Consider the following 455892-nt stretch of genomic DNA (forward strand, 5'->3'; position numbering starts at 1 on the left):
CAGTCCTTGCCTTGACCGCCGGTGCCTTTGGCATCGGCACCACCGAGTTCCTCATCATGGGGCTGTTGCTGCAGGTCGCCGCCGACATGCAGGTATCCGTGTCCGCGGCGGGACTGTTGATCTCCGGCTACGCGCTCGGCGTGTTCGTCGGCGCGCCGATCCTGACGCTGGCGACGCGGCGGATGCCGCGCAAGGCGGTGCTGCTGGCGCTGATGGCGATCTTCACGCTCGGCAATGCAGCCTGCGCGCTGGCGCCGAACTACGAGTTGCTGATGGCGGCGCGCATCCTGACGTCGCTGGCGCACGGCACCTTCTTCGGCGTCGGCTCGGTGGTCGCGACCAGCCTCGTGCCCGAGGATAAGCGCGCATCGGCGATCGCCACGATGTTCATCGGCCTGACGGTCGCGACCTTGCTCGGCGTTCCCTTCGGCGCCTGGTTCGGCCTGATGCTCGGCTGGCGCGCGGCGTTCTGGGCGGTGGCGGTGATCGGCGTGGTCGCCTTCGTCGTGCTGGCCGCGCTGGTCCCCGGCCATGTCGGCGCCAACGACAAGCCCGCGCCGCTGCGCGAGGAGCTCGCCGTGCTCGGTCGCCCGCAGGTCCTGCTCGGGCTTGCCATGACGGTGTTCGGCTTCGGCGGGCTGTTCGCGGTCTTCACCTATGTGCAGCCGATCCTGACGCGGCTCACCGGATTTTCCGACGCCGCAGTGTCGCCGATCCTGCTGGTGTTCGGCGCTGGACTAGCGATCGGCAACGTCGCGGGCGGACGGCTCGCGGACAAGGGGCTCGCGCGTGCGTTGCTGGTGTCGCTCGGTGGCCTCGCGGCCGTCCTCGTCACGCTGGCGGCAGTGATCTCGATCAAGGCCTTGGCGGTCGCACTGTTGTTCGTGCTCGGCATCGCCGCGTTCGCGACCGTCGCGCCGCTGCAGCTTCGCGTGCTCGAAGCCGCCGGTTTTGAAGGGCGCACGCTGGCGTCCAGCCTGAACATCGCGGCCTTCAATCTCGGCAACGCGCTCGGCGCCTGGGCCGGCGGCGTCACCATCGATCGTGGCTTCGGTCTCGGCGCGCTGCCGCTGGTTGCCGCCGTCATCACCGCGGTCGGGCTGTTGCTCGCGCTGTGGAGCCTGCGCCTCGACCGGCCGGTCGCCCTCGCCACGCAGTGCCCGGCCGAATGAACCGGATCAAAGGAGTATGACCATGGAATATCGCAATCTCGGTGCGTCCGGCCTGAAGGTCCCGGTGCTCAGCTTCGGCACCGGCACCTTCGGCGGCCAGGGACCTTTGTTCTCGGCCTGGGGCCGCAGCGACGCCGGCGAGGCGCGACGGCTGATCGACATCTGCCTCGAGGCCGGCGTCAATTTGTTCGACACCGCCGATGTCTATTCGAACGGTGCGTCGGAGGAGATCCTCGGCGCCGCGATCAAGGGCCGCCGCGACAAGGTGTTGATCTCGACCAAGACCGGCCTGCCGATGGGTGACGGCCCGCTCGACGCCGGCACGTCGCGCTACCGCCTCGTCGCTTCGGTCGACGCCGCGCTGAAGCGGCTCAACACCGACTATATCGACCTGTTGCAGCTTCATGCCTTCGACGCCTTCACGCCGATCGATGAGGTGCTGTCGACGCTCGATGCGCTGGTGCGCGCCGGCAAGCTGCGCTATGTCGGCGCTTCGAATTTCTCCGGCTGGCACCTGATGAAATCGCTTGGCATCGCCGAGCGGCACGGCTGGCCGCGTTACGTGGCCCACCAGCTCTACTACTCGCTGGTCGGCCGCGACTATGAATCCGAGCTGATGCCGCTCGCGCTCGACCAGGGCGTCGGCGCGCTGGTCTGGAGCCCGCTCGGCTGGGGCCGGCTCACCGGCAAGATCAGGCGCGGGCAACCATTGCCGAAAACCAGCCGTTTGCACGAGACCGCGCGGTTCGGGCCGGCGGTCGATGACGAGAAGCTCTACGCGATCGTCGACGCGCTGGACGCCGTGGCTGCCGAGACCGGCCGCAGCGTGCCGCAGGTTGCGATTGCGTGGCTGCTGGCACGGCCGAGTGTCTCGTCAGTGATCATCGGCGCCCGCGACGAGGCGCAGCTTCGCGACAATCTCGGCGCAGTCGGATGGTCGCTCTCGACAGACCAGATCGCGCGTCTCGACAAGGCAAGCGCGGTGATGCCGGCCTATCCGTACTACCCTTACCGAATCCAGGCCGGTTTTGCGCGGCTGAACCCGCCGCCGGTGTGAGCCGGCCTGCCGGTCTCACGCCTGCGCGGAATGCTCGCAGACTTGCCGGCGATATTCCGCCGGCGTGACGTTCATGTGCTGGCGGAAGACGCGATTGAGGTGGCTCTGATCGGCAAAGCCGCTCAGCAGCGCGATCTCCTTCAGCGCAACGCGGTCCTTGCGCAGATGTTGGCACGCGTGCTCCACCTTGCGCCGCAGGACATAGGCATGCGGCCGCGTGCCGTAATGCACACGGAACTTGCGGGCGAACTGGATCGGCGTGCAATTGCAGATGTTCGCCAGTTCCTCCAGCGTGATGTTCCGGAAGATGTTCTGCTCGATATAGTCCTCGATCAGCCGCGCATGCGCAGGGCGAAAGCGTCCCTGCGCGCACGGCATCTTGAATTCGATCGCGGCATATTTCCGCAGGATGTGCACGCTGGCCTGAAGCGCCAGCGCGTCGTAGCAGAGGCGTCCGCCCGGACCGCCTGCGGCAACCTCCTGGACCATCTGGTCGTTGATCCAGGTCAGCATCGGGTCTTCGGCCTTGAGCAGATCGTGAAGTTCGATCGCCTCGGCGTCGCGGTCGAAGGCATCGCTCGCGGTCTTCATCATGAGCGCTGGAGCGATATAGAAATGGGTGACCTCGATATCGTTCTTCCAGTGCCAGCTTGATGGCTCGGCGCGGGTCAGCAGCGACGTGACGCCGCGACCGACGTGATCCTGCTTCCACGCACCGGTGACGCGACGGTTCATCGACGTCACGCCGTCGCGATAGAGCACGAGCAGGAAGTTTTCCGACGGGGGAACCCAGATATCCGACGGCTGATAGCGGAAGATCCGCAGCCGGAAGTCGCTCCTCCCGACTGAGGCGCTGTCCAGCTTCAGCTCGCCGGGCGCATAGCGCGGCAGCTCCTCGACCGTGATCAATTGGCCCATCGCGCGAGCCTCCTCCATGGAATCCGTGGCGCGGTTGACCGCTTGTTCTTGGCTGGACGTCTGAGCGCAGGATAGGCCGCTTTCGCGGTTTGCCAAGGCGACCAACGGCCGACGGCTCGATTGCACGGCCGCGTTCCAGAGATTGTCGGTTTCATCCAAGCCGCTCGGCCGCACGACCCGTAGCCTGCTCTGCGTCTCGGCGACGGCGCGAGCGGCCGAGACCCAATTGACGCAACGCACCATCGCCCGGCGACACGGCGGGTATGAGCGCGTGCGAAGCAAGACAACGGGAGGAAACGATGACCGAGACCGTCACAAGGTCGAATGGAAGCAATGGTGCGCGTGCAACGACCAAGCTCGACGCCGTGGTCGTCGGGGCCGGCGTCGCCGGTCTTTACCAACTGTTCCGCCTGCGCGAACAGGGACTGAGCGTGAAGGCGATCGATGCCGGGTCAAGCGTCGGCGGCACCTGGTACTGGAACCGTTATCCCGGCGCGCGCTTCGATTCCGAAGGCCACACCTATCAGTATTTGTTCTCCGAGGAACTCTACAAAGGCTGGAGCTGGAGCGAGCGGTTCCCCGGCCAGCCCGAGATCGAGCGCTGGCTGAACTACGTCGCCGACCGCCTCGACCTCAGGAAGGACATCCAGTTCGGTACCACGGTCAAGAGCGCGCACTTCAACGAGGCGACGCAGCGCTGGCTGGTGACGACGGACAAGGGCGAGGTGATCGACGCCCAGTTCCTGGTCACCTGCTGTGGCATGCTCTCGGCGCCGCACGTGTCCTTCCCGGGACAGGAGACCTTCAAGGGCGAGCTGTTCCACACCGCGCGCTGGCCGAAGGGACCGATCGAGCTCGCCGGCAAACGCGTCGGCGTGGTCGGCAACGGCGCGACCGGAATCCAGGTGATCCAGTCGATCGCCGGCGAGGTCGGCCATCTCAAGGTCTTCATCCGTACCCCGCAATACATCATCCCGATGAAGAACCCGAAATGGGATGCGACGGATGCCGAGGCCTACAAGTCGAAGTTCAAGTTCCTGACCGAGCGGCTGCCGAAGACGTTCACCGGATTCGAGTTCGACTTCGAGCACGTCTGGGCCGACCTGACGCCGCAGCAGCGACGCCAGGTGATCGAGGATTGCTGGAATGACGGATCGCTCAAATTGTGGGTTTCGTCGTTCGCCGAATTGTTCTTCGACGAAGCCATCAACGCCGAGATCACCGAATTCGTGCGCGAAAAGATGCGCGAGCGGATCAAGGATCCCAAGCTGTGCGAACAGCTGATTCCGTCGGATTACGGTTTCGGTACGCACCGGGTGCCGCTGGAGAGCAATTTCCTCGAGGCCTTCCACCGGCCCAATGTCGAGATCGTCAGCGTCAAGAGCAATCCGATCGCCCGCATCACGTCTGACGGCATCCAGACCGCCGACGGCACGGTCCACGCGTTCGACGTCATCATTCTCGCCACCGGCTTCGACGCCGGAACGGGGGCGTTGACGCGCATCGACATCCGCGGTCGCGATGGGCGATCGCTGAAGGACGATTGGGGCAGGGACATCCGCACCACGATGGGCTTGCAGGTCCATGGCTATCCGAACCTGTTCACGACGGCGGTGCCGCTCGCGCCCTCGGCCGCACTTTGCAACATGACGACCTGTCTGCAGCAGCAGGTCGAGTGGATCGCCGATTGCATCAAATATCTGCGCGGCAAGAACCTCAACGTCATCGAGCCGACCAGGGATACCGAGGATCAGTGGGTGGCGCATCACGACGAGACCGCCAACGCGACGCTGATCGCCAAGACCAACTCCTGGTACCTCGGCTCGAATGTCGCGGGCAAGCCGCGCCGGGTGCTGTCCTATTGCGGCGGCGTCGGCACCTATCGCCAGAAATGCGACGAGGTCGCCGCGAGCGGCTATCAGGGCTTTGCCGTGCAGTAGCGGCTGACGCGATACGGCGCTGCGGTCTTCGCTGACCGCGCCGCCGCCCACGATCGATCACATCACAAAGCAGAATATGGGAGGACGACAATGAGCATGAACTTTGGTGCGGCAGCAGATGCGATTCTCGACGGCGTCGTGACATCCAACCCGCGCGTTCCCGGCGTCGTTGCCATGGTGACCGACCGCCATCGCAACATCTACGAAGGCGCGGCCGGCAAGCGCCGCCTCGACCAGGCCGCGGACATGACGACCGACAGCGTGTTCGCCATCTTCTCGACTACCAAGGCGATCACCGGGACGGCGGTCCTGCAACTCGTCGAGGAGGGCAAGCTCGATCTCGACGCGCCGGCCAAGACCTATGCGCCCGACCTGGGCAAGCTCAGGGTTATCGAAGGCTTTGACGACAGCGGCGAGCCGCGGCTGCGTGCACCGAAGCGCGACATCACCACGCGCATGCTGATGGTCCACAGCGCAGGTCTGGGCTACGACTTCATCAATCACACCTATAATCGCCTCGCGCAGGAGAAGGGACAACCCAGCGTGATCACGGCGTCCAAGGCTTCGTTGATGACGCCGCTGCTGTTCGATCCCGGCGAGCGATGGGAGTACGGCACCAACCTGGATTGGTGCGGCCAGATCGTCGAGTCGATCGCCGGCCGTCGGCTCGGTGAGGTCTTCAAGACGCGGATCTTCGAGCCGCTCGGAATCCAGGACACGGCATTCGAGCTCACTGATGCGATGCGCCGCCGGCTCGCCGGCATTCACGCCCGCAACGCCGACGGATCGCTCACGCCGATGGATTTCGAGCTGCCGGCCAATCCGGAGATCCATATGGGCGGCCACGGGCTCTACGGCACCATTGGCGACTACATGCGCTTCATCCGGATGTGGCTGAACGACGGCGCCGGCGAGCATGGCCGGGTCCTGAAGGCCGAAACCGTGCGGATGGCGGAGAAGAACCATCTCGGCAACAACAAGGTCACCGCCATTACCGGCGTGATCACCTCGCTCGCCAACGACGCCGAGTTCTTCCCCGGCCAGTCGAAATCATGGGCGCTCAGCTTCATGATCAATGACGAGCAGGCGCCGACCGGCCGCCCCGCCGGCGCGCTCGGCTGGGCCGGCCTCGCCAACCTGTTCTACTGGATCGATCGCCAGAACGGCTTCGGCGGATTCTGGGCGACGCAGATCCTGCCGTTTGGTGATCCGACATCCTTCGTCGGCTACATCAATTTCGAGACCTCGTTCTACGAGGCCCTGAAACTGCGCAAGGCGGGTTAAACCTGCGGGAACACCATGCGCATGCAGGCGCCGCCGGACGGCGCCTGATCGACCTCGATCCGGCCGCCGTGCAGACGCATGATGCTCTGCACCAGATCGAGGCCGAGGCCGGCGCCGCGTCCGCCCGGATGCAGCCGGCGGAACGGTTCGAAGATCTGCTCGCGTTCGTCGGGCGGAATGCCGTCGCCGTCGTCGCTGACCTCGATCTGGCCGGCTGTCGTCACCCGAACCAGGATCGTGCCGCGACGCTGGCCGTGGTCGACGGCGTTCTGCACGAGATTGGTGAGGGCCCGTTCGAGCGAGGTCTGGTCGCCGGTCACCATGACCGTCTCGCCATCGTGCTCGAACGACATTTCATATCCGGCCGCGAAAGCCAGCGGCGCGAGGTCGAGCACGACCTGCCGTGCGATGCCGACCAGATTGACAGGGCCGAACGTGTCGGCGCGCTGATCGAGCCGCTGCAGGTCCAGCAGCTGGCCCGCCATCACGCTGAGGCGGGTCGCGTCCTCGAGCAGATGGGTCTTCTCCGGTCCGGCCTCCAGCGAAGCGACCCGGGTCGAGAGGATAGCGATCGGCGTGCGCAGCTCGTGTGCGGCATCGGCGAGGAAGCGGCGATGGCGTTCGTATCCCTTGTCGAGGCGGTCGAGCGCGGCATTGATGGCCTTGACCAGCGGGGTGATCTCGACCGGCACCTCGTCGAGCGGCAATTGCGCGCCGCGCTGGTCGATGTCGATGCGTTCGGCCTGCGCCGCGACCAGTGCGAGGCCTTTCATTGCCCGGCGCACCACGAAAGGGGTCGCGACCAGCGTCGCCAGCGTCATCAGCACGACGATCGGCAGGATCATGTTGAGGAACAGCTGCGGTGTGATCTGCAGCGCTCGCCACATCGAGAGCTCGCCGTACGTTCCGGTCAGGATCTGGACTGATCCAGCCGACGTGTCGACCGATTTGACGAGTCCAGCGGGACGCGCGGCCACGGCGTCGTTCCACTTGAGCACCGCCTCGCTGACATGCTCGAGGGCCGATGCGATCGGTGCGAATTGCGAGGGCACGGTGCCTTCGGAGATCTGGTGACCGTCAGCGTCGCGGATGATGTACCAGAGATCGGCGTGCTCGGCGCGCAGGGCGGCCAATTCCGGTGTCTGGCGCAGCGTCAGTCCGCCCGCTTCATCGCGTGTGATGGCGTCCCTCAGCGTATCGAGGGTGCTGCCTTGGTACTCGCCGATCAGCAGCCCTGCCCACAGCAGCCCGATCGCGGCGGCCCCGATCAGCAGAATCAGGAGGGTCAACGCAACGGCCTGCAGACCCGCGAGGCGTCCGACCAGGCGCCAGGTGAGGGATCGCGGTCGCAGCACGCTCACGGTGTCTCTCGCAGCATATAGCCGAGGCCACGAACGCCGTTGATGGTGACGCCGGCGTCGGCCTCGGTGAGCCTGCGGCGCAAGCGCGACACATGACTGTCCAGCGCATTGGGCTGCACGTCGTCGTCGAGGCCGTAGACCGCCTCCATCAGCGCGGAGCGCTGCACCATGCGTCCCATCCGATGCATCAGCGCTTCGAGCACCAGCCGCTCGCGACGCGGCATCTCCAATGGGCGTCCGTCGACGCTGGCCTCGCGATGGGTGAAGTCGAACGACAGGCGGCCGATCCGCGTGACATGCTGCTGCACATTGGCGGGCCGGCGCAGCAGCGCGCGTAGCCGAGCCAGCAGCTCCTCGAACGCAAACGGCTTGCCGAGATAATCGTCCGCACCGCTGTCGAGGCCCGAGATTCGGTCCGCCAGCTCACCGCGCGCGGTCAGCACCAGCACCGGCACGGTGTTGCCGCTCGCGCGCAACTTCGGAATCAGCGACAGCCCGTCGCCGTCAGGCAATTGGCGGTCGAGCACGATCGCGTCGTAACTTCCCGCTGCGGCAATCGCCTCGGCTTCCAGAAGATCCGGCGCGTGATCGACCAGCATGTCGTGGCGAGCGAGTGCCGCACGCAACGCCGCGACCATGTCCGGCTGGTCCTCCACCAACAGCACCCGCATTTCGTTGTCTCTACCTCCGCATCGATCTGCCGACTTTATGTCTCATTCATTGCGGCAACCTTGCGGTTTGCTCCCCGTGATTGCGTCGCACGCCAAAATTTCGCACGCGCGTGGATTCGCGACAGGCTCGCGCAAGCTTCGCATGAGACAGAAGCGTGCATCGGGACGATCGAATCGTCTCGACACCGACCGGCACTGCTCAACCGACGGGAGCCTACCACACATGATGGTGGGCACCCGCAATGCGAAAGACACGTGAATGCCCTTGTCAACGAACTTCCGCCGAGGCATCGGCGATGCGCTTATCGTGCGGGAGCTCCAGCATGTCCGCCGCTGACATCCTGCCGTTCGTCCGCGCCTGGGTGCGCAATCCGTTGCGTGTCGCCGCGGTCGCGCCGTCGGGGCCAGCGATCTCGTCGCTCATGGCGCAGGAGATCACCGCGGATACCGGCCCCGTGCTCGAGCTCGGCCCCGGCACGGGCGTCTTCACCCGCGCGTTGCTGAAGCGTGGCGTGAGGCAGCAGGATCTGACGCTGGTGGAGTATGGCTCCGAGTTCATCCCGCTGCTGCAGCGGCGCTTCCCGGGCGCGCGGGTGTTCTGGATGGACGCGGCCTGGCTGCGGAGGGAGCGGCTGTTCGACGGGGCGCCGGTCGGTGCGGTCGTGAGCGGCCTCGGCCTCCTCATGATGCCGCCGGAGAAAGTCATCACCATCCTGCACGGCGCCTTCGGCTATCTCCGCGCTGGCGGGGCGTTCTACCAGATCACTTATGGCCCGCGGTGTCCTGTCGCAGACGCGATCCTGGATCGCCTCGATCTGCAGGCGAGCTGCATCGGGCAGACGTTCCTCAACCTGCCGCCGGCTTCCGTGTACCGGATCAGCCGCCGCCACACCCACGCTTGATCGAGGCGTCATGGACACGTCGAGCACGATCGCGATGTTTCTGCACTTCGGCCTGGTGGGAGTTGGCTGCCTCGCCGTCGCCGAGAAGTTCATTCCGCTGCTTCCGTCCTACGTGCTGCTGATGCTGCTCGGCTTGACGGTTTCCGACGGCTCGATGCTCGCGATGACCATCCTCGCGACCAGCGTCGGGTCAGTCGTCGGCGCCATCGGCTGGTACGGGCTCGGGCGCGCGCTCGGCTCGCGGCGCATCGAGGGGCTGGTGACGCGCTATGGCAAGTTCGTGTTGCTGCGGCCCTCGCTCTACCGACGGCTCACCGACGCCTATCGCGGCAATCATTTCTGGGTGACGCTGATCGGTCAGACCTTGCCCACCGTGCGGATTTACCTCGCTCTCCCGGCCGGTGTGTTGCACCTGGAGCCGCGCGCCTTCGTGATGGCAACGGCGATCGGGACCGTGATCTGGAACATGCCGTTCCTCACGCTCGGCTATGTCCTGCGCGGCAGTGGCCACGATCCGATCAGCCTCGGCTTCTGGGTGGTGGTCATCCTGATCGCCGTGGAGGTCGCGCTGTTCCTTGGATTTCGCTTCTACAAGCGCTCGCTCGCGCCGCAGCCTTTGGCCAAGCCGCGCGCGCTCCCCTCACGCTTGCCGGTGGAGGAAGGCGCATGAGAGCCCTGTTGTCCCGCCTGCGGCCGGGCTCGGATACGCTCGAGCGCGCCGCCGCGACGCTGCTGGTGCTGGCCGCAAGCTATCAGTTCGGTCACGCGGCTTCCGGCGGGCGATATCGCGCCGCCGAGTTCGCGCTGCTGGTCCTGATCGCAGGCATCTATTGGCACCGCTCGATCTTCCGGCGATGCGCCAGCCGCGATGTCACGAAGGTTCTTGCGGGATTGGCCGAAGCCATGGCGGCGGCGTTTCGGCCGGACGGCAAGGTCGACTCCCAACTTCCGATGCATGGGGCTGGCGATCACACGCCGCGGGATGTCGTCAAGGTCAGGAGCCTGTTCATCTCCGACGTCCATCTCGGAACCAGGGGATGCCAGGCCGAGCGGTTGATCGACTTCCTCCGCCACCATGATGCCGAAACCGTGTTCCTGGTCGGCGACATCGTCGACGGCTGGTGTCTGCGGTCGAGCTGGTACTGGCCCACGGCGCATAATGCGGTTGCGCGGGAGCTGATCGAGCTCGCGCAACGGGGCCGTCGCCTGGTCTACATTCCCGGCAATCACGACGAGTTCTTGCGTGACTATTCCGGTGCGGCGTTCGGCGGCGTCGAGATTGTCGATCGGGCGATCCATCGTGGCCTCGACGGCCGCGACTATCTCGTCGTTCACGGCGATCATTTCGATCTCGTGGTGCGGCATGCGCGCTGGCTCGCGCTGATCGGCGATATCGGCTATCGGGCTGCGCTCGCCTGCAATATCTGGCTCAACTGGATCAGGCGCCGATTTGGGTTCGGCTATTGGTCGTTCTCCTCCTGGGCGAAATTGCGGGTCAAGAATGCGGTCAACCACATCGGTCGGTTCGAGGAGGTGCTGGCGTCGGAGGCCGCGCGCAGCAACGTTCAGGGCGTGATCTGCGGCCACATCCATCACGCGGCGCTGCACGACGATTTCGGCGTCCGCTACATCAACACCGGGGATTGGGTGGAGTCGTGCACGGGTGTGGTCGAGCGCTATGACGGGCAGTTTGAAATCGTCCGATGGACGGAGGCGCGAACGACGCTGGATGCGGCGGAGCTTGTGCCGCTAGCGCAGGCGGCGGCCTGATGCGCGTGCTGGTGGCAACCGACGCCTGGCGGCCGCAGATCAATGGTGTGGTCCGCTCGCTCGAATATCTCGCCAGTGAAGCGCCGTCGCTCGGCGCGGAGATCAGCTTCTTGACGCCGGCCGATTTCCGCACCGTGCCGCTGCCCGGCTATCCGGAGATCCGGCTCGCGCTGCCGACGATCGGGCGTATCGCGCGCGCCATCGCGGCTGCGCGCCCGGACTCGGTGCACATCGCGACCGAAGGCCCGATCGGCTGGACCAGCCGGCACGTCTGCCAGACCCGCGGCTATCCGTTCACGACCAGTTATCACACGCGCTTTCCTGAATATCTCGCCGCGCGGCTGCCGGTCCCGCTGCGGTGGAGCTACGCGGCGTTGCGCCGTTTCCATAATAGCGGAGACGGCATCATGGTCGGCTCGGCGTCACTCGAGCAGGCGCTGAAGGCCCATGGCTTCCGCAAGTTGATGCCGTGGTCGCGCGGCGTCGATGCCGAGCTGTTTTGTCCGCGTACGGAGCGGCCGATCGCCTTCCCGGCGCCGGTGTTCCTCTATGTCGGTCGCGTCGCGGTTGAAAAGAACCTCGATGCCTTTCTGGGTCTCGACCTGCCGGGCTCGAAAGTCGTGGTCGGGGACGGGCCGCAGCGCGGCACATTGCAGGCCCGGTTTCCGCAGGTCCATTTTCTCGGCACGCGGACCGGCCGCGCGCTCGCCGATGTCTATGCATCCGCCGACGTCATGGTGTTTCCAAGTCTGACCGATACGTTCGGGATGGTGATCCTCGAGGCGCTGGCCAGCGGCCTGCCGGTTGCGGCCTTTCCGGTGATGGGGCCGCTCGACGTGATCGGCAAGTCAGGCTGCGGTTGTCTCGATCATGATCTGCGCCGCGCGGCGCTCGGCGCGCTGCAGGTGCCGCGCGAGAAATGCCGCGCCCACGCCTTGACCTTCACCTGGCAGGAAAGCGTGCGGCAGTTCCTCGACAATATCGGACGGGCGCACGCCTCACCGACGCGCGCCGCCGTAGCGGGAGGATGAGGCCGGTTTCCGGGCCTACTGGTTACCCAGCAATTCGGTGATCAGCCCGGCTGCCTTGATCCCGGTCCCGCTGATGATGACGACGGTGCGCTCTGCCGGCCGGATCGCGCCGCGGTCTTTCAGGACGTCGAGCGCGGCGGCGGCCGAGGCCGAGGTCGGCTCGACGAACAGGCCGGTCCGGGCTAGCCGCTTCAGTGCGGCCACGATGCCGTCTTCGGAAATCGCGACCGTGCCGCCGCCGCTCTCCTTCAGCGCCGCGATCATCTGCTTCAGGCGCAGCGGATGCTTGATCGCGGTACCCTCGGCGATGGTCTTGCGGACCGCGCGATCGACCGGCGTGTCGACGCCGGCGGCGAAGCTGGCATCGACCGGCGAGCAGTTGAATGGTTGCGCGGCAAACAGCCGCGGCAGCCGCGCGATCTGTCCGGCCGCAAGCAGCTCCTTGAAGCCGATATAGCAGCCGAGCAGGCTGCTGCCGGCACCGACCGGCATGATGACATTGTCCGGCGCGGTGAAGCCGAAGTCTTCCCAGATCTCGTAGGCCAGCGACTTGGTGCCTTGCAGGAAGAAAGGCTGCCAGTTGTGGCTTGAGTAGAAGATCTGCTTCGACTGGCGGATCGCTTCCGCCTCGGATTCCTCGCGCGGGCCCTCGACCAGCTGCACCTCGGCGCCGAAGGCGTGCATCTGCGCCACCTTCATCGGCGATGTCGTCGCCGGCGCAAGGATCCTGACCCGCATGCCACCTGCCGCGCCATAGGCCGAGACCGACGCGCCGCCATTGCCGGAAGAGTCCTCCAGCACCGCGTCGACGCCGAGCTGGCGCAGGAAAGACAGCATCACGGTGGTGCCGCGATCCTTGAAGCTTGCGGTCGGATTGAACCATTCGAGCTTGAAATGCGGCCGCAGATCGCCCCACGGCTTCTCGACCGCAGGCGTGCAGCCTTCGCCCATCGTGATCGGCTGCCTGATCTCGACCGGCAGCGCCGCGCGATAGCGCCACAGCGAGCGCGTCCCGCGATCGACCTCGTCGCGGGAGATGCCGGGCAGCGGTGTGACGAGCAGCGGCTTGCCCTCGTCGGAGCACCAGCGCGGAACATCCAGCGGATAGAGCTTTCCGTTGAGCGGGTCGATATAACCAGGTGAAGGCATCTCTATTCAGTCCTCAAGGCACGGTCCGGTCGGACACGTCGCGACCGAGCACGAAAGCCGGCAGGGTCGCAAGGGTGTCACGAACCATGATCGGGGCGGGCGCCCCTTCCGGCAGGTTCATTCCGGCCCGATTATGCCACCAAGTCGGCAGATGCACACGTGCCGTGCCGAACAGATCATAGCCCGATCCCGCGACGAACAGGCATCGATTGGCCGCGACCGGCAGTTCGTCGAGGGCGAGCTGATAGGGTTGCGGTTGCGGCTTGTAGTAGCCGGCGCGTTCGGCCGTCACGAACACGGTGAGGGGAACGCCGAGGCGATCGGCGGCGATGCGGCCGAGCCGCTCCGAGCAGTTGGTCACGACGCCGAGCGCGACGCCGGCCTCGTGCAGTGTTTGCAGGACGTCGAAAACCTCGGGCCAGGGATCGAGCTCCGCATAGCGTGCGCCGAGTTCCTCGGCCAATTCGAACGGCAGCCCGACATTGCGCGCAGCCTCGCCCACCAGATCCTCATAGGGACGATAGCGTCCGGTGGCATAGGTATTCCTGAGATACTCGGCCCGCCAGCGCAGCCCGGCCTCGTCGGAGCCCGCGACCTTGTTCCAGAGTGTCCAGCTGTCGAGCAGCGCGGTCAGCAGATCGAACAGAACGGCGTCATAGGCTCGGGTCATGGGCTGTGCTCCGTTTCCTACCATCCGCGAAACCGCTCCCATTGCCGGACCGAGCCGGAGCCGGCGGCGACGACATGATAGCGGTCGTGCTGGGCTCCGGTCGCGCAGGCATGGTTCGGTAGGATCCGCACCTTCGTGCCGACCGGCAGCGTCACCTGCGGCGCGGTGCTGCCGGGACGGAGCGCGATGATGCCGTGCTCCTGATTGGTTTCGGTCAGGATTAGGTCGCGATGGGGCCGTCCATCGATGTCGCAGACGATGCCGTAGCCCTGGTCGATCGGCTGCTTCGCGGTGCCGCGATCGCGCGACAGCGCCATCCAGCCCGCGTCGATGAAGGTCCAGCCGCGATCGGCGCGATGGCCGATCACCGTCGCCAGCACCGACAGCGCAATGTCCTCGACCGTGCAGGCCCCGATCCCGGCCATGACAAGGTCGAACATCACGAACACACCGGCGCGCACCTCGGTGACGCCATCGAGCCAGCGCGCGAAATGCGCGGTCGGCGTCGAGCCGACGCTGACCACGGGGCAGGGCAGTCCGGCCGCGCGCAACGCCTCGGCGCAGGCGACCGCGGCGGCGCGCTCCTGCTCGGCCGCCTGCTCGAGCGCCGCCACGCTGCGGCAGGAATAGGATTCGCCGGCATGCGCCATCACGCCGCGCAGTTCAGCACCGCCTTGATGCAGCGCGCGGCCGATCTCGACCAGCTGCGGGTCGTACGCGCCGACACCGGCGCGATGGCCGTCGCAATCGACCTCGATCAGCACGGGAATGCGGTCGTTCGTTGCGCGGGCCATCGCGGTCACGGCGGCCGCCTGCTCCAAGCTATCCAGCACCACGGACAGGTCCACGCCCTGTCGCCGCAGCGCCGCGACGCGATCGAGCTTCTGCGGCGCGATGCCGACGGCATAGAGGATGTCTTTCACGCCAGCCGCAGCAAACACCTCGGCCTCCTGGAGGGTCGAGACCGCGGCCGGGCCGCCTGAGCCGTCCATCACGGCACGCGCCGCCGGAATGGATTTCGCGGTCTTCAGATGCGGGCGCAGCGGCACGCCGAGCCGCGACAGCCGCGTCTTCAGGCGGGCAATGTTGTGCAGCATTCGGTCTTCGTCGAGGACGAGGCAGGGCGTCTCGATCCCGGCAAGCGGATGCGGTGCGTTCAAAACAGGGGCTGCTGACATGCGGCGAGACTAGCCGTTTCCATGCTAAGTACAATTTACCGAATGTCATTCTTGGATTAAGTCTGGACTTAATGCTCTCGACCGACGACATCCGCTTCTTCCTGGCCATCGCTGCGGCCCGGTCGCTCGCGGCCGCGGCACGGTCGCTCGACGTGACGCCTTCAGCCGTCTCGCAGCGGCTGCAGAGTCTCGAGCAGCGCCTCGGCGTTCAACTGGTCAGCCGTTCGGCCCGGCGGCTGACATTGACCGATGAGGGCGAACTCCTGGTGCTGCGCGGCGGCACGCTGCTCGACGAGGCGACGGAGTTGACGGAAGCGCTGCAGGCGCGGCGCGGAACCATCGCCGGCCATTTGAAGATTCTTGCGCCGCTCGGCTTCGGACGCCGCTACATTGCGCCGGCCGTTGCTGCCTTCCGATCCCGCCACCTCGACGTATCGGTCGAGCTCGAACTCTCCGATCGGCCGGCGCGTTCCGCCGCGAGCGCGTGGGATGTCATGATCCATATCGGGGCGCTGAAGGATTCCACGCTTCGCTTGCTGCGCCTTGCGCCCAATGAACGCTTTCTTTGTGCCTCGCCGGCCTATCTGAAGCGCAAGGGAATGCCGGCAAGCCCGCAGGACCTGCGCGGGCATCAATGCATCGCGTTGCGCGAGAACGAAGAGGACGTGACGCTCTGGCGCTTCTCGCGCCGGCGCGCGGCGTCGGAGCCTGACGTCGTCAGGATCGAGCCGATGCTGTCGAGCAATGACGGCGAGGTGGTGAAAGCCTGGGCGCTGGCGGATCACGGCCTGATCGTGAGGTCGGAGTGGGATGTCGCCGAGGACCTCGCCTTTGGCCGGCTGGTGCGCGTCCTGCCGAACTTCCGCCTACCGCCGGCCGACATCGTTGCGCTGCTCAATCCGGGCCGCGGCGGGCGGGCCAGGCGCACGCAGGCTTTCGTGGAGCACCTGCGCGACGCCCTTGCGCCGCCGCCATGGCGCAACAGGCTGCGCTGACAGACGGCGCGATCGCTTATGCCGCGCCGGCCTGCCTGCTCAGATAGCTCCTGGCAAAGTCGAGGTACCAGTCGAGGCAGCCGGGATTGGCCATCGCATCGCGGTTGATGACCTTCTCGACGGGGTGGCCGAGCAACAGCTTCTTGACCGGTAGCTCCTGCTTCTTGCCGGACAGCGTGCGCGGAATTTCCGCCACCACGAAGATGTCGTTGGGCAGGAAGCGGCGCGACAGCCCGGCCTCGACCGCCTTGTTGATCTTCGCCTTCATCGCAGCATCGAGGACAACGCCCTCGCGCAGCACCACGAACAGCGGCATGTAGCTGTCGCGGCCGAGATATTCGAGGTCGACGACCATCGAATCCAGCACCTCGGGCAGCGCCTCGATCGCCGAATAGAGCTCGCTGGTGCCCATCCGCAGGCCATGGCGGTTGTTGGTGGCGTCGCTGCGGCCGTAGATCACGCAGGAGCCGTCGGGGTTGATCTTGAGCCAGTCGCCGTGCCGCCACACCGGGCCGCGGCCACTGCCGTCGAAATTGTCGGGATAGGTCTCGAAATAGCTCGCCATGTATCGTGCGTTGCCGGGATCGTTCCAGAAGCGCAGCGGCATCGAGGGCAGCGGCTCGGTGCAGACGAGCTCGCCGACCTCGTCGATCACGGCGCGGCCCTGCTCGTCGAAGGCTTCCACTGCGCAGCCGAGCAGCCGGCACTGCATGATGCCCGGCGTCTGCGGCAGCTCGCGATTGCCGCCGATGAAGGCGCCCGCGAAGTCGGTGCCGCCGGAGATATTGGCCCACCAGATGTCGGCCTGCGCGGCGTTGCCGTTGCGCTTCGAAAGCGCGGCGAAGCGTTCGTTGAACCAGGCCTGCGTGTCGGCGCTGAGCGGCGAGCCGGTCGATCCGAGCGTGCGCAGGCCCGAGAGGTTGCCGACACCAGCGAGATCGATCTCCGCCTTGGTGCAATTGGCGAAGAACGCCGCGCCGGCGCCGAAGAATGTCGCCTTGGCGTCGGCGACGAAGCGCCACAGCGTGGTCCAGTCCGGCTTGTCCTTGGTGCCGCCCGGGCTGCCGTCGAAGATGCAGCAGGTCGTGCCGTTGAGCAGGCCGTTGGCCTGGCAATTCCACATGATCCAGCCGGTCGACGAGTACCAGTGGAAGCGTTCGCCGAACGAGTTTTGCTGATAGCTGCAGCCGATGTCGTTGTGCAGGGTCGAGAGCGGCAGCGCCACGACGATCACGCCGCCATGGCTGTGCAGGATCGGCTTCGGCAAGCCCGTGGTGCCCGAGGAATAGACGATCCAGAGCGGATGATCGAACGGCAGCCATTCCGGCTCGAAGGCGTCGATCTCCGCGCTCTGGCCCGCAAGGATGGACGACAATCCTGTCTCGGACGGCGCGGCGTCGCTGTGCAGAATGACATGCTCGACCGTCGGCAGTGCGCGCCGCAATTCCTCGATCACACCTTGCCGGTCATGACGCCGGCCCGCATAGGTCACGGCGTCGCAGGCGATCAGCACCTTCGGCTCGATCTGCTTGAAGCGGTCGATCACCGCAGGCGCCGCCATGTCGGGCGCGCAAACGCTCCAGATCGCACCCAGGCTCGCGGTCGCCAGAAACGCGATGATCGTCTCGGGGATGTTGGGCAGATAGGCCGCAACGCGATCGCCGGCGCGGACGCCCTTGGCCTTTAGATGCAGCGCAAGCGCCGCCGATTTACGCTGCAGCTCCGGCCAGCTCGTCTCCGACAGCTTGCCATCCTCGCCGCTCGAGATCAGGGCCGGCAGGCCGGCGGCATGCGCCGGCGCGACATGGCGAAAGACCTGACGCGCATAATTCACCGAAGCGCCGGGAAACCACACCGCGCCCGGCATCTTGCGCTCGGCCAGCACCGCCGCATGCGGCGTCGGCGAGCGCAGGTCGAAATAGTCCCAGACGCTCTGCCAGAAGGCGTCGATATCGGTGACCGACCAGCGCCGCATCGCCTCGAAATCCGCAAACGCAAGGCCGCGCGTCTCCTTCAGCCAGTCGCGGTACAGGGCCATTTGCGGGACGTAAGGTGCGGTCATGGGCGTTTCCGGAATCTCTTGTGCTGTGGCATGCGCGATCGAGGCAAGCCTTCGTGTCTTAACATAGTGATGCGAGCACGGGGAACGCAGTCGCGGTCGCGGCTTGCGTCATATTCTTACCGCCGCCGCGGCGTGCTATTGCGTTGGGTGCGGGGCTGATTCCATGCCTATCCGATAGCGAGCGGCCATGTCCGTCGGCGAACTTTTCATCCTCGGCTTCTACGGCAAGGTCATCCCGTCCTGGCTGAGGGAATTTGCTGCGCGGTTCGGGCTCGGCGGGGTGATCCTGTTCGATTACTCGTGCCAGACCCGGCAATACGACAACAACGTCGCCTCGCCCGCGCAGGTGCGGTCGCTCTGCGCCGAGATCGCAGCGCTGCCGTCGCAGCCGCTGGTCTTCATTGATCAGGAGGGCGGTCTGGTGCGCCGGCTCAAGGACGGCCTCGGTTTCCAGCCGCTGCCGAGCGCGAAGGATTTCAATCTGCTCGCACATGCGGACAAGCAGGCGATCCTGGCGGCGAGCTATGGCGAGCTGCGGCGGCTTGGCATCCGCTACAATTTCGCACCCGTCATCGACGTCGACTACAATCCCGATAATCCCAACATCGGCAAGATCAAGCGGTCCTATTCGTCCGAGATCGGCGAGGTCGAGGCCAACGCCCGCCTGGTCGACGCTGCAGCGCGGCAGGCAAGCGTGGGTCTTTGCCTCAAGCACTATCCGGGCATCGGCGGGGCGCATGTCGATTCACACCTGGAGTTCATGGACATTTCCGACGCGCTGCGGCCGGAGCAGGAAGAGCTGTTCTACGCGTTGGCCCCGGATATCTTCGGCGATGCGGTGCTGGTCAGTCACGCCATTGTCCGCCAGTGGGACGCGCAGCATCCGATGACCCTATCGTCGGCGGGGATCGGCCGGCTTCGCCGCCGGCTCCCCGAGACGCTGCTGATCACCGACGACATGCAGATGCAAGGGCTGCAAAAGGCGCTCGGCACCGGCGCGGCCAGCTTGCAGGCGATCGCCGCCGGCATGGATATGATCTGCGTCGGCAACAATCTGTTCGATGAGGAGCAGGCGATGGCCGGCATCGCCGCCGCGGTCGCGGGTGCAGTGCAGGACGGATCGCTGGATCAGGCCAAGGTGAGCCGATCCATTGCGCGGGTGCAAAAGCGCAAGGCACTGCTCGCCTGATCGCATTGAACCAAATTTTGTGCCGGGCGACCACAAGGAACGGAACCAAATTTCATTACCGCGATTTAACAACGACGCTCATCGGGGCTAACAACCATGAAGATGCTCAAGCGTCTCTTCCGATTGACCTGGCTACGCCGCGTTCCACGCAACTCAGCAGAATTTCCGCCTGCCGGTATCGATCCCGACGAATTCAGCCGCCTCCTTTGCAGCGGGCGCGCCGAGGATTTGCGGATACTGGCCAAGCGGCTGAGCCAGCGTTCGCGGGCCCACGCCTAGGCAGCGGATCAGGTCCAATGGGTGAGCCGGTTCTGACTGAGCCAGAACCGGCAGGTCCGGAGCGCGGTCTTCGTCTAGTTCTGCCCCCAGGCGGCTAATGCCGTGGCGAAAGCGGAATCTCCCGCCGATCCTTTTTCGACCGCAAGGATCGAGCGATGCTGATTGCCGTCAACGATCGCGATATCGAACCAAGGTCGCTCCTTGAGCGCCTGGAGGTTGCGCTGCCGGTCCGCCTGGCCATTCGATAGGCCGATCATGAACATGTTGTCGGTGAGCCTGGCGGAAATGCCGGCGAGCGCGGTACCGCGTCCCTGCTCGGTCGATTTCGTGAGAATACCGGCGACGTTGTTGATGCGCCGCGATGGGCTTCTCTACCGAAGCGTGAAAAGTCCCGCAAGCGCACTTGGACCTGATTGGTTACTGCTTCGCCTTCTCGTGATTGCCGATCCCGACCGCCTTGTAGTCGTAGGTCGGATAGAACTCGGTGTGATAGGCGCCCCAGGCACTGTTCTCGATGACGCGATTGACCTCGCGCAATCGCGAGGCCGGCAGCCGCAGGGTCACCACCTGGCCGACCCCCATCATCACATACCAGCTCAAGACCTCGACACCTTCGGGCGGAAACGCCTTGTAGAAGCCCTGCCGCTCGAGTTGCGCATTCAACTCGCTGAGCGGGCGTGACTGATCATGCTTGAAGAAGATGGTGACCATGATCGCGTTGTCTGACGTCGGCGCTGCATTGCCGGTCGGCGTGGTCTGGGCCCGCGCGCCGGTGCCGGACAGCAGTGCTGCGGCCAGCGCCGCAATCGTCATCCAGGATTCTTTTCGCCCGTTCCGCCCTCGCTTCATTGTCGCGCCCTTTTGTTGTTGGTCGAGAGGCGCGATCATCGCGGCGCGTGCCGGGGCTGTAAATTGACATTCGCCTGACCCGCGGGGCCTGGAGCATTTTCGGTTCTGATAGAATCGGAACCGAAGCTCCAGTTTGTTGTTTTGCCGCGTTTTCTTCACGCGAACCGGCGTCCACTTCGCTCGAAAACGCTCTAGGCCGATGTGATCCGTCTCATACGCGCGTCGCCCGGCGTGCGGTAAGCCGGTGCGATCCCGATGCCCGGAGGGCTGGTCGATGACGACCCGGCGAATGGCGTATTGGTGGCTCAGGTTCGTCCTTTCGGGACGCTTCCTGGAGAAGTTCCTTCGGCTCCGGCGACCTTGATGTCCGAGGGGCGGCGCGAATCCTGCCCATTTCAACCTAAGCCCAGCGGGCGGATGTGGGTGCGGATGCGCCCGGGAGCGCCCTGGGAAGGTAAAGCCCCACCTGCGCGATCATCGGAATGAGGCGCCTCGGTGTCCCGTAAGAATACCGTCCTTCCGATCAAACAAGGGAGATTCGTTGCCAAATCAGCGGTAATCTGCGCCTGCTTGGCAGGTCGGGGTCCGAGGTCACAGTTGCGTCACCCGTAGTTTTACGGAGTCCCGTGTTAACGCGGCCACAAGTTCACCTTCGGTAAACCATACTTATGACGCAACATGACAACCGAGCCGAGGCTCGCCTTCCCACATGGATGGGCGGAACCGCGACGCTCGAGGCGCAGCCGCCCGAGCTTCAGGCAGCCGCTGCGCCGAGAGCGCAGGCGACCGCGGACGCCGGTGCGGCGATCGTCCGGCAGTTCAACGGGCCGGTGACGGCGCTGTTGCTCTATATGAACGAGCTCAAACAGCACAGTCAGCAGTTCGCGCATGCGCCCGGCAACGGCGTCTATCTGCGGCAGGTGATCGAGAACGCGCTCGAGCAGACCGAGCGGGTGTCCGCGATGCTGAAGCAGATCTCCGATCTCTATCCGAATGCGCTTCCGGCCACCGATCTCAGGCCGCCGCTCGACGACAAGCCGGCCGGTGCCCGATCGCCCGACGTCATGTTCACGCCGGAGGCGGGCCGCAAGCCGTTGACCAAACGCGAGCGTGAGGTGCTCAGCCTGATCAGCGATGGCTATTCCAACAAGCAGGGCGCGTTGCGGATGAACATCAGCCCGCGCACCTTCGAGAGCCATCGCGCCGAGGCCATGCGCAAACTCGGTGCGCGCAACACCGCAGATCTGGTCCGCAAGGCCTTGTTGCATTCCGCATAGAGCGTTTTCGAGCGAAGCGGGCACCGGTTCGCGTGAAGAAAACGCGTCAAAATAAGAGTCTAGAGTTTCGGTTCTGATTCAATCAGAACCGAAAATGCTCTAGAAATCGTCTTCCGCGGCGAAGCACAGGCGCGGCGCGGGCCGCGCGGCGGAGCCGGCTGTCTTCGGCTCGTCCGGAACGATCGTGACCACCCATGCCGCCGTCGCGCCGGACTTGCTCTCGACGATCGCGCGCACACGTCCCGTCACTGTCGCGCCGGCGGACCTGACGGTGGCGGGCCGGCCGTTGAACTGGGCCATGCGGAAGCGCCGGGCTTCCTTCCGGTCGGTCGTCTCGTACGTGAACATCAGCTCCCCCGTGCGTCGACGCAACTTTGCGGATGCAGCGTTATCCGACGGTGAAAATCGTACGCCGTAGAAGTACGGCTTGCGCACCTCTTAGAGCGTTTTCGAGCGAAGTGGACACCGGTTCGCGGGAAGAAAACGCGTCAAGAATAGCAAGGTCTAGCCGCCGGCTTCCTGGCAACTCAGCAGCCTCGCATATTGCGCCTTGACCGTGGCGTAGCATTCGCACGCGGTCCTGATCAGTCCATCCGCATTGGTGATCTCGATGTGGCCGCGGCTGTAGTGGATGAAATTGGCCTGTTGCAGGGTATGCGCGACCAGCGACACACTGTTGCGGCGCGCGCCGATCATCTGGGCCATTGCCTCCTGCGTCAGGGCGATCTTGTTGCTGCCGGAGAGGTCGCGCGTGTGCAGCAGGCATCGCGCCAGCCGCGACTCCACCGTGTGCGCGGCATTGCAGCCGGCGGTCTGCTGGATCTGGGCATAGACGGCGAGACCGTGCCGAATCAGCATCGCTCGCAGAGACGGACTCTCGCCGGCGGCCGCCCGCAGGGCTTCGACCTCGATCGTCGAAGCGACACCCGGCACCAGCACGACGGCGCTGTTCAGCGTGGGGGCTTCACCAAGCCCCGCGAACGCACCGTAGATGCTGCCGCGGCCGACCATCGCGATCTGCACGCAGACGCCTCTTGCCAGCCTGACCACCAGCGAGATCACCCCCTTGTGCGGCATGTATGTCCGCTTGAGCGTCTCGTCGGTCTCGATCAGGACTGAATCGGCGGCGAGGTCGATCGTCCGCAAATAGGGCCGGATCAGCCCAAAATCGCTCTCCGAGAGCGAAGCCAGAAATCCGTTGGGCGGTCGCGGAACCGTATCCAAAGCAACCTCCTGCCTCCCGGCAAAGCTTGTCTCTGGTCATCAGGGCTAATGCGTGCAGTTGGGTCGTTCTACAACTTATTCTGGCACGTCTTGGTTCCAATGGAAACATATCTTGGTTCCATTAGGAACAGCTATCGGCACAGGATCGGGTTTGTGTCGCCCGGCAAATCAGTCGAGCGTGCGCGCTGCCTCGATCAATCTTCCGGCCCGATCAATTGTTCGGCGTGGGCCTTGACGGTCGCATAACATTCACACGCCGCCTTCCGCAGGCCGTCGATATCGGTGATTTCGATATGGCCGCGGCTGTAGCGCAGGATACCGGCCTGCTGAAACCCATGCGCGACGATCGAAACCGCATTGCGCCGCACACCGATCATCTGCGCCAGCATCTCCTGAGTCAGCGGCAAGGCTTCGCTGCCGCAGAGGTCGCGCGCGCGCAGCAGCCAGCGCGACAGTCGCGCCTCCACCGGATGCGACACGTTGCAGGCGACGGATTGCTGGGTCTGCGCCATCAGCGCCTGCTCATAGAGAGCAACCAGGGTCCGGAACTGCGCGCTGCGATTAGCGGCCTCGCGGAAATCTTCCGCACGCACCATCGATGCCGTGCCCGGCACCACCACAATCGCGTCGGCGAGCAGCGGCCGCTCATGCAGGGCGGCGGATGCGCCGACGATGCCGTCACGACCAATGGTTGCAATCTCGACTGACTGCCCGTCAGACAGATTGACCATCATCGAGACCACGCCGCCGTGCGGGAAATAGACCCGCTGCACCGGCGCGCCGGCATCGGCGAGCACCGTTTCCTTGGTCAGGTCGACGGTTTCCAGAAGAGGATGAAGTTGCGCGTATTCCGTGGAGGGAAGTGCTTGCAACAGGCGATTGGGCGGACGCGATACCGCGGACATTGGAGCTCCTGCCGAGGGCGGGAGCACTATGGTCTCGCATCACCTACTCTTGGCGTGTGGAGAGCGAACATAGCTTGCCTGTCCAATAGCACAAGGGTTGTGGTGCGAACCTTATACCCTCTAGGGGGCAGACGCTCGGCAATCGCATCGACTTGCGCGGCGTTCGAGGCGATTCGAATGTCGCACATCCCGGACGATACGGTTGCGACATTGTCTCGCATTTATTGATTTCCATTAACTCTAATGCCTGCTCAAGCGTGCGCCGTCGCAATTGCCATCGCGGATATTGAAGCCCGCGGTGGGCAGCGCGAGCATGCGCCAAGTCCCGCAAATGCGAGAACTAATTCGCTGTCACGAGATTGATCCGGCGGCGAACGCGCGCCGCTCAGCCGCGGCCTCTGCGCCGCGGTCCAAGAATTACCGGGAAAGCTATTCTGGGTATTTGTACGGACCGGCCCTTTAACGAACGGGTAGCGCGGACCGACCAGTGTGGCACCGGTCGCCGTGCGAAATTTACGGCGTCGCGTCATTCGTGTTCATCCAGAAGGGTACCAGTATGTCCGGCATCGTCCTTTCGTCATCGGTCCGTCAGAACCTGCTTTCGCTGCAGTCGACGGCCGACCTGCTCGCCACCACGCAGAACCGCTTGTCCACCGGCAAGAAGGTCAACACCGCGCTCGACAATCCGACCAACTTCTTCACGGCGCAGTCGCTCGACAACCGCGCCAGCGACATCAACAATCTGCTGGATGGCATCGGCAACGGCGTGCAGGTGCTGCAGTCCGCCAACACCGGCATCACCTCGCTGCAGAAGCTCGTCGACAGCGCCAAGTCGGTTGCCAACCAGGCCCTGCAGGCCGCGGTCGGCTTTTCCCAGAAGTCGCAGGTGACGACCGCCGTGGTCACCGGCGCGACCACCGACGATATCCGTGGCACCGCCACCTACAGCAATGCGACCCTCGCTGGTACGGTCGTCAACAACAATCTCACGGTGCCGGCGCCGATCACGGCCGCCACCAAGCTCGTCACTGCGGCCAACTCCGATAGCCTGGCGGCGACCCCGACCGGTACGATCAGCGTCAACGGCAAGTCGATCACGTTCTCGACCTCGCAGACCACTTCGACGACGGATTCGTCCGGCAACGTGACCCTCGGCACGGGCGCGGGCAGCACGCTGACGGTCGGCGACCTGCTCACCGCGATCGACGGCATCACCGGCACGGCCACCGCCTCCACCGTGGCAGCTGGTGCGCTCCAGATCAGCACCGGCACCAACCAGGACCTCAACATCTCCGGCTCGGGTCTGGCCGCTTTCGGCCTTACCGCCGGAACCAAGGCACGCACCGTGGCAACGCCTTCGCCGCTGGATGGCTTGACGCTGACGATCAACCCGACCGGCAATGGCAAGGCCACCAACATCACGTTTGGTAGCGGCGCGGGCCAGGTGAAGTCCCTCAACGACCTGAACAACGCGCTGTCGGCGAACAACCTGCAGGCGTCGCTCAGCGCCGGCGGAGCGCTCACCATCAGCACCACCAACGATGCTGCGTCCTCGACCATCGGCACGATCGGTGGCACGGCAGCCGGCGCCGGCAAGCTGTTCAACGGCCTGGCGGGCAGCGCCCCGGTGCAGGATCCGAATGGGTTGTCGAACCGCGCCAACCTGGTCAACCAGTACAACAACATCCTGGACCAGATCACCACCACCGCCCAGGACGCCTCCTACAACGGCATCAACCTGCTCAACGGCGATCAGCTCAAGCTGACCTTCAACGAGACGGGCTCCTCGACGCTGAAGATCCAGGGCGTCACCTTCGATGCCTCCGGCCTCAATCTCACCAAGCTGACCGCCGGCACGGACTTCATCGACAACGCTTCGGCCAACGCCACGCTGAAGACGCTCAACAACGCGAGCGGCCTGCTGCGCACCCAGGCTTCGACCCTTGGTTCGAACCTGTCGATCGTGCAGATCCGCCAGGACTTCTCGAAGAACCTGATCAACGTGCTGCAGACCGGCTCGTCCAACCTGACGCTGGCCGACACCAACGAGGAAGCGGCCAACAGCCAGGCGCTGTCGACCCGCCAGTCGATTGCGGTGTCCGCGCTGGCTCTGGCCAACCAGTCGCAGCAGAGCGTTCTGCAGCTGCTCCGCTAAGCGTAGCCGCGACAGACAACGACTATCGAGGCGGCGGAGGAAACTCCGCCGCCTTTGCTTTTGGGTTCGCTTAACCATGCCGCTGGTTTCAACCCATGTTCAACCCATGGGCGATCGCGTCCTGATGCAGGCGGATGTCATGGCCGCCAGCGTTTCGACGGATTTGACGGCCCCTCGATCTCATTTCGTTCAAATTGCGACGACAGGTGGAACGGGCTCTTTCCCGTCCGGGTGGTATGGGCCTGTTGCTGTGAAACCGGCCGTGATGTCGTGATGCGTCGTCCTTGAAAGGCTTCATCGTCCGTATTTGCACGGACGACGAAATTAACGTCGCCGTGAAGCCGGCCAAGTTATCGATGCGAGGCGAGCGTTCCGTAGCACCTTGAGGGGACCGATTCATGGACGATCTGTTGCGCGAGTTCCTGACGGAGAGCAGCGAGAGCCTGGATACGGTCGACAACCAGCTGGTGCAGTTCGAGCAGGATCCGAACAACGCGAAGATCCTGGACAACATTTTCCGCCTTGTGCACACCATCAAGGGGACCTGCGGCTTCCTCGGGCTGCCGCGGCTGGAAGCGCTGGCGCATGCCGGCGAGACCCTGATGGGCAAATTCCGCGACGGCATGCCGGTGAAAGCGGAAGCCGTGACGCTGATCCTGTCCTCGATCGACCGCATCAAGGAGATCCTCGGCGGGCTCGAGGCGACCGAGGCCGAGCCCGAGGGTAACGACCGCGATCTGATCGATCAGCTCGAGGCGATGGTCGAGCGCGGCATGGCCGCGATGGCTGCCGGCGAGACTGCTGCTGAAGATATGCCAGTCGTTGAATCTCCATCCGTGCAGGCGGCAATGACCGAAGGCACGCTGGTGGTGCAGACGCTGGAGCGTCCGCTGCGTCCGGGCGAGGTCTCGCTCGACGAGCTCGAGCGCGCCTTCCGCGAGACCGAGACCGAACTGGCTGCACCGGCACCTGCGCCGGTCGCGAAGCCCGTCGCCGCTGCCCCCGCAGCCGAGCCGGCCGAGGCCGCGAAGAAGCCGGCCCGCAAGGCCGCCGCCGAGGATGTTGTCCAGGAAGGCGACAAGATCGCCAACCAGTCGATCCGGGTCAATGTCGATACCCTCGAACACCTCATGACCATGGTCTCCGAGCTGGTGCTGACCCGCAACCAGCTGCTCGAGATCTCCCGGCGCAACGAGGATACCGAGTTCAAGGTGCCGCTGCAGCGGCTCTCCAACGTCACCGCCGAGCTGCAGGAAGGCGTCATGAAGACGCGCATGCAGCCGATCGGCAATGCCTGGCAGAAGCTGCCGCGCATCGTCCGCGATCTCTCCGGCGAACTCGGCAAGCAGATCGAGCTGGAGATGCACGGCGCCGACACCGAGCTCGACCGCCAGGTGCTCGACCTGATCAAGGATCCGTTGACGCACATGGTGCGCAACTCCGCCGATCATGGCCTGGAGACCACCGCCGAGCGGGTCGCCAGCGGCAAGCCCGAGCAGGGCACCATTCGCCTGTCCGCCTATCACGAAGGCGGCCACATCATCATTTGCATCGCCGACAATGGCCGCGGGCTCAACACCGAGCGGATCAAGGCCAAGGCGCTCCAGAACGGTCTCGTCACCGAGGCCGAGCTGGAGAAGATGACAGAAGCCCAGATCCACAAGTTCATCTTCGCGCCGGGCTTCTCGACCGCAGCGCAAGTGACCTCGGTGTCCGGCCGCGGCGTCGGCATGGACGTGGTGCGCACCAATATCGACCAGATCGGCGGCACCATCGACATCAAGAGCGTGGCCGGCGAGGGCGCCTCGGTCACCATCAAGATCCCGCTGACCCTGGCGATCGTCTCCGCCTTGATCGTGGAAGCCGGCGGCGACCGCTTTGCGATTCCCCAATTGTCCGTGGTCGAGCTGGTGCGGGCCCGCGCCAACTCCGAGCACCGCATCGAGCGGATCAAGGACACCGCGGTGCTGCGGCTGCGCAACAAGCTGCTGCCGCTGATCCATCTCAAGAAGCTGCTCAAGATCGACGACGGCGCGACCTCCGATGCCGAGAACAGCTTCATCGTGGTCACGCAAGTCGGCAGCCAGACTTTTGGCATCGTGGTCGACGGCGTGTTCCACACCGAGGAGATCGTGGTCAAGCCGATGTCGACCAAGCTGCGCCACATCGACATGTTCTCCGGCAACACCATCCTGGGCGATGGTGCCGTCATCATGATCATCGACCCCAACGGCATTGCAAAAGCGCTCGGCGCCTCCGGCTCCTCGGCCCATGACATGGCCGACGACAATGCCGCGGCGCATGCCTCAAGCGGCGAGCAGCTGACCTCGCTGCTGGTGTTCCGCGCCGGTTCCAGCCAGCCCAAGGCGGTGCCGCTCGGCCTCGTCACGCGGCTCGAGGAGATCGCAACCGACAAGATCGAGCTCTCCAACGGCCGCTACATGGTGCAGTACCGCGAGCAGCTGATGCCGCTGGTGCAGATGATAGGCGTCGAGGTGCAGACCCAAGGCGCGCAGCCGATCCTGGTGTTCGCCGACGACGGCCGTTCGATGGGGCTCGTGGTCGACGAGATCATCGACATCGTCGAGGAGCGGCTCAACATCGAGGTCGCGGGCTCCCAGGACGGCATCCTCGGCTCGGCCGTGATCAAGGGCCAGGCCACCGAGGTGATCGACGTCGGCCACTTCCTGCCGATGGCGTTTGCCGACTGGTTCTCGCGCAAGGAGATGCGCCCGTCGGCGTCGGCGCAGTCGGTGCTGCTGGTCGACGATAGTGCGTTCTTCCGCAACATGCTGGCGCCGGTGCTCAAGGCCGCCGGCTACAAGGTGCGGACCGCGCCGAATGCGCAGGAAGGGCTCGCCGCACTGCGCTCGGGGCAGGCCTTCGACGTCGTGCTGACCGACATCGAGATGCCCGAGATGAACGGCTTTGAGTTCGCCGAGAACATCCGCTCTGACCACAACCTCGTCGGGCTGCCGATCATCGCGCTGTCGGCGATGGTGTCGCCGGCGGCGATCGAGCGCGGCCGGCAGGCCGGCTTCCACGACTATGTCGCCAAGTTCGACCGTCCCGGGCTGATCGCGGCGCTGAAAGAGCAGACCGCCGAACTGCGCCGCGCCGCGTGACCGGATGCAAGGAAACGAATTGATGACCAGCAAGACCGAGACCAGTGAAGGCGCGATGGCCGAATACGTCACCGCGGTGATCGGCGGACAGCTGTTCGGCCTGCCGATCTCGCGGGTGCAGGACGTGTTCATGCCGGAGCGGCTGACGCGGGTGCCGCTGGCCTCCAGCGAGATCGCCGGCGTGCTCAATCTGCGCGGCCGCATCGTCACCGTGGTCGACATGCGCGCCCGGCTCGGCCTGCCGAAGGCCGACGACGGCAAGCCGCCGATGGCGGTCGGCGTCGACCAGCGCGGTGAATCCTATGGCCTGCTGATCGACCAGATCGGCGAGGTCTTGAGGCTGTCCGACGACAGCCGCCAGGACAACCCGGTCAACCTCGATCCCCGCATGGCCAGGCTCGCCGGCGGCGTTCACCGCCTCGACGGACAGCTCATGGTCGTCCTCGATGTCGATCGCGTGCTCGAACTGGTGCCGAAGACACTCGCTGCAGCGTAACGCTCCGCCGCGGAGACGGCGGACTCTACAAGGAGGCCAACATATGAAGACATGTCTTGTCGTCGACGATTCCGGTGTGGTGCGAAAAATCGCACGCCGCATCCTCGAAGGAATGGAATTCACCGTCATCGAAGCCGAGGACGGCGCGGTCGCGCTCGAAGCCTGCAAGCAGGCGCTGCCGGACGCGGTGCTGCTCGACTGGAACATGCCGGTCATGGACGGCTTCGAATTCCTCGTGCAGCTCCGCCGCATGCCCGGCGGCGATGTGCCGAAAGTTGTGTTCTGCACCACCGAGAACGGCATCGACCACATCTCGCGGGCGCTGCATGCCGGCGCCAACGAGTACATCATGAAGCCGTTCGACAAGGACATCGTGATCGCGAAATTCCAGGAAGTGGGTCTGCTGGCGCTCGATGCGCCGGCTGAAGCCTAATACCCAGTTTCACCCTTTGTCTTTGCGAGGCTCCCGTGACGCCCCCCGACTACGAGTATCTGCGTAAGCTCCTGAAGGACCATTCCGGTCTCGATCTGTCCGCGGACAAGCAATATCTGATCGAGAGCCGCCTGCTGCCGCTGGCCCGCAAATGCGGCCTGTCCGGTATCCCCGACCTGATCGCCAAGATCAGGGCCGGCTCGTCCACGCACACCGTCCAGGTGGTCGAGGCGATGACCACCAACGAGACGTTTTTCTTCCGCGACAAGGTGCCGTTCGACCATTTCCGCGACACCATCATGCCCGAGGTTCTGAAAGCGCGTGCCGCGCGCCGCAGCGTCCGGATCTGGTGCGCCGCCGGCTCGACCGGCCAGGAGCCCTACTCGCTGGCGATGTGCCTCAAGGAGATGGGCGCAGCGCTTGCAGGATGGCGGGTCGAGATCACCGCGACCGATCTGTCGCAGGAGGTGCTGGAGAAGTCGAAAGCCGGCATCTACAGCCAGTTCGAGGTGCAACGCGGGCTGCCGATCCAGATGCTGGTGAAGTATTTCAAGCAGTCGGGCGAACTCTGGCAGATCAATCCCGAGTTGCGCGCGATGGTGCAGCACCGTCAGCTCAATCTGCTGCACGATTTCTCCCAGCTCGGCACGTTCGATATGATCTTCTGTCGCAACGTGCTGATCTATTTCGACCAGGACACCAAGATCAACATCTTCAACCGGCTCGCGCGGTTGATGGAGGCCGACGGCTTCCTGGTGCTCGGCGCCGCCGAAACCGTGGTCGGCTTGACCGACACGTTCAAGCCGATTCCCGAGCGGCGCGGCCTGTACCGGCCGAGCGGAGTGCGGCCGGCGCTTGCGATGCCGCGGACTGCCATGGCGGTCGGATATTGAGCGATGACGGAGGACGGCAAATCCATTGAGCGTGTCACGTTCAGCCGGGGCGTCGATGTCTGCATCATGGCCATCGACGGCACCTGGCGGCGCGACTGCCAGCTCAATGCCATCTCCGACAATGACGCGGCGCTAACCGTCGAGGGTTCCATTCAGGGGCTCAACCTGAAGGAGTTCTTCCTCCTGCTGTCGTCGACCGGGCTCGCCTATCGCCGCTGCGAGCTGGTCCGCGTCAACGGCACCGAAATGGACATCAGCTTCCTCAAGGGCAAGCCGAGCAAGCGGCGGTCGGGCTCCGACGAAGAGCGGGCCAGAGCCTGATATCAACAAGACCTGATATCAAGTAGGTCTGACGTGAAGAAGGCCTGACCCGGCTGGGCGGGCGATGCCTGCCGCCAATCCGAACCTGGAACGGATCGTCGCCCCGAGAATTGGGCATCGTCGGCACAATCTGTATGATGGCGCCGAACTTGGCGCTGGCCGGTCCGGCTGGTCAGTTCAGGAAACGCGCCGGTGCCTCTGGATCGCGCAGCCGATCGAGTGCCATGCCGAGGCCGGTGTCGCAGGCCTTCAGGGCCGTGGAGGCCACTGCGTAGCGCGGGGTGACGTCGTCAAGCACGAAGATGTTGGCAGCGTCGTCCTGCTCGGCCAGAAATGCCTCGCGCGCGATCGCCGCCTCGATCAGCCGCAGGCTCGCCTGGACATGGCCGATCAGCGCGACCAGGTCGGTCACGATCAGGCTGTAGGGATCGCTGCCCTCGTCCAGGCACACCGCAACGCCGTCCGCCGCTGCATTTTCCATGCATGTTTCTCCACTGCCCCCACTTTTAGGGACCGCGGTGCTACTTGTGCGTTAAGCGGACGTCCCGTACAAATACGGGTCCATTGATCGAGATGGTCGAGTTACGTCTTGTGCAGTCTTGGCAGCACGCTTCACCACTGATGGACGGATACATATGGTTGAGAATGGCGCTCCTCGCGGGGAAATCTTTGTAGTCGACGACGACCCCGCCGTTCGCGAGACGCTTTCCGTGGTCCTGTCGACCGCTGGCTACAAGGTGATCTGCTTTGCGGACGGTGCCGCGCTGCTCGCGGTGGCGCGCAGCCGGACGCCAGCCTGCATCCTGCTCGACGTGCATATCCCCGGCAAATCCGGCCTCGATATCCTGAAGGAGCTGCACGGCGAGGATTATCCGGCACCGATTTTCATGATCTCCGGTCAAGGCGACATCACGATGGCGGTCAGCGCCATCAAGAACGGTGCGCTCGACTTCATCGAGAAGCCGTTCCGCGGCAACGAGATCGTCAGCCGCCTGAATGAGGCGATCGACGCCTACACCAGGCGCCAGGCCGAGACCTCGGCATCCCGCATCGCCGCGCTGCATTTTCCGGGGCGCGAGCCGCTCACTCGTCGCGAGCGCGAAGTGCTCGAGCAGTTCACCGCGGGCGCTTCCAACAAGGAGGCCGGGCGTCATCTCGGGATCAGCCCGCGTACGATCGAGGATCACCGCGCCAACATCATGAAGAAGCTCGGCGCGCGCAACGCCGCCGACCTCGTCCGCATCGTGATGACGGCGCAGCAGAAGTAAGCCAAGGTCGGCCAAAAGTCGGCCAGGGCTGGCTCGCGCTCCGGCTTCCACGTTGCGCCGTTTGTGCACCGCACGCTCAGCTTGTGGTGCGGGCCAGTACCGATTTGCGAAACAGGTGCGGGCGGTGAACGGCACGTCTGCGCCGCGCGCGGGACGACACGTCCGGAAATCCTGTATATGCGTGGCGCAGGGCGTGCGCGCTGAGACCGCGCGCGTGCGAGCAATATCGAAACACGCAATATCGAAGCATATGGCGCATCCAAGATGACCAAGAAGAGCAAGACCCCGGATCAATTGCGCAGCGCGCGCTGGTTTGCGCCCGACGATCTGCGCGCCTTCGGCCACAGATCGCGCGCAATGCAGATGGGCTACGCGCCGGAGGAGTGGCGCGACCGGCCCGGTGATCGCGATCATCAACACCTGGTCGGACGCGCAGCCCTGCCATATGCACTTCAAGAGCCGGGTCGATGACGTGAAGCGCGGCGTGCTGATGGCCGGCGGCTTTCCGCTCGAGCTGCCGGCGCTGTCGCTGTCGGAATCGCTGCTGAAGCCGACCACGATGCTCTACCGCAACATGCTGGCGATGGATGCCGAGGAGCTGTTGCGCGGCCATCCGGTCGACGGCGTGGTGCTGATGGGCGGCTGCGACAAGACCACGCCCGGGCTGCTGCTCGGGGCCACCAGCATGAACCTGCCGGCGATCTATCTGCCGGCCGGGCCGATGCTGCGCGGCAACTGGAAAGGCAAGACGCTCGGCTCGGGCTCGGATGCCTGGAAATACTGGGACGAGCGCCGCGCCGGCAAGATCTCCGACAAGGACTGGGTCGACATGGAGGCCGGCATCGCCCGCAGCTATGGCACCTGCATGACCATGGGCACGGCCTCGACCATGACCGCGATCGCCGAAGCCATCGGCATGACGTTGCCCGGCGCCTCGTCCATCCCCGCGGCCGACGCCAACCATATCCGGATGAGCTCGGAAGCCGGCCGCCGCATCGTCGAGATGGTGTGGGAGGATCTCACCCCGCAGAAGATCCAGACGCGACAAGCGTTCGAGAACGCGATCACGGTCGCGATGGCGATGGGCTGTTCGACCAACGCCATTATTCATCTCATTGCGCAGGCGCGCCGCGCCGGCCAGGACATTTCGCTCGACGATTTTGAGATCGCGAGCCGCAAGGTGCCTGTCATCGCCAACGTGCGGCCGAGCGGCGACCTCTATCTGATGGAAGATTTCTTCTATGCCGGCGGGTTGCCCGGCCTGATGAACCGGATCAGGCAGCATCTGCATCTCGACTGCATGACCGTGTCGGGCAGGACGCTCGGCGAGAACATCGCAGGTGCCGAGGTCCATAATGACGACGTGATCCGCACCGTCGACAACCCGATCTACAGGGAGGGCGCGCTCGCCGTCTTGAAAGGCAATCTCGCGCCCGACGGCTGTGTCATCAAGCCGTCCGCCTGCGATCCGCGCTTCCTCAAGCACACTGGACCTGCGCTGGTGTTCGACGACTATCCCTCGATGAAGAAGGCGGTCGACGATACCGATCTCGACGTCACGGCCGATCATGTGCTGATCCTGCGCAACGCCGGCCCGCAGGGTGGGCCCGGCATGCCGGAATGGGGCATGCTGCCGATCCCGACCAAGCTCGTGAAGCAGGGCGTGCGCGACATGGTGCGGCTGTCGGACGCGCGGATGAGCGGCACCAGCTACGGCGCCTGCATCCTGCACGTCTCGCCGGAGTCCTTCATCGGAGGCCCGCTGGCGCTGGTGAGGAACGGCGATCGCATCACGCTCGACGTCGCCGCGCGCACCATCAATCTCGATGTGTCCGAGGCGGAGCTCGCCAAACGACGCGCCGAATGGAAGCAGCCGGAAAAGCGCTTCGAGCGCGGCTATGGCTGGATGTTCTCGAAGCACATCAAGCAGGCCAATGAGGGCTGCGACTTCGATTTCCTCGAGACCGGTTTTGGTAAACCGGTGGGCGAGCCGTCGATTTACTGATGCTGTCATTCCGGGGCGCCGCGTAGCGGCGAGCCCGGAATCCATTTCACCGCACTGCATGCGGCCCGATGGATTCCGGGCTCGCGCTTTGCGCGCCCCGGAATGACGAAAGGAGCAACACCAATGTCCAAACTGAGCGACACCACCCGCAACAAGCTGAAATCCGTCTCCACCGCGACGGTCGCGACCGCGCTGTTCAAGCGCGGCTTGCGGATCCAGATGATCCAAGATGTTCACCCGTTGAGCCCGGACCAGCCGACCATGGTCGGCGAGGCTTTCACGCTGCGCTACATGCCGGCGCGCGAGGACCTCAACACCATCGAGGTGTTCCGCGACCGCGCGCATCCGCAGCGCAAGGCGATCGAGGACTGCCCGCCCGGCAGCGTGCTGGTCATGGACAGCCGCAAGGATGCGCGCGCCGCCTCTGCCGGCGCGATCCTGGTGACGCGGCTGATGAAGCGCGGCTGCGCCGGCGTCGTCACCGATGGGGGCTTCCGCGATTCGGCCGAGATCGCGCGGCTCGGCTTCCCGGCGTTTCATCATCGCCCGAGCGCGCCGACCAATCTGACGCTGCATCAGGCGATCGAGATCAACGTTCCGATCGGCTGCGGCGACGCGCCGGTGTTTCCCGGCGACGTGATCCTCGGTGACAGCGATGGCGTCATCGTGATCCCGGCGCACCTCGCCGACGAGATCGCCAACGAGACCTTCGAGATGACGGCGTTCGAGGATTTCGTCACCGAGCAGGTGCAGAACGGCCGCGGCATCTTCGGCCTCTATCCCGCGACCGACGAGCAGACGCTGAAGGATTTTGCGGCCTGGCGGAAGGCGAAGGGGCGGTAGCCCCACCGCCGTCGTCTGGATGAGTGACCGCCACGCATGCAGCCGTCGTCCCGGCGAAGGCCGGGACCCATAACCACAGGGAGGGGTTTGGCGAAGATTAGCAGTGCCGTGGTACTGCGACTTCCTTGCTCGATAGATCACGCGGTATGGGTCCTGGCTTTCGCCAGGACGACAATGGGGAGGTATCCGGGCTACGGGACCTCGCTACACTTCCGCCTTGTCCGCCATCCCGACCGCCCACAGCGCAAACGCGTAGACGATTGCGACCTCGTCGAGGCGGTTGAAGCGGCCGGAGGCGCCGCCGTGGCCGGCGCCCATGTTGGTGCGCAGCAGCACCGGGCCGCCGCCACGCATGGTGGCGCGCAGCCGCGCGATCCATTTCGCCGGCTCCCAATAAGTGACGCGGGGATCGGTGAGTCCGCCCATCGCCAGGATCGCCGGATAGTCCTTGGCCGCGACATTGTCGTAAGGCGAATAGGACAGGATGGTGCGGAAATCCTTTTCGCTCTCGATCGGGTTGCCCCATTCCGGCCATTCCGGCGGCGTCAGCGGCAGCGTGTCGTCGAGCATGGTGTTGAGCACGTCGACGAACGGCACTTCGGCAACGATGCCGGCAAACAACTCGCCGGCGCGGTTGGCGACCGCGCCCATCAGCATGCCGCCGGCCGAGCCGCCATGGCCGACGATGCGTTTTGCACCCGTGTATTTCGCCTCGATCAAAGCGCTTCCGGCGGCGGCGAAATCGTCGAACGTGTTGGTCTTCTTCTCGCGCTTGCCGTCGAGATACCAGCCCCAGCCCTTGTCGGCGCCGCCGCGGATATGCGCGATCGCATAGACGAAGCCGCGGTCGACCAGCGACAGCCGGTTGGCGGCAAACGACGCCGGCATCGCCATGCCGTAGGAGCCGTAGCCATAGAGCAAGAGCGGCGCGTTGCCGTCACGGACAAAGTCCTTGCGGTGCAGGATCGAGACCGGCACCTGCGCGCCGTCATGCGAGGTCGCCATGATGCGCGTGGTGACGTAGTCGGCGGGGTTATGGCCGGACGGAATCTCCTGCCGCTTGCGCAATACCCGCGTCCGCGTCGCCATATCGTAGTCATAGACCTCCGACGGCGTCGTCATCGACGAATAGGCAAACCGTAAATTGGTGGTGTCGAACTCGTAGCCGCCCATGGTATCGAGCGAATAGGCCGCCTCGTCGAACACGATCGCGTGCTCTTCGTCGCTCTTGAGGTCGCGGATGATGATCGCCGGCAGCGCATTGGCGCGCTCCAGCCGCACCATGTGGCCGGAATAGAGCTCGACGTCGAGCACATAGACGCCCTCGCGATACGGGATCAGGTCGCGCCAGTTGGCGCGCTCGGGCGCGGCGAGCGGTGCGGTGACGACCTTGAAGTCGATGGCGTCGTCGGCATTGGTCAGGATGAAGAGTTCGTCGCCGCGGTCGGCGATCGAATATTGCACGCCTTCCTCGCGCGCTGCGACCACCCGTGGCGGCACGTCGGGATTGGAAAGATCGATCAGCCGCTGCTCGGAGGTCTCATGGTCGCCGCCGGCGATCACGCAGAAGCGGCCGCTCGCGCTCTCGTGCAGATGGGTGAACCAGCCGGCATCCTGCTCCTCGTAGATCAGGGTGTCGTCGGCCTGCCTGGTGCCGAGCCTGTGTCGCCACACCTGCATCGGGCGGTGATTGTCGTCGAGCTTGACGTAGAAGAAACTTCTGGAATCCGCGGCCCAGACCACGCCGCCATCGGTCTCCTCGACGAGGTCGTCGAGATCGCCGCCGGTTGCCCAGTCGCGCACGCGAATCGAGAAATATTCGGAGCCCTTGGTGTCGGCGCTCCAGGCGTGCAGGCGATGGTCGTTGGAATGCCGGCTGCCGCCGAACTTGAAATATTCGTGGTCCTTCGCCAGCGCGTCGCCGTCGAGCACGACATGCGCGTCGCCGCCGTCGCGCGGCGTGCGGCAGTACAGCTCATGCTGGCCGCCCTCGCGGAACTTGCGGAAATAGGCGAACGGGCCGTCCGGCGACGGCACGCTGGAATCATCCTCCTTGATCCGCCCGCGCATCTCCTTGACCAGCCGCTTCTGCAAGCCGTCGGTATGGCCGAGCAGGCTCTCGGTGTAGCCGTTCTCGGCTTCGAGATAGCTCCGGATGTCAGGATCGAGGATCGAGGGATCGCGCAGCACCTCCTGCCATTTCGGATCCTTGATCCAGGCATAGTCGTCGGTCACCGTGATGCCGTGGGTGGTGAAGGAATGCGGCCGGCGCGGCGCGACAGGGGGCGATGTTGTGGTGGCGGATTTGGTCACGCGATCCTCATGGTGCGGGGTTCCGCTCTATATCGGGATGAATGTGGCGATTGCCAGATGGGTGGGGCGTCATTGCGAGCGCAGCGAAGCAATCCATCTCTCGCCGACGGGATAGGATGGATTGCTTCGTCGCTTCGCTCCTCGCAATGACGGGGAGAAAACAGCGCTTACCCGTTCCGCAGCCTCGCGCCCGCATTGCCGCCGGACATCGGGATCTGATTCACCACCAGCACCACGGCGAATGTGATCACCAGCATCGCGATGCCGAGTACCGCGATCGCGGCGAGATCGCCGCCCTCGTTGAGGTCGTAGATCAGGACCGACAGCACCTTGGTCTGCGAGGTGAACAGCACGATCGCGGCCGACAGTTCCCGCATCACGCCGATGAAGATGAAGCACCAGGTCGCGATCACGCCGGTGCGCAGCAGGGGGGCGGTGATCTGGCGCAGCGCCTGCAGCCGCGTCGCGCCGAGGATGCGGCTCGCTTCCTCGAGTTCGGGATGAATGGTCGTGAATGCCGCCTGCAATTGCTGATAGGCCGACGGCAAATTGATGGTGAGGAACGCCAGTAGCAAGATCCACAGCGTGCCGTACAGCACGAAGGGCGGCCGCGTGTAGCTCAGGAACAGGCCGACACCGAGCACGATGCCGGGAACGGCGACCGGCGCGGTGGCAAGGAAACCGAGCACGCGATGGCCCGCGATCACCTTGCGCGTCGTGACATAGGCGATGACGAGCGCGAGGATGGTGCCGATCGTCGCAGTCGCGGCGCCCAGGATCACGGTGTTCTTCAGCGCAAGGTGCGTCGACGACAGCTCGGTGAACACGAAGACGATGTTGTGCAAGGTCAGTGTCGACGGCGTCACCAGCGTGGTGGCGTTGGGCGAGAACGCGGCGTTGAGCAGCGCGAGGTAGGGCAGGAATACGGGATTGAGCAGGACCAAAAGGCAGAAGCCGAGCGCGGCCCAGCGCCAGCCGCGCAACTCGACCCGGCGCGGCGCGCCATATTTGCCGCCGATCACCGAATAGCCGCGGCGGCCAAGCAGCGCCTTCTGCCCCTGCAGCAGCAGGATGGTCAACGCCAGCAGCGGCACCGCGGCGGCCGCCGCCAGCTCGAGCTTCGGCGGATACTGGAACAGGCTCCAGATCTTGGCCGTCATGGTGTGAAAGCCGGCCGGCAGTGCCAGGATCGCCGGCGAGCCGAACAGCGTCATCGCCTGCAGGAATGCGATCAGCGCGCCCGCGACCAAAGCGGGCAGCGCGAGCGGGATCGTCACCCGCCGAGCCGTGGTCCAGGCATTGCCGCCGAGGATTGCGGAGGCGTCTTCCAGCTCGCCCGGCATAGTGTCGAGCGCATTGGCCACCAGCACGAACACGAACGGGAAGGTGTAGCAGGAGATCACGAAGATGATCCCGGTCATCGAATAGATGTTGAACAGCGCGTCGGCATCTTCGCCTGCGAACAGCCGGTAGAGCTGGTTGAGCAGCCCCGAATTCGGTGCCGCCAGCAACTCCCAGGCGACCGCGCCGAGAAACGGCGGCGTCACGAACGAAGCAGTCACCAGCGCGCGGATGGTCTGCCGGCCCGGCATGTCGGTGCGCGACACCAGCCAGCTGAGTGGCGCCGCGACGATGCAGCAGATCAGCGCCGAGGTCGTCGCGATGATCGCGGTCGTCAGCAGCGGATCGAGGAAATCGGATTGCTGAACAGCGTGACGAAGTTTTGCAGCGTCGGATGGCGATTCTTGTCAGTAAAGGCGTAGACCGCGAGCCACGACAGCGGCAGCAGGATGAGGAGGATGAGCACCGCTGCGAACAGCCACAGGACGGGGCGTGTCCAGTCAATGCGGGGGCGGGCGGCGGGGGAGGCGGTGGTTGTCATTTGAAGACTCTCTCCCCGTCATTCCGGGGCGCGCGCAGCGCGAGCCCGGAATCCATAACCACCATCGTGAGTATGGATTCCGGGCCTGCGCCAAGAGGCGCATCCCGGAATGACGATTGGTGTGAAGGCCGTAGCATCTAAACCCGAAACAGCCGCGCATAGCGCGTCTTGATCTCTTCGGTCATCGCCTCCACCCCCGCCGGATCCTCCTTCATCAGCTTGATGTCGGAGAGCTTGCGCCGGCCGGCCTTCGGCTGCACCTGCGCATGCACCGAATACTGCCCGGTGAAGTCGACGAAGAACTGCTGGGTCTCGCGGGTGTGCAGCCAGGCCTGAAACAGTTTTGCGGCGTTCGGATGCGGCGCACCGGCGAAGATACCGGTCGGTCCCGAGATTGTCGGCGTGCCCTCGGTCGGGTAGACCGGCTCGACCGGCTGCCCGGCCTCCTTCAGCAGCACGATGCCGTATTCATTGCCGTCGGCCATCACGGCGCGCTCGCCGAGCGAGAGCTTCTTCGGTGGATCGGTCGAGGACTGCACCTGCATCACGCGCTGCTTCGAAAGCTTCTCCAGGTAGGGCCAGCCGAGCTCGCGCACGATCTGAAACGTCGTGGTCATGATGGTGCCGCTATAGGCCGGATGGCCCTTCACCATCTTGCCGATCCACTTTGGATCGAGCAGGTCGGCAAAGCTTTTCGGTGCATCCTCCGCCTTCACCAGGTTGGTGTTGTAGGCGATCGACGACAGCCACAGCCGCGTGGTCGCGGCCATGCCGTCCGGATCGCGATATCCATCGGGAAAGTGCCTGGCGACGTCCTCCGGCACGAACGGCATCAGCCAGCCGTTCTTCTTCCATGGGATGAAGTGCGAGGCATCGGCGCTGTTGACGACGTCGGCGGCGTGGATGTTGGAATCGAATTCCTGCGCTACGCGCTGGAACAGCCGCTCCGAGCCGGAGCGCTCGATCTGCACCGTGATGCCGGGATAGGCGGCCTCGAACGCCTTGCCGAGCTTTTCGCCGACCGGCAGGTCCATTGACGAATAGAACACGAGCTTGCCTTCTTTGGTCGCGGCCGCGATCAGGTCAGGCGTGATCGCGGCCGGCTCGGGCGCTGCCGCGCGCGCCGGCGAAGCGAATATCTTGCCAAGCGCAAGCGCCGCAGAGCCTTTCAGGACGTGGCGTCTGGAGATTTGCTTCCGCATCGCGTCCCTCCGTTTCTTATTCGTTATCGGCTGAGCGCGCGGCAGCGCTCGGGTGGCAATGTCAGCCAGACCTCGCTGCCCTTCTCGACCGCGGTCTCCGTCGGCGTGGTCACCCGCAGCGAGGTGCCGTCAGAGGTTTCCACCATGTAGTCGCGGTTCATGCCGAGATAGACCTGCCGCGTCACGATCGCCTTGAGCGTGTTCTGCGCGATAGCGGGCGCTTGCGTCGAGAGCTGGATTTCATGCTGGCGGATCGCGACCGGCGCGCTCTGGCCGGCCGTGAGCCTGGCGCCGACCACTGCGAGAACAGCGCCGGCGAATTCGACGTGGGTCGCATCGCGCGCGGTGCCCTTGATCACGTTGGCCGCGCCGATGAAGCGCGCGACGAATTCGGATTCCGGCCGCGCATAGATGTCTTCAGGACTGCCGAGCTGATCGATCTTGCCGGCATTCATCACCGCGATCAGATCGGCGGTCGTCATCGCTTCGGATTGATCGTGGGTGACGTAGACGGTGGTGTAGCGATACTCGTCGTGCAGGCGGCGGATCTCGAACCGCATCTCCTCGCGCAGATTGGCATCGAGATTGGACAGCGGCTCGTCGAGCAGCAGCGTCTCGGGACCGACGATCAGCGCGCGCGCCAGCGCGACGCGCTGCTGCTGGCCGCCGGAGAGCTCGCCCGGATAGCGCTGCGCCAGCGGCTCCAGCTTGGTGGTCGCCAGGATCGCCGCGAGCTTTTTCGCAATGGTGTCGCGATCCATTTTGCGCAGGCGCAGCCCATAGACGATGTTCTCGGCCACCGTCATGTGCGGCCACAGCGCGTAGCTCTGGAAGATCATCGACATGTTGCGCTGTTCGGGCGGCAGCGTGCGCGCCTTCGACGACACGACGCGGTCGCCGACGCGGATCTCGCCGCCGGACGGTTCGAGGAACCCGGCGATCAGCCGCAGCGTCGTGGTCTTGCCGCAGCCGGACGGCCCAAGCAGGCAGACCAGCTGGCCGTGATCGATCGTGAGCGAGACATCATCAACCGCGACAAACGATCCAAACCGCTTGACCAGGCCACGCAACTCCACCGATGCCAAGCGATCCCTCCATCTTGTTCTGTCGCAGGGATCCGTGCCCGGCCGTTGCCGGCAGTAAAGCGGAAATCGATGACGACGAAAAGTGTTGAGGCCCCGTCATAAAGTCGAGGTGCCGCTTCGTTGCGTCTCCGGTCATTTCTCCCGTCATCCTGAGGAGCGCGCTCTTGCGCGCGTCTCGAAGGATCGACGGCCCGGCTGTTTCCACGCACTCCGATTCTCTCGCGGCGGGAGCACGGCCGTCGATCCTTCGAGACGGCCGCTGCGCGGCCTCCTCAGGATGACGGGGAAGGGATTGCTCCGCGTCGATGAGCCAGTCGGCTGATCGTGGCCCAATCCGATTTGATCAATGCTTCCTTCTTTGCCCGGCTCCAGCCCTTGATCTGCCGCTCGGCCGCGATGCCATCAGTAATGCGCTCGAAATACTCCGACCAGACGAGGACGACCGGTCGGCGGTTATGGGTATAACCTGGGAAGGCACCTGCATTGTGCTGTTCGATGCGTGGCGCGAGATCGTCACCCGTGGCGCTCCCGACGTAGAAGGAGTTGTCGGCGCAGCGAAGCATGTAGACGTAGATGCCCATTGTGATGATCTCGCGCGTACGCGTGGATCAAGAATGGCGTGAATGTGACGACAGTCAATGGGCAAAGTAACCCGTCATCCTGAGGAGCGCGCTCTTGCGCGCGTCTCGAAGGATGTACGGCCCAGATGTCCCAGCGCGCTTAGATTCTTTCGCGGCGGCAACTCGGCCGTCGATCCTTCGGCGCTGACGCGCCTCCTCAGCGACTGTGTTCTTCGTCAAGCGGGTTGCCATGGTTTTTTGTCCCTGAGCATGGCGTTGAGGGTGGTGAGAACTTTGCGCGCAACGGCGCTGAGGGCGACCATCTTGGGCTTACCAGCGGTCACCAGGCGCCGATAGAAGACCTTGAGCTGCGGATGGTATCGGCTGGCCGACAGAGCGGCCATGTAGAGCCCGGCGCGCAGCTTGGCTCTTCCGCCGCCGATCATGCTCTTGCCCTTCCAGCGGCCCGACTGGCGGGTGAACGGGGCAAGACCGGCGAGGCTCGCGATCTGGCGCCGATTGAGTGCGCCGAGCTCCGGCACCTCGGCAAGGAAGGTCCGCGCGAGGGTGTTGCTCACGCCAGGAAAGCTGACCAGCAGTTCCTCCTTGGCGCGCCAGACTGGCGAGCCGCGCACCAGCGTGTCGATGTCGTTGTCGATCTCCGGCAGCTCCTTCTCGAGGACCTTGATATGGCGGGCAAGGCTCTTGCGGACACGGACGTTCTCGGCCCGCTTCTCGCGCTGACGCTCGGCAACGATCATCTCGATGATCTGCCGTCGGCGGCTGACCAGTTCAGCCAGCAGCCGGGCTTCCTGATCCGGCATGGCACGTGGCTCCGGCTTTACGGCCTCGACAAACCGCGCGATCACTGCCGCATCGATCGGGTCCGTCTTGGCACGCTGACCAACCGCCTGCGCGAAGTGCCGGATCTGGGCCGGATTGACCACCACCAGCGGCAGCTGAGCGCCCGCCAGCGCAGCAGCGACGATGGTCAGCCGGTTGCCTCCACCGCAATCAGCGCCGGCGAGATCACCTGCAAGCGCGCAACGAGCTCTTCCAAGCCTTTGCCGTCACGCGCCACGGCAAAGGCTTCCCCGCTCGGACGCACATGCACGTCCAGCCGGTCCTTCGACACATCAATGCCAACGTAGATCGCGTCCATCTGCACCCCTCCTTGCGCAACCGGGCTCGCCAGGCGGCCCTCGCGACTGTTCGGGTTCAATGGAACAACGGACGGGGCGCCGCGCTGAGGATCGGGCTTCAAAGCCCTGGGATGAAGCGGTCTCCCGTCCGTTACCGCACCGGGCACTCTATCCGATCCGGCGATTCGAGACTTACAAGGATGACGGGTCGAATGCGCTCATCCGGAGCTTTGGGGGACAGCCAGGAAGCCTACGCCTTCACGTTCTCGCCGAGCCACTGGATCGCGGCGTCGGCGCCGGCTTTGCCGTGCGGGATGTTCAGCGCGGTCAGCGCGACCTCGACGACGCCGAGCGTGCCGAGGATCATCGGCGCGTTGACGTGGCCCATATGCGCGATGCGGAACGCCTGGCCCTGCAAATCGCCGATGCCGGTGCCGAGCACCACGCCGCATTTCTCCTTGGCATAGCGCTGGATCGCGGCGGGATCGGCGCCCTTCACGGTCACGGTCGTCACCGTGTTGGAGCGTTCGGCGGGTTTAGTGATGTTGAAGCCGAGCACCTGGCCCTCGCCCCAGACGGCGACGGCGCGGCGCACCGCTTCGCCGAGCAGCCGATGCCGTTCGAAGGCATTCTCCAGACCCTCGGCGTGCAGCATGTTGATCGCCTCGCGCAGCGCGAACAGCAGATGCACCGGCGCGGTGCCGGCATATTTGCGATAGTGCTCCGAGCCCTCGCGCTCGGTCCAGTCCCAATACGGCGTGCGCAGGTCGGCCTTCTTGTGTGCATCCCAGGCGCGGTCATTGGCGGCGACGAAGCCGAGGCCGGGCGGCGTCATCAGGCCCTTCTGCGAGCCGGACATCGCGACGTCGACATACCATTTGTCCATCTCGAACGGCATGCAGCCGAGCGAGGCGACGGTGTCGACCATGAACAGCGCGGGATGGCCCGCCGCCTTGATCGCCTTGCCGATCGCCTCGATGTCGTTATAGGCGCCCGACGCGGTGTCGACCTGCACGGCGAGGATCGCCTTGATCTTGTGTTCCTTGTCGCGGCGCAGCCGCTCCTCGACCTCCGCCGGGCGAATCGCGCGACGCCAGTCGCCTTTCAACACCTCGACATCGGCGCCCATAGCGGCCGCCGCCTGGCCCCAGCCGATCGCAAAGCGCCCGCTCTCCAGCACCAGCACCTTGTCGCCGCGCGACAACACGTTGGAGAGCGTCGCCTCCCAGGCGCCGTGGCCGTTGGCGATGTAGATGTAGGACTTGCCCATGGTGGCGAACAGCTTCGAGAGATCGCGCAGCAGGCTTTCGGTCAGTTCGAGCATCTCGGCGGAGTAGATATCGAGCGCCGGGCGATGCATCGCCTGCAGCACCTGATCGGGCATCGTGGTGGGCCCGGGGATGGCCAGAAATTCCCGGCCCGCGCGAACGGTCATCGTCCTGTTCCTTTTGGGTAAAGCTACGCAAATCATGCGTGTGAGGGGGCAAGTCCGGACGATATTCCATCGCGGCCGCGATTGCGAGCAGGTCAAAGCAATCCAGCGTTTCCAAAAGCGCGGGACACAGCCGGGCCTTATTTGTCTTTGTCGATGGTCTCGACCACGGAACGCCAGATCTGGTCCTTGAACTGGGTCGCGGCAGGGCTCGGAATCTGCTCGACGGTGCCGTCGTTCTTGCGGCAGGCCTCGACCAGCCGCATCACCCAGATTTCACCGTCGGTGTAATAGAGGTCGCCGCCGCCATTATGCCCGTCAAAGGTCGGGCCGATGCCGGTGACCTGGTATTTCGCGGTGACCATGCCGGCGGATTCGAGGTCGGTCGCAAGCAGCGCGCGCTCGGCATCGAGATCGGCCGCGATATGATGCGTCACCGCGCCGGTGTAGCTACTGATGCCCACACTGCGGTCGAGCGTCGCGGCGCCGAGCCACACCGGGCGCTTTTCCTCGCCCTGATCGAGCACCCGCCAGAAACGGACATGATTGCGGCGATCCGCGCTTGCGCCGACCGGCCGCTCGAAGGCGAGGTCTTCGCGGCGGCCGAGATAGAACAGGTTGCTCACCGGCGCATCCTTGTAGGGACGGTCGAGCAGCACGGAGCCGACGATTTCGATCGAGGATTTCAGCGTGACCGGATCGGCCGGGAACCAGCCGGCCTCGTGCATCGCGCAGACCACGTCCTTGGTGTCGCCGATCAGCCCGACATTCATGGGGTCACCAGGAATGCCCTGCGCGGTCCGGGTCACCATCGGCAGATTGGCGAGGCCCTTCTGGTGCTCGTAATGCGTCCACAGCGCCGGCAGCACCAGATAGGCCGCGATCAGATAGGTGACGAGGACGAACAGCAACAGCTGCAGATAGCGCACGCGTTTGCGACGGCGCGCCGCAGGCGGGATGATTTCGACGTCAGTCACGACCGCCTCCTTACCTCCCCCGCAAGCGGGAGAGGGGACGCATTGCCTATGCGGCCGCACGTAAAACTCATTCCATCACTTGTCAGCGCCGCGTCTCGCGGCAGCCGGCGGCCTCGGCTTCCTCGACCGAGCAGAACCAGCGCGTGCCCTTTGAGATCTTCATCTCGATCTTGGCGTACCAGCGGCTGGTCGGCTGGTGGAAGATGCATTCGCCGGAGCGGTTGACGTTGCCCTTGATGGTGCAGTCGGGCGAGGGCGCCACCGGGCCGGAGGCGGAGGCGAGCAGGATCGCGTTGGCGCCTTCCGGCGGCTTCACGGTGCCGAGCACGGTGGTCTTCTTGTTGCGCACGCGCCAGTCCCACGGCGCGATGAATGCGCCCTGCCACATCCCGGCCTTGGCCTCGCGCGCCGCTTTCTCGTCCGGCTCGTAGTCATGCGAGATGCGGGTGTAGGCCAGCGCCCAGCCATTGCTGACCATCCACTTCTGGATGTCCTCGCCGTCGACCTCGCAGCGCGCAATGGTGCGGCCGCGGCGATCGACCGAGCGGGCGTGGCAGGTCCAGCTCTTGTGGCCGGCATGCTTGATCAGCTCGTCGCGCGCGGCGACGCCGCAGGTCCAGCGCTCACCCTTGGTGTTGAGGCAGAGCTGGTCGGTCGACGGCGCGTCGATGCCGCCGAGCCGGATCTTGACGCTGCCGATCATGAGCTGGTCGCCGTCGCGGATCTTCGGCACGCCGGTGATGTCGGCGGCGACAGCCAGCGTCGGCAGCGACAGCAGCAGGCCAGCAGTGAGCAGCGTCTTGAGCATCGGCGTTTCCGGCCAGTCTTTCGTTCAGCGTTCAGGGCCCAAAGCATCGGCGAGGATTGTGCGGGCAATTGGGCAACCCTGCCAGTGGTGTCGTGTTTCCGCCAGTTTCAACTTCGCGTCATCCCCGTGCGTCTGCGCCATTTGCCCCTTGAGGTCCGTGGCCCGGATGGAGCGAAGCGCAATCCGGGACAGTGTTTCCGTTGAAAGATGGTCCCCGGATTTCGCTGCGCTCCATCCGGGCTACGCAACTACACCGCAACCATTCGCTTCCTGGCCAGCGCGAGGGCCATCAGCACGAAGGCCGACGTCACCTCGGGCCCGCCGACCAGGATCCGCGTCGGGGTCTTCATCTTATTCCATTCATAGGCCCTGTAGGGCCCCTTGCGGCCGCCCTCGCCGAGGCCTTGCACGATGCAGTGCAGCGCCGGCGTGAAGCTCGAAACCTCGGCGCCGAGATGCGCCAGCGCCATCAGCGCGAGCGCCGCGTCGAACGGGTTCATCTCATGCGCGATCAGCTCGCACTGCACATAGCCGAGCACGCGCGCGCGGATCAGCGCGAACACATTGCCGGGATCGATGACGCGCTGCGCCGGCAGCGGCAGCGCGATGAAGGCGGCGTAGCAGCGGCCGAAATAGGCCGAATAGAGCTCCGGCAAATAATAGATATGCGAGCGCGGATTCCTGAACGCGCCGCTTTCGACCAGATTCTTCTGGAACGCGATGATGCGATGCACCGTCTCCAGCCGCTGCGGCGTCTCGATGATTTGCCAGCGGGCGAGGTTGCGAAACGAGACCTCGAGGATGTCGAGGTTCAGCGTCGGATCGAGGTCGTTGCCATAGGGCCGCTCGCCCCTGAGATTATCGATCCAGGTGACGACGCCGCCTTCGTAATCGATATTATCGTTGAGCGGCACGGTGACGCGCGGCTCGTTGGCGCCTGATCGCACCTGGTAGCCGCGGTAGAAATCCAGCAGCGGCTGCTTGAGGATCGGATCGTCGGAGCCGGCTTGTGTGGCGGCCGAGAACGAACACGCCGTGGTGTCGCAGTCGGGCACATAGACGCCGAAGCCGAGGTCCTGCTTGATCTGGGCGAAGAAGCGCGAGAAGCGCGGATGCCGCCCCGGCGCCAGCGCGGTGATCACCTTCACGACCGAGCCGTCATGCGACGGCACCTCCTCGGCGCTGGTCTTCAGGCAGAAGTCCACCATGTCGGAGATCGCGCGCCGCGCCGCGCCGGCCTCATCCGATGACGCGAGCCCGGTCTCGACAAAACTCAGCAGGGCCTCGGTGAAGAAGGCGTCGTAATAGGCCGAGCGGTGGCGGATCTGCACCGGCTCCCACATCGGCTCGGCGATGCCGCGCCATGGCGGGTTGATCAGCGTGCGCGCCGGCGAATGCGCGATGAAGATCCGCGCCAGGCTGAACAGCAAGGTCGAGTTCTTGTAGCCGCGCGCATTCAGCCCGGTCAGCGCCATCAGCATCTCGCGCCCGCTGATGTCGGCATCGCCGATCAGGTTGAAGGCAGCATAGGTCGGGATGAAGCCGTTTTTGGTGAACGAACCGAGCAGATGCGTGCCGGTTACGCGGATCACGCGGTCGATCTCGGCCATCGTGGGCGAGTGGTGAGGGGCGGCCGCGGCCGGCGGGGCGGGGTGGCGCACGGCGATGCCGTCCATCAGGTCCGCGACCGGGGCGCCGATCGCGGCCCAGTCCGGCGCCGCGGCGTCGCGCGCCTGGACCAGCGCCGCGCGCAGGTTCGCCAGGCGGTCGGGGTCGTTGAGGGCGGGCAGGCCGGTGCGGCGGAGCAGCGCGCGCAGCGGCGGATTGCCGAGCGCGGTCCGGTAGAATTTTCCGAGATGGGCATCGCCGCCGCAATAGGCCTGCAGCACGGGGTCGCAGACGTCGTAAAGCGACGGGCCGTCCTTCCTGGCGGTCAGCGCCCGGCACACCGTCCCGGCGATTTCGTGAAGGCCCAAGAAGCTCAAAGCGTGCCTTTCTCAAGGAACCGGTTAACGCCGCCGCCCCGGCGGTGTTTCCCCCGGTCCTCCCCCAAACTCGCAAGCCTTTGGAAAGTTACATGAATCCGTACGAAATACAAATGTGACCGAAGTCACGTAACGGGATCTTAACGGCGTCAATGGCCTCTGCCGGGCGGCAGCATGCCGCAAACCGGGTTGCTCCGGCGGTCCGGCCGGGTTAAGGGAGTGTTTGTTGCGGCGCCGCAAATTGAGATCAATTCAACGGCCACACACACCTCAACCCCATTAAACCTGATCGTCACTGACGCGACTAACTGGCGCGATTTCGCTCGAACGCCATCGGGATAGAGATTGGGACTAGAACGTTATGAACCTTAGGCAGCTTCATATTTCCCGTCGCACCATCGCCGCCTGCGTGGCGGTGGCCGGCACGGTGTCGCTGGCGATTGGCGCTCATGCCGCGCTCAACAAGCGGACACCGGATGTTGCCAAGGAGGCTGTCACCGGCTCCGTCGCCACCGGGCAGACCGGCAGCGTTGCGGCCGGCGCCTCCCGCCTCGCGCTGATCATCGGCAACGGCCACTATCCGGACGCCGCCGCGCCGCTGGTCCAGCCGATCAACGATGCCCGCACTTTGTCGTCGGCGCTGCGCCGCGAAGGTTTTGACGTCGACGTGGTCGAGGACGCGACCAAGGACGACATGTTCCGCGCGGTCGAGCGTATGAAGGCCAAGATCCGGCCCGACACCGTCGTGATGCTGTTCTTCGGCGGCTACGGCGTGCAGGTCGGTCGTGAGAGCTACATGATCCCGGTCGATGCCACGATCTGGAAGGAGGCCGACGTCAAGCGCACCGGCGTCAGCGTCGAGTCCGTGCTCGATGCGATGAAGGAGCGTGGCGCGAAAGCCAAGCTCGTCGTGCTCGATGCCTCGCGCCGCAATCCCTATGAGCGCCGCTTCCGTGCCTTCTCGCACGGCCTCGCCCCGATCAGCCCGCCGGACAACACCATCGTGCTGACCTCGGCGACGCCGGGCAAGGTCGCCGACGACTCTTCAGCGCCCAACAGCGTCCTGGTTTCCGAGCTGATCAACAACCTCAACGCTCAGGCCGGCGCAGAGACCGCCTTCAACAAGACCCGCGTCGCGATCTCCCGCGCCAGCGAAGGCGAGCAGGTGCCGAGCGTGTCGTCCTCGCTGCTGGAAGACATCAAGCTCGGCGGCTGAGCCCCAGCTCCCTCCCCCACGTCGTCCCGGCGAAGGCCGGGACCCATAACCACAGGGCTGTGTTGTTGAAGCGCGCTGTGGCCACAGCTCTTCAAGACAATTCGCATTCGTGGTTATGGGTCCCGGGTCGCGCTTCGCTTGTCCGGGGCGACGCCGTGGATGGAACGCCGTCTACTTCGCGTCCGCGCTCGCGGCCACGGGCCGCACCGGATCGCCCTCGCGCAGCAGCGCGCCGGCGCGGGCGACGACGATGTCGCCTTCCAAAATGCCGTCGCGGATCTCGACCTGGCCGGCCGACATCAATCCGGTCTCGACCCGCCGCGTCTCGACACGGCCGCCGCGCACCACCTGCACCACGGTGCCGGCGGTGGAATAGAGGATCGCGGTCAGCGGCACCGCGACGCCGCAGCTCTGCCCGGTCTTGATCTGCGCGCGGCCGGCCGAATTCACCAGCAGCCGCTGGTTCGATCCGATGCCGACGAAGACCTGGCCGAGCTGGCTGTTCGGCTCGATGGTCGGCGCGATCGTCCGCACCTTGCCGTCCATCTCACCGGCGCCGATGATCTTGAGCCGCGCGGTCTGCTCGGTTTTCAGCTTGGCGATGTCGCGGGTCGGCACCATGCCGACCAGATCGTATTCGTTTCTGGCGATGATCGAGAACAGCGCATCCTTGCCCGATGCCGGCGCGCCCACGATCGCCGAGGACGCCGAGATCGTGCCCGCAACCGGCGCCGTGAGGTTGATCGAATTGGTGCCGTCGGTCAGCCGCGCCAGCACCTGGCCCGCGGTGACGGTGTCGCCGGGATCGGCCTTCACCTCCGCCACCTTCAAGCCGAAGCGGTCGGGCCGGATCTGCTGCTCGTCGCGCGGCAGCACGATGCCGGAGACCTCGACGATGTTGCCGAAGCAGAATTTCGAGGCCTTCAGCACCGTCACCGCCGCGCCCTTCGGCACGGCATCAGCCTCGCCCGCGGCAAGCGCGGGAGAAGCCGCGAGCAGAAGCAGCGCGGAAGCGGCGAGGGCGGCAGCGCGCAGGCGAGGCAAAATCATCGGCAAACTATTCCCAAAATGAGGGCCTCCTGAATACCAGATGCGGCCTCATCGAGCCAGCCGGCTGCGCCGCGGCGGCAGCCGCCTCGGCCGGCCCGGCACACGCGGCGAGCTCGAGCTTCGCCAGCTCCTCGGCGCGCCAGATGTGCCGCAGGATCTCCGGATTGACCCGCTCGGCATGCGTCACCGGCAGCATGTGGCCGGCCGCCGGCAGATGCCGCATCTCGGCGCCATCAATGATCGCGGCGAGTTTTGCGACAATGCGCTGCGTCACATAGGGCGACAGGCCGCCCGACACCAATAGCGTCGGCACCCGCAAGGCGCGCGCCGCCGCCGCCACACCGTCGAGATCGAGCGTGGCGTTGAAATCGTAAGGCAGCTTGTCTGCCTGCTCGACCATCCGCAGCCGCCCGCTCGGCGAGAACTGCTCGCGCGGGCCGGAGCCGGCCCAGAACGCGGTGAATGCCTCGACCGCCTCCAGCACCGCGCCGTCGAAAATATCCTGCGACACCACCTGCGCGATCCGCGCGAAGCGATCGTACAGCCGCACGTCGGCGGACCCGTCGCGCAACAACGTCGGAAGCACCGGCTCGATCAGCGTCAGGCTACGGATGCGCTGCGCATACGGCGAAGTGGTCGCCAGCCGAAACGCGATCGCCCCGCCATAGGAATGCCCGACCAGATGGATCGGCCCCGTGGCCTTGGCGAGCCAGGGCTCGAGCCGCGCGATCTCGCCATCCAGCGTCCGCGGCCAGTCGCGCCCGCAGGCGGCAACGCCATAGCCGGAAATATCCGGCGCCATGAACGGCGTGCCACCGAGCGCGCCCGCAAGCTTCGTCCATTGCCGTCCCGACCCCAGCGAGCAGTGCAGCGCCACCACCGACGCCGCCGCGTGCGTCCCGTCCAATCCTGTCATCAAACCCGATCCTCGCGTGTTCTTGTTCTCCGAGCGCGCGGTTCCCGCGCGCCCGTCATGACGCGAGCGAGGAGGGGGATGGGTTATTCCTGGGAGGGGCGGGTGGGGTCGTGATCGTGATTGCGGAGGCAAACAGATTCACTGGATGGTGATTTGAAGCTCGTGAGTGTTCGCGGAAATGAAAGCAATGTCGTAACAGTTGCTATTTTTTAGCCGCTTCCATTATTCTGAGTATCAGAAGTTGCCTTGACATCCCAACTCAGCGCCCGGCCTTCCCTGCGCCCTCTCACGATCAATGAGGGTGAGTTGATCGCATCCCTCGGGCGCAACATGCCGCAAGATCGCGAACGCATATTCTGCAGCTGCTTGACAATGTTGGTCGGGGACTAGATTGGGTGCAGCGCCGTCACCCTGAGGAGGCCGCGACGCGGCCGTCTCGAAGGGTCGACGGTCCGGCTGGTGGCCGTGCATCCTTCGAGGCTCGCCGCGCTCGCACCTCAGGATGACGGGACTGCTAGCGGTGCGGAGGCGACCACAGCGCAGCGTCAGCGCACGATGCGCTTCACGCGAGCCTTCTTCTTGGCGATGGGTGCCGGCGCCAACTCGGCCTCGGCCGCAGCCTTGGCCTCGCGGGCTTCGCGCAGTGCGCGCAGGCGCTCCATGTTCTTGCGGATCGCGGTCGCGTCACGCTCGACTTCGGCGATGGCGCGCGCGCCTTCCTCGGCCGCAAGCCGCTGGCGGTCGGCCCTCGCAAGACTTGCGGGCGATGGGTCGGGCTTTCTGGCGCTCATCGGCATCCTCTTCAAAGCGCGATCCCTGCATGGAGGTTCGCATTCGTCGCACGCGCCGGCGCGGCGCCCGGCAGGATCACGCGCAAAAAGATACGCAAAAACCCGCCCAATCCGGTGGACCGAGCGGGTCGCGACGTCATCCCAGTACATCCGTGGAATGACGAACTGGCATGATCGCGGCAAACGCGGAACGCGTTTGCGCGGAAATCATGCCGAAGCAAGAACCTCAGACGATCTGAAGATTCTCGGCGCTGGTCTTGCCGCGCATCTTGTCGGTCTTCAGCTCGAACGAGACCTTCTGGCCTTCAGCGAGGCCGGTCAGACCGGCACGCTCGACTGCGCTGATGTGAACGAACACATCCTTGCTGCCGTCGCTCGGCTCGATGAAACCAAAACCCTTCTGACCGTTGAACCACTTCACAGTACCTGTCGCCATCTTCTCTTCTCCAAATTGCGCGTTTGCGCATGTGTTGCGCAGAATCGCGCGCCATCCATTCAACTGACGATGTCTTTGGAGGAGGGCCGTTCTGACCATTCAACAAGGCGCAACGGCTAATCGAATGGCCACACTATACACACTTTCCCCGCGAATGCAAGGTTCTGACGGTACCGGGTTCCCGCTCGGATTGTGGGAATGGAGGGAGCGCGGATCACTCCGCCGCCGCTTCCGCTGACGGCTCGCCCTTCCAGCTCAGGATTTCCGCGGCCAGGATCGGGTGATTGAAGCCCTTCAGCACGAGGTCGTCGATGGCGCGGCCTTCGACATGGGGCTCGACCATGCCGAAGACACGGCGGCTCACCACGATTTGGCCGGCCTTGGCCTCGCCGCACAGGCGGGAGGCGAGGTTGGTGACGCTGCCAATCGCGGCATATTCCAGCCGCTGCTCGAAGCCGACCTGGCCGAGCGTGGCATAGCCGAGCGCAATGCCGATGCCGAAGCCCAGGGTATGCCCGCGGTTGCGCCACTTCTCGGTCAGCGGGCCGACCGTGTCGCGCATCTCCACCGCCATCCGCACCGCGCGCGCGGTGTGGTCGGCGAGCTGGATCGGCGCGTTGAACAGGATCATCACGCCGTCGCCGGCATATTTGTCGAGCGTGCCCTCGTACTTGAAGATCAGCTTGCCGAGCGCTGCGTGATATTCGCGCAGCACGTTCATCGCCTCTTCCGGCTCAGTCGCCTCGGTGAAGGCGGTGAAGCCGCGCAGGTCGCAGAACACGACGGTGACCTCGCGACGGTGGCTGTCGAGCAGGCCCTCGGGATTATCGGAGGAGGCGATCAGCTGCGCCACCTGCGGCGCTAGGAAGCGCTCGAGCCTTCGGATGCGCTCGATCTCGCCGAGCTGGGTCTCGACCCGCTGCTCCAGCGACTTGTTCCAGTCCTTGAGCGCCTCCGTCTGCTCGCGCAGCTTGTCGGCCTGCTCGCGCACGGTGGTGTTGGCCTCTTCCAGCGCGTGGCTCTTCTGGTCCACTTCGGTGAACAGCCGCGCATTGCGCATCGCCAGCACGGCCTGGTGCGCGAAAGTCTTCATCAGGCCGATCAGGCTCGCGGGGAAATCGCCGGCCGCCTTGCGCAGCACTACCAGCGAGCCGAGCACGCCCTGCTGGTCGACCAGTGGCACCACCAGGACCGAGTGGAAGCCGGCGCCGACCACGACGTCGCGCAAGGGATGATCGGGCGGATCATCAGGACTTGCGGCGAGATCGGGGAACGCCAGCGGCTCGCCCTTGGCTGCGGCCTCGCCGAGCGGGCTGTTCGCGGCGTCGATCGCGCGGTGATGGCCCTCGGCTTCGGCGTCGATGCCGATCGACTGCGCCAGGTTGAACGTGCGCTGTGCCGCATCATAGCCATAGATCAACACGGCGTCGGCATGCGTGATCTCGAGCGCGCGAGCGGCGACCGTCGGCAGCACGGCGTTGAGGTCGAGCGAGGACGCCACCGCGCGGCCGACCTCCTCCAGCACCTTCAGCTCGTTGATCGATTGCGCGAGATCCCGCGTGCGCTCCTTCACCTTGCCTTCGAGGCCGGAGTAGGTCTCGGCAAGCTGCGAGGCCATGCTGTTGAATTGCCCGGCGAGCTCCTCCAGCTCATCCGCGGTCTTCACCTCGATGCGGTGGCCGAAATCGCCGGCCCCTAACCGCCGCGCGCCGGTGCGCAGCGCCGTGATCGGTACCAGCATGCGCCGCGCCAAAATCGTGCCCGCGATGATCGCGACCACGAGGCCGAGCGCGATCAAAAGCGCGATGCGCACCAGCTGGTCGCGGATCGGCGACAGCGCCTGCGCGGTCGGCTGCTCGACAAACACGTGCCAGCCGAGGTCCGGCGCTGCCGTCGCCGTCGTCAGCACCGCGTTGCCGTCGACATCCTTGCCGGAGGTGACCGGTCTGCCGCTCCGCGACAGCACCGCGGCGACCTGCGGCAGCGCGGTGAGGTCCTTGCCGATTTCAGGTCCCTTCGACGAGCTCGCCAGCACGCGGCCCTTGGCGTCGACGAGATAGGCATAGGCCGTGCGGCCGACCTGGGAATCGCCGAAATAATCGCCCAGGAAGCGCAGGTCGATCTCGGCCACCGTGACGCCGGCGTTGAAGCCGGAATGCTGCTCGCCGATCGACATATACGGCCGCTCGTCGCGGAAGTACGCCGGCACGTAGGCGGTACCGCGCTCGATTGCCTCGGTGAAGCGGAAGTCGCGGGAGAGATCGGCATTGGAGTTCAGCGTGACGGTCTGGCGCGACAGCCGCAGCACCTCGCGGCCCTGGCCGTTGATCAAAGTGAGCTGGTTCACCGCCGGCACCTGGCCGAGCAGCTGGGCATAGTCGGCGCGGCGCAGCTCGATGGTGTTGGAGGAGGCGCGGGTGACCCAGGAGATCTGTCGCTCGAGGTCGGCGATCGATTGCTCGATGCGCTTGGCGGTGGCGTCCGCCTTCTCGCTCATCGCATCCGTCAGCGTGCTCTTGATGCCGCGATAGCTGATCCAGGTCTCGAGCGCACCGTTGACCGCCAGCACGAACACGACGAGGCCGACCAGCGCGAGGACGTATTTGGCGAACAGGCCGCCGCGCAGGAACCAGTTCTTGCCCTTGTCCGGTGCCCCGTTCATCCAGCCTCGTCCGTTCCCCTCCGATCAGTCGGGTGCGCCACTGTATCCGCTGCTGTTTAGCACGGATCGGTGGGGCCGAGCGGGGCCTCCCGTCGCATGGTTAGCCCTGCATTCCAGCGGGGGATATCCGGGAATATTCAGCGGTTGAACAGCTGCCGCAGCACGTCGTTCATCGCGGGATTGTCGTGCTGCTCGGTGGTGTCGGCCGGAGGAGGGGCAGGCGGTGGCGGCGCGGCGGCCGCCGGCGCGTCCGCCGTGGGCTGGGCCAGGCTGCGGCTCGGGCGGGAGGCGTTGCCCTGATTGAGGGTGGAGAGGCCCTGTTGCAACAGGTTCCCGATGGTGTCGCCGAGCTGCCCGCCGAGCGGGTTGTTCTGGCCGGCGGCCGCGCCGCCAGGCGCTTGGCCCGTGCCGGGCTGCGTGGCAGTCCCACCGCCCTGCGCGCCGTTGAGGAGGTTGGTGAGCCCGTTCAGGCCCTGGCTCAACCCTTCGTTCAGCCCTTGGCCATTCGCCCCGAACAAGCCCTTGCCCATCTCCTTGAGCTTGGCATAGGCCGCTTGGGGATTGTCGAGGATACCCTGCATCTCCGGATAGATCCGTGGGGACACCCACGGCCCCTCGATCATCACGGGGATGCCGAGGCCGACCGGATTGCCGGCGCGGCCCTGGCCTTCGGTGGTCATCACGAGCTGTGGCTCGACGCGGAACCCGATCTGACGGGTGTTGAGATCGACGGTGCCGACCCCACCCATCTTCACCAGCGGGCCGATCAGGTTGAGATCGGTGGTCACGGCCTGACCCTTGTCGAGCTTGAACGAGGTCGAGAGCTGGCTGAGATCGGTCGACAGGGCCTCACTCTGCTGCCAGCCCGACAGCGTGCTGGTGGTGAGATTGCGGATCATCTGCGCGACGTTGAGGCCGAGGATCTTGCCGTCCTGGAATACGACGAACGCGGTGCCGCCGAGATTGCCGACGATGGCGCGTTCGCTGGTGCCCTGCGAGGCGAGCGCGATCTTCGCCTGCATCTTGCCGTCGAGCTTGTCGAATTCGGCGAGGCTCTTCAGCACCGGCAGCGCGCGTACGCCGGCGAGATCGAGCCGCAGCGCGTAGGTCGGAGTAGCGGCTCTGGCGTCGATCGTGACGTCGCCATTGGCGGTGCCCTCATAGGCGCCGAGCTCGGCGAGCCGGGCTTTCAGCACGCCGCTGTCAACAGATGCATCGATCGCCGCCTGCGCGAAACGGCCGTCGCCGATCACGAGCTCCGCCGCCGAGACGCGCGCCTGCGCGTCGACATAGTTGAGCCCGCCGAGGTCGATCGACGCGTTGCTCCAAATGTTGCTGCCCAATGGCTGTGCTGCATCGGACTGGCTCGGCGTCATCGCCACCGAGATGCGCTGGAAGTCGAGATCGAGCTTCACCAGCGGCTTGTTGCTGGCGAAGTCGACCGAGGCCCAGCCGGTGAAGCCGCCATCGCCGAGCATGCCGGACACGCCGTTGAACATCAGCACCGTGCCGTTCAGGCGCACTTCCGCATTGGCCTTGATCGGCGCGGGTAACAGGCCGGGTGCATCGATGTTGAACTCGGCCGGTACGCTCTGCCGTTCCAGCGGCGCTTGCGGCACGGTCGCGCGGATCTCGAACTTCAGCGGCTTGTCGCTGGCGCTCGCACTCCCCGTGACGACGATCTTGCGGTCGTTGCCGATGCTCGCATCGGCATTGAGCGTCTCGATCCGGTTCTCGACCCGGTCGCGCACATTGGCGAACACGATGGTGCCGCCGCTGACGCTGACATGCCGGATCGTGATGCCGCCGTTCTCGGACGCGAAAGACTTCGCCGGCGGATGATGGTCGCGGGTGCGCTCGCGCTGCAGCGGCAGATTGATCATCGGCTTGACGATCACAAGGTCGGTGATGTCGGGCTGGCCCGACCACAGGCTCAACAGCGTCATCTCGGCTTCGACCCGATCAGCCGCGAACCGGGTGCTGACCTCACGCTCCCGCGGGTCCTGCAGCACGACATCGCTCAGCGTCAGATTGACGGTCGGCCAGAGACTAACTTTGGCGCCGCCATTGATGCTGAGCGTGTAGCCGGTCTCGCGCTCGACCCGCTCGGTGATGGCCGACGTGAGGAAGGAGGACGGGATCTCGACCGCGGCGACCAGCGCGATGATCACGATCGCGACAGCGATGGCAGCCCCGGCGAATTTCAGTGCTCTCATCTCGATATTCCAGGCCGGGCAGACAGGATTCCGCCGCGGAAAGGCACGGCCGATCACATAAGATTATCCCGCAAACGGGACCTCGCTCCAACGAGGCGAAAAATAATCCGTTACCAGCATGAACTTATGTGACCTCTCACACACTCTTATGAGGGTGATTGTTGCTAACCGGGCGGAGGGGACCGCTCGGATCGATTTGGAAGGCAATACAATGAGCAAACAGGCCGAATTTGCGGTCATTCTGAAAATGAACCCTATGTTCGCCGATCTCGGTGCGGACGAACTGGCGCGGCTTTCGGGCCTCTGCCACACCCAGCAGCTCGCCTCCGGCGAGGTGCTGTTCCAGAAAGGCGATCCCGGCGATGCCCTGTTTGGGGTTCGCCGCGGCCAGGTGCGCATCGAAACCGGCGCCTCCGACGGCAGCCGGCTCACACTGAACTTCATGGGATCCGGCGACCTGTTCGGCGAGGTCGCCGTTCTCGACGGTCAGGATCGGACCGCGGATGCGACTGCGGGCGAACCCACCGAATTGTTCGTCCTGCGGCGGGAGGATTTCCTGGGCTTCCTCGAGCGCGAGCCGAAGGTCGCGGTCCGCCTGATCGAATTGCTGTGCCAGCGCATCCGTTGGCAGAGCGAGCGAATGGAAGAATCCGTATTGCAGCCGTTGCCGGTCCGTCTCGCACGCCGGCTGTGCGCGTTGGCTGAGGATTTCGGTTCCGAGGTGCACATCTCGCAGGAACAGCTCGGCATCTTCGTCGGTGCGGCGCGCGAGAGCGTCAACCGGCAACTGCAGACCTGGCGCAAGGACGGCATCGTCGACCTGCAGCGCGGCCGGATCATGCTGCACAACATGACCAAGCTGACGGCGGTCGCACGCAACGACTAGACGGTTGCATGCAACGCGCGCGCGAGGATCGCCGTCCTCTCGCGCGCCTTGCTTGCGAACGTTGACGCACTCCTGCCTAAAAGACTTGCTTGCATGACGAGGCGGGTATCGCTTTCATCCGCGTGCCGGTCCTTGGGGTGACACCCAGCCTTGCTGGCCTCACGCCATCCACCAGCAAACCCCTGCGGTCTTTCCCGTTGACCGCAGGGGTTTTGCGTTCCGCTAGTGCGTGACGCGAACTCGCCTACCTCATCACCACTTCGGGATCGGCCCAGCGCAGATACTGGTGCGGCGCGGCGCCGAGCTCGCGCTTGAACATCGCGGCGAACGCGCTCGGGCTGTCATAGCCGACGTCGAGCGCAACGCAGGTGACGGCTTCGCCGGCGCCGAGCCGCGCCAGCACATCGAGCAGCCGCACCCGCTGGCGCCAGGCCGCAAAGCTCTGTCCGGTCTCGCGGCGGAACAGGCGCGTCAAGGTCCGCCGACTGAGCTGGCTGCGATCGGCCCATTGGTCGAGCGTGAGATCGGAGCTCGGATCGATCAGCACCGCTTCGCAGATTGCGGCGAGCCGCGGATCGGGCGGTACCTGCACATGCAACGACACTTCGGGCATCCTGCCGATCTCATCAAGCAGGAAATCGACCAGCCGGCCGTCGCGCCCTTCCGGGTCGTAGCGGGTCGGCATATGCACCGCTTCTTCCATCAGCGCTTCGACCAGCGCGGAGACCCTGATCAGGCGGCAGGTTGTCGGCGCATTCCGCACGCGATCCGGCGTGACATAGATGGTTTGGATCTCGACCTCGCCCCATGCGCGCGACTGGTGCGCAACGCCGGCCGGAATCCACAGGCCGTGGCCGGGCGGCACGACGAAATGGCCGCGCTCGGTCATCATCGAGGTCACGCCCGCGGTCTGCAGGATGAACTGATCACGTCGATGCGCGTGTCGCGCGCTCGTGCTTTCGTTCGGATAGGAGGCCGCCATCGCCGCGAGCGGCCGTTCGACCTGTTGCAATTGTCCGGCATAATGCGCGGCGGCTACGGGACCGGCTTGCTTGCGGCACACGCGCAAACCGGCGGTGTCATTTCGTCGCGCTGCGACTTTCAAGTGTCGTGAGCTCCTGATCGATCGTCGTTTTCGCAGGGTGCTCATGCATCTTCCGGGCCAGTTGGCCCGATCGCGATGGTTGTTGTCCCCAATCAGGTAGCGCGGGATACGGCGTTTGGCAACAATGCCCCACCCCGCGACATTCGCCGAAATCGAATGCCTGACGCGCGGCGACGGAGAGGTCCGATGAACAGACGCGAATTCACCAAGGCAATGCTGGCCTGCGGTGCAGCCATCCCGTTCGGCATCACGCGGGCGGCGGGCCAGACCCGCGGTGGAACGCTCAACACCATCATCCAGCCCGAGCCGCCGGTTCTGGTGACCGCGCTGAACCAGCAGCAGCCGACCTTGACGCTCGGCGGCAAGATCTATGAAGGCCTGCTGAAATACGGCGCCGACCTCAAGCCGATGCCTGGCATGGCGCAGTCCTGGGAGATCTCGCCGGACGGCCTGACCTACACCTTCAAGCTGTTTCCCGGCATCACCTTCCACGACGGCAAGCCGATGACTTCGGAGGACGTGGTTTTCAGCTGCATGAAGCTGCTGGTGGAGACGCATCCGCGCGCGCGGCAGAATTTTTCGCGCGTGGCATCGGCCGAAGCGCCCGATCCGCTCACCGTCGTGTTCAAGCTGAAGCAGCCGTTCGCGCCGTTCATCGGCTGCTTCGACTGCACCTCCGCGCCGATCGTGCCCAAGCACATCTACGACGGCACCGACTATCGCAAGAACCCGGAGAACGACAAGGCGATCGGCACCGGCCCCTTCAAGCTGAAGGAATGGGTGCGCGGCTCGCACGTTCACCTCGTCCGCCACGATGGCTATTACCTGAAGGACGAGCCTTATCTCGACGAGATCGTCTACCGCGTGATTCCGGACGCGGCGTCGCGCGCGCTCGCGCTCGAGAACGGCACCGTGCAGTTGGTGCAATGGTCCGACGTCGAATTCTACGATGTGCAGCGCTTCAAGGCGCAGAAGAACCTCGAATTCACCACCAAGGGCTACGAGTATTTCGCTCCGCATCAATGGCTCGAAATGAACAACCGCATCGCGCCGATGAACGACAAGCGGTTCCGGCAGGCCGTGATGCACCTGATCGATCGTGAGGCGTTCAGCAAGCGCGTGTACTTCGGCAATGCCAAGGTTGCGACCGGCCCGATCTCGTCGAAGACGCGGTTCTACGATCCGAACGTGAAGCGCTACGAGTTCTCCGTGGACAAGGCCAAGGCGCTGCTCGACGACATGGGACTAAAGCCTGGCGCGAGCGGCAAGCGGGCCGAGATCAAGTACATCGTGCCGCCCTATGGCGAGTCCTATCAGCGCGCCGGCGAGTTTTTCCGTCAGAGCTTTGCACGGGTCGGCATCGACCTCGTGCTTGTCGGCACCGACATGGCCGGCTGGGCCGAGAAGGTCGGCAACTGGGACTATGAGATGACCCAGAACCTGCTCTACCAGCTCGGCGATCCCGCGCTCGGCGTCGCGCGCACCTATATTTCGTCGAACATCAAGAAGGGCATCCTGTTCTCGAACACGCAGGGCTACTCGAATCCCGAGGTCGACAAACTGTTCGACGAAGCCGCCATCACGCTCGATGAAGCCAAGCGGCAGGAGCTCTACAGCAAGGTGCAGCAGATCCTGGTCGAGGATGTGCCGGTGGCCTGGACACTCGAGATCGAGTATCCCATCATCTACGACAAGGCGTTCAAGAACATCGTGACCACGGGCATCGGCTCGCACGAAACCTTCGGGTCGGTCTACAAATCGTGACCCGGCTCGGGAGCGCAGCGGCGATCGGGCTCCAGGCGATCAGCCGCATCGCCCAGCTCGTCGCCGTGATCCTCGTCATCGCGACGTTCAACTTCGTGCTGGTGCGGGCCGCGCCCGGCGATCCGGCCCAGGTGATGGCCGGGCAATCCGGCGCGTCCGATCCGAAGCTGCTCGACGATCTGCGCAAGGAATACGGGCTCGACAAGCCGTATTTCGTGCAGCTCGTGAGCCACCTCGGCCGCGTCGTCAGGCTCGATCTCGGCTATTCCTATCGCCAGCGCCGTCCGGTCGTCGATCTGATCCTCGAACGACTTCCGGCGACGCTGCTGCTGACGGTCACGGCGTTCTGTCTCGCGCTGCTGATCGGCACTGCGCTCGGCGCGCTGGCGGGGCTCGCGGCGGGCAGCGTGCTCGATACGGTATTCACCGTGCTCTCGCTCGTGCTCTATGCGACGCCGGTGTTCTGGCTCGGCCTGATGCTGGTGCTGGTGTTCTCGGTGACGCTCGGCTGGCTGCCGCCGTTCGGCTACGAGATCATCAACGTCCAGCTCTCGCCAATCGAGCACGTTCTCGACATCATCAAGCACATGATCATGCCAGTCACCTCGCTGGCGGCGATTTACCTCGCGATCTATGCGCGGCTGATGCGATCCTCGATCATCGAGGTCGCGCAACAGGATTTCATCAAGACGGCGCGCGCCAAGGGGCTGTCCGGCACGCGGATCGTGGTCGGCCATATGCTGCGCAATGCGCTGGTGCCGGTCGTCACCGTCGCCGGCATGCAGGCCGGCGCGCTGGTCGGCGGCGCCGTGGTGATCGAGACGGTGTTCGCCTGGCCCGGCCTCGGCCGCCTGACCTTCGAGGCGCTGCTGCAGCGCGACTATCCCGTCTTGCTCGGCATCTTCCTGATCCTCTCGATCGTCGTGATCGCGCTCAACCTCCTGACCGACCTGGTCTACCGGCTGATCGATCCGCGCATGACCACGGGAGCGGCATGATGGAGACCTTGCGCGCCTTCCTGCGTCATCCCAGCGGCATGATCGGGCTCGTCCTGCTGCTGATTGTCGTCATTGTTGCGATCATCGCGCCGGTCGTGTTTCCGGTCTCGCCCTGGGAGATGGTCGGTGCGCCGTTCACGCCGCCCGGCGAGGACGGGCTGTGGCTCGGCGGCGACACGCTCGGCCGCGATGTCGCGGCCGGCGTCGCCTACGGCGCGCGCGTCTCGCTGTTGATCGGTATCGCGTCGGCGCTCGCGGCGATGGCGATCGGCGTCGTGGTCGGTGCGATCTCGGGTTATTTCGGCGGCAAGGTCGATCTGGTGCTGATGCGGATGACGGAATTGTTCCAGACCATTCCGGCCTTCGTGCTGGCCATCCTGCTGGTCGCGACCTTCAATCCGTCGCTGCTCACGATCATTCTCACCATAGGAGCGGTGAGCTGGCCACCGCTGGCGCGCTTGACACGCGCGGAATTCCTCCGCCTGCGCCACCGCGAATTCGTCGAGGCGGCGCTGTGCCAGGGCGAGCGCACTTGGCGCATCGTGCTCGGCCACATCCTGCCGAATGCGATCTCGCCGATCCTGGTCGTGACGTCGCTGACGGTGGCGACCGCGATCCTGCTGGAAAGCGCGCTGTCCTTCATGGGGCTGGGCGATCCCAATTTGATGTCGTGGGGCTTCATGATCGGCGCGGGGCGCACCGCAATCCGCAATGCGTGGTGGATGAGCGTGTTTCCCGGCCTTGCCATCCTCGTCACCGTGCTGGCGATCAACCTGTTCGGCGAAGGTCTGTCCGATGTCCTCAACCCGCGCGTCTCGAGGCGCCGGTCATGAGCGAATCCATGCAATCCAGCGCGCCCGTTCTGGCCGTCGATCGCCTCTCGATCGCGCTCCCCAAAGGCGGCGACCGGCCGTTCGCGGTCGAGAATGTGTCGTTTGAGATCAAGCCGAACGAGGTGGTCTGTCTGGTCGGCGAATCCGGCTCCGGCAAGTCGATGATCGCCCATGCCGTGCTGCAGCTGTTGCCGCGCGGCGTCGATATCGTGTCCGGCACCGTGACGGTCGCAGGACAGGATCCGTCGAAGCTCGACGGCCGCGGCCTGCGGAATTTGCGCGGCGGCAACGCCGCGATGATCTTTCAGGAGCCGTTGTCCTCGCTCAACCCGCTCAAGCGGGTCGGCAAGCAGATCGAGGAGATGATCCTGGCGCACCAGCGGCCGACGCCGTCGGTGGCGGAGGTCCGCGAGCGGGTGCAGACGCTGCTGACGCAGGTCGGGCTGCCGAATCCGCTGCTGCTGGAGAAGAGCTATCCGTTTGAGCTGTCCGGCGGTCAGCGCCAGCGCGTGATGATCGCGATGGCGATGGCCAACCGGCCCGCGCTCTTGATCGCGGATGAGCCGACCACCGCACTCGATGTCACGACCCAGCGCCAGATCCTGCGCCTGATCGACGATCTCCGGCGCGAGCGCGGCATGGGCGTGTTGCTGATCACCCATGATTTCGGCGTCGTTGCCGATGTCGCCGACCGCGTCGTGGTGCTGCGCCACGGCAAGGTGGTCGAGCAGGGCACGGCCAGCGAGGTGCTGCGCAATCCGCAGGCCGCCCATACGCGCGAATTGATCGACGCGGTGCCGAAGGCGCGGCTTGCGGATATCCATGACACGATCGTGCGACCGGAGCCGCTGCTGGAAGTCGTCGGCCTGCAAAAGACCTTTCGGGTCAAGCGCGGCTGGCTGCAGCCGCCGCGCGAGGTAGTCGCCGCGGACGGCATCTCCCTGACCCTGCACGAGGGCGAGACGCTTGCCGTCGTCGGCGAGTCCGGCTCAGGAAAATCCACGCTCGGGCGCATGATCATGAGGCTGACCGAGCCCGATGCCGGCGCCATCCGCTTCGGCGGCGCAGACCTCCGGCAGCTGCGCGGCGAGGCGTTGCGCAAGGCGCGGCGGCAGCTTCAGATCGTGTTTCAGGATCCGTTTGCTAGTCTCGATCCGCGCCAGAAGGTCGGCGATGCCGTCGCGCGCGGCCCGATGGCATACGGCACCTCGCGGGCCGAGGCGATGGCGCAGGCGCGGAAGCTGCTGGTCCGGGTTGGCCTGTCGGAGACGACAGCAGATCGCTACCCGCACGAATTCTCGGGCGGCCAGCGCCAGCGCATCTGCATCGCGCGGGCGCTCGCGCTCAAGCCGAGGGTCTTGATCGCCGACGAGGCGGTGTCGGCGCTCGACGTCTCGGTGCAGGCCCAGGTGCTGGCGCTGCTCGCCGAGCTGCGCCAGGAGATGCGGCTCGCGATGATCTTCATCACCCATGATCTGCGCATCGCCGCCGAGATCGCCGACCGCGTCATCGTGCTGCAGAAGGGGCGTATCGTCGAGGAGGGCTCCACGGCTGAGGTCTTCACCGCGCCGCGCCAAGCCTATACCCGCGACCTGCTCGATGCGATCCCGGGCCGCGACTTCTTCGACCAGCCGGGCTTTGCCGCCGCACGCCAGACGGCGAGGATCGCTTCCGGCATCGACGCGGTATAGACTAACAACAAAGGGAGGTTCGCTATGGGTCACGAGGGCGCAGGCGGCAAGCCGCCGGTCAAGTCGCAGGAGGATCTTCGCACGCATTTCGGGCAATTGAGCCCGCTCGCCGAGAAGAAGGTGCTCAACCATCTCGACAAGTTCTGCCGCGATTTCATCGCGCTGTCGCCGTTCCTGGTCATCGCCTCCAGCGACGGCAAGGGCCATGCCGACGCCAGCCCGCGCGGCGATGCGCCGGGCTTCGTCTCGGTGCTCGACGACAAGACGCTGCTGATCCCGGATCGGCGCGGCAACAACCGCGTCGATACGTTCGGCAATATCATCGCTTCGCCCGGGATCGGGTTGATCTTCATGGTGCCCGGCATCAACGAGACCCTGCGGATCAACGGGCGAGCCGAGATTTCGCAGGAGCCGGATCTCTTGACGCCGCTGACGGTGCAGAACGTCACGCCGGTCATCGGCATCAAGGTGCATGTCGATGAGACCTACTTCCATTGTGGTAAGGCGCTGATGCGCTCAAAGCTCTGGAATCCCGCCGCGCAGGTCGAGCGCCACAGCTTCCCAACGCTCGGCCGCATCATCGCCGAGCAGACCGCCGCGGTTGAGGTGGAGGTCGCCGAGAAGACGATGGAAGAGGCCTATCGCACGCGGCTGTATTGACGGCCCAACGCTAGGTTGACGTGATTTGCTTCGGTGACGTGATTTGCTTCAGGAGCGCCGTATCGCCGAACTCGACGAGTTCGGCGATCTTGCCATTTTCGAACCTGAAGAGATCGACGACCTTCGTGGTGACGGTCAGATCCCCCGGAATGAAGCGGACCGTGATGGTCGAATGCACGGCGGCGCGATCGCCGTCGACGAGGAAGATTGTGATCTTGCGATCGATAAATTCGAAGGCTGCGATGAAGCCCGACAGCGCCTGCCTGACATTGGTGTGACCCTCAACAGTTCCCGTCAAATGCAGGGCCTTCTTGTCACCGACCAGCTCGAAACTGGCATTGGGACCAAATGCTTCCATCAACGAATCAATGTTACCCTTGTCGCGAGCGGCATACGCCTGGGTGACCAAGCGATGTATTGCGTCCCGATCTGTCATAGGGAGCCCCTCTCTCTGGTCTGAAAGGCGGGCAATCTACCACATCGCGAATGCGGTGACCTCAACAACTTTCGAGAGTTCGGTCGTGCTCACTCCGCCGCCGGTGAGATCACGCTCGGCGGGCCAGGCGGTCGCTTGGTCTGGTCGGCCGGGTGCTCGCTCGGGGTCAGCTCGTGGTCGGCATGCGAGACCACGAGCCGCTTGCCGAAGCGCCAGATCAGGTTGCCGATATCGTCCATCACCATGAACATCGCCGGCACGAACACCAGCGACAGCACGGTCGAGAAGATCAGGCCGCCGATCACCGCGAGCGCCATCGGCGAGCGGAATTCGCCACCGGCGCCGAACGCCAGCGCCGACGGCATCATGCCGGCGGCCATCGCGATCGTGGTCATCACGATCGGGCGGGCGCGCTTCATGCCGGCGTCGATCATGGCATCCTCGCGCGCCTTGCCGTCGCGGATCGCCTCCACCGCGAATTCGACCAGCATGATGGCGTTCTTGGTGACGATGCCCATCAGCATCAGGATGCCGATCCACACCGGCGTGGTGAGCTGCTTGCCGGTCAGAAGCAGCGCGCCGATCGCGCCGCCGATCGAGAGCGGCAGCGAGAACAGGATGGTGATCGGCTGCAGGAAGGTGCCGAACAGCAGCACCAGCACGGCATAGACCATCATCAGGCCGGCGGTGATCGCGGTGGCGAAGCCGTCGGACAGTTCGGCAAGGCTCTCGGCGTCGCCGGACGGGCTGACCCTCACGCCCTTCGGCAGGCTCTTCATGACCGGCAGGTCGTAGATCAGCTTGGTGGCATCGCCGAGCGCGGCATTGCCGACGAGATCGGCCGCGACGGTGGCCTGCCGTTCGCGGTCATAGCGGTTGATGCTGGTCGGGCCCTGGTCGAGCTGGATGTCGGCGACGACGGAGAGCGGCACGCCGCCGCGCTCGCCGCGCTGGCCGAGCGGCACGCGCAGCTGCTCCAGCATCTGCAGGTCGCTGCGCGCATTGTCCTCGAGCTGGACGCGGATCGGCACCTGACGCTCGCCGGCATCGAACTTCGCCAGCGCCGGGCCGACGTCGCCGATGGTGGCGACGCGGATGGTCTGCGACAGGCTTTCGGTCGAGACGCCGAGCCGCGCCGCGAGCTCGGCGCGTGGGCGGATGCGCAGCTCGGGCCGGTCGAGCGCGGTCTCCGAGATCACGTTGGCGATGATCGGGATCCGTTTCATCTGCGTCGCCAGTTCGCTGGCGACGTTGTTGACGATGTTGCTGTCGGTGCCGGTGACCACCAGCGAGATGGCGCGCAGGCCGTTCTCGTCGAGGAACCAGAACCGGATATCGGGGACGTTATCGAGCTCCTTGCCGATCGACAGCTCCAACTCGCGCTGGGTGATCCTGCGGTCCGCCTTCGGCGTGTAGTTGATGATCAACGCGGCGCGGCGCACTTCCTGGATGCCCGGCGGCACGCGGCCGCCGTCGACGAACACGCTGCGCACCTCGGGCCGCTTGCGCAGCCGCGCCACGATCTCCTCGGTGACCTTCTCGGTGTAGGCCAGTTGCGAGCCGGGCGGCAGCTCCATCGCGAGCAGCGAGCGCGCGGTGTCCTGCGCCGGCAGGAAGCCCTGCGGCAGCAGCGTGATGCTCCAGATCGACGCGGCGAACACCGCAAAGCCGATCAGCACGGTGATGTAATGGTGCTTCACCGACCAGGTGACGAGGCCGTGATAGCCGCGCAGGATGCGGCCGGGCGGCGGATCGTCGTGGTCGTGATGCTTGAGGAAATAGGCCGCCAGCATCGGCGTCACGAAGCGCGCGGCGAGCAGCGAGAAGAACACCTGCACCGACACCGTGATGCCGAACTGCTTGAAGAACTGCCCGGCGATCCCCGACATGAAGCTCGCCGGCGCGAAGATCGCAATGATAGTCAGCGAGATCGCGATCACCGCGAGGCCGATCTCGTCGGCGGCTTCAAGCGCTGCCCGGTAGGGCGTCTTGCCCATCCGCATGTGGCGGACGATGTTCTCGATCTCGACGATGGCGTCGTCGACCAGGATGCCGGTCGACAGCGTGATGGCGAGGAAAGAGACCAGGTTGAGCGAGAAGCCGAGCAGGTCCATCGCCCAGAATGCGGGGAAGATCGACAGCGGCAGCGAGACCGCGGCGATGATGGTGGCGCGCATGTCGCGCAGGAACAGCAGCACGATGATGACGGCGAGGATCGCGCCCTCGAACAAGGTCGAGATCGCGGCCTCGTAGTTGCCCTTGGTGAATTCGACCGAGGTGTCGATCAGCTTGAGGTCGACGTCGGGGTAGGCGACCTTCAGGGCGTCGATGCGCTTCTGCACCGCGGCCGCGACGACGACGTCGCTGGCGCCCTTGGAACGCTTGATGCCGAGCGCGACCACCGGCTCGCCGTTGAAGCGGGCGAAGGTACGCCGGTCGGCGATGGTGTCGGTGACGGTGCCGAGATCGTCGAGCCGGATCTCGCCACCGCCGAACAGCGGAATCATGGTGCCGGCGAGCTCGTTCAACGTCTTGGCGCCGGCCAGCGTGCGGATCGCCTGGTCGTTCTTGCCGATCTCGGCGCGGCCGCCGGCGACATCGACATTGGTGCCGCGCAGGATCTGGCTGACATTGACCGCGGTGAGCCCCACCGCCTGCAGCTTGTCGGGATCGAGCGATACCAGGATCTCGCGCTCGACACCGCCGATGCGCTCGACCTGAGCCACGCCGCGCACGCCCTGCAGCGCGCGCTTGACCACGTCGTCGACGAAATATGAGAGCTGCTCCGGCGTCTTGCCGGGCGAGATCGCGGCATAGGTCACGATCGGCAGGCCGATCACGTCGACGCGCTGGATCAAGGGCTCGGTGACGTTCTGCGGCAGGTTGGCGCGCACCCGCGTCACCGCGTCCTTGACGTCGTTGAGCGCGCGGTCGGTGTTGGTCTCCAGCGCGAACTGGATCGTGGTCACCGACAGGCCGTCGGTGATCGAGGAGGAGATATGGCGCACGCCCTCGACACCGGAGACGCCGTCCTCGATCGTCTTGGTGATCTGCGACTCTAGTTCCGAGGGCGCGGCGCCGAATTGCGAAACCGCGACCGAGATCACCGGAATGTCGGCGCTCGGCAGCCGCGTCACGGCGAGCTTGGTGAAGGAGACCCAGCCCAGCACCAGCAGGATGATCGAGAAGACGATCGAGGGAAGCGGGTTCCGGATCGACCATGCCGAGATGTTCAAAGCCATTAGCGTATCCGAATTAGCGTGATCGCGTGCGATCGAGTTCGTCGGCGAACATCGTCTTGATCTGGTCGCCGTCATGCAGCGAGGTGCCAGCATCGGCCACGACGATTTCGCCGACGTCGAGGCCATCAAGAATTTCAGTCGAAGTGTCGGAGGTCAGCCCGACGCGCACCCTGCGGGTCTCGACCGTGTTGCCCTTCACGACCTGCAAGGTCAGGCGGTCGATCGCGGTGCGTGGCACCGCGACGCCGCAGGAGCGCTTGGCGTCGATATTGGCGCGCGCGAACATGCCGACTTTGAGCGTCGGATTGTTGTTGATGGTGATGCGGACGTGCCCGAGCTGGGTGGCGCGGTCGATCTGCGGCGAGATCTGGCGGACCTTGCCGACGATGTCGGGCGCGTCGTCGCGGCTGATCCGGACATTGGCGCCGGGATTGAGCTTCAGGAGCTGGAAGCTCGGCACCTCGGCGTCGAGCTCGATCTCGTTGTTGACCGAGATCCTGAACATCGGCGGAGCCTGCGGCGAGGCCGGGGCGCCGGGCGCGGTGCGCACCTCGGTGACGAGGCCGGCGGCCGGTGCGCGCAGCACGAGCGGCTTGGCATTGCCCTGCGCCGCCTGCTGCGGCGGCGGGGTCAGCCGCGCCAGTTCCTGGTTCTCGGTCACGATGTCGCCCTCGCGAACCAGCACGTCGGTGACCTTGGAGCCGTCCTGGTCGACATTCACCTGCGCCTCGCGGCGCGGCACGATGAAGCCGGTGACGCGGACCATGTCGGAGAAGCAGGCATTGGTCGATTTCGTCACCACGACCAGCGCCTGGCCCGGCGTCTCCTTCTCCTCCGGATGGGAGCGGTGCTCGAACGCGTAATAGGCGATCGCCAGCGCGAGGAAAACCACGGTGCCGAGCGCAGGCTTGAGGTACTGGGAGAAATTCATCGCCTGATCAATCCAGAACTTGGCGCGTATCGACAGTGATTGTCTTGGGCGCTCGTCGAAGTCTCATCTCGCCGTCGTAGCGTGTGGGCATCGGAAGGGCCGGGGTCCATTGTTCCGGATCATGCCCTGACGTCATGTGAGGCGGGTCACCTGTGGGCCGCTTTGGGCGTTCGCCCCAAAGCAAATGCGCCCCGCCGGGGTGCGGGACGCATTGTAACCTCAAAAAGCGGTCACGCCACCGCCCATCGCCTCTGGATCACTTGGCGGCGGTGTCCTTGTTTTCCACGTTCACGACCTGCACGCGCCGGTTCACATCCGCCATCGGGTGGCTCGGGTCCTTCAGCTTGCTCTTGCCATAGCCGACGGTGACGAGATCGGTGCCGTTGATGCCATATTTGTCGACCAGATAGCGTTTGATGGCGTCGGCGCGGCGCTCCGAGAGGCCCTGATTGTAGTCCTCGCCGCCGGCAGCGTCGGTGTGGCCGGCGACCACGAAGGTCGAGCCCTTCAGGTCCTGATTAGTCAAGGCGCGGCCGAGCGCCTGCACCGAGGCCAGCGACTTCGCGCTGATGTCGGCGGAGTTGTAGTCGAAGTTGATCTCGAGATCGATCTTCGGCTTGTCCTGGACGATGGTCGCGATTTCCTCGCGCTCGGTCGAGGACAGCGAGCGGGTGGCGCGGCCGCGGACGCTCTGCACGAATTTGGCCTGGTCGGCGCTCAGTCCGGGCGCGGTCAGCGGGCCGGCCGAGAGGCCGCGGGTCAGCGGCTTCTTCTCGGGCGTCAGCGCCTTGATGATCTGATCCTCGGTGACGTCACCAGCGCGGGCGGCCGCCATGCCGAACGACAGCACGGCGCCGACGGTCACGATCGAAAGTATCGCGGCCCTTGCCGACGGCTTGAACATTTCGGTCCCTCCTGCGCCGGCTGGCGCGGTTCCATGCAGCTCTTCGGATTTGATCGCGGGCATCCGCTGCCCGGCACGCACCCTCTGATTAGTCGCGCAATTTCGTCCGCGGTTCGAGCCGCGGGCGGGCCTCGGCCTGTTGTCATTGCACGCCGTAGTCCGCGAATTCCTTGACGATGTTCGGGTCCATCGCCTTGGCGTTGGCGATGTCGAGATCGCCTTCCGCGACCGCGCCGCTGCGCTTCTTGGCAAGGCCGCGCCCGTACAGCGACGAGGTCAGCCGCGGGTTGATCTTCAGCGCGGCGTCGAAATCGGCGATGGCGTTCTTGTTCTGCCCGCCCTTCAGGTTCATCAGCCCGCGGCTGTCGAGTGCATCGACGAAATTCGGGCGCAGCCGCAGCGCCTCGTTGCAGTCCTTCAGCGCCGCCTGCAGGTCGCCGATCACGGTGCGCACCCAGCAGCGGTTGTTATAGGCCTCGACATCCTTCGGGTTCAGCCGCAGCGAATTGGTGAAGTCCTTCACCGCGAGATCGTAGGCGCCCTTGCTGGCAAAGACCTGGCCGCGGCGATACAGCGCAGCCGCGTCATCCGGGTTCTTGTCGAGCTTCTCGTTCAGGCCCTTGATCGTCGGATCATCCGCGAGAACAGGCGAATTGCTCGGGGCTGGCGTGGGCTGGATCACCACCGGCGGCGGAGGCGCGGGTGGCGGCAGCGCGATCTCGGGTCCCTTTGGGGGAGGCGGCGGTGCCGCCGGCGCTGTCGCGACGGGTGGTTTCGGCGGCGCAGGTGGCGGCGTCGGCGCGGTTGCAGCCGGAGGCGTTGGTGTCGGCTTCGGCGTTGCAGCGGGTGGGGCTGGCGGCGCCGGTGGCGGCGAGACCGGCGGTGCCGTGGCCACCTCGGGCGACGGTGATGCGGCCGGCGCGGGCGCCGCGCTCGACGGTCCCGGTGCGCCGCCTGGACTGGCTGCGCCGCTTGGCGTGGCTGCGCCGGTTGGACTGAACGAGAAATCCTCGGCCAGCGACGACGAGATCCACGGCACCTGTTCCTGCCGCGAGGCGCGGGTGACGCCGACGCGGGTGCGGTTCAGCGTTTCCTCCGCCATCAGGTCGGGGGTGCGGATCTCCTTCAGCAGTTCCCGCACGAACAGGCTGCGGTCACTGCCATTGTCCGAGACCACGGACGACAGCGCGGCCGAATACATCACCAACGTCCCGTTGGGGGCGATCACCGGGGCGAGCCCCGCCGAGAAGCTGCGGAAGCGGCGCTCGAACGGGTTGCGCCTGGAGGCGTCGACCAGGGCGATCTTCACCCCGGCGCCGCGGCTGTTGATCTCGCCGAGCACGGTCTCGAGGCTGAAGCCGTCGCGGCGGACATCAGCCTCGGCCCAGATCTGGGCATCGATCGGGATCATGTAGCTCTGCCGGTTCGACTGGATGCCGTAACCCGAGAAGAAGATCAGCGCGACCGAGCCCGGCTTGATCTTGCCATAGAGCCGGTCGAAGGCGCGGCGCATGCCGTCGCCGGTCAGGTTCTCGCCGACCTCGACGATGAAGCCGTCACGCTTGAGCTCGTCCGCGACGTCGCGGGCGTCGTTGACCGGCTCCTTCAGCGGCGCGTCGGCGTCGGGATATTTGGCATTGCCGATGACCAGCGCGAAACGATCGCCGGCAGCGACGGACAGGGTGGGCGACGCGATTGAAAAAATCAGCGTGGCGAGCAAGGCAAGGCGGATTTTCATAATCGCGGCTAATCCAGATCGCGGCATTGCAATGAAATGGCGCCGCTTTCAGCCTGCGCCCCGGGGACCTTACTCTAGCGAAAATCCATTATCAAACCACGGTCAAACCCCCGTCAACGGCCTGCGGCACCATCGCTAATCGCGGCGGCGGTAACGGGGCCGCAGCGCAACAGCCGCGATCATGGCGGCCATCGCCTCCGTGGCATGGTGCAGGTTCCTGCGACCGGATAGTGTGATTGCATTCACAGAGGCTTGCGCAGTGGTTTGGGCCGCCCTGTCACGCGCTCGTCGCACTTTGCGCGGTTTGACCTTTGCGCGAGGCGATGGCTTTGTGGTCGGGACGCCAAGCCATTCAAGAACAGCCAACAAGAGCGAAACCGATGGGAAACGCCTTCGAAATCTACGCCCTGCGCTATGCGACGATGTCGCCGCGCACGCCCCACCTCAACTTCCTGGTGCCCGATCCGCACGACACCACGGCGCAGGATCTCGATTATTTCGTCTGGCTGATCCGCGGCCATGGCCGCGACATCCTGGTGGACACCGGCTTCAACGCCGAGGAGGCCAAGGCGCGCGCCCGCAAGCTGACGCTCAACCCGGTCGATGCGCTGGCCGCCTTCGGCGTCAGTGCCGATGCGATCCGCGACGTCATCGTGACCCATCTGCATTATGACCACGCCGGCAATCTGGATCGCTTCCCGAACGCCAAATTCCATCTGCAGGAACGCGAGATGAGCTACGCGACCGGCCGCTGCATGTGCAACGGCATGCTGCGCCATCCGTTCTCCATTGAACACGTCACCCAGATGGTGCGCCATGTCTACGGCGAGCGCGTCACCTTCCATTCCGGCGACGGCGAGATCGCGCCCGGCGTCACCGTGCATCGCGTCGGCGGCCACTCCGACGGCCTGCAGGTGGTGCGGGTTGAGACCGCGCGCGGCCCGGTGGTGCTGGCGTCGGACGCCGCGCATTATTATGCGAACCTGCACAAGAAGAGCCCGTTCCCGATCGTCTACAATGTCGGCGACATGGCGCAGGGCTGGGAGACCGTCGAGCGGCTTGCCGGTCATCCCGACCGCTTCATTCCAGGCCACGATCCGATCGTCAGCGAGATCTATCCGCGCGCCAGCGACAAGGTCGATGCGTTCGCGCTGCATCTGGCGCCGTCGCGATCGTTCGCGAAATAGCCTCGCCGATCGGGCGAGGCGTATCTGCAACACCTCAAGAAACGTCAAAAAGAAGAAGCGATATGACTGCATACAAGACTCTCGGATTCATCGGCCTCGGCGTGATGGGTGAGCCGATTTGCCGCAACCTGGTCAAGAAGAGCGGCAAGCGCGTCGTGGTGTTCGACCTCGCGGCTGAGCCGCTGCAACGACTGCGCACCGACGGCGCCGATGTGGCTGAAACGGTCGCCGATGTCATCAAGCAGAGCGACGTGCTGTTCCTCTGCCTGCCGAGCGCGAAACATGTGCGCGCGGTGTTCGAGGGTGACGGCATCCTGAAGAATGCGAGGGCCGGCCAGGTCGTGGTCGATCTCGGCACGTCTTCGGTCAGCCAGACCCGCGACTTCGCCGGGCAGTTGCAAGCCAAGGGCGCGGCCTGGGCCGACGCGCCGATCGCGCGCGCCCGGCAGGCGGCGCAGGACGGCACGCTCAGCGTGATGGTCGGCGCGGTGCCCGCGCTCTATGCCGCGATCGAGCCCTTGATCCGCTGCTTTGCCACCGACGTCACCAATTGCGGCGAGGTCGGCGCAGGGCAGGTGACCAAGATCCTCAACAACATGGTGCTGTTCGAGACCGTGAACGCGCTGGCTGAGGCGGTTGCGGTGGCGAAGCACAATGGCGTCGATCCGAAGCTCTTGCTGGAAACCCTGTCGAAGGGCTCGGCCGACAGCTTTGCGCTGCGCAACCACGGCATGAAGGCGATCGTGCCCGGCGTGTTTCCCGAGCGTGCGTTCTCGACCGAATACGCGCTGAAGGACCTGTCCTACGCGCTGGAGCTCGCCGCCGACGCCGGCATCAAGATCCGCGGTGCGGAGCTGATCGGCACCGTGCTGCAGGAGGCGATCGACAAGGGATCGAAGGATAATTATTTCCCTGTGATCGCGAAGCATATCGGCGGGGCGTAAATCCCTCCATCGTCATTCCGGGGCTCGCGAAGCGAGAGCCCGGAATCCATCGGGCCGCACGTTTCATGGATGAATGGATTGCGGGCTCAGGCTGCGCGCGCCCGGAATGACAAGTAGATGGAACTGCGCGGGGCGCGTTAGTGCTGCGTTAAGGCGCGATGCCACCCTCGGCGTCGTCCTGGCGAAAGCCAGGACCCATAACCACAAACCGCAATTGTTGAACTCGCTGCAACGTCGAGTCCCGTTCACAACACCGGCCGCGGCGTATGGGTCCTGGCTTTCGCCAGGACGACAGCGAAGCGTGTGTCCAAAGCGGCGCGCGCGTCTAATACACGTCCTTGGCGTCGGCTTCTTCGCTGGTCTGCACCAGCTCGAGGCTGGTCTCGACCTTGCCGAGCAGGCGCGCGAGATCGCGGCGCTCCTGTGCGGACAGGCAGGACAGGATCTCCTGCTCCTTGCGCAGCAGGCGCGGGATCAGCTCTTCGTAAAGCCCCTGGCCCTTCCTGGTCAGTCGCAGGCGGAATTCGCGGCGGTCGTCAGCGTTCTCGACGCGCTCCACGATCTCGCGCTCCATCAGCGCCGACACCGCGCGGCTGATGGTGGATTTATGCGTGCGGGTGCAATGCGCGATGTATTGCGCGCTGCAGGGATCATTGCGGAAACCGAGCGTCGCGAGCACGCGCCACTCGGGAATATCGAGGCCGTAACGCGCCTGATATTCGCTCGATAGCGCCGAGGACACCTCCGCCGCCAGCCGGTTCAGGCGGAACGGCATGAAGTGGAACAGGTCGAGGCGCTTCTTGGTCGGCGCGGTATTGTCGCGCGCGTCCGCTTCCACGGCGCTGCGCGGTCGCATCGGAGGCTGGCTTGCAGAGGTCCTGGCCAAAAATTCCTCCAATTTGAGTTGACGGCGAGCCCGACTGGGAGTTTAAGATAGTTGCAAGTGAGACTAATTTAGCAAGGTCGCGCTCGGCCCGCAAGGTCTTGTCGCAAGCCGGTCACACAAGCCGCAGTCCGAGCCACAGACAAGGGCCGGCGCCAGGGAACATCCAGGGTCAAGCAATGGCAGCCAACACGGCACAGGCCAAAACCCAGTTCGGCTATCGCCGTCATCCCGACCAGGAGCGGTCGGGCGCCAATGTGGCGGAGTACCCAGTCGTGGTGGTCGGCGCCGGGCCGGTGGGGCTGTCGCTCGCGATCGATCTTGCGCAGCGCGGCCAGCGCGTGGTGCTGCTCGACGATGCCGACCGGATCGGCGAGGGCTCGCGCGCGATCTGCTTCTCGAAACGCTCGCTGGAATTCTGGGATCGCCTCGGCGTCGGCGACCGCATGGTCGAGAAGGGCGTGGTGTGGAGCGTGGGCAAGATCTTCCACGGCGCCTCGCAGCTCTACCAGTTCAATTTGCTGCCCGAGGAGGGCCACAAGCGGCCCGCCTTCATCAATTTGCAGCAGTTTTACGCCGAGGCCTATCTGGTCGACCGGGTCGAGCAGCTGCCTGAAATCGACCTGCGCTGGCGCAACAAGGTGATTGCGCTGGAGAGCCGCAACGATGGCGTCGCGTTGACCATCGCGACGCCTGAGGGCTCCTACCAGGTGCATGCCTCCTTTGTCGTCGCCTGCGACGGCGCCCGTTCCTCGCTGCGGCAGATGGTCGGTGCGGATTTTGCGGGGCAGGTGTTCGAGGACCAGTTCCTGATTGCCGACGTCAAGATGACCGCAGCATTCCCGACCGAACGCTGGTTCTGGTTCGATCCGCCGTTCCACGCCGGACGCTCGGCGCTGCTGCACAAGCAGCCGGACGACATCTGGCGGATCGATCTGCAGCTTAATCCGGATGCCGATCCGGTGGCCGAGAAGCAGCCCGAGAATGTCCGGCCGCGGATCGAGCGCATGCTCGGGCATGACAAGTTCGAGTTCGAATGGATCTCGCTGTACAAGTTCCAGTGCCGCCGGATGGCAAAATTCATCCACGGCCGCGTGATCTTTGCGGGCGATTCCGCGCACCAGGTCTCGCCGTTCGGCGCGCGCGGCGCGAATTCCGGGCTCGAGGACGCCGAGAATCTGGCGTGGAAGCTCGATCGCGTGCTCCGCCGGCTGTCGCCGGAAGGCTTGCTGGAGACCTATCACATCGAGCGCAGTGCGGCGGCGGATGAGAACATCCGCGAGTCCACCCGCTCGACCGATTTCATGGCGCCGGTGACCCGGCAGGAGGCGCGGCTGCGCGAAGCGGTGCTGTCGCTCGCCAAGGACACCGAGTTCGGCAAGCGCATGGTCAATGGCGGCCGGCTATCGGTGCCGTCGGTCTACGACACGCCGCTTTCGAGCGGCGATCGCGACGACTGGCGCGGCGGCCCGCGGCCGGGCGCCTCGATGCTGGATGCGCCGGTGACCGAGCAGGGCGGCGGTTCCAGCTATCTGACCGACGTTTTCATCAGGCAGGGAACGCGTTTCACGCTGCTGGAGTTTGGCAATGGCGCGGCCGTCGATGTGCCTGACGGCGTCGGCACCATCCGCGTCGGCGGCGAGGGCGGCTTGGTCGACGCGCAAGGCCTTGCCGGCAAGCGCTATGATGCCGAGCCCGGCACCGCCTATCTGCTGCGGCCGGATGGCTATGTCGCGGCGCGCTTTCGCAACGCCGCGCGGCCGGCACTCGACGCGGCGCTGGCGCGCGCAGCCGGCCTGAGCTGAGGAGCAGTCATGGCGCTGTCGACCAGTTCGAACTTTGCAAAGCCCGATGACGCCTTCCGCGCCATCGTCGAGGCGCATCGCGGGCTCACCGAGGCGCAGAGCGCCGATCTCGATGCCGCGCTGGTTCTGGTGCTCGCCAACCACATCGGCGATCTCGACGTGCTGCGCGAGGCGATCGCGGTGGCGAAGCGGCGGACGCTGGACGCGGGCCAGCAGCAACAACAGCAACAGCAATAGCACTGATCAAACGGACAGGATTGAACTGATGGCCAAAGGTTTCGCATCGACCACGGATCTCGCGGAGAAGAAGGTCACCTTCTCCGAGATCGGCACCGATCTCTACGCCTTCACCGCCGAGGGCGATCCCAACACCGCCGTCATCGTCGGCGAGGACGGCTGCCTGGTGTTCGACGCCCAGGCGACGCCCGCGATGGCCAACAAAGTGATCGAGCGGGTCAAGACCGTCACCGACAAGCCGATCAAGTACGTCGTCTTGTCGCATTATCACGCGGTCCGCGTGCTCGGCGCCTCCGCCTATCACGCGCAGGGCATCGTCGCCTCGCAGGAGACGTACCGGCTGATCCAGGAGCGCGGCCAGCAGGATTGGGATTCCGAATACGGCCGCTTCCCGCGGCTGTTCCAGGATGCCGCGAGCATTCCCGGACTGACCTGGCCGACGCTGACCTTCGAGGGCGAGATGTCGATCTATCTCGGCAAGCGCGAGGTGCGGCTGATGCAACTCGGCGCCGGCCACACCTCGGGCGACATTGTCGCCTGGGTGCCGGACGCCGAGGTGATGTTCTCCGGCGACCTCATCGAATATCACTCGGCCTGCTATTGCGGCGATGCGCATCTGCGCGAATGGCCGATGACCTTGAACGAGATCCGCGCCTTCAATCCGAAGGCGATCGCGCCGGGCCGCGGCGATGCGCTGAAGGGCCTTGAGACCGGGCGCGATGCCATCGCGATGACCCGCGATTTCGTCACCACGCTCTACGGCGCCGCCGAATCCTCCGTCGCCAAGGGCCGCAGCCTGAAGGAATCAATGGCGGCGACGCGCGAGGTGATGGATCCGAAGTTCTCGAAATTCGCGATCTACGAGCACTGCCTGCCGTTCAACGTTTCGCGTGCCTATGACGAAGCGTCCGGGATCGACGATCCCGTGATCTGGACCGACAAGCGCGACCAGGAAATGTGGGCCGCCCTGCAAGGAGGATAGCGATGAACATCAACACCTCGCCTGATCAGATCGTTCGCAGCTCGGGGCAAGTCACGCCGGGCTACATGTCCGGCTTCGGCAACAGCTTCGAGACCGAGGCGTTGCCCGGCGCGCTGCCGATGGGGCGCAACTCGCCGCAGCGCTGCGCCTATGGGCTCTATGCCGAGCAGTTGTCGGGCTCGCCGTTCACGGCGCCGCGCGGCACCAATGAGCGCTCATGGTTGTATCGCATCCGCCCGTCGGTGCGGCACTCCGGCCGCTTCGCCAAGGCCGATGCCGGGCTGTGGCGCACCGCGCCGTGCCACGAATACGACATGCCGATCGCGCAACTGCGCTGGGACCCGGCGCCGATCCCGAAGCAGGACATGACCTTCCTGCAGGGCGTGCAGACCATGACCACGGCGGGTGATGCCAACACGCAGGCCGGCATGGCCGCGCACATCTACCTCATCACCAAATCGATGGTCGATCAGCATTTCTACAATGCCGATGGCGAGATGATGTTCGTGCTGCAGCAGGGCAATCTGCGCCTCGTCACCGAATTCGGCCGCATCGATGCCGAGCCGGGCGAGATCGTGGTGATCCCGCGCGGCGTCAAATTCCGCGTCGAGATTCCAAACGGCCCGGCGCGCGGCTATCTCTGCGAGAATTACGGCGGCGCCTTCACGCTGCCGGAACGCGGCCCGATCGGCGCCAATTGCCTGGCCAATTCGCGCGACTTCCTGACGCCGGTTGCGAGCTATGAGGACAAGGACACGCCGACCGAGCTCTACGTCAAGTGGGGTGGTTCGCTGTTCAAGACCACGTTGCCGCATTCGCCGATCGACGTCGTCGCCTGGCACGGCAACTACGCGCCCTACAAATACGATCTGCGCACCTTCTCGCCGGTCGGCGCGATCGCGTTCGATCATCCCGATCCGTCGATCTTCACGGTATTGACCTCGCCGTCGGAGACCGCCGGCACCGCGAACATCGACTTCGTGATCTTCCCGGAGCGCTGGATGGTGGCCGACAACACCTTCCGCCCGCCGTGGTACCACATGAACATCATGTCGGAGTTCATGGGGCTGATCTACGGCGTCTACGACGCCAAGCCCCAGGGCTTCGTGCCGGGCGGCATCAGCCTGCACAACATGATGCTGCCGCACGGTCCCGACCGCGAAGCCTTCGAGCACGCGAGCAACAGCGAGCTGAAGCCGGTGAAGCTGACCGGCACGATGGCCTTCATGTTCGAGACCCGCTACCCGCAACGGGTGACGCAGCATGCCGCGACCTCGGCGACGCTGCAGGACGATTACTCGGATTGCTGGAAGGGGTTGGAGAAGAAGTTCGACCCGACCAAGCCGTAATCTTACCCTCCCCTGGAGGGGGAGGGTCGGTTCGCATGCAGCGAAGCGGAATGCGAAACGGGATGGGGTGATCTCTCAACACGGGCGGTGTGTTCGCGGATAGACCGTCACCCCACCCCGCCGCTCATTTCATTCGCGTCGACCCTCCCCCTCCAGGGGAGGGTGAAGAAGATCAGCTGTTGCGCCAGATTGCATATCGGAACCCCCATGCCCCACCCCAACGACCCAAAACTCCGCTCCTTCATCGACGTCGCGCCGACCTCCGACTTCCCGATCCAGAACCTGCCCTACGGCGTGTTCTCGTCGAAGGACGGCCTTGCGCCGCGTGTCGGCGTTGCGATCGGCGACTATGTGCTCGACCTCTGGGAGCTTGAGCAGGACTCGCGGCTCGATGTCGGGCCGCTCGGCGTGTTCTCGCAGCCCTCGCTCAACGCCTTCATGGCGCTCGGGCCGAAGGTGTGGTCGGCGACGCGGGCGCGGATCAGCGAGCTGTTGCGCGCCGATCATCCGGAGCTGCGCGACAACAGGGAGTTGCGGGCGCGGGCGCTGGTACCGATGGCTGACGTTAGGCTGCACATGCCGTTCGCCGTCTCGGGCTACACCGATTTCTATTCGTCGAAGGAGCACGCCACCAATGTCGGCGTCATGTTCCGCGGAAAGGACAATGCGTTGCAGCCGAACTGGCTGCACATGCCGATCGGCTACAACGGCCGCGCCTCGACCGTGGTGGTTGGCGGCACCAAGGTGCGACGGCCGCGCGGCCAGCTGAAGCCGCCGACTGCGGAGGTGCCGAGCTTCGGCGCCTGCAAGCGGCTCGACTTCGAGCTCGAGATGGGCGTGGTGGTCGGTCAGGCGTCAGCGATGGGCGAGATGCTGACCGAGAAGCAGGCCGAAGAGATGATCTTCGGCTTCGTCATCCTCAACGACTGGAGCGCGCGCGACATCCAGCAATGGGAGTATGTGCCGCTCGGGCCGTTCCAGGCCAAGGCGTTCGCGACCTCGATCAGCCCGTGGGTGGTGACGCGCGAGGCGCTGGAGCCGTTCCGCATGCAGGGCCCGGAGCAGCAGCCGGAGCCGCTGGCCTATCTGAAGCAGACCCAGCCGAACAATTACGACATGCAGCTCGACGTGAGCTTGCGCGCCGGTGCGATGAACGAAGCCAAGACGATCTGCAGCACCAACTTCAAATACATGTACTGGTCGTCGGTACAGCAGTTGGTGCACCACGCCTCCAGCGGCTGCGCGATGAATGTCGGCGATCTCTTAGGCAGCGGCACGATCTCCGGTCCCGAAAAGCACCAGCGCGGTAGCCTCCTGGAAATCAGCTGGAACGGTACCGAACCGGTCGAGCTTGCCAGCGGCGTGACGCGCTCGTTCCTCGAAAACGGCGACTCGCTCGTCATGCGCGGCTGGTGCCAGGGCGACGGCTATCGCGTCGGCTTTGGCGAGGTCGAAGGCACCATCGTCGCGGCGGAGTAAGTTGTTTCTCCGTCATTGCGAGGAGCGAAGCGACGACGCAATCCATCTATCCCCGAATGGAGAGGATGGATTGCTTCGCTTCGCTCGCAATGACGAGGAGAGCTCACCGCTCCTCGGGCCTGACATCCCTCAGCCGCGCCGTGTTCGCCGCGCAGTCCTCGAGGCTGTATTTCAGATGCATCCGCTTGTCCGACGGCGGCTGGTTCACGGTGCAGACGCCGGGGCGCCACGGCTTGGCCGGGCGGATCGGCCGCGGCGCAAAACCGCCGCCGCAGTTCGGGCAGACATTGCCGAGCTTGGTCTCCGCACAATCCGCACAGAACGTGCATTCGTACGAACAGATCCGCGCCTCCAGCGCGCTCGGTGGCAGGTCCTTGTCGCAATACTCGCAGTTCGGTCGCAGCTGCAGCGCCATGGTCGCCTCTCTAGCTGGATGTTGGAGGAATGATCGCAGGTCGTGTCGCCGAAGCGAATGACGGAATTCCCTCGATTTGAGCCATCACGCCTGTAGCGACTTCAACGGCAGCTTGGTGCTCTCCTTCAGGCGGTCGAGCACGATCGATGAGCGCACATGCGCCACGCTCTGGTGCGGCATCAGCACGTTGTTGACGATGTCGGACAGGCTCTTGAGGTCGCGCAGCATCACCTTCAGCACGTAATCGGCGTCGCCGGTCAGCGCATAGGCTTCCTGGATGTCATCGACGCGGTTGACCAATTCCCGAAACCGCTTGGCGTTGTCGGGTGAATGGGTCGCGAGCGTGATGTGGATGAACGCGATCAGGCCGAAGCCGAGCGCCTCGCCGGCGAGATCGGCGTGGTAGCCCGCGATCACCTTCTCCTCCTCCAGCCGCATCCGCCGCCGCGAGCATTGCGAGGCGGAGAGCCCGACCAGGTCGGCGAGCTGCTGGTTGGTCAGCCGGCCGTCGTCCTGCAGCGCGGCGAGCATTTTGAGGTCGAAGGCATCGACGTCTGGCATGCGCAGATGGTCCATTTCATGCACGGATCGTGCGCGATTCTAGCAAATCAGGGGCTATTTTGCACGCACGTTGCGCAGAAGGTGACGGAAACTGATCTTGAGACAAATCAGGGAGTTACCGTCATGGGTCCGTTTCCGCACGATGCACCGCCGGCCGAAATCAGCACTGAGAACCCGATGGGCACCGACGGCTTCGAGTTCGTCGAATATGCCCACCCCAACCCCGGCGAGCTGCATGCCCTGTTCAAGCTGATGGGCTTTGTCGCGGTCGCCTGCCACAAGACCAAGAAGATCACGGTCTATCGCCAGGGCGACATCAACTATCTCGTCAACGAGGAGCCAGGCACTCACGGCTTCAACTTCGTCGCCGCGCACGGCCCTTGCGCGCCGTCGATGGCGTTCCGTGTGGTCGATGCGAAGCATGCCTATGAGCGCGCGATCGCGCTCGGCGCCGAGCCGGCGAATGTGTCGTCCGCGGAGAAGACGCTCGATGTGCCCGCGATCAAGGGCATCGGCGGCAGCCTGCTGTATTTCGTCGATCGCTACGGCGCCAAGGGCTCGGCCTATGATGCGGAGTTCGAGTGGTTAGGAGCAGAGAATCCGCGCCCCGCAGGCTCGGGCCTCTATTACGTCGATCACCTCACCCACAACGTCCATCGCGGCCGCATGGATGTCTGGACCGGCTTCTATGCCAAGCTGTTCAACTTCCGCCAGATCCGCTTCTTCGACATCGAGGGCCGCGCGTCCGGCCTGTTCTCCCGCGCGTTGACCAGCCCTGACGGCAAGATCCGGATTCCGATCAACGAGGATGCCGGCGATTCCGGACAGATCGAGGAATATCTCAACATCTATCGCGGCGAGGGCATCCAGCACATCGCCTGCGGCGCGCGCGATATCCATTCGACGGTCGAGACGCTGCGCGCGGAGGGCCTGCCGTTCATGCCGTCGCCGCCCGAGACCTATTTCGAACGGATCGACGCCCGCCTGCCGCAGCATGGCGAGGACACCGCGCGGCTCAAGACCAACGGCATCCTGATCGACGGCGAAGGCGTGGTCGATGGCGGCCAGACCAAGGTGCTGCTGCAGATCTTCTCAGCGAACGCGATCGGGCCGATCTTCTTCGAATTCATCCAGCGCAAGGGCGACGACGGTTTCGGCGAAGGCAACTTCAAGGCGCTGTTCGAATCGATCGAGGAAGACCAGATCCGCCGCGGCGTGCTGAAGGTCGATCACGCGGCCTAACGGCTGAGTGGCGACCGCGGCGCATTATGTCGTCATTGCGAGCGAAGCGAAGCAATCCATCTCACCGCTCGTGGAGATATGGATTGCTTCGTCGCTTCGCTCCTCGCAATGACGGCGGAGTTACTTTCCCGCCTTCCACGCGCTGGTCACGTCACCGATGCTCGCCAACTCCGGCTCGCGGATCGCGGACGGCGTGCGCGAGAAGCGCGGCGCGGGGGCGGGCTGGGTGACGCCGTGGCGCTCGACGAACACCTGGCGCGCCGCCATGTGCGGATGCTTCGGAGCCTCTTCCATGGTCAGGATCGGGGCGAAACAGATGTCGGTGCCTTCCATGATTGTGCACCAGTCCGCGCGCGACTTGTTCTTGAACACCTTCTCCAGCTTCGCCTTCAGCGCCGGCCAGGCCTTGCGGTCCATCTGGGCGTCGAAGTCGGCGTCGGTCAGGTCGGCATGCTTGCGCAGCAGCGCATAGAACTGCGGCTCGATCGAGCCGATCGAGATGAAGTTGCCGCAGGAGCATTCGTAGACGCCGTAGAAATGCGCGCCGCCGTCCAGGAAGTTCTGGTCGCGGCCGCCGCTCCAGCGGCCCTGTGCCGCCATGTCGTAGAACATCGACATCAGCGAGGCCGCGCCGTCGCACATCGCGGTATCGACCACCTGGCCCTTGCCGGACTTCTGCGCTTCCAGCAGCGCAGCGAGCACGCCGACCACGAGATAGAGCGCACCGCCGCCGAAATCGCCGACCAAATTGAGCGGCGGCACCGGCTTCTCCTTGGTGCCGATCGCGGCCAGCGCGCCTGTGATCGAGATGTAGTTGATGTCGTGGCCGGCGGCGTTGGCCAGCGGGCCTTCCTGGCCCCAGCCGGTCATGCGGCCGAAGACCAGCCTCGGATTGCGCGCGAGCACGACATCGGGACCGAGGCCGAGGCGCTCCATCACGCCCGGACGAAAACCTTCGATCAGTGCGTCGGCATGGCTGAGCAGGTCGAGCACTTCAGCGATCGCCGCCTTGTTCTTCAGGTCGAGCTCGATGACCTTGCGGCCGCGGGTCGCCACCGCCTTCAAATTCTTGCCCGCGCCGACCCGATCGAGGGTGATGACCTCGGCGCCCATGTCGGCGAGCAGCATGCAGGCGAACGGGCCGGGGCCGATGCCGGCGAATTCGACGATGCGGAAGCCGGCGAGCGGGCCCGAGGTGCGGGCAGCGGTTTGGGAGGCGGGTTTATCGAGCACGTTGTTATCCGTTCGTTGTGGGCGTTAAGCGGCTGAGGTGTCTGCGGCTGGCTTGGTGCCGAATGTCCTGCGTTCTCCCAGCCGTCCGTGGGACGGTATTTTTAATTAGCTGATTAGCTAAATTGTCTCGCCGAACGCGCGATGAGGCAAGCGTCTTTTGCCCCGTAGCGCCGGTAAAACGAGGCGCCGGTCAAACGCGAACGGCGCGCATCGCTGCGCGCCGCCGCTCGACTTGTGTTTAGGCGCTATCAGCCGGCGGCAGTCACCGCCCGCTGTCCCATCACCTTGATCAGGTTGGCGCGATAGTCCGCCGAGCCGTGGATGTCGGCGAGCAGGCCGCTCGCCGGAATCGTCACGCTGTCGAGCGCCGAGGCCGCCCAGTTCGCCTTCAACGCCTGCTCGATCGGCCCCACCCGCATGACGCCGCTTTGCGACGCACCGGTCGCGGTGACGCGGACGTCACCCGACTTGGTCTTGGCGACGAACACGCCGGTCAGGGCGAAGCGCGACGCCGGGTTCGGAAACTTGGCGTAGCCCGCCTTGGCCGGGACCGGGAACGACACCGCGGTGATCATCTCACCATCCTCGAGCGCCGTCGTGAACAGGCCCTTGAAGTAGTCCTCCGCCGCGATCGAGCGCTTGTTGGTCTTGACCGTCGCGCCGAGCGCCAGTACCGCCGCCGGATAATCCGCCGCCGGGTCGTTGTTGGCGAGCGAGCCGCCGATCGTGCCGCGATGACGCACGGCGGGGTCGCCGATCATCGACGCCAGATGGGCAAGCGCCGGGATCGCCTTCTGCACGGCGTCGCTTTGCGCGACGTCGTAATGCGTGGTCGCGGCCTTGATGGTCACGGTGTCACCGGACACGTCGATGCCGATCATGTCCTTGATCTTGGCGACGTCGATCACATCGGACGGCGAAGCAAGTCGCTGCTTCATCACGGGGAGCAAGGTCTGTCCGCCGGACAGGAACTTGGACTCCGTGCCCTTGGCGAACTGCGCCACGGCATCGTCGATCGAGGAAGCGCGGTGATAATTGGTCTCGTACATGGCTCTTCCTCCCTCAACCGTGAATGGCGTGCCAGACGCGATCGGGCGTCGCCGGCATTTCCAACTTGTTGTTGCCGATCGCGTCCGTGATCGCGTTGATCACGGCAGCAGAGGCGCCGATCGCGCCGGCTTCGCCGCAGCCCTTGACGCCGAGCGGGTTGCCCGGACACAGCGTCGTGGTGTGGGAGAGCTGGAACGACGGCAGGTCGTCGGCACGCGGCATGGTGTAGTCCATGAAGGACGCGGTCACGAGCTGACCGGTGTCATCATAGACCGCGCCTTCGAGCAGCGCCTGGCCGATGCCCTGCGCCAAGCCGCCATGGACCTGGCCCTCGACGATCATCGGGTTGATCAGCCGGCCGAAATCGTCCGCCGCCACGAAGTCGACGAAGGTGGTCTTGCCGGTGCCCGGATCGACCTCGAGCTCGCAGATATAGGCGCCGGCCGGGAAGGTGAAGTTGGTCGGGTCGTAGAACGCCGTCTCCTTCAGGCCGGGCTCCATGCCGTCGGGCAGATTGTGCGCGGTGTAGGCGGCGAGCGCGACCATCGGCAGCGCGATCGCCTTGTCGGTGCCGGTGACCTTGAACTCGCCGTTCTCGATCACGATGTCGCTCTCGGACGCCTCGAGCGCGTGCGCCGCGATCTTCTTGGCCTTGGCTTCCACCTTCTCCATCGCCTTCACGATCGCCGCACCGCCGACCGCGATCGAGCGCGAGCCGTAGGTGCCCATGCCGAACTGCACTTTGTCAGTGTCGCCATGGACGATCGAGACCTGGCTGATCGGCACGCCGAGCCGCTCGGCGATGATCTGGCAGAACGTCGTTTCGTGGCCCTGGCCGTGGCTGTGCGAGCCGGTGAGCACCTCGATGGTGCCGACCGGATTGACGCGGATCTCGGCCGATTCCCACAGGCCGACGCCGGCCCCTAAGCTGCCGACCGCCTTCGACGGTGCGATGCCGCAGGCCTCGATGTAGCAGGAGACGCCGATGCCGCGCAGCTGGCCATCGGCTTTCGCCTTGGCCTTGCGGGCCGGGAAGCCGGCATAGTCGATCGCCTTCATCGCCGCATCGATCGAGGCGTGGAAGTCGCCGATGTCATACGCCATGATCACAGGCGTCTGATACGGGAACGCGTTGATGAAGTTCTTCTTGCGCAGCTCGGTCGGATCGACCTTCAATTGCCGCGCCGCGGTCTCCATCATGCGCTCGAGCAGATAGCTCGCCTCGGGACGGCCGGCGCCGCGATAGGCGTCGACCGGCGTGGTGTTGGTGTAAACGCCGATCACCTCGGCGTAGATCGCCGGGATCACATACTGGCCCGACAGTAGCGTCGCATAGAGATAGGTCGGCACCGCCGAGGAGAACAGCGACATGTAGGCGCCGAAATTGGCGTGGGTCTTCACCCGCAGGCCAAGGATCTTGTTGTCCTTGTCGAACGCCATCTCCGCCTTCGAAACATGGTCGCGGCCATGTGCGTCGGTGAGGAAGGCCTCCGAACGGTCGCCGGTCCACTTCACGGGGCGGTTGACCTTCTTCGAGGCCCACAGCGCCACCATCTCTTCCGGATAGATGTAGATCTTGGAGCCGAAGCCGCCGCCGACGTCGGGTGCGATGACGCGCAGCTTGTGCTCGGGCGCGATGTTGTAGAACGCCGACAGCACGAGGCGGGCGACGTGCGGGTTCTGCGAGGTGGTGTAGAGCGTGTAGTGCTCTTCGGCCTGGTCGTATTGCGCGACCGCCGCGCGCGGCTCCATCGCGTTCGGCACCAGGCGGTTGTTGGTGAGCTCGAGCGTCACCACGTTGGCGGCCTTGCTGAAGGCGTCGCCGACCGCGGCTTCGTCGCCGATATGCCAGTCATAGACGATGTTGCCGGGGGCTTCGGGATGCAGTTGCGGTGCGCCCGACTTGATCGCGGCCCTGACGTCGGCCACCGCGGGAAGTTCTTCGTAGTCGACGACGACGGCTTCCGCCGCGTCCTTGGCCAGGTTCTTGGTCTCGGCGATCACGACTGCGACGGCCTGTCCGACGAAGCGCACGGTCTCCGGCGCCATCGCCGGCCACGCGCCCATTTTCATCGGCGAGCCGTCTTTCGAGGTGATGGCCCAGCCGCAGATCAGATTGCCGACCTTGTCGTCGACGATCTGCTGTCCGGTCAGCACCGCGATCACGCCGGGCATCTTCATGGCCTCGGTGGAGTTGATGCCCTTGACCTTGGCATGTGCATGCGGGCTGCGGATGAAGTGAGCGTAGCTCATGCCCACCATCTTGACGTCGTCGACGTATTTTCCTTGTCCGGTAATGAACCGGCGATCTTCCTTGCGCACGACGCGTGCGCCAATTCCTTCAACACCCATAGTCTAGTCCTCCCAACGGAGATTCGATTTGCCGCCGTTTCCATCGAGACCGGCGGTGATGAGCTTGATCGTGTGTACTGCGTGGGCCGGCTATTCGGCGGCCTGCGCGACCTTCATGCGGCCGGCTGCATCGAGCACCGCCTTGACGATGTTGTGGTAGCCGGTGCAGCGGCAGATGTTGCCTTCGAGCTCGTGGCGAACCGTTTCCTCGTCGAGCTTGCCGCCATGGCGGTGCACGATATCGACCGCGGACATGATCATGCCGGGGGTGCAATAGCCGCACTGCAGGCCGTGATTGTCGCGGAACGCCGCCTGCATCGGGTGCAACTCGTCGCCCTTGGCGAGGCCTTCGATCGTGGTGACGTTGGAGCCCGCGGCCTGGCCGGCCAGCATGGTGCAGGATTTGACTGCCCGTCCATCGACATGGACGACGCAGGCGCCGCACTGGCTGGTATCGCAGCCGACATGGGTGCCAGTGAGGTTGAGGTTTTCGCGCAAGAGATGCACGAGGAGGGTCCGGTCCTCGACGTCGACCGAAACCGCCCTGCCGTTTACCGTCAGTTTGACTGTAGACACGCGTTTCTCCCAATAGCTTCGTTATGGGCCCAGTAGACCACGCTTCATATGGGACGTAACCGCGATCAAAGTCGTAGGTGCGGCCCTGTCGTGAAGGCGCCGGGCTGTAATTCCGATCCTAGCAGGCAGCCGTTCGAGGGGCAATTTGCAAGCTGCCATGGGCATGCTCCGGCGCGACGAAATCACGCCGCACTGCAAGCGGTTTTCGGCAGGCGGATGGTGCGACGGTGCGCCGAAAATCGCCGCCGCGATTGCTACTACCTTCCGCCTATAACGACGCAATAGCGTTGCTGTCATTTTCAATGGCGACGCAGCGACAGCAGATCGCTGGATCATGAAATTGGGTATCGATCCGCGCGCGCGATGCATCCATCGCGGCAACGAAACCATATTGGAGGAAGCCAATGAAGCTGAGGAGCGGGATTTTCTTTGCCGGTGTATCGCTGGTCGCCATGGCGATGGCAAGCATTGGCGCGTCGAAAGCGAATGATTCCGTCGTGAAGGCGGCGTCCGATCCGAACGGATGGGCGATCGCCGGCCACGACTACGGCAATACGCGCTTCAGCCCCCTGAAGCAGATCAATTCCGAGAACGCGGGCAAGCTGCAGCTGGTCTATTCGCTGTCGCTGGCCTCGCTGCGCTCCAACGAGTCGTCACCGCTGGTGATCGGCAAGACGCTGTATGTGTCGACGTCGTGGGGGCCGAAATACGTCTACGCGGTCGATGCCGCGACCGGCGCGCGCAAATGGACCTGGCAGCCGGACATTCCGGACGACGTGCTTCAATACGCCTGCTGCGACGTCAATAATCGCGGCGTGTCCTATGCCGACGGCAAGATCTTCGTCGGCCGGCTCGACGGCAAGCTGACCGCGCTCGACGCCGAGACCGGCAAGGAGCTTTGGACCTCGACGGTCGTCGACTACAAGCAGGGCTCGGTCATCACCTCGCCACCGCTGATCGTCCGCGACAAGGTGATCACCGGCTTCGGCGGCGGCGAATATGGCGTCCGCGGCTCGTTGCAGGCCTTCTCGCTCAAGGACGGCAAGCTGCTCTGGCAGACCTACACGGTGCCGGCGCCGGGTGAACCCGGCAGCGACACCTGGAAGGGCGACACCGGGCTGCATGGCGGCGGCGCCGCCTGGCTGGTCGGCTCCTACGACGCCAAGTCCGACACCGTCTACTGGGGGACCAGCAATCCGGGACCCTGGAATACCGGCGTGCGCTCCACCGGCGACGGTAATTTCGGCAAGCTGACCAACCTCTACACCGCCTCGACGCTGGCGATCGATCCGAACACCGGCAAGATCAAGTGGCACATCCAGGGCACGCCGGCCGACGCCTGGGATTATGACGGCGTCAACGAGCTGCTGCTCGCCGACCTCAAGATCAAGGGCAGCGAGACGCCGGTCCTGATGAAGGCGGACCGCAACGGCTTCTTCTTCGTGGCCAACCGCGAGACCGGCAAGATGATCTCGGCCGAGAAGTACGTCTTCGCCAACTGGGCCAAGAAGTGGGACATCAACACGATGCGGGCGGAAGAGGATCCGGACAAGCGTCCGGGCCCCGGCCATCCCGCCAAGGACATCTGTCCGAACCTGATCGGCGGCAAGAACTGGCAGCCGATGTCGTTCAACCCGCAGACCGGCCTCGTCTACATCCCGACCAACAATGTCTGCATGGATTGGTCGGTCTCTGACGTGAACTACAAGCGCGGCGTGTTCTACCTCGGCGCTGAATTCCCGACCAAGGAAGGCCCCGGTGGCTTCCTCGGCGAACTCGTGGCCTGGGATCCGGTCGCCAACAAGAAGGTGTGGAGCATCAAGGAAGACCTGCCCTTCAACGGCGGCACGCTGACGACGGGCGGCAATTTGGTGTTTTCGGGCAATCTGCACGGCGATTTCCGCGCCATCGATGCCAAGAACGGCAAGGTGGTGTGGAGCAAGAACCTCGGCAGCGGCATCGGCGCGGGTCCGGTGACCTATTCGGTCGACGGCAAGCAGTATGTTGCGATCGTGGTGGGACGCACCGCGGCGCTGCCGGCCTTCCTCGGCGACATCGGCAAGAAGATGGTCGCCGCGGCGCCCGAAGGCGGTTCGCTGTTCGTGTTCGCCCTGCAGTAAACAATCGTCTAGGAGGCAGCATTGTCCGTGTCCTGCATCGCCCGAAACGAACTGCGCACCCCCTCGCGCACCACGCGGTTGGAACATGCAATCCGGACCGTGCTGCTCTCCGCCTTCCTTATGGTGCCGGCCCTGGCGGCCGGCGCCGAGGAGGCAAAACCGCCGCTGCGGCTCTGCGCCGACCCGACCAACCTGCCGTTCTCGAGCGACCAACCGGGCAAGCCCGGCCTCTATCTCGAGATCGGCCAGGCGGTGGCGCAAAAGCTCGGCCGCACGGTGAGCACCAATTGGTACAAGTCCTATTTCGGCAAGCGCACCGTACGGGAGACGCTGCTCAGCAAGCAGTGCGACGCCATGGTCGGCCTGCCGCTGATCGACGATTTCATGGGCCCTTCGGTGATCTTCTCGAAGCCGATTGCCCATGAAGGTTACGCGCTGGTCGGCGGCAAGGATCGCAAGCTCGCCGGCATCGACGACCTCAAGGGATTGCGGGTTGCGGTGCAGTATCAGTCGACGCCGCAAAATCTGCTGGCGCTGCGTGACGACATCCAGAAGGTCACCGTGCTCAGCCCGGAGGAGGGCATGGCGGCCCTCGAACAGGGCAAGGCGGACATCGCCTTCATCTGGGCGCCGGTGGCGGGCTGGCTCAACAAGACGACCTATGGCGACAAGTACCAGATCGTGTCGACCGAGGGTGACGGCCTGCTCTGGGCGACCGCGATCGGCTTCGCCAAGGCGTCCGGCGCGCTGCGCGATGAAGTCGACGGCGTGCTGCCCTCGCTGGGGCCGGAGATTTCCGCCCTGTTTGCCAAATACGGTGTGCCGGACGGCGCTCCGGTGAAGTTCGGCCAGGCGGATCGGGCGACGACGTCGTCCACTGGCGCGGCCGAGCCGGTGACGGTCGGGCAGGCGGCCGCGACCGAGAAGCCGGTTCAAACAGCTGTGACCACCGGGGATGCCAAGGGCGATGCCACGGCGGGGCGGGAGGTCTTCAACGGCACCTGCGCGCATTGTCATGGCCCGGATGCGGTGCAGGCCGAGCGAAAGATCGATCTCAGGCTGCTGAAGAAGCGCTATGCTGACGACATGGAAACGACATTCTGGAAGACGGTCCATGACGGGCGGCCGGCCAAGGGCATGCCGGCCTGGAAAGACGTCTTCAGCGACGACGAGCTCAGAAACGTATATGCCTATCTGCAGAGTGTGCAGGATAGCGGCGGATCGAACTAGCTGCCGCGATCCGCAATAGAAGCGTTTTCGAGCGAAGTGGACACCGGTTCGCGTGAAGAAAACGCGTCAGAACATGAATCGAGAGCCCCGTTCCGATTTAATCGGAACGGAAAAGGCTCGCGCAGTGCGAGGGTCCTCATGATGGGGTTCCTGATCATCGACGATCACCCCCTGTTTGGGGAGGCGCTTGGCAATGCCATCCGCATCTCGCATCCCGATGCCCGGATCTATGAGGCGACCTCGATCAAGGGCGCGCTTGGCATCCTCGCCAGCGAGCCGAATATCGACCTCGCGCTGCTCGATCTGCTGCTGCCCGACGTCGTCGGCTTCTCCGGCTTCCAGAAGATCAGGGATCGCTATCCGCGGCTGCCGATTGCCATCGTCTCCAGTGAAGAGGACAAGCACACCATCCGCGAGGCGCTGGAAATGGGCGCGGTCGGCTATCTGCCGAAATCGACCTCGCTCGGCGAGTTGTCGCAGGCGATCGCGCGCGTGCTGAGCGGATCGGTCTCGGCGCCGCGGGATTTCGTCGCGGTCGGCGCGCTGGATCAGTCCGAGACCGCGCGGACGCTGCGCGAGCGGATCCAGAAGCTGACGCCGCAGCAAATCCGCGTGCTGCATCTGATCATCCGCGGCTTGCAGAACCGCGAGATCGCCTCCGAGCTCAAGCTCGCGGAATCCACGGTGAAGGCGCATGTCACCGAGATCCTGCGCAAGCTGAAGCTGTTCAGCCGCAACAAGGCGATCATCGAGCTCGGCAAGATTCCGCTTCCCGTCTTTGAAGCCAGCTCGGTTGCGAAGGCAGAGAAGGCGCCCTAGGTTGCTGCGCTGCAAGGCGAGGGCATCCGGGGTGCTACCTATAGGCTGCCGGTCGGCTTTGAGATAATGTCCTGCGCACAATGGCTGTCATGAGCATCCGAGGGAGGACGGCGCAGCATTGACCACGACCGCGCCCCTGGCGGACGAGCCGCCGGTCGATAGAGCGGGTGCGCCTCGACTGCTGATCGTCGAGGATCACCCGCTGTTCCGTGCTGCCCTGATCGGTGTGATCGGGGCCGAGTTTCCCGACGCCGAGGTGCTGCAGGCGACCTCGATCGATGGTGCGCTCGACGTGATCGCCGCGCGCGAGGGCCTCGATCTGATCCTGCTCGATCTGTCGATGCCGGGTACCACGGGTCTGCTCGGCGCCTATCGGGTACGGGCCGCGGCGCCGCGCAGCGCGCTCGTCATCGTGTCGGCGCATGACGATTCCAGGATCATCGGCGGCGCCATCTCGCTCGGGATTTCCGGATTCATTCCGAAGTCGACGCCGAAGCTCGAGCTGGCGCGGCTGCTGCGCGGCATTCTCGAAGGCGAGGTATGCCTGCCGACGCGTTTCCGCGATTCGGCTGCCGCCCGGAAGGGCCAGGCCGACACCAAGCAATTGGTCCAGCAGCTCGGCCAGTTCACCGCGCAGCAGCTACGCGTGCTCGACATGATCTGCCGCGGCCTGCAGAACAAGCACATCGCCTATCAGCTCGACATCTCGGTCACCACCGTCAAGGTGCATGTCTCGGAGATCCTGCGGAAGCTCGGCGTGCGCAGCCGGACCGAGGCCATCATCGCGCTGTCGAAACTGGATTTCGGCAAGCACGACCACGCGCCGGTGACGGCCACGCCGCCCGGTGCGGACTCATAGCCGCGCATTCGACTGCTCGGCCGCCAGCAGGAACGACAGCAGCGAGCGCATCTCGGCCGGCTTGATCGGCTTCTTCAATAGTTCGTGGCCGAAGGCCGAGACGTCGGAAGCGGCCTTGGCCGAGTAGTCGGCGGTCACGATGATCGCCGGAACCTTGGCGTTGATCTCGCCGCGGATCACGTCGACGGCCTGGATGCCGGTCTCGCCATTGTCGAGATGCAGGTCGGCGATGATGGCGTCGGGGATGCCGTCCAGCGCGTGGATGCGCTCGAGCGCTTCCGTCTTGGAGATCGTCACCGCGACGTCGCAGCCCCATTTCTCCAGCAGATGGGCGAGGCCTTCGGCGCTCGACAGGTCGTTCTCGATCAGCAGGATCTTCGCGCCTTCCATGCCGCCATAGCGATAATCGACGCTGGCCTGTTCGCGTACCGGGATCGCAACCGGATCGAGGGTGCGGGGCACGGTGACCGAGAACACCGAGCCCTTGCCGGCGCGCGAACTCAGCCTGATGTCATGGCCGAGCAGGTCGGCAAACCGGCGCACGATCGATAGGCCGAGCCCGATGCCCGCCTTGTCGCCGGCACCGGCGTCGCCACGCTGAAACTCGACGAAGATGGCCTCGCGCTGGGCCTCCGGGATGCCCGGCCCGGTGTCATGCACCTCGATGCAGATGTCGTCGCCCTGGAGGCGGCATCCCATCAGCACGGTGCCGCGCTGGGTGTAGCGCAGCGCATTGGCCACAAGGTTCTGCAGGATCCGGCGCAGCATCAGCGGATCGGAGCGCACCACCGCCGATGACGGCATGATCTTGAAGCCAAGGTTGCGCTTCGCGGCGGTAGCTACAAATTCGTGCTCAAGCGGCTCGAACAGCGAGGCGATCGCGACCGGACCGAATTCGGGCCGGAGCACGCCGGCATCGAGCTTCGAGATGTCGAGCAGCGTCCGCAGCATGTCTTCCAGCGTCGCCAGCGAACGGTCGATCTGGTCAGTCAGCGCGCCGCTCTTGGGTTCGCTGGCCATCTCGGTCAGCGCGGACAGCGTCAGCCGCGCTGCGTTGAGCGGCTGCAACAGGTCGTGCGTCACCGAAACCAGCACCGATGATTTCAGCGAGCTTGCCGCCTCGGCCTGCTGCTTGGCCTGCAGCAGGCGTCCGTTGGTTTTCTCCAGCGATTGTAGCGCCTGCTTGAGCTGCTGGGTGCGGTCGCGCACTTGCTGATCCAGCGCGATGGCTGTTTCGAACAGCGAGAAAGCGTTGAGCTGCTGGTCGGTCGACCGTTCGACGCGCGACATCAGCGCGGCGTTGATCTTGCGCAGCTTCTCGGCTTCGCGTTCGAGGGCCGCAATGCGCGTGGTCTTGCTGTCGGTCATTGCGGCGCGACAGCGCGCTTGCCGATGGCGATGCCGGTCAGCGTCTGGTTGACATGCATGGAGCGATACTGCTCGCCATAGGTCTGAAAGCCAATCACTTTGTTGCGGCGATAGAGCTCCGACATCTCCCGCGACAGCTGGCGCTGCTCGACATCGAGCCGGCGCAGCACGCATTCGAAGCCGATGAACATCGAGACCTCGCCGAGCTCCTCGGTCAGCTCCTTGAGCAGGCGGCTCGTCACGTCGATCGGGTCGCGCTCGCGCGCCACCGTCAGCACCATGCCCTCGTCGATGGCGCAGAAGAATTGCAGCGACCCGTCCGGATTGGTGCGCTGGATCGACCGCGCGTAATAAGCGCCGCCGACACGCACCAGGACCGGATGCGCGGCGAAGGAGAACAGTTCGAGCTTGCTGTCGCTGAGGCCGACGGCGCGGGAATATTCCAGCGCGGCGGGCTCGGCATTCAGTTCCTTGACGATGCGGTGCTCGATGTCGGCCTCGGTCACCACCATCTTGGTCGAGGTCGGCTCGAAATGGTCGCATTTGAAGGTGCGGAACGGCAGCCGGGTCCGGATCAGGATCAGGACGGCGGCGTCGGTATGGGCCTGACCGCCGTGGAAGACCCACGACTTCTCGAAGCGCAGGCCGTCTCCGGCGGAGCCGCCGACCACCGGAATGTCGCCGAGCGATGCATAGATCGCCGACATGATCGTTTCCTCACGCTGGCACATGCCGTCGATGAAGAGCAGCCCAAAGGAATCCTCGGTGTGGTCGCAATGCTCGGTGCGTTGCGCGAATTCGCTTTGCAGCTCGGTGCACATCGAGCGGCCGTGATCGACCCGGAACGTCGCGAGATCGAACAGCGGCCGGGCCGCGATGACGAAATCGGCGGCGATAAAGCCCATCGCGACGACGCTGTCCTCGTCCCAGCCACCGGGCGACAGTTCGCCCGCCGTGGTGCAGCCGAAGATCGGAACGTCGCCCATCTGCCTCGACAGTTCGGCAATGAATTCCTTGGGGTCATAAAACGGCGAGACGAACACCACGAGCATCGCGAGATCGGCCGCCGCCAATTGGCGCGCGATCTCGTCGGCTGCTTGCCGCGGTCCGTCGGTCTTTGCCTGCACCACGACAATGCTGTCGGTGGCGCTGCCGTTCTGCTTCGCCAAAGGCGTTCTCCCTGACCAGAATTTTTTGTTTTTCTTGGCGCGGCCTGTCGTGACAGCACGGGTCGTAAGGGCATACGGGCCATGCCGCGATTTGGTTGCGGTCAGGCCTGCTGGTATCTTCTAGGTCGTGAGGGGAAATGTCATGGGCCGGGCGACTTTGCCGGCAGCTGCGCTCGCCGCAAGCGCCAACGGCGCCGCTCGACGCGATGACATGGGACACCTCCCGATGTGTTTTCCTGGCCCGGGCAGGGACAGGGTTGATCGGTTCTAAAGTATCGGGCCGGACCCGCGCGTCAATCACCTTGCCCACCCCCCGAGCCCGACCAAGGTAGTAGCGCGCCGAATTGGCTGACCCTGTTGCTCATTTACCGGGCCTTATTGATTCTGCCTTAGTTTTGCCCTCCGGGGGCTGGGGCGGGTTGCTGCCGGACCCCGCGTGGTTTTCAGAATGAAGACGGGGGTTGGAATGCCGGGACTCAAGCGATCGCTGTCGATCAGGTTCCCAACCCTCAGATTTCAAGCCAAGATCATGCTCGGCTTTGCCGTCACGCTGGCGCTGTCGGCGGCAACCATGGGCTTTGCCTATATGGGCTTCGAGCGGGTCTCCGCCGGTGTCGGCTCTTACCGCCAGAGCGTCGCGGAAGCTGATCTCGCCCGCAACATCGATCGCGAATTGATCTCCTACCGCTCGCTGGCGCGCTACTACGTCGCCACCGGCAAGGAGGACGACGCCAAGGCCGCGCTCGCCGCCGAGGCCAGCCTGAAGGACGCCATCGTGGCGTCGATGAAGGGCACCACCAATCCGGCCCGGCTCGAGCAGATCACCAAGCTGGAGCGCGAATTCCGTGCCTTCACCAAGATCTTTGCCGAGATCGTCCGCATCAAGGACGACAGCGCGCAGACCGCGCAGAACAGACTGGTCCGCAGTGCGACCTCGATGCGCTACAAGCTCGACGATCTGCCGAGCAATGCCGACGATTCCGAGCTGCAGTCGATTCAGTTCGGCGCCAAGAAGGTTGCCGACCAGCTGCAGTCGATCACCGGCGCCGTCAACACGTTCGTCGTCAACGGCGACAAGACCGTTGCCTCCAGCGCGCTCGCCCGGCTGAAATTCGCCGACAATCTCGTGAAGGGGATCACCTCGAAGAACGAGCGGATCAGCCAGGGCGTGAAAGACATTACGGGGCTGCTTGAAGAATACCGCGAGGCGCTGGCCAAGCTGATCGCGAATGCGAAGTCGATCGACGAATTGATCGTCGAGATGACGGAATCCGCGGCCGCCATCAGCCAGGGTGCGGCGGGGATGAAATCCGATCTGCTCGCCGACCAGAAGCGGCTCGAGACCGAATCGCATTCCATGATCGGTGAAACCGAGCAGCTGATCCTGATGCTTGCCGTCGGCAGCTTGGTGCTCGGGCTGGTGTGGGCATTCCTGCTCGGCAAGGGCATTTCGCGCCCGATCGCGGCGATGTGTGCAGCGATGCGCGAGCTCGCGGCCGGCAATTTCGACGTGGTGCTGCCGGGCCTCGGCCGCCGCGACGAGCTCGGCGAGATGGCCGGTGCTGTCGAAGAGTTCAAGGTCCAGGCGGTCGCCAAGGCCGAGCGCGACGCCGCGACCCAGGAAGCGCAGAACAAGGCGAGCGCCACCGCACGGCGCGCCGAGCTCATTCGCTTCGCCGACGAATTCGAATCCGCTGTCGGCTCGATTGTCTCCAATGTGTCGGCTTCCGCCGTGCAGCTCGAATCCGCGGCCGGTACGCTGACCCGCACTGCGGAGACCACGCAGAACCTGTCGAGCCAGGTCGCCGGCGCCTCCGAAGAGGCCTCCAGCAACATGCAATCGGTCGCCTCCGCGACCGAGGAGCTGTCGGCGTCGGTCGACGAGATCGGCCGTCGCGCCAAGGAATCCAGCCAGATCGCCGATTCCGCCGTACGTCAGGCCGAGCAGACCGACGCCCGGATCGGCAAGCTCTCGCGCGCCGCGCAGGAGATCGGCGACGTGGTCAAGCTGATCACGGCGATCGCCGAGCAGACCAACCTCCTGGCGCTGAACGCCACCATCGAGGCTGCGCGTGCCGGCGACGCGGGCCGCGGCTTCGCGGTGGTCGCCTCCGAGGTGAAGTCGCTGGCGAGCCAGACCGCGAGAGCCACCGACGAGATCTCCACCCACATCTCGGGCATGCAGGCCGCGACGCAGGAATCGGTCGCCGCGATCAAGGAGATCGGCGGCACGATCGGGCAGATCTCCGGGATCGCGACCAACATCGCGAGCTCGGTCGAGCAGCAGAGCGCGGCAACGCAGGAGATTGCACGCAGCGTGCAGAACGTCGCGCAGGGCACCCAGGAAGCCGCCTCCAGTGTCACCCAGGTCAACCGCGGCGCCACCGAGACGGGAGTCGCCTCCGAAGAGGTGCTGAACTCGGCCCGCTCGCTGTCGGTCGAGAGCTCGCGGCTGCGCGAGGAACTCGACCGCTTCATGGCGAACATCCGCGCGGCGTAAGCGGCGCGCGATCTGGCCTATCAACTATCGTCGTTCCGGCGCAGGCCGGGACCCATAACCACGGCTGCATGTTGGCGTACGGATAACTTGCCGCGTGCCCTTTCCAATGGCCGCGGCGTATGGGTCCCGGCCTACGCCGGGACGACAAATCAATTCAGCTCAAATTGCTGTCAGCGAAAGAACGACTTTCCTCGCCTTGCCGCATTGCGGGAACCCTTGCCGGGCTGCGGCGTTGACGTCGCGTGGCGGGCACTCCGTTTGCCGCAATCCTGGGAAAGAGAACCTTGGAACACAGCGTTCCGGGGCTTTTCTCATTGGTCCATCCTGATGACACTGCAACGGACACAATTGAGCTCTGCGACGGCGCACGCGGCGATGGCTCCAGTCACGCCAAATGACGGCCGCATCATCGAGACCTCGATCCCACTTCGGCTCGACAATCTCAGCTGGAGCGGCTTCCACACTCGCGTCGTGGCGGCGCTCGGCATCACCTGGATTCTCGACGGGCTCGAAGTGACGCTGGCGGGTGCGCTGTCGGGCGCGCTGAAGGAGAGCCCGACCATGAGCTTCTCCAACGCCGATGTCGGGCTTGCCAGCAGCGCCTATCTCGCCGGCGCGGTGCTCGGCGCGCTCGGCTTCGGCTGGCTCACCGACCGGATCGGCCGCAAGAAGCTGTTCTTCATCACGCTCGCGCTCTATCTCTCGGCGACGGCTGCGACCGCGCTGTCGTGGAACGTCGCGAGCTACGCGCTGTTTCGCTTTCTCACCGGCGCCGGCATCGGCGGCGAATACACCGCGATCAATTCGACCATCCAGGAGCTGGTGCCTGCGCGCTATCGCGGCTGGACCGATCTCGTCATCAACGGCAGCTTCTGGATCGGCGCCGCGATCGGTGCGGTGAGCGCCATCGTCCTGCTCGATCCTGCGTTGCTTGCGCCTGATCACGGCTGGCGGATCGCCTATTTCACCGGCGCCGTGCTCGGTCTCGTCGTGCTGCTGATGCGGATGTGGATTCCGGAAAGCCCGCGCTGGCTGATGATCCATGGACGCCCCGAAGAGGCCCACAGGATCGTCGCCGAGATCGAGACTTCCCTACTCGGTCACGAGCAGCCGGGCGAGGGTTTCGAGAAGATCAGGCTCCGGATGCGCGATCACACGCCGCTGCGCGAGGTCGCGGTGACGCTGTTCTCCACCTACCGGCAGCGCTCGCTGGTCGGGCTCACGCTGATGGCCGCACAGGCATTCTTCTACAACGCGATCTTCTTCACCTTCGCGCTAATCCTGACCGATTTCTTCGGCATCGCCGCCAGCCACGTCGGCTGGTACATCCTGCCATTCGCCGCCGGCAACTTCCTCGGTCCGCTGCTGCTCGGCCGCCTGTTCGATACGGTTGGCCGCCGCACCATGATTGCGCTGACCTACGGCATTTCGGGCGTGCTGCTGGCGCTATCAGGTTATCTGTTCTCGATCGGCGTGCTCAGCGCGCAGACCCAGACCATCGCCTGGATGGTGATCTTCTTCTTCGCCTCGCCGGCGGCGAGCGCCGCCTATCTCACCGTCAGCGAGACGTTTCCGCTGGAGGTCCGCGCGCTCGCGATCGCTGTCTTCTATGCGGTTGGCACCGGCATCGGTGGCGTGATCGGGCCGGCGCTGTTCGGCGTGCTGATCGATACCGGATCGCGCAACAGCGTGTTCGCCGGCTACCTGCTAGGGTCGGCACTCATGATGGTCGCGGCAGCCGTTGCGTGGCGCTATGCCGTCGCGGCCGAGCGAAAACCGCTCGAATCTGTCGCGCGGCCACTGGCATTTGTGGAGTAGACTATGACGAAGCATGAATTGGCCGAAATGCCTCTGGATGACGACATCACCCCTGACATGACGAGCGGCAGCATGCCGGCGCCGGCATCGCTGATTCCGCCGCTGGATCGCACCGCGGTGCTGCTCGACATCGACGGCACTCTGCTCGATTTCGCGCCGACGCCGCGCGAGGTCTGGGTGCCGCTGGAGCTCGCGACCACGCTGAAGCAATTGCATGATCGCACGGGCGGCGCGCTGGCGCTGGTCAGCGGCCGCTCGCTCAACGACATCGATCTGATCTTCGCGCCGGAGCAGTTTCCCGCGGTCGGCGGCCATGGCGCCGAGATGCGGCTGCAGCCGGACAGCGAGGCGGTCGCCGCGCACGCGCCGCCACTGGACAAGGAATTGAAGCGCCGGCTCGCCGCGATCGCCAAGCTCAGCCCCGGCATTCTGCTCGAGGACAAAGGCTATTCGCTGGCGCTGCATTATCGGCTGGCGCCGCACGCGGAGAGGGCGATCTATGAAGCGGTGTCGCTGATCCGCGCCGAGCTGCCGAATGCGCCGATCGAGGTGTTGCCGGGCAAGAGCGTCTGCGAGATCAAGCATTCCGGCTTCACCAAGGCGACCGGCGTGCTCGAGCTGATGACGCATGAGCCCTTCAAGGGACGCCGCCCGTTCTTCATCGGCGACGACGTTACCGACGAGACCGTGTTTGCGATCATGCCCGATTTCAACGGCCTCGCATTCTCCGTCGGACGTCGTGCGACCGGCGTCGCCGGACATTTCGACGCGCCGAGCGACGTGCGCGCGTTTCTCGCGCAACTGCTCGACGATGATAGGGATGTCAGGCTGTCCTAACAGAGTCACATTCATCGCAGCCGAGTCGAATGCGGTGCTTTTGCGTCGTTGCGTCAACCTCGCATGAAATTTTCTTTTCGCGAGTTCCCGCGAGTTCCTTCTCGCTTCGCCAGAATTTGGTTTCATTTGGGAGATTCCTTGGTCAGGAACCATCTTGATGAATGGTTGTTAATACGCGAGTTGACCAACAGGAGGGGACCGGGTGAACCTCGTCGTCGTATCGAACCGCGTCTCGCGCGGAAAACCCAATGAACCCATGACGGGGGGGCTGGCTGCGGCATTGTTGCCGGTGGTGGAAAAGACAGGGGCAATCTGGGTTGGTTCCAGCGGACGCGTCCGCGACGGGAACCACAAGGAACCTTTTGCAGAGGTCGAAGCTCTCGGTGCGGGCGCACTGGCGATGCTCGATCTGCCGGCCGCGCACTATGGCGGCTACTACGAAGGCTTTGCCAATTCGGCGCTGTGGCCCGCGATGCATTCGCGCGCGGACCTGATTCGCGCCTCGCACGAGGACTATAACAGCTACCGCGAAGTGAACGCGTTCATGGCGCGGGCGTTGCTGCGCTTCCGCAAGCCTGATTCCGTGTTCTGGATCCAGGACTATCATTTCCTCGCGCTCGGCGCCGAGCTGCGCGATCTCGGCGTCACGCAGCCGATCGGCTTCTTCCTGCACACGCCGTGGCCGGCGCGCGCGGTGATCGCTGGCGTGCCCAATCATCGCGAGCTGATCGAGGCGATGCTGTCCTATGATCTGATCGGCTTCCAGACCGATGAGGACTGCGAGAACTTCCTGAGCTATGTGCAGAACGATCTCGATTTCGCGGTGCGCGACGGCGTGATCAGTTCGTCGTTCGGCCGCACCCGCGCTGCGGTGTTTCCGATCGGTATCGATCCCGGAAAATTCGCGCAGCAGGCGACCAAGGCGATGATGCATCCCGACGTGACGCGGCTGCGGCGCAGCCTCAACGGCGAGAAGCTCGCGATCGGTGTAGACCGGCTCGACTATTCCAAGGGCCTCGTCAACCGCATCAAGGCGTTCGACCGGATGTGGTCGCTGCATCCGAACCTGAAGCGTTCGGTGTCGCTGCTGCAGATCGCAACGCCGTCGCGCGGCGCGATCGAGGCCTATGGCAATCTCGCGAGCGAGGTCGCCAAGCTCGTCACCGACGTCAATGGCGTGCATGGCGAGGTCGACTGGACGCCGATCCGCTACCTCAACAAGGGCTTTGGCCAGGGCGTGCTCGCGGGGCTCTATCGCACTGCGCAGGTCGGCGTGGTGACGCCGTTGCAGGACGGCATGAACCTTGTCGCCAAGGAATATGTCGCCGCGCAGAACCCGGCCGACCCCGGCGTGCTGGTGCTGTCGAAATTCGCCGGTGCGGCCAACGAACTCGACGCCGCGCTGCTGGTCAATCCGCACGACATCGACGGCATGGCGCGCACCCTGGCGACCGCGCTCGCGATGCCGCTGACCGAACGGCGGATGCGCTGGGAAGCCATGATGGAGAAGCTCAACAGCGGCACCATCCAGCAATGGTTCGCCGATTTCATCGAGGCGCTGCAGGACACGCACAATGCGGGTGCCGCGGCGCTGCCGGAGCCACCCAGCCTGTGGCGGCGCCGCACGGCGGATCTTGCCGCGCGATATCACTGAGCGAGCACTGGCGTTGCAGGATGGGCGCGCGTTATTTGCCTATCCGCTACTCTGTCGTCCCGGCGAAGGCCGGGACCCATACGCCGTGGCGGATGTCGTGAACGGGACTCGTCGTTCCAGCGTGGCGCAACGATCGGTATTTCGCCCCCACGAACCCCTTAGCAAAGGTAGAAAGCTCGGGGGTAAAGCCGCATGCGCCAGGTACGCAATCGCGTACCCGGGAGCGGCAAGGATCGGCTGATCGATTGCATGGCCTGATTTGCGCCGGTCCTTGACCTGCCAGCGGCTAAAATCGCGTGCCACGGCAAGCGATGTCGCCGGGCGACGCTGATGTCGTCGCCAATTTACCTAATATTTTCAATCCATTGGGGAAATTTCACGCTCCGGCCCCGCGCTCCCTTGCAAAATCCGCCTCAGCCCTTCAAGAGAGGCCTCCCGGAGAGATGGCCGAGTGGCTTAAGGCGCACGCTTGGAAAGCGTGTGTGCGGGAAACCGTACCGTGGGTTCGAATCCCACTCTCTCCGCCAGTGGAAACAGATAACTAATTGAATGTATTACATAGATAAGATAAAATCAGTCAATGGACCCCAAATTAGTCCCCAAAGGCCCTAGCTTTTGATTTTGTTCAAGAGTTGGCTCGTCGTTGCAGATGCTCGACCACCCGCTGAACGGTTTCCGCGTCCGGCTCGCCTCCTGCTGATCCGGATCGATTTCGTAACCCTTTCAAAATCTCAACTTGACGTGAAGGCGCGACTGCGCCGTAGCTCGTGAATGTGGTCAGCACATGCGCATGGCCGAGGTTTTGGCTCCAAGCCTTGAAGGCCTCCGGGTTCGGGCAAATCCTCTCACCCAGGCTGGCCAGCGTGTTGCGGAAGCTGTGCGGATTGAAATAGGGCAAACCTGCGGCCTCAAAGGATTCCTTGAATATCCTTCGGATAGCGGCGGCATCCTTCCAATGCTTGCGATCCAGGCCGCCGTTTTCAAAATGCCCGCTCTCGCCCAAGGCCACTTTGGTTGCCGGAAAGAGAGGGTCGTCTGGTCCCCAAAGTCGTTCACCAAGCAGCCGGACCCAGTTCTCAACGATCAGCTCGATGTCGGTGCCGACTGGGAAGGATGTCGAGGTGATCGTTTTGGCGTTTTTGGTTCGGACCTCACGTGCATCCTGGTAAATGCGCCGGTTGATCAGATCGACGTGCTTGATTGACATCGACGCAATGGCGTTGTCACGAGCGCCGCTGAGAAGGGTAAACGCGATTAGGGCCTGATTTCGACGCTCAATGTCCGACCGTGATGGCATGGAATGGAGTACATGCCGGATCTGCTCAACGCTGGGTACCGGACGTTCGCGAACAGCTTTGGCTATACGTTCGTCATTTGCCGATGCATTGAAGTATTCCGCGTCTGAATAGGTGAGCCGCGACTTAAACCCAGGCTGCTGTGCCAGCCACTGGAAAAATGCCTTCAATGCCGCCAATCGTGATGAAATTGTCGCTTTCGCAAGACCACGCCCCTTACCGTCGCCGCCGGTGCTGCCGCCCAACTTCCGCTTGTAACTCTGGGCTTGTTCGATCCGAAACTGCCGAAAATCCTTGAAGCCGGTTGAGGCCTCGAAGTCCGCGATAGCCGCTGCTACCTGATCGACACTGCTCGTCGAAAAGCGCCTGGCCTCGCCCAAGAATGCCAGATAGCTATGCTTGATACGTTCATTTGCTGGGCTAAACTTACCCATCAGTCTCATGCCTCTTGCAAGTGATCATTTGAGGAGGATTGGCGACTATCTCTTAAAGCGGACTTCTGGGCCGGTCTCGCGGCAAAGGCCCTGTAGCGTTTGACCCAAAGGCAACATTGCATCCTTTCAGACAGCCGCGCGCACTCGCGATGAAATTCACCGGCGCGGTGCTCGTACTTGCGGGGGCGGCTATCTCGGTCGTCCTATGCGACCCGCTTTATGCCGGGCGGCTGCCATGTCCCTTCGCCCGGCGGCAAGATCGAAGGTGCTTCCGTCCTCGGCCAATATAGGCGCATCACGAGATAGATCGTGTCGTTCGGAGCAGGCAACCAGTTGGCTTCCTTGTCGGTGCCCGGCGACTTATTCTGGATATAAAGGGTCAGCGACCCGTCGGAGTTCGTCTTCATGTTGGGCAGCATCGGCGAGTTGATCAGATAGCGGTTGATCGGGTTTTCAATAAGGAACTGCGTTTTCCCGTCATACATGGTCAATGACCAGAAGGCATTCACTGGCGGCTGCTGGCCTGGCGGAAATGTCAGGGTGTAGTTGTGCTTACTGCCGTCGAGTGTCTGGTTGTCGCTATCAACGCGCGTGAGCGGATAGGTCGCTTCCGCAGGGTCATTGCCGTAAATTCCGGCCTTCGCTGCCGCGGCGCGCTTCAGCCAGTCACCATTATAGTGGGTACCGTCGCCCGGAAGACCGCTAACCCGCCAGCCGTTGATCGCTATACCGGCGTTTGCAACGGCCTCATCGACCTTCTTCTCACCTTCCTTCATGCCGAGGCCGACTTCGAGCTTCTGCTCCAGCGGGAGGTCCTTGAAGTTGAAGGTCTTGCCGGGTCCGACGCCGATCTTCGCAAGTGCTGCGCGTATCTCCTTCTCGTTCTCCTGCGGCGGAGCGAACTGCAACGCGAAGTCGAGATACTCGAAGAAGTTCGTCTTCACGAGTTCCTTGTCGATCTTCGGAAAATCGATGGCTGGTGCGGCGGCCGTCGTAGCCGGCTGCTTCAGATAGACAGAAAGCGTCTGCACCTTGTAGCCAGCCTGAACCTGCTTGACGCCGTTGAGATCATCCGCGTTGAAAAGCTGGGTGCGATATCCCGCGACTGAAAACTGGGTGCTCGACCGGAACACCTTCTTGATACCGGGCGGGGTCGCGCCTTTCCAGTCCGGTCCAACAACCATGTAATCACCAGCCTCGTTCCCCGTGGCACGGCTGCCGATGTAGCCGTAGTTATAGGTATTGCCGTCGCAGAGCATGACCGAGTAGTAACGCTTCGGTTCTACCGCCGGGACCGAAAGGACGACGGGCTCTATCCGCAAGTCCATCCACACGAACGAATAGGGCGTGTCGCTGTTCGGCGTAGGAATTGCCGTGTCTTTGTAGGTGAAGACGTTGGGCTCATTCTTGATCTGATTGAAGGGGGCCTTGAACTGCCCCGAATTTCGATCGACGGCGTACTCGTACATGACGCCGTAGTTCATCACTATCGGCAGGCCATAGATGAAACCTGCCTCAGCAATGTCCTTTGCCTTGAAAAACCCTGGGCGGTCGGTGCTCGTCTGAGCGTACGTCGGGACGGACTTTGCCGTTGACGCCGTAATTGCGGCCAAGGCGGCTGAACGAAGAAGATCACGTTTCGTCAACATTTGAACGCTCCTTCCGGTCTATGGCTTGGCTCAAGTGAGGGTTGGCACGACAAACCTACGCTCGCCCCGCGCGAGGGTCTATGCAAAAACCCGTCAGGTTGCATGTCCGTTGTTGGCTCTTATTGATCCGTTGATCTAGATCAACACTCCTGCTGACAGTGGCCGACAAATGGGCAGACAGATCAGACAGCTATTGCCGTTTACACAGTGTGACAACAGGGAGTAGGTGCAATGAGAGCTTTCTCAATTGTCGGACTGCTGTTTGCAGCAGTGGTGTTGGCAACGATTCCGGTCTCGCCGCAGGTGACACCGCGCGGCGTGGAGTTAAGCGTTGATCAAGCGCAGGCCTACACGTACCGGCGCGCCCGCGTGACTGCGCGTCGTGTCGACCGTCGCGTGTACCGCCATACGCGTCGCGCCGTGCGGCGTGGTGTCTATTAACGGAGCACGATGGGCGTCGACAAGGTACGAGACGGTGATCAAAGCGCTCGATCACTCGCCCGCGCCGACGAGGTGACTGAGTAAATCACTGCGGTTCGTGCACGTCGTTTGCTGCGGTGGTCCGAATCTGGCACCTTTGAGACATGCCAGACCGGTCTGACGATGTCCGTTGTTCGGGAAGACCAGAAGTCGTGTTTCCGAAGCGTCAGGGCAGTTTTTGACCGGGACAAGAGGACGCAGGCGGCTCAGGTGGACAGCGTGACCATCGGTGCTACCGCCGGAGCCCTCATTTTGGAGACGGCGAAAAAGGGGCGACCAGCGTGTTGTGGAAGGCTGCAACCCGCCATACCCCGGCGTCTTTGACAAAGACGCGCAGGCTTAGCTCCTGATGGGAAGGCAATGCATGGCCATCTGGGGCAACCAGACCGCTCAGTTCGTTGGTCACATTCGCGAGCGCCACATCGGGCCGTATAAATCGAACGGCGACATCCATCGTTCGCTGTGTGGCGTTCTTCGCCCTGCTCGTTAGTATTGCCGACAATCCTTTTTCAATTCCGGCCTGACCATTCATCATGTCACCCCGGACGCTGACAAATCGGGCATCCGGCGCGTACATGCGCGCAGCGGCCTTTCCGTCGTGATTGTTGAAGCCTTCGGTCATTTCCACAATGACTTTGCGAATGGCCGCTTCATCTTCACTGCTGCCAGCTTGCTGTGCAGCAGACATTGATGCTGTTCCAAGCATGGCTAAGCTGACCGCGACAGTGGCGGCGAGAGCATTCATTTGGTTCATTTCGGCTCCTTCGTCGGCCAAATGACTGTAAGTTGCTTCCTCAGCCGATGCAGGTCCGGTGTAGCATGAGCTGTGGATTGACCAGAGCCGCAAGTCTGCGCGCCGGTCGGGCAAAAATGCGGGTAGGCATATGTTGGACTGGAATGACTTTCGATATTTCCTGGCTGTTGCGCGCGGTGGCAGCACCGGCATCGCTGCAAAAGCCTTGGGCGTAAATCAGTCGACCGTTCAACGCCGTTTGCGGGCTCTCGAAGCGGCGCTCGACTGCTCGCTTGCTGAGCGACAGGCCGGTGGATACCGACTGACGGCGCACGGCCAGCAGCTGCTGGTCCATGCAGAACAGGTTGAGGCCACCGTCAATGCATTGCAACGCCAATCGGCAACACTCGACAACCGCGCCACCGGCTTGGTCAAGTTGACCAGCCACGTAACGGTCGGTCAGCGCATCATCAAATCCGGCTTCCTCGACAGCTTTCATTCGAGGCATCCGGGCGTCACGGTCGAGTTGATCATGGAGCAGCGGGCACTCGATCTTTCCAAAGGCGAGGCAGATATTGCAATCCGGGGCGGAACCCTCGATGGCGACCCTGCGCTGGTTGGGCGAAAAATTACGGAGGTCCCCTGGGGAATTACGCCAGTCGTTCATTTGTCGAACGCCACGGCCAACCGTCCGCCCCAGCCGACATCAACAACTTCAGCATTGTCGAGCTAGTCGACGAGATTGAGGCGTTGCCGGCCGCGCGGTGGATGAAGACTCAGGCGCCGAAGGGGAGGGTCGCCGCGCGATGCAGCAATGTTCCCAGTGCACACTTGGCAATCAAGTCTGGTGCCGGTATCGCACCTTTGCCAGCGGTGTACGCGGCAGCAGACGAGGATCTCGTCTGCGTGCTTGGTCCATTGCCGGAACTAAACTATCCGATGTTTCTGCTTACACACCGCGATCTTCGCAAAGTACCGCGTATAAATGCCGTTTTTGAGTTTTGCCTCAGCGAACTGAAGAGCGTTCTGATGCGCGGTCAAATGAAAAAATGAGCATACTGCGACGTCCGTTGCGGGCACGAAACGGACCAGTGGGACCGGTCTGACGATGTCCGTTCCTGACGGCAAAGCCGACCTGCCGGTTGAATGCTTGGACTTCTCGCTTTGACCCCGAAGCGGAAGTAACGCACTCCGGCGCGATGCCCGCATCTTACGTTGTGGCGAGGTCGGTTTCACGCGGCTTCCAGTATCAGCTCGCTCAAACGATCTGGTGCGTCGAGCATTGCCATGTGCCCGACATCAGGCAGCTCGAACGTGGCCCAAGACTTGTCGCTCCTGCATTCTGCTAGAGCTTTATCAAACGGCGGCTGTCGAAATTTGGGGAGACGGATATATGTCTTCTTCGGCACCTTTTGGAGCGCCCCGGTTACCTTAATCGCCTGAAGATAGGCGCCGACTGGATGCGGAGTCACTTTGGACTCGGCGAACGCCCGATCGCGTTCGGCAACGACAGCGGGCGGATACGTCGCCGATCCACGAACACCTGCCTCGCCCTTGTCGATGGCCGCTTGTATGCCGTTGCGAACCGGCTCGGCCGCGGTGTCCGCGGCCCTTTGCCCGTCGGCTGGAATGAAGGCATCAAGCCATATAACCGATGAGACGCGATCGCCGATGCTTTCGAGCGCGCCGGAACCTACATAGCCTGCAAGGGACCACGCCACGAGGCAGACGTTCTCGAGACTTTCCCATTTGATCAGGTTGACGACGTCGGCGATGTGGGTGTCCAGATTGACGTCCTTGCTCAACAAATGCGAGCGTTCTGCTAGACCGGTCAGTGATGGAGCGAATACTTTGTGGCCGCTCTGTTCGAGCCGATCTGTGACCCGTCGCCATATCCAGCCGCCGCAAAAAGCCCCGCTGACGAAGACGAAGGTCTTTCGCGCTGATTGGGCGCGGGCGGCACCTGTTATGCCGGGGGCTGCTGCCGCGAGACTGCCAGCTGCAGCACTGCGAAGCATGCGTCGGCGGGTAATTCCACTATTTGTCATTACAAATTCCTATTGTTCAAGGAAGATCAGACTGCCAGCGGGATTGCAACCTGAAGGATATACGCGGATCGGTTGGCAGCCAAGGGAATTGGCACGCAACTGACCACCCGGCCGGTCGGTTGATGTCCGTTGATTGAGGTTGATCGGAAGTGGCGGGCAACCGTTGAAACCGACGCGAATGACCCAAAGCGGAAATCGCGCGATCGACCGTATTGCGCTCTGTTGTCCGGTTTTGCATAGTCAACTGCTGCCATTGTGCGAATTTCGCATGATCAGCAGAGGGCGCAGCAGATGCGTGACCCCCCAGCGATTGATGGTCAAGGCACGGTAGTCGAGAGCATGGTGCTGATTCCCGGCAGCACATTCCGCATGGGTTCGGACCGGCATTACCCCGAGGAAGCCCCCGCGCATCGCGTGACCGTCGATGAGTTCTTCATCGACCGCACGCCGGTCACGAACCGGCAATTCAAGGAATTCGCGCGCGCAACCGGCCACGTTACCTATGCCGAAATCCCACCCGACCCTAAGGACTATCCGGGCGCGCAGCCGCACATGCTCTATGCGGGTTCGCTGGTGTTTTCGCCGCCCGCGCAGGCCGTCGATCTCCGCGACTGGAGCATATGGTGGCAATTCATGAAGGGCGCCGACTGGCGGCACCCCTATGGCCCAAAAAGCAGTATCAACGTGCTCGACAATCATCCTGTCGTCCACGTCGCCTATTCCGACGCGCTCGCCTATGCGCGGTGGGCCGGCAAGGACCTGCCGACCGAGGCGGAATGGGAGTTCGCTGCGCGCGGCGGATTGGACGGGGCCGAATATGCCTGGGGCGACGAATTCACTCCGGGCGGAGAGCATCGTGCCAACACCTGGCAGGGTGAATTCCCCCGGCAAAATCTCTGCACCGACGGATACGAGCGTACGTCGCCGGTGACGGCCTTCCCGCCGAACGGCTACGGTGTCCACGACATGATCGGCAATGTCTGGGAATGGACGTCCGACTGGTATTCGCCGAAGCACGAAGCGGACGCGCCAAAGGTGTGCTGCATTCCGGAAAATCCGCGCGGTGGACCGGAGGTTGAAAGCATTGATCCAAGTCAACCCAACATCCGGATTCCGCGGAAAGTCTTGAAGGGCGGCTCGCATCTCTGCGCGCCGAGCTATTGTCGCCGCTATCGCCCGGCCGCACGACATGCGGAGGCGATCGATACGTCCACGAGCCATGTCGGATTTCGATGCGTCAAGCGCAGAAGCAAGATGCCGGAGTCCTCCAGTAGCTGACAAAAGGAGCACTTCGCATGCGCTTTCATCGTGATGTCCTGCAAAGCAGCAGCCTGGCGGTCCTTCTCCTCGGTTTCACCGCGCTTTCCGAACCCACGAGCGCACAAGTGGTGACGGGGGAGCTGGGCACGCCCGGCGCCACCACCACCATCGACGGAAAACAGATTCCGCCGCCATCGGCCGCGTTCGGCGGGGATATCAAGGAGAAAGCATCGGAGTCGAAACCCTGGTGGGCTCCGCGCGTCGTGCCGCCGAAGGGCGCGCCCAACGTGTTGCTCATCATGACCGATGATTGCGGATTCGGAGCTCCAAGCACGTTCGGCGGGGTGATTCCGACCCCGGCTCTGGACCGTATCGCCGCACAGGGCCTGCGTTACACCAACTTCCATTCGACCGCGCTCTGCTCGCCGACCCGCGCGGCTATCATCACGGGCCGCAACCATCACTCGGTGGGCACCGGCGTGGTCGGCGAAATAGCGACGGGTTATCCGGGCTACGACTCCATCATCCCGATCGGCAAGGGCACCATAGGCACCATCCTCAAGGCGAATGGCTACGCCACCTCATGGTTCGGCAAGAACCACAACACGCCGTCCTACCAGTCGAGCCAGGCCGGGCCGTTCGAGCAGTGGCCCAACGGCATGGGCTTCGAATATTTTTACGGTTTCGTCGGGGGCGACGCCAGTCAGTGGCAACCTAACCTGTACCGCAATACGACAGCGATTTATCCCTTCCAGGGTAATCCTGACTGGAATCTCACGACGGCCATGGCCGACGAGGCGATCCAGCACATGAAGACGCTCAAGGAGGTCGCGCCGGAGAAACCGTTCTTTGTCTATTATGTCCCAGGCGGCACGCACGCGCCGCATCATCCAACGCCGGAGTGGATCAAGAAGATCGGCGACATGCACCTGTTCGATCAGGGCTGGAACCAGTTGCGCGAAACCATCTTCGCCAACCAGAAGCGGCTCGGCATCATGCCCGATTACGCCAAGCTGACGCCCTGGCCGAAAGAACTTCCGGAATGGAATTCGATCGGCGAACTGGAAAAGAAGCTCTTCATCAAGCAGGCGGACGTCTATGGCGCCTACCTCGCCTACACCGACCATGAGATCGGACGAGTGATCGAGGCGGTCGAGGACATGGGCCAGCTCGACAACACGCTGATCATCTACATCAGCGGCGACAATGGCGCGAGCGCGGAAGGTATGCTCAACGGCACGCCGAACGAGTTCACGACTTTCAACGGCGTCCCCGTGCCGGTGAAGGCGCAGTTCCTCTGGTACCCGTTCTGGGGCTCGGACAAGACGTTCCCGCACTTCGCGGCGCCCTGGGCATGGGCGATGGATACCCCGTTCAAGTGGGTGAAGCAGGTACCATCACACTTCGGCGGGACCGCGCAAGGCATGGCGATCTCCTGGCCCGGCCACATCAACGACGTCGGCGGCATCCGCCGCCAATTCCACCATGTCATCGACGTTGTGCCGACCATCCTGGAAGCAACCGCCATTCCGCAGCCCGAGACGGTCAAGGGCATCAAGCAGAGCCCGATCGAAGGGGTGAGCATGATGTACACATGGGACAAGGCGAACGCCGACGCTCCGACCCGGCACACGACGCAATATTTCGAGATGCTGGGCAATCGCGCCATCTACCACGACGGTTGGGTGGCGGCAACGACGCCGGTGACCCAGCCGTGGGTGCTGAGCACCACTCCGCCCCCGGATGTCAGCGCGTACAAGTGGGAGCTTTACAACGTCAAGGAGGACCCGACCCAGTTCAACGATCTCGCCGCGCAGATGCCAGAGAAAGTGGAGGAACTGCAGGCGGTGTTCGATGTCGAAGCCAAGAAGTACAACGTGCTGCCGCTCGACAACACGACGCTGCTGCGCTGGAACACGCCACGCCCGAGCCTCACGGCGGGGCGAAGCGTCTTCAAATATTCGGGCGAACTATCGGGAGTGCCCGCCAGCGCAGCGCCAAGCATTCTGAACAAGTCCTACACCATCACAGCCGAAGTTGAGATTCCGGGCGGCGGTGGGGAAGGCATGATCGTCACCGAAGGCGGCCGGTTCGGGGGCTATGGGCTTTTCCTGAGCAAGGGTGTGGCCGGGGTTCGGTCGGGCAAGCCGGTGTTTCTTTACAACCTGCTCAACCTCAAGCGCACGATTTGGGCGGGGCCGGAGTTGAGCGCCGGCAAGCACACCATTGTCTTCGACTTCAAGTCGGATGGCCCGGGCCTGGGTAAGGGAGGAACTGGTGTTCTCTCGGTCGACGGCAAGGAAGTAGACCGAAAATCCATGGAGCACTCCATTCCGGTCACCTTCCCTGAGGACGAAAGCTTCGACGTCGGCATGGATACTCGCAGCGGCGTGGCGATGCTGGAATATCGCTACGATCCCCCGTTCAAATTCACCGGCAGAATCAACAGGCTGACGTTCAAGCTCGAACCGGAGCTCAAGGACCCCGCGCAGGCCAAGGCAGAACTGGGACCGACGGCGGCGCCGGAGCCGGATCCGATCGAGCAGCCAAATGCCAAGGTGCCCGCGTCGAAGAAGGCGAAGTGAGTGGAACGATGGCGCTGAGGTCGAAGCCGCTCCTTGCAATGATGGGCGCGGCTGAGGCGGCGACGGGCTTAGTCTTGGCGGTAGCGCCGTCCTTTCTGGTGGAATTGCTGCTGGGCGCCGCACCCGGCACAGCCGCCGGCACCACGGTCAGCCGCGTCGCCGGCGTTGCGATACTAGCGATCGGTATCGCCTGCTGGCTTGCGCGAGAGGACGCTGCCGGTCGCGCCGTGCGAGGGTTGATTGCGGCTATGCTGCTCTACAATGCCGCCGTGGTCGCGATCCTCGTGCTGGCTTGGACGAGCCAAGGGTTGGCGGGCGTTGCCCTGTGGCCGGTAGTGCTGGCCCATTTGGCGCTGGCGGTCGGGTGTGGCGCGGCCCTGTCCGCAAGAAAAGAATATCCGCCCTAGACGATCAGCAAGCACTGGGCGGACGGATGCCATGGTGTTGAGGTCTTGTCAGTTAAACCTCTTATATCTGCTTTTGGCACTTTTCGGACATGGCGCGATGTCCGACTTGAGTCCGTTGTTGGATGAAGATCGGACGTGAAACCGACATCCCGAACTCGGTAAATCATGCCGCCGGCGGCGCTTACAATGCCGTTTGATTGTCATCCGCATCGCTGGCCGCGCGCACTGTTTGCAACGGGCGCGCGACGGTTCGGTGGCCTTTGAGCGACGCACGGTGAGCGATCGGCGTGCAGCGGAATAGCATGCGCACTGACGTGTGATGCACGCTTTCGGAGGAGGGAAATATCGTAGTGTGGAGTAGATGTTGGGTGCTCGATGAAGACGGCCGCCCGTAATCGGCCTGCTGCGGAGCGTGCGGCCGCAGCGCAAGTGGTCTGCACGCTGAATAACCCGCACACTGCGTCGCCTCAGCAACGCGGGAGGCGTGTGATGGAATTCTTCTGTGGCCTGGATGTCGGCATGGACGAGACGGCGATCTGCGTGGTGGACGACAAGGGCAAGGTGCTGCTGGAGGCGGCGGTGGTGACCGATCCCGACGCGATCAAGGCGGCGCTGGCGCTGTATCTCGGCCGCTTGCGGCGGCTTGGCCACGAGGCCGGCTCGCTGTCGCCCTGGCTGCATCCGGAGCTGTTAAGACTTGGATTGCCGGCGGTCTGCCTGGAGACCCTGCATGTGCGCGCGGCGCTGAAGGCGCAGCGCAACAAGACCGACAAGGCGGACGCGCTCGGGATTGCCCATATCATGCGCACCGGCTGGTTCCGGCGTGCGCATATCAAGAGCGCGGCCTGCTACCGGCTGCGGCTGCTGCTGACGCACCGGCGCAATCTGAAGCGCAAGTTTCTGGATCTCGAGAACGCGATCCGGCATTCGCTGAAGGTGTTCGGCATCCGCCTGAACCGGGTCAGCCGTGGCGGCTTTGCGCAAGCCGTGCGCGAGGCCGTGGACGGCGACGCGCTGGTCAGCGAGCTGATCGACGCCATGCTGGCCGCGCGCGCGGCGCTATGGCAACAATACTGCCGGCTGCATGACCTGGTGGTCAAGCTGGTCGCCGGCCACGAGCTGTGCCGGCGCTTCATGCAGATTCCCGGCGTTGGCCCGATCGCGGCCTTGAGCTTCATGACCGCGGTCGACGATCCCTCGCGCTTCAAGAGGTCGCGCGATGTGGCGGCATATTTTGGCCTGACCTCGCGGCGCTGGCAGTCCGGTTCGTCGATCGACGTCCACGGGCGGATCAGCAAGGCCGGCGACGGCGACGTGCGCCGCGCGCTCTACGAGGCGGCGAGCGCGCTGCTCACCCGCTACAAGAAAAAGGACAAGGTCAAGAGCTGGGGGCTGGCACTGGCCAGGCGGTCCTCGCACCGCAAGGCGACCGTGGCGGTGGCGCGCAAGCTCGCCGTGATCATGCACGCCATGTGGAGCAGCGGCACGTTCTACTGCGGTGACCCGGATGTCGCGGCAGCAGACGTCAGCGCGCGCGCCGCGGCCAAGGATCGCCGGCTGCTCGGAGTCTACGCATGAGAAGCGCAAGGGATTTGCACGTCGGCGGCACGATGCCCGCCGCGAATTGAACACGGAGCTCCGCGCGAGCGGATGAGGACTGGTGCAGCACACGAACGACGGAACGCACGTTATCTTGCCTGCGACGGTGCATCTTCGGATGCCGACCGATCGCGCCGGATTGCCTGTGATGTGGCTCCGTCATGCCGATGGAAAGATGCGCCGCGACGGCGTCCGCGCTGCCTTGCTGCAGCGAAGCCTGGCCGTCGATGAGCGCGGAAGACTGCACGGCGCATCAGGACTCATGACGATCGCGGCGCTTCGCGTCATGGCGTGGATCAAACAGGCTTGTCGCAGAAAAGAAAGGAAGCGAGAATGGCTGAGATCAGAGAGACGAGACGCCCGATTAAGACTGCAAGATAAAAGCGACGCCTCCGGTCGCGCTGATTGTGGTTGTCTGAGTTGAAGTTAGGTAGACGTCGCAAGAATCCACCTGCCATCGCTTTTTGCGAAACGCCAACTACATCAATCTTCCGAGCGACGGCAGGCCCTTTTATGCTCACCTTCGGCTCAATGTGAAGAGATCCGCTAGCGGCTCTCGCCGACGCTTTCGCGTGAGCGCCGCACGTCCATTCGTGACGCTGCACACAGCTCGCATTGGCAGGAAAATTTGTTAGCCGGCCTATGACGAGCGGGCCGGACCTGCGCCCTCCCGTCAAGCCTCGCGCTATTCGCGCGCCCGGCTCCGCCGGCTTGACTGGACGTCGCCGGCCCGACCAGGGCTGCTCAGGCAGGTAAGGCAAGTTGGGAGCGACGTGCTCCAATCTCGACGGGCCACAGGGAGGATGACGTGCGTTCAGGTCGTCGTTGATCTGCACCAGGTCTACCGCTGTCGCGGAGTTCCGCGTTTCAAATCGCTGCGGTCATCGTGTGATGGCCAAAGCGCAGCTCTGACCAATATTCAAGCGTCCGGGAGGCCCTAGGCGCCGGACTTGTTGCGTCGAAATGCTACGACCTTGCCCGCTTTAATTGTTCCGCAATAGACCGCCCACGCTTCCATGAGCTTGCGGCGTTTCTCCAAAGCGTCGCTACGCCGATACGCTTGCTCGGCCTTGTCCCCAATGACATGCGCCAGTGCCGTCTCGGTGATTTCGCGCGGGAAGTTGGATACGTTGCCGGCCCAGTCGCGAAAGCTGGACCGGAACCCGTGAACGGTGGCATTCTCGATCTTCATTCGGCGTAAAACCATCTCCATAGCCATGTTGGAAAGCGGTTTATTGCGCGCCTGACCGGCGAACACAAAATCGCCTGCCCTAAGTTTTTCGAGTTGGCGGAGGACGGCGACCGCAGGCGGCGACAATGGAACGCGATGTTCGCGGCCTGCCTTCATGCGGTCGGCCGGCACAGTCCAGACCTTTTTGTCGAGGTCGATTTCCGGCCACCGCATTCCCAAGATTTCGCCGGAGCGCGCGGCGGTCAGGATGCAGAGTTCCAGCGCCAGCGCCGAACTGGCTTCCCGGTCGCGAAGCTTGGCAATGAAGGTGGCCACGTCCTCATAGGGCATGGCGGCGTGATGGCCGCGCGACAGCTTCGACGGTCGCGACAATAAGTGGTCTAAATGGCCGCGCCACCGGGCCGGATTCTCGCCTTCGCGGAAGCCCTTGGCCTTGGCCGCGTCCAGAACCTTCTCAATCCGACCGCGCACCCGCGAGGCGGTTTCGGCCTTTGTAGTCCAGATCGGCTTGAGAACGGCCAGCACATCACCGGTGGCGATGGTGTCCACCGGCTTGGCGCGCAATGGAGCGCCGTAGGTTTCAAGCGTCGATTTCCATTGGGCCTTGTGCTTCTCGTTGCGGAAGCCGGCGGAAAGCGTTTCCCGCACGTCGTCAGCCATCTCGCCGAAGGTGGGAATGCCGCCGTCCCGTTTCCGCTCATCAATCGGGTTGAGCCCTTGGGCAATCTTGCGCCGCGCACTGGCGGCCTTCTCGCGGGCATCGGCGAGGGGAACGCTGGCGGCGCTGCCAAGCCCCATTTCTTTTGCCCGGCCGCGCCAGGTAAAGCGCAGAACCCATTTGCGGGCACCGGTTTCCGAGACGATCAAATAGAGGTTGCCGCCGTCGCTATATTTGCCCGGCTTGGCGGTTTCGACTTTGCGCGCGGTGAGCTTGCTGGCCATTGTGCGTCCCCAATCCGGTCCCCAAAAATAGCACGGCTTGGGGCGAACGGAAATAGACAGTGGCGAATTGTAATGGTCGAAACGCCTGAAATATGCGGATAATTCAAGTCTGCGACGAACATTGGCGATCAGTGCTAGACGATGGTTCGCCGGACACTCTCTCCGCCATTTGCGCGATTCTGTGCGCCAGACTTGGCGTCCATGAATATTTCGATGCGAGCCGGGTTGAAGCCGTCATAGTCGGCCAAGAACGCCGTGGTCTTCACGATATCCGAGAGTGAGGCGCCAAGTTTGCGCAGCACGCGCGCGGTGCGCTCGAATATCCGGCGGGTCAGGAGTTCGACGCTATCGCGTGCGTCCTCATCGACGCAAAGGCTTCCCGACAAGAACAGCAGATCTCCACTCGGTCCGAGCGGGACGCGGCGGCCGTCGGCGACGACATAGGATTCAAGCGGCAGAACGGCATCTTGATGGTGCGCGCCCCGCCGCTTCATCTCGGCCTCTGACCGGGAGACACAGTCGATTTGAGTTTCCGAGGCTAACCAAGCTTCGGGTCTCTACGAACTCCTCATCTGAGCCAGTGCCGCATTGAGCGTCGGACTCGGCCGCATCACGGTTTCGCATTTGTGCATGTCGGGCAGGTAGTAGCCGCCGATGTCGGCGGGCTTGCCTCGCAAGGCTGCGAGCTCGGCGACGATCTTGTCTTCATTGCTGGTCAGCACCTCGGCCAACGGCTTGAATTTCGACTGCAATGTGGGGTCCTCGGTTTGCGTAGCGAGTTCCTGTGCCCAATACATTGCGAGGTAGAATTGGCTCCCACGGTTATCCAATTCGCCGGTGCACGGCGAGGGCGACTTCCGGTTGTCCAGCAGCCTTCCCGTGGCGGCGTCCAGGGTCTTGGCCAGCAGCTTGGCTTTCTGGTCACCCGTCTTCAGGCCGAGGTCCTCCAGTGATACGGCCAAGGCCAGGAATTCGCCGAGCGAGTCCCAGCGCAGGTGATTTTCTTCCACCAGCTGCTGCACGTGTTTGGGCGCCGAGCCGCCGGCGCCGGTCTCGTACATGCCGCCGCCGGCCATCAGTGGCACAATCGATAGCATCTTGGCCGAGGTGCCGAGCTCCATGATCGGAAACAGGTCGGTCAGATAGTCGCGCAGAATGTTGCCGGTGGCGCTGATCGTGTCCTGACCCCGGATCACGCGCTCCAGCGTGTAGCGCATGGCCCGCACCTGACTCATGATCTGGATATCCAAGCCGGTGGTGTCGTGCTCGTGCAGGTACATCTTGACCTTGGTGATGAGCTGCGCCTCGTGGGGGCGGTACGGGTCCAGCCAGAACAGGACCGGCATGCCGGAATGACGAGCGCGATTGACGGCCAGCTTGACCCAGTCGCGGATAGCGGCGTCCTTCACCTGGCACATGCGCCAGATGTCACCCTGCTCCACGTTTTGGCTCAGGAGCACCTCGCCGGTAGCGAGGTCGGTGATATTGGCAATGCCGTCCTCGGGGATTTCAAAGGTCTTGTCGTGCGAGCCATATTCCTCGGCCTGCTGCGCCATCAGTCCTACGTTAGGCACGGTGCCCATGGTCTTCGGGTCGAAGGCGCCGTGCCACTTACAGAAATTGATTATCTCCTGATAGATGCGCGCGAAGGTGCTTTCGGGCATCACGGCCTTGACATCCTTCAGGCGACCGTCGGCGCCCCACATCTTGCCTCCGTTCCGGATCATTGCAGGCATCGACGCGTCGACGATGATATCGTTGGGCGAATGAAAGTTGGTAATGCCCTTGGCCGAGTCGACCATCGCCAGTTCGGGCCGGTACTCGTGGCAGGCATGCAGGTCGCGCTTGATCTCATCCTGCTTGCTCTGGGGCAGGCTACCGATCTTGTTGTACAGGTCGACCATGCCATTGTTGACGTTCACGCCAAGTTCGTCGAACAATTGGCCGTGTTTGGCAAAGGCGTCGCGATAGAAGATCTTCACGCAGTGGCCGAATACGATGGGGTGCGAGACCTTCATCATGGTGGCTTTCACGTGCAGTGAGAACATCACGCCTGTCTTGTACGCGTCCTCGATCTGCTGTTCGTAGAACTCCAGGAGCGCTTTCTTGCTCATGAACATCGAGTCGATGACTTCGCGGTCCTGAAGCGACACCTTGGGCTTGAGTACGATGGTTCTGCCGCTCTTGGTGATCAGCTCCATCTTGACGTCACGCGGCTTGTCCAGCGTCATGGACTTCTCGCCATGGTAGAAGTCGCCCTGGTGCATATGAGAGACGTGCGAGCGAGAGGCCTGGCTCCATTCGCCCATGCTGTGCGGATTCTTGCGCGCGTAGTTCTTCACGGCGAGCGGAGCGCGGCGATCCGAGTTGCCTTCGCGCAATACCGGATTCACGGCACTCCCGGTGCATTTGGCATAGCGCGCCCGGATCGCCTTCTCTTCGTCCGACTTTGGGCTCTCGGGATAATCGGGAATCTTGTAGCCCTTGTCCTGCAACTCCTTGATCGCGGCCATCAGCTGCGCCACCGAGGCGCTGATGTTGGGCAACTTGATGATGTTGGTGCCCGGCAGCAGCGTCAGCCGGCCCAGTTCGGCCAGGTTGTCGGGTAGACGCTGCTTTTCGGTCAGGAATTCCGGGAATTCACCGAGGATTCGGCTCGCCACCGAGATGTCGCTGGTAACGACGTTGATGCCGACGGGTGCCGTGAACGCACGCACGATAGGCAAGAACGCTGCGGTCGCCAACGCCGGGGCCTCGTCGGTCAGCGTGTAGATGATGGTGGGAGATGCGGTACTCATGCATTCGCTTCCTTGGCAGGGCAACATCTATGCCGATGCATCCACCGGCGTTATTCGCCATGAAGATGAACGAGCCCCGGGCGAGGTGCAAGAGGAAGCGTAGCGGCGCGCCGGGGAGCAGCCCCCGTGCCGCAAATGATCTTGCGGAAGGCGCGCAACCACCCCGGTCCGAGATCTTCGTCGTCGAGATGGAGCGGGCGGAGCGCGATCAAGACCGCGCAAGCCGTCCTGACCATAATCAGGGATCGCCGTCGCCTGGATCGTTTCAGGCGCCCGCCCCTGACCCTACCCAACGCGGGTGGTCGAACTTCAGGCCGCACCGGTTAGCTTCCGGACTGAACCCAAACAGCTCCCGGGCCTGAGAGACCTTCCAGATGCAGATCGCTCGCTCCGTCTTTCGCGAAGACCACGAAATGTTCCGCGCTACGGTTCGCCGCTTCATCGAACGTGAATGCGTGCCGCGGCAGGAGGAATGGGACGATGCGGGACGTGTCGACCGCGAGGTTTGGCTCAAGGCCGGCCAGGAGGGCCTGCTGGGGGTCATCCTGCCGGAAGAATATGGCGGCGGGGGTGGCGACTTCGGCCATGCCGTGGTGATGGCGGAGGAAATGGCACGCGCCAGCATAAGCGGACCTGGCTTTCAGGTGCACTCCGATATCATCGCGCCATACATCGCACGGGTCGGAAACGAGGAACAGAAGAGGAAGTGGCTGCCGCGCGCCTGTTCCGGTGAACTGATTCTGGCGATCGCGATGACCGAGCCGGGCACGGGCAGCGATCTCAAGTCGATACGGACGACCGCGGTCAAAGATGGCGACGATTACGTCATCAACGGAAGCAAGACCTTCATCAGCAATGGCCTGAACTCCGACATCGTCATCGTGGTTTGCAAGACGGACGCAAACGCCGGCGCCAAGGGCATGAGCCTCATCGTCGTCGAGGCGGATCGTGCGGGGTTCCGGCGAGGGCGCAAGCTGAAGAAGGTCGGGCAGCATGCCGCGGATACGGCCGAGTTGTTCTTCGACAACGTCCGGGTCCCGGTCAGCAACAGGCTCGGCGAAGAGGGAATGGGATTCAAATATCTGATGGGTGAATTGCCGCAGGAGCGCTTCTCGATTGCGGTATCGGCTGCAGCGCGCCTGGAGGCCGCGCTTGATCACACGCTGGCCTATGTCAAGGAACGGAAAGCCTTCGGCCATACAGTGTGGGATTTTCAGAACACGAAGTTCAAGCTTGCCGATATCAAGGCGCAGGCCGTGGCGGTCCGGCTGATGGTCGATCATTACCTGGCCGAGCATATGAAGCGCGGGTTGACGCTTCAGGAGTCGGCGATCGCAAAGCTGTTCGCGACCGAGACGCTCGGGAAGGCGCTCGACGAAATGGTGCAGCTCCACGGTGGTTATGGCTACATGATGGAATATCCGATCGCCAGATCGTTCGTCGACATGCGCGTCAGCCGAATCTACGGCGGAACCAGCGAGGTCATGCGTGACCTGATTTCCCGCCAGCTTTGACGGCTTGTAGCGGCCGAAGCGCGGCGTGGGCGGAGAGCGGGGGCGTCCCTCACGGTGAGCGCGCTGCCTGGCCGTTCGCGTTCCATCCGAGGTCGCGCATGCGCGCGACGGCGTCATCGCGACCGGCGACGCCGAGCTTGCCGTAGATGTTCTTGAGGTGCCATTTCACGGTATCGGGCGAAAGGCCGAGCGCCCGCGCGATCTTCTTGTTGGGAAACGCCTGCGCAAGCATGCGGATGACATCGAGTTCGCGATCGCTGAGGCTCTCCAGCAGTCCGGAACGGCTCTCGGCTGTATCATTGCGCGAGGCGGGCGCGGCTCGCCGCGCCGGCAGGTCCGCGTCGCGCAGATGCTCGACATAGAATGACAGCAGGACATCAAAGCCCGGCGCCGCGCCGCGCGAGCGGATGAGGTCGAGCGCGGAGGCATCAGCATCGAGCAGGCTTCGCACGAGGCCGAGCCGATGGCCGAGACGCAGCGCCTCCAGTGTCATCGCGTCGGCCTGCTCGCCCATGCCGCGTCGCTTCGCGACAAGAGCACTTTGCAGCTGGAGCATGGCCACGATCTGCCGATGGCCACGCGCTTCGCAGATCTCGATCAGTGAATCGAGCCGGGCTGCGGCCGCCTCATAGCGGCCGACCGCAATGTCTTCTCTGACATGCGCCCGCTCGACGATGATGAAAATCTCGTCGCCCAGATTGCTGCCCGACTTCGGATGCCGCCGCCCGATTTTGTCGAGGCCGGCGAGCTTGCGTTTCGCCATTTCGAACTCGCCCTGCTCGAGATGACGTCGAACCTGCTCGCCGAGGCTGTGCGCGAGCAATCGATCGAGCTTGAGGTTCAGCGCGTAGTCTTCAAGTCGCTCGAGATAGGCAAGGGCCTCCTGGCGCCGGCCGGCGAGCCAATGTGAGGCGGAGAGCACCGAAAGGACCCGCAGCACGGAATCGGGAATCGAAACGCGTTCGAGCACGTCGACGCGATCGTCCAGCAGTTGCAGGGCGGCCAGGGGATCATTGAGTTCATAGAGCGCCTCTCCGAGCAGCGCCGCAGCCAGGCAGGCAGGATCGATGCAGGATGGGCCACGCTGCTCCGATTCGTAGAGAACGTCGCGATAGATCCGCTCCGCTTCGATGATCTGGCCCTGAAGCGCATAGCTGAGCCCGACCAGGCAGCGGCCCTGCAGCCGGCCGCCGGGAGTGCCGAGAAGGAGCGTCCCGCCGGCTCCGGTCGAAGGGGATCCGAGCTGCACCTGTCGCGCCAGTTCGTAATTTGCGCGATGCATGTACAACCAGGACAGGATGTTGTCGCGTCCGCCGATGGCAGCCGGATCGACGCCTGCCGGCGGATGCAGCAACTGCGGAAGGACCAGCATCGCCGCGTCGGTGTCGTCGCGCGCGACCGCCAGCGTCGCCTTCAGAAGCGCAAGCGCAAATCGCGCGGACGCGTCGCTTGCCGGCAGATCGGCTTCGAGCTGCTCGAGGCTGTCACCGCAGGCGTCCAGTTGGCGCGCCAGAAGCTGCGATCGGGCCATCCAGAGCCGCAGGTTTGTGCGCGACTGTACCTCGTGCTCCGGAAGCAGGCGAACCAGGCTGTTGAGGTTACGGACATCCCCACGCGCAAGCAGGTCCTGCCCATATTGATCCAGCAGGTCGGCAGCCGCGGCCGCTTCGTCGGCGGAGATGGCGTGACGAACAGCCTCATCGACATGGCCATGCTCGCGGAACCAGATCCATGCCGCCTTGTGGCATTGCCGTTGTTGCACGTCCGTACGCTGGCGAAACCGGGCGCGCATGGCTTCGCCGAGCAGGGGATGAAAGCGATACCAGAGCTCGCGTTCCGACGATTCGACCGGGATGATGAAACCGTTTTGCGTTGCCAGGTTTGCCAACAGCGCTTCGATGCTGGCGCCGTCTTGCTCCCTGCCCAGCAGTGCGGCGCAGATGGAGGCACAGAACCGCGTGCAGATCGACGCCGTCTCGAGGAGCGCGCGCTCGTCATTGGAAAGTTTTGACAGGATCTCGTGCTCGAAATAGTCGGCGAATGATTGCGCGTCCTGGAGGTGGCTGCGGGACGCGAGCCTGATTTCCCTTGTGGCGCCCTTCCTGGACCAGCCGATCGACAGAAGCTGGAGGCCCGCCACCCATCCGTCCGTGAGTTCGTAGAGACGCCGGGCGGCGCGCCGGTCGCTCTTGCCGAACCTGCTCTGGAGAAAGGCATCGGTCTCGGCCTGGGAAAAGCGCAGGTCCTGAAAATCGAGCTCGAAGATGCTCTGCTGATCGCGCAGCCGCGACAGCGAGACCGGAGCGGCGCCACGACAAACAAGAACGACATGGAGATTGTGGGGCGCCTGATCGAGCAGCCATTGCAGAGCCCAATGGCTTGCCGCATCAGTCAGCAAATGGAGGTCGTCCAGCACCAGCACGATCTCTCGCGGCCGTACCGCGATACTTCGCACGAGCGCAATGAGCGTGCGCTCGACGGCCTCGCGGTCGATGCCGCGCCCCGCCAGTTGCGACGCAGCCTGACTGATGGCCGGATCGACCTGGGCGAAGCTCGCAAGAACGTAGTCCAGCCAGCGGGAAACCTCGTTGTCGTCAGGGGCGAGCGTCAACCAGGCCACATCAAAGCCGAGCGTAAGCAGCTCGCGGCGCCAGGCTGCAACGATCGACGTCTTGCCGGAGCCGGCCGGGCCGTGCACCAGCACACAGCGTTGTCGCCGTGCCTTGACGAGCCGGGCAATCAGGTGGTCCCGCGGGAGCAGGCGGCCGCCTTCGCGCGGCGGAAACAGCTTGGTGCTGACGATGGGCTGCAGGACCTCGTGTGACGGACCTGCTTCGTCCGACGGACGGGTCACCATCTCAGTTGTTCCTCCATCCCACGCCGAGATCCCGTTCCACCAGCCTGACGGTGTCGAGGCCACTTAAAGCGGCCCGGTGTCATGCAGACCACCCGGAGCGGGTGGGGCGGCGTAGCCTCTGTCAGGTGTAGTTCTGGCGCAAGCTGACACCGGCACACAAGCTGATCGGAGCAAAATTGAGCGTTTTGTCCGGAATTCGCGTCCTCGAGTTCGAGGCGATTGGGCCTGCCCCTTTCGGCGCGATGTTGCTCGCGGACATGGGGGCGGATGTGCTCAGGATCGATCGGCCGTCGCCGCCGCAAGACCTTGGGCCGCGTCGCACCGGAAAGCCGGTCGACATCACCGGCCGCGGGCGCCGTTCGATCACGCTCGATCTGAAATCGCCTTCTGCGGCATCTGCTGTCCTTGAACTGATCGAAAAAGCCGACGTGTTGATCGAGGGATTCCGTCCGGGGACGATGGAGCGGCTCGGCCTCGGTCCTGATCCGGTGCTGGAACGCAATCCGCGGGTGGTCTATGCACGGATGACCGGCTGGGGGCAGACCGGTCCGCTTGCCGGCGATGCCGGCCACGATCTCAACTACATCGCGCTATCGGGCGTCCTGTCGGCGATCGGTCCGGCGGGCGGCCGGCCCCTGCCGCCACTCAATCTGGTTGGCGACTACGGCGGCGGGGGCATGCTGCTCGCGCTCGGGGTGGTCGCTGCGCTGCTCAATGTGCAGCGGGGGCGGGGTGGGGCAGGTCGTCGATGCCGCGATGATCGAAGGTGCGGCGCAACTCGGGTCCATCATGTGGGGTCTGGTGGCCGGAGGTGGCTGGCAAGAGCAACGCGGCAGCAACATTCTCGATGGCGGCGCGCCATGGTACGACAGCTATCGCACGCTTGATGGCCACTACATGGCCGTGGGCGCCGTTGAACAGCGGTTCTATGCCGAACTCGTCAAACGACTGGGCCTTGCCGAGGCCGATCTTCCCAAGCAGTACGATCGCAGCGGCTGGCCGGCGCTGCGCAATGCCTTCGCAAGGGCGTTTCTCGGCAAGACCCGAGACGAATGGTGCGCCATCTTCGAGGGCAGCGATGCCTGCGTGACGCCGGTGCTCGCCTTCTCGGAGGCGCCGCATCATTCGCAAAATCGCGCCCGCGGCAACTTCATCGAAATCGATGGCGTCATCCAGCCGGCCCCGGCGCCGCGGTTCCTCGGCACTCCGTCGCAAGCGCCGAAGTCCGCGCCGCGCCGCGGTGAACGTGGCGACGCCGCGCTGCGGCAATGGGGATTCGATCCCTCGGGTGTTTCGAGGCTGCGCGAGCTCGGCGTCGGATTTCTCGGTCAAGCCGAGCCGCAGCCGGCGTGAATGGCGGCTTCTCCTTCTCAATGTGATTCGAAGCGGGGACAAAATGAGTGAACGTGTTCTGATCGAGCGGCGCGGCCATATCCTGGTCATCACTATCAATCGCCCGGAGGCGAAAAACGCCTTCGACCTTGCGTCCGCCCAGGCGATGCATGCCGCGATGGACCTGCTCGACGCAGAGGACGGTCTCTTCGTCGGCGTCATCACCGGGGCCGGCGGCACGTTCTCCGCCGGAGCCGACCTGAAAGCGGTCGCGCGTAACGAGCGCGCGGTGACCGAGCGCGGCGGCTTCGGCATGTTCAAGCGTCCGTCACGCAAGCCGCTGATCGCGGCGGTGGAAGGATTTGCGGTCGGCGGCGGGCTCGAGCTTTGCTTGTCCTGCGACCTCATCGTTGCCGCACGGAACGCAAGGATGGGGCTTCCCGAAGTGAGGCACAACGTTGCGGCGGTGGGCGGCGGGCTGTTTCGGCTGCCGCGGCGCATTCCCTATCATGTCGCGATGGAGCTTGCACTCACCGGCGGTTTCCAGGATGCCGAGTTCTTCCGGCATTATGGGCTGGTGAACCGCATCAGCGAGCCGGGACACGCGTTGGCCGACGCGATCGCTTTCGCGGAGGAGCTGCTGGTGAATGGTCCCACCGCGCTCGCCGCGTCCAAGGAGATCATGCTCCAGTCGGCGAACTGGACCGATGAGGAGGCCTGGAGCCGACAGGCTCCGATCGCCGCGATCGCGTTCGAGGCCGAGGATCGCACGGAAGGTCTTCGCGCTTTCGCCGAAAAGCGAAAGCCGGTCTGGCGCGGACGCTGAGAAGTCGGGCCACGAGGTCTCGTCAACCCATCGCGACAAATAAACCCGAGGACACGAAATGACCTGCAAGGACCTGATGGTCGGAGCCTTTGCACTCGCGGCCTGCGTTGCTGTGGCGAGCACGCCGGCGGACGCGCAGAGGAAGTACGATCCCGGTGCCAGCGACACCGAGATCAAGATCGGAAACATCATGCCGTATAGCGGACCTGCATCCGCCTACGGCGTCATCGGCAAGGCGAGCGAAGCCTATTTCCGGATGATCAATGATGAAGGCGGCATCAATGGCCGCAAAATCACGTTCGTCACCTATGATGATGCCTATAGTCCGCCGAAGACCGTTGAACAGGCGAGGAAGCTCGTCGAGAACGACGATGTGCTGCTGATCTTCCAGCCGCTCGGAACGCCGGGGAATACGGCGATCCAGAAGTACCTCAACACCAAGAAGGTCCCCCAGCTCTTTGTCGCCTCTGGAGCGACCAAATGGGGCGATCCGAAGAACTTCCCTTGGACGATGGGCTTCCAGCCGAACTATCAGAGCGAGGGGCGGATCTTTGCAAAATATATCCTCGAGCATCGTCCGCAGGCGAGGATCGGCGTCCTCTACCAGAATGACGACTTCGGAAAGGATGTGCTCAAGGGCCTGAAGGACGGCCTTGGCGAGAAGACGGCGCTGATCGTTGCAGAAGCAACCTACGAGATTTCCGATCCGACCGCCGACTCGCAGATCGTGAAGCTCAAGACGGCGAATGCCGACGTGTTTGTCGATCTGACGTCGCCGAGGTTCGCGGCCCTGGCGATTCGGAAGGTCGCCGAACTCGGCTGGAAGCCGATGCATTTCATCAGCAGCGTTTCCGGGTCGATCGGGTCGGTGTTGCAGCCGGCCGGGCTGGACAACGCCAGGGGCCTGCTCAGCACGGCCTACACCAAGGATCCGTCCGATCCGCTGTGGAAGGACGATCCGAAGATGATCAAGTGGAACGCATTCATGGATAAATACATGCCGGGCGCGAACAAGGCGGACCAGGGCTACGTCTCGTCCTACATGGCGACCCAGACGCTGGTCGAGGTCCTGCGGCGATGCGGCGACGATCTGTCCCGCGCGAACGTGATGCGGCAGGCTGCAAATCTCAGGGATTTCGAGGTCGACGTCCTGCTGCCGGGCATCAAGGTCAACACCAGCGCAACCGATTTCTTTCCGGTCGAACAGCTGCAGATGCGACGCTTCGATGGACGCGTGTGGGAGCTGTTTGGTCCCGTCATGAATGGCGAGGTCGGCAGTCCGGCCGGTTGATCGAACAAGAAGCCAGCTTGGGCAGGAGGTGAACAGTGAACGAGCAAATCGGGTTTGCGCCGACCACGACAACGATGATCCTGCGCGCACTGTCGCGGTTTCCGGACCGCCAGGCATTCGTCTGGAATGACGGCAGCATGACCTATTCCGCGGTGCGTGACCTGATCGCCGGCTTGCAGTCGGGAATGGTTCAGGCCGGTCTCGGAAAGGGTGACGTCGTCGCGCTCTTGGGCGCCAACAGCGCCGAGACGTGGTGCGCGGGCGTTGCGGCGCAGGCGCTTGGCCTCGTCATCACCTGGCTGCACCCGCTCGGCTCGCTCGCGGATCACCTTGCTGTCATCGAAGACATCGAGGCGACGGCCTTGATCGTCGACCCGAAGACGCACGGCCAGCGCGGGGCAGAGCTTGCAGCCGGCGCCGCCACGCAGCTCAGGTTGACATTCACCATGGGGCGGAGCGAGTTCGGCCGCGATTTGCTTGCCGCGGCGCGCGCTGTCGGCGCCGTGCCGATTGTCGACCTCACCAACATCGATGAGCTTGCGATAGTCAACTACACCGGCGGCACCACCGGAAAGTCGAAGGGAGCGATCCGCCGTCATCGGGCTCTGGTGGCGTCGGCCCAGTCGGTCGCAGCCGAGTTCGGGTTGCCCGACACGCCACGCTATCTCGCCGCGGCGCCGATCACGCACGTCTCGGGGAGCTTCGTCTTGCCGTCGCTGTCGCGCGGCGGAACCGTGCATCTGCTGAAGGGCTTCGACCCCGAAGAGTTTCTTGCGACCATCATGCGGCAGAAGATCAATGTGACCATGATGGTCCCGACCATGATCTACCTGATGCTCGACAGCGCGAAGCTCGCAAGTACGGATCTCTCGTCACTCGAACTGCTGCTGTACGGCGCATCGCCGATGTCGCCGACACGGCTGGTGGAGGGGCTTGAGCGTATCGGCCCGATCTTCGCGCAGCTCTACGGCCAAACCGAGTGCTTCCCGATCAGTCTGCTCGGGCGGGCCGATCACGACGCCAGGCGTCCCGAACTGTTTGCATCCTGCGGCTTTCCGCTGGCCTCCTGTGGCGTCTCGTTGCTGGATGACAACAACCAGCAGGTCCGACCGGGAGATGCCGGAGAAATCTGCGTTCGCGCCACGCAGGCGATGGAGGGATACTGGAAGCGGCCCGAGCAGACCGCCGAGACCTTCGCCGGCGGCTGGCTGCACACCGGCGACATCGCGAGGGCCGACGAGCGCGGCTATCTCTACATCGTCGATCGCAAGAAGGACATGATCGTCTCCGGTGGCTTCAACATCTTTCCCCGCGAGGTGGAAGACGTGCTGTCGTCGCATCCCGATGTGGCGATGGCCTCGGTTATCGGCATACCTCATCCCAAATGGGGTGAAGCGGTCACGGCCCTGGTCGTCGCCAAGCCCGGCAAGCGGCCCAGCGCCGAAACGCTGATGGATCTCGTCAAGCGGCATAAAGGCGGCACGCATGCCCCCAAGCAGATCGAGTTCGTCGAAAGCCTGCCGCTGACCGCGGTGGGCAAGGTGGACAAGAAGGTGCTGCGCGCAAAGTACTGGGCCGGGCAGGAACGGCAGGTCGGGTAGCGGCCTGGTCGCTCGGCAGTTCGCTTCGGAATCACGAATCCAATCGCTCCAACATTCGAGACAATGACATGGTTGACGCTCTGATCATCGATGCATGCAGGACACCACGCGGCATCGGCAAAGCCGGCAAGGGGGCTCTCTCCGGAATTCACCCGCAGCAGCTCGGCGCGACGGTGTTGCGCGCCCTCGGTGATCGCACCGGCATCGACACCGCCGATGTCCACGACATCGTATGGGGCACCAGCTCGCAACGCGGCCAGCAGAGCGGCGATCTCGGGCGGATGTCAGCGCTTGACGCGGGATACGATGTCCGCGCCAGCGGCGTCACGCTGGATCGGTTCTGTGGCTCGGGCATCACCAGCGTGACCATGGCCGCGCATGCGATCATGTCGGGCTCCGAAGATCTCGTGATCGCGGGCGGCACCGAAATGATGTCGATGGAAGGCCGCCGCGGCGAAGGACCGATGGTCATGGACGCCGGAAACCTGCGCCTGCGCGCCCGGCATCCGCAATCGCATCAAGGCGTCTGCGCCGATGCGGTGGCAACACTTGAAGGCATCACGCGCCGGGAACTGGACCAACTCGGACTGGAGAGCCAGAGGCGCGCCGCCGCGGCGATCGAAGGAGGGCGCTTCAGCAAGAGCCTGGTGCCGGTTCATCGCGAGGACGGCACGCTTGCCCTCGACCGCGACGAATATCCAAGGCCGGACAGCACGCTCGAGGGGCTGGCGATGCTGAAGCCGGCCTTCGCGGCGATGGCGGATTACCCGCTCGACCAGCGCGGGACCACCTATCGAAAACTGATCCTCGACCGATATCCTGACCTTGACATCAATTTCCTGCATCACGCCGGCAATTCGTCGGGCGTGGTCGACGGTTCGGCCGCGATCCTGCTGGCATCGCCAGGCTATGCTGAGAAGCATGGCCTGAAGCCGCGGGCGCGTGTTGTCGCGACCGCCAATATGGGCGATTCGCCGACGTTGATGATGAACGCGCCGGTCCCGGCGACGCGCAAGGTGCTCGTGAAGGCGGGATTGACGCTCGGCGATATCGACCTGTTCGAGGTCAACGAGGCCTTTGCCGTCGTGGTCGAAAAGTACATTCGTGATCTGAAGATTGATCGCGACAAGATCAACGTCAATGGAGGTTCGATCGCACTGGGGCATCCGATCGGAGCGACAGGTACGATCCTGATCGGGACCGTTCTCGATGAGCTGGAGCGACGCGATCTCAGGCGAGGTCTCGTGACCATGTGTGCGGCCGGAGGGATGGCTCCCGCGATCATCATCGAACGTATCTGACGATGTTCGGAGGATGAGAAGACCGCTCGCAATGCGCGAGCAGGAACGCACCGACACTCTCTCCGCCATTTGTGCGGTTCTGTGCGCCAACCTGCGATTTCGCGGCATTTTGCACGCTGCGGAGTTGAAGGCTGTCGTTGCGAGCGTCGGCATCATTCGGACTTTGCTCGCGCGACTCGAAGAATAAGCGAACGCAGCATCGCCGTTGCAGCCGTCCAGAGCGGCCCGCAAGGTGTGACCCAGCCGCCACGACCGCAAAGACCATCACCCTGATCGAACAAGCGCGGTTCTTATTGCCGAGTGCTTCGTCGGCGACGCATGGTCGGCGGCACGGTGGGAGAGCGAGCGGCTCCAGGGATTTCGCCGCACGCTCCCTACAGCCGCATCGCAGCCTTCCTGACATGAGATTGTTACACAGCCTGCCTATGGTCCCCGCCCGACCATGACAGGTTTGTAACGCGAGGAGCCGTGTTGACCCCGGATGCGCCAGCGCCAGCCTGGAGCGCCCGGCTGTGCCTCGCTCTGTTGTTCGGCGTCTGTCTCGTCCTGGCGTCGCCGAAAGTATCGGCACAGGAGGCGCAGATCGACTTTGATATCGTAGCCCAGCCGCTGGCGGCCGCGCTCGAGCAGTATGGTGCCGTGGCCGGTCGGAACGTCCTCTACAACAGCAACCTCGCAGCCGGACTGCATTCCAGCGCCGTGCACGGACCCATGACCGCGGACATGGCGCTCGCGCGTCTGCTCGCGGGCAGCGGTCTCTCGGCGCGTGTGCTCGGAGAGAACTCTTTCGTGCTTTATCCCGCACCGGCCACGGCGCAGGCGGCGCTGCCGGTTCCGGTCAGTCATTATTATGCGCGGCTGCAGGCCGGCCTTCGGGCCGCACTATGCGCGGAGGCCGATGCACGGCCGGGCCGATATCGGATCGCGCTGCAGTTCTGGATCGATCCGGCAGGCGGCGTGGCGCGGTTCGCGCGGCTGGGCTCGGCGGGCAGCGCTGCGGTCGATGCGGGCATCGATCACGCGCTACGCCGGATGCAGGTCGATGCGCCGCCGCCGGCGGGCCTTGCCCAGCCGGTGACGCTGGTGGTCGTCCCGCAGGGACCCGGCACGACGATGGCCTGCAATGGTTCTCCGGCGCGCCGCGCCAGCGCGACGCCATGACCGAGGCGTCGCTGGCGCTGATCAGACGCCTGCTGGTCGAGCGCTATGATGAACTCAAGCGACGGCTGACACGACGGCTGGGATCGTCCGAGCTCGCGGGCGAGGCGCTGCAGGACGCCTGGCTTCGCATCGCCCGGGTGGATTCGGTCGGTGTCGTCCGCAATCCCGGAAACTATATCTTTGGCGTCGCCATGAACGCGGCGCGTGATCGCCAGCGCGACGCCGATAGCCGCACCCTGAGCGCCGCCGAGGTCGACGGACTGCTCGAGATCGCCGATGGCGCACCCGATCCGGAGCAGGTGGTGCGCGCCCGTTCGGACCTGCGTGGGCTGGAAGCCATCCTGCGCGAGCTGCCGCCGCGCCGCCGCGCGATCCTGCTCGCAGCGCGGCTCGACCAGTTGCCGCGGCAGGAAATAGCCCGTCGGTTCGGCATTTCCCTGCGCCTGGTCGAGCTGGAGCTGCAGCGGGCGCAGGAGTATTGTCTGGCGCGGCGCAATCGGAACGGCGGGTGAGTATGCGGTTTCGCCTGGCTGGAAACGTCTTCTTGAGAGTGGTGGCGAGAACCGCCGCATCTTGGCGCAGGCCGGTACGGGGCGGACGCCGGCCATGAGCGCGATGGATAACGACGACATGGGACTTGATCCGCTCAAGCGGGAAGCGGTGGGCTGGGTCCGGCATCTCACCTCCGGACGGGCCACCGCGGCGGACGCCGAGGCGCTGCGGCGCTGGTGCGCGCAGAGCGCGGAGCATGTCGCCGCTTTCGCCGCGGCCAGCCGGCTGTGGCGAGATCTTGCTCCGGCAGGCCGCAATGTCCGGGCAGCAATGATGACCGGGCAGTTGCCGATCGCTTCGCGCCGGCTCGACCGCCGTGCGTTGCTTGGCGGCGGGCTCGCGGCCGCCGCCACAGCGGCGAGTGTCTACGCGCTTGCGCGTCCGCCGCTCGGTCTGTGGCCGTCCTGGTCGGAGTTCGCGGCCGACTACCGGACCGGCACCGGCGAGCAGCGGCGCGTGGCGCTGCCGGGCGATGTTTCGATCCAGATGAACGTGCAGACCAGCATCGCGCTTCGGCCCGCCGATCCCGACGCAGCACGGATCGAGTTGCTCTCGGGCCAGGCAGCGTTCGCCACTTCCGGGCGCAGCTTCGGCGTATACGCGGCCGACCGCTGGATTCTTGCGGACAAGGCGCAGTTCGACGTGCGCTATGTGCCGGCTGGCGGCGAGCAGCCGGTCTGTGTGACCTGCCTCAAGGGCGAGCTGCAGGTCCAGCATGGCGCCCAGGCGATCACCATGAAGGAGGGCCAGCAACTGCGCTACGACGCGCGCGGAGAGACACTTGCCTCTGCCGATGTCGAGGCAGCCTCCGCCTGGCAGCGCGGCTTCCTGCTGTTTCGCTTTACGCCGTTATCCGATGCGGTCGAGGAGATCAACCGCTACCGGCCCGGCCGGATCTTCATCGTCAATGCCGCGATCGCACGGTTGCCCGTCAGCGGCCGCTTTCGCATCGATCGGATGGACGAGGTTCTGACCCAGATCCAGCAGGCGTTCAATGCGCGCGTGCGGCTGCTGCCCGGCGGAATCGTGCTGCTGAGCTGAGGGCGATCCGACGATCCTGCGACCGCTCTGCGGCGACACGAAATTTTCACAAAAATGCCTTGCGGGTTTTTGCGTGGCTTCCCGTCACGCTGGTGTGACCTCTGCGGTGTTCGCTGGAAGGACGTGTCATGCCGGTTCGAGCTCAAGCCACCCATCATCCTCGTGCACGCGGCGAATTGGCCGTCAGTGCGCTGTTGCGGTCGTCGCGCCGGATGTCCCGCGGCGGGTTGATGGCCGGCACGAGCTTGGCGACATTGTTGCTCGCGGCGTATCCTGCGAGTGCGCGGCCGTTGAACGGCGCCTGGACGGTCGGGGCGCCGCTTTATGCGGCCGACGCGGCGAGCGCCGGAGCCCAGCAGGCGGCGGCCGCGGCCGCCCAAAGCTCCGGTGCATTGGCGCGGGCCGCCCAAGCGATCCAGGCCATGCAGGCGACACAGGCGGCCGCGCGCAACGCCGCACAGGCCACCGGCACGTCGCGGACGTTGCCGCAGCTGGTGGTGCCCAATGGCCTGACGCCGGGTGGGCTTCAGGTCGCGCCGGGCGCCGCGCCCGGATCGAATCTCTGGTCTGGCGCCAACCTTCCGACCCAGGCGAGCGTCAACGGGCGTACCAGTGTCGGCATCACCCAGACCGCGCCGCAAGCAATCCTCAACTGGCAGAGCTTCAATGTCGGCGCCCGGACCGACGTCGTCTTCAACCAGCAGGGCAACAGCAACTGGGTCGCGCTCAATCGCGTGATCGGCAATGTCGGGCCGAGCCAGATCCTCGGCCATATCAAGGCTGACGGCCAGGTGCTGCTGATCAACCAGAACGGCATCATTTTCGGCGGTGCCAGTCAGATCAATGTCGGCTCGCTGGTGGCGTCGACATTGAACATCACCGATCAGCAGTTCAAGACCGCCCTGCTCAATCGCTCGCCGTTCGACAGTTCCGGCAACCTGCAGGCCCCGATCTTCGCCAACAGCAGCGGCCCAACCGGCGACATCACCGTCGAGGCTGGTGCAGTGATCGTCACGGCGTCGCCCGCATCCGTCACCACGGGAGGCGGGAACGCGTTCCTGTTCGGTGCCAATGTGCAGAACAGCGGCAGCATCGTCACGCCAGGCGGACAGGCCGCGCTCGCCGCCGGCACGTCGGTCTATGTCACGACGAGCGGCAGCACGACCCAACAGGGGCTGGCGTTGAATGTGCTCAATGGCGGCACGGTCAGCAACACCGGCCTCATCGCGGCGCCAACCGGAAACGTTACCCTGGTCGGCATGAACTTGCAGCAGTCCGGCGTGCTGGTGGCGACCACCTCGGTCAACCAGGCCGGTTCGATCCTGCTGTCCGCGCAGCAGGGACTGCAGGGGATGTTTGGCTATGACAGCTCCTCGCGTTACGCCGTGTCGACGCAGACCGGCGCGGTGCGGCTCGGGGCTGGCAGCCTCACCGCGGTGCTTCCCGAGGAGGACGGTCTCACCGCGATGGACACCCAGCCGCAGGCCTTGTCGCGGATCACGGTCGAGGGCGGCTTCGTCAACCTGCAGCCGGGAGCTGCGATCATCGCGCCGTCCGGACGCGTTGCGCTTCAGGCATCGAGCTTCGGAGACCAGCTCTATCTGCAGGACAATCCCACCGCCAAGATCAACACGAACTACAACCGCGATGGAGCGCGGGTTCTTGTCGACGCAGGTTCCCTGATCGACGTTTCGGGGTTGCAGGGCGTGCCGGTCGCGGCGTCGAGCGATGTGGTGCAGGTGAACGTGCGCGCCAACGAGCTGCGCGACTCGCCATTGCAGCGCGGCGGTATCCTGTCCAGCAAGAACGTGTGGGTGAACGTGCACGATCTCGACCCGGTGGCGTCGGATCGGGTCTACACCGCAGGCGGGCTGTTGGAGGTGTCGGGATGGCTCGGGCAGGTCGCGCGTCCGATCGACCAGCGGCTGACCACGGGCGGTTCGGTGATCGTCTATTCCACGGGCGATGCCATTCTGCGACCTGGAGCGACGATCGATATTGCCGGCGGTTCGCTCGCGCATCAGGCCGGCTATGTGCCGGTCACCCGGCTGATCGGTTCGGACGGCAGGATCTACAGCGCAAATCAGGCCCCTGGCGACCTGACCTACACCTCGATCGGGGTCGGCTTCACGGTCAATCACGCCCACTGGGGCGTCACCGAATTCTACGCCAGTCCACTGGTCTCCAGTCAGGAGTACCAGCCGGCCTATCTGGAAGGACGCGCCGCCGGTGCTCTGACCGTGATTGCGAGCGCAGCTGAGGTCGATGCCTCGGTTGTTGCGACGACAATCAATGGGCCCTATCAGCGGTCCGCCAACTCGCTTCCGGCCGGCGCCGCGCTTACCATCCAGGCGTCCGATGCGAGCGTCATCGCGCCGTCAGTTGCGCCGCCGGAGCTTTCCAGCGCGACGTCGCCGCTGCCGCCGTCCTGGCAACAGACCGTCTATCTGTCGGCCGATCTGCTCAACCAGGCGAACTATGGCAGCATCACCATCAATGCCCGGGGCGGCGTGACCGATCCGGTCAGCGGCACGCTATCACCTGCCATCAGCATTGTGGGCGGCGCCAAGCTTCAGGTTGCCCCCGGCGGCTCGATCGCCCTGAACTCGAATGTCACCTTTGCTGGCGGGGGAATTTCGATCGACGGTCAACTGGTGGCGCGTGCCGGCTCGATAACCGTCAATGCCGCGCTGCAGGGAACGACTATCGTCACCGGCGACATCGAATTGCATCGGGGCAGCGTGATCGATACGCGCGGCCTGTGGGTCAACGATCGCACCGGCGGCAACGATACCCCGCCCGCGCTCTACAACGGCGGCAACGTCAAGCTGATCGCCTACGGCAGCGTTCGGATCGATGACGGGGCGGTGATCGATGCGTCGAGTGGTGGCTGGGTGCAGAGCACGGGCCGGATCAAGACCAGCTACGGCCTGCCGGTCGGAACCGGTGGCAACATCACGTTGATTGCCGACGGCTTCGGCGCGACGCTGCACAATTCGACGACGCTCGCGCAGACCTATCCGGGCCGGGTCTATCTCGACGGCACGCTGCGGTCCTACGGCTTCACCCTTGGCGGCACGCTCAGCATCGCCACGCCCGTGATCCAGATCGGCGGCGACGCCACCCTTCCGCTGCGCACGATCAGCAGTATCAACGCCGACGGGACCAGCGATCTCACGCCAGTCGATCCTGCCAGTGTGATGCGGCTGTCGTCAGGATTCTTTGCCAGCGGCGGCTTCAGTCAGTACGCGCTCTACAGCTACCAGAACCTGACCGTCGCAGGCGGCACCGATATTGAGCTGCATGGGGTCAATCTGGTTCCGAATGCGCAGGCTGCCCTGGCGCCGACAGGCAGCGATGTCGCAAGCGTCGCGACGGTGCGGATGCTGCCTTCGTATCTGCGGCCCGCGCCCGTCAACCTCGTCCTGAGCGCAATCGACGCCTTCAACGGCAATCTTGATGTTCAACGGGGCGCCGTGATCGACGCCGATCCTCAAGCGACGATCTCGCTGCACGCACGCCATCAACTGACGGTCGACGGCACGATCAGCGCGCCTGCGGGAACGATCAATCTCGATTTGACCGGCACGACGGGAACCTGGGTCGCGGTCGGATCACAGGTCGGCGTGCCGCCCAACAACGGTCCGTCCTACGCTGCCTCGCAGACGCTCTGGATCGGAGCGGACGCCAGGTTGCTGGCGCCCGGCCTCGTCACATCGACGCTGGATGGGGCGGGGCGTCCGGTGAACACGGTGCTTGGCGGCGGTCAGGTCAACATCAATCAGGAAGCTCAGCCCTCGCTCTACTATCCCTATTCGGCGACCCAGCCTTATGGCGAGCAACCGCTCGGTGTCGTCGTGGCGCAAGCCGGGGCGATCATTGATGTGTCGGGGACGTCGGGAACGATACAGCAAGTCGCGGGCCGATCCGGTCCGATCCAGACATCCGTTGCGACCCCCGGCGGCAGCGTCGCGATCCGGGCATCACTCGGTCTGCTCCTCGACGCCACCATGAAGGCACAGGCCGGTGGGGCCGGCGCTGCAGGCGGGAGCCTGACGATCGATCAGATAATCGGGAGCTACGTCGCGGACAATTCGGGGGTTTCGCAGTTCGTGCAGCCGATCTTCCAGACTATCGTGAGCCAGGCGGCGCCGCTGATGACGACCGGTCTGTCGCAGGGGCAGGTAGTCCCGGGCAGCTTGCTCGGAGATATCTTCATCGGCGCCGACCAGATCTCCAGCGGCGGCTTCGCGTCGGTGTCTCTCGGCGCAGTCGATGCCCTGGTGTTCAACGGCAACGTCAACCTTGTCGCGGCGCGCAGCCTGACCATCAACGCCAGCAACATCAGTGCAACGCCGGGCGCACGCGTTCGGCTCAACGCGCCCTATGTCGACATCGGCGGCGGTCAGCGCAACACCAACGAATATACCAGCAGCAGCTACACCCCCCTCGGCAGCTACAGCGCCGTGTCCATGGCGGGTACGGCTCGTCTCGAGGTCGATGCCAACCTGATCGATATCGAGGGCACACTGCGCAGCGGTGCGAGCTACAGCTATGTTACCAGCTTCACCAATTTCAACACTCCGGTTCAGCAGCAGGTGTCGTTGCCTGGCTTCGCCAGCATGTCGTTCAACAGTCTGGGCGACATTCGCCTGGTGCCGGTTTCGAAGACGACACCTTCTTACGCTCTCAAGCCGACCACGTTGACGACGGCCGGTGACGTGACGTTCACAGGGACGGAAATCTACCCGATCAGCAGCGCACCGGTCGGCAATGCTTACGCCAGCATTACGAGCAGTCTGTTCCTGATCCAGGCGACAGGGTCCAACAGCGTGGTCAGCTTTGCCAGCAACGGCCAGGCGCCCTACGTGCCGCTGTCCGCGGGCGGATCGGTGCAGATCGTCGCTCCGACCATCAATCAGGGTGGCGTCCTGCTTGCCCCGCTCGGGCAGATCACCTTCGGAGACCCAAGCAATCCCGCCGGCACGCGCGCGATCAATCTGCTGCCGGGCAGCATCACGTCTGTGTCGGCCGGCGGCACGCTGATTCCATATGGCGCGCCGCTCGGCAACACCGACTGGATCTACGGCTACGACAACAGCGGCACGCCGAACACGATCAGCGCGCCACCGGCCAAGACGATCTCGTTCTACGGCCGGGCGTTGACGGTTGCCGGCGCGTCCGGTGGAGCAGCCACTGCGCGCATCGACGAGTCCGGCGGCGGCGATCTCTATGGCGCGCAGTTCGTCAGCGGCGCCGGCGGGTCGGTCGATACGCTCGACGGCCCCCAGACATTCGCGGTCCTGCCGAGCCTCGGCAACCGCTATGCGCCGCGCGACCCGCAGATGCAGCTCAGCGATCCGGCGCAGACGACGTCAGCGCGAGTTGCGTTGCAGGTCGGTCAGCAAGTCTATCTGAGCGGAATGCCGGGGCTGCCGGCTGGCACCTATATCTTGCTGCCGGGGCACTACGCGTTGTTGCCCGGCGCTTACAAGGTCACCGTCGCGGAAAATCAGACCTCCGCCACCGGGCTCCAGAACTTTGCGCTGCGTGACGGCTCCTACCGTGTGACCGGCTACGGCGAGGTCGCCAATACGGGCTTCCGCGATTCGCTGCCCTCGGCCTACATCATTACGCCGGGAGCGGTCGTCCGCCGGCAGTCGCAGTATGCCGAAACCACGGCAACTCAGTTCTATGCGTCCAAGGCGGCTGCAAGCGGCATCGCGGCGCCCTATCTGCCGCTCGATGCGGGGCAACTTGTCATCAATGCGACCAACAGTTTGTCGTTGCCGGTGACCGGCGGGTTCGGCGACTTCACGGCTCCGGCCGGCGGCCGGGGCGGGCAGGCCGATATCGTCGCTTCGAATCTCGAGATCCTCGCGCCGGGGGGCACCGCAGCGCCGGGTATGACGGGGCTGCAGGCCAGTGCGCTCGACAGCATCGGAGCGCAGAGCATTCTGATCGGCGGTACGCGCAACCTGAACGGCAATGTGCTGACCATCACGCCGGTGGCGCAGAAGCTTCAGATTGACAGTGGGGCGGTGCTGACTGCGCCCGAAATCATGCTGACGGCGAGCAGCGCGATCACGATCGGCGCCGGTGCGCAGATCGACACGACGCCGTTCGGCGCGATCTCCACCCTGTTCCCGAACGATCCGAAGACCGGCAAGACCCTGGGATCGATCGCGCTGGCGCGTATCGGCAGCGGGGCGGGCGCGTTCGTGCTGGCGTCCAATGCACCGGTGCTGCCGATTACGTTGCCGACCGGGAGCACCGGCGCGAGCGAGCTGAGTATCGGCGCGCGCGCGCAAATCTTCGGCGGCAGCGTGCTGGCGCTGAGCGCCTCGAACACGATCAGCATGGATCCGCTCGCCCGCCTCGCGGCGCCGACGGTCATGGTCAGCGTGCCGGTGATCAATTTCGGCACAGGGGGCGCTTCGGGCTTCAACCTGAGCGCCCGCCTGCTCTCGCAGTTGTCCGAAGGTGATCCGCTGCGTCATCTGCCGGCGACGGGAAACCTGATGCTGTCGGCGTCCACCGCGATCAACGTCTATGGTTCGGTCGATCTGGGTGATCTGGATCCGGCGACCGGTCAGCCTCTGCTCGCCGGGCTGACGTTGAGCGCGCCCGTAATCAACGGGTTTGGTGCCGCCGCCGACAACGCCAGGCTCCGCGCCGGCACGATCACGCTGAATGGCGGCGCAACCGGCGCAGCATCGACGGGAAACGGGCAGGGCGCGTTCGAGATCGATGCGACGCAGTTGACGCTGGGTGGCGGCGGCAATCTTGCCTTCGGTGGCTTCAACACCGTGATGCTGGCGGCATCCGAGCAGGTGATCGGCGGCGTCGCCTATGCGGGCCCGATCGCTGCGGGCACGATGCAAACAATCGGCACGGTGTCCTACGCCCCCGGCCAGGTGATGCCGGGCACCTTCAGCGTCAGCGGTGGTCTGACGATCGCGGCACCCCTGGTGACGGCGGAGGCCGGCGCGCTGACGCAGCTCGTCGCCAATGCCGGCACGGTCAGCTTCGTCGCGCGGCCCGGCGGCGCCGTGCAGCCGGCCGTCAACTCCAACGGCGCGACGCTCTCGGTCTCGGCGCAGAGCATCGTCCAGGGCACCACCATCGACCTGCCATCCGGCGCGATCACCTTCACCGCGCAAAACGGCATCACACTGCAGGCCGGGTCGGTCACCAATGTCGCCGGCGCGGTGACGCCGTTCTTCGATGTGGTGCGGATTGCGCCGGCCGGCAGCGTCACGCTGCAGACCGTGAACGGTGATGTCGCCGTTGCTTCCGGAGCGGTGGTCGATCTGCGCGGCGGCCGGCTCGGCGCGGTGACGCTGCCGATGCTCAATGTCGTGGATTCCGACCAGGGCGGCAACGCCGGCACGCTCACCATCGTCGCGCCGAACGGAACCGCCCGTCTCGACGGGCAGCTGCTGGCCAGCGCCGATCCGCGCTACGCCGGCGGCAAGGCGGTCCTCACGGTCAAATCGGGTGACGCTGGTGCACTGTTCGGCAGCATCGCGGGCTTCTCGGGCGAGCAGGCGCTGACGCTGGCAAACGGCGACATCAACGTCGGCAACATCACCGCGCGCAACGTCGAGCTGACCGCGAGCAGCGGCAGCATCACCATCGCCGGCCTGATCGACGCCAGTGGCGGGAGCGATGCGACCATCCGCCTGATCGCCGGCAACAATCTGGAGCTGGGCGCACATGCGGTGCTCAATGCCGGCACCACCGCGGCCAGGGGCGGTACGGTGTTTCTCGGCCTCGCCGGCAACAGCCCGGGCATGTTGACCTTCGATGTCGACGCCGGCTCCGGCAGCACGCCGGTGATCAACGTCGCCGGCGCCGACCCGAACATCGCGCTCAATGGCGGACAGGTCTGGCTGCGCGTGCCGCGGACGATCAACGGCGACGGCACCACCGGTGTGCGCGTCAGCAACAACGGGGTCCACGTCATCGGCGCGCGCGAGATCGTTGTCGAGGCGGTCAAGACCTATGACGTCAGTGGCACGCCCTATGTCGATGCCAATCTGGCGGCGGCCGATGCCGATGCGCAGGCGTATATCGCTGCCGCCACGATCAAGACGGGCATCGGCACGCTGACCGGCACCTCCGTCACCGCGTTCCATTTGATGCCCGGCATCGAGCTGCGCAGCAGCGGAGACCTCCAGCTGTTGCAAAATCCATCCAGCGCCAATTCCGGAATCGACCTGCACACCTACCGCTACAATGGCGAGCCGATGGTGCTGACGTTGCGTGCGGCCGGAAACCTGCTGATCAATGGCAGCATCAGCGACGGCTTCGCCGCGCCGGTCAGTTCGCCGGACGGCAGCATCTTCGCCATCGCGGCGCCGCTGCCGGCGGGCTCCGGATCAGCGACGCTGCGGCTGGTCGCGGGAGCGGATCTCGCCGGCGCCGATCCGCTGGCGGTCGCGCCGGCCGTGCTGCGTCCCGCAGCCACGGTGGCCAATCCCGAGCCGGGCTCGATCGTGTTCGCGGCGCCCTACCTGATCGACGCCAACGTCAATGACAGCGGCACCGTCGTACAGATTCCGAGCGTGGTCCGCACCGGCGCGCGCGACCTCGAGCTCGCTGCGGCCGGAAATATCGACATCCAGACCGCGTTCGGCATTTATACCGCGGGGGAGCCGGTGACGCCGAATTTCACGCCGGCGCAGCGCGTTCCGATCCTGTCTGCCTACACGTACGACTACACCAGCTATCTTGGCTATACATACGACGCGAACTTCAATCTGGTGTCGTACGATACGCTTTATCCCCTCACATTCAACGCAAGCTATGCGAATGGCGGTGGTAATCTCACGGTCAAGGCGCATGGCAGCCTGATCGGCGCGGAAACAAGCAACAATGGCGTGACGAGCTACGCGGCCTCTGCGCCCGACACTTATTGGCTATGGACCGAACCGAAGGCTGCCAGTCCGACGTGGTTCATCAATTTCGGCACCTACTATCAACCGTATCTCGATTACGCGAGCGACTCATTTCCATCGGTGGCCGCGTTCAAGGGGCTCGGCGCGCTGGGAGGAGGCAACGTCCGGGTCGCAGTCGATGGTGACCTGAAGGCTATCGACATCAGCCTGCCGACCACCGGCGGATTGACCGACACCGGAGCGTTGTCGGTGTACGGTGGCGGCAATCTCTCGCTGGCCGTCGGAGGCGCTATCAACTACGCCAATCTGCTGGTCGGGCGAGGGACGGCCGATATCCAGGCCGGCGAGATCGGGATGGCACCGCTGAACGCCAGCTCTCTGGCGATTGCGCGGGTGGATCTGTTGATCGGCGATGCCCAGTTCAATGTCGTGTCCCGCCGCGGAATCAATGCGATCGTCGGTGATCCGACGCGGATGACGCAGCAGCCCGATCCATCGAGCAGCGGCGGCTATCACATCCCGGCCGGTCTGGAGGGAAATGGGCCGCCCACATTCTACTACACCGCTGCGGCGCCCTACGGCTTCTTCACCAGCATGACGGCCGCCAGCGCCCTGACCGAGTTCGCGAGCGGCGGCGACATTACGGTGCATGGTGATTTCGCGCCACCGATCTTTGAGTTGACGGCGGCTGGCGGCTCGATCCAGGCCGGCGACATTAAGCAGAGCACCTTCAATTTCCATTATCTCGCTGCACTGGCTGCGCCGACGGCCCGCCTCGATCTGCTGGCTCAGCAGGACATCGTCGGCTTTGGCGTCAGCATGACGGCGGCCGATCTGCTGTCTCAGGTCAACGGCGCCTCGGCGCCGGCAGGCAGCGATTACGCGAGGACACTCTCCAGTCTGCTCTCCGACGACATGCTCGGGGGCCCTTTGTCGGTGCCCTCGAACCTGGTGCAGTTCAACAATCCGCATACCGTGCATGTCTATGCGGTGCAGGGGAGCCTGACAAAACTCGCGCTGGCGACATCGGAGCGCGCGCAGGTGCGCGCCGGGCTCGATATCGTCCAGCCGATTATCGATATCGAGAACGCCGGGCTCGGCGACGTCTCGCTGGTGCAGGCCGGGCGCGACATCGTCAGCTGTCAGCCGTGCAGCCTGGCCTATCCGGACTTCTTCAACATTCGTGTGGAGGGGCCAGGCTCGCTATCCGTCCTTGCCGGTCGCGACATTGTTGCGCAGAAGGGGCAGTATGGCTTGCAGGGGCTTGGCATTACGTCGGTCGGTAACGCGGACAATCCGTTGCTGCCGGCGACCGGTGCCTCGATCGGCATTGCGGTCGGTACCGGTGCCAACGGTCCCGACACCACGGCCTTCATCCACCTCTATTTCGATCCGCGGAACACGGATACAACGACGCAAGGCTATCTCGCGCAGCTCACCAGCTACATGAGCGGGATCGAGGGCATCGCGCTCAGTCGTGACCAGGCGCTCGCGGATTTCCGCAACCTCGTCCCGGCCGCACAATTGCCGTTCATCGAACAGGTGTATTTCGCCGAGCTCAGGGCGGGCGGCGAGGCGGCGGCCAACGGCCATGGCGCAGGCGGCAAGGGTTACGATCGGGCCTACCGGGCGATCCAGACCCTGTTTCCGGGCAGCGTGATCGGTGGCACCACCACAGCCTATGCCGGCAATCTTTCGCTGTTCCAGCTCGCGCGCGTCCGCACCGAGCAGGGTGGCAGCATCAACATCCTGGCGCCCGGTGGCGGCGTATCGCTCGGCATCGAGAACCAGACGCCCGACCTGACCGGGCAGACCGACACCGCGCGTCCCGGCCTGCTGACGCTCGAAGGCGGCGACATCAACATATTCACCGATCGCAGCGTCGTGGTGGCGCAGTCGCGCGTCTTCACCGAGCTCGGCGGCGACATCCTGATGTTCTCGACCAACGGCGACCTCAATGCCGGCAAGGGCAAGCAGACCTCGATCGTGACGTCGCCGCCTTTGGTCGTCTACGATCAGTACGGCCGCTCGGCCAAAACGCCGAACACGCCGCAAACCGGCGCCGGCATCGCAACCCTGATCGGCGTGCCCGGCGTTCCCCCCGGCAACGTCGACCTGTTCGCGCCGCACGGCACCATCGATGCCGGCGAGGCCGGCATTCGGGTGTCGGGTAATCTCACCCTCCAGGCGTTGCAGGTGCTCAACATCGCCAATATCCAGGTGCAGGGCATTTCGGTCGGTGTGCCGGTGGTGCAGGGACCGCCGGCGGGCGCGTTGACTGCGGCGAACAACACCGCGGGCGCAGCCCAGCAACCGACGGCGGCGGCACCGGCAGCCAATACCGGACAGCCGTCGGTCATCATTGTCGAGGTGCTCGGCTACGGCGGAGGCGACGGCACACCGGATCCCGGCGGCAATGACCAGCGCCGCGGCGGCAATGAGCGGCAGAGCTATGATCCGAACAGCATGTTTCGCGTGGTCGGCAGCGGTGAACTGACCGCTGAGCAGGCGCAGCAGCTGACTGATGACGAAAGGCAGCGTCTGTCGTCGCGGTAGCGATACCGCGTGTGCAGGGCTTCCGTCATTTCGACGCCCGGCGATATCGTGACGGAGCTTCTCGATCGCCTTGTCGCTGCAGCCGTCAGAGGCTGGCCGCATTGTGGTCGAGCGCGCGCGACGTCTCGATGCTCATGCCGCCGTCGATCCGCGTCTGCAGGGCAGTGTCGTATTGCGGCTTGGCCGGTCTCTCGATTCGCCTGGAAGCCGGGCTGGACGACTTGATCTGAACCGGCTGGCTGGAGTCGATAGGCAGCACCGTCTTGTGGGAAATCCGCTTCAAGGCCAGGTTCGAACGAATGCTGGTCACGCCCGGTATGCGAGAGAGCTTGTTGACGATGAGGTCTTCAAGCGCCTCGATGTCGGACACCATCACGCGGAGCAGATAGTCGCTATCGCCGGTCATCAGGTAACACTCCATCACCTGGTTCAGGCGATCGATCGAACGCGTGAAGTTCTCGAGCGAGAGCTGCACCTGCTTTTCAAGCTTGACCTGGATGAACGCAGTCACGCCGATCCCGACGACTGCTGGATCCAGCACGGCAATTCGCCGGTCGATCACGCCGAGCTTCTCAAGCGTGCGAACGCGGGCGAGGCAGGGTGAAGGTGAGAGATTGACGCGCGAAGCAAGCTCGACGTTGGTCAAGTCGGCGTTCTGCTGCAGTTCATTCAGAATCTTGATGTCGATCCTGTCCAGAGCCGTCGTCGTCATTCGATTTCTCCCTGGCAACCGTGGCTTCGTCGAGGTTCGGTCCCGCGCGTTATCTCGCGTGGTGACAACTCCATGACAGCGATGCTAACCGCAGTCGCGGCCGTGGGAATTTCGACAAAATGACGACTTGTATCGAAAAACGGTCAATCTCCCCGGGGGCTGGCACGCGCTGAAATCGACATCGTCCGCTCGCCGCGAGCACTGGTGCGCAATGGCGCCAAGGTGGGCATGTCGCGGCACATCATGCTGCTCAACGATGTGGGCAGCCATCTGTTCGAGCATTAATGCCGGCTAAACGGGGCGACTATCGCGGGACGATCGGGGCCTGTGGAGATCGCAGATCGAGGGCCCGTTCGGAATCGGGAGTGAGAAAGTGAAGCTCAAGCACGTCTATCTGACTGCCGTCGAACCCGAAGAGCTGGCTGGGTTCTACGAGGCCCTCGGATTGACGATCCGCTTCGCCGATCGCGGCAAGTGGATTCAATTCGCAGGCGAGAAGGCTGCTCTTTGTGTCGCGAGCCCGGCTGAATCCGTATCTGAGCCGTCCCGGAATGCCGTCCTCGTCTTCGAGGTGGATGATCTGGAGTTTGCTCTCGATCGCGCGCGGGCACAGGGGGCCGAGGTGCTTAGCGACATCAGGGACATGGGCGCGCATGGCCGGGTGGCCCATTTCAGGGACCCTCAGCACAATACGATCCAGCTCTTTCAGGCTGCGGCCAAGTAGGCCCGCAGATCATCATTTCGGCTCCATGTAGCAGGGCAATCCACCATGAACCTACGAGTCTCGCCCATGCCCAGTCAGGACAACCCGGTGTTCAGCAGCACGGAATTCCGCAGCGCCATGCGCAACGTCCCGGGTGCCGTGTCGATCGTCACGACGGGCGCGCGGCCGGGCAGGCACGGCTTGACACTGACGGCCGGTTGCTCGGTGTCGACCGAGCCATCGAGCGTGCTGGTCTGCGTCAACAAGTCCGCCGGCGCCCACGATACGATCAAGCAGAGCGGATCGTTCTGCTGGAACATCCTCACGGCGGATCACGCTGCGCTGGCGCAGAAATTCGCGGGCCAGGACGGCAGCAAGGGCGACATACGATTCAGCGAAGGCTTGTGGCGCGAGCTCGCGACGGGGGCGCCGAGTCTGGTCGAGGCGATCTGCAGCTTTGATTGCCGCGTGTCCGATTCATACGATGCCGGCAGTCACACGATCTTCGTCGGCGCAGTGGTCGCGCAGGCGACCAATGCCGATCGCGAACCTCTCGTCTATGTGAAGGGCGAATTCACCGTGCCCAAGTGCCGGTGATCGCTCATGCTGTCCCTCTGGCTCAATGTTCTCGCGAGTGGTGTCCTGCTCGGTCTCGTCTACGGGCTGGTGGCGCTCGGCCTGACGATCATTTTCGGCGTCATGCGCGTGGTCAACTTCGCGCATGGTGAGATGGTCGTGTTCGGCGTCTACATCGGCTATTGGGCTGTCCGCCTTTGGGACGTTCCGATCATCGTCGCGGCGGTGATCGCGGCGGTCGTGATGTTCGTCTTCGGGTATTTGCTGGAGACCCTGCTCGTCAAACGGTTCGTCAATCGGCCGCATCACTATCAATTCATCGTCTTCATCGGTCTATCGCTGCTTTTCACCGGCGCGCTGCTGGTGACGTTCGGGCCGGATCCGCGCCCCACCGCGTCGCAGCTGTCGTTTCACACCGTATCGCTCGGATTCGTGACCTTGGATCTGGCGCGTCTGCAGGCGGCAGCAACCGCGGGCCTGCTCATCACGCTGCTGGGGGCGTATCTGAAGTTTTCATCGTTCGGCCGGTCGTTGCGCGCGGCGGCGGACAACCGCTTGGGCGGCCTGGTCGTCGGTCTGAACATCCCCCGGGTCTATGCGGTGACCTTCGGTCTTGGCGCCGCCTGCGCGGGCGTCGCGGGCGCGTTGATATCTCCCTTGTTCGACGCCCAGCCATATCTGGCCGTCGACTTCACCCTGCTGGCTTTCGTGACGGTGATCGTCGGCGGTCTCGGCAGCTTCAGCGGCGCGCTGTTGGGCGGCCTGCTGATCGGCGTGGCCGAGGCAATCGCAGCGTTGATGTTCACGCCGTCGATGAAGACGGCGCTGCCCTATGCGCTCCTGATCATCATCCTGATTCTCCGTCCGAGAGGTTTCTTTGGTGCAAAAGAGATTTGAGGGGTCGGCCGACATCAAGCCGTGGCTTGCCGGAGCAATGGTCTTCGTGACCCTTGCCCTGGTCGGCGTGCTGGCGAATCCGTACCTCATCTCCTTGATGACGATCGTGTTGCTGTTCACGTTCCTCGGCCAATCCTGGAATCTGATGCTCGGGATCGGTGGCCAGCTGTCGATCGGTCATGCTCTCTTTGTCGGCCTCGGAGCCTATTCAGTTGCTGTGCTCGAGGTGAAGTACGGCATTTCTCCGTGGATAGGCCTGCTGCTTGGGATGTTCCTTGCCGGGTCCGTCGGCGCGATGCTGGCGTGGTTGAGCTTCCGGTTCGAGGTGCGTGGAATCTATTTCGCGCTGCTGACGATCGCCGCCGCCGAGTTCGCCAGGATCATGTTCAGCGGCTGGGAGTTCGTCGGCGCAATGCAGGGGCTGTTCTTTGCCGCGCCAACCAATGCAATCGAGATCTCGATGCTTCGGGGCGACGCGCGCTTCTACTACTTTGTCGCGCTTGCGCTGGCCGCACTCGGCATCGTGGGCACCGAACTGATCTCGCGGTCGTATCTCGGATATGTCTGGCGAGCGATGCGGGACGACGAGCAGGCAGCACGCGCGCTCGGTGTTCGCACATTCCGGCACAAGATCCTTGTGATCGCGATCTCGGCGGCGACGGCGGCCGTGGGCGGCGGAATTCTGGCGCTGGTGCAGGGATCGATCTTCCCGGATTCGATCATGGGCATGGGGCTCTCCGTCGACGTCCTGATCGGGCCCGTGGTCGGCGGCTTGGGCACGACGTTCGGTCCGCTGGTCGGGTCGCTCGCGGCTATACCCTTGAACCATTTGATGAGCGCGCTCGGCGACAGTCTGCGGATCCCGGGACTGAACAATATCGCGTACGGTGTCGTGCTGGTGCTGGTCGTCTGGTTCCTGCCCGACGGCATCTGGCCGGCGATGGTGCGACTTTGCAAGGCGATCCAGCTGCCGTCCCGGGCATGGCTGCCGCAACCGAGGAAGGCCGAAGAATGACGGTCCTGCTCGAGGTGAAGAATCTCTCCAAATCGTTCGGTGGATTGGTCGCGGTGAACAATGTCAGCTTCGCACTGGAAGCCGGACGGATCACCGCGCTGATCGGGCCGAACGGGGCAGGAAAGACGACATGTTTCAATCTCGTTGCGGGCGCCATGCAGCCGACCGGTGGGGAGGTGTTGTTCGAGGGACGCCCGATCGATAATACACCGCCTGAACTCGTCTGCAGGATGGGTATCGCGCGGACATTCCAGATCGTACGGCCGATGCGCGACATGTCCGTGCTCGAGAACGCAATGGTCGGCGCCTTCAGCTGGACCCGAAACGTCAGCGAAGCCAGGTCGACGGCATACGAGTCCCTTGAGAGCGTCGGACTTGCGACCAAGGCCAATGCAAGGACCGACCAGCTGACGCTGCCGGATCGGAAAATGCTGGAAACCGCCAAAGCGCTCTCCACCCGACCCAAGCTGCTGCTGCTCGACGAGGTGATGGCGGGCCTCCGTCCCACCGAAGCCGCGAGCGTTGTCCGCGTGCTGCAGAGACTTGCCGAAGCCGGGCTGACGATCCTCCTCGTCGAGCATGTCATGCGCATCGTGATGGAGGTCGCGTCGCGTGTCGTCGTGCTGCATCACGGCGCCAGGATCGCCGAAGGAAGTCCTGGCGAGGTGGCCGCGGACCCGAGGGTCCTTGAAAGCTATCTGGGGGCAGGCTTCCATGCTTGACGAGGCGCTCTTATCGATCGACGGGCTTTGTGTTGCCTACGACGGATCGAATGCCCTGAACGGCGTCTCCCTGCGGATCCACAAGGGCGAGTTGATCTGTGTCGTGGGTGCAAATGGCGCGGGAAAGACCTCGCTGATCAGATCGATCGCAGGCATTGTTCCATCCTCGGCCGGCGCCGTGAAGATGAACGGCGTCGATATCACCGGGATGCCGCCGTGGGAGATCTGCGAACGCGGCATTGCGCAGGTCGCCGAAGGTCGACAGATCTTTGGCAGCCTGTCAGTCGAAGAGAATTTGCTGTTGGGTGGCGCGCTGAAGCGCGCGAAGGCCGGTCAGCTCGAAACGCTTGAGTTCGTCTACCAGTTGTTTGAGAGGCTTCGAGAGCGCAGGCGGCAGCTTGCCGGAACGCTTTCGGGCGGCGAGCAGCAGATGCTGGCGATCGGGCGCGCGATCATGGCGAAGCCTGAAATCGTAATGTTCGACGAGCCGTCGATTGGACTGTCACCCGCCTTGACGGACGTGATGTTCGCCGTGGTGAAGTCCCTGCACGAGCAGGGCATCACGGTGCTGCTGGTCGAGCAGAACGTCGCGAAATCCCTTGCGTTGAGCAATCGCGGTTACGTCCTGGAGAACGGCTCGATCGTGCTGCACGGACCGAGCGACGAACTGCTGAGCAACTCCGAGATTCAGCGCGCTTATCTTGGAATGTAGTGGCGTGTCGCCAGCGTGGCATTGATCCGCCCGGCGCGGAACCGGGACAAGATCAAGCAGATTATGCTGCGATCCTGTGCCGCGACGGCGATTTGTGTCGATCCGACCCGATACGGAAGCGTCGTATGGCAACCAATTCCGAGGCGCGCCACATAGGCTGTCGCCATGCAGAACGACGACACCCTCATCGTCGAGCGCGACCTCGACATCGTCACGATGACGATGAACCGGCCGCCGGCGAATGCCTTGAACAACCGACTGGTCGAGCGTTTGCTTGACACGATTCGTGCGTTGTCCGCTCAAGCGTCACCACCAGGTATCGTCTTGACCGGCGGAGGCGATCGCTTCTTCAGTGCGGGAGGCGACATCAAGGAAGTCGTCGGCATCGAGATATCCAGACCTCGTATGAGGAACTTCCACGCGCTGCTGTGCGAGATGGAACGATATCCGGGCCCGCTCGTCTGTGCCGTCCGCGGCTATGCAGTCGGAGGCGCGCTGGAATTCCTGCTGCACGCCGACTACGTTGTCGCAGACCACGCCTGCATGGTCGGGTTTCCCGAGATCAACCACGGTCTCCTGCCCGCGGCCAAGGGAATGCGGCAAGCGGTCCGGAAACTGGGACTTCGCGAAGCGCAGGCATTGCTTTACTGGGGCGAGTTGGTCGACGCCCGGAAGGCGCTCGAAATCGGAGCGATCAGCGAGGTCGCAACCACCGTGAAGGTGATGGACCGTGCCGTGGAGGTATGCAGGCAGCTTCGCGGGAAGGAGCAGAGGCTATTCGCCGCGATCAAGCGCTCGTTGAACTTGACGGGACAGATGGATGACGCTTCGCTTGAGGCGATGACGATCGAGGATCTCGGCGCCTATTTGACCGGGGATAACTCGGCAGACGCGCGCGCCCGCTTCCTGTCGAAGAATTCAAAGAAGGCATGAATGGCCGTACTGCCATCTCCTGAAGAAATCCGCCTGGAGCTCATGAGCTTCGAGGAGGTGTCGGCTGCCCTGGCGCGAGGATATTCGACGGTCCTGTTACCGTGCGGTGCGGTCGAGCAGCATGGGCCGCATCTTCCGCTTTGCATGGATGCCGATCACGCGGAGGCGCTCGCGGCAAGACTGGCGCAGCATCTCGGCTCGGCTCTGATCGCTCCGACGATCAAGGTCGGCTGTTCAGCCCACCATCTTGTCTTCCCCGGTACGATCTCGCTTCGACCGGAGACCTTCGAGGCAATCTGCCTGGATTACTGCACGAGTCTCGCCCAGCATGGTTTCAAGCGGATACTGCTGTTCTCCGGGCATATCGGAAACTTTCCCGTCCTGCGCGACATGCTTCCGCGGTTGAGGCGCGAGGTCGCGCCTGACGTTGAGATCGATGCGTTCTGCGACGCCATTGCCTGGATCGACACATGGAGAAGCGCTGTCCGAGATGCCGGGGGTGACCCCAACGCAGTCGGCGGGCACGCCGATATCGCGGAGACGTCGCTGATGATGCGGCTCCGCCCCGATAGCGTGCGGCTGGACCGGTTCGAAGCCGGGTACCTGGGCGCGCTGTCTGAAGCGCAGCTTGAGTCCATGTGGAAGAACGGGATCAAGTCGATCACGCACAACGGGATCATTGGCGATCCGCATGGATCGACGGTCGAGATCGGCGCGCGATGCCTCGAGGCGATCGCGGATCTCCTGGCGTCCTCGTTTGCCAGATGAGGCGATGCCGGCATGCGGTCCACCAGCTGCCGACAGCATAAAATTTGGAAAGCTACGCAGCCGCCACCAGCATTCGGACGAAAATGTTGCCGCGCCTATGAAATCCTCTGCCATCTCGAATCTTCCAGAGGACTTAGAAGATGGCACTTTCGTTCGGGTTCTGGTCGGAGCAGGAAACCCAGGTCGGGCAGAGCTATGCACGCCGGCTTCATGAGCTGGTTGATGAGGTGCGCCTCGCGGAAAAGATGGGGTTCGACTGCGTCGCGCTGTCCGAGCAGCACGTCGCGCTCGGCGGCATATCGAGCTCGGCCCCTGAGGTGGTTTACGGCTATCTCGCTGCGGTGACCTCACGCGTGAAGCTGCGGTCTGCGGTCACCTTGATGCCGCAGAAGATCAATCACGCCCTGCGCTCGGCGGAGCGGCTGGCCGTCACCGATATTCTGTCGCATGGCCGGATGGAGTTCTACGCCGGCCGCGCCAACACGACCATCGCCATGCGCGCCTTCAACGTCGACCCGAATGAAACGCTCCCCCAAATGGAAGAAGGGCTCGCGCTGCTCAAGAAATCGATGCGCGAGGATATCTTCACCTTCGAAGGCAAGTATTACCAGATTCCGCCGCGAATGCTGGTTCCGAAGCCGCTTCAGAAGCCCCATCCAGTGATCGGCATCGCTGCTACAAGCGAACGGAGCCATAGCTGGGCAGGCGCCGAGGGGTTCGCCGTGCTGAGCAGCAACATCTACCAAGGGTGGGACTATCAAGCCAAGCTGATCAACACCTACCGTCGCGCCTGGAAGCGTGACGAGCTTGGCCCGCTCGATCGCTCGCGCATCGGCCTTCCGATCTTCTTTGGCATCGGTGCCACGGACCAGAAGGCGAAGGAAGACTACGCGGAGCCTCTGATGCACTACGCCCGGATAGCGACCGACGCTTACCCCCGGCTGGCGAAGCTCTCCGGTGACTACGCATACATGAGCGAGAGCCAGCCGGCGGCGCAACGCGCCGGAAAGGATTGGGACTATCTGCTCAACGAATCGGCGACCACCGTTTGCGGGAGCCCGGACACCGTCATCCGTCAGCTCGAGAAATTCGAGGCATTGGGCATCGATGAAGTCCTGCTTCACCTCGATTCGGTGAACCACGAGAAGATCATGGAGGCGATCGAAATGTGCGGTCGCTACGTGATCCCGCACTTCAACGACAGAAACAACGTTGTGCGACCCACCGAGGAGATCCTCGACAAGATCCGCGCGATGCGGCCGCAAAAGTAGTTCCAGGACAGCAGGACGGAGAAACCAATGTCACAGCACAGCTACAAATATCTGATCGTCGAGAAGCGCTCCAGCGGCGTTGCCGTTCTCACGATGAACCGGCCGGAGATCCTGAACGCCATCAATTGGGACATGCACGAGGAGCTGGAGCGGGTTTTCGTCGAGCTGGATCACGACAAGAACGTCCGCGCGATCGTGCTGACCGGCGCGGGGCGAGGCTTCTGTTCGGGCGGCGATCAGAAGTCGCTCGACAAGGGCCCGCTGCCGTCGCCGACCAGGAGCGGACGCCATCTGATCCGCAACATGCTCGAGGTCGAGGTGCCGATCGTGGCCGCTGTCAACGGCGTTGCCGTTGGGCTTGGGGCGACGCTTGCCCTGTTCTGCGATGTCATCTTCGCAAATCCGACCGCGCGATTTGCCGATACGCATGTGACGGCCGGCGTGGTTGCGGGTGACGGCGGCGCGGTGATCTGGCCGCTGCTGATGGGGCCGGTGCGTGCGAAGCACTACCTGATGACGGGCGAGTTCATCTCCGCCGAAAAGGCCGCCGCCATGGGCATGATCAACGAGGTCATTTCGGGCAGGGACGTCAAGGACGCGGCGATCGAATACGCCGAGATGCTTGCAAGCGGTCCGCGGGAATCGATCATCTGGACCAAGTACAGCGTCAACAAGATCATCAAGCAGTACTCGCATCTGGTGCTCGACACCTCGGCCGCGCTGGAGATGCTGACCTTCGCACTGCCCGAGCGGCGCGAGGCCGTCGCCGCCTTCGCTGAAAAGCGGAAGCGCTTCGCGGAGCGGTGAGATGGACGTCGAATCCATCACATCGGGAGCTCAACTCGTCGACGTGACCATCCCGCAGCTTCTGGGCGCGCGAAGGGCGGAGCGGCCCGAGGCCGTCGCCTACAAGCAAAAGCGTTGCGGCGAATGGATCGCCGTGACCTGGCGGCAGTATTCCGATCAGGTGGCCAATTTGGCGGCCGCCCTGCAGCAGGCCGGATTCGAGCGCGGTGATCGTGCGGCCATCATGGGCGACGTGTCCCAGGAATGGCTGCTGGCCGACATGGCGACGATCTGCGCCGGCGGCGTCATGGTCGGCGTGTACTTCACCTCGTCGCCGGAGGAAGTCGGCTATTACCTCAGCGATTCCGGAACCTCCTTCGTCTTTGTCGGCAGCGAGCTTCAGCTCGGCATCGTCCTGGCCTCCGGCCAGGCCGAGAAGTTGCGGAAGATCATCGTGCTCGATCCGGCGTGGGCTGGGGCGGGCGCAGCGGCGAACGTCGTCTCGCTCGGAGCCTTTTGCGAGGGGATCTCGGTCGACGCCGATGTCCTTCTTCGCAAGCAGGCCGCGCAAGCCAAGGCGAGCGATCTGGTCAGCATCGGATACACATCCGGCACCACGGGCTTTCCGAAGGGCGCGATGCTGACCCATCTGTCGCTGCTCGCCGGTGCGCACAGCGTGACGACGTTCAGCCCGCGGATGCGTTCCGACACCCATCGCGTCGTCGTGCATCTGCCGATGTCGCATACGGTGGCGCGTGCGCAGGCGACGACCTTGCCTTTGCTGGCCCGGTTGGTGCCGCATTTCGGCGAGACCAGCATGGAGTTCGCCCAGACCATCAAGGAGGTGAAGCCGACCTACTTCACGGCGCCGCCCCGCTTCTATCAGCGGTTCGCCACCCAGATCCTCAGCAAGGTCCACTCCGGATCGGCGAAGCAGAAGCAGGATTATCAGTTCGCGATGACGATCGCCCGCAAGGCGCTCGACGACCGCCAGGCCGGCGGCACGCCGGATCCCCTGATATCGGCGCTGTTCGCGGTGTGCCAGGACCAGATCTTCCGTCCGCTGCTGGCCGAAGTCGGGTTCGAAGAACTGGCGGTCACCTACACGTCGTCGGCTGCGATGCCGTCCGAGCTGATGTCTCTCTGGCAGCTATGGGGACTGCAGTTGAAGGAATGCTACGGCCAGACCGAGCTGGTCGGCGCCAATCTGGTCCAGATGGCGGAATGGCCGGAAGCCGGCACCGTTGGCGTGCCCGTGCATGATGCGGCCTGGGAGACGGCGGTTCTCGAGGACGGGGAGATGATCGTCCGGGGACCGGGGCTGTTCGTCGGCTACTGGAACAAGCCTGAGGAAACGAAATCGGCGCTGCGCGATGGTTGGCTTTACACCGGAGACATCGTCGATATCGGCCCCACCGGCCTGTTCAAGCTGGTCGATCGAAAGAAAGAGATCATCAACACGTCCAACGGAAAATCCATCAGCCCGACGCAGATCGAGAATGAAATCCGGCACAGCCCGTTCATTTCCGAAGCCGCGGTGATCGGCGAAGGAAAGAAGTATCTCACCGCGCTGATCGAAGTCGACGCGGTTGCGACGATGGAGTGGGCGAGATCGCGGGATCTTCAAATCGCGCAATACGCGGATCTGGCGAACTCCGAAATCGTCGTCCGGATGATCGAAGGCGAGATCGGCAAGGCCAACAGCAAATTGGCCAGGGCCGAGCAGATCAAGGCGTTCCGGATCTTGCCGGAAGAGCTGTCTCCCGAGAATGGCGTGATGACGCCGACCAGGAAGAAGCGCCGGAAGCAGATTACCGAGAGATATCGGTCGTTGATCAACACACTCTACGACGAGAGTGAAGACGATCTGGTCAGGGCCGAGATGAAGACGTGATTTGAACGGGCGCGCCTGCTGCGAGAGGCGCGCGCCCGGCGCGTGTCGCGTGCGCCGCCCGTCATCGAGTTTTTGATTTTGATCGCCGCAATATTCATGCAGCCGACTGAGGGGGAACGTCACATGAAGACTAGCAACGAAAATGGTCTGACGCGTCGTGCATTGCTCGGCAGTGGCGTGGGCGCCGCCGCAGGGCTCGTATCGTGGCCGGCAAGGGCAAATCTCCCCGGCAAGGTACGGGTCGGCGCGATCAATCCGAGCAGCGGCGTTCTGGCGTTTCCCGGCCAGGCCTGCGTGCGCGGGATCGACGCCGGCGCGAAGTTCGCCAAGCAGAAGTTCGGAATAGACATGGAAATCATCCATGCCGACACGCAGAGCAGACCAGAGAACGGGCGAATTGCGGCCGAAAACCTGATCCGGCAGGGCTGCACGGTGCTCATTGGAGCCTGGGACTCGGGCGCAACCATATCTGCATTGCAGGCCGCGGAGGCCGCGAAAGTCCCGATGGTGGTGCATATCGCGAGCGCGACCCAGGTGACTTCGCAGGGCTTCACCCAGGTCTTTCGCTATTATCCGACGTCGCTGACGGTCGTCAGGAAGTCCCTGATCGAACTGAAGTCGCTGTTGTCGCCGCTCAAGGATGTGCCGACGAGCGCGGCCATCATGCATCTCAACAACACGATGGGGCAATCGACCGCGGCCAGCATCGATCAGGCGTGGAAGGAGGTCGATGTGCCTCTGAAGATCGCCCAGTACATCCCATACGACGAGAAGGCCAGGGACCTCTCGGTCGAGGTGGCCAAGGCGAAAGCCTCGGGCGCCGACGCGCTGATATCGGTGACGCGCGTCAACGATGCCATCATGATCATCCGGGAATGCGTCAAGCAGGGGTGGAATCCCAAGCTGATCTTCTCGCCGAACTCGAATGGCGTGCAAGACAAGGCATACTACGACGCATTGGGCAAATACGGCGACGGCGCGATCCTGTCAACGCTGTGGTCCAACCCGAAGGCCCCCGACGCCGCGGCGATCCTCAAGCAATTCGCAGCCGACTATCCAAACGACTGGCTTGACGCCAATTCAGGATGCGCGTTCGAAGCCGTGCAGATCGTTGCGGACGCCGTGAGCCGCGCCGGTTCTTCTGAATCGGCGGCTATCCATGCCGCGCTCAAGGCGACCGACATGACGCCGATCCTGATGTCCAGCGGCAGGATCAGGTTCGATGCCAGCGGTCAGAATATGGGAAGCGATGTGACGCTGCTGCAGGGACAGAATGGCAAGCCCCGCGTGGTGGCGCCGCAAGCCGTGGCCGAAGCAACCCTTCAGTACCCGCTGGTGCCGTTTAATTCGCGATAAGGCATTGCCGGTCGCGGCTTCAGGATCCGAAGCCGCAACTTGCTGCCTATTCGAACGGCTCATGGCTGACGAAGCTCGACCGCTCGGCGAGGAAGCGACGAGGGCTCTTGCTCATTGTCTTCTTGAACATGGTGATGAAGGCGCTCGGCGTTTCATAGCCCAGATCGAGCGAGACCGCCTGGACGGAAGATCCGGTCGATAGTCGCTGGAGCGCGACAAGGATGTGGAGGCGCTGTCGCCAGCGCCCGAATGTCATTCCGGTTTCCTTCAACACCAGCCGGGCGAAGGTGCGCTCGCTCATGGCGTATCGGGCGGCCAGCTCGTCGACCGTACTCCGGTCGGCCGGATCATCGAGCAGAGATGCGGCCAGATGCTGAAGCCGGCTATCAGCGGAGATCGGCAGATACATCTGTTCGGTCGACATCTGGACCAGTTCGTCGAGCAGGACGCGCCCAAGTCGGCTTGTCGGTCCCTCGATCGGATACAGCGGCGGGAATACTGACAATCGATGGATCAGTTCGCGGACGAGCGACGATATCGTGAAAGTGCAGCATGTGGTCGGAAGCGCGCTCGCTTGCGGATCGATGAAGACGACGTAGACCTTTTTCGCCTCCGACATGCAGTTGCTGTGCAGGACTCCGGCGGGTATCCATACCGCACCCTGCGGCGGAACGATCCACAGTCCTCCCGGCGCGCGGCACATGACCGATCCATGAGAGGCCACCACCAATTGGCCCTTTCTGTGCGAATGGAGCGGCAGTTCCTCATTCCCCTGACCTGTCTCGATGGACATGGCGACAATCGGCCGGTCGAACTGGTCTGGATCGATCGGATCGTAGTTGATCCGAACGTCCGGCACGTTCATTCGGGCAAAGCCCTGATCCGTTTCAAGCGCGGGTGACTTCTGCATCGAATTCACTCGTGGAGACTGCAATTGCAGTCTGGCGGGCGGCGATTGGGCCGGCGGAGGATTCCGCTAAATCATAGCGCTCCGGCGCAGGATCGTCACGGAAAAGCGATGCGCGTATGCGGACCCCGCCGTCGATGCCGCGTCAGACCGGCGCGCCGCGTTTGCGCGGCAGGCTTTCAGGCAGGTGAGCGTCGCCTGGCCTCGGCCTTTGCCGATTGCGGAGCCGGCTCGCCGGCCAATACGGAATCGAGGATGACCTTCGTGGTCGTCTGCAGGTGCTGGTTCATCAGGGTGACGGCGCGTTCGCTGTCCCGCGCCAAGGTGGCCTCGGCAATCTCCCGATGTTCCCTGTCCAGGTCTCTGTCCACCTTGGACAAAGGACCGGAAAACGCGCGGTAGCGTTCGGAGTGATTGTAAAGCGTCGCGCGCAGATGAAGCAGCCAGGGGCTGCCGCATCCCGCTGCGAGCGCTTCATGAAAAATCTCGTGCGCCCGCGCATATTCTTCGCTGTAGCGCCGCGCGGCCTTATCTGCCCATACCGGCGTGTGCGACAGGCGATGCAGCGCAGCGACCACCTGCGTCTGCCACTCGATCCCGCCTTTCTCGATCGCGCCGCGAAGGCACAGTTCCTCGATGCTGCATCGAACGTTTGTGAGGTCGCTCAGCGCATCGACGGACAACGGCGCCACGCGGAAGCCGCGTTGCGGTTCGCTGACCACAAAGCCCTCTGATGCGAGCCGCGACAGAGCCTCGCGCACGGCGCTCGAGCCGACCTCGAAGCGGCGGCACAGATCGTCGATCTTCAGCTTTTCTCCGGGCGCGAAGCGGCACGCCAGCAATTGGGCGCGAAGCTTGGCATAGGCCCCGTGGGTCAGACTCGTCGGTGATTCCATGAGCTTAGCCATAACAAAAGGGGTGATCCGAGTCATTCAAAATATGCACGCTTCCATAATAATGCATTTTTATTTGTAATATGCATTTTATGTGCTAGAGGAGACGAACACGGAGGAAACACCCCATGCGGTTCATCGCTTACGAAAGAAACGCGAGGCGGGGCCTCGCGGTGGCCGATCCGGCCGGTCGATATCGGGGACTTGATGACGGCGCAGCGCATGGCCGGCTCGAGCGTGCCCTCGCCGGCGGGCATGACGGGTTGAAGGATCTCGCAGCGGCGCTTCTCAAGGGCGAGCCGCTCGATCCGGAAGCCGTGAGCTTCCTTCCGCCGCTGTCCTCACCCGGCAAGATCATCTGTGTTGGGTTGAACTACGCGGACCACACCGCCGAAAGCAGCATCCAGCAGCCCGACTACCCCACGCTGTTCGGCCGGTTCTCGTCGAGCCTCGTCGGCCACGGTGCGCCGATCGTGCGGCCGAAGGTTTCAGGAGCGCTCGACTATGAAGGCGAGCTTGTCGCCGTCATCGGGCGCGGCGGCCGCCATATCCCGCAGTCCGCGGCGCTCGATCACGTCGCCGGTTATTCGATCTTCAATGACGGCACGATCCGGGATTATCAGTTCCGTACGCCGCAATGGACCATGGGCAAGAACTTCGATGGCACCGGCGCGTTCGGACCCGCGCTGGTGACGGCCGACGAACTTCCGCCCGGCGCCGGCGGCCTGACGCTCGAGACGCGCTTGAACGGCACGGTGATGCAGAAGACATCGACCTCCGACCTGATCTTCGATGTCGCAACACTGGTCGCGCTGATCAGCGAGGGTATAACGTTGTATCCGGGAGATCTGATCGTGACCGGCACGCCGTCCGGCGTCGGCGCAGCCCGCAAGCCGCCGCTCTACATGAAGCCCGGCGACGTGTGCGAGATCGAGATCGAGGGATTGGGGGTGCTCCGCAATCCGATCGTGCAAGAGGGCGATGATGCGGTACGCGCAGCTGCCTGACCTTCGCCGGCGTCGCTGCGCGCGGCCGCGAACGGACGTCGTATCGATCGCCAGGAGGATGAAAGCCTGGCCAAGGTCGATACGCACAGTGCCTGGGTTTGAGGGAGTCGATCAGGCCAGATCTTGATCCGGCGTGGTGCGCGAGCGGCAACAACATAAAATCCGCCGCCGGTCCTTATGGGAGGAAACAATGAAATCGGTTCCGGTTTTGATTGCAGGTGGCGGTCCCGTCGGGATGACGCTTGCGAATGTGCTGGCCCATTTCGGCATTCGCTCCATGCTGGTCGAGCGGAATGCGACGACGACCCGCCACCCGAAGATGGACATCACCAACAGCCGCAGCATGGAGCTGTTCCGCCGCTTCGGCCTGTCGGATGCGTTGCGAAAGGTCGCGGTAGCGGAAGATCATCCCTTCGATGTCTCCTGGATCACGAGCCTTGCTGGATATGAGCTGCATCGCTTTCGATACATGCCCCCGAGCGAGTTTCGAAAGCATAGCCGAACCAGGAACGACGGCACCCAGCTGCTCGAACCGCCGATGCGCGTTTCGCAGGTCGAGATCGAACCTGTTCTGAAGCAGGCGATCGACGCCCGTTCGGAAGTCGAGGTGCGGTTCGGCGTCGCCTTTGAAAGCTTCGAAGCGAAGGACGACGGCGTCGTCGCGACACTGCGAGAGCAGGGGAGTGGCGCGCAAGAGCAGGTCCGCTGTCAGTACCTCATCGGTTGCGACGGCGGCTCCAGCCGCGTTCGCGCGGGACTGGATATCGCGCTGGAGGGGCAGTCGCGCGTCGGCGAGCTCTACATGATCCACTTCCGATCGACCCAGCGCGACCTGTTGCAGCGCTGGGGCGTCGCCTGGCACTACCAGTCGCCGCTTGGAACCATGATCGCCCAGAATGATGATGATATCTGGACCGTGCATGTTCCCGTGCTCCCCGGGCAGGATGCGAGCAAGCTCGATCCACGCGCGCTCGTCGAGGCCTATGCCGGCCGGCCGTTTGCTTTCGAGATCCTGGTCGCCAATGCCTGGACGCCTCATCTCCTTGTCGCCGAATCCTATGGCAAGGGACGCGTCCTGCTCGCCGGCGACTCCGCGCATCAGTTCATCCCGACCGGCGGCTATGGGATGAACTCCGGGGTCGGCGACGCCATCGACCTCGGCTGGAAACTGGCTGCAACGCTGCAAGGTTTCGGCGGGCCCGGTCTCCTTGCCTCGTACGAAGTCGAGCGGCGCCCCGTCGCCGCACGAAATCGCGACGCGTCCGGCCGCCACATGCAGGTGCGGATGCAGATTGCCGAAGCCTACGGAAACCTGCTGCAAGGCGACAACAGCGAAGATCCCGTGCGGCGCGCCGAAGTCGGTGCGGAGCTTGCGAGACTCGGCAACGCAGAGAACGAATGTTTCGGGATCGAGCATGGCTTTGTCTATGAGGGCTCGCCGATCGTCGCCGATGGGGCGGCCGCGCCGTTTCCGTTCGATCCGGTCGTTTACAAGCCGACGACCACGCCTCGGTGCCCGTCTGCCCAGCACGTATCTCAAGGACGGGACGGCGCTGTACGATCGGCTCGGTACGCACTTCACGCTGATCGATTTCCGCGGCGCCGGCCTGTCACCCTTCGTCGATGCCGCGGCGCGACGACGGATCCCGCTGTCGATCCTGCAACTCGACGAGCCCGATCTGAAGGGCGTCTATGGCCGGGACATGCTGCTGGTGCGCCCCGACCATCACATCGCGTGGCGCGGCACGGGCGGCAAGGCGCCCAATGCCGACGCGATCCTCGCAACCGCTCTCGGCTGGGGAGGCGAGCGGTGAAGCCGCTGCATGCCCTCGTGATCGGCGCCGGCATCGGCGGCACGGCCGCCGCCATTGCGCTGCGCCGGGCTGGTCTCGAGGTTTCCCTGTTCGAGCAGACCATGGCGCAACGTGAGGTCGGCGCAGGCATCCAGATCAGCCCCAATGCCTCCCGGCTGCTGCGTCGCTACGGGCTTGGCGATGCCATGGCGCACGCCGCCGTGCGTCCCGCCGCGGTGGTGTTTCGTCGCTGGCAGGACGGCCGTGTGCTGGGGCGCGAGGAATTGGGCGACGTCCTCGAGCACCGCTACGGTTCGCCCTACTACCACTTCCACCGGGCGGACCTCATCGCCCTCCTGGCGGACGCGTTCGGCCGCAAGGAGATCAAGCTCGGACGCCGTCTGATCGATGTCGAGCAAGACGACAGCGGCGTGACCGCGCATTTTGACGATGGCACGTCCGCGCGCGGCGATCTGCTGATCGGGGCGGACGGAATCCACTCCAGGGTTCGTGAGTGTCTGTTCGGCGAGGAAAAGCCGAGGTTCTCGGGGCAGATCGCGTATCGGGGGCTCGCGCCGGCCGAACGTGTCGCGCATCTCGACCTGCCGCTCGATGTCACGAACTGGGTGGGGCCGGGTGGACATTTTGTGCACTACTTCGTCGGCGCCGGGCGCTTTCTGAATTTTGTCGCGGTGAGCGAAGCGGCGACGTGGACGCGGGAGCAGTGGTCCGACCGTGGTTCGATCTCCGATGCCGTGAAGATCTATGAAGGGTGGCATCCGCAGCTTGCGACGATCCTCAACGCGGTCGACGAGACATTCAAATGGGCGCTGTTCGATCGCAATCCGTTTCCGGAATGGACGCAGGGGCGGATCGCGCTGCTCGGGGACGCCTGTCATCCCATGCTGCCGTTCATGGCACAAGGTGCCGCACAGGCGATCGAGGACGGCGCGGCGCTGGCGGCCTGCCTGAAACACACAGCCTTCGACATTCCGTCCGCGTTCCGGGCCTACGTCACCTTGCGCAAGCCGCGTGCGACTGAGGTGCAGGAGAGATCCCGCGCCAATTCTACGACCTTCCACATGCCTGATGGACCGCAGCAGCTCGAAAGGGACCACGTCCTCGCCACGCGCGGCGTGCGCGGCAGTCCTGAGGCAATGAACAGACTTTATGGCTACGACGCAGAAGCCGTCGCGGCGACGCTGGAGGAAAAACCATGACTCGCGCTTTCCAAATCGCCTATGTCGATCTCGATACGCCTGCCGCTGAGCAGGAGTTCGCCTATTATGATCAAGTGATCGGCGCAACTCCGACCGAGCGCGGCTCCGACGGCCGCATTTATTTCAGCCTCGGTGTCGATCACCACAACATCACGATCAAGCCGGCATCTGAAAAACGCCTCACCGCGCTGGGCCTCAGGATCGGCCAGGAGGCGGTCGACGAGACCATCCGCTCGTTGCGCGATCTCGGACTTTCTGCGGAAAGAAAGAGCGACGTGCGGCCGGGCGTTCCGGATCTGGTGGAGGTCGTCGTTGCCGGGCACACGCTTCACCTCGTGCCGGAGATGGCGATGCCCGGTTCCGGCTTCCGCACCTCGGGCGTCATTCCGACACGGCTCGGACATGTCGCCCTGATGGCGCCGGAGGCGGACAAGCTGATCAAATTCTGTTCGGCGATCGGGTTTCGTGCGACCGATTGGTTCGAGGGAATAGCCACGTTCCTGACCTGCAACCACGATCATCACGTGCTCAATATCATCGCGGCACCGGAGGCCCGTGTTCATCATCTCGCCTTTGAGCTGCGCAGCCGCACCGCGCATCACGATGCGGCGGATTTCCTCGCGACGACAGGCCATCCGATGCTTTGGGGCCCGTCGCGGCACACCGCGGGCCACAACCTCGCCTCCTATCACTACGACCCCAGCCGCTTTCTGATCGAGCTCTACTCCGACATGGACGTGCTCGTTCCAGAACTCGATATTTTCGAGCCGCGGCCGTGGCACCAGGCATTTCCGCAACGTCCGCGCGTCTGGACGATCGATCAGCTGACGACGTGGGGAACCCGTTTCGAATTCGACCTGAAGACGGCGTAGCGCCCGGCCGATTGCCGATCGAAAACCAAATCGCGAGGAAGCAGATGCCACGGCACGCGCACGAGGCGAGATCCGCTTGTTTGGGTGTCGCGCTGACGATCGCTATCGGCTTGGCCGTTGCGGCGCCAGGCTCGGCTCACGAGGAGAAGCGCTACGATACCGGCGCATCCGATACAGCGATCAAGATCGGCAACACGGCTCCTTATAGTGGACCGCTGTCCTCGAACGGCATCATCGCCAGGACGGAAGCCGCCTACTTCAAGATGATCAACGATCGGGGCGGGGTCAACGGCCGCAAGATCGAGTTCATCTCCTATGATGATGCCTATAGTCCCCCGAAGACCGTCGAGCAGACCCGCAAGTTGATCGAGAGCGACGAGATGCTGCTGCTCTTCAATCAGCTCGGTACGCCGACCACCATGTCGGTCATCAAATATGTCAACGCCAAAAAGGTGCCGCAGCTGTTCATCGCGGCGGGCGCAACCGTGTTCGGCGACCACAAGGCATATCCCTGGTCGATGGGCTTCCAGCCGAGCTACCAGAGCGAAACGCGCATCTATGGGAAATACCTGCGCGAAAACTATCCCAACGGAAAGATTGCCGTGCTGTCGTCCAATGACGACTTCGGACGAGACAACACCAAGGGCTTGAAAGACGGTCTTGGCGAAGCGGCCGGCAACATCGTCGCCGAGGTCACGTATGAGACGAGCGCACCGACGATCGATTCCGAGCTTGTGAAGCTGAAATTCTCAGGCGCGAGCATCTTCGTCAATTTCGCCTCCGCGAAATTCGCGGCCCAGGCCATCAAGAAAGCCGCAGAGATCGGTTGGAAGCCGGTGCAGATCCTGCATGGAAACTCGCAGTCGATCAGCGCCGTGCTGAAGCCCGCCGGCCTCGAGAACGCCAGGGACATCATCACCGCAGGTTACAGCAAGGACCCCGCGGATGCGGCCTGGAAGGACGACCCCGGCTTGAAGAGATTCTCCGATTTCATGGCCGAGCACATGCCGGGCGAGGACAAAGACAACTCTTACGTGGTTTATGGATACAACGCTGCGCAGGCGCTGGTCGACGTGCTCAAGCAATGCGGGGATGACCTGACGCGCGCCAACGTCATGCGGCAGGCCGAGGCTTTGAACGGGGCTCACCTCGACATGCTGCTTCCGGATATTGCGTTGACGACATCGCCAAGCGACCACTATCCGATCGAGCGAATGCAATTGCAGAAGTTCGATGGGCAGAACTGGGTGCGATTTGGCTCCGGTGTTGAGGGGACGCTGGACAAGAGGTGACAGGGCACCGGCGGAGGTTCGATAGGCAAAACTGTTGCTCCGTCGCCGATACGCGCTCCCTGAACTGCGATTAACCCTTGCTTAGGCGCGGCTAACTACCTTGCAAGCAAAGATTGCAAGGGCCAACGAATGTCACTTTTTGAGAACGCGCCGGATCGCACGCTTCCGGTGGTATCGCGTTCTGCCGATGATACGCGCCTGCTGCCGTTCCTCAGCGTGGCGACGGTGTTTGTATCCGCGTTGCTGCTGTTCCTGATTCAGCCGATGTTCGCGAAAATGGTGCTGCCGAAGCTCGGCGGCGCGCCTTCGGTTTGGTCGGTGGCGATGGTGTTCTTCCAGGCCGTCCTGCTCGCCGGCTATGCCTATGCACATCTGCTCGGCCGGTTGTTCGGGCCGCAGCGCGCGGGCCTCGTCCACCTGCTCCTGCTCGCCGTCACGGCCATGACCTTGCCGATTGCGATCGCGCCCAATTGGGGTGCGCCGCCCGCCGATGGAACCGCGCTCTGATTGTTCGGACTGTTCGCTGCGTCAATCGGCCTGCCGTTCTTTGCATTGTCGGCGAGCGCGCCCTTGCTGCAGAGCTGGTTCGCCGGAAGCGGCCATCGCGATGCCGACAATCCCTATGTGCTCTATGCCGCATCGAATCTTGGCTCGTTCGCGGCCCTGTTTGCCTATCCCGCCGTTGTCGAGCCACTGCTGGCGCTGAATATGCAGACGAGTATCTGGTCGTTCGGCTTTGCAGTCCTCGCGCTGCTCGTCACAGCGGTTGCCTTCGTGCTCGGACGAGGCAACGGTGCCGTGAAGGTGACGCCGACGCCGGAGACATCGGTCGTCAGCGTGGCCGACAGGCTGCAGTGGATCGCGCTTGCGGCCATTCCGTCCGGGCTGGTCATCGCGGTGACCGCGCACCTGACGACCGACGTCGCGGCAGCGCCCTTTCTCTGGGTTATTCCGCTGGCGCTCTATCTGTTCACCTTCGTTGTCGTGTTCCGCGACCGGCCGTGGATCAGCCACGCGACCGTGGTGCGTCTCGTTCCGTTCGCCGTGGCCCCCCTTGCGATCAGTCTGGTCGGCGCCAAGGTGTTCTGGGTCACGACGATCGTGCTCCACCTCGTCGTGTTCACGCTGTTGGCGCTGCTCTGTCATGGCGAGCTCTATGCCCGGCGTCCGCACCCGCAACGCTTGACCGAGTTCTTCCTGTGCACCTCGTTCGGCGGTGTGCTGGGCGGCGCCTTCGCGGGACTGCTGGCGCCGCAGATATTCTCCGGCAATTACGAATATCCGATCCTGATCGCGCTCGCATTGCTGGCGCTGCCCGGCATGTTCGCAGGCGGTGTGCGCCAGACGCTGATCACGGCGTTGCCATGGCTGGCGGTGGCGATCGCGTTCGCCATGGTCTGGTACGTGACGCAACTGCAGCTGCCGGCCTCCTTCGAGCTGCCGTTCAGTGCCTTGCTGGTCCTGCTTGCGGCCGGCATGATATTTTTGCGCCAGCGGCCGGTGTCATTTGCGGGGTTGGCGGTCGCCGGCCTGATGCTGACGACGTTCTGGCGTCCGGGCATGGCCCCGATCGAGACCGCGCGCAGCTTCTTCGGGGTCCATACCGTGGTCGACCTCGCGGATGGCCGCGCGCGGCTGCTGTACCACGGCAACACGATGCATGGCGCGGAGCGGTTGCGGAACGACGACGGTACGCCAGTCGTCGGAACGCCTCAGCCTCAGAGTTACTACTATCCAGGCAGCCCGCTGGCTGAAGGGGTTGCGGCGGCACGCAGTGCCCGCAGCAGCTTCGAACGAGTTGCGGTCGTCGGTCTCGGCACCGGCACGCTCGCCTGCCTCCGTCGCGGTGCAGAGAACTGGACGTTCTTCGAGATCGATCCCGAGGTGATCCGGATCGCGAGCAATCCAACCCTCTTCACTTTCCTGTCGCGCTGCGCGCCGAAGGCCGGCCTCGTGCTCGGCGATGCGCGTCTCACACTGCAGGCGTCACTCGATCGCTACGACCTGATCGTGCTGGACGCCTTCTCGTCCGACAGCATTCCGGTCCACCTGCTGACGCGTGAAGCGATCGCCGGCTACGTGTCGAGGCTGGCGACGCACGGGGTCGTTCTCGTTCATATCTCCAACCGCCATCTCGATCTCGCGCCGATCATGGCGAATATCGCGCAGTCCCAGGGGTTGATCGCACTCTTCAAGGAAGGGCATCCCGCCGGCGACGTCATGACCACGCTCAGGACGGCGTCCCGGGTGGTGATGTTTGCGCGCACGCCAGAGGATGCGGGCGAGGCGGCCCGGCATTGGGCCGCCATGTCGCCGGATCCGGCCAGCGCACTCTGGACGGACGATTACTCGAATCTCCTTGGCCCCATGCTGCGGGCGAAGTTCGGCTCCTGACGCGCTCATGACAAACAGCATCGGCGCCCCGCGATAGGGGCGCCGATGTGTGAGCCAGGCCGCTCGGCTTGCCCGGTCACGGTGTACTGGTGCAAGCCGTTTGGTGCGTTGCGCCGCTGGAGCCAGTGCTCCTTGCGGCTTCACTTGATCTTCAAGGCCTCGACACCTTCCTCACGCACCGCCTGGAGGCTGCGCGGATTGAGGTCGAGCGCACGAAGGATCGTCGGCGCGATCTGGGTGGTGAAAGCCGTCTCCTCGACGACCCTCGCATGCTTGATGTGCGGCGACGAGAGCAGTAGCAGCACGTTGCGATCGTCCTTGGAGAAGCCGCCATGCTCGGCGAGCTTGCTGCCGCCCGTGCAGATGACGCCATGATCGGTGATGGCGATGAAGTCCGGCACCCGGCTGTTGTGGAACGGATCTTCATAGAGCCTGGTCAGTTCGTCGCGGTCGAGCAGCTTCTGGATATGCAAATCGGCGGCGTGGGCGAGGATGTAGGCCTTGGCATCCGCGTAGTAGGGATGGCCGGTCGCCGGATTGGTCGCCTGCTGCAGCTCCGGCGACAACCACACCAGCGCCTCGTCATCGCAAATCTCGAAGCCGTTGGTGCCGAAACCGGGCGCCTTGCTGTACAGCGCGTCGGAGATCGCCACGCGGTCCTTGACGTCGATCGGTGACTGGCCGTGCTTGGCGCTGACGATGATCAGCGTCGAATCGTAGAGATTTTGTGTCTTGAGCTCGTTGACGAACTTGCCGAGCGCGTCGTCCACGAACTGGAATTGCAGCGTGAGCGCATTACCGGGCGTCGCCTTGCCGTCGGCATAGCCGCCGACGAGCGATTTGTCGGCATCGGCGTGGCCGGCCTTGGCGAGCTTCTGACCGACGCTGACCGCCTGGAAGTTCATGCCGAAAATCGCGGGCACCGCCTGGCGCTGGGTTCGCGAGCCGTCATAGCCGTCGATCCAGTTCAACACCGCCTTCACCTTCAGCGAGTCGTAGGAGCGGACGCCGGTGTAGCTCGTGGTGTAGTCGTCGCCGGGCTGGGCGCCGGGATCGATGGTGTCCTGCGAGTTGATCTCCGGCGTGAAGAGCTCGTCGAGGCCCTTGCCCGACGGGCCCGCGAGGTCCTCATAGGCCGGATGCTTGTCGGACCAGGCCGTGCGCATGCCGGCCTCCTTGATGACTTCGAAGACCGTGTTGGTGCGCACGTAGTCGTGGGGATAGACCGGCACGCACTGGCCGTTCACCAGCTTGCGCTGCATGTGGTCCGGATCGAGCTGGGTGTAGACCTGACCCAGCGTGCCGCCCGCGGTGTAATCGGCGACCAACCCGCTGGAGTAATTGTAGGTCTTGTCGAGCGCTTCGAAGTTGGTGAGCTCGGTTCCCGCCGGGCCCACGCACCCGGGGTCGCTAAGGCCCTGGCTGGTATAGAAGGCTTTGGCCGGATATTCGGTGCGGTCATAGCTGTCGTCGTAGAACAGGCCGCCGCCCTTCGGCGTGGCGCCCGTCACCTGCGCGAGCATGCCGGGAAAGCTGTCGGATGGCGCGGTGGTCAAAGCGTTTGGATAGACGACGCCCTTTCCGGTGAGCTCGGCGAAGTTGCCGCCGGGGCGGCTTTCGACCCAACGCTTCAGATCGACGGCGTGCATGCCGTCGACGCTGATCAGCAGGACGTGCTTGTAGCCGTGTCGCTGCGAATGGTCGTTGTCGTCATCCGCTTGCGCGACGGCGACGCCGCAGGCCAGCATGGCTGCCGCGATCGCGGCGGTTGACAGGAAATAGTCACGAAAGCCACTCATGAGTTCGCCCCTTTGATTTTTCGGTAAGTTTGGAATCGCCTGCGCTGGCCGCGACAACTTGTCGCGGTCAATTGACGGTGGGATGACGCTTTCTTGCGAGTTCGATGACTGTGGTCGGGGCTGACCGGCATCCGATGATCGCTGGATTTGCCCAAGGTGGGGTTGCGCGCCGGCGGGGCGAGGCCGCGCAACGGCTAGCTCGTGCCGTTCACGTCACAGGTGCGGCGGCCCGCCTGGTACTTTGCATGGGGTTGTTTTCGATATTTTCGCTGGGAGGCGGCCGCGAGTCATTCAGATCGAGCGACGTCGCGCAAATGCCGTTCGATCACGGCGTCGACCTCGTCCGGGTGATCGACCTGCGGCAGATGTCCGGCGTCGGCAATGATCGCCAGCCGGCACCCAAGCATCGCCGCGAGTTCCGTCATCGGCTGCACCAAGAGCTGGTCGTTTGCGCCGACGATCATCGTCAGCGGCACCTGCATTTTCTTCACGCCGTCGAGATAGGCGAGGGACTGGATCGCACGGGCGCAGCCGATGAAGCCTTCAGGGGCGGTCTCGTTGATGCAATCGAGCAGCATTGTATTGATCGCCGGATGCGCCGCGAGAAAAGCGCGTCCGAACCAGCGCTCGGCGGTCGGCGCCGCCAACGGCGCGATACCTTGCGCTTGCACCAGCGCGATGCGGTCGTCCCAGGCGGCGGCGAAGGGCGGCGGCGCATCCGCCCGTGCCGCGATCACGCACAGGCTGAGGAGGCGGTCGGGATGGCGCACGCCGAGACCGAAGGCGGTCATGCCGCCCTGGGAGACGCCGATCACGTGCACTTGGCTGATACCGAAATGATCGAGCACCGCGATCGCATCCGCGACCAGATCGTCCATGGCATAGGGGCCGCGCGGCGCCTCGGATTGTCCGTGACCCCTGCTGTCGAGCGCGAGCACGCGATGGCCGCGGGCAGCGAGTGCGAGCGCTTCGCGATGCCAGATCGCACTGCTGGTCAGGATCGAATGGCACAGCAGCACCGGCGCGCCACGCTCGGAGCCACCGACGCGGACGCTGAGCCGTCCGGCCGGCGACGGCACATCGTGCCGAACAAAGCTCTGCCATGCGGCCGATACGATCGGAGCCGGATCAGTCGACAAGGCCCATCTCCGCGAACACGTCCTTGGCGATGCGGAAGCTGTCGAGGCCGGCGGGCATGCCGCAATACACCGCGATCTGCAGGAACACTTCGCGCAGCTCGGCCTTGCTCAGTCCGTTGTTGAGTGCGCCGCGGATATGCACCTTGAGCTCGTGCGGCCGGTTCAGCGCCGCGATCATGCCGAGGTTGAGCAGGCTGCGGCTGCGCTTGTCGAGGTCTGGGCGATTCCATATCTCGTCCCAGCAATATTCGGTCGCGAGCTTCTGGATCGGCCAGTTGAAATCGTCGGCTGCCTTCAGCGATCGCTCGACATAGGCATCGCCGAGCACGGTGCGGCGGGTTTGCAGCCCGCGTTCGAACTTCTCGCCGCGGGGGTTTGCGTCGGTCATGGTCTTCTCCGATTGAATTGAGGTCAGGCCAGCGCCGGCTCGGCGAGCGGCGTGGTCCAGGCGTCGTAGCCGTAGACCCAGTCGGGATCGGTCGGGTTCTTCAGCCACGTGTTGGTGCGCGAGCTCGCCTGCACACGCGAGGCTCTCGGCTTGCGCGTTGCCTCGAAGCGGCGGAAGGCCTCCGAGACGCCGTCGCGATCGACGCCCCTGAGGCAGCGCGACAGCACCGCGGCATCCTCGATCGCCATCGCCGCGCCCTGCGCCATGTACGGCGTCATCGGATGGCAGGCGTCGCCGAGCAGCGTGATGTTGCCCTCGCTCCAGCGCGGCAGCGGGTCGCGGTCGACCAGCGCCCATTTGTGCACCGACGGGCAGGATTCGAGCACATGGCGGACCTGGGGATGAAAGCCTTCGAACGCCTTGCGTAATTCGACGACGTCGCCGGTGGCCGACCAGGATTCCACGGTGAAGCCGGGCTCCGGCTGGCTGGTCACGAAGTAGACCTCGCTACGGTCCGGCTTGACGTAATAGATGACGATGTGGCGATCCGGCCCCCACCATTTGGTGCAGTCGTCGATCGGATAGCCGTTGAGCAGCGCTGCCGGGAATACGGTGCGATAGGCGATGCGGCCGGTGAAGTTCGGCTCGTCGCGGCCGAACAGCCGCTCCTTGACGAAGGAATGCACGCCGTCGGCCGCCACCACGGCGTCGACCGTCGTGCTGTGACCGTTGGCAAATGTCAGCGCCACCGAGCGGTCCGCGCGTTGCTCGATTGCGGATAGCTTGTGGTCGAGGCGAACGAGATTCTCCGGCACGGCGCTGGCGAGCGCCGCATGCAGATCACCGCGATGCCCGAGCAGATAGGGCGCGCCATAGCGCTCCTCGGCGGCGGGGCCGAACACCATGTCGAAGCGCACCTCGCCGGTGTCGTATTCCTTGTTGTTCCAGGACCTCGGATAGAACGCCTCGCGGCGCAGCATCGGCTCGAGGTCCCAGGCCCGCATCACCTTCATGGCGTTGCAGCCGATCTGGATGCCGGCACCGAGCCGCGTGAAGCGCTGGGCCTGTTCGTACACCGTCACGTCAACCCCTGCGCGGCTCAGCGCCGCGGCGGAGGCAAGTCCGCCCATGCCGGCGCCGATCACCGCCACCGAAAGTCTGCTCATTGTGGTTCCTCACAGCTTGCGCCGGCTGACCACCGGCTTCCCTGCCGTTGTCGGTCAAAGCGGGATGCGCCCGCAAACGAGTAATGCTGACGGAGCGTGAGGTGGGCTCACGCGGTGCGCCGTCAACCGCGTCCCGCCGTCGCCGGCCTGTGAGCTGAGGTCACGCTGCCTGAGCTTAACTCGTTTGCGCTTCAGCCAATCGCCCGCCAACGTCCCCGCTGCCGCATTGGCGCCTGCCGATGATCTCTCCCGCGCGGCCAACATCAAAGACTCCCGAGGATCGACGCCCATGTCCACGATCACCAATGACGGCGCCGCCCGTCTCGACGCTGTCGCGACGCCGTGGCATGCGCGTCTCTATGTCCAGGTGCTGATCGGCATCGCGCTCGGCGTCCTCGTCGGCTATCTCTGGCCGGATGTCGGCGCGGCGCTGAAGCCGCTCGGTGACGCCCTGATCAAGATGATCAAGATGGCGATCGCGCCGATCGTCTTCCTCACCGTGGTGCACGGCATTGCGAGCCTCGGCGACATGCGCAAGGCTGGACGGATCGGCGTCAAAACCCTTGTCTATTTCGAGATCGCCACGACAGCGGCGCTGATCATCGGCCTTGTTGTCATCAACCTGGCGCGCCCCGGGGTCGGCATGCACGTCTCGGCGGCTTCGCTGGATTCCCGGCTCATCGCCTCCTACGTGACGCAGTCGCACGAGCAGACCGTGGTCGGCTTCCTGATGAACGTCATTCCGTCGACGGTCGGAGGCGCGTTCACCAGCGGCGATACGCTCCAGGTGCTGTTCTTCGCGGTGCTGTTCGGCATCGCCCTGCAACGCTATGGCGAACGCGGCAAGCCGGTGCTGCAGGCGATCGAGAGACTGTCGAACATCCTCTTCATCCTGATCGGCATGATCATGCGGATCGCGCCGATCGGCGCGTTCGGCGCCATGGCCTTCACCATTGGCAGGTACGGCGTCGGCTCGATCGTCGCACTATCGCACTTCATGCTGGTATTCTATCTCACCTGCCTGCTGTTCGTGATCGTCGGGCTCGGCATCGTGTCGCGGCTTGCCGGCTTCAGCATCTTCAAGCTGATCCGTTATCTCCGCGAAGAGCTGCTGCTGGTGCTCGGCCTGTCAGGCTCGGAATCGGTGATGCCGCGCTTCATCGACAAGATGAAGGCCGCCGGCTGCGCGGAATCCACCGTCGGCCTCGTGATCCCGACCGGCTATACGTTCAATCTCGACGGCACCTGCATCTATCTCACTATGGCCAGCGTGTTCCTTGCGCAGGCCACCGATACGCCGATGTCGCTCGGCCAGCAGATCGGTCTCGTGGTGGTCTGCCTCTTGACGTCGAAGGGCGCGGCCGCCGTGCCGGGCAGCGGCTTCATCGTGCTCGCCGCAACGCTGGGGTCGATCGGCCACGTTCCGGTGGCAAGCATCGCACTGCTGCTCGGCATCGACCGCTTCATGTCGGAAGCGCGTGCGCTGACCAACTTTATCGGCACGGCGGTGGCGACCGTGGTGGTGGCGCACTGGGAAGGTGATCTCGACCGCGTGCAGTTCGTCCGCGCCCTCGACAATCCGGACGCCTCCACGCTATCCTCCTGAGTTCTCCGGAGATGCAACAGGATCATGAGAAAGTTGCCACCGCTCAACGCGGTGCGGACATTCGAGGCGGCCGCGCGGCATGTCAGCTTCACCAAGGCCGCTGAAGAGCTGCTCGTCACCCACGGCGCCGTCAGCCGCCAGGTCGCGCTTCTCGAGGACTGGTTCGGCGTCAAGCTGTTTCGCCGCGCTCCCTCGCAACTAACGCTGACCGCGGCCGGGCAGATCTACTATCGCGAGGTCACGGCGATCCTCGATCGGCTTGCGCTCGCCTCGATGGACATGAAGGCGTACGGCTCGCCGTCGGTGCTGCGGGTCAGCGCGCCGCCGACATTCGCGATGCGCTGGCTGATCCGCCGCATCGCGTCGTTCCAGCGCATGCGCGCCGATGTCGAGTTGCGGCTGCTCACCTCGATCGGGCCGCTCAACGTCAATGACCGTTCGTTCGACGTCGCGATCCGCGGCAATGTCGGCGAACCGGTCGGCTGGATGTCGCAGCACTTCATGACCGAGCTGATCGCGCCGGTCTGCCATGTCGACCTGCTGACCCGCGGGCGGCTCGCCACCCCCGATGATTTGCGGCATCACACCCTCATCACCTATCTGACCGAGCCCTACGATTGGTCGCGCTGGCTCGCCCAGGCCGGCGGCGAGATGAGTGCGGATCAGGAGACACTGCGGTTCGAGCAGATGTTCTTCGCGCTGCAGGCGACCATCGATCGCATCGGCATCGGGCTGTTTCCGCTGTTCCTCGTGATCGACGAGTTGATAGCGGGCCAGCTCTGTCTTCCGTTCGGCGACCTCGGCCTGCGCAAGCGCGAGTACCGTTCGTTCTATCTCGCCGACAATGAAAGCGCCGGCGCCATCGCCGACTTCACCGCATGGCTCGCCGACGCCGGGCGCGAGACCGAGCAATTCATGCTGGACTGGGCCACGTCGAAGGGCTGGAGCTTCTAGGCGAGCGGCTCTATGACAGACGAGGGGGAACGCACATGCCCAACATCTCTCGCCGGCCATTCCTGCAACTCGCGCTCGGCGCGGCGACATTGCCGTTTGCCTCCCACGGCGCGCGCGCCGAAACCATGGCGCGCCCGATCACGATGATCGTGCCGTTCGCCGCAGGTGGACCGACCGACGTGCTGGCGCGGATCCTCGCCGAATACATGCGCAATACCCTCGGCCATCCCGTCATTATCGAGAATGTCACGGGCGCCTCCGGCACTGTCGCGGGCCTGCGCGCCTCGCGCGCGGCGCCGGACGGCACCACGATCACGATCGGGCATTGGGGCACGCATTGCCTCAACGGCGCGATCTATCAGCTGCAATATGACGTGCGCGAATTCGCACCGATTGCACTGATCGCGAGCGGACCGCAGCTCATCATCGGTCGGCCCGATCTGCCGGCGAAGAATCTGAAGGAGCTGATCGCCTGGCTCAAGGCCAATGGCGACAAGGCCACCGCCGGCACGGCGGGCCCGGGTTCGGGCGCGCATGTCGCGGGCGTGTTCTTCCAGCAGCTGACAACGACCGACTTCTCGTTCGTGCCGTATCGCGGCGCCGGTCCAGCGCTGAACGATCTGATGGCCGGGCATATCGACATTATGTTCGATCAGGCCTCCAACTCGCTGCCGCAGGTGAAGAGCGGGACCGTGAAGGCTTTTGCGGTGACCGCATCATCGCGGCTCGCATCGGCAGCCGAGATTCCGACGGTCGACGAGGCCGGATTGCCGGGTCTCTATATTGCGTACTGGCATGGCATCTGGGCGCCGAAGGGCACGCCGGCCGATATCGTGTCTGTTCTGTCGAAGGCGGTGATGTCGGCGCTCGCCGAGCCCGTCGTCCGGCAACGCTTCGCGGAACTCGGGCAGGAGATCCCGTCACCGGACAGGCAGACCCCCACCGCGCTGCGCGACCATCAGGCCGCCGAGGTCGAGAAATGGTGGATCATCTGATTTGACACGTGTTTTTGATGAGCCCCGATCCGGGAGTCGTCGCCTTGAAAAGCCGGATCATGGTCTCATATGTTCGATCGTACATATAAGAGTGACGATGACTGATCCGAGTAAATTGGTGGCGACGTTGGCTGCCAGGCCCAAGGGACGCCGCAACAAGGACATGCCGGACGGCCGGCAGGCCCTGCTGATCGCCGCGACCGAGGCCTTTGCGGTCCAGGGGTTCGACGGCGCCGACCTGCGCAGCGTCGCGGCAGCGGCGGGCGTCGCGCCGAATCTCGTGCGCGTGCATTTCGGCAACAAGGCCGCGCTGTGGGAGGCCTGTCTCGACCGCATCGCGGTGCTCGCAACACCGGCGATGGCCGAGGTGCAGGCGATCGCAGCCGACGCGAGCCGTTCACTCGGCGACAGGCTGCGTGCGCTCATCATCCGGGTCGCGACCTTCTATGCCGCCTATCCGGATGTCCGGAATTTCGTGGTTCGTCGCGGTGCCGAGAGCCCGGAGCGCGCCACACTGGTAACCGAGAAGCTGTTGCGCCCGGCGTATGAGTCGGCGCGCGATCTTTTCCAGGCCGGCATCGATGCCGGCATCATCCGCAGCAGCCATCCGGCGCTGTTCTTCGCGCTGCTCAACGCCGCGCTCAACCAGCCGCCGTCCTTTCCGATGCTGCTCGGTCGGATCGCGCCCGAGATCGATCCCGCGACCGCGTGGACCGAGCTGCTCGACACGACGATCGCAACGCTTCTGCACCTGCCGCCGTCGCAAGCCGGCGCTGAACCCGCCGCCGGCAACGGCAGCAAGCCGCTGTCGTGACATCCAGTCTCGACCAACATTTCAACCTGCCAGTAAGAGAGTGATCCATGAAACTTCGTCTTGCCATCGTGCTTTTCGCCGCAACGATTGCGCCCGCGTTGGCCGAGTCCGGACCGAACGAATCGATGCAGCGTCAAGCCTGCATGGGCGACGCGGTCCGCCTGTGCGGCGCCTACATTCCGGACCGCGGCCGGATCAGGGACTGCATGGCCGCGCAAGTCGAGCAGCTCAGCCCGTCATGCCGCGCGGTGTTCGATGCATCGGTGCAGGCCGAGCGATCGCCGACAGCTCGGCGTTGATCCGCGCCGCCGGTTCCAGAATCATGCGTCCAGGCAACAGGTCGCAGCCAACAGCGGTTGCCCGAGGAGCTGTCCTCTCAAATCCGTGAAAACACCCCCTTCCGTTAACCTTTGATTAACCATGCGGTCCGATTGTTAACCATTCGACAAGACAACCGAGTCAGAGGCGATGGACGCAACTCCACAGGTGGCACGTCAGCAGGTCCGCATGCGCGGCCGTTCCTACGTTGCGTTCGTTTTCTCGCCCGTCGTGCCGGTCGTGTCCTGGCTCGCCGAGATCGACGCGACGTTGGGGAAGTCGCCGGGCTTCTTCGCCGGCAAGCCCGTGGTGCTGGACCTCTCGGCGGTCGACCTCAGCCAGGCCGCGATCGCGCATCTGGTCGGCAGCCTCGCTGAACGCAACATCCGCATCCTCGGCATCGAGGGTGTCGACGAATCCAAGCTCGGCGCCAACCTGCCGCCGCTTCTGACCGGCGGCCGCGCCTGCGCGATCACCCATGTCGAGCCGAAGACGCCGCCGGCGCAGGAAAAGAACAAAGACAAGGACAAGACCAAGCTGCCGTCGCTGCTGCTCGAGAGCCCGGTGCGTTCCGGCCAGTCGATCGTGTTTGCCGAGGGCGATGTCACCGTGCTCGGTTCGGTCGGCTCCGGCGCCGAGATCGTCGCGGGCGGTTCGATCCATGTCTACGGCACGCTGCGCGGCCGCGCGATGGCCGGCATCAACGGCAATTCGGCCGCCCGCATCTTCTGCCAGAAGATCGAGGCCGAACTGCTCGCCATCGACGGCTACTACCAGACCGCAGATGAAATCGACGACGGCTTGCGCAACCGGCCCGCCCAGGCGTGGCTCGAGGGCGAAATGCTGCGCATCACAGCTTTGAACTGATCGACCACAAGGAGAGAGAGAATGGCCAAGGTATTGGTCGTGACGTCTGGGAAGGGCGGGGTCGGCAAGACGACCTCAACCGCCGCGCTTGGCGCGGCGCTCGCGCAAATGGGCCAGAACGTCGTCGTCATCGATTTCGACGTCGGCCTGCGGAACCTCGATTTGGTGATGGGCGCGGAACGTCGGGTCGTGTTCGACCTCATCAACGTGGTGCAGGGCGTCGCCAAGCTGCCGCAAGCTCTGATCCGCGACAAGCGGATGGAAAATCTCTGGCTGCTGCCGGCGTCGCAGACCCGCGACAAGGACGCGCTGACCGAAGAGGGGGTCAAGCGCGTGATCGCAGACCTCAAGACCAAGTTCGACTGGATCCTGTGCGACAGCCCGGCCGGCATCGAACGCGGCGCGACGCTCGCGATGCGCTATGCCGACGAGGCCATCATCGTCACCAATCCGGAAGTGTCGTCGGTGCGCGATTCCGACCGCATCATCGGCATGCTGGATTCCAAGACGGCCCGCGCCGAGCGCGGCGAGCGGGTCGAGAAGCATCTTTTGGTCACCCGTTATGATGCCGCCCGCGCCGCGCGCGGCGAGATGCTGTCGATCAACGACATCCTGGAAATCCTTGCCACACCGCTGCTCGGCATCGTCCCGGAGAGCCAGGACGTGCTGCGCGCATCCAATGTCGGTTGTCCGGTCACGCTGAACGCTGCGAGCAGCGCGCCGGCGCGGGCCTATACCGACGCGGTGCGGCGCCTAATGGGCGAGGCGGTGGAGATGACCGTGCCGGTCGAGCGCAAGGGGCTGATGGACCGGCTGCTGCGACGGAGGGCGGCATGATGAACGTAATGCGGCTGTTCGGCGGCCGCTCTGCATCGGCGCCCGTCGCGCGGGAGCGGTTGCAGATCCTGCTTTCGCATGAGCGTGGCCGGACCGGCACGCCGGACCTTCTGGAGATGCTCCGCTCGGAAATCCTGGGCGTGGTCTCCAAGCATATCGACGTCGATCCCGACAAGGTCGTGGTCAAGATGGACCGAGGCAAGTTCGTCTCGATGCTTGAAGTCGACATCGAGGTTCCCAACGGCGTGCAACGATCAAAGATGGTGGCGGCCACATGACAGCAGACAGCGACAGTCACATCGCCTGGCAACGCGCGCAGCTGAAGAAGCTGCGCGCGGCGTTGAAGGCGATCGAGGTCGATCAGCTCGGCAAGGCCAATTGCGGCCGTGCGACGCAGATGACGATCGACGAATTACAGCGCAAGATCGGCGAGTCCGGCCGCTGCATCGCCGAGTACGAACGCCGGACCCGTCGTCCGTTGGCAACGGACCGCGGCAGCCTCGCCAGCGTCAGCTGGACGCACTGGAACGCCAACATGCCGATGGCCAAGGCGCAGCGCCATCGCGCGTGACGGAGACACCAAGTCCGGTCATTGCGAGGAGCGGCAGCGACGAAGCAATCCATGCTTCAACGTGTGCGGCACGATGGATTGCTTCGCTTCGCTCGCAATGACGGGGAGAGAGCGGCGCGCTACAGCAAAAACGCCAGCGCGGTCTCGCAACTATCCTCGACCTTGAGCGTGAGCAGCTCGTCGGCGCGGGTGCGGCCGAGATTGACGGCGGCGATCGGCAAGCCGCGCTGCTCTGCCATCCGGACGAAGCGAAAGCCGGAATAGACCATCAGCGAGGAGCCGACGATCAGAAGAGCGTCCGCTTGCTCGAGATGCGCCTGCGCCGCCGCGACGGTATCGCGCGGTACGTTCTCGCCGAAGAACACCACGTCGGGTTTCAGCACGCCGCCGCAGGCCTCGCAGGCCGGCACCACGAATGACGAAAAATCCTGCTCGAGATCGGCATCGCCGTCGGGGGCGTCAGTGGCATCGAGCGTGAGCCAGGCCGGATTCAGCCGCGCCAGTTCGCCTTGAAACTGCTCGCGCGGCATCGTCGCGCCGCAGCCGAGGCAGCGCACCACATCGAGCCGGCCGTGCAGGTCGATCACGCGCTGGCTGCCCGCGGCCTGGTGCAGGCGGTCAACATTCTGGGTCAGCAGCAGCTCGCAGCGGCCTTGTTGTTCGAGCTTCGCCAGTGCGCGATGCGCACCGTTCGGCGCCGCGCGGCCGAACCGCCGCCAGCCGACCATGCTGCGCGCCCAGTAGCGCTGGCGCGTCGCCGCCTCACCCAGAAATGCCTGGATCGTCACCGGCGGCGTCCGCTTCCAGTTGCCGTCACTGTCGCGATAATCGGGAATGCCGGAATTGGTGCTGCAGCCGGCCCCGGTCAGGACAAACAGGCGCTGGTGGCCGGCGACGAAATCCTCGAGGGCGGGGTGCTGCATGGCAGCACATCTAGTGCTGAGAAAGCGCGTGCGCCAGACCCGCTGCGCCGCTGGCGGAATGCCAACCTCAACGCGCAGGCATGACGAACACCTGGCCGGGATAGATCAAATTGGGATTGCGGATCTGCCGCGAATTGGCCCGATAGATCACCGCGTAACGCTGCCCGGCACCCAATGCGCGCTGGCTGATCCGCCACAGGCTGTCGCCGCGCGCGACGGTGGTCGTGGCGATCTTCGGCACGATCACGGCGGAGGGTGAGCTCACTGCGGCGGTGGTTGCCGCCGCGAGCTGCGGCGTGGTCCCATCCGTACGCGCGGACGCCGCTGCAGGTACCGGGATCGATGCGGTCGTCGTCGTGTCCGGAACGTTGAACGGCACCTCGGCCCGCGCGCGGACCTTGCCGGAGCCAAGGTCGACGTCGTCAAGCCGGATCCGATAGTCGCCGGTCGTCACGCCCTTGTTGATCGTGACCGAGAGGTGCCCAGTCGCGTCGGCCGTCGCGGATGTGATCAAGCTGTCGTTGAGATAGAGCCTGACGGTCGCGCCGGGAGTTGCCTGAGCGCTGACATGGAGCTTGCCGCCCGGTTCGGCCTGGACGGCCTCGACAGCGACCTTGCCGGACGCCGGTGAGGTGGGCGCAGGTTGCGACAGCACCCGGATCGGCTTGTCCGGCGCCATCAGCGCCACCATCGGCCGCTCGCTGGCCGCAGCATCGAGCGCCACGGCTACGCTCTGCTTGGAGGTCACCTGCTTGCCATCATGCGTGATGCGCAGGGTCAGGTCGTAGTTTCCCGGCGGAAGCGGGTGCGGCACCATCACGAACTGGCCGGACTTGTCCGCGACGGCGCGATCGTGCACTTCGCCATTGCGCAGCAATTCCACCGTCGCGCCGGGGAGCGCCCGGCCGGCGACAACGGTCGCACCGGTCGGCTCGATGTTGACGACGTCGAATTCCGGCACCGCGTTGCCGTCCGGTGTCGGCGACGGTCCTGCCAACGCGTTGGCCAGCGCCGCGGTCTCGGTCTGCGCCCTTGCCAGCGCAGTCTTGTCCTGTTTTGCCGCGTCCTGGTCTTGCGCGGGAGCCGCTGGCGCTGTCGCCATCAACCGCGTGCTCACGCCCAGGATCTGCTGGGTTTGGTGAATGCCGAAGATGAACGCAGCCGTGCCGCCGGCCGCAAGTGCCAGCAACGGTATGGCCAGTCGCATCGCCGTGACGTTCATGACAGTCATCCCCGGATGAATCTACCCGCGCAGCCGCGCGGGCGACCCTGCAGCCCTGTGGGGAGGTTCGGGAGAGACTGCGCCGATTTGCGCGGCCCATCAAGTCGAATGAAAGTACTACTCCTCTCGGGCGGCTCGCCCGAGCTGCAACGGCCGAGTTGATTTCCCGCTTGCACTCCGGGATGCTCGCTCACGGTCCGCGGCAGGTGGCCTGCGCCGATTTTCGGCGGCGCTGCGTTGCCTACTGCGAATACGACAGCTGCTCTTCCGTCACCACGCGCTCGATATTGCCGGCCTTGCTCCTGATCCGGTACCGAAGCCGCCCGTCTGCTTCGATCGGCATGCGTTGCACGATGGTGTAGACCGCCGGCTCATCGGCCTCGGCTCGACCTTGCGGGCCCTGGGCCCGGTGGCGAACGTCTTCATTCAGCTTGTAGGCATATGACATCTGTCCACCTCGGCAGTTGGGGGTGCTCACGCAGGACTGTGCTGTGACGCAATGGAGCTGTGGCTTCCCGTATGGACGCGACTTGCTGCTTCGATAGGCCGCGTCAGGCCTCTCCGGAGTCCGCAGGAGCACGTTGGCCACATTGACCGAATCCGCGGCAAATAGCCACCGAAACCTCGCCTTCGACGAAGGATGCGTCAGAGCGTTGGAACGGTTCCGGGCCGTTTTGCGGCCTCAATTGCCATTTGATCGCCGCAGGCAGATGCTGCCGGCCAATGATACAAGGGAGAGCAGCATGAGCAAGCCAGGCCTCGACCACCGGCATCCCAACAAGGACGGCGAAATCAGCGGCAAGCACGGAAACACGCTGCTGCGCACCCTGCGCAAGATTTACGGGCCCGGTTTCGCGGCGGGTTATCCCGAGACCGAGAAGCTGAGCGATGTCCTGGCTGCGCTGAATGAGACCTCGCTGAGCCAGCTCCGTCGCGATCATCAGACCGGCCATCTTGCGCACAAGATCGACAAGGCTTCGAAGTAGGAGCCAGAACTCAGAACTCGAGCGCCGCATTGTCCACCACCTCCTTCATCACGAAGAAGGTGCGGGTCTGCCGCACGCCCGGCAGCGCGATCAGCTGGTCGCCATGGATGCGGTTGAAATCCTCCATGTCGCCGGCACGGATCTTGAGGAAGTAGTCGAAGTCGCCGGCGACGAGGTGACAGTCGAGCACGCATTTGAGTTTCGCCACCGCCTGCTCGAAGCTCGCAAAGCTCTCCGGCGTCGAGCGGTCGAGCACGACGCCGACCATCACCAGCGTGCCCATGCCGACCTTGCGCGGCGCCACCATGGCCCGAACGCCGCTGAGAAAGCCCTCGTCGAACAGCGCCTGGGTCCGGCGATGGCAGGTGGCGGGGCTGACGCCGACCTGATCGGCCAGGTCGGCGTTGCTCAGCCGGCCGTTCTTCTGCAGCAATCTCAACATCTTGAGGTCGATGCGGTCGAGTCGGGCGGACATGGAAGAATCTCTCACTATTGGCCAATATAGTGAGAGAAACGATATCATCGTGACGAAATTCGGCAATCTTCGGTAATCACGGGGGTCGAGTTAGAGAGCACCTTTCGCAGCCGGAGTGATAGTTCTGGCGGCCGTTCCAGATCACCAAAGAGGATGCCAGCATGCTGGAGAAGTTCGCGCGCTACCCGCTCACCTTCGGGCCGACCGCCATCGAGAAGCTCGATCGGCTGTCAAAGCATCTTGGCGGCAAGGTCGAGCTCTATGCCAAGCGCGAGGATTGCAATTCGGGCTTAGCCTTCGGCGGCAACAAGCTGCGCAAGCTCGAATACATCATCCCCGACGCGATCGCCTCCAATGCCGACACGCTGGTCTCGATCGGCGGCGTGCAGTCCAACCACACCCGCATGGTTGCGGCGGTCGCGGCCAAGATCGGGATGAAGTGCCGGCTGGTGCAGGAAAGCTGGGTCCCGCATGAGGACGCAGTCTACGACCGCGTCGGCAACATCCTGCTCTCGCGCGTGATGGGCGCGGATGTGCGCCTGGTCGACGACGGCTTCGACATCGGCATCCGCAAGAGCTGGGAGCAGGCGATCGAGGAAGTGAAGGCGGCGGGCGGCAAGCCCTACGCGATTCCGGCCGGCGCTTCCGTGCACAAATATGGCGGGCTCGGCTATGTCGGCTTCGCCGAAGAGGTGCGTGCGCAGGAGCGCCAGCTCGGCGTCAAGTTCGACTACATCGTCGTCTGCACGGTGACCGGCTCGACCCATGCCGGCATGCTGGTCGGCTTCGCCGCCGACGGGCGCGCGCGCAACGTGATCGGCATCGACGGTTCGTTCACACCTGCGCAGACCAAGGCGCAGGTGCTGTCGATTGCGCAGAACACCGCAAAACTGGTCGAACTCGGCCGCGACATCGTCGAGGATGATGTCGTGCTGATCGAGGACTACGCCTATCCCGCCTATGGCGTGCCGTCGGAAGAAACCAAGGCGGCGATCCGCCTCAGCGCTCGGCTGGAAGGCATGATCACCGACCCCGTCTACGAGGGGAAGTCGATGCAGGGCATGATCGATCTGGTGCAGAAGGGTTACTTCCCGGCCGGATCGAAGGTGCTCTACGCCCATCTCGGCGGCGCGCCGGCGCTCAACGGCTACGCCTACGCGTTCAGGAACGGCTGAGGCGATCCCGTTTCGTAGCCCGGATTTCGCTTCGCTGCATCCGGGCTACGCCACTACCATGTCAGGTCGGCGTCAGCTTCTCCCGATATCCTGCCCAGGCCGGGCGAGTCGGGAGACCTTCGCGTGAGGATGATGAATGCGGCCGGCCGAGCCATCGCCGCGCTCGGCGTCGGCATCGTTGCGGTGGGGCATTGGTTCTGGGCTTACCAGAGCCTTGGTCATACGGCGCGCGCTCGCCTGCTGGCGATGAACAGCGAGATCGAGCTCTATGCCGGCATCTTCCTGATCGGCGTCGGCGTGCATGCCTTCGCATCCCGCTATTGGTTCAGCGATCCAAATCCGCCGGCGCAGTCTTCGGTTCGGGAGCCGCAATAGCGTCCGCCCGGCTCGGCGAGGAATGTGTCCGGGTTGACATCTTAGGAACAAAATAGGAACATACCATCTGTAACCAGAGGGTGTGGCGATTGCCTCATCCGCGGCGGTATTGCGTGGCCGCTCGACCAAAGGCCAAGCCGCACACCACTTGCGGATGAATTTCTTCGCCTCCTATAAGGGTTGTGGCTGGGGAGTGCATGTCATGAGAGTTGCGATCTGGGCGGCCGTGGTGGCCGCGTGGCTGTTTGCGTCCGCAACTCCATCGAGCGCCCGCGGTCCCTACGGCTCGATCACGGTCGGCAATTGGAAGGGCGGCGCCTTCACCGACGACAAGAGCGGCGCGTTCACGCATTGCTCGGCGGGGAGCACCTACCAGAGCGGCATCTTCTTCATGGTGGCGGTTGCTGCGAATGGCAGCTGGCGGCCGGGCTTGGCTCATGACAGCTGGCGTTTGACACCGGGCGAAGCCTTTCCGCTAGCGCTGACCTTTGACGGCCAACCCGCGTTCAATGTCTACGGCATGCCGCTCGGCGAGAAGCTCGTGAATGTCGAGATGCCGGTGAATTCGGCGCTGATCAATCAGTTCCGCAAGGCGCGCCAGATGACGGCGTTCGCGCAGGGACAATTGTTTCAGTTCAACCTCAATCAGACCGCGCAATTGCTGCCGGCGCTGCTCAACTGCGTGGTCTCGGTGAAGAAGAATGGCGTCGCCAGCGCCGGGGAATTCGCGGTCGCGACCAAGCCCGCGGCCGCGCCGCCGCAGGCTGCACCGAACCCGCCGCCACAGAAGCAGGCGAAGTCCGGAACCGGGACCGGCTTTGTGGTCAGCAGCGGCGGCCATGTCGTCACCAACCATCATGTCGTCGACGGTTGCAGCGAGATTACCGGAAACCTCAGCGGCGAGGCGCCGGCCAAACTGCGGCTGGTGTCCAGCGATGAAACCAACGATCTCGCGTTGCTGCAGGCGCCGTCCCCGTTCAAGGATGTCGCCAAGATCAGGCAGAATGCCATTCTGGTCGGCGATGGCGTCGTGGCGATCGGTTATCCCTATCACGGACTGCTGACGTCCGATTTCACCGTGACCACGGGCATCGTCTCTTCGCTGAGCGGTATCCTTAACGACACCCGCTTCCTGCAGATCAGCGCCGCGGTGCAGCCGGGCAACAGTGGCGGACCGCTGTTCGATCTCGGCGGTGGTGTGGTCGGCGTCGTCGCCGCGAAGCTCGACGCCGTCAGGGTCGCGCGGGCAACAGGAACCATCCCGGAGAACATCAACTTCGCGATCAAGACCGGGGCGTTGCGTGACTTCCTCGACAACAGCGCGGTGCAGTACCAAAGTGCCGAATGGCATGATGCGACAAAGCGGGAGACGTCCGAGATCGCAAAGGCCGCGCGCGGCTTTACGCTCCTGGTCACGTGCAAGGTGAACGAACAAGCTGCCGGCGCGAAGAAGCCGGGGAATTGATGTCAGCGCGGCGGTCTATGGTGTCAGTCGCCGAGCCGCCGCAGCGTATGCACGGTGATCTCGGCCGGGCAGTTGAGCCGCACCGGCGCCAGGCTGGTGCCGGCGCCGGTTGATGTGTAGCCGGCAAGCGTCTGGAAGCGCCAGGCGCCCCGGCCCATCCTGCGCGGCAGCCGCGCCTCCAGCTTGATCGCGATGCCGCCGGGCAGGCAGAGCTGGCCACCATGGGTATGGCCGCTCAGCATCAGGTCGAAGCCGGCCGCGGCCGCCTCGCGATAGGACTCCGGCGTATGCGCAAGCAGGATCGAGAACGCATCGCGCGGGATCGCCGCGGCAGACTTTGCAATGTCGTCGGTGCGATAGAAATGCGCATCGTCGATGCCGGCGAGATGGATCGTCACGCCGTTGCGCGTGATCGGCTCCTGCTCGTTGAACAGCATCCTGATGCCCATCGCCTCCAGCGCCGGCGTCATGCGGATGCTGTCGTGATTGCCGAGGATGCCGTAGAGCGGCAGCTTGATCCGCGCGCAGAGATCCTTCACCAGCGCGAGGCTGGTCTCGAACGAGCCAAACGTCTTGCCGCGATAGTCACCGGTGAGGACGCAGATATCGCAGGCGATAGTGCGGACGATGTCGGTCAGATGCCGCATCGCGCCTTGGCTGATGTCGGCATGGAGATCGCTGAGATGAAGGATGGTGAAGCCGTCGAAGGCCGCCGGCAGACGCGTCGACGTCACCAGATTGCGCCGCACCTCGACCCGGTCGGCGTTGCGCCGCGCGCGGCCATGGAGGCCGGCCAGCTTGAGCGCGGTCTCGATAACCCACGGCGCCAGCTTCCAGTTCTCGACGTTGAATAGCAGTGTGCCCTGGCCGAACAGCTGCTTCTCGTGCGCGGCCTCGATTCCAAGCCGGCGCACGACGTGATCCGCGCCGATCCGCTCGACCAATCCCTGCAATGCCGTGTCGGCCATCGTCCCCCGTGGGGCCCGCGGTGCGAAGCGCGCGCCGCACGACACTATCACGCGCAATCCCGGCCGGGATACCGCTGAGGTTCAGACCATGGGGACGCGCTTGGCGGCGACCGCGGCCGGCGAGATCACCTCGATGTCGAGCGGCACCTGCCAGCGCTCGGTGAAGCGGACCTGCGGCGGCGCGTTGCCTTTGCGCGCACCCTGCAGCACGAAACCGTCATAGCCCGAATTCATCACCTCATTGCATTTCTGCACATAGATCGGGAAGCCGCCGATATAGGGCATGAACACGCGGGGACGGCCCGGGATGTTGGCGCCGACATACCAGGAGCTGCAGGTCGAGCGCAGCGAGACCGTGGAGACGTCGTTGACATGGGCGACCCAGGCGTCCTCATCGTCGCGCACCGCCTCGATCGTCCCTGCGCCGATGTCGCGCATGTGGCCGATGCAGTCCGCCAGCCAGTCGACATGCTGCTCGATCGCCTGGATCATGCTCGCGAGCACCGACGGGCTGCCGGGCCCGGTGATCATGAACAGGTTCGGAAATCCTTCCGAGGCGAGGCCGAGATAGGCGCGCGGGCCGGCCTGCCATTTTTCTGCGAGCGTCTGCCCGCCGCGGCCGGTAATCGCGATCTTGTCGAACGAGCCCGTCATGGCGGCAAAGCCGGTGGCGGAGACGATCGCATCGAATTTGTATTCGGTGCCGTCGACCACGATGCCCTCGGTGGTGAAGCGCTCGATCGGTGTCGTCGACACGTCGACCAGCTTCACATGCGGCAGATTGTAGGTCTCGAAGTAGTTGGTATCGACGCAGAGCCGCTTGCAGCCGAACACGTTTCGAGGGGACAGCAGCTCGGCGGTGGCGGGATCCTCGACGATGCCGCGGATCTTCTCGCGCGCGAAATCGGCGATGGTGTCGTTGGCGGCCTTCTCGAACAAGAGGTCGCCGAACGCGCCGAGGAAGGGCAGGCCGCCGCGTTGCCAGGCTTCTTCATAGAGCCGCTCGCGTTCGTGCTCGCTTGCTTGCAATGCGGGCTGGGCGTTGAACAGGAAGTAGAACCCGGTCGGGCGCGCACGCGCCTTCGCGCGCAGCTCCGGATAATGCGCCTTGGCTTCCTTCAGATACTCCGCCGACAGCCGCTCGTTCCACGCCGGCACCGACCAGGTCGCGGTGCGCTGGAACACGGTGAGCTCCGACGCCTGCTGCGCGATGATCGGGATCGACTGGATCGCGGACGATCCGGTGCCGATGACGCCGACGCGCAGGCCGGTGAAGTCGACACCCTCATGCGGCCATTCGCCGGTGTGATAGATCGGCCCGCGGAAATCCGCCATTCCGGGGAAAGCAGGGCGGTTCGGCGCCGACAGGCAGCCGACCGCCATGATGCAGAATTTGGCAGTGACCTTGTCGCCGCGATCGGTTTCGATCGACCAGTTGCCCGCCGTCTCGTCGAAGGTAGCCGCGGTGACGCGGGTGTCGAACACGATCTGGCCGCGCAGGTCGAAGCGGTCGGCGACGTGGTTGGCGTAAGCGAGAATTTCGGGCTGCGGAGAATATTTCTCCGACCAGCTCCAGTCCTGGTCGAGTTCCTCGGAGAACGAGAAGGAGTATTGCAGGCTCTCGACGTCGCAGCGCGCGCCAGGATAGCGGTTCCAGTACCAGGTGCCGCCGACGCCGCCGCCGGCCTCATAGACCCGTGCGGTGAAGCCGAGCCCGCGCAGCCGATGCAGCATGTACAGGCCGGCGAACCCTGCGCCGATCACGACGGCGTCGAACGTTCCAGTTTCGGCAGGGCGCGCAGCCTTCCGCGCGGTGCTCTCCTGAGCCATGGCCCGTCTCTTCCTATCTCTTGTCGTTAAGTCTTGGTCACGCCTCGTTGGGCGCGACGACCGAAAGATTAGGGCGAGGGCGGCGCGGCCCGCAAGCGCATGCGCTGCCGCGCCGGGTATGGCTCCTATGCCGCGGCGCCGATAGCTGCGGTATCCGGGCGCTGCGTCAGGCGAGACTCGTCGCGGCCTCGTCGATGAAGGCGGTCACCTCGACAGGCTTCGAGGCCAGCGAGGCGTGGCCGGCAGCGAGCGTGATGACCTTGCGGGGCTTCATCCGTTCCGACATCCGCTTCTGATTGTCGGGGTTGATCATCCGGTCTTCGTTCGAAATCTGGTACCAGACCGGTTTCTTGCGCCAGGCCGGCGCGGTGATGTTGTTTCCGAAGGTGCTGGCAAGCGGCGCCTTCTGGGTGACCGCCATCACCAGCGCTTCATCGGCAGGCAAGTCCTGGCAGAAGCTCTCGTGGAATTTGTCGGGCTTGATCCAGAGATAACCGTCGCTGTCGGGCGCAAGATTGGCGGTCGCAGCCGGCGGAAGCGCCTGGCTGATGCCCCCGGGGCTCTCGCCGGCGTCGGGAGCAAAGGCGGCGATATAGACGAGACCTGCGACATTGGGCAGGTCGCCGGCCTCGGTGATGACGGCGCCGCCATAGGAATGGCCGACCAGCAGCACCGGACCGCTCTGCTGCTTGACCATCTTGCGCAGGCGATCGGCGTCGTCGGCGAGCGAGGTCAGTGGCATCTCGACCGCTTGCAGGCCAGTGTGCCCCTTGCGCGTGAGCGCAACGATCACCTTGCTCCAGTGCGCCGCACCTCCCCAGAATCCGTGAACCAGAACGATCGTCGGCTTGCTGCTCATGCTCGGCTCCTCTGGTGGATGAATTAAGGAAACGCGGTCAGGATGAGCGGGTGCCTGGCTGCCGTCAACGAGACAAACCGCGGGGGCACCGCGCCGATGTGACGTTGTCGTCACCGAGGCGAGGCAGTCGCCGACGCCGATTGTTCAGTCGTCGTTGACCTTCACGATCCGGATCAGCTCGTCGCCGTAATGCTCGAGCTTCTTGTCGCCGATCCCGGCGATGTTGCGCAGCTCGTCCAGCGTATCCGGACGCATCGCGGCGATGCCGTCGATGGTCGAATCGTGCAGCACCACATAGGCCGGCACGCCGCGCTGCCGCGCGACCTCCGAGCGCCAGGCGCGCAAGGCAGCATGCAGCGCGGGGCTGGCGATCCCGCCCGGGCTGTCGGCGGCCTGCGCGAGCTCGCCGCGGCGCGACTTGCCGCGCACCGCGCGGTTGCGCGCGCCTTCCGGTTGCTCGCGCAGCATCACTGCGGTCTCGCCCTTCAGCACGCCGCGGGCGCTATCGGTGAGCTTCAGCGCGCCGAAGGCGTCGCTGTCGGCGCGCAGATGGCCCATCGCCACCAGCTGGCGCAGCACCGCGCGCCACTGCTTCTCGTTGAGCTCGCGGCCGATGCCGAACACCGACAATTGGTCGTGGTTGAACTGCTTGACGCGTTCGGTCAGCCGCCCGACCAGCACGTCGATCAGGTGCATGGCGCCAAACCGTTGCCCGGTGCGATACGCGCAGGACAACAGCTTCTGCGCGAGCACCTTGCCGTCGCGGACCCGCGGCGGCGTCAGGCAGTTGTCGCAATTGCCGCAGCTTTCGTCGGTGCGGGTCTCGCCGAAATAGCCGAGCAGGCGCTGCCGCCGGCAATGCACGGTCTCGGCGAGCGCAACCAGCGCGTCGAGCTTGCCGATCGAGACGCGCTTGAAGGCGTCCGAGCCGGTCGATTCGTCGATCATGCGGCGCTGCTGCACGATATCGGAGAGGCCATAGGCCATCCAGGCGGCCGACGGCTTGCCGTCGCGCCCGGCGCGTCCGGTCTCCTGGTAGTAGGCCTCGATGCTCTTCGGCAAATCGAGATGCGCGACGAAGCGCACGTCCGGCTTGTCGATGCCCATGCCGAACGCGATCGTGGCGACGATCACGATGCCGTCCTCATTGAGGAAGCGGTCCTGATTCCGGGCGCGCACGCTGGCGTCGAGCCCGGCGTGATAGGGCAGCGCGGGAATGCCGGCCTCGCTGAGCGATGCGGCAACGTCCTCGACCTTGGCGCGCGACAGGCAATAGACCACGCCGGCGTCGCCGGCATGCCGCTCCTTGATGAAGTTCTTCAGCTGCGTGGTGGCGTTCTGTTTGTCGACGATCTCGTAGCGGATGTTGGGGCGATCGAAGCTTGCGATGAACTCCGGCGCGTCGGTGAGCGACAGCCGTTCGGCGATTTCCTTCCGCGTCAGCGCGTCCGCGGTCGCCGTCAGCGCGATGCGCGGCACCTTGGGGAAGCGCTCGGTGAGCGCAGACAGGCCGATATATTCCGGGCGGAAGTCATGGCCCCATTGCGAGACGCAATGCGCCTCGTCGATCGCAAACAGTGCGATCTGCGCCTGGCTGAGTAGATTGAGGCAGCGCGGCGTCAGCAGCCGTTCCGGCGCGACATATAGCAAATCGAGATCGCCGGCGAGCAGCCGCCGCTCGACTTCGGATGCTTCCTGATAGGACAGCGTCGAATTCAAAACCGCAGCGTTGACGCCGGCCTCGGTGAGACCCGCGACCTGGTCGCGCATCAGCGCGATCAAGGGCGACACCACGATGCCGCAGCCATCGCGCAGCAGCGACGGCAGCTGATAGCACAGCGACTTGCCGCCGCCCGTCGGCATCAGCACCAGGCAATTGCCACCATCGGTGACGTGGCGGACGATCTTTTCCTGCGCGCCGCGGAAGCCCGACAGGCCGAACACGGAACTGAGCACGGATCGCGCGTCGCGGGGCGGAGCGGATGCATGATCGAGGGCGGGCTGGGCGGTCATGATCCCTTGCTTGATCCCTTGGGATTCCCCCGGATTTCCCTGGGGTCAACAGGCGGTGATCGAGGTCTTCTGGCCGAACGATACCGGAACGAAACGTGTTAATACACGTCCCAACAACAAACTCAATTCACGCATGGCCGGCCAGCTGCGGATCATCACAGGCATTGCTGCGATCGTGCTGGTCGCCGGCGCAGCCGTGGGCGCTGCGGTCGCCTGGCGGCCACAGATCGCGGCGATTGCCCCGCCGCGGGCCGATACGTTCGATCCTGATATCGTCAAGCGCGGCCGTGATCTCGCGGCGATCGGCAATTGCAACACCTGTCATACCGTGCAGGGCGGTGGGAACTATGCCGGCGGGCTTCCGGTTCCGACGCCGTTCGGCACCATCTTCTCGTCGAACATCACACCGGATGTCGAGACCGGCATCGGCGGCTGGCCGGAGGAGGCGTTCGTCCGCGCGATGCGCTCGGGCGTCGCCCGCGACGGCCGGCATCTCTACCCGACCTTTCCCTATGACCATTTCACCAATGTCTCCGATGCGGACGACCGGGCGCTCTACGCGTTCCTGATGACGCGACAGCCGGTGCATGCGTCGCCGCCGGCGAATCAGCTGGCGTTTCCGTTGAACCATCGGCCGCTGATTGCCGGGTGGAAGTTGTTGTATCTGCGCAGCGGCGACGTTCCTTCCGATTCGGCCAATGGCGCGGAATGGAACCGCGGCGCCTATCTGGTCGAGGGGCTCGCGCATTGCGGCGCCTGCCACACGCCGCGCAACGCGCTCGGCGCCGAGCGGGTGAATGCGCAGTTCTCCGGCGGCGAGGTCGACAATTGGCACGCCTATGCGCTGAACGACGCCTCGCACGCCCCGGTGCGGTGGACGGCTGACGCGCTGTACGCCTATCTGCGCCGCGGCTGGCACAGCGATCACGGCACCGCCCGTGGCCCGATGGCTGAAGTGGTCGGCAATCTGGCTGATGTCGCCGACAGCGACGTGCGCGCCATCGCCGTATACATGGCCGATATCTCGGGTGCGCCGGTGCCGGATCGCAAACAGCCCGCTGATGCCATGGCGCAATCGGCATCAGTGGACGCAGCGCAAGCCAACGCCGCGGGCGCGGCGATCTATGCTGCGGCCTGCGCAGCCTGCCATGAAGGCAATCGGGCGCTGCCCTATGGCGGCGTCAATCTTGCGCTCAGCACGGCGATCGCAGGCCCCGATCCGCGCAACCTCGTCAACATCGTGCTGGCGGGCATCGGTGCCGTCGCGGGCGAGCGCAGCCCGATCATGCCGGGCTGCGCGGCCAGCATCGACGACGCGCAGATGGTTGCGCTCGCGAACTATCTGCGCACCCGCTTCGGCAAGCGGCCGGCGTGGAACGATCTCGACAAGGCCGTGCGCGACGCGCGCGCGGTGCAGGCCACGTCGCTTGCGGCGCGCGACGCGCCTGCGGACTCCAGACAACGAGGCACGCCATGACGACATTGAAGGTCAATGGCCGGGATCATCAGGTCGATGCCGATCCGGATACGCCGCTGCTCTATGTGCTGCGCAACGATCTCGCACTCAATGCCGCCAAGTTCGGCTGCGGGCTCGGGCAATGCGGCGCCTGCACCGTGATCGTCGACGGCAAGGCAGTGCTGTCCTGCGTCACGCCGCTGCTGCTCGTCGAGGGCAAGCAGGTGACGACGCTCGAAGGGCTCGGCACCGTGGCCGCGCCGGCGCCGATCCAGCGCGCCTTCATGGAGGAGCAGGCGGCGCAGTGCGGCTACTGCATCGCCGGGATGATGATGCGGGCGCAGGCGCTCCTGATGCGCAACCCGAAGCCATCGGATGCACAGATCCGCGCGGAGCTGGAGCCCAATCTCTGCCGCTGCGGCACCCACATGCGGATTCTCCGCGCGGTGCATCGCGCCGCGAGGCTGATGGATACGGCCGACGCCGCAAGCGACAGGAGCGTGCGATGACTGCGCCGGTGGTGCTCGATCGCCGCAGCGTGCTGGCCGGCAGCGGCGCGCTGATCGTCAGCTTCTCGTTCCGCCATGCAGTGGCGCAGGAGCAGAAGACTCAAGGCCCGAAGCTGCCGGGCAGTCTCGCGACCTCGCCCAATCTGGATTCCTGGGTCCGGATCGATGCCGATGGCCGGATCACAGCCTTCACGGGCAAGGCCGAGCTCGGCCAGGGCTTCCGGACCGCATTCCAGCAGATCGCGGCCGAGCAGCTCGATATTCCCTTCGAGGCGGTGAAGGTGATCACGGCCGATACAAAACTCACGGCGAACGAAGGCTACACCTCCGGTAGCCATTCGATGCAGGACAGCGGCACCGCGATCCTGCACGCCGCGGCGCAGGCGCGTGCGCTGCTGGTTGCGGAAGCGGCCAGGCGGTTCGACCTGCCGCCCGATAGTTTGCGGACCGAGAATGCGACGGTGGTCGCCCCCGACGGCCGGCGTCTGGGTTATGGCGAGCTCGTCGCCTCGGACATGCTGCATGTCGAGGCGCAGCCGACGTCGCGCCTGAAGGATCCGGCGAGTTTCAAGGTGATGGGCCAGCCGGTGCCGCGCGTCGATATTCCGGCCAAGGTTACCGGCGGCGCCGCCTATGTGCAGGACATGCGGCTTCCCGGCATGGTTCATGCGCGCGTGGTGCGTCCGCCGAGCTACGGCGCGCAGCTGATCGAATGCGATACGGCCGCGATCGAGAAAATGCCCGGCGTGGTCGGAATCGTGCGCGACGGCAATTTCCTCGCCGTGGTGGCGGAGAGGGAGTTTGCCGCGGTCAAGGCCATGCACGCGCTGTCAGCCGCGGCGAAATGGCGGGAGAGCGCGAACCTGCCGAACCAGCGGGATCTGGCTGACGTGCTGACCGCGCTGCCGTCCCAGGACTTTGCAATTTTCGAACGCTCCGATCCCGCGGTGAGCGGCACGAAATCGCTCGAGGCCACTTACACGCGGCCCTACCAGTCGCATGGCTCGATCGGGCCGTCCTGCGCGGTCGCGCAGCTCGTCGATGACGCGATGACGGTGTGGACGCATACGCAAGGCGTCTATCCCGATCGGCAGGCTATCGCCGAGATGCTCGGCATGCCGCAGTCGAACGTCCGCCTGATCCATGTCGAAGGCTCCGGATGCTACGGCCATAACGGCGCCGACGATGCCGCGGCCGACGCTGCGCTGATTGCCCGCGCGCTGCCCGGCCGCCCGGTCCGGGTGCAGTGGATGCGCGAGCAGGAGCACGGCTGGGAGCCGTATGGCCCGGCCATGGTGACCAGGCTGAGCGCCTCGCTCACGGCCGACGGCAAGATCGCCGACTGGAATTTTGCGGTGTGGAGCAACACGCATTCGATGCGGCCGGGCGGCGCGGGCTCGCTGCTTGCGGCCCAGCACATCGCGCGCTCGTTCGCGGTGCCTGCGCCCAAACCTTTGCCGCTGCCGGAAGGCGGCGGCGATCGCAACGCGATCCCGATCTACAATTTCCCGAACGCGCATGTGATGCATCACTTCATTCCCGCGATGCCACTGCGGATCTCGGCGATGCGCGCGCTCGGCGCTTATCACAATGTGTTTTCGATCGAGAGCTTTATGGACGAGCTGGCCGATCTCGCCGGCGCCGACCCGGTCGCGTTTCGCTTGCAGCATCTCGACGATGCGCGCGGCCGCGCGGTGGTCGAGAAGGCTGCCCAGGAGTTCGGCTGGACGCCCGGCGAGCGGGCGCCGCAGAATCGCGGCTATGGCTTTGCGTTCGCGCGCTACAAGAACCTCGCCGCCTATTGCGCCATTGCGACAGAGGTGGAGGTCGATCGCGAGACCGGCCGAGCCCGGCTGGTGCGCGCGGTCGCTGCTGTCGATGCCGGCCAGGTCGTCAATCCGGACGGCATCGCCAATCAGGTCGAGGGCGCGATCGTGCAGTCGGCGAGCTGGACGCTCTATGAGAGCGTCACCTTCGATGAAGCAAGGATCACCAGCATCGACTGGCAGACCTACCCGATCCTGCGCTTCAATGCCGTGCCCGACAGCATCGCCGTCCACATCATCAACCGCCCGGGCCAGCCGTTCCTCGGCAGCGGCGAGACCGGGCAGGGCCCGGCCGCTGCGTCGCTCGCCAATGCCATTGCGCGCGCGACCGGCAAGCGGCTGCGCGACCTGCCGCTCAGTTGCAAGCGGATCAAGGACGCGATCGACGCGTAAAATCTGTCAGGCCGACGGAGCGGGCGGCGCCGGTGGTGGCGTCATTGGCTCGACCTTGTAGGTTTTTGGCAGGTTGATCGGCTTGTAGGTCGAGTCTTTATCCATGCGCTCAATCACCGAGCTATGGATGGTCGCGCCTTCCGGAATTGGCCGCGGCTCGCCGCGCGGCAGGTAGAAGCCGAGGAAGGACTTCCGTTCCGGCCATTCCTTCCATTTGTCGCTCTTCGGAATCCATTCCAGGATTTCCCAGGCGGCGGTCAGCGAATTGTGCAGCGGAGCCGTCGCGCTCGGCGGCACGTAGTCGTGCTTGTGCGGCGGCAGCGGCATGCCCCAGGCGAGATGATCGATCAGCGCCTGATCCATGTGCAGCCCGGCGGACCTGGCCTGCTCGAGCATCCAGATCAGCGGAAATTTTGACGGCCCGCTCTGGTCCTCGGGATAGCCGCCGCCGACGTCGGAGTGCACGCCGGCGAACCAGACCTGGCGAATGTCCTGCTCCACCTCGGTCGCCGGATCGAACGGATCGGAGCGGAACTTCTGCGGCTCGATCCAGCGGTTGAGGCGGAACATGCGCCTGCGTTCGTCAATCGAGATCGCCTGGCGAAATCGTCTGACACTGGAGTTGGTGCGGGTAAACAGCAGCGTCTGGAGATCGAACAGGAAGTTGTCCTGCCGCGGCACGATGATCGAGGCCACGGTATCCCAGACCCCGACGAACTCGATGTCGATGTTGCGCCCGCCGGCGATCTGGCTGAAGTGCCAGGCTTCCTTCAGCGGGGCAGGGTCAAACGTCCCGTCGGACTTCTGGGCGTCGGAGCTGGCCTTCTTGTAGGTGCCGAAGGCGTAGCCGGCGAGGTCGAGCTGGTCGACCGGCAACAGGCCCATGACATGGACGAAGGCCGCCAGCGTACGCGCCGTGTAGGCGCCACGGCTGAAACCGAACATCCAGACCCGGTCGCCGGGCTCCCAGAGCCGACACAGAAACCGGTAGGCGCCGAGCGTGTCCTCGTCGAGGCCGGCGCCGAAGGCCAGTCCGAACAGGCCGCGTACCTCCTGCTTGAAGCGGCCCCAGCTGTTCTGCAGGCCGATCGTGCCGAGACCCGGGTGATAGTAGATGCGCTGCCGGTCGTCCTTGTCGGCGACGCGAAACAGCTTCAGGACGTTGGAAATATTGGCGCCGATCTCGTTGCCGGTGCCGTCGCAACAAATCACAATATCCTTCGGCATCCGTTGCCCCCGCGGCCGCCGTGAAAATTCGTGATCTCTATGTACGGCAGAACACGGGGAAGATTCAATCTTCAATTGAAGACGGTTCTATGTACGCGGCATGAATGCCGACTGTCGTTCTGGCGCCTGCGGCCGGCATCGGGCTCGTGTGCTCGCACTCCACGGCGATCGGCAGAATTCAATTGCAACACTTTGGAAAAGGTGGAAATCTCGCCGCCAGTCATTGCGATATTGCGTCGATATTTTTCTGGCCTTCAGGGATTTCGCCGGTGCGCGCGATCATCTTGCCTGCCGCCTTTCGCAGCTTCCTCAGCCTGGACCGGAACGGATCGGCATGAGCCACCAAGCTCTCGTGACGGTCATTCTGGCGGGATTGGTGGTGAGTGCGTTCGGACTGTTCTGGTGGGTCGGCAGCTATTCCGATCGCGTTTTCGTGGGCAGATTCCGCACTCGCTTTCCGGAGAAAACGCTGAGCTACACCGGCGATCAGCTCGGCGAGCTGGTGCAGTCCGATCTGCGGATGAAGTATGTCTTCCCGATCCTGTTCCCGCTCGATCTCGTCGTCATGCTGGCGCTGGCGGGCGCAATGGGCGCGGCGTCATCATTCTGGCTGAACCAGATCTATCCGACCGCAGCGTGGCTCGGCCTGGTCGTACCGGCGGTGTATCTGCTCAGCGACCTGATCGAGGATTGCTTGCTGGCCTGGCTGTTGCTGCACGGCGATCCGCATGCGGCGGCACGGGCCGTCTCGATGCTGAAGGCGATCACGACGATCAAGCTCGTCAGCATCTCTGCCTCGATCGCGCTGACGCTGGTCGCGCTCGTCGCATGGCTGTTTCACAGCGACTCGCTTCGCCTCTAGATTTTTGTTTGACGCGTTTTCTTCACGCGAACCGGTGTCCACTTCACTCGAAACCGCTCTAAAGCGCTGGCGATCTACTGATACGTCGCGACGATGTCGGAGACGGCGCGCTCGAGCTGCTGCGCGGTCGCGCACTGTCGCACCACGGTGCAGAAGGTCGCGTAGCGAGGCATCTCGGAATCGCCAAAGCCCCAGACCATGCGGCCTTCAGGGTTGAGCCATACCAGTCGCTTTGAACGCTCGCCGATGCGGCGCAGGATGTCGGCGCGCGGATCGAGATTGTTGCTGCGGGCGTCGCCGAGCACGATCACCGTGGTCTGCGGCGTGATCGCGCTCATCCAATTGTCCTCGAAATCGGCGAAGGAATTGCCGTAATCGGACGAGCCGAAGCCGACCTTGGACATGATCTCCTTCATCGCTTCTTCCGGCGAATTGGATTCCAGGATGTCGCTGACCTCGATCAGATGGCCCGAGAAGGCGAACGAGCGGACGTCGTCGACGACCTCGTGCAGGCTGTGGATCAAAAGCAGGAAGAAGTCCGAGACGCGGGCGACCGATCCCGAGACGTCGCATAACGCTATGATCTTCGGCCGGTCGCGATGCTTGCGCTTCCACGCGGTGAGGAACGGCACGCCGCCCCAGGCCGCGTTCCGACGCAGCGTGCGGCGGACGTCGAGATGACCGCGGCGCTGGCGCTTGCGCGGCTTGGAATAGCGCTCGCGCAGCCGGCGTGCGATCTGTCGGATCAGCGCACGCATCTGCTCGACCTGGCGCGGCTCGATCCGCGCTAGCGGCGCGTTGCGCAGGATCTCGTTGCGCAGGTTTTCGGTCTCTTCGCGCCCGTAGAGCAGCAGGGCTTGCGAGACCGTGTCGCGAACCGTGCCACGCAGGCCGTTGAGCGCCTCCTGCAGCCGCTCGGCAAGCGCGGGATTGCGCGTGGTCTGTTCGTCGATGTCGTCGCGCAGGCGCTGGATGCCCATCGCATCGAGGATGCGGGTCTGGAAGATGCCGCGCTGGGTGAAGTAGCGGATATCGGGCAGCGAGGCGGCGCCGGAGGCATTGGCGATCGCCGTCGATATCGCGGAGCGATCCTGCGACAGCAGCATCTGCGCCAGCGGCCCGACATTCTCGTTGGCGGCGCCGCCTGCCGCATCGCCATGCTCATCGGCCGACGGGTTGGCGCCGGATTCACTGTTGTCCTCGGTCTTGTCCTGCTCGGCCCTTTCCTGCTGCGGCTCGGGCTGGCTGAAGAACAGGTCAAAGCATTCGCCGAGCGAGCGCTTCTCGTCCTGCGTCTTGGCAAGCGTCAGCAGGAACGTGTCGCGCAGGATGTCGCGGTCGGCAAAGCCGACCTGGGCGACCGCCCGCATCGCATCGATGCTTTCGGCGGGCGAGACCCGGACCCCGGCTCCCCGCGCCGCACGAAAGAAGCGATGCAGGTTCTCACGCATGTTGATTTAGCTGAATACGCCCTGGCGCGACGCCTTGGCGATGAAGGACGAAATCTGCGGCGTCGCGGCCTCGATGTCGGCCTCGTATTTCAGGAGCACGTTGAGCGTGTCCTTGACGATCTCGGTGTCGAGCTCGCTCGCCTGCAGCAGCACCAGCACGCGCGCCCAGTCGATCGCCTCGCTGACCGAGGGCAGCTTCTTCAGGTCCAGCGAGCGGATCTCGTGGATGAAGCCGACCATCTGCTTGCGCAATGTCTGCGAGATGCCGGGCACCCGGCTCTCGACGATGCGCTCTTCCAACCTCTGCTCGGGGAAGCCGATATGCAGATGCAGGCAGCGCCGCTTCAAGGCATCGCCGAGATCACGTTCGCTGTTCGAGGTCAGGATCACGGTCGGCGGCGCCACCGCGGAGACGGTGCCGAGCTCGGGGATCGTGACCTGGAAGTCCGAGAGGATTTCCAGCAGCAGCGATTCGAATTCGGCATCCGACTTGTCGATCTCGTCGATCAGGAGCACGCAGCCGGCCGGCTGCTCCAGCGCCTGCAACAGCGGCCGCGGCTCGACGAATTCCTTGGAGAAGAACACGTCGCCGAAAGTGTGGAGCTGGTCGAGCGCGGCGGCCAGCGTCTGCGCGCCGCCGAGCACCTCGCCGAGCTTGTCCTTCAGGATCTGGGTGTAGAGCAGCTGCTTGGCGTATTTCCACTCGTACAGCGCCTTGGCCTCGTCGAGGCCCTCATAGCACTGCAGGCGGATCATCTTCAGGCCGCGCCAAGCGGCGATCGCCTTCGCAAGCTCGGTCTTGCCGACGCCGGCAGGGCCTTCGACCAGGATCGGCTTCTCGATCTGCTGCGACAGATAAACCGCGGTCGCGATCTGCCGGCTCGCAATATAGCCTTGCGCGGCGAGGCCGCTTTCCACGGCCTCGATCGAGGCGGTGGGCCTGGTGTCAGCCACGAGGATCAGCTCCGAATTTGCCTTGAACTCGGACCTGTTCTGCTCCCGTTGCGGGCAAAGCACAAGGCTCGTTTGGCCCGCAAAGGCATGGAGTTAGCGCATGGTTCCGGGGTATTTCCGCCGAGCGCAATACCCCGGCGGCAGCAACCTCTAGCCCGCGCAGCTCTTCACGAAATCCTTGCGCTGCGGGCCTGTGATCTTCTGGTCGATTGCCTGCTTCAGGCAGTCGAGATGCGCCTGCGCCATACAGAGCTGCATCTGATCGTGCCGATCCTGACCCTTCAGCGCCTTCGCCGCGCTCTGGCAGGCCGCGCGCTTCGCGCCAGGCACGGGCACCGCCGCCGACGTGCTCTCTTGCGCGGGAGCTGCCGCCGGCGCTGCGGCCGGTGCGGGGGTTGAGGTTGATTGCGCGAACGCTGCGACCGAGACCAGCAGCGAACCAGCCGAGACCAAGGCGACGACGGGACGTTTCATGCGATGTACCTCCGCGGGCATGATCCGGAGAAGCGAGGTCGGCTTTTCCGGAACGCCATGCTCAGACCAGGTAAGGGATCACGATGCGATATCGTGGTCGCGCCGTGATCCAGGGGAGGCTGAGAATTAGAGACTGCTGCCTGAATGTGGAGTGAATATGCGGCGGGGCCGCTTCACCTCAGCGTGAGGCCGGTCGCGGCTTCGAGCTCGGAGATCGCCTGAGCGGCGTTCGCGACCTTGATCGTGGTCATGCCCATCTCGCGCGCCGGCTTCAAGTTGACGCCGAGATCGTCGAGATAGACGCAGTTCTTCGGATTCACCTGCAGCGTCTCCACCATCATCTGGTAGATGCGCGGGTCGGGCTTGCGCAGGCCGATCTTTGCGGACTCGATGACATGGTCGAACAGCGCCATGACTTCCGCGACATAGAGCGTGCGTCCGCTGTGGCTGCCGATTGCGTTCGACGGCAGATTGTTGGTGATGCAGCCGGTCTTGAATTTCGCCTTGATGCGTTTCAGCGCCTCGACTATTTCGGGGCGCAGGTCGCCGGAGAGCAGCGGCAACACGTCCTTGCCGCGCACCTCGGCGCCGAGCGCCTTCGATTCAGTGGCAAACAACTCGTCGAACGCATCGATCCCGATCTCGGCGCGCTCGAACTTGGCCCAGGCGTTCTCGAGATGGTTGGCGGCGTTGGTGCGGCGGATGATGTCGACCGGCAGGCCGCGCTCGGTCTCGTAGCGCGCGAAGGCCTCGAACGGCGAGGTGGTCAAGACGCCGCCGAAATCCCAGATCACTGCCTCGATCATCGATGTCCTGCCCGTTGCAAAGCGGCGGCTTCGCCTCGGGTCGTCCGGCCGTTTTGGCCGAAGACAGGGAAACGCGCGTTCAGCCTTCTTTATTGGAATTGCCGCGGATCAGGCAAGCCGCCAGTTCGCGGCAAACTCCGCCATACGGAACGGGCTCACCAGACCATCGGAACCAGGCGGTAACGCACGCGGCCGAGATATTCGGCGTAGCCGTCGAGTTCGGCGGCGAGCATCCGCTCCTCCATCATCGACCTCAAGCCGAGCAGCGCCGCCATGACAGGCACGATGCCAAGGCCATACCAGGATGCGAGCAGCAGCGGCGTGCCGACATAGGTCAACAGGCCGCTGGCATAGATCGGATGCCGCACATAGGCGTACGGCCCCGTCGTCACCGCAGCATGCCCGCGCTCGCGCTGGATCTTCACGACCGGGGCGGCGTAGCTGTTTTCGCGGTAGGTCCGGTAGACGATGTAGAACGAGGCGGCGATCATCACCGCGCCGGCGCATTGCAGCCAGAACGGGACGAACGATGTCTGGTAGCGCATCGCGTCGAGCGCCATCAGCGGTAGCCATGTCAGCCACAACAGCGGCATGATCGTCGTGATGACGCGATCCCACCCGGCCTGGCCGCGCGCGGTGCGGCGCTCCGCCAGCAATCCCGGATCGTGCCTTGCGAGCCATGCCTCCGTGATCAGACCGCCGATCGTGATCTCGAGCAGGAACATCCAGCCGCCGGCCCATCGCATGGTGCCGGCCGCAAGAAACAGGAGTGTCCCGAGGCCGACGAATGTACAGGCGGCGCGGCGCAGATTGATGCGAGGGGGATTGCTGTTGGGATTGCCGTTCTGGTTCATGTCTCTCTCCGACGAGCGGCAACGGCCGCGCCGCCGGATCGGGCGGCCGTTGCATGTCCGGGTAGCGGATCGAAGCGCCGCTCAGTGCGCAGGCTGGGTTACGGTCTGCGGGTCCAGTTTCGTGCCTGTCCGGAATAGACCTTGCTTGGCAGCGCGCGGGCTGCGGGATCGAGCAGGATCTTCATCGCAGTATTGAGCCGCGCCTCCGAATGCGGCGAGCCATCATGGCGCATCTGCTGCGGAGCACCGGGGCCCTGCGGCGGCGCCATGTAGGCCGACGTTGTCGGCGGGGCGGGCGTGGTGGCGATCTTCGGACGGGCAACAACAGCTGCCTCCAACGGACGCCGCGCATCAGCAATGCTTGACGCTGCGGATGCTGCTTCCGCCGGCGGCGGAGAGGAGGCTGTGCTGTCGGATCCGGATTTGCGGGGCGGTCTTGCCATGGCATCGGCTCCATTGGTTCGGTGATGACGACGACGTCAGGACTTGTCTTCGTCGGATGTGGTGCGTTTGGCGATGATCGGGTTGCGGTCGCTGATCGCGGCGAGCAGCGAGGCGTGGGTCACGACTGACGACACGACGATCTTTCCGGAGGGCTCGATCCGGCGACCGTTCTGCTGCTGTTGCTGTGGGCTCCTGGCGGTGGATTTCTGCATCATGTCGGCCTCCTCGAGGATGGGTGGGGCCCGACAGCGCCGGGCCCCGAGTTTGGCGATCAGATGCCGAAGGCACCGAGGACGCCCGGCAGCGCCTGCACGGCCGTACCGAGGATGTCCTGCCAGCCCTGCGGGTTGACCGAACCGTTGGTCGCCACTTCGGCAATCCGCTTCGGACCGCGCTCGATGCCCTCACACTGGATCGGGCTACGCACGCTGCCGAAGGTCTCAAAGTCGTTCCTTGCGTACATGTTCAGCTCCTTCTTTCGGTTTGAATTGACGGCAACTACGGGAGGTGGGCACCGACCGGGGCAGCCGTCGCTGGACGTCGCCCAGGGGATCGCTCATCGCGTCGATCCCCTGGACCACGTGACGCTAATTCGCGCCACGTTCTGATCTCCTCCGGACGCAGAGGAGCAATCGCGTCAATAGACCTGCCACTGCCGCAGCGGGCCGACCGCCACCGGCACCACGTCGCTCACGTCGATCGTGTACTGATAGACTTCGCGCGCCTGGGTCAGGACCTGCGTCGGGTTGAAGAAGCGGTAGGTCACGTCGTGGCAGATCGATTCCGGACGGCAGATCAGACTCTGGTCGACCTCGACGGTGTCGAGCCGCAAGCCCTTCTTGGCGACGTCGGTGAAGATCTTCCGCGTATTGTAGGCATTCATCGCCGAGTAGTTCAGCGCGCGATCCTGCGGTGAAAGACCGACGTTGCGGAATTCATTGTAGATCCGCTCGAGGAAGCCCTCGGCGCCGTCCGGCCAGGTGGTCGGGTCGGGCCCGAACAGCGTGTAGAGATCCCACTGGTAGAAGCCGCGCCAATCGGTCACCAGCGTTGGAACGACCGTGCCGTTGAGCAGCTTGGTCGTGTTGGTGCTGTCGACCCAACCGGCCATCGAGACCCGCGCGACGCCGCCGCGCGGCGGGAATGCGGGGGGTGTGATCGGTCGTGCGTCAGCGCCGGCGGCGGCCGCCGTCGCCAGCACCACGGTGCGGGTCGTCGCGGGGTCGTCATGCGAGACTTCCTGATGCCACAGCGCCAGGATCAGCGCGGCGAAGAACCCGAGACCGAACACATCGAGCGGCTTGATCGCATAGATCGGGATCGAATCGATCGTCATCGTCCAGGTGATGGCGTCGGCGTCGGGGAAGTTGTTGCCTGCGCCGGCCGGCGTCGCGGTCTCGCCTTCGGCCTGGTTCAACAGATAGCGCGCCATGATCGCCGGATTGTACGGCGCCGAGGTATCGCCGGAGTGATCGCGCTCCGGTCCGAACGCCGGATCGCCGCGTCCGATCAGGCTGTCGCGCCAGTTGGCGATCGCCTGCACGAAGTAGTCGAGGCGGGCTTCCTTTCCGAAATCGTAGAACAGCCGGCCGATCGGGAAGGCGAGTTGACCGGTGGACTCGGCCGTCGCGCCCTGCGGACGCATGCCGCCGCCACAGCCGCAGTTCTTCTCGCTGGCTCGAACCGCGGGTGCTTCGTACATCGGCAGCGCCTGGGGCATTGCGACGGGAAGCGCATTGCTCGGCATCAGCGCGTGCAGTTGCTGCGGCTGCAGCCAGGTTTGCGGCATCATGCCGGCCGTCGGCATCGCCATCTGCGGCATCATCATCGGCGGCATCACCATCTGCGGTGCCGGTGCCGGTATCCAGACCATGTCGCCGCCCGCATGGGGCGCGTGATACGGAAAAGGCGCGGGCGCTGCGATCGGTGCGGCGACGACGCCGTGATCAACGGGGACGGCCATGGCCGCAGGTGCCGCCGGCGCGGCGGGTTGCGCCTCGCTTGGCATGATCCCGGCGCTGTTTCGCAGGACCGAGCCGTCCGGCCCGAATATGCGCGGAGCCGATGGTGCAGACATTGCTGATAGATCTCCCATGGAACCCTCTCTGGTTGCAGTTGGCTGAGCGGCGGATGACGGTTGGACGAAAGGGCGCGCGGATACTCCCCAGAAGCGGGGAGGCGCGGCCGTGGCACCCGACGGCATGACGGCGTCCGCCTGCTCGCCAAGCAGGGCGGCGACAGTCGCGGGAATATCGAGCCGTCCGGCGAGGCAGCGCGAGGCGCTGCCGTCGTTGCGGCAGGGCACCGCGCTTTCGAGCAGCGCGGCACGGACGGCTTGCGGATCGGCCTTGCGTCCGTTCTGGCGCAGGCATGAGAGCAGCAGCGCGACGACGCCGGTCACGATCGGCGCGGCGTAACTCGTTCCGGAACGCAGGCTGACGTTGCGGACCGGCGAGGCGCCGGCGATGTTCTCGCCCGGCGCCAGGATGCCGTTCTCGAGATAGGCGTCGCCGAAATTGCTGAACGGAAGCGGGTTGCCGGCCAGATCGCACGCGCCGACCGCAAGCACCGAAGCGAGGCTGCCCGGCACCTGGACGCAGCGGCAGCCATCATTGCCGGCGGCGGCGACGATCAGCTTTCCGGCGCGTTCGCACGCGCGCACCGCGTCGACCAGAATGCGATCGGCCTGTCCCGTCGCGGATTGCTGGCCGCTGCTGATGTTGATGATGTCGGCGCCCACGGCCAGTGCCTGGTTGATCGCGAGCGCCAATGTGCTTTGCGAGGACGGCTCGATCTGCCCGGCGGCATTCTCGCGATAGATCGAGAACACGGTTGCGCTGCAGTTCGGCGCGACGCCGAGCACCGGGCTGCCGGGTGTCCCCATCAGCACGCTCGTGACGTGCGTGCCATGCTCGGACTGGATCATCGATGAAGACGGCGCGACGAACTCGCCGCCCATCGCGACGCGGGCCTGCCTGAGCGAGGGATGATTGAGATCGACGGGGCCGTCGATGATCGCGATCTTCACCGCGGGGTCGCCACCCGACGTTCTCTGCCACAAGGCAGTCAGACCAGCGATGTCGGCAACTGGATTCATGAAATCGATCCTGGACGGTCTGCTGCGATATTCGTGCAGCCGATCCGTCTTCCACGGCAATCTGCAACCGCGCAGCGAACGAAAAGAGCGGCATGTCGCTGCGTTGGTGCTGTTGTGGCAGGTGTGCCGAGAAAGGCCTATTCACCGCGGTGGATCAGAAAGGATCGAGACGATGATGCGGATCGACCGATCCATGAGATCGATCCTGCGCCTCGAAGGATCGATCAAAGGGTTTAGTCGGGATCGATCTCACCGCGTGACGTGCCCGCACGCGCGCAAAGCCGCGCCGCATCTGCGCACCAATGCGTGCACGCGCTGCGGTCGGTCGAATACGGATTCAGGTCGCGGGTGTCAGTCGAGCTCGCGGCGGCGATCGAGAGCCGGTGCGGATGATGCGATCCACGGCGCTTCGCGCACCCGCCGCATCGCCTGCGCCCGGCGCGGCAGGCCGAGCTTTTGCAGCACGTGATGGACGTGATGCTTGACGGTGGCGAGACTGAGATTGAGATCGCGCGCGATCTCCTTGTTCGACATGCCTTGCCCGATGAGCCTGAGAACCTCGCCTTCGCGGCGCGTCAGGCCCTGGTCCGTCTCGATCGTATCCGTCTGACGCTCCATGCAAAACAGCGCGCGCAGCAGTCCGCCGGAAATCTCGGCGCTGCAGGCAAGCCGCCCTGACGCCACGTCCGACAGTGCGCGGCAGAGCTCGTCGAAGCTGGCATTCCGGGAAATGTAGCCACTAAACCCGGCCCGGCCGCAGCGGACCACGTCGCGCCGGTCCTCGTTGAGGCCGAGCGCCACGAGCGCGATCTCCGCATGCTCGCTCGCAATCACGCGCACCTCGTCAAGATCGATGCCCTGTGTGACGTCGATCAGAATGACACTCACACTGTTGGTCTCGAGGGTCGCGCGCAGGCCGGCAAGATCGGCGACCGCCGCCTCGACGGCAAACTCGGCGTGGTTCTGGAAACTCGAGGTAAGCCCCTCGCTGAACAGCCTGATCGGCGTGACGACCGCGATCCTCATGATTATCCTCGAAACTCAACGAAATGGCGGATGAAAAGCCGTCCATAAGTCAACGGCACCGGCATCCAGAAAGTCATGAAGGTAAGTATGCGGTATGCTGCCAGAGGTTGTATTTATTATCAGGTCGAAATTACGGCCCTGATACGCGCGGGATCAAGAGATGCAGTTCACATTCGAACGCCGTGCCGGCAGCGCAGCACAGGATACGATGTGATGGATATCGCGGCAAGGTGGCGACACGCAGCGCGTGCGCGCCATGGGCAGCAGGAAATCCGGTGGCGACTTCAACGCCGTAGTGATCGACGCCTAGATATTTAGACAATTGACGCATGTGGGCGCGGGTGCTCTGTACAAGATTGCGTGTTCTTCGGCCGAGTGTGAGCGACGCAATGCCGCGCCTCGGATGTGCTCAATCCAGATGTCAATCGACAGGATTCCATGACGAGCGTTTTTCGAGCGACAGCCTTTCTGACCCTGTTGATGGCAACGCCGGCCTTCGCGATCGTCGGTGGTGGCGCGCCATCGACCGATGGCGTCGCGCGCGCCGTCGTCACCATCGTCGGCTCGCGCGGCAATTTCTGCACCGGCGCGCTGATCGCGCCGAAGGTCGTGCTGACCGCGGCGCATTGCGTGCAGCCCGGTGCCGACTACAAGATCGTCGATTATGGACCGGACCGGCAGCCGAAGCTGCAGGACGTCAAGACGGTTGCGATCCATCCCGGCTTTCGGATGCAGGCGATGACCAATCATGTCGCGACCGCCGATGTCGCGGTGCTGCAACTCGCGCTACCGGTTGCAGGCAAGGCGCCGGCCGTGCTCGGCATACCCGACATTCCGGTCCAGGTCGGCGGCCGCTTCACCATCGCCGGCGTCGGCGTCGGCGTCACGGTGCGCGGCGACGGCAAGAGCGGCGGCAGCATCCGTGTCATCAGCCTGATTGCGAACGGCAAGCCCGGTACGCTGCAGATCCGTCTCGTCGATCCGGTCGGGCAGGGCGTGCGCGAGGGGCTCGGCGCCTGCACCGGCGATTCCGGTGCGCCCGTGTTCGAGGACAAGCAAGGCGGGCCTGTCATCGTCGGCGTGGTGAGTTGGTCCACCGGCCCGAACGGGACCGCCGGTTGCGGCGGCATCACCGGGGTGACGCCGCTCATGCTCTATCGCGACTGGGTGATGCAGACCGCGCGGCAATGGGGCGCGAGCTTCTAGCTGAGCGGTGCGGCCGAAGCGCTGACGCGCCCATAGTACCGTCATCCCCGCGCAAAGGCTTTGCCTTTGTCGCTGGAGGAGCCGCGAAGCGGCGTCTCGAAGGATCGACGGCCACCAGCCGGGCCGTGCATCCTTCGAGACGCGCTACGCGCTCCTCAGGATGACGGGGAGGGGCCGGGCGTGCGCTGAGACCTAGTGGTTCATCACAGTGATTTTGACTCTTTGACGACGGCCGGATAGGCGCGGCGGAGTTTGGCGCGGGCTTTGTCGGTTGTGAACATCCACTTGATGCGGTCTTGCGCCTTGTTTCGCTGCCGTTGCCATGCCGCGATCTCGTTTCGGAGCTTTTTGGGGTCGTCGATGCGGCGGCCGAGACACTGGCGCTGCAGCACGCTGATCTCGCACTCAACCATGTTGAGCCAACTGGCGTGTTTCGGGGTGTAGTGGAATTCGAGGCGGCGCAGGATGCGCCGGGCTTCGGCGGGCGCAAATGCTTGATACAGCGCACCGGCGGTATGGATCGACAGATTGTCCTGCACGACACGGATGCAGGCGGCTTCGGGATAATGGACGTCGACGAGTTCACGCATGCAATGGGCGTAGTCGACGGCGGCGCGGCGCTCGGTCGCCTTCACGTTGCGCCACCCCCGATGTGGATCGAAGGTAACGAAGAGATTGACGGTGCCATTGCGGCGGTACTCGTAATCGTAGCGCTCGCGCTGTCCGGGCTTGGCGGAGACCGGCTGGTGCACCTCGCCGATCAGCTGGACCGGGGTCTCGTCGAAGCAGACCAGCGGCCGGGCGGGATCCGGCCTCTCGGCGTAGAGGTCAAGCACGTCCTCCATGCGGGCGACGTATTCGCCATCGACATGAGGAATGCACCACATGTCCCTGCGCCATGGCTTGAGGTCGTTCTCCGCCAGCCGGCGGCGCACGGTCTCGCCCGACAAGCTGTCGTGATCGGTGAGCTTGACCATCGCGTTGGCCAGCAGCGTCAGCGTCCAGCGTTTGCGGCCGGCCGGCGGCTTGGCGCATGCGGTCGCCACCAGCAGGGCCTCCTCCTTGCCCGTCAGCTTGCGTTCCGCCCCTGGACGCGGCTCCTCGCTCAGGGCCCGCTCCAGATTGCCTTCCACGAAGCGGCGCTTGGTCCGATAGACGGTGGAGAGGCTGACACTTACGGTCCGGGCAATCTCCTCGTCGCGGCGCCCTCCATCGGCCGCCAGCAAAATCTGCGCCCGCTTGAGCTTGCGGGCGGCGCACTTGCCGCCGCCGAGCATCGCCGTCAGTTCGTCTCGCTCGGCTTGGCTCAATTCGACCCGATAACGGACATTCATCCTTTGCCTCCTTGTCGGAAGGCCGGGACGAATCGATCCATGAGTCAAAAATCAGGCGCGCGCTTCACCCAGAAGCAGGGGCACTACCTCGCTTTCATCTACACATATTCCAACATGTTCGGACAGCCGCCCGCCGAGAAAGACATCCAGCGCCACTTCCGCGTCAGCCCGCCTTCGGTCCACCAAATGATCGTAACTCTCGAACGAAACGGATGCATCCGTCGTCAACCCGGCGTCCCAAGGAGCATCGAAATTCTCGTGCCGCCGGAAAGCTTGCCGATCCTCGAATGGCTCGGAATAAAAACGTCAAAATCACTGTGATGAACCACTAGTGCCCCGCAGCCTTGTTCGCGGCGGCGTTGTTCAGCACGATCAGGCCGTCGACGGCGACGCCGAGCTTGCTGTTGATCAGGAACGGATTGACGTCGATCGAGGCGATGCGGCCATTGGCGTCGGCCATCAGGTTGGAGAGCCCGACCAGCGCCTTCACCGCCGATGGCTCGTGCAGCGCCGGCTTGCCGCGGTAACCCTTCAGCTTGACCCCGGCCTTGGTCTTGGCGATCAGCTCTTTCGCCTCGGCGGCGTCGAGCGGCGCGCCGGCAAGGGCGACGTCCTTCAGCAGCTCGATATCGACGCCGCCGGTGCCGAACAGCACCACGGGGCCCATCTCGGCATCGAGCGAGGCGCCCACCACGAGCTCGAGGTCGGCCTTGACCTGCTGCGCAATCAGGATGCCCTCGAGCTTCGGCTTGCCCTTCAGCTTCTTTACCCGCGCGGTGATGTCGTTGAACGCCTTCTTCACCTCGGCCGCATTGCCGAGGTTCAGCACCACGCCGCCGATGTCCGACTTGTGCAGGATGTCGGGGCTCACAACTTTGGCGACCACCGGGAAGCCGATTGCCTTGGCGATCTTCACCGCCTCCGCCGCGGTCTGCGCGACGTCTTCCTTGGAGATCGGGATGCCATAGGCCTTGAGCAGCTGCTTCGAGGCGACCTCGTCGAGCGCGGCGGCGCCGTTGGCGGCCTTCAGCGTCTTCTCCAGCACGGCGCGCGCGGACGCCTTCGAGCTCGATGCGATGTCGGGCACTTCCTTGCGCAGACCGGCATATTCGATCAGCGACTTGATCGCGCCGACCGCGCGGTCGAGGCCCTGCATGACGGCGATGTCGGGCAGCGACTTGCGTAGTCCCTTGGTGAATTCGGTGAAGCCGATCGACATCGCGCTGATATAGATCACCGGCTTGTTGGCCTGACCCGCCATCTCGTTGACGATCTTCAGATTGCGCTCGCGCAGCTCATGCGGCGCCTTCGGCAGCTCGGCGTCGATGATGACGATGTCGGTGTCGGGATCGTCGATCATGATCTTGATCGATTTCATGTAGACGGAGGGATCGACCACCGCGGCGAAGCCGGCATCGAGCGGGTTGCCGACGATGCTGCCGGGCCCGAGCATCTTTGCCAGCTGCTCCGATGCGTTCGGGCTCAGCGGCGCGAAATTCAGGCCGACCGAATAGAACACGTCGATCAGAAGTCCGCGCTTGCCGCCCGACAGCGACACCGCCGCAAGGCGGTTGCCCTTCGGTGGATCGGCATGGACGAAACACTCGGTGGTTTCGATCAATTCATCCAGCCCGCGCACCCGGATCACGCCTTCGCGGGTCGAGATCGCATCGAACGTCTCGATCGAACCGGCAAGCGCGCCGGTGTGCGCCATCGCAGCGGCGCGGCCGCCTTCGGAGGCGCCGAGCTTGAGCGCGATGACAGGCTTGCCCGCAGCGCGCGCGGCCTTGCAAGCTTCGCGGAACACCTTTGTGTTCCTGACGCCTTCGAGATAGACCACGATGACGCGGATGCTCGGATCGGCGGCGAAATAGCTCATCAGGTCCGGGGTCTCGAGGCCGGATTCATTGCCGGTTGTGACCATGTAGCCGACACCGACGCCGCGATCCTCCAGCGCCTGGCGGATCGCCATCACGATCGCGCCGGATTGGCCGGCGATCGCCACCGCGCCCGGCTCCATGGTGACGATGCGGTCGTCGATATTGGTGAACAGGTTCTCGCCGGCGCTGAGATTGCCGAGGCAATTCGGACCGGTGACGGCCAGTCCGGTCTCCTTGATCGCCTGCTTCAGCTCCTCCGCGAGCCGCTGGCTCTCCTCGTCCTGTAGCTCGCTGAAGCCGGATGTGACGATGGTCGCCGAGCGGGCGCCGGCAGCGGCCGCGTCGCGGATCACTTGCACGGCGAATCGCGCCGGTACCAGCACCAACACATGGTCCGGCTTTTCCGGAAGGCTGGCGAAATCCTTGTAGCAGGTGACGCCCCAGATCGTTTCGCGCTTGGCGTTGATCGGAAACAGGCCGCCGGCATATTCGTATTTGACGAGATTGTTCCAGATCCGTTCGGCATAGTTGCCGGGCTTGTCGGTGGCGCCGACCAGCACGATGTTGCGCGGGTGCAGCATCGCGTGGATGCTCTTGACGATGTCGCTGGCGTCAGCGGGCGGTGCCCATTTGCGGGACGAATGTGACGCGGTGCCTGCGAAAGCTTCCATGGAGCCTGCCCTTATCCTTGTTCTACTTGTTTCCTCTGGCCCACGGCGGATCACCGCAGAATGCGACTTTTCATTGTTTTTATGGCCGATGGAAGGGGGTAGCAACTCACGCTGGCGCAAGTCAGGCCAACGCTTGCAATATCCCGGCAGGCGCAAAATCGATGCGGATCAGGAACCTGAGTCGGATAGGCTCGAATCCGATTGAATCATGGTCGCGTGCAACAGATAACGCTCGGGGCCGGATGTCAGCGCGTCGAACGGCCAGCAGGTCGACAGCACCAGCTCATACCGGTTGGTGAGCGGAACGATGCCCGATTGATCGAAGCGGACGACCGAGCTGCGATCGGCCCGGTAGCGAAAAATCTTGCCGTCGCTTCTCGTGACGTCGATCTCGTCACCGATTGTGACGTCCTTGAGAAAGCGGAAATGGGTGTCGCGATGCGCGGAATAGACCGCGATGCCCGGCTCGCCGGCATCGACGGTCTCTTCGACATGGCCGGGACCGAACGCCAGCGCCTGGCCGCTGCTGCCGGCCAACGCAATCGCGGAAGCGTGCAGACGCTTCACCTCGATCCGGGCGACGGGCCAGGTATCGGCCCAGCGCCACGGCTTCACGGGATGTCCGGTCGCGATGCTCTTTGCGAAAGCGCGCTCCAGCAGCACCTGCGCGAGCAGTGCCTTGTCGTGGATATAGGCGCCTTGGCCGAACAGGATCAGGCCGATGAGGGCGAAAGCGAGCGGGAGGATAAAGCGGCGCATTGTTGAGCCTTCCGTCATTCCGGGGCGCGTAGCGAACCCGGAATCTCGAGATTCCGGGTTCGATGCTGCACATCGCCCCGGAATGACACTCGAAGAAAAAGTGGCGCGCGCGGCCCCGGGGGGACGGGTGAGAAGGCCGCGCGCGCTCTTGAAAGAGAAGGTCGGGGGGCACCTCCTCCTTTCATCCGACGTCAGTGGGACAACGTCTGACGTCGGTTGAACACCAGAAGCAGAAGGCTGACCGTAAGCAGGATCACACCTGCGATCATCTTCAGCTCGGCGTCGGTCGCGGTCTTCGGCAGCTGGATCGTGCCGGGACCTTGCGTCGCGACTGGTGACCGCTTCAGCGCGGTGAGCTGCACCTTGCCGTCACCCGCGTCGGCGCGCCGCTCGGTCGGTGCAGCTGGCAGGCGCGGACGCTCGCCGAACACCTTTGCGAAATCCCAGCCGGCGGGCAGGTTGAGCGGCAGTTCGGAGAGCTTGAGCGGCTCGCCTTCGGGACGGCTCGGCGTCTTGTCGACCGCAACCAGGCTGGTCAGCCGCGTCACAAGCTGATGCTCCAGCGCCAGCGCGAGGATGGTCTTGTCGGCATCTTCAGGGCTCTGTTGGCGTGTGGTGCGCGTGACCTCGGCATCCTCGATCTTGCGGCGTGCCCACAGTTTCGACAGGCCCTTGCCTTCCGCGGCATTCGCGAGCGGCAGCGTCACGCTCCACGGACGATCGCCGATGCGGCCCTTGATCTCGACCGAGCCGGCGAGCTTGTCGAGCTTTGCGGCCAGCACCAGCGGCTCGTCGCGGTAGACGTCGGGCAGCGCCGACGGCGTCAGGTCGGCTGTCGCCTCGGAGAATTTTGCGGCGAGGTTGGTCACCGCAGGATTCTCCAGCTTGGCGAACAGGTCGCGCATCCGCTCGTCGACCTGCTCGACCGAGCCAATATGGGTGAAGGTGCCGCGGCCGAGTTCGGCGGCGCGCGTCATCAGATAGGTATTCGGTGCCGAGCCGATGCCGACCATGAAGATTCGTGAGCGACCGCGCAGCGCGCTGATGGTCTCGAACAATTGCTGCTCGTTGCCGATGGCGCCGTCGGTGAGGAACACGACCTGCCGGACATGGTCGGCGTCGTCGTGGTTGGTGTCGGAGAGCGCTGCGCGCATCGCCGGCACCATCTCGGTGCCGCCGCGGGCCTGGATCGCACTGACGAACGACGTCGCGTTGCCGATATTGGCGCTGTTCGCGGCGACCGGCGACGGGAACAGGGTGTCCATGGTGTCGTCGAAGCGGATCACGTTGAAGCGATCAGTCGGTTGCAGGCGGCCGAGCGCGTAGATGAGGCTCGCCTTCGCCTGGATGATCGAGGTGCCGCCCATCGAGCCGGAATTGTCGATCACGAAGATCACTTCGCGCGGCAGGGCCTTCTGCTGCGCCTGCTCGACCGATGGCGGGGTGACGAAGGCCAGCAGATAGTCGGAATTGCCGACATGCTCGCGGAACAGCCCGACCGACGGGGCCTTCTCGGCGGCGGGCTTCCAGCTCAGCTCGAAATCGCGATCGGCCGGCACCGGGCCTTCCGCGAGCTTGACGACGCGCGTGGTGCTGTCGGGGCTCTCGATCTTGACCTGGTGGAAATGGCTCTTCACCTCGCCGAGCGGGAAGCCGGCGTTGAGGTGCACCGTGATGTTGGTCGGATTGATCGGGGCGTTCGTCGCGGGATCGAGCACTTCCGAGGCGATCCGATCGCGGTCCGGCACCGGATCGGTCGTGGTCGCGCCCCAGCCACTGCCATCGGCGCGGAGGTCGACGCTCTGCACCACCGGACGCGGATTGTAGCGCGGGCCGACCACCATCGGCACCCGCAGCGAGAATTCGTTGCCGTTCTGCTGCACCGGTTCCTGATATTCGATCTGCACCAGCACGGTTTCGCCGGGGCCGATATTGGCGACCGAGTTGGTGAAGATGTTCGGCCGTTCCTGCTCGGTGAGCGCGGCCTTCTGGCCATTCTGCTTGGCCTGCTCGTAGATCGCGCGGGCCTGCTGCCGCTCCTTGATGTCGCCGACCACGATGCGGTCGCCGACCACCATCTTCAGCGTGTCGACCGCGCCGCCCGCCGGCAGCGGATAGACATAGGTCGCTTCCACCCAGTCCTTGGTCGGGTTGCGGAAGATCTGCGTGACGCGGGCGCGGACCGTCGGGCCCGACACGGTGAGGTCGACATCGATGCCGAGCCTCAGCGCATCCCTATAGCCGTCGTCGGTCTTGAACAGCAGCGAGCCGGAGCGGGCCTCGCTCGGCCGCAGCACCGCCTGTTGCGGCAACTCGGCAGACCACACCGGATCAAAACTCACGAACAGCGCCGCGAAGCCGATCGCCAGCGCGGCCACACCTTCCACCAGGAAGAACAGCGCAATGCGCATCCGGCGCGACAGCCGGATCTGCGGGCTGCTCTCACATGCATCGTAAATCGTCATTTTCGTCACTCCGAGCGAGGCTTTCGCTGCTTCGCAATCATGGAGAGCGGCGGTTTTGGCGCGAGCAGAATGATCGGCAATGATTGGCCGCCGCCCGGCGCGGCCCGCCGCCGGCCGAGGCGGTTTTGTGCGGTTTTGTGATGGATTGTCCGGTCTGCTAGACTGCGCAGATTGATGGGGAATCAGCGCAGGACCACGATGCCGACGCCTGACAAGCAGCTTTCCGCCGAGCAGAGCCGGCAGGTCGCAGAGACCATCCGCGAGGAAATCGCGCGCCGCCGCATCTCGCGGCAGACGCTGGCCGAGCAGGCGAAGCTCAGCCTGTCGACATTGGAGAAGGTGCTCGGCGGCCGCCGTCCGTTCACGCTGGCGACCACGGTGCGGCTCGAGCAGGCGCTCGGCGTGTCCTTGCGCAAGCTGCCGGCGGCAATCACGGTGGGTGCACCTGCCAATGGCGGGATCGCGCCCGACAGCCTCGGATCCTATTCGCGCCGCTCGGTGGCGCGGATCGAAGGGACTTACATCACGGTGCGCCCGTCATTCGGCGAGCAGGGCGCGGTCTATGCCTATCGGACGGAGATCGCCTGGGACGATGCGGCGTCATCGCTCGGCTTCCGCGAGGCTGAGCGGCAGGATACCGACTACACCCAGTATGGCGAGGTGGCGGTGCCCAACGAATCGGGCTTCGTCTATCTCGTGACCAACAGGCACGGCCAGCATCGCGTGATCACGGTCTCGCGCCCGCGCAATTCCGGCGAGATGTACGGCATCATCACAACGCTGCTCGCCGGCCGCGGCTCGCTGCTGACGCCGGTCGCCGCGCCGATCGCATTCCTGCCGGTGAAGAACGTGCCCAAACCGAGCCTCGGCCGGGTGTCGGCCGACGATGCGAATTTTGCCCTCTATCGCGAGCATCTGCGCCGCACGATCGACGAGCCGTTTGCGATCTTTTTGCCGGGGTAGCGTCAAACGCATTAGCTCCGTCATCCTGAGGTGCGAGCTCTTGCGAGCCTCGAAGGATGCACGGCCACCAGCGGGGCCGTCGACCCTTCGAGACGCGCGCAAGAGCGCGCTCCTCAGGGTGACGGTGATAGAGTGGTCGCCGGCGGCCTTACCTGCGAAGAACCGCAAAACAACGAAGCCGCCCGGATGGGCGGCTTCGCGATGGCTGATGTTTGGACGCGGTGCGCGCAACGCTAGCCGCCGGTCTCGGCGCTGATGATGTCGCCGAACAGCTCCCACTGTCTGTTCTTGAACTGCATCATCTTGAGCTGCTCGACCGGCGCGAAGTCGGTCGCGCTGGTGTTGATCCGGATGCCGGGGATCAGCGTGTCGGGCGTGAAGTCCTTCAGGCTGGCGGCCTGCTTCATCACGTTCTCACGCGTGAGATTGTCGCCGGCCTGCTTCAGCACCTGCACCATGGTCTGCGCCGCGGCGTAGCCATAGACCAGATTGGCGTCCGACAGATTGGCGCCCGGCATGTACTTCTCGGCGAAGGCCATGAACTTCTTCATGCCCTCGTCATTCTTCCACTGCGGATCGGAGGCGTCCTTGAGGTAGCCGGCCGACAGCACGCCTTCGGACGCTTCGAGGCCGGCGGGCTTCATGACCGCGCCGATCGAGATCGAGACGTCGGTCATCACGTGCATCGGCTTCCAGCCGAGCTCGGCGATCTTCTTGATCGCCTGTGCGGCGAATTTCGGCGTCGAGATGTTGACGAACACGTCGGCGCCGGTGTCCTTCAGCTTGACGATGTGGGAATCGATCGACGGCTCGGTGGTCTCGTAGCTTTCCTCGGCGACGATCTTGACGCTCGACTTGTCGAGCACCTCCTTCAAGCCGACCAGGTAGTCCTTGCCGAAATCGTCATTGGCATAGAAGATCACGACCTTGGCGTCCGGCTTGGTCTTGAGGATGTACTTGCCGAAGATCCGCGCCTCGACGCGATAGCTCGGCTGGAAGCCCATGGTCCACGGGAAATCCTTCGGATCGTTCCACTTGCTGGCGCCGGTGGCGAGGAAGAGCTGCGGCACCTTCTTGGCGTTGTGATACTTCTGCACCGCGGTCTGGGTCGGCGTGCCCAGCGCGTTGAACACCAGGAAAACCTCGTCGCTCTCGATCAGCTTGCGGATCTGCTCCACGGTCTTCGGCGGCGAGTAGCCGTCGTCGTAGGAGATCCAGTTGATCTTGCGGCCGTTGATGCCGCCCTGATCGTTGATCATCTTGAAATAGGCTTCTTCGGTCTTGCCGATGACGCCATAGGCGGAGGCGGGACCGCTATAGGCCTCGACATTGCCGATCTTGATCTCGGTGTCGGAGGCGCCGGTGTCATACTTCTTTTGTGCAAAGGCGGCTTGGCTGGAGAGCAGGTAGAGCGCCGCGGCAGCGGCCAGCAGCGACAATTTTGTGGTTTTCATAAAGGCAATTTCCTCGATTGATTCTGGTTGGGGACTTACGCAACGAACCCGCAGCCGGTCCCGGCAGACGGTTGCGGGGCAATTCTTGTCACTGCGAGATCCGGAACGCGTGAGGCGCGTTTTCGGATCACGCCGCGGTATCGGTCGGCTTCGGCTGGCTGAATTGCTGCCGGAGCGTCGGCTTATGAATCTTGCCTGTCGCATTCCGCGGCAGGGCATCGATGAATTCGATCAGGCGCGGACACTTGAACCGCGCCAGATTGGCCTGGCAATGCGCGTGGATCTCTGCCGGCGTCAGCGTATGGCCCGGCTTAACGGCAATGATCGCCATTCCGACTTCGCCCCATTGCTGGTCGGGAATGCCGATCACAGCGGCCTCGGCAACGGCCGCCAATTGATGCAGCACGCTCTCAACCTCGGCCGGATAGACGTTCTCGCCGCCGGAGATGTACATGTCCTTCCAGCGGTCGACGATGTAGTAGAAGCCTTCCTCGTCGATCCGCGTGGCGTCACCGGTGTGCAGCCAGCCGTCGGTGAAGGAGGAGGCGTTGGCGTCCGGCCGGTTCCAATAGCCCGGCGTGATGTTCGGGCCCTTGACCCAGAGTTCGCCGAGCTCGCCGACCGCGGCATCGCCGCCGTCGGGCCGCACGATGCGAACCTCGGTGTGCAGCACCGGCTTGCCGGACGAGCCGGCCTTGCGCGCGGCATCCTCGCGGTCGAGCACCATCACCGCCGGCGACGTCTCGGTCATGCCGTAGCCCTGCTGCAGCGCCACGCCGCGCGCCTCCCAGGTCTTGAGCAGCGGCACCGGCATCGGTGCGCCGCCGACGCCGCCGATCATCAGGCGGCTGAAATCCACCGACGCGAAGGACGGATGCTGCGCCATGAACTGATAGATCGCGGGCACACCGAAGAAGACGTTGATGCCTTGCGCGGGATCGCCGATCAGCTTCAGCGCCTCGCCGGGATCGAACGCGCGCATGATCAGCACCGTGCCGCCGGCATGCAGCACCGGGTTGGTGTAGCAATTCAGTCCGCCGGTGTGGAACAGCGGCAGCACCGTCAGCAGCACCGAGGCCGGCGAGATGTAGGCGGGGCCGCCGAGATTGACGCAATTCCAGAATGTCATCCCATGGGTGATGATCGCGCCCTTGGGCTGGCCCGTGGTGCCCGAGGTATACATGATGGTCGAGATGTCATCGAGGGTGACCTCCTCGAACCGTTCGAGCGGTTTGGCCGCCGCGATGCCGGCTTCATAGGCGCCGCCGGGGCCGAGCCGCACGGTTGACGCGACGTCGCACAGCTTGGCGACCGCAAGCGCGGTCTCGGCGAGCTCGTCGTCATGGATCATCACTTTTGGCGAAGCGTCGCCGGTGATGTAGCGCAGCTCGGGAACGGTGAGGCGGGTGTTGAGCGGCAGAAAGATGGCGCCGATCCGGAAGCAGGCGAACTGCACTTCCAGCGTATCCGTGGTGTTCAGCGCGAGCACCGCGACCCGGTCGCCGCTGGTAACCTTCAGCTCGTTACGCAGATAGCCCGCGAGCCGCGACACCCGGGCATCGAGCTCCGCATAGCCAAAGCGGCGACCGCTTGCGAGATCGACAAGCGCCATCTTGTCCGGCGTGCGCCGGCGATGATGCGCGATCCAGTCGTAATAACGAACCGGCAAATTTCCCTCCTCTGGAACGGCAGTCTTGCGCCGCCTGTTCCTGGCTCGATTGATGCCATGAATTGCCAGTGGAGGGGGCGTATTAGGATACTGTCTTGCGTTTAGTGGCTGGCAAATCGCCGGCCCGGACGCCGGCGCCGGAGGCAGCCACTCGACGCAAGTGAACAGGGAAAAATCCGGACATCGTCGGAGGTGGGAATCAACGGAGCACGCGGATGGCAAACCCGTTCTACACCAGCGAGCATGAGGCCTTTCGCGAGGTGATGCGGCGCTTTGTGGCCAGGGAAATCGAGCCTTATGCCCATCAATGGGACGAGGAGGGCGAGTTTCCGCGCGCGCTCTATGCCAAGGCGTCCGAAATCGGGCTGCTCGGCCTCGGTTTCCCGGAGGAATATGGCGGGATCGCCGCCGACCAGTTCATGAAGATCGTGGCCTCGCAGGAGCTGGCGCGCGCCGGCGCCGGCGGCGTCTCCGCGAGCCTGATGAGCCACACCATCGGCTCGCCGCCGATCGCCCGCGCCGCGCGGCCCGAGGTCAAGGCGCGGGTGCTGCCTGAGGTGCTCGCCGGCAAGAAGATTTCCGCGCTGGCGATCACCGAGCCGAGCGGCGGTTCCGATGTCGCGAACCTGCGCACCAAGGCGCGCCGGGACGGCGACCATTACGTCGTCTCCGGCGAGAAGACCTTCATCACCTCGGGCATGCGCGCCGACTATCTGACGGTCGCGGTGCGCACCGGCGGTGAGGGCCCGGGCGGCGTCAGCCTGTTGCTGATCGAGGGCAATACGCCCGGCCTGTCCCGCACCAAGCTGAAGAAGATGGGCTGGTGGGCGTCGGATACCGCGACGCTTCATTTCGACGAATGTCGCGTTCCGGTCGAGAATTTGATCGGCGAGGAAGGCCAGGGCTTCAAGCAGATCATGTACAACTTCAACAGCGAGCGCATGGGCATGGCGGCGGGCTGCACCGCCTATGCGCGCGTCTGCCTCGACGAGGCGATCGCCTACGCCAAGGAGCGCAAGACGTTCGGCAAGCCGATCGCGCAGCACCAGGTGATCAGGCACAAGCTCGTCGACATGGCGCAGAAGGTCGCGGCCTCGCAGGCGATGCTGGAGATGCTGGCGTGGCGGCTCGGCCAGGGCGAAAGCCCGGTCGCCGAGATCTGCATGATGAAGAATCAGGCGACGCAGACCATGGCGCATTGCGCCTCCGAGGCGGTGCAGATCTTCGGCGGCGCCGGCTTCATGCGCGGCATCAAGGTCGAGCGCATCTACCGCGAGGTCAAGGTCAACGCGATCGGCGGCGGCACCGAGGAGATCATGAAGGATCTCGCGTCAAGGCAGATGGGGTTGTGAATACCTCTCTCTCACCACCGTCATTCCGGGGCGCGCGTAGCGCGAGCCCGGAATCCATCAGGCCGCAGATTCGATGTGAAATGGATTCCGGGCTCGCCGCTTCGCGTCGCCCCGGAATGACGAGGTAAGAACCATGCTCTTCACCACCGACCACGACGAACCGCGCCGCCTCTTGCAGAAATTCATCGCGGCCGAGATCAATCCCCATGTCGACGAATGGGAGAAGGCCGACATCTTCCCGGCGCATGAGCTGTTCAAGAAGCTCGGCAATCTTGGCTTCCTCGGCCTCAACAAGCCGGTCGAATTCGGCGGCCAGGGGCTGGATTATTCTTACGCACTGATGATGGCCGAGGAGTTAGGCGCCATCACCTGCGGTGGCGTGCCGATGGCGATCGGGGTGCAGACCGACATGGCGACGCCCGCGCTGGCTCGGTTCGGCTCCGACGAGGTGCGGCGCGAATTCCTGGTGCCGGCGATCGCGGGCGACCAGGTCGCCTGCATCGGCGTCTCCGAGCCCGGCGCCGGCTCCGACGTCGCCTCGATCAAGACTAATGCGCGCTCCGACGGCGACGACTACGTCATCAATGGCGGCAAGATGTGGATCACCAACGGCACCCAGGCCGACTGGATCTGCCTGCTCGCCAACACCAGCGATGGCCAGGTTCATCGCAACAAGTCGCTGATCTGCGTGCCGATGAAGACCAAGGGTGTGCAGGTCGCCCGAAAACTCGACAAGCTCGGCATGCGCTCGTCCGACACCGCGCAGATCTTCTTCGACAATGTCCGGGTGCCGAAGCGCAACCGGATCGGCGAGGAAGGGCAGGGCTTCACTTACCAAATGATCCAGTTCCAGGAGGAGCGGCTGTGGGGTGCGGCCGCCTGCCTGAAGGCGCATGAATTCATCATCCACGCGACCATCGACTACACCCGAGGCCGCAAGGCGTTCGGCGGCTCGATCCTCGACAACCAAGTGGTGCACTTCAAGCTCGCGGAGATGCAGACCGAGGTCGAGCTTCTGCGTTCGCTGATCTATCGTGCCGGCGAGGCGCTGGTGGCGGGCGAGGACGTGACGCGGCTCGCGACCATGGCCAAGCTGAAGGCCGGCAGGCTCGGCCGCGAGCTCACCGATGCCTGCCTGCAATATTGGGGCGGCATGGGCTTCACCAATGAGACGCCGGTCAGCCGCGCCTATCGCGACAGCCGCCTGACCTCGATCGGCGGCGGCGCCGACGAGGTGATGCTGATGGTATTATGCAAGATGATGGGCACGCTGCCCGGGATGAAGAGGAAGTAGCGCGAAGCCGTCCGGCGGATTGCATGCGCCGCCGGCAACGATCGCAGGGATGGAAACCGATATGCTCTATCAGGAGAGTGAGAGAGTCCTCGAGCTGAAGCATCGGCTTCAGTCGTTCATGGATCGCCATGTCTATCCGAACGAGGCGCGGTTCTACCGCGAGGCGGAAGAGCTCGGCCCATGGAAGGTGTTCCCGGTTGTTGAGGAGCTGAAGCCCATCGCGAAGGGAGAGGGGCTGTGGAATCTGTTCCTGCCCGAGAGCGAGCACGGCGCAGGTCTCTCCAATCTCGAATATGCGCCGCTGTGCGAGATCATGGGGCGGTCGCATCTTGCACCCGAGCTCTTCAATTGCTCGGCGCCCGACACCGGCAACATGGAAGTGCTGGCGCGCTACGGCACAAGGGAGCATCAGGAGCGGTGGCTGAACCCGCTGCTCGCCGGCGAGATCCGGTCCTGCTTCGCGATGACCGAGCCGGCCGTGGCCTCCAGCGACGCGACCAATATCGAGAGCTCGATCGTGCGCGACGGCGATGACTACGTCATCAACGGCCGCAAATGGTACACCACCAACGCCACCGACCCGCGCTGCAAGATCTGCATCTTCATGGGCAAGACCGACCCCGATAATCCGGACCGGCATCGCCAGCAGTCGATGATCCTGGTGCCGATGGATACGCAAGGGATCGAGGTGCTGCGTCCGCTGCCGGTGTTCGGGTTCTACGGCGTGCCGGATCGCGCCTCCGAGGTCGTGTTCAGCGATGTGCGGGTGCCCGCAAGCAACATGCTGCTCGGTGAGGGCCGCGGCTTCGAGATTGCGCAGGGCCGCCTTGGTCCGGGCCGCATTCATCACTGCATGCGGCTGATCGGGCTCGCCGAACGCACGCTGGAGAAGATGTGCGTCAGGACCAGGAGCCGGATCGCGTTCGGCAAGCCGGTCGCGGAGCAGACGGTCACGCAGGAGCGGATCGCGGAATCGCGCATCATGATCGAGCAGGCGCGCCTTCTGACGCTTAACGCAGCCCACATGATGGACACCGTCGGCAACCGGGTGGCCAAGGCCGAGATCGCCATGATCAAGGTCGCGGTCCCCAACATGGCCTGCCAGGTGATCGACTGGGCGATCCAGGCCCATGGTGGCGGCGGCACCAGCAATGATTTCGGGCTCGCGGCGGCCTACGCGACAGCCCGGCTGCTGCGTCTCGCCGACGGTCCGGACGAGGTCCATCGCAACCAGATCGCGCGGCTCGAGCTGCGCAAATACGGCAATGCCTGAACCGGAAACCTGCGCGGTGAATGCACCGCGCACGACATTGTTGCAGTCACCTCGCCGGCGCTCCATGGTGGCGGCGATCAAGAACATGGGAAACGCCTGATGATCACGCTCTATCACTGCGATGCCGCGCGCTCGTTCCGTCCGTTGTGGATGCTGGAGGAGCTCGGGCTGCCTTATGAGCTGAAGATGCTGCCGTTCCCGCCGCGCGTGTTCGCCAAGGAATATCTCGGCATCAATCCGCTCGGCACCATCCCGTTCATGGTCGATGGCGAGACGAAGATGACGGAGTCCTCCGGCATCTGCCATTACCTCGGCACCAAATACGGCCCGACGCCGTTGATCGTAGGCCCCGACGAGCCGGCCTATGGTGCGTTCCTGAACTGGATGTATTTCTCCGACGCGACGCTGACCTTTCCGCAGACGCTGGTGCTTCGCTACAGCCAGCTCGAGCCGGAGGAGCGGCGCAACCCGCAGGTCTCGGGCGATTATGCAAAATGGTTCCTGGGCCGCCTGCGCGCGGTGGAAGCGGCCGCCGCGAATTCTGAATTCCTCTGCGCGGAACGCTTCACGGCTGCCGACATTGCCAACGGTTATGCGCTCCGGCTCGCCAGCAATATCGGCCTCGCCAAGGATTTCGGGCCGAATGTCGCGGCCTATTGGGCGCGGCTGCAACAGCGCGACGGTTACAGGCGCGCGGTGGCGTCGGAGCAAAAAGCCGGGCAGGAACAGAACGTTGCGCCGCGCGCGCGGCCGTAACTTTCCTGTCGTTCCGGGGCAATGCGATCTCATGCGTAATTGCGCGCTGCGGAACCCTGAGATTCCCCGATGCGCAATTGCGCATTGGGGTTCGATGCGTCGCATCGCCCCGGAATGACGACGTATCGCTTTTGCGAATTTGCGCTATGGTAGCTCCGCCGCAGCGGCCCAAAGAGCCGCGCGAGGAGGAACCGCCATGGACGCGATCGTGGACGCGAAGTGCCAGAACTCCGGCCAGCCGTCCGGCCACCGGATGCTGATCACGCCGGAACGGGTGTTCTATGCCGGGCTGCTCGGCCGCCCGCGCGAGCGCTGTCCCGGCGCATTCCACGTCTATGTCGCGATCCGCGACGGCCTGCATCTGTCGACCAGCGAGGGATGCGAGTCCCACGGCGAGCTCGCGGTGACGATGCCGAACCTGCGCCACACCATCACCAGCGAGTATCGATCGGCGATCTGTGTTGCGATCGAGCCGGAAAGCGTGCCTGACGGCACACTCGAAGCCGTCGCGCGCCGCCTGCAAGGGCCGGACTCTCATCTGTTCGCGAACCGGATTCGCAACGCCTATGCAACGCTTGCCGAGATGCAGCATCGCGACGCGATCGCGAATGCCGAGTTCGACACCATGTGCTTTGGCGATGCGCTGCCGCAGCGTGTGCTCGATCCGCGGGTGGTGCGTGCGATCAGCCGCATCGGGCAGTTCTCCGGCGAGCCGGTGACCGCAGCAGGCTGTGCCACCGAGGCCGGGCTGTCGCCGTCGCGCTTCCTGCATCTGTTCAAGGAAGAGACTGGAATCTCGTTCCGCTCGTTCCGCGCCTGGAAGCGCGCGCGGCATCTGCTGCATTTCGCCAACCAGGACATCAACCTCGCGCATCTCGCGCAAGACATCGGCTATCCCGACTCGACCCATTTCAGCCACTCGATCCGCCGCTTCTATGGCCTGAAGCCGCGCGCGATCTTCTCCGGCTCGCGGGATCTTGCGATCTACCGCACCGGGCAGGAGCGCGCGCTGACGTAACCATCCGTCGTCCCGGCCTAGTGCGCAATTGCGCACGGGAGCCGGGACCCATACCGCGTGATCTATCTGCGACGCGCGCTGGCAGAGATATCGTGAAGCAATGAACGGCTGTGGTTATGGTTCCCGGCCTTCGCCGGGACGACGCTAGAGATTAGCGCCCTGGATCACCTCGCCGAACCGCAGCCAGCCGGGCCCTTCGATCCGTTGCAGCTGAAGCTGCTGCAGCGGGTGATGATTGGTCGGGCTGGTGTTGACCTTGATGCCGGGTAGCAGCGTCGGGACCTCGACATCTTTCAAATTGTTCGCCTGAGCCATGATGTTGTCGCGGGTGAAGTTGCCCTTGCACTGCTCGAGCACGATCTTGAGCACCTGCGCCACCGTGTAGGCATATAGGCTGTAACCCTCCTTCGGATTGCCGTCCGGGAAGTACTTCGCCATGAAGGCGAGAAAATCCTTCACGCCGGGGTCGTTGGCCCAGGCCGGATCGGCGACGTCCTTCACATAAGCCGACGAGATCGTGCCCTGCGACTTGTCGAGACCGACTGGCGCAATGGTCGAGGAGATCGAGGCGGCGCCGCTCGCGATAAAATGCATCGGCTTCCAGCCGAGCTCGTAGATCTTGCGGATCGATTGCGCGCAGAATTTCGCCGTGGAGCCCGAGATCAGCACGTCGGGATTGGCGCCGCGCAGCGCGACGATCTGGGAATCGATCGTGGGATCGGTGACCTCGTGCGAGGCCACCACGGTTGAGGTCGCGAACCGCTCGCCGAGCACATCCTTGGTCCCGGCGACGAAATCCTTGCCGAGATCGTCGTTCTGGTAGAGCACCGCGAACTTCGCGTCCTTGTTCTGGCTCAGCGCATATTTGACGAACACCTGCGCCTCGGTGCGCGCACTCGGCGCAAAACCCATGGTCCAGGGATAGCTTTTGTAGTCGCCCCATTTGTCGCCGTTCACCGACAGGAACAGATGCGGCACCTTGGCGGCGTTGATGTATTTGACGACCGACGAGTTCGGCGCGGTGCCGAGCATGTTGAACAGGAAGGCGACATTGTCGCTTTCGATCAGGCGGCGCACCTGCTCCACGGTTTTCGGCGGATTGAACGCATCGTCGTAATAGATGTACTTGATCTGCCGGCCGGCGATGCCGCCCTGCTCGTTCAGCATCTTGAAATAGGCTTCCTGGCAGCGCGCCTGCACGCCCAGCGCCGACACCCGGGCCGCTCAGCGAGGTGGTGCTGCCGATCTTGATCTCGGTCGCGGTGACGCCGGGCGTATCTTCGGCAAGCGAAGGCCTGAGGCCCGCGGCCGCGGCAAGTCCCGCGCCTGCGGCGCCTGTGAGCCATCTGCGCCGGTTGATCGAGACCATGATTTTCTCCCCGTGATGCCGGCTTGTTGCGCCGCTTCTGCTTGCAGCAGAGCCTATGCGCCGCGTGGGCGTCGCGTCTTGTGTTAACCGGCTGACGGCGGATTCCGTCGTGAGCGCATCCACTTAGCCAGTCAACGCAAGATGGCGCACAGACAAATTTCTCATCATGGGAAAATCAGCCGCGCAGGTGCGCCGCAACCGGACGAGAGACTCATGAGCGACAAGGCCGTCATCACCTGCGCGCTGAACGGCGTGCTTACCGACCCGAAGCAGCACAATGTTCCGGTGACGCCGGAAGAGATGGCGCGCGAGGCCAAGGCCGCGTTCAACGCCGGCGCCAGCATCATGCACATCCATCTGCGCCAGCAGGAGCCGAACAAGGGCCACCTGCCGTCGTGGGATGTCAGCGTCAGCAAGGAAATCCAGCAGGCGATCCGTGAGGCCTGCCCCGGCGTCATCATCAACCACACCACCGGCACCTCCGGTCCGCACTACCAGGGCGCGCTCGACTGCGTGCGCGAGACCAAACCCGAGATCGCCGCCTGCAACGCCGGCTCGCTGAACTATCTGAAGGTCAAGGCCGACAACACCTGGGCGTGGCCGCCGATGATGTTCGATAACGCGGTCGAGAAGGTGCAGGATTATCTCGACGTGATGAAGGCCGCCGGCACCATTCCCGAATTCGAGTGCTTCGACGTCGGCATCGTGCGCTGCGTCGGGATGTACCGGCAGACCGGAATGTATTCCGGCCCGCTCGAATACAATTTCGTCATGGGTGTCGCCTCGGGCATGCCGGCCGATCCGGAGCTGTTGCCGATCCTGCTCAAGCTGAAGGCGCCGGATGCGCATTGGCAGGTCACCGCGATCGGCCGCGCCGAGATCTGGCCGCTGCACCAGCGCGCCGCAGACCTCGGTGGCCATCTGCGCAGCGGGCTGGAGGACACGTTCTATCTCGGCGACGGCACCAAGGTGACGTCGAACGGGCAGCTCGTCGAAGGGCTCGCCGCCTGCGCGCGGCGCGCCGGCCGCGAGATCGCGAGCCCTGCGGAAGCGCGGAAGATTTTCGGGGTCAGGCACTGACGTCATTCCGGGGCGCGCGCAGCGCGAGCCCGGAATCCATAACCACGATCGTGAGTATGGATTCCGGGCTCAGCCCTGCGGGCTGCCCCGGAATGACAGCGGGGAGTAACGAGCTATGCACAATCTCGCAGCAACCGGCGGCGTCACCAGGCCGGGCCGCATCGGGCGGGTCGCGATCGGCGACCTCCTCAAGCGCGCCGCGCGGCGGTTTCCGGATCGCGTCGCGCTGACCGATGGCACTAGGCAAGTCACCTTCACCGAGCTCGAGCGCGACGCCAATCGCTTCGCCAATCATCTGGTGCAGCGCGGGCTGAAGCCGGGCGAGAAGATCTCGACGATCTGCAACAACTCGGTCGAGTTCGTCAAAGCGCTGTTCGGCATCCACCGCGCCGGTCTGGTCTGGGTACCGATCAACACCATGCTCGGCCCGTCGGACATGGACTACATCCTCGGCCACGCCGAGGTCCGTTTTGCCGTCATCGACGACAATCTCCATGCCCAGGCCGACCGGCGCGCCGCGCTGGAAGCGCGCGGCATGGAGATGATCGCGATCGACCTGACCGGCAATGCCGGCAAGACCGGATTGTCGGAGTTCAACGGCCTGCTGGAAGGACAATCCGACGTCGAGCCCGACATCGAGATCAACGACCGCGATCTCGCGATGATCATCTATACGTCGGGTACCACGTCGCGGCCGAAGGGCGCGATGCATTGCCATCTCGCCGTGGTCATGGCCGTGATGAGCAACTGCATCGAGATGCAGCTCTCGCGCGATGACGGCATCACCGGGCAGTTTCCGCTGTTTCACTGTGCCGGCCACGTGCTGCTGCTCAGCTATCTCTCGGTCGGCGGCCGCATGGCGCTGATGCGCGGCTTCGATCCGGTGGTCTGCATGGAGGCGATCGTCCGCGACCGGTTGACCGTGTTCGTCGGCCTGTCGCTGATGTACCAGGCGATCCTCGATCATCCGCGCCGCCGCGAATACGATCTCACGGGCCTGCGCTGCTGCATCTACACCATGGCGCCGATGGGAAAGCCGCTGCTCGAACGCGCGATGGCGGACATGTGTCCGAACTTCGTGCTGACCAGCGGCCAGACCGAGATGTACCCGGCGACGACGATGTCGCGGCCGGAGGTGCAGCTTGAGCGCTTCGGCAATTACTGGGGCGAATCGCTGATCGTCAACGAGACCGCGATCATGGACGATAACGGCAACCTGCTGCCGCGCGGCGAGATCGGCGAGCTGGTGCATCGCGGGCCCAACGTGATGATGGGCTATTACAAGGACCCCAAGTCGACCGAGGAGGCGCGCAAGTTCGGCTGGCACCATACCGGCGATCTCGCCCTGATCGACGCGAATGGTGAGGTGTTGTTCCTCGATCGCAAGAAGGACATGATCAAGTCGGGCGGCGAGAACGTCGCCTCCGTCAAGATCGAGGAAACATTGCTGGCGCACCCCGCCGTGCAGAACGCCGCCGTGGTCGGCCTGCCGCACCCGCAATGGGGCGAGGCAGTCTGCGCCTTCGTCAAGCTGAAGCCCGGCGCGGTGGCCGACGAGGCCGCCATCGAGGCGCATTGCAGAAAGCACCTTGGCGGCTTCCAGGTGCCGAAGCTGGTGCGCATCCTCGAAGAGATGCCGATGACCGCGACCGGCAAGCTGCGTAAGGTCGAGCTGCGACAGCAGTACAGCGAGTATTTTGTGGAGCGCGCCTAGTGGCCATCATCGAGAACACCATCGCCACCGGCAGCGCCGCGTTCCAGGGCAATCGCGACGGCATGCTGGCGCTGATCGCCCGGATGCGCGCCCTGGAGGAGCGCACGCGCACCGCCTCCGCCGCGGCCAAGGACCGCTTCCACAAGCGCGGCCAACTGCTGCCGCGCGAGCGCGTCGCGCTGGTGCTCGATCCCGGCTCGCCGTTCCTCGAGCTCTCCACGCTCGCCGGCTACATGTTCGATGTGCCGGACGCGGACAAGAGCGTGCCCGGCGGCGGGCTGGTCGCCGGCATTGGCTTCGTCTCCGGCATTCGCTGCATGGTCAGCGCCAATGATGCCGGCATCGACGCCGGTGCGCTGCAACCTTACGGCCTCGACAAGACGCTGCGGGTGCAGGAGCTCGCGCTGGAGAACAAGCTGCCTTATGTGCAGCTGGTCGAAAGCGCCGGCGCCAACCTGCTGCGCTACCGCGTCGAGGATTTCGTCCGCGGCGGCAACATCTTCCGCAATTTGGCTCGGCTGTCGGCGGCGGGGCTTCCCGTCGTCACCGTGACGCACGGCTCTTCAACCGCGGGCGGTGCCTACCAGACCGGGCTCTCCGACTACATCGTGATGGTGCGTGGCCGTACCCGCGCCTTCCTTGCCGGGCCGCCCTTGCTCAAAGCCGCCACTGGCGAGATCGCGACCGAGGAGGAACTCGGCGGCGCTGAGATGCACACCCAGATCTCCGGCCTTGGCGATTATCTCGCCGAGGACGACCGCGACGCGCTGCGCATTGCGCGCGAGATCATGGCCAAGCTGCCTTGGGATCGGCTTCGGGACCAGCCGACGCCGGAACCGACTGCGTTCAAGCCGCCGCGTTATGACGCCGAGGAATTGCTCGGCATCATGCCGATGGATCACAAACGACCGGTCGACATGCGCCAGGCGATCGCGCGCTTCATCGACGATTCCGACTTCACCGAGTTCGGCGCCAATTACGGCCCGGCGACGGTCTGCGGCCATGCCCGTATCGAAGGGCAGGCTGTCGGCATCATCACCAACAACGGGCCGCTCGATGTGCCCGGCGCCAACAAGGCGACCCATTTCATCCAGGCTTGCTGCCAGTCGCGCACACCGATCCTCTACATGAACAACACCACCGGCTACATGGTCGGCCGCGCTTATGAAGAGGCGGGGATGATCAAGCACGGATCGAAGATGATCCAGGCCGTGACCTCGGCGACGGTGCCGCAGATCACGCTGTATTGCGGCGCCTCGTTCGGCGCCGGCAATTACGGCATGTGCGGCCGCGGCTTCCATCCGCGCTTCTGCTTCTCCTGGCCGAACGCCAAGACCGCGGTGATGGGCGGCGAGCAGGCCGCTGAAACCATGGCGATCGTCACCGAGGCGGCATCCGCGCGGCGCGGCAAACCGATCGAGAAGGAGAAGCTCGACGCCATGAAGGCGCAGATCACGGGTGTGTTCGACGGCCAGATGGACGTGTTCTCGACCAGCGCCCGCGTGCTCGATGACGGCGTGATCGATCCGCGCGATACGCGGACGGTGCTGTCAGAGGTGCTTTCGATCTGCCGCGAGTCCGAGGCGCGCAGCCCGCAGCGCATGCAGTTCTCGGTGGCACGGCCATGAGCGGTACCATCGTGAAGCGGACACCGTTCTTCAAGATCCTGATCGCCAATCGCGGCGAGATCGCGCTGCGCATCATGCATACGGCGCGGCGGCTCGGCTATGGCGTGGTCGCGGTCTATTCGGATGCCGACCGCGACGCACTGCATGTGCGTGAGGCCGATCAGGCGGTGCGGATCGGCGAGGCGCTGCCCGTGCAATCCTATCTGAAGATCGACGCGATCATCGCGGCCGCCAAGGCGAGCGGCGCCGGCGCGGTGCATCCCGGCTACGGCTTCCTCGCCGAGAACGAGGACTTTGCGCAGGCCTGCCGTGGCGCCGGGCTGGTGTTCATCGGTCCGTCGCCGGAAGCGATCCTTGCGATGGGCAACAAGGCCGGCGCCAAGGAGATCATGCAGAAGTCCGGCGTGCCCTGCGTGCCCGGCTATCAGGGCGCCGACCAGAGTGACGCGGTGATGCTGGCGGAAGCCAAGGCAATTGGTTTTCCGGTCATGATCAAGGCGGTCGCCGGCGGCGGCGGCCGCGGCATGCGGCTGGTCGCGGATGCCGCGGCGTTTCCTGATGCGCTGCGCAGTGCGCGGTCGGAGGCGCAGGGCGCGTTCGGCGATCCCACCGTCATCCTCGAGCGCGCAATCGTCGATCCCCGCCATATCGAGATCCAGGTGTTCGGCGATCGCTATGGCAACGCGGTCCATCTCGGCGAGCGCGATTGCTCGGTGCAGCGCAGGCATCAGAAGCTGATCGAGGAGGCCCCGTCGCCGGCGGTGACGCCGGAGCTGCGTGCACGGATGGGTGCGGTCGCAGTCCAGGCGGTCAAGGCAATTGGCTATGAGGGCGCCGGCACGCTGGAGTTCCTGCTCGATCGCGCCGGCAATTTCTACTTCATGGAGATGAACACGCGGCTGCAGGTCGAGCATCCCGTCACCGAGGCGATCACCGGGCTCGATCTGGTCGAATTGCAGATTCGTATTGCGAGAGGAGAACCGCTCGGCTTGAGGCAGGAGGACATCACCTTCTCAGGTCACGCCATCGAGGTGCGGCTCTGCTCGGAGGATGCTGGGCATGACTTCATGCCGCAATCCGGCACGATGGCGCGATGGCAGATGCCTGATGGCATCCGCGTCGAGCACGCGTTGCAGTCCGGCTCCGAGATCCCGCCGTTCTATGACTCGATGATCGCCAAGGTGATCAGCCACGGCGCGACCCGCGACGAGGCGCGCGGCAGACTGATCTGCGCGCTGGAGCAGGTCACGGCCTTCGGCGTCACCACCAATCAGGGTTTCCTGATCGACTGCCTGCGTCATCCGGTCTTTGCCAGGGGCGAGGCGACCACGGCTTTCATCGGCAACAACCGCGATGCGCTGCTGGCGCCGCGGCCCGATCGCGGCAGCGACCTCGCGCTCGCGGCGCTGCTGCTCTACGTCACCAATCCGCACGCGCCGCCATGGCAGCGCGGCCGCTCGCTGTCGGCGACATTCCCGCTCGGCCTGCGGATCGATCTCGGCCACGGCGTGCAGGAGATCGAGATATTTCGCGAGCGCGATGGCAGCTACCTCGCCACCCGAAATGGAGATCGCTTCAGCTTCGCGATCGATGAGCTGGACCAAGATAGCATCCGTTTCCATCACGACGGCTTGATGGAGCAGGCCAGGTTCCTGCGCGACGGCGATCGGCTCTGTATCCTGCATCGCGGTGTCCCACTGTCGGCGCGCGATTTCACCCTCGCACCGCCGGAGAGTGCTACGGCCGCCGGCGGCGATGGCAAGGTCCGCGCGGCCATGAACGGCCGGGTCGTCGCGGTGTTGGTGAAGGCGGGCGACAAGGTCGCGGCCGGCCAGCCGGTGATGACGCTGGAGGCGATGAAGATGGAGCACGTGCATACGGCGGGCGTCGCGGGCACGGTGTCGTCGATCGACGTCGCCGAGGGAGAGCAGGTGACGACGGGGAAGATCGTGGTGGAGATCGAGGCGGCGGCATAACGGCCGTCGTCCCGGCGGAGGCCGGGACCCATAACCACCGATGCTGATTGTTGAAGCGCGCTGGGGCCGCAGCTCGTTGCGGCAACGAACATTCGTGGCTATGGGTCCCGGCCTTCGCCGGGACGACGCTGAGCTATTGACTCCTTCCCGTGCCGTCATTCAGCCAGCAGGCAACTTGATGCGCGGTACCGGCCGCCTGCAGCGCGGGGCGCTCGGTCTTGCAGCGATCCATCGCGTAGCGGCAGCGGGTGTGGAAGGCGCAGCCCGAGGGCGGGTTGATCGGGCTCGGTACGTCGCCGTCGATCAGCGGCGTGAGCCGCTTGGCCTTGGGGTCGGCGATCGGCACCGAGGCGAGCAAGGCCAGGGTATACGGGTGGCGCGGATTGGCGAACAGCTCGTGCTTGTCGGCGATCTCGACAATGCGGCCGAGATACATCACGGCGACGCGGTGGCTGATATGGGCGACGACCGCGAGATCGTGCGCGATGAACAGGTAGGAAAAGTTCTGCTTGCGCTGCAGGTCGATCAACAGGTTGATCACCTGGGCCTGGATCGAGACGTCGAGCGCGGAGACCGGCTCGTCGCAGACGATCAGTCGCGGTCCGAGCGACAGCGCACGCGCAATGCAGATGCGCTGGCGCTGACCGCCGGAGAATTGATGCGGGAAATTCTTCATCTGGTCGGGCCGCAGACCGACCTGCTGGAACAACTCGGCGACACGCTCCTGCTTCTTCGCGCCGGTTGCGATGCCGTGCACGGTCAATGGTTCGCCGACGATATCGCCGGCTGTCATGCGCGGGTTGAGCGAGGCGAACGGATCTTGGAACACGATCTGCATCGAGCGGCGATACGGTCGCAGCGCGGTCTTGCTCAGCGGCGCGATGTCCTCGCCGTCCAGCCTGATGGCGCCGCTGGTCGGCTCGACCAGCCGAAGTACCGTGCGCGCCACCGTCGACTTGCCGCAGCCGGATTCGCCGACCAGGCCGAGCGTCTCGCCGGCGCCGAGCGAAAAGCTGACGCCGTCGACCGCATGCACGGTGCCGACCTGCCGGCGCAGCACACCGCCGCGCACTGCGTAGTGCTTGACGAGATCGGTGACTTCGAGGAGCGGGCGTTGCTCGGTCATGGCGCCCCCACCATCTCGCCGGCGCGCCAGCACGCCGCCCAGTGATTGCTCTTGACCTCGTCGAGCGGTGGATATTCCTGACGACAGCGGTCGACCGCGAGCTTGCAGCGCGGCGCGAAGGCGCAGCCCGGCGGCAGATTGGTCAGCGACGGCACCATGCCGGGAATTTCGGTCAGTCGCGCATCGGTCTTCGCGCCTAGCGCGATCACCGCCGGCATCGAGGCCATTAGCCCGCGGGTGTATGGATGCAGCGGCGTCTCGAACAGAGATTCGACGGTCGCTTCCTCGACCTTCTTGCCGGCATACATCACGATCACACGCTGCGCGGTTTGGGCGACGACGCCGAGGTCATGGGTGATCAGGATCAGCCCGGTGCCGAGCCGCTGCTGCAGATCGACGATCAGCGCCAGAATCTGCGCTTGGATGGTGACGTCGAGCGCCGTGGTCGGCTCGTCCGCGATCAACAGCGCCGGCCGGCACGCCAGCGCCATTGCGATCATGGCGCGCTGGCGCATGCCGCCGGAGAGCTGGTGCGGATATTCCTGCGCGCGACGCTCCGGCTCGGGGATGCGCACCAGCCGCAGCATGTCGACCGCCTGCGCCCACGCCTCCTTGCTGCTCATCTTCCGATGCAGGCGCACCGCCTCGGTGATCTGGTCGCCGATCCGCATCACCGGATTGAGCGAGGTCATCGGCTCCTGGAAGATCATCGAGATGCGGTTTCCTCTGACGGCGCGCATCGCGGCATCGTCGAGCTTCAGGAGGTCAGTACCCTCGAGCGTCACCGAGCCGCCGACGATGCGGCCGGGCGGATCGGGCACCAGGCGCATGATCGAGAGCGCGCTGACGCTCTTGCCGCAACCGGATTCGCCGACGATCGCGAGCGTCTCGCCGCGGCGAACCGAGAACGAGACGTCGTCGACCGCGCGGAACAGGCCGGAATTGGTGAAGAACACCGTCTGCAGGTTCTTCACGTCGAGAACCGTCTCTGCCGGAAGTGCCTCGCTCATCAGCCGCGCTGCCTCGGATCGAGGATGTCGCGCAGTGCGTCGCCGAACAGATTGGTGCCGAAAACCGCGAGACTGATCGCAATGCCGGGGAAGATCACCAGCCACGGCGCGGTGCGGACATATTCAGCGGCGGATTCCGACAGCATGCGGCCCCAGGACGGATAGGGCTCGGGGATTCCGAGGCCGAGGAACGAGAGCGACGCCTCGGTCAGGATGGTCGAGCCAAGCTGCGCGGTGGCGAGCACGATCAGCGGCGCGATCGTGTTGGGCAATACGTGGCGCAGCGCGATGCGCGTCTCGCTCATGCCGATCGATTTGGCGGCTTCCACGAACGGCTGTTCGCGCAGCGCCAGCGTGTTGGCGCGGATCACACGGGCAACCGTCGGGATCAAGGGAATGGCGATCGCAAGGATGACGTTCGGCAGCGACGGGCCGAGCGCCGCGGTCATGACAAGTGCGAGCACCAGTAGCGGCAGCGATTGCAGGATGTCGGTCACCCGCTGGAACACGAGGTCGACCCAGCCGGAGAGATAGCCGGACGTGAGGCCCACGATGACGCCGAGCGTGGCGCCCAAGGTCGTGGAGCCGATGCCGACCGCAAGCGAGATCCGTGCGCCATGGACGATGCGGCTCCAGACGTCGCGGCCGAACGAATCGGTGCCGAACCAGTGCAGCATGGAGGGCGCGGCAAGCCGGTGCGCAGAATCGACGGTGAGCGGATCGTAGCGGCTGATCAGATCGGCAAAGATCGCGGTCAGCAGGAACAGCAGCATGATAATCAGGCCGATGGTGCCGAGCACATGGCGCTGCGCGAGGAACGCAAGCCGCCCCCAGCCGCCGGTGGCGTTGGCCCCGGCGCGGCGCAGTTCGCTCTCGAAATTGATCGTTGCCACGTGCTCAGTCTCCGAACCGGATACGTGGGTCGATCACCGCATAGAGCATGTCGACGATGAAATTCACGACCACGACAACGACCGCGATGAACATCACGAGGTTCTGCACGATCGGGTAGTCGCGCCAGCGCAGCGCCTCGACCAGGAAGCGGGCGATGCCGGGGATGTTGAACACGGTCTCTGTGACGATAAGCCCGCCGATCAGGAACGCGGCCTCGATGCCGATCACGGTGATGACCGGCAGCACGGCGTTCTTCAGCGCGTGGTGATAGTTCACGGAGGCCTCGGAGGCGCCCTTGGCACGCGCGGTGCGGATGTAGTCCTGGCGCAGGATCTCCAGCATCGAGGAGCGGGTGATGCGCATGGTCAGCGCCGCGCTGCGGAAGCCGACCGCCATCGCCGGCACCGCATAGATGGTCAGCGCCTCGAGCCATGTCTTCGGGTTCGGATTGAAGATCGGCATGGTGCCGAACAGCGAGACCGAGGCCATCAGGATCAACAGGCCGAGCCAGAATGACGGTAGCGACAGACCACTCAGGCTGACGACGCGCAGCGCATAGTCGAGCTTCGAGCCCTGGTGCAAGGCGCTGATGACCCCGAGCGGAATGCCGATCGAGGCCGAGAACAACAGCGCCAGCCCCGCCAGCCGCGCGGTGATCGGAATCCGCGGCAGGATCTCCTCGAGCGCCGGCTTCTCGGAGACATAGGAATAGCCGAGGTCGCCGTGCAGCAGGCCGCCGATCCAGTGCAGATACTGGATCACGATCGGCTGGCTGAGGCCGAGCTCGCGCTCGAGATTGGCCTTGTCGGCGGGATCGACGAAGCCCGCGGCGTCGAACAGGATGTCGACGATGTTGCCCGGAACGACGCGCAGCAGCACGAAGATGATGACCGAGATCCCGAACAGGGTCACGAGCATCAGGAACAGCCGCCGCACGATATAGGCAAACACCCTGGCTCTCTCCCTGATCCCGAATCTTCTTCTGACGCGCTTTCTTGACGCGAACCGGTATCGACTTCGCTCGAAAACGCTACGCCTATTTGTCCAGCCAGACGTCCTCGTAGCGATAGCCGTTATAGGAGCTGTTGGACATGATCGTGACATTCTTCACGTACGGCTTCCAGCAGGTGCCGGTCCGGGCATGGAAGATGATCGGCCGCGCGACGTCTTCCTGCAGCTTCTTGTCGATCTCCCAGACCAGCTTCTTGCGCTTGTCGAGGTTGGTTTCCTCGGACTGCTGGTCGAACAACTTCTCGATGTCTTTGTTGCAATAGTTGGTGTAGTTGCGCTCGGAGCCGCAGGCATAGTTCTCGTAGAAGGATTGGTCCGGCTCGTCGACGGCGTTGCCGGTGAGGTTGAGGCCGAGCGAATAGTCCTTGCGTGCGATCTTCGGGAACCACTGCGCGGTGTCGACGACGTCAAGTTCGGCGTCGATATAGATGCTCTTGATCTGGTCGATCAGGATGATGGCGGGATCGCGGTACACCGCGATATTGCGGGTCGAGACCTTGATCTGCAGGTGCTTGTCGGGGCCATAGCCCGCCTTCTGCATCAGCTTGCGGGCTTCCTCGCGGTTTTTCTCGATGTCAGGACCGTAGCCTGGGATCTGCTCCAGCATGTCCTTCGGCATCGCCCACAAGCCGTCCGGTGCCGGCTCCATGGTGCCGCCGATGTCGCCCTGGCCCTCGAACATGATCTGGATGAAGGCCTTGCGGTCGAGCGCCAGCGCCAGCGCGCGGCGGATGTCCAGATTGTCGAATGGCGGTGCGCTCGAATTGATGATGATGTTGGTGGAGACGTTATTCGGTTCCACCACGCAGACCGCTTTGGGGTCCTGCGACTTGACGTCCTTCAGCAGCGGGATCGAGACCTCGGTCGGGAACGTCATGTCGAACTTGCCCGAGACGAAGCCGAGGATCGCGGTCGAGCGGTTGGTGATGATGGTGAACTCGATGCCGTCGAGATAGGGCAGGCCCTTCTTGAAGTAATCCGGGTTCTTGGTCAGCTTGATCGATTCGTTGGCCTTGAACTCGACGAACTTGAAGGGGCCGGTGCCGACGGGCTTGGTGCGCATCTCCGCCGGCGACACATGGCAGGGATAGACCGGCGAATACCCAGAGGCGAGCAGCGACAACAGCGCAGGCTGCGGCCGCTTCAGCCTGAACGACGCCTCATAGTCGCCGTTGGTGGTGACCTCGTCGACCTGGTCGTACCAGGACTTGCGCGGGTTCTGCCGGAACTTCTGCTGCGACTTGCCCATCAGCATGTCGAAGGTGCATTTGACGTCGGCCGCGGTGAACGGCTTGCCGTCGTGCCACTTCACGTCCTTGCGCAGCTTGAAGGTCAGCGTCTTGTTGTCGCCGCTCCAGGCCCAGCTCTCCGCAAGCTCGGGCCGGATCGTGTCGGCGCTGTTCTGCGCGATATGCTGGTCGAAGATGACGAGGTTGTTGAAGATCGGCATGAACGGAATGTTCACCGAATAGGTCGCGCCCTCGTGGATCGAGGCGCTGCCGGGGCTGTCGCGGTGATAGATCCTGAAGATGCCGCCGGATTTTGGCTCGGCTGCGCGTGAAACGTCGCTGATGGTCAGCACAGACAACACCGCGACGGCCAGCGCTTGCACGCTCCGCATGGTCCCCTCCACGAATTTCGGTCTCAATGGCCGATTGGCATCGACGATACCACGGTGAGGCTTTCGGGCAACCAGCGACGGCCGTGCGGGGATTGGCAATTCGGATGACGTGACAGCATTAAAATTTCAATGGACCGGGAATAATGGCTGTGATGGTGGGGAACTCAGTCTGTTTTGCAATGCAGCTGCGAGTCTTCGCTGGAGTTCGATTGCTGCTGCTGACGCGCGCGAAGTGAAATGTCTTGCGGTCAGCGACAGTTTGTCGCCGATATGATCTGCGGATCTAAACGTTCCCCGTCATCCTGAGGTGCGAGCGGAGCGAGCCTCGAAGGATGCACGGCCACCAGCCGGGCCGTTCATCCTTCGAGACGCGCTTCGCGCTCCTCAGGATGACGGTACAATGAGAACGTTGCCTCACTCCGCCGCCTGCGTTGAGGGCGGCCGCATGTTCGCGACACCGTCGGCCTCGGTCGCCGAGATCGTGGTACGGATCATCAGGCGGCCTTCATGCGCCGGCCAGGGGCGGCCGCGATGCATGGTGGCGCGGTTGTCCCACATCACGACGTCGCCCTGCTTCCATTGATGCAGATAGCTGACGCCGGGCGCGGTGGCGGCTTCGGTCAATTGCTCGATCAGCGCCTTGCCGGCATCGGCATCCATGCCTTCGACGCCATAGGCATGGGAGGCGAGATACAGCGCGCCGCGGCCGTTGACGGGATTGCGCCAGACCATGCGCCAGCATACCGGCGGCAGCGCATCGACTTCTTCAGTCGTCGCGAGCCCGGTTGCCACCTTGCTGCGCGAATGCGCGTAGGAGTGCCAGGCGAACGAGTTCTCCAGCCGCTTCGCGACGTCCTTGTCGAGCCGCTCGAAGGCCAGCCGCATCGAGACGAATTCGGTCTCGCCGCCATGCTCGGGGATGATGCGCGCGGACAGGATCGAGGTCAGCGCCGGTACGCGCTTGAAGGAGGAGTCGGTGTGCCAGAGCTGGTTGGCCTTGGCGCGCAGCTGCTGCCGATGGTCGGACGGAACCACCTTACCGTCGGGTCCGAAGGTCGACAGGATCACGAAATGCGAGCCGGTGCCCATCGAGCCGACCTTGGTCGTCTCGGGCGGGCCGAAGCGGCGCGAGAAGGCGAGCTGGATGTCGTCGCTGACCTCCTGGCCGCGGAACACCAGCACCGAGTGTTCCTCGAACGCCGCGCGCACTGCGGCATACACGGCATCGTGGGCTGCAACATCCGAAAGCGTGACGCCGCGCAGCTCGGCTCCGAATCCCTCGCGCAGTGGGATCACTTCCATCGGCAAATCCTCCCTGACTTTTCTTGTTGAGGCGAGGTTAGGGGAAAAGCCCGCCACGGGCAACGCGGCGCGTGCCGCCTCACCCCATCGCGATCAGATTGTGCCGTGCACGTCGGTCCGCGGCCTCCATGCGATGCGTGACGAAGGCGAACAGCGCCCAGCTCGAATGAAAGGCGACGCCGGCCAGAACCACGATCGCTCCGGGAATCGGGCCGATCGAGGCGCGGTCCCAGATCTCGCTCAGCGTGGTCAGCGGCAACGGGTGGATCGCCAGCTTGCCGTAATAGGCGATGGCCTGGATCGCGAAGATCCAGCCATAGGTCCGGCGCAGCCGCCGGCCGATCGCCCGGGCCAAGCTGATGTGGTAGCTCGGGTGGCGGTAGTCGTTGGCGAGCAGCTCGGTCCAGGCCGCGTTCGGCGTCGGACATTCGCCGCGGATCATCGGCGCGTAGAAATCGGTTTCGAGTAACCGCGCGCGGGCGCGCCAGACGTTGAAGTAGCGATAGCGCCGCGCCTCGAACAACAGGAAGACCGTGACCAGCAACCCGACCAGCACCATCGGCAAGGGCGAGGCCTCTGCGCTGCTGTAGGTCGCCGACAGCGCGATCCCGGTCGTGACAACCGCCCAGTTGGTGGAGCTGTCGAGGCGGGTACGCCAGACCGTGCTGCGGTAAACCTCGCCACGATAGAGATGGGCGAGCGCGCCGATCTCGGCAGCTGTGAATTCGAGCCTTCCGGCCTGTCCCGGCTCCGGCTCGCGCGGCTGGGGCGACGGCATGGCTGCCTCCGGCGATGCTGGCTTGCGATCCCGGAGCATAGCGCGGAATCCGCACGGCGGGCGAGTCAGTTACGCCATCCGGCGTCCCCAACTCCAACCGTGCGGCTCGCCGCATCGCCTGTTCAGACGATCCGCGAGGTCTTGTTGCCCCAATAGCGATCGCGCAGCAGACGCTTGTAGAGTTTTCCGGTCGGCAGCCGCGGCAGCTCGGCCTCGAAATCCACCGAGCGCGGCACCTTTTGGCGCGACAGCGCGCTTGCGCAGAACGCGATCAGCTCCTCGGCGAGCTCCAGCCCCGGCGCGATGCCGTCGACCGGCTGCACCACCGCTTTCACCTCCTCGCCGAGATCGACATTAGGCACGCCGAACACGGCGGCGTCGGCGACCTTGGGATGGGTGATCAGGAGGTTCTCGCATTCCTGCGGGTAGATGTTCACGCCGCCGGAGATGATCATGAAGGTGGCGCGGTCAGTCAGATAGAGGAAGTTGTCGTCGTCGACATAGCCGACGTCGCCGACCGTGCTCATGCTGCCGTCCGCCGAGCGGGCCTCGCTGGTCTTGGCCGGATCGTTGAAATACTCGAACGGCGTGGCAGTCTTGAACCACACGGTGCCCGGCGTGCCCTTCGGGCAGGGCTGCATGTCCTCGTCGAGAATATGCAAATCGCCGAGCAGCACCTTGCCGACGGTGCCGCGATGCGCCAGCCATTCCTCGCTGTTGCAGGCGGTGAAGCCGAGGCCTTCGGTCGCGCCGTAATATTCGTGGATGATCGGGCCCCACCATTTGATCATGTCGTCCTTGACCAGCGCCGGGCAGGGCGCCGCGGCATGGATCGCGATCTCGAGCGTCGACAGGTCGTAGCGGGCGCGAACCTCCTCGGGCAGCTTCAGCAGGCGCGAGAACATCGTCGGCACCAGCTGGCTGTGGGTGATGCCCCATCTCTCGACCAGCTGGAGATAGCGCTCGGGATCGAAGCTCTCCATGATGACGACGGTGCCGCCCATCCGGATGGTGAGATTGACCGCGGCCTGCGGCGCCGAGTGATAGAGCGGCGCCGGCGACAGGTAGACCATGCCCTCGCGGTAGTGCCAGAGTTTAGTCAGGAAATCGAACAGTGGCAGGTTTTCTGACGGCGGCTGCTCGGGCAGCGGCCGCACGATGCCCTTCGGCCGGCCGGTCGTGCCGGAGGAATAAAGCATCGCGGTGCCGGCATATTCGTCCGCGATCGGCGTCGCCGGCAGTCCCGCGGTCGCCTCGCGCAGCCCGACGATGCGATCGCTTTCACTGTCGCCGTCGACCACGATGCAGAGTTCGACCTGCGGACACTCCTTCAGCGCCTCGCGCGCGATGTCGAGCTTCAGCTTCGAGGTGATCAGGATCCGCGACTGGCTGTTGGTCAGGATGTAGGCGAGTTCGCCGGCCGTGAGGTAGGAATTGACGCAGGTGAAGTAGAGGCCGGAACGTTCACCGGCGCCGCATGCCTCGAGGTAGCGGTTGTTGTTCTCCATGAAGATCGAATAGTGATCGAGCCGCTTCATGCCGCGGTTGCGGAACAGATGCGCGAGACGGTTGTTGCGCGCCTCGAGCTCGCGATAGGTGACGATCTCGCCGGTCCCGGCCATGATGAAGGCCGGTTGCAGCGGGCGCAGGTAAGCATGCTTGCCGGTGTACATCGAAGCTCAGATCTCCCTCAGTGTTGCTTTAAGCGGCCATCACCAGAATCTCGCGGACCTGGGACGGACCGTCGATCTTGCGCGGGTTGCGCGGCACCCAGGGCGTGCGCATCGCACCCGCCGCGATGCGGTCGAAATGCTCGGGTCCGACGTGGACCTCCTGCAAACTGCGCGGCATGCCGAGGTCGCGGATGAAGCGGTCGAGCACATCGCCGGCGTCCGCGCCCGGATGTCCCATCGCGGCCGCGACCAGGGCCTGCCGGTCGGCATTGTCACGCTTGTTCCAGCGCATCACCGCGGGCAGCATCACGCAGGACGTGTAGCCGTGCGGCACGTCGAACTCGGCGCCCAGCACATAGCCGATGCCGTGGCTTGCGCCCATCGGCACGCCGGAGGCGAGCGGGCCGGTCGAGAGCCAGGTGCCGATCTGGCAGTCCATCCGCGCCGATATGTCGTTCCGATCGGCCTTCACCCGCGGCAGGCCGGCCGCCAGCATCTCCAGCCCCTTTAGCGCTTGTGCATCGCCGTAGGGATGCGCCTCGCGCGAGCAGATGCCCTCGACGCAATGATCGACGGCGCGGATGCCGGTCGACAGGAACAGCCAGTTCGGTGTGTGCACCGAGAGTTCCGGATCGAGGATGGTGGCGCGCGGCATCACCAGGGGATGGTGCAGCATCTCCTTCTGCCGCTTGGCCTCATTGGTGACGCCTGCGATCGACGAGAACTCGCCGCCGGCGATCGTGGTCGGCACGCTGATCTGGCGGACGGTCGGAGGGGTCATCTCGGGCGAGACGCCGCCACGGGTGCGGATCGTGTCGATGCCGTCGGATGTCGTGACGTTGTTGGCGAGGCAAAGCTGCACCGCCTTGGCGCCGTCGGTGATCGAGCCACCGCCAATGGTGACGATCAGATCGGCCTTCGCATCGCGCGCCTGTTGCGCCGCCGCGATGACCGCGGCGCGCGGCGTGTGCGCCGGCATCTGGTCGAAGGTGCCGACACAGCGGGCGCCGAGCTTCGCGCGGACCTTTTCGATCTCGTCGGTTTCGCGGTTCAGCGTACCCGACACCATCAGGAAGGCGCGCTGGGCGCCAAGCCGGTCCAGTTGCTCGACGATGGCCTCACGGGCGGGCTGCCCGAACACGACCTCGTCCATGGCGCCGAATACAACACGGCCTCGATGCACGCGCCTGTCCTCCCTCAAGATGGCCCGCCTTGGTGGCAGCCCTTTGCGGGGAGGTTAGCGGAGGAAATCGGGGCCGTCATCAGGGCTCTGGGTTGCACGTTCAGCGGCTCCGCGTTCACCGCCGTCGTCCCGGCGAAGGCCGAGACCCATAACCACCGCAGATGTAGTGAACGGGACTCGTCATTCAGCATCGCGCAACGACTTGCATTTGGGGTTATGGATCCCGGCCTCCGCCGGGACGACAGCGAGTATGTTGCGCGGCTTGTAAGTCATACATCCACATCCTCGCGGCCGCTGCGTCCAAGTCTTGCGTTTACTTGCCCTCATCTGAGCAGAGGGCGCAGGGAAAGCCGGGTGCGCTTGGGGACGGCTCCATCCACCCGTCATTCCGGGGCGGCGCGAAGCGCCGAGCCCGGAATCCATTGTGCCGCCGAACAAGTGGATGAATGGATTCCGGGTTCTCGCCTTGCGAGCCCCGGAATGACGGTCGACGGCAGGACCTAGCGACGCGACGGCGGCACGGGCTTCGGATCGAAGAATAGATGACCGGCAGAAATCTTGACGGCAACATCGCGGCGTGTGTTACACCTCGACGGCAACAGGGACGTGCGCATGACATCCACCGTCGATCTGGCCAAACTGCATATTGACGACTTCACGCCGCATCAGGCCGCGGAGTTCGAGATGCAGACGGCGGAAGGCGTCGTGGCGCTGAAGCTCGCCAAGGTCGAGCCTGTGGGCAACAGCGGCCGGCCGGGCGGTGCGTTCTCGCTGCTGTTCACGACGCCGAAGGGAGCATGGTTGCCGCAGGCGATCTATCCGGTGCGGCATCCGGCGCTGGGCGTGATCGAGATCTTCATGGTGCCGATCGGTCCGCTCGCGGACGGTAACGGCTATCAGGCGATCTTCACCTGATAGCCGGAAGCTCCTGTCGCCCGCCAGCGCATCAGGTCGTAGACACCCTTGTCCTCCTCGGTGACGAAACCGAGCCGGCGGTAGAGCCGCATCGCGGGATTGAGTTTCTCGACATGGATCGAGACGTCCTTGCCGGCATCAGCCGCCTCGTCCATCGCATCGCGCAGCAGCGCCTCGCCGTAGCCCCTGCCGCGATGCGCCGGCATGAAGGCAATGTCGATGATGCGGTGCTGGCTTGGCCAGCGCTCGATGTAGAACCGGCCGATGTCCTCATCTTCGCGCGTGATCACCAGCCAGTCGGCGTTCGGATAGTATTGCTGGTAGTGCGCGTGCTGGGCGCGGAATTGCTGATCGAGAAAGGCGGCCTTGTCCGCTTCGCTCCAGGGCACCGGCGCCAGCTCCTCGGTGCGCGTCGCGGCATAGAGCCGGCCGAGGAACGGCAGGTCGGCCTCCGACAGGCGGCGAAAGCCGCAGCCGGATCGAGCCGCGCGGGCCCAGCCGAATGCGGGTGCGCCAGTGGAGGAAGCGGGGAGCGCCAAAACGACCTCAGCCCCGTGGCGGGAAGACGCCCTGCAGCGAAATGCAGAAATTGAGCGTCAGATAGGGCATCAGATTGTTGTGCGCCAGGCCGGAGCCCGTCAGTCCGATCATGTTGGGGCTCATCTGCACCAACGTGGGCGTCGGAGTGCCGGCGACATAGGCCGCGCCGTTGAGCGATCGTGCAATGCCCCGGTTCGATGCCGGTGCTGCCTGGTCGGCCTGCAGGTTGATCGCCATCATGTCGTGGGGGTGCGAGGCGAGTTCCGATTGCAGCAGAGTTACCGTATCGGAGCCGCCGTTCTCGCCGAGGTCGTACAGCGAGAGGCCGGGTCCTTGCCCCGGCGCCAGTGGCGCGTTGCCTTGCATGTTCGGAAGTCCGAAGTTCGACGTGCCGTTGCCGCCATAGGTGGTGCCGAGCAGCGAGAACAGCGCCGTGTTCTGCGAGAGCGGGACAAGCTGACCGTTGCAGAAAGCCCAGCCCTTGGGGGCGAAGTTGAACGGAAAGATGCGGATCTCGGCGACGAAGGGGTCAGCCATGGTGTCGCGCTCCTAGCTCTGGCTCGGGAAGATGCCGAACAGCGAAATAATGAAACCGATGCACAGAAAGGGCTGGATGTTGCTGTGCGGCAGGCTGCCGCCGGTCGGTCCGATCACCACCGGGCTCAGCGGCGTGGTCGGCGTTTGCTCCTTGTAGAGCAGCAGCGCACCGCTCATCTGGTCGAGCACGTTGCCTTGCGGGTTCGAGCTCGTGCCGGTGTTCTGCGATGCCAGCATCGTATGGGTATGTGCCGGAATCGTCTGCGTCGTGAGGGTGACTTGCTCGACGCCGCCGATTTCGCCAATCGTGAACGCGGTGCCCGCATTGGTGCCCATATGCACCGGCAGCCGGCCGCGGAGGTCCGGCAGCCCAAAGGTCGACTGGCCGTCGCCGCCATAGGTGGTGCCGATCAGGTTGAACAGCGCGTCGTTTTCGGAAATCGCCAGCAGCCTGCCATCGCAGAACTGCCAGCCGGCCGGCGCGAAATTGCCGGCGAACATTTTGATTTCGCCGATGAACGGTTGTGGCATGAGAGGTCTCCGTCAATTCTGCGAAGGGAAGATGCCCTGCAGCGCGATGCAGAAATTGATCGTCAGGAAAGGTTGCATGTTCTGATGCGCCTGGCTGCCGCCGACCGTGGAAATGCTGCCCGGCGCGAGCGCGGTCAGCGCCGCGGGCGCGGCGTAGGCGTTGTTCAAGGCGCCGAGAACGTTGTTGGCCGGCACCAGAAGTGCGCCATTGGTGTTGGTGGCGTTCGCGATGTGGGTGTGCTGCGGCATTTCGTTGATCGAAAGCGTGTGCGCCTGCTCGCCGCCGAGTTCACCGAGCACATGGCCGTTGCCGACATGCATCGGGGTGCGGCCCTGCAGATTGGGCAGTCCGAAGTTGGTCTGCCCGTTGCCGCCATAAACAGTGCCAAGCAATGAAAACAGCGGTTGGTTCTGATTGAGCGGCACCAACTGCCCGTTGCAGAACGCCCAGCCTTTGGGCGCAAAGTTGAAGGTCATCATGCGGATTTCGGAAAGAAACGGATCGGCCATGAGTCCCTCCGCGAATACGTCGTAAGATTTGTGAAAAATACAAGACAATGACGCAGCGTCGTCAACATGTGCACGATAGCGTGTTTTCCACTAAGTGCAACCTAAACGATTGTGCCGCGTTGGCAATTCTTATTCAATCATCGGTTGAGTGCGACGTCCGCGAGTCGCGAAACCGCGATCGCTGACTACGGAACTCGTGTCATGAAACGGACGTCCGCGCGTACTCCCTGCGCGACGATCGGAGTTCTCCGCTCCGGGCAATTCGGATTCGATCGTGCCGAACGAACCACGTCTGCCGGAGCGATCCGGCAGGCGTCGTGGTTGATACGGTGCCCGATCAGACGATCAGGTCGTGATGCACCTGGGTGTGGGCGTGATTGTCGGTCGGCGTGCCGCCCATTGCTGCGAACGCAGCCTCGTGGCCGGTCCACCACGGCGCTGCCGCATTGGAAAGGCCGCTGAACAGATCGGACAGGTTCTGGGTGTTCGCGCCGGTGTCGGCATGGCTTGCGCCGGTCGGGGTCTGCGGCGGCGACTGGGTGAACGACGAGAAGTTGAAGCTGTCACGGGTGGCCAGATTGACCTGCGAAGGCGCAGTGCCCTGCGTGGGCATGACGTGCGGCGCGGCTGTGTTGGCATCAGCGGCACTCGGCAGCCGTCGCTCGCCGTCGGCCAGGTTGATGTACATCAAGTCGCCGGAGTGGCTCGGCGTCGTGTCGTCCGCCAGGCCGACGACGTGACCGAGTTCATGCGCCACCGCGGTAAGAAGGTCGAGATGTCCGGCTGCCGCACTGGTCGGGTCAGCGAACAGGTCGGTCGCGGTCGCGGCATGGGCAAACTCGAAATTGTCCGATGGTGTCGGGTCGACGAACCAGCCGTGTCCGGCGGCGCTGGCATCGATCGTGATGTGGCCGTTCGATTCCGCGCTGATGACATTGCCGCCGAGAGTGGCGACACCGAACGTGACCGCCTTCATGGTGGCGAGCTGGCTTGCCGTCGCACCGGCCGTGGCCCATTGCGCGATCGCCGCGGAGATGACGGAATTCAGCTCCGTCTGGGTGAGGTTGGTTTCGCCCGTCGTCGGCGAGGCCGCTTCGACGCCGCCCGAGACGGCGACCATGAACTGGGCGCCGCCGAAATAGCCGCCGCCCGCGGACTGCCCGGGGTCACCGATGGCCTGTGTGCCGACCGCCCCGTTTCCGGTGCCGGTCACGGTGTTGTTGCCCGCCACATAGCTCCCAACCGCAGCGAAATTATACGGCGTGCCGGCATAGTTGGGGCTGCCGATCAAACCGGTTTTCGAAACGCCCTCCTGCTCGAGGAAGATGCCGGCGACCAGGCCGAGGCCCGTGTTGCCGCCGAGATCGACGCTGTTCTTCAGCGCGCCGGCGCCGCCGATCGTGGCGTTCAGCAGGTTGTTGTCGCCGCCGGTTCCGGTCGCCGACCCGTTCTGCACATCGATGCCGGCAAATCCGTTCGTCGAATCCAGCGTATCGATCGTGTTGCCCTGGATCACCGCGGTCATCGCCCCGCCGGCGCCGTTATGGTTCAGCGTAAAGATGCCGCCGACGACGCCGGAGATATGGTTGTTGGTGATGGTCGTGCTCGACGTGCCCGCGCCGTCCTGGAAGACGTTGATGCCGATGCCCTGCGTAGAGCCGCTGCCGGCCACGCCCTGGGTGCCGATCGTATTGCCGTCGATCGTGCCGGTGAAGTGCGCGTCGGTGCCGGTACCCTTGGTGACTGCGAGCGCGGCGCCGAGAGCGCCCTTGATGATGTTGTTCGCGATGTCGTAGGTCAGCGTGATATTGTTGGTTGGGCCGCCGCCGCCGATCGTAATGCCGCCGCCGCCGCTGACGATGTTCTGGTTGGTGTTGCTGAAATTGTCGCCCGACATGACCAGGTCCGACGACACCGTGCCGAGCAGATTGAGCTGGAACATGTCGCCGCGCGCGGAAGTGACGTTCGAGTTCTGGATCGTGGCGTTGAAGGTGCCGCCGGTGGCCTCGAAGCCGATCGCGTCGTTGGACGCGTTGCCGGCCGCAGAATTGGTCGCGAAGGTCGAGCCGGTCACGGTAATGCGGTTCAGCGTCTGGCCGCCGTCGTTGAACACGTGCAGGGCATCATAGGCTGCGCCGGTGAGGGTCGAGTTCGTGATCGACGCCGTGCCCGACAGGCCGGTGAAGTAGACGTCGCCCTCGCCGATGCCGCCGACGCTGGTGCCGTTGGTGCCGGTCACCGTGGTATTGCCGAGCGCAAAGCCGGTGACGTTGGTGCCGACGATGCCGTAGTTCTGGAAGTCGTGCATCGTCACAAAGGAAATCTGCACATCCTTGGTGTTGTTCAGGTAGACGCCGCTGCCCTGCGTGGTGCTGCCGTCGACGCCGGTCTTGCTGGCGATGGTGCCGCCGCTGCCCGCCGTCGAGCCGTCGCCGGTGACGTGCAGGCCGCCATTGCCGGCGGCGGTGCCGGTGTTGGAGAGGATAATGCCGTTGCCGGAGCCGCCGCTCGACGTGATGCTCTTGAAGGTGAGGTTGTTGGAGCCGATCTGGGTGTTCTCGACATCGAGCGCGGTACCGGTGCCCGATGTGATGGAGTTGGCGGTGCCGGTCAGCGTGATGCTGCCGCCATGGGTGAAGCTCATGCCGGTGCCGCTGGCGGTCTTGACCGTGATGTCGGACATCGTGACGGTGCCGACATTGTTGCCGTCGTCGCTGATGCCGATGCCGGTCGAAGCCGAGGTGTCGATGCTGACGCCGGTGATGGTGTGGCCCGTGGTGCCGAGCAGGTCGATGCCGTTGTCGGCGCCGGTGACATGGATGACCGGATCGGTGCCGGAGCCGACATTCGCGGTCACCGTGGCGTGGGTCGCCGGATTGGTGAACTGCAGAGTATGGCTGCCACCGATCAGGTTGACGCCGTTGGCGAGATTGATGCCGTTGGCTTCGCTGTAGGTGCCGGTGCCGTGCTCGAGCACGACGTAGTCGCCGGAGCCCGCCGGATTCGCCGCGTTGAAGGCGGCGATCGAGGTGTACGGATCGGCTTGGGTGCCGAGGTTGTGGCTGGTGCCTGTCGTCGAGTTGTCGATGTAGAACACCTGCGGAACGACGCCGACATGGAAGGTCTGCGGGCCGGAGGTCTGCGCGCCGGGTGTGCCGGTGTTGCCGTTGTCGTTGACGTTCAGCGTGACGGTATCGGTGCCGGTGAAGCCGTCGTCGCTGTTGTAGGTCAACGTCGCCAGCGCGGTGTTGACCTGCGCGATCGTGCCGGTGAGCGTAACGGTATGGGTGTTGTTGTTGGTGAAACTGGCAAGTCCGGTGACGTCGAATGACAGCGCGCCGTGGTTCGAAGTGATCGTTGCGGTTTCGTTACCGCCTGCGGAATCGATGTCGGCGATCGAGAGCCCCGATATCGCGAGGTTGGTGTGCGAAAAGGCCGTCCCGACCGATGAATCCGTCGGCACCGTCGCGGTCGGCGGATCGTTGATCGCGGTGACGGTCTGGGTTGCGGATGCCGATCCCGTGTCGCTGCCGCCGTTCGCGGTGCCGCCGTCGTCGACGGCGGTCACGGTATAGGAGCGCGCCGTGGTGTCGGGAGGCTCGCCGGTGTTGTTGAACTGGACGGCATCGAGGATCGCGTTGTAATGCGCGATCGTGTCGGTCCCGGTCAGGGTGACGGTTTCGGTGGTGGCCGTGCTGGAGATCGCGAAGTGGATGTTGCCGATGTCGCCGCTGGTGCCGGCGTGACCCGCGATCGACAGTACGTCCGACGGCTTGAGGTCGGTCAGCTCGAAGGTCGCGCTGATCAGGTTGGCGCTGTCGACGTCGGTGATCGTGAGGTTCGGGGCGATCGTGACCGGGATCGAATTCGCCGGCGGCGTGCCGACCGGCGGCTCGCTGAAGTTGGTGATGGCGCCGATTGTCACCACCGGCGGGTTGTTGACCGGCGTGACGTCGATGGTGTCGGTCGAAGGCGTGCCGTCGAGCGTGCCGTCATTGGCGGTGATGGTCACCGTGCGGGCCAGGCCGGACGGGTTGTTGCTGGTGTTGAAGTATGTGATCGAATCCAGTGCGGTCTGGAAGTCGCCGACCGTGGGGCCGGCGATACCGGTCAGCGTCAACTCACCGTGCAAGGCGTCCCATGCGCCGTGGATGTGCGCGGTGTCGACGAAACCGAGGACATCCTGGCCGTTGAAATAGTTGCCGGTGAACTGCACCGTCACGTGATCGAGCGTTGCGTTGTCGGCGTCGGTGACCGTTAGCGCCGGGTCGAACGCGGTGGCGGCCTGCCCTTCGATGTAGTTCAGGGTGTGGCCGCCGGTCACGACGGGCGGCGCGTCCGGAGGAGCCACCGTCTCGGTATTTGACGTGCCGGTGACGCCGGCACTGACCGTGTCGGTCGCGGTGACGGTCTGGCTTCCGGCGGTCTCGAACTTCTCGGTGAAGGTGCCGATGCCGCCGGTCAGCGTCGTGTCGGACGGCAGCACGGCGGTGGGATCGCTCGATGTGAAGTGCACGGTGCCGGTGTAGCCGGTGGCGATGTTGCCATGGGCATCGAGCGCCGTGACGGTGACCGATCCTGCAATGTCCGCGCGGCCGTTGGCCGGGATGCTCACCGCAAAATGCGTGGCGGGGCCGGGCGCGACGTTTTCGGCATTCGACGTGCCGGTGATGGCGCTGACCGTGTCGGTCGCGGTGATGGTCTGGCTGCCCGAGGTATCGAAGGTCTCGTTGAAGGTTCCGGTGCCATTGGTCAACACCATGTCGGCCGGCAGCGCGGCGCTGCCGTCGGTCGATGTGAAGTGCACGGTTCCGGTGTAGCCGGTGACGACGTTGCCGAAGGCATCGAGCGCGCTCACAGTGCCTGAGCCGGCGGTGCCGGCAGAGCCGCTGCCCGGGATGCCGACGGCAAAGTGCGTGGCGGCGGCCGCCGTCACGGTTTCGGCATTCGAGGTGCCGGTGATCGTGCTCGTCACCGTGTCGGTCGCGGTGATGGTCTGGCTTCCGGCGGTGTCGAGCGTCTCGCTGAACGTGGCGGTGCCGTTGGTCAACGTCATGTTGGCCGGCAGAACGGCATGGCCGTCGGTCGACGTGAAGTGCACGGTTCCGGTATAGCCGGTGACGACGTTGCCGAAGGCGTCGAGCGCGGTCACGGTGCCTGAACCTGCGACTCCCGCAGTGCTGCTGCCCGGAATGCTGATCGCGAAGTGTGTGACGGGACCCGGCGTCACGGTGTCGGCATTCGAGGTGCCGGTGATGCCGGGGCTGACCGTATCGGTCGCGGTGATGGTCTGGCTGCCGATCGACTCGAATGTCTCGCTGAAGCTGCCGGTGCCGTTGGTCAACGTCACGTCGGCGGGCAGCACGGCGTGGCCGTCGCTCGATGTGAAGTGCACGGTTCCTGTGTAGCCGGTGGCGACGTTGCCGAAGGCATCGAGCGCGGTGACGATGACCGAACCTGGTGTCCCCGCCGCTCCGCTCGCCGGAATGCTGACCACGAAATGCGTGGCGGCGCCGCCCGTCACGGTCTCGGTGTTCGACGTGCCGTTGATGGCGCTGACCGTGTCGGTCGCGGTGACGGTCTGGCTGCCGGCGGTCTTGAATGTCTCGTTGAAGCTGCCGGTGCCGTTGGTCAACGTCATGTCGGCCGGCAGCACGGCGCTGCCGTCGCTCGACGTGAAGTGGACGATCCCCGAATAACTGGTCGCGACATTGTTGAAGGCATCAAGCGCCGTAACGACGACCGAGCCCGGTGTCCCCGCCGTGCCGTTGGCGGGGAGACTGACCGAAAAATGCGTGGCGACGCCCGGTGTCACGATCTCGGCATTCGATGTGCCCTTGACGGCGCTGTTGGCCGTGTCGGTCGCGGTGATGGTTTGGCTGCCGGCGGTGTCCAGGGTTTCGCTGAAGCTGCCGGTGCCGCTGGTCAGCGTCACGTCGGCCGGCAGCGCGGCGTGGCCGTCGCTTGACGTGAAGTGAACCGTGCCCGTGTAGTTGGTGACGACGTGGTTCAGGGCATCGAGCGCGGTGACGGTGACCGTGCCTGGCGTTCCCGCTGCGCCGTTGGCCGGAATGCTCACGGCGAAGTGAGTTGCCGCACCCAACGTCACATCGATCGTGAAGCTCTGCGAGCTGCTCAGGGTGCCGTCGCTCGCGGTCGCGGTGACGGTGTAAGCATGACCAGGCGCGGTGACGTAGTTGATCTTGCTGGGATCGGCGACGGTGATGACACCTGTCGTCGCATTGATGGCGAAGCCCCCGCCCGAACTATCGCCAGTCAGGCTGTAGGTCACGGCATTCATATCGGTCGATGTTGCGGTGATGCCCACAGCCGTGCCGGCTGCGGCGCCTTCCGCCACCTTGTTGGCTGCCGCATTGCTGTCGACAGGCGTGGACGGCGCAACGTCGGTGACGGCGGTGGTGAAGCTCTGCGCGCTCGTCGCGATGCCGTCGCTCGCCTGAACGGTGATGGTGTAGGCATGACCGGGGCTGGTCACGTAGTTGATCTTGGTGGGGTCTGCGACCGACACCACGCCGGTGTTCGGGTCGATCTTGAACCCGCCGCTGGAGGTGTCGCCGGTCAACGAATAGGTGACGGCATTGCCGCTGCTGCTGGTGGCCTGCGCGGTGATGTTGGCAAGCGTGTTGGCCGCCGCGCCCTCAATGACCGTGTTGCTCCCCGAATTGGCATCGACCGGCGCCGACAGCGAGTCGGTGACCGGCGGCCAGAGCGTGCCGGGAGGGCAGCCGAGGTAGAGATATTGCAGACCATACGTGTCGGCGAACGCTTGGGCGGCCGCGTCGAGGACGATATGACCGGTCGAATCGAGCTGAAGTTCGGGGCGCGTTAAACCACCGATTGTATAAGCGGGTATGGTCGACATGCGCGCTCCTGCGACCGGCGTGGAAGCCGAGCAATGTTTACAATTGTTGGGGACGATGACGTGTGAAGCCGCTCACACGTTGAAGTTGATCACCCGCGACCGGCGATCGCGCCAAGCCGCCTGCAATTCGAGCAAGCCGCGATGTTCGCGCAGCCGTGGCATCAGCGAGCTCAAATGCCCGTGCCATTTGCGTAGTCGCTTTCACACACTCGCGCCGCGACAAAACACAATGAATGTTCGAGAAAAATGCGGCGGGCCAAGAATATTCATGCTTTGGCGACCAAGACCGTATTGGCGATGCTACCGGGTGTCAATGTGTGTCCGGATGACAACCGCGCCGTCAACTATGATTCCGCTCGTGCAGCGAGAGGTAGAGTGCGGGAACCTGGCTGGTCCTGCCGTCAGCGGGCCGGAGGTTTCTGTGCCAAAAGTGGAATCGGGTGCAGTGTGACGAATCCGTGAAGCGAACTCGCGTTGTGATTGATTCGGGGCGGCCTGTCTGTGGCCTCATACCTCCGATAGGCCAGCCAAACTGCCCCTTTTCGTCGTCACGGTTTCGCGAGCGTGTCGTAAGGCTTTCAGATTGCGCAACTATTCGCTTGATCCGGCGGCCATCTTGAACAGACTGGGGTGCGGCTACATCTGTGACGTCCGCTGCCGCGACATTGCGGTGGTCCATCCGTGTTGAATCACCGCAATTTTAGTTGCGACTTTCGTAGCCCTGCTTTGGTCGGCGTGCTTCGTAGTCTTTTGGGGGAGAGCGAATTGAGTTCGATTGACAGAACGGGGCGTCCGGCTCCGGTGACCGGTGTCGAGCGTCGTTCGCTCCGCCGCCAGGGATTCGTCAGGGCGTGCCGGCGCGGCCTCGCGCCGATCGGGCTGTTGGCCGCGCTGACGCTCGGCGGCTGCGACGACAAGACCGCGCAATCGCAGGCCGCGCCGCCGGCGCCGCCCGTAACCATCGCGCAGCCGGTCAAGCGCACCGTCACCGACTGGGACGAATTCACCGGCCGCTTCGAGGCGGTCGAAGAGGTCCAGGTCCGCGCCCGCGTCGGCGGCTTCGTCAACAGTGTCGAGTTCAAGGATGGTGACATCGTCCACACCGGCGATCTGCTTTACATCATCGATCCGCGGCCGTTCGAGGCGGTCGTGCTGCAGGCCGAAGGTCAGCTCGCCGACGCACGCGCCAAGGGCGAGCTTGCCAAGCGGGATCTCGAGCGCGGGCTCAATCTGGTGCAGACCAGCGCGGTCTCGGAGCAGGTCGTCGACCAGCGCCGGCAGGCGTTGCAGGCGGCGCGCGCCGCCGAGACGCAGGCCGAGGGCTCGCTGAAGGCCGCGCAGCTCAACGTCGAATTCACCCATGTGCTAGCGCCGATCACCGGCCGCGTCAGCCGGCATCTGGTGACGCCGGGGAATCTCGTGCAGGGCAGCGAGAGCGGTTCGACGCTGTTGACCTCGATCGTGTCGCTCGATCCGATCTACATCTATTTCGACGTCGACGAGGCGACCTATCAGCGCAACAGCAAGCTGTGGTTCGAAGGCCGGCGGCCGAGCTCGCGCGATACCGCGAACCCGGTGCAGGTGGCGCTGACCGGCGAGACCAAACCCTCGCATGAAGGCAAGATGGACTTCATCGACAACCGCCTCGACGTCTCCACCGCGACGCTGCGCAGCCGCGCGGTGATCCCGAACAAGGACCTCTCGATCCTGCCCGGCCAGTTCGGCCGCGTCCGTCTGATCGGCTCCTCGCCCTACGAGGCGCTGCTGATCCCGGATACCGCCATCGCCACCGACCAGTCGCGCAAGATCGTGTTCGTGGTCAAGGACGACAACACGGTGGAAGCAAGGACAGTTACGCTCGGACCGCTGGATGAGGGCCTGCGCGTGATCCGCGAGGGCCTCAAGCCGGAGGACCATGTGATCGTCGACGGGCTGCAACGTGCCCGCGTCGGCGCCAAGGTGACGCCGAAAATGGCCCAGGCTCCCGCAGGTGCGAATGCCCCGGCAGACACCAAGCCCGCGGCAGGTGCGAAGCCATGAATCTCGGCAGGCTCTCCATCAACCAGCCCATCCTCGCGATGGTGCTGTCGATCGTGCTGCTGATCGTCGGCGCGATCGCCTATCCGACGCTGCCGGTCTCGGAATATCCGCAAGTGGTGCCGCCGACCGTCACCGTCACCACGCAGTATCCGGGCGCCTCGGCGCAGACCGTGTCCGACACCGTCGCAGCTCCAATCGAGCAGGAGATCAACGGCGTCGAGGACATGCTGTATCTCTACAGCCAGGCGACCTCGAACGGCCAGCTCACCATCACCGCGACCTTCAAGCTCGGCACCGACCTCGACAAGGCCCAGGTGCTGGTGCAGAACCGCGTCGCGATCGCGCAGCCGCGGCTGCCTGAAGAGGTGCAGCGCAACGGCGTCGTCACCCGCAAGAACTCGCCCGACATCCTGATGGTCGTGTTCATGCTGTCGCCCGACGACACGTTCGACCAGCTCTATATCTCCAACTACGCACTGCTGCAGGTCCGTGACCAGCTGTTGCGGCTCGATGGCGTCGGCGACATCCAGATGTTCGGCGCGCGCGATTACTCGATGCGATTGTGGCTCGATCCCGACCGGATCGCCAATCTCGGCCTGACCTCGGCCGAGGTGCTGGCGGCGATCCGGGCGCAGAACCTGCAGATCGCGGGCGGCCAGATCGCCGAGCCGCCGATCGCCGATCGCGCCTTCCAGCCGAACCTCGTGTTCACCGGCCGCCTCAAGGACATCAGGCAGTTCGAAGACATCGTGGTGAAGGCCGGCTCCGACGGCCGGACCGTGCGGCTGCGCGACGTCGCGCGCGTCGAGCTCGGTGCGCTGTCCTACGCCACCAACAGCTTCCTGCTGCGCAAATCGGCGGTCGCGCTGCTGGTGACGCAACGGCCCGGATCGAACGCGCTCGCCACCGCCAAGAGCATCTCCGACACGATGGAGCATATGAAGGCGAGTTTCCCGAAGGGGCTCGACTACAACATCGGCTACAACCCGACCGAATTCATCGCCCAGTCGGTTCATGAGCTGATCAAGACGATCTACGAGGCGATGGCGCTCGTCGTCATCGTGGTGCTGGTGTTCCTGCAGGGCTGGCGGCCTGCCATCATCCCGATCATCGCGATCCCGGTGTCGCTGGTCGGCACCTTCGCGGTGATGGCCGCGCTGGGCTTCTCGATCAACAATCTGACGCTGTTCGGCCTCGTTCTTGCGGTCGGCATCGTGGTCGACGACGCCATCGTGGTTGTCGAGAATGTCGAACGACATCTCGAGCACGGCATGAGCCGGCGCGAGGCGGCGCTCAAGACCATGGAGGAGGTCGGCGGCGCGCTGGTCTCGATTGCGCTGGTGCTCTGTGCGGTGTTCGTGCCGACCGCCTTCCTCGGCGGCATCTCCGGGCAGTTCTTCCAGCAATTCGCCGTGACCGTCGCGGTCGCGACCGCGATTTCCTGCTTCTGCTCGCTGACGCTGTCACCGGCGCTGGCCTCGCAGATCCTGGTCCCGCACGAGGAAAAGCGGCCACCGGCGCGCTGGAACATCATCGCCCGCGGCTGGGACAGCTTCACCGCGCTGTTCAACCGCGTATTCGACCGGCTGGCGCATGGCTATGCTGGTGTCGCAGACTTCGTGATCCGGCACACGGTGGTGATGGTCGCGATCTACCTCGTCTTGATCGGCAGCGCCGGCTGGCTGCTCGCGACCACCTCGCAGGGCTTCATTCCGGCGCAGGACCGCGGCTACGTCATCATCTCGGCACAACTGCCGGGCGCCGCATCGCTGGCGCGGACCACGGCTGTGGTGCGCGAGATCGAGCGGATCGCGCTGGATACGCCGGGCATCGTCCGCGTCGCGGCGTTCGCCGGCTTCTCCGGTGCGACGCGCACGCAGGCGGGCAACGCCGCGGCGCTGTTCCCGGTGTTCGACGAGCCGGAGGCGCGGCTGAAGAAGGGACTGACGGCGACCGCAATCACCGCCGACCTGCGCAAGCGCCTGTCGGTGATCCAGGGCGCCTTCATCATCGTCATTCCGCCGCCGGCCGTGCCCGGTATCGGCACCGGCGGTGGTTTCACCATCCGCGTCCAGGATCGACAGGGGCGCGGGCCCGAACTGCTGGCGTCAGCGACCGACGAACTGGTGCAAGCCGCGCGCAAATCGCCGAACCTGACCTCGGTGTTTTCGCCGTACTCCGCGAACACCCCGCAATTGTTCGTCGATATCGACCGCGTCAAGGCGCAGAAGCTCGGCGTTCCCATCGCCAACATCACCGACACGATCGAGACCTATTTCGGCTCGACCTATGTCAACGACTTCAACCTGTTCGGGCGCACCTACCACGTCACCGCGCAGGCTGATCTGCCGTTCCGCAAGGAGACCACCGATCTTTCGCGGCTGCGCACCCGCAACGCAAATGGCGACATGGTGATGCTCGGCAGCGTCGTGGACTTCAAGGACATCTCGGGCCCCGACCGTGTCGCGCGCTACAATCTCTACTCGGCGTCCGAACTGCAGGGTGAGCCGGCGCCCGGCGTCAGTTCGACGACGGCGCTCAACACCATCAAGAAGATCGCCGACGATACCCTGCCGAGCGGCTTCTCGTTCGAATGGACCGATTTGTCCTACCAGCAGGTCAACGGCGCCAATGCGGGCCTCTACGTGTTCCCGATCTGCGTGCTGTTCGTCTATCTGGTGCTGGCCGCGCAATATGGCAGCTGGACACTGCCGTTCGCGGTGATCCTGATCGTGCCGATGTGCCTGTTCGCGGCCACCATCGGCGTGCGTATCATGGGCCAGGACGTCAACATTTTGACCCAGATCGGCTTCGTGGTGCTGGTGGGCCTCGCGGCCAAGAACGCGATCCTGATCGTCGAGTTCGCGCGCGATATCGAGCTCGAGGGCAGGCCGCGGCTGGAGGCGGTCATCGAGGCCTGCCGGCTGCGCCTGCGGCCGATCCTGATGACGTCGTTCGCCTTCATCCTCGGCGTGCTGCCGCTGGTGCTGTCGACCGGCTCGGGCTCGGAGATGCGGCAGGCGGTCGGCGTCGCCGTGTTCTTCGGCATGCTCGGCGTCACCCTGTTCGGCCTCGTCTTCACGCCGATCTTCTACATGGTGGTGCGCGACCTCGCGGAAGGAAAGAACGAGGGCAAGCCGAAGGAACCAGCGGCGAATGTGGCGGGGTAGTGGGCGCATCCTCGCCAGGCGAGACGACCACGGAATTACCGTCACCCTGAGGAGCGCGGAACGCGCGTCTCGAAGGGTGTACGGCCCGGTTGGTGGCCGTTCACCCTTCGAGGCTCGCTCCGCTCGCACCTCAGGATGACGGGACTGACGGTCCGTACGCGGAGCGCAGCCCATACTAACGGCTGAGCGGAAAGAGATGGGCAGGCGCGGGGTTATAAAATAATGTCGCGCCGATTTTTCCTGATGAGAGACTGCTGGGAGAACATAACAATGAAGTCGGGATTTTTGGCTGCGGTTGCGGCATGCAGCCTGATGCTGGCGGCGCCGGCGATGGCCCAGGGCGTCAAGATCGGCATCCTGAACGACCAATCGGGCGTCTACGCGGATTACGGCGGAAAGTACTCGGTCGAGGCCGCCAGGATGGCGATCGAGGATTTCGGCGGCGAAGTGCTCGGACAGAAGATCGAGATGGTCACCGCCGATCACCAGAACAAGCCCGACCTCGCGACCTCGATCGCGCGGCGCTGGTATGACGCCGATGGCGTCGACATGATCACCGAGCTGACGACATCGTCGGTGGCGCTCGCGGTGCAGGAGCTGTCGAAGGAAAAGAAGAAGATCGACATCGTGGTCGGCGCCGCGACGTCGGCGATCACCGGTGCGGCCTGCACGCCCTACGGCTTCCACTGGGCGTTCGACACCCATGCGCTCGCGGTCGGCACCGGTGGCGCGCTGGTGAAGGCCGGCGGCGACAGCTGGTTCTTCCTCACCGCCGACTATGCGTTCGGCTATGCGCTGGAAAAGGACACCAGCGAGATCGTCACCGCGGCGGGCGGCAAGGTGCTGGGCTCGGTGCGGGTGCCGCTGAATTCGTCGGACTTCTCTTCGTTCCTGCTGCAGGCGCAGAGCTCGAAGGCGAAGGTGATCGGCCTTGCCAATGCCGGCCAGGACACCACCAACTCGATCAAGCAGGCCGCCGAGTTCGGCATCGTGCGGGGCGGCCAGAAGCTCGCCGGCCTCCTGATGACGCTCGCCGAGGTCAACGGTCTCGGCCTCGAGGCTGCGCAGGGCCTGGTGCTGACCGAAGGCTTCTACTGGGATCATGACGACAAGACCCGCGCCTTCTCCGAGCGCTTCTTCAAGCGGACGGGGCGGATGCCGAGCATGATCCACGCCGGCACCTATTCGGCGACGTTGAGCTATCTGAAGGCGGTGAAGGCTGCCGGCACCAAGGATTCCGATGCGGTCGCCAAGAAGCTGAAGGAGCTGCCGGTCGACGACGCCTTCGCCCAGGGCAAGGTGCAGGAGAACGGCCGCATGGTCCACGACATGTATCTGTTCGAGGTCAAGAAGCCCTCGGAATTGAAGAAGCCGTGGGATTATTACAAGCAGCTCGCCGTGGTGCCCGGCGATCAGGCCTTCCCGCGGGCCAAGGACAGCGGCTGCCCGCTGACGAAGTGACGCGTATTTCCAACGGTGGTGTCGTCCTGGCGAAAGCCAGGACCCATTATCCCGACTGAATGTGTTGCACCACGCTGTGGCCATCGGATTGCCCATAACCACGCCCTGTGGTTATGGGTCCTGGCTTTCGCCAGGACGACGGGAGTGGTTGCGGCGCGATCGCGGCCTCAATGCACCAGTCGCCACACCGCGCCACCGAGTGCGCCGATCCACAGGATGATGCACGCTGCGGCCTGAATCGCAAAACCCCGGCTGCGCTTTGCCACCGCCTCGCGATAGCCGGTGAAGTAGACGATGCGGCCGACCACCCAGAGCGCGCCGATCGCAGCCGCGGCGGCATCGCCGTTATAGATCGCGAATAGCCAGAGCGACGGCAGGAAGATCGGCATCCATTCCAGCGTGTTCATCTGGATGCGGAAGATGCGCTCGAAATCCGGATGCCCCGAGATCGCCGGCAGCTTGACGCCATAGGCGACGCGGGCGCGCGCGACCTGCGTCGAGGTGAAGAAGTAGAACGCGACCGCAAGGCAGGTCACGATGGCCGTGTAGTGGTACATGTCAGGCGTGTCCTCTTGTTTCATTGGCCCCGATGTCATGACGGGGCGGCAGCGACCGGTGTGACTGGCGGAATTTTTTGCTGGGCCGCTCTAGTACCCGGTCATCTCAAGATAGCCGATTCCCGCGTGACTGCCCGCAAAGCGGATCGGGCCCTCCCAATAAGGGAAGCTGGTCCCCATCCAGGCCTTCGGATTGACCGGCGTGGTCTCGATGGCAAGGCCGCGCGCCGGAAGGCTGACGCGCCATGACGTCGGCAGCTTGCGGCCGTCGATCTCGGTGGTCGCAACCGGCGTGAGGCTGTTACCGTTGGCCGCGATCTCGGCCGAGCCGCCGTCCGGCGTGATCCAATTGCCGAACAGGTTCTCGCGGCCATCCTTCTGGCGCAGCCGGTACAGCATCAGCTTCTCGTCGCCCGGCAGATGCAGCGAGAACCAGTCCCAGCCGGTCTGGTCCGCCGCCAATGGCTGGCTGCTCCATTCGCGATCCATCCAGGCCATGCCCGTGACGTCGACCGGTCCCTCGTCGATCACGATGCGGCCGGACGCCTGGTAGAACGGCTGGCTGTAATAATAGGAGGCCTGTCCGCGATCCGACTTGCGGCTGTAGCCACGGTCGCCTTGCAGCACCAGCGGGCGATTGGCGTCGAGGCGGAGTGCGGTGCTGAAGTCGGCGGCCGAGGCCTTCAGTTCGAGCGGCGCGACGCGCGGCGCATCGAACGGGTCGATCCCGCGCATCTCCCAGGCGTCGATCCACGCGCGGAACGGTGTCGCTTCGACACCGGCCTGACCGACACCGCCGCGCGCAAAAGTCTCGCTGAAGCAATGCGTGGTGGCGCTGGTCACGGCGGCGTGGCCCATCCAGACCTGCTGGTTGGCCCAGCCCTCGCTGGGGCCGCCCGGCTTCATCGCCTGCCGGAACAGCGTCCATTGCGCGCCATAGGCCGCGCCGCTGGCATCGGACAGGTTCGCGGTGACGTACCACCATTCGATCCGGAACTCCGGATGCGGGCCGTGATCGATCGGAAATACGAACGGCCTGCCCGGCGTGACCGCAGCAAAACCCTCGGCATTCTCGCCGAGCCCGGCAAAGCCCTGCGCAAAACCCTTGTCGCCGAGCGCGAGCGCCAGCGCGCCGCCGGCAAAGACGCGGCGGGTGATCGCGCTACTAGCGCTCATTGACGAAGATCCTGATCAGGCTGGCCGGCTGCATGCGCGCCAGTCTAGCGACCGGCAACGCCGCCGCACAGAAGGCGGCAGCGAGCGCGACGGCAAGCAGCTCGATCAGCTGCAACGGGAAGATGTGGAACGGCAGCCGCCAGCCGAATGCCTTCACATTGACGATCGCAAGCAGGCACCACGCGACCAAGAGGCCGAGCGGCAGTGCGAACAGCGCGGTGATCAATGCGACCGCCATGGTCTTCAGCAGTTCGAGCGCCGCGAGCCGCCGCCGCGTCAGGCCGATCGCCCAGAGCGGCGCAAGCTGAGGCAGCCGCGAATTGGCGAGCGTGAGCAGGCTGGTCAGGAGCGCGATCCCGGCGACGCCGAGCGTGAAGGCGTTGAGCGCCGCGGTCACCGAGAAGGTGCGGTTGAACACCCGCCTGGATTCCCGCTTCATCGTCGCCTGGTCGGCAACGTTGCGGTCGTCGAGGCCGAACTTCTCCTGCAACGCCGCGATCAGCGGCGCGATGTGATCTTGCGCGACGCGGAGCCCGATCCGGGTCTGCGGCGTCTGCGGGAAACGCCGCGTCAGCGCGGCGAAGTTGACCGCGATCTGGCCCTTGGGGTTGCCGTAATCGGCATAGATGCCGACGATCTCGAGCGGCCAGTTGCCGCCGGGGGCGGGCACCTCGATATGATCGCCGAGGCCAAGCTTCATGCGCCGCGATAGCTGCTCGCTGACGAGACAGGTGTCGCCGGGACGCAGCCGGACCCAGGCATTGGACGTGCTTTCCAGCAACGGCCAGTTGTCGCGATAGGTGACGTGGTCGGGCAGGCCGAGCACCTCGATCGGTGCGCCGCCGAATTGGGTGTCGGCGCGGCCGCCGGGCAGGATGGCCTCGACTTCAGGCCGATCGCGCAGCCACGCCTTGATCTCCTTCGCCTGCGCATCGCTGGCGGCGCTGATGTAGACATCGGCGGCGAGGCGGCCGTCGAGCCAGACCAGGAAGGTGCGGCTGAAACTTTCCACCATGGTGCTGACGCCGACATTGACCGCGAGCGCGAGCAACAGCGCCATCAGCGCCAGCGACAGGCCCGAGAGCTGCTGGCGGCTGTCGGCCCAGAACCAGATGCCGACCGGCGCTCGTGCGCTGCGCTGGCCGAACGCAAGCGCGATCTGCAGCACCATCGGCAGGATCAACGCCGCGCCGAGCATCAGCGCGGCCAATACCGCAAAGCCCGCGATCAGCGAATCGCCGAACTGAATCAGAGCCGCTGCGACCGCAAACACTGCGAGCGCCGCAGCGCTCTGGAACATCAGCCAGCGGCGCTGCGCCTGCTGCCAGGCTTGCGGCTGCGCCGTCGCCAGCACCGGCATCCGGATCGCCTTGGCAAGGCTCGCGGCGGCGGCAGCGAGCGCGCCCAGAATGCTGATGGCGATGCCGGCGAACCACCAGACGGGCTTGAGCGAAAGCTGCCCGGGGATCTGCGCGCCATAGAGCCCGCGCAGCGAGGCCGCGACATCGGGCAGCAAGGCCGCCGCAATGATGTAGCCGCAGACCAGGCCAATCACGCCGGCGACCAGCGCCAGCGACACCAGCTCGATCACCAACACGGTGTTGAGCAGCCGTGCCGAGACGCCGCAGGCGCGCAAGGTGCGCAGCATCGGCAGCCGCTGCTCGAAGGCGAGCCCGATCGCGGAGTTGACGATGAACAGGCCCACGAAGAACGACAGCAGGCCGAAGGCAGTGAGGTTGAGATGGAAACTGTCGGTCAGGCGTTCGAGGTCGCTCTCGGCGCTCGGCTCGACCAGGCGGAGTTTTTCGCCTGCCACGCTTTCCAGCGTCGCGCGCGGTGTTTTCGATTTGCCGACCAGCAGGCGCGACAGCTGGCCGGGCATTCTCAGGATGTCCTGCGCGATGCCGATATCGACGATGAGTGCGCCGGGGGCGAGCTCCGCCTGCACGCGCAGCGGCGGCAAGGTCGTGCCGTTGGCCTGCGGCCGTTCGCCTTCCTTGAGGCCGAGATCGCGTAGCGTTTCCGGCGCCACCAGCATTTCGCCCGGCGGCGTGACGAAAGACAGCAGGTTGCCGCGCCCGAGCGCCCGTGCGTTGCCGACCTCGGACGGTAGCGTCACCGGCTCGACGCCGAGCAGGCGGAGGCTGCGCCCGTCGATCTGCACGCGACCCTCCAGCATCGGTGACACCGGCCAGCCGGCGCGGCGCAGATCGACGAACAGTTGTTGCGGAAAGGTCGCGCTATCGCGGCTCACCAGCATGGCGGTACGCGAGCCGCCGAAGGTCGCGGCCGCGCGGTCATAGGCGATGCGGGCCTGCTGGTTCAGCGCCTGCACGCCGCTCCACAGTGCGGTCGCCGAGATCAGCCCGATCAAGAGCGTCGCAAGCTGCATCGGATGCCGCCGCCAATGGCTGAGCAGCACGGCGAGGATCCAGAGAGCCCGCCTCATGCGATGATCCCGGCATGCAGGGTGACCTGGCGGTCGAGCGTCGCGGCGAGCCGCGCGCTGTGGGTGACCATCAGGAAGCCGCAGCCGGTACGCGCCACCAGATCGCGCGCCAGATGCAGCACCTCGTCGGCGGTGTCCTCGTCGAGATTGCCGGTCGGCTCGTCGGCGAGCAGCAACAGCGGCTTCGGCGCCAGCGCGCGGCCGATCGCGACGCGCTGCTGCTGGCCGCCGGACAATTGCTCGGGATAGCGCTTCAGCAGCTGCTTGAGCCCAAGGCGCTCGACCAGCTCGTCATGCCAGGCCGCATCGTGCCGGCCGGCGATGCGGGACTGGAAAAGCAGATTGTCCGCAACCGTCAAACTCGGGATCAGGTTGAATTGCTGGAACACGAGGCCGAGGCGGTCGCGGCGCAACTCGGCGCGGCCGGCGTCGTTGAGACCGGAGACGGTGATGTCGGCAAGCCTGATCTCGCCACCGTCGGCGGCATCGAGCCCTGCGATCAGATGCAGCAGCGTGCTCTTGCCGCTGCCGGATTCGCCCGATAGCGCCACGCTCTCGCCGGTCGCCACAGCGAGATCGACGCCGCGCAGGACCGCGACGTCTTCACCGGCAGAGCGGTAACTCTTGGTCAGGCCGGTGACGCGAAGCACCGCGGCGGTCTGGTCAGGTGAAGCGATGGCCGTGCCTCATTCAAGGCTTCTGGTATTTCAGGACGAACTCGTCGATCGGCACCGGCGCCTTGAAGACGGGAATGTCCTTCGGGTCCTCGGCATGATGCAGGAAATCGGCCTCGGCCACCAGCTTGAAGCCGGCCGCCTCGATCTCCTGCTTCAGGGTGCTCTCCTCGATCCGGTGCAGCGTCTTGGCGACGCTTACGCCTTCGCCCGCCTTGGCCGAGTGGTCTGCGATCACGAGGTAGCCACCGGGTTTGAGCGCGGCGAACATCTTCTTGTTCATCGCGGCGCGATCGACCGGCAGATAGCTGATGTCGTGATAGAAAAAGAACAAGGTGATCATGTCGAGGTTGCTGACCTCGGGCGGGATCGGATCGTCGTAGTCGCGCACCACATGGACGACGTTCTTCATCGCCGGCGACTTGGCGCGGGTGTCGAACTTGTCCTTGACGAAGCGCTCGATCACGGTCGCCGAATCCTGCGCGTAGACCTTGCCCGACGGGGCGACGGTGCGCGCCAACAGTTCGGTGCTGTAGCCGGCGCTCGCCGCCATGTCGAGGATGTTCATGCCGGGCTTGACGCCGGCAAAGGCCAGCATCTTGGCCGGCTGGCGGCGCTGGTCGACCTGGCGATCCGCATCGCTGCGATCGGGCGCGGCGACGATCGCCGCATAGTCGGGACCGGCGGCGTCCTCGGCGCGGGCTTGAGGCACGGCGAGTAGTGCGGCGGACACAAGCGCAGCGCAGGCGGCCGCGCGAAGGATCGATCTGTTCATGAAATAACCCAACCTCCAATAACCTCGGCTTTTCTTTGCCCCGAGCATAGCAGCCGGCCCATGACAGATCACCGCTTCACTGGCCGCGACGACGCGATCGTGATCGGGCGCGCTTGCCCGGCCATCGTGTCGCGCCGGCCACAGAACCCGAGGAAATGCGGGTTGCGTTGCGCAGCGAGGCGTGGCTAGCATCGCCTGACGGGGCCGATCTTACGAAGCCAAAAAACGAAACGACGGGGAGCCAGACATGACGACGCAACCGACGTCCAAGGGGACGTCAACGGGGACGCCCAAAGGCGCCTGGCGGATCACCTTCCTTCTATTCCTGTTCATGGTGGTGAACTTTGCGGACAAGATCGTGGTCGGGCTTGCCGGCGTGCCGATCCGGAAGGAGATGGGTCTCACCCCGGAGCAATTCGGCGATCTCGGCTCGGCCTTCTTCATCCTGTTCTCGATCTCGGCGATCGTGGTCGGCTTCATCGTCAACCGCGTTGATACGCGCTGGGTGCTGCTGATCCTGGCGGTGATCTGGTCGCTGGCGCAGTTTCCGATGATCGGCACCGTCAGCTATACGACGCTGGTGATCTGCCGCATCATCCTCGGCGCCGGCGAGGGACCGGCCTTCTCGGTCGCCGCGCACGCCATCTACAAATGGTTTCCTGACGAGAAGCGCACGCTGCCGACCGCGATCCTGTCGCAGGGTTCGGCGTTTGGCGTGATCCTCGCGGTGCCGGCGCTGAACTGGATCATCGTCAATCACAGCTGGCATCACGCCTTCGGCGCGCTCGGAATCGTCGGCCTGATCTGGACCGTCGCCTGGTTCGCGCTCGGCAAGGAGGGGCCGCTGGTGTCGACCGCTGCCGTCATGGCCGAGGAGCCGCGAATTCCGTACTGGAAGCTCCTGACCTCGCGCACCTTCGTCGGCTGCGTGGTCGCGACCTTCGGCGCCTATTGGGCGTTGTCGCTGGGATTGACCTGGTTCACGTCGTTCATCATCGAGGGGCTCGGCTTCTCGCAGCAGCAGGCCGGCTTCGTCTCGATCCTGCCCTGGATCTTCGGTGCGACGATCGTGCTCCTGACCGGCTGGATCTCGCAACTGATGCTGGCGCGCGGCTTCACCACCCGCGGCGCGCGCGGCGTGCTCGGCTCGGTGCCTCTCATCATCGGCGGCGCCATCCTCGCAACGCTGCCCTATGCGCCGCCGGGCGCGCTGATGATCGCACTGCTGGTGATCGGCTCCGGCCTGTGCGGCTCGATCTATGTGGTGTGCCCGCCGATGCTCGGCGAGTTCACGCCGGTATCGCAGCGCGGTGCGATCATCGCGATCTACGGCGCGCTGTACACCATCTCAGGCATCCTGGCGCCGACGGTGATGGGCAGTGTGATCCAGCACGCCGCCACGCCGATGGCCGGCTATATGAGTGGCTTCACCATCAACGCCGCAATCATGGTCGGCTCGGGACTACTCGGATTGCTGCTGCTGTGGCCCAACACCGAGCGCGTGCGGCTGACCGGCAGCTCGCAGCAAGCGGGCACGATCAAGGGTGCGATGTCGCCGACGTAAGGGACGTGCTGCTTCGACCCTCCCCTGGAGGGGGAGGGTCGCTGAGCATGTAGCGAAGCGGAATGCACAGCGGGGTGGGTGATCTCTCCATTCGGGCACTGCCCGAGTTGAGAGATCACCCCACCCCGTCTCACATTTCGCTGCGCTCAATGTGATCCGACCCTCCCCTCCAGGGGAGGGTGCGTCTATCTCAATTCATTCCCCGCGCGCCGCGGACGAGCCTGCCCGGTCGCGCGCCGGTGGCCTTGCCTTCGCGCTGGGTCACGACGCCTGAGACGATGGTGGCGTCGTAGCCGTCGACCTGTTGCAACAGACGGCGGCCGCCGACCGGCAGGTCGTAATGCACCTTCGGCGGATGCAGATGCAGCCGGTCGTAATCGATCACGTTGACGTCGGCCTTGAAGCCCGGCGCGATCACGCCGCGATCAGTGAGCCCAACCGACAGCGCGGTCTTGCGCGACTGTGCCGCGATTACGAACGGGATCGAGAGCTTCTCGCCGCGGCTGCGGTCCCGCGTCCAGTGCGTCAAGAGATAGGTCGGGAAGCTGGCGTCGCAGATGATGCCGCAATGCGCGCCGCCGTCGGACAGGCCGGGCACGGCGCTCGGCTCGCGCAGCATCTCATGCACGGCATCGAGATTGCCGTCGGCATAATTCAGGAACGGCACATAGAGCATGCCGCGGCCCTCGTCGGTCAGCATCGCGTCATAGGCGAGCTCCTCCGGCTGCCGGCCCTGGCGGCGCGCCTGCGGGCCGAGCGCGTTCTCCGGCGGCTGTTCGTAGTCCGGCGGATTGCCCAGCAGATACATCTTGTCGTAGTTCGGCCGGAAGAACAGCGGATCGTCGGTCGCCGTCGCGCTCTCGCTCAGGATCGCGGCGCGCACCTCGGGCCGCCGCAGATGCGTCAGCCGCTCGGCCAGCGGCAGCCTGGCGATTTCGCGATAGCTCGGATGGGTCTGGAACGGGTTGCGCGACAATTCCAGCCCGAGCAGCAGCCCAACCGGCCGTGCCGCGATCTGGGTCGTGATGGACAGGCCGCGCGCGGCGGCTTCATTGATGGTGTCCATGGTCTGCCGCCAGCGTCGCGGCGCCTTGTCGGCCTGGGCGACCGAGAACGAGATCGGGCACTTTGTGTTCTCAGCGACCCGCAGCATCATCGGCAGGTCTTCGTGGACGGTGCTCTGGTCGAGCACGAATTGCAGCACGCTGCGGCCGACGCCGTGCATCGCGCCGGCGATCGCGGTCAATTCATCTTCGCCTGCCTTCAAGGTCGGCGTGTAATCGCCGGTCGAGGTGCGGTGGTTGAGCGTGCGCGAGGTTGAGAAGCCCAGCGCGCCGGATCGCACCGCATCGCCCGCGAGTGCGGCCATCGCCTGGTTGTCCTCGGGCGTCGCGGGATCGCGGCGCGCGCCGCGCTCGCCCATCACATAGACCCGCAGCGCGGCGTGCGGCAGTTGCGCGCCGATGTCCATGTCGAAACTGCGCTTCGAGAGCCACTCCATGTAGTCGGGGAAGCTCTCCCATGCCCAGGGAATGCCGGCGCTCAGCACCGGCTCCGGAATGTCCTCGACGCCTTCCATCAACTGGATCAGCCTGCCGTGGTCGCTCGGCCGGCACGGCGCGAAGCCGACGCCGCAATTGCCCATGATCGCTGTCGTGACGCCGTTCTGCGACGACGGGGTGATGGCCTGGCTCCAGGTGACCTGGCCGTCGTAATGGGTGTGCACGTCGACGAAGCCCGGCGCGACGAGTTTGCCGCGCGCGTCGATCTCTTCCTTGCCCTTTGCTGCGACCTTGCCGACTTCGGTGATCTTGCCGCCCGAGATCGCGACATCGGCTTCATAGAGGTCGCCGCCCTTGCCGTCGGCGATGTTGCCGCCGCGGATCACGAGGTCTGGGGTCGAGGTCATGGCGTTTCATCCCGGAGCTGTTCTTGGTTGCCGGCATCATGGGTGAGCCCTTGATGCTGTCAACCATCGCCGGTGAAGCTCTGGGATGCGCTGGCAGCGATTTTGCCAGCGAGAACATGCGTTGCGCCCGGCGGAAATTTGTTCCGCCGGGGAAGCCGCTTCGAACCTATCGCGCGCCGAAGAAGGATGTCTTCTGGGTTTCCTCGGCCTGCAGCCTGGCGCGTACCCGCATCAGGTCCTTCCAGCCGATGTAGCCGACGAGGCGCTGATCCTCGCGCGAGATGACAGGCAGATGCGAGACGTTGACCTGCATCAGGCGGTCGGCGAGCCGGTCCAGATACTCGTCGGGATAGGCGACGGTGATCTTGCTGCCCGCCAGCAGCTGGTTGAGCGTTGCGGTGCGATGCTTGCCGGCGCGGCGCCAGCGCAGCACGGACGGCGGGTCGATCACCCCGAGCACGTGATGGTTGGCGTCGACGACCGGGAAGCTCGGGTGACCGGTCTTCGGGTTGGTCAGGAAGGCTGCCGCGCCGTGCAGCGTCATGGTGTCGGCGACCGTCTCGACCGCCTTGGTCATCACGTCGCGCACCCGCGTCAGCGCAAAGGGGTCGACCCTGTACTCGCGCACCAGATGGTGACCGCGCCGCGCGACCTTCTCGGTCAGGATCGAGCGCCGCATCAGCAGCACCGTGACGCCATGCGCGCTGCAGCAGGCCGCGATCAGCGGCAGCAGCACATGGGTGTTGCCGGTGAGCTCGACCGCGAAGAAGGTCGCGGTCAAAGGCGAGCGCATCGTGCCGCCCATCGTCGCCGCCATCGCCAGCAGTGCCCAGAAGCCGGGGCTCGCCGCCGGAAGGTAGCCGCTCAGCGCCGTTCCCATCGCTCCGCCCATGATCAGCAGCGGCGCCAGCACGCCGCCCGACGTGCCCGAGCCGAGCGCGACCGACCAGATCACGGCCTTCACCACCAGCAGCAACAGCGCCGCTTTCAGCACCACGTCGCCTTGCAGCATCGAAGCGAGGTTGTCATAGCCGACGCCCAGCGCCTGAGGTTCGATCAAGCCGCCGAGGCCAACGACGAAGCCGCCGATCAGCGGCCACCACATCCAGTGGATCGGCAGCTTCAGGAAGATGTCCTCGCAGCCATAGACCAGTTGGGTGAGCACGCCCGACAGCAGCCCGGACAGGATGCCGATCAGCATCCAGGCGCCGAGCTGCAGCACGGAGATGTCGACGCTGCCGGTGAACGGAAACAGCGGCGCGGGCATGTGCAGGAAGGTGCGCCCGACCGCTGCCACCACGGCGGCGACGGTGACCGGAATGAAGCTGCGCGGCGTCCATTCGAACAGCAGCAGTTCGACCGCGAGCATGATCGCGGCGATCGGCGTTCCGAACACTGTGGTCATGCCGGCGGCGGCGCCGGCCACCAGCAGGGTCTTGCGCTCGTTGTCCGTGACGGGGAGCATCTGTGCGATCAGAGAGCCGATCGCGCCGCCCGTCATGATGATCGGGCCCTCGGCGCCGAACGGGCCGCCGGTGCCGATCGAGATCGCCGACGACAAGGGCTTCAGGATCGCGACCTTGGGATCGAGCCGCGAGCGGCCCAGCAAGATGGCCTCGATGGCCTCCGGAATGCCGTGCCCGCGGATCTTCTCGCTGCCGAAGCGCGCCATCAGTCCGATGATCAGCGAGCCCGCGACCGGCACCAGCACGGTCCAGAGGCCGAGCGGCGAATCCTGCAATTTCAGGTCGGCGAAGCTGAACTGGCCGAAATAGGCGATGTTGGTGGCAAGCTTGATCAGCTGCAGCAGTCCCGCACCGGCCAGCACGCCGGCGGCGGAGACGAACACGGCGATCGCCGAGATCACCACGACGCGCGGATCGGTGGTGAAGTCGCTCAGCAGGTGGCTGGCCTTGTCGCCGATCGTATTGCTGGTCTTGGCGGTGGCTTTGGCGGAGGTGTTCGATTTGGTGGAAATGACGCTCATGGGTGGCGTAGGGCTCGGGGTAGAGTGGACGCGCGCGTCATATCGTATTGCGATATAATTACAAGCGGTCGCCATCGAATGGCAGCGTTGAAAGGACCCCCGAGATCGCAAGGCAAGGCCCTGAAACGGGTTCCGGGCCAGGCCGATCGTCTCGCCGAACTGTCTGCGGTTGATCTCGATGCGCTGTCGCGGATCGAGCCGCTCTTGAAGCAAATGTTGTCGCGGCGATCGGAATGAATTCCTGCTGCGCATCACGCTTCGGCGCGCTTGGATGGCGATGCGGCCAAATCCAACTTAAAAGCGTGAGTCTAGATACAATTTGCGGCCAATGCGGGCTGCAATGGCGCGATATGCCTTGTCATTGTCATGAAACCTTCATACACCATGCCGGGGGCGATTTCATTCGATGGACGGCGGCCGGTCGTGACCGATGCGGGGACTGCCATTGCCGTCAGGCATGGCGATCAGGCGGAAATCGAACTCAAGCTGCTTGCGCCGCAAGGAAGCCTCGAAAAACTGCGCGAGGCAGCCTGCATCGTGCAGCATGCGCGCAATCGCGGCGCATTTCACCGGCTGGAAACGGTCTATTATGACACGCCGGAGCGGCTGCTGTTTCAGCATGGCATGTCGTTGCGTGTGCGACGCAGCGGCAAAAGCTTCATCCAGACGCTGAAGCTTTCGTCCAATGGCGCGCAGCCTCTGAGGCGGCGTCAATGGGAGATGCCGATTGAAGGCATCACCCCCGATCTGGCGCGGTTCCCCGCCGACGAGGTCGGCGATCCCGTGGCGGGGCTGAGCAACGATGGACTGGTGCCGGTGTTCGCGACAAAAGTGCGCCGGCACGCGCGGCAGCTCGATCTGCCCGATGCGTCGGTTGAGATCGCATTCGACGAGGGGACGATCGAGGCCGATGCGCGCCAGGAGGTGCTGTCGGAAATCGAGCTTGAACTGAAGAGCGGCAATGCCGGCGTCCTGTTCGATCTCGGAACCCAGCTGCTCGACGCCGCGCCGCTGCAGATCGGCACGCGAAGCAAGGCGGAACGCGGCTATGCGCTGGCGTTCGATGTCGCGCCGTCGGCAACGAAGGCCGACTTGTCAGGCATCACGGCGGACCTCGTGGTCGACGACGTCATCGCACTGCTGGTGGGTTCCTGCTGGCATCATCTTTTGAAAAATCACGCGGTGGCCGAGCAGGGATCGGACCCCGAAGGCGTGCACCAGATGCGGGTTGCCCTCCGGCGCTTGCGGACGATCTGTGCGCTGTTCCGGCGCGACATTCCTGCGCCGGCATTTCTGGCGATCAACAGCGAAGCAAAATGGCTGATGCGGCAACTCGGCAAGGCCCGGGATTGGGACGTGTTCGCCGGAACGACCATCACCCGCCTCGTCAGCGCGGTTCCGGATATCGACCTGGACGGCCTTCGCAAGGCGGTCGAGCAGCGGCAGAAGTCGAGCTACGGGACCTTGCAAAGCGTTCTGGCTGACCCCCGATGCAGCCGCTTCCTGCTCTCGCTGGGGCATCTGGTGGAACGCCGCAGCTGGCGCAACGAGATCGACAGCGAAGCGCTGGCTGTCCTGTCACAGCCGATGCCGGTGCTCGCCGATCAGATTCTGGAACGATTGCATCGCAAGACATTGAAGCGGGGTGCGCGATTCCGGCGGCTCGATATCAACGCGCAGCACAATCTCAGGATCAATCTCAAGAAGTTGCGCTATGCGGCGGAGTTCTTTCTGCCGCTCTATGCGTCCCACGCGCCGGCGAAGCGCTATGTGAAACGGCTCGCCGGGCTGCAGAACAGCCTCGGGCGGGTCTGCGACATCGGCAGTACGCGCGTGCTGCTCCACACCATCGCGCAGGACGACCAGCCTGCGCTTCATCTCGGCGTCGGCGCGATGGCCGGCTGGCTCGCCCGCGATCAGATCGCGGTCGCGAAAGCGCTGCGCAAGAGCTGGCGCCGCTTCAAGACGACGCCCGCATTCTGGGGCCGGTGAGTTCGGCGGCGGCGTGGATCGTCGCGTCTTGCGTGGACGGAAGCTCCATGCGGCTTAGAGCAAGGGCGCCCTAACGTGGCTGCGCCTGGATCGCAAGCCCGGAGGCCTGCGGCTTGCGTTCGGTGACCAGCGCAAGCAGCACAGTCAGCACCATGAAGCCCACCGACGCACCGAACACCCAATGCGGCATGTGCTGGTCCATGATCCAGCCGAACAGCAACGGGCTGACGATGCCGCCGAAATTGAAGCCGGTGGAGACGATGCCGAAGGCGCGGCCGGCCGCACCGGGAGGCGCGGCGTTGCGCACCATCATGTCGCGGGACGGCGCGATCACGCCGCCGAGGAATCCGGCGAGCCCCATCGCGAGCGTGAGCGCCACCGGCGGCAGGTTCATCAGCGCAATCAGTAGCACCAGCACGGCATTGACCGCGAAGCAGGCCGCGGCGAGCTGGCTGTGGCGATGGGTCCAGTCGGCAAGATAGCCGCCGGCGAGCACGCCCGCCGCGCTGGCGCCGAGGAACGCGGTGAGCGCGATGTTGGCGGTCGAGAACGACGCGCCGTAACCGCCCATCAGCGCGACCACGCCGAAATTGTTGATGCCCGAGGTCGACAGGCTGAGCAGCGTGAAGAACGCCGTCAGCACCATCAGCGCCGGCGTGATCACGCTGGCCTTCGGTGCTGAGTCGTCCTTCGGCTTGTTCTTGTTGGCGCCGGCATCGGGAATGCCGAGCACGATCAGGAACAGCGCCACCAGCGGTCCGACGGCGCCGGCCACGACCAGCGCGCCGAGGCCGCCGATCGAGGCGACGAGCGCTGCCATGATCGCAGGCGCCACCGCGCCGCCGAGGAATCCGGCAAAGGTGTGGATCGAGAAGGCGCGGCCCATCCGCGCCTCGTCCATATGGGCCGAGAGGATGGCGTAGTCAGCCGGATGATAGACGCTGTTGGCCAGGCCGAGCGCGATGGCACAGACGATCAGCGAGGTATAGCTCAGATGCAGGCCGAGCCCGATCAACGCGCAGCCGCCGATGGTCAGCCCGATCAACAGGATCTTGCGCGCGCCGATATGGTCGGCGAGGTAGCCGATCGGCGCCTGGGTCAGGCCGGAGACCACCGCAAACACCGTCAGCGCGAAACCGAGTTCGACATAGCCGACGCCGAGCTGCTGCTTCAGGAACGGGAACAGCATCGGCAGCACGAAGATATGGAAATGGCTGACCCAATGGGCAACCGAAATCCCCGTCAGCGTGCGCAGCGCGCTGTCGGCTTTCGCTTGCTGCGGTGCGGCCAGAATGTCGACCATGTCAGTGAAACCCCAATTCCAAAGCGTTTTTGAGCGAAGAGGGTATCGGTTCGCGTGCAGAAAACGCGTCAAAAAATATGCCCGGCAGGGCGGGCAGAAAATAAAGGCTGGCCGCTAATTGTCCATGAACGCGCCTGCATGGCTGCCCCCGGCGCGGGCGTGCCGGATCGACACATGCGGCATTAAAGGCGGCGACAAAGTGCGGTCCTGCGGTGATGATCGGTCATGATCGACCCCAAAAAGCCGCTCCGGGTGCTTGTGTCAGAGGGCTCCAGCACCTCCGGCCGCGAGGCGATCACGATCCTGGGGCTGGCCGGCCATCACGTCGAGGTCTGCGACCCCTCGCGCTGGTGCCTGGCGCGCTACTCCCGCTTTGTCCGCAAGTACCACCATTGCCCGCCGCTGCGGTCAGATCCGGCCGGCTTCCTGCGCTTCGTCGAGCGGCTGCTGGCATCGCGGCAATACGATGTGCTGCTGCCGACCCATGAGCAGGGGTTTCTGTTCGCCCGCGCCGCGGCGCGATTGATATCACGGACGGGCCTGGCGCTGCCGGATTTCGACAGCTATCGCGCCGTGCACAGCAAGGCCGGCTTCAGCCGGCTGCTCGACCGGCTCGGCCTGCCGCAGCCGCCGACCCGGATCGTGACCTCGGCCGACGGACTGCGCGACGGCCTGCGGTTTCCATCCGTGGTCAAGACGTCGGTCGGCACCGCGAGCCGCGGCGTCTGGTTCGTGCGCGACGCGGGCGATCTCAACCGCGCGCTCTATGATCTCGAATCCGCCGGCGATTTTGCCGGCGAGGTGCTGGCGCAGGATCTCGTCACCGGCACGGTCGAGAAGGCGCAGTCGGTGTTCTGCCGCGGCACGCTGACTGGTTTCCATGCCTACCGGCAGATCGCGGCCGGCGTCGGCGGCGGCGAGGCGATCAAGGAGAGCGTGAGCCGGCCGGCGGTCCGCGCCGCGCTCGAGACCATCGGCGCGCATCTCGGCTGGCACGGCGCGCTCTCGGTCGATGTCATCATGCCGCTCGACAGCGCAACGCCGCTGTTGATCGACTGCAACCCGCGGCTGGTCGAGCCGATGAACGCGTACCGGTCCGGCACCGATCTGGTCGATCTGCTGCTGCGCGTCTCGCTTGGAGAGACGCCGCCGCCGCTGGCCGAGAGCCGCGCCGGGGTGCGGACGCACCTCGCGATGCAGGCGCTGCTCGGCAGCGCATCGCGCGACGGCACGCGCCGTGATCTGATCAGGGAATGCGGCCGCATCGCCGCGGGCGAAGGTCGTTATCGGGGAAGCAGCGAGGAATTGACGCCGGTGCGGCTCGATTGGCTCAGCGCCGTGCCGCTCGCGATGACGACAGCGCTGCTGCTGGCATCACCGCCGATCGCCTCATCGTTGGCGCGCGGCGGCTTCGGCGCGCATCTGCTCGATCGCGCGAGTATCAAGACGATCGAGGGGGAGGATTTCCTGCGCGATCTCTCAACGCGTCGTCCCGGCGAAAGCCGGGACCCATAACCACAGGATTGGATTGTCGAAGACGGCTGTGGCCCCAGCATTGTGAGACAATTGGCATTCGTGGTTATGGGTCCCGGGTCGCGCTTCGCTTGCCCGGGACGACGGGGGGATGGGCATCGCTCATCCCTCACAACGGCTCATCGTCATTGCCGTAGCGATCGACCTTCGGCGTGGCGATGTCGCCATCCTCATAATCGTCGTCCTGCGGCGCTGCGGGCGGCGGAGGCTTTTTCGACTTGTCGTCGGACTTGTCGTCGATCTTGCCGCTGCCCTTGCTCTTCTTTCCGGCCTTGGCCATGCGTTTCCCCTGCGCGGGTCAAATCATCTGCCGGAATTCTACTCCAGTTTGCGGCCGCTTGTAACGTGAGGAGGCGGCACGGCGGGGTCACACCCGCCGCGCCGATCATGCTCTAGAACGTCGCGCCGGCCTTGACCATGTAGGTGCGGCCGGGCAGCGGATAGGCCGAGAAGCGGCCGGCCGTGAACGAGCTCGCGATGGCGTAGTCGTAGTAGAGCGCATTGAACAGATTGTTCACGCTGAGCGACCAGAAGAAGCGGTCGTATTGCCCGCTGAGCTTGAGATCGGCAGTGGCGTTGCCGGGAATCCGGCTCTGGGTGTTGGCCTGGTCGTTGTCCATGATTCGCGAGCTCCAGGCCCGCACCGTGGCGTCGAACACCAGATAGTTCTGCCAGATATTCCAGGTCACGCCGAGATTGCCGGTGTAGCGCGACACCAGCGGCACGTCGTTGCCGGCCCAGATGCCTTCGCGGAACACCGCACGGGTGATCGCCATGCCGCCGCGCAGGGTGACGCTGTCGCTGACCTTGAGCGAGGCGCTGGTCTCCGAGCCGTAGCGGCGGGTGGGGTCGAGGTTGGTGTTGTAGAACAGCACCGGGTTGAAATGGATCTCGTTCTCGAGATCCATCAGATAGATGCTGGTCTGGACCTGAAACAAGTTGGTCTTGACCCGGAAGCCGCCCTCGACGTCCTGCGACGTCTGGGTCTTGAGCTGGAAGTTCTGCGGGATCGGGGCGAAGGTCAGCGGGTCGAATGACGGACCCGATGCGACGCGCTCGTCGACATCGGGTGTGCGGAATGCGCGCGCGGCGCGGCCGAACACCGAGAAGGTGTCGGTGAAGCGATGCTCGGCGCCGACATGCAGCGCGTATTGGGTCTCGTTGCTGTCGAGCGGCGCCGCCTGCGTGTCGAACGCAAACGGTGCGTTCGGATCGTAGCGATCGCGTGCCGAGACGCTGGTATTCTGGACGCGCGCCCCGTAGGAGAAGTCGGTCGTCGGCAATAGGCCCAGCGTGTGCTGCCAGTAGCCGGCTACGGTCTGCTGCTCGATATTGTAGATGTGGGTGGGATCGACGCCCTGATAGGCGCCGCGTGCTTCGCGGAACGTCGAATCGTAGTAGTCGATACCGGTCAGGATCGTCGACGGCATGCCCAGCATCACGTTCTTGACGCTGAGCCGCGGCGTGATCGACCAGGTCTGTAGCGCGGCGTCATTGTAGGTCGAGGCGAAGCTGATGGTCGGCACGGTGCCGAAGAAGCCGCTTTGCGTCTCGCGCTGCCGCCAGCCGCCGTCGACGATGAGGTCGACGCCATTCATCAGCGTCTTGGTAAAGCCGGTGGTGACGCTGGCGGTCTGCTGGTTGGCATAGTCGAAGGGCGTCGCCGCGCCGCGGCGATCGGTGAGCAGTTCGTTGACGCCGATCGACGGATCGACCAGCCGTCCGCCGGGCAGGCCGAGCTTCTGGTCGCTGCCGGTGACGGTGAGGAAGGCGGTGAGATCGGACGTGGTATAATTGACGTTGCCGACGGCGTTGCGCTGGTCGAGCGCGTTATTGACACGGTAGCCGTCGGACTTGATGCCGTTGCCGTAGAACGAGGTCGACCATGGGCCGGAATTGAGCGCCGCGGACACCGCGGCCATGCGGGTGCTGAACGAGCCGAAGCCGCCTTCGGCGCGTATCGTCGCCGGCGGACCGCCGGCGCCGGTCTTGGTAATGATGTTGACCACGCCACCCACCGCGTTGTCGCCATAGAGCACCGCACCGCTGTTGCCGCGCGTGATCTCGATGCGCGCGATCGAATCGAGCGGAATCGTCGTGAGATCGAAGCCGGCCTTGTCGACGTCGTTGAGGCGTCGGCCGTTGAGCAGGAACAAGGTGTTGTCGGAGGCGAATGCGCCGAAGCCGCGCAGGTCGACCGAGGTCTTGGCGCCGTTCGGCCCGCCGTAAAGCGTTTGCAGCTGGACGCCCGGCACCTGCGCGAGAATCTCGGGCAGCGACTGCACCGGCGAATGCGCGATGTCGTCGGCCGTGATCACGGTCGAGGAGGAGCCGACAATGCCCGCGAACTGCCGGCCGCCGCCGGTGCCGCCCGTTCCGTTGGCGGTGCCGGTCCCCGTCGTGTTCGATCCTGCTCCGCTGCCCACATTGTTGCCTTGGGCGGTGCCCGGCGCCAGGCGACGCGGCGCCGGCGCTTCGTCGGCGGCCGGCTTGGCGCGCGTGAAATTCTGGTCGCTTGGCTTGGTGATTTCGACGGCCGGTAGCTGATCGGGCGAGGGTGCCTGCTGTGCCCGTGCGGTCGAGAGAACGATTGCCGGCGCGATCATCGTCGACGCGAGCAGAAGCGCGCGGCGCCGGAAGGACGAGTTGGAGAACATCTAGGTGAGACCTCGGTAACGTCAGTGGCACGTCACCGCGAAACCAGTCTCACCATGCGCTCTCGCATCAGGTGAAGCTCATGCCTGTACTCCCCGACCGGCATCTTCGCGTGTGACCACGGCTGACGGCAGGTCTCCTGGCTCGCGGGTCGTTACCCTTCGTCGCCTTCCCAGGACCGAGATTCCCAGTGGCCTGTGACGAAGGATTCACCGCATACAGTTGCGGGGGCAGCCGCGGCATTGGGGAAGTTTCCCCGCACCGCATTCCCTTTTCATCTCATGAAAGAACCGTCATGTTCATCTAGGGTTCGGCCCGGCAGCAATGTCAACCCGGCGGACGTCGGGCAGCGGTCGCACGGCTACGGTTTTTGGCGGGTGTCGCTTGCCTGCCACGGCGATCGCTGTAAGAGCATGGATCCAATGAGCGTGCAGGATTTTACCTTGGCGGCCGAGGTCGCGGCGCGGCGCCGGTGGGGCGCCATCGCGGCGCTGCTCGCGCTCGTGGTCCTGCTGCTGGTGCTCTCGCTCGGCATCGGGCCGGTGCGGCTGTCGCCGCTTGCGGTGATCGAGGCGCTGTTCGGCGGCGGCAGCGACGTGGCGCAGGTGATCGTGCGCGAGATCCGGTTGCCGCGCACCATTCTGGCGTTCGCGATCGGCGGTATTCTCGGGCTATCAGGCGCGGCGCTGCAGGGCCTGCTGCGCAATCCGCTGGCCTCGCCGTCGCTGTTCGGCGCGCCGCAATCGGCGGCATTCGGCGCGGTGCTGGTGATCGCGCTCGGCCTCGCCGATGTGCGGTCCTACGCGCTGCCGGTGGTGGCGATCATCGCCGCGTTTGGCTCGGTGTTCGCGCTGCTCGCAATCGCCGGCCGCAATGCCGGGCTGCTGATCCTGATCCTCGCCGGGCTTGCGATCTCGAGCTTTGCGGGAGCTGCAACCGCGCTGGTGATGAACCTCTCCAGCAATCCGTTCGTGGTGCTGGAGATCGCATTCTGGCTGCTCGGCTCGCTGGAGGACCGCAGCTTCCAGCACGTGGCGCTGGCGCTGCCCTTCATCGTCGTGGGTGCGGTCATCCTGCTCAGCCAGGCGAACGTGTTCCGCGCGCTGACGCTCGGCGAGGAGGCGGCGCAGAGCCTCGGCGTCGATGTCGGGCGGCTAAGGTTGCTCGTGATCACGGGCGTTGCGCTCGGCGTCGGCGGTGCGGTCGCCGTCACGGGCACGATCGGCTTCATCGGTCTCGTCGCACCGCACCTGATGCGCCCCCTGATCGGTCACGATCCGGCACGGCTGCTGGTGCCGAGCGCGCTCACCGGTTCGGCGCTGCTGCTCGCCGCCGATATCGCGGTGCGCATCATCCCCTCGAGCTCGGACATCAAGGTCGGCGTGCTGACCTCAATCATCGGCGTGCCGTTCTTCCTGTATCTGATCATGCGCGAACGCCGCGCGCTCGGCGGAGGCGTGGCATGACGCTGCTCGCCGCCACTGCGCTCAATACCTCGCTCGGCAGCCGCAAGGTGCTGCACGATGTTTCGCTGTCGCTGGAGGCCGGCCATCTGGTCGCGCTGGTTGGCCCCAACGGCGCCGGCAAGACCACGCTGCTGCGCGCGCTCGCTGGACTAATTCCATCCGATGGCGACATCAGGATCGGCGGCGACGCGCTGGCGTCGCTGCCGCTCCGCGAACGGGCGAAACGTTTCGCCTATTTGCCGCAGGGGCACATGGTGCATTGGCCGCTGCCGGCGCGCGATATCGTCGCGCTCGGCCGTTATCCGCATGGCGCGACCGATCCGGCGCGGCTGTCGCAAAAGGATATCGAGGCGGTGCTGCGGGCGATGCAGGCGGTCGACGTCACCGAATTCGGCGACCGCCGCGTCACCGAGCTGTCCGGGGGCGAGCGCAGCCGCGTCGCGCTGGCCCGGGTGCTGGCGGTCGAAGCGCCGGTGATTCTCGCCGACGAGCCGACCGCTTCGCTCGATCCGCGCCACCAGATCGACGTGATGCAGAAGCTGCGCAACGTCGCAGACGCCGGCGTGCTGGTGATCGTGGTGACGCACGATCTCGGGCTCGCCGCGCGCTTTGCCGATCATGTGCTAGTGCTGTCCGAGGGACGGCTGGCGGCACAGGGCACGTCGGGCGACGCGTTGTCGGAGAGCGTTCTGGCTAGCGTGTTCCGGGTCCGCGCCTATCGCGCCGAATTTCAGCGCGAGGCCGTCATCGTGCCGTGGGCGGATGTGTGATGGGTGGGCGGCGTCTCGCAGTTTTGGCCGCGGCGGCATGGATGATGTCGTGTGCCGCCGCCTTGGCGGCCGGACCGAGCATCATCTCGATGAATGTGTGCAGCGACCAGCTCGTGCTGTCGCTGGCCGATCCGGACCAGATCCTCGGGCTGAGCCGCTTTTCGCGCGATGCCTGGCAATCCTGGGCCGCCGAGAAAGCGCGAAACTATCCGCGCCTGTCGGGCGGGGCTGAGGACGTGTTGTTGCTCAAGCCCGACCTTGTCGTGGTCAGCCTGTTCGACAAGCGCGCGACGCGCGATCTCTTGAAGGCCAATGGGCTGCACCTCGTCGAGTTCACAGTGCCGCGCACGCTGGGCGAGGTGAGGGACCAGATCCGCGCGATGGGTGACGTGGTGCAGCATCCCGATCGTGCGCAGGCCGAGATCGCACGGCTCGATGCGGCCGTCGCGCGAGCGCGGGCGGTGGCGAGTGTTCATCACTATCGCGTGCTGCCGCTGGAGCGCCGCGGCTTTGTGTCGGGCGACAGCAGCCTGATCAGCTCGCTGCTGGCGGCAACCGGCCTGATCAACGCGGCCGGCGAGCTCGGGCTCGGCGCGGGCGGATTTGCTTCGCTGGAGGCCATCGTAAAACTGCGGCCGGATTTCATCCTGGTGTCGGAGGCCGGCGATCGCGCCGAGGATGAGGGCCGCGCCTTCCTGCTGCATCCGGCGCTGGAGCGCTTCTATCCGGAGAGCAAGCGGATCGTGCTGCCGGAGCGGCTCACCGTGTGCGGCGGCGTGATGCTGGCCGATGCGCTGGATCGGTTGACGGCGGAGTTACAGCGGGTGACGCGGTAGGTACACCGTCATTGCGAGGAGCGACAGCGACGAAGCAATCCATGCCGCAGCAAGCGGAGAGATGGATTGCTTCGCTTCGCTCGCAATGACGGGGAGAAACCTACCCCATCACCACCGGCCCGCCGACCTTCTTCCAGGCATCCATGCCGCCTTCGATATGCGCGGTGTTCGCCAGTCCGGCCTTCTTCGCAGCGGCCACCGCCATCGCCGAGCGTTCGCCGAAGGCGCAGAAGAACACGACGCGGCGGCCGGTCGCGGCCGCGACTTCGCGCAGCATGCCGCCGGGCTGCAAGGTGGCGCAAATCCCGGGATAGGGCGCGTGCAGCGCGCCTTCGAGCGTGCCGTGCTTGGCTCGCTCGCCGCTCTCGCGCAGATCCACCAGCAGGATATCGGGCCGGCCGAGGCTCGCGATGGCGTCGCGCGCGCTAAGCGAGAGGCCTTCCTTGGCGAGCTCGTCCTGGTGCAGGCCGACATGCATGTTGGCTGGCAGCACGACGTCCATCAGCTTCGGGTTCGGCAAATTGAGGTTGTTCATCAGCTCGACATAGTCGTCGATCGATTTCACCTGCAGCCGCGGATTGTAGCGCTTCTCCTCGCCGATGGTGGAGACGGTGTCACCTTTGTAGTCGTGCGCGGGGAACACCATGGTTTCCTCGGGCAGCTTGAGCAGGCGGTTGAAGATCGAATCATACTGTGCCCGCGCGCTGCCGTTCTGGAAATCGGTGCGGCCGGTGCCGCGGATCAACAGCGTGTCGCCGGTGAAGACGCGGTCGCCCATCAGATAGCTGTAGGAATCGTCGGTGTGGCCGGGCGTGTACAGCGCTTCGAGGCAGAGGCCTTCGATCGTCACCCTGTCGCCGTCGGAGACGCGCATCGAGACCACGTCGGCCTTGCTCTGCTCGCCCATGATGGTGATGCACTGGGTGCGGTCGCGCAGCTCGCCGAGACCGGTGACGTGATCGGCGTGGAGATGAGTGTCGACGGCCTTGACCAGCCGGAGGTCGAGTTCCTGCAGCAGCTTGCAGTAGCGGTCGGCCTTCTCCAGCACCGGATCGAGGATCAGCGCCTCACCGCCGGCGCGGCTGGCGAGCAGATAGCTGTAGGTGCCGGACACGCTGTCGAACAGCTGGCGAAAGATCATGACGGCTTACCTGTTCTCCGGGTCGAGTCGTGAGGAGGATATTATTCCATAGATGGGGTGGATTCAAAGCAAATCCATCCCCCGGAGTAATCCGGTCCCATCACCCCCAATCCATCACCGTCACACTGAGGAGCCGCGAAGCGGCGTCTCGAAGGGTCGGCGGCCCGGCTCTTTCCGAGAGGAGTGTTGGCGCGCGGAGGCAATGGGGCCGTGCATCCTTCGAGACGCCGCTTCGCGGCTCCTCAGGATGACGGTTCTGGATGGGCGCGGACGCCTACGGCCTCACGTAACTCCAGCCCTGCTCCTGCAGCTCCATCAGATGGACCACGCCCGACGGTACGATGGTGGCGTCAGGGACGACGGCGATCGCGTGGCCTTCGGCCTTCTCCATGCCCTGCCTGGTGTTGTTGCAGGCGGAGAACTGGATCTTGCCCGGGAATACGAGATCCTTGAGCCGCCTGATGCGGTCCTGCACCGGCGAGGTATCGCTGCGCAGCATGTTAAGGCCGGGACCGTAGGTGACGATGTCGATCTCCACGTCCTCGTTCCTGGCGCGGTAATATTCGATCACGTTGGTCGCGTTGTTGAGCGCGAGATTCATGATCTGCGGGTCGTTCTGGTCGACCTGGATCGCGATATGGTGCGGCTTGTCGGCGGCGAGTGCGCTCGCCGTGAAGGCAATCGAAAGCACGACGGCGGCGGCGAGACGGCGAAGCATGGCAGGATATTTCATGTGACTGCCGCTCTCTCCGTCATTGCGAGGAGCGAAGCGACGAAGCAATCCATTCGGTCCCTGCGACAAAGCATGGATTGCTTCGCTTCGCTCGCAATGACGGCGGGGGTTAAGGACGGACCAGCGTGTATCCGTTCTCGGTGAGAAGCAAAATCTGTGCGACGCCGACCTGCACGGGGGTGGCGGCTGCGATGTAATCGGGCCGTTTACCGGTGTCGCGCTCGATGGTGTCGACGGTGTTGAGGCAGATGTCGACCCGCGCGCCCTGCGCGACCAGGCTCTCGACCAGCTTGCGGTTGGCATTATCGGGTCTGAACAGGTCGATGCCCGGGCCGAAGGCGACGATCTCGACCGCGACCTTGTCGGGGTCGTAGTGCTTCATCAGATTGCTGGCGACGCTGAGGACGAGGCCCTGCTTCTTCGGATCGTTGTCGGAGAGCTGCAGCACGACCTTGTGCTCGGCGAACGGCTTGTCCTGCAACGGCGCGAGCTGGGCGCGGGCCGGCGGCGTCGCCAGCGCGACCGCCGCAAGGCCGAGCGCCGCGATGAGCGCGCGCCGCCTCATCCGTGCCTCGCGATGCCGGGATTGTCCTCGACGCCTTTCAGCGTCACGGCGGGTTCGTCGCGGTTCGGCGGCCGGCCGGAGCGCAAATGCTTGGCCACGACATCCCAGATCGGCGCGCCGTTCTGCTGGTTGACCGAGGCCCAACCTGCGACCTTGTAGTGCTTGCCGGCTTCGAGGTGTTTGCCGTTGCCGAGCTTCAGCTCGGAAATGCGCTTGCCGACGGATTCGCCCGGCGTACAGGTGTAGGCGAGGCCACCGACGCGGACCATGTCGCCGCCCTGCTGGTAGTAGGGATCGACGTTGAACAAATTGTCGCAGACGTCTTCCAGCACATCCTTGATCTGGCTGCCGGTCATGCTGGCGACGTAGGTCTCGGGATAGGTGATCGCGGTTTCCGACAGCACGTCTTCCATGGTCAGCGGCTGGCCGGCCAGCGTGGTGAGGCCCCAGCGGAAGCCGGGCGACAGCGCGATCTCGGCGTTGAGCTCGTTCACCAGCGCATCGCAGATCAGCTGGTCGACGGTGCCGGAAAAATTACCGCGGCGGTAAAGCAGGCGATCGGCCGTGCCGAGCTTGTCGCTCCACTCGTCGGCATGGGGATCGCGCATCTTGTCGATCAACGCCTGCATCGCGGGATCGGGCTTCAGCAGTTCGGCGAACACCGGCAGCAGGCGGTAGCGGACATTGGCGACCTTGCCCTTGGTGAGGTCGAGATCGAGCACGCCGATGAACTTGCCGTTGGAGCCGGCATTGGTCACCAGCGTGACGCCGCCGGCATTGGTCACCGTGATCGGGATCGGGATCGCATCATGGGTGTGGCCGCCGAGGATGACGTCGATGCCGGTGACGCGGCTGGCGAGCTTGAGGTCGACGTCCATGCCGTTATGCGACAGCAGGATCACCGCCTCGACCTTGTCGTTGTTGCGATGGCCGTCGACCAGCTTTTGCAGCTCCTCGTCGCGGATGCCGAACTTCCAGTCTGGCGTGAAGCGCTTGGGGTGCGCGATCGGCACATAAGGAAAGGCCTGGCCGATGATCGCGACGCGATGGCCGCCGATTTCCTTGATGGCAGACGGCTTGAACACCCGCCCCGAGGCCGGATCGAACGCCTTGGCGTCGTTGAACGCGGCCTCCTCGGTCAGGAACACGTTCTGCGCCAGGAACTCGCCCTTGAAGCGGGAGAGATTGTCGCGCAGCACCTGCTCGCCATAGGTGAATTCCCAGTGCCCGGTCATCGCCTCGATGCCGAGCAGATTGGCAACCTCCACCATGTCGGCGCCGTTCATGGCGTTGGCGAGCCCGGTGCCCTGCCAGAGGTCGCCGCCGTCGAGCAGGATCGAGCGCTTTTCGCCGACATCGGCGCGCAGCTTGTCGACCAGCGTCTTCAGATGGGCAAAGCCGCCGAGCCGGCCGAAGCGGACGGCGGCCTTCTCGAACTCGACGCAGGTAAAGGCATAGGCGTCGGCGCTGTCGGGCCGGATGCCGAAGCGGTCGAGGAACGCCTTGCCGACCAGATGCGGCGGCTGGCCGGCCATCGCACCGACGCCGATATTGACGCCGGGCTCGCGAAACAACACCGGCTTCAGCTGCGCATGCGTGTCGGTCATGTGCAGGATGCGGGCGTTGCCGAAGCGTTCGAGGTCGTAGACGCTGGCGGTATCGGCGCTGCGCGCGAGGCGAGGCACGCCGGCCACGAGCGTTGCGGCGGCGGAAGCTCTCAGGAAATCCCGGCGGCGGATGATCATCACTCTCTCCGCGCGGCCCCCGTGGCCTGCGCGCCTTTAGCGAACTTCCATGTCCTTCCAGCGTTCCTTTTCGCTGGTCGCCTGGAAGATCGATGCCTTTGCCAGCGCCTCGGCCTCCTTGGCCTGGGCGACTGCGGTGTCGAAATCACCAGCCTCACCGGCCTTTTTTGCGGCGGATAGCGTCGAGGTTGTCGTGGTCCACTGGTTGCGCAGCTGGCCTGCTTCCTTGTTGGCGGCTTCAGCCGCGGCATAGGCCGCCTTGTAGTCGGCCTCGGAGGCGGCGAGGGCGGTGGTCGCGGTCGCGATCAGCAGGGCCGATGCCGCGAAGATGGCTCGCATGACCGCGCTCATGGCCTGGCTCCCGGCCCCGAAATCGGCAGGCCGTTGCTGACATAGGACAGGTAGTACTCGAGGTTGCGGTACTCGTCGTCCTGCGGATTGAGCGGCACGCCGCGGATCTGGCTGTTGCAGGTGGTGAAGCGGCGGCTCGTGGTGCCCATGCCCGACCATTCCGAGCGGTAGATCGGCATCGCGTTCAGGATGCCGAGCGCCGGCGCCAGTACCTCGGCGCGGATGCGCTCGCCCGGGCTCTGGATGTGGCAGGTGGCGCAGGAGAAATTGAGCTGGCCGCGCCGCGTGTAGAAATACTCCTTGCCCTTCTGATAGGCCTCCAGCGCGCGCGGATCGTTCGGGATCTTGATGTCCATCGGCTTGCCGCGCGAGGTGAAGGCCATGTAGGCGGTGAGCGCCGCCATGTCGTCCTTCACATAGGAGAACGGGGCCTCGCCATTGGCCTCGCGGCAGCGGTTGAGCGCGAGCTCGAGCGTGACGACCTTGCCTTCCTTCTCATCGAAATAGGGATAGTTCTGGCGGATGCCGATGCCCTGGTTCGGGAAGCAGTCGGCGTAGGTCTTGCCGTTCTTGAACGGCGTCGAGAACATTTCCTTGCCGGCCTCGAGCGAGAACTCGTAGGGCGGAAACTGCTCCTTCTCTTCCCACTGCTTGTGCAGGTCCTCATTCATCGAATAGGGACCGTTGACAAAATCCTCGGGCTTCAACTTGGGGAATTTGCTGGTGAAGAATTTCTGGAACGCGGCCTTGTCGGCGGCGGGATCGACGCTGTCGGCTGCGTGCGCGGCCGGCGCCAGCGCCAGCATGCCAAATGCGAGCGTCGCGATTGCTGCGCGGATTGCGAAGCGCCGCGTCATTGAATCTTCGCCGTGGTGGTGTCGGTCGCGCCCTTGTTGTCGACCCAGCTGACCTTCAGGTCGTCGCCCTTCTTGCCGCCCTTGAAGGCGAACTTGACGTAGGGGTCCTTGGAGACGCCGCCGCCCCAGTCGGCGACGAACACCGGCTTGCCGTCATACTCGAAGGTCAGCACCTGGATGAAATGCGGCGGGATGATCTCGCCCTTGGCGTCCTTGACGAAGCCGGAATCCATCGGATGCTGGATCAGCGCCTGCACCTCGGTGGTGTCGCCGTTTGACGTGGCGCGCACGCGAATGCTCGATGCCATCGCTTTGTTTCCTTTTTTGGCTCAGCCGCCGCAGCCGCCGACGGTAACCTTGATTTCTTTCTGGGCGCTGTAGAGCTTGCCGCCGGCCTCGACGATCACGGTGACGTTGCTGGTCTTGGCCATCTTGATGCGGTTGGCGACGCTCGGCAGCGTGCCGGCCGGAATCCTGTACGTCGCGATCAGCGAGATCGGGTTCTCGCTGACCAAAAACGAGATCGAGGTGACATCGGCCAGCGTCGTGGTGGCGGAGATCGGCACGACCGCGCCGTTCTCGGCGATCTCCGGTGCGTCCATCTTGACCTTGTCGGAGGGCTCGGCGGTCTTGCCGTAGAGCGCCTTGATCGCGTCGGCCTCGTTCTTCTGCTTGAACGCCTCTTCCGGATATTTGTCGTTGGCGGCGGCGAGCGCCTGCGGCACGCCGAACGGAATGACGCCAAGGCCGATCAGTGCGGCGACGCCCGCACCCTTCAGCACCAGGCGGCGGCTCCCAAGAAATTCGCTGGTCGTGATGCTCATCGAATAATCTCCTCAAGCGACGGTTGCGGCGTCACAGCGTCTGCAGGAAGTCCACCACCGCGCTGATTTCCTTCTCGCTCAAAATCCGGTTTCGGCCGAACGGCGGCATCACCGTCTGCGGGTTGCGCTTGGTCTCATCGGTGACGATCGCAATCAGCTCGTCGCGGCTGTATTTCGCCTTGAGCCCGGTCAATTCGGGGCCGATCGTGCCGGGCAGCTCGCCGCCCTTGATGACATGGCAGGTCAGGCAATTGCCCTTGCCGCGGTCGAAGGCGAGCTTTTGGCCCTCGGCGGCGGATTGGGCCTCCGCGGGCGCAGCCATGGCGGTGCCTGCCAGCAGCGCCAGGACAAGGGCTGGCTTGGAGAAAGTGGCGATCAAGGACGTTTCCCGGGCTTCAATCTCGATGATCCCATCGCAATATAAAGAGTGGAAAGCACAAAGGCTATCGGCTGGCAACTCGGAGAATAGGCGTGTTGCGACGGGGTTAATGCCAGAGCGACAGTGCGCATAGACGTGATAAGACCCGTCACCCTGAGGAGCGCGCTCTTGCGCGCGTCTCGAAGGGTCAACGGCCACCGGCCGGGCCGTGCATCCTTCGAGACGCGCGTTCCGCGCTCCTCAGCGACTGTGTTCTTCGTCAAGCGGGTTGCCATGGTTTTTGGTCCCTGAGCATGGCGTTGAGGGTGGTGAGAACTTTGCGCGCAACGGCGATGAGGGCGACCATCTTGGGCTTACCAGCGGTCACCAGGCGCCGATAGAAGACCTTGAGCTGCGGATGGTATCGTCTGGCCGACAGAGCGGCCATGTAGAGCCCGGCGCGCAGCTTGGCTCTTCCGCCGCCGATCATGCTCTTGCCCTTCCAGCGGCCCGACTGGCGGGTGAACGGGGCAAGACCGGCGAGGCTCGCGATCTGGCGCCGATTGAGTGCGCCGAGCTCCGGCACCTCGGCAAGGAAGGTCCGCGCGAGGGTGTTGCTCACGCCAGGAAAGCTGACCAGCAGTTCCTCCTTGGCGCGCCAGACTGGCGAGCCGCGCACCAGCGTGTCGATGTCGTTGTCGATCTCCGGCAGCTCCTTCTCGAGGACCTTGATATGGCGGGCAAGGCTCTTGCGGACGCGGACATTCTCGGCCCGCTTCTCGCGCTGACGCTCGGCAACGATCATCTCGATGATCTGCCGTCGGCGACTGACCAGTTCAGCCAGCAGCCGGGCTTCCTGATCCGGCATGGCACGTGGCTCCGGCTTTACGGCCTCGACAAACCGCGCGATGACTGCCGCATCGATCGGGTCCGTCTTGGCACGCTGACCAACCGCCTGCGCGAAGTGCCGGATCTGGGCCGGATTGACCACCACCAGCGGCAGCTGAGCGCCCGCCAGCGCAGCAGCGACGATGGTCTCGAAGCCGCCGGTTGCCTCCACCGCAATCAGCGCTGGCGAGATCACCTGCAAGCGCGCAACGAGCTCTTCCAAGCCTTTGCCGTCACGCGCCACGGCAAAGGCTTCCCCGCTCGGACGCACATGCACGTCCAGCCGGTCCTTCGACACATCAATGCCAACGTAGATCGCGTCCATCTGCACCCCTCCTTGCGCAACCGGGCTCGCCAGGCGGCCCTCGCGACTGTTCGGGTTCAATGGAACAACGGACGGGGCGCCGCGCTGAGGATCGGGCTTCAAAGCCCTGGGATGAAGCGGTCTCCCGTCCGCTACCGCACCGGACACTCTATCCGATCCGGCGATTCGAGACTTACAAGGATGACGGGTTGGGCGGTTTCGCGGTGCTAGTTCCGCTTTTGCCGGCTGCAGCGGCGCGGTCTACTTTCGGCTAAAGGAGAAGCGTAGTGGCGGAGTTTGTGGTGGAGTTCGGCAAGGACGGCAGCCCGGTCGAGGCGGACGGGCGGCTCGACGCGGCAGCGTTCCACCGCAATCACCAGCCGATCTGGGCGGTGCTGAAGGACCACCTTGCGGGCCAATCCGGTGACGTGCTGGAGGCCGGCAGCGGCACCGGCCAGCATGTCGTGTATTTCGCCGGTCGGACGCCCGACATCATTTGGTGGCCGAGCGACCTCCATGCCGCGCATCTGCGCAGCATCGCGGCCTGGCGCGCGCATGCCGGCCTGGCCAACATCCGGCCGCCGCAGCCGATCGATCTGTCCGACCCGGCCTGGTCGCCGGCGCCACCGGACGGCAAAGGTCCGGACAAACTGCTCGCGATCTTCTGCGCCAATGTGATTCACATCGCGCCGTGGCGTGTGGCCGAGGGCCTGTTCGCCGGCGCCGCGCGGCATCTGCGTGCCGACGGAAGGCTGTTCCTCTACGGCCCGTTCAAGCGCGGCGGCAAGCACACCGCGCTCAGCAATGCGGTGTTCGACACCTCGCTGCGTGAACGCGACGCCGAATGGGGCGTGCGCGATATCGCCGAGGTCGAGAAGCTTGCGGAGAGCGTCGGGCTGAAGCTCGCAGGCACCTTCGAGATGCCGGCCAACAACATGATTTTGATGTTTGTCCGGAAGGACGCGGCTCAGTCGTAAGCCATTTTGGGTGGATTGGCCGGCTACGTCCGCCGTGGCTCAACGAGCGAAGGCGGAAGGCGCAACTACCGTTGTCGCGTGGGCGGGATGGCTGGTACGCTTCGCCGACCTGCCTTACGGACTTTGGATGTCTGTCGGGCGAAAAAATGAATCGGACTGCATTCAAGAAGGGCCTGTCCGAAGTACTGCTTCAGCAGGGGTTCGTGCTGGGTCGAGACTTGCTGCGCATTTCGAATGACCAAATGGTCACGCTCATAGGAGTTCAGAATGGCTTTGGCGACCAGTGGTTCGTCAATGTCGGTTTCTGGCTCACCCGTGTCGGGGTTGAGGCGCCCGATCGCGTTGAGCAGGCGCATCTTTATTTTAGGCTCGAGAGGCTGTTTCCTCAGCATAGGGAGATCATTCTCGCCGCGGGTGACTTGGGCGATGCAGGCCAATCAGAGGCATACGAAAGGCTCACGAGGCTGATCAGCAGCGAAATCGCAACGAATCTAAAGCGAATGGGTACGGAAGAGGGACTCGTTGAAGCGTATCGTGCCCATCGGTTGGAGGACGGTTTGATGACCAAGGTCGCGAAGGAATGGCTTTTAGCAGCGAGCTGACTGGGAGGCGCAATGCTCTAAATGGCAGGCTCGGGATGCGGCTCAGTCGTAAGCCAGGCACCACCCATCCCCGCGCAGCCAGCAACGATCGTCGGGAATCCCGGCATCTCGATAAAGCCGCGTCACCTTTTGCCAGCCGCCGCGCGCGAAGGCTTCGGCCAGGGCCTTTTCCGACACCTCGTCGCGGCCGCCGTCGCAGGGAATGATCGCGACCGGCGAGATCCATCGCGCGCGATGGTCTGCCCCCTCGCGGCGGATCAGAAAGACCGCGCCGGAGCGCGCGATCTGGTCCGGCGCGCCGCCCTTGAATCCCTCATCCGATGTCAGCGGCAGGATCAGGCGGCCGCCGTCGGCAAGCCCGTCGAGCCATCGCGCGGCCGGCCGGGTACAGCCGGCGTTGACATAGACCACGTCGGCTGGATCGAACGCGACCAGCGTGCCGTCGCCGGCGATGATCTCGACATTCGGATAGGGAGCGAGATTGGCGCGGGCGCGCGCGGCAAGCTCCGGGTCGTATTCGATCCCGGTGACGCGGCCGGTCGGCCCGACCAGGTGCGCGAGGAGCGCCGTGTAGTAGCCCGTGCCGGTACCGATATGCACCACGTGCTCACCGGCGGCGGGTGCGGCCTGATGCATGAGATGGGCGTGCAGCGACGGCTGGCCGTTGTTGAGCCGCCGCTCCGGCCGCAAGGCGACCAGGTCGTTGGTGTAGAGATAGACCGGATCGGCGTCGGGCGTCGGGACATAGTCGCGGGTCAACCATCGCAGTATCATCCATGGTCCCGGGCCGACGAAGTCCTCGCGCGGAATGGTGGCGAAGGCCGCGGTCACGCGCGCATCGCTGATGTTTGCGGCAGCCATGATCTGCTTGGCATAGGCGGCTCGTATGATGCGGAGTTCGGCTTGCGGGTCCATTACTGCTCCCTGCCTTGTGTTGTGTGATTTGACACACTGACGTGTGTGAAATAGCATACTTCAACGACGGAGGCCAGAATGAAGAGACGGCTTTATCCGGCCGTGCTGGAGCGCGGTCCACGCGGCGCGTTCGGGGCGTGGTTTCCCGACTTTCCCGGCTGCGTCGCCGGCGGCAAGTCGCAGGAAGAGGCGATCGAACGTGCCGAGCATGCGCTGGCACAGGCAGTGGACGGCTGGGTCGAGCAGGGCCACGCGCTGCCGGAGCCGACGCCGATCGAGCGGATCGTGCCGCCCAAGGGCTCCGACGTCGCCGCCTTCTTCATGGTCGGCGTCGATCCGCCCGATCCGTCCGAGCGCGTGAACGTCTATTTGCCGAAAAGCCTGATCGCGCGCATCGACAAGCGCGCCGCCGAGCTCGGCATGAGCCGTTCGAGCTTCTTCGGCTTTGCGAGCTCGCTCGCGCTCGAATGGCCGGGCGGTTATCCGCGCGGCGCCCCGATCGCGCCGCGCTCCAAGGTGCACAAGACCGGCGCGCTGCGCGCCGAGAAGCGCCCGGGCAAGAAGCCTGCGCGGTAGGGGCTCTCGTCAAGCTCTATCACCGTCACCCTGAGGAGGCCGCAACGCGGCCGTCTCGAAGGGTCGACGGCCCGGCTGGTGGCCGTGCATCCTTCGAGGCTCGCCCAGCGGCGCAATTGCGCCGCAAGGCTCGCACCTCAGGATGACGGGAATAATAGAGGTGCGGGCCTGCGATAGCGCGTGAGAGTAGGGCCATCCCCCGTGCGCCTCCCGCATGGCCTACGTCGTTTTGCGCTGGTTGATCGGCCTGCGACCGCTCTCCATAGTGCGCGCGATTGGAGGCTCCCGCCGGGGCTTCAAGGCGGGACTTCAGATGATCGACGTGACGGCTGCGGATGAAACGAGCGACGACGCGCGGGCGCGCAGCAATGTGTGGCGGCTTGCGGCGGCGCAGGCGCTGACCGGCGCCAATTCGGCCGTGATCTTCGCCACCGGCTCGATCGTCGGCGCGACGCTGGCGCCTGACATCTCGCTCGCGACGGTGCCGCTCTCGATGTATGTGCTGGGGCTCGCCGCCGGCACGCTGCCGACCGGCGCGATCTCGCGCGCTTATGGAAGGCGCGTCGCCTTCATCGTCGGCACCTTCTGCGGTACGCTGACGGGTGCGCTCGGCGCCTGGGCGATCCTGCACTCGTCGTTCTGGCTGTTCTGCGGCGCCACCTTCCTCGGCGGACTCTATGGCGCCGTCGCGCAATCCTATCGCTTTGCTGCCGCCGATGGTGCCAGCGTTGCGTTCCGGCCCAAGGCAGTGTCGTGGGTGATGGCGGGCGGCGTGTTCGCCGGCGTGCTCGGGCCGCAGCTCGTGCAATGGACCATGGATATCTGGCCGCCTTATCTGTTCGCGTTCTCCTTCGTGATGCAGGCGCTGGTCGCGCTGGTGGCGATGGCGGTGCTGTCGGGCGTCGACGCGCCGAAGCCGGCGGCGGCGGATCTGCATGGCGGCCGTCCGCTGCGCGAGATCGCAAAACAGCCGCGCTTCATTGCCGCCGCGCTGTGCGGCGTGATCGCCTATCCGATGATGAACCTGGTGATGACCTCGGCGCCGCTCGCCATGAAGATGTGCGGATTGTCGGTCAGCGATTCCAACTTCGGCATCCAGTGGCACATTGTGGCGATGTACGGCCCGAGCTTCTTCACGGGCTCGCTGATCGCCCGCTTCGGTGCGCCCGTCATTGTCGCGCTCGGGCTGGCGCTGGAGGCGGTGGCCGCGATGATCGGACTGTCAGGCATCACGGCGCCGCACTTCTGGGCCACGCTGTTCGTGCTCGGGATCGGTTGGAATTTTGCGTTTGTCGGCGCCTCCGCGCTGGTGCTGGAGACGCACCGGCCGCAGGAACGCAACAAGGTGCAGGCGTTCAACGATTTCCTGGTGTTCGGCATGATGGCGATCGGCTCGTTCTCGTCGGGACAGCTGCTCGCGCATTACGGCTGGAACGCCGTCAACATGGTGGTGTTTCCGCCGGTGCTGCTCGGGTTTGCCGTGCTGTCGCTGGCGTCATTCGCCAAGCGGCGGGCGAAATTGCGTGCGGTGGAAGAGATCCCGGATCTCGGTGTTTAATCCCTGCTGCCAATTGCTGACACTTCGACCGGTTTCGAAATGACCGGCTTGCAAGGCTGCTCACATCGTGGGAACGGATTAATCCGGTCCTGACGATGTGAGAAGCAAGAGCAAGAAATGGACGCATCATCACCCACGCTGCATGACGAATCCGCGCTCGGCTACGAAGGCTGGCGCATCGTCGTCGTCTGCTTCCTGCTTGCGACCTTCGGCTGGGGATTGGGCTTCTACGGACAGAGTGTCTATGTCGCCGAGTTGCAGCGGCTGCACGGCTGGCCGGCGTCGCTGATCTCGTCGGGTACGACCTTCTTCTATCTGTTCGGCGCCGCGCTGGTTGCCTTCGTCAGCGAGGCGATCAAGGCGTTCGGTGCACGCAGCTGCCTGATCGCCGGCACCCTCGCGATGGCGGTCGCAGCGGTCGCGATCGGCGAGGTCCGCGAGCCGTGGCAGCTCTATCTCGCCGATGCGCTTTTGGCGTTCGGCTGGGCCGGCACCAGCCTCGGCATCATCACCAATACGCTTGGCCTGTGGTTCGACAAGAAGCGCGGCATGGCGATCAGCCTGGCGCTGAACGGCGCCAGCTTCGGCGGCATCGTCGGCGTGCCGCTGCTGGTTGCCGGCATCGGCTATTTCGGCTTCTCCGGTGCGATGATCGCGGCCGCGGTGGCGCTCGTCGTGGTGATGATGCCTGTCATCCTGATTTTCGTCGGACGGCCGCCGGTGCATCTGCACGCGGCGACTTCAGCGGCCGCCGATGCGCCGTCGGCGACCCAGGTGCGCGCCCGGGCGCTGCGCGACATCCGTTTCCTCTCGGTCTCGATTGCCTTCGCGCTGGTGCTGTTCGCCCAAGTCGGCTTCATCGTGCATCTGATCGCCTATCTCGATGAGGTGATCGGGCGCGAGCGCGCCACGGTCGCAATGGCGCTGTTGACCGCGATGGCCGTGGTCGGCCGTGTCTCGCTCTCGTTTGTGATCGATCGGCTCAACCAGCGGCTGGCGTCGGCGCTGTCCTTTATCAGCCAGGCGATCGCGCTCGTCATCATCATCAACGTGCACAACGACGTCGCGCAGATCGCCGCCTGCGCGCTGTTCGGCTTCTCGGTCGGCAATCTGATCACGCTGCCGGCGCTGATCGTGCAGCGCGAGTTCGATCCGCGCGCGTTCGGCGTGCTGGTCAGCCTGATCACCGCGATCAACCAGATCACCTACGCCTTCGGCCCCGGCGTGATCGGGCTGTTGCACGATCTCTCGGGCAGCTACACGCTGCCGTTCTATGGCTGCATCGGCCTGGAGCTGATCGCGGCGGCGGCGATCATGACGAAGGGGAAGTAGCCCCGTTGGCTCACCCGGGGCTACGATTTCTTTCGTGATTTCTTCTTCTTCTTCTCACCGATCTTCCCGGCCGCGGCGACCCGCAGCAGGCGTCGGAAGGTCGGACATTCCATGTGGCTCGGCGCGGGACACACGGCGGCGTGGCGCAGGCCGTCGCGCATCGCGTTGAGCCGGCGGATGGTGCGGTCGAGCTCATCGGCCTTGGCCGCGAGCAATTTCCGGTCGATGCGCGGCCTGCCGTCGGGCGCGAACATTCTCGCGATCTCGTCGAGCGAGAAGCCGGAGGCGCGTCCGAGCGCGATCAGCGCCAGCCGGTCGAGTACGGCGGGATCGAACAGCCGGCGCAGCCCGCGCCGACCATGCGAAGCGATCAGCCCCTTTTCCTCGTAGAAGCGCAGGGTCGAGGCGCGAACGCCGGATAATTGCGCCACCTCCGCGATATCGATGTCCCGCATGGCCTTGACCTCAAGTTCACTTGAACTGGCAGTGTGCCGCCAGGCGCTTGCGTAAGGCAAGCATCAGGACAGGCAAATACGCAAGAGGACGAGATCATGAGTGCCACACCGCAGGCCGAGGACGAACAGGTCAAACTCTGGAACGGCGCTGCCGGACGCGCCTGGGTCGAGACGCGCGACGTGCTCGAACGCATGTTCAAGCCGCTTGAGGAGCTGCTCGTTCGGGCGGTGGCCGATGCCGCGGCCGGCCATGTGCTGGATATCGGCTGCGGCACGGGCGCCACGACATTCGCCGTTGCGCAAGCCCTCGGCCCGCAAGGGCATTGCACCGGCATCGACATCTCCGAGCCGATGATCGCGGCGGCGCGTGACCGCGCGGAGCGGGAAGAGCTACCTACCGACTTCATCTGCGCCGACGCGCAGACCCATAGCTTTGCGCCAGCGAGCTTCGACATCATCATCTCGCGCCTCGGCGTGATGTTCTTTGCCGATCCGGTGCTGGCCTTCGCCAATCTGCGCCGCGCGGCCCGGCCGGATGCCGCGCTTCGCTTCATCGCGTGGCGCGGCGCGGTCGAGAACCCGTTCATGACGACGGCGGAGCGGGCGGCGAAGCCGCTGCTGCCGGATCTTCCGGCGCGGCGTCCCGATGCGCCGGGGCAGTTCGGCTTCGCGGACCGGGAGCGGGTCGCGCGCATCCTGGAGGACAGCGGCTGGGACGCGATCGCGATCGAGCCGGTCGATATCGCCTTGCGCTTTCCGGCATCGGAGCTGACCCGTTATGTGAGCCGGCTCGGCCCGGTCGGGACGATGCTGCAGGGCATGGAAGAGCCGCGTCGCACGCAGGTGATCGAGACCGTGCGCGGTGCCTTCGACCGCTACATTCACGGTAGCGAGATTCGCTTCAACGCGGCCTGCTGGATGGTCGCGGCGCGCGCACCGGCGGAGGCTGCGCATGGCTGACGCCGTGGAATTTGCGACAAGCGCGGTGCTGATCGGCGCCGGCGCGACGGTCGTGATGGACGTCTGGGGCATCGCCCGCAAACGGCTGCTCGGCATCCCGTCGCTGGACTATGCCCTGGTCGGCCGCTGGCTCGGCCATCTCGCATCCGGCCGCCTGCGCCACGATCGGATCGCCGCGTCACTGCCGGTCGCGGGCGAACGGGTGATCGGATGGGCCGCGCATTATCTGATCGGGATCGGCTTTGCCGGTGTGCTGCTTGCGATCTTCGGCCTCGCTTGGGCGCGGCAGCCCAGCATCGCTCCGGCTCTGATGGTCGGGATCGGCAGCGTGGCCGCACCGTTCCTGGTGATGCAGCCCGCGATGGGCGCCGGCATTGCCGCGAGCCGAACGCCCGGTCCATGGGCCGCGCGGCTGCAGAGCCTCCTGACGCATGCGGTGTTCGGCGTTGGCCTCTATGCGGCCGGCTGGCTCGTCAGTCTGGCGAGTTTGTAGTTGCTGCACCCGTAGCTCGGATGGAGCGAAGCGTAATCCGGGAACAGTATCGCCCACGGAGCGAAACCTGGATTTCCCTGCGCTTCATCCGGGCTACAATCCGCGCTGCGGAATTACGCCGCCCGCTGCTTCAGCAGATCCTCCAGGTCCAGTCGTCGCGTGAACATCGAAAGCTTGCCGTCGGCGCTGCGCGGCCATTCGGCTTCGGGGCGGTCCCAATAGAGCTCGACGCCGTTCTCGTCGGGGTCGCGCAGGTAGAGCGCCTGGCTGGCTCCGTGGTCGCTGGCGCCATCGAGCTGGATGCCGGCCGACAGCACCCGATGAAGCGCATCGGCCAGCGCCGGGCGGGTCGGATAAAGGATCGCGGTGTGGAACAGGCCCGTCGTGCCCGGCGGTGGCGGATGGCCGCCCTTGCTCTCCCAGGTGTTGAGGCCGATGTGGTGGTGATAGCCGCCGGCCGAGATGAAGGCCGCATCCGTCCCCAAGCGCTGCTGCAACTCGAAACCGAGCACGCCGCAATAGAAGCCGAGCGCCCGCTCGAGATCGGCGACCTTGAGGTGGACATGCCCGATCCGCGTGCCCGCGATGATGGGGGGATTTTCCGGCATGACCTGGCTCCGTTGGCGTCAACGCCTTGCCGTCAGGGGCAGGGCTTCGCCGCCTGATATAGTCCGGATTTGCCGGGCCGGAGCAATCCATCCTGAAACGCAGCGTTTCCGAAAGGCGCCGCGGCCGGCCTGATCTAGCAGAGCTCCGACAACTCGCCGCCGGGTAGCTGGAACTCGAACGTGTTCAGCGTCATCGACACCATGGTGTAGTAGCCGCAAAGGCCGATCACCTCGACCAGGCCGCGCAGGCTCAGCACCTCGACCGCCTCGTCATAAAGTCCCTTCGGCAGGCCGTGACCTTCGTGCAGCGCCTTGGCGACGTCGTAGATCATCTTGGCCTTGGGATCGTCGAAAGTCGGCGTTCGGCGCACGCGAATGTCCTCGATGATCTTCTGATCGAGGCCGCCCTTCAGCGCGAGGCGCTTGTGGGCATACCATTCGTAATGCGCGGTCCAGTGCCGCGCGGTGACGAGGATCGCGATCTCCGCCAGTTTCGGCGGGAAGACCGTGTCAAAGCGCAGCACCTCGCCGAGCCGCGTCGCATGCCGCGCCATCTCCGGGCTGTTGAGCCAGGCCATCATCGGCGCCGGTGGCGCGCCGCGCTTGCCGGCGATCGACTCGTCGTAGGTTTCTTTCTGGGCGGGGTTCATTTCGCTAGGCGAAAGCAGCTTCAGCCGCATGTCCGTTTCCTCTTGTTTTTCAATCGTTACCCCACTTCGGCGATACACCCGATCGCGCAAGGTGAGTAGCGACGCCAGAGCATGGCGCGGCTGCGAGGCATATTGAACTCGGCGGCTGCGTAGGTCTAAGGTCGAATCCAATTCGTCGAATTTGACTGGAGACGCACCATGGCTGACCTCGAGAAATTCCGCGCGGAGACCCACGCCTGGTTGGAGCAGAACTGTCCGGCCGAGATGCGTAAACCGATGACCTCGGACGGCGACACCTTCTGGGGTGGCCGCAACGCGAAATTCTCCTCGGACGCGCAGCGGGTCTGGTTCGAACGGATGCGCGACAAGGGTTGGACCGTGCCGCATTGGCCGAAGGAATATGGCGGCGGCGGCCTCGACGGCGAGGAAGCCAAGATCGTGCGCCAGGAGATGGCGGCGATCGGCGCGCGCCAGCCGCTGACCTCGTTCGGCATCTCGATGCTCGGACCGGCGTTGCTGCAATACGGCACCGAGGAGCAGAAGAAGGAGCATCTGCCAAAGATCACCGCGGGCCTGATCCGCTGGTGCCAGGGCTATTCCGAGCCGAACGCCGGCTCCGATCTCGCCTCGCTGCAAACTCGCGCGGTCGGCGACGGCGACGACTACATCATCAACGGCCAGAAGATCTGGACCTCCTACGCCAACTATGCCGACTGGATCTTCTGCCTGGTTCGCACCGATCCCGCGGCCAAGAAGCACGACGGCATCAGCTTCATTCTCTTCGACATGACGTCGAAGGGGGTTTCCACAAAACCGATCCTGCTGATCTCCGGCTATTCGCCGTTCTGCGAAACCTTCTTCGACAATGTCCGCGTGCCGAAATCGCATGTTGTGGGCACCGTCAATCGCGGCTGGGACGTCGCGAAATATCTGTTGCAGCACGAGCGCGCGATGATCTCGGGCATGGGCGAGCGCGGCGTCGGCCGTCCGCTCGGCCAGATCGCCGCCGACTCGGTCGGCGCGGACGCGCAGGGCAGGCTCGACGACGCCCAGCTGCGCAGCCAGATCGCGAGCTTCGAGGTCGACGAGGCCGCGCTCGCCGCGGCGGCGGAGCGCGCGGTCGATCTCGCCAAGGCCGGCCAATCGCATCCGGCGTTCTCGTCGGCGATGAAATATTACGGTACCGAGCTCAACAAGCGGCGCTACGAGATCCTGATGTCGGCGGGCGGCATTGACGCGCTGGAATGGGAGAGCGACCGCTCCAGGGGCGGCGCCCGTCCGCGCGCCTGGCTGCGCACCAAGGCCAACTCGATCGAGGGCGGCACCTCGGAGGTGATGCTCGGCATCGTCGCCAAGCGCATCCTCGATCTGCCGGGGGCGTGAGGCACGGTCTCTCCACCCCGTCATTCCGGGGCGCGACGCAGTCGCGAGCCCGGAATCCATAACCCCCGATCGTGGTTATGGATTCCGGGCCTGGCCCTTCGGGCCATCCCGGAATGACGAACTTAGACATATTGGCTTCGAACGTTAGATCGGATTCTCCATGGCCCTCGTCCTCACCGAAGAACAATCCATGCTGCGCGACAGTGCGCGCGGTCTCATCAGCGACAAGGCGCCGGTGGCGCATCTGCGCTCCTTGCGCGACGGCAAGGACTCCACCGGCTTCTCGCGCGAGCTCTGGAAGACCTTTGCCGAGATGGGCTTCTCCGGCCTGCTGGTGCCGGACGAGTTCGGCGGCAGCGGGCTTGGCTGTGTCGAGGCCGGCATCGTCATGGAGGAGATCGGCCGCACCTTGATGCCGTCGCCATTCCTCGCGACCTCGGTGCTCGCAGCCTCAGCGCTGTCGCGCGGCGGCAGCGAGGCGCAGAAGGCGCAGTATCTGCCGAAGATTGCCGACGGTTCGCTGCTCGCAGCGCTCGCGATCGATGAGGGCGCGAAACATCGCCCGCCGCAGACCAGGTTGCAGGCCACGCGTTCCGGCAACGGCTTCAAGCTATCCGGCGACAAGGCCTTCGTGGTCGACGGCCACACCGCGGATCTTTTGATCGTCGCGGCGCGCACGGCCGGTAGCGCCGGCGACAAGAACGGCTTCACGCTGTTTCTGGTCGATCCGAAGGCCAAGGGCCTCGCGGTCGAGCGCACCGCGATGGTCGATTCGCACAACGCGGCGCGCATCGTGTTCGACAATGTCGAGGTCAATGCCGACAGCGTGCTCGGCGAGGTCGACCAGGGCTTTGGGCCGCTTGAGGGCGTGCTCAATATCGGCCGCGGCGCGGTCGCGTCCGAAATGGTCGGTCTCTCCGAAGAGGTGTTCGGCCGCACCGTGACCTACCTGAAGGAGCGCAAGCAGTTCGGCAAGGCGATCGGCGAATTCCAGGCGCTGCAGCACCGCGCCGCCGAGCTCTACATCGATATCGAGATCACCCGCGCCGCCGTTCTGAAGGCGCTGCAGGCGCTCGATGCCGATCTTGGCAAGGCCGGCAATGCGGTCGCGGTGGCAAAAGCGCGCGCCGGCACCACCGCGACGCGCGCCGTCCAGGAAGGCGTGCAGATGCATGGTGGCATGGGCATGACCGACCAGTTCGACATCGGCTTCTTCATGAAGCGCGCCCGCGTCTGCCAGGAGCTGTTCGGCGACAGCAATTTCCACACCGACCAGCTGGCGCAGGGCAAGGGCTACTGAGGCGACGCGTCGTCATCGCCACGCAACACACTGTCATCGCCCGGCTCGACCGGGCGATCCAGTATTCCAGAGACGGTTGTGCTTGAGCCGAGAAGCCGCGGCGTACTGGATCACCCGGTCAAGCCGGGTGATGACAGCTGAGGATGTGGCGACGGCGGTGGACTGGTACACTGCCGTTCAGCGGATCGGCGGGGCGTACTGGACGCCGCCGGCGTTCCAGAGCTGGTTCATGCCGCGCGGAATCTTCAGCTTGGAATCGGCGCCGACGTTGCGGTCGTAGACTTCGCCGTAATTGCCGACATGGCGGATGATGCGCACGGCCCAGTCCTTGGTCAGGCCGAGATCCTCGCCATAAGAGCCCTCGGTGCCGACCAGCCGCATCACTTCCGGCTTCTTCGACTTCAGCGCCTCGTCGATATTCTTCGAGGTGATGCCGAGCTCTTCGGCGTTGATCATGGCGTAGAGCGTCCACTTCACGATCATCATCCAGTCGTCGTCGCGTAAGCGCACCACCGGCGCCAGCGGCTCCTTGGAGATGATGTCGGCCAGGATGGTGTGGTCGTTCGGCTTGGAGAGGTTGAGCCGCAGCGCATAGAGCTGCGAGGCGTCCGACGTCAGCGTATCGCACTGGCCGGTGTCATAGGCCTTCACGACATCCTCCAGCTTGTCGAACTTCATCTCCGTGTACTTCATGTTGTTGGCACGGAAATAGTCGGCGAGGTTGAGCTGCGTCGTGGTGTTGGCCTGCACGCAGACCTTGCTGCCGTTGAGGTCGAGCGCGGAATCGATGTTGCGCGCGCGCGGGATCATGAAGCCCTGGCCGTCATAATAGGCGACCGCCGGGAAATAGAGGTCGTAATTGGTCTCGCGCGACATGCTCCAGGTGGAGTTGCGCGAGAGGATGTCGACCTTGCGGTTCTGCAGCTCCTTGAAGCGTTCGCTGGCGTCGAGCGGAACGAACTTCGCCTTCGTCGGATCGTCGAAGATCGCCGATGCCACCGCGCGGCAGAAGTCGACGTCGAAGCCGGTCCAGTTGCCCTTGTCGTCCGGGATCGAGAAGCCCGGCAGGCCCTTGTTGACGCCGCACAGCACGTCGCCGCGGCGGACGGTGCGCTTCAGCGTGCGGGTGTCGTAACGCTCATAGGTGATGGCGGCGGCCGCAACCAGTGCGGCGATCGCGAGCCCGATCGTCAGGCCGCCTCGAAATGTACGCATGGGTTCTCTCTCGCGAATGATCGGGGGAAAAACAGGTCGGATATCGAAGGCGGGTGGGTCGAAATTACAGTTCGGGCTTCTGCCGGATGATCACCTTGGTGCCGACGGGAACGCGGTTGTAGAGATCGGCGACGTCGGCGTTGACCAGGCGGAAGCAGCCGGACGAGATCGCGGTGCCGATGGTGTCGGGCCGGTTGGTGCCGTGGATGCGGTACACCGTGGTGCCGAGATACATCGCGCGCGCGCCGAGCGGATTGCCCGGGCCGCCGGCCATGAAGCGCGGCAGATAGGGCTGGCGGGCGATCATTTCCGGCGGCGGGGTCCAATCCGGCCACTCGGCCTTGCGGGTGATGGTCACCAGGCCCTGCCACGTGAAGCCGTCGCGGCCGACGCCGATGCCGTAGCGCAGCGCGCGGCCGTTGCCTTGCACGAGGTAGAGATGGCGTTCGGCGGTGGAGACGATGATCGTGCCCGGCGCCTCATTGGTCCGGTAGTACACGACCTGCTTCTGCCATTCCGGATCGAGCTCGTAGCGGTCGTCGGCGACCAGTCCCGGCTCGTCGGCGTCCGGGCGGTTCTGGGCAAAGCCTTGCGACGTCGACAGCACGAGCGCGCCCGTGGCGATCAACATCCAGACCAGGTGACGAAGTTTCGTCATGCAAAGCTCTCCTTGTTGGCGCGCGGCCAATGGTTGCTCCACCCAAATCGCGCGAGGCATCAAATCTCAGCGGCAGCTTGATGGCAAGTTTAGGGCGGGCATCACACTATATCACTGTAATGCTTCTGTTTTTTGTCACTGGACCCGTGGCACGCCGCGTGGGCGGCCTTATTTCGGCGCAATCCAGAGTCGCAGCGCGAAAGAGACCAGGGTCACAGTGCCGACGCCCCCGAGCCAGAGTGCTGCAAACCACAGCAGGCGCTGGCCGAGCGGCCGCTGATTCGAACCCGGTGGCGGCATCAGTGGTATCCGTGACCGGGGCGCACCTTGCCGCGGAACACCCAATAGGCCCAGGCGGTGTAGCCGAGGATCAGCGGCACCAGGATCGAAACCCCGAACAGCATGAAGATCTGGCTGTTGGCGGGCGAGGCCGCCTGCCAGATCGTGATGCTCTGCGGCACGATGTACGGATACATGCTGATGCCGAGCCCGGCATAGGACAGTCCGAACAACGCCAGCGTCAGAAAGAACGGCTGGTGGTCGTTCTTGTTGCCGAGGGCGCGCAGCAAGAGCGCGGTGACGGCGGCGACCGCGATCGGTACCGGCGCGGTGAGGATGATGTTGGGCCAGGCGAACCAGCGCTGGGTGTACTGCACGGCCAGGAACGGCGTTGCGACGCTGACGGCGCCGATCGCACACAGCATCGCGACCAGCAACACCCACGTCAGATGATAGGCGCGCTCGCGCAACTCGCCTTCGGTCTTCATCACCAGCCAGGTCGCCCCCAGCAGTGCATAGCCGATCACCAGCGCAATGCCGGTCAGCACGCTGAACGCCGTCAGCCAATCCCACCAACCACCGGCATAGTGGCGTCCCTCGACATGGATGCCCTGCAGGATGGCGCCGAGCGCGATGCCCTGCGCCAGCGTCGCGACCAGCGAGCCGCCGGCGAAGGCGAGGTCCCATTTGTTGCGCGCCTTCTGGGTGCGCCAGCGGAATTCGAAGGCGACGCCGCGGAACACCAGGCCGAGCAGCATCGCGATCATTGGCGTGTAGAGCGCCGGCATCAGCACCGCATAGGCCAGCGGAAACGCCGCCATCATGCCGCCGCCGCCGAGCACCAGCCAGGTCTCGTTGCCGTCCCACACCGGCGCCACCGTGTTCATGATGACGTCGCGATCGGCCTTCTGCGGAAACAGCGGAAACAGGATGCCGAGGCCGAGGTCGAAGCCGTCCATCACGACATAGACGAACACCGCGAAGGCGATGATGAAGGCCCAGATCGTGGGGAGGTCGATGGGAATGCTCATCGCGCGCCCTCCACGGCAGCACCTGCCGCCGGCGTGATGCCGGCCGCGCGGGCGGGGAGGTCTTTCGTCGGGCCCTGCTCGCCGGGATGCGGCGGCTGCGCCATCAGCCGCAGGATGTAGATCACGCCGGCGGTGAACACGGCGAAATAGACGATGATGAAGGCGATCAGCGACGAGCCCACCGCCGGCGCCGCCAGCGGCGACGCCGAATCGGTGGTGCGCAGCAGCCCGTAGACGGTGAACGGTTGCCGCCCGGTCTCGGTGGTGATCCAGCCGGCGAGCACCGCGATGAAGCCCGCCGGGCCCATCAGGACCGCGAAGCGATGCAGCAGCGGCGACTGGTACATCATGCCGCGCCAGCGCATCAGCAGGCTGAGCAGGCCGAGCCCCAGGATCAGGAAGCCGAGCCCGACCATGATGCGGAATGCCCAGAAGGTGATCGGCACCGGCGGCCAGTTTTCACGCGGCACGGTGTCGAGGCCGGCAAGCGGTGCATCGAGCGAATGCTTCAGGATCAGCGACGACAGTTTCGGCACTTCGATCGCGTATTTGACCTTGGCCTCACGCTGGTCGGGCCAGCCGAACAGGATCAGCGGCGCGCCGTCCTTATGGCTCTGGTAATGGCCTTCCATCGCCATCACCTTGGCCGGCTGGTGCTCCAGCGTGTTGAGGCCGTGCTGGTCGCCGGCGAGGATCTGAATCGGCGCCACCAGGGTCGCCATCCACATCGCCATCGAGAACATCACGCGCGGGCCCGCCAGATGCTGGTCGCGCAACAGATGCCAGGCGCCGACCCCGCCGACCACCAGCGACGTGGTGAGATACGCCGCCAGCACCATGTGCACGAGGCGATAGGGAAACGACGGGTTGAAGATCACCTTGAGCCAGTCGGCGGCGACGAACTGGCCGTCGGCATTGACGGCATAGCCAGTCGGCGTCTGCATCCAGGAATTGGCCGACAGAATCCAGAACGCCGAGATCAGCGTGCCGATCGCGACCATCAGCGTCGCCACGAAGTGCAGCCTCGGGCCGACGCGCTCCAGCCCGAACAGCATCACGCCGAGAAAGCCGGCCTCGAGGAAGAACGCGGTCAGAACCTCATAGGCCATCATCGGGCCGATCACCGGCCCGGTCTTGTCGGCAAAGGCCGACCAGTTGGTGCCGAACTGGTAGGACATCACGATGCCCGAGACCACGCCCATGCCGAACGCGACCGCGAAGATCTTCAGCCAGTAATTGAACAGGTTGATGTAGACCTCGCGCTTGGTGGCCAGCCACAGCGCTTCGAGCACCGCGAGATAGCTCGCAAGCCCGATCGAGAATGCGGGAAACACGATGTGGAACGACATCGTGAAAGCGAATTGCGCGCGGGCGAGTACGACCGCATCCCAGCCTTCGAACATGATCCACCGCCTGCCGTCAACCTGGCGTGGACCCTACCACGCCAGATGCGACGACGACACAGGGCGGATTGTCCGATCAACTGTTGGCGTTGAGCAGCCGGGCGACGGTGCGGTCGATCTCGTCGTACTGCCCTTCGCCGGCGTGCTGGAACACGATCTTGCCGTTCTGGTCGATGATGTATTGCGCCGGCCAATACTGGTTGCCGTAAGCGTTCCAGGTCTGCGAATTGTTGTCCTGCGCCACCGGATAGAGGATGCCGTGCCGCTTCAGCGCCGCCTGCACGTTGGAGGCCGAATGCTCGAACGGGAATTCAGGCGTGTGGACCCCGATCACGACGAGGCCACGATCCCGGTACTTTGAGTAAAGCTGGGTGACGTGCGGCAGGGTGTTGACACAGTTGACGCAGCCATAGGTCCAGAAATCCACCAGCACGACCTTGCCGCGCAAATCGGCGAGCTTCAGCGGCTGCGAATTGAACCAGTTGCTGATCCCTGAGAATTCGGGCGCGGCCTGGCTCTGCGCGGTGGTCATCGCGGTCGCCATCGGAACGGGCACCGCCGGCGCGTTGGACTCGGTGCAGAGGCCGGGGATGACGGCGCCGCCGAGGCCAAGGCCCGCCACCAGCGTGGATACAGCAATCAAGCGCAGGGACATCGATCTCTCCTTAGTGAGCTCACAGGCCAATCTGGCCGTTGGGATAGAACTGGGTCAGCCACGCCACGATCAGCGTGTCGTATTGCAGGTAGGACAGCGCGGCGAAGGCGATGATCACGACGCCAAATCCCTGTTGGAGCCGCGGCGCGATCCGCGCCATGCTGCGTACGCGGGTGGTCACGGCCTGCCCGCCATAGGCGATCGCAAGCATCGGGATCGCGGCGCCGATCGCGTAGGTGACGAGCTGTAGGCTCGCCCACGCGGTATTCTTCGAGGTCGCGACGATGGTCAGGATCGAGCCGAGCACGGGACCGGCGCACGGTGTCCCACACCAGGCCGAGCGTCGAGCCGAGCACGAAGCCGCCGAACAGGCTTGGCGACGGCCCGGCCTGACCGAGGCTGCCGGCCGCGCCGGTCAGCCGAATCGACAGCCACTCGAACGGCGCCGGCCAGATCATCAGGAGGCCGAAGCCCGCGAGCAGGATCGCAGCGCCGGTCCGCAACAGGTTGGGATCGAAGTCGAAGGCGCGGGTGATCGCGCTCAGCAGCAATGCCACCGCAGAGAATGACATCACGAAGCCGAGCGCGATCATCGCGGGCCGCGCCTTGCCGGTCTGGCCTATCGATACCCCAAGCAGGATCGGCAGCATCGGCAGGGTGCAAGGAGCGGCGACGGTGGCGACACCGGCAAGCAGGGCAAGGGCAAGGCTGAGCATCGTCGTCCGTCCATCAGAAGTCCCGGCGCGCCAGAAGGCCGTGCCGGGTACGCCTGATGTTCTTCGCGACGACGGCGTGGCCGTTACGGCCAGGCAATCGCAGGCGCCGTCACGTCCGTGTGAGACGAGCCGTGCTCAGCCTCACGGCGGCGCGGGTGCTGTTCTGATTCGGACACTCGCTGCGACAAAGTAGGACAATCCGGGAAAGACCGGACAGACTGGCAAATCCCAATCTGCAATCCTCGCTGGCATTTCAACGATGGAACAATTTTGGGGAGTTCCAGGGTGCCAGCGTGGTCCAGAGAGGATGAGGAGCGACTATTGCAGATGCTTCGCGATACCAGCCTAACGCAACGCGAAATCGCCCAAAAGCTGAAGCGTACTGAGGCTGCGGTGAGCGCGCGACTGACGGTTATCAGGAGGCGAGCTACGGACGGGGATTAGACCACTCAGCGGCGCGGCGAGGCGGCCTCAGCGTTCGTTCCAACGCGCTGGGGCCGTTTCTTTGGATGCGCGCAAAGGGCTAGGAACCCGTCACAGGAATTAAAGCATAGGCCTATGCGCGGACATGGAGTTGTCGCGGCAACTATGCCCGGTACCATGCAGATGCGGTCCATTCGCGTGGTTGCCGCTAGGGGTGCGTCACGCACGCGCCCGACAACCAAAGTCTAAACTAGGCCCCGGCGGCTTGCCCGCTCTGGGGCCTTTTTTTCTTCCCTCTTGCCCATCCACCCGCGCCGGCCGTCTCTGTGGCGGAGACGACCGGCGACGAGCTTTGGGCCGTTGTCCCGTGCTGAGTGAGATAGGCGGCCCAGGTTGCGAGCTACACGATGCAAATCGGGAAAGCATGTCCGGGTGACTACGCGCTCATGCACAACAGCGTGCATTAGGAACAGTTGTGCAGCCGCGTGGTTGATCAGCGATCCGGTGCCTGGAACGGACAGCACTTGGACACGGCCTCAGCGTTCCCCCGGCGCTGGGGCCGTTTCTTTGGATACTCGCTGAGGAAAAGAACGCTCCAGGATCGTCAGTTTCTGGCGGCTGCCAACTGAGGCGGCCGCTTATTGAGCGGCCCCAGCAACCTTGGGGGGCCATGGGGGCCGGTGCTGGGGCCATCTACCGGCCCGTTTGGTGCGTGCGGGCCAGGTGGGCTTTCGTCAAATCAATAGGGCAACTGCAGCTATTGCGACCGGGCACAATCCCAATACGATGATGCCCGCGCGGAAAAGAACTTCGGACATAGGACGCACCCTCAATGAGGGTCCAAGTTATGTTAGTGGTGCAACCACGCCCAGTGCAGTCCGTGCCACTTTCGTCCGCCCCGTAGTTCTACGGGAAAAGCCCTCACCACGGTGGCGCCCCTCTAGACAATTTCGATAGCCGGCTCGCTGCCGGCAACCGCGTGATCATCACTCACGCGCGCAATCCGCCGGGGGACAGCACCTGATACGATCAACCAGGTTTCGGGGTGCGCTCCATCTCCAATGACAACAGTCGTGTCCTGATCTTGGATCGCTTTGAGCACCTGTATTAGTTCACGGACTGTCACCTGAATGTCCTCCCGAGAACGAGGGGCGACAATCCTATGGCACAAACTGCATATGGCCCATAAAAATCTGTGATGAGTATAGAACCCAAATTATAATTCATCGACATCCCGGCATGTGAGTTCCGTTCACCCACGGAGAACCCCGGTAACCCCTCTGCTCTGTGGATCAGGAACAGATGGCGTCCGATCGAAATCTATGTGCCTAGAACGATGAATAGGCCTTCTCGGCAGTCCTGCGGAGAACATCGGTCAGGCCGTCGTTTCCGTTCGTTTAATCCGAACCAGGACACTCCAAGAATCAACTTGGGACACGGGGGCTTACAGCACCGCGGCGCGCCAAAAACAGAGCGACCCGGCTGGGGGGCATCCCGGCCGGGTCGTTGGAGGTTACTTGGGAGGTTAGAACTTAAGGAGGTATCGAAACCTGGGCAGTGAATTGGGGTTGGGGTTGCGTCGTTGGATATGGGTATAGAGATCGCGTTTTTCGGGGTGATGTCGTCGATTGTTTCAATTGTTTCGTCGCCGAACTTTTTTGGCTTCGTGGACAATTGCCCGGGGTACTTGATCTCCTTCTAAATAACTGAATTTGCTTTGCTTTAGGCCGCGACGCTGTCCACGCCGGCGCCCCTCAGGAGGTCGGCGAGCTGCTTGCGGGCATAGAACATGCGGGTCTTCACCGTGCTCTGCGGGATACCGATGATCTGGCCGGCCTCCTCGACCGACTTCTCATGGTAGTAGACCAGATTGATGATCTCGCGGTGGGCCGGCGACAGCTTGGCGACGCAGGCGCGCAGGATCTCGCTGGTGGTGGCGCGATCGAGCGAGGTTTCCGGCGTGTCGGCACCGTCGGCGATCTCCAGCACGTCGTCTTGGTCGATGTCCTCATGCCGGCGCTGGCGCAGCGCGGTCAGCGCCTTGAAGCGGGCGATCGACAGCAGCCAGGTCGAGACCTGCGAGCGGCCCTCGAACTGGGCCGCGGTGCGCCAGACGTCGAGGAACACCTGGCTCACCAGGTCCTCGGCCATCGTGGTGTCGCGCACCATGCGGAGCACGAAGCGGTAAACCCGCACGTTGTGACGGGCATAGAGCGTGTGCATCGAGGTGCGGTTATTCTTGGCGATATGCGCGAGCAGCGTTTCATCCGAGGTCGCGCGTGCAGCGTCGATGTGCTTCTTGGCTGCAGAGTTGATGGCGATGACGTTCGGCATGACAGGCTCCCAGTTCGCCGTTGGGCGGCGGTTCGTTGGGAGAAACGTTAGTTAGCGCCCGTTTCCGGATGTCTGCGCGAAAAGCGGAAAATGGTTTCGTGACCGGGAGAATTGTTTCGTCGCGGCTCCGGCGACGAAACATTCGGGACCAAAAAGCCAGTCATTTCAATGTACGGAAAATTGGAACGGGCCGGTTGGCCCTCGGTGGAACGAATCCGGGCAATGACTTTTGGCACTATTCGGCCGCCTGTAGCGCGGGCGCTGCCTTTTTCGGGGCAATCCAGAACGCATCGGGCCGCTCGAACAGGAAATTGGCCCGGACCGCCAGCGCCAGCCGCCAGATCAGGAGGGAGCCTGCGACGCCGATCGCGGTGACGATCAGCGAGACCCAGCCGATGTCGTGGATGACATCGAACCGCAGCAGAAGGGTGCGTGACGCGGCCATCGGCAGGAAGAAGGCGAGGTAGATCACGATCGAATGCTCGCCGCAGAAGCGCAGGAAGCCGAGCCAGCGCGCGCGCGCCAAGAGCGTGCCGGTCACGATGATCGCGCAGGCACCGGCGAGGCCGAGCGCCAGCGAGACCACCGGCCATTCACTGATATCGAGCGCGACCAGGCCGCCATTGACGAGCGCCCAGAGCCCGAGCCCGAGCAGCGCAAATGCCGGCCGCGCCCGCGCGCGGTCCGACAGCGCGAACACGTAAGCAGCGAGCACATAGCCGGTGAAGAAGTAGACGAAGCGGGCGCAGAACTCGTCGATCACGGTCCAGCCGGTCGCGACATGCGCAGCTTCCAGCGCCGCCGCGACCAGCCAGATCGCGAGTGGGTGGATGTTGCGCGTGAGCTTGGTGACGACGAAGAAGATCGGCAGCAGATAGATGAACCACAGCGTGCCGAACGGCTCGATGAAGGCCTCGAGATATTGCAGCCCGACCGCGGCCCAGCCCGCCTCGGCGGCCAGCGACGGCGCCTTGAAGCCGAACTGGATCGTCACCCACAGCACGTAGAAATAGGCGAAGTGCATCACCTTGCGGTCGAGATAGGTGCGCCAATCGCGATCGATCACGACAGACAGGAACAGGCCCGAGATCAGGAAGAAGTCCGGCATCCGGAACGGCTTTGCGAACATCACGACATAATGCATGAAGCCGGTCTGCTCGGCGGCCTTCTCGACGCCCAGCACCGAATGCATCATCACGACCATGACGATGCAGATGCCCTTGGCATAGTCGACCCAATCGACGCGCGCGGCCGCGTTCCCAAGTGATCGATCAAGGGAACGATCTGTCGCAGCCTGTGTGCCGTTTGTGGTCATCCTTGTCCTGTTCCGGCGTGATCGGGCTCATCATCGGCCCGATCTGTTGCTTTCTCCTTTACCCATACAAATGATGTGCCGCCGAAGGCGGCCCTTTCTCCGGTTCCCTGTCATCGGCGAATGGTCTAAGAGGCCCGGAAATCCCAAGAGAATCCCGAGAGAATCCGGGGTTCGTTAACCACAGGGAGGCAGGTCGGCCGAGCGCCGCTGCCGCGATGAGACCGCTTGCCGCACCAATTCGATAGCCCGCTGCCGATCGACGCCGTGCTCGATGAGCTCGACCGCACGCTCGATCGCCACAATGCCGCCGTGCTGGTCGCGCCGCCGGGCGCCGGCAAGACCACGCGCGTGCCGCTGGCGCTGCTCGATGCGCCCTGGGCCAAGGGCAAGAAGATCATCGTGCTGGAGCCGCGCCGCATCGCCGCGCGCGCCAGCGCTGAGCGGATGGCGAAGACGCTCGGCGAGCGGCCCGGAGAGACCGTCGGCTATCGGGTGCGCTTCGGCTCGAATGTGTCGCGCGCGACGCGGATCGAGGTCGTCACCGAGGGCATCTTCTCGCGCCAGATCCTCGACGATCCCGAGCTCACCGGCGTCGCCGCGGTGCTGTTCGACGAATTCCACGAGCGCTCGCTCGATGCCGATCTTGGGCTGGCGCTGGCGCGCGACGCGCAAACCGGCCTGCGCGAGGACCTGCGCATCCTCGTGATGTCGGCCACGCTCGACGGCGCGCGCGTCGCAAAATTGCTCGGCGATGCGCCTGTTGTCGAGAGCGAGGGGCGCGCCTTCCCGGTCGAGACGCGTTACGTCGGCCGCAAGGTCGACGCGCCGGTCGAGCGGCAGATGGCCGAGACGATCGCGACCGCGCTGCGCGCCGATGCCGGCTCGGTGCTCGCCTTCCTGCCGGGCGCGGCCGAGATCCGCCGCACCCAGACGTTCCTCGCCGAGCGCGTGCACGACGCCTCGGTCGAGATCGTGCCGCTGTTCGGCGCGCTCGATGCGGCCGTGCAGGATCGCGCCATCGCGCCGGCGCCGAAGGGCATTCGCAAGGTGGTGCTGGCGACCTCGATCGCCGAGACCTCGCTGACCATCGAGGGCGTACGTATCGTGGTCGATTGCGGCCTGGCGCGGGTGCCGCGCTACGAGCCTGATATCGCGCTGACCCGGCTCGAGACCGTGCGGGCCTCGCGCGCCGCGGTCGATCAGCGGCGCGGCCGCGCCGGTCGTACCGAGCCCGGCGTCTGCTACCGACTCTGGGACGAGCCGCAGACCGCGTCGCTCCCGGCCTATACCGCGCCCGAGATACTCTCGGCTGATTTGTCCTCGCTGGTGCTCGACCTCGCGCAATGGGGCGTCACCGATCCCGCGAGCCTGGCCTTCCTTGATCCGCCGCCCGGACCGGCGCTGAAGGAAGCGAGATCGCTGCTCGGCGAGCTCGGTGCGCTCGACGACGACGGCCGCATCACCGAGGAGGGCAAGAACCTGCGCGCGCTGGCGCTGCCGCCGCGGCTGGCGCGCATGATCGTGGATTCCGCCCGTTTTGGTATGGGCGAGGAGGCGGCCGAGATCGCCGCGGTGTTGACCGAGCGCGGGCTCGGCGGCGACAGCGTCGATCTCGACGTCAGGCTCGACCAGTTCCGCCGCGACCGCTCGCAGCGCGCATCGAGCGCGCGCAGCATGGCCGCGCGCTGGGCTTCGCAGGTGAAGGTTGCGGTCAGCGAGCAGAAGGATCTCTCCACCGGCGTCATGCTGGCATTCGCGTTTCCGGACCGTGTCGCGAAAAACCGCGGCAATGGCAGTTTCGTGCTGACCAACGGCCGCGGCGCTGCCGTGGAGCAGACCGCGGCGCTGGCGCGACTGCCCACTATCGCGGTCGCCGAACTGACGGGGACGGCTGCGAACGGCCGCATCCTGCTGGCGGCGCCGATCACCCAGGACGAGATCGAGCAGCGCTTCGCCGACCAGATCGAAAACGCGGAAGAGGTGACGTTCGACCGCGGCGCGATGGCGCTGCGCGCGCGCCGCCGGCGTTCGCTGCATGCGATCACGCTGTCGGAGGCGCCGATGTCGCTCAAGCCATCGGCCGAGACCGCGCGCGTGTTCGCCGACGGCCTGATCGCTGCGGGTCTCGACCGGCTGCCGTGGTCGAAGCATTCGAAACAGTGGCGCGATCGCGTCATGTTCCTGCGCAAGGCCGAGGACGACAGCTGGCCAGATCTGTCTGATACGGCCCTCGCCGAGCGCGCCGACGACTGGCTGGTGGGAGCGCTGTACGACAAGACCGCGCTGAAGGATCTCTCCGCCGGCGAGCTGTCGGACGCGCTGATGACGCTGTTGCCGTGGGAGTTGCGGGCGCGGCTCGATCGCGAGGCGCCGACGCATTTCGAGGCGCCGACCGGAACGCAGCTTGCGATCGATTACGAGGCTGAGCAGGGCCCGACCATCGCAGTGCGGCTGCAGGAGCTGTTCGGGCTCAACACCCATCCCTCGATCGCCAGGGGCGCGGTGCCGCTGGTGCTGGAACTGCTGTCGCCGGCACAGCGGCCGGTGCAGGTGACGCGCGATCTGCCGGGCTTCTGGCGCGGCAGTTACGCCGCGGTCCGTTCCGATCTGCGCGGCCGCTATCCGCGCCATCCCTGGCCAGAAGATCCGGCCAGCGCGCTGCCGACCCGGCGCGTGAAGCCGCGCGGCACTTGATGTCAGCGCAAACGTTTCGCGTGTTGCGCTAGCTAGACTGGACCACCGCTATTGCAGCACTCTCGACTGTCATCACCCGGCTTGCCGCCTTCGCTGAAGCTTCGGCGCGCCGATGATCGTGGCCTCGTCGAAGCCTTGGCGTAGACGGGACCGGGTGATCCAGTACGCCGCGGCCTTTCGGCTTGAGCACAAGCGCCTCTGGAATACTGGATCGCCCGGTCGAGCCGGGCGATGGCGGCGTGTTGTGCGGCGACAAGGGCGCCGGTCTCCATTTCCCCGATCATGCCGATCGGTTGCGCTGGCGAGCGCCGGCAAACGGTGGTTAGATTTGCGGGCTGGGATGGGATCACGGGCTCGCATATTGGGGACGCTGCCATGGAGATCAAGAACGCATCGCCGTCGCTGTACAACGAAGATTTGGCGCCGGCCAAGGAACGCAACTGGGGCGCCTTCAGCATCTTCAACGTCTGGACCTCGGACGTGCATAGCCTCTGGGGCTATTATCTCGCCGCCAGCCTGTTCCTGCTCTGCGGCAGCTTCGTCAACTTCATCATCGCGATCGGCGCCGGCTCGCTGGTGATCTTCGTGCTGATGAGCCTGATCGGCAATGCCGGCGTCAGGACCGGCGTGCCCTATCCGGTGCTGGCGCGGGCCTCGTTCGGGATCTGGGGCGCCAACATTCCGGCGCTGGTGCGTGCCATCGTCGCCTGCTTCTGGTACGGCGCGCAGACCGCGGCGGCCTCGGGCGCGATCGTCGCGCTGCTGACGCGCATCGACGGCTTCAAGGCGTTCCACCAGTCCAGCCACATGCTCGGCCATTCCACCCTCGAGGTGATCTGCTTCGTCGTGATCTGGGCGCTGCAACTGCTGATCATCCAGCGCGGCATGGAAACTGTGCGGCGCTTCCAGGATTGGGCGGGCCCCGCGGTGTGGCTGATGATGCTGGTCCTTGCGATCTATCTCTGCATCGCGGCCGGTGGCATCTCGCTGACCGCGCCGATCCCGCAGGACGTGCTGCTGGAGAAGACCAAGGAGGCCGGCGTGCCCGGCGTGCCCGGCTCGTTCCCGGCGCTCTGCGCCGTCGCTGCAACCTGGATCACCTATTTCGCCGCGCTCTATCTCAATTTTTGCGACTTCTCGCGTTACGCGCCCGACGTGCACGCGCTGCGCAAGGGCAATATCTGGGGCCTGCCGGTCAACCTGATCCTGTTCTCGCTGGTGGCCGGCGTCACCACGATCGCGGCGTTCAACGTCTATCACGAGGTGCTGCTGCATCCCGACCAGATCTCGGCCAAGTTCGACAGCTGGTTCCTGGCGCTGCTCGCAGCGGTCACCTTCGCGGTGGCGACGCTCGGCATCAACGTCGTCGCCAACTTCGTCTCGCCGGCGTTCGATTTCTCCAACGTGTTTCCGCGGCATATCGACTTCAAGAAGGGCGGCTACATCGCGGCGCTGATCGCGCTGGCGCTGTATCCGTTCGCGCCCTGGGAGGGCAGCGCCGCCTCGTTCGTCGGATTGATCGGCGCGACCATGGGGCCGATCTACGGGATCATGATGGTCGACTATTATCTGATCGCCAAAGGTCGCGTGAACGTGCCGGCGCTCTATCAGGAGAACGGCGAATATCGCTTCCAGAACGGCTGGAACGTCAGCGCCCTGATTGCAGCCGCCGTCGGCGCGCTGTTCTCGTCGGTGCTGCCGAACTTCACCTCGCTCCTGCCGGCCTGGTGGGCGGTCTATGGCTGGTTCTTCGGCGTCGGGATCGCGGGCGCGGTCTATTACGCGCTGCGCGTGGCGATGCCGAGCCCGGTCGCCAAGACGGCCTGAAAGACCGCCTGAGGGGCGGCAAATCCCGTCCGGGCGAGGCGGCCGATGACATTCGGCCGCCTCAGCGGGCTCGCATTAACTCTTCGCTCATCCTTTTCGCCAAAATGGCAGGCTCGCGCTGCCGCCCTCGCTCGCGGCGGGGCGGCGGGCGTGGTGAAATTGCGTGTTCGGTTTTCCGAGTATGGTGTCATGCGTAACTTGATGATTTTCGCGGCCATCCTGATCGGGCTGGGCACCTTCATGGCCCAGATGGCCAGCAAGATGGCGCCCGCCGCCGCGACCACCGCAAGGCAGACCGTTGCCCCCGCCGTCACGGTGGCGCAGGCCAGCGCCCGCACGCTCAGCATCGCGCCCGATCCGCGCGGTCACTTCGCGACCGACGGCCGGATCGATGGCCAGCGCATCAACTTCATGGTCGACACCGGCGCCTCCGTGGTGGCCCTGAACGAGACCTCGGCCGGGCGCTTCGGCCTGCGCCCGGTGCCGGGCGATTACACCTCGCGCGTCACCACCGCGAACGGCACCATCAAGGCGGCGCGGGCCCACCTCGCCATGATCGAGATCGGCGGCCTCACCGTGCGCGACGTCGATGCGCTGGTGCTGCCGGACGAGGCGCTGTCGGAAAACCTGCTCGGCCTGTCCTTCCTGTCCAAGCTGAAGCGCTTCGAATACGCCAACGGCAAGCTGCTGCTGGAGCAGTAAGGCCGATTGGCATCAAGCCCTATCCAAGTCTTCCGCTGGATGTCTTCCGTGAGGCGGATCGTCTCCTCAGAACGGCAGAAATTCCGCCGAAACTGAGGAAGGCGGACATGCAAGTCGCCGCGAGGGAATTCAGGGCGCGCTGCTTGTTCAAAATTTTGGGAATGAGAGGGCAATCGCGTCGATCTTCGCGACGGCGCGGCATTTGCGCCAGACGTTCGCGGGCAACATCAGACCTGATGCGCTTTGCGCAGAGTGTCGAGCCGGTCTCCCGGCGTACTCACTGTAAATCCCTACTGCACTCTCTAATATAGCCGGGCGGATCGTCGACATTCGGGCAGCGCACGACCTGAAAGCAAGAGATTTCGTCACGGTGCTTGAATATCGAGACTTTTAAGCGCTCGTCTCTCTCCGTCGGTTTCCCAACAATAGCTATGCCCAGGCCGGCATCGTCGCCCGATAGCGACACCTCATCTACGCCAAAAGCAAAAACGGATAGACACTCTTTCGGCACATCGGTCCATTGCCCATTGTGTTCAATGCGCATCGATCGTTCCAAGCCTGCCCCAAACCCTTTCTTTTCCGGGTCTCGGTCGCAAACTGCCTTGAGGGTGCGAAGTTCGATCCTCGCAAAATCCCCACCTTGTTGATTTTTGAAAGTCAATGTCACGACATCCGGCTTACACCAGGGGCCGGAGTTTGCCTTGCATACCGTTGAACTGGAGAGCAGAAGGCATAAGGCTCCAGCGAGCGCGAACATTTTCATCGGCATCACTCAATATTTGTATCGATTCCAATCAGGCATTCTCGACCCCGTTGGCTTGCCGTCATGCCAATACAAATAGCTCCCATCCCAAGATCCAACCCACGCTCGATAATCTGGAGTTTTCTGGGAATAAGCCTTTGCATTTTTTAGATATCCATCGTGCAGCAGCAAAACCCGTTTACGCCGTCGCCATTGCCCAGATTTTTTCGAACTCGGCCTTTGATATCACTTCCGGCTCGGAAACCGGATCGGCGGCGATCTTCTCAAGCGACGGCAATGGCATCGTGCTCAGGCCCGGCTCCTCGAATTCGACTTCAGGATCGGCATACAGCATCCTTCCGTCGGGAAAGATTTCGACCTTACGAAGTTCCCATCGTTCGTCATCCAACTCGCTGTAGATAAACACTGGTCGATAGGAGGTCGCGTGAATCCACTTCACCTTGAGATAGGTCATTGGTCGGATACCTTGCTGCGGCGGGCTTGGACTGGGCCAGCTTGGCATTTTTCGTAAATGTCTATTGCGGAGTTACCTCCACGCACTGAGCGGGGTCTGAAATGCAGAACTCAGTTTTCCCGGTAGTCTGATCGATTTTCCAAGAGCCTAACACTGGCAATCCGCCAAAAATGTTTGAAATCCCTCCCTGTACGTTAGGTCCTTTGCCGGTTGGTTTCTCCGGAAAGCCAGGCCTCTCGGTGCATTGACCGGTCAATTGCTTGGTCTCGGCGTCGAGGACTGTGGTGCAATGATGAAGCTTCTGGTTCTTGTGGTCGAGGCGTTCGACAGCATAATGGTTTACCCCAGTCTCCACAGTCGCAAACTCAGCGAAAATTTCGTAATCCGCAGCGAGCCCAACGGTCGCCGTCACGGTTAGCGAAAGTGCGAGTATCCCGGTCCTCAGCAGCTTCATAAGACCTCTCCATGTCCTCCCCTGTGATGCGCGAACCTCGGCGAAGCGAGCTTCTAGCCGGCCCTTGGTCCCGTTTCGCCAACTCACATTTTGCCAATTGGCATTGGTCTGCATGTGTTCGGCCGCCGTCGACAATACATCGGGAATGTGCCCGCTCGGCCGGCGGTTATTCAGTAGCCCTTGTACTCTCTGACACTCAGGAGGTTTGGATTATCTTCTACCGGGGTCGCTACCAACAAGCCAGTTGGGTCAGCAGCGGTGATTGTTCTCAAATTATTGCTACCGGGTTCTGAGAACGTTAGCGTGTGTCCATAAACCCCACCGAAATTCGTGGGTTTGGCGCTGTCAGTGGCAGTAATTGTGAGATTACGGTTCGCAGTAGTAACCTGAGGGCCTTCTGGCAGAGTGCCAGTCGAGTTTCTTGCGTAAATGTAGCTGCCAACTTTACCATTCTCAAGCAAGGGAATTGCGCGACCGTGTGATGGAAGAGCGTCTGTTGGCGTCGGATTGCGTGGCCGCTAAACGGAGCGGTTTTGGCGGCGCCTTGATCCAAAGTCGGACCGGCTCCCGCTGGGGGCTGTTGCTGCGCGGGGCCTTGCGGCTGCGCTTGATCTTGTTGAATCTGTGCCTGTTGAATTACGCTATCCGCGGCGAACGGATCGTGGTCAACGGGAACGAGCGAGTAGTCATCGAAATCCGGCTGATGGTCCACCGGCACCAGAGAGTAATTGAGCATTGATCATCACCTGTAGATATTGCGCACGCCTTCGGGCGCGTGCGTGCGTGACCGCACCTCGCGGAGAAGGCTGGGTTGGCTTTATGTGTTGAAGGCAAGTGCTTGAGTGATGGCTTGCGCGAGGGCGCGGAAGTGTCGCTTCCGGCTCGGCTTGCCCATCGTGCTCGCCGGGCGCCCGCCTGTCGGCGGGTCGGCCCTGGCTGTCAGCCAGTTCGGTTCGCTGCGGTGGCCAATTGCGGCGCGCTCGGCAGCGGAATTGGCCGACAGCGGCCTGTCCGATTCAAAAAGCCCGCAGCGGATTTTCCGGTGCGGGCTCAATTGTTGCGACGGTGAAAATGTACCGGTGAGTTGCCCGACGTGTCAACTATTCGGCGCGCAGATTGCGGAGCGCCGGGAGCGGCTGAAATAACAACCGCACGGCAATGCCTGTCCTTGCCTGGCGCCACCCCTGCAGAAACCATGCTGGGTCGGAGCGATGAGCGGTCAGCAGCTCGTAGGGCGCAACAGCGCGGCGTGTTGCGCCGCCGCGCAAGGATGGGTGGATGACGACAGGATTTCGCCGACGCCAAATCTGCCTTAATTATTGGCCACAAGCCGTCAATCCTGCCTTCCGCTGCGGCGATGCATTCGCTAAAGCCAGCGGCATAGTCCCTCCGCATTTCCACGAGGCCATTCCTGATGTTTCCCAAGCCGAAACCCGCACTGATTCCGAATACCTACGCGTTCGAATCCGAGCCGATGGTGAAGCCGACCGGGTTTCGCGAATATGACGCGCGCTGGCTGTTCAACAAGGAAATCAATTTGATGGGCGTGCAGGCGCTGGGCATGGGGCTCGGCGCGCTGATCGCGGAGCTCGGCGTCAGGCAGGAGATCGTCACCGGTCACGATTTCCGCGGTTATTCCGCCTCGATCAAATACGCGCTGATCTCCGGCCTGATGGCGGCGGGCTGCAAGGTGCACGACATCGGGCTCGCGGTGACGCCGATGGCCTATTTCGCGCAGTTCGATCTCGATGTGCCCTGCGTCGCGATGGTCACCGCCTCGCACAACGACAATGGCTGGACCGGCGTCAAGATGGGCGCCAACCGTCCGCTCACTTTCGGCCCCGACGAGATGACGCGGCTGAAGGAGATCGTGCTCAACGCCGCGTTCAACAACAAGGTCCGCGGCTCCTATCAATTCCATGAAAACTATCCGGCGCGCTACATCGCGGACCTCACCAGCCGGCCGAAGCTGACGCGCAAGCTGAAGGTGGTGGCGGCCTGCGGCAACGGCACCGCGGGCGCGTTCGCGCCGCAGGTGCTGGAAGCGATCGGCTGCGAAGTGATCCCGCTCGACACCGAGCTCGATCACACCTTCCCGAAATACAATCCGAACCCGGAAGACATGGAGATGCTGCACGCGATCCGCGATGCCGTGCTGGCGCACAAGGCCGATGTCGGCCTCGGCTTCGACGGTGACGGCGACCGCTGCGGCGTGGTCGACAACACCGGCGAGGAGATCTTTGCCGACAAGGTCGGCGTCATGCTGGCGCGCGACATGTCGGCGATCAACGCCAACGCGCAGTTCGTGGTCGACGTGAAGTCGACCGGGCTGTTCGTGACCGATCCGGTGTTGCAGAAGCAGGGTGCAAAGACCGTCTACTGGAAGACCGGGCATTCCTACATGAAGCGCCGCACCAACGAATTGGGCGCGCTTGCCGGCTTCGAGAAGTCCGGCCACTTCTTCTTCAACAAGCCGTTCGGCCGCGGCTATGACGACGGCCTGGTGTCGGCGATCGCGATCTGCGAGATGCTCGACCGCGCCCCCGGCAAGTCGATGGCCGACCTGAAGGACGCGCTGCCGAAGACCTGGTCGTCGCCGACCATGTCGCCGCATTGCGCGGACGAAGCGAAATACGGCGTGGCCGACGCCGTGGTGAAGCACTTCGAGACGCTGCAGCAGCAGGGCGCGCAGGTCGCGGGCCAGAACATCCGCGATCTCGTCACCGTCAACGGCGTGCGCGTCACGGTCGCGGACGGCAGCTGGGGCCTGGTGCGCGCCTCCTCGAACAAGCCAGAGCTCGTGGTCGTGGTCGAAAGCCCGGTCAGCGAGCAGCGCATGCGCGACATGTTCGAGGCGATGGATTCCGTGCTGCGCACCCACCCCGAGGTCGGCGAATACAATCAGAAGATCTGAGCGCACTGCTCGCGGCAATCACACTGTCATCACCCGGCTCGACCGGGTGATCCGTATTCCAGAGACGGTCGTGATTGAGCCGAGAGGCCGCGGCGTACTGGATCGCCCGGTCCATGTGCGCAATTGCGCACAGGCCGGGCGATGACGGTTGGGAGATGGCGCTGATGACAGTTGCGGAGGCGGCGCTTACGCCGCGGGCACCGGCAGCGCCGTCACCGACTTGATCTTCTCCATCGCGAAGCGCGAGGTGACGTTCTTCAGCGGCACGGCCGAGATCAGCTTCTTGTAGAACACGTCGTAGGCCTGCATGTCGGCGACCACGACGCGCAGCATGTAGTCGACGTCGCCGGCCATCCGGTAGAACTCCATCACTTCGGGCATGGCGCTGACGGCGTCGGCGAATTTGCGCAGCCAGGCTTCCGAATGGTCGGCGCTCTCGACCGAGACGAACACCGAGATCCCGAGCCCGATCTTGTTCTGATCGACCAGCGCGACGCGGCGCAGGATGACGCCGTCGGCCTCGAGCCGCTGGATGCGCTTCCAGCACGGCGTCGACGACAGCCCGACCCGGTCGCCGATTTCGGCGACGGAGAGCGAGGCATCCTCCTGCAGCACGGTCAGGATCTTGCGATCGATGGCGTCGAGGCGGCGGTTGTTGTCATGAAGCTGAATGGCGACATCGGTCATAGAAGAAAGTTCCACATGAAGGTTCAAACTCCCTCATATAGAGAAAAATCTTCCAAATCAAGCGGGTCGTGGCCGGTCAGGCCGGCCGGGCGTCGGCGTGTTCGCCCAAAAACGCTTCAACTTCAGTACGTTGCGGTGCGGCATAAGCGCCCCCGAACCGGGTGCATTTCAGCGCTGCAGCGGCGGAGGCAAAGCGGAGCGCCTGCCGCAGCTCCTGCTTCTCGGTGATGGCGAGGGCAAACGCCCCGTGGAAGACGTCGCCGGCACCAAGCGTGTCGACGGTATGGACCGGGAAGGCCGCCGTCTCCTCGAGCCCGCCCTTCTCATTGAGCCAGATCGTGCCCTGCGGGCCGCGCGTGCCGGCCAGGAAGGAGGGGGTGAGCTTGGCGAGCTTTTGCAGCGCCTGGCCGTCGTCGGTGACATCGGCGGTCTGCTGCAGCGGCTCGCTGGAAAACACCAGATGGGACGAGGCGGTGAGCAGTCCCTCCCGCATCGACATCGCGCGGTCGACGTCGACCACCACGGGAATGCCGCGTTTGACCGCCTCGGCGCACAGCTCGGTGCAGAACGGCGCGCAGCGGCTCTCGGTCAGGATCGCCGCGCAATCCTCCAGCAGCAGCTCGGTCGGCGGCAGCTTGACCTTCCAGAGCTCGGGATCGCGGAAGGTGACGATGGTGCGCTCACCGGTGTCGTCGATCATGATCGCCGAGATCGGGGTGACCAGGTCCGGCATGTGGATGAGATGGTTGGTCTCGATGCCCTCCTGGGCCATCTTGTCGAAGATGTAGCGGCTCGAGGTCTCCCGCGAATCGCCCATCGGCCCGCAGATCGCGGCCCGGCCGCCGAGCCGGGCGATGCCGATGGCGGCGTTCAGCGCGTTGCCGCCGCAGATCTCGTCGAAATGGGTCGCGTTCTCCTTGGAGCCGCGCGCCGGAACATTGACGCGGAAGGTCAGGTCACGCACCGGCAGGCCGATGCAGAGGATGCGGGGCGGGACTTTCGAGGCGCCGTCTTGAAAATTCATGCAAAGGTCCGTCGCAATGGTTCCGTCAACTGCCACAACTTGTGTGCAGATCTAATCGGCAGAACGATGTCCGGTTCCCGCTATTGGTCCAAGGGATTTCGGTGGTGCACCCAGCGGCCGAGCAAATGATGGGCAATCGCGAACGGGTGCGGGCCGGCGAGGCCGTCGGGATGCTGGCGCTTGAGCATCAGCGTCGCCTCCGCATGGTCGAACCAGCGCGCGTCCTCGAGCTCGGTACGGTCGACCACGATGTCCTCGTTGGTCGCACGCGCGGTGCAGCCGATCATCAGCGATGACGGGTAGGGCCAGGGCTGCGTCATGTAATAATTGACGTCGGTGCAGCGGATGCCGGACTCCTCGAAAATCTCGCGCCTGACCGCGTCCTCGATGGTCTCTGCGGCCTCGACGAAGCCGGCGAGGCAGGAATACATCCCGGGCATGAACTGCTTCTGGCGGCCGAGCAGCACCTTGTCGCCCGAGGTGACCAGCATGATCACGACCGGATCGGTGCGCGGAAAGTGCTCGGCCTTGCAGCTCGGGCATTCGCGCTTCCAGCCGCCCTCCTTCATCGCGGTGCGGGTGCCGCAGTTCGCGCAGAAGCCGTGGCGTTGGTGCCAGGTCACCATCGATTTCGCCATCGCGATCGCGGACAACTGCTCCGGCGGCACCACGCCCTGCATCGCCATGCCGCGCAATTCGGTGATCGCGACGTCGCCGCGCCCGACCAGCTTCTCGGCCGCCTGCGGCGCGATCCCCATGCCGAAGATCGGCGCGGCATCGCGCAGTCCTAAGAAAATCGTGCCGGGATTGGCGCCGAAGCTGCGGGCCTCCTCCAGCGAGAGCAGGGCGCGCGCCCCGCCATCCTCCTGCTTCACCACCAGCGAGTCGCGATAGATCACGTAGGCTCGCGCCTCGCGATGGCTCTCGAGGGCGAACAGCTTCTCGTCATTGCCGCGCAGATGCGCGGCGCGGTCCAGCACATGGGTGACGAAGGCCGGTTGGCCAAGCGGAAATGAATCGGATGCAGACATTGAATTTTCAACCCAACCAGATCTTGCGGCGAAGCGCGCTGATGAAATTCTGCACTTCCTCGGCGTCATGCGCCAGCGGCGGCATCACGCCCCAAACGGGACGCGGCCATGCAGCGTCGCTGGTGCGGCGCGCGATGATGTGGACGTGAAGCTGCGGGACGAGGTTGCCCAGCGCCGCGACATTCAGCTTGTCGCATTTTGTGACCTCTTTCAGGGCCCGCGAGACGCGGGTGATCTCGGTCATCAGCTGCGCCTGCTCGACCTCGTCGAGGTCGATGATCTCGACCGCGCCGTCGCGCCGCGGCACCAGCAGCAGCCAGGGATAATGCGCATCCTTGATGACGAGCACCTTGCACAGCGGCAGGTCGCCGATGTCGATGGTGTCTTTGTTGAGCTGCGAATGCAGCGACCAATTGGAGGCGGGCATGACGGGCAAGTAATGCCTTTCCGTGTTCCCAGACAAGCCCCACAAAGCCAGCCTTACAAAGCCGGGTCAGGCCGCTTGCTTTCCGGCGGTTTTGGCCCCAAATAGGGACCGGGAGATTGGCGGTGGACGAGCCACTCGCCAACCGGGTCAGGTCCGGAAGGAAGCAGCCCTAACGAGGTCCGGATCGGGTCGCTCGTCAGTCTCCTACCTGTTTTTCCGAGCGAATCGTGCTGGAATGGCGGTCTCCGCGCCCGGCGCTCGATTTCGGCTCCTATCCGCACGCCGGCCGAAGAGACAATTCCCAAGTTGCGGATCGATGCATGAATGACGCTGGCGACCCCTCCCAACCGTCCGACGGCGCAGGCAAAGCAAGCCTTGACGGCGGTTTTGATTTGGGTGGCGCGCCTGACACGGCCAAGCCGTACCGCGTTCTCGCTCGCAAATACCGCCCCTCCAGCTTCGAGGATCTGATCGGCCAGGAGGCCATGGTCCGCACCGTCTCGAATGCGTTCGAGACCGGGCGGATTCCGCAGGCTTGGATCCTCACCGGCGTCCGCGGGGTCGGCAAGACCACCACCGCGCGTATCCTCGCCCGTGCCCTGAATTACGCGAAGCCGGACGGCTCGGTGAAGGGGCCGACCATCCACATGCCCGACCTCGGCGTGCACTGCCAGGCGATCATGGAAAGCCGGCACATGGACGTGCTGGAGATGGACGCCGCGTCGCACACCGGCGTCGACGATGTCCGCCAGATCAATGACAGCGTGCGCTATGCACCGGCCAGCGCGCGCTACAAGGTCTACATCATCGACGAAGTCCACATGCTGTCGACGGCGGCCTTCAACGCCTTCCTGAAGACGCTGGAGGAGCCGCCGGAGCACGCCAAGTTCGTGTTCGCCACCACCGAAATCCGCAAGGTTCCGATCACGGTGCTGTCGCGCTGCCAGCGCTTCGACCTGCGCCGGGTCGAGGCCGACGTGCTGATGAAGCATCTCGGCAATATCGCGACCAAGGAAGGCGTCGAGGTCGAGCCCGAGGCGCTCGGCATCATCGCGCGCGCGGCCGAGGGCTCGGTGCGCGATTCGCTGTCGCTGTTCGATCAGGCGATCGCGCATGCCGCGGGCAATGTGAAGGCCGACGCGGTCAGGCAGATGCTCGGCCTCGCCGACCGCACCCGCGTGATCGACCTCTTCGATTCGCTGGCGCGGGGTGATATCGCCTCAGCCTTTGCCGAATTTCGCGCGCAATATGACGTCGGCGCCGATCCGGTCGTGGTGCTGTCCGACCTTGCCGAGTTCGTCAATTTCGTCACCCGCGTGAAGTTCGTGCCGGGAACGGCCGACAATGTCGCGTTCGGCGAGACCGAGCGCGTCCGTGCGCGTGAATTCGCCGCAAAACTGTCGACGCGGGTGCTGTCGCGGATGTGGCAGATGCTGCTCAAGGGCATCGCCGAGGTGCAGACCGCGACGCGCCCGGCCGCTGCCGCCGAAATGGTGCTGGTGCGGATCGCCTATGTCGCTGACCTGCCGACGCCGGATGAGGCGATCCGGATGATGATCGAGCAGAATGGCGGCGGCGCCGCTGCCGCGGCGTCGGCCTCCGCCGCTTCGTCCGCGCCGCGCGGCGGGCCGGCCTCAACGATGTCGGCGATGTCCTCAGTGCCGGCGCGTGCGCCGCAGGCCGCGCCGCGCGCCGATCTCGCCACGCGTCCGCAGATGGCGGCGCCGGTTGCCGATGCCGCGCCGGCGCTGCGCATCACCAGCTTTCCGCAATTGATCGCGCTCGCCGGCGAGAAGCGCGACATCATGACCAAGAGCGCGCTGGAGGCCGATGTGCGGCTGGTGCGCATCGAGGATGGCCAGCTCGAGATCGCGCTCGAGCCGAAGGCGCAGCGCGCGCTCGTCACCGATCTTTCGCGCAAGCTCGAACTGTGGACCGGGCGGCGCTGGACCGTGATCATCTCCAACGCGGCCGGCCAGCCCACGGTGCGCTCGCAGAATGAACTGGCACGCAGCGAGCATCAGCGTGCCGCCGAGGCCGACCCGCGCGTGCAGGAGGTGCTGTCGCGCTTCCCCGGCACCAAGGTGGTCGAGGTCCGCCGCCTTGCAGCCGAAGTTCCGGTAGCGGATGCGACCGGCGAAGACCCGATTGAAACTTCCGACAGCGACGACGATTGATATTTGGCGATAGGAACGCACGCATGGCTGATTTTCTCGGCATGATGAAACAGGCAGCACAGCTGCAATCCAAGATGCAGGCGATGCAGGACGAGCTCGGCAATGTCGAGGTCGAGGGCATCTCCGGCGGCGGCCTGGTCGCCGTGCGCATGACCGCGAAGATGGAAGTGAAGGGCATCAAGATCGATCCGTCGCTGATGAAGCCGGAGGAGCGCGAGGTGCTCGAGGATCTGCTCGTCACCGCGCATGGCGATGCGCGCCGCAAGGCCGAGACGGCGATGCAGGAGAAGATGATGGCACTCACCGGCGGGCTCGGCCTGCCGCCGGGATTTGGTCCGACTTAAATGGCTGCAAGCGTTGCCGGCCCCGAGATTGAACGCCTGATCCAGTTGCTGGCGCGGCTGCCCGGGCTCGGGCCCCGCTCGGCGCGGCGCGCGGCGCTGCATTTGATCAAGAAGCGCGAAGCCTTGATGACGCCGCTGACCGCGGCGCTGCAGGTCGCGATCGACAAGATCCAGGTCTGCAAGACCTGCGGAAATATCGATACACAAAACCCCTGCACGGTCTGCACCGATCCGCGCCGCGATCCCTCGATCATCGTCGTAGTCGCCGATGTCGCCGATCTCTGGGCGCTGGAACGCGCCAATGCAACCAATGGACGCTATCACGTGCTCGGCGCGACGCTGTCGCCGCTCGACGGTGTCGGCCCGCAGGATCTCACCATCGATCAGCTGGTGGCACGCGCGCATGCGCCTGAAGTGAGCGAGATCATTCTGGCGCTCAATGCCACCGTCGATGGCCAGACCACCGCGCATTACATCACCGACCTGTTGTCGGAGGCCAATGTGCGGGTGACGCGGCTGGCGCATGGCGTGCCGGTCGGCGGAGAGCTTGATTACCTCGATGAAGGTACGCTATCCGCAGCCATGCGGCAGCGGACGCTGTTCTAGCAAGCGATCCAGCAACGGACGCCACGGCGTTCGCCAGGCGATCCGTCACAAGTCGAAAAGATCGCACTGAAACAAAAAGATAGGGTGGATGACGATTTGGGGACGGTCATCCACGCTCTGACGAATCAACTACGGAACCACTGCAAATGACGACACACCGATTCGGCGTACGCTTGGGCGTTGCGTTTCTGGCGTCCACATTCGCCGCGACCGGCGCGCTCGCGCAGCAGAGCGATGCGCCGCAGAAGCCCGGCAAGATGATCCGGGCCGGCGATGTGCTGTCGGGGGAACTCGGCGTCATGAAGGTGCGCGACACCAAGAATCGCGGCAAGCGCGTCGCGACCTACCAGATCACCAGCGAGCCGCGCCGCCTGCCGCCGCCGAACGGTCTCTGCAATCTCGAAACCGGCCCGGAAACCTTCCAGCTCGTTCCGACCAACGACGCCCAGGCCGCGCAGCTCAAGAGCCTCTCCGGCAAGGCCATCTCGGTGAAGGTCGACGAGATCGCCTGCGCGCAGGACGCCGGCGAGATGAGCGAAGCCATCGTCACGAAATGGAGCGTGGTGGCGAAGTAGGGTTATGCCGCAATTTCACTGTCATCGCCCGGCTCGACCGGGCGATCCAGTACGCCGCGGCCTCTCCACTGAATCACGAACGCCTCTGGAATACTGGATCACCCGGTCCCGTCTACGCCAAGGCTTCGACGTGGCGTTCGCTCCAAGGCGCGCCGAAGCTTTAGCGGAGGCGGCAAGCCGGGTGATGACAGCGGAGCTAGACCCTCACCGGCCCCAGCTCGTCAAAATGTCCGCGCCGTTGCAGCCACGCCAGCAGGATCAGGCTCGGGATTGCGACCAGCACGCAGATCACGAAGAACGTTTGCCAGCCGACGGCCTTGGCCACATAGCCTGCGCCCGATGACAGATAGGTGCGGCCGACTGCCGCGAGCGCCGTGAGCAGCGCATACTGGGTCGCGGTGTGCAGCGGATTGCGGCATAGCGCCGACAGGTAGGCGACGAAGATCACGGTGCCGATCGCGCTGGTGAAATTTTCCGCGGTGATCGCCAGCGCCAGCGCCCATTGATCGACGCCGACATGCGCGAGCCAGGAGAACGAGAGGTTGGCGACCGCCTGCAGCACGCCGCCGATCCACAGGCTGGTCGCCAGCGAATAGCGCCGCGCCACGAAGCCGCCGGCAAATCCGCCGATCAAGGTCGCGGCAAGGCCGACCCCCTTCACGATCGCGGCGTAATCGACCTTGGAAAAGCCGATGTCGATCACGAACGGCGCGGTCATGGTGCCCGAGAACGCGTCGGTAAACTTGAATAGCACGACGAAGGCGAGCGCCGCGAAGGCGTCCTTGCGGCTGAGGAATTCTGAGAACGCGCCGAGCGCCGCGTGCAGCACACGTTCGGCCGCGGTCTGCGCATGCGTGGCGGCCTCCGCGCCTTTCGATTGTGCCGGCTCGGTCGCAGCCAGCGCCGTGACGATACCGATCACGACCAGCGCGGCCATCACCACATAGCCCCACATCCACGCCGACGGACGCGCCACTCCGGCGGACTCGAAACCGCTGACGATGAACAGCGCGCCGGCGGTCGAGACCAGCATGCCGATGCGATAGGCCGCGACGTAGGACGCCATGCCGGCGGCCTGCTCGCTCTCCGGCAGGCTTTCGACACGGAAGGCGTCGACCACGATGTCCTGCGTTGACGAGGCGGTTGCGACCAGCAGCGCAGCGAACGCCGCGAACCATGGCGACCGCGCCGGATCGGCCAGCGCCAGCACCAGGATCGTCGCGATCAGCAACAGCTGCGAGAGCAATAGCCAGCCGCGGCGGCGACCGAAGATCTGCGTGAACAGCGGTACGTGCAGCGCATCGACCAGCGGCGCCCAGAGGAACTTCAGCGTGTAGGGCGTGCCGATCAGTGCGAGCAGCCCGATGGTGCCGAGATCAACCCCGGCCTCCTTCATCCACACCTGCAGCGTCGAGCCCGACAGCGCCAGCGGCAAGCCCGACGAGAAGCCGAGCAGCAACACGATCAGCACCCGCGGCTGCAAGTACACGGCGAAGCTGTCGCGCCAGGAGGTGGCGGCGGGCTTCGGCTCCGGCTTTGCAGACGCGTCAGACGTCGCTTCGGGGGCTGTCATAGTAGAGTTGGTAGCAGATTCGGCTCCAAAAAGACTGTCATCGCCCGGCTCGATGTTCAGCCCGGGGACATGACCGACGGGTGTTCGGAGACATAGCCGACACTTTTTCCGCTCGCCAAATCAATGATAGCGACCTGGTGGGCGGCGAAGAAGACCCCGTATTGCGCACTGTTTGGCGAGGGGCGAATGGCAAGGCGCTCACCGCGGAAGGCCTGCGGGACCTTCCAAAGGCATCCCTTGAAGCTGATGTAGGCCTTGGTCGTGGAGACGTGGCGCACGATCTCGTGGCTGTCATATTCGACCTCCGGCAAGCGATCGGGCATGGCCCGCTGGCTCGGCCGGTATCGACTGGCCGGCACCTGCTGTCCAAGCGCCTCATGCGGCCGTTCGAAGTTGTAGACCTCCCGCCAGGCGTCAAAGGCGCGCTGTGTCTCCGCGAGATCACGGAACTGCCGTAGCGCGAAGACCTCAGCGGCGAGCGTGCGATGGAACCGTTCGTTCTTGCCACGGCTTTGCGGGTGATAGGGGCGACTGTGGATGACCGCGATGCCGAGCTTGAGCAGCCAGACCGAGAACCGCGTCCACCGCTCGCCAGAAGGGTCGCCCCACGGTGAGCCATTGTCGACGAAGAAGGCCTCCGGCAGACCGTAATGACGGAAGGTCTTCTCCAGGCGACTACGCACCGTATCGGTGCGTTGATCGGCGCAGGCCTGCAGGCACAGATCATAGCGCGAGTGGTCGTCGACCACGGTCAGAGGATGGCATTGAGCGTCATTGCCGAGCCGAATCCAGCCTTTGAAGTCCATCTGCCACAACAGATTGGGGGCCGGCATCTCGAAACGCTGGCTTGCCACTGCGCCGCCGAGCGGAGGCTTGATGCGGCCAGCTCGACGCAAGATCTCATGGACCGTCGAAACTGCTGGCGCATGATAGCCTTCCCGTTCCAGACAGCGAGCGATCTTGCGAGCTCCCCACGCCGGATGAGCATCGCGTACTGACAAAATGCGCTCTTCGAGCTTGCAATCGGTTCGTCCTGGGCTCGAATGCGGCCGGCGCGATCGGTCCGCGACGGACTGATCCGCCTGCCATCGTGCGAGCCACTTGTAAGCCGTGTCGGGATGAATGTTGAACCGACGGCAGAGCTCGCGTCGGTTCGCGCCCTCCTGCATCGCAAGCCGTACAAACTCGCGCCGTTGATCCATCACCGACACCTCACGCCATGGCATGGACTTGGCCTCCCACTTTGCCAAATCCCTGCACTATGATGTGTCGGCTATGTCTCCGAACACCCGTCGGTCATGTCCCCGGGCTGAACACTCGACCGGGCGATCCAGTATCCCAGAGGCCTATCCGCCGCCACCGGCGATCTCCGGATAGAGATCGTTCCAGTCCGGATTGTCCTTCTCGATTAAGGAGATTTTCCATGCGCGCGGCCATTTCTTGAGCCGCTTCTCGCGCTTTATCGCGTTCTCGGGATCGTCGAATTGCTCGAAATAAACCAGCCTCACGACATCACACTTCTCAGTGAAACTCTCGATGAGTTTCAGTCTGTGCTCGCCTACGCGGCGAATGAGGTCATTTGTCACACCGATGTAGAGCGTGCCGCCGATGTGGCTCGCAAGGATGTAGACGTAGTAGCTGCGTGCTCCCAACTGCCGCCTCTGGGATGCTGGATCGCCCGGTCAAGCCGGGCGACGACACCGACTATGAGGTGAGATCAGCGGCCATACTACTCCCCCGCCTGCAGCTTGCGCGGGGCGGGGAACAGGTCGGTGGCGGCGGGCTTGACGAAACGCGGGACTTCGATCGGGGTCTCGGACTTGCTGAAGTCGAGTTCCTCGATGCGGCCGGCGCGCTTTTCGATCTTGTCGGCGGAGATCAGGATCTGCCGCACGTCCTCGTTCACCTGGCCGAAGTGATTCTGCAGCTTGAGCACGCGCTCGCGGAGGCGACCGAGATCATCACCGAGATGCATCACCTCGTTGCGGATCTGGTCGGCGGCGTCGCGGATGCGGGCGTCCTTCAGGATCTGCTGCATCACCTGGATCGCCAGCATCAAGAGCGAGGGCGACACCAGCACGACGCGGGCGCGATACGCCTTCTGGATCACGTCGTCGAAGCCGTCATGGATCTCAGCATAGACCGATTCCGACGGCACGAACATCAGCGCGGTGTCCTGGGTTTCGCCCGGGATCAGGTACTTCTCGGCGATGTCGCTGACATGCTTCAGCACGTCGGCGCGCAGCCGCTGGCTCGCGAATTTGCGCTCCTCGTCGCTGCGCGCATCGTGCAGCGCGGTCATGGCCTCCAGCGGAAATTTCGCGTCGATGCAGAGCGGGCGCTGGTCGGGCAGGAACACCACGCAGTCCGGCCGTTTGCCTGACGTCAGCGTGTACTGGAACTCGAACGAGCCCTTCGGCATGCCGTCCTGGACGATCGCCTCCATCCGCGCCTGGCCGAACGCGCCGCGCGATTGCTTGTTGGCGAGCACGTCGCGCAACGTCGTCACCTGGGTGGTGAGCTCGTTGAGGTTCTTGTGGGCGTGATCGATGATGCCGAGCCGCTCATGCAGCACGCGCAGCGAATCCATCGTGTTGCGGGTGGTCTGTTCCATCGACTGGCCGACCCGGTGGGTCACCGAATCCAGCCGCTCATTGACCGCGCGGGCCATCTCGGCCTGGCGGCCGGCCAGTGCCTGCCCCATCGCGTCGACCCGTCCTGAGGCCTCGCTCTGGGCCCGCAGCATGTCGGCGAGCCGCTCCTCCAGCTCGTCGGCGCGAATGGCCTGGGCCATCGCGAGTTCCGCGCCGCGCCGGCTGGCGCGCGCGATCACCACGGCGATGGCGAACAGCAGGACCAACGCCAGCGCGCCAAGGCCGATCAACGCGTCGGAGACACGGAGGGGAAGGTCGCCAATCGTGAGCAGAATCTCGTTCATGCCGGCAGTTGTAGCCGATTCGGCGTCGCCATCGAACGAAAAGGGAACATTTATGGTAAACACTCCCTTAAATTCCTTGGTTAATCTTGCGTAAAGAAACGTGGTTAAGGCCGCCTTAACCGGTTCCTGAGCGCATTGACCCCATGAAGTCAGCAGCTTAAATCGCCGCCATGGCATTACGAGAAATCATCATCCTGCCGGACAAGCAGTTGCGTCTGGTGTCGAAACCGATCGAGAAGGTGACGCCGGAGATCCGCAAGCTCGCCGACGACATGCTCGAGACCATGTATGACGCGCCCGGCATTGGGCTGGCGGCGATCCAGGTCGCGCAGCCGCTGCGGCTGATCACCATGGACCTCGCCAAGCGCGACGAGAACGGCGAGACCACGCCGCAGCCGCGGGTGTTCATCAATCCGGAGATCATCTCGCATTCGGAAGAACTGTCGGTCTACGAAGAGGGCTGCCTGTCGATCCCCGAATATTATGAGGAGGTCGAGCGCCCGGCGCGGGTGCGCCTGCGCTTCACCGACCTCGACGGCAAGCTGCATGAGGAGGATGCCGAGGGGCTCTACGCCACCTGCATCCAGCACGAGATCGACCATCTCAACGGCGTGCTGTTCGTGGACTACCTGTCGAAGCTGAAGCGCGACCGCGTCTTCAAGAAATTCGAGAAGGCCGCCAAGCGCGCGGCGGAATAGGCGTTGCCGTCTCCTCAGACGCGTCATGGCCGAGCTTGACCCGGCCATCCACGTCTTGCTTCGCTGATACGAAAGACGTGGATGCCTGGGTCAAGCCCGGGCATGACGGAGCACTCCAACTTCTGCCGAGCCTGATCGCATGCCTCTTCGCCTGATCTTCATGGGCACGCCCGATTTCGCGGTGCCGACGTTGCTGGAACTGGTGGCCCATGGCCACGAGGTCGTGGCGGTCTACACCCGCGCGCCGAAGCCGGGCGGGCGGCGTGGCCTGCAGTTGCAGCCGACGCCGGTCGAGCAGGAGGCGCGCCGCCTCGGTATATCAGTGCTGACGCCGAAGACCCTCAAGACTCCGGAAGCGCTCGACGAATTCCGCGCCCATGACGCGGATGCGGCCGTCGTCGTCGCCTACGGCATGATCCTGCCGCAGGCGATTCTCGACGCGCCGAAGCTCGGCTGCTTCAACCTGCATGCTTCGCTATTGCCGCGCTGGCGCGGCGCCGCACCGATCAACCGCGCCATCATGGCGGGTGATGCCGAGAGCGGCGTGATGGTGATGAAGATGGATGTCGGCCTCGACACCGGCGACGTCGCGATGGCCGAGCGGCTGCCGATCTCGGACAGTATGACGGCATCCGACCTGCACGACGCGCTGGCGCCGCTCGGCGCCGATCTGATGGTGCGTGCGATGGGCGGGCTGCAGCGTGGCGGCTTGCAGCTGACCAAGCAGAGCGAGGACGGCGTCACCTATGCCGCGAAGATCGAGAAGGCCGAGGCGCGGATCGACTGGAAGCAGCCGGCGCACGCGGTGCTGCGGCACATTCACGGGCTGTCGCCGTTCCCCGGTGCCTGGTGCGAACTCTCAGGCGAAAGCGAGCCGGTGCGGCTGAAAATCCTGCGCTGCGAATTGGCGAAAGGCGCGGGCGAGCCGGGCGATGTGCTCGACGACAATTTTGCGATCGCCTGCGGCGATGGTGCGGTCCGGATTCTCGAATTGCAGCGCGCCGGCAAGGCGCCGATGAAGTCGACGGATTTCCTGCGCGGCACGCCGCTGAAGCCGCCCGTGCGGCTCACCTGATGCCCCGCTACAAGCTCACCATCGAATATGACGGCACGCCGTTCTCCGGCTGGCAGATCCAGGACACCGCACCGACCGTGCAGGGCGCGCTGGAGACGGCGGTCAAGGCGATCTGCGGCGAGGACGTCCGCGTCCATGGCGCAGGGCGTACCGACGCCGGTGTGCATGCGCGCGGCCAGGTCGCGCATTGCGACATCGCCAAGCATTTTCCGCCCGGCCGCTTTCGCGACGGGTTGAACGCGCATCTGCGGCCCAATCCGATCGGCGTGCTCGCGGCTGATATCGTGCCCGACGAATTCGAGGCGCGCTTCTCGGCGATCAAGCGGCACTATCTCTATCGCATCACCAACACGCGGGCGAACCTCGCGCTCGACATCGGCCGTGTCTGGCGCGTGCCGCGCGCGCTCGATGCAGCCGCGATGCACGAGGCCGCGCAGCGGCTGCTCGGCAAGCACGATTTCACCACCTTCCGCGACACCGAGTGCCAGGCCAAATCGCCGGAGAAGACGCTCGATCAGCTCGACGTCACGCGCGAGGGCGACGCGATCAACATCGTGACGTCGGCGCGCTCGTTCCTGCACAGCCAGGTGCGCTCGATGGTGGGCTCGCTGGTCTGGGTCGGTGAGGGCCGCTGGAGCCCGGACGATCTCTTTGGCGCACTCGCCGCCCGCAACCGCGCCGCCTGCGGCCCCGTGGCGCCGCCGGACGGGCTCTATCTAATGCGGGTGGATTATTAGGCGGTGTGAATGATCTCGTAGGATGGGTAGAGCGAAGCGAAACCCATCACTTCGGATCGCGGCGCACATGATGGGTTTCGCTGCGCTCTGCCCATCTTACGGACTGTATCTGGTGCAGGTGGATGACTAACAACCCCAATCCCTACTGTGCATGGGGTTGTTTTCGATGTTTTTGCCCAGCCGAGCGGCTGGATCACGCAAAATACCGATCCAGCACGCCGCGATAGACCTTCGTCAGCTTCTCGAGATCGGCCACCGGCGTGCGCTCGTCGATCTGGTGCATGGTCTGGCCGACCAGGCCGAACTCGATCACCGGGCAATAGCTCGAGATGAAGCGCGCATCCGAGGTGCCGCCCGAGGTGGAGAGTTCGGGCTTGCGGCCGGTGACCTCCTCGATCGCGGCGACCGCGAGGTCGGTGAACGGTCCGGGCTGGGTCACGAACACGTTCGAATTCGAGGGTTGCCAATCGATGTGGGCGCGGATGCGGTTGCCGCAGGCCTTCGCCAGCCGCTCGTCGAGCAGCTGCCGCAGGCTCTCCTGGGTGTGGTTGTCGTTGTAGCGGATGTTGAACTTCGCCCGCGCCTGGCCCGGAATCACATTGCTTGCGGTGTTGCCGACATCGACCGTAGTGAATTCGAGATTGCTGGCCTGGAATTGCGCGCTGCCGTGATCGAGCGGCTCGTCGCTCAGCGCCACGATCAGCCGTGAGATATCCGGCACCGGGTTCGAGGCGCGGTGCGGATAGGCGACGTGGCCCTGCACGCCGTCGACGACCAGCGTGCCGGACTGCGAGCCGCGCCGGCCGATCTTGATCATGTCGCCGAGCACCTCGACGTTGGAGGGCTCGCCCAGCACGCAATGGTCGAATTTTTCGCCGCGCTCGGCGCACCATTTCAGCAGCTTGACGGTGCCGTTGATCGAGACGTCTTCCTCGTCGCCGGTGATCAGGAAGGAAATCGAACCGTTGCCATCTTCTCGTGGCTTGCCGCCATGGTCCTTGAGATATTGCAGCACCGCGGCGACGCTGCAGGCGATGCCGCCCTTCATGTCGACGGCGCCGCGGCCGTAGAGATAGCCGTCCTTGACCTCGCCGGAGAACGCACCGAGCGTCCACGCCGCTTCATCGCCAGGCGGCACCACGTCGGTGTGGCCGGCAAAGGTGATGTGCGGCGCCGAGCTTCCGATGCGCGCATAGAGATTGTCGACATCGGCGGTGCCGGGCTCGGAGAACGTCACGCGGTGGACGTCGAAGCCTGCGCTTTTCAGCAAATTTTCAAGAACGCCAAGCGCGCCGGCGTCGGCCGGGGTGACGGAGGGGCAGCGAACCAGATCGCGGGTGATCGAGACGGCATCATTCATGCGCCTCGCTTAACACGTCGCACCGCGGGTGGACCAGCTTTGTGCGGCATCATTCGAACTCGCTCTGCTGATCCCAGCCCTGCCTGGAGCGCGACCCGCTGTCGCGGCTGCCGCCTCGGCTTACATGGGTTTTTCCAAGCGGATTGCGGCCGTAGCGATTGGGGTAGGAGGTGCCGGGCAGAAAGCCGAGTTCGATGAAGCCCCAGATATAGAGCACGAAGACGATCGCGCCCGCGGCCATCACCCAATAGGACTCATCGGGAAGCCGGTCCGAGAACTGGCTCATGAGCCCGGGGATCGCGAAGAACGGGACCATCCACCAGCCGCTCTTGTCGCGGTCGTGCAGGCGCTTGATCGAGACCGCGATATAGACCCAGACGAACAGCACCGTCCCGCTGGCCTTGACCAACAGTGCGGGCAAACCGGCAAGGGTCAGCGATCTGTAGCTATCAGGGTCGAAGGCCCGGAAGATGTCGTCGATATTGAAGCCGAACGACGCATGCTTGCCGCCGAGGCCGGCCGAGATCACCAGCGCGGCCAGGAATATCATCCAGCACACGATGATCAGTGCCGCGAGCCAGAACTTGGCCCGGCTGACGCGGCCCTTGAAGCCGAACAGGTAATTGGCCCAGTCCATGAAAGAACTCCGGGCAGCGGCAATGTTTCGCGGCCCGGAGTTTTGTCGGCGTCGGATCGAATTCGGTTCGATTCTCTTGACCCGTCATCCTTGTAAGTCTCGAATCGCCGGATCGGATAGAGTGTCCGGTGCGGTAGCGGACGGGAGACCGCTTCATCCCAGGGCTTTGAAGCCCGATCCTCAGCGCGGCGCCCCGTCCGTTGTTCCATTGAACCCGAACAGTCGCGAGGGCCGCCTGGCGAGCCCGGTTGCGCAAGGAGGGGTGCAGATGGACGCGATCTACGTTGGCATTGATGTGTCGAAGGACCGGCTGGACGTGCATGTGCGTCCGAGCGGGGAAGCCTTTGCCGTGGCGCGTGACGGCAAAGGCTTGGAAGAGCTCGTTGCGCGCTTGCAGGTGATCTCGCCAGCGCTGATTGCGGTGGAGGCAACCGGCGGCTTCGAGACCATCGTCGCTGCTGCGCTGGCGGGCGCTCAGCTGCCGCTGGTGGTGGTCAATCCGGCCCAGATCCGGCACTTCGCGCAGGCGGTTGGTCAGCGTGCCAAGACGGACCCGATCGATGCGGCAGTCATCGCGCGGTTTGTCGAGGCCGTAAAGCCGGAGCCACGTGCCATGCCGGATCAGGAAGCCCGGCTGCTGGCTGAACTGGTCAGTCGCCGACGGCAGATCATCGAGATGATCGTTGCCGAGCGTCAGCGCGAGAAGCGGGCCGAGAATGTCCGCGTCCGCAAGAGCCTTGCCCGCCATATCAAGGTCCTCGAGAAGGAGCTGCCGGAGATCGACAACGACATCGACACGCTGGTGCGCGGCTCGCCAGTCTGGCGCGCCAAGGAGGAACTGCTGGTCAGCTTTCCTGGCGTGAGCAACACCCTCGCGCGGACCTTCCTTGCCGAGGTGCCGGAGCTCGGCGCACTCAATCGGCGCCAGATCGCGAGCCTCGCCGGTCTTGCCCCGTTCACCCGCCAGTCGGGCCGCTGGAAGGGCAAGAGCATGATCGGCGGCGGAAGAGCCAAGCTGCGCGCCGGGCTCTACATGGCCGCTCTGTCGGCCAGCCGATACCATCCGCAGCTCAAGGTCTTCTATCGGCGCCTGGTGACCGCTGGAAAGCCCAAGATGGTCGCCCTCATCGCCGTTGCGCGCAAAGTTCTCACCACCACCCTCAACGCCATGCTCAGGGACCAACAACCATGGCAACCCGCTTGACGAAGAACACAGTCGCTGAGGAGCGCGAAGCGCGTCTCGAAGGATCGACGGCCCGACCATGGCCGTGAATCCTTCGAGGCTCGCTCTGCTCGCGCCTCAGGATGACGGTCTGAAAGTGTTACCCGCGGCTCTGCTGAAGCCAACTACCGCTTGATGTGCGGCGGCTCGTCGTAGCCGCGGCGGCTGGAATAGAACAGCAGGCCCATCAGGCCGACGCCGACTGCAACCAGCAGGGTGATCCCGATCGTGAACATGACGATGCCATAAGTCGGCACCGGTGCCTCGGGCACCATCAGGCCTTCAAACGCGTAGGCGCCGACGGCGGCCAGGATGACCAGCAGGCCGATGCTGATTGCAATGCGCATACGTAGCTGCCTCTGCCAAAGGCCGAGAGCAGGGCAGGTTGCAGCGGCTATTCCGCCGCGGCGGCGACTTTGGCCAGCGCCTGCTGCCCGGCTTCAGTCAGCTCGGGCAGCGTCGTCCTGCCGCTCCTGGCGCACTTGATGATGTATCGGGCAACGCGCTTACGGGTGTCATGTTCCTCGCCGTGCAGCGCATCGGCGCATACGCGATCGAGCGCAAAATTCATGGCGGCGAGCGTACGTGAGTCGAATTTTTCTTCGATCATCGCGGCCCTCCCTGTGGACCGGTGTCCGGCGCGGCTATTTGCGGAGCGTCAGGCACTCGCTGACTTCCACCACCGCCTCGGTCTGTCTGGCTTTCTTCATCAGCGTTTCGCGTTCCCGTCCCGGCGGCAGCTTGCGAGCCGCCAGGCGTGCATCTTCGGCGAATTTTTGCAGGCGGTCCTCCAATGACCCGGACGGCCGCGACCTGTTGCGTTTCTTCTTGATCATGCCGTCCCCGAACTGGATACAGCAACTCTAGCCATGTTCCCCGGAGGCCGTCGTTAACCCATGACATTGGGTTCAACGAAATTGTCGGCGGGACCGCAGGAATGATCTCGGGTGCACCGCGTAACACGGATGCGTTCGCTGCTTTGCTCCCCGAAAAGCGGTGGACCACTCCGGTGACGGGCCTCGGCGAATTTCATCGCCGGGGCCCGCATCCCTTCAAGGAAATCAGCCAGGGAGTTTGGTCATGGCACATTCCAATCACGGCATCGTCAAGGACGACAAGGGTCAGGAGCAGCCGGCGGACAAGGAGCGCGCGCGGAGCGCTCACAAGACCGAGCCCCGAAAGCCGCCGACGCGCGAAGCGACGCGTGATCCGAAATTGAACGATCCCGACAAGACACCTGGTTCCGGCATGACGTCGGACGATCGCGGCGATCCTCCAACGGGCTGAAGCAACTGCGGCAATGCGGCAGGAACGACGGTCCGGCTCCGCCGTTGGCTTTGGGACATCACTGGAGAGTTGACATGGCAATGGACGAGAAAGAGGTCGGAAACCTGATCGGCAGCGACAAGGTCGAGGGTACCGCGGTCTATGGATCGGACGAGCGCAAGATCGGCTCGATCGAACGCGTGATGATCGACAAGACAAGCGGACGGGTGTCGTACGCCGTGCTCGGCTTCGGCGGCTTCCTCGGGCTTGGCAACGACCATTATCCGCTGCCTTGGCAGTCGCTCAAATACGACACAAGGCTCGGCGGTTACGTCACCGGCGTGACCGAGAGCCAGCTGCGCGGCGCGCCCAAATACGGTAACGATCGAGACTGGAATTGGGCCGACAACGGCCGCACACGCGCCGTGGATGATTACTACGGCGTGCCGCTCGTCTGAGCGGCGATGAATCCCGGAGGTCCGCGCTTAAGGGGCGCGGGCCTTCGCGGCTAAATCGTACGGCGCCTGAAGACGTAGCCGTTTACGGCTTCCGGCGACTGTACACTAGTGAACATACGTCAATAGCTGTGCAATGTAACATAGGTAATTGAAATCGGCCCGGCGGTTACTCGATGAGATATCCGGGGAGACCAATGTCGTTGGCGTCGTTAGTTCGGAAATTGGAGCAGTTCGTACGGCTTTCGCCCGTAGACCACGCTATTCTCAATCGCGCGTCGACCGAACGCGTTCGTCACTTCGGGCCGCGCGTCGACATCGTCCGCGAAGGCGAGAAGCCGAAGGACGTCCACCTGATTCTGTCCGGCTGGGCCTACCGCTACAAGCAGCTCGAGGACGGCCGGCGCCAGGTGGTGTCGTTCTTCCTGCCCGGCGATATCTGCGACGTGAACGTCTTCATCCTGCGCGAGATGGATCACTCGATCGGCACCATCACCGCGGTGTCGATCGCTGACCTCTCGCGCGAATTCTTCGACAGGGTCGCAGCCGAACATCCGCGCATCGTCACCGCGTTCTGGTGGGAAACCCTGGTCAATGCCGCGATCCAGCGCGAATGGACCATGAGCCTCGGCCAGCGCACGGCGCTGGAGCGGATTGCCCATTTGCTTTGCGAGATCTGGCTCCGCCTGCGCCTCGCCGGCCTGACCCAGGGCGACAGCTGCGAATTCCCGCTGACCCAGGGCGACCTCGCCGACGCCACCGGGCTCTCCAAGGTCCACGTCAATCGGACCCTGCAGGAGCTCCGCGCCGACGGCCTGATCGTGCTCAAGGGAAAGACCCTGGCCGTCCCCAATCTCGACCGGTTGATGCGGGCCGGCCTGTTCAACCCGAACTATCTGCATATGGACCACGAGGGACGGCAGCTCGATGCCATCGCGACGACCGACGCCGCGGCCGGGTGATCGGGCCGCCACCCGGAATGACCGGCCGAAACTATTTTCCACCGGCTAACCTGGGTTATGGAAAGGCGGTTGATATCGTACTCAGATGATACGTCACCGCACGGCCCTTTGGCACTTTTCGGTGATGAGAGCCACATCGCTCCCGCCCCACGCAGACCGAGAGCAACGCCATGCAAGGGCGCTATTGTTTCAAGCAAATCGAAACCCCGCAAGAAAAGCTCGTGCAGTTCGCTGCCGATAGCTTGAAGCGGGCTGGCAACATGCCTGCCGGTGTCGAACGCGACAACCTGATCAAACGAGCCCGCCAGGCAACCGTGGCCGCTCACATCGACGAATGGACCAGCTCGGCCGATTTGCAGTCGCCGAAGTGATCAACTGCCGTGGTCTTCTGACGAGGCGGAAAGCGCGTTGCCCATCGGAGGCCAACAATGGAAATCGGGTTCTTTTTCGGGGCCTGCATCCTCCTCGCGGCCCTGATCTATGCCACGCTGAACTCGCGCGATCGAAACAGGCGCAAAGACAAGCTCACCGACCAGATGATTCGCGATCGATCCAGTCACGACGAAACATGATCAGAGCGTTTTCGAGCGAAGTGGACACCGGTTCGCGTGAAGAAAACGGGTCGAAACAAAAATCTAGAGTTTCGGTTCTAATTCAATAAGAACCGAAAATGCTCTAGTTCCGACTGACCGATCTGCGCGCCCGCCCTGATCGTACTGTCAGGGCGAGCCATCTGGCAGGTCGCAGCGAGATTGTCTTGGGCTGCGCTTCGCGGCGCCTGACGATGGGGCGCGCCCGCTTCAACCGGATTACGCTTGCCGCCTCAGGCGGCTTCGGCGTTCACCGCGGAGACGGCGATCGAGGTCAGCGTCTCGTCGGTTTTCTTTTCTTCATTCAGGGTCTGACCGAGCAATTTGACAGCATCCGGCATGTTCAGCTTGTCGGCCCAGGCTTTAAGGGTGCCATACCGCGAGATTTCATAGTGCTCGACCGCCTGGGCGGCAGCGAGCAGGCCGGCGTCCAGCGCGGGTGCGTCCGCGTATTCCTCCATGATTTCCTTGCCCTCGTCGAGGATGCCTTCGATGGCGTCGCACTTCTTGCCACGGGCGGGCTTGCCGAGCAGCTCGAAAATCTTTTCGAGGCGTTCGATCTGGCCTTCGGTCTCGTCGTGGTGTTTCTCGAAGGCGGCGCGGAGCTTGTCGGATGCGGCCGCCTTTGCCATTTTTGGAAGCGATTTGTAGATCTGCTTCTCGGCGTAATAGATGTCCTTGAGTGTATCGAGGAAGAGAGCGTTGAGGTCTTTCTCGGCCATGGTCGACTCCGTCGCGAATGATGGTGCAGATGAGCCTTTCCAACATACGGCCGTGATCGGCGTTCCTATTATGGTGGATGCGCCTGCCGGAATCGCGTCCCGCGCGGTTGCTTCTTCCTATTGTGGAAGATCAAGCGCGGCGATAATTCCGTTCCTCTGATGATCCGTCGGCCGCTAAGTGCACTTTGGAACGCAGTGAATCTGTACCACCGCGTTGCGTGCTCTCGCTCTCGCACGATTGTGGAGGCGGTTAAGCACGTGGCCCATCTGTCGCAGGCAGCCTAGGAACGAAGGTCACTCGCCTCGGTTGGTCGGTCGTCTGAATAACGGAGGTCGACGATGGATTGGAATCGAGTTGAAGGAAACTGGAAGCAGATGAAGGGGAAGGTGAAGGAACAATGGGGCAAGCTGACCGATGATGACCTCGATGTCATCGCCGGCAAGCAGGACCAGCTCGAGGGCCGTCTGCAGCAGCGCTATGGCTACGCCAAGGACCAAGCCCAGAAGGAGATCGACGACTGGTATGGTCGCCAGAAGTGGTGAGCAAAAAGCCCCGTACTCGCGGGGCTTCTTTTTTCAAAGATCTCGGCCAGAGAGAATGATGTTGAGCAGGCTGCGCGCCTCGGCTAACACCTGCGGGATTGCGGTGTCTCGATGAGACCCCACGTTCCAGTGACCGCAACCCGCGTGCGACGTCACATGCTTGCGCTGGGACCGGCTACCTGCCCTGCGGGACCCAGGTCGTGCTCGCCTTGTCGTATGCGAAGCCCGGTGCCGACATTGAAGGCCGCTGGTCACCCGGCGTAAGGCTGGATCAGGTAAGGGTATATGACCAAAACAGCGCGCGAATACATCGACTTCTGGGTGGAAAATAGCGTCCACGCAGCGGAGCAGTTTAGAACGCCGGGCGCGACGCAGGACGTCGAGGAATTGGTGCGACGGCTCATTGCCGGCGCCGAAGGGCAGGGCATCACGGAACAGGCCATGCGCGACGAGGTTGGCGATATCGCCGACTATGTCCGGGAAAAGTTGAAGGCAGCCAACAAGGCCGAAGGCGGTCGGCAGCAGTAGGTGCGGTGGCCAAGCTGCGTTCGAGCGAGATGCTTTTCCCGCGCCATCGTCATCCGCCCTTTGTTCGAAAGGGAATGAGGGGCCCGCCTCGGACTATTCGCGTCGCGAGAATGCGGATGGATGATTCACGGATCGCTCAACATACGCGGTGTCGTCCTGGCGAAAGCCAGGAGGTGGATTCACACTCGAAGTGCAACACTTGATCGGCAAAGGACTCCGCAGGCGTGCGGTAGTCAAGGCATTTGCGTGGGGTGTTGTTGTAGGTGGCGATGAACTGGCGGAATCTGGCGGTCGAGAGGGTTACGAGATCCGTTTTGCGAGGGATGAAGCGGCGCATCCTGCCGATGGCGTTCTCGATACCACCCTTCTGCCAGGGCGCGTGGGGATCGCAGAAGAAGGTCTCGATCGAGAGGCGATGTAGCGCCAGGTGACCGGCAAACTCGGTGCCGTTGTCGAAGGTGACGGTCTGGCGCAGCTCTTGTGGAAGGGCAGCGAAGAAGCGGACGAGATGGCGTGCGACACCGCGCGCAACCTTGCTGGCAAGGCGGATGCCGAGCAGCAGGCGAGAGGTGCGCTCATGCACGGTCAGCACGGCCTGACCGTACTTCGAGAACATCATCAAATCGGCCTCCCAATGCCCGGCGACGCTACGGTCGGCAACCTCAAGGGGCCGATTTGCCAGGGAAACACGGCCTTCGATGAAGCTTGCGGGGCTGCCGCCTCGCTTGCCGCGGAGGCCGCGCTTGCTCTTGGCGCGCGGCAGGTAGCGTCGCCAGTTGAAGTCCGAGGTGCGCCTGAGTTGGCCATAGATGAAGCGGTAGATGGTCTCGTGGGAGATCACCTTGTGCCCGCACTCGCGCGCCAGCCGGCCGGCGATCTGCTCGGGCGACCAACCTCGGCGAAGGCGTTGCAACACCGCGCGGCGCAGGACGGGCTCCCGTTCGAGGCGTCCGCCCGTCCAGCGCCGCGCTCGCATCTGTTGCTGGGCATAATTTGGCTTGTAGCCAGCCTGAACGCTCCGATTACGGCTCAGTTCCCGAGAGATTGTTGATGGCGAGCGATCCAGAGCTGCCGCGATTTGCCGGACCGAGCTGCCATTGGCCGATAGACAGGCAATCTCGCATCGGTCGTCCAGAGAGAGCTGCTTGTAAGTCCGCCCCATGGCAACACCTCCTCAAGGAAGTGTTGCACTTCGTTTGTGAACTCAGGGGATCCATTACCCCACATCCCAATTGTTGCGCCGCCCTGGGGCCGCGATCCCATTCAGCACCGAAAGCGGTGGTAATGGGTCCTGGCCTTCGCCAGGACGACAGCGGTGGATTTGGCGCGACCGCACGGACGCGTGTAGGTAGCGCAACTGCCTCTCACCCGTTCGCGGTCTTCACCACCACGAGGTTGTCGTCGACTGCCGGCGGGTGGCGCTTGAGATGGTCGCGGCGCAGCGCGATCTCGTCGCGAACGAGCTCGTAACCGAGCTTGAAGGTGTCGAGGCCGTCGCTGGAAACGGTGCCGTCGCGCAAGCCGATCACCGCGCCGCGCAGGATCGCCTCGAGCTCGTCCTGCAATTCGTCGAGATGCTCGGCGCAAGTGGTGTGCTCGACGCGCTCGCCGATGTCGAGGATCCGGCTCGCCAGTTCGCTGGCCTTCTCCGGCGCGATGCGGGTGACCTTGGTGTAGATCCCAGCGAAGATCGAGCCGATGATGCTGAGCGCGGCGGCGCCGAGATACATCAGGTCGCTGTAGCGGTCCATGAACGATTTGGTGTCGTCGTTGATGTATTCGGCAGCGCCTTGATGGGCGACGATGAAGGCGTCCTTGTCGGTCGCTGCCGGCTCGATCTTGGAGGCGAAGCCGTCGTCGAGCGCGAGCTCGGACTTGTTCTCATAGACGATGCGCGCGAGCTCGGCCGCCGTCGTCGTAGGCATCCAGGATTGCGCGACCAGCAGCCATTCCAGCCCGATGGTGTCGACGTCGTCGTCGGGGATCGACGGCGAGGACGACAGCATGCCGGTCGAGACCGTCTCCTCCGAGATCGCCGGATATTTGCGCGCCAGCGCCTTGGCCTCGTCGATCGCGTTCAGGGTGAAGCCGGCGGAGCGTTTGGCATATTGCTCGTAGGTCTTGTCCTTGATGATCTTCGAGGCATGCTCGATCGCGACCACGGCGGCGAAGCCGGAGGCGAACAGTTTGTCGAGCGGCGTGTTCGGCGGCGCCTGCTGCACCCGTTGCGCCGCATCCGGGTTGTCCGAAATTTCCAGCGCGCTGCGGACGAAATTGACGCTGTTCTCGCCATCGCCGACGACTGCGATCTTCTTCCTCTTCAGTTCGGTCAGCGACTTGATCTTCTTGCCGCCGGGGCTCAGCACCAGCACCAAATCATGCTCGAGGATCGCGATGGCGCGGGCGCGCGGCGGCACCCTCGCATCGGTACGCAGGATGGCAAGCGTCGCGGCGCGGCGATCGAACTGGGCCAGCGCCTTGGCGTTGTCGGAGTTCGGCGCGATCTTCAGCCGCAGCCGCGACGAGTTGTTCTTCAGCACGGTGGCGAGGCGGGCGGCGAACTTGGCCTCGGGGCCGTTGGCATCGCCGACCGCAAACACCAGCGTTTCCGAATTGCGCAGCCAGAGGCGGCCGCCGACCACGGTGATCGCGCTCAAGAACAGCGTCAGCAGGGTGAAGATGATGATCTGCGCGCGGTTGCTTTTAGCGACCGGAGGGCGTGGTCGCGGCGGCGTTGGCGAAGGCGCGGGGGCTTCGGCACTCATGGCTGATCACCTGGCTCATCACCCGTCCGGAACGGCCCGTTGCCGCAACGGCGCTGCGCTGCCCGCTGAATCTGTAAATGACTATAAAAGAAAGAAAATTTCCTATGCTGCCGACGATATACCTCCCCGCCGGGAATGCAAACCGGCCACCCGCCGTAACCTTAATCCCGGTTCGCCTGCGCCGCGATGCCACATGACCATCGCCACTATCGACGGCTGAACCCAGATGTGATTTTCGGGGGAGCGCAGGTGCATTCCGCCGCCGGAGATGTCATAAATGACACAAGCTTCGTTTTGCGGAATTGTGCTGACGGCCTGACCCGGATTTCTTGCAATCACATTCATCGAAGTAAAAGGGCGTCAGCTTGTTGTTTCCTTCCATGTCATCGTCGGTGTCGGTTGGTGCCCTGGTGGGATGGATGTTGCTTCTCACCGCAAAGCACATCATCGCTGACTTCATGCTGCAGAACGCCTGGATGGCGATCGGCAAGGACCAGAGGACTGGCTGGGCCATGCCGCTGCTCGCGCATTGCCTGGTCCATCTCGCGGTCGCGCTGGCGCTGATCCTGGTGGTGGCGCCGCGTTTCTGGTACGTCGCCTTCGTCGACTTCGTGATCCACATCATCGTCGATCGCTGCAAGGGCATCTGCGCCTCGCATTTCGGCGTGACGCTGGAGTCCGGCCATCCCTGGTTCTGGACCCTGATCGGGGTCGACCAGGCGCTGCACCACCTCACCGGATTCGCGCTGTCGATCTACATGGCCGCAAACTGAGCGGCTCGCGGACGCCTCTCTCCACATCCTGTCCCTAACCACGACCCTGCTTGCTGCGGGCGGATGTGATTCGCGTGCAACGGGCAAGGGCCCCCGGAGGCGACCGGAGGCCGTGGTTAACCTTTCGTTAGAGGATTGCGCGGCATCTTCCCGATTGAGGGGGATTTGCAAATGTTTTCAAGCCGCGACGCGTTCGAGAACGATGCCTGCCCAGTTGCGGACGACCTGCTCGGCCAGATGTACCGCGCCAATCCGAACGGGCTTACGCTGCTGGTTGCCAATGTCGCGCCCGACGTCAGGGCGATGCTCGCGCTGTTCTGCTATCGCCGCAGCCATCTGCATGCACTCGCACTCGCGATTGCGTCGAGCTGCGGCGAATGGGAGCTGGTCAATTCCGGCGGCCGCGTCGGGTCGACGCTGTACGCGCTGTCGCGTGAGCCGGCTCGCGCTGCGACCGTGTCGCATGGCGGCCGCAAGCCGATCACGCTGTCGACCAAGCCGCTGTCGAGCTTCGCGCCCGTTGTCGATGACGAGCTCGACGACGAGGACGTCAGCGAGACGGTGACTGTGACGGCTTAAGCATGATCCGGAAAAGTGGAAACCGGTTTTCCGCAAAGATCATGCGCAAATAAAAGAGCCGCGCTTAATCCGGCTGCGTGCTCGGGATGAGCGGCAGCCCGTGGCGGCGCCGCGCCATTGCGCATTCCGCGTCGCCTGGCAGACAGGTGCGGCACACCTCCGGCCGTACCGCATAGATCTCGCAGCGCGTTGCCTTTCCGACCTGGCCTGACAGCGCCGAGCAGCGGTCGCCCTCGCAGCGCATCCCTGATTGTCGCGTGTTGACGAACTGTGGCGGGATCAGATCGAGCTGCGCGTCGTCTTCCACGGTGAAGCGTGGCCAATTCTCCGAATAGCTGCAGCAGGCGCCGCAGGACTGGCAGGGGCTGGCGTCCGCCGCGTCGATCGCGTTGCCGGTCATCAGGTGTCCCTCGGTGCTTCCCACACCAGGCTGCGCCGCCAGCGCGCCCTGAGCAGGTCGCGCCGCTCCGGGTACTTCTCGTCGTGATAAACAGCGGTGACCACGCGGTCGGTACGGAAGCTGCGGAAGTCCTTGCGTAGCTCGCACCAGGCGGCGAGCAGCCGCACCGCCTCGTGATAGCCGACCGCGATCGGCCAGACCGTGCGCTCGCTATCGCGGCCATGCTCGTCGCGATAGTTGAGCGTGATTTTCTTGCCCTCGTGGATCTGGCTGCGGGTCCTCACCATGTCGATGCGGTCCGGCTCCCGGTTCCAGGCGGAGCGGGCGCGGCTTGCCGGCTCCAGCACGAACGGCCGCAAGCGGTCGGGCACGGTCTCGGCGATCTTGGCCATCAGGTCCTCGGCCGCGCGCGCCAGCGCCGGATCCGCGTGACCGACCACCCACTGCGCGCCGAGCACGCAGGCCTCGATCTCGTCGGGTGTCAGCATCAAGGGCGGCAGGTCAAAGCCCTTCTCTAGGATGTAGCCCATGCCGGCCTCGCCGCGGATCGGCACCCGCTGCTCGATCAGGCTGGCGATGTCGCGATAGATGGTCCGCTTCGATGTCTCGAGTTCGGCTGCGATCGCATCCGCGGTCAAAGGCTTACGGGTGCGGCGGAGCACCTGGATGATCTGAAACAGCCGGTCGGCGCGTCTCATGGCAATTCTCTTGGTCGCTCTGTTGGCAGTCGTTTTGGCAGCTGTCTTGACGAGTGTCTTGACGGGTCTCGCAGGCTCTCGGCGCGCAGTCTTTTCGCGCCCCCTGTCACTGCTGCTGACAGCAAGTTGGCAGCAGGTGGGGGCTATAGCAGGACAACACCTCAAGTGAAGGGAATTTGTCCATGACGAATCTTGACGAACTCGGTTTCAGGCAGGCGCAGAGCTTCGCGCTGGAACAGCTGGTCACGGTCTACTCCACCTCCGGCGACCTGCGCTGGGCCCTGGTCGCGCTGGTCGCACAGTCGATCAGTGCGGCCTGGTCCTACGGGCGGGCACGGCTGGTCAAGCGCGTTCGCGAGGCGGTTCGCCGCCTCGCGCCCGTCGGCCCGCTCGACAGTGAATGCCACTACTGCTGACACCATGCTGGCAGCAGGGGGCAGCTAGCTTCAATTCACGACCACAGGCGATCGGGAGCTTCATATGATTACGCTTTTTGGCTTTGGCACGGGCTTCGGCTTGCCGGAAATCAGCCCCTTCGTGACCAAGACCGAGGTCCAGCTCAAGATGGCCGGGCTTGAGTATCGCAAGGAGAAGGCGACGCCGCCGGCCTCTCCCAAGGGCCAGTTGCCCTTCATCGCCGATGACGGCGAGACGATCGCCGATTCGACCTTCATCCGCGCCCATATCGAGGGCAAATACGGCTTCGATTTCGACGCGCCGCTGAGCCTGCAGGCACGCGCGCAGGCGTGGGCCTTCGAGCGCATGATCGAGCATCACGTCTACTGGGCGCTGGTCGGCGCGCGCTGGGTCGACGACACCAATTTCGCCAAGGGGCCGGCGCATTTCTTCGACGGCGCGCCCGACCACATGCGTGACAAGATGCGCGAGGACGCCCAGTTCCGCGTCGCCGAGAACTATCTGTTGAGCGGGCTTGGCCGCCACGGGCCCGACGAGGACGTCGATCTCGCGCTCCGCTCGCTGTTCGCGCTGTCGGTGCAGCTCGGCGACAAGCCCTATCTGATGGGCAATGCCCCGTGCGGCACCGATGCCACCGCGTTCGGCGCGCTGGCGGGAATCCTGACGCCGTTCTTCGATTCGCCGCTGCGCGAGCGCACCGAAAAATTCGACAATCTCACCGCCTATGTCGGCCGAATGATGCAGCAATATTATCCGGAGTTCGCCTGGGCGCCGTTGCAGCAGCAAGCGGCGGCTTAGCCCGCCACGACGGGAGCGGGCTCGCCCTTCAATGCGGCGAGCTCCGCCTCGAGCTCGGCGATGCGCTGGTCCCGCGAGGCCAGCGCGCTGGACACGTCGGCCGCGTCGAACTTCTGCGGAATGTGCTGCGGGCAGTTGGTGTCCCACGCCGCGACCTTGAACAAGATCACCTGCTCGGGCCGCGCGCGATAGCCCTGCGGCATCAGCGAACGCGTCAGCGCCGGATCGTCTTCCACCACCCGCGCCTCGCCCCAGATCTTCACCCGCTGCCGGTACGCGTAGTTCATCACGAAGATATAGGCCTTCGGGTTCTCCGAGAGATTGCCCTGGGTAATGAACTGCCGGTTGCCGCTGTAATCGGCGAACGCGATCGTGTGCTTGTCGAGCACCTTGATGAATCCCTTCGGTCCGCCGCGATGCTGGATGTAGGGCTGGCCGCCGGCCGAGGCGGTGGCGAGATAGAAACTGTTGGTGTTGGCGAGGAAGGCCGCGAGGTTGTCGTCGACCTCGGTTTGCCAGCCGCCATGGGCCTCGACCTCGGCATAGGTCGCGCGCGACCCCTTGCGGGTTTGGATCTCCTTCACCGCCGGGGTGAACCCGACATCGCTCGAATAGCTGCCAACGTCTGACATCTGAGCCTTCCGCCACGGGCGACAAAGCGGCCGTCCTCGAACCGTAACATGGGTATTTCCGGTTCGTAAGCAATCTTGGGAATTGACACTTCACTGTTGCCGATTATGCAATAGTGCCATGGACCGGATCGACGCCATGCAGGCCTTCGTCGCGGTGGCGGACCTCGAGGGTTTTGCCCCCGCCGCCCGCAAGCTCGGCCTGTCGCCATCCGCCATCACCCGGCTGATCGCGGCGCTGGAGGAGCGGCTCGGTGCGCGCCTCCTGCAGCGGACCACGCGGCAGGTGACGCTGACCGACGCCGGCTCGCGCTACCTCGAGCGGGCGCGGCGGATCCTCGCCGACGTCGAGGAGGCCGAGGACGCGGTGGAGAGCGAGCGCACCCGCCCCGAAGGCCGGCTGGTGATCTCGGCGCCGTTCGGCTTCGGGCGGCTGCATGTCAGTCCGGTCGTGACCGCCTACCTCAAACGCTATCCCGATGTCGGCGTCGACCTGCGGCTGTCGGACCGCCGGATCAACCTCGTCGAGGACGGCGTCGACCTCGCGGTCAGGCTCGGGCACCTGCCGGATTCGACGCTGGTGGCGCGGCATGTCGGCCAGATGCGCCGCATCGTGGTGGCCTCGGCCGGCTATCTCAAGCTTCGCGGCGAGCCGAAGCGGCCGGCCGACCTCACCGCCCATGACACCATCCAGTTCGGCGCGATGACCGCGGCGCCGGATTGGCGCTTCATGGAGGACGGCCAGGAGATCCGCATCACGCCGACGCCGCGCTTCACCAGCAACAGCTCGGACGCTGCCATCCAGTATGCCGAGCAGGACGGTGGGCTGACCCGGGTGATGGCCTACCAGGCCGCCGAATCGCTCAAAGCGCGGCGGCTCCGAATCGTGCTCGCCGAATTCGAGCAGCCGCCGGTGCCGATCCATGTCGTCTACCCGACATCCCGGCTGTTGTCGGCCAAGGTGCGGACCTTCATCGATCTCGTCACCGAGATCACCGACTGGCACTTCGGCTAGCGCCAAGCGCTTAGCTGACCGGCGCCTTCTTAGGCACCACGCGGAACGTGCCGCTGGCGCGGGCGATCGTGACGCCGTCGGCCTTGATCAGGCTCTGTGCGAAGCAGATCGTGCTGCCGGTCTTGATTACGTCGCTCTCGATCGCGAGCCACTGCCCGACATTGGCGGAGCCGACGAAATCGACCGTGAGCGAGATCGTTACATACGAGGTGGTCCAGCCGGTCGCCTGGCCGCAGCTATAGCCCATCGCGTTGTCGGAAAGGGCTGCGATCAGCCCGCCATGGATCAGGCCGCGGCCGTTGGTGTGCGGCCTCGCCAGCCGTAGGCCGATGATGACGGATCGCTCGGTCTTCTTTGCGTAAAGCGGCTCCCACGGTTCGGTGAGCGGGCTCTTGCGGAACAGCGGCTCGAAGCCTTCGGGGACGTCTTCGGGAATGTCGGGGGCGACTTCCGTATCGGTGGTCATCTGAATCTCGTGCATGGCGTTGCGTTGACGCCATTGAACGCGATGTCGATCGCGGTTTCACCGCCTACAAAGTTTTAAACGGGATTTGCGCAGGTGTTTGAAAGCGCCGGGGCGGAGGGCTGATTACGCCGGCAATTCGTAGCCGACTTCGCTTTCGATCGCGATCGTCTTCTGCACTGCCGGCCGCGCCATCATCCTATCGTAATGCGCGGTGAGGTTGGGGAACGTCTCCGGCGGCAGCTTCAGGGAATTGGCGAGGCGCCAATACAGCCGGAACAGATGGATGTCGGCGATCGAGTAGCTGCCGATCGCCCAGCCGTGACCGAGCCGGCGGTCGGCGATGCCCCAGACCGCCTTCGCGTAGTCGAGCCCGCGCGCCCTTGCCGGATGCAGCGTCGAGGCGATGAAGGACATCCACGACAGCGCCTGCGCCTCGGCCTCGATATCGTTGCCCGGCAGCAAGTTCGCTTCGGGAAAGCGCCTCGCGAGATAGAACAGGATCGCCGCGACCTCGGTCAGCGGACGGCCGTCGATCAGGAGCGTCGGGACCTTGCCTTCCGGATTGAGCGCGAGATAACCAGGCGCTTGCATGTCGTTGCGCTTGAACGACATCGGGCGCGCCTCGAAGCCCGTGCCGATCTCGTGCAGGGCGATATGCACTGCCATCGAGCTGGCGCCCGGTGCGAAATAGAGGCTGAGCATGGCGGCTGCTCCTGCGTCGTATGATGCAGAAGCTGAACGCCAGCCGCGCCTGATGCAAGCGCGATGTTGGACTCGGCCCTCCACCGTCACCCTGAGGAGGCCGCAGAGCGGCCGTCTCGAAGGGTCGACGGCCCGGCTAGTGGCCGTGCATCCTTCGAGACGCGGCCAAGAGGCCGCTCCTCAGCGACTGTGTTCTTCGTCAAGCGGGTTGCCATGGTTTTTGGTCCCTGAGCATGGCGTTGAGGGTGGTGAGAACTTTGCGCGCGACGGCGATGAGGGCGACCATCTTGGGCTTTCCAGCGGTCACCAGGCGCCGATAGAAGACCTTGAGCTGCGGATGGTATCGGCTGGCCGACAGAGCGGCCATGTAGAGCCCGGCGCGCAGCTTGGCTCTTCCGCCGCCGATCATGCTCTTGCCCTTCCAGCGGCCCGACTGGCGGGTGAACGGGGCAAGACCGGCGAGGCTCGCGATCTGGCGCCGATTGAGTGCGCCGAGCTCCGGCACCTCGGCAAGGAAGGTCCGCGCGAGGGTGTTGCTCACGCCAGGAAAGCTGACCAGCAGTTCCTCCTTAGCGCGCCAGACTGGCGAGCCGCGCACCAGCGTGTCGATGTCGTTGTCGATCTCCGGCAGCTCCTTCTCGAGGACCTTGATATGGCGGGCAAGGCTCTTGCGGACGCGGACATTCTCGGCCCGCTTCTCGCGCTGACGCTCGGCAACGATCATCTCGATGATCTGCCGTCGGCGACTGACCAGTTCAGCCAGCAGCCGGGCTTCCTGATCCGGCATGGCACGTGGCTCCGGCTTTACGGCCTCGACAAACCGCGCGATCACTGCCGCATCGATCGGGTCCGTCTTGGCACGCTGACCAACCGCCTGCGCGAAGTGCCGGATCTGGGCCGGATTGACCACCACCAGCGGCAGCTGAGCGCCGGCCAGCGCAGCAGCGACGATGGTCTCGAAGCCGCCGGTTGCCTCCACCGCAATCAGCGCCGGCGAGATCACCTGCAAGCGCGCAACGAGCTCTTCCAAGCCTTTGCCGTCACGCGCCACGGCAAAGGCTTCCCCGCTCGGACGCACATGTACGTCCAGCCGGTCCTTCGACACATCAATGCCAACGTAGATCGCGTCCATCTGCACCCCTCCTTGCGCAACCGGGCTCGCCAGGCGGCCCTCGCGACTGTTCGGGTTCAATGGAACAACGGACGGGGCGCCGCGCTGAGGCACGGCTTCAAAGCCCTGGGATGAAGCGGTCTCCCGTCCGCTACCGCACCGGGCACTCTATCCGATCCGGCGATTCGAGACTTACAAGGATGACGGATCAACTATCGTGTGAGCTGCCTAAAACGGCAGCCCCACATAATTCTCCGACAGCGACGTCGACGCCGCCTTCGAGCTGACGAGGTAGTCGAGCTCGGCGATCTGGATGCGCGCGGCGAATTCGCCCTCGTCGGGGAATTTGTGCAGCATCGAGGTCATCCACCAGGAGAACCGCACCGCCTTCCAGACCCGCGCCAGCGCCTTTGCCGAGTAGCCGTCGAGCCCTGCCGAGGATTTCTCGTCGTAATATTCGCGCAGCGCCTGTGACAAATAATGCACGTCACTGGCGGCAAGGTTCAGGCCCTTGGCGCCGGTCGGCGGCACGATGTGCGAGGCATCGCCGGCGAGGAACATGCGGCCGAACCGCATCGGTTCGGCGACGAAGCTGCGCAGCGGCGCGATGCTCTTTTCGATCGACGGGCCGGTGATGATCTCGTCGGCGGCCTTCTGGTCGAGCCGCCGCTTCAATTCATCCCAGAACCGCTCGTCCGACCATTGATCGACATGGTCGTCGAGCGGGCACTGCACGTAATAGCGGCTGCGATGCGTCGAGCGCATCGTGCACAGAGCAAAACCGCGCGCGTGGTTGTTGTAGATCAGCTCCGGCGAGACCGGCGGCGTCTCCGACAGGATGCCGAGCCAGCCGAACGGATACACCCGTTCATAGCTGGTGATCGCCGACGCCGGCACGCTGGCGCGGCTGACGCCGTGGAAGCCGTCGCAGCCGGCGATGAAATCACAGGCGATTTCGTGGGTGACGCCGTCCTTGACGTAGCTGACGCGCGGATGATCGGTGTCGAAATCGTGCGGCGTGACGTCGGCGGCGGAGTAGACCGTGGTCAGGCCGGCCGCCTTGCGCGCGTTCATCAGATCGAGCGTGACCTCGGTCTGGCCGTAGATGGTCACGGTCTTGCCGGTCGCCGCATGCATGTCGATGCGGTGCCGCGCGCCGCCGAACGCCAGCTCGACGCCGTGATGAACCAGGCCTTCCTGGTGCAGCCGGGCACCCGCACCGACGCTGTCGAGCAGCGACACGGTGCCTTCCTCGAGCAGGCCGGCGCGGATCCGCCCCAGCACGTAGTCCGGCGTCTGCCGCTCGAGAATGACGTTGTCTACGCCGAAAGTATGAAGTAGTTGCCCAAGCAACAGTCCGGCCGGACCTGCGCCAATGATTGCTACTTTTGTCTGCAACACCTGCTCCTCCCGATCGGATAGGCTTCAGCCGGGCGCTTGCGCCGGGCGGTCGTCATCAACTTGCCAAGGCAACTATATCATATAACAGTTTTGGCAAGGCGGATTTGCGCGGCAAGCGCGTTCGCCGCAGCGCAAGATGCCGGAGGGGCCGGGTGCGACGAGGCGTCGTCCCTGCGGATTTCGTCTTGAATATCCGCGCGAATTAGATAACATGTTAAGTAATGAGACCGGGCACGAAGCCCGTCCTGGAGAGGAGGAGAGGTGATGAGGAAGAGTTTGTTGGCGCTGCTGATGGCAGCCGCCGCCATCGTGCCGGCCGCAGGTCCTTCGCAGGCGCAGGACAAGACCGTCAATCTCAAAGTGTCACTCTGGGTGCCGCCGGCGCATCCGCTGGTGCCGGCGACGCAAGCCTGGGCGGCCGACATCGAGAAGGCATCGGGCGGCACCATCAAGGTCACCGTGTTTCCGTCCGAGCAGCTCGGCAAGGCATTCGACCATTACGACATGGCGCGCGACGGCATCGCCGACGTCACCTATGTCAATCCCGGCTATCAGCCTGGCCGGTTCCCGATCGCGGCCGCAGGCCAGCTCCCGTTCGTGTTCTCGGACGGCAAGAAGGGCACGCTGGCGCTGAACGAGTGGTACCACAAATACGCGCCGACCGAGATGAAGGACACCAAGCTCTGCTTCGCCTTCATCCACGATCCGGGCGCGCTGCACGGCAAGAAGAAGATCCTGCTGCCGAGCGATCTCTCCGGCGTGAAGGTGCGCCCCGCGCAGAGCACCATCGGCGAGATGGTGAAGATGTTCGGCGGCACCAATGTGCAGGCCTCCGCGCCGGAATCGCGCGATGCGATCGAGCGCGGCGTCGCCGACGAGATCACCTTCCCCTGGGGCTCGATCTTCCTGTTCGGCATCGACAAGGTGGTGAAGTACCACATGGACGTGCCGCTCTACACGACGGTGTTCACCTACAACATCAACCTCGCTAAATATAATGCGATGTCGGACGCCCAGAAGAAGGTGATCGACGATCACTGCACGCCGGAATGGGCCTCCAAGGTCACCGATCCCTGGACCGATTTCGAAGCCAACGGCCGCACCAAGATGAAGGCGCTGCAAGGCCACGAGGTCTATCCGCTGACGGCGGATCAACTTGCCGAGTGGAAGAAGGCGGTCAAGCCGCTGCGCGACAGCTGGGCCGAGGCCGTGAAGAAGGCCGGCGGCGATGCCGAGAAGATCGAGGCCGATCTGCAGGCCACGCTGAAGAAGTACGAGGCGGGAATCTGATCCCGTCATTCCGGTTCGCGCGTCAGCGCGAACCCGGAATCTCGCGCCACAATCTCTAGATTCCGGGTCCGCTCGCGTTGCGAGCGTCCCGGAATGACGGTTCCTGACAGCGATAGTCCGACATCATGGCTGCCAATTCCGAAGTTTCCCAGGACGGCGCGATCACCGGTCCACCCGAGCCGGTGCGCAAGAATTTCATGGACCGTTTCATCGATTCGATCGAATGGGTGGCGGCCTTCTTCGTTGGCGTCGTCGCGCTCAACACCTTCACTGCGGTGTTCATGCGCAAGTTCTTTTCGGTGACGATCCCCGACTACTACAATTTCGGCCAGTTCCTGCTCGGCATCCTGATCTTCTGGGGCATCGCGGCGACGAGCTATCGTGGCACCCACATCACCGTGGATCTGGTCTGGGCGAATGCCTCGCCGCGCTATCAGCGCTGGATCGACATCTTCGCGACGCTGGTGCTGCTGTTCGTGGTCACGGTGCAGACCTACACGCTGGTCGACAAGGTGATCGACACCAGGAACAGCCACATCGTCACCATGGATCTCGGCGTGCCGGTCTGGCCGTTCTTCCTGGTGTCGTGGCTCGGCGACGTCTCCGCGGTGCTGCTGATTGCGATCCGGACCTACCGCCTGATCTTCCATCCGGAAGATATCCACGATGCCAAGATCAAGACTGCGGAGTAGACGGCCATGAGTCTCGATTTGAGTCCCGAGGCCGTCGCCGTCATCGGCTTCGTCAGCCTGTTCGCGCTGATGCTGTTGCGTGTCCCCGTCGGCATGGCGATGGGCCTGGTCGGCATCACCGGCTTTGGCTACCTCACCGGCTTTGCCCCGGCGCTGAAGCTGGTCGGCCAGACCACGATGCGCACGGTGACGGATTATTCCTTCGGCGTGATCCCGATGTTCCTCCTGATGGGCGCCTTCGTGTCCGTCTCGGGCATCAGTCGCGAGCTGTTCCGCGCCGCCAACACCTTCGTCGGCCACTGGAAGGGCGGGCTCGGCATTGCGACCATCGCGGCCTGCGGCGGCTTTGCCGCGATCTCGGGCTCGTCGGTTGCGACCGCCGCGACCTTCTCGGCGGTTGCCTATCCCGAGATGCGCCGCTTCGGCTATCCGCAATCGTTCTCCACCGGCGTGATCGCAGTCGGCGGCACGCTCGGGGCGATGCTGCCGCCGTCCACGGTGCTCGCGGTGTACGGCATCATCACCCAGCAGGACATCGGCAAGCTGTTCATCGCGGGCGTGGTGCCGGGCCTGCTCGCGATCCTGATGCACATGATCACGATCGGCATCATCGGCGTGACCCGGCCGGGCTTCCTGCCGGCAGGCAAGAAGGCGTCGTGGCATGAGCGCGCGCTTGCGATGCGCGACGTCTGGTCGCCGCTGCTGCTGTTTTTGTTCGTGATCGGCGGCCTCTATGGCGGCTTCTTCGTCCCGACCGAAGCGGGCGCGGTCGGCGCAGTCGGTGCCTTCATCATCGGCATCCTCAGGGGCAAGCTGACCAAAGACGGCATCCTGCAATCGCTGCTGCAGGCGACGCGCACTGCGGCCGCCGTGTTCACCGTGCTGATCGGCGCGCTCTGCTTCGGCTATTTCCTCACCATCACCCAGACGCCGCAGAACGTCACTGGATTCCTCACCGGACTCGGCATCGGTCCCTATGGCGTGCTGGCGCTGATCCTGATGATGTATCTGGTGCTGGGCTGCCTGATGGATGCGATGGCGATGGTGATCCTTACCGTGCCGATCGTGTTTCCGGTGGTGACTGCGCTCGGCTTCGACCCGATCTGGTTCGGCATCATCATCGTCATGACGGTGGAACTCGGCCTGATCCACCCGCCGGTCGGCATGAACGTGTTCGTGATCAAGAGCGTCATCAAGGACGTCAATATGTCGACGATCTTCGTCGGCGTGCTGCCGTTCGTGATCACCGATCTGATCCGGCTGGTGATCCTGATCCTGTTCCCGTTGCTCGCGACTTGGCTGCCGCAGCGCATGATAGGTTAATCCATGACACCGGAGCTTCAGACCAGATACGTCTTCACCATCACCGCCCGGATCGCGGAGGTGACGTCCGCCGGCGACATCGGCACCGGCATCCGCCGCATCATTCCGATCATCGGCGGCGAGGTGAAAGGCGAGGGGATCAACGGCAAGGTGCTGCCCTTCGGCGCCGACTTCCAGATCATCCGGCCCAGCGAGCTGATCGAGCTGGAGGCAAAATACGCCTTTGAGACCGACGACGGCGCCGTCGTCTATGTCGAGAACAAGGGCATCCGCTTCGGGCCGGTCGATCTGCTCGAGAAGCTCAAGCGCGGCGAGCCGGTCGACCCGAAGCTGATCTATTTCCGTACCGTGCCGAGATTCGAAACCGGCGCCGAAAAGTACCGCTGGCTGATGGAGCACATCTTCATCGGCTCCGCCGCCCGCCACGCCGACCGTGTCGTGATCGACGTGCATCAGGTGCTTTGACGCTCCGCTCCCATCCTCCCCTGGGGGGAGGATCGACGCGCATGAAAATGCGCGGCGAGGTGGGGTGATCGCTCCACACGGGCACTGTCCGGGTGGAGAGATCGTCACCCCACCCCGTCACACATTCCGCTTCGCTTCATGTGGGCCGATCCTCCCCCTCCAGGGGAGGGTGAAGTCCTGCGCCGCCACGCGCCTTGACTCCTGCGATGATAGTTATAAAACATAACTATTCTGAATAGGAAACAATAACGCCATGGGAAACGCTGCCGACGCGGGTGATGCCTCGCTGCTCAGGATCGAGACGCGAGGGGCGGTGCTGACCGTCGGGCTCAACCGGCCGGCCAAGCGCAATGCGCTGAACGACGGCATCATCCTGGCGCTGCGCGACTGCTTTTCCGCGATTCCCGACGAGGTCGGCGCCGTCGTCATCCATGGCGTCGGCGACCATTTCTCGTCCGGGCTCGATCTCTCCGAACTGACCGAGCGCGACGCCACCGAGGGCCTGGTGCATTCCCAGATGTGGCACCGCGTGTTCGACCGCATCCAGTATTGCCGTGTGCCCGTCATCGCCGCGCTGAAGGGCGCGGTGATCGGCGGCGGGCTGGAGCTTGCCTGCGCGGCGCATATCCGGGTCGCTGAGCCGTCGGCCTATTTCGCGCTGCCCGAGGGCCAGCGCGGCATCTTCGTCGGCGGTGGCGGATCGGTGCGGCTGCCGCGCCTGATCGGCGTGCCCAGGATGGCCGACATGATGCTGACCGGTCGGGTCTATTCGGCGACCGAGGGCGCGGCCTACGGCTTCTCGCAATATCTCACTGAGGCCGACGGCGCGTTGCCGAAGGCGCTGGAGATTGCCGAGCGCGTCGCCGCCAATGCGCCGCTGACCAACTTCGCCGTGTTGCAGGCGCTGCCGATGATCGCCGAGGCCAATCCGCAGACCGGCCTCTTGATGGAATCGCTGATGGCGACGGTGGCGCAGAGCGACAAGGAAGCCAAGAAGCGCATCCGCGCCTTCCTGGATCGCAAGACCGCCAAGGTGAAGCCGACATGAGCGCCAAGGCTGATATATCTGCGTCTGCGTCCACCGCGAATACCCATCCGCTGCGCCCGATCTCGTTCGGCAACCCTGATGTCACCGTCGAGCGCCGCGACGACGGCACGATCTACCTTCGCCCCAAGCTCACTCTCGCCGATTACCCCGTTCGCCTCACCGATCGCCTGCATCACTGGGCGAAGGCCGAGCCGAGCCGCGTGTTCATGGCCGAACGTGCAGCCGGCGGCGGCTGGCGCCAGATCACTTACGCGCAATTGCTGGAGACGACCCGGCGCATCGCCTCCGCGCTGATCGCGCGCGGGCTGTCGGCCGAGCGGCCGATCATGATCCTGTCGGGCAATTCGATCGATCACGCGCTGATCGCACTCGGTGCGCTCTATGCCGGCATTCCGTTCTGCCCGGTGTCGCCGGCCTACTCGCTGGTGTCGCGCGACTACGGCAAGCTCAGCTTCGTCATCAAGCTGCTCACGCCGGGCCTCGTCTTCGTCGACGATGCCGACAAATTCGCCGACGCCCTGCGCGCCAATGTCGGGCCCGGTGTCGAGATCGCAGCAAGCCGCGGCACCGTGCCCGGCCGCGAGGTGACGCGGCTCGCCGATCTGATCACAACGCCGGAGGATCCGCGCCTCGACGCGGCCCATGCCGCGATCGGTCCGGACACGATAGCGAAATTCCTGCTGACGTCGGGTTCGACCGGCAATCCCAAGGCCGTCATCAACACTCAGCGCATGATCTGCGCCAACCAGGTGATGCTGCGCGAGACGCTGGCGTTCCTGAAGGACGAGCCGCCTGTCATCGTCGACTGGCTGCCGTGGAATCACACCTTTGGCGGCAATCACAATGTCGGGCTGACGCTCTTCAACGGCGGTTCGATGTATCTCGACGAGGGCAAGCCGATGCCCGGCGGCATCGAGGAGACCGTGCGAAACATGCGCGAGATCTCGCCGACGGTCTATTTCAACGTGCCCAAGGGCTATGAATCGCTGCTGCCCTATCTGCGCGACGATGCCGGCCTGCGGGCAAAGTTCTTCCACCGGCTGCATGCGATGTTCTTCTCGGGCGCCGCGCTGTCGCCGTTCATCTGGAACAGCCTCGATGCGCTCGCCGTCCAGGAGAAGGGCTATCGCGTGCCGATGTTGACCGGGCTCGGCGCCACCGAGACCTCGCCGTTCTTCATGTCGGTGCGGCCCGATACCAGCCGCTCCGGCCATGTCGGGCTTCCGGTGTCGGGCAATGACGCCAAGCTGGTGCCGAACAACGGCAAGCTCGAAGTGCGCGCCAAGGGCCCGAACGTGACGCCGGGCTACTGGCGGCAGCCCGAGCTGACCGCCAAGGCGTTCGACGAGGAGGGCTTCTACAAGTTCGGCGATGCGCTGAAGCCCGCCAACGCCGGCGATCTCGATGCAGGGTTCGATTTCGATGGCCGCATCGCCGAGGATTTCAAGCTGGCGAGCGGCACCTGGGTCAGCGTCGGACCGTTGCGGGCGCGCTTCGTCGGCACCTGCGCGCCGCTGGTGCGCGACGTCGTGATCGCGGGGCTCAATCGCGACGAGCTGGCGGCGATCGTGATCCTCGATCTCGACGGCTGCCGCCTGATCAACCCGGCGCTTGCCGCAGGCGACATCGCGGCCGCGGCGAAGGATCCGCTGGTGCGCGCGGCCTTCCGCGAACGCTTCGCGCGGGTCCTTGCGAGCGCCACCGGTTCATCGAACCGGATTGCGCGGGCGATCCTGCTCGACACACCGCTGTCGATCGATCGCGGCGAGGTCACCGACAAGGGCTCGATCAACCAGCGCGCGGTGCTGGAGCATCGCACTGACATCATCGAAGCGCTCTATGCGCCGGTGCCGCCGGCATCGGTGATCAAACTCCTCTGACCATTCAAGGAGAGAATGCCATGCAGTTGAAGGACCAGGCCGCCATCGTCACCGGCGGCGCATCGGGATTGGGTGCCGCGACCGCGCGCCGGCTGGCTGCGCAGGGCGCCAAGGTCGCGGTCTGCGATCTCAACGCCAGGCTCGCCGAGAGCGTCGCCGCCGAGATCGGCGGCATTCCTGTGGTCTGCGACGTCGCCGATGCGGCAGCCGCCGAAGCCGCGTTCGCTGCCGCCGCCAAGGCGCATGGCCCGGCGCGCGTGCTGGTCAACTGCGCCGGCATCGGGGTGGCCAAACGCGTGATCGGCCGTGAGGGGCCGATGGCGCTCGCCGACTTCGACAAGGTGATCAAGGTCAATCTGCTCGGCTCGTTCAACATGCTGCGGCTTGCGGCGTCGGAGATGGCGAAGCTCGAGCCGCTGGCGACCGGCGAGCGCGGCGTCGTGATCTCGACGGCGTCAGTCGCGGCCTATGACGGCCAGATCGGGCAGGCGGCCTATTCGGCCTCCAAGGGCGGCATCGTCGCGATGACCTTGCCGATCGCGCGCGAACTCGCGCAATTCGGCATCCGCGTGCTGACCATCGCGCCCGGCCTGTTCATGACGCCCTTGCTGGCCGGCCTGCCGCAGGAGGCGCAGGATTCACTCGCCGCCGCGATCCCGTTCCCGCGCCGGCTGGGCCACGCCGACGAGTTCGCCTCGCTGGCGCTGCACATGATCGACAATCCCTATCTGAACGGCGAAGTGGTGCGGCTCGATGCCGCGCTCCGGATGGCGCCGCGCTGACGCATGATCCGGAGGGGCGCAGAACGCCCTTCCGGATCGATCACGTTCAATCGAGGACAGACCATGTTCGTCAACCGGCGCGACGTGCAGATCCAGTGGGGCGATTGCGACCCTGCCAACATCGTCTACTATCCGCGCTACTTCGCGATGTTCGACGACTCGACCTCGATCATGTTCGAAGCTGCCGGTTGCTCGAAGCAGGACCTCGTCCACAAATACGGCCTGGTCGGCATTCCCATGGTCGACACGCGGGCGAAATTCCGCATCCCGTCGACCCATGGCGACTGGATTACCATCGAAAGCCGGATCGAGAGCATCAAGCGCTCGAGCTTCGAGGTGGTGCACCGCGTGTTCAAGGGCGAGGCGTTGGCGATCGAGGCATTCGAGACCAGGGTGCTGGTCGGCCGCCATCCGGACGATCCCGCCAGACTGAAATCAGCGCCATTTCCGCAGGAGGTCATCGACCGCTTCCTGAAGGGCTGACTTGCGGCCCCTCATGACCTAAAGAAGGGGCTGAATTGGCCCGCAAAACTGGTTTAAACCCAAAAAACATATCCGCAGGGAGGAATGAATGAAGAAGGCCACTCTCGCCGCCGCAGTGCTCGCAGCCGCTATCGCGCTGCCGGGTGCATCCGCGCTGGCGCAGACCAATGAAATCACCATCGGCATCTCGATCTCGACCACCGGCCCCGCCGCCGCGCTCGGCATCCCCGAACGCAACGCGCTCGATTTCGTGCCGAAGGAGATCGGCGGCGTGCCGCTGAAGCTGATTGTGCTCGACGACGCCGGCGATCCGACGGCCGCGACCACCAATACGCGGCGCTTCGTCACCGAGTCCAAGGCCGACATCATCATGGGCTCCTGCATCACGCCGACGACGATCGCGGTGTCGACGGTCGCCAACGAGGCCGGCATCCCGCATCTCGGTCTCGCGCCGTTTCCGATCAATGAGGCCCGCGCGAAATGGTCGGTCGACCTGCCGCAGTCGATTCCGATCATGGGCAAGGTGCTTTACGAGCACATGAAGGCGCACAACATCAAGACCGTCGGCTATATCGGCTATTCGGATTCCTACGGCGATCTCTGGGTCAACGACTTCAAGGCGCAGGCCGTGCCGATGGGCCTGACCATGACCGATGAGGAGCGCTTCGCGCGTCCGGATACGTCGGTCGCGGGTCAGGTGCTGAAGCTCGTTGCCGCCAATCCCGACGCCATCCTGGTCGGCGCCTCCGGCACTGCCGCGGCGCTGCCGCAGTCCGCGCTGCGCGAGCGTGGCTACAAGGGCCTGATCTACCAGACCCACGGTGCCGCCACGATGGACTTCATCCGCATCGCGGGCGCGTCGGCGGAAGGCGTCATCATGTCGGCCGGCCCGATCATGTCGCCGGAAACCCAACCCGACAGCGCGCTGACCAAGAAGCCGGGCCTGACGCTGAACGCGGCCTATGAAGCCAAGTACGGCGCCAACAGCCGCAGCCAGTTCGCCGGCCATTCCTTCGACGCCTTCGAGGTGCTGAAGCGCATCATCCCGACGGCGCTGAAGACCGCCAAGCCCGGCACGCCGGAATTCCGCGAGGCGATCCGCCAGGCGTTCATCTCCGAGAAGGAGATCGTCGCGTCCCAGGGCGTCTACAACTGGACCGAAAAGGACCGCTACGGCCTCGACGACCGCTCGCGCATCCTGCTCACGGTCAAGGACGGCAAGTACATCCCGGCGATGTGAACTGGGCGCGCTCCGCGAATCGAAAGAAGCCGGTCCCGATGAGGGGCCGGCTTTTCCATGAGGCGCCTAGATCGCGCTCTCGCCTTCGTGCTGGAAGCCGAGATAGCTCGCGGCGACGCCCTTGTTGGCGGCGATCTCACTGGCCGGGCCTGACAGCACGAACTCGCCGAGCTCCATCACATAGGCGCGGTCGGCGATCTGCAGCGCTGCCTGGGCGTTCTGCTCGACCAGCAGCACCGAGACGCCGGCTGCGCGGAGCTCGCCGACGATGCGGAAGATGTCGGCGACGATGATCGGGGCGAGGCCGAGGCTCGGCTCGTCCAGCATCAGCAGTTTCGGCGCGCCCATCAGCGCGCGGCCCATCGCCAGCATCTGCTGCTCGCCGCCGGAGAGCGTGCCGGCGAGCTGCTTGCGCCGCTCCTTGAGCCGCGGAAACAGCGTGTAGACCCGCTCCAGCGAGCGGGCCGCCGTAGCCTTCGCGATCCGGAAGGCGCCGAGCTCGAGATTGTCCTCGACGTTCATGGTGCCGAACAACTCGCGATGCTCGGGCACCAGGCTCAGGCCCGTGGCGACGCGGTCCTCGATGTCGAGCTGCGCCATGTCGACGCCGGCGAAGGTGGTGCGGCCGCGTAGCGGCAGCACGCCCATGATGGCGTTGAGCAGCGTGGTCTTGCCGGCGCCGTTGGCGCCGATGATGGTGACGATCTCGTTCTCGCCTACGTCGAGCGAGACGCCGCGCACGGCCTCGACCTTGCCGTAGGCGATATGGACGTCAGCAACCGATAGCAGCGCACTCATGCGGCGGCTCCGAGATAGGCCTTGATGACGTCGGGGTTGCGCTTGATCGCGGCCGGCGTGCCCTCGGCGATCTTGGTGCCGAAATCCAGCACCACGATGCGGTCGGCGAGATCCATCACGAACCCCATGTCGTGCTCGACCAGCAGCACCGACATGCCGCCGTCGCGCAATTGCCGGAGCAGCGCGGCCAGCCGCTGCTTCTCCATGTGGCGCAGGCCGGCGGCCGGTTCGTCGAGCAGCAGCAGCATCGGATCGACGCACAGCGCACGCGCGATCTCGACGATGCGTTGCTGCCCGAGCGAGAGCGAACCGGCGAGCTGGTCGATCTGTTCGGACAGGCCGACGCGCTCGATCTGCCGCGCGGCTTCCGCCAGCAGTTTCGCCTCGTCAGTGCGGTCGAGCCGCAGCATGCTGGAGATCGCCCCGGAATTGCCACGCAGATGCGCGCCGATCGCGACGTTCTCGAGCACGGTCATGTCGGGCACCAGCTTGACGTGCTGGAACGTCCTACTGACGCCGAGCTTGACCACCTCCTGCGGCGGGGCGTTCGCGACTTCGTTGCCGAGCACGGCGATCTTGCCGCTGGTCGCGGCCAGCACGCCGGTGATCAGGTTGAAGGTCGTGCTCTTGCCGGCGCCGTTCGGGCCGATCAGCGCGACGATCTCGCGGGCGTTGACGTCGAACGAGACGTCGTTCACCGCGAGCACGCCGCCGAATTGTTTGCGCGCCTTGTCGATGTGCAGCAGGACCGGAGACGTCCCCGCCGCCCGCTCGCGGTGTTCCAGCTTCACCGATGTGTCCGGCGTCTTGCGGGCCGGCTTGAACGGCAGGTGCGACATCAGCCAGGGCCAGACGCCCTGTGGTGCGAGCTGCAGCAGCAACACCAGCATGATCCCGAACACGATAGTCTCGAGCTGGCTCTGGCCGCCGAAGATGTAGGGCAGATAGCTCTGCAGCACCTCTTTCAGGATCACGACGATGGCGGCGCCGAGCACGCCGCCCCAGACGTAACCGGCACCGCCGACGACGGCGATGAACAGATACTCGATGCCGGCCTGCGCGCCGAACGGCGTCGGGTTGGCGGCACGCTGGAAATGCGCATAGAGCCAGCCGGACAGGCCGGCCAGCACTGCCGCATAGATGAACACCAGGAGCTTGGCGCGCGGTGTCTGCACACCGAATGCCTCGGCCGCGATATGGCCGCGCCGCAGAGCGCGGATGGCGCGGCCGGTGCGGGAATCCAGCAGGTTCATGGTGAGGAGCGCGGAGAGCAGCACCGCGACCCAGATCGCGTAATAGATCGTGTCCGGGCTCAGCATCTTGAAAGAGCCGATCGAGAGCGGCGGGATGCCCGAAATGCCGTCGTTGCGGCCGAGGAATTCGAGCTTGCTGAACAGATAGAACAGGCCGATGCCCCAGGCGATGGTGCCGAGCGGCAGATAGTGGCCGGACAACCGCACCGTGACGAGGCCGAGCAGCACGGCCGCAATGCCGCTGACCAAAAGCGAAGCCGGCAGCGTCAGCCACGGCGAGACGCCGTAGGCGGTGGTCAGCACCGCCGTGGTGTAGGCACCGAAGCCGCAGAACGCAGCCTGTCCGAACGAGGTGAGGCCGCCGACGCCGGTGAGCAGCACCAGCCCCATCGCGACCAGCGCGGCGAGGCCGATATTGTCGAGCAGGACGATCCAGAACGGCGGGATGCCCGGCAGAAGCGGGATCACCGCCATCACGAGCGCGAAGATGATGAGAGGAAGCCGCTGCGTCATCGCGCTCAATCCTTCTCTTCTTCGACCTGGGGCGCTGCGAGCGAGCGCAGCACCAGGACGGGAAGGATCAGCGTGAAGACGATGACTTCCTTGAAATTACTCGCGTAGAACGACGAGAAGGCCTCGACGATGCCGACCACAATGGCCGCGACCGCGGTCAGGGGATAGCTGACCAGGCCGCCGATGATGGCGGCGATAAAACCCTTCAGGCCGATCAGGAAGCCGGTGTCGTAATAGAGCGTCGTGATCGGCACGATCAGGATGCCGGAAATCGCGCCGATCACGGAGGCGAGCAGGAATGCGATCTGGCCCGACAGCGTGGTGCGGATGCCGACCAGGCGGGCGCCGAGGCGATTGACCGCGGTGGCGCGCAGCGCCTTGCCGGTCTTGGTGTAGCCGAAGAACAGCCACAGCCCCACGATGAAGCCGACCGTCAGGGCATACACAGCGAGGCTCTGGCCGGTGAAGCGCAGCGGACCTGCGGTCACCGCGGCGCTCGACAGCGCCGGGGCGCGCAGGCCTTCGGCGCCGAAGAACACCAGGCCCAGGCCCTGAAGCGCCAGATGGCAGCCGACCGAGGCGATCAGCAGCACCAGCACGGAGGTGTGCGCGATCGGCTGGAACGCGATGCGGTAGAGAAACAGCCCGATCGCCGCCACGATCAGCAGCGCCAGCGCAATGTTGACGGCAATCGGCGTGTTGGGGCCAACCAGCGCATAGACGAGGCCGAGCAGCGCCACAGGAAAGGCAATGTTGAGCGCGACCGAGCGCATCACCAGCCGGGCATGCAGCGCCTTGCGGGCGAAGAACAGATCCAGCGCGAACGCGACGAGGCCCATCGCGACGGCAAGGCGCACCGTGCCGGGCACCTGTCCGGTCGCCAGCATGGCGTAGCTCAACGCGCCGTAGGTGACGAATTCGCCCTGCGGGATCAGGATCACCCGCGTCACCGCGAACACCAGCACCAGGGCCAGCCCGAGCAGTGCGTAGATCGCGCCATTGGTGATGCCGTCCTGCAGCAGGAACAGCATGATCGTTGTGTTCAAGGCCGAGCGCTCCCCCTTAAGCGTCGGACCGCCGCAGCCGGCTGTGCCGGTCGGGTCGGCCGATGCCGGCTGTTGATAGCCGCCGATATTTGATATGGTGCATAACGATTATTAGATATAATCTCAAGGTCCCCGAGCGTCCCGCGGGGTTTTTTACCGGGATTGCGAGCCTGGAGCGATGACTGTTTCCAAAACCGCCGCCGATGCCGTCCGATCGTCGCGTGCCCTACGCAGGGAACCGGTCGATCCTGCCGGGGACGACAGCATGCTGCAACTGGGCGAACTGTCCGGACTGCTCGGCTATTCGCTGAAGCGTGCGCAGCTCAAGGTGTTCGAGGACTTCCTGCGCTGCGTCGCGCCGCTGCAGCTGACGCCGGCGCAGTTCTCGGTGCTGCTGCTGCTGGACAAGAACCCGGGCCGCAACCAGACCGAGATCGCCAACACGCTCGGCATCCTCAGGCCGAATTTCGTCGCCATGCTGGACGCGCTGGAGAGCCGCGACCTTTGCGCGCGGATGCGCTCCACCAACGACCGCCGCTCCCACATCCTCGTCCTGACCGACAAGGGCCGCGCCGTGCTGGCGCGCGCCAAGAAGCTGGTCGCCAACAAGCACGAGGCGCGGCTGATCGAGGTGCTCGGCCCGGCCAACCACGCCGCGCTGTTGGAGATGCTGGCCAAGCTCGCGCAGGAGTTTTGAGGCTCTGTCATTCCGGGGCGCGCCGCTTGGCGCGAGCCCGGAATCCATACTCACGATCGTGGTTATGGATTCCGGGCTCGTCGCCTTGCGCCGCCCCGGAATGACGGTGAATCAATCCACCAAAATCACCCGCACATCGTTGACGTTGGTCAGCGTCGGCCCGGTCAGCAGCAAATCCCCGGTCTGCGCGAAGAAGCCGGTGGCATCGTTGTTCTCGAGATAGGCCCTCGGATCGAGGCCGCTCGATTTCATCTTCGCGAATGTCGCCTGATCGATCACGGCGCCGGCGGGATCGGTGGCGCTGCCGGCGCCGCCATCGGCGCCGTCGGTATCGGCGGCGAGCGCTGCGATGTCGGGCGTGTCCTTGAGCAGGTCGGCCAGCGCCAGCGCGTATTCCTGGTTGGGGCCGCCGCGGCCATTGCCGCGCACCGTCACCGTGAGCTCGCCGCCGGAAACGATGGCGACGCGCTTGCCCTCGCTGCGCGCCTTCAGTGCGAGCCGCGCGTGATCGGCCGCGACGTCGCGGGCCTCGCCCTCGAGATCGGCGCCGAGCGCGATGGTCTCGTAGCCGGCGTCCTGCGCGACCTTCACCGCGGCGTCGATTGAGGCTTTCGGCTTTGCCAGCAGATCGAATGTCGCGCGCGCAAAGGCGGGATCGCCCGGCTTGCAGCTCTCGTTCCTGGGATCGTCGAGCGCGCGGCGGACCGCGTCATCGACCGAGAGATTGTATTTGGCGACCAGCGCGCGGGCATCCGCAAGCGTGGTCGGATCCGGCACCGTCGGCCCCGAGGCGATCGCGGAGGGATCGTCATGCGGCACGTCGGAAATCGCCAGCGTGACGATCTCGGCGGCGTGCTGCCCGGCGCGGGCCAGCCGTCCGCCCTTGATCCGCGACAGATGCTTGCGCACGATGTTCATCTCGCCGATCGGCGCGCCGGAGCGCAGCAGCGCGCGGTTGACCTGCTGCTTCTGGGCAAAGCTCACGCCCTCGACGGGCGCGATCCAGTTCGCCGAGCCGCCGCCGGTCAGCAGCACCAGCAGCAGATCGTCGGGGGTGGCTTCCGCCGCGAGCCGCAGCGTATCGTCGGCCGCGCGCAGGCCGGCTTCATCGGGCACCGGGTGCCCGGCCTCGACCACCTTGATGCGGCGGGTCGGGACGCCATGGCCGTGCCGGGTGGTGGCGATACCGACCAGCCGCGACGGTTCGAGGCCGAGCGTGTCGAGATAATGCCGTTCCGCCGCCGCGGCCATCGCGCCGGCGCCCTTGCCGGCGGCGAGGCAGATCACGCGTCCCTTCGGCGCCGGCCGCAGCCGCGATGCCAGCACGACATCGGGATGCGCAGCCGCCACCGCGGCATCGAAGATCGAACGCAGGAAGGGACGACGGTCGGTCATGGCTGTGCTTTCGTTACGCGGTCAGTTTCCGCCGACTTCGCCGCTGATGACGTCGCCGAACAATTGCCAGCGCTCGCCCTTGAACTGCATCAGCTGCAATTGCTCGATCGGCTGGAAGTCGGCGGGCCCGGTCGACAGTGTCACGCCGGGCAGCAGGCCGCCCTGCGCAAACTGTTTCAGGCTCGCCGCCTGCTTCATCACATTGGCGCGGGTGAGGTCGTCGCCGCAGCGGCGCAGCACCTCGACCATCGTGGTCGCCATGTTGTAGCCGGTCATCGCCGAGGCATCGACGCGGTTGGTGTCGGGCATGTATTTGGCGAGCAGCTCGTCGAACGCCTTCATGCCGGCGTCGTCCTTCCACTGCGGGTCGCTGGCGTCCTTGGCGTAGGCGGCCGAGATCACGCCCTGCGCATTGTCGAGGCCCGCGGGGCGCATCACCGTCGCGGTGGAGGCCGAGACGTTGGAGACGATCGTCATCGGCTTCCAGTTCATCTCGCCGAGCTTCTTGATCGCCTGGGCGCCGAATTTCGGCGTGGTGAAGAAGATGATGACGTCGGGGTTGGCGGATTTCAGCCGCACCACATGGGAATCGATGGTGGGCTCGGCAACCTCGTAGCTCTCCTTGGCGGCAATCCGCGCAGGATCGCTGGCGAAGCCGTCTTCCAGGCCCTTCAGATAATCTTTGCCCATGTCGTCGTTCTGGTAGAGCACCGCGACCTTGGCCGCGGGCTTCTCCTTGAGCAGATATTTCGCGTAGATCCGCGACTCGCTCTGGTAGCTCGGCAGCCAGCCCATGGTCCACGGGAACGCCTTCGGATCGTTCCACTTGGTGGCGCCGGTGGCGACGAACAGCTGCGGCACCTTCTTGGCGTTGAGATATTTCTGGATCGCGGTGTTGGAGGCGGTGCCGAGCGTGCCGAACAGGAACAACACCTCGTCGCTCTCGACCAGCTTGCGCGCCTGCTCGACCGCCTTCGGCGGCGAATAGGCGTCGTCGTAGGAGATGAAATTGATCTTGCGGCCGTTGATGCCGCCATCGTCGTTGACCTTCTTGAACACCGCGGCCATCGCCTTGCCGACCACGCCATAGGCCGACGCCGGGCCGCTATAGGGCACGATGTTGCCGATCTTGATCTCGGCATCGGTCGCTCCGGTGTCGTATTTCTTCTGCGCCCATGCGGCATTGCCGGTCATGGCAGCGACGGCGAGGCCGAGCAGGGCGGTTGCGACACGGTGACGGATCGGCTTCGGCATTTCCCGAAAACTCCTTGTTGTTGCCGGCGCGCTGGGCCGCCGGGTTCTCTGCGGTTGTTGCCGGTTTTCCTAGCGCATCGCCGGGCAAAGTGTAAGCAGGCATTGCCCCGGGCCGGTCGCCCCATGGTGAATGAAAAGCCCCCTGCGACGGTATCGCAGGGGGCCATTGTCGGTCGATTGTCGGCAGGAAATCAGCCACCGACGTCGGCGCTGATGACGTCGCCGAACAGTTCCCATTTATCGCCCTTGAACTTCATCAGCTGCAACTGGCTGATCGGGGCGAAATCGTTCGCGGCGGTATTGATCTTGATGCCGGGCAGCAGCACTTCGGTGCGGAAGTCCTGCAGGCTCGCCGCCTGCTTCATGATGTTCTCGCGGGTGAGGTTGTCGCCGCACTGCTTCAGCACCTGAACCAGCGTCTGGGCCACGCCGAAGCCGACCACGGTGCCGCCGTCGAGCTTGTCGCCCTCGGGGAAGTCCTTGGCCATGAAGGCGTAGAATTCCTTCATGCCGGGATCATTGTCCCATTGCTTGTCGGAAGCGTCCTTCAGATAGGCGGCGGAGATGATATCCTGCGCGTTCTCGAAGCCGGCCGGTTTGATCACGCTGCCGACCGAGGCCGACACGTTGTTGAGGAAGTGGGTCGGCTTCCAGCCGATCTCGGCGACCTTCTTGATCGCCTGCGCCGCGAATTTCGGCGTCGCGATGTCGATGAAGACGTCGGCGTTGCTTGCCTTCAGCTTGACGATGTTGCTGTCGATGGTCGGCTGGGAGGTCTCGAAGCTCTCTTCGGCGACGATCATGCTGGCGGCCTTCTGGCCGAGACCGTCCTTCAGACCCTTCAAATAGTCCTTGCCGTAATCGTCGTTCTGGTAGAGCACGGCGATCTTGGCGTTCGGCATGTTCTTCAGGATGTACTTTGCATAGATCTGGGTCTCGCTCTGGTAGTTGGGCTGCCAGCCCATGGTCCAGGGAAAGTCCTTCGGATCGTTCCACTTGGTGGCGCCGGTGGCGACGAACAGCTGCGGCACCTTCTTGGAGTTCATGTATTTCTGGATCGCCGAGTTCGACGGCGTGCCGAGCGAGTTGAAGATCAGCAGCACCTCGTCGCTTTCGACCAGCTTGCGGGCCTGCTCCACGGCCTTCGGCGGCGAGTAGGCGTCATCATAGGAGATGAAGTTGATCTTGCGGCCGTTGATGCCGCCGGCGTCGTTGATCTTCTTGAAATAGGCGGCCTCGGTGCGGCCGATGATGCCGTAGGCGGAGGCGGGTCCGCTGTAGGGCATGATGTTGCCGATCTTGATCTCGGTGTCGCCGGCGCCGGTGTCGTATTTCTTCTGGGCAAGCGCAGCGCTGCTGGACGTCGCGACGAGCGCGAGGGCGGCCCCGAGGACCGCAAGTCTTGTGGTGGCGGACATCTATGTCTCTCTCCCTGTTGTCAGACGAATGTGTCGCGGCCCCCTTGTTTCGAGGGCTCTGTTATTTGACTGCAATGATTAGCATTTCAGGCGGCCCGTCTCAATGAAAAGCCCCTGCGACAATGCCGCAGGGGCTCTCGTCTTTAGTCGACAATTCCGGGTTAACCGCCGACGTCGCCGCTCAAAATCTCGCCAAAGCGCTCCCAGGTCTGGCCCTTGAAGCGGATCAATTGCAGTTGCGAGAGCGGCGCGAAATCGGTCGCCGAGGTGTTGACCTTGACCCCCGGCAACAGGCCGCCGGGTTCGTAATCGCGAATGCTGGCCGCCTGCTTCATGATGTTCTCGCGGGTCAGGTCGTCGCCGCACGCCTTGAGCACGTGCACCAGGCCCTGCGAGACGATGTAGGCATACATCACGGAGGCATCGGCGCGGTTCGCTTCCGGATAGTATTTATCGAGGAACTCGTTCCAGGCGATCATTGCCTTGTCGGTCTTCCACTGCGGGTCGGTCGGGTCCTTGAAATATTGCGACGAGATGATGTCCTGGGCGTTCTCGAAGCCCGCGGGCTTGATCACGCTGCCGATCGATCCGGAGACGTTGTTGAGGAAATGCAGCGGATGCCAGTTGAGCTCGGCGTTCTTCTTGATCGCCTGCGCCGCGAATTTCGGCGTCGTGATGTTGAAGAACACGTCGGCGCCGGAGGCCTTGAGCCTGACGATATGGGAGTCGATCGTCGGCTCCGTGACCTCGTAGCTGTCCTCGGCGACGATCATCGATGCGGCCTTGGCGCCGAGCCCGTCCTTGAAGCCCTTCAGATAGTCCTTGCCGTAATCGTCGTTCTGATAGAGCACCGCGATCTTGGCGTCTGGCTTGTTCTTCAGGATGTACTTTGCGTAGATGATGGACTCGCTCTGGTAGTTGGGCTGCCAGCCCATCGTCCAGGGAAATTCCCTCGGGTCGTTCCACTTGGTGGCGCCGGTGGCGACGAACAGCTGCGGCACCTTCTTCTGGTTCATGTATTTCTGGATCGCCGAGTTCGGCGGCGTGCCGAGCGAATTGAAGATCAGCAGCACCTCGTCGCTCTCGACGAGCTTGCGCGCCTGCTCGACGGTCTTCGGTGGTGTGTAGGCGTCGTCATAGCTGATGTAGGTGATCTTGCGGCCGTTGATGCCGCCCTCGGCATTGATCTTGCGGAAATAGGCCTCCTCGGTCTTGCCGATCACGCCATAGGCGGAAGCCGCGCCGCTGTAGGGCATGATGTTGCCGATCTTGATTTCGCTGTCGGAGGCGCCGATGTCGTATTTCTTCTGCGCGACGGAGGGACTCGTGGTCGCTGCGAGCAATGCGAGGGCAGCCGAAATGGCTCCCAACCGCAAACGGATAGCAGGCATTTTGATCTCCCTTGGATCACGATGAATGTGTCACGATTTTTGGAGTGGGAGCACTTTGCGGCTCCTTTCGGCATTGAATACCTTTCGTCAGGTGCCAGCAACAGAAAGCCCCCCGCGGCGCTGCGGTGGAGGGCGTCATTTAGTCGAACGCGTTGTGAGGAAAGCCGGCTCCCGCAATCGCTTCGCAGCACACGCGAAGCGTTTGCGTGGTGATCGTGCGTCGTCCTAGTTGCTGAGCCCGCTCGAGATGATGTCGCCGAACAGCTCCCACTTCTCGCCCTTGAAGCGCATCAGCTGCAACTGCTTGATCGGCGCAAAGTCGGTCGCCGACGTGTTGATGCTGATGCCCGGCAGCAGCGTGCCGGGGACATAGTCCTTCAGGCTCGCGGCCTGCTTCATGATGTTGGCGCGGGTGAGATCGTCACCGCACATCTCCAGCACCTGCGCCATGGTCTGTGCGGCGGCGTAGCCGTAGGAGGTGGCGCCGTCGAGCTTGTTGGCGTCGGGATAATTCTTCTTCAGGAAGACAAGGAATTTCTCCATGCCGGGATCCTGGTCCCATTGCGGATCGGCGCCGTCCTTGAGATAGGACGCCGACAGGATGCCCTGCGCGTTCTCGAAGCCGGCCGGCTGCATGACGCCGCCGACCGAGGCGGAGACATTGGCGACGAATTGCAAGGGCGTCCACGCGATTTCGGCGGCCTTCTTGATCGCCTGCGCTGCGAATTTCGGTGACGTGATGCTGATGAAGGTATCGGCGCCGGCGGCCTTCAGCTTGACGATGTGATTGTCGATCGCAGGCTCCGACGTCTCGTAGGCCTCTTCGGCGACGATCATCGAGGCCTTGTCGCCGAAGGCATCCTTCAGGCCCTTGAGGTAGTCCTTGCCGAAATCGTCGTTCTGGTAGAGCACGGCAACCTTGGCGTCTGCCTTGTGCTTCATGATGTATTTTGCGTAGACCCGCGCCTCGTCCTGGTAGGACGGCTGCCAGCCCATGGTCCATGGATAGTTCTTCGGGTCGTTCCACTTGGAGGCGCCGGAGGCGATGAACAGCTGCGGCACCTGCTTCTCGTTCATGTATTTGCGGATCGCCGCGTTGCCTGCGGTACCGACCGAGCCGAACAGCAGCAGCACCTCGTCGTCCTCGACCAGCTTGCGTGCCTGCTCCACCGTCTTGGGCGGCGAGTAGCCGTCGTCGTAGGAGATGAACGTGATCTTGCGGCCGTGGATGCCGCCGGCCTGGTTGATCATCTTGAAGTAGGCGGCCTCGGTCCTGCCGATCACCCCATAGGCTGAGGCCGGACCGCTGTAGGGCATGATGTTGCCGATCTTGATCTCGGTGTCGCTGGCCCCGGTGTCGTATTTCTTCTGCGCCTGCGCGACATTGCAGCTCGTCAGGATCAGAGCCAATGCGGCCAAGAGCGCCGTCAGGGACGGACGTGCGGCAGTCATGGTTTCCCCACCTCGGGTTCTTGGTTTGCAGTATTCAATACCATCGGCGCGGGGCGTCAACAAAAAGCCCCCGCGACGGAGATCGCGGAGGCTGTTGTTTTATTCCCGCAGTGCAACGTCACTCGGTGGGGACGTCGCCGGAAATGATGTCACCGAACAGTTCCCACTTCTGACCCTTGAAGCGCTGCATCTGCAACTGGGCGATCGGGGCGAAGTCGGTGGCCGAGGTGTTGATCTTGACGCCGGGCAGCAGGGTGTCGGGCGTAAAGTCCTTCAGGCTCGCCGCCTGCTTCATGACGTTGGCGCGGGTGAGGTCGTCGCCGCACATTTCCAGCACCTTGGCGAGCGTCTGCGCGGCGCCGTAGCCGTAGACATAGCCGCCGTCGGTCTTGTCGGCGCCCGGCATGTACTTGTCGAGAAACTCCGACCACTTCTTCATGCCGGGGTCGTTGTTCCACTGCGAGTCGGCGCCGTCCTTGGCATAGGCCGCCGACAGCACGCTCTGGGCGTTGTCGAAGCCGGCCGGCTGCATCACGCTGCCGACCGAGGCCGACACGTTGGTGATGATCTGCAGCGGCTTCCAGCCGAGCTCGGCGGTCTTCTTGATGGTCTGTGCGCCGAACTTCGGCGTGGTGTAGATCAGCAGCACGTCGGGATTGGCGGCCTTGATCTTGACGATGTGGCCGTCGATCGACGGCTCGGACACCTCATAGCTCTCCTCCATGATGATGCTGGAGGCTGCCTTGGCGCCAAAACCGTCCTTGGTGCCCTTGAGGTAGTCTTTGCCGAAGTCGTCGTTCTGATAGAGGATCGCGACCTTGGCGTCGGGCTTCTCCTTCATCAGCCACTTGGCGTAGATCTGCGCTTCGCTCTGGTAGCTCGGCTGCCAGCCCATGGTCCACGGGAAGTTCTTCGGATCGTTCCACTTGGTGGCGCCGGTGGCGACGAACAGCTGCGGGATCTTCTTGGAATTCAGGTATTTCTGGATCGCGGTGTTGGACGGCGTGCCGAGCGGATTGAAGACCAGCAGCACTTCGTCGCTCTCGACCAGCTTGCGCACCTGCTCGACCGCTTTCGGCGGCGAATAGGCGTCGTCATAGCTGACGAAATTGACCTTGCGGCCGTTGATGCCGCCGCGGTCGTTGATCATTTTGAAGTAGGCTTCTTCGGTCTTGCCGATCACGCCGTAGGCGGAGGCTGGTCCCGAATAAGGGATGATGTTGCCGACCTTGATCTCGGTATCGCTTGCGCCGGTGTCGTATTTCTTTTGGGCGAATGCGGCAGTGGAGGTCGCGGCAACAGCGACGATCGCCGCGGAAATCGCGGCGATCCGAACGGTAGAAAGCATAATGTCTCCTGGTTTGGTTCTAAAGATTCTTAGTTTTTCTTGAGCTTTGCGGCCAGTTGCTGGGCAACGATCGCAACCTGCCTGGCGCCGTGCGGCACAAGGAAGATGACGAGGAACAGCAACACGCCGAACACCGCACCCGAAAGGCCCTTCGAGATGCCTTCGGCGATATTCGGCACGAAGATGATGAAGGCGGATCCTACGATCGAGCCGGGCAGCCAGCCGACGCCGCCGACCACCATGCCGAGGAACAGCGAGATCGCGAGCTGGATGGTGTAGCCGTCGGGCGCCACGAACTGCACCGCGATGGCGCCGAGACCGCCGGCAACGCCGGTGATGCCGGCCGAGACGCCGAACGCCAGCGTCTTGTACAGCGCGACGTCGACGCCCATCGCGGAAGCCGCGATCTCGTTGTCGCGGATCGCCATGAAGGCGCGGCCGGAACGCGAGCGCAGCAGGTTCACCGAGGCGATGTAGATCGCGATCCCGACCGCCAGTGTGAAGTAGTAGAGCCACATGTCCTGCCCCATCGGCAGCCCGAACGGGGCATCCGGCTTGGTGACCACGAGACCCTGCACGCCGCCGGTCCAGTGCTCGAAATAGCCGAGCTTGAGCAGCTGCGGCATCGCGGTGGCGAGCGCAAAGGTCGCAAGCGCCAGATAGACGCCGGATAGCCGCAGCGCCGGCTGGCCGAACAGGAAGCCGAAGCCGAAGCAGACGATGCCGGCGACCGGCAGCGTCAGGGCATAGTTCATGCCCGCATGCTCCATCAGGATCGCCGACGTATAGGCGCCGACGGCGTAGAACGCGCTCTGGCCGAGCGAGAACTGGCCGCTTCCGCCCGTCAGGATGTTGAGCGCCATCACCGCAAGGGCGTAGATCAGAAGCATCGTCATCTGGAAGATGATGAAGTTCTTCACGAACAGCGGGATCAGGATCAGCGCGGCAAGCACGACCAGCGAGGTGCCGTAGCCCAGCGTCATGGCACGCTTGGGCACAGCCTCGACGGCGGGGGCTTCTGTGACGATTTCTTCAACGGCGCTCATGATCAAACTCGCTTCACGATGGCGCGGCCGAAGAGGCCTGCCGGTTTGACGACCAGGACGACGATGATCAGCGCAAGCGCGATCGGAAGTTTCAGCTCATTGCCGACGCCGGGGATGTAGGTGCCGACGAGGTTCTCGAAGATGCCGACCAGGAAGCCGCCCATCACGGCGCCGAACGGTGAGGTCAGGCCGCCGAGCACGGCCGCGGCAAATCCGTAGATCAGCACGCCGAGCATCATATTCGGCTCGAGGAACACCACGGGGGCGATCATCATGCCGGCGATCGAGCCGATCGCTGACGCCATGCCCCAGCCCAGCGCGATCATCCAGGAGGTGTTGATGCCGACCAGCCGGGCCGATTCAGGCAGCGAGGCAGCCGCCCGCATCGCCAGGCCGACCCGGGTGAAGCGGAAGAAGAAGAACAGCAGCGCCAGCATCAGCAGCGTGATGCCGATCATGCCGGCCTGGTGGGTCGAGATCAGCTGGCTGCCGAGGAACGGCGAGGAGCCGAACGGCGTCGGGTATTGCTTGATGGTGAAGTCCCAGATCAGACCGGCGACCGAGTTGATGATCGCGTACAGCGCGATGAAGCCGGCGACGTTGGTCAGGATCGGGGCCTTGGCCAGGGGCTTGAACAGCAACCGCTCGATGACAATGCCGGCAGCAAACGAAAAGGCGACGGTGAGCACGAAGGCGCCCCAATATGGCACGCCCCATTGCATCAGCTGCCAGGACACGAAGGTCGAGAACATCGCCATTTCGCCCTGGGCGAAATTCAAATGGTCGATGGCCTGGTAGATCATCACGACCGCGAGCGCCATGCAGGCATAGATCGCGCCCGTGGCGATTCCGGCCAGGACCTGGTTGGCAAAAAGCTCCATTGTGCCAGCTCCTCAGTAGCCGAGATAGGATTTGCGGACGTCTTCGTTGTTCGCGATGTCCTTGGCATTGCCCGACATCACGATCCGTCCGGTTTCGATCACATAGGCCTGGTCGGCGAGCTCGAGCGCGAGCTGCGCGTTCTGCTCGACCACCAGGATAGTCACCTTTTCCTCGCGATTGATCTTGCCGAGGATGCGGAACAGGTCGCGCACGATCAGCGGCGCGAGGCCGAATGACGGTTCGTCGAGCAGCATCAGGCGCGGCCGCAGCATCAGCGCGCGCGCCACCGCGAGCATTTGCTGCTCGCCGCCGGACAGCGTTCCGGCCTGCTGGGTGTAGCGCTGCTTCAGCACCGGGAAATGTTCGTACATCCGCTCGATGTCGGCGCCGATGGCGTTCTTGTCGGAACGGCTGATGGCCCCAAGCTGCAGATTTTCCTCCACCGTCATGTTGGTGAAGGTGCCGCGGCCCTGCGGCACATGGGCGATGCCGAGGCGGACCACGTTCTCGGTGGAACGGGTGCCGATCGGCTTGCCCTCGAACTCGATTGCGCCGGTCGAGCGCACCATGTTGCAGATCGCCCGCAGCGTGGTGGTCTTGCCGGCGCCGTTGGCGCCGAGCAGGGTAGTCAGCGAACCCTCGTTGAGCGAGAAGCTGAGGCCGTGCAGGGCCTGGACCTGACCGTAATAGGCGCGCAGGTCCTTGACGTTGAGCATCGCTGTCATTGGTCCTTGCTCCCCAGATAAGCCTTGATGACGTCGGGGTCGGCCTGGACCTGGGCCGGCGTGCCTTCGGCCAGCTTGCGGCCGAAATTGAGCGCGACGACGTGGTCGGCGATCGACATCACGAGACCCATGTGATGCTCGACCAGCAACACCGTAATTTTACGGTCATCGCGGATTTTGCGGATCAGGTCGCCGAGCACGTAGACTTCCTCGTGATTGAGGCCGCCGGCCGGCTCGTCGAGCAGCAGGATCTTCGGATCTGATGCCAAGGCGCGCGCCAGTTCGACGCGCTTCTGGGTGCCGAACGGAAGTCCCGAGACCACGGTGTGGGCGACGTCCTCGAGATCGAGATAGCCGAGGATGTCGTGCACCTTCTTGTTCATGTCGTTCTCGCCGCGGCGAACCCAGGCGAGACGCAGCGAGTCGCTGACGATGTCGCTCGAGGTCCGGGCATGGGCGCCGACGCGCACATTGTCGATCACGGACAGATTGGGAAACAGCGCGACGTTCTGGAAGGTGCGGCCGATGCCGATCTCGGCGATCCGGTGCGGCGGCCGCGACAGAATGCTCTTGCCTTCCATCAGGATATCGCCGGACGACGGCTGATAGAGCCGCGACAGGCAATTGAACAGCGTCGTCTTGCCGGCGCCGTTCGGTCCGATCAGGCCGAGGATCTGCCCATGGCGCATGTCGAACGACACGCCATTCAATGCGATGATGCCGCCGAACACGACGCTGACGTCGCGAACCGCGAGCAGGGGATCGTTCCCCTGCGCGAGCTGTGCCTGCGTCATCTCGTCTCGCCCGCCATCTCTGAGCGGTGCGAGCGGCCCTGCGATGGATTTCGCCGGACGCGATGGAGGCTATCTGATCCCCTCGGCCAAACGTGCAACTTTCCCTCCTACTCTAGACTTTTTGCTTTGTTCTTTTTTGGATTGCGGCGCTATTCCACCGAGCGCCTGCTCGATGTTCCTTACCATCGCGACAAGGCGAGGTCCAATGTCGTTGAGCAATCTATCTTCCGTGAAGCGGAATGCCGGCGCGCCGCAATTGAAGGCGTAAGGGCCGGTTCCGTCGTTCAATTTCAATGCAACGCCGGCCGCGGCGACGTCGTCCTGCCAGTCGCCGGTGGACAGGGTGAAGCCGTGCTTCGCCACCGTCTCGCCGGAGCGCTCGATGCCGTCGCGGATCTTGGCCCAGCGACTGCCATAGTGATCCCGCAGCTCGCGTAGTAGAGCCGCACGCTCTTCGGGTGGCAATGCCCAAATATAGGCACGCCCCATCGCGGTGGTCGCGATCGGCACCCGCGAGCCGACGTCGAGCTGCACGCCGAGCGCCAGGCCGTTCCGGCTCTGGCCGAAATAGATCATGCTGTGACGGTCGCGGCCGCCGACGGCGACCGCGCCGCCGGTCGCGCGCATCACTTCTTCTCGATACGGCTCGGACAAATGCCGAACGCCGAGATTGGCGAGCGCGGCATAGCCGAGCGCCATCGCCGAAGGTGCAAGCTGATACTTTTCGAATTTCGGTACAGGTGTAAGGTATCCCAGCTTGGTCAGCGTGTAGGTCAGCCGGGAAATGGTTGGCTTCGGTAATTTGGTGCGGGCTGCAATCTCCTGATTGCCGAGCAGCCCGTCATTGGGTTGAAATGCACGCAGGACATCCAGTCCGCGGGAAAGCGCGACGACGAAATTGCGATCGGTCGCTGCTTTCTTGCTGGCGCGCTTCATTCCCTGCCCTTGTCATGCTCGTTGACAAGGCTCGTGCTTCAAAATAACCCTCCGTGTCAAGATGTGGAATTAAATTTCGCAGTGCGAAATTGGTCTATCTAGCGGCTCGACGCAAGTCGTGCAGCTACTCAACGCAAATTCAAGAACAAGCATCCAGGGAGAGTCCCGGTGAGTGAAGTCGTCAAGCTCGAACGTCATGACAATATTGCCGTCGTCACGGTTAACAGTCCGCCAGTGAACGCGCTGAGCGCCGCCGTGCGCGGCGGCATCTTCGATTGCATCAAGAGCGCGATCGATGATGCGCAGGTCCAGGGCATCGTGCTGACCTGCGCCGGCCGCACCTTCATCGCCGGCGCCGACATCACCGAATTCGGCAAGCCGCCGAAGCCGCCCGGGCTCGCCGACGTGCTGAGCCTGATGGAAAGCTCGCCGAAGCCGATCGTTGCCGCGATCCACGGCACCGCGCTCGGCGGCGGCCTCGAGGTTGCGCTGGCCTGCCACTATCGCGTCGCCACCAAGGACGCCAAGCTCGGCCTGCCCGAGGTGAAGCTCGGCCTGCTGCCGGGCGCCGGCGGCACCCAGCGCCTGCCGCGCGCGGTCGGTCCCGAGCTCGCGGTCAAGATGATCGTCGGCGGTGATCCGATCAGCGCGCGGATGCCGCGCTGAAGGCCGGCCTGATCGAGGAGATCGTCGAGGGTCCGGCGTCGGGCGGTGAGGCATTTGCGCGCAAGGTGGTCGCCGAGAAGCGTCCGCTGCGCAAGCTGCGCGATGACGACAGCAAGCTCGCCGCGGCCAAGGCCGACCGTTCGATCTTCACCAATGCCGTCGCTGCGCTGACCAAGAAGTCGCGCGGCCTCGAGGCGCCGTTCGCCGCGGCCGACGCCGTCGGCGCCGCGATCGACCTGCCGTTCGATGAGGGCCTGAAGAAGGAGCGCGAGGGCTTCCTCAAGCTGATGAACGGCGAGCAGTCCAAGGCGCAGCGCTACGCGTTCTTCGCCGAGCGCGAAGCCGCCAAGATCTCCGGTGTTCCCGAAGGCACCAAGGGCCGCAACGTGGCGCGCGTCGCCATCCTCGGCGCCGGCACCATGGGCGGCGGCATCGCGATGTCGTTCGCCAATGCCGGCATCCCGGTCACCCTGATCGAGACGGGCGAGGAGCAGCTCAAGCGCGGCCTCGGCATCATGCAGAAGAACTACGAGGCGACCGCCGCGCGCGGCGGCATCCCGGCGGACGCGCCCGCCAAGCGCATGGCGCTGATCAACGGCGTCGTCGGCATCGAGAACATCGGCGACGCCGATCTGGTGATCGAGGCGGTGTTCGAGACCATGGCGGTCAAGAAGGAAGTGTTCGGCAAGCTCGACCAATACGCCAAGCCGGGCGCGGTGCTGGCCTCCAACACCTCCTACCTCAACATCGACGAGATCGCGCAGTCGACCAAGCGCCCGCAGGACGTGCTCGGCATGCACTTCTTCTCGCCGGCCAACGTCATGAAGCTGTGCGAGATCGTGCGCGCCGACAAGACCGCGCCGGATGCGCTGGTCACCGCCGTCTCGATCGCGCGCAAGATCGCCAAGGTGCCGGCCGTGGTCGGCGTCTGCGACGGCTTCGTCGGCAACCGCATGCTGGCGCAACGCGGCAAGCAGTCCGAGAAGCTGCTGTTCGAAGGCGCGCTGCCGCAGCAGGTCGACGCTGTCGTCACCAAGTTCGGCATGCCGATGGGACCGTTCGCGATGGGCGATCTCGCCGGTCTCGATATCGGCTGGCGCTCGCGCAAGGACCGCGGCATCAAGTCGGAGATCGCGGACGCGCTGTGCGAAGCCGGCCGCTTCGGCCAGAAGACCGGCAAGGGCTACTACAAGTATGAGCAGGGTTCGCGCGCGGCGCTGCCCGATCCCGAGGTCGAGAAGCTGATCGACGAGACGCTGGCGCGCCTCGGCCGCAAGAAGCGCGTCGTCAGCGACGACGAGATCCTCGAGCGGATGATGTACCCGATGATCAACGAAGGCGCGAAGATCCTCGCCGAGGGCATCGCGGCGCGTCCGTCTGACATCGACGTGGTCTGGCTCTATGGCTATGGCTGGCCGATCTATCGCGGCGGTCCGATGTTCTGGGCCGACACCGTGGGCCTCAAGCACATCGCCGATCGCCTGGCCTTCTATGCCAAGGAGACCAACGATCCCTCGCTCGAACCAGCGCCGCTGCTCAAGAAGCTCGCCGACGAAGGCAAGACCTTCGCCTCGCTCGCTGCTGCGTCGAAGGCGGCGTGATTGGCTGAAGGTCTGATCACGTGTCGTTCCGGGGCATCGCGAAAGCGATGAACCCGGAACCCATCGCGCCTCGGCGCGTGTGGATCGATGGATTCCGGGTCTGGCCCTTCGGGCCATCCCGGAATGACGACTTCATAGAGTCCCTGCGAAGGCATCCATGACCTATCCCGGCGAACGATATTATCCCAAGGGCGTGCAGTGGAGCGACGAGATTACGCGCGGCACGCTGCCGGACCTGCTCTCGAGTGCCGCCGCCGAGTTCGGCGCGCGCCCGGTGCTCGAATTCCGCGAACGGCAGATCAGCTACAGCGAGCTGGAAGCGTTGGTCGAGACCGCGGCAGCCGCCTTCATGCGGGCCGGTTACGGCAAGGGCACCTCGGTCGCGCTGTTCCTCGGCAATTCGCCCGATCACCCGATCAACTTCTTCGGCGCGCTGAAGGCCGGCGCCCGCGTCGTGCATCTGTCGCCGCTCGACGGCGAGATCGCGCTGTCGCACAAGCTCTCCGATTCAGGCGCGCGCGTGCTGGTCACCAGCAACCTCTCGGCGCTGTTGCCGACCGCGTTGAAATTCCTCGCCAAGGGGCTGCTTGACCGCCTGATCGTTTGCGAGGATGACAATTGGGGCAAGGTCGGCACACCGCAGACCGCGTTGCCTGACAATCCTGCGATCATCACGCACCGGCAGTTTATCGACGGCGCAGTCAAGCCGTCGCACTGGCCCGCCGTCGACGTCGAGGACGTCGCGCTGCTGCAATATACCGGCGGCACCACGGGCCTGCCCAAGGGCGCCATGCTCAGCCACGGCAATCTCACCGCGGCGGTGTCGATCTATGATGTCTGGGGCAAGCCGGGGCGGCTCGAACGCAACGCGATCGAGCGTGTCATCTGCGTGCTGCCGCTGTTTCACATCTATGCGCTGACCGTCGTGCTGCTGTCGGTGATCCGGCGCGGCCATCTGATCTCGCTGCATCAGCGCTTCGACGTCGAGGCCGTGATGCGCGACATCGAGGTCAAGCGCGCGACGGTGTTTCCCGGCGTGCCGACGATGTGGATCGCGATCGCCTCGCTGCCCGACCTCGACAAGCGCGATCTGTCCTCGCTGGTGGTCGCCGGCTCCGGCGGCGCGCCGCTGCCGGTCGAGGTCGCCAAGATCTTCGAGCGCCGCGTCGGTATGAAGCTGAAGAGCGGCTGGGGCATGACCGAGACCTGCTCGCCCGGCACCGGCCATCCCAAGGAGGGGCCGGAGAAGCCGGGCTCGATCGGACTGATGCTGCCCGGCATCGAGATGGACGTGGTATCGCTGGAGGATTCCACCAAGGTGATGCCGGTCGGTGAGGTCGGCGAAATCCGCATCCGCGGCCCGAACGTCACCAAAGGCTATTGGAACAGGCCGGCGGAGACCGCGGAGGCCTTCGTCGGCGACCGCTTCCTGACCGGCGACATCGGCTACATGGACACGGACGGCTATTTCTATCTGGTCGACCGCAAGAAGGACATGATCATCTCCGGCGGCTTCAACGTCTATCCGCAGATGATCGAGCAGGCGATCTACACGCATCCCGCCGTGCAGGAGGTGATCGTGATCGGCATCCCCGACGATTACCGCGGCGAGGCGGCAAAGGCCTTCATCAAGCTGCGCGACGGGCAGCCAGCATTCTCGATCGACGAGCTGCGCGCATTCCTCACCGGCAAGGTCGGCAAGCATGAATTGCCGGCGGCGGTCGAGTTCGTCGACGAACTGCCGCGCACGCCGGTCGGAAAACTGTCGCGCCATGAATTGCGCCAGCAGCAGCCGAAGACATCTCAAGCCACGCAACAAACCGCATCAGGATCGCGCTCTTGATGGACGATATGGTGCAATGAATCCGTCGTCGCGGCGTTCGCCGGGACGACATCGAGAATGACGAGGAAGTTGAACTTCAAAAAGGAGGATCCGATGGATCTCGCTTTCACCAAGGAAGAGATAGCGTTTCGCGAGGAGGTACGGGAGTTCTTCAAGAACAACGTGCCGCCGGAGACCCGGCGCAAGCTGCAGGAAGGTCGCCACCTGTCGAAGGACGAGATGGTGACCTGGTGGCGCATCCTCAACAAGAAGGGCTGGGGCGTCACCCACTGGCCGAAGGAATATGGCGGCACCGGCTGGACCACCGTGCAGCACTACATCTTCAACGAGGAGCTGCAGTCCTATCCGGCGCCGCAGCCGCTCGCCTTCGGCGTCAGCATGGTCGGCCCTGTCATCTACACCTTCGGCAACGAGAAGCAGAAGAAGGAATATCTGCCGCGCATTGCCAGTGTCGACGACTGGTGGTGCCAGGGCTTCTCGGAGCCGGGCTCGGGTTCGGACCTCGCGTCGCTGAAGACCAAGGCGGAGCGCCGTGGCGACAAGTGGATCATCAACGGCCAGAAGACCTGGACCACGCTCGCCCAGCACGCCGACATGATCTTCTGCCTCTGCCGCACCGACAACAACGCGAAGAAGCAGATGGGCATCTCCTTCATCGTGTTCAGCATGAAGTCTAAGGGCGTCACCGTCCGTCCGATCCAGACCATCGACGGCGGCCACGAGGTCAACGAAGTGTTCTTCGACGACGTCGAGGTGCCCTACGAGAACCTGATCGGCGAGGAGAACAAGGGCTGGGACTACGCCAAATTCCTGCTCGGCAATGAGCGTACCGGCATCGCCCGGGTCGGCGTCTCGAAGGAGCGGCTGCGCCGCATCCGCGCGCTGGCTTCCAAGGTCGAGTCCGGCGGCCGTCCGGTGATCGAGGATCCGGCGTTCCGCGAGAAGCTCACGGCCTGTGAGATCGAGCTGAAGGCGCTCGAGCTGACCCAGCTCCGCGTCGTTGCCGACGAAGGCAAGCACGGCAAGGGCAAGCCGAACCCGGCTTCTTCGGTGCTCAAGATCAAGGGCTCGGAAATCCAGCAGACCACCACCGAGCTGCTGATGGAGATCATCGGTCCGTTCGCCGCGCCCTATGACGAACACGGCGATGCCGGCTCGAACGAGAGCATGGATTGGACCGCGCAGATCGCGCCGAGCTACTTCAACAACCGCAAGGTCTCGATCTACGGCGGCTCCAACGAGATCCAGCGCAACATCATCAGCAAGGCGGTGCTGGGGCTGTAGGCCTCACCATTATCGTCATTCCGGGGCTTCGCGTAGCGAAGAGCCCGAATCCATAACCACCATCGTGAGTATGGATTCCGGGCCTGGCCCTTCGGGCCATCCCGGAATGACGCCGCGGATAGCATCAGCACTTTGACAATAGGGAACGAACATGGATTTTGATCTGTCCGAGGAGCAGCGGCTTCTCAAGGAAAGCGTCGACGGTTTGCTGGCGGATGCCTACGACTTCGATGCGCGCAAGAAGTACATGAAGGAGAAGGGCGGCTGGAGCAAAGCGCTCTGGGGCAAGCTCGCCGAGCAGGGCCTGCTTGGTCTGCCCTTCGCCGAGACCGACGGCGGCTTCGGCGCCGGCGCGGTCGAGACCATGATCGTGATGGAAGCGCTCGGCAAGTCACTGGTGGTCGAGCCCTATCTCGCCACCGTCGTGGTCGCCGGCGGCTTCCTGCGCCATGGCGGCTCGGCCGAGCAGAAGGCCAAGTACATTCCCGGCATCATCGACGGCAGCAAGACCTTCGGCTTTGCGCAGCTCGAGAAGAACTCGCGCTACGACCTGTTCGACGTCGTGACCACGGCGAAGAAGAAGGGCGACGGTTGGGTGATCGACGGCGAGAAGTTCGTCGTGCTGAACGGCGAGAACGCCGACACCTTGATCGTGACCGCGCGCACCAAGGGCGGCCAGCGCGACAAGGCCGGCATCGGCGTGTTCCTGGTTCCGGCGGACGCCAAGGGCGTCACCAGGAAGGGCTATCCGACCCAGGACGGCCTGCACGCGGCCGACATCACCTTCACCAATGTCGAGGTCGGTGCGGATGCTGCGATCGGCGATCCCGAGAATGGCCTGCCTCTGATCGAGCGCGTCGCGGACGAAGCCCGCATTGCGCTGTGCGCGGAAGCCGTCGGCGCGATGGACGAGTCGCTGAAGGAGACCGTCGAGTACATCAAGACCCGCAAGCAGTTCGGCGTTGCGATCGGCTCGTTCCAGAGCCTGCAGCACCGCGCCGCCGACATGTTCGTGGCGCTGGAGCAGGCCCGCAGCATGTCGATGTTCGCGACCATGGCGTCGGACTTCAGCGATGCCAAGGAGCGTTCGTCCGCGGTCGCGGCCGCCAAGGTGCAGGTCGGCAAGTCCCTGAAGTTCGTCGGCCAGCAGTCGATCCAGCTTCATGGCGGCATCGGCATGACCATGGAAGCCAAGATCGGTCACTACTTCAAGCGGCTGACCATGATCGAGAACACGCTCGGTGATACCGACTACCACCTCCGTCGCGTCAGCGAGGGCGGCGGGCTGTTGGCTTGATCGTCATTCCGGGGCTCGCGAAGCGAGAACCCGGAATCTCGCGCCACAACTTCTGGATTCCGGGTCTGCGCCTTGCGGCGCATCCCGGAATGACGCGTCAATAACAGGGAGGCAACAACAATGAAAAACACCCCGTTCGATCTCACCGGCCAGGTCGCGGTCGTCACCGGTTCGAGCCGCGGCATCGGCCGCTCCTCGGCGGAGCTGCTGGCCAAGCTCGGCGCCAAGGTCGTGATCTCCTCGCGCAAGGCGGATGCCTGCCAGGAGGTCGCCGACGGCATCAAGAAAGAGGGCGGTGACGCGCTTGTCATCCCCTGCAACATCGCGCGCCGCGCGGAGGTCGAGGGTCTGGTCTCAGGCACGATCAAGCACTACGGCAAGATCGACATCCTGGTCTGCAACGCCGCGGTGAATCCCTATTACGGTCCGCTGCTCGACATCACGGACGAGGCCTTCGACAAGATCATGGGCTCGAACGTCAAGAGCAACATCTGGCTGTCCGCGCTGGCGATCCCGCAGATGGCGGAACGCGGCAAGGGCTCGGTCGTGATCATCTCCTCGATCGGCGGACTTCGTGGTTCTACGGTGATCGGCGCCTACGGCATCTCCAAGGCTGCGGACTTTGCGCTGTGCCGCAGCCTCGCCGGCGAATGGGGGCCGAAGGGCGTGCGCGTCAATTGCGTGGCGCCGGGTCTGGTGAAGACCGATTTCGCCCGCGCGCTGTGGGAGGATCCGGACAATCTGAAGCGCCGCACCGCATCGACACCGCTCCGCCGCATCGGCGAGCCCGACGAGATCGCGGGCGCGGTGGCCTATCTCGCCTCCGATGCCTCGACCTTCATGACCGGCCAGACCATCGTGGTCGACGGCGGCGTGACGACGGCTGCGACGTAGTTCTCAAGAGAAGCCATCGTGGCCGGGTTAGCCCGGCCACGACGTGTTCGCCTCAAACCTGCTCGAGCGCGCGCTCAAAATCCTCGATCAAATCGTCGGGGTGCTCGAGCCCGGCCGAGAAGCGAATAAAGCCTTCGCTGATGCCGAGCTCGGCGCGGGCCTCCGGCGCCAGGCGCTGATGCGTCGTGGTCGCGGGATGTGTCACCAGGCTCTTGGCATCGCCGAGATTGTTGGAGATGCGCGAGATCTTCAGCGCGTTGAGGCAACGGAAGGCGCCGGCCTTGCCGTCCTTCACCTCGAAGCCGACCAGCGTCGAGCCGGCGCCCATCTGCTTCTTCACCGTGTCGGCCTGCGGATGATCGGGGCGGCCGGGATAGACCAGCCGTGTGATCTTCGGATGGTTGGCCAGCGCCTCGGCGATCTTCGCCGCGTTCTCGGTCTGCGCGCGGACGCGGATGCCGAGCGTCTCGAGTCCCTTCAACAGCACCCAGGCGTTGAACGGCGACAGCGACGGGCCGGTCTGGCGCATGAAATTATGGATGTGCTCGGCGATGAACGCTTCCGACGACAGGATGACGCCGCCGAGGCAGCGGCCCTGGCCGTCGATATGCTTGGTCGCCGAATAGACCACGACGTCGGCGCCGAGCGACAGCGGGCTCTGCCAGATCGGCGTCGCGAACACATTGTCGACGATCAGCCGGGCGCCGCCGCTATGCGCGATCTCTGCGATCGCGCCGATGTCGAGCACGTCGAGCGTCGGATTGGTCGGGCTTTCGAGAAAGAAGGTCTTGGTGTTCGGCCGTAAGGCGCGCTGCCACTGGTCGAGATCGAGGCCGTCGACCAGCGTCGTCTCGATGCCGTAGCGCGGCAACAGGTCCTGCACGACGTAGAGGCAGGAGCCGAACAGGGCCTTCGATGCCACCACGTGATCGCCGGCCTTCAGCGGCGCGAGGATCGCGGTGGTCACCGCGGCCATGCCGGTCGCGGTCGAGCGCGCGGCTTCCGCGCCCTCGAGCTCGATCATGCGGCGCTCGAACATCGCAATGGTCGGGTTGGAATAGCGCGAATAGATGAAGCCGGGATCCTGGCCCTTGAAGCGCGCCTCGCATTGCTCGGCGGTGTCGTAGACATAGCCCTGGGTGAGAAACAGCCCTTCCGACGTCTCCCCGAATTGCGAGCGGAGCGTGCCGCCATGGACGAGGCGGGTTTCAGGACGGAAGTGGGCAGTAGACTTGGATTCAGACATGTGACCTCCGAAGTGGCCATTTCCCTCGGAAACTGGCCACAAAAAAACCGGCCTGGAGAAACCTCCACAAGCCGGGATCACACTGTCCCCGGCCTGTTTAGCGACTTATTTAACGTGGCTGCAAGCCGGCCGGCTCAAATCACCACGGGATAAGTGCAGCTGATATTCCCTCGCGCCCTTTCCGTCAAGACGGTCATCGGATAACCCGTAAAAGCCCATAATTTGGGGCTTGGTGGCCGCTCGGAGTATGATTTTGGGCCATCTCGAGGGATCGCCGAGGGACCGCGACGTGTCGTTCACGCTGGAAGATGAATCCAACGGAATCCTGCCCGACCGCATGATCGCGGAGATGGCGGAGGCCGGCCTCATTCTGCCCGCCTACGACTTCGTCGAGAGCCAGATCCAGCCGGCGAGCCTCGATCTCCGCCTCGGCGACATCGCCTACCGCGTCCGCGCCAGCTTCCTGCCGGGCCCCGGTGCCACCGTCGCCGAGCGGATCGACCAGCTCAAGCTGCACGAGATCGATCTCTCCGACGGCGCGGTGCTGGAGACCAACTGCGTCTACATCGTGCCGCTGCTGGAAAGCCTGGCGCTGCCGCCGGAGATCGTCGCCGCGGCCAACCCGAAGAGCTCGACCGGACGGCTCGACGTCTTCACCCGCGTGATCGCCGACGGCACCCGCCGCTTCGACATGATCGGTGCCGGCTATCACGGCCCGCTCTATGCCGAGATCAGCCCGAAGACGTTTCCCGTGCTGCTGCGCGAGGGCTCGCGGCTCAGCCAGGTCCGTTTCCGGATCGGCGAGGCGACCTTGACCGCCGACGAACTCGACGCGCTGCATGCCGCCGAGCGGCTGGTCGATGCCGACAATGCCGACCTTACCCACGGCGTCGCGCTCTCGGTCGATCTGTCCGGCGAGAACTCCGGCGGCTTCGTCGGCTATCGCGCCAAGCGCCACACCGGCGTGGTCGATGTCGATCGCCGCGGCGGCTATTCGGTTGAAGAATTCTGGGAGCCGATCAAGGCGCGGCCCGACGGCAGCCTGATCCTCGATCCCGGCGAGTTCTACATCCTGGCTTCGAAAGAGGCGGTGCAGGTGCCGCCAGACTACGCCGCGGAGATGGTGCCGTTCGATCCGCTGGTCGGCGAATTCCGCGTCCACTATGCCGGCTTCTTCGATCCCGGCTTCGGTTATGCCGGCGCCGGCGGCAAGGGCGCGCGCGCCGTGCTGGAAGTGCGCTCGCGCGAGGTGCCGTTCATTCTCGAGCATGGCCAGATCGTCGGCCGCCTCGTCTATGAACGCATGCTCGAGCGCCCCGACGCGCTCTATGGCCAGCGCATCGGTTCGAACTACCAGGCGCAGGGCCTGAAGCTCTCCAAGCATTTTCGCGTGTAATTCCGTAGTCCGGTTTTCGCGTCGTCCTCCGCTGTCATTCCCCGCGAAAGCGGGGAATCCAGTACGCCGCGGCCTCTCGATCGACAACGACTGTCTCTGGAATACTGGATCGCCCGATCAAGTCGGGCGATGACAGTGTGTGTTGGTTGCGCTGTCTCTTCGGCGATGACACAGTCCAGAAAACAACAAGCCGGGAGCGAACATGAGCGCCGCAACAGATTCAGCGCAGCAAGAAACGCAGTGGCGGAAGTGGCGCAGCGTCGCCGATCTCTATCACGCCTTCTTCACCGGGCTGATCCTCACCGTGGTGACGCGGCGCGGCACCGCCGACGCCGCCGAATTCGTCTTCCGCGTGTTTCGCCGCCAGCAGCAGGAGCGCTTCCTGCCCGGCTTGAAGAAGCTCGGCCTCGACGGTCTGCCGCCTGCGGTCGCGGCCGCGCAATATCACTATCTCTCCAACTGGATCGGCGGCGTGCATGTCGAATACATGTACGAGACCGACCGCAAGGCCTGGATCCGCTATCCGCCGCCGCGCTGGATCTGGAAGGGCACGGCGATCTGCGGAGTGCCCGGCGAGGTCTCGCGCGCGATGCTGCGCGGCTGGCACGCCAACAACGGTGCAGCCCTCGGCGATCTCAGGCTCGGCTTCGTCTGCACCAAGCAGAGCGTCGACGGCCAGGACGGGCTCGAGGGCTATTACTGCGAGTACGATCATCCGCTTGAGCTCGAGCAGCGCCTGGTGTTCGCGCGCCATCTCGAGGCGCCGCTGTTCGACCCGAAGACCGCGCCGGCGCTGCCGGTCGACAACTGGCCGAAGCCGCGACTGGAAAAGGCCTACCGCAATTACGCGATGGAATATGTGAAGACCGCCGCGCCCGTCATCGTGCAGGTGTTCGGGCCCGAGGATGCGAGCTATCTGCTGCATCTCACCGGCAGACTGATTGGTATGCAGTATTTCGACGAGGTCGCGCAGGCGCTCGGCGGCGGTCGTGGCCGTGCCACGGAATTTGCCGCATTTCTGCGCACTCTCTTCGAGTCGCAGGATGATGTCGCTGAGATCAGCGAGTCCGAGGGCCAGTTCGAGATCCGCCAGCAGGGCTGGAAGCTGATGGCCGACGTGGCCGATTATCACCCGGCCTGCGCCAGCGTCCTGACAGGCTTGTTCGAAGGGCTGGCAGCCGGCTGCGGACGGCATATTCCGGTGCATCTGAAGCCGAATGGCGCCGCCGGCGCGCCGTTCGTCTGGTCGATCGGCTAGACCAGAGGTTCACCAGCAATCACGCAGGCCCCCCTTGCGTCCCGCGCACGTGGAATCCGCGTTCGCCATGGTAGGGAAACACCATGGCGCGGCTCCCCAGATCGCGCGTGGGAGTGGAAATGTCCGACCTCGGCCTCGCCGAAATACCTGTCGACGAACAAGAACGGCCGCTGCCGCCGCCGGTGACGAGGCCGGCGCGCAACGCGCTGCTCGACGGGCCGATCTTGCGCACGCTGTTGTGGCTGGCGTGGCCGAACGTGATTGCGCTCTCCGCCGGCATCTGCGTGGTGATCGCGGAGACCTCCTATATCGGCCGGCTCGGCGTCGAATCGCTCGCGGCGATGGCGCTGGTGTTTCCCTGCGTGATCCTGACCATGACGATGTCCGGCGGCGCGATGGGCGGCGGCGTCGCATCCGCGATCGCGCGCGCGCTCGGCGCCGGCGAGATCGAGCGCGCCTCGACGCTTGCCATGCATGCGCTGCTGATCGGATTGACGTTCGGTGCCACCTTCATGCTGGGCATGCTGATCTTCGGTCCGCGCCTGCTCGAATTGCTCGGCGGCCGCGGCAACGTGCTGGCGAATGCGATCGCCTATTCGCAGATCTTCTTCGGCGGCGCGATCCTGCCCTGGCTGATGAACACGATGGCCGGCATCCTGCGCGGCACCGGCAACATGAAGCTGCCGTCGACCATGATCCTGTCCTCGGCGGTGTGCCAGATCATTCTCGGCGGCACGCTCGGGCTCGGCCTCGGGCCGGTGCCGCAATTCGGCATGCGCGGCGTCGCGGCGGGTTCGCTGATCGCCTATTCGATCAGCATCAGCGTGATGGGCTGGTATCTGTTCTCGGGCCGCGCCCGCGTGAAGCCGAAGCTCAAGGGGTTGCGCGTGCAATGGGCGATGTTCATCGACATCCTCAGGGTCGGCGCGGTCTCCTGCTTCTCGCCGCTGCAATCGGTTCTGACGATCTCGATCTTCACCCACATGCTGGCGCAATTCGGCACCGCGGTGCTTGCCGGCTATGGCATCGGCGCGCGGCTCGAATTCATGCTGACCTCGGTCGCGTTCGCGGTCGGTATCGCCTCGGTGCCGATGATCGGCATGGCCGTCGGCGCCGAGCGCGTCGCGCGGGCGCGGCGCATCGCCTGGACCGCGGGCACGATGTCGTTCCTCGCGGTCGGCATGGTCGGCAGCTTCATCGCCGCCTTCCCCGACCTCTGGGTCAACCTGTTCACCAACGATCCGCATGTGCGGGCGACCAGCCATCAGTACCTGTCGACCGCCGCGCCGATGTACGCCTTCATCGGCCTCGCAATGTCGATGTATTTCTCCTCGCAGGGCGCTGCGAAGGTGCTGGGTCCGGTGCTGGCGCAGACCGCGCGGCTGATCTTCATCGGCACCGGCGGCTGGTGGCTGTCCACGCATGAAGCGAGTGCGCAAGATTTCTTCACACTCGCCGCCGCGTCGATGGGCGTGCTCGGCGTGCTCTCCTGCCTCAGTGTGATCCTGACGCGCTGGGGCAAGTCGGCCCCAGTTGTCGGGGCGCAGCCGGCGCTGTCTTAGGCAATTAAACCCGTCATCCTAAGGTGCGAGCGTAGCGAGCCTCGAAGGATGCACGGCCCCGAAGCTTCAGCGTACGCCCGTGGGAAAAGTCGGGCCGTCGCCCTTCGAGGCTCGCTTCGCGAGCACCTCAGGGTGACGGTGACAGGGTTGATTACGCCGCGTTCTTGTCCCTGGCCGACCGGGCCTGCGCGGCCTGCATCGCTGCCGCGCCGAGGTCCATCTGCGCGTCCATATAGGGCGCGATCTCGTGCGGCAGCACATCGGCGATCCACACCACCCGGCAGCGCGCGTCGCCCTCCGCAAACACCTGCACCGAGGCGGAATGCTGCTTCACCCGCTCGCTGGTGATCGCATAGACCAGCCGTCGTCGCGTGTCGTCGCAATCGACCAGCGTCTCACGCGCCACAGTGCCGTTGGCGAAGGTGACGGTGCGGACGTCGTCGGCGAGTTGCGTGTCGGTGACGAAGGCGGGCACCAGCCGCGTGTGCAGCGCGCCGAAATCGCGTAGTGCGTCCCAGACATGATCGGCCGGCGCGTCGATCGGGATGTCCTTGTGAATTGAAGCCATGGTGTTGATCCTTTCAAGAGGGGTGTCATTGCGAGGAGCGAAGCGACGAAGCAATCCACTCTCGTCATATGCGGCGATGTGGATTGCTTCGCTCCGCTCGCAATGACGGCGGAGTTCGTGGCGCTACTTACGTGCTCACCGCCTCGACATTGTTGCCGTCGGGGTCGAGCAGGAATGCCGCGTAGTAGGTCGGGCTGTAGTCCTTGCGATGACCCGCCGCGCCGTTGTCCTTGCCGCCGGCCTTCAGGCCCTCGGCGTGGAATGTCTTGATCGCGTCATGGCTCGGGGCGCGGAACGCGATATGCGCGCCGCCTTGCGTCTTGCCCTTGTGCAGATGCAGCCAGAGCGCGGGCTCGCCCTTTAGCCCGAAGCCCGCGCCGCTGTCGTCGCGCGAGCAGAGCACAAAACCGAGCGGCGCCAGCACCGCGGTGTAGAAGCGGACGCTGGCGTCGAGGTCGGCGACGCGCAATCCGATGTGGTCGTACATGATGGAGTCTCCGGTCGTTGCGCGCGTCGATGGACGCGCGGACCGGGAGAACCTAGCTATTGCAGCGCAAGACGTTCTTGGAAAATCTTGCGGTCGCCGCGGGAGGCCTGACGGAATTTCAGCGGCGAGGCGCCGGCGGCGCGGTGGAAGCTGCGCACGAAATTGGAGAGATCGCCGAAGCCGACGTCATAGGCGATATCGGTGACCGGGCTGTCGTCGTCCACCAGCCGTCTTGCCGCATGACGCAGCCGCGAGCGCACCAGATATTGATGCGGGGTTACACCGAGCACCGCGGAAAACAGCCGCAGGAAATGGAAGGTGCTCAGGCCTGCCTGCTCCGCGGCATCGTCGAGATCGATCTGATGGTGTGAATTGGCGTCGATCCACAGCGCCGCTTCGACGGCGCGGCGGCGGTCGCGCAAGCCGGCGGTGAGGGGCTTTGCCTTGCGGTCCGACACCAGCTCGACAAGGCGGCTGGCGAGGAGATGGCCGACTTCATCGAGGCCGACGTCGCTGTTGCCAGCTGCCGCCGTTTGGGCGAGCTCCCCGATCACCATCAATTCGGGCAGCGGCGGCACCGAGCCGACCTGCCAGACCGAGGTGCGGTCGCCGATGGTCTCGACCAGCTCCGGGTCGAGGAAGAACGACAGGCATTCGTCGCCGACCACATGGTCGTGCGTGCAGGTGTATTCGTCGCCGGGATGGCCGACCAGGATCGAGCCTGCGACCAGCTCATGGAAGCGGCCGCGGCAATGGCAGCCGAAGCTGCCGCTGCGCACATAGGACACGGAATGGCAGGCGAACTGCTCGACGAACGGCTTGTCGCCGGGCTCCGCCGTGCAGCGAAACTCGTTCACCGTGATGCGATCGCGCTGCAGCAGTGTGGTCCGGGTCATACCCCAGATTTAGGCTTGCGGTCGGGGCCGCGCAACGGGCAGCAGCACGTCAAACAGGGTCTTGCTGATGGTCGGCTGGGCGCCTTCGATCGAGAGCAGCCGCCGCTTGGAGACGCTGCCGCCGTTCGACGAAATCCGGTCGGCATAGTGGCCCGCCTCGAGCACGCGGTGGCAGGGCACGATAATCATGAAGGGATTGCGGCCGAGCGCCTGAGCCACCGAATAGGCCGCGCCGGACGCGTGCAGGGCGCTCGCCACCTCGTCATAGGTCCGGGTCTCGCCGCGGGGAATATTGCGCACCGCCTGGTAGACGCGCTGGTTGAAGGCCGGGATGCCGCTCATGTCGAGCGCAACGCCCGCGAGATCGGCATCGTCGCCGCGCAGGATCGCTGCAATGCCCTCGATCGCGACCTCGATCTCCTCGGAGGGCCGCGTCTCGCGTGCGTCGGCGTAGTGCTGGAACAGCCGTTTGCGGGTCTCGATTTCGCGGAGCTCGGGAAGTTGGACCCCGGCGACGCCGGCTTCGCCCCATGCGATGCCGCATCGGCCGATTGCCGTGTCGAAAATGGTGTACCCACGCCCCGCCATCACGCCCCCACATGCGAGCATAACATCGTCGCGGTGCGGTGCATCCGGAATCTTGACGATTGGTTAAGCATGTCGCGGCCGATGCTGTGTGACCTTGCCAACGTCCGGTCACGCATCCTCCGGTCACGCATCTTAAAGGCTTTGCCCGCTATCTGGTCGCCGGCATGCTGCTCCAAAAGACGATCGACGGAACGATGACGGGCACGAGCGCCGAAGCCGCGCCCGGCAGCGCAGGCATGGTCGGGCGCGCGAGCGGGCGTGTTCATCCGCTCTTCGCGTTGCTGCTGCTGGCGTTGGTCTTGCGCCTTGCGGCCGCCGTCTGGCCCAACGTGATCTATCCCGACGAGACCTATCAGTATCTCGAGCCGGCGTGGCGGATGCTCGGCCATGACGGCATTTTGACGTGGGAATGGCGCGACGGCATTCGCGGCTGGTTGCTGCCGACATTGATGGCCGGGCCGGTTGCCCTTGGTGATGCGATTGCGCCTGCCGGCGCAGGTGCGTTCCTGGTGCCGCGTCTGATCGCCGCATGCGCGTCGCTGTCGATCGTGGTCAGCGCCTGGTTCCTCGGCTCGCGGATCTCGCGCACCCATGCCGTCGTCACGGCCTTCGCGGCCGCGGTCTGGTTCGAATTGATCATGCTCGCGCCACACACATTGGGCGAGCCGCTGGCGACAGCGCTGATCGTGCCGGCGGCGCTGCTCATCACCGATGGTCCCTCACCGCGGCGTCTCGCGATCGGCGGCGCCTTGCTCGCCTTCGCCTTTGTCTGCCGCTTCCAGTTTGCGCCGGCCATTGCCGTGCTCGCGCTCGGGGCGTGCTGGACGCGCTGGCGAAACCTGGTTCCGCTGGTCGCCGGCGGGCTGGTTGCGTTGCTGCTCGCCGCCGCGATCGACCTGGCGCATGGCAGCGTGCCGTTCGCCTGGCTGATCGCCAATATCAGGGAAAACCTTGTCCACGACCGCGCCATCGAATTCGGCGTGTCGCCGCCGTCGGCCTATCTGATCGACTTCATGACCGTGTGGTCGGTGGCGATCCTGCTCCCTCTTGCTGCGATCTGGCGCGGCTGGCGGCACGCACCGCTGCTCGCGACCGTGGCGCTGGTCAACCTCGTCTTCCACAGCCTGATCGCGCACAAGGAATACCGCTTCATCTTCCTGTCGGTGGTGCTGTTCACCATCGTCGCGGCGCTGGGATCGGCCGATTGGGTGCAATGGCTGCGCACGAAGGTTGCGTGGCGCCGCTGGGCATTGCCGATCGTCCTCAGTGGCTGGGCGCTGTTGTCAATGGCGCTGGCCGGCACCAGCGAAGAGATGCGCGAGTACTGGACGCGCGGCGTCGGCGCTGCGCGGCTCGCGGCCGAGCTGCGCAGCGATCCGCAGATGTGCGGCCTTGCGCTTTACGACGTTCGTTTCCAGCAGTTGCCGGGGCGCGAACGATTGGTCGGCCCGGTGCCGCTCTATGCGCTGCAGCCCGCCGATCCGCTCGCCGAGATGGTCCTGCCGCCGCTGCTGCTGCGGGCGACCAAGCCGGCCTTCAACCGCATCCTTGCGCGGCCCGAAGCCGCAGGCGATCTGCCGGCGGATTTTTCGCGGCAAAGCTGTGCCCGCGTCGGCTTCAGCGATGCCTGCATCTATGCACGCGGCGGAAGCTGCGACGCATCCGCCGCTGCGCCCTTTGTGATCAATGACGTGCTCGTGAGGATGGGCTGGTAGCAGGTGGCGCTGCTATGATCGGTGTCAATGCACGCTTGATCCTCTGCCTCGGCCCGGGCTATGGTCTGGCGGTCGCACCCGTGAGGGGCGACCTCAAGCAATTGCGATCGCGGGCGTAGTTCAATGGTAGAACGGCAGCTTCCCAATCTTTTTTGAAGCCTCTCCACCGTTACACATGGTGCCCGCAAACCCCTTATTTTACAGTAGTTTACGCGACTCGACCGTCGTATAGTACGGCATGGTTATCCGCCTCAATCCGCGTGAAAGGCGTGCCAAATCGTGCCAATTCTTGGACTCACAGATCTCTCGGTTCAATCACTGAAGCCCGGTCTGTATATGGACCGGAAGACGCCAGCTTTTGGCTTGCGCGTAGGCAAGCGTCGAAAGACCTGGATCGTCCTCAAGGAGCCAAATCGCACCAAAATTCGGCTGGGTCATTATCCAGATCTCAAGCTCGCGGAAGCGCGCCGCCGCGCGTTCGTCGCCCTCGGCACTCCGGTCGGGCAGAAGGAAATCAGCATCGAGTTCGACCAAGCGAAGCTCGTCTTCGTCGAGGAGAACTACAAAGGCAAAAGCGAGCGCACCAAGTCCGAAACGCTTCGCCTCCTCAACCGGTTGGAATTGCGATGCACGCTCGATGAGCTTGACGATGCATCGATCGAGCGTGAACTCGGGAAGCTTTCCGACGTGCCCAGTGAACAGCTTCACGCATTCCGCGCGCTTCGGACGATGCTCCGGTGGTGCACGAAACCTCCCCACCGCTACATCAAGCGCAGCCCGCTCGAAGGCTATCCGGCTCCGGGCAATGACAAGAAACGAAGTCGCATCCTGAGCGACGCCGAGCTCAAGAAGGTGTGGCACGCGTGCGACGGCTTCTTCGGCGATATGATCCGGCTCATCATCTTGTGGGGATGTCGGAACGGCGAAATAGGACGGCTACAACGAGCCTGGCGTGAAGGGCGCGTGGTCACCATCCCTGGAGAGTTCACCAAGAACGGGCGCGCGCACGCAATCCCGATCCTGCCGATGGCGCGTGCGATCCTCGATCGGCAAGAAAAGATCGGCGACAATTGGCGAGACAAGAATACCGACTATTACTTCCCCGGTCACATCAAGGGTACACACTTCAACGATGGCTCGTGGGGAAAGCTGAAAAAAGAGATCGACAAGCGATCAGGTGTGACCGGATGGCAAGTGCGCGATCTTCGGCGAACCTTCCGATCCATGCTCGCGCGCCTCGGAACAACACGTGAGATCGCAGAGATCATGCTCAACCACGTGACAGGCGGGGGCAAAACCGACCTCGACGAGATTTACGACAGGTACGATTACCTACCGGAGAAGCGCGCTGCGCTGCAAAAGCTCGAAGCTCACATGAAAAAAATAATAGCTGCCTAGGGCGTAGTCTCATTGGCGCGTCGAGGTATGGCCGGATGAATTCAAGCTGTAGAAGGCAAGTTTGTTGGTGGCACGCTTGTTGTAGCGCGGTTCGATCCGATCTCATGACGTAAGACAGCTCAACTTGCCCGCGACTGGCGCGCTCGAATGGGGCCGGCTATCGGCGATGCCGTCAGACCGCGGCGGCCGCTCTCGAACCCACTTTTCCCTTCGCGACCCCACACCTCAATCTCTCGGCCATGTATAGTCGTCGCGTTTCGGCCGATAGCTGCGGCCGCGTCCAACGTGATCGCAGGCTTCACTGACTTTGAGCGATTGTCGACAGTGATTGTGTACTCTAAGTTCGGTTTTCGCGATCGTGGGGGTGACCGTGCTGCGCATTGATAAGGGTGGAAAGAAGCTTATTCGATTGAAAAGATCCGTTCTCGCGGAAGCCGACCATTGGGAACGCGAACTGCAAGCGATGATCTGTGTCGCGCCGGATTCATTCTGCGAGGAAATCGGAGAAAGTTTATGGATCATTGGACAGGAGGTTCGGCCATCTGACACGGTACAGGATCGAATTGACATTTTGGCCATTGATGAAGATGGCAGCGCGGTTGTTATCGAGCTAAAGCGTGGAACGCATAAGCTACAACTCCTTCAGGCAGTGAGCTATGCGGGCATGATCTCCCGGTGGTCGCCCGATCGCTTCATCGAAACATTGGCCGCGAACTATGGTCAATCCAAAGAGGATGGGCGATCGGAAATAGAGGAGCATGTCGGATCAGATGTCTCGTCGGTAAATCAGGCACAGCGCATACTGCTGATTGCAGAAGATTTTGATCCTGCGCTCCTAATGGGCGCGGAATGGCTCCACGAGAGCTTCGCGGTGGATATCCGGTGCTATCGAATTCAACTCTCGCGGGAGGAGAACGGTAGCGACTACCTAACCTGTACCTGCATTTATCTCCTCCCATCGAAATCGCGACCCTTACTCGGGGCTCCGAGGCAAAGCCCGGTCGCACCGCTACCGCTTGGAGCGATTGGGAAACCGCGCTGGAGGGCGTCGAAAACACTGCTCTGAAAGAATATGTCCGAGCAGAAGTGGCGAAGCATCAGGAAGGAAGATTGCGGAACCGTGAGATCATCTACCGAGTGGCTGGTCAACGCCGCTTTTACCTCAGCTGTAGAAGAAAGTATGCCTACGTTTGGCAAGCCGGCCGATTTGAGGGAGACTTGGCATATTGGCAGGAACGGCTTTCCGAGCCGGACCGTGTGAAGCCCGTCAACGAGCAGCGAGGCCTTCGTTTTCACCTTACAATCACAGCAGACTTCGCAGCCTTCTCTACCGCGATGAGAAACGACCTTGCCAATATCGAGTTTGCCGAACCCGCTGACCTGGATGGGCCTGCGGAGAGTGAATAGGTCGCTGTACGAATCCGGGGGATTTGAATATCCCGCAAGGAAGCAGTTTGAAGTATGAGGTCGACCTGAACTATCGTTTGAAGTACACACGCACGACGTGTTCAGCTGCTCCGGCTGCTTATATGACGCCGCAGAGCGAGGAATGTTCGTAGGCTCCCATTGATCCAGGGCCTAAGGAGTTCTTCGGCGTAATTGTCGCACGGCCGCGTTGCTTCAGAACGCGAGGCCTGTCGTCCAGTGCAGTGCCGATCGGAACCGATTGGTAACAGGTGGATTAGTTTTCGGGAGCATTCCGGAGCGGGTCCGCCAATGGCAATCGACGATTTCAAAGGGACAAGGCCGATATTTCTTCCCGAGCAATTTTTTCTGGGATGGATCGAAGGTTGGCGGTGGTAGAAAGTCTGGTGGGCGGGTTGCTGAAGCGCGCGACAATCGCGGCCCACGGTGAATTCGAGTCAGACACGAAAATCGTTCTATTCACCGAGACTTACACATTTGATGACGGACATTCTGACACGTTGCATTGGACGATACGAAAGGGCGACGAGGGTAGGTACACCGGATTGGAAAACCGACTCGAAGGCGATGCAATAGGTGAGCAAGCAGGAAGTACACCCGCGACTCCCCGCAAATCGGGGGTAAATCTTTCAAGCTGAATTTCGACGATTGGTTCTATGCGATCGACGATCGCGCCTGCATCGTGCGTGGGAGTGCTGGACGTGCGGGCATTCCGTTTGCGACGGCGCACATAACATATCGGAAGCTATGAACAACCGTCGCGTGTTCTCCTGTACTTGCGGGCTATGCGCCCTTGGGCCCGGCCAGCCAGGAACACCGAGCGGGCTGAGCTGCTCACGCGCCATGTCGACCTGAGATTTTTCGGGCTCCACGTCCTTGAGGGGCGCGGCCCCATGCTCCGTCGTCCCAGGCCCATCCACCATTAGTCTTGCAATTCGCCGCGGGCCGCTCCAGAGCTCGACCACCGGATGCGCTTCGAGGAATTTCAATGATCGACGTCTTGCCTCGTCGTCGCCGCCGCACTCTAGCTCGTAGGTCGCGTGCGTGGCTCCCCATAGATCGACAGCGTATGCCACGTAACGCATGGTCGTACACACAGGCCGGTGGCGGACCGCCTCCGGCAGAAAGACAAGGCTCCTGAATTCACTTCGGATCAGCCTGTTTGTTCCTGCCAATTGCGGAAATCTTGGGTCGACCATGCACGCGAAATCGATCGCCCAATTGAATGCGCCTATTAGGTTGGCCGGCCTGGCTCGTATAACGCTTTTCGCGTCGCGAGATCTACGCAGGCTCGAGTTTTGCGTCGATTGCTACTCGATGCGACAGGTACCGTTACCTACCTGAGAAGCGAGCGGCGCTGCATAGCTCGAAGGTCATGTGAAAAAGTTGCTCGGTTAACGAGCCGCTTCGGATAAGCTGTCCTCGTCGGCTGACTTAACGGCCGTCGCGACGGCTCCAACCCAATGGAGCTAAGCGATGACTGGCAAGGAAGTGGTCAACTGGCGTGGACTTAAGGCACTTGGAATCCCCTACAGCCGCACGCATTGGTTCAGGATGTGTTCGAGTGGAGAAGCGCCGCGGTTTTTCAAACTCGGCCGCCACAGAAACAGCCCGCCCGTGTGGTGGCTGCACGAGATCATCAAGTGGCTTGAAGCTCGCGCAACAGCCAAACCTGCCGACGCTCCAACAAAGTAGGAGCGGGGCTGGCCCTCCAAAGCCAGCCCTTCCTTCCAGAGCCATTCTTGTGGATCGCCAGCTTGTGCCCCGCCGCCAACGCAAGGCGCGGTGCGCAGTGTGAACGGATGCCGCGCGCAAGCCAGGGGTCGGAAGTGTAGAAACCAGCGAGCTCGTTAAGGGTGACGGCACGACAAGCTCCTGTACTGTGTGCAGTGAGAGCCTCGCTGAGGCATGTTCGGCGCACTAAGGCACTTCAAGGTGGAGAGGCGCCACCCAAGCGCGGTTTTTCATCCCTAGAATTACGACCTGTCAATATCGGTGCCATGACGGTTCCCACGGGCGCTACCTGCTATTGAAATGCCGCTCAGTCGGTTCGTTCAAGTTGGCTCTGTAAATGCCCCGTGGCGCGTAAGGGATGCCAAGAAAAACTTAGCCATCCCTTGCAACTTCCGAAGTGCCAGATCTGGAAGCTGATCGACCGGACGCCATCAATGCTCTTCCACGCGGTGACGCTTTCATCGGCTCCATAGTCTCGGGATCACGAGGCGTTCTTGAGCGCAGCGTCGGCAACAAAATTCTTTCCTGTCCTCATGCCTAACCACAGTCGTTCACTTGCCCTCACTACGGAGCATAGCCAACGTTTTCATCACCCAGCAGTCGCGTGTATTTCTGACGCGCGACGGCATCAAATGCATCGCATAGGCAACTGATCAGAACCAGCAAATGCGCTGAACGGACTGAGCTCGATGTCGCATTTTCAAGGCGGCGTTTCTGACCTCACCGCTGCCGACCCTTACGGCGACAAGCGGACCTCCTCGGCCATGATAGAATAGACGTAATGTCTTCTTTTGAAAGGCTCGGCGGAAAAACAAGCCAGGAGAAACTTCGTCAAAACTTTAGAGAGTTGCGAGCGCGAGTTCACGAAGCCATGAAAGTTGAGGAGGAAGCGCGTCTTCGTGAGAATCCAAAGCCTACAGAGGAGGAGCTCTATATGGCCGCATTTGTGGAATGGCTTGAGCCGCAGGTGCGCACCGCCGTAATCGAAATGAACAGAAAAGGATACGCGACGCAGTCGTCAGGTTTTCATGGTGAGGACTTCGAAATACAGGCGATTGACGGGCACTTTATCCTCGACGAGGAGACGAAGAGCGTATTGAAACAAATGGGAGTGGATGTATGGCGAGGAGAAGAAATCGGCGTCCCTGAGAACAAACTTATCACCATGCTGAGATTTGAGGCCAAGGATCCATCGATCGATAAGATAAAAGAGCAATGGGACGCGGTCGCGGCGGTGCTTCCAAAAAAGGACTATCCTGCCGGAATTCGTACGATATGTGACAGGGCCGAGGAATTCAGGCTGCAATACGCGCCGGATCATCCGAGTCTTGAAGAAGAGCGTGACAGATACTTTGAATACCTTGATCAAAGTACGGATTAACCGCTTGCGGGCTGTCGTGCTTGTGAGATCAGCCCACCCCGTGACGCGGCGGACGCAAATCCGTCGCCATTCGTCGATCACGCTAGCAGCCGCTGCAAGCGCAGTCTCTAGAATGTCAGGTCAGCTTTTTTTTACATATGGGACAGGTGGTCCTCTCGCCGGAAGCCGGCATCCAACTATAGATATGGTCAACGCAAATGAAGTGACCCTTTTCGCATATCTTGCCGCCAGCCATATCCTTGTCCTTGTTGCATACATCACACCGTCGTTTCGACATTATCTCCTCCCTCGCGATCACTCTTGACATAGCACGATGGCGAGGAGTCCTCAAATATTGAGGCTTGTAAGGCGAAGAGAGAAAGCTCTCTGGAGGAGTAGCCCCTCCTCACACTCCACCCTACGCTCCACCTTTAGGGCAAGGCGGGGTAAACGGCCGACATGTGCATCCATGAGTCGTCATGCACAGGCCGTAGATCGGGCATCTCCGTGCGACTTCCATGCCAATGGCAGTGATGTGAGCCGCCTGAGGCGGCTCCTGCCTCCACAACAAGAACCCCACTTAGTGGAGGCGAATGCTTCATCGAGAGGAAGCTAGCCGACAAGCATACTCAGAGATGCAGGCAGGATATATGGGGAGGCGTGTTTAGAGTAAGCCAACGTCGAGGCATTTTCAGAGAAGTCGAAGAGTCTCATCTGATTTCAATATTCCTGATTATCTTCTGAACTCGTCGAAAAGTCTCGAGGTGCAAAAGCAAATTCGTTTGCAGACGATTTTGATTTCCTGAGATTTCATGATTCGCGCTTTTGCGATTTTTCCGATCTTCACTGATCAATCCGTCTTCACGCCCGAGGCATCTCTGCTCCGGGGCCGCCATTCCGGCTAATCCTGGCGCGAGACTTAGGGTCGGTGCTACTGGCGTGTAACCTTCAGATGTGATATTTCAGCAATACTCCGTTCGTCTCTCCGCCAGTGGGGCGGCCGCGGCAACGCCGCCAAGTGCCCGAAAGTAAGGAGCACATCTAAGCGTTTCGGAGACAATGTGAATTGCGGGTGGTTGCTCGCATGCGAATGTTCTTGCTCTTCTGCTTAGCGCTAGTTGCGATGACCGCTGACGGGTCCGCTCAAGGGACGTCGACCCGTTGGGATCACAATGGCTCGGTAGTTTCACTTTCCGCTAGCGGTGCGCGGCGCCAATTTCACTATCAAATCCCTGCGGCCGATCTCCTACAAATCGGCGTTCAACCTGGAACTCTCCTGTTTGACGGGCGTAGGGAGGGCGACAAATATTCGGGAACGGCGTACGTCTTCTCCAAAATGTGCGGCGCACTACCCTACATTACGGCAGGCCCGGTCGCACCCGATCAACGCGCCGTCACCATGTATGGAAAAGCGCCAATCGTAAATTCAAGTTGCCGCGTAATCGCATATCGGGACGACGTTCTTGTCTTCAGCCTTTCCCCTGAAACTAAGGCGAGCACCGACCAGAGCCCTGCTGAACAAATCGCGCCCCCAACGGCACAAAACATCCCTATTCAATCGGACAGTGAGTACAATAGATTGCTAGAACAGTGGAAAGTCTGCTTCGACATCGAGCGACCGGATCAAACCACTGGCACTCGCATTGCAAAATGTGACGCGGCATTATTATATTCGCATCTTACCTACGATGATCGTGCGCGATTGCTCACGCGGCGAGCTGCGCTTGTAGATCGTGGGCTTCTGACCGCGCAAGCTCCCATTCGTGTTCCGCAAAATAGCGACAACATATTTAGTACAGCCTCGACGGTGGGCGACGCGGCAGCTTCTCGGAGCGAAAGTATCTGGCCCATCGTGAACGTTGCACCATCGAAAATCATTCTGTTCGTGTTGCTGGCAATCGTTGGAGTGATACTCATCGGGAGGGGTGCCTATCAAATGTGGATGCCGCAGCCGGTAGCATCCAGCAGCTCCGCTACTGATATGCAAAGCGCTACGGCCGAGCGGGCGTCAAAGGAAATCGAGTCGCTTTCGTTCGCTGAAAATCCTGTTCCGAATCCCGGCAGTCCTGAAGGCTCTCCGGACGCCTACCTTCGTCACGAGCCAGCTTCGCAATCTATGTCGCTCAAGTTACGGCGCTCACAGCGGTCTACTTTAACCGGAAAAATTATCTTCGTACTTGATGCACGCATCGGACTCAGCGCAGAGGCGCATGCGCTCATCCAAAAATATCGGCTTGGAAGCTTTGTTGTCTACGACAGTCAAGCACGCGAGAGACACCGAGAAGCAACGAAGGAGCATCTTGAAACCACGCGGGATCATCCTCCTTTGACAAGCGGTATGACGACGCAGCTTTTAGGTCTAGGGAAAACCTTTTATCGCCTGGGCCGCGCCTCAGTTAGCGCAACGATGGCGGCGCTCGCACTTCGCATTACTGTCGATAGCCTCATTCGGGGCGTTCATGTTGAATGTGACAGCATGGACGAACTACTTGGAGCTGAAAGGGCCATCAAAGAAGCCGCCACTAACTTGAAGGGCTTTCTTGAAGAGGCCGCCACATTCGATGGACGGGAGGAAGTCGTTGAGCTCTGAGTATCCACGCCGGTCGGTGTTTACTCCTTTTCCACGTCGCTTCACGGACGAGCGGGCACGTGAGCTGTCGGACACTATTTCCCTATATGACCAAGTACGCACGGCGCATTGCGGATCAATGTGGGCGCAAGAAGATTCGATCGCACGCGTGAATGCGCACGTTGCAGAGCAGGTCGGGGAGATTATTGAACGGCCGGCGCCAACTACGGTTATGAAGGCGTTGGATCGGTGCCAAGAAGAGATCCTGGCCCTAGAAACGACCATCTTCTCCTGGCCCGACATGGACCTGAACGCCGCGACGCTGTCCATCAAGGAGCACGTGGACCTGCGTCGCTTTCTCCGTGCGAAGCAACACTTTCTCGCGAACGACGAGCGCGTAGGCGATCTGCTCATTACGGCTCTACGCAATGTTGGTTGGGGCTTTATTTCCAGCTTGCCTGAATTGTCCGAGAGCGCGGATGCTGCGCCGCTCACGGTTCCACTCATCTGTCTGCTGCGCAATCCGCATCAAGTCGTGGACAGGATCATCGGCACGATCTGCAAGCAGGGGCACGTGGAGGCCGGCCTGTTTACGGCATTGTACGAGCGATTGTACGCCAATTTATGCGAGGCCTCGGGGGTTTCTCCGGAAGATGAGAAACATCGAAGGCCGATGATCTACGCAGCCGACTCCGAGCTCCCGCCGATCGAGCTAGTCGAGACATATCTGAAATGCACTCCTTTCGTTGACCTCTTTCTTTGCCTGTTGCCCTTTAGTATCCCTGCAAAGACCCGCTTTGAGCACCAATGGATTGTTGCGCCGCCAGGCGCCGGAAAGTCGACGCTCCTTCAATACCAGATTTTGCGCGACCTCGAGCTTGTAGCCGCGGAGCAGGCGTCCATCGTCGTCATGGAAAGTAACCGCGACCTCATCAAGGCGATCGAAGGATTAAAGGTGTTCGCGCCGGGAGAACGCCTCGACGGCAAGCTGGTCATCATTGATGCCGAAGACATCGAATGGCCGGTCGCTCTCAATCTTTTCGACGTGGGGATTGAAGAGACGGAGTCCTACTCCCCTGCCGAGCACGAAGGTTTCCGCAACGCCGTGCTAGCGCTGTACGATTACATCTTTAGCTCGTTGCTGTCGGCGGAGATGACCAGCCGCCAGAATACATTGTTTCATTTCACGATCGAGCTTCTGCTCACCATCCCGTCGGCTACGATTGATACTCTCATTGACCTGATGCAGCCCCGCGGCCTCACTCAGTTCGAGCAGCATCTGTCCAAGCTCGATCCGGATGCGAGGCGGTTTTTTGAGCTGAAGTTCAACAGCAAGGAGTTTGATCGCACCAAAGAGCAGGTCGTTGATCGCCTATTCGCTGTCAAGCGCATCCGGACGCTCTCGAGAATGTTCGCGGCGCCGAAATCTAAGTTCGATTTTTTCACCGAAATGGGCGCTGGGAAGGTTATCCTCATCAATGTCCCACAGAGTCTCCTTCAAGAAGAAGGCGTCGAAATTGTGGGCCGCTTTTTCATCTCAATGATCTTGCTCGCCGCGCACAAGCGTCAGCTTCTTCCCAAAGAGCAGCGTCTTCCGTGTTTCGTCTACATCGACGAGTGCCAGGATTTCATCAAGCGCGATCCCAAGATACCGGTCATTCTTGATCAGGCACGTAAGCTCAACGTCGGCTTAGTCCTCGCGCATCAACGATTGCAGCAAATGCAGCCGCATGTCCTCGACGCACTGTATGGCGCGACCGCAGTCAAATTCGCTTCCAAGATCAGTGACGCGGCTGCTCATGCGCTTGCCCGCGACATGCGAACGACCCCAGAGTTCATTCTCAATCAGCCACCGTATCATTTTGCGGCATACATCCGCGGCATGACAAATGCCGCGCTATCGGTCGGCGTGCCGGCGACCGACATGAATGCGATGCCGCGCATGACGCCGGCTGAGCACGCTGCCGTTCGCCAAAGCACCCGAGAACGCTATTCGGTCGAGCCAGCGGCACCGGCAGCTGTTTTGAGGGATGCCGGGAAGCCGCGTGCAACGGTAGAAAAGCCGCCTGACGCAGGGCCAGCCGCAGCACTAGATTTTGGCGGTGATGATTGGCGATCATAGCAGATCAAAAGGAAGCCCGCCGAAGCGGGCCTGAAGTCGTTACGTTGCGTCGGCTGCCTTTGAAGGACACGTGCTTGCGCGGTGTCCTGGCTCGTTACAGATCGAGCACTTCGGAATGCGTCGCTCGCGAGCCGTGCCGCCCAATAGTTCATTAAGCTCGGCGTCCAATTCTTCGCGCTTTTCGATCAGATCCTTGACCCGTGCGATCTTGCCGTCCAAGTCCATTTGCATCACCTCCTTCCGTGAACAATAGTCGATCGACGATCGGTCGTCACTGCTTGCAGGGATGCACGCCACAACGCGTGCTCTGCTATGTGCCGCTACACGCTTGGATGACGAACAGTAGCTATTGTTCACTTTTTATTGGTCGCTCGGCTCTGATCGTACGCGTGCGAGGTCGCATCTGGTACAGTCCTCTCTTATGGATGCGACCTCAACGTCGGCGATGAACCGTCGGCCTCGCTTTCGGCGCTCGGCAGAACCGGTCCCGTTTCGAGTGATAGCGGTACGACAACCCCACCTCGTTTAAGTGGACGGGATGAGCGAGACTCGCGCGTGGATTTGACAACGCGAGGGACGCTCGTTCCATGCATCAAGACAGACATCAAGACAGGCATGATGCCGCCTCCTATCAACGGATCGAGGTGATCACAGGGGAAAGGCGACGGCGCAGTTGGAGCGATGCGGAGAAGGCGCGGATCGTGGCCGAGAGCGCCGATCCGGAGACGAGCATTTCCGAGGTGGCTCGACGCAACGGGGTGAACCGGGGACTGCTCAGTGTGTGGCGGCGCCAGGCGCGGCTCGCGTCGAGCGAAGCGCCGCAGTTCGTGCAAGTCAGGCTCGACGCCGCCGTCGAGGCGCAGCCGAACGCGATCGATAAGGCGCATGTTCTGACGGGGCCGGCCGAGCGGATCGAGGTGATGATCGCGGGCGCGACGGTGCGCGTGCCTGTCCGCGTCGACACTGCGACGCTGGAGCGCGTGCTGGCGGCGGTGAGATCGACGCGATGATCTCTTTCGGTCCAATGGTCCGTGTGTTCGTCGCGACGCAGCCGATTGACTTTCGTAAAGGCGTTCATGGCCTTGTCGCGCTGGTAGCGGAGGGATTGGGCGGCAAGCCCTACAGCGGTGACGTTTATGTCTTCCGATCGAAGCGATCGGATCGTTTGAAGTTACTGGTTTTTGACGGCTCGGGAATGGTTCTAGCGACGAAGTGGCTGGAGAATGGGGGCTTCGCCTGGCCACCTGTTCACGAGGGTACGATGCCGGTAACGGGGGCGCAACTGGCGATGCTGATTGAAGGTCTTGCGGAGTGGTCGCGTGTGGTCCCCAAGGTGACGAAGCGGCCGACGAAGGTTGCCTGAAGCGTCTTGTTTTGCTGGCGATTGTGAGTGTGTTCGTGTAGCTCTGCGATATGGCGCTTCGCCCCGAAGATCTCCCCTGTGACCCTGCAGCTCTTGCCGAGATGGTGTTGGCTTTCGAAGGCGAGAACGATGATCTGCGCGCAGAGATCGCCACGTTGAAGAGCCTGATCTTCGGCGCACGATCGGAGCGCTCGGCGATCGTCTGCGCCGAACAGATCGCGTTTGATCTGGAACCGACCGCCGGCTCACAGCTCCCGGCCAATGACGACAAACCGGACGCGCCGAGACCGAAGCGGCGCAAAGCGAGGCGCAACATCGGCGCACTGCCGGCGCATCTGCCCCGGATCGAGCGGGTGATCGAGCCGGCGTCCACGCGGTGCCCGTGCTGCACGGGTCAGATGCATCGGATCGGCGAGGAGAGCAGCGAAGCGCTCGATCGGGTTCCCGCGTGGCTGCGTGTGCTCCGCACGATCCGTCCAAAATACGCCTGCCGCTCCTGTGAGGGCGCGATTGTCCAGGCCCCGGCACCGGCGCGGCTCGTCGAGGGCGGCATGGCGACGACGGCGCTGATCGCGCATATCGCCGCGGCCAAATATGCCTGGCAATCGACGCTCTACCGCCAGACGCAGATCCTGGCGGGTCAGGGTGTCGTCGTCGACCGTCAGACGCTGGCGCGCTGGATGGGGAGCGCGGCGTGGCTGGTCAGGGGCCTCTACGATCTGCAACTGAAGACTATGCACGGCTTCGAGCGGCTGTTCTGCGACGAGACGCCGATGCCAGTGCTCGATCCGGGACGCGGCCGCACGAGGATCTGCCAGTTCTGGGCGCACGCGACGGACGATCGGGCGTGGAAGGGGCCGGCGCCGCCGGCGGTCGCCTACGTGTTCGCAGGTGGTCGCGGCAAGAAGGAGATCGTGGCGCAGTTGGCCGGCTTCGAAGGCGTGCTGCAAGTCGACGGCTATGCCGCCTACGCCTCGCTGGCGGGCGATGCGAAGATGTCGGGCCAGATCCAGCTGGCGTATTGTCTCGTTCACGCGCGCCGCAACTTCGTGAGGGTGCACAAGACGACGAACTCACCCTTCGCCGCGGAGGTCATCGAGCGCATTGCGGCCGTCTACGCGATCGAGGAGAGGATCCGCGGTCTCGACGCCGGGGAACGCCGCGCGACGCGACAGGCCGAGACGAAGCCGCTGATGGAAGCGTTGAGGATCCGTCTGATCGCGGTGAAGGACGGGATCTCCCGCCGCTCGACGCTCATCAAGGCGATCGACTACATGCTCGAACGCTGGCAGGGCCTGACGGCGTTCCTGGATGACGGGCGGCTCGAGCCGGACACCAACACGGTCGAGCGATCGATCAGGCCCATTGCGATCGGAAAAAAGAACTCGTTGTTCAGTGGTGACGAAGGCGGGGGCGAGACTTGGGCGATACTCGCTTCGCTTCTTAACACAGCGAAATTGAATGGTCTCGACCCCGAGGCGTATCTCATCGACGTTCTCGATCGCATGGTGAGCGGCGCCACGAAGACCAACCAGCTGCACGAACTTCTGGCCTGGAACTGGAAGGCCGCACGCGAAGCCGAAAAGCGGGCCGTGGCATGACGAAGCCGAAGCAACGGCGAGGAAAACGGGCCAAGACGACGATGGCGGACTATGCCATGTCGTTCGAACGGCTCGGGCAATGGATCAGCGAGCGCGCCAGGTCGCCGACGCTTCGGCATCCGCGGGCGACGTCGCTCTCCATGCTCGACGGCGCGGTGGCCGCGGTCGTTGCCGGGCCGGTCTCGATGGCGTCCGAGGAATGGGTGTGCCCGCTCCTCGGCGTAGATCCCGACGCCTTCAATCACGACACCGAGGAGTTCTCGGCGATCGCCGCCACGCTGATGCGCCACAACGCAATCAGCGAGACGCTGTCGACGGGACCGGAGAGCTTCGAGCCGCTGTTCGTGCGATCACCGGACGGCGAAGTCGACCCGCAGCCCTGGTGCATGGGCTTCTACGCCGTCATGAAGCTTCGGCTTCTCGTCTGGTCGCGGCTTCTCTCCCCGAACGGAACCGAACACCTTATGCTGCGGCCGATCTTGGTCCATTGCATCGACGACGCCGGTCGGCCCTTGCTACCCCCGGCCCGGCACACGCTGGGAACGCTGCCCGTCGCTCAAAACGTCCGGCGCGACATTCCCGTAGCCGTTGAGGCCCTGCGGCAGTTCTGGATGCCTATACGCTTCAAGCGCGGTGCGTAGGCCGTCCGCGCCAAGTCGTGGCCCTCTCGCACCGTTTACTTTCGAGTCACGGAAGGTGATGTGCTGATCCTGCGGCAGTTGCTGCGCCATCGCTTCTTGAGATCCACCCACATTGCGGCGCTCGTTGGCCGCTCACTTGATCGCACGAATGACCGACTGTGTCGGCTGTTTCACGCCGGATTTGTCGATAGGCCGCGGGCGCAGCTCGACTATTACCCCACGGCAGGATCGGCGCCGATGGTGTATGCACTCGGGGATCTCGCGGCGCATCTTCTCTCCGAACGCGGGGTGGACTGTGCAAACATGGATCGGACCCGAAACAATCGCGAAGCGGGCCGGCCATTCATTGAACATCAGCTGGAGATCGTGGATTTTCACGTTGCCCTGGAGCGATCTATACGCGGCCGCAGCGACCTCCGGCTTATCCACCCTGAAGAGATCATCGCGAGCGCGCCTGAACCCACTCGAAGAATGCGAAACCCGTTCGCATTGCGAGCCAGGATCTCGCAAGCCGAGCGCGCGCACGATGTTGGCGTCGTACCGGATCTTGTGTTCGGTCTCCAATTTCCGGACGGCTCTCGCCGTTGCTTCATGGTAGAGATCGATCGTGGCACCATGCCGGTGAATCGCGCTGACGCCACACAATCAAGCTTTGGACGTAAGATGCTCGGGTACCTCCATGCGCATGCTGAGGGACGGCATACAAATCAGTTCGGTTGGAAGACATTCCGCGTTCTCGTCGTGACCACCGACCAACACCGTACCCGATCGATGCTCGAAGCACTGCGACAGTTGAAGATGCCGCTGGGGCCTGGACCATCGTTGTTCTTCTTCGCCTTACGTGGAGAGCTGCAATCGGGCGATCTCCTCAGTCACATCTGGAAAGATGGAACGGATCGTGCCCTCCGGCTTGTTTAGTGCTCTGAGTGCGCTGCCGCTTCCTGCTGCCGGCGGAGCCTGGGCGGGCGGTGAAAAGGCCGTGGGCGACTGTTCACGGTCCAGCTCAACCTGGGAGAACCGTAAATGGAGAGACTACAGCGCATCAAGGAACTGGTCGACCAACAAGGAAAGATTGGACTCGAACTTCAGCCCTACGAGAACAAGCCACCCAAGAGTTGGAAGCGTTCTCCACCCCGAAGCGAAAGCGTCGCACGAAGGCTGAAATCGCCGCGAAGAATAGAAGATCGTCACTGACAGAGGAGTCGAGCGTTAAGGAAAAGGCCCGCAGGAATGCGGGCCTCACTTTTTCGCTTATTCTGGTAGCCCGCCCTATGTAGTGACCCGACCGATCACATCTGGCAAGAAGGCGCGGGTCGCGAGGTTCAATTGGTCTAGATCTAGACTGAAACCAAAAGCTAAGACGCTCCGTTGGTCCATACCTAGTCCACAAGTTGTCCCCTTGTATGTCTCTCGATCTTACCCATGCATGGTAAAATTTCTGAATGATTAAGCATCATTGGCGGACGGCGATCATTACTGGAGCATTAAATACCATAGCATTCCTTTCGTGGCTTATTGCTGTCCCGAATAACCAATACCAATTGCCCCAATTCATACTTGATGATGTTTTTCAAAATGCCATCCTAACATTCGCGATACCGTCATTGTTTGTAGGACTTCCCTTCCTGATGGGATCAACGACAACGTGCGTTGATGCGACGTCGAGCGGCCGAAGTTCGATGTCCGCTAATTCCGCGTGTACCCGGTTCTACATTCTTGGAATAGTGCTGGCTGTATTCGCAGTATTTTTGGAAGGGGCTTTAATTGGCGCCGTTATTGAAGCGTTGGCTGAAAAGATCTCGCTAATATTCAAAAAATTACGTACTGCGCTTGAACGCGAACAGGAAGGCGACCGCTCATAGCCACTGTTCCCATCTTAGCCCTATAATCGCAGAGCGGATAACTTGCTCATGCATAACGTGTCATATCAAGTGAAAATCACTCTGATGAACTTGCAATTGAGCGAGCGTTATACCGGTGAGCGTGATCGTATCCCCATGACCGTTGTTGATGATGGCGCCCGCAGCAGTGTTCGTGGTGTGATTTAATACGTCACTGACGTTGGCGAAGATGGATTTGTCGAACTGAATTGCATCATTGGTGACATTAAAGTCCGCAATCACATTCGTTCCGAAGTTGGGACGGAAAAGGAAGGTATCCGGGCCAGGGCCACCAGTGAGCGTATCGCCATTACCGCCGATCAGGACATCGGGATCGTTGCCGCCAATCAGCACATTATGTCTAGCTGACCCATCGAGCACGTCCTTTCCATTGATGACCCCAGTGAGCGTTGTGTTTGCTCCTGACAGATAAAGTACGCCCGGGTTGGACACCACAACGCTTAGCGTCGACGTGCTGATCCCGCCGTGTCCGTCGGAGATCGTGTAGCTGAACGTGTCCTGCGCCACGATTTGTCCGGGCAGAGCGCCTTTGCTTGCGGTATATGCATAGCTCCCATCGGCATTCAGCGTTAGCGATCCGTAGGCACCTTTCACCGCATGCCCGACACTCGATGCCGATGCGTTCACTGCACTGACGACCAAATGTTCGCGAATGTCAGGATCGGTATCGTTGGCCAATACGCCGACAGAGGCCGCTACCGAAAGCGTCGTCCCCTTCGCCACGCCGTTGCTATCGGGTACCGAAGTAGGATTGTCGTTGGTACCATTGATGAGAATGGTAACCGTCTCGACAGACGTGGCGCCGTGGTTGTCTGTAACTCCGATGTTGAATGTCGCACTTAGCGTTTCATCGGCTGCTAGGAAATCGAAATAGTGATCGGCGGCACTGAAATGCCACGAGATCTCGCCAATGTTTCCGTTGGTGCTGTCGCTGACCAACGCGGCTTGAATAGCATGGTCGAGAGGATTGAATGTATCAATCGGAAGTGTGGTTGATGAGACAGCTCCGTCGGCGTTCATCCATTTGATCGAAGATAGATCAAGGGCTGCGCTAACTTGATGCGTATCTGAGAGATCTGCATCGGTAAATAGCAGCTTGCCGCCGATAGCATCCAGGTCGTTGCTCCCGGTCTTGCCTGCAATTTCAGTCATCGAATGGGGCGCGACTGTGTCCGTCGCGAGCCATGGCGCGTGGTTTCCGTCATTGAACTGCGGCGCAAGCGCGTTCGTCAGATTTGATCCGGTGAATGCGTTCGTGATGATACTAAGTAAACTTGGGTCCCCGGCGGCTCTCTGAACTGCTGCCGACTCAGCACCCTGCGCAAGCTTCTCGATCGTGCTAATCGCTTCAATTAAAGCGTGGCCAGTCAACTGCGATGAGGCCTGCGGTAGTGCCGAATTGCTCGCTGCAATCACTACCGCAAGGGTATTGCTTGTGCCCTGATCGAGTTGGATCCCTTGGGTCTCTGCAGCGCTCACAATAAGCGCGCTGACCGAGGCCTGATCAGTTAGATTAACACTCCCATTATTGATCGCGTTCACAATCGCAACGAACGAGGCTTGCGCAGCGGCGCTGAACGTGTCGCCGGCGCTAGCCAATGCCGACGCACTAAGGGAAGCCGTATCGTAGACCGTTGCGGCTGCGACTTCTGCGGCGGCGCCCGCAGGATCGCCGGCGATCGCGGCAGCGATCGGATCGAGCGTCGATAAGTCCAAGGTCGGCGGGAGACCAAGTGCAGAAAGGACCGTCTGTTCGGGCGCCAAGACGGCAAGCGCTTGCAACTGAACGACAAGAGTCGTGAGCGGTGTGATCATATGGAAATCGGAGGGCGCCGATAGTTGGCCTTTTAACTGCAGACCTGTGGATGTATCGACTCCTCCAAGGGCAATAAGCGTGCCTGTGCCACCGGGTAGAATGAACTGTCCGCTCTCATCCGTCGTGGTAACACTTTCGCTAGGGTCCAGCCGGCCGTTTCCGTTTGCATCCGCGAAGACTACCGCTCCAGTAATATGTCCTTTGACGACAAATCCTACCACCGTATTGATGGGAACCGTCTTGATGCCGTCCGGAGCCGTATTGTCGGAAAATTGCAAGTATTGAATATTTCTCAGGGTGTCAGTTCCGTCCAGCGATACTATTGTGTTGCCCCATTGCCATCCGGGTATGTTCTTAATCGTCCACGTCCCGTCTGCATTCTTTGACCATATGTAATTTGAGATGGTTCCGCTGAACTTGGCAGTATTGGTCCCGCCGGCGCCATCAAGAACATCATCGCCAGGGCCACCTTCTAGTAAATTGTTGTCGTTGTTGCCCGTTAGCACGTCGCCGAATGAGCTTCCGATCAAACCTATAATCGGCAAGCCGTAGACATCGTGACCGCCCAAGAGCACGTCATCGGCGCTCAAACTGACGTGGACGCCCTGTGGGGACCATGCGTAGCTAAGAGAGGTGAATGTAAACATTCCGGCTTTCCCGAGAACTTCGTAGGCCTTGTTAAGCTCAATCGGGATTGGGTCGGCTACGTCATCGAAGTTTGATGTCACGAGCGCGCGGCTTTGACTGAGGGCAAGGGCGGCTTGATAGTACAAGCCCATATCATGCAAATCCCCCGTTCTATCCGCAGAGTGCGTGACTAGTAGTTCGTCACCGCGGTTCCAAGTATGGTTCTGAATGAACGAACCTTGTGTTGAATCTCCCTGTATAGCGACATTTATGATTTGCGAATTGCCCTCCGGCTCTGGGGGCTGCTGCTTCAAGATACTGAAATAACCAGGATCGGCGAAAGCGATTCCCTCGAATTTCCGATTCAAATATGCTACGTGCTGATAATCAGTCAGATATTGCTGCACCATAGCAGCACCAAGACTGTGACCTGTTACATAGACGTTATCGACGTGATTGCTTTTATCTGAGATGTAGTTGTCCAGCGCAGTAAGTAGTGGAGCCAACTCCTCATAATAATGATCCATATTGCTCCAGTCATTTTCGTCCGGAGTCTTTGCATCAACAACGCCGAGCAAAAAATTCTCAAAATCATTTCCGCCGGTCGAATCATTCGTGCCGCGGAAGGCGATAAAGAGGGAATTGCCCTCGCGACCTACAAGTGCCGCAGCGTTATCATTGTGATATATGCCAAGCTGAAGTCCTTTGGTCGAGAACGGACCTGTTCCGGTGTCCGCCAGGGAAAGACCCGACAGATCAGGATCAGCAGCTGTAAGAAAATGAAAACTGTTGGATATCAGAAGGGATGTATAAAGCGAGTCGGCAAGGGGACCGCCCGGATTGTTGTAACCGGGAACCGGAGACTCGCTTGGCGATAGGTGATATGCAGCGTCGGCAAGCTCAGCCATAAACGGCAACAGTGCTCCATCGTGGATAGTGCCGCTCGCACTCCCGCTGAGCGGGGCTATGGTCGTGCCGCTGCTTGGGTTCGATAAGCCGATCGTGAAGTGCACGGGCTGCCCACCATTTTCTGGGAACGGATGCGCAGCAACCAGCACCTCAATGGTCTTGCTTGTCTCTCCTTGTTGAAACGTAACGGTTCCACCTGGAAACACCCCGCCAAAATCTGATGGCGTCGCAGCGGCGCCTTGGCTGGCGCTTACGGCCCAATGTGCGGTCGCAATTCCAGTTGTGTCTCCGGTTCGCGTTACGACAAAAGTGAATGACGTGGCTTCACTGATTGAATCGTTCCAATCTGCATCTAACGGCAAAATCGACAGGGTCTGCGACGCTCGACTTGTGCTGAAAACAAGATCTGTGCCGCCCTCGCCGGATTGCACAAGGAAAATGCCGCCTGCAGGCGCGTCGATGATATGGTATTGAAACGCCGCTCCGACTGTATGAACGATGAGTGTCGATCCATCGAATAGCGCGGTCGTTGTTGCGGGATCGATCCCGCCGAGATTGATGATATCGCCGGGTAGCAACCCGGATATCGTTCCCTGGAAGCTTTCGGGATAATCGATGCGCAACGTTGACGTGCCGAAATTGAACAACGTTACCTGCCCGGTGCTGGTCAGCGGTGAGGCAAGTTCCAGAGTTGAGCCAGCTATTATTGCTGACAGACCGTTGCTCAGAGGAGAGTTGAGAAATACTCCACCGCCGGTGACATCGATCACGCCCCCCTGTGGTGCCGGCTCGACGATCGGATTGAATGCGAACTCCTGGACATTCGTTGCCTGCAGAAAATGATTGGTATTGGTCTTGCTGCTGAGGATCAAACTTCCAGCAAGCTCCGAAATGACGTAATTGGATCTTGCAGAAGGAAAAATAGCGACATTGAAGCCGTTGTCACCTCCCGTGAAGCTATCGAAGTTGGGTGAAAATGGAATGCCATCTACATCATAGAACTCGTTAAGAGTATTCGATTCCCCTATAAAGAAGTCGCTGAATTGCGTACCCGCAACGTATTTGTTGTTTCCGTCGACTAGCGGAAAGTCGTTGATGTTCACTCCGGTGACACGAAAATCGAACACGTGTGACACTATCTGTGAAGTGCCTGACTGGTCGAGAATGTTGTCGTAGAGAACGTCAACGCGTCCGTCGCCAAGCACGGCGACGCTGTCGAATGTGTGATCTGTAGGATCGGTCGCCGTTGCGAGTACGTTTCCACTCGTGTCGAACCGAACAATGTGCGTCGCACTATTATCGCCATATGTAAGAACGAAGATGTTGTTACTCTCGAGCTGCAGTCTCACCTTCTCCGGCGAAGAACCGACTATCTGGAATGTGTGCCGTTGAACAACGCCAACCAGTGGCTGGAAGATGGCAAACTCGACTTGGTTTCCAACGACGTTTCCGCTGCTATCTGTGATGCTCTCGTCCCACGCAATTCCGTATAAGTTTCCAGGCGATGCCTGTTGAACAAGGCTCAACGAGGCAGTGTTGAGTTGGCCCGTCGCTGGGTCGCGCTGCAAAGCGATATGGTTGGCATCCCCAGGATAGGCGCTGAGATCCGGATCAATCCGGAAGGTGAACCCATTGCTTTTGAACGAACCGTCGAGATTGTAGCCATTTACAAGGATGGAATCGTGACCTGGAAACGAAAATGCAGCTGCGACGACATAGGCACCACCGGCTGCGGCGAAGGTCCAGTTGGGTAAGGATGTTTCGCTTGTAAATGTGCCAAGGTTCAGAGTTACGATCCCTGTAGAGGTGTAGTCGCCGGCACCATTGAAATTTGGATCGCCACTGTTGTGATTGAAGATATCGAAGCTGATGGAGTATGCACCGGTTGCCGGATTGTATTGGTCCCATCCAACGCCATACGAGTTCAGTACACTCGCGCTCGTTCTAAAGGGCTCGAAAATCGTGTTTTCGATCTTCCCGCTGAGCGGACCGGCTATCTGAGTGCTTGGTCCCGCGGATAGCGATCCATTTTCTCCCGTGACGAAGCTTTCTTTGATCGAGTTGTTGCCATTTGAGTCTTGGGTCTGGAAGACTGCGATCCCCTGCAAATCGCTCTGACCGGTGCTAGCGAGGACCAGGTTTTGACGAAGCGGCGTTTGAAAAATCGTCGACGCATCCACGAACGCATAACCATCCGTTGAAGCTGACAAAGGGGGCAGCGGCAAGAAAAAGGGATCGAGCTGAACGGCATAGCGGGAGAGAGAATCCGAGCCGTTGGGAGTGAACCCGTAAAAGAGTTCTAGCGTTCCGGTGGGGACATTCACTCTGAGAGAGGGAGGATAAAGGTGGGATCCTGGGGTAGCCTGGGACCAGGGAAAAACGAAGGTCCCCCAATACGGGCTGGTTGTCATGACCGCTCCCTCCAAACGCGATGATGCGGCTCTGGGCTTCCGCACAAGTGCACATTGAGGTGCTCGCTTCTTCGGCTTTGCCGCCCTCAAATCAACCGCTACGCGCAACGAATATAATTGGTACGCGCGCGGTTTTTGTCGCTCGTAGGCCTATGCCAGCTAATTCCCAGCTTTGAGTTCAGCCGCAGGGATGCAAATTCGAGGCCGCTTCTGCGGTGCCTGCCGATGGCATTGATGCTGCCAGTTGGGAGAGCGGGACTTCGGTATGTCGCCGTTTTGTGGGCAGCTTGCGGCGCGCAATTGCGCCTGTCTCAATCTGACGCTCCTTTCGTCTGAGTGGCAAGCGGTAAGAAGCGAAAAGTGATGGCGCATTAACGGGCCAAGCGCGGCACCCGCGTACTCGTAGGCTTCGTCAAGCGCTTCCGGGTTAAGGCCGGGGATTTATTTGGAGGTACTCCAACAGGAGCCGCGGCGCGTTCGACGAACAGCAGGATGGGCAGTGTCGGCGCGCACGACGTTTCTAAGGTGCGCATGTTCGCACCGAGGGCCCTGACAGCTTTTCGCGATCCCCTGATCCCGAACTCCCAGGCGGCCAAGTTCGCGCACTGGAAGTAGCAGGCGAGTTATATCCTCCTTTGCCCCGGTCGAGCCGGGCTAGCGAGACCGGCGACAATGACCTTCGTCATCGTTTCAAGTCATCTTTGTTTCCTCTTAATTTCTTGCTCTTGAAGTCGCGTGCATGAATCATTTCGTGCGTTGCATAAGTCTCCAACGCAGGCAGCCTTTCCGCCCGGTTTTGTCTCGCAGCTATTCGGGCCGACGAAACAGTCCTGTGCCCCAGGGCGATATTTCGTACACCAAGCGGCGCAGGTTATTTTCCCTGCCGAACATGCCGCCGTCGCCGCATCTGCTGTCCCAAGCGTAAGCACGAGCAATGCCACTACAGCAATCCAAACTGTTTTCTGCATTCTATCCTCCCCTAGAATGCTGCAGACAAGCAGCCGTATCACGTTAGCCTGAGCGGGAATGTTGCGGAAGTCGCCAACAGGACCAATTCGTCCCAAGCCGCTCGACCGAAGTTCGCAACCTAACCACTTCGACGTCCAGTATCGGCGGAATTGGCGCGGCGAAGACGTCAAAGATGTTGTCGTAGGCTTAGTCGCGCGCTTTACCACCGGTGAACTATTGCGAGTTGATGCCAGTCAGGCGGAGCTGGAGTCCATTTGCGAAACAGGCGTTGCGTTGCCTCAGCTTAAGAGTGTGAAAGGTGCATACACCGCTGCACGGACGTTCGATCAAGCGACAGGACCGACCGGAGAGATAAACGCTCTGTGTGCCGGTCATTGCCGTGTCAGGATATAAGCGACCGGTAAGCGTGTAGCGGCTTCACGCGGTTGCTGCGCCGCGGGAGGGCAGGCAGGGCGCGATTTGTCAGCCCCAGCTCCCTCCCACGCGAGAGGATCTCCGATAGGCCGGCTGCGTGCTTCGGTTGCCCAGGCACAGCAATCTGCTGAGGTGGTCTGCGTCACCCGACAACGGCTACGAGCGCCCCTTAACTATTGCGTGGGAAACTGTGACACAGGGGAGGATGTTATCCATGAGAGGGATCCATTTGACGATTCGGACCCGTGCAGGATTGTCTGTGCTGATTGACACTAGCCGGCAGGCTCCTCCCTCGCGTTCGTCTCAACAGCCCGCGAAGAAGGGAGCGTGAACTACACGGATCACGTCCACCAGTATTCCCAATGCGAGTGGTTGTCGATCCTTGCTATAAAGTTGTTGCCCAAGCAGGTCTGCAAAGCCGCCAGGAAAGCCGATATTGCGGCTGGCATGGCGGCTCCGCCGGTGGCAAAGGCCGCAATAATGGCCGCTATTAGTCCCGCAGCCGCCGCTCGGGCTACGCAATCTTTTATTTTCTGCTCATCCGGTCCCTCGACCACCAGCTCAAGCTCGTGGTGGAGCTTCTTCATTTCCAGGTGTGGCCATGGATCAAACTTTGTGCGTCCTGTCGGCTGAAAGCTATCGTCGAAACTTGCGATAATCTGCCGATGGATAACGTGCCCAGGCGCGAGTGCAGCCTGTGCGTTAACTGCGGCAAGCGCCGTCGTTGTGACAGGTCGAACCTTAGCTGTGATACTGTTGGTGGCGGAATGAACACGAACGCCCGTGCACCAAGCTGGATGAGCAGCGATAATTTCCGCGGCAACGGGTAGGATGACTTGTCCAACGCCTCCCGTTGGCTCATCACCAATGAAGTCGAAATCCCAGATGCCATCTGCCGGAGGAGCAACATAATATCGAGGAGACAATCGAATGTGGGACCATCCAGTCGTCGGGACATCGCCCTGGGCAACGACGACAAGTTGTTCCTTGAATGGGGCGGGCAGTTGGATCTGGTTTGCTGATACCGCAGTAACGGTCCGAACTCGAGCCATGTTCAATTCTCCGAAAAATAGTGGCAGCGGATTTGGTTTGCTGTCGAACGTGTGAAGGTGCCGTTGTTGCCAACGAAAGCCGGGTTGGCGGTGGAGGCCTTGAAATCAGCCAAGGGCTGCTGTGCGCGCCAGGACGTTCTTCATGCGAGTCGACTCCCCGATGGCTCATCGAACACGACTGCCATGCATCCGTCGTCCCAATCAATCACCAAGGTAGGTAGTTGACGAAGGCAAAGGAAACTCGTGAGAAGTCCGAACTGTCTCTAAAGCACGTGGTTGTTACAAAAGCTCCCAGGGCTGCCGCCAATCTCACTTTGACGGAAGCTGACGCGCCCAACGTTCTGGATTGGCTGGAGCGCATAAATTTCTGGAAAGTTCATCTGAGCATTAAGACGATCCTTGCCCGCCAGTTTAGGCCACGCAAGTGGATCACGTGGCTCTCGTCAAAGAAGTCGAGTCGATGTCAGCCACCTTCGAGCACGTGGTCAATGCCTTGTTAGTTGAAGCTGGCGTGCAACCAGGACGCGCACTAATGAAAAAAGTTCAGCGGTTCTGGAACGCGGTACCTGAGATTCACTCGCTCCTTCTTACCGAGGACGGACTGGTTTCGACGGCTTCGAAAACGCGCGTTGCTCAGACCGCGGGCATCGGATCGTTGTCCGCAACCAGCCCCAATATCGGTGTCACACGCACGATTTTGTCAGCCGTCTTATACCGGAATGATGGGCAGCATAACGCCATGACAACCTGGTCAGAAGAAGAACTCCACGAGGCCAACCGGGTCTTTCTTACCGCTATAATGTTCTGTCGAAAGAACCTTCTAACGAGCCCGCCTAAGCCCTAACACATGCGGCCGATAATTCCATTTCGTCAATCGATCGAGTGCGCCGATCGCCCTCGGGGCCGTCGCTGCCGCGGTGTCGCGTTCACCGAACTGGCAAAGTAGCCCTGGCCACCAACCGGCGAAGGTTGAAATCATCCGTCCGACCCCGACTCCATCCCGGCCCGACAAGGACTGCATCCGAGAGAGGCCGATGGCGTGCGGAGGCATCCTCCAGGATCGAGCTTACGCAATGTTGGGACCATAATCCTCAAGCGGCAGATGAGATCGCGGCGACGTTGGGGATCGTCACGAACCGTCCTTAAAGGTAGGCACCATTTCGATTTTAAGTGGTTGCTCGCTTTTTTGCGCTTTGCCGAACCCAAGTGCTTCTTCCACGACACTCATGATGCTCTCGTCGCTCACCAAAAACTGTCCTGAGAGCTTGTTAAAGTGATCCATGTTTTCGAGCCGTGTCATGCGCTTTCCCTGTTTTCGAGTGGCAGTGACAAAGCGAAACCGAGCATCCAACACTACGGAAAATCCATTCTTACGAAGCATCTCCCAGAAGCGCGCGGGATTGTAAATCGAAACAACCAGGACTTTCCCGAACACCATATCGAACAGATTGTTCCGCTCGATGGGCCACCAAAAAAGCGGAATTGTTCCGCGGAGCACGATCGGAAGACCGTCGGTGCCATATCCTACAAACGAAGCAACAACGCAGTTATCACGAAGCGCCTTATCGATGATCGTTGGGATGTGCTCTATGACGGGGTCGATCCTTGCGTTGAGGTTTTCGCCGTTTCCATTGAGTAGCCGGTTAGAAATCCGGCGTTCGCTAAGCCGAATTGCTCCAATGAGAAGGCTTTCGCTCGCTTTTTGATATGCGAACCCTGCTTTGATGCTTTCACCAACCGCCCGGTTCAACTCATCAAAAAATATGCGGCCGTTTACATTGATGGGACTTTGCTGTGCTCGCTGCTTGGAGGATTCAAATGCGCGAGCGATCTCCCCCATTTGCCGCTTTAAACGATCCCTAATCTTTTGGGCCAGCGGTTCCGAACGTTGCGAAGGCGTTTCTGCGAACGCGCCTGCCAAGCTTGTCGGAAGATTGAAGCCCGCGCCAAAGAGGCAGCCCAGGGTGATTTCGTATCTGTCTTTGCCGATTTTCTTTGTCTTCAACTCACCTATGGACGCAACTCTACCCGTTTCGGGGCTAATGAAGCTTACATCTCCCATTCGAAGAAATGATGTAATACCGTGATAAAGAACGAAGTGTTTGTTGAGTCCCTGTAGCTTCTCGACGAAAGCTCGTTCGCCTATTGCACCCACGCCTGGCGGGAGATGCGTTTGTCGCTGACGGTTGAGATGCTGCTCAATCAGAGGCACATCATCACGGTAAAATATCCAAGCGTACCCATCGCCGATAACCTTTCCGATGCCAATCCCGGACTTAATAGCTTTCGAATATCCATCCAATTGAGCCATTCGACGACCAAACCAAGCGGGCTGATAGGTTGTCTTTCCCGCTATCAAACGTTGCTTTTCTTGAGCGACTGCCATGTACTGGGTTTGGAGTATCCACTGAGCGTCAATCAAGTGCTTTTGGACTACGATAAGATCAGCCCCGTCCGCGTTTTTTGCTTCGGCCTTTCCGCTCCTGAGAGTCTTCCAACACAATTCGAATAGCGCACCAGCCCGATCGATTGATGCTGCTATCTTCCGACGCGAGATCATTGGCTGCGATCTGAGCTCTGTTCAACGAAGTTGCGAGGCACGCGGATCTCAACTCGTCCGAATGGTAGGCGCCTCCGTACTATTTCATCAATGCCTTTCAGCCGTTCAGGGGCCGTATTTTCTACAAAGAACTGCTTAGCCAACAAGAAAAGATAGGCCTTGAATAGGCTAACGCCGTACGAACACATCATTGGTCTGGAGCCAGAAGCGTCGCCCTTTGAAAAGCAGCCAAGTTCGAGCGCGCAACAGGTTGGCGCGGGTGCGGGTCAGCATTCCGACCTTGACCCTGCGGTGTGAACGTTGTACACAACACCGTTTACATCGTACACAGGCATCCGATGGCGTCCGAAGACGACTTGGTCGGCATAAACGAGATCGCCGAAATGGCGAAGACATCGCGACAGGCGGTAGCCAACTGGCGAACCCGCATGGCCGATTTTCCAAAACCGTTGGTCGATCTCGCTTCCGGACCAGTGTTCCGACGCTCTCAAGTGCGCTCTTGGCTCCGGAGAAGGAAAATCCCGATGGCTCACGTATTTTCGACGATTAATCTCAAAGGCGGTGTGGGAAAGACCACGACAACAGTAGCGCTCGCGGAAACGTTCTCTGCTGAGCGCCGGAAGAAGGTCCTTGTAATTGACCTCGATCCCCAGACGAACGCGACCGTCATGCTGATCGGCGAAGAGAGGTGGCGCGATTTGAACGACAAAGGTCACACGCTCGCCCAGTTATTCAAAGACGCTCTTCATCCGGACGAAAAGAAGTTTGACCTTTCGAAGACCTTGCAGAAGAAAGTGTCTGATGTCGCCGCAGCGACGACGATCGACCTGCTGCCATCGAGCCTCGACCTCATCGATGTTCAAGATGAGCTTATCAATACGCCCGTTGGAAAATATGGCGCTATCCGCCCCTTCGACATCCTCTGGCGCGCCACAAAGGATATCATCGAGGACTACGACATCGTCATGATCGACTGTCCGCCGAATCTGGGCAAGATCACCCAAAACGGTCTGCGCATGTCGCAGGCGTTCCTGATCCCAACAATTCCTGACATTCTTTCGACGTACGGAATCCCGCAGATCGTTCGCCGGGTCCGTGATTTCTCCGAAGAGATCACAGAAGATATCGAGGCGCTCGGCATCGTCGTAACGAAATATGACAGCCGCTCCATGGTACACAAAAATATGGAGAGGCAATTGCGGCAGAACCACTCCGCCAATCCGAAAGACTGGCCATCTGTATTTGAAACGGTCGTTCCACAGGCAAACCAAAGCGCCGCAGCTGCCGAGCACACTGGACATTCGACGTTAAAGCAGAAGTGGGGTTATCAGGGCTTACACGACAGAATTTCGGCGCTGGCCAGAGAGGTGTTGAGCAAGCTGGGAGCGTAAGATGACATTAAAGAAAATACTCAACGATTTAGTGCGTGTCGTTATTGAGGAAGCCGCGCGCAATGAAGACTTCGCAAGTAGGTTAGAGGAATCCCTTGGAATAAAAGAGGCAAAAAAGCCCACGACGCCGGCGGCCTCCCGGGGATCAAATAGACGTGCGGCGGCTGTTCTCGATCCGATTGAGCTGGCGCGTGAAGGCGAAACCGTGCTTCGCGCGAAGCTTAGTGATCTAACGGTTGAACAGCTGAAGGACATTGTTGCCGACTACGGCATGGATCCTGGCAAGCTAGTCCTCAGATGGAAAACGCCAGATCGCATTGTCGAGAGGATCGTCGAGGTGTCGCTGGGACGAGTCAAAAAAGGCGAAGGCTTTCTTTCGTCTCGCTCGGCAGGAGACCAATAGCTATCAGCAGAAGCATTCTGTTCGACGCGACACCGATTGATATTCACTTACCCACTACTGACACCACGAAGGTGCCTAGTTGGCGTCAAACTCCAGTCGGGTCATAGCCTCTTGTTCCATATTGCCGTTCGCGACACCTTTCAGACTGATGGTCATGCCGAAAATACGATTGCGTTCCTTTCTAAACTGAAGCGTTTGCTGAGCATCGCCGGATGCGCCGTTCTTGGGTCGCAGTCGGAAAAATTGCGTACTCAGGCCAAATAGGCCTTCACGCCCATACCATTCATTGCCACTCGCAGCTCTAAAGTAGTACGAGCCAACAGGCACCTTTGTGGAATACGAGTCGCCTCCTCTCACAAAGATCCAAATCTGATCTCCGGCATTGTCCGCATTAATTAGCTTGATCAGGTAGTTCTGGCCCAATTCTGTCAGCACAGTAAATGGCGCGATCGCGTTCCGGTGCCTTCGGGGCTGCACGTCGCCGGTCGTCGGAGTCGGCTTGGTTTGCTTCTCGGTGGTGTCAATAGCTGCCCGCGAGCTGCGGATGGCCGTCTGAGACGTTGGTGGCGAAGCTCGATGCGCCGCTTTCGGTGTCTTGGCCCCCTCGAACGTCTGGACAGGGGGGGTGGGTATCATGGACAAGGGCAGCATCTGCCCCTCACCTCCAGCCATCACATACTTATTGCGTTCGACGATCTCCTTGTTTCGCTCCGAGATACAGGAAATGTCGGCATCCTGGCAGTCGCGAACAGGTGGTTGCGCCGAGGAAATAGAGGCCGCCGCCGTCAGAGTATTGCTCTTTGTGACGGAAGCCGCAGGCGAGGACGGCCGTTCCTTTCTTTGATTGGCGATGGTGGCGTAGATCGCGCCGCCAGCGAAGAGGATGGCCAATAACGGTCCAAAACTGCGACGCGGTGCACGAGGCGCCATCGGTCATCCGCCAGCGATACGTCGCTTTCGAGCGACATAGTTGACCAGCAATCCTAAAGCGATGAGTGCAAGCAAGGCTCCGATCAGAGAGTGACCTTCTGACCCGCTCCCGCCGTGGCCATTTTGAGATGCGAACGGCGTTGCCGCCGAACGCGGTTCGTTTTCAATTGGATAGTCGCTGAGGCTGCGCGGCGAATACGGATCGTTCGTATTTGACGCCAGACGCATAGGAGCGCCAGACCCGTCATCAACGATAAACGAAACGAACTTTCGATCGGAATCGATCGTGTACGGCTGACCAAGATTGACGCCAGCAAGGGTGGCTTCGACCGAGCGCGTGATAGTCGTCTCGCCATCGCGCATAGCCGTCTCGACAAATTTTTGCCCCGCGATCGACACGCCCCCACTCATTGATGACGCCTTGACGAATAGCGTTTGGCCGCCCTTTCTAGATGCCGTCGAGTAGCTGGCAATCGTAACGAATAATTCGCTCGGATGATATTCGGGAAGCCTCCCTGCAAGCTTCTCTGAATCGAGAAGCGGCATTGCGTCCAGGGCGCCACAGAGACGGTCGTTGGCTTCCGTGATTTTGCGGGCCGCAATGTAGGCGCGAAAGACCTCTCGAAGTAATCCCAGCTCTTCGTAAAATTTGGCGTACTGATCGAATCTCGCGCTTACGTCCGTCGCCAGCCCATCTAGCCTAGGATCGTGGTCCGATAAATCCTCGTTTGTTGCGGGATTGTGAACGCGAACGAACATTATCGGGTTGACTTGCGACAGGTCGAACACGCTGCCGTGCCGCATGAAAAATGATGCGTTGTGAACCGATTGATTAGCCGATCGAATAAGTCCCTTCGATTGAAGAAGCGAACGAAGGGCGGGGTCGTCGAATGATGATCGAGCGGCCACTTCATTCATGATCGTTGTAGGCAATTCGGAGGGGGTGATTTCGAACCACAGCCGACTTCCGTGCCATTGTGGGTGTCCGGCTAACTGGTCGCGAGTACCAGTGAGGAGACCTTTGGCGGCATATTCAACGTCCGCGGAAAGATACCCTTGGATCGCGGCTGCCCGAAGCTTGCCCGGCACAAGAATTGAAACGCCCGAAGACAATTCCTTTAGCAGTACATCGGCTTTGTAGAAAACCTCTCCTAGTCGTGTTTGCCGCAGCCACTCCGGATAGAAAACTAACTTCGCACGGAAGTTGGGGTAATGAGGCGAAATGTCATGCCAGATACCAGGATAGTCCTGAGTGGCAGAGACAGTGCGAATATTGACGCCGGGCTGAGCATTCTTCGCTCGAGCTGGAGCGTCGGACGGAAAGTCCCTCTTTATCTTCTCCCAGAATTCGTCGGACGCTTGGTCACCCTGCTGGCTCCAAAGCGCTCCATTGTCTGGATCAAGACTGAAATAGGGGTCACGATCACCACATGCCGCTCGAAGAGCTGTCAAGAATAATGCTGCATCCATCCGAGTCGTTGAAGCGCGGCCTGAAAGCACAATCTTTCCGTCGGATAGGGCGGACGCATCCAACGCGAATTCAAGCGGCATTCGGTCGGCGGCAGCGCGACTCAAGGAAACGCCGCTTGGTGATGCATAAGTTCCTCGGGAGGGCGCTGATAAGCCCGGAGTCGCGGGCGCTTGATTGCTCGATATGCCGGGGGCAGTTGGAGAAATGTTAGCGACGCGCCCGGAGTTCGGCGATGGAGCCCCATTTGGTGTCACTGGGGCGGTCGCTGACGGTGCTGTACTGGGTGTCCATGTTGATGTCGGAAGTCGAGGCGTCGTGACAGGCTGTTGCAGTGCGGCAGTGACCTGGTCCAACCACGCTCGCGTGGTGGGGTTTTTCTCCAAAACCGGACGTAATCCTTGAGGCAATGCATTGTCGATGACACCCGCCTCGTAGGCCATTATGAAACGAGCGCCTACTTTGGAGGTATCCATGACTCCGGCTGGGATCCGCCTCAGAGTAGCGCCGGTAGCGTTCTTCAGGGTATCCTTGGCGAGCGTCTCACCCATTTTTTCGCCGAGCTTCTGCGCGGCGAATTCTCTTGCCTCGGTCCAGCTGCGATCCCGAGCCGCTTTCAAGAGCGCATCGTAGTCTGCCCTATAAGGAGTAAGTTCACCGGCCACGCCTGCAATTACCATTGCGCTTTGAGGATCGAGGCCAGCCCGCCGCGCGCGGACGTACGTCGCGCCTACGGTTTTCACGTATCGTTGCAGCTCACCGATGGATTGCTTCAAATCCGGATCATTAGCAGCGCCCTTCAGACCACCGGCATTCAGTGACAGCAACTTATCAGCGACATGTCGCGCTGTTCGAAGTGCAGCCTGATCCGCATCGGAGAGCGTCGTAGTCAGTGCTTCTGCGTCAACTTGTGATCTTGAGGGTTCAGAATCCAACAGCCATGCGACCGCGGTGAGAACCGAGCTCAGCAAAACAGTGGTGACGTAGTGCCGTATTGGCATCAACGACCTCACTTATAAAGAAAGCGCGGTTGAGCAAATTAGCCGGAGGTCCAACTGCTATAATGAAACCATGAATCTATACGACTATCTGATATTGGGGACAATAGTAGGCTTGCTATCAATACCGCCCTTACTTTCCGCGATCAGGTATGACCGACGTCGGCGCCTGTTTCAGAGCCTGGCCGAAGAGTACGGCCTGCGAGTAACAGTCGATCAAGTCCCGTTCTGGAGGTTCTCCTGGGGAGCAGAGACCGTCTATCTCCAACAGCTGTCTGGCTGCTTGGCAGGAAAAAAGGTTGAGCTAACGGACGCGCTTGATCCTGCATACACTCCGGGATTCTTAGGATTTCGCTACTTTTTCTACCTAGAGCCCTCGTGGGTCGAATCGACTCGGCTAACAATCGATGGCGGAGAGGTTTCGATCGGAAAGTGGCATGGACTGGCTGCAGGTCGAGCTATACGAGCCGCGCTTGATCGGTTCTAGAATATGCTGAGTTGCGCGCACGGTGAATGCCCGGCGCTACCAGCCAAAGCGCGGCGCCGACGTGCTCGTCAGTCTCATCACGCGCTTCAGCAACAATGCCGAAGATCTATTAGGAGGTACCTCAATAAGAGGTGTATCTCGTTCCGCAAACAACGGGACGACCGATGTCAGCGCACACGGGGCTTCTGCAGTGTGGGTACTGACACCGAAGCGCCCAACCGCCTTCGCGATCTCTTGGGCCTGCATGCGCAGGCGACCAGGTTCATGCGCCGCAAGTGCAAATCGGTTTACATCTTCCTTGGCTTGATCGACTAGAGTTGCTCGCTGCGCCTCGTTGGCCGCACCGGCATCGAAGCGACCTTATCAAATTTGTTGAAAGCGAATGAGGATGCTAGGGCGATTACCCTAAACCTCGCCACTCCTGGAAGAACACGAGTCCCAGAGCCGCTGCATCGAAAAGGCCCATTCGGCGGTCCTCACTCATCCACGGTTTGCGAGGCGGCGGGACATATCGCCCAAGCGCAGGAATATGCCGCGCGATCAGCCCAGCTAGGCTATGCTTGTTCGGGCATCCGTAGTGCTCGAACGCTGCTCGGACCTTATCGCGCGAATATGCAAAGACGGGAACGTCGCGGTCTTTCGCGAGCGCACGGATCGAGGAATTGAGACTCGTGATCCACCGCGCTCGTTGCGTGCCTTGCTCGGACGTGTCCTGGATAACGAGGACATCAGGAGCGTATCGATCGAGAATTTGCGTAATGCGCGCGAGACATGCTTGACGTTTTCGAAGCCCGCGCATCTCGCGTATTCCCCAATCGAACGGCGAGGTGTGGCCCTCGAACACGACGAATGCGAAACCGCGCGTGTTTATGTAGATTGCGAGAGTGAGCCCATGTCGACCGGCTTGCCTCATACGACACGAAGAATGCGCGTCTCAGCTCGTTCCAGTAATCTCTCTAGGAAGTCCAACTTGAATTGCGTCGTGTTAGACGGGTTTCCCTGAAGCTCCTCATAGAGATCATTTGCTCGCCGAACGGTGATCTCATGAAGCTCCGCCATAAGCCCGGGAAACAGTTCCGAGGGAGTTGTATCGAACAGCAGCGCGAATATAAACGCAGCCTCAAGGCTCGGTTTGCGCTTCGCGCCCTCAAGGCGCGAGATAGCCGTGCGACACTTGACCCCGATAAGAAAAGCAATCTCCTTTTGCGTAAATCCAAAACGGCGGCGTAAAGGTCGTATGTATGATGTGAGGTCGTAGTTCATAGCGTGGTGGCCTTATGACAGGCACACACGCAATTATTCACCTGAGAACGCCTCAGTTCGAGACACGAAAAAGTGCCGACTTGTCACCGAAATAGAACGCCGTACCCCATTTTGGCTTTGACAATAGTGCCAGCGTTTCGATGAAAGGAGGGTGGAGCGGGACAAGGGGACGTGGGGAGCTCGCGCGGGCGTGCCGAGAGTCGCTACTTGTCGATCATGCCGTAATCACCGCCACCCTATGGCGTATCTACGTCCCCGAAGTCCCATGTCCCCTTCTGTATCCATCATTACGTTACCGGCAAAGACATTCACGCCGTAACGTTCGCACAGAAGCTCCACTTTCTCCGTCTCGTTCAGCGGAACGAACGTGCAATCGCTACGCTCTCGCCACGACATCTCGGCGTACAGTGGCGTATCGCGGCAACTCGAGGGTCCGTAGTTTCCCACGGGTCGCCGAGAGGTTAGTTGCTGACACTCATTTGGACTACTACCACAACCGGGAGGCATTCATTCGCCCCTACCCGCGAATGCCAAGGGTTTCACAACGGTTGATCAACAACTTGGTGCGGTTCGGCGCATTGGGCCGGAACGGAAGCGATTGCTGGTATCGAAAGCCATCGCCTACACGGTAGAGTGCGCTTCCTAAAGACAAAATAAAAACGAGCCGATCTGTGTCGCGAAGGTGACGCAGCAAAGTGTTCACGTCGATAACGTGGTCGCGCTGTCAGCCTCGATGAGCACTAAAGACCTGAGTTGCGTTTGCAAGGTATGCCGACCATCCTGAGCGACTCCAAACAGCCGAAGCCCGGATGGGCAGTAGAAAGTAAACGGTGCGAGAGGGCCACGACTTGGCGCGGACGGCCTACGCACCGCGCTTGAAGCGTATAGGCATCCAGAACTGCCGCAGGGCCTCAACGGCTACGGGAATGTCGCGCCGGACGTTTTGAGCGACGGGCAGCGTTCCCAGCGTGTGCCGGGCCGGGGGTAGCAAGGGCCGACCGGCGTCGTCGATGCAATGGACCAAGATCGGCCGCAGCATAAGGTGTTCGGTTCCGTTCGGGGAGAGAAGCCGCGACCAGACGAGAAGCCGAAGCTTCATGACGGCGTAGAAGCCCATGCACCAGGGCTGCGGGTCGACTTCGCCGTCCGGTGATCGCACGAACAGCGGCTCGAAGCTCTCCGGTCCCGTCGACAGCGTCTCGCTGATTGCGTTGTGGCGCATCAGCGTGGCGGCGATCGCCGAGAACTCCTCGGTGTCGTGATTGAAGGCGTCGGGATCTACGCCGAGGAGCGGGCACACCCATTCCTCGGACGCCATCGAGACCGGCCCGGCAACGACCGCGGCCACCGCGCCGTCGAGCATGGAGAGCGACGTCGCCCGCGGATGCCGAAGCGTCGGCGACCTGGCGCGCTCGCTGATCCATTGCCCGAGCCGTTCGAACGACATGGCATAGTCCGCCATCGTCGTCTTGGCCCGTTTTCCTCGCCGTTGCTTCGGCTTCGTCATGCCACGGCCCGCTTTTCGGCTTCGCGTGCGGCCTTCCAGTTCCAGGCCAGAAGTTCGTGCAGCTGGTTGGTCTTCGTGGCGCCGCTCACCATGCGATCGAGAACGTCGATGAGATACGCCTCGGGGTCGAGACCATTCAATTTCGCTGTGTTAAGAAGCGAAGCGAGTATCGCCCAAGTCTCGCCCCCGCCTTCGTCACCACTGAACAACGAGTTCTTTTTTCCGATCGCAATGGGCCTGATCGATCGCTCGACCGTGTTGGTGTCCGGCTCGAGCCGCCCGTCATCCAGGAACGCCGTCAGGCCCTGCCAGCGTTCGAGCATGTAGTCGATCGCCTTGATGAGCGTCGAGCGGCGGGAGATCCCGTCCTTCACCGCGATCAGACGGATCCTCAACGCTTCCATCAGCGGCTTCGTCTCGGCCTGTCGCGTCGCGCGGCGTTCCCCGGCGTCGAGACCGCGGATCCTCTCCTCGATCGCGTAGACGGCCGCAATGCGCTCGATGACCTCCGCGGCGAAGGGTGAGTTCGTCGTCTTGTGCACCCTCACGAAGTTGCGGCGCGCGTGAACGAGACAATACGCCAGCTGGATCTGGCCCGACATCTTCGCATCGCCCGCCAGCGAGGCGTAGGCGGCATAGCCGTCGACTTGCAGCACGCCTTCGAAGCCGGCCAACTGCGCCACGATCTCCTTCTTGCCGCGACCACCTGCGAACACGTAGGCGACCGCCGGCGGCGCCGGCCCCTTCCACGCCCGATCGTCCGTCGCGTGCGCCCAGAACTGGCAGATCCTCGTGCGGCCGCGTCCCGGATCGAGCACTGGCATCGGCGTCTCGTCGCAGAACAGCCGCTCGAAGCCGTGCATAGTCTTCAGTTGCAGATCGTAGAGGCCCCTGACCAGCCACGCCGCGCTCCCCATCCAGCGCGCCAGCGTCTGACGGTCGACGACGACACCCTGACCCGCCAGGATCTGCGTCTGGCGGTAGAGCGTCGATTGCCAGGCATATTTGGCCGCGGCGATATGCGCGATCAGCGCCGTCGTCGCCATGCCGCCCTCGACGAGCCGCGCCGGTGCCGGGGCCTGGACAATCGCGCCCTCACAGGAGCGGCAGGCGTATTTTGGACGGATCGTGCGGAGCACACGCAGCCACGCGGGAACCCGATCGAGCGCTTCGCTGCTCTCCTCGCCGATCCGATGCATCTGACCCGTGCAGCACGGGCACCGCGTGGACGCCGGCTCGATCACCCGCTCGATCCGGGGCAGATGCGCCGGCAGTGCGCCGATGTTGCGCCTCGCTTTGCGCCGCTTCGGTCTCGGCGCGTCCGGTTTGTCGTCATTGGCCGGGAGCTGTGAGCCGGCGGTCGGTTCCAGATCAAACGCGATCTGTTCGGCGCAGACGATCGCCGAGCGCTCCGATCGTGCGCCGAAGATCAGGCTCTTCAACGTGGCGATCTCTGCGCGCAGATCATCGTTCTCGCCTTCGAAAGCCAACACCATCTCGGCAAGAGCTGCAGGGTCACAGGGGAGATCTTCGGGGCGAAGCGCCATATCGCAGAGCTACACGAACACACTCACAATCGCCAGCAAAACAAGACGCTTCAGGCAACCTTCGTCGGCCGCTTCGTCACCTTGGGGACCACACGCGACCACTCCGCAAGACCTTCAATCAGCATCGCCAGTTGCGCCCCCGTTACCGGCATCGTACCCTCGTGAACAGGTGGCCAGGCGAAGCCCCCATTCTCCAGCCACTTCGTCGCTAGAACCATTCCCGAGCCGTCAAAAACCAGTAACTTCAAACGATCCGATCGCTTCGATCGGAAGACATAAACGTCACCGCTGTAGGGCTTGCCGCCCAATCCCTCCGCTACCAGCGCGACAAGGCCATGAACGCCTTTACGAAAGTCAATCGGCTGCGTCGCGACGAACACACGGACCATTGGACCGAAAGAGATCATCGCGTCGATCTCACCGCCGCCAGCACGCGCTCCAGCGTCGCAGTGTCGACGCGGACAGGCACGCGCACCGTCGCGCCCGCGATCATCACCTCGATCCGCTCGGCCGGCCCCGTCAGAACATGCGCCTTATCGATCGCGTTCGGCTGCGCCTCGACGGCGGCGTCGAGCCTGACTTGCACGAACTGCGGCGCTTCGCTCGACGCGAGCCGCGCCTGGCGCCGCCACACACTGAGCAGTCCCCGGTTCACCCCGTTGCGTCGAGCCACCTCGGAAATGCTCGTCTCCGGATCGGCGCTCTCGGCCACGATCCGCGCCTTCTCCGCATCGCTCCAACTGCGCCGTCGCCTTTCCCCTGTGATCACCTCGATCCGTTGATAGGAGGCGGCATCATGCCTGTCTTGATGTCTGTCTTGATGCATGGAACGAGCGTCCCTCGCGTTGTCAAATCCACGCGCGAGTCTCGCTCATCCCGTCCACTTAAACGAGGTGGGGTTGTCGTACCGCTATCAGTAGAAACGCCGTGAACGACCGGGTCAGCTCAACCTTAGCTAATAAGGCAATCGCACAAATGCCGCTCATGGGCGGCATTTCTGATTCTTGGAGTGTTGTACTTGCGGAAATGATGGGAGCTTGCGCGCGGGGCGGGCCGCCCTTCACCTCAGAGGACGAACACAGGGGCTAGGGAAGCCTACCAGTTTCGGTAGTAACTTCGACTAAGGATCAGCGGTATTCTACAAATATCGAGCGCGGTGCGAAAGAATTCCGCCGGGCCCCTAAGAGCCGTCAAATGGTTGTTGCTGTGTTTGCGGTAGAGCAACCAACAAGGCCACCATAGCATGCTCAGCGCCGAGCAAATTGCGGAAGCCAAGACGCGGTTTCGCTGTCACGGACAAGACAATCCTCACGAACATGACGACTGCATCAGGATCGCATACGAATGGCTCGATGCGCAGACCACGACGAAGGGGTTCTTGAACCGTACCCACCCAATCAAACATTTCATCGAAAGGTGGGGCGGGAGATACGTTTCATCATCAGACGTGCAAGTTGCGGCGGAAATACACCCTCGTATCAAGGGCAAGTATCCTCATTTTAATATCAGTTCTCGCCTTACACTCCCCTCCGATCGACGCCTAGCAGATATTTCGGAAGCGAGAACACAAAGTTACCAACTTACGTCGGCGCACATCACGCAAACGTATTTTCGAATCGAAGAACCCTAGAACCATCATAATGGCGGCCCCAATCTGGTCAGGGCCAGCGAATGACAGCTTAGAAAGCAGAGAGGTTTGTCGTCGGCGCCCTCTTTAGAGAGAGCTGGGGAATATTCAGTGCCTGGAGCTAGGTTACAAAACACGGGCGGGCGGGCGGGGCGACGCAGAACGCGACACGCGCACACAATCACCTGCGAATGCGAGCGTCGCGGCGAACCGCGGAGGAGATCAGGTTATGGAGATCATCAAGTTCGGGCTCCCAGCCTTCATCGAGGACTTTCCGCCGAATAGTCCCGAATATGCCAACCTGAGCCATCGTTGGACCATCAACGTCAACGGCTGGATCCAGCAGGCGACCCCTGACCCGGCCTACTACTTCTACAATCCACTCGACACTGATATCCCTTCGGGCACGGAGGCAGTGTTGGTCGAATGGGTGGCGTTTCCGGGCCGACTTGACCAGTACTATTCCGAGACGCCGCCGGTCAGTCCACCGAACCCATACAATCTCCTACAGACCCAGGTTTATGAACTGGCCGACACCGGCTATTACGATACCGGTCGGAAAACTTTCGAGAACATTCCGGCGACGCTCTGTCCGCAGGCCGATTGGAGCGGAGCGCTGAAGACGTTCGGACCCTACGGCCCGCGTGGCTGGCTCGACGAATATTGCGAATGGTCGACGGTGCGCGACGGCGACGGCAATCTCATCCGCGTCGATTTTGCCTGCGAGAACCCTGAATACTGGAATACGATGTGGAAGGTGTCGCAGGAGCGGGTGCGCGAGCTCTACGAACAGACGCTCAACCACGGGGCGTCAGTCGTGAACCAGATCAAGGTCACCCTCGACGACCTTACCCTGATGGATTCGAGTGGCAATCCCGTGATTGATCCCGACACCGGCAAGCGCGCTTACAATCCGCTCAACAAATGGAATTCGGGGCCGATTGCAACGCGCGGCGGCGCCAATCCGTACGGCGGGGTTATGCATCTCACCAGCACGCCGAATACCTTGCAGACCGAGCTCGGCCTCGCCGGCGCTGCCACGGTGCAATACGTGCCGCCCCAGTTTCAGGACGATCCGGCCAGTCGCAACAGCGATTCCCAGGCGCTGATCTGCTGCGGCAACTACGGCCAAGCATATCGCCACAGCGATCCAACCATCGGCCAGACCGTCAATCAGGTGGTGGGCGGGCAATATGCTGGCATGCCACTGCGCGCCTGCCTCGCCAATCCGGTCGGGCTCTATATCCAGGTGCCGGATTCGTCGAGATTCGCCTTCGGGCCCAACATCAAGGCCGGCGTCGACGTGCCCGGCGACGCCAAACCGATCGACATCTACCAGATTCTGCGCGGTTCTGCCGAGGTCAACGATCCGGTCAGCGGGGCACCGTTCCGCGGCAACATGGTGCTGCATGCGGCCGTGCAGATTCCAGGGAGCTGGCTCGCCATGAATCCGAATCTAACGCTTGCCGACATGCTGATTAACGGTCAGCCAATCCAATGGGGCGGTCAAATTGCGAACCAGTTTAAGATCGGCTTGTTCGCGCGGCCGCTGTCGGCGGACCGGGCTGCGCCGCTCGCCGATTGCTCCAGCTCGACGCCGACGCCCGGCGCGCCACTGCAATGCGTGTGGGCGGTCTTGTGGGACGCCATGAGCGAGGTCACTGAACCATGTCCGACCGGCGCCAAGATGCCGCTCACCAGCAACAGCACCTTCATCGCGCCCTGGCTGCCGGCCGACGGTTCGGCGCAGAACCTCGTGCTGACCGGCAATCCAACCAGTGAGCCGGTCTCGGTACAGGTCCAGCTTGCCGACGGCTCGGGGCCGGATCTGAGCATTGCGGTTACCCTCCACAGCGCGACGCCGACCTTCTACGCGGTGCCGGGCAATTCCTATCCAGGCAATTACACGGCACTTGCTGTCACCGTAACGGTGCCGAGCGGCGCCACCACCGGCCTGCGCGGCATCCAGATCACCCAGACCACCAGCAATACCGTCCTGGCTCTTCCGGCCGCGGTCTACATCACGGACTAGAGCCATGGCGTACTGCTTGCGGACACTCGTCCTCGCCGCCGCTCTGTTCGCATTCGCGCGCGGCGGTCCGGCGCTAGCGCAGCCGACCGACCCCAATCCCTGCGGTGCCATCGGCGTGACCCAGGTGCAGCCGAAGGCGACACTGCCAACTTATTTCAGCGCCGCCTCGAAGAACCAGATCGCAGCAGACTGCTTCGCCTGGCAGGAGTTCATTTACCTCAACTGGAAGGCCGACCGGAACGATCCGGGGGCGCCGGATTCGAATACCCAGTGGTCGAGTTTCGGCATGCCGGGCGATACCTCGGCGACAGTCTGGGAGAGCTTCCTCTCGGCGAGCCAGGCGTTCACGCAATCGGCCGCGCGCGCCAAATCGGCTTGGCAGGACAGGCGTCCACCAACGAAAATGCTGTTCAATGTGTCGAAGCTCGGAGACGCTGTGCTCGATAACATCGGCCAGGCTGGCAATGGCAAGTGGATCACCGACCAGCGCGGCGTTCCGGCATTGTATGAGATCCTGTTGAACAAGGATGAATACGCCTACATCACCACCAATGTGTTCGACGATTCGGATCTTACCACATTCGCCGGCCAGCATGCCTGCGCCTCGCAGCAGGGCCAGAACGGACGCGGTGGCTTCAATCTGCCAGCCGGCAATGCCCAGGGCAACACAGACGTCGACTGCAAGGGCAATGTCACCACCTATGGCCAGGGCGTAGGCGCCATCGAGATCAAGGCCGCCTGGGTGGCGCTGCCGTCGGACGGTTCGCTCAACTACCGTTACAAGACCGCGCTCGCCGAATACACCCTGCCTGGCGGCAAGCCTGTTCAAGCGACCATGGGCCTCGTCGGCCTGCACATCATCCACAAGGTGCCGGGCGCCAACCAGTTCGTCTGGGCGACCTTCGAGCAGATTGACAATGATCCCGATGACAACAACGGCAATCCGGTCGCGCCAACCTTGCCGCGCAATCCCAACCAGAAGCCATCGCCGGGCTATACGTTCTTCAATCCGAACTGCAATCCGCAGGCCGACATCTATTATCGCTGCAAGCCCAACAACCCGCCGGGCGACGCGTGTCCGATTGGCAAGCCGCCGACGCCAGACTGCTTTCCCTATTCGGCGCCGATGCAGATCACCCGCATCACGCCTGTGGACTCGCAGGCGAATTCCGTCACTGATTATGCTTGGAGAATCCTGCCGGCGGATTCGGTGTTCAACTATTACCGCCTGATCGACGTGCAATGGCCGAACAGCCCGCAGCCAGTACCGCCGCAGAGCACTGTACCGCTCTCGACCGGCGACATCACGCCGTCGAGCGCCAGTCACATCGTCGCCAACACCACACTTGAGACCTACTTGCAGACCCAGAAGTCATGCATGGATTGTCATCAATCCGCCAGGATAGGCAATCCATCGCAGCAAATAACCGCTAAAATTGCCGGCCGCCGGGTGCGCCGCGTCTTGGTCGCGTCGCCAAAAGGGTGGATGGGTGCAACTGATAATCCGGACTACGCGTCCGATTATTCCTTCGTATTTACTGTGGAAACGAACCGATGAGCTGAAAGGGAACAGTCCAATCCTGCTCAGGACGGACCATCAGAAGGGCGATCCGCCGCACCTTCGGTTCGGCCGCTGCGATCCAGCGCTGCCAGATCCACAAGGCGCGCAACATCATGGAACGCCTGCCGAAAGAGCATCATGCGGCCACCCGTCGGGTGCTGCGCCAGGCCTGGCAGCTCGATGACGCCGACAAGGCTGAAAAATTGATCCACAATCTCGCGCGTCGACTCGACCAGCAATGGCCGGCGTAGCGGCCAGCATCCTCGAAGGCCTCGACGAAATCCTGACTGTCGTCCGGTTGAAGCTGCCGAAGGAGCTTCGTCGATCGCTCGCCTGTACCAACATCGCCGAGAACATGATGGGCACCATTCGCCGCGTCACGCGCAACGTCAAACGCTGCCGGGATGCCGGTATGGCCTTGCGATGGGTCGCGGCCGGCATGATCGAGGCCAACAACGGCTTCCGACGATTGAAGGCGCATAAGCAATTGTCGGTTCTGCGTGCGGCTCTTCACGCTCACCACGATCGCATGACGATCAAGCCCGTAGCCCACGTCTCGAGGGCCGCGTAACATTCATTCCGGCAACGTCGTGTAGTTCAACACCGATCGGACATCCCCATCCTAGTTAGCAGTGAAGGAGAAAGCTTGTGCCTCTGCCTAAAACGTCTAAGCCCGCCGGGTCCGGGTGGTTCTCGTTAATTCTCGGTGTCGCGCTCATTCTTGTAGTGGTCGTAATGGCGTCGCTTCGAAGGCGGGCTAAAGATGTCGTCGATCCCGATCTGCTTCTCGCAGCGTGGATGATATGTTCCGGCGTTATCATGGGAATATGGGGACTTCAGCGTATTATCAGAACTACGGCAAAGTGGGATTTCCAAATAGGGCAGGACACTATCAATGTGTGTGTTGCAATAATTGCGGTGACCTTCACGATTCTGGCAATCATTTTGCAAAAGTAACCTTGGGCCACGGCTGCCGGGATGGGCAAAAGCCCGCCGAAGCGGGCTTTGAAGTTCATTGGACGGCTCCGGTCTGTTTTGCTGGGCACGTGCTCGCCCGGTGCCCGGGTTCGCCGCAGACCGAGCACTTCGGTGCCCGTCGCTCTTTCACAGATCCACCGAGCAGCTCCTGGAGTTCAGTATCCAGTTCCTCGCGCTTTGCAATCAGCTCTTTAACGCGCGCGATCTTGGTATCGATGTCCACCTGCATCACCTCCTCTCTTGAAGTGAGTGTATAAGGCGTGCGACCATGCGCGTCCTTATGGACAGTGACAGAAAACTCAAGTGATGTTTCGCTATGTGTCGCTACATGGTTGAGTGAGACTGTACGATGATTTTTCACTTTTTGTTGCGTTCGCGGGGGTCGACGGCGCGACGCGCGGGCGATTCTGGTACGGTCCCCGACATGCACGATGTTACAAATACGAAGCGCACGCGCCGGCCGCGATTCCGCCGCTCATCGGAGCCGCCGGTTTTTCGCGTAACCGATGATGACGTGGTCATCCTACGCTTGCTCGCGCGGCATCGCTTCCTGCGCTCAACGCACATCTCCGCGCTTGTCGACCGCTCACTCGACCGCACCAATGATCGACTCTGTCGACCCTTTCACGCCGGATACATCGATCGCCCACGCGCGCGGCTCGACTACTATCCGACCGCGGGCTCGGCTCCAATGGTGTATGCGCTCGCCGATCTCGGAGCCAACTTACTCAACGACCGTGAACCGCACACAGCCCTCGAAGATCGAGTGGAGCGGAAAGAATCGCGAAGCAGGCCGCCCGTTCATGGAACATCAACTGGAAATCGTGGACTTCCAGGTCCCGCTTGAGCGTGCCGTGCGGGATCGCTGCGATATCCGCCTCATCCGTTCTGACGAACTCATCGCTGCATTTCCTGAGCAAATACGTGGCGTTCGCAATCCACTCGCGATGCGGACCTGCGTCTCACATAGCGGGAGCGGCCACGACATCGGCCTTATCCCAGATCTTATCTTCGGACTCGGATTCCAATACGGTTCGCGCCGCTGTTTCATGGTAGAGATCGATCGGATCTGGCCGCAGCTTCTCGGACTTCGCGCCGAACTTCTCGCGCCGCAATTCCCTGAGAATAACCTCCATCCCAGGCCGCGACACCGCAGTACGCCATCGTTTCCCAACCTCTCATCGAAGAGATCGAAGTGAAAGCGTTTTATGGCGCTGACATCAAGCGCCTTTCCCGATTATCCGCAGATCTACTCGGATTTTATATCGACCAAAGCCGAAGAGCGCCGCAAACGTTGCCAGAACCAAGGGCACACCGACAAAGACACGGACGACGCACGATACTTCGCCTTGTCGTGTCGATGAAGTTCGGTATCACCCGGCTGAACCGGGAGGATCCATCTCTGGGCATAACGGCCGATTCGATATCGGATTTAAGTGCCTCTCTTGGTCGCCAATTGCATCCTTGCTAGAAGATCAGCTTTTTCAGATAGTTGCTTTTTGGCCTCTAGTTGAGCTCTACTGGCGAGCGATGCCTTTTCAGTTAACTGACGCTTTGCTTCCAGCTGATGTTTGGCGACGGTATCTGCTTTCGCAGCTAGTTGCTTCTTCGCTTCAAGCTGAAGAGAGGCTGTATCAGACATTCCCGCACTCCTTTGCTAAGTTGGGGATGTGAGTCTTAACGAATGCAGTTTGTTCGTCGTTTAATCCGGCGAGCAAGCGCTCTGCGGTCAGATCGGCTGAGGTGAGCTCGCAGTCTTTTGTCAGGCTTGGATCCTTGCCTTCGATTGTAAAGCTAACCTGCTTTTCGAACCCAGCCTGACAGAGCTTCGATAGAGCACATTTGATGCATGGGCTTCTATCTCTGGAAGCCTTCAGGTACCCCTTTTCCGCGATGCAGAATTCGTCGAAGTCGGGTCCATCATATAGAAGGTTTGGGTCAACGTTATAGCGCGGCGACATATCGCCCCCTCCACGTCTTATTATCCCGAACTCATATTGCACCGACGTGTGCAGCAATTCAACTACAATCTTCGGGCGAGCTGCAGGAATTCAGTTTCTACAGTGGCCGGCAGCGTCGATTAGGCGAGTTACCCGCCGAACGCAAGGCTGTTCGCGGTCAGTCCTGCGAGACAGATTGAAGGATTTTGCGGAGGGAGGATTTCTGGTTCATCGTAGCCACCAGGAGCGAAGATGAAGCAGAAATCCGGACCGGGCAAAGCACCGGCAGAACAAGTTCTAAACGACATTAGGCGACAGCCACGCCGGCATTATTCGGCGGAAGAGAATATCCGCATTGTGCTGGAAGGGTTGCGCGGCGAGGAAAATATCTCCGAGCTGTGCCCGCGAGGGCATTGCCGCCTCGATGTATTACGGCTGGTCCAAGGAGTTCCTCGCGGCCGGCGAGCGCCGCTTGGCGGGCGACGCGGCGCGAGCTGCGACCTCCGGCGAGGTGAAGGATCTCCGCGGGGAGACCGCCGCCCTGAAGGAGGTCGTAGCCGATCTGACCCCGGAGAACCATCTGCTCAAAAAACGCATGAACGGGGATGGGGAGGACGAGGCATGAGGTATCCCGCCTCCCAGAAGGCCGAGATCATCCAGCTGGTCGAGCAATCGCATCTTCCGGTCAAGCGCACGCTGGACAAGCTCGGTATCCCACGCGTCACGTTCTATCGCTGGTATGATCGCTACCGCGAGGGGGGCGTTGAAGCGCTGGCCGATCACCGGTCTCGACCAGACCGGTCGCATCCCCGACGATGTGCGGGGCTAGATCATCGACCTGGCGCTGGAGTTACCTGAGCTGTCGCCACGCGAACTGGCCGTGCGGTTCACCGACGAACGAAAGTACTTTGTGTCCGAAGCGTCGGTCTATCGGCTGCTGAAGGCCATGACCTCATCGCCAGCCCGGCCTATGTGGTGATCAAGGCGGCGAACGAGTTCAAGGACAAGACGACGGCGTCAACCAGCTCTGGAAGACCGACTTCACCTAGCTCGAGATCACCGGACGGTGGTGGTACTATCTCTCGACGGTGCTTGACGACTTCTCGCGCTTCGTCATGGCCTGGAGGCTTGGTTCCACCATGTGCGCTTCCGACGTCACGGCCACCCTCGACCAGGCACTCGCTTGCATCCGGCCTTGACCACATCGCCGTCGCGCACCGGCCAAGGCTTCTCAGCGACAATGGTTCGAGTTACGTGGCGGACGATCTGGCCAAGTGGCTCGACCAGAAGGGCATGCAGCATGTGCGCGGTGCTCCAGACCCAGGGAAAGATCGAGCGCTGGCATCAGACGCTGAAGAACCATTCTGCTTGACAACTACTACCTGCCTGGCGATCTCGAACGGCAGATATCGGCCTTCGTCGAACACTACAATCAAGTTCGCTATCATGAGAGCATCGACAACCTCACACCAGCCGATGTCTACTTCGGCAGAGCCGAGGCGATCCTCGCTGAGCGAAAACGGATCCAGCGCGACACCATTGCAAGCCGCCGCTTGCAGCATCAACTGCAGGCTGCTTAAACTCTAACCCCTGATGAGCCAGAGCCTCCCTTCTCGAATCTGATCAGTCTCAAATCATCTGACGCGGACAAGCAGACTGCTAACGTACATGCATAGCGCTACCGTTTGCGGATTGTGTACGTCTTTGTGAGCGTTTCTTTAAATATGAACCACCCAAGCCAAACTAGGAAAAATCCGAATGCCAGCAGTAAGAGCCATTCGAGGTTTAAGTTCGCTACCCCGTAGGCGTCAACGAAATAGCAAGCGTCTCGAATGGTTACCAACCCCAGCAGGCCAATTGAGATCGCAACTACGTAGGGCATCGATGCACCCGATGTTTCTTGACCTTGGCGTCGAGGTCAGCGCGCATGCATTGATAGATCTTCTTGATCATCCAGCGCTTATGGCCCGCGGAGGACCACCGATCTGTGCGCACTCGTTTGACGATCGCAAAATATGGAGCCATCCACTCCTCAATCGGGATGTGCTTTGCCGCCAAATCGGGGCTCGCCTCCTCGAAGACAATCTCAGCAGGAATAGGGGCTGGCTGGCCCAGCCGGACAATCCAGCCCGTAAATGTTGGCGCTCCGACGTCCGCGTCCATCGTGATGATCGGCGCTAAAAAGTCTTTCCAGTTCTTCTGGGCCTCCGCAGCCCGCTGCAACGCTGCGCGAATAGAAGGCATGTCTCCCTGACCGCTACCGGCTACGCCGCCGGTTAGGTTCTTCAGGTTTGATGGGTGCGTGTGGATCACGCCGAGAACGTATTTGTTTGCGGGAAGCAATTCCATGTTGAGGTAGTATTCAATAAATGGCGCGTTGAGCTGAACGTGGCCCGGGCCTCTGTTTAAGCGGCCGTCGGGCCCAACCATTGGCGGCATCGGTCTGCAATCGGTCACACGGTGCGGATCACTGAGGCTCCCCGCGAGAATTGCGTAGTGCTCGGGCGGATGTCGGCAAATCGAATTCAAAAGAATCTGCCGGACGCCATGATCCATTCTAATTATCGGATGATCTCCACCACTGAGAGCTCCCTCATGATCTCCTTTTAGCTCCATGGTTTGCCATCGCGGATATAACGAGACGTGCGTTCAGCCCACAACATCGCGAGAAAAATGGCTGCCGGTAGATCACGAGGCTCTTTGCCGGGCCAGATGCAGATGCGGGGTCGTCCCATGCAGAGGCCCAACCGATGGGTGGCACTCGCATCGCTGGCACGGCCACCATAGTCTCGCTGTTGCTCGATGAAAATGTTGTAGCTTTCCGCGGTGCGCTCGAACCGGAACACGAAGAAATCGCCAAGTACGCTTTGGTGGCTCAGTCGCCCGTTGCTCTGGTCGGGAACCTGTTGACGGATTGAAGCCAGGTTCGGGTTGCCGCCGCAGTATACATTCTTTAACTGCACAGGCATCGATCCCTCCGTCCCCGGTCTCACTGCGATGGGCAGTCGCCTGCCCATCGCATCGCTCTGGTCGAGTTCGGCTCCCCAATCAATGGAAAGTGTCAGGACCAATCGGTGATGGTTCCCAGACGGAAAGACGTTGAGCTGTCGTTCCCATACTCTTCTCCTCACTGCCTATCGCGCTCCTGGTTAGGGTCTTCCGGGCGCTGCACCGGAGGCTTCGCGCACGCGCTCGTGCCACACACCGGGCACCGCCAGCCGACGGGAAGCGGCTCGCGGTAGGCTCGGATCGGAAAAATCTCTCCACTTGCGGCATGAATTCCATTCAATCCGATCCAGCATGGCAGCTTGATGAAATGCTCCCCAATGGATGCGATGGATAAGGTCGATCCGGCCCGGCAGTGGAGAAGTCCGAGCGCGACCCAAGCCGCCTTGACATTCAAGGTCTCCGGAACGATGCGGTGACTATTGTAAAACGGCGACGATTGATGTCCGGCCTCATGAAGATCGCACGCGCTCTTGAGAAAGCACCGCACGCAGCCGAGCCCGGCAGCATTGCGCAAAGTGCCCGCGATAACGTATTGCCGATTGTCGCCTTCCGTCCTGATATGCAACGCATCGATGCCGAGCTGAACGGCGGCTCGGCTCAGTCGAATTGCCGCAGACAGACTATCTGTTCCGTCGATGACGAGATCGGCACTTCCAAGGACGGCGTCGAGATCTTCAAGCTCATTGTCGCGGCAGGCGAACGTCTCGACGCGCGCATCTGGATTAATGCGCCTGACACGATTGGCAGCAACATCCCCCTTTAGTTGTCCGATGTCATCGCACGCGAAGCCGGACTGACCAATATTTTCGCGCTCGACGATGCCGCCGTCGACGAGGATAAAATGACCGATTCCAGTTGAGGCAAGAAATTCGACGTTGCTCAAGCTCCTACCGGTGCCGAGGAACGCGATCGTTGTCCCGGACAGGAGCCGGGTGCAGAGCTGTCCCCGTTGTCGATCCGCTATTTCACCCATCACAGTATTACTCCTGGATGTGGTGAGGATTGAATCACGGCCAGTCGCCGCTGAGAATCGATCATGAATGCGGCATTTTGACTCACAAGCGCGGGCGGCTATGTCACCTGCCGGTCTCTCCTATTAATTGAGTAAAAAAATCTCAGCCCCAAAGCCGCCGCGTCAAAGATCCCCATGCACGCGTTCTCGCTCAAGGACGACATCTTGAAGACGAGCGCGCGTATGGATACCGCATCAACACTCGGCCTTCGCTTAGACCCTTCAATTCGCGCGACGGTGGTTCTCCTTACACCGATCAAAACGGCCAGCCCCTCCTGGGTGAATCCCAAGCGGCGGCAAAGCGGACGAAGGTATGATCTGCGAGGGTGGTGCATATAGTGATACGGCCAGCCAGTAAGAATGACAGGCACGCTCACTATAATCGCATACGGTACGATCCCTTTCGAGACGCGAAAAGTGCCCGCGTGGAACGAATGAGACACAAAACACGCGGCGCGCCATTTCCTCTCGTGGCTGTAGGAATCATGCACAACGTCACATGACGAGGAGGTGGACGTGGGGACATGGGGGCGTGAAGGGCGCCGCCGCGCCTTGGAGCTGTAAGTACTCGTACTAGAACATTTCGTCGCCCTGTTTCGTTGTGGAAGGTGCGCTACTACGTCCCCGTAATCCCCACGTCCCCCTTTGCCGCCGGGACATCGGTGATGATATTCACACCGTATCGGCCGCACAGCAGCTCTACTTTCTGCCTCTCATTCATGGGAACTACATACACGCCGTGACTCTTGTAGGTTTGCAGGTTGAGCTTCTTTCTCAAAATGCTGCCAATCCACCGATTCGTGATCGGTCGCTCGTACTCGGCGCCGTACCGCTCAATGAGCCCCATGGTGACATCGGCGACGGGAACGATCGGGCGGTCTGTCGTAATCATTAACTCCGCGAGAATTTCGAGCACCTGAGCTTCCATGAGGAGGCCACGTTCCGCAACGATCGAGGCCTGAGCCTTATGAGCCGCGTGCCGAAGTTCGGCACGCAGTCCCGGGTCCCCTATGACGCTGAGTAGGGGCAACATGATCTGGTTGAGGCGTGGTTCGAGCTTTGGATCAGCCAAAGTCGGGTCGAGCTTGACATCATGCCTTCTATGAAAGCGATACAGTAGCAGCTTGTTGCGTAGCTCGCGCGCTTCTTCCTTGAACGTTTCCGGAAGGTTGATCGGAACATCATCCCGAAGCGGCCGTGCGCCCGTTTCCTCTGTGATAAACCGGCTCTCTAATCCTCGATCTTCATAGAGGCCGCGCGTGGCCACGATCTTGGGACCAAACACATGGAATGCCTGCGGGTTGAACTCCCGTTGTTGGTTCATCATGGTGCGCAGCACCGGCATGCCACGCACATTGCCATTGTTGAGAATTTTGACAATTTCTGATCGCTCGTCGCTAAAGCGAAAATCGGCCTCATCGAAGATTAGCGTTCCGCGGAAAGCATCGAGCGTATGGAATATTGGCGAGACGGTCGAAGCGCCGCTCGCGAAGAACGGTTTGTAGCAAAGCGAACCAATAGTGAGGAGCATGCGCGTCTTGCCCGTGCCGAAGTCGCCGCGAAGCCGCAGGTACGGCAGGTCATTGAATGCATCGTAGAGCCACGTCAGCAAGACGTAATAACAAGCGACCTTCTCGAAGGACGGACTGAGGTCCGCGTACCGATGTATGAACTCCGCAATTTCCGAAACGAGCTGTTGCTCACTGCCGTAGATGCGAGGCTCTGATGGCAGAAGCACAACCTCGTTCTTGATAAGATTGTTGTTCGGAGAGAATGGGACGAGCCGGTGCCGCTCCGACACGTCTACGTGGCTTTGCAGCGTCCAGCGTCCGGCATTGAATATGGCAAGAGACGTGTTCCGAGTTTCCGGCCGGTATACGAGTTCAACAATCGTCCCGTCCTCGAGCACCTCTGAAACCGTTGGGATGATCTTCCTTTTCTGTTCGCCCTGCGCTGGTCCCGGCATAGAACTGAGCGTACAGACCTGATGAGCAACTCAAAGACTGGGTTCCGTTCCTTCGGGGCACGAACGATGCTCTGTGGGTGCTACGGATCGAAGTATCCTCCCTTTCTGATCACGGCTCACGATATTTCGTTCATAGCGAGGAGCCGGAAGCGCGATGCAAAACTGAAAGGGAACGTGGCACATTTTCGGATGTCGAGTTACGCTCACACCATCCCTATGGCTAGTTTTAAACTCGACATGATCTTTTACCGGAATATAGCCGTGGACCTGTAATTGCTGGGGTGTTCCCACGACTTGCTCTACCGTGCTCAGTAGTATCGCCCGTCTCGCTTGAAAACTCAAGTTGTGGAGCATTGTCTGAGCCGCATCAGAGAATTCTCTGATCTCGGAGGCACTCGGCATTTCGGTGACATCAATAGCGCTCGATTCTTGTTGCGCGCTCGCAATTTCGTTTTTTAACAACGCGAGTTTCTCCCGCAGCGGGATCGTGTACTCCCTCAACTGTTCGACCGTGAACAGGCCAGCGCCATACGCCTTGTTGTAACGATGCCCCTGTGCCTTCAATGCAGTAACTTCCTTTTCCGCCGCGGCAACGTCGCCACCAGATGACTGCAATTTCGCCCGGCGCGTCCCCAACCAGCGACTGACCTGTTCAGAGAGCAGTTCTTCCGAGCCCATCAAATTGGCGATCTTCTCCCAAACAAGCCTGTCGGCGACGCGTGCATTTATTCCCCGTTCTTTGCACGTTGCGGACAGAGGAAAGCTGAGCACTCTATCGCTGCAACGATAATACAGGTGCTTGCCCTGCATCGGTCCTTCGCCGGTTCTAGTCCTCCCGCACACGCATCGAATCTTGCCAGCAAGGAGATATTCGTTCTTTTTGTTCCGTTGAGACAGCGCGAAGTTAGCGTCGAGTTGTGCGCGAGCGCGTTCGAAGAGCTCCTTATCTATGATCGCTGGTACCGGAATAATGAACCACTCGTCTCCTGGTCTCATTCGGCGACTCGTCTTTTTTACTTTTCGATACGCGTCTTGCTTGATTGGATGCTGAGGCGCTACGGCGTATGATGCGCCCCAGTGGGCTTCGCCGATGTACCCCTTGTGCCTCAGCAATGTGCTGAGCGTACTCGTGTTCCATACCCCCCGCTTGCTTCTGCGGGGTTTTATGCCGAGTCCCTGCAGTCTGCGCACGACTTTCCGCAAGGTGCAGCCGTCGTCGGCGACCCAGCTGAAAATCAACTTCACAATCCGCGCTTCCTCCGGATTAACTTCGTAATATCCGTGCTTGCCGTCGAGCTTGGGAATATAGTTATAGCCATAGAGTGCCTCACTTACGAGGATGTGGCCCTCTTTTACTTTGCGAAGTTTACCGAGCCGAAAGCGTTCAGCGATTTTCGCCCGCTCATACTCCGCAAACAGACCTCGCACACCATGCAAAATTTTCTCTTCGCTATTCTTCGGGGCAGACACAGTAACAAATATGATCTCAATTTCGGCCTCGCGCAGCTCGTCCATCACCAGTTCTTGGTAAGAATATCGTCGAGCTAGCCGATCCGGGTCATAGACCAAAACGGCCTGCCATGTTTTTCCTCGCGCTTCCTGGCGCAGCTGATCCAGTGACGGTCTGGCAAGAATGTCTCCACTCCAACCGTCGTCAATATACTCTTTGACGATGCTATAACCGTGCTGATGAGCGAAATCGCGAAGCGCTATTAGTTGGGTCTCGACGGTTCCTTCCTCTTCTTGTCGAGCAGTCGAGACTCTCGCGTATATCGCAATCAGCTTTGCGTCCGCTAGCTCAGGACGAGTCATAGACTACAGTTTACTGCCGCCTCCGGAACGAGTCGAATCCGATGCGGGGCGGCGGGCCGCTTTCAATACTTCGTCGAAGAGAATGCTAAAAGCGCTGTCGAGCCGACGTTGCCGCTCAACCGACTGTTCATCTGTTGATCGATAACAAACGTTAAGTGCCGTCGACTTCCGCATCCGGATATCATGCACTGTCAAGCAGATAGGATGCTAGGCGGTCGAAATTGCTAAAGACGCACAAACACCCTCCGCTGAGACCGACAGCGCGCCAGCTCGGCAACTCTGCTGGGAGCCAACGAGGACGTTAGAACTTTGCATGGAAAACGTGCCGAGTGGGCACGAGAAATTTCACGCGAGCTGCAGACCGAAGATGGTCAGCGCATCCTACACAATATCAAACTTCTTCGAGAGCGCTTTGAGCCGGAGATGGTCCCGAAGCAGTCTTCTCGATCTCGCCGGGCAGGGGCCGCGAAATCAACCTATAGACAGTGAGGAGACGATGCGCCATTTCCCTCGCCTCTTCCGTAGTGATTTCATCTCCCGATATTTCCTTGTAGATGCGACGAAGCTCTTCGAGACGTTCGGGTGAGACTTGATGGCGGATGTGTACCATGCCGAGATCGTACGTGAGCTGTTTAGACGTCATAGGCGGGAGAGTGTACCGCACTGGCAGAAATCGCGTAACCATCGAGCGATGCTATAATCCTCTCGCATGGAAAAACAATTTGACGACTGGAATATAAAAAAGAAGGAAATTCATCTGCGAGCTGATGCGCCCTTCTATAGCGAGCGTGAATTGTGGTGGTGCTCACTTCGTGAACGTCGGTTTTGAACAGGATGGATCGGGAAAGAAGTACGATCGCCCCGTCCTCATTCTGAGAGGTTTCAGCAAAGAGACATGTCTGGTGATCCCGCTTACCACATCTGCGCAAGAGCATCCGCTGCGCCCCTCAATCGGGATCGTTGAAGAAAAAGAGGCGCACGCTCTTCTCTCGCAGATGCGCATTATTGATACGAAACGATTGATTCGAAAAATAGGGTTTCTTGATAAGGAAATGTTCGAGACTATGCGAAAAGCCGCCAAAGACTTGCTTTGACGGCTTTCACTCCTTCACTGTTTGCCCCTTACGGGGCGAGGCCGAAGCCACTTGTAGCTCAAAGGGTACCACTTCCCAGATGGAGCGCAAGTGAACGACTCGTCTCGCAAACAAACCGACACTACTAGAGTGCTTTCCGAACTCCGCTACCGAGAACGCTTCAGGCTGTTGCAGCGATCGGTTTTAATCGTTCTATGAGTCGGGCGCCGCTCTCATCTCTCGCATAGGGAAAGTCATCCAGGCACCACTATCGACCGCTCACGATGGTTCGTACCATCGGTGGCGGCTCAAAGATCACGTTCACATCCCTGTTGCCGCATTGCGGGCACATGAGACGGCTCCCAAGCCTCCCGAGCGGAAAATTCCGGCCCTTGGCCCACACGAGCGTTTGCATGTCCAAGACCGCCTGGTAGTCGCACGGCCGGACCCTGACCGAGCTTTCTATAGTACCCCCGCACACAGCGCATGCGGACGCGCCAGCTGAGCCGGTAGGCCTCCCCCAGCGTTTCGATTGACACGAGAACAAAATAAGATGAACAGGCTCTCGCCTCGTCAACACGGAAGTGCACATGATCCGCCGATCCCCGGCGTCCGATCCCCTGGACGTGGCGACCGACCAGGTGATCGCAGCATGCGACGGCGATGTCCGTGCGGCCGTCCGGGCCCTGATCGTCGCCAAGGGCCTCTTGGAGGCGGAACTCAAGGACGTCTATGCGACAACCTCAAAGGGATACGCGCGCGGTCGAATTAGAAGGAGTGACCACGACTAGTCGCACTCCGGTCATCCGAAGCGTATGAGCCGCGTACCCGCCCAGCTTGTGCGTGAACTTGGCGTGTACGGAAGACAAGAAGCCCAGTTCCGTTCCTCAAAAACGTTCCTATCCCAGATAATCCTTTTTGAGCCTTTTCAAATCTCCTGCGGCAACTTTGAGTTGGGTGCTTGAGGGAGGCGTATCGTCATGCGGGCCCGGTGTCACATAATTGTACGCCGCTGTCAGCTTGCCTTTGTGAGCAGGGTCCTGCGTGAGCAGCGCAAGCGCTTGAGCACTAAAATCTCCGTAGTTCTTTCCGTCATATTCAGAGATCATTGCAGTATTGTCGCCATTGACGTGCCGCGACTTGACGAGAAGCTCTTTGCAGAAGCGCTCGATTGCTCGGCGCAGTCTGGCTGCGCCCTCCTGCCGCTGGTTGGCGTCCTGAGAAAGGATGAATGGTTGCGCCTGTACCAGCATAGTTGCCAAATCATCATCCTGGCTGCGCACTTCTGTTCCGGCGACCGCATTATCGCGCACCAATTGGAACTGGGCCGCGCCGCGATGATGCCACCGGTGACCGATATCCTTCCACGTCGAGTAATCCTGCGTAAGTACGATGACCTGAATGCCGGCATCCAACAGTGCCTCAATCACACTCGAAGCGAAATTTGGTCGGAAGTCGTCGTCGCTCGTGAGAACCGGATCGTCCAGCAGCACGAATCCCGCCCCGCTATCGATCGCACGGGCCAGAAACAACGAAAGACCTAAGCAGTGCAGTTGCGACTGACTGAACACCGCTACCGCGTCCCGGAACTGCGGGTTGCTACGATCATCATTCGCGGACAACGCGACCTTGAGATCGATGGTGCGGCGGGCTTTAGCGCTTCGCCTGCGCACCGAGCTGAAGAACGTCGGTTCGCCAGGGCGGAGTCTCTCCCACCAATCCATAACGTCATCACTCAGATCGCCGAATTTCTCATCCGCGACTTTTCCGTTCGCGACATCGATTTCTTTTACCGCCTGCCCAATGGCCGCAACTTTTTCCGCATGCAATCGAAAGAGCTGTAGGGCTTCGAACAACGGTGCCGGATCGGTCGCAAAGAGCAGTAGTTCCTCCCAGCCCCTCGTTTGAGCACTTTGATCAACCGCCGGTTTTATTGCTTGCGCAAGCGGTTGAGCAGCGGCTGCATACTCTGAGTGAGCGGCATCAAGATCCGTGTGCATCTGTTCAAGACGACTGAGCCCGTCCACAAGCGAATGAGCGTTCTTCCAACTGCCAAGATCGGCGAGCGCCGCTTTGATGCACTCGCGAACGACTTCGCAGGCGCGCTGAAACTTCTGGGTGTCCCGCCAGAGCTTCCCCGAGGCGAGCAGCCACGCTTTCGTCCCTATCGGATTGGCTGCTAGCGCTGAGATGCGCTCGACGCGAAAGCCTTGCTGCCGGCGCTCGGCGCTAGTTATCTGCCTGAATTTCGGTATAGCCTGTTCCGCCCCTCGAATAAGGGCTTGTATCTTCGCGTCCACGGAGCTGAGCCCCGTGGACAACGTCCGTTCTGCGTCCTGATAGCTTTGGTTGGCTTCGACCTGCTTCCGGATG

390 protein-coding genes, 1 tRNA gene, 1 other RNA gene, 8 pseudogenes and 2 riboswitches (2 of these 402 cut by a window edge) are annotated in these 455892 nt (G+C 63.5%); of the genes and pseudogenes, 199 read left to right on the forward strand and 201 right to left on the reverse strand.

Annotated features, from left to right (window positions below; translation table 11 throughout):
* Both ACVIGA_RS23230 and ACVIGA_RS23235 read left to right on the forward strand, forming a co-directional pair.
* On the forward strand, window positions 1-1172 hold the 3' portion of the coding sequence (locus ACVIGA_RS23230) for an MFS transporter (RefSeq protein WP_456668111.1). Its footprint begins 10 nt before the window's first position; only the last 1172 of its 1182 coding nucleotides appear in the window; the start codon falls outside the window, past its left edge; its stop codon occupies window positions 1170-1172.
* 22 nt (window positions 1173-1194) lie between these two features.
* A complete protein-coding gene (locus ACVIGA_RS23235) occupies window positions 1195-2229 on the forward strand; it encodes an aldo/keto reductase (RefSeq protein ID WP_456668112.1) in 1035 nt (344 codons plus the stop codon).
* 15 nt (window positions 2230-2244) lie between these two features.
* Here the strand turns inward: ACVIGA_RS23235 and ACVIGA_RS23240 are convergent, their stop codons facing one another.
* A complete protein-coding gene (locus ACVIGA_RS23240) occupies window positions 2245-3147 on the reverse strand; it encodes a helix-turn-helix transcriptional regulator (protein ID WP_456668113.1) in 903 nt (300 codons plus the stop codon).
* A 299-nt stretch (window positions 3148-3446) separates the two neighbouring features.
* Between ACVIGA_RS23240 and ACVIGA_RS23245 the strand changes: the two genes are divergently transcribed.
* Window positions 3447-5087 (forward strand): flavin-containing monooxygenase, encoded by a 1641-nt coding sequence (locus ACVIGA_RS23245; RefSeq protein ID WP_456668114.1) that lies wholly within the window; start codon window positions 3447-3449, stop codon window positions 5085-5087.
* Window positions 5088-5177: 90 nt separating this feature from the next.
* Entirely contained in the window at window positions 5178-6371 is a 1194-nt protein-coding gene (locus ACVIGA_RS23250) for a serine hydrolase domain-containing protein (protein ID WP_456668115.1), read from the forward strand.
* On the opposite strand, the gene ACVIGA_RS23255 is transcribed toward ACVIGA_RS23250, so the two are convergent.
* Window positions 6368-7723, reverse strand: coding sequence for a sensor histidine kinase (locus tag ACVIGA_RS23255; RefSeq protein ID WP_456670868.1), 1356 nt, complete (start codon window positions 7721-7723; stop codon window positions 6368-6370). The two genes, ACVIGA_RS23250 and ACVIGA_RS23255, sit on opposite strands and share 4 nt — an antisense overlap.
* A 5-nt stretch (window positions 7724-7728) precedes the next feature.
* Window positions 7729-8403 (reverse strand): response regulator transcription factor, encoded by a 675-nt coding sequence (locus ACVIGA_RS23260; protein WP_456668116.1) that lies wholly within the window; start codon window positions 8401-8403, stop codon window positions 7729-7731.
* 323 nt (window positions 8404-8726) lie between these two features.
* On the opposite strand from ACVIGA_RS23260, the gene ACVIGA_RS23265 reads away from it, so the two are divergent.
* The 4 genes from ACVIGA_RS23265 to ACVIGA_RS23280 are packed head-to-tail and all read left to right on the forward strand — an operon-like array spanning window position 8727 to window position 12106.
* A complete protein-coding gene (locus tag ACVIGA_RS23265) occupies window positions 8727-9305 on the forward strand; it encodes a class I SAM-dependent methyltransferase (protein WP_456668117.1) in 579 nt (192 codons plus the stop codon).
* Between the two features lie 10 nt (window positions 9306-9315).
* Window positions 9316-9975, forward strand: a complete 660-nt coding sequence (locus tag ACVIGA_RS23270; RefSeq protein ID WP_456668118.1) for a DedA family protein — start codon at window positions 9316-9318, stop codon at window positions 9973-9975.
* Window positions 9972-11075: a UDP-2,3-diacylglucosamine diphosphatase gene (locus ACVIGA_RS23275; protein ID WP_456668119.1), complete on the forward strand. Its 1104-nt coding sequence runs from the start codon at window positions 9972-9974 to the stop codon at window positions 11073-11075. Before ACVIGA_RS23270 ends, ACVIGA_RS23275 begins: the two co-directional genes overlap by 4 nt.
* A complete protein-coding gene (locus tag ACVIGA_RS23280) occupies window positions 11075-12106 on the forward strand; it encodes a glycosyltransferase family 4 protein (protein ID WP_456668120.1) in 1032 nt (343 codons plus the stop codon). The genes ACVIGA_RS23275 and ACVIGA_RS23280 overlap by 1 nt, the downstream gene beginning before the upstream one ends.
* 15 nt (window positions 12107-12121) lie before the next feature.
* Here the strand turns inward: ACVIGA_RS23280 and ACVIGA_RS23285 are convergent, their stop codons facing one another.
* From ACVIGA_RS23285 to ACVIGA_RS23295, 3 genes are read right to left on the reverse strand one after another with little or no spacing between them, the layout of a single operon-like run.
* Complete coding sequence (locus tag ACVIGA_RS23285) at window positions 12122-13255, reverse strand: threonine synthase (protein WP_456668121.1); 1134 nt, start codon at window positions 13253-13255, stop codon at window positions 12122-12124.
* Between the two features lie 13 nt (window positions 13256-13268).
* Window positions 13269-13925, reverse strand: coding sequence for an HAD-IA family hydrolase (locus ACVIGA_RS23290; RefSeq protein WP_456668122.1), 657 nt, complete (start codon window positions 13923-13925; stop codon window positions 13269-13271).
* A gap of 17 nt (window positions 13926-13942) precedes the next feature.
* Entirely contained in the window at window positions 13943-15103 is a 1161-nt protein-coding gene (locus ACVIGA_RS23295) for an alanine racemase (protein ID WP_456668123.1), read from the reverse strand.
* 71 nt (window positions 15104-15174) lie between these two features.
* Here ACVIGA_RS23295 and ACVIGA_RS23300 point away from each other — a divergent pair, with 71 nt between their 5' ends.
* Window positions 15175-16098 carry a LysR family transcriptional regulator gene (locus ACVIGA_RS23300; protein ID WP_456668124.1) on the forward strand — a complete coding sequence of 308 codons (924 nt, stop codon included), beginning with the start codon at window positions 15175-15177 and terminating at the stop codon, window positions 16096-16098.
* 16 nt (window positions 16099-16114) lie between these two features.
* Here ACVIGA_RS23300 and ACVIGA_RS23305 read toward each other — a convergent pair whose 3' ends face one another.
* A complete protein-coding gene (locus ACVIGA_RS23305; protein ID WP_456668125.1) occupies window positions 16115-18160 on the reverse strand; it encodes an acetoacetate--CoA ligase in 2046 nt (681 codons plus the stop codon).
* A gap of 187 nt (window positions 18161-18347) precedes the next feature.
* Between ACVIGA_RS23305 and ACVIGA_RS23310 the strand changes: the two genes are divergently transcribed.
* A complete protein-coding gene (locus ACVIGA_RS23310; RefSeq protein WP_456668126.1) occupies window positions 18348-19349 on the forward strand; it encodes a glycoside hydrolase family 3 N-terminal domain-containing protein in 1002 nt (333 codons plus the stop codon).
* A 96-nt stretch (window positions 19350-19445) separates the two neighbouring features.
* Window positions 19446-19628 (forward strand): hypothetical protein, encoded by a 183-nt coding sequence (locus tag ACVIGA_RS23315; RefSeq protein ID WP_223977851.1) that lies wholly within the window; start codon window positions 19446-19448, stop codon window positions 19626-19628.
* Window positions 19629-19702: 74 nt separating this feature from the next.
* On the opposite strand, the gene ACVIGA_RS23320 is transcribed toward ACVIGA_RS23315, so the two are convergent.
* Together ACVIGA_RS23320 and ACVIGA_RS23325 are read right to left on the reverse strand one after the other, a co-directional pair.
* Window positions 19703-19891 carry a hypothetical protein gene (locus ACVIGA_RS23320; RefSeq protein ID WP_456668127.1) on the reverse strand — a complete coding sequence of 63 codons (189 nt, stop codon included), beginning with the start codon at window positions 19889-19891 and terminating at the stop codon, window positions 19703-19705.
* A gap of 154 nt (window positions 19892-20045) precedes the next feature.
* Window positions 20046-20441: a hypothetical protein gene (locus ACVIGA_RS23325; protein ID WP_456668128.1), complete on the reverse strand. Its 396-nt coding sequence runs from the start codon at window positions 20439-20441 to the stop codon at window positions 20046-20048.
* A gap of 749 nt (window positions 20442-21190) precedes the next feature.
* Here ACVIGA_RS23325 and ACVIGA_RS23330 point away from each other — a divergent pair.
* The gene (locus tag ACVIGA_RS23330; RefSeq protein WP_456668129.1) at window positions 21191-21754 is read left to right on the forward strand and encodes a helix-turn-helix domain-containing protein; all 564 of its coding nucleotides are present in this window, start codon (window positions 21191-21193) and stop codon (window positions 21752-21754) included.
* Window positions 21755-21853: 99 nt separating this feature from the next.
* On the opposite strand, the gene ACVIGA_RS23335 is transcribed toward ACVIGA_RS23330, so the two are convergent.
* The 3 genes from ACVIGA_RS23335 to ACVIGA_RS23345 form a co-directional block, all read right to left on the reverse strand.
* Window positions 21854-22102, reverse strand: coding sequence for a hypothetical protein (locus ACVIGA_RS23335; RefSeq protein ID WP_456668130.1), 249 nt, complete (start codon window positions 22100-22102; stop codon window positions 21854-21856).
* 156 nt (window positions 22103-22258) lie between these two features.
* Window positions 22259-22978, reverse strand: a complete 720-nt coding sequence (locus ACVIGA_RS23340; RefSeq protein ID WP_456668131.1) for a Crp/Fnr family transcriptional regulator — start codon at window positions 22976-22978, stop codon at window positions 22259-22261.
* Window positions 22979-23172: 194 nt separating this feature from the next.
* Window positions 23173-23850, reverse strand: coding sequence for a Crp/Fnr family transcriptional regulator (locus ACVIGA_RS23345; RefSeq protein ID WP_456670869.1), 678 nt, complete (start codon window positions 23848-23850; stop codon window positions 23173-23175).
* A gap of 589 nt (window positions 23851-24439) precedes the next feature.
* On the opposite strand from ACVIGA_RS23345, the gene ACVIGA_RS23350 reads away from it, so the two are divergent.
* The 6 genes from ACVIGA_RS23350 to ACVIGA_RS23375 all read left to right on the forward strand — a co-directional run bounded on the left by ACVIGA_RS23350 (window position 24440) and on the right by ACVIGA_RS23375 (window position 31306).
* A complete protein-coding gene (locus ACVIGA_RS23350) occupies window positions 24440-26038 on the forward strand; it encodes a flagellin N-terminal helical domain-containing protein (protein WP_456668132.1) in 1599 nt (532 codons plus the stop codon).
* 398 nt (window positions 26039-26436) lie between these two features.
* Window positions 26437-29163 carry a hybrid sensor histidine kinase/response regulator gene (locus tag ACVIGA_RS23355; protein WP_456666542.1) on the forward strand — a complete coding sequence of 909 codons (2727 nt, stop codon included), beginning with the start codon at window positions 26437-26439 and terminating at the stop codon, window positions 29161-29163.
* 22 nt (window positions 29164-29185) lie between these two features.
* On the forward strand, window positions 29186-29659 hold the full coding sequence (locus ACVIGA_RS23360; RefSeq protein ID WP_223974446.1) for a chemotaxis protein CheW: 474 nt from the start codon (window positions 29186-29188) through the stop codon (window positions 29657-29659).
* A gap of 43 nt (window positions 29660-29702) precedes the next feature.
* Window positions 29703-30092: a response regulator gene (locus ACVIGA_RS23365; RefSeq protein ID WP_456668133.1), complete on the forward strand. Its 390-nt coding sequence runs from the start codon at window positions 29703-29705 to the stop codon at window positions 30090-30092.
* Window positions 30093-30127: 35 nt separating this feature from the next.
* Window positions 30128-30985 (forward strand): CheR family methyltransferase, encoded by an 858-nt coding sequence (locus tag ACVIGA_RS23370; protein WP_456668134.1) that lies wholly within the window; start codon window positions 30128-30130, stop codon window positions 30983-30985.
* Between the two features lie 3 nt (window positions 30986-30988).
* A complete protein-coding gene (locus ACVIGA_RS23375) occupies window positions 30989-31306 on the forward strand; it encodes a hypothetical protein (protein ID WP_050404430.1) in 318 nt (105 codons plus the stop codon).
* Between the two features lie 172 nt (window positions 31307-31478).
* Here the strand turns inward: ACVIGA_RS23375 and ACVIGA_RS23380 are convergent, their stop codons facing one another.
* A complete protein-coding gene (locus tag ACVIGA_RS23380; protein ID WP_375778075.1) occupies window positions 31479-31787 on the reverse strand; it encodes a hypothetical protein in 309 nt (102 codons plus the stop codon).
* A gap of 154 nt (window positions 31788-31941) precedes the next feature.
* Between ACVIGA_RS23380 and ACVIGA_RS23385 the strand changes: the two genes are divergently transcribed.
* From ACVIGA_RS23385 to ACVIGA_RS23395, 3 genes and pseudogenes are all read left to right on the forward strand, one after another.
* Window positions 31942-32574 (forward strand): response regulator transcription factor, encoded by a 633-nt coding sequence (locus ACVIGA_RS23385; protein WP_092121810.1) that lies wholly within the window; start codon window positions 31942-31944, stop codon window positions 32572-32574.
* Between the two features lie 264 nt (window positions 32575-32838).
* Window positions 32839-34579, forward strand: a pseudogene (gene araD, locus ACVIGA_RS23390) (L-arabinonate dehydratase).
* A 123-nt stretch (window positions 34580-34702) separates the two neighbouring features.
* Window positions 34703-35422, forward strand: a complete 720-nt coding sequence (locus ACVIGA_RS23395; protein ID WP_092121813.1) for a ribonuclease activity regulator RraA — start codon at window positions 34703-34705, stop codon at window positions 35420-35422.
* A gap of 204 nt (window positions 35423-35626) precedes the next feature.
* Here ACVIGA_RS23395 and ACVIGA_RS23400 read toward each other — a convergent pair whose 3' ends face one another.
* The 11 genes and pseudogenes from ACVIGA_RS23400 to ACVIGA_RS23450 all read right to left on the reverse strand — a co-directional run bounded on the left by ACVIGA_RS23400 (window position 35627) and on the right by ACVIGA_RS23450 (window position 48799).
* Window positions 35627-37735 (reverse strand): S9 family peptidase, encoded by a 2109-nt coding sequence (locus ACVIGA_RS23400; protein ID WP_456668135.1) that lies wholly within the window; start codon window positions 37733-37735, stop codon window positions 35627-35629.
* A gap of 167 nt (window positions 37736-37902) precedes the next feature.
* On the reverse strand, window positions 37903-39342 hold the full coding sequence (locus ACVIGA_RS23405) for an ABC transporter permease (protein ID WP_456668136.1): 1440 nt from the start codon (window positions 39340-39342) through the stop codon (window positions 37903-37905).
* Between the two features lie 68 nt (window positions 39343-39410).
* Window positions 39411-39617 carry a hypothetical protein gene (locus ACVIGA_RS23410; protein ID WP_456668137.1) on the reverse strand — a complete coding sequence of 69 codons (207 nt, stop codon included), beginning with the start codon at window positions 39615-39617 and terminating at the stop codon, window positions 39411-39413.
* A 137-nt stretch (window positions 39618-39754) separates the two neighbouring features.
* Window positions 39755-40819: an ABC transporter substrate-binding protein gene (locus tag ACVIGA_RS23415; RefSeq protein ID WP_456668138.1), complete on the reverse strand. Its 1065-nt coding sequence runs from the start codon at window positions 40817-40819 to the stop codon at window positions 39755-39757.
* A 23-nt stretch (window positions 40820-40842) separates the two neighbouring features.
* Window positions 40843-41895, reverse strand: a complete 1053-nt coding sequence (locus tag ACVIGA_RS23420; RefSeq protein ID WP_456670870.1) for an ABC transporter ATP-binding protein — start codon at window positions 41893-41895, stop codon at window positions 40843-40845.
* 281 nt (window positions 41896-42176) lie between these two features.
* A complete protein-coding gene (locus ACVIGA_RS23425; RefSeq protein WP_456668139.1) occupies window positions 42177-42485 on the reverse strand; it encodes a GIY-YIG nuclease family protein in 309 nt (102 codons plus the stop codon).
* Between the two features lie 215 nt (window positions 42486-42700).
* A pseudogene (locus ACVIGA_RS23430) lies at window positions 42701-43626 on the reverse strand (IS110 family transposase).
* 230 nt (window positions 43627-43856) lie between these two features.
* Window positions 43857-45041: a pyridoxal-phosphate-dependent aminotransferase family protein gene (locus tag ACVIGA_RS23435; protein ID WP_456668140.1), complete on the reverse strand. Its 1185-nt coding sequence runs from the start codon at window positions 45039-45041 to the stop codon at window positions 43857-43859.
* 137 nt (window positions 45042-45178) lie between these two features.
* Window positions 45179-46015, reverse strand: a complete 837-nt coding sequence (locus ACVIGA_RS23440) for an LssY C-terminal domain-containing protein (RefSeq protein ID WP_456668141.1) — start codon at window positions 46013-46015, stop codon at window positions 45179-45181.
* A gap of 82 nt (window positions 46016-46097) precedes the next feature.
* Window positions 46098-46823 (reverse strand): thermonuclease family protein, encoded by a 726-nt coding sequence (locus ACVIGA_RS23445; RefSeq protein WP_456668142.1) that lies wholly within the window; start codon window positions 46821-46823, stop codon window positions 46098-46100.
* A 248-nt stretch (window positions 46824-47071) separates the two neighbouring features.
* Complete coding sequence (locus ACVIGA_RS23450) at window positions 47072-48799, reverse strand: hypothetical protein (RefSeq protein WP_456668143.1); 1728 nt, start codon at window positions 48797-48799, stop codon at window positions 47072-47074.
* 370 nt (window positions 48800-49169) lie between these two features.
* Here ACVIGA_RS23450 and ACVIGA_RS23455 point away from each other — a divergent pair, with 370 nt between their 5' ends.
* Window positions 49170-50024 (forward strand): caspase family protein, encoded by an 855-nt coding sequence (locus tag ACVIGA_RS23455; protein ID WP_456668144.1) that lies wholly within the window; start codon window positions 49170-49172, stop codon window positions 50022-50024.
* Window positions 50025-50195: 171 nt separating this feature from the next.
* Here the strand turns inward: ACVIGA_RS23455 and ACVIGA_RS23460 are convergent, their stop codons facing one another.
* The 6 genes from ACVIGA_RS23460 to ACVIGA_RS23485 form a co-directional block, all read right to left on the reverse strand.
* The gene (locus tag ACVIGA_RS23460; protein ID WP_456668145.1) at window positions 50196-51074 is read right to left on the reverse strand and encodes an efflux RND transporter periplasmic adaptor subunit; all 879 of its coding nucleotides are present in this window, start codon (window positions 51072-51074) and stop codon (window positions 50196-50198) included.
* A gap of 7 nt (window positions 51075-51081) precedes the next feature.
* Window positions 51082-51990, reverse strand: coding sequence for an alpha/beta fold hydrolase (locus ACVIGA_RS23465; RefSeq protein WP_456668146.1), 909 nt, complete (start codon window positions 51988-51990; stop codon window positions 51082-51084).
* A 545-nt stretch (window positions 51991-52535) separates the two neighbouring features.
* Window positions 52536-52781, reverse strand: coding sequence for a hypothetical protein (locus ACVIGA_RS23470; RefSeq protein ID WP_223974466.1), 246 nt, complete (start codon window positions 52779-52781; stop codon window positions 52536-52538).
* Between the two features lie 226 nt (window positions 52782-53007).
* Complete coding sequence (locus tag ACVIGA_RS23475) at window positions 53008-53217, reverse strand: cold-shock protein (RefSeq protein WP_029084280.1); 210 nt, start codon at window positions 53215-53217, stop codon at window positions 53008-53010.
* Between the two features lie 214 nt (window positions 53218-53431).
* Window positions 53432-55879, reverse strand: coding sequence for an adenylate/guanylate cyclase domain-containing protein (locus ACVIGA_RS23480; protein ID WP_456668147.1), 2448 nt, complete (start codon window positions 55877-55879; stop codon window positions 53432-53434).
* Window positions 55880-56016: 137 nt separating this feature from the next.
* The gene (locus ACVIGA_RS23485; protein ID WP_456668148.1) at window positions 56017-58095 is read right to left on the reverse strand and encodes an AsmA family protein; all 2079 of its coding nucleotides are present in this window, start codon (window positions 58093-58095) and stop codon (window positions 56017-56019) included.
* Between the two features lie 211 nt (window positions 58096-58306).
* On the opposite strand from ACVIGA_RS23485, the gene ACVIGA_RS23490 reads away from it, so the two are divergent.
* A complete protein-coding gene (locus ACVIGA_RS23490; RefSeq protein WP_097675829.1) occupies window positions 58307-58981 on the forward strand; it encodes a Crp/Fnr family transcriptional regulator in 675 nt (224 codons plus the stop codon).
* 244 nt (window positions 58982-59225) lie between these two features.
* Here ACVIGA_RS23490 and ACVIGA_RS23495 read toward each other — a convergent pair whose 3' ends face one another.
* Window positions 59226-60044, reverse strand: a complete 819-nt coding sequence (locus ACVIGA_RS23495; RefSeq protein ID WP_456668149.1) for an AraC family transcriptional regulator — start codon at window positions 60042-60044, stop codon at window positions 59226-59228.
* A gap of 228 nt (window positions 60045-60272) precedes the next feature.
* On the opposite strand from ACVIGA_RS23495, the gene ACVIGA_RS23500 reads away from it, so the two are divergent.
* Genes ACVIGA_RS23500 through ACVIGA_RS23520 form a run of 5 tightly spaced genes read left to right on the forward strand, consistent with a single transcriptional unit; the run spans window position 60273 to window position 66032 of the window.
* A complete protein-coding gene (locus ACVIGA_RS23500) occupies window positions 60273-61850 on the forward strand; it encodes an ABC transporter substrate-binding protein (RefSeq protein ID WP_456668150.1) in 1578 nt (525 codons plus the stop codon).
* Window positions 61847-62848 carry an ABC transporter permease gene (locus tag ACVIGA_RS23505; protein WP_456668151.1) on the forward strand — a complete coding sequence of 334 codons (1002 nt, stop codon included), beginning with the start codon at window positions 61847-61849 and terminating at the stop codon, window positions 62846-62848. The genes ACVIGA_RS23500 and ACVIGA_RS23505 overlap by 4 nt, the downstream gene beginning before the upstream one ends.
* Entirely contained in the window at window positions 62848-63681 is an 834-nt protein-coding gene (locus ACVIGA_RS23510; protein WP_456668152.1) for an ABC transporter permease, read from the forward strand. The genes ACVIGA_RS23505 and ACVIGA_RS23510 overlap by 1 nt, the downstream gene beginning before the upstream one ends.
* On the forward strand, window positions 63678-65372 hold the full coding sequence (locus ACVIGA_RS23515; RefSeq protein ID WP_456668153.1) for a dipeptide ABC transporter ATP-binding protein: 1695 nt from the start codon (window positions 63678-63680) through the stop codon (window positions 65370-65372). Before ACVIGA_RS23510 ends, ACVIGA_RS23515 begins: the two co-directional genes overlap by 4 nt.
* A gap of 24 nt (window positions 65373-65396) precedes the next feature.
* Window positions 65397-66032 carry a pyridoxamine 5'-phosphate oxidase family protein gene (locus tag ACVIGA_RS23520; RefSeq protein ID WP_456668154.1) on the forward strand — a complete coding sequence of 212 codons (636 nt, stop codon included), beginning with the start codon at window positions 65397-65399 and terminating at the stop codon, window positions 66030-66032.
* Window positions 66033-66042: 10 nt separating this feature from the next.
* Here the strand turns inward: ACVIGA_RS23520 and ACVIGA_RS23525 are convergent, their stop codons facing one another.
* The 5 genes from ACVIGA_RS23525 to ACVIGA_RS23545 all read right to left on the reverse strand — a co-directional run bounded on the left by ACVIGA_RS23525 (window position 66043) and on the right by ACVIGA_RS23545 (window position 73283).
* Entirely contained in the window at window positions 66043-66468 is a 426-nt protein-coding gene (locus ACVIGA_RS23525; protein ID WP_456668155.1) for a nuclear transport factor 2 family protein, read from the reverse strand.
* Window positions 66469-66557: 89 nt separating this feature from the next.
* A complete protein-coding gene (locus tag ACVIGA_RS23530; RefSeq protein ID WP_456668156.1) occupies window positions 66558-69710 on the reverse strand; it encodes an efflux RND transporter permease subunit in 3153 nt (1050 codons plus the stop codon).
* Window positions 69711-69723: 13 nt separating this feature from the next.
* On the reverse strand, window positions 69724-70641 hold the full coding sequence (locus tag ACVIGA_RS23535; protein WP_456668157.1) for an efflux RND transporter periplasmic adaptor subunit: 918 nt from the start codon (window positions 70639-70641) through the stop codon (window positions 69724-69726).
* A gap of 256 nt (window positions 70642-70897) precedes the next feature.
* A complete protein-coding gene (locus ACVIGA_RS23540; RefSeq protein WP_456668158.1) occupies window positions 70898-71545 on the reverse strand; it encodes an OmpA family protein in 648 nt (215 codons plus the stop codon).
* Between the two features lie 142 nt (window positions 71546-71687).
* Window positions 71688-73283 carry a caspase family protein gene (locus ACVIGA_RS23545; RefSeq protein WP_456668159.1) on the reverse strand — a complete coding sequence of 532 codons (1596 nt, stop codon included), beginning with the start codon at window positions 73281-73283 and terminating at the stop codon, window positions 71688-71690.
* Between the two features lie 380 nt (window positions 73284-73663).
* On the opposite strand from ACVIGA_RS23545, the gene ACVIGA_RS23550 reads away from it, so the two are divergent.
* A complete protein-coding gene (locus ACVIGA_RS23550; RefSeq protein ID WP_456668160.1) occupies window positions 73664-74470 on the forward strand; it encodes an N-acyl homoserine lactonase family protein in 807 nt (268 codons plus the stop codon).
* 8 nt (window positions 74471-74478) lie between these two features.
* On the forward strand, window positions 74479-75414 hold the full coding sequence (locus ACVIGA_RS23555; RefSeq protein ID WP_456670871.1) for an NAD(P)-dependent oxidoreductase: 936 nt from the start codon (window positions 74479-74481) through the stop codon (window positions 75412-75414).
* A 325-nt stretch (window positions 75415-75739) separates the two neighbouring features.
* Here ACVIGA_RS23555 and ACVIGA_RS23560 read toward each other — a convergent pair whose 3' ends face one another.
* A complete protein-coding gene (locus ACVIGA_RS23560) occupies window positions 75740-76270 on the reverse strand; it encodes a MarR family winged helix-turn-helix transcriptional regulator (RefSeq protein WP_456668161.1) in 531 nt (176 codons plus the stop codon).
* A gap of 206 nt (window positions 76271-76476) precedes the next feature.
* Between ACVIGA_RS23560 and ACVIGA_RS23565 the strand changes: the two genes are divergently transcribed.
* The 5 genes from ACVIGA_RS23565 to fahA all read left to right on the forward strand — a co-directional run bounded on the left by ACVIGA_RS23565 (window position 76477) and on the right by fahA (window position 82149).
* Window positions 76477-78102, forward strand: coding sequence for an FAD-dependent oxidoreductase (locus ACVIGA_RS23565; protein WP_456668162.1), 1626 nt, complete (start codon window positions 76477-76479; stop codon window positions 78100-78102).
* A 9-nt stretch (window positions 78103-78111) separates the two neighbouring features.
* Window positions 78112-78339: a DUF2783 domain-containing protein gene (locus tag ACVIGA_RS23570; RefSeq protein ID WP_456668163.1), complete on the forward strand. Its 228-nt coding sequence runs from the start codon at window positions 78112-78114 to the stop codon at window positions 78337-78339.
* 28 nt (window positions 78340-78367) lie between these two features.
* The gene (locus ACVIGA_RS23575) at window positions 78368-79321 is read left to right on the forward strand and encodes an MBL fold metallo-hydrolase (protein ID WP_097675815.1); all 954 of its coding nucleotides are present in this window, start codon (window positions 78368-78370) and stop codon (window positions 79319-79321) included.
* A 2-nt stretch (window positions 79322-79323) separates the two neighbouring features.
* A complete protein-coding gene (gene hmgA / locus ACVIGA_RS23580; protein WP_456668164.1) occupies window positions 79324-80670 on the forward strand; it encodes a homogentisate 1,2-dioxygenase in 1347 nt (448 codons plus the stop codon).
* Between the two features lie 207 nt (window positions 80671-80877).
* Window positions 80878-82149: a fumarylacetoacetase gene (gene fahA / locus ACVIGA_RS23585; protein WP_456668165.1), complete on the forward strand. Its 1272-nt coding sequence runs from the start codon at window positions 80878-80880 to the stop codon at window positions 82147-82149.
* 103 nt (window positions 82150-82252) lie between these two features.
* Here fahA and ACVIGA_RS23590 read toward each other — a convergent pair whose 3' ends face one another.
* Window positions 82253-82564, reverse strand: a complete 312-nt coding sequence (locus ACVIGA_RS23590) for a DUF1272 domain-containing protein (RefSeq protein ID WP_456668166.1) — start codon at window positions 82562-82564, stop codon at window positions 82253-82255.
* Window positions 82565-82648: 84 nt separating this feature from the next.
* Window positions 82649-83125 carry an Lrp/AsnC family transcriptional regulator gene (locus ACVIGA_RS23595; protein ID WP_456668167.1) on the reverse strand — a complete coding sequence of 159 codons (477 nt, stop codon included), beginning with the start codon at window positions 83123-83125 and terminating at the stop codon, window positions 82649-82651.
* 123 nt (window positions 83126-83248) lie between these two features.
* On the opposite strand from ACVIGA_RS23595, the gene hppD reads away from it, so the two are divergent.
* Window positions 83249-84367, forward strand: a complete 1119-nt coding sequence (gene hppD, locus ACVIGA_RS23600; protein ID WP_456668168.1) for a 4-hydroxyphenylpyruvate dioxygenase — start codon at window positions 83249-83251, stop codon at window positions 84365-84367.
* A gap of 120 nt (window positions 84368-84487) precedes the next feature.
* On the opposite strand, the gene ACVIGA_RS23605 is transcribed toward hppD, so the two are convergent.
* The 5 genes from ACVIGA_RS23605 to ACVIGA_RS23625 all read right to left on the reverse strand — a co-directional run bounded on the left by ACVIGA_RS23605 (window position 84488) and on the right by ACVIGA_RS23625 (window position 90047).
* Entirely contained in the window at window positions 84488-85600 is a 1113-nt protein-coding gene (locus ACVIGA_RS23605; protein ID WP_375778104.1) for a CaiB/BaiF CoA transferase family protein, read from the reverse strand.
* 248 nt (window positions 85601-85848) lie between these two features.
* Window positions 85849-86649 (reverse strand): FAD binding domain-containing protein, encoded by an 801-nt coding sequence (locus ACVIGA_RS23610; protein ID WP_456668169.1) that lies wholly within the window; start codon window positions 86647-86649, stop codon window positions 85849-85851.
* A gap of 13 nt (window positions 86650-86662) precedes the next feature.
* Complete coding sequence (locus ACVIGA_RS23615; RefSeq protein WP_456668170.1) at window positions 86663-89002, reverse strand: xanthine dehydrogenase family protein molybdopterin-binding subunit; 2340 nt, start codon at window positions 89000-89002, stop codon at window positions 86663-86665.
* A gap of 90 nt (window positions 89003-89092) precedes the next feature.
* Entirely contained in the window at window positions 89093-89578 is a 486-nt protein-coding gene (locus ACVIGA_RS23620; protein WP_097675807.1) for a (2Fe-2S)-binding protein, read from the reverse strand.
* Window positions 89579-89846: 268 nt separating this feature from the next.
* Entirely contained in the window at window positions 89847-90047 is a 201-nt protein-coding gene (locus ACVIGA_RS23625; RefSeq protein WP_456668171.1) for a hypothetical protein, read from the reverse strand.
* Here ACVIGA_RS23625 and ACVIGA_RS23630 point away from each other — a divergent pair.
* From ACVIGA_RS23630 to ACVIGA_RS23645, 4 genes are all read left to right on the forward strand, one after another.
* Window positions 90031-91698: a PQQ-dependent dehydrogenase, methanol/ethanol family gene (locus ACVIGA_RS23630; RefSeq protein WP_456668172.1), complete on the forward strand. Its 1668-nt coding sequence runs from the start codon at window positions 90031-90033 to the stop codon at window positions 91696-91698. The genes ACVIGA_RS23625 and ACVIGA_RS23630 overlap by 17 nt on opposite strands.
* A gap of 27 nt (window positions 91699-91725) precedes the next feature.
* Window positions 91726-92928 (forward strand): c-type cytochrome, encoded by a 1203-nt coding sequence (locus ACVIGA_RS23635; protein WP_456670872.1) that lies wholly within the window; start codon window positions 91726-91728, stop codon window positions 92926-92928.
* 138 nt (window positions 92929-93066) lie between these two features.
* Window positions 93067-93747: a response regulator gene (locus tag ACVIGA_RS23640; protein WP_456668173.1), complete on the forward strand. Its 681-nt coding sequence runs from the start codon at window positions 93067-93069 to the stop codon at window positions 93745-93747.
* Window positions 93748-93865: 118 nt separating this feature from the next.
* Entirely contained in the window at window positions 93866-94606 is a 741-nt protein-coding gene (locus tag ACVIGA_RS23645; RefSeq protein WP_456668174.1) for a LuxR C-terminal-related transcriptional regulator, read from the forward strand.
* On the opposite strand, the gene ACVIGA_RS23650 is transcribed toward ACVIGA_RS23645, so the two are convergent.
* Both ACVIGA_RS23650 and ACVIGA_RS23655 read right to left on the reverse strand, forming a co-directional pair.
* On the reverse strand, window positions 94601-95974 hold the full coding sequence (locus ACVIGA_RS23650; RefSeq protein WP_375778109.1) for an ATP-binding response regulator: 1374 nt from the start codon (window positions 95972-95974) through the stop codon (window positions 94601-94603). The two genes, ACVIGA_RS23645 and ACVIGA_RS23650, sit on opposite strands and share 6 nt — an antisense overlap.
* Window positions 95971-97143, reverse strand: a complete 1173-nt coding sequence (locus ACVIGA_RS23655; protein WP_456668175.1) for an FIST N-terminal domain-containing protein — start codon at window positions 97141-97143, stop codon at window positions 95971-95973. The genes ACVIGA_RS23650 and ACVIGA_RS23655 overlap by 4 nt, the downstream gene beginning before the upstream one ends.
* 466 nt (window positions 97144-97609) lie before the next feature.
* On the opposite strand from ACVIGA_RS23655, the gene ACVIGA_RS23660 reads away from it, so the two are divergent.
* The 5 genes from ACVIGA_RS23660 to ACVIGA_RS23680 all read left to right on the forward strand — a co-directional run bounded on the left by ACVIGA_RS23660 (window position 97610) and on the right by ACVIGA_RS23680 (window position 104479).
* Window positions 97610-99643, forward strand: a complete 2034-nt coding sequence (locus tag ACVIGA_RS23660) for a methyl-accepting chemotaxis protein (protein WP_456668176.1) — start codon at window positions 97610-97612, stop codon at window positions 99641-99643.
* 375 nt (window positions 99644-100018) lie between these two features.
* Complete coding sequence (locus tag ACVIGA_RS23665; protein ID WP_456668177.1) at window positions 100019-101461, forward strand: MFS transporter; 1443 nt, start codon at window positions 100019-100021, stop codon at window positions 101459-101461.
* Window positions 101462-101464: 3 nt separating this feature from the next.
* Window positions 101465-102298, forward strand: coding sequence for a trehalose-phosphatase (otsB, locus tag ACVIGA_RS23670; RefSeq protein ID WP_456668178.1), 834 nt, complete (start codon window positions 101465-101467; stop codon window positions 102296-102298).
* Window positions 102299-102500: 202 nt separating this feature from the next.
* A complete protein-coding gene (locus tag ACVIGA_RS23675) occupies window positions 102501-103952 on the forward strand; it encodes a trehalose-6-phosphate synthase (protein WP_456668179.1) in 1452 nt (483 codons plus the stop codon).
* 437 nt (window positions 103953-104389) lie between these two features.
* Window positions 104390-104479: transfer RNA gene (locus ACVIGA_RS23680), tRNA-Ser, on the forward strand.
* A gap of 98 nt (window positions 104480-104577) precedes the next feature.
* Here the strand turns inward: ACVIGA_RS23680 and ACVIGA_RS23685 are convergent.
* Both ACVIGA_RS23685 and ACVIGA_RS23690 read right to left on the reverse strand, forming a co-directional pair.
* A complete protein-coding gene (locus ACVIGA_RS23685; RefSeq protein WP_456668180.1) occupies window positions 104578-105681 on the reverse strand; it encodes a tyrosine-type recombinase/integrase in 1104 nt (367 codons plus the stop codon).
* Window positions 105682-105884: 203 nt separating this feature from the next.
* On the reverse strand, window positions 105885-107330 hold the full coding sequence (locus ACVIGA_RS23690; protein WP_456668181.1) for a DUF1254 domain-containing protein: 1446 nt from the start codon (window positions 107328-107330) through the stop codon (window positions 105885-105887).
* 231 nt (window positions 107331-107561) lie between these two features.
* Between ACVIGA_RS23690 and ACVIGA_RS23695 the strand changes: the two genes are divergently transcribed.
* Window positions 107562-107771: a hypothetical protein gene (locus ACVIGA_RS23695; RefSeq protein ID WP_456668182.1), complete on the forward strand. Its 210-nt coding sequence runs from the start codon at window positions 107562-107564 to the stop codon at window positions 107769-107771.
* Between the two features lie 286 nt (window positions 107772-108057).
* On the opposite strand, the gene ACVIGA_RS23700 is transcribed toward ACVIGA_RS23695, so the two are convergent.
* Window positions 108058-108564, reverse strand: coding sequence for an SgcJ/EcaC family oxidoreductase (locus ACVIGA_RS23700; protein ID WP_456668183.1), 507 nt, complete (start codon window positions 108562-108564; stop codon window positions 108058-108060).
* Between the two features lie 130 nt (window positions 108565-108694).
* Here ACVIGA_RS23700 and ACVIGA_RS23705 point away from each other — a divergent pair, with 130 nt between their 5' ends.
* Together ACVIGA_RS23705 and ACVIGA_RS23710 are read left to right on the forward strand one after the other, a co-directional pair.
* Window positions 108695-109276, forward strand: coding sequence for a LysR family transcriptional regulator (locus ACVIGA_RS23705; RefSeq protein WP_456668184.1), 582 nt, complete (start codon window positions 108695-108697; stop codon window positions 109274-109276).
* 8 nt (window positions 109277-109284) lie between these two features.
* Complete coding sequence (locus ACVIGA_RS23710; RefSeq protein WP_456670873.1) at window positions 109285-109596, forward strand: LysR substrate-binding domain-containing protein; 312 nt, start codon at window positions 109285-109287, stop codon at window positions 109594-109596.
* A gap of 179 nt (window positions 109597-109775) precedes the next feature.
* On the opposite strand, the gene ACVIGA_RS23715 is transcribed toward ACVIGA_RS23710, so the two are convergent.
* Entirely contained in the window at window positions 109776-110591 is an 816-nt protein-coding gene (locus ACVIGA_RS23715; RefSeq protein WP_456668185.1) for an alpha/beta fold hydrolase, read from the reverse strand.
* 291 nt (window positions 110592-110882) lie between these two features.
* On the opposite strand from ACVIGA_RS23715, the gene ACVIGA_RS23720 reads away from it, so the two are divergent.
* The 4 genes from ACVIGA_RS23720 (at window position 110883) to ACVIGA_RS23735 (ending at window position 116421) form a co-directional block, all read left to right on the forward strand.
* Entirely contained in the window at window positions 110883-111869 is a 987-nt protein-coding gene (locus ACVIGA_RS23720) for a formylglycine-generating enzyme family protein (protein WP_456668186.1), read from the forward strand.
* Window positions 111870-111886: 17 nt separating this feature from the next.
* Window positions 111887-114436 (forward strand): arylsulfatase, encoded by a 2550-nt coding sequence (locus tag ACVIGA_RS23725; protein ID WP_456668187.1) that lies wholly within the window; start codon window positions 111887-111889, stop codon window positions 114434-114436.
* 8 nt (window positions 114437-114444) lie between these two features.
* Window positions 114445-114843: a hypothetical protein gene (locus tag ACVIGA_RS23730; protein WP_456668188.1), complete on the forward strand. Its 399-nt coding sequence runs from the start codon at window positions 114445-114447 to the stop codon at window positions 114841-114843.
* Window positions 114844-115332: 489 nt separating this feature from the next.
* Complete coding sequence (locus ACVIGA_RS23735; RefSeq protein ID WP_456665228.1) at window positions 115333-116421, forward strand: IS110 family RNA-guided transposase; 1089 nt, start codon at window positions 115333-115335, stop codon at window positions 116419-116421.
* A 958-nt stretch (window positions 116422-117379) separates the two neighbouring features.
* Here ACVIGA_RS23735 and ACVIGA_RS23740 read toward each other — a convergent pair.
* The 3 genes from ACVIGA_RS23740 to ACVIGA_RS23750 form a co-directional block, all read right to left on the reverse strand.
* Window positions 117380-118576, reverse strand: a complete 1197-nt coding sequence (locus tag ACVIGA_RS23740; protein WP_456668189.1) for a tyrosine-type recombinase/integrase — start codon at window positions 118574-118576, stop codon at window positions 117380-117382.
* Between the two features lie 134 nt (window positions 118577-118710).
* Window positions 118711-119070 (reverse strand): RidA family protein, encoded by a 360-nt coding sequence (locus ACVIGA_RS23745; RefSeq protein ID WP_456668190.1) that lies wholly within the window; start codon window positions 119068-119070, stop codon window positions 118711-118713.
* Window positions 119071-119133: 63 nt separating this feature from the next.
* Window positions 119134-121374, reverse strand: coding sequence for an NADP-dependent isocitrate dehydrogenase (locus tag ACVIGA_RS23750; protein ID WP_456668191.1), 2241 nt, complete (start codon window positions 121372-121374; stop codon window positions 119134-119136).
* Between the two features lie 374 nt (window positions 121375-121748).
* On the opposite strand from ACVIGA_RS23750, the gene ACVIGA_RS23755 reads away from it, so the two are divergent.
* Window positions 121749-122888, forward strand: a complete 1140-nt coding sequence (locus ACVIGA_RS23755; protein WP_456668192.1) for an acyl-CoA dehydrogenase family protein — start codon at window positions 121749-121751, stop codon at window positions 122886-122888.
* A gap of 49 nt (window positions 122889-122937) precedes the next feature.
* On the opposite strand, the gene ACVIGA_RS23760 is transcribed toward ACVIGA_RS23755, so the two are convergent.
* Window positions 122938-125745, reverse strand: coding sequence for a LuxR C-terminal-related transcriptional regulator (locus ACVIGA_RS23760; protein WP_456668193.1), 2808 nt, complete (start codon window positions 125743-125745; stop codon window positions 122938-122940).
* 242 nt (window positions 125746-125987) lie between these two features.
* Here ACVIGA_RS23760 and ACVIGA_RS23765 point away from each other — a divergent pair.
* From ACVIGA_RS23765 to ACVIGA_RS23805, 9 genes and pseudogenes are all read left to right on the forward strand, one after another.
* Window positions 125988-127098 (forward strand): annotated as a pseudogene (locus ACVIGA_RS23765) (CaiB/BaiF CoA transferase family protein).
* Window positions 127099-127141: 43 nt separating this feature from the next.
* Window positions 127142-127903, forward strand: coding sequence for a crotonase/enoyl-CoA hydratase family protein (locus ACVIGA_RS23770; protein WP_456668194.1), 762 nt, complete (start codon window positions 127142-127144; stop codon window positions 127901-127903).
* Between the two features lie 58 nt (window positions 127904-127961).
* Window positions 127962-129194 (forward strand): ABC transporter substrate-binding protein, encoded by a 1233-nt coding sequence (locus tag ACVIGA_RS23775; protein ID WP_456668195.1) that lies wholly within the window; start codon window positions 127962-127964, stop codon window positions 129192-129194.
* Between the two features lie 35 nt (window positions 129195-129229).
* Window positions 129230-130795, forward strand: a complete 1566-nt coding sequence (locus ACVIGA_RS23780) for an AMP-binding protein (RefSeq protein ID WP_456668196.1) — start codon at window positions 129230-129232, stop codon at window positions 130793-130795.
* A 68-nt stretch (window positions 130796-130863) separates the two neighbouring features.
* Window positions 130864-132096 (forward strand): acetyl-CoA C-acetyltransferase, encoded by a 1233-nt coding sequence (locus ACVIGA_RS23785; protein ID WP_456668197.1) that lies wholly within the window; start codon window positions 130864-130866, stop codon window positions 132094-132096.
* 471 nt (window positions 132097-132567) lie between these two features.
* Window positions 132568-133257, forward strand: coding sequence for a secretin and TonB N-terminal domain-containing protein (locus ACVIGA_RS23790; protein WP_456668198.1), 690 nt, complete (start codon window positions 132568-132570; stop codon window positions 133255-133257).
* Window positions 133254-133769 carry an RNA polymerase sigma factor gene (locus ACVIGA_RS23795; protein ID WP_456668199.1) on the forward strand — a complete coding sequence of 172 codons (516 nt, stop codon included), beginning with the start codon at window positions 133254-133256 and terminating at the stop codon, window positions 133767-133769. Before ACVIGA_RS23790 ends, ACVIGA_RS23795 begins: the two co-directional genes overlap by 4 nt.
* A gap of 94 nt (window positions 133770-133863) precedes the next feature.
* Window positions 133864-134850, forward strand: a complete 987-nt coding sequence (locus ACVIGA_RS23800; protein WP_456668200.1) for a FecR family protein — start codon at window positions 133864-133866, stop codon at window positions 134848-134850.
* A 230-nt stretch (window positions 134851-135080) separates the two neighbouring features.
* The gene (locus ACVIGA_RS23805; protein WP_456668201.1) at window positions 135081-146309 is read left to right on the forward strand and encodes a filamentous haemagglutinin family protein; all 11229 of its coding nucleotides are present in this window, start codon (window positions 135081-135083) and stop codon (window positions 146307-146309) included.
* Window positions 146310-146394: 85 nt separating this feature from the next.
* Here ACVIGA_RS23805 and ACVIGA_RS23810 read toward each other — a convergent pair whose 3' ends face one another.
* A complete protein-coding gene (locus ACVIGA_RS23810; protein WP_456668202.1) occupies window positions 146395-147021 on the reverse strand; it encodes an Lrp/AsnC family transcriptional regulator in 627 nt (208 codons plus the stop codon).
* A gap of 373 nt (window positions 147022-147394) precedes the next feature.
* On the opposite strand from ACVIGA_RS23810, the gene ACVIGA_RS23815 reads away from it, so the two are divergent.
* From ACVIGA_RS23815 to ACVIGA_RS23870, 12 genes are all read left to right on the forward strand, one after another.
* Window positions 147395-147745: a VOC family protein gene (locus tag ACVIGA_RS23815; protein ID WP_456668203.1), complete on the forward strand. Its 351-nt coding sequence runs from the start codon at window positions 147395-147397 to the stop codon at window positions 147743-147745.
* 66 nt (window positions 147746-147811) lie between these two features.
* Window positions 147812-148321, forward strand: coding sequence for a flavin reductase family protein (locus tag ACVIGA_RS23820; protein ID WP_223974553.1), 510 nt, complete (start codon window positions 147812-147814; stop codon window positions 148319-148321).
* A 6-nt stretch (window positions 148322-148327) separates the two neighbouring features.
* Window positions 148328-149197 carry a branched-chain amino acid ABC transporter permease gene (locus ACVIGA_RS23825; RefSeq protein WP_456668204.1) on the forward strand — a complete coding sequence of 290 codons (870 nt, stop codon included), beginning with the start codon at window positions 148328-148330 and terminating at the stop codon, window positions 149195-149197.
* Window positions 149181-150212, forward strand: coding sequence for a branched-chain amino acid ABC transporter permease (locus ACVIGA_RS23830; RefSeq protein WP_456668205.1), 1032 nt, complete (start codon window positions 149181-149183; stop codon window positions 150210-150212). The genes ACVIGA_RS23825 and ACVIGA_RS23830 overlap by 17 nt, the downstream gene beginning before the upstream one ends.
* Complete coding sequence (locus tag ACVIGA_RS23835) at window positions 150209-150934, forward strand: ABC transporter ATP-binding protein (protein ID WP_456668206.1); 726 nt, start codon at window positions 150209-150211, stop codon at window positions 150932-150934. Before ACVIGA_RS23830 ends, ACVIGA_RS23835 begins: the two co-directional genes overlap by 4 nt.
* On the forward strand, window positions 150927-151646 hold the full coding sequence (locus tag ACVIGA_RS23840) for an ABC transporter ATP-binding protein (protein WP_456668207.1): 720 nt from the start codon (window positions 150927-150929) through the stop codon (window positions 151644-151646). Before ACVIGA_RS23835 ends, ACVIGA_RS23840 begins: the two co-directional genes overlap by 8 nt.
* Before the next feature lie 165 nt (window positions 151647-151811).
* Complete coding sequence (locus tag ACVIGA_RS23845; protein WP_456668208.1) at window positions 151812-152579, forward strand: enoyl-CoA hydratase/isomerase family protein; 768 nt, start codon at window positions 151812-151814, stop codon at window positions 152577-152579.
* Entirely contained in the window at window positions 152580-153347 is a 768-nt protein-coding gene (locus ACVIGA_RS23850; RefSeq protein WP_456668209.1) for a creatininase family protein, read from the forward strand. It abuts the gene before it with no gap.
* Window positions 153348-153487: 140 nt separating this feature from the next.
* Complete coding sequence (locus tag ACVIGA_RS23855; RefSeq protein WP_456668210.1) at window positions 153488-154618, forward strand: LLM class flavin-dependent oxidoreductase; 1131 nt, start codon at window positions 153488-153490, stop codon at window positions 154616-154618.
* Between the two features lie 27 nt (window positions 154619-154645).
* The gene (locus tag ACVIGA_RS23860; RefSeq protein WP_456668211.1) at window positions 154646-155425 is read left to right on the forward strand and encodes an enoyl-CoA hydratase/isomerase family protein; all 780 of its coding nucleotides are present in this window, start codon (window positions 154646-154648) and stop codon (window positions 155423-155425) included.
* Between the two features lies 1 nt (window position 155426).
* Complete coding sequence (locus ACVIGA_RS23865; protein ID WP_456668212.1) at window positions 155427-157298, forward strand: AMP-dependent synthetase/ligase; 1872 nt, start codon at window positions 155427-155429, stop codon at window positions 157296-157298.
* Between the two features lie 123 nt (window positions 157299-157421).
* On the forward strand, window positions 157422-158654 hold the full coding sequence (locus tag ACVIGA_RS23870) for an ABC transporter substrate-binding protein (protein WP_456668213.1): 1233 nt from the start codon (window positions 157422-157424) through the stop codon (window positions 158652-158654).
* Between the two features lie 46 nt (window positions 158655-158700).
* Here the strand turns inward: ACVIGA_RS23870 and ACVIGA_RS23875 are convergent, their stop codons facing one another.
* Window positions 158701-159564, reverse strand: a complete 864-nt coding sequence (locus ACVIGA_RS23875) for an AraC family transcriptional regulator (protein WP_456668214.1) — start codon at window positions 159562-159564, stop codon at window positions 158701-158703.
* A 176-nt stretch (window positions 159565-159740) separates the two neighbouring features.
* Window positions 159741-160457, reverse strand: coding sequence for a GntR family transcriptional regulator (locus ACVIGA_RS23880; protein ID WP_456668215.1), 717 nt, complete (start codon window positions 160455-160457; stop codon window positions 159741-159743).
* A 125-nt stretch (window positions 160458-160582) separates the two neighbouring features.
* On the opposite strand from ACVIGA_RS23880, the gene ACVIGA_RS23885 reads away from it, so the two are divergent.
* From ACVIGA_RS23885 to ACVIGA_RS23920, 8 genes and pseudogenes are all read left to right on the forward strand, one after another.
* Window positions 160583-161461, forward strand: a complete 879-nt coding sequence (locus tag ACVIGA_RS23885; RefSeq protein WP_456668216.1) for a fumarylacetoacetate hydrolase family protein — start codon at window positions 160583-160585, stop codon at window positions 161459-161461.
* 235 nt (window positions 161462-161696) lie between these two features.
* Window positions 161697-162659, forward strand: a pseudogene (locus ACVIGA_RS23890) (FAD-dependent monooxygenase); the annotation flags it as partial.
* A 253-nt stretch (window positions 162660-162912) separates the two neighbouring features.
* A complete protein-coding gene (locus ACVIGA_RS23895) occupies window positions 162913-163275 on the forward strand; it encodes an aromatic-ring hydroxylase C-terminal domain-containing protein (protein WP_456670874.1) in 363 nt (120 codons plus the stop codon).
* On the forward strand, window positions 163272-164474 hold the full coding sequence (locus tag ACVIGA_RS23900; protein ID WP_456670875.1) for an FAD-dependent monooxygenase: 1203 nt from the start codon (window positions 163272-163274) through the stop codon (window positions 164472-164474). Before ACVIGA_RS23895 ends, ACVIGA_RS23900 begins: the two co-directional genes overlap by 4 nt.
* The gene (locus tag ACVIGA_RS23905) at window positions 164471-165346 is read left to right on the forward strand and encodes a VOC family protein (protein WP_456668217.1); all 876 of its coding nucleotides are present in this window, start codon (window positions 164471-164473) and stop codon (window positions 165344-165346) included. The genes ACVIGA_RS23900 and ACVIGA_RS23905 overlap by 4 nt, the downstream gene beginning before the upstream one ends.
* Before the next feature lie 44 nt (window positions 165347-165390).
* On the forward strand, window positions 165391-166638 hold the full coding sequence (locus ACVIGA_RS23910; protein WP_456668218.1) for an ABC transporter substrate-binding protein: 1248 nt from the start codon (window positions 165391-165393) through the stop codon (window positions 166636-166638).
* Window positions 166639-166767: 129 nt separating this feature from the next.
* The gene (locus tag ACVIGA_RS23915; protein WP_456668219.1) at window positions 166768-167145 is read left to right on the forward strand and encodes a hypothetical protein; all 378 of its coding nucleotides are present in this window, start codon (window positions 166768-166770) and stop codon (window positions 167143-167145) included.
* Entirely contained in the window at window positions 167146-169032 is a 1887-nt protein-coding gene (locus ACVIGA_RS23920) for a spermidine synthase (protein WP_456668220.1), read from the forward strand.
* A gap of 140 nt (window positions 169033-169172) precedes the next feature.
* Here ACVIGA_RS23920 and ACVIGA_RS23925 read toward each other — a convergent pair whose 3' ends face one another.
* The 4 genes from ACVIGA_RS23925 to ACVIGA_RS23940 all read right to left on the reverse strand — a co-directional run bounded on the left by ACVIGA_RS23925 (window position 169173) and on the right by ACVIGA_RS23940 (window position 173524).
* Window positions 169173-170831, reverse strand: coding sequence for an alkaline phosphatase family protein (locus tag ACVIGA_RS23925; RefSeq protein WP_456668221.1), 1659 nt, complete (start codon window positions 170829-170831; stop codon window positions 169173-169175).
* A gap of 287 nt (window positions 170832-171118) precedes the next feature.
* Window positions 171119-171970 (reverse strand): alpha/beta fold hydrolase, encoded by an 852-nt coding sequence (locus ACVIGA_RS23930; protein WP_456668222.1) that lies wholly within the window; start codon window positions 171968-171970, stop codon window positions 171119-171121.
* Window positions 171960-172358, reverse strand: a complete 399-nt coding sequence (locus ACVIGA_RS23935; RefSeq protein ID WP_028341542.1) for a carboxymuconolactone decarboxylase family protein — start codon at window positions 172356-172358, stop codon at window positions 171960-171962. Before ACVIGA_RS23935 ends, ACVIGA_RS23930 begins: the two co-directional genes overlap by 11 nt.
* Window positions 172359-172381: 23 nt before the next feature.
* A complete protein-coding gene (locus ACVIGA_RS23940; protein WP_456668223.1) occupies window positions 172382-173524 on the reverse strand; it encodes an FAD-dependent monooxygenase in 1143 nt (380 codons plus the stop codon).
* A 289-nt stretch (window positions 173525-173813) separates the two neighbouring features.
* On the opposite strand from ACVIGA_RS23940, the gene ACVIGA_RS23945 reads away from it, so the two are divergent.
* The 9 genes from ACVIGA_RS23945 to ACVIGA_RS23985 all read left to right on the forward strand — a co-directional run bounded on the left by ACVIGA_RS23945 (window position 173814) and on the right by ACVIGA_RS23985 (window position 180486).
* Entirely contained in the window at window positions 173814-175130 is a 1317-nt protein-coding gene (locus ACVIGA_RS23945; RefSeq protein WP_456668224.1) for a dicarboxylate/amino acid:cation symporter, read from the forward strand.
* A gap of 24 nt (window positions 175131-175154) precedes the next feature.
* Window positions 175155-176084 (forward strand): LysR substrate-binding domain-containing protein, encoded by a 930-nt coding sequence (locus ACVIGA_RS23950; RefSeq protein WP_223974593.1) that lies wholly within the window; start codon window positions 175155-175157, stop codon window positions 176082-176084.
* Between the two features lie 125 nt (window positions 176085-176209).
* Window positions 176210-177079, forward strand: coding sequence for a tripartite tricarboxylate transporter substrate-binding protein (locus tag ACVIGA_RS23955; protein ID WP_456670876.1), 870 nt, complete (start codon window positions 176210-176212; stop codon window positions 177077-177079).
* Window positions 177080-177176: 97 nt separating this feature from the next.
* Window positions 177177-177893 carry a TetR/AcrR family transcriptional regulator gene (locus tag ACVIGA_RS23960; protein ID WP_456668225.1) on the forward strand — a complete coding sequence of 239 codons (717 nt, stop codon included), beginning with the start codon at window positions 177177-177179 and terminating at the stop codon, window positions 177891-177893.
* 47 nt (window positions 177894-177940) lie between these two features.
* On the forward strand, window positions 177941-178192 hold the full coding sequence (locus ACVIGA_RS23965) for a hypothetical protein (RefSeq protein ID WP_456668226.1): 252 nt from the start codon (window positions 177941-177943) through the stop codon (window positions 178190-178192).
* Window positions 178193-178361: 169 nt separating this feature from the next.
* A complete protein-coding gene (minC, locus tag ACVIGA_RS23970) occupies window positions 178362-179078 on the forward strand; it encodes a septum site-determining protein MinC (protein ID WP_375778147.1) in 717 nt (238 codons plus the stop codon).
* A gap of 21 nt (window positions 179079-179099) precedes the next feature.
* Window positions 179100-179915: a septum site-determining protein MinD gene (gene minD / locus ACVIGA_RS23975; protein ID WP_223974601.1), complete on the forward strand. Its 816-nt coding sequence runs from the start codon at window positions 179100-179102 to the stop codon at window positions 179913-179915.
* Window positions 179915-180193 (forward strand): cell division topological specificity factor MinE, encoded by a 279-nt coding sequence (gene minE / locus ACVIGA_RS23980; RefSeq protein WP_050401856.1) that lies wholly within the window; start codon window positions 179915-179917, stop codon window positions 180191-180193. The genes minD and minE overlap by 1 nt, the downstream gene beginning before the upstream one ends.
* A complete protein-coding gene (locus ACVIGA_RS23985) occupies window positions 180190-180486 on the forward strand; it encodes a hypothetical protein (RefSeq protein ID WP_456668227.1) in 297 nt (98 codons plus the stop codon). Before minE ends, ACVIGA_RS23985 begins: the two co-directional genes overlap by 4 nt.
* Window positions 180487-180605: 119 nt before the next feature.
* Here ACVIGA_RS23985 and ACVIGA_RS23990 read toward each other — a convergent pair whose 3' ends face one another.
* The 3 genes from ACVIGA_RS23990 to ACVIGA_RS24000 form a co-directional block, all read right to left on the reverse strand.
* On the reverse strand, window positions 180606-181409 hold the full coding sequence (locus ACVIGA_RS23990) for an NAD-dependent protein deacetylase (protein ID WP_223974603.1): 804 nt from the start codon (window positions 181407-181409) through the stop codon (window positions 180606-180608).
* A 67-nt stretch (window positions 181410-181476) separates the two neighbouring features.
* Window positions 181477-182631, reverse strand: coding sequence for a LysM peptidoglycan-binding domain-containing protein (locus tag ACVIGA_RS23995; RefSeq protein WP_456668228.1), 1155 nt, complete (start codon window positions 182629-182631; stop codon window positions 181477-181479).
* Between the two features lie 241 nt (window positions 182632-182872).
* Window positions 182873-183079 carry a hypothetical protein gene (locus tag ACVIGA_RS24000; RefSeq protein ID WP_097676551.1) on the reverse strand — a complete coding sequence of 69 codons (207 nt, stop codon included), beginning with the start codon at window positions 183077-183079 and terminating at the stop codon, window positions 182873-182875.
* 295 nt (window positions 183080-183374) lie between these two features.
* Between ACVIGA_RS24000 and ACVIGA_RS24005 the strand changes: the two genes are divergently transcribed.
* Window positions 183375-183617, forward strand: coding sequence for a hypothetical protein (locus ACVIGA_RS24005; protein WP_456668229.1), 243 nt, complete (start codon window positions 183375-183377; stop codon window positions 183615-183617).
* A gap of 10 nt (window positions 183618-183627) precedes the next feature.
* Here the strand turns inward: ACVIGA_RS24005 and ACVIGA_RS24010 are convergent, their stop codons facing one another.
* Entirely contained in the window at window positions 183628-184092 is a 465-nt protein-coding gene (locus tag ACVIGA_RS24010; RefSeq protein WP_456668230.1) for an Lrp/AsnC family transcriptional regulator, read from the reverse strand.
* Window positions 184093-184253: 161 nt separating this feature from the next.
* On the opposite strand from ACVIGA_RS24010, the gene ACVIGA_RS24015 reads away from it, so the two are divergent.
* The 3 genes from ACVIGA_RS24015 (at window position 184254) to ACVIGA_RS24025 (ending at window position 187107) form a co-directional block, all read left to right on the forward strand.
* Window positions 184254-185267 carry a 1-aminocyclopropane-1-carboxylate deaminase gene (locus tag ACVIGA_RS24015; protein ID WP_456668231.1) on the forward strand — a complete coding sequence of 338 codons (1014 nt, stop codon included), beginning with the start codon at window positions 184254-184256 and terminating at the stop codon, window positions 185265-185267.
* A gap of 129 nt (window positions 185268-185396) precedes the next feature.
* Window positions 185397-185642: a hypothetical protein gene (locus ACVIGA_RS24020; RefSeq protein ID WP_456670877.1), complete on the forward strand. Its 246-nt coding sequence runs from the start codon at window positions 185397-185399 to the stop codon at window positions 185640-185642.
* Window positions 185643-185844: 202 nt separating this feature from the next.
* Window positions 185845-187107, forward strand: coding sequence for a S1C family serine protease (locus ACVIGA_RS24025; protein WP_456668232.1), 1263 nt, complete (start codon window positions 185845-185847; stop codon window positions 187105-187107).
* A gap of 23 nt (window positions 187108-187130) precedes the next feature.
* Here the strand turns inward: ACVIGA_RS24025 and ACVIGA_RS24030 are convergent, their stop codons facing one another.
* From ACVIGA_RS24030 to recQ, 4 genes are all read right to left on the reverse strand, one after another.
* Complete coding sequence (locus ACVIGA_RS24030) at window positions 187131-188075, reverse strand: metallophosphoesterase (RefSeq protein ID WP_456668233.1); 945 nt, start codon at window positions 188073-188075, stop codon at window positions 187131-187133.
* A gap of 81 nt (window positions 188076-188156) precedes the next feature.
* Window positions 188157-189905 (reverse strand): flavin-containing monooxygenase, encoded by a 1749-nt coding sequence (locus tag ACVIGA_RS24035; RefSeq protein ID WP_456668234.1) that lies wholly within the window; start codon window positions 189903-189905, stop codon window positions 188157-188159.
* A gap of 166 nt (window positions 189906-190071) precedes the next feature.
* Window positions 190072-190764: an alpha/beta hydrolase gene (locus ACVIGA_RS24040; protein ID WP_456668235.1), complete on the reverse strand. Its 693-nt coding sequence runs from the start codon at window positions 190762-190764 to the stop codon at window positions 190072-190074.
* Window positions 190765-190908: 144 nt separating this feature from the next.
* Window positions 190909-192777: a DNA helicase RecQ gene (recQ, locus tag ACVIGA_RS24045; protein WP_456668236.1), complete on the reverse strand. Its 1869-nt coding sequence runs from the start codon at window positions 192775-192777 to the stop codon at window positions 190909-190911.
* Between the two features lie 133 nt (window positions 192778-192910).
* On the opposite strand from recQ, the gene ACVIGA_RS24050 reads away from it, so the two are divergent.
* From ACVIGA_RS24050 to ACVIGA_RS24060, 3 genes are read left to right on the forward strand one after another with little or no spacing between them, the layout of a single operon-like run.
* The gene (locus ACVIGA_RS24050; RefSeq protein ID WP_456668237.1) at window positions 192911-194254 is read left to right on the forward strand and encodes a c-type cytochrome; all 1344 of its coding nucleotides are present in this window, start codon (window positions 192911-192913) and stop codon (window positions 194252-194254) included.
* Window positions 194251-194742: a (2Fe-2S)-binding protein gene (locus tag ACVIGA_RS24055; protein ID WP_456668238.1), complete on the forward strand. Its 492-nt coding sequence runs from the start codon at window positions 194251-194253 to the stop codon at window positions 194740-194742. Before ACVIGA_RS24050 ends, ACVIGA_RS24055 begins: the two co-directional genes overlap by 4 nt.
* Window positions 194739-196961 (forward strand): molybdopterin cofactor-binding domain-containing protein, encoded by a 2223-nt coding sequence (locus ACVIGA_RS24060; protein ID WP_456668239.1) that lies wholly within the window; start codon window positions 194739-194741, stop codon window positions 196959-196961. The genes ACVIGA_RS24055 and ACVIGA_RS24060 overlap by 4 nt, the downstream gene beginning before the upstream one ends.
* Before the next feature lie 6 nt (window positions 196962-196967).
* On the opposite strand, the gene ACVIGA_RS24065 is transcribed toward ACVIGA_RS24060, so the two are convergent.
* Complete coding sequence (locus ACVIGA_RS24065) at window positions 196968-198188, reverse strand: T6SS phospholipase effector Tle1-like catalytic domain-containing protein (protein ID WP_456668240.1); 1221 nt, start codon at window positions 198186-198188, stop codon at window positions 196968-196970.
* A gap of 104 nt (window positions 198189-198292) precedes the next feature.
* Between ACVIGA_RS24065 and ACVIGA_RS24070 the strand changes: the two genes are divergently transcribed.
* Both ACVIGA_RS24070 and ACVIGA_RS24075 read left to right on the forward strand, forming a co-directional pair.
* The gene (locus tag ACVIGA_RS24070; protein ID WP_456668241.1) at window positions 198293-198526 is read left to right on the forward strand and encodes a hypothetical protein; all 234 of its coding nucleotides are present in this window, start codon (window positions 198293-198295) and stop codon (window positions 198524-198526) included.
* Window positions 198523-199050, forward strand: coding sequence for a hypothetical protein (locus ACVIGA_RS24075; RefSeq protein ID WP_375778159.1), 528 nt, complete (start codon window positions 198523-198525; stop codon window positions 199048-199050). Before ACVIGA_RS24070 ends, ACVIGA_RS24075 begins: the two co-directional genes overlap by 4 nt.
* Before the next feature lie 74 nt (window positions 199051-199124).
* Here the strand turns inward: ACVIGA_RS24075 and ACVIGA_RS24080 are convergent, their stop codons facing one another.
* The 10 genes from ACVIGA_RS24080 to ACVIGA_RS24125 form a co-directional block, all read right to left on the reverse strand.
* Window positions 199125-200501, reverse strand: coding sequence for a vWA domain-containing protein (locus tag ACVIGA_RS24080; protein ID WP_456668242.1), 1377 nt, complete (start codon window positions 200499-200501; stop codon window positions 199125-199127).
* 6 nt (window positions 200502-200507) lie between these two features.
* Window positions 200508-201455 carry an AAA family ATPase gene (locus tag ACVIGA_RS24085; protein ID WP_456668243.1) on the reverse strand — a complete coding sequence of 316 codons (948 nt, stop codon included), beginning with the start codon at window positions 201453-201455 and terminating at the stop codon, window positions 200508-200510.
* 150 nt (window positions 201456-201605) lie between these two features.
* The gene (locus ACVIGA_RS24090; RefSeq protein ID WP_223974624.1) at window positions 201606-201929 is read right to left on the reverse strand and encodes a hypothetical protein; all 324 of its coding nucleotides are present in this window, start codon (window positions 201927-201929) and stop codon (window positions 201606-201608) included.
* Between the two features lie 173 nt (window positions 201930-202102).
* Window positions 202103-202735 carry an HAD-IA family hydrolase gene (locus ACVIGA_RS24095; RefSeq protein WP_456668244.1) on the reverse strand — a complete coding sequence of 211 codons (633 nt, stop codon included), beginning with the start codon at window positions 202733-202735 and terminating at the stop codon, window positions 202103-202105.
* A 155-nt stretch (window positions 202736-202890) separates the two neighbouring features.
* Window positions 202891-203589: a methyltransferase family protein gene (locus tag ACVIGA_RS24100; RefSeq protein ID WP_456668245.1), complete on the reverse strand. Its 699-nt coding sequence runs from the start codon at window positions 203587-203589 to the stop codon at window positions 202891-202893.
* 98 nt (window positions 203590-203687) lie between these two features.
* Window positions 203688-203927: a hypothetical protein gene (locus tag ACVIGA_RS24105; RefSeq protein WP_456668246.1), complete on the reverse strand. Its 240-nt coding sequence runs from the start codon at window positions 203925-203927 to the stop codon at window positions 203688-203690.
* 141 nt (window positions 203928-204068) lie between these two features.
* Window positions 204069-204248: a hypothetical protein gene (locus ACVIGA_RS24110; RefSeq protein ID WP_050630159.1), complete on the reverse strand. Its 180-nt coding sequence runs from the start codon at window positions 204246-204248 to the stop codon at window positions 204069-204071.
* A gap of 56 nt (window positions 204249-204304) precedes the next feature.
* Window positions 204305-204496, reverse strand: coding sequence for a hypothetical protein (locus ACVIGA_RS24115; RefSeq protein ID WP_029080476.1), 192 nt, complete (start codon window positions 204494-204496; stop codon window positions 204305-204307).
* A 174-nt stretch (window positions 204497-204670) separates the two neighbouring features.
* Window positions 204671-207130: a S8 family serine peptidase gene (locus ACVIGA_RS24120; protein ID WP_456668247.1), complete on the reverse strand. Its 2460-nt coding sequence runs from the start codon at window positions 207128-207130 to the stop codon at window positions 204671-204673.
* A 351-nt stretch (window positions 207131-207481) separates the two neighbouring features.
* Complete coding sequence (locus ACVIGA_RS24125) at window positions 207482-208156, reverse strand: LuxR C-terminal-related transcriptional regulator (protein ID WP_456668248.1); 675 nt, start codon at window positions 208154-208156, stop codon at window positions 207482-207484.
* A gap of 438 nt (window positions 208157-208594) precedes the next feature.
* On the opposite strand from ACVIGA_RS24125, the gene ACVIGA_RS24130 reads away from it, so the two are divergent.
* Complete coding sequence (locus tag ACVIGA_RS24130) at window positions 208595-209362, forward strand: S1 family peptidase (protein WP_456668249.1); 768 nt, start codon at window positions 208595-208597, stop codon at window positions 209360-209362.
* Between the two features lie 203 nt (window positions 209363-209565).
* Here ACVIGA_RS24130 and ACVIGA_RS24135 read toward each other — a convergent pair whose 3' ends face one another.
* Window positions 209566-210696: an IS630 family transposase gene (locus ACVIGA_RS24135; protein WP_208067716.1), complete on the reverse strand. Its 1131-nt coding sequence runs from the start codon at window positions 210694-210696 to the stop codon at window positions 209566-209568.
* A 39-nt stretch (window positions 210697-210735) separates the two neighbouring features.
* Here ACVIGA_RS24135 and ACVIGA_RS24140 point away from each other — a divergent pair, with 39 nt between their 5' ends.
* Window positions 210736-211017: a LexA family protein gene (locus tag ACVIGA_RS24140; protein ID WP_166106965.1), complete on the forward strand. Its 282-nt coding sequence runs from the start codon at window positions 210736-210738 to the stop codon at window positions 211015-211017.
* Between the two features lie 7 nt (window positions 211018-211024).
* Here the strand turns inward: ACVIGA_RS24140 and ACVIGA_RS24145 are convergent, their stop codons facing one another.
* The 3 genes from ACVIGA_RS24145 to ACVIGA_RS24155 form a co-directional block, all read right to left on the reverse strand.
* Window positions 211025-213247 (reverse strand): acetate--CoA ligase family protein, encoded by a 2223-nt coding sequence (locus tag ACVIGA_RS24145; RefSeq protein WP_456668250.1) that lies wholly within the window; start codon window positions 213245-213247, stop codon window positions 211025-211027.
* A 168-nt stretch (window positions 213248-213415) separates the two neighbouring features.
* Window positions 213416-214006: a class GN sortase gene (locus ACVIGA_RS24150; RefSeq protein WP_456668251.1), complete on the reverse strand. Its 591-nt coding sequence runs from the start codon at window positions 214004-214006 to the stop codon at window positions 213416-213418.
* A gap of 191 nt (window positions 214007-214197) precedes the next feature.
* Window positions 214198-216417 carry a marine proteobacterial sortase target protein gene (locus ACVIGA_RS24155; RefSeq protein ID WP_456670878.1) on the reverse strand — a complete coding sequence of 740 codons (2220 nt, stop codon included), beginning with the start codon at window positions 216415-216417 and terminating at the stop codon, window positions 214198-214200.
* Window positions 216418-216669: 252 nt separating this feature from the next.
* Between ACVIGA_RS24155 and ACVIGA_RS24160 the strand changes: the two genes are divergently transcribed.
* Window positions 216670-217434, forward strand: coding sequence for a helix-turn-helix domain-containing protein (locus tag ACVIGA_RS24160; RefSeq protein WP_456668252.1), 765 nt, complete (start codon window positions 216670-216672; stop codon window positions 217432-217434).
* 233 nt (window positions 217435-217667) lie between these two features.
* On the opposite strand, the gene ACVIGA_RS24165 is transcribed toward ACVIGA_RS24160, so the two are convergent.
* Together ACVIGA_RS24165 and ACVIGA_RS24170 are read right to left on the reverse strand one after the other, a co-directional pair.
* Window positions 217668-218888, reverse strand: coding sequence for an ABC transporter substrate-binding protein (locus ACVIGA_RS24165; protein WP_456668253.1), 1221 nt, complete (start codon window positions 218886-218888; stop codon window positions 217668-217670).
* Between the two features lie 127 nt (window positions 218889-219015).
* On the reverse strand, window positions 219016-220557 hold the full coding sequence (locus tag ACVIGA_RS24170) for an acyl-CoA synthetase (protein WP_456668254.1): 1542 nt from the start codon (window positions 220555-220557) through the stop codon (window positions 219016-219018).
* Between the two features lie 215 nt (window positions 220558-220772).
* Between ACVIGA_RS24170 and ACVIGA_RS24175 the strand changes: the two genes are divergently transcribed.
* From ACVIGA_RS24175 to ACVIGA_RS24195, 5 genes are all read left to right on the forward strand, one after another.
* On the forward strand, window positions 220773-221909 hold the full coding sequence (locus ACVIGA_RS24175) for an acyl-CoA dehydrogenase family protein (RefSeq protein ID WP_456668255.1): 1137 nt from the start codon (window positions 220773-220775) through the stop codon (window positions 221907-221909).
* A 133-nt stretch (window positions 221910-222042) separates the two neighbouring features.
* Window positions 222043-223203, forward strand: a complete 1161-nt coding sequence (locus ACVIGA_RS24180) for an acyl-CoA dehydrogenase family protein (protein ID WP_456668256.1) — start codon at window positions 222043-222045, stop codon at window positions 223201-223203.
* A gap of 61 nt (window positions 223204-223264) precedes the next feature.
* Window positions 223265-224476 carry an acyl-CoA dehydrogenase family protein gene (locus ACVIGA_RS24185; RefSeq protein ID WP_456670879.1) on the forward strand — a complete coding sequence of 404 codons (1212 nt, stop codon included), beginning with the start codon at window positions 223265-223267 and terminating at the stop codon, window positions 224474-224476.
* 99 nt (window positions 224477-224575) lie between these two features.
* Window positions 224576-225232 carry a glutathione S-transferase family protein gene (locus ACVIGA_RS24190; protein WP_456668257.1) on the forward strand — a complete coding sequence of 219 codons (657 nt, stop codon included), beginning with the start codon at window positions 224576-224578 and terminating at the stop codon, window positions 225230-225232.
* A 196-nt stretch (window positions 225233-225428) separates the two neighbouring features.
* Window positions 225429-226250, forward strand: a complete 822-nt coding sequence (locus tag ACVIGA_RS24195; RefSeq protein WP_456668258.1) for a helix-turn-helix domain-containing protein — start codon at window positions 225429-225431, stop codon at window positions 226248-226250.
* Window positions 226251-226394: 144 nt separating this feature from the next.
* On the opposite strand, the gene ACVIGA_RS24200 is transcribed toward ACVIGA_RS24195, so the two are convergent.
* Window positions 226395-227465 (reverse strand): ABC transporter substrate-binding protein, encoded by a 1071-nt coding sequence (locus ACVIGA_RS24200; protein ID WP_456668259.1) that lies wholly within the window; start codon window positions 227463-227465, stop codon window positions 226395-226397.
* Between the two features lie 367 nt (window positions 227466-227832).
* Here ACVIGA_RS24200 and ACVIGA_RS24205 point away from each other — a divergent pair, with 367 nt between their 5' ends.
* The 4 genes from ACVIGA_RS24205 (at window position 227833) to ACVIGA_RS24220 (ending at window position 234017) form a co-directional block, all read left to right on the forward strand.
* The gene (locus ACVIGA_RS24205; protein WP_456668260.1) at window positions 227833-228699 is read left to right on the forward strand and encodes a 3-keto-5-aminohexanoate cleavage protein; all 867 of its coding nucleotides are present in this window, start codon (window positions 227833-227835) and stop codon (window positions 228697-228699) included.
* Between the two features lie 115 nt (window positions 228700-228814).
* Complete coding sequence (locus ACVIGA_RS24210) at window positions 228815-230413, forward strand: AMP-binding protein (RefSeq protein ID WP_456668261.1); 1599 nt, start codon at window positions 228815-228817, stop codon at window positions 230411-230413.
* Window positions 230413-232041 carry an acyl-CoA carboxylase subunit beta gene (locus tag ACVIGA_RS24215; RefSeq protein WP_456668262.1) on the forward strand — a complete coding sequence of 543 codons (1629 nt, stop codon included), beginning with the start codon at window positions 230413-230415 and terminating at the stop codon, window positions 232039-232041. The genes ACVIGA_RS24210 and ACVIGA_RS24215 overlap by 1 nt, the downstream gene beginning before the upstream one ends.
* Window positions 232038-234017 (forward strand): acetyl/propionyl/methylcrotonyl-CoA carboxylase subunit alpha, encoded by a 1980-nt coding sequence (locus ACVIGA_RS24220; RefSeq protein ID WP_456668263.1) that lies wholly within the window; start codon window positions 232038-232040, stop codon window positions 234015-234017. The genes ACVIGA_RS24215 and ACVIGA_RS24220 overlap by 4 nt, the downstream gene beginning before the upstream one ends.
* A gap of 133 nt (window positions 234018-234150) precedes the next feature.
* On the opposite strand, the gene ACVIGA_RS24225 is transcribed toward ACVIGA_RS24220, so the two are convergent.
* The 9 genes from ACVIGA_RS24225 to ACVIGA_RS24265 all read right to left on the reverse strand — a co-directional run bounded on the left by ACVIGA_RS24225 (window position 234151) and on the right by ACVIGA_RS24265 (window position 244615).
* The gene (locus ACVIGA_RS24225; RefSeq protein ID WP_456668264.1) at window positions 234151-235143 is read right to left on the reverse strand and encodes an ABC transporter ATP-binding protein; all 993 of its coding nucleotides are present in this window, start codon (window positions 235141-235143) and stop codon (window positions 234151-234153) included.
* Window positions 235140-236153, reverse strand: coding sequence for an ABC transporter ATP-binding protein (locus ACVIGA_RS24230; protein ID WP_456668265.1), 1014 nt, complete (start codon window positions 236151-236153; stop codon window positions 235140-235142). The genes ACVIGA_RS24225 and ACVIGA_RS24230 overlap by 4 nt, the downstream gene beginning before the upstream one ends.
* On the reverse strand, window positions 236153-237046 hold the full coding sequence (locus tag ACVIGA_RS24235; RefSeq protein ID WP_456668266.1) for an ABC transporter permease: 894 nt from the start codon (window positions 237044-237046) through the stop codon (window positions 236153-236155). The genes ACVIGA_RS24230 and ACVIGA_RS24235 overlap by 1 nt, the downstream gene beginning before the upstream one ends.
* Window positions 237047-237050: 4 nt before the next feature.
* Window positions 237051-237998 carry an ABC transporter permease gene (locus tag ACVIGA_RS24240; RefSeq protein ID WP_456668267.1) on the reverse strand — a complete coding sequence of 316 codons (948 nt, stop codon included), beginning with the start codon at window positions 237996-237998 and terminating at the stop codon, window positions 237051-237053.
* A gap of 85 nt (window positions 237999-238083) precedes the next feature.
* Window positions 238084-239679: an ABC transporter substrate-binding protein gene (locus ACVIGA_RS24245; protein WP_456668268.1), complete on the reverse strand. Its 1596-nt coding sequence runs from the start codon at window positions 239677-239679 to the stop codon at window positions 238084-238086.
* A 414-nt stretch (window positions 239680-240093) separates the two neighbouring features.
* Window positions 240094-240981: a TauD/TfdA dioxygenase family protein gene (locus ACVIGA_RS24250; RefSeq protein ID WP_456668269.1), complete on the reverse strand. Its 888-nt coding sequence runs from the start codon at window positions 240979-240981 to the stop codon at window positions 240094-240096.
* A 79-nt stretch (window positions 240982-241060) separates the two neighbouring features.
* Window positions 241061-241759 (reverse strand): DUF2270 domain-containing protein, encoded by a 699-nt coding sequence (locus ACVIGA_RS24255; RefSeq protein WP_456668270.1) that lies wholly within the window; start codon window positions 241757-241759, stop codon window positions 241061-241063.
* Between the two features lie 122 nt (window positions 241760-241881).
* Window positions 241882-243432, reverse strand: coding sequence for an AMP-binding protein (locus ACVIGA_RS24260; protein ID WP_456668271.1), 1551 nt, complete (start codon window positions 243430-243432; stop codon window positions 241882-241884).
* 28 nt (window positions 243433-243460) lie between these two features.
* Window positions 243461-244615, reverse strand: a complete 1155-nt coding sequence (locus tag ACVIGA_RS24265) for an iron-containing alcohol dehydrogenase (protein WP_456668272.1) — start codon at window positions 244613-244615, stop codon at window positions 243461-243463.
* A gap of 612 nt (window positions 244616-245227) precedes the next feature.
* Here ACVIGA_RS24265 and ACVIGA_RS24270 point away from each other — a divergent pair.
* Window positions 245228-245530 (forward strand): DUF6916 family protein, encoded by a 303-nt coding sequence (locus tag ACVIGA_RS24270; RefSeq protein ID WP_456668273.1) that lies wholly within the window; start codon window positions 245228-245230, stop codon window positions 245528-245530.
* On the opposite strand, the gene ACVIGA_RS24275 is transcribed toward ACVIGA_RS24270, so the two are convergent.
* From ACVIGA_RS24275 to ACVIGA_RS24295, 5 genes are all read right to left on the reverse strand, one after another.
* Window positions 245512-246069, reverse strand: a complete 558-nt coding sequence (locus tag ACVIGA_RS24275) for a GNAT family N-acetyltransferase (protein ID WP_456668274.1) — start codon at window positions 246067-246069, stop codon at window positions 245512-245514. The two genes, ACVIGA_RS24270 and ACVIGA_RS24275, sit on opposite strands and share 19 nt — an antisense overlap.
* 7 nt (window positions 246070-246076) lie before the next feature.
* Window positions 246077-246607 (reverse strand): phage tail protein, encoded by a 531-nt coding sequence (locus ACVIGA_RS24280; RefSeq protein ID WP_223974668.1) that lies wholly within the window; start codon window positions 246605-246607, stop codon window positions 246077-246079.
* A 12-nt stretch (window positions 246608-246619) separates the two neighbouring features.
* Window positions 246620-247138 carry a phage tail protein gene (locus ACVIGA_RS24285; protein ID WP_223974670.1) on the reverse strand — a complete coding sequence of 173 codons (519 nt, stop codon included), beginning with the start codon at window positions 247136-247138 and terminating at the stop codon, window positions 246620-246622.
* A 12-nt stretch (window positions 247139-247150) separates the two neighbouring features.
* Complete coding sequence (locus ACVIGA_RS24290) at window positions 247151-247648, reverse strand: phage tail protein (RefSeq protein ID WP_456668275.1); 498 nt, start codon at window positions 247646-247648, stop codon at window positions 247151-247153.
* A gap of 337 nt (window positions 247649-247985) precedes the next feature.
* Window positions 247986-254531 carry a hypothetical protein gene (locus ACVIGA_RS24295; RefSeq protein ID WP_456668276.1) on the reverse strand — a complete coding sequence of 2182 codons (6546 nt, stop codon included), beginning with the start codon at window positions 254529-254531 and terminating at the stop codon, window positions 247986-247988.
* Window positions 254532-255404: 873 nt separating this feature from the next.
* Here ACVIGA_RS24295 and ACVIGA_RS24300 point away from each other — a divergent pair.
* The 3 genes from ACVIGA_RS24300 (at window position 255405) to ACVIGA_RS24310 (ending at window position 261202) form a co-directional block, all read left to right on the forward strand.
* Window positions 255405-256571: an efflux RND transporter periplasmic adaptor subunit gene (locus ACVIGA_RS24300; protein ID WP_456670880.1), complete on the forward strand. Its 1167-nt coding sequence runs from the start codon at window positions 255405-255407 to the stop codon at window positions 256569-256571.
* Window positions 256568-259741, forward strand: a complete 3174-nt coding sequence (locus ACVIGA_RS24305) for an efflux RND transporter permease subunit (RefSeq protein ID WP_456668277.1) — start codon at window positions 256568-256570, stop codon at window positions 259739-259741. Before ACVIGA_RS24300 ends, ACVIGA_RS24305 begins: the two co-directional genes overlap by 4 nt.
* Window positions 259742-260011: 270 nt before the next feature.
* Window positions 260012-261202 carry an ABC transporter substrate-binding protein gene (locus ACVIGA_RS24310; protein WP_456668278.1) on the forward strand — a complete coding sequence of 397 codons (1191 nt, stop codon included), beginning with the start codon at window positions 260012-260014 and terminating at the stop codon, window positions 261200-261202.
* A gap of 167 nt (window positions 261203-261369) precedes the next feature.
* On the opposite strand, the gene ACVIGA_RS24315 is transcribed toward ACVIGA_RS24310, so the two are convergent.
* The 5 genes from ACVIGA_RS24315 to ACVIGA_RS24335 form a co-directional block, all read right to left on the reverse strand.
* Window positions 261370-261759 (reverse strand): MAPEG family protein, encoded by a 390-nt coding sequence (locus ACVIGA_RS24315; protein ID WP_456668279.1) that lies wholly within the window; start codon window positions 261757-261759, stop codon window positions 261370-261372.
* A 90-nt stretch (window positions 261760-261849) separates the two neighbouring features.
* Window positions 261850-262935: a lipocalin-like domain-containing protein gene (locus ACVIGA_RS24320; protein WP_456668280.1), complete on the reverse strand. Its 1086-nt coding sequence runs from the start codon at window positions 262933-262935 to the stop codon at window positions 261850-261852.
* On the reverse strand, window positions 262925-265384 hold the full coding sequence (locus ACVIGA_RS24325) for an FtsX-like permease family protein (protein ID WP_456668281.1): 2460 nt from the start codon (window positions 265382-265384) through the stop codon (window positions 262925-262927). The genes ACVIGA_RS24320 and ACVIGA_RS24325 overlap by 11 nt, the downstream gene beginning before the upstream one ends.
* Window positions 265381-266034: an ABC transporter ATP-binding protein gene (locus tag ACVIGA_RS24330; protein ID WP_456668282.1), complete on the reverse strand. Its 654-nt coding sequence runs from the start codon at window positions 266032-266034 to the stop codon at window positions 265381-265383. The genes ACVIGA_RS24325 and ACVIGA_RS24330 overlap by 4 nt, the downstream gene beginning before the upstream one ends.
* A 40-nt stretch (window positions 266035-266074) precedes the next feature.
* On the reverse strand, window positions 266075-266833 hold the full coding sequence (locus tag ACVIGA_RS24335; RefSeq protein ID WP_456668283.1) for a class I SAM-dependent methyltransferase: 759 nt from the start codon (window positions 266831-266833) through the stop codon (window positions 266075-266077).
* A gap of 247 nt (window positions 266834-267080) precedes the next feature.
* Here ACVIGA_RS24335 and ACVIGA_RS24340 point away from each other — a divergent pair, with 247 nt between their 5' ends.
* Window positions 267081-268397: an MFS transporter gene (locus ACVIGA_RS24340; RefSeq protein WP_456668284.1), complete on the forward strand. Its 1317-nt coding sequence runs from the start codon at window positions 267081-267083 to the stop codon at window positions 268395-268397.
* Window positions 268398-268587: 190 nt separating this feature from the next.
* Here the strand turns inward: ACVIGA_RS24340 and ACVIGA_RS24345 are convergent, their stop codons facing one another.
* On the reverse strand, window positions 268588-270306 hold the full coding sequence (locus ACVIGA_RS24345; protein WP_456668285.1) for an N-acyl-D-amino-acid deacylase family protein: 1719 nt from the start codon (window positions 270304-270306) through the stop codon (window positions 268588-268590).
* Between the two features lie 166 nt (window positions 270307-270472).
* The gene (locus ACVIGA_RS24350) at window positions 270473-272293 is read right to left on the reverse strand and encodes a chloride channel protein (RefSeq protein WP_456668286.1); all 1821 of its coding nucleotides are present in this window, start codon (window positions 272291-272293) and stop codon (window positions 270473-270475) included.
* 423 nt (window positions 272294-272716) lie between these two features.
* On the opposite strand from ACVIGA_RS24350, the gene ACVIGA_RS24355 reads away from it, so the two are divergent.
* A complete protein-coding gene (locus tag ACVIGA_RS24355) occupies window positions 272717-274285 on the forward strand; it encodes a CYTH and CHAD domain-containing protein (RefSeq protein ID WP_456668287.1) in 1569 nt (522 codons plus the stop codon).
* Window positions 274286-274355: 70 nt separating this feature from the next.
* On the opposite strand, the gene ACVIGA_RS24360 is transcribed toward ACVIGA_RS24355, so the two are convergent.
* Window positions 274356-275588: an MFS transporter gene (locus ACVIGA_RS24360; RefSeq protein ID WP_456668288.1), complete on the reverse strand. Its 1233-nt coding sequence runs from the start codon at window positions 275586-275588 to the stop codon at window positions 274356-274358.
* Between the two features lie 225 nt (window positions 275589-275813).
* Here ACVIGA_RS24360 and ACVIGA_RS24365 point away from each other — a divergent pair, with 225 nt between their 5' ends.
* Window positions 275814-277103 (forward strand): hypothetical protein, encoded by a 1290-nt coding sequence (locus ACVIGA_RS24365; protein WP_456668289.1) that lies wholly within the window; start codon window positions 275814-275816, stop codon window positions 277101-277103.
* A gap of 127 nt (window positions 277104-277230) precedes the next feature.
* On the opposite strand, the gene ACVIGA_RS24370 is transcribed toward ACVIGA_RS24365, so the two are convergent.
* Window positions 277231-277401 (reverse strand): hypothetical protein, encoded by a 171-nt coding sequence (locus tag ACVIGA_RS24370; RefSeq protein WP_223974688.1) that lies wholly within the window; start codon window positions 277399-277401, stop codon window positions 277231-277233.
* Between the two features lie 112 nt (window positions 277402-277513).
* Window positions 277514-279778: a TonB-dependent receptor gene (locus ACVIGA_RS24375; protein WP_456668290.1), complete on the reverse strand. Its 2265-nt coding sequence runs from the start codon at window positions 279776-279778 to the stop codon at window positions 277514-277516.
* A gap of 110 nt (window positions 279779-279888) precedes the next feature.
* Window positions 279889-280086: riboswitch (cobalamin riboswitch) on the reverse strand.
* A gap of 112 nt (window positions 280087-280198) precedes the next feature.
* On the opposite strand from ACVIGA_RS24375, the gene ACVIGA_RS24380 reads away from it, so the two are divergent.
* From ACVIGA_RS24380 to ACVIGA_RS24390, 3 genes are read left to right on the forward strand one after another with little or no spacing between them, the layout of a single operon-like run.
* Complete coding sequence (locus ACVIGA_RS24380) at window positions 280199-281242, forward strand: FecCD family ABC transporter permease (protein WP_456668291.1); 1044 nt, start codon at window positions 280199-280201, stop codon at window positions 281240-281242.
* Window positions 281239-282012 carry an ABC transporter ATP-binding protein gene (locus tag ACVIGA_RS24385; protein WP_456668292.1) on the forward strand — a complete coding sequence of 258 codons (774 nt, stop codon included), beginning with the start codon at window positions 281239-281241 and terminating at the stop codon, window positions 282010-282012. The genes ACVIGA_RS24380 and ACVIGA_RS24385 overlap by 4 nt, the downstream gene beginning before the upstream one ends.
* 41 nt (window positions 282013-282053) lie before the next feature.
* On the forward strand, window positions 282054-282848 hold the full coding sequence (locus tag ACVIGA_RS24390; RefSeq protein WP_456668293.1) for an ABC transporter substrate-binding protein: 795 nt from the start codon (window positions 282054-282056) through the stop codon (window positions 282846-282848).
* A gap of 100 nt (window positions 282849-282948) precedes the next feature.
* On the opposite strand, the gene ACVIGA_RS24395 is transcribed toward ACVIGA_RS24390, so the two are convergent.
* The 10 genes from ACVIGA_RS24395 to ACVIGA_RS24440 all read right to left on the reverse strand — a co-directional run bounded on the left by ACVIGA_RS24395 (window position 282949) and on the right by ACVIGA_RS24440 (window position 290635).
* A complete protein-coding gene (locus ACVIGA_RS24395; RefSeq protein ID WP_456668294.1) occupies window positions 282949-283989 on the reverse strand; it encodes an MBL fold metallo-hydrolase in 1041 nt (346 codons plus the stop codon).
* Window positions 283990-284263: 274 nt separating this feature from the next.
* Complete coding sequence (locus ACVIGA_RS24400; protein WP_456668295.1) at window positions 284264-284722, reverse strand: DsrE family protein; 459 nt, start codon at window positions 284720-284722, stop codon at window positions 284264-284266.
* A 109-nt stretch (window positions 284723-284831) separates the two neighbouring features.
* Window positions 284832-285287 carry a DsrE family protein gene (locus ACVIGA_RS24405; protein ID WP_456668296.1) on the reverse strand — a complete coding sequence of 152 codons (456 nt, stop codon included), beginning with the start codon at window positions 285285-285287 and terminating at the stop codon, window positions 284832-284834.
* The gene (gene soxB, locus ACVIGA_RS24410; protein WP_456668297.1) at window positions 285284-287032 is read right to left on the reverse strand and encodes a thiosulfohydrolase SoxB; all 1749 of its coding nucleotides are present in this window, start codon (window positions 287030-287032) and stop codon (window positions 285284-285286) included. The genes ACVIGA_RS24405 and soxB overlap by 4 nt, the downstream gene beginning before the upstream one ends.
* Window positions 287033-287068: 36 nt before the next feature.
* On the reverse strand, window positions 287069-287383 hold the full coding sequence (locus ACVIGA_RS24415) for a hypothetical protein (RefSeq protein WP_456668298.1): 315 nt from the start codon (window positions 287381-287383) through the stop codon (window positions 287069-287071).
* Entirely contained in the window at window positions 287380-288189 is an 810-nt protein-coding gene (gene soxA, locus ACVIGA_RS24420; protein WP_456670881.1) for a sulfur oxidation c-type cytochrome SoxA, read from the reverse strand. Before soxA ends, ACVIGA_RS24415 begins: the two co-directional genes overlap by 4 nt.
* A gap of 47 nt (window positions 288190-288236) precedes the next feature.
* Window positions 288237-288548, reverse strand: coding sequence for a thiosulfate oxidation carrier complex protein SoxZ (soxZ, locus tag ACVIGA_RS24425; RefSeq protein ID WP_050419904.1), 312 nt, complete (start codon window positions 288546-288548; stop codon window positions 288237-288239).
* 21 nt (window positions 288549-288569) lie between these two features.
* A complete protein-coding gene (gene soxY, locus ACVIGA_RS24430) occupies window positions 288570-289064 on the reverse strand; it encodes a thiosulfate oxidation carrier protein SoxY (RefSeq protein WP_456668299.1) in 495 nt (164 codons plus the stop codon).
* Between the two features lie 31 nt (window positions 289065-289095).
* Window positions 289096-289386: a sulfur oxidation c-type cytochrome SoxX gene (gene soxX / locus ACVIGA_RS24435; RefSeq protein WP_456670882.1), complete on the reverse strand. Its 291-nt coding sequence runs from the start codon at window positions 289384-289386 to the stop codon at window positions 289096-289098.
* Between the two features lie 316 nt (window positions 289387-289702).
* The gene (locus tag ACVIGA_RS24440; protein ID WP_456668300.1) at window positions 289703-290635 is read right to left on the reverse strand and encodes an IS110 family RNA-guided transposase; all 933 of its coding nucleotides are present in this window, start codon (window positions 290633-290635) and stop codon (window positions 289703-289705) included.
* A 266-nt stretch (window positions 290636-290901) separates the two neighbouring features.
* Here ACVIGA_RS24440 and ACVIGA_RS24445 point away from each other — a divergent pair, with 266 nt between their 5' ends.
* A complete protein-coding gene (locus ACVIGA_RS24445) occupies window positions 290902-291591 on the forward strand; it encodes a DUF938 domain-containing protein (RefSeq protein WP_456668301.1) in 690 nt (229 codons plus the stop codon).
* Between the two features lie 146 nt (window positions 291592-291737).
* Window positions 291738-292193: a hypothetical protein gene (locus tag ACVIGA_RS24450; protein ID WP_456668302.1), complete on the forward strand. Its 456-nt coding sequence runs from the start codon at window positions 291738-291740 to the stop codon at window positions 292191-292193.
* Between the two features lie 42 nt (window positions 292194-292235).
* Here the strand turns inward: ACVIGA_RS24450 and ACVIGA_RS24455 are convergent, their stop codons facing one another.
* Window positions 292236-293108: a protein-L-isoaspartate O-methyltransferase family protein gene (locus ACVIGA_RS24455; RefSeq protein WP_456668303.1), complete on the reverse strand. Its 873-nt coding sequence runs from the start codon at window positions 293106-293108 to the stop codon at window positions 292236-292238.
* Between the two features lie 78 nt (window positions 293109-293186).
* On the opposite strand from ACVIGA_RS24455, the gene ACVIGA_RS24460 reads away from it, so the two are divergent.
* From ACVIGA_RS24460 to ACVIGA_RS24470, 3 genes are all read left to right on the forward strand, one after another.
* Window positions 293187-293684 carry a type II toxin-antitoxin system HicB family antitoxin gene (locus ACVIGA_RS24460; protein WP_223974706.1) on the forward strand — a complete coding sequence of 166 codons (498 nt, stop codon included), beginning with the start codon at window positions 293187-293189 and terminating at the stop codon, window positions 293682-293684.
* 313 nt (window positions 293685-293997) lie between these two features.
* On the forward strand, window positions 293998-295242 hold the full coding sequence (locus ACVIGA_RS24465) for an MFS transporter (RefSeq protein WP_456668304.1): 1245 nt from the start codon (window positions 293998-294000) through the stop codon (window positions 295240-295242).
* 117 nt (window positions 295243-295359) lie between these two features.
* Window positions 295360-296574: an MFS transporter gene (locus ACVIGA_RS24470; RefSeq protein ID WP_456668305.1), complete on the forward strand. Its 1215-nt coding sequence runs from the start codon at window positions 295360-295362 to the stop codon at window positions 296572-296574.
* 20 nt (window positions 296575-296594) lie between these two features.
* On the opposite strand, the gene ACVIGA_RS24475 is transcribed toward ACVIGA_RS24470, so the two are convergent.
* Window positions 296595-297029, reverse strand: a complete 435-nt coding sequence (locus ACVIGA_RS24475; protein ID WP_456668306.1) for a helix-turn-helix domain-containing protein — start codon at window positions 297027-297029, stop codon at window positions 296595-296597.
* Between the two features lie 96 nt (window positions 297030-297125).
* On the opposite strand from ACVIGA_RS24475, the gene ACVIGA_RS24480 reads away from it, so the two are divergent.
* Window positions 297126-297989: a class I SAM-dependent methyltransferase gene (locus ACVIGA_RS24480; protein ID WP_456668307.1), complete on the forward strand. Its 864-nt coding sequence runs from the start codon at window positions 297126-297128 to the stop codon at window positions 297987-297989.
* Entirely contained in the window at window positions 297982-298482 is a 501-nt protein-coding gene (locus ACVIGA_RS24485; protein ID WP_456668308.1) for a DUF2938 domain-containing protein, read from the forward strand. The genes ACVIGA_RS24480 and ACVIGA_RS24485 overlap by 8 nt, the downstream gene beginning before the upstream one ends.
* Before the next feature lie 113 nt (window positions 298483-298595).
* Here the strand turns inward: ACVIGA_RS24485 and ACVIGA_RS24490 are convergent, their stop codons facing one another.
* On the reverse strand, window positions 298596-299090 hold the full coding sequence (locus ACVIGA_RS24490) for a VOC family protein (protein ID WP_456668309.1): 495 nt from the start codon (window positions 299088-299090) through the stop codon (window positions 298596-298598).
* Between the two features lie 134 nt (window positions 299091-299224).
* Window positions 299225-299770, reverse strand: coding sequence for a carboxymuconolactone decarboxylase family protein (locus ACVIGA_RS24495; RefSeq protein ID WP_456668310.1), 546 nt, complete (start codon window positions 299768-299770; stop codon window positions 299225-299227).
* Window positions 299771-299938: 168 nt separating this feature from the next.
* Between ACVIGA_RS24495 and ACVIGA_RS24500 the strand changes: the two genes are divergently transcribed.
* On the forward strand, window positions 299939-301123 hold the full coding sequence (locus ACVIGA_RS24500; protein WP_456668311.1) for an acyl-CoA dehydrogenase family protein: 1185 nt from the start codon (window positions 299939-299941) through the stop codon (window positions 301121-301123).
* A gap of 160 nt (window positions 301124-301283) precedes the next feature.
* Window positions 301284-302423, forward strand: coding sequence for an acyl-CoA dehydrogenase family protein (locus tag ACVIGA_RS24505; protein ID WP_456668312.1), 1140 nt, complete (start codon window positions 301284-301286; stop codon window positions 302421-302423).
* A 177-nt stretch (window positions 302424-302600) separates the two neighbouring features.
* Here ACVIGA_RS24505 and ACVIGA_RS24510 read toward each other — a convergent pair whose 3' ends face one another.
* The 9 genes and pseudogenes from ACVIGA_RS24510 to ACVIGA_RS24550 all read right to left on the reverse strand — a co-directional run bounded on the left by ACVIGA_RS24510 (window position 302601) and on the right by ACVIGA_RS24550 (window position 312452).
* Window positions 302601-303638, reverse strand: a complete 1038-nt coding sequence (locus tag ACVIGA_RS24510) for an amino acid ABC transporter substrate-binding protein (protein ID WP_375778225.1) — start codon at window positions 303636-303638, stop codon at window positions 302601-302603.
* Window positions 303639-303702: 64 nt separating this feature from the next.
* Window positions 303703-304296, reverse strand: a complete 594-nt coding sequence (locus ACVIGA_RS24515) for a L,D-transpeptidase (RefSeq protein ID WP_456668313.1) — start codon at window positions 304294-304296, stop codon at window positions 303703-303705.
* 168 nt (window positions 304297-304464) lie between these two features.
* Complete coding sequence (locus ACVIGA_RS24520; protein ID WP_212316880.1) at window positions 304465-304596, reverse strand: DUF2474 domain-containing protein; 132 nt, start codon at window positions 304594-304596, stop codon at window positions 304465-304467.
* Window positions 304596-305606 carry a cytochrome d ubiquinol oxidase subunit II gene (gene cydB, locus ACVIGA_RS24525; RefSeq protein ID WP_456668314.1) on the reverse strand — a complete coding sequence of 337 codons (1011 nt, stop codon included), beginning with the start codon at window positions 305604-305606 and terminating at the stop codon, window positions 304596-304598. Before cydB ends, ACVIGA_RS24520 begins: the two co-directional genes overlap by 1 nt.
* A complete protein-coding gene (locus tag ACVIGA_RS24530) occupies window positions 305603-307009 on the reverse strand; it encodes a cytochrome ubiquinol oxidase subunit I (RefSeq protein WP_456668315.1) in 1407 nt (468 codons plus the stop codon). The genes cydB and ACVIGA_RS24530 overlap by 4 nt, the downstream gene beginning before the upstream one ends.
* A 76-nt stretch (window positions 307010-307085) precedes the next feature.
* Window positions 307086-307664: a thioredoxin family protein gene (locus ACVIGA_RS24535; protein WP_375778228.1), complete on the reverse strand. Its 579-nt coding sequence runs from the start codon at window positions 307662-307664 to the stop codon at window positions 307086-307088.
* 19 nt (window positions 307665-307683) lie between these two features.
* Window positions 307684-308380, reverse strand: a pseudogene (locus ACVIGA_RS24540) (cytochrome c biogenesis CcdA family protein).
* A 2145-nt stretch (window positions 308381-310525) separates the two neighbouring features.
* Window positions 310526-311137: a sigma-70 family RNA polymerase sigma factor gene (locus tag ACVIGA_RS24545; RefSeq protein WP_092122590.1), complete on the reverse strand. Its 612-nt coding sequence runs from the start codon at window positions 311135-311137 to the stop codon at window positions 310526-310528.
* Between the two features lie 235 nt (window positions 311138-311372).
* Window positions 311373-312452 (reverse strand): acyltransferase family protein, encoded by a 1080-nt coding sequence (locus ACVIGA_RS24550; protein WP_456668316.1) that lies wholly within the window; start codon window positions 312450-312452, stop codon window positions 311373-311375.
* A gap of 225 nt (window positions 312453-312677) precedes the next feature.
* Here ACVIGA_RS24550 and hrpB point away from each other — a divergent pair, with 225 nt between their 5' ends.
* The 3 genes from hrpB to ACVIGA_RS24565 all read left to right on the forward strand — a co-directional run bounded on the left by hrpB (window position 312678) and on the right by ACVIGA_RS24565 (window position 317675).
* Complete coding sequence (hrpB, locus tag ACVIGA_RS24555) at window positions 312678-315146, forward strand: ATP-dependent helicase HrpB (RefSeq protein WP_456668317.1); 2469 nt, start codon at window positions 312678-312680, stop codon at window positions 315144-315146.
* 375 nt (window positions 315147-315521) lie between these two features.
* Window positions 315522-316973, forward strand: a complete 1452-nt coding sequence (locus ACVIGA_RS24560; protein WP_456668318.1) for an NCS1 family nucleobase:cation symporter-1 — start codon at window positions 315522-315524, stop codon at window positions 316971-316973.
* Between the two features lie 189 nt (window positions 316974-317162).
* Window positions 317163-317675: a TIGR02281 family clan AA aspartic protease gene (locus ACVIGA_RS24565; RefSeq protein WP_456668319.1), complete on the forward strand. Its 513-nt coding sequence runs from the start codon at window positions 317163-317165 to the stop codon at window positions 317673-317675.
* Window positions 317676-317952: 277 nt separating this feature from the next.
* Here ACVIGA_RS24565 and ACVIGA_RS24570 read toward each other — a convergent pair whose 3' ends face one another.
* The 3 genes from ACVIGA_RS24570 to ACVIGA_RS24580 all read right to left on the reverse strand — a co-directional run bounded on the left by ACVIGA_RS24570 (window position 317953) and on the right by ACVIGA_RS24580 (window position 319346).
* Window positions 317953-318438, reverse strand: a complete 486-nt coding sequence (locus tag ACVIGA_RS24570; RefSeq protein WP_456668320.1) for a hypothetical protein — start codon at window positions 318436-318438, stop codon at window positions 317953-317955.
* Window positions 318439-318616: 178 nt separating this feature from the next.
* Window positions 318617-318892 carry a DUF6881 domain-containing protein gene (locus ACVIGA_RS24575; protein ID WP_456668321.1) on the reverse strand — a complete coding sequence of 92 codons (276 nt, stop codon included), beginning with the start codon at window positions 318890-318892 and terminating at the stop codon, window positions 318617-318619.
* Window positions 318893-318953: 61 nt separating this feature from the next.
* Complete coding sequence (locus ACVIGA_RS24580) at window positions 318954-319346, reverse strand: hypothetical protein (RefSeq protein WP_456668322.1); 393 nt, start codon at window positions 319344-319346, stop codon at window positions 318954-318956.
* 481 nt (window positions 319347-319827) lie between these two features.
* On the opposite strand from ACVIGA_RS24580, the gene ACVIGA_RS24585 reads away from it, so the two are divergent.
* Both ACVIGA_RS24585 and ACVIGA_RS24590 read left to right on the forward strand, forming a co-directional pair.
* Window positions 319828-320085 carry a hypothetical protein gene (locus tag ACVIGA_RS24585; RefSeq protein ID WP_456668323.1) on the forward strand — a complete coding sequence of 86 codons (258 nt, stop codon included), beginning with the start codon at window positions 319828-319830 and terminating at the stop codon, window positions 320083-320085.
* Between the two features lie 675 nt (window positions 320086-320760).
* A complete protein-coding gene (locus ACVIGA_RS24590; protein ID WP_456668324.1) occupies window positions 320761-322260 on the forward strand; it encodes a phosphomannomutase/phosphoglucomutase in 1500 nt (499 codons plus the stop codon).
* A 186-nt stretch (window positions 322261-322446) separates the two neighbouring features.
* On the opposite strand, the gene ACVIGA_RS24595 is transcribed toward ACVIGA_RS24590, so the two are convergent.
* From ACVIGA_RS24595 to ACVIGA_RS24610, 4 genes are all read right to left on the reverse strand, one after another.
* Window positions 322447-322947 (reverse strand): Lrp/AsnC family transcriptional regulator, encoded by a 501-nt coding sequence (locus ACVIGA_RS24595; protein WP_024578797.1) that lies wholly within the window; start codon window positions 322945-322947, stop codon window positions 322447-322449.
* 76 nt (window positions 322948-323023) lie between these two features.
* Window positions 323024-323971: a sugar kinase gene (locus tag ACVIGA_RS24600; RefSeq protein ID WP_456668325.1), complete on the reverse strand. Its 948-nt coding sequence runs from the start codon at window positions 323969-323971 to the stop codon at window positions 323024-323026.
* An 80-nt stretch (window positions 323972-324051) separates the two neighbouring features.
* Window positions 324052-325002, reverse strand: coding sequence for an NAD(+) diphosphatase (gene nudC, locus ACVIGA_RS24605; protein ID WP_456668326.1), 951 nt, complete (start codon window positions 325000-325002; stop codon window positions 324052-324054).
* A 7-nt stretch (window positions 325003-325009) separates the two neighbouring features.
* Window positions 325010-325429: an HIT domain-containing protein gene (locus tag ACVIGA_RS24610; protein ID WP_050406070.1), complete on the reverse strand. Its 420-nt coding sequence runs from the start codon at window positions 325427-325429 to the stop codon at window positions 325010-325012.
* Window positions 325430-325540: 111 nt separating this feature from the next.
* Between ACVIGA_RS24610 and ffs the strand changes: the two genes are divergently transcribed.
* From ffs to ACVIGA_RS24635, 5 genes are all read left to right on the forward strand, one after another.
* Window positions 325541-325637: signal recognition particle sRNA small type (gene ffs, locus ACVIGA_RS24615), an RNA gene on the forward strand.
* A gap of 112 nt (window positions 325638-325749) precedes the next feature.
* On the forward strand, window positions 325750-327606 hold the full coding sequence (locus ACVIGA_RS24620) for a DNA polymerase III subunit gamma/tau (RefSeq protein ID WP_456668327.1): 1857 nt from the start codon (window positions 325750-325752) through the stop codon (window positions 327604-327606).
* Between the two features lie 23 nt (window positions 327607-327629).
* Window positions 327630-327950 carry a YbaB/EbfC family nucleoid-associated protein gene (locus ACVIGA_RS24625; RefSeq protein WP_456668328.1) on the forward strand — a complete coding sequence of 107 codons (321 nt, stop codon included), beginning with the start codon at window positions 327630-327632 and terminating at the stop codon, window positions 327948-327950.
* A complete protein-coding gene (recR, locus tag ACVIGA_RS24630) occupies window positions 327951-328556 on the forward strand; it encodes a recombination mediator RecR (RefSeq protein WP_028335942.1) in 606 nt (201 codons plus the stop codon).
* 146 nt (window positions 328557-328702) lie between these two features.
* Entirely contained in the window at window positions 328703-329131 is a 429-nt protein-coding gene (locus tag ACVIGA_RS24635) for a hypothetical protein (RefSeq protein ID WP_456668329.1), read from the forward strand.
* Between the two features lie 196 nt (window positions 329132-329327).
* Here ACVIGA_RS24635 and ACVIGA_RS24640 read toward each other — a convergent pair whose 3' ends face one another.
* From ACVIGA_RS24640 to ACVIGA_RS24655, 4 genes are all read right to left on the reverse strand, one after another.
* The gene (locus tag ACVIGA_RS24640) at window positions 329328-330704 is read right to left on the reverse strand and encodes an AmpG family muropeptide MFS transporter (RefSeq protein WP_223974750.1); all 1377 of its coding nucleotides are present in this window, start codon (window positions 330702-330704) and stop codon (window positions 329328-329330) included.
* A gap of 56 nt (window positions 330705-330760) precedes the next feature.
* Window positions 330761-331930, reverse strand: a complete 1170-nt coding sequence (locus ACVIGA_RS24645; protein ID WP_456666619.1) for an IS481 family transposase — start codon at window positions 331928-331930, stop codon at window positions 330761-330763.
* A gap of 120 nt (window positions 331931-332050) precedes the next feature.
* The gene (locus tag ACVIGA_RS24650; protein ID WP_456668330.1) at window positions 332051-332356 is read right to left on the reverse strand and encodes a GIY-YIG nuclease family protein; all 306 of its coding nucleotides are present in this window, start codon (window positions 332354-332356) and stop codon (window positions 332051-332053) included.
* 77 nt (window positions 332357-332433) lie between these two features.
* Window positions 332434-333642, reverse strand: a complete 1209-nt coding sequence (locus ACVIGA_RS24655) for a DNA recombination protein RmuC (protein WP_456668331.1) — start codon at window positions 333640-333642, stop codon at window positions 332434-332436.
* Between the two features lie 170 nt (window positions 333643-333812).
* Between ACVIGA_RS24655 and def the strand changes: the two genes are divergently transcribed.
* From def to truA, 3 genes are all read left to right on the forward strand, one after another.
* Entirely contained in the window at window positions 333813-334340 is a 528-nt protein-coding gene (def, locus tag ACVIGA_RS24660) for a peptide deformylase (protein ID WP_076864526.1), read from the forward strand.
* Window positions 334341-334479: 139 nt separating this feature from the next.
* Window positions 334480-335415: a methionyl-tRNA formyltransferase gene (gene fmt, locus ACVIGA_RS24665; RefSeq protein WP_456668332.1), complete on the forward strand. Its 936-nt coding sequence runs from the start codon at window positions 334480-334482 to the stop codon at window positions 335413-335415.
* Complete coding sequence (truA, locus tag ACVIGA_RS24670) at window positions 335415-336152, forward strand: tRNA pseudouridine(38-40) synthase TruA (protein ID WP_223974758.1); 738 nt, start codon at window positions 335415-335417, stop codon at window positions 336150-336152. The genes fmt and truA overlap by 1 nt, the downstream gene beginning before the upstream one ends.
* Before the next feature lie 193 nt (window positions 336153-336345).
* Here the strand turns inward: truA and dapE are convergent, their stop codons facing one another.
* A complete protein-coding gene (gene dapE / locus ACVIGA_RS24675) occupies window positions 336346-337512 on the reverse strand; it encodes a succinyl-diaminopimelate desuccinylase (RefSeq protein ID WP_456668333.1) in 1167 nt (388 codons plus the stop codon).
* A gap of 49 nt (window positions 337513-337561) precedes the next feature.
* Window positions 337562-338149 carry a DUF805 domain-containing protein gene (locus ACVIGA_RS24680; protein ID WP_456668334.1) on the reverse strand — a complete coding sequence of 196 codons (588 nt, stop codon included), beginning with the start codon at window positions 338147-338149 and terminating at the stop codon, window positions 337562-337564.
* A gap of 268 nt (window positions 338150-338417) precedes the next feature.
* On the opposite strand from ACVIGA_RS24680, the gene ACVIGA_RS24685 reads away from it, so the two are divergent.
* The gene (locus ACVIGA_RS24685; protein ID WP_456668335.1) at window positions 338418-339353 is read left to right on the forward strand and encodes an IS110 family RNA-guided transposase; all 936 of its coding nucleotides are present in this window, start codon (window positions 338418-338420) and stop codon (window positions 339351-339353) included.
* Window positions 339354-339496: 143 nt separating this feature from the next.
* Here the strand turns inward: ACVIGA_RS24685 and ACVIGA_RS24690 are convergent, their stop codons facing one another.
* The 3 genes from ACVIGA_RS24690 to ACVIGA_RS24700 are packed head-to-tail and all read right to left on the reverse strand — an operon-like array spanning window position 339497 to window position 340207.
* On the reverse strand, window positions 339497-339718 hold the full coding sequence (locus ACVIGA_RS24690; protein WP_456668336.1) for a hypothetical protein: 222 nt from the start codon (window positions 339716-339718) through the stop codon (window positions 339497-339499).
* Window positions 339719-339765: 47 nt separating this feature from the next.
* On the reverse strand, window positions 339766-339981 hold the full coding sequence (locus tag ACVIGA_RS24695; protein WP_456668337.1) for a hypothetical protein: 216 nt from the start codon (window positions 339979-339981) through the stop codon (window positions 339766-339768).
* Between the two features lie 34 nt (window positions 339982-340015).
* Window positions 340016-340207 (reverse strand): hypothetical protein, encoded by a 192-nt coding sequence (locus ACVIGA_RS24700; protein ID WP_456668338.1) that lies wholly within the window; start codon window positions 340205-340207, stop codon window positions 340016-340018.
* A 244-nt stretch (window positions 340208-340451) separates the two neighbouring features.
* On the opposite strand from ACVIGA_RS24700, the gene ACVIGA_RS24705 reads away from it, so the two are divergent.
* The 5 genes from ACVIGA_RS24705 (at window position 340452) to ACVIGA_RS24725 (ending at window position 342626) form a co-directional block, all read left to right on the forward strand.
* Window positions 340452-340658: a hypothetical protein gene (locus ACVIGA_RS24705; RefSeq protein ID WP_456668339.1), complete on the forward strand. Its 207-nt coding sequence runs from the start codon at window positions 340452-340454 to the stop codon at window positions 340656-340658.
* Window positions 340659-340732: 74 nt separating this feature from the next.
* On the forward strand, window positions 340733-341095 hold the full coding sequence (locus ACVIGA_RS24710) for a PRC-barrel domain-containing protein (RefSeq protein ID WP_456668340.1): 363 nt from the start codon (window positions 340733-340735) through the stop codon (window positions 341093-341095).
* 200 nt (window positions 341096-341295) lie between these two features.
* Window positions 341296-342054 (forward strand): Crp/Fnr family transcriptional regulator, encoded by a 759-nt coding sequence (locus tag ACVIGA_RS24715; protein WP_456668341.1) that lies wholly within the window; start codon window positions 341296-341298, stop codon window positions 342052-342054.
* A 170-nt stretch (window positions 342055-342224) separates the two neighbouring features.
* Complete coding sequence (locus tag ACVIGA_RS24720; protein WP_456668342.1) at window positions 342225-342425, forward strand: hypothetical protein; 201 nt, start codon at window positions 342225-342227, stop codon at window positions 342423-342425.
* 57 nt (window positions 342426-342482) lie between these two features.
* Complete coding sequence (locus ACVIGA_RS24725) at window positions 342483-342626, forward strand: hypothetical protein (RefSeq protein WP_456668343.1); 144 nt, start codon at window positions 342483-342485, stop codon at window positions 342624-342626.
* A 251-nt stretch (window positions 342627-342877) separates the two neighbouring features.
* Here ACVIGA_RS24725 and ACVIGA_RS24730 read toward each other — a convergent pair whose 3' ends face one another.
* Window positions 342878-343366, reverse strand: a complete 489-nt coding sequence (locus tag ACVIGA_RS24730) for a YciE/YciF ferroxidase family protein (RefSeq protein ID WP_338830387.1) — start codon at window positions 343364-343366, stop codon at window positions 342878-342880.
* 339 nt (window positions 343367-343705) lie between these two features.
* Here ACVIGA_RS24730 and ACVIGA_RS24735 point away from each other — a divergent pair, with 339 nt between their 5' ends.
* Together ACVIGA_RS24735 and ACVIGA_RS24740 are read left to right on the forward strand one after the other, a co-directional pair.
* Window positions 343706-343909: a CsbD family protein gene (locus ACVIGA_RS24735; RefSeq protein WP_223970046.1), complete on the forward strand. Its 204-nt coding sequence runs from the start codon at window positions 343706-343708 to the stop codon at window positions 343907-343909.
* Window positions 343910-344194: 285 nt separating this feature from the next.
* Window positions 344195-344437, forward strand: coding sequence for a hypothetical protein (locus tag ACVIGA_RS24740; protein ID WP_456668344.1), 243 nt, complete (start codon window positions 344195-344197; stop codon window positions 344435-344437).
* Window positions 344438-344573: 136 nt separating this feature from the next.
* Here the strand turns inward: ACVIGA_RS24740 and ACVIGA_RS24745 are convergent, their stop codons facing one another.
* Both ACVIGA_RS24745 and ACVIGA_RS24750 read right to left on the reverse strand, forming a co-directional pair.
* A complete protein-coding gene (locus ACVIGA_RS24745) occupies window positions 344574-345599 on the reverse strand; it encodes an IS30 family transposase (RefSeq protein ID WP_456668345.1) in 1026 nt (341 codons plus the stop codon).
* A gap of 202 nt (window positions 345600-345801) precedes the next feature.
* Entirely contained in the window at window positions 345802-347202 is a 1401-nt protein-coding gene (locus ACVIGA_RS24750) for a TAXI family TRAP transporter solute-binding subunit (protein ID WP_456668346.1), read from the reverse strand.
* A 419-nt stretch (window positions 347203-347621) separates the two neighbouring features.
* On the opposite strand from ACVIGA_RS24750, the gene ACVIGA_RS24755 reads away from it, so the two are divergent.
* Together ACVIGA_RS24755 and ACVIGA_RS24760 are read left to right on the forward strand one after the other, a co-directional pair.
* Complete coding sequence (locus tag ACVIGA_RS24755) at window positions 347622-347975, forward strand: DUF3307 domain-containing protein (RefSeq protein WP_223965945.1); 354 nt, start codon at window positions 347622-347624, stop codon at window positions 347973-347975.
* Window positions 347976-348146: 171 nt separating this feature from the next.
* Window positions 348147-348554: a hypothetical protein gene (locus tag ACVIGA_RS24760; protein WP_223965947.1), complete on the forward strand. Its 408-nt coding sequence runs from the start codon at window positions 348147-348149 to the stop codon at window positions 348552-348554.
* A gap of 64 nt (window positions 348555-348618) precedes the next feature.
* On the opposite strand, the gene ACVIGA_RS24765 is transcribed toward ACVIGA_RS24760, so the two are convergent.
* A complete protein-coding gene (locus ACVIGA_RS24765; RefSeq protein WP_456668347.1) occupies window positions 348619-348954 on the reverse strand; it encodes a YkgJ family cysteine cluster protein in 336 nt (111 codons plus the stop codon).
* Entirely contained in the window at window positions 348954-349652 is a 699-nt protein-coding gene (locus ACVIGA_RS24770; RefSeq protein WP_029077927.1) for a helix-turn-helix transcriptional regulator, read from the reverse strand. The genes ACVIGA_RS24765 and ACVIGA_RS24770 overlap by 1 nt, the downstream gene beginning before the upstream one ends.
* A gap of 182 nt (window positions 349653-349834) precedes the next feature.
* Between ACVIGA_RS24770 and ACVIGA_RS24775 the strand changes: the two genes are divergently transcribed.
* Entirely contained in the window at window positions 349835-350068 is a 234-nt protein-coding gene (locus ACVIGA_RS24775) for a hypothetical protein (protein ID WP_097677111.1), read from the forward strand.
* 64 nt (window positions 350069-350132) lie between these two features.
* Window positions 350133-350867: a glutathione S-transferase family protein gene (locus tag ACVIGA_RS24780; protein WP_375777399.1), complete on the forward strand. Its 735-nt coding sequence runs from the start codon at window positions 350133-350135 to the stop codon at window positions 350865-350867.
* On the opposite strand, the gene ACVIGA_RS24785 is transcribed toward ACVIGA_RS24780, so the two are convergent.
* A complete protein-coding gene (locus ACVIGA_RS24785) occupies window positions 350864-351499 on the reverse strand; it encodes a pyridoxamine 5'-phosphate oxidase family protein (protein WP_456668348.1) in 636 nt (211 codons plus the stop codon). The two genes, ACVIGA_RS24780 and ACVIGA_RS24785, sit on opposite strands and share 4 nt — an antisense overlap.
* Before the next feature lie 118 nt (window positions 351500-351617).
* Between ACVIGA_RS24785 and ACVIGA_RS24790 the strand changes: the two genes are divergently transcribed.
* Window positions 351618-352511: a LysR family transcriptional regulator gene (locus tag ACVIGA_RS24790; RefSeq protein WP_456668349.1), complete on the forward strand. Its 894-nt coding sequence runs from the start codon at window positions 351618-351620 to the stop codon at window positions 352509-352511.
* Between the two features lie 10 nt (window positions 352512-352521).
* On the opposite strand, the gene ACVIGA_RS24795 is transcribed toward ACVIGA_RS24790, so the two are convergent.
* The 4 genes from ACVIGA_RS24795 to pobA all read right to left on the reverse strand — a co-directional run bounded on the left by ACVIGA_RS24795 (window position 352522) and on the right by pobA (window position 356188).
* Window positions 352522-352977, reverse strand: coding sequence for a PaaI family thioesterase (locus ACVIGA_RS24795; protein ID WP_456668350.1), 456 nt, complete (start codon window positions 352975-352977; stop codon window positions 352522-352524).
* A gap of 123 nt (window positions 352978-353100) precedes the next feature.
* A complete protein-coding gene (locus tag ACVIGA_RS24800; RefSeq protein ID WP_456668351.1) occupies window positions 353101-353679 on the reverse strand; it encodes a glutathione S-transferase family protein in 579 nt (192 codons plus the stop codon).
* A gap of 199 nt (window positions 353680-353878) precedes the next feature.
* Window positions 353879-354811: an IS110 family RNA-guided transposase gene (locus ACVIGA_RS24805; RefSeq protein ID WP_375777642.1), complete on the reverse strand. Its 933-nt coding sequence runs from the start codon at window positions 354809-354811 to the stop codon at window positions 353879-353881.
* Between the two features lie 207 nt (window positions 354812-355018).
* On the reverse strand, window positions 355019-356188 hold the full coding sequence (pobA, locus tag ACVIGA_RS24810) for a 4-hydroxybenzoate 3-monooxygenase (RefSeq protein ID WP_456670883.1): 1170 nt from the start codon (window positions 356186-356188) through the stop codon (window positions 355019-355021).
* Window positions 356189-356455: 267 nt separating this feature from the next.
* On the opposite strand from pobA, the gene ACVIGA_RS24815 reads away from it, so the two are divergent.
* The 9 genes from ACVIGA_RS24815 (at window position 356456) to ACVIGA_RS24855 (ending at window position 365394) form a co-directional block, all read left to right on the forward strand.
* Window positions 356456-357481, forward strand: coding sequence for a TRAP transporter substrate-binding protein (locus ACVIGA_RS24815; protein ID WP_176528734.1), 1026 nt, complete (start codon window positions 356456-356458; stop codon window positions 357479-357481).
* A gap of 182 nt (window positions 357482-357663) precedes the next feature.
* Window positions 357664-358173: a TRAP transporter small permease gene (locus tag ACVIGA_RS24820; protein ID WP_092126276.1), complete on the forward strand. Its 510-nt coding sequence runs from the start codon at window positions 357664-357666 to the stop codon at window positions 358171-358173.
* 18 nt (window positions 358174-358191) lie between these two features.
* Window positions 358192-359496, forward strand: a complete 1305-nt coding sequence (locus tag ACVIGA_RS24825) for a TRAP transporter large permease (RefSeq protein ID WP_223966169.1) — start codon at window positions 358192-358194, stop codon at window positions 359494-359496.
* 3 nt (window positions 359497-359499) lie between these two features.
* On the forward strand, window positions 359500-359961 hold the full coding sequence (locus tag ACVIGA_RS24830; RefSeq protein WP_456668352.1) for a DUF3237 domain-containing protein: 462 nt from the start codon (window positions 359500-359502) through the stop codon (window positions 359959-359961).
* Between the two features lie 253 nt (window positions 359962-360214).
* On the forward strand, window positions 360215-361009 hold the full coding sequence (locus ACVIGA_RS24835; RefSeq protein WP_456668353.1) for a crotonase/enoyl-CoA hydratase family protein: 795 nt from the start codon (window positions 360215-360217) through the stop codon (window positions 361007-361009).
* The gene (locus tag ACVIGA_RS24840; protein WP_456668354.1) at window positions 361006-362889 is read left to right on the forward strand and encodes a feruloyl-CoA synthase; all 1884 of its coding nucleotides are present in this window, start codon (window positions 361006-361008) and stop codon (window positions 362887-362889) included. The genes ACVIGA_RS24835 and ACVIGA_RS24840 overlap by 4 nt, the downstream gene beginning before the upstream one ends.
* Window positions 362890-362909: 20 nt before the next feature.
* On the forward strand, window positions 362910-363671 hold the full coding sequence (locus ACVIGA_RS24845; protein WP_456668355.1) for an SDR family NAD(P)-dependent oxidoreductase: 762 nt from the start codon (window positions 362910-362912) through the stop codon (window positions 363669-363671).
* A gap of 63 nt (window positions 363672-363734) precedes the next feature.
* The gene (locus ACVIGA_RS24850) at window positions 363735-364154 is read left to right on the forward strand and encodes an acyl-CoA thioesterase (RefSeq protein WP_456668356.1); all 420 of its coding nucleotides are present in this window, start codon (window positions 363735-363737) and stop codon (window positions 364152-364154) included.
* Between the two features lie 88 nt (window positions 364155-364242).
* Complete coding sequence (locus ACVIGA_RS24855) at window positions 364243-365394, forward strand: ABC transporter substrate-binding protein (RefSeq protein WP_223965965.1); 1152 nt, start codon at window positions 364243-364245, stop codon at window positions 365392-365394.
* A 66-nt stretch (window positions 365395-365460) separates the two neighbouring features.
* Here the strand turns inward: ACVIGA_RS24855 and ACVIGA_RS24860 are convergent, their stop codons facing one another.
* From ACVIGA_RS24860 to ACVIGA_RS24870, 3 genes are read right to left on the reverse strand one after another with little or no spacing between them, the layout of a single operon-like run.
* On the reverse strand, window positions 365461-366192 hold the full coding sequence (locus tag ACVIGA_RS24860; protein ID WP_456668357.1) for an ABC transporter ATP-binding protein: 732 nt from the start codon (window positions 366190-366192) through the stop codon (window positions 365461-365463).
* Window positions 366189-367958 (reverse strand): branched-chain amino acid ABC transporter ATP-binding protein/permease, encoded by a 1770-nt coding sequence (locus ACVIGA_RS24865; RefSeq protein WP_456668358.1) that lies wholly within the window; start codon window positions 367956-367958, stop codon window positions 366189-366191. The genes ACVIGA_RS24860 and ACVIGA_RS24865 overlap by 4 nt, the downstream gene beginning before the upstream one ends.
* Window positions 367959-367963: 5 nt before the next feature.
* Window positions 367964-369004, reverse strand: coding sequence for a branched-chain amino acid ABC transporter permease (locus tag ACVIGA_RS24870; RefSeq protein ID WP_223965973.1), 1041 nt, complete (start codon window positions 369002-369004; stop codon window positions 367964-367966).
* Between the two features lie 178 nt (window positions 369005-369182).
* Between ACVIGA_RS24870 and ACVIGA_RS24875 the strand changes: the two genes are divergently transcribed.
* A complete protein-coding gene (locus ACVIGA_RS24875) occupies window positions 369183-369701 on the forward strand; it encodes a MarR family winged helix-turn-helix transcriptional regulator (RefSeq protein WP_223965975.1) in 519 nt (172 codons plus the stop codon).
* A 111-nt stretch (window positions 369702-369812) separates the two neighbouring features.
* On the opposite strand, the gene ACVIGA_RS24880 is transcribed toward ACVIGA_RS24875, so the two are convergent.
* The 11 genes from ACVIGA_RS24880 to ACVIGA_RS24930 all read right to left on the reverse strand — a co-directional run bounded on the left by ACVIGA_RS24880 (window position 369813) and on the right by ACVIGA_RS24930 (window position 382342).
* On the reverse strand, window positions 369813-371096 hold the full coding sequence (locus tag ACVIGA_RS24880; protein WP_456668359.1) for a glycerate kinase type-2 family protein: 1284 nt from the start codon (window positions 371094-371096) through the stop codon (window positions 369813-369815).
* 21 nt (window positions 371097-371117) lie between these two features.
* Window positions 371118-372350: an ABC transporter substrate-binding protein gene (locus ACVIGA_RS24885; protein ID WP_456668360.1), complete on the reverse strand. Its 1233-nt coding sequence runs from the start codon at window positions 372348-372350 to the stop codon at window positions 371118-371120.
* A gap of 191 nt (window positions 372351-372541) precedes the next feature.
* Window positions 372542-373768: an ABC transporter substrate-binding protein gene (locus ACVIGA_RS24890; protein WP_223965979.1), complete on the reverse strand. Its 1227-nt coding sequence runs from the start codon at window positions 373766-373768 to the stop codon at window positions 372542-372544.
* A gap of 161 nt (window positions 373769-373929) precedes the next feature.
* Window positions 373930-375159: an ABC transporter substrate-binding protein gene (locus tag ACVIGA_RS24895; RefSeq protein WP_456668361.1), complete on the reverse strand. Its 1230-nt coding sequence runs from the start codon at window positions 375157-375159 to the stop codon at window positions 373930-373932.
* Window positions 375160-375384: 225 nt separating this feature from the next.
* Window positions 375385-376611 (reverse strand): ABC transporter substrate-binding protein, encoded by a 1227-nt coding sequence (locus tag ACVIGA_RS24900; RefSeq protein WP_456668362.1) that lies wholly within the window; start codon window positions 376609-376611, stop codon window positions 375385-375387.
* Window positions 376612-376729: 118 nt separating this feature from the next.
* Window positions 376730-377959, reverse strand: a complete 1230-nt coding sequence (locus tag ACVIGA_RS24905) for an ABC transporter substrate-binding protein (RefSeq protein WP_456668363.1) — start codon at window positions 377957-377959, stop codon at window positions 376730-376732.
* A 29-nt stretch (window positions 377960-377988) separates the two neighbouring features.
* A complete protein-coding gene (locus tag ACVIGA_RS24910) occupies window positions 377989-379005 on the reverse strand; it encodes a branched-chain amino acid ABC transporter permease (protein ID WP_223965988.1) in 1017 nt (338 codons plus the stop codon).
* 2 nt (window positions 379006-379007) lie between these two features.
* Entirely contained in the window at window positions 379008-379886 is an 879-nt protein-coding gene (locus tag ACVIGA_RS24915) for a branched-chain amino acid ABC transporter permease (protein WP_163160471.1), read from the reverse strand.
* 12 nt (window positions 379887-379898) lie between these two features.
* Window positions 379899-380612: an ABC transporter ATP-binding protein gene (locus ACVIGA_RS24920; RefSeq protein WP_092119454.1), complete on the reverse strand. Its 714-nt coding sequence runs from the start codon at window positions 380610-380612 to the stop codon at window positions 379899-379901.
* A complete protein-coding gene (locus ACVIGA_RS24925) occupies window positions 380609-381406 on the reverse strand; it encodes an ABC transporter ATP-binding protein (protein WP_223965990.1) in 798 nt (265 codons plus the stop codon). The genes ACVIGA_RS24920 and ACVIGA_RS24925 overlap by 4 nt, the downstream gene beginning before the upstream one ends.
* 69 nt (window positions 381407-381475) lie before the next feature.
* Window positions 381476-382342 (reverse strand): IclR family transcriptional regulator, encoded by an 867-nt coding sequence (locus ACVIGA_RS24930; protein ID WP_223965991.1) that lies wholly within the window; start codon window positions 382340-382342, stop codon window positions 381476-381478.
* Between the two features lie 168 nt (window positions 382343-382510).
* Here ACVIGA_RS24930 and ACVIGA_RS24935 point away from each other — a divergent pair.
* The 5 genes and pseudogenes from ACVIGA_RS24935 to ACVIGA_RS24955 all read left to right on the forward strand — a co-directional run bounded on the left by ACVIGA_RS24935 (window position 382511) and on the right by ACVIGA_RS24955 (window position 389927).
* A pseudogene (locus ACVIGA_RS24935) lies at window positions 382511-384609 on the forward strand (3-hydroxyacyl-CoA dehydrogenase NAD-binding domain-containing protein).
* 157 nt (window positions 384610-384766) lie between these two features.
* Window positions 384767-386452 carry a dicarboxylate--CoA ligase PimA gene (pimA, locus tag ACVIGA_RS24940; protein ID WP_456668364.1) on the forward strand — a complete coding sequence of 562 codons (1686 nt, stop codon included), beginning with the start codon at window positions 384767-384769 and terminating at the stop codon, window positions 386450-386452.
* Between the two features lie 93 nt (window positions 386453-386545).
* Entirely contained in the window at window positions 386546-387736 is a 1191-nt protein-coding gene (gene pimC, locus ACVIGA_RS24945) for a pimeloyl-CoA dehydrogenase large subunit (protein ID WP_195786408.1), read from the forward strand.
* A 151-nt stretch (window positions 387737-387887) separates the two neighbouring features.
* On the forward strand, window positions 387888-389033 hold the full coding sequence (pimD, locus tag ACVIGA_RS24950; protein ID WP_456668365.1) for a pimeloyl-CoA dehydrogenase small subunit: 1146 nt from the start codon (window positions 387888-387890) through the stop codon (window positions 389031-389033).
* Window positions 389034-389153: 120 nt separating this feature from the next.
* Window positions 389154-389927, forward strand: coding sequence for an SDR family NAD(P)-dependent oxidoreductase (locus tag ACVIGA_RS24955; protein ID WP_456668366.1), 774 nt, complete (start codon window positions 389154-389156; stop codon window positions 389925-389927).
* 52 nt (window positions 389928-389979) lie between these two features.
* Here the strand turns inward: ACVIGA_RS24955 and ACVIGA_RS24960 are convergent, their stop codons facing one another.
* On the reverse strand, window positions 389980-391173 hold the full coding sequence (locus ACVIGA_RS24960) for an O-succinylhomoserine sulfhydrylase (protein ID WP_456668367.1): 1194 nt from the start codon (window positions 391171-391173) through the stop codon (window positions 389980-389982).
* A gap of 76 nt (window positions 391174-391249) precedes the next feature.
* A riboswitch (SAM riboswitch) is annotated at window positions 391250-391329 on the reverse strand.
* Window positions 391330-391462: 133 nt separating this feature from the next.
* Here ACVIGA_RS24960 and ACVIGA_RS24965 point away from each other — a divergent pair.
* The 3 genes from ACVIGA_RS24965 to ACVIGA_RS24975 all read left to right on the forward strand — a co-directional run bounded on the left by ACVIGA_RS24965 (window position 391463) and on the right by ACVIGA_RS24975 (window position 395389).
* Entirely contained in the window at window positions 391463-392569 is a 1107-nt protein-coding gene (locus ACVIGA_RS24965; protein WP_212319760.1) for a 2'-deoxycytidine 5'-triphosphate deaminase, read from the forward strand.
* A gap of 202 nt (window positions 392570-392771) precedes the next feature.
* Window positions 392772-393827 (forward strand): hypothetical protein, encoded by a 1056-nt coding sequence (locus ACVIGA_RS24970; RefSeq protein ID WP_456668368.1) that lies wholly within the window; start codon window positions 392772-392774, stop codon window positions 393825-393827.
* Between the two features lie 119 nt (window positions 393828-393946).
* Window positions 393947-395389, forward strand: coding sequence for an MATE family efflux transporter (locus tag ACVIGA_RS24975; RefSeq protein WP_456668369.1), 1443 nt, complete (start codon window positions 393947-393949; stop codon window positions 395387-395389).
* Between the two features lie 151 nt (window positions 395390-395540).
* Here ACVIGA_RS24975 and ACVIGA_RS24980 read toward each other — a convergent pair whose 3' ends face one another.
* From ACVIGA_RS24980 to ACVIGA_RS24995, 4 genes are all read right to left on the reverse strand, one after another.
* Window positions 395541-395957: an SRPBCC family protein gene (locus tag ACVIGA_RS24980; RefSeq protein ID WP_456668370.1), complete on the reverse strand. Its 417-nt coding sequence runs from the start codon at window positions 395955-395957 to the stop codon at window positions 395541-395543.
* 127 nt (window positions 395958-396084) lie between these two features.
* A complete protein-coding gene (locus ACVIGA_RS24985) occupies window positions 396085-396444 on the reverse strand; it encodes a VOC family protein (RefSeq protein WP_456668371.1) in 360 nt (119 codons plus the stop codon).
* Between the two features lie 56 nt (window positions 396445-396500).
* Entirely contained in the window at window positions 396501-397340 is an 840-nt protein-coding gene (locus ACVIGA_RS24990; protein ID WP_375786649.1) for a helix-turn-helix transcriptional regulator, read from the reverse strand.
* 9 nt (window positions 397341-397349) lie between these two features.
* Entirely contained in the window at window positions 397350-397928 is a 579-nt protein-coding gene (locus tag ACVIGA_RS24995) for a methylated-DNA--[protein]-cysteine S-methyltransferase (protein WP_456668372.1), read from the reverse strand.
* A gap of 164 nt (window positions 397929-398092) precedes the next feature.
* Here ACVIGA_RS24995 and ACVIGA_RS25000 point away from each other — a divergent pair, with 164 nt between their 5' ends.
* From ACVIGA_RS25000 to ACVIGA_RS25035, 8 genes are all read left to right on the forward strand, one after another.
* Window positions 398093-399643: a 4-amino-4-deoxy-L-arabinose transferase gene (locus tag ACVIGA_RS25000; RefSeq protein ID WP_456668373.1), complete on the forward strand. Its 1551-nt coding sequence runs from the start codon at window positions 398093-398095 to the stop codon at window positions 399641-399643.
* Between the two features lie 279 nt (window positions 399644-399922).
* The gene (locus ACVIGA_RS25005; RefSeq protein ID WP_456668374.1) at window positions 399923-401041 is read left to right on the forward strand and encodes an integrase arm-type DNA-binding domain-containing protein; all 1119 of its coding nucleotides are present in this window, start codon (window positions 399923-399925) and stop codon (window positions 401039-401041) included.
* Window positions 401042-401405: 364 nt separating this feature from the next.
* Entirely contained in the window at window positions 401406-402107 is a 702-nt protein-coding gene (locus ACVIGA_RS25010; protein WP_456668375.1) for a hypothetical protein, read from the forward strand.
* A 712-nt stretch (window positions 402108-402819) separates the two neighbouring features.
* Window positions 402820-403104, forward strand: a complete 285-nt coding sequence (locus tag ACVIGA_RS25015) for a DUF3833 family protein (RefSeq protein WP_456668376.1) — start codon at window positions 402820-402822, stop codon at window positions 403102-403104.
* An 838-nt stretch (window positions 403105-403942) separates the two neighbouring features.
* Window positions 403943-404161, forward strand: coding sequence for a helix-turn-helix transcriptional regulator (locus ACVIGA_RS25020; protein WP_456668377.1), 219 nt, complete (start codon window positions 403943-403945; stop codon window positions 404159-404161).
* A gap of 820 nt (window positions 404162-404981) precedes the next feature.
* Window positions 404982-405581, forward strand: a complete 600-nt coding sequence (locus ACVIGA_RS25025) for a hypothetical protein (protein WP_456668378.1) — start codon at window positions 404982-404984, stop codon at window positions 405579-405581.
* 1102 nt (window positions 405582-406683) lie between these two features.
* The gene (locus tag ACVIGA_RS25030; RefSeq protein ID WP_456668379.1) at window positions 406684-408150 is read left to right on the forward strand and encodes a hypothetical protein; all 1467 of its coding nucleotides are present in this window, start codon (window positions 406684-406686) and stop codon (window positions 408148-408150) included.
* On the forward strand, window positions 408140-410251 hold the full coding sequence (locus ACVIGA_RS25035) for an ATP-binding protein (protein WP_456668380.1): 2112 nt from the start codon (window positions 408140-408142) through the stop codon (window positions 410249-410251). The genes ACVIGA_RS25030 and ACVIGA_RS25035 overlap by 11 nt, the downstream gene beginning before the upstream one ends.
* Before the next feature lie 39 nt (window positions 410252-410290).
* Here ACVIGA_RS25035 and ACVIGA_RS25040 read toward each other — a convergent pair whose 3' ends face one another.
* Window positions 410291-410476, reverse strand: coding sequence for a hypothetical protein (locus ACVIGA_RS25040; RefSeq protein ID WP_456668381.1), 186 nt, complete (start codon window positions 410474-410476; stop codon window positions 410291-410293).
* A gap of 476 nt (window positions 410477-410952) precedes the next feature.
* On the opposite strand from ACVIGA_RS25040, the gene ACVIGA_RS25045 reads away from it, so the two are divergent.
* The 6 genes from ACVIGA_RS25045 (at window position 410953) to ACVIGA_RS25070 (ending at window position 415718) form a co-directional block, all read left to right on the forward strand.
* A complete protein-coding gene (locus ACVIGA_RS25045; RefSeq protein ID WP_420840936.1) occupies window positions 410953-411261 on the forward strand; it encodes a transposase in 309 nt (102 codons plus the stop codon).
* Window positions 411258-411614, forward strand: a complete 357-nt coding sequence (gene tnpB / locus ACVIGA_RS25050) for an IS66 family insertion sequence element accessory protein TnpB (protein WP_176528770.1) — start codon at window positions 411258-411260, stop codon at window positions 411612-411614. The genes ACVIGA_RS25045 and tnpB (ACVIGA_RS25050) overlap by 4 nt, the downstream gene beginning before the upstream one ends.
* A gap of 50 nt (window positions 411615-411664) precedes the next feature.
* Window positions 411665-413215: an IS66 family transposase gene (gene tnpC, locus ACVIGA_RS25055; RefSeq protein ID WP_208067377.1), complete on the forward strand. Its 1551-nt coding sequence runs from the start codon at window positions 411665-411667 to the stop codon at window positions 413213-413215.
* A complete protein-coding gene (locus ACVIGA_RS25060; RefSeq protein ID WP_224943706.1) occupies window positions 413212-413856 on the forward strand; it encodes a UPF0149 family protein in 645 nt (214 codons plus the stop codon). The genes tnpC (ACVIGA_RS25055) and ACVIGA_RS25060 overlap by 4 nt, the downstream gene beginning before the upstream one ends.
* A gap of 60 nt (window positions 413857-413916) precedes the next feature.
* Window positions 413917-414774: a replication-relaxation family protein gene (locus ACVIGA_RS25065; protein WP_456668382.1), complete on the forward strand. Its 858-nt coding sequence runs from the start codon at window positions 413917-413919 to the stop codon at window positions 414772-414774.
* Between the two features lie 524 nt (window positions 414775-415298).
* Entirely contained in the window at window positions 415299-415718 is a 420-nt protein-coding gene (locus ACVIGA_RS25070) for a hypothetical protein (protein WP_456668383.1), read from the forward strand.
* Window positions 415719-415778: 60 nt separating this feature from the next.
* Here the strand turns inward: ACVIGA_RS25070 and ACVIGA_RS25075 are convergent, their stop codons facing one another.
* Window positions 415779-421520, reverse strand: a complete 5742-nt coding sequence (locus ACVIGA_RS25075) for an Ig-like domain-containing protein (protein ID WP_456668384.1) — start codon at window positions 421518-421520, stop codon at window positions 415779-415781.
* 1724 nt (window positions 421521-423244) lie between these two features.
* Window positions 423245-423955 carry a hypothetical protein gene (locus ACVIGA_RS25080; RefSeq protein ID WP_456668385.1) on the reverse strand — a complete coding sequence of 237 codons (711 nt, stop codon included), beginning with the start codon at window positions 423953-423955 and terminating at the stop codon, window positions 423245-423247.
* Between the two features lie 460 nt (window positions 423956-424415).
* Between ACVIGA_RS25080 and ACVIGA_RS25085 the strand changes: the two genes are divergently transcribed.
* Complete coding sequence (locus ACVIGA_RS25085) at window positions 424416-424799, forward strand: hypothetical protein (protein ID WP_456668386.1); 384 nt, start codon at window positions 424416-424418, stop codon at window positions 424797-424799.
* 285 nt (window positions 424800-425084) lie between these two features.
* Here ACVIGA_RS25085 and ACVIGA_RS25090 read toward each other — a convergent pair whose 3' ends face one another.
* Window positions 425085-426341, reverse strand: coding sequence for a hypothetical protein (locus ACVIGA_RS25090; protein ID WP_456668387.1), 1257 nt, complete (start codon window positions 426339-426341; stop codon window positions 425085-425087).
* 512 nt (window positions 426342-426853) lie between these two features.
* On the opposite strand from ACVIGA_RS25090, the gene ACVIGA_RS25095 reads away from it, so the two are divergent.
* Both ACVIGA_RS25095 and ACVIGA_RS25100 read left to right on the forward strand, forming a co-directional pair.
* Complete coding sequence (locus ACVIGA_RS25095; RefSeq protein WP_456668388.1) at window positions 426854-427906, forward strand: AAA family ATPase; 1053 nt, start codon at window positions 426854-426856, stop codon at window positions 427904-427906.
* Between the two features lies 1 nt (window position 427907).
* Window positions 427908-428309, forward strand: a complete 402-nt coding sequence (locus ACVIGA_RS25100; RefSeq protein ID WP_456668389.1) for a hypothetical protein — start codon at window positions 427908-427910, stop codon at window positions 428307-428309.
* 75 nt (window positions 428310-428384) lie between these two features.
* On the opposite strand, the gene ACVIGA_RS25105 is transcribed toward ACVIGA_RS25100, so the two are convergent.
* The 7 genes from ACVIGA_RS25105 to ACVIGA_RS25135 all read right to left on the reverse strand — a co-directional run bounded on the left by ACVIGA_RS25105 (window position 428385) and on the right by ACVIGA_RS25135 (window position 437221).
* Window positions 428385-429200 carry a hypothetical protein gene (locus ACVIGA_RS25105; protein WP_456668390.1) on the reverse strand — a complete coding sequence of 272 codons (816 nt, stop codon included), beginning with the start codon at window positions 429198-429200 and terminating at the stop codon, window positions 428385-428387.
* 42 nt (window positions 429201-429242) lie between these two features.
* Window positions 429243-431708, reverse strand: coding sequence for a hypothetical protein (locus tag ACVIGA_RS25110; RefSeq protein ID WP_456668391.1), 2466 nt, complete (start codon window positions 431706-431708; stop codon window positions 429243-429245).
* Between the two features lie 1393 nt (window positions 431709-433101).
* A complete protein-coding gene (locus ACVIGA_RS25115) occupies window positions 433102-433455 on the reverse strand; it encodes a helix-turn-helix transcriptional regulator (protein ID WP_456668392.1) in 354 nt (117 codons plus the stop codon).
* Between the two features lie 862 nt (window positions 433456-434317).
* A complete protein-coding gene (locus tag ACVIGA_RS25120; protein ID WP_224943706.1) occupies window positions 434318-434962 on the reverse strand; it encodes a UPF0149 family protein in 645 nt (214 codons plus the stop codon).
* Window positions 434959-436509, reverse strand: coding sequence for an IS66 family transposase (tnpC, locus tag ACVIGA_RS25125; RefSeq protein WP_208067377.1), 1551 nt, complete (start codon window positions 436507-436509; stop codon window positions 434959-434961). The genes ACVIGA_RS25120 and tnpC (ACVIGA_RS25125) overlap by 4 nt, the downstream gene beginning before the upstream one ends.
* Window positions 436510-436559: 50 nt before the next feature.
* Complete coding sequence (gene tnpB / locus ACVIGA_RS25130; RefSeq protein WP_176528770.1) at window positions 436560-436916, reverse strand: IS66 family insertion sequence element accessory protein TnpB; 357 nt, start codon at window positions 436914-436916, stop codon at window positions 436560-436562.
* Window positions 436913-437221, reverse strand: coding sequence for a transposase (locus ACVIGA_RS25135; RefSeq protein ID WP_420840936.1), 309 nt, complete (start codon window positions 437219-437221; stop codon window positions 436913-436915). Before ACVIGA_RS25135 ends, tnpB (ACVIGA_RS25130) begins: the two co-directional genes overlap by 4 nt.
* Before the next feature lie 1144 nt (window positions 437222-438365).
* Here ACVIGA_RS25135 and ACVIGA_RS25140 point away from each other — a divergent pair.
* From ACVIGA_RS25140 to ACVIGA_RS25150, 3 genes and pseudogenes are all read left to right on the forward strand, one after another.
* On the forward strand, window positions 438366-440168 hold the full coding sequence (locus tag ACVIGA_RS25140; protein ID WP_456668393.1) for a hypothetical protein: 1803 nt from the start codon (window positions 438366-438368) through the stop codon (window positions 440166-440168).
* Window positions 440169-440184: 16 nt separating this feature from the next.
* Window positions 440185-441726, forward strand: coding sequence for a hypothetical protein (locus ACVIGA_RS25145; RefSeq protein ID WP_456668394.1), 1542 nt, complete (start codon window positions 440185-440187; stop codon window positions 441724-441726).
* 44 nt (window positions 441727-441770) lie between these two features.
* Window positions 441771-442300: pseudogene (locus ACVIGA_RS25150) on the forward strand (transposase); the annotation flags it as partial.
* A gap of 441 nt (window positions 442301-442741) precedes the next feature.
* On the opposite strand, the gene ACVIGA_RS25155 reads toward ACVIGA_RS25150, so the two are convergent.
* Window positions 442742-442936 carry a hypothetical protein gene (locus ACVIGA_RS25155; protein WP_338695218.1) on the reverse strand — a complete coding sequence of 65 codons (195 nt, stop codon included), beginning with the start codon at window positions 442934-442936 and terminating at the stop codon, window positions 442742-442744.
* Between the two features lie 195 nt (window positions 442937-443131).
* Between ACVIGA_RS25155 and ACVIGA_RS25160 the strand changes: the two genes are divergently transcribed.
* A complete protein-coding gene (locus ACVIGA_RS25160) occupies window positions 443132-443554 on the forward strand; it encodes a replication-relaxation family protein (RefSeq protein ID WP_414645996.1) in 423 nt (140 codons plus the stop codon).
* Between the two features lie 115 nt (window positions 443555-443669).
* On the opposite strand, the gene ACVIGA_RS25165 is transcribed toward ACVIGA_RS25160, so the two are convergent.
* Window positions 443670-443843 (reverse strand): IS66 family transposase, encoded by a 174-nt coding sequence (locus ACVIGA_RS25165; RefSeq protein ID WP_456668395.1) that lies wholly within the window; start codon window positions 443841-443843, stop codon window positions 443670-443672.
* Window positions 443844-444139: 296 nt separating this feature from the next.
* The gene (locus ACVIGA_RS25170; protein ID WP_338695222.1) at window positions 444140-444349 is read right to left on the reverse strand and encodes a hypothetical protein; all 210 of its coding nucleotides are present in this window, start codon (window positions 444347-444349) and stop codon (window positions 444140-444142) included.
* A gap of 550 nt (window positions 444350-444899) precedes the next feature.
* Between ACVIGA_RS25170 and ACVIGA_RS25175 the strand changes: the two are divergent.
* A pseudogene (locus tag ACVIGA_RS25175) lies at window positions 444900-446227 on the forward strand (IS3 family transposase).
* Window positions 446228-446516: 289 nt separating this feature from the next.
* Here ACVIGA_RS25175 and ACVIGA_RS25180 read toward each other — a convergent pair.
* The 7 genes from ACVIGA_RS25180 to ACVIGA_RS25210 all read right to left on the reverse strand — a co-directional run bounded on the left by ACVIGA_RS25180 (window position 446517) and on the right by ACVIGA_RS25210 (window position 453056).
* Window positions 446517-447203, reverse strand: a complete 687-nt coding sequence (locus tag ACVIGA_RS25180; RefSeq protein ID WP_456668396.1) for a hypothetical protein — start codon at window positions 447201-447203, stop codon at window positions 446517-446519.
* 50 nt (window positions 447204-447253) lie between these two features.
* Window positions 447254-447616, reverse strand: coding sequence for a hypothetical protein (locus tag ACVIGA_RS25185; protein ID WP_456668397.1), 363 nt, complete (start codon window positions 447614-447616; stop codon window positions 447254-447256).
* A 158-nt stretch (window positions 447617-447774) separates the two neighbouring features.
* On the reverse strand, window positions 447775-448539 hold the full coding sequence (locus tag ACVIGA_RS25190) for a HesA/MoeB/ThiF family protein (RefSeq protein WP_456668398.1): 765 nt from the start codon (window positions 448537-448539) through the stop codon (window positions 447775-447777).
* Window positions 448540-448727: 188 nt separating this feature from the next.
* Window positions 448728-449003: a helix-turn-helix transcriptional regulator gene (locus ACVIGA_RS25195; RefSeq protein ID WP_456670884.1), complete on the reverse strand. Its 276-nt coding sequence runs from the start codon at window positions 449001-449003 to the stop codon at window positions 448728-448730.
* 281 nt (window positions 449004-449284) lie between these two features.
* Complete coding sequence (locus ACVIGA_RS25200) at window positions 449285-450634, reverse strand: hypothetical protein (RefSeq protein ID WP_456668399.1); 1350 nt, start codon at window positions 450632-450634, stop codon at window positions 449285-449287.
* A gap of 30 nt (window positions 450635-450664) precedes the next feature.
* Window positions 450665-452446 (reverse strand): recombinase family protein, encoded by a 1782-nt coding sequence (locus ACVIGA_RS25205; RefSeq protein ID WP_456668400.1) that lies wholly within the window; start codon window positions 452444-452446, stop codon window positions 450665-450667.
* Window positions 452447-452837: 391 nt separating this feature from the next.
* Window positions 452838-453056, reverse strand: a complete 219-nt coding sequence (locus ACVIGA_RS25210) for a hypothetical protein (protein ID WP_456668401.1) — start codon at window positions 453054-453056, stop codon at window positions 452838-452840.
* A 202-nt stretch (window positions 453057-453258) separates the two neighbouring features.
* Between ACVIGA_RS25210 and ACVIGA_RS25215 the strand changes: the two genes are divergently transcribed.
* Together ACVIGA_RS25215 and ACVIGA_RS25220 are read left to right on the forward strand one after the other, a co-directional pair.
* Window positions 453259-453540 carry a type II toxin-antitoxin system PemK/MazF family toxin gene (locus tag ACVIGA_RS25215; RefSeq protein ID WP_456668402.1) on the forward strand — a complete coding sequence of 94 codons (282 nt, stop codon included), beginning with the start codon at window positions 453259-453261 and terminating at the stop codon, window positions 453538-453540.
* A 569-nt stretch (window positions 453541-454109) separates the two neighbouring features.
* Entirely contained in the window at window positions 454110-454310 is a 201-nt protein-coding gene (locus ACVIGA_RS25220; RefSeq protein WP_456668403.1) for a hypothetical protein, read from the forward strand.
* 108 nt (window positions 454311-454418) lie between these two features.
* Here the strand turns inward: ACVIGA_RS25220 and ACVIGA_RS25225 are convergent, their stop codons facing one another.
* Window positions 454419-455892: the 3' portion of an AAA family ATPase gene (locus ACVIGA_RS25225; protein WP_456668404.1), read on the reverse strand. It continues 1040 nt past the right edge of the window; 1474 of the gene's 2514 nt are visible here — the last part of the coding sequence; the start codon falls outside the window, past its right edge — the gene reads right to left on this strand; the stop codon is at window positions 454419-454421.

Source organism: Bradyrhizobium sp. USDA 3240 (genome assembly GCF_054063295.1).

What these genes read in the sequence shown, in the direction of transcription:
- ACVIGA_RS23235 (WP_456668112.1), top strand. Translation starts at nt 1,195, where the DNA reads ATGGAATATCGCAATCTCGGTGCGTCCGGCCTGAAGGTCCCGGTGCTC.
- ACVIGA_RS23240 (WP_456668113.1), bottom strand. Translation starts at nt 3,147, where the DNA reads ATGGGCCAATTGATCACGGTCGAGGAGCTGCCGCGCTATGCGCCCGGC.
- ACVIGA_RS23245 (WP_456668114.1), top strand. Translation starts at nt 3,447, where the DNA reads ATGACCGAGACCGTCACAAGGTCGAATGGAAGCAATGGTGCGCGTGCA.
- ACVIGA_RS23250 (WP_456668115.1), top strand. Translation starts at nt 5,178, where the DNA reads ATGAGCATGAACTTTGGTGCGGCAGCAGATGCGATTCTCGACGGCGTC.
- ACVIGA_RS23260 (WP_456668116.1), bottom strand. Translation starts at nt 8,403, where the DNA reads ATGCGGGTGCTGTTGGTGGAGGACCAGCCGGACATGGTCGCGGCGTTG.
- ACVIGA_RS23265 (WP_456668117.1), top strand. Translation starts at nt 8,727, where the DNA reads ATGTCCGCCGCTGACATCCTGCCGTTCGTCCGCGCCTGGGTGCGCAAT.
- ACVIGA_RS23270 (WP_456668118.1), top strand. Translation starts at nt 9,316, where the DNA reads ATGGACACGTCGAGCACGATCGCGATGTTTCTGCACTTCGGCCTGGTG.
- ACVIGA_RS23275 (WP_456668119.1), top strand. Translation starts at nt 9,972, where the DNA reads ATGAGAGCCCTGTTGTCCCGCCTGCGGCCGGGCTCGGATACGCTCGAG.
- ACVIGA_RS23280 (WP_456668120.1), top strand. Translation starts at nt 11,075, where the DNA reads ATGCGCGTGCTGGTGGCAACCGACGCCTGGCGGCCGCAGATCAATGGT.
- ACVIGA_RS23285 (WP_456668121.1), bottom strand. Translation starts at nt 13,255, where the DNA reads ATGCCTTCACCTGGTTATATCGACCCGCTCAACGGAAAGCTCTATCCG.
- ACVIGA_RS23290 (WP_456668122.1), bottom strand. Translation starts at nt 13,925, where the DNA reads ATGACCCGAGCCTATGACGCCGTTCTGTTCGATCTGCTGACCGCGCTG.
- ACVIGA_RS23295 (WP_456668123.1), bottom strand. Translation starts at nt 15,103, where the DNA reads ATGTCAGCAGCCCCTGTTTTGAACGCACCGCATCCGCTTGCCGGGATC.
- ACVIGA_RS23300 (WP_456668124.1), top strand. Translation starts at nt 15,175, where the DNA reads ATGCTCTCGACCGACGACATCCGCTTCTTCCTGGCCATCGCTGCGGCC.
- ACVIGA_RS23305 (WP_456668125.1), bottom strand. Translation starts at nt 18,160, where the DNA reads ATGACCGCACCTTACGTCCCGCAAATGGCCCTGTACCGCGACTGGCTG.
- ACVIGA_RS23310 (WP_456668126.1), top strand. Translation starts at nt 18,348, where the DNA reads ATGTCCGTCGGCGAACTTTTCATCCTCGGCTTCTACGGCAAGGTCATC.
- ACVIGA_RS23315 (WP_223977851.1), top strand. Translation starts at nt 19,446, where the DNA reads ATGAAGATGCTCAAGCGTCTCTTCCGATTGACCTGGCTACGCCGCGTT.
- ACVIGA_RS23320 (WP_456668127.1), bottom strand. Translation starts at nt 19,891, where the DNA reads ATGTTCATGATCGGCCTATCGAATGGCCAGGCGGACCGGCAGCGCAAC.
- ACVIGA_RS23325 (WP_456668128.1), bottom strand. Translation starts at nt 20,441, where the DNA reads ATGACGATTGCGGCGCTGGCCGCAGCACTGCTGTCCGGCACCGGCGCG.
- ACVIGA_RS23330 (WP_456668129.1), top strand. Translation starts at nt 21,191, where the DNA reads ATGGGCGGAACCGCGACGCTCGAGGCGCAGCCGCCCGAGCTTCAGGCA.
- ACVIGA_RS23335 (WP_456668130.1), bottom strand. Translation starts at nt 22,102, where the DNA reads ATGTTCACGTACGAGACGACCGACCGGAAGGAAGCCCGGCGCTTCCGC.
- ACVIGA_RS23350 (WP_456668132.1), top strand. Translation starts at nt 24,440, where the DNA reads ATGTCCGGCATCGTCCTTTCGTCATCGGTCCGTCAGAACCTGCTTTCG.
- ACVIGA_RS23355 (WP_456666542.1), top strand. Translation starts at nt 26,437, where the DNA reads ATGGACGATCTGTTGCGCGAGTTCCTGACGGAGAGCAGCGAGAGCCTG.
- ACVIGA_RS23360 (WP_223974446.1), top strand. Translation starts at nt 29,186, where the DNA reads ATGACCAGCAAGACCGAGACCAGTGAAGGCGCGATGGCCGAATACGTC.
- ACVIGA_RS23365 (WP_456668133.1), top strand. Translation starts at nt 29,703, where the DNA reads ATGAAGACATGTCTTGTCGTCGACGATTCCGGTGTGGTGCGAAAAATC.
- ACVIGA_RS23375 (WP_050404430.1), top strand. Translation starts at nt 30,989, where the DNA reads ATGACGGAGGACGGCAAATCCATTGAGCGTGTCACGTTCAGCCGGGGC.
- ACVIGA_RS23380 (WP_375778075.1), bottom strand. Translation starts at nt 31,787, where the DNA reads ATGGAAAATGCAGCGGCGGACGGCGTTGCGGTGTGCCTGGACGAGGGC.
- ACVIGA_RS23385 (WP_092121810.1), top strand. Translation starts at nt 31,942, where the DNA reads ATGGTTGAGAATGGCGCTCCTCGCGGGGAAATCTTTGTAGTCGACGAC.
- ACVIGA_RS23395 (WP_092121813.1), top strand. Translation starts at nt 34,703, where the DNA reads ATGTCCAAACTGAGCGACACCACCCGCAACAAGCTGAAATCCGTCTCC.
- ACVIGA_RS23410 (WP_456668137.1), bottom strand. Translation starts at nt 39,617, where the DNA reads ATGACAACCACCGCCTCCCCCGCCGCCCGCCCCCGCATTGACTGGACA.
- ACVIGA_RS23415 (WP_456668138.1), bottom strand. Translation starts at nt 40,819, where the DNA reads ATGCGGAAGCAAATCTCCAGACGCCACGTCCTGAAAGGCTCTGCGGCG.
- ACVIGA_RS23425 (WP_456668139.1), bottom strand. Translation starts at nt 42,485, where the DNA reads ATGGGCATCTACGTCTACATGCTTCGCTGCGCCGACAACTCCTTCTAC.
- ACVIGA_RS23435 (WP_456668140.1), bottom strand. Translation starts at nt 45,041, where the DNA reads ATGACCGTTCGCGCGGGCCGGGAATTTCTGGCCATCCCCGGGCCCACC.
- ACVIGA_RS23445 (WP_456668142.1), bottom strand. Translation starts at nt 46,823, where the DNA reads ATGCTCAAGACGCTGCTCACTGCTGGCCTGCTGCTGTCGCTGCCGACG.
- ACVIGA_RS23455 (WP_456668144.1), top strand. Translation starts at nt 49,170, where the DNA reads ATGAACCTTAGGCAGCTTCATATTTCCCGTCGCACCATCGCCGCCTGC.
- ACVIGA_RS23460 (WP_456668145.1), bottom strand. Translation starts at nt 51,074, where the DNA reads ATGATTTTGCCTCGCCTGCGCGCTGCCGCCCTCGCCGCTTCCGCGCTG.
- ACVIGA_RS23465 (WP_456668146.1), bottom strand. Translation starts at nt 51,990, where the DNA reads ATGACAGGATTGGACGGGACGCACGCGGCGGCGTCGGTGGTGGCGCTG.
- ACVIGA_RS23470 (WP_223974466.1), bottom strand. Translation starts at nt 52,781, where the DNA reads ATGAGCGCCAGAAAGCCCGACCCATCGCCCGCAAGTCTTGCGAGGGCC.
- ACVIGA_RS23475 (WP_029084280.1), bottom strand. Translation starts at nt 53,217, where the DNA reads ATGGCGACAGGTACTGTGAAGTGGTTCAACGGTCAGAAGGGTTTTGGT.
- ACVIGA_RS23480 (WP_456668147.1), bottom strand. Translation starts at nt 55,879, where the DNA reads ATGAACGGGGCACCGGACAAGGGCAAGAACTGGTTCCTGCGCGGCGGC.
- ACVIGA_RS23485 (WP_456668148.1), bottom strand. Translation starts at nt 58,095, where the DNA reads ATGAGAGCACTGAAATTCGCCGGGGCTGCCATCGCTGTCGCGATCGTG.
- ACVIGA_RS23490 (WP_097675829.1), top strand. Translation starts at nt 58,307, where the DNA reads ATGAGCAAACAGGCCGAATTTGCGGTCATTCTGAAAATGAACCCTATG.
- ACVIGA_RS23500 (WP_456668150.1), top strand. Translation starts at nt 60,273, where the DNA reads ATGAACAGACGCGAATTCACCAAGGCAATGCTGGCCTGCGGTGCAGCC.
- ACVIGA_RS23510 (WP_456668152.1), top strand. Translation starts at nt 62,848, where the DNA reads ATGGAGACCTTGCGCGCCTTCCTGCGTCATCCCAGCGGCATGATCGGG.
- ACVIGA_RS23515 (WP_456668153.1), top strand. Translation starts at nt 63,678, where the DNA reads ATGAGCGAATCCATGCAATCCAGCGCGCCCGTTCTGGCCGTCGATCGC.
- ACVIGA_RS23520 (WP_456668154.1), top strand. Translation starts at nt 65,397, where the DNA reads ATGGGTCACGAGGGCGCAGGCGGCAAGCCGCCGGTCAAGTCGCAGGAG.
- ACVIGA_RS23525 (WP_456668155.1), bottom strand. Translation starts at nt 66,468, where the DNA reads ATGACAGATCGGGACGCAATACATCGCTTGGTCACCCAGGCGTATGCC.
- ACVIGA_RS23530 (WP_456668156.1), bottom strand. Translation starts at nt 69,710, where the DNA reads ATGGCTTTGAACATCTCGGCATGGTCGATCCGGAACCCGCTTCCCTCG.
- ACVIGA_RS23535 (WP_456668157.1), bottom strand. Translation starts at nt 70,641, where the DNA reads ATGAATTTCTCCCAGTACCTCAAGCCTGCGCTCGGCACCGTGGTTTTC.
- ACVIGA_RS23540 (WP_456668158.1), bottom strand. Translation starts at nt 71,545, where the DNA reads ATGTTCAAGCCGTCGGCAAGGGCCGCGATACTTTCGATCGTGACCGTC.
- ACVIGA_RS23545 (WP_456668159.1), bottom strand. Translation starts at nt 73,283, where the DNA reads ATGAAAATCCGCCTTGCCTTGCTCGCCACGCTGATTTTTTCAATCGCG.
- ACVIGA_RS23550 (WP_456668160.1), top strand. Translation starts at nt 73,664, where the DNA reads ATGGGAAACGCCTTCGAAATCTACGCCCTGCGCTATGCGACGATGTCG.
- ACVIGA_RS23560 (WP_456668161.1), bottom strand. Translation starts at nt 76,270, where the DNA reads ATGCGACCGCGCAGCGCCGTGGAAGCGGACGCGCGCGACAATACCGCG.
- ACVIGA_RS23565 (WP_456668162.1), top strand. Translation starts at nt 76,477, where the DNA reads ATGGCAGCCAACACGGCACAGGCCAAAACCCAGTTCGGCTATCGCCGT.
- ACVIGA_RS23570 (WP_456668163.1), top strand. Translation starts at nt 78,112, where the DNA reads ATGGCGCTGTCGACCAGTTCGAACTTTGCAAAGCCCGATGACGCCTTC.
- ACVIGA_RS23575 (WP_097675815.1), top strand. Translation starts at nt 78,368, where the DNA reads ATGGCCAAAGGTTTCGCATCGACCACGGATCTCGCGGAGAAGAAGGTC.
- hmgA (WP_456668164.1), top strand. Translation starts at nt 79,324, where the DNA reads ATGAACATCAACACCTCGCCTGATCAGATCGTTCGCAGCTCGGGGCAA.
- fahA (WP_456668165.1), top strand. Translation starts at nt 80,878, where the DNA reads ATGCCCCACCCCAACGACCCAAAACTCCGCTCCTTCATCGACGTCGCG.
- ACVIGA_RS23590 (WP_456668166.1), bottom strand. Translation starts at nt 82,564, where the DNA reads ATGGCGCTGCAGCTGCGACCGAACTGCGAGTATTGCGACAAGGACCTG.
- ACVIGA_RS23595 (WP_456668167.1), bottom strand. Translation starts at nt 83,125, where the DNA reads ATGCCAGACGTCGATGCCTTCGACCTCAAAATGCTCGCCGCGCTGCAG.
- hppD (WP_456668168.1), top strand. Translation starts at nt 83,249, where the DNA reads ATGGGTCCGTTTCCGCACGATGCACCGCCGGCCGAAATCAGCACTGAG.
- ACVIGA_RS23610 (WP_456668169.1), bottom strand. Translation starts at nt 86,649, where the DNA reads ATGTACGAGACCAATTATCACCGCGCTTCCTCGATCGACGATGCCGTG.
- ACVIGA_RS23615 (WP_456668170.1), bottom strand. Translation starts at nt 89,002, where the DNA reads ATGGGTGTTGAAGGAATTGGCGCACGCGTCGTGCGCAAGGAAGATCGC.
- ACVIGA_RS23630 (WP_456668172.1), top strand. Translation starts at nt 90,031, where the DNA reads ATGGCGATGGCAAGCATTGGCGCGTCGAAAGCGAATGATTCCGTCGTG.
- ACVIGA_RS23625 (WP_456668171.1), bottom strand. Translation starts at nt 90,047, where the DNA reads ATGCTTGCCATCGCCATGGCGACCAGCGATACACCGGCAAAGAAAATC.
- ACVIGA_RS23640 (WP_456668173.1), top strand. Translation starts at nt 93,067, where the DNA reads ATGATGGGGTTCCTGATCATCGACGATCACCCCCTGTTTGGGGAGGCG.
- ACVIGA_RS23650 (WP_375778109.1), bottom strand. Translation starts at nt 95,974, where the DNA reads ATGACCGACAGCAAGACCACGCGCATTGCGGCCCTCGAACGCGAAGCC.
- ACVIGA_RS23660 (WP_456668176.1), top strand. Translation starts at nt 97,610, where the DNA reads ATGCCGGGACTCAAGCGATCGCTGTCGATCAGGTTCCCAACCCTCAGA.
- ACVIGA_RS23665 (WP_456668177.1), top strand. Translation starts at nt 100,019, where the DNA reads ATGGCTCCAGTCACGCCAAATGACGGCCGCATCATCGAGACCTCGATC.
- otsB (WP_456668178.1), top strand. Translation starts at nt 101,465, where the DNA reads ATGACGAAGCATGAATTGGCCGAAATGCCTCTGGATGACGACATCACC.
- ACVIGA_RS23685 (WP_456668180.1), bottom strand. Translation starts at nt 105,681, where the DNA reads ATGGGTAAGTTTAGCCCAGCAAATGAACGTATCAAGCATAGCTATCTG.
- ACVIGA_RS23690 (WP_456668181.1), bottom strand. Translation starts at nt 107,330, where the DNA reads ATGTTGACGAAACGTGATCTTCTTCGTTCAGCCGCCTTGGCCGCAATT.
- ACVIGA_RS23695 (WP_456668182.1), top strand. Translation starts at nt 107,562, where the DNA reads ATGAGAGCTTTCTCAATTGTCGGACTGCTGTTTGCAGCAGTGGTGTTG.
- ACVIGA_RS23700 (WP_456668183.1), bottom strand. Translation starts at nt 108,564, where the DNA reads ATGAACCAAATGAATGCTCTCGCCGCCACTGTCGCGGTCAGCTTAGCC.
- ACVIGA_RS23705 (WP_456668184.1), top strand. Translation starts at nt 108,695, where the DNA reads ATGTTGGACTGGAATGACTTTCGATATTTCCTGGCTGTTGCGCGCGGT.
- ACVIGA_RS23715 (WP_456668185.1), bottom strand. Translation starts at nt 110,591, where the DNA reads ATGACAAATAGTGGAATTACCCGCCGACGCATGCTTCGCAGTGCTGCA.
- ACVIGA_RS23720 (WP_456668186.1), top strand. Translation starts at nt 110,883, where the DNA reads ATGCGTGACCCCCCAGCGATTGATGGTCAAGGCACGGTAGTCGAGAGC.
- ACVIGA_RS23725 (WP_456668187.1), top strand. Translation starts at nt 111,887, where the DNA reads ATGCGCTTTCATCGTGATGTCCTGCAAAGCAGCAGCCTGGCGGTCCTT.
- ACVIGA_RS23730 (WP_456668188.1), top strand. Translation starts at nt 114,445, where the DNA reads ATGGCGCTGAGGTCGAAGCCGCTCCTTGCAATGATGGGCGCGGCTGAG.
- ACVIGA_RS23735 (WP_456665228.1), top strand. Translation starts at nt 115,333, where the DNA reads ATGGAATTCTTCTGTGGCCTGGATGTCGGCATGGACGAGACGGCGATC.
- ACVIGA_RS23740 (WP_456668189.1), bottom strand. Translation starts at nt 118,576, where the DNA reads ATGGCCAGCAAGCTCACCGCGCGCAAAGTCGAAACCGCCAAGCCGGGC.
- ACVIGA_RS23745 (WP_456668190.1), bottom strand. Translation starts at nt 119,070, where the DNA reads ATGAAGCGGCGGGGCGCGCACCATCAAGATGCCGTTCTGCCGCTTGAA.
- ACVIGA_RS23750 (WP_456668191.1), bottom strand. Translation starts at nt 121,374, where the DNA reads ATGAGTACCGCATCTCCCACCATCATCTACACGCTGACCGACGAGGCC.
- ACVIGA_RS23755 (WP_456668192.1), top strand. Translation starts at nt 121,749, where the DNA reads ATGCAGATCGCTCGCTCCGTCTTTCGCGAAGACCACGAAATGTTCCGC.
- ACVIGA_RS23760 (WP_456668193.1), bottom strand. Translation starts at nt 125,745, where the DNA reads ATGGTGACCCGTCCGTCGGACGAAGCAGGTCCGTCACACGAGGTCCTG.
- ACVIGA_RS23770 (WP_456668194.1), top strand. Translation starts at nt 127,142, where the DNA reads ATGAGTGAACGTGTTCTGATCGAGCGGCGCGGCCATATCCTGGTCATC.
- ACVIGA_RS23775 (WP_456668195.1), top strand. Translation starts at nt 127,962, where the DNA reads ATGACCTGCAAGGACCTGATGGTCGGAGCCTTTGCACTCGCGGCCTGC.
- ACVIGA_RS23785 (WP_456668197.1), top strand. Translation starts at nt 130,864, where the DNA reads ATGGTTGACGCTCTGATCATCGATGCATGCAGGACACCACGCGGCATC.
- ACVIGA_RS23795 (WP_456668199.1), top strand. Translation starts at nt 133,254, where the DNA reads ATGACCGAGGCGTCGCTGGCGCTGATCAGACGCCTGCTGGTCGAGCGC.
- ACVIGA_RS23800 (WP_456668200.1), top strand. Translation starts at nt 133,864, where the DNA reads ATGAGCGCGATGGATAACGACGACATGGGACTTGATCCGCTCAAGCGG.
- ACVIGA_RS23805 (WP_456668201.1), top strand. Translation starts at nt 135,081, where the DNA reads ATGGCCGGCACGAGCTTGGCGACATTGTTGCTCGCGGCGTATCCTGCG.
- ACVIGA_RS23810 (WP_456668202.1), bottom strand. Translation starts at nt 147,021, where the DNA reads ATGACGACGACGGCTCTGGACAGGATCGACATCAAGATTCTGAATGAA.
- ACVIGA_RS23820 (WP_223974553.1), top strand. Translation starts at nt 147,812, where the DNA reads ATGCCCAGTCAGGACAACCCGGTGTTCAGCAGCACGGAATTCCGCAGC.
- ACVIGA_RS23825 (WP_456668204.1), top strand. Translation starts at nt 148,328, where the DNA reads ATGCTGTCCCTCTGGCTCAATGTTCTCGCGAGTGGTGTCCTGCTCGGT.
- ACVIGA_RS23835 (WP_456668206.1), top strand. Translation starts at nt 150,209, where the DNA reads ATGACGGTCCTGCTCGAGGTGAAGAATCTCTCCAAATCGTTCGGTGGA.
- ACVIGA_RS23840 (WP_456668207.1), top strand. Translation starts at nt 150,927, where the DNA reads ATGCTTGACGAGGCGCTCTTATCGATCGACGGGCTTTGTGTTGCCTAC.
- ACVIGA_RS23845 (WP_456668208.1), top strand. Translation starts at nt 151,812, where the DNA reads ATGCAGAACGACGACACCCTCATCGTCGAGCGCGACCTCGACATCGTC.
- ACVIGA_RS23850 (WP_456668209.1), top strand. Translation starts at nt 152,580, where the DNA reads ATGGCCGTACTGCCATCTCCTGAAGAAATCCGCCTGGAGCTCATGAGC.
- ACVIGA_RS23855 (WP_456668210.1), top strand. Translation starts at nt 153,488, where the DNA reads ATGGCACTTTCGTTCGGGTTCTGGTCGGAGCAGGAAACCCAGGTCGGG.
- ACVIGA_RS23860 (WP_456668211.1), top strand. Translation starts at nt 154,646, where the DNA reads ATGTCACAGCACAGCTACAAATATCTGATCGTCGAGAAGCGCTCCAGC.
- ACVIGA_RS23865 (WP_456668212.1), top strand. Translation starts at nt 155,427, where the DNA reads ATGGACGTCGAATCCATCACATCGGGAGCTCAACTCGTCGACGTGACC.
- ACVIGA_RS23870 (WP_456668213.1), top strand. Translation starts at nt 157,422, where the DNA reads ATGAAGACTAGCAACGAAAATGGTCTGACGCGTCGTGCATTGCTCGGC.
- ACVIGA_RS23875 (WP_456668214.1), bottom strand. Translation starts at nt 159,564, where the DNA reads ATGCAGAAGTCACCCGCGCTTGAAACGGATCAGGGCTTTGCCCGAATG.
- ACVIGA_RS23880 (WP_456668215.1), bottom strand. Translation starts at nt 160,457, where the DNA reads ATGGAATCACCGACGAGTCTGACCCACGGGGCCTATGCCAAGCTTCGC.
- ACVIGA_RS23885 (WP_456668216.1), top strand. Translation starts at nt 160,583, where the DNA reads ATGCGGTTCATCGCTTACGAAAGAAACGCGAGGCGGGGCCTCGCGGTG.
- ACVIGA_RS23895 (WP_456670874.1), top strand. Translation starts at nt 162,913, where the DNA reads ATGGGGCGGCCGCGCCGTTTCCGTTCGATCCGGTCGTTTACAAGCCGA.
- ACVIGA_RS23905 (WP_456668217.1), top strand. Translation starts at nt 164,471, where the DNA reads ATGACTCGCGCTTTCCAAATCGCCTATGTCGATCTCGATACGCCTGCC.
- ACVIGA_RS23910 (WP_456668218.1), top strand. Translation starts at nt 165,391, where the DNA reads ATGCCACGGCACGCGCACGAGGCGAGATCCGCTTGTTTGGGTGTCGCG.
- ACVIGA_RS23915 (WP_456668219.1), top strand. Translation starts at nt 166,768, where the DNA reads ATGTCACTTTTTGAGAACGCGCCGGATCGCACGCTTCCGGTGGTATCG.
- ACVIGA_RS23925 (WP_456668221.1), bottom strand. Translation starts at nt 170,831, where the DNA reads ATGAGTGGCTTTCGTGACTATTTCCTGTCAACCGCCGCGATCGCGGCA.
- ACVIGA_RS23935 (WP_028341542.1), bottom strand. Translation starts at nt 172,358, where the DNA reads ATGACCGACGCAAACCCCCGCGGCGAGAAGTTCGAACGCGGGCTGCAA.
- ACVIGA_RS23940 (WP_456668223.1), bottom strand. Translation starts at nt 173,524, where the DNA reads ATGAGCAGACTTTCGGTGGCGGTGATCGGCGCCGGCATGGGCGGACTT.
- ACVIGA_RS23945 (WP_456668224.1), top strand. Translation starts at nt 173,814, where the DNA reads ATGTCCACGATCACCAATGACGGCGCCGCCCGTCTCGACGCTGTCGCG.
- ACVIGA_RS23950 (WP_223974593.1), top strand. Translation starts at nt 175,155, where the DNA reads ATGAGAAAGTTGCCACCGCTCAACGCGGTGCGGACATTCGAGGCGGCC.
- ACVIGA_RS23955 (WP_456670876.1), top strand. Translation starts at nt 176,210, where the DNA reads ATGGCGCGCCCGATCACGATGATCGTGCCGTTCGCCGCAGGTGGACCG.
- ACVIGA_RS23960 (WP_456668225.1), top strand. Translation starts at nt 177,177, where the DNA reads ATGACTGATCCGAGTAAATTGGTGGCGACGTTGGCTGCCAGGCCCAAG.
- ACVIGA_RS23965 (WP_456668226.1), top strand. Translation starts at nt 177,941, where the DNA reads ATGAAACTTCGTCTTGCCATCGTGCTTTTCGCCGCAACGATTGCGCCC.
- minC (WP_375778147.1), top strand. Translation starts at nt 178,362, where the DNA reads ATGGACGCAACTCCACAGGTGGCACGTCAGCAGGTCCGCATGCGCGGC.
- minD (WP_223974601.1), top strand. Translation starts at nt 179,100, where the DNA reads ATGGCCAAGGTATTGGTCGTGACGTCTGGGAAGGGCGGGGTCGGCAAG.
- minE (WP_050401856.1), top strand. Translation starts at nt 179,915, where the DNA reads ATGAACGTAATGCGGCTGTTCGGCGGCCGCTCTGCATCGGCGCCCGTC.
- ACVIGA_RS23985 (WP_456668227.1), top strand. Translation starts at nt 180,190, where the DNA reads ATGACAGCAGACAGCGACAGTCACATCGCCTGGCAACGCGCGCAGCTG.
- ACVIGA_RS23990 (WP_223974603.1), bottom strand. Translation starts at nt 181,409, where the DNA reads ATGCAGCACCCCGCCCTCGAGGATTTCGTCGCCGGCCACCAGCGCCTG.
- ACVIGA_RS23995 (WP_456668228.1), bottom strand. Translation starts at nt 182,631, where the DNA reads ATGAACGTCACGGCGATGCGACTGGCCATACCGTTGCTGGCACTTGCG.
- ACVIGA_RS24000 (WP_097676551.1), bottom strand. Translation starts at nt 183,079, where the DNA reads ATGTCATATGCCTACAAGCTGAATGAAGACGTTCGCCACCGGGCCCAG.
- ACVIGA_RS24005 (WP_456668229.1), top strand. Translation starts at nt 183,375, where the DNA reads ATGAGCAAGCCAGGCCTCGACCACCGGCATCCCAACAAGGACGGCGAA.
- ACVIGA_RS24010 (WP_456668230.1), bottom strand. Translation starts at nt 184,092, where the DNA reads ATGTCCGCCCGACTCGACCGCATCGACCTCAAGATGTTGAGATTGCTG.
- ACVIGA_RS24015 (WP_456668231.1), top strand. Translation starts at nt 184,254, where the DNA reads ATGCTGGAGAAGTTCGCGCGCTACCCGCTCACCTTCGGGCCGACCGCC.
- ACVIGA_RS24020 (WP_456670877.1), top strand. Translation starts at nt 185,397, where the DNA reads ATGATGAATGCGGCCGGCCGAGCCATCGCCGCGCTCGGCGTCGGCATC.
- ACVIGA_RS24025 (WP_456668232.1), top strand. Translation starts at nt 185,845, where the DNA reads ATGAGAGTTGCGATCTGGGCGGCCGTGGTGGCCGCGTGGCTGTTTGCG.
- ACVIGA_RS24030 (WP_456668233.1), bottom strand. Translation starts at nt 188,075, where the DNA reads ATGGCCGACACGGCATTGCAGGGATTGGTCGAGCGGATCGGCGCGGAT.
- ACVIGA_RS24035 (WP_456668234.1), bottom strand. Translation starts at nt 189,905, where the DNA reads ATGGCTCAGGAGAGCACCGCGCGGAAGGCTGCGCGCCCTGCCGAAACT.
- ACVIGA_RS24040 (WP_456668235.1), bottom strand. Translation starts at nt 190,764, where the DNA reads ATGAGCAGCAAGCCGACGATCGTTCTGGTTCACGGATTCTGGGGAGGT.
- recQ (WP_456668236.1), bottom strand. Translation starts at nt 192,777, where the DNA reads ATGACCGCCCAGCCCGCCCTCGATCATGCATCCGCTCCGCCCCGCGAC.
- ACVIGA_RS24050 (WP_456668237.1), top strand. Translation starts at nt 192,911, where the DNA reads ATGGCCGGCCAGCTGCGGATCATCACAGGCATTGCTGCGATCGTGCTG.
- ACVIGA_RS24055 (WP_456668238.1), top strand. Translation starts at nt 194,251, where the DNA reads ATGACGACATTGAAGGTCAATGGCCGGGATCATCAGGTCGATGCCGAT.
- ACVIGA_RS24060 (WP_456668239.1), top strand. Translation starts at nt 194,739, where the DNA reads ATGACTGCGCCGGTGGTGCTCGATCGCCGCAGCGTGCTGGCCGGCAGC.
- ACVIGA_RS24065 (WP_456668240.1), bottom strand. Translation starts at nt 198,188, where the DNA reads ATGCCGAAGGATATTGTGATTTGTTGCGACGGCACCGGCAACGAGATC.
- ACVIGA_RS24070 (WP_456668241.1), top strand. Translation starts at nt 198,293, where the DNA reads ATGCCGACTGTCGTTCTGGCGCCTGCGGCCGGCATCGGGCTCGTGTGC.
- ACVIGA_RS24075 (WP_375778159.1), top strand. Translation starts at nt 198,523, where the DNA reads ATGAGCCACCAAGCTCTCGTGACGGTCATTCTGGCGGGATTGGTGGTG.
- ACVIGA_RS24080 (WP_456668242.1), bottom strand. Translation starts at nt 200,501, where the DNA reads ATGCGTGAGAACCTGCATCGCTTCTTTCGTGCGGCGCGGGGAGCCGGG.
- ACVIGA_RS24090 (WP_223974624.1), bottom strand. Translation starts at nt 201,929, where the DNA reads ATGAAACGTCCCGTCGTCGCCTTGGTCTCGGCTGGTTCGCTGCTGGTC.
- ACVIGA_RS24095 (WP_456668244.1), bottom strand. Translation starts at nt 202,735, where the DNA reads ATGATCGAGGCAGTGATCTGGGATTTCGGCGGCGTCTTGACCACCTCG.
- ACVIGA_RS24100 (WP_456668245.1), bottom strand. Translation starts at nt 203,589, where the DNA reads ATGAACCAGAACGGCAATCCCAACAGCAATCCCCCTCGCATCAATCTG.
- ACVIGA_RS24110 (WP_050630159.1), bottom strand. Translation starts at nt 204,248, where the DNA reads ATGATGCAGAAATCCACCGCCAGGAGCCCACAGCAACAGCAGCAGAAC.
- ACVIGA_RS24115 (WP_029080476.1), bottom strand. Translation starts at nt 204,496, where the DNA reads ATGTACGCAAGGAACGACTTTGAGACCTTCGGCAGCGTGCGTAGCCCG.
- ACVIGA_RS24120 (WP_456668247.1), bottom strand. Translation starts at nt 207,130, where the DNA reads ATGAATCCAGTTGCCGACATCGCTGGTCTGACTGCCTTGTGGCAGAGA.
- ACVIGA_RS24125 (WP_456668248.1), bottom strand. Translation starts at nt 208,156, where the DNA reads ATGAGGATCGCGGTCGTCACGCCGATCAGGCTGTTCAGCGAGGGGCTT.
- ACVIGA_RS24130 (WP_456668249.1), top strand. Translation starts at nt 208,595, where the DNA reads ATGACGAGCGTTTTTCGAGCGACAGCCTTTCTGACCCTGTTGATGGCA.
- ACVIGA_RS24135 (WP_208067716.1), bottom strand. Translation starts at nt 210,696, where the DNA reads ATGAATGTCCGTTATCGGGTCGAATTGAGCCAAGCCGAGCGAGACGAA.
- ACVIGA_RS24140 (WP_166106965.1), top strand. Translation starts at nt 210,736, where the DNA reads ATGAGTCAAAAATCAGGCGCGCGCTTCACCCAGAAGCAGGGGCACTAC.
- ACVIGA_RS24145 (WP_456668250.1), bottom strand. Translation starts at nt 213,247, where the DNA reads ATGGAAGCTTTCGCAGGCACCGCGTCACATTCGTCCCGCAAATGGGCA.
- ACVIGA_RS24150 (WP_456668251.1), bottom strand. Translation starts at nt 214,006, where the DNA reads ATGCGCCGCTTTATCCTCCCGCTCGCTTTCGCCCTCATCGGCCTGATC.
- ACVIGA_RS24155 (WP_456670878.1), bottom strand. Translation starts at nt 216,417, where the DNA reads ATGCGCATTGCGCTGTTCTTCCTGGTGGAAGGTGTGGCCGCGCTGGCG.
- ACVIGA_RS24160 (WP_456668252.1), top strand. Translation starts at nt 216,670, where the DNA reads ATGCCGACGCCTGACAAGCAGCTTTCCGCCGAGCAGAGCCGGCAGGTC.
- ACVIGA_RS24165 (WP_456668253.1), bottom strand. Translation starts at nt 218,888, where the DNA reads ATGAAAACCACAAAATTGTCGCTGCTGGCCGCTGCCGCGGCGCTCTAC.
- ACVIGA_RS24175 (WP_456668255.1), top strand. Translation starts at nt 220,773, where the DNA reads ATGGCAAACCCGTTCTACACCAGCGAGCATGAGGCCTTTCGCGAGGTG.
- ACVIGA_RS24180 (WP_456668256.1), top strand. Translation starts at nt 222,043, where the DNA reads ATGCTCTTCACCACCGACCACGACGAACCGCGCCGCCTCTTGCAGAAA.
- ACVIGA_RS24185 (WP_456670879.1), top strand. Translation starts at nt 223,265, where the DNA reads ATGCTCTATCAGGAGAGTGAGAGAGTCCTCGAGCTGAAGCATCGGCTT.
- ACVIGA_RS24190 (WP_456668257.1), top strand. Translation starts at nt 224,576, where the DNA reads ATGATCACGCTCTATCACTGCGATGCCGCGCGCTCGTTCCGTCCGTTG.
- ACVIGA_RS24195 (WP_456668258.1), top strand. Translation starts at nt 225,429, where the DNA reads ATGGACGCGATCGTGGACGCGAAGTGCCAGAACTCCGGCCAGCCGTCC.
- ACVIGA_RS24205 (WP_456668260.1), top strand. Translation starts at nt 227,833, where the DNA reads ATGAGCGACAAGGCCGTCATCACCTGCGCGCTGAACGGCGTGCTTACC.
- ACVIGA_RS24210 (WP_456668261.1), top strand. Translation starts at nt 228,815, where the DNA reads ATGCACAATCTCGCAGCAACCGGCGGCGTCACCAGGCCGGGCCGCATC.
- ACVIGA_RS24220 (WP_456668263.1), top strand. Translation starts at nt 232,038, where the DNA reads ATGAGCGGTACCATCGTGAAGCGGACACCGTTCTTCAAGATCCTGATC.
- ACVIGA_RS24225 (WP_456668264.1), bottom strand. Translation starts at nt 235,143, where the DNA reads ATGACCGAGCAACGCCCGCTCCTCGAAGTCACCGATCTCGTCAAGCAC.
- ACVIGA_RS24230 (WP_456668265.1), bottom strand. Translation starts at nt 236,153, where the DNA reads ATGAGCGAGGCACTTCCGGCAGAGACGGTTCTCGACGTGAAGAACCTG.
- ACVIGA_RS24245 (WP_456668268.1), bottom strand. Translation starts at nt 239,679, where the DNA reads ATGCGGAGCGTGCAAGCGCTGGCCGTCGCGGTGTTGTCTGTGCTGACC.
- ACVIGA_RS24250 (WP_456668269.1), bottom strand. Translation starts at nt 240,981, where the DNA reads ATGGAAGTGATCCCACTGCGCGAGGGATTCGGAGCCGAGCTGCGCGGC.
- ACVIGA_RS24255 (WP_456668270.1), bottom strand. Translation starts at nt 241,759, where the DNA reads ATGCCGTCGCCCCAGCCGCGCGAGCCGGAGCCGGGACAGGCCGGAAGG.
- ACVIGA_RS24260 (WP_456668271.1), bottom strand. Translation starts at nt 243,432, where the DNA reads ATGTACACCGGCAAGCATGCTTACCTGCGCCCGCTGCAACCGGCCTTC.
- ACVIGA_RS24270 (WP_456668273.1), top strand. Translation starts at nt 245,228, where the DNA reads ATGACATCCACCGTCGATCTGGCCAAACTGCATATTGACGACTTCACG.
- ACVIGA_RS24280 (WP_223974668.1), bottom strand. Translation starts at nt 246,607, where the DNA reads ATGGCTGACCCCTTCGTCGCCGAGATCCGCATCTTTCCGTTCAACTTC.
- ACVIGA_RS24285 (WP_223974670.1), bottom strand. Translation starts at nt 247,138, where the DNA reads ATGCCACAACCGTTCATCGGCGAAATCAAAATGTTCGCCGGCAATTTC.
- ACVIGA_RS24290 (WP_456668275.1), bottom strand. Translation starts at nt 247,648, where the DNA reads ATGGCCGATCCGTTTCTTTCCGAAATCCGCATGATGACCTTCAACTTT.
- ACVIGA_RS24295 (WP_456668276.1), bottom strand. Translation starts at nt 254,531, where the DNA reads ATGTCGACCATACCCGCTTATACAATCGGTGGTTTAACGCGCCCCGAA.
- ACVIGA_RS24305 (WP_456668277.1), top strand. Translation starts at nt 256,568, where the DNA reads ATGAATCTCGGCAGGCTCTCCATCAACCAGCCCATCCTCGCGATGGTG.
- ACVIGA_RS24310 (WP_456668278.1), top strand. Translation starts at nt 260,012, where the DNA reads ATGAAGTCGGGATTTTTGGCTGCGGTTGCGGCATGCAGCCTGATGCTG.
- ACVIGA_RS24315 (WP_456668279.1), bottom strand. Translation starts at nt 261,759, where the DNA reads ATGTACCACTACACGGCCATCGTGACCTGCCTTGCGGTCGCGTTCTAC.
- ACVIGA_RS24320 (WP_456668280.1), bottom strand. Translation starts at nt 262,935, where the DNA reads ATGAGCGCTAGTAGCGCGATCACCCGCCGCGTCTTTGCCGGCGGCGCG.
- ACVIGA_RS24325 (WP_456668281.1), bottom strand. Translation starts at nt 265,384, where the DNA reads ATGAGGCGGGCTCTCTGGATCCTCGCCGTGCTGCTCAGCCATTGGCGG.
- ACVIGA_RS24335 (WP_456668283.1), bottom strand. Translation starts at nt 266,833, where the DNA reads ATGAACAGATCGATCCTTCGCGCGGCCGCCTGCGCTGCGCTTGTGTCC.
- ACVIGA_RS24340 (WP_456668284.1), top strand. Translation starts at nt 267,081, where the DNA reads ATGACGACGCAACCGACGTCCAAGGGGACGTCAACGGGGACGCCCAAA.
- ACVIGA_RS24345 (WP_456668285.1), bottom strand. Translation starts at nt 270,306, where the DNA reads ATGACCTCGACCCCAGACCTCGTGATCCGCGGCGGCAACATCGCCGAC.
- ACVIGA_RS24350 (WP_456668286.1), bottom strand. Translation starts at nt 272,293, where the DNA reads ATGAGCGTCATTTCCACCAAATCGAACACCTCCGCCAAAGCCACCGCC.
- ACVIGA_RS24360 (WP_456668288.1), bottom strand. Translation starts at nt 275,588, where the DNA reads ATGGTCGACATTCTGGCCGCACCGCAGCAAGCGAAAGCCGACAGCGCG.
- ACVIGA_RS24365 (WP_456668289.1), top strand. Translation starts at nt 275,814, where the DNA reads ATGATCGACCCCAAAAAGCCGCTCCGGGTGCTTGTGTCAGAGGGCTCC.
- ACVIGA_RS24370 (WP_223974688.1), bottom strand. Translation starts at nt 277,401, where the DNA reads ATGGCCAAGGCCGGAAAGAAGAGCAAGGGCAGCGGCAAGATCGACGAC.
- ACVIGA_RS24375 (WP_456668290.1), bottom strand. Translation starts at nt 279,778, where the DNA reads ATGTTCTCCAACTCGTCCTTCCGGCGCCGCGCGCTTCTGCTCGCGTCG.
- ACVIGA_RS24380 (WP_456668291.1), top strand. Translation starts at nt 280,199, where the DNA reads ATGAGCGTGCAGGATTTTACCTTGGCGGCCGAGGTCGCGGCGCGGCGC.
- ACVIGA_RS24385 (WP_456668292.1), top strand. Translation starts at nt 281,239, where the DNA reads ATGACGCTGCTCGCCGCCACTGCGCTCAATACCTCGCTCGGCAGCCGC.
- ACVIGA_RS24390 (WP_456668293.1), top strand. Translation starts at nt 282,054, where the DNA reads ATGATGTCGTGTGCCGCCGCCTTGGCGGCCGGACCGAGCATCATCTCG.
- ACVIGA_RS24395 (WP_456668294.1), bottom strand. Translation starts at nt 283,989, where the DNA reads ATGATCTTTCGCCAGCTGTTCGACAGCGTGTCCGGCACCTACAGCTAT.
- ACVIGA_RS24400 (WP_456668295.1), bottom strand. Translation starts at nt 284,722, where the DNA reads ATGAAATATCCTGCCATGCTTCGCCGTCTCGCCGCCGCCGTCGTGCTT.
- ACVIGA_RS24405 (WP_456668296.1), bottom strand. Translation starts at nt 285,287, where the DNA reads ATGAGGCGGCGCGCGCTCATCGCGGCGCTCGGCCTTGCGGCGGTCGCG.
- soxB (WP_456668297.1), bottom strand. Translation starts at nt 287,032, where the DNA reads ATGATCATCCGCCGCCGGGATTTCCTGAGAGCTTCCGCCGCCGCAACG.
- ACVIGA_RS24415 (WP_456668298.1), bottom strand. Translation starts at nt 287,383, where the DNA reads ATGAGCGCGGTCATGCGAGCCATCTTCGCGGCATCGGCCCTGCTGATC.
- soxA (WP_456670881.1), bottom strand. Translation starts at nt 288,189, where the DNA reads ATGCTGGCGCTGGCGCCGGCCGCGCACGCAGCCGACAGCGTCGATCCC.
- soxZ (WP_050419904.1), bottom strand. Translation starts at nt 288,548, where the DNA reads ATGGCATCGAGCATTCGCGTGCGCGCCACGTCAAACGGCGACACCACC.
- soxY (WP_456668299.1), bottom strand. Translation starts at nt 289,064, where the DNA reads ATGAGCATCACGACCAGCGAATTTCTTGGGAGCCGCCGCCTGGTGCTG.
- soxX (WP_456670882.1), bottom strand. Translation starts at nt 289,386, where the DNA reads ATGGCTGCGCCCGCGGAGGCCCAATCCGCCGCCGAGGGCCAAAAGCTC.
- ACVIGA_RS24440 (WP_456668300.1), bottom strand. Translation starts at nt 290,635, where the DNA reads ATGGACGCGATCTACGTTGGCATTGATGTGTCGAAGGACCGGCTGGAC.
- ACVIGA_RS24450 (WP_456668302.1), top strand. Translation starts at nt 291,738, where the DNA reads ATGAATCGGACTGCATTCAAGAAGGGCCTGTCCGAAGTACTGCTTCAG.
- ACVIGA_RS24455 (WP_456668303.1), bottom strand. Translation starts at nt 293,108, where the DNA reads ATGGACCCGCAAGCCGAACTCCGCATCATACGAGCCGCCTATGCCAAG.
- ACVIGA_RS24460 (WP_223974706.1), top strand. Translation starts at nt 293,187, where the DNA reads ATGAAGAGACGGCTTTATCCGGCCGTGCTGGAGCGCGGTCCACGCGGC.
- ACVIGA_RS24465 (WP_456668304.1), top strand. Translation starts at nt 293,998, where the DNA reads ATGATCGACGTGACGGCTGCGGATGAAACGAGCGACGACGCGCGGGCG.
- ACVIGA_RS24470 (WP_456668305.1), top strand. Translation starts at nt 295,360, where the DNA reads ATGGACGCATCATCACCCACGCTGCATGACGAATCCGCGCTCGGCTAC.
- ACVIGA_RS24475 (WP_456668306.1), bottom strand. Translation starts at nt 297,029, where the DNA reads ATGCGGGACATCGATATCGCGGAGGTGGCGCAATTATCCGGCGTTCGC.
- ACVIGA_RS24480 (WP_456668307.1), top strand. Translation starts at nt 297,126, where the DNA reads ATGAGTGCCACACCGCAGGCCGAGGACGAACAGGTCAAACTCTGGAAC.
- ACVIGA_RS24485 (WP_456668308.1), top strand. Translation starts at nt 297,982, where the DNA reads ATGGCTGACGCCGTGGAATTTGCGACAAGCGCGGTGCTGATCGGCGCC.
- ACVIGA_RS24490 (WP_456668309.1), bottom strand. Translation starts at nt 299,090, where the DNA reads ATGCCGGAAAATCCCCCCATCATCGCGGGCACGCGGATCGGGCATGTC.
- ACVIGA_RS24495 (WP_456668310.1), bottom strand. Translation starts at nt 299,770, where the DNA reads ATGCGGCTGAAGCTGCTTTCGCCTAGCGAAATGAACCCCGCCCAGAAA.
- ACVIGA_RS24500 (WP_456668311.1), top strand. Translation starts at nt 299,939, where the DNA reads ATGGCTGACCTCGAGAAATTCCGCGCGGAGACCCACGCCTGGTTGGAG.
- ACVIGA_RS24505 (WP_456668312.1), top strand. Translation starts at nt 301,284, where the DNA reads ATGGCCCTCGTCCTCACCGAAGAACAATCCATGCTGCGCGACAGTGCG.
- ACVIGA_RS24510 (WP_375778225.1), bottom strand. Translation starts at nt 303,638, where the DNA reads ATGCGTACATTTCGAGGCGGCCTGACGATCGGGCTCGCGATCGCCGCA.
- ACVIGA_RS24515 (WP_456668313.1), bottom strand. Translation starts at nt 304,296, where the DNA reads ATGACGAAACTTCGTCACCTGGTCTGGATGTTGATCGCCACGGGCGCG.
- ACVIGA_RS24520 (WP_212316880.1), bottom strand. Translation starts at nt 304,596, where the DNA reads ATGCCGCCACCGGGTTCGAATCAGCGGCCGCTCGGCCAGCGCCTGCTG.
- cydB (WP_456668314.1), bottom strand. Translation starts at nt 305,606, where the DNA reads ATGAGCATTCCCATCGACCTCCCCACGATCTGGGCCTTCATCATCGCC.
- ACVIGA_RS24530 (WP_456668315.1), bottom strand. Translation starts at nt 307,009, where the DNA reads ATGTTCGAAGGCTGGGATGCGGTCGTACTCGCCCGCGCGCAATTCGCT.
- ACVIGA_RS24535 (WP_375778228.1), bottom strand. Translation starts at nt 307,664, where the DNA reads ATGTCCCTGCGCTTGATTGCTGTATCCACGCTGGTGGCGGGCCTTGGC.
- ACVIGA_RS24545 (WP_092122590.1), bottom strand. Translation starts at nt 311,137, where the DNA reads ATGCCGAACGTCATCGCCATCAACTCTGCAGCCAAGAAGCACATCGAC.
- ACVIGA_RS24550 (WP_456668316.1), bottom strand. Translation starts at nt 312,452, where the DNA reads ATGACCACAAACGGCACACAGGCTGCGACAGATCGTTCCCTTGATCGA.
- ACVIGA_RS24560 (WP_456668318.1), top strand. Translation starts at nt 315,522, where the DNA reads ATGGAGATCAAGAACGCATCGCCGTCGCTGTACAACGAAGATTTGGCG.
- ACVIGA_RS24565 (WP_456668319.1), top strand. Translation starts at nt 317,163, where the DNA reads ATGCGTAACTTGATGATTTTCGCGGCCATCCTGATCGGGCTGGGCACC.
- ACVIGA_RS24570 (WP_456668320.1), bottom strand. Translation starts at nt 318,438, where the DNA reads ATGAAAATGTTCGCGCTCGCTGGAGCCTTATGCCTTCTGCTCTCCAGT.
- ACVIGA_RS24575 (WP_456668321.1), bottom strand. Translation starts at nt 318,892, where the DNA reads ATGACCTATCTCAAGGTGAAGTGGATTCACGCGACCTCCTATCGACCA.
- ACVIGA_RS24580 (WP_456668322.1), bottom strand. Translation starts at nt 319,346, where the DNA reads ATGAAGCTGCTGAGGACCGGGATACTCGCACTTTCGCTAACCGTGACG.
- ACVIGA_RS24585 (WP_456668323.1), top strand. Translation starts at nt 319,828, where the DNA reads ATGGAAGAGCGTCTGTTGGCGTCGGATTGCGTGGCCGCTAAACGGAGC.
- ACVIGA_RS24590 (WP_456668324.1), top strand. Translation starts at nt 320,761, where the DNA reads ATGTTTCCCAAGCCGAAACCCGCACTGATTCCGAATACCTACGCGTTC.
- ACVIGA_RS24595 (WP_024578797.1), bottom strand. Translation starts at nt 322,947, where the DNA reads ATGACCGATGTCGCCATTCAGCTTCATGACAACAACCGCCGCCTCGAC.
- ACVIGA_RS24600 (WP_456668325.1), bottom strand. Translation starts at nt 323,971, where the DNA reads ATGAATTTTCAAGACGGCGCCTCGAAAGTCCCGCCCCGCATCCTCTGC.
- nudC (WP_456668326.1), bottom strand. Translation starts at nt 325,002, where the DNA reads ATGTCTGCATCCGATTCATTTCCGCTTGGCCAACCGGCCTTCGTCACC.
- ACVIGA_RS24610 (WP_050406070.1), bottom strand. Translation starts at nt 325,429, where the DNA reads ATGCCCGCCTCCAATTGGTCGCTGCATTCGCAGCTCAACAAAGACACC.
- ACVIGA_RS24620 (WP_456668327.1), top strand. Translation starts at nt 325,750, where the DNA reads ATGAATGACGCTGGCGACCCCTCCCAACCGTCCGACGGCGCAGGCAAA.
- ACVIGA_RS24625 (WP_456668328.1), top strand. Translation starts at nt 327,630, where the DNA reads ATGGCTGATTTTCTCGGCATGATGAAACAGGCAGCACAGCTGCAATCC.
- recR (WP_028335942.1), top strand. Translation starts at nt 327,951, where the DNA reads ATGGCTGCAAGCGTTGCCGGCCCCGAGATTGAACGCCTGATCCAGTTG.
- ACVIGA_RS24635 (WP_456668329.1), top strand. Translation starts at nt 328,703, where the DNA reads ATGACGACACACCGATTCGGCGTACGCTTGGGCGTTGCGTTTCTGGCG.
- ACVIGA_RS24640 (WP_223974750.1), bottom strand. Translation starts at nt 330,704, where the DNA reads ATGACAGCCCCCGAAGCGACGTCTGACGCGTCTGCAAAGCCGGAGCCG.
- ACVIGA_RS24645 (WP_456666619.1), bottom strand. Translation starts at nt 331,930, where the DNA reads ATGCCATGGCGTGAGGTGTCGGTGATGGATCAACGGCGCGAGTTTGTA.
- ACVIGA_RS24655 (WP_456668331.1), bottom strand. Translation starts at nt 333,642, where the DNA reads ATGAACGAGATTCTGCTCACGATTGGCGACCTTCCCCTCCGTGTCTCC.
- def (WP_076864526.1), top strand. Translation starts at nt 333,813, where the DNA reads ATGGCATTACGAGAAATCATCATCCTGCCGGACAAGCAGTTGCGTCTG.
- fmt (WP_456668332.1), top strand. Translation starts at nt 334,480, where the DNA reads ATGCCTCTTCGCCTGATCTTCATGGGCACGCCCGATTTCGCGGTGCCG.
- truA (WP_223974758.1), top strand. Translation starts at nt 335,415, where the DNA reads ATGCCCCGCTACAAGCTCACCATCGAATATGACGGCACGCCGTTCTCC.
- dapE (WP_456668333.1), bottom strand. Translation starts at nt 337,512, where the DNA reads ATGAATGATGCCGTCTCGATCACCCGCGATCTGGTTCGCTGCCCCTCC.
- ACVIGA_RS24680 (WP_456668334.1), bottom strand. Translation starts at nt 338,149, where the DNA reads ATGGACTGGGCCAATTACCTGTTCGGCTTCAAGGGCCGCGTCAGCCGG.
- ACVIGA_RS24685 (WP_456668335.1), top strand. Translation starts at nt 338,418, where the DNA reads ATGGACGCGATCTACGTTGGCATTGATGTGTCGAAGGACCGGCTGGAC.
- ACVIGA_RS24690 (WP_456668336.1), bottom strand. Translation starts at nt 339,718, where the DNA reads ATGCGCATTGCAATCAGCATCGGCCTGCTGGTCATCCTGGCCGCCGTC.
- ACVIGA_RS24695 (WP_456668337.1), bottom strand. Translation starts at nt 339,981, where the DNA reads ATGATCGAAGAAAAATTCGACTCACGTACGCTCGCCGCCATGAATTTT.
- ACVIGA_RS24700 (WP_456668338.1), bottom strand. Translation starts at nt 340,207, where the DNA reads ATGATCAAGAAGAAACGCAACAGGTCGCGGCCGTCCGGGTCATTGGAG.
- ACVIGA_RS24705 (WP_456668339.1), top strand. Translation starts at nt 340,452, where the DNA reads ATGGCACATTCCAATCACGGCATCGTCAAGGACGACAAGGGTCAGGAG.
- ACVIGA_RS24710 (WP_456668340.1), top strand. Translation starts at nt 340,733, where the DNA reads ATGGCAATGGACGAGAAAGAGGTCGGAAACCTGATCGGCAGCGACAAG.
- ACVIGA_RS24720 (WP_456668342.1), top strand. Translation starts at nt 342,225, where the DNA reads ATGCAAGGGCGCTATTGTTTCAAGCAAATCGAAACCCCGCAAGAAAAG.
- ACVIGA_RS24725 (WP_456668343.1), top strand. Translation starts at nt 342,483, where the DNA reads ATGGAAATCGGGTTCTTTTTCGGGGCCTGCATCCTCCTCGCGGCCCTG.
- ACVIGA_RS24730 (WP_338830387.1), bottom strand. Translation starts at nt 343,366, where the DNA reads ATGGCCGAGAAAGACCTCAACGCTCTCTTCCTCGATACACTCAAGGAC.
- ACVIGA_RS24735 (WP_223970046.1), top strand. Translation starts at nt 343,706, where the DNA reads ATGGATTGGAATCGAGTTGAAGGAAACTGGAAGCAGATGAAGGGGAAG.
- ACVIGA_RS24740 (WP_456668344.1), top strand. Translation starts at nt 344,195, where the DNA reads ATGACCAAAACAGCGCGCGAATACATCGACTTCTGGGTGGAAAATAGC.
- ACVIGA_RS24745 (WP_456668345.1), bottom strand. Translation starts at nt 345,599, where the DNA reads ATGGGGCGGACTTACAAGCAGCTCTCTCTGGACGACCGATGCGAGATT.
- ACVIGA_RS24750 (WP_456668346.1), bottom strand. Translation starts at nt 347,202, where the DNA reads ATGAGTGCCGAAGCCCCCGCGCCTTCGCCAACGCCGCCGCGACCACGC.
- ACVIGA_RS24755 (WP_223965945.1), top strand. Translation starts at nt 347,622, where the DNA reads ATGTTGCTTCTCACCGCAAAGCACATCATCGCTGACTTCATGCTGCAG.
- ACVIGA_RS24760 (WP_223965947.1), top strand. Translation starts at nt 348,147, where the DNA reads ATGTTTTCAAGCCGCGACGCGTTCGAGAACGATGCCTGCCCAGTTGCG.
- ACVIGA_RS24765 (WP_456668347.1), bottom strand. Translation starts at nt 348,954, where the DNA reads ATGACCGGCAACGCGATCGACGCGGCGGACGCCAGCCCCTGCCAGTCC.
- ACVIGA_RS24770 (WP_029077927.1), bottom strand. Translation starts at nt 349,652, where the DNA reads ATGAGACGCGCCGACCGGCTGTTTCAGATCATCCAGGTGCTCCGCCGC.
- ACVIGA_RS24775 (WP_097677111.1), top strand. Translation starts at nt 349,835, where the DNA reads ATGACGAATCTTGACGAACTCGGTTTCAGGCAGGCGCAGAGCTTCGCG.
- ACVIGA_RS24780 (WP_375777399.1), top strand. Translation starts at nt 350,133, where the DNA reads ATGATTACGCTTTTTGGCTTTGGCACGGGCTTCGGCTTGCCGGAAATC.
- ACVIGA_RS24785 (WP_456668348.1), bottom strand. Translation starts at nt 351,499, where the DNA reads ATGTCAGACGTTGGCAGCTATTCGAGCGATGTCGGGTTCACCCCGGCG.
- ACVIGA_RS24790 (WP_456668349.1), top strand. Translation starts at nt 351,618, where the DNA reads ATGGACCGGATCGACGCCATGCAGGCCTTCGTCGCGGTGGCGGACCTC.
- ACVIGA_RS24795 (WP_456668350.1), bottom strand. Translation starts at nt 352,977, where the DNA reads ATGACCACCGATACGGAAGTCGCCCCCGACATTCCCGAAGACGTCCCC.
- ACVIGA_RS24800 (WP_456668351.1), bottom strand. Translation starts at nt 353,679, where the DNA reads ATGCTCAGCCTCTATTTCGCACCGGGCGCCAGCTCGATGGCAGTGCAT.
- ACVIGA_RS24805 (WP_375777642.1), bottom strand. Translation starts at nt 354,811, where the DNA reads ATGGACGCGATCTACGTTGGCATTGATGTGTCGAAGGACCGGCTGGAC.
- ACVIGA_RS24815 (WP_176528734.1), top strand. Translation starts at nt 356,456, where the DNA reads ATGAGGAAGAGTTTGTTGGCGCTGCTGATGGCAGCCGCCGCCATCGTG.
- ACVIGA_RS24830 (WP_456668352.1), top strand. Translation starts at nt 359,500, where the DNA reads ATGACACCGGAGCTTCAGACCAGATACGTCTTCACCATCACCGCCCGG.
- ACVIGA_RS24835 (WP_456668353.1), top strand. Translation starts at nt 360,215, where the DNA reads ATGGGAAACGCTGCCGACGCGGGTGATGCCTCGCTGCTCAGGATCGAG.
- ACVIGA_RS24840 (WP_456668354.1), top strand. Translation starts at nt 361,006, where the DNA reads ATGAGCGCCAAGGCTGATATATCTGCGTCTGCGTCCACCGCGAATACC.
- ACVIGA_RS24845 (WP_456668355.1), top strand. Translation starts at nt 362,910, where the DNA reads ATGCAGTTGAAGGACCAGGCCGCCATCGTCACCGGCGGCGCATCGGGA.
- ACVIGA_RS24850 (WP_456668356.1), top strand. Translation starts at nt 363,735, where the DNA reads ATGTTCGTCAACCGGCGCGACGTGCAGATCCAGTGGGGCGATTGCGAC.
- ACVIGA_RS24855 (WP_223965965.1), top strand. Translation starts at nt 364,243, where the DNA reads ATGAAGAAGGCCACTCTCGCCGCCGCAGTGCTCGCAGCCGCTATCGCG.
- ACVIGA_RS24860 (WP_456668357.1), bottom strand. Translation starts at nt 366,192, where the DNA reads ATGAGTGCGCTGCTATCGGTTGCTGACGTCCATATCGCCTACGGCAAG.
- ACVIGA_RS24865 (WP_456668358.1), bottom strand. Translation starts at nt 367,958, where the DNA reads ATGACGCAGCGGCTTCCTCTCATCATCTTCGCGCTCGTGATGGCGGTG.
- ACVIGA_RS24875 (WP_223965975.1), top strand. Translation starts at nt 369,183, where the DNA reads ATGACTGTTTCCAAAACCGCCGCCGATGCCGTCCGATCGTCGCGTGCC.
- ACVIGA_RS24880 (WP_456668359.1), bottom strand. Translation starts at nt 371,096, where the DNA reads ATGACCGACCGTCGTCCCTTCCTGCGTTCGATCTTCGATGCCGCGGTG.
- ACVIGA_RS24885 (WP_456668360.1), bottom strand. Translation starts at nt 372,350, where the DNA reads ATGCCGAAGCCGATCCGTCACCGTGTCGCAACCGCCCTGCTCGGCCTC.
- ACVIGA_RS24890 (WP_223965979.1), bottom strand. Translation starts at nt 373,768, where the DNA reads ATGTCCGCCACCACAAGACTTGCGGTCCTCGGGGCCGCCCTCGCGCTC.
- ACVIGA_RS24895 (WP_456668361.1), bottom strand. Translation starts at nt 375,159, where the DNA reads ATGCCTGCTATCCGTTTGCGGTTGGGAGCCATTTCGGCTGCCCTCGCA.
- ACVIGA_RS24900 (WP_456668362.1), bottom strand. Translation starts at nt 376,611, where the DNA reads ATGACTGCCGCACGTCCGTCCCTGACGGCGCTCTTGGCCGCATTGGCT.
- ACVIGA_RS24905 (WP_456668363.1), bottom strand. Translation starts at nt 377,959, where the DNA reads ATGCTTTCTACCGTTCGGATCGCCGCGATTTCCGCGGCGATCGTCGCT.
- ACVIGA_RS24910 (WP_223965988.1), bottom strand. Translation starts at nt 379,005, where the DNA reads ATGAGCGCCGTTGAAGAAATCGTCACAGAAGCCCCCGCCGTCGAGGCT.
- ACVIGA_RS24915 (WP_163160471.1), bottom strand. Translation starts at nt 379,886, where the DNA reads ATGGAGCTTTTTGCCAACCAGGTCCTGGCCGGAATCGCCACGGGCGCG.
- ACVIGA_RS24920 (WP_092119454.1), bottom strand. Translation starts at nt 380,612, where the DNA reads ATGACAGCGATGCTCAACGTCAAGGACCTGCGCGCCTATTACGGTCAG.
- ACVIGA_RS24925 (WP_223965990.1), bottom strand. Translation starts at nt 381,406, where the DNA reads ATGACGCAGGCACAGCTCGCGCAGGGGAACGATCCCCTGCTCGCGGTT.
- ACVIGA_RS24930 (WP_223965991.1), bottom strand. Translation starts at nt 382,342, where the DNA reads ATGAAGCGCGCCAGCAAGAAAGCAGCGACCGATCGCAATTTCGTCGTC.
- pimA (WP_456668364.1), top strand. Translation starts at nt 384,767, where the DNA reads ATGACCTATCCCGGCGAACGATATTATCCCAAGGGCGTGCAGTGGAGC.
- pimC (WP_195786408.1), top strand. Translation starts at nt 386,546, where the DNA reads ATGGATCTCGCTTTCACCAAGGAAGAGATAGCGTTTCGCGAGGAGGTA.
- pimD (WP_456668365.1), top strand. Translation starts at nt 387,888, where the DNA reads ATGGATTTTGATCTGTCCGAGGAGCAGCGGCTTCTCAAGGAAAGCGTC.
- ACVIGA_RS24955 (WP_456668366.1), top strand. Translation starts at nt 389,154, where the DNA reads ATGAAAAACACCCCGTTCGATCTCACCGGCCAGGTCGCGGTCGTCACC.
- ACVIGA_RS24960 (WP_456668367.1), bottom strand. Translation starts at nt 391,173, where the DNA reads ATGTCTGAATCCAAGTCTACTGCCCACTTCCGTCCTGAAACCCGCCTC.
- ACVIGA_RS24970 (WP_456668368.1), top strand. Translation starts at nt 392,772, where the DNA reads ATGAGCGCCGCAACAGATTCAGCGCAGCAAGAAACGCAGTGGCGGAAG.
- ACVIGA_RS24975 (WP_456668369.1), top strand. Translation starts at nt 393,947, where the DNA reads ATGTCCGACCTCGGCCTCGCCGAAATACCTGTCGACGAACAAGAACGG.
- ACVIGA_RS24980 (WP_456668370.1), bottom strand. Translation starts at nt 395,957, where the DNA reads ATGGCTTCAATTCACAAGGACATCCCGATCGACGCGCCGGCCGATCAT.
- ACVIGA_RS24985 (WP_456668371.1), bottom strand. Translation starts at nt 396,444, where the DNA reads ATGTACGACCACATCGGATTGCGCGTCGCCGACCTCGACGCCAGCGTC.
- ACVIGA_RS24990 (WP_375786649.1), bottom strand. Translation starts at nt 397,340, where the DNA reads ATGACCCGGACCACACTGCTGCAGCGCGATCGCATCACGGTGAACGAG.
- ACVIGA_RS24995 (WP_456668372.1), bottom strand. Translation starts at nt 397,928, where the DNA reads ATGGCGGGGCGTGGGTACACCATTTTCGACACGGCAATCGGCCGATGC.
- ACVIGA_RS25000 (WP_456668373.1), top strand. Translation starts at nt 398,093, where the DNA reads ATGCTGCTCCAAAAGACGATCGACGGAACGATGACGGGCACGAGCGCC.
- ACVIGA_RS25015 (WP_456668376.1), top strand. Translation starts at nt 402,820, where the DNA reads ATGGATCGAAGGTTGGCGGTGGTAGAAAGTCTGGTGGGCGGGTTGCTG.
- ACVIGA_RS25020 (WP_456668377.1), top strand. Translation starts at nt 403,943, where the DNA reads ATGACTGGCAAGGAAGTGGTCAACTGGCGTGGACTTAAGGCACTTGGA.
- ACVIGA_RS25025 (WP_456668378.1), top strand. Translation starts at nt 404,982, where the DNA reads ATGTCTTCTTTTGAAAGGCTCGGCGGAAAAACAAGCCAGGAGAAACTT.
- ACVIGA_RS25030 (WP_456668379.1), top strand. Translation starts at nt 406,684, where the DNA reads ATGACCGCTGACGGGTCCGCTCAAGGGACGTCGACCCGTTGGGATCAC.
- ACVIGA_RS25040 (WP_456668381.1), bottom strand. Translation starts at nt 410,476, where the DNA reads ATGGACTTGGACGGCAAGATCGCACGGGTCAAGGATCTGATCGAAAAG.
- tnpB (WP_176528770.1), top strand. Translation starts at nt 411,258, where the DNA reads ATGATCTCTTTCGGTCCAATGGTCCGTGTGTTCGTCGCGACGCAGCCG.
- tnpC (WP_208067377.1), top strand. Translation starts at nt 411,665, where the DNA reads ATGGCGCTTCGCCCCGAAGATCTCCCCTGTGACCCTGCAGCTCTTGCC.
- ACVIGA_RS25060 (WP_224943706.1), top strand. Translation starts at nt 413,212, where the DNA reads ATGACGAAGCCGAAGCAACGGCGAGGAAAACGGGCCAAGACGACGATG.
- ACVIGA_RS25070 (WP_456668383.1), top strand. Translation starts at nt 415,299, where the DNA reads ATGATTAAGCATCATTGGCGGACGGCGATCATTACTGGAGCATTAAAT.
- ACVIGA_RS25075 (WP_456668384.1), bottom strand. Translation starts at nt 421,520, where the DNA reads ATGACAACCAGCCCGTATTGGGGGACCTTCGTTTTTCCCTGGTCCCAG.
- ACVIGA_RS25080 (WP_456668385.1), bottom strand. Translation starts at nt 423,955, where the DNA reads ATGGCTCGAGTTCGGACCGTTACTGCGGTATCAGCAAACCAGATCCAA.
- ACVIGA_RS25085 (WP_456668386.1), top strand. Translation starts at nt 424,416, where the DNA reads ATGTCAGCCACCTTCGAGCACGTGGTCAATGCCTTGTTAGTTGAAGCT.
- ACVIGA_RS25090 (WP_456668387.1), bottom strand. Translation starts at nt 426,341, where the DNA reads ATGGCAGTCGCTCAAGAAAAGCAACGTTTGATAGCGGGAAAGACAACC.
- ACVIGA_RS25095 (WP_456668388.1), top strand. Translation starts at nt 426,854, where the DNA reads ATGGCGTCCGAAGACGACTTGGTCGGCATAAACGAGATCGCCGAAATG.
- ACVIGA_RS25100 (WP_456668389.1), top strand. Translation starts at nt 427,908, where the DNA reads ATGACATTAAAGAAAATACTCAACGATTTAGTGCGTGTCGTTATTGAG.
- ACVIGA_RS25110 (WP_456668391.1), bottom strand. Translation starts at nt 431,708, where the DNA reads ATGCCAATACGGCACTACGTCACCACTGTTTTGCTGAGCTCGGTTCTC.
- ACVIGA_RS25115 (WP_456668392.1), bottom strand. Translation starts at nt 433,455, where the DNA reads ATGAACTACGACCTCACATCATACATACGACCTTTACGCCGCCGTTTT.
- ACVIGA_RS25120 (WP_224943706.1), bottom strand. Translation starts at nt 434,962, where the DNA reads ATGACGAAGCCGAAGCAACGGCGAGGAAAACGGGCCAAGACGACGATG.
- tnpC (WP_208067377.1), bottom strand. Translation starts at nt 436,509, where the DNA reads ATGGCGCTTCGCCCCGAAGATCTCCCCTGTGACCCTGCAGCTCTTGCC.
- tnpB (WP_176528770.1), bottom strand. Translation starts at nt 436,916, where the DNA reads ATGATCTCTTTCGGTCCAATGGTCCGTGTGTTCGTCGCGACGCAGCCG.
- ACVIGA_RS25140 (WP_456668393.1), top strand. Translation starts at nt 438,366, where the DNA reads ATGGAGATCATCAAGTTCGGGCTCCCAGCCTTCATCGAGGACTTTCCG.
- ACVIGA_RS25155 (WP_338695218.1), bottom strand. Translation starts at nt 442,936, where the DNA reads ATGCAGGTGGACATCGATACCAAGATCGCGCGCGTTAAAGAGCTGATT.
- ACVIGA_RS25160 (WP_414645996.1), top strand. Translation starts at nt 443,132, where the DNA reads ATGCACGATGTTACAAATACGAAGCGCACGCGCCGGCCGCGATTCCGC.
- ACVIGA_RS25165 (WP_456668395.1), bottom strand. Translation starts at nt 443,843, where the DNA reads ATGGAGGTTATTCTCAGGGAATTGCGGCGCGAGAAGTTCGGCGCGAAG.
- ACVIGA_RS25170 (WP_338695222.1), bottom strand. Translation starts at nt 444,349, where the DNA reads ATGTCTGATACAGCCTCTCTTCAGCTTGAAGCGAAGAAGCAACTAGCT.
- ACVIGA_RS25180 (WP_456668396.1), bottom strand. Translation starts at nt 447,203, where the DNA reads ATGGATCATGGCGTCCGGCAGATTCTTTTGAATTCGATTTGCCGACAT.
- ACVIGA_RS25185 (WP_456668397.1), bottom strand. Translation starts at nt 447,616, where the DNA reads ATGCCTGTGCAGTTAAAGAATGTATACTGCGGCGGCAACCCGAACCTG.
- ACVIGA_RS25195 (WP_456670884.1), bottom strand. Translation starts at nt 449,003, where the DNA reads ATGCACCACCCTCGCAGATCATACCTTCGTCCGCTTTGCCGCCGCTTG.
- ACVIGA_RS25200 (WP_456668399.1), bottom strand. Translation starts at nt 450,634, where the DNA reads ATGCCGGGACCAGCGCAGGGCGAACAGAAAAGGAAGATCATCCCAACG.
- ACVIGA_RS25205 (WP_456668400.1), bottom strand. Translation starts at nt 452,446, where the DNA reads ATGACTCGTCCTGAGCTAGCGGACGCAAAGCTGATTGCGATATACGCG.
- ACVIGA_RS25210 (WP_456668401.1), bottom strand. Translation starts at nt 453,056, where the DNA reads ATGGTACACATCCGCCATCAAGTCTCACCCGAACGTCTCGAAGAGCTT.
- ACVIGA_RS25220 (WP_456668403.1), top strand. Translation starts at nt 454,110, where the DNA reads ATGATCCGCCGATCCCCGGCGTCCGATCCCCTGGACGTGGCGACCGAC.